389 protein-coding genes, 1 tRNA gene and 2 pseudogenes (2 of these 392 cut by a window edge) are annotated in these 461,373 nt (G+C 68.9%); 163 read left to right on the forward strand and 229 right to left on the reverse strand.

What is annotated here, in order from left to right; all coding sequences use genetic code 11:
* From C7H75_RS20890 to C7H75_RS20900, 3 genes are all read right to left on the reverse strand, one after another.
* Positions 1-1,272 carry the 5' portion of a dynamin family protein gene (locus C7H75_RS20890; RefSeq protein ID WP_081185234.1) on the reverse strand. The gene continues 276 nt to the left of window position 1, outside the view, so 1,272 of the gene's 1,548 nt are visible here — the first part of the coding sequence; its start codon is at positions 1,270-1,272; its stop codon lies off the left edge, out of view.
* Positions 1,269-3,113 (reverse strand): dynamin family protein, encoded by a 1,845-nt coding sequence (locus C7H75_RS20895; RefSeq protein WP_106851768.1) that lies wholly within the window; start codon positions 3,111-3,113, stop codon positions 1,269-1,271. The genes C7H75_RS20890 and C7H75_RS20895 overlap by 4 nt, the downstream gene beginning before the upstream one ends.
* A 146-nt stretch (positions 3,114-3,259) precedes the next feature.
* On the reverse strand, positions 3,260-5,731 hold the full coding sequence (locus C7H75_RS20900; protein ID WP_106851769.1) for an IniB N-terminal domain-containing protein: 2,472 nt from the start codon (positions 5,729-5,731) through the stop codon (positions 3,260-3,262).
* 301 nt (positions 5,732-6,032) lie between these two features.
* On the opposite strand from C7H75_RS20900, the gene C7H75_RS20905 reads away from it, so the two are divergent.
* The 4 genes from C7H75_RS20905 (at position 6,033) to C7H75_RS20920 (ending at position 13,250) form a co-directional block, all read left to right on the forward strand.
* A complete protein-coding gene (locus C7H75_RS20905; RefSeq protein ID WP_233281804.1) occupies positions 6,033-7,808 on the forward strand; it encodes an Hsp70 family protein in 1,776 nt (591 codons plus the stop codon).
* Positions 7,809-7,811: 3 nt separating this feature from the next.
* A complete protein-coding gene (locus tag C7H75_RS20910; RefSeq protein ID WP_106851771.1) occupies positions 7,812-10,313 on the forward strand; it encodes a LuxR C-terminal-related transcriptional regulator in 2,502 nt (833 codons plus the stop codon).
* A gap of 82 nt (positions 10,314-10,395) precedes the next feature.
* Positions 10,396-11,772, forward strand: coding sequence for a S1 family peptidase (locus tag C7H75_RS20915; RefSeq protein ID WP_005517675.1), 1,377 nt, complete (start codon positions 10,396-10,398; stop codon positions 11,770-11,772).
* Positions 11,773-11,933: 161 nt separating this feature from the next.
* Positions 11,934-13,250 carry a S1 family peptidase gene (locus C7H75_RS20920; protein WP_106851772.1) on the forward strand — a complete coding sequence of 439 codons (1,317 nt, stop codon included), beginning with the start codon at positions 11,934-11,936 and terminating at the stop codon, positions 13,248-13,250.
* A 100-nt stretch (positions 13,251-13,350) separates the two neighbouring features.
* On the opposite strand, the gene C7H75_RS20925 is transcribed toward C7H75_RS20920, so the two are convergent.
* Positions 13,351-13,983, reverse strand: a complete 633-nt coding sequence (locus C7H75_RS20925) for a DUF8020 domain-containing protein (protein WP_005517673.1) — start codon at positions 13,981-13,983, stop codon at positions 13,351-13,353.
* 518 nt (positions 13,984-14,501) lie between these two features.
* Here C7H75_RS20925 and C7H75_RS20930 point away from each other — a divergent pair.
* Positions 14,502-17,699, forward strand: coding sequence for a (Fe-S)-binding protein (locus C7H75_RS20930; protein WP_106851773.1), 3,198 nt, complete (start codon positions 14,502-14,504; stop codon positions 17,697-17,699).
* A 236-nt stretch (positions 17,700-17,935) separates the two neighbouring features.
* Positions 17,936-18,895 carry a type IV toxin-antitoxin system AbiEi family antitoxin domain-containing protein gene (locus C7H75_RS20935; protein ID WP_069855581.1) on the forward strand — a complete coding sequence of 320 codons (960 nt, stop codon included), beginning with the start codon at positions 17,936-17,938 and terminating at the stop codon, positions 18,893-18,895.
* Between the two features lie 101 nt (positions 18,896-18,996).
* Here the strand turns inward: C7H75_RS20935 and C7H75_RS20940 are convergent, their stop codons facing one another.
* Positions 18,997-20,946 (reverse strand): S9 family peptidase, encoded by a 1,950-nt coding sequence (locus C7H75_RS20940; RefSeq protein WP_106851774.1) that lies wholly within the window; start codon positions 20,944-20,946, stop codon positions 18,997-18,999.
* Positions 20,947-20,994: 48 nt separating this feature from the next.
* On the opposite strand from C7H75_RS20940, the gene C7H75_RS20945 reads away from it, so the two are divergent.
* The 4 genes from C7H75_RS20945 to C7H75_RS20955 all read left to right on the forward strand — a co-directional run bounded on the left by C7H75_RS20945 (position 20,995) and on the right by C7H75_RS20955 (position 24,639).
* Positions 20,995-21,417: a TIGR03668 family PPOX class F420-dependent oxidoreductase gene (locus C7H75_RS20945; protein WP_106851775.1), complete on the forward strand. Its 423-nt coding sequence runs from the start codon at positions 20,995-20,997 to the stop codon at positions 21,415-21,417.
* Between the two features lie 96 nt (positions 21,418-21,513).
* Positions 21,514-21,681, forward strand: a complete 168-nt coding sequence (locus tag C7H75_RS26035) for a hypothetical protein (RefSeq protein WP_005517660.1) — start codon at positions 21,514-21,516, stop codon at positions 21,679-21,681.
* A gap of 89 nt (positions 21,682-21,770) precedes the next feature.
* Positions 21,771-23,033 (forward strand): pyridoxal phosphate-dependent aminotransferase, encoded by a 1,263-nt coding sequence (locus C7H75_RS20950; protein WP_005517658.1) that lies wholly within the window; start codon positions 21,771-21,773, stop codon positions 23,031-23,033.
* Between the two features lie 283 nt (positions 23,034-23,316).
* The gene (locus C7H75_RS20955; RefSeq protein WP_106851776.1) at positions 23,317-24,639 is read left to right on the forward strand and encodes a YibE/F family protein; all 1,323 of its coding nucleotides are present in this window, start codon (positions 23,317-23,319) and stop codon (positions 24,637-24,639) included.
* A 10-nt stretch (positions 24,640-24,649) separates the two neighbouring features.
* Here C7H75_RS20955 and C7H75_RS20960 read toward each other — a convergent pair whose 3' ends face one another.
* Positions 24,650-25,828: a DUF7159 family protein gene (locus tag C7H75_RS20960; RefSeq protein WP_106851777.1), complete on the reverse strand. Its 1,179-nt coding sequence runs from the start codon at positions 25,826-25,828 to the stop codon at positions 24,650-24,652.
* 95 nt (positions 25,829-25,923) lie between these two features.
* Here C7H75_RS20960 and C7H75_RS20965 point away from each other — a divergent pair, with 95 nt between their 5' ends.
* Entirely contained in the window at positions 25,924-26,439 is a 516-nt protein-coding gene (locus tag C7H75_RS20965; protein ID WP_022597904.1) for an arsenate reductase/protein-tyrosine-phosphatase family protein, read from the forward strand.
* On the opposite strand, the gene C7H75_RS20970 is transcribed toward C7H75_RS20965, so the two are convergent.
* Together C7H75_RS20970 and C7H75_RS20975 are read right to left on the reverse strand one after the other, a co-directional pair.
* A complete protein-coding gene (locus C7H75_RS20970) occupies positions 26,407-27,840 on the reverse strand; it encodes a tyrosine-protein kinase domain-containing protein (RefSeq protein ID WP_022597906.1) in 1,434 nt (477 codons plus the stop codon). The genes C7H75_RS20965 and C7H75_RS20970 overlap by 33 nt on opposite strands.
* A 62-nt stretch (positions 27,841-27,902) precedes the next feature.
* Positions 27,903-46,559, reverse strand: a complete 18,657-nt coding sequence (locus C7H75_RS20975) for a non-ribosomal peptide synthetase (protein ID WP_449421210.1) — start codon at positions 46,557-46,559, stop codon at positions 27,903-27,905.
* 279 nt (positions 46,560-46,838) lie between these two features.
* Between C7H75_RS20975 and C7H75_RS20980 the strand changes: the two genes are divergently transcribed.
* Positions 46,839-48,686, forward strand: coding sequence for a DUF4012 domain-containing protein (locus C7H75_RS20980; protein ID WP_106851779.1), 1,848 nt, complete (start codon positions 46,839-46,841; stop codon positions 48,684-48,686).
* Positions 48,687-48,726: 40 nt separating this feature from the next.
* Here the strand turns inward: C7H75_RS20980 and C7H75_RS20985 are convergent, their stop codons facing one another.
* The 9 genes from C7H75_RS20985 to dcd all read right to left on the reverse strand — a co-directional run bounded on the left by C7H75_RS20985 (position 48,727) and on the right by dcd (position 59,141).
* Complete coding sequence (locus C7H75_RS20985) at positions 48,727-49,755, reverse strand: acyltransferase family protein (protein WP_064076551.1); 1,029 nt, start codon at positions 49,753-49,755, stop codon at positions 48,727-48,729.
* The gene (locus C7H75_RS20990; protein WP_157662905.1) at positions 49,752-51,014 is read right to left on the reverse strand and encodes an O-antigen ligase family protein; all 1,263 of its coding nucleotides are present in this window, start codon (positions 51,012-51,014) and stop codon (positions 49,752-49,754) included. Before C7H75_RS20990 ends, C7H75_RS20985 begins: the two co-directional genes overlap by 4 nt.
* 95 nt (positions 51,015-51,109) lie before the next feature.
* Positions 51,110-51,997 carry a glycosyltransferase family 2 protein gene (locus C7H75_RS20995; protein WP_081264993.1) on the reverse strand — a complete coding sequence of 296 codons (888 nt, stop codon included), beginning with the start codon at positions 51,995-51,997 and terminating at the stop codon, positions 51,110-51,112.
* The gene (locus C7H75_RS21000; RefSeq protein ID WP_159025990.1) at positions 51,990-52,784 is read right to left on the reverse strand and encodes a WecB/TagA/CpsF family glycosyltransferase; all 795 of its coding nucleotides are present in this window, start codon (positions 52,782-52,784) and stop codon (positions 51,990-51,992) included. Before C7H75_RS21000 ends, C7H75_RS20995 begins: the two co-directional genes overlap by 8 nt.
* Before the next feature lie 64 nt (positions 52,785-52,848).
* Positions 52,849-53,403 (reverse strand): polysaccharide pyruvyl transferase family protein, encoded by a 555-nt coding sequence (locus C7H75_RS21005; RefSeq protein WP_157662907.1) that lies wholly within the window; start codon positions 53,401-53,403, stop codon positions 52,849-52,851.
* A gap of 233 nt (positions 53,404-53,636) precedes the next feature.
* Positions 53,637-55,109 carry a lipopolysaccharide biosynthesis protein gene (locus C7H75_RS21010; protein ID WP_081264996.1) on the reverse strand — a complete coding sequence of 491 codons (1,473 nt, stop codon included), beginning with the start codon at positions 55,107-55,109 and terminating at the stop codon, positions 53,637-53,639.
* Between the two features lie 33 nt (positions 55,110-55,142).
* Entirely contained in the window at positions 55,143-56,240 is a 1,098-nt protein-coding gene (locus tag C7H75_RS21015) for a glycosyltransferase (protein ID WP_064076556.1), read from the reverse strand.
* Complete coding sequence (locus tag C7H75_RS21020) at positions 56,240-57,799, reverse strand: sugar transferase (RefSeq protein ID WP_080668434.1); 1,560 nt, start codon at positions 57,797-57,799, stop codon at positions 56,240-56,242. The genes C7H75_RS21015 and C7H75_RS21020 overlap by 1 nt, the downstream gene beginning before the upstream one ends.
* A 754-nt stretch (positions 57,800-58,553) precedes the next feature.
* On the reverse strand, positions 58,554-59,141 hold the full coding sequence (gene dcd, locus C7H75_RS21025; protein WP_022597930.1) for a dCTP deaminase: 588 nt from the start codon (positions 59,139-59,141) through the stop codon (positions 58,554-58,556).
* A gap of 159 nt (positions 59,142-59,300) precedes the next feature.
* On the opposite strand from dcd, the gene C7H75_RS21030 reads away from it, so the two are divergent.
* Positions 59,301-59,374, forward strand: a tRNA-Gly gene (locus tag C7H75_RS21030).
* A 107-nt stretch (positions 59,375-59,481) separates the two neighbouring features.
* On the opposite strand, the gene C7H75_RS21035 is transcribed toward C7H75_RS21030, so the two are convergent.
* Complete coding sequence (locus tag C7H75_RS21035) at positions 59,482-60,147, reverse strand: DUF6891 domain-containing protein (protein WP_233281805.1); 666 nt, start codon at positions 60,145-60,147, stop codon at positions 59,482-59,484.
* Between the two features lie 322 nt (positions 60,148-60,469).
* On the opposite strand from C7H75_RS21035, the gene C7H75_RS21040 reads away from it, so the two are divergent.
* A complete protein-coding gene (locus C7H75_RS21040; protein ID WP_069855646.1) occupies positions 60,470-60,862 on the forward strand; it encodes a hypothetical protein in 393 nt (130 codons plus the stop codon).
* A 73-nt stretch (positions 60,863-60,935) separates the two neighbouring features.
* Here C7H75_RS21040 and C7H75_RS21045 read toward each other — a convergent pair whose 3' ends face one another.
* The 3 genes from C7H75_RS21045 to C7H75_RS21055 form a co-directional block, all read right to left on the reverse strand.
* Positions 60,936-61,733 (reverse strand): hypothetical protein, encoded by a 798-nt coding sequence (locus C7H75_RS21045; RefSeq protein WP_106851781.1) that lies wholly within the window; start codon positions 61,731-61,733, stop codon positions 60,936-60,938.
* A 188-nt stretch (positions 61,734-61,921) separates the two neighbouring features.
* Positions 61,922-63,139 carry a S1 family peptidase gene (locus C7H75_RS21050; protein WP_233281806.1) on the reverse strand — a complete coding sequence of 406 codons (1,218 nt, stop codon included), beginning with the start codon at positions 63,137-63,139 and terminating at the stop codon, positions 61,922-61,924.
* A 156-nt stretch (positions 63,140-63,295) separates the two neighbouring features.
* The gene (locus tag C7H75_RS21055; protein WP_226347513.1) at positions 63,296-63,895 is read right to left on the reverse strand and encodes a TetR/AcrR family transcriptional regulator; all 600 of its coding nucleotides are present in this window, start codon (positions 63,893-63,895) and stop codon (positions 63,296-63,298) included.
* Between the two features lie 318 nt (positions 63,896-64,213).
* On the opposite strand from C7H75_RS21055, the gene C7H75_RS21060 reads away from it, so the two are divergent.
* The 8 genes from C7H75_RS21060 (at position 64,214) to C7H75_RS21090 (ending at position 70,861) form a co-directional block, all read left to right on the forward strand.
* Complete coding sequence (locus C7H75_RS21060; RefSeq protein ID WP_005517624.1) at positions 64,214-64,753, forward strand: DUF4242 domain-containing protein; 540 nt, start codon at positions 64,214-64,216, stop codon at positions 64,751-64,753.
* 8 nt (positions 64,754-64,761) lie between these two features.
* Positions 64,762-65,811: an acyl-CoA dehydrogenase family protein gene (locus C7H75_RS21065; RefSeq protein ID WP_106851783.1), complete on the forward strand. Its 1,050-nt coding sequence runs from the start codon at positions 64,762-64,764 to the stop codon at positions 65,809-65,811.
* On the forward strand, positions 65,787-66,533 hold the full coding sequence (locus C7H75_RS21070; protein WP_106851784.1) for an ABC transporter ATP-binding protein: 747 nt from the start codon (positions 65,787-65,789) through the stop codon (positions 66,531-66,533). Before C7H75_RS21065 ends, C7H75_RS21070 begins: the two co-directional genes overlap by 25 nt.
* Positions 66,530-67,702: an ABC transporter substrate-binding protein gene (locus C7H75_RS21075; RefSeq protein ID WP_106851785.1), complete on the forward strand. Its 1,173-nt coding sequence runs from the start codon at positions 66,530-66,532 to the stop codon at positions 67,700-67,702. The genes C7H75_RS21070 and C7H75_RS21075 overlap by 4 nt, the downstream gene beginning before the upstream one ends.
* Complete coding sequence (locus tag C7H75_RS21080) at positions 67,699-68,514, forward strand: ABC transporter permease (protein ID WP_064078762.1); 816 nt, start codon at positions 67,699-67,701, stop codon at positions 68,512-68,514. Before C7H75_RS21075 ends, C7H75_RS21080 begins: the two co-directional genes overlap by 4 nt.
* 194 nt (positions 68,515-68,708) lie before the next feature.
* Positions 68,709-69,011 (forward strand): hypothetical protein, encoded by a 303-nt coding sequence (locus C7H75_RS21085; protein WP_037084877.1) that lies wholly within the window; start codon positions 68,709-68,711, stop codon positions 69,009-69,011.
* Positions 69,012-69,068: 57 nt separating this feature from the next.
* Entirely contained in the window at positions 69,069-69,242 is a 174-nt protein-coding gene (locus C7H75_RS26040) for a hypothetical protein (RefSeq protein WP_164490709.1), read from the forward strand.
* Positions 69,243-69,454: 212 nt separating this feature from the next.
* Positions 69,455-70,861 carry a WS/DGAT/MGAT family O-acyltransferase gene (locus C7H75_RS21090; protein ID WP_106851786.1) on the forward strand — a complete coding sequence of 469 codons (1,407 nt, stop codon included), beginning with the start codon at positions 69,455-69,457 and terminating at the stop codon, positions 70,859-70,861.
* A 9-nt stretch (positions 70,862-70,870) separates the two neighbouring features.
* Here the strand turns inward: C7H75_RS21090 and C7H75_RS21095 are convergent, their stop codons facing one another.
* Both C7H75_RS21095 and C7H75_RS26360 read right to left on the reverse strand, forming a co-directional pair.
* Positions 70,871-71,836, reverse strand: coding sequence for a GmrSD restriction endonuclease domain-containing protein (locus C7H75_RS21095; protein WP_064058465.1), 966 nt, complete (start codon positions 71,834-71,836; stop codon positions 70,871-70,873).
* A 49-nt stretch (positions 71,837-71,885) separates the two neighbouring features.
* On the reverse strand, positions 71,886-72,008 hold the full coding sequence (locus C7H75_RS26360) for a hypothetical protein (RefSeq protein ID WP_255221267.1): 123 nt from the start codon (positions 72,006-72,008) through the stop codon (positions 71,886-71,888).
* Between C7H75_RS26360 and C7H75_RS21100 the strand changes: the two genes are divergently transcribed.
* Positions 72,001-72,945, forward strand: coding sequence for an aldo/keto reductase (locus C7H75_RS21100; RefSeq protein WP_106851787.1), 945 nt, complete (start codon positions 72,001-72,003; stop codon positions 72,943-72,945). The genes C7H75_RS26360 and C7H75_RS21100 overlap by 8 nt on opposite strands.
* 60 nt (positions 72,946-73,005) lie before the next feature.
* On the opposite strand, the gene C7H75_RS21105 is transcribed toward C7H75_RS21100, so the two are convergent.
* Positions 73,006-74,022 (reverse strand): beta-ketoacyl-ACP synthase III, encoded by a 1,017-nt coding sequence (locus tag C7H75_RS21105; protein WP_005517609.1) that lies wholly within the window; start codon positions 74,020-74,022, stop codon positions 73,006-73,008.
* Positions 74,023-74,401: 379 nt separating this feature from the next.
* Between C7H75_RS21105 and C7H75_RS21110 the strand changes: the two genes are divergently transcribed.
* The 7 genes from C7H75_RS21110 to C7H75_RS21140 all read left to right on the forward strand — a co-directional run bounded on the left by C7H75_RS21110 (position 74,402) and on the right by C7H75_RS21140 (position 82,756).
* A complete protein-coding gene (locus C7H75_RS21110; RefSeq protein WP_013417222.1) occupies positions 74,402-75,532 on the forward strand; it encodes a glycoside hydrolase family 183 protein in 1,131 nt (376 codons plus the stop codon).
* Positions 75,533-75,607: 75 nt separating this feature from the next.
* Positions 75,608-76,042: a nuclear transport factor 2 family protein gene (locus C7H75_RS21115; RefSeq protein WP_005517605.1), complete on the forward strand. Its 435-nt coding sequence runs from the start codon at positions 75,608-75,610 to the stop codon at positions 76,040-76,042.
* Positions 76,043-76,151: 109 nt separating this feature from the next.
* Positions 76,152-76,763 carry a class I SAM-dependent methyltransferase gene (locus tag C7H75_RS21120; RefSeq protein ID WP_081205918.1) on the forward strand — a complete coding sequence of 204 codons (612 nt, stop codon included), beginning with the start codon at positions 76,152-76,154 and terminating at the stop codon, positions 76,761-76,763.
* Positions 76,764-76,861: 98 nt separating this feature from the next.
* Positions 76,862-78,697, forward strand: coding sequence for an acyl-CoA dehydrogenase (locus tag C7H75_RS21125; RefSeq protein ID WP_106851788.1), 1,836 nt, complete (start codon positions 76,862-76,864; stop codon positions 78,695-78,697).
* A gap of 133 nt (positions 78,698-78,830) precedes the next feature.
* Positions 78,831-80,039, forward strand: a complete 1,209-nt coding sequence (locus tag C7H75_RS21130) for an oxygenase MpaB family protein (RefSeq protein ID WP_013417224.1) — start codon at positions 78,831-78,833, stop codon at positions 80,037-80,039.
* A 117-nt stretch (positions 80,040-80,156) separates the two neighbouring features.
* Entirely contained in the window at positions 80,157-80,861 is a 705-nt protein-coding gene (locus tag C7H75_RS21135) for an ATP-binding cassette domain-containing protein (protein WP_005517598.1), read from the forward strand.
* A 2-nt stretch (positions 80,862-80,863) separates the two neighbouring features.
* Positions 80,864-82,756 carry a YhgE/Pip domain-containing protein gene (locus C7H75_RS21140; protein WP_005517597.1) on the forward strand — a complete coding sequence of 631 codons (1,893 nt, stop codon included), beginning with the start codon at positions 80,864-80,866 and terminating at the stop codon, positions 82,754-82,756.
* A gap of 95 nt (positions 82,757-82,851) precedes the next feature.
* Here C7H75_RS21140 and C7H75_RS21145 read toward each other — a convergent pair whose 3' ends face one another.
* Together C7H75_RS21145 and C7H75_RS21150 are read right to left on the reverse strand one after the other, a co-directional pair.
* Positions 82,852-84,852 carry a VanW family protein gene (locus C7H75_RS21145; protein ID WP_106851789.1) on the reverse strand — a complete coding sequence of 667 codons (2,001 nt, stop codon included), beginning with the start codon at positions 84,850-84,852 and terminating at the stop codon, positions 82,852-82,854.
* Positions 84,853-85,138: 286 nt separating this feature from the next.
* Positions 85,139-86,476, reverse strand: a complete 1,338-nt coding sequence (locus C7H75_RS21150) for an acetyl-CoA C-acetyltransferase (RefSeq protein ID WP_069855645.1) — start codon at positions 86,474-86,476, stop codon at positions 85,139-85,141.
* 160 nt (positions 86,477-86,636) lie between these two features.
* On the opposite strand from C7H75_RS21150, the gene C7H75_RS21155 reads away from it, so the two are divergent.
* The gene (locus C7H75_RS21155; protein ID WP_106851790.1) at positions 86,637-87,983 is read left to right on the forward strand and encodes a 3-oxoacyl-ACP reductase; all 1,347 of its coding nucleotides are present in this window, start codon (positions 86,637-86,639) and stop codon (positions 87,981-87,983) included.
* Positions 87,983-88,855 (forward strand): MaoC/PaaZ C-terminal domain-containing protein, encoded by an 873-nt coding sequence (locus tag C7H75_RS21160; RefSeq protein ID WP_106851791.1) that lies wholly within the window; start codon positions 87,983-87,985, stop codon positions 88,853-88,855. The genes C7H75_RS21155 and C7H75_RS21160 overlap by 1 nt, the downstream gene beginning before the upstream one ends.
* Before the next feature lie 68 nt (positions 88,856-88,923).
* Here C7H75_RS21160 and C7H75_RS21165 read toward each other — a convergent pair whose 3' ends face one another.
* On the reverse strand, positions 88,924-89,229 hold the full coding sequence (locus C7H75_RS21165; RefSeq protein ID WP_226347514.1) for a MerR family transcriptional regulator: 306 nt from the start codon (positions 89,227-89,229) through the stop codon (positions 88,924-88,926).
* 206 nt (positions 89,230-89,435) lie between these two features.
* Entirely contained in the window at positions 89,436-89,810 is a 375-nt protein-coding gene (locus C7H75_RS21170; RefSeq protein WP_022597979.1) for a hypothetical protein, read from the reverse strand.
* A gap of 428 nt (positions 89,811-90,238) precedes the next feature.
* Here C7H75_RS21170 and C7H75_RS26045 point away from each other — a divergent pair, with 428 nt between their 5' ends.
* The 3 genes from C7H75_RS26045 to C7H75_RS26050 all read left to right on the forward strand — a co-directional run bounded on the left by C7H75_RS26045 (position 90,239) and on the right by C7H75_RS26050 (position 90,967).
* Complete coding sequence (locus tag C7H75_RS26045) at positions 90,239-90,379, forward strand: hypothetical protein (RefSeq protein WP_175280049.1); 141 nt, start codon at positions 90,239-90,241, stop codon at positions 90,377-90,379.
* 49 nt (positions 90,380-90,428) lie between these two features.
* On the forward strand, positions 90,429-90,728 hold the full coding sequence (locus C7H75_RS21175) for a WhiB family transcriptional regulator (protein WP_005517582.1): 300 nt from the start codon (positions 90,429-90,431) through the stop codon (positions 90,726-90,728).
* A gap of 83 nt (positions 90,729-90,811) precedes the next feature.
* Positions 90,812-90,967, forward strand: coding sequence for a DUF6131 family protein (locus C7H75_RS26050; RefSeq protein WP_005517580.1), 156 nt, complete (start codon positions 90,812-90,814; stop codon positions 90,965-90,967).
* Between the two features lie 68 nt (positions 90,968-91,035).
* On the opposite strand, the gene C7H75_RS21180 is transcribed toward C7H75_RS26050, so the two are convergent.
* Complete coding sequence (locus C7H75_RS21180) at positions 91,036-91,638, reverse strand: TetR/AcrR family transcriptional regulator (protein WP_013417232.1); 603 nt, start codon at positions 91,636-91,638, stop codon at positions 91,036-91,038.
* Between the two features lie 84 nt (positions 91,639-91,722).
* Positions 91,723-92,904: a glycoside hydrolase family 3 N-terminal domain-containing protein gene (locus C7H75_RS21185; RefSeq protein WP_022597982.1), complete on the reverse strand. Its 1,182-nt coding sequence runs from the start codon at positions 92,902-92,904 to the stop codon at positions 91,723-91,725.
* Between the two features lie 130 nt (positions 92,905-93,034).
* On the opposite strand from C7H75_RS21185, the gene C7H75_RS21190 reads away from it, so the two are divergent.
* From C7H75_RS21190 to C7H75_RS26410, 4 genes are all read left to right on the forward strand, one after another.
* Positions 93,035-93,502, forward strand: a complete 468-nt coding sequence (locus tag C7H75_RS21190; RefSeq protein ID WP_005517576.1) for a universal stress protein — start codon at positions 93,035-93,037, stop codon at positions 93,500-93,502.
* Positions 93,503-93,557: 55 nt separating this feature from the next.
* Positions 93,558-94,697: an isochorismate synthase gene (locus C7H75_RS21195; protein WP_106851792.1), complete on the forward strand. Its 1,140-nt coding sequence runs from the start codon at positions 93,558-93,560 to the stop codon at positions 94,695-94,697.
* A 39-nt stretch (positions 94,698-94,736) separates the two neighbouring features.
* Positions 94,737-94,910: a DUF2613 domain-containing protein gene (locus C7H75_RS21200; protein WP_005517572.1), complete on the forward strand. Its 174-nt coding sequence runs from the start codon at positions 94,737-94,739 to the stop codon at positions 94,908-94,910.
* A gap of 88 nt (positions 94,911-94,998) precedes the next feature.
* Positions 94,999-99,282, forward strand: coding sequence for an alpha-(1->3)-arabinofuranosyltransferase domain-containing protein (locus C7H75_RS26410; RefSeq protein ID WP_175280070.1), 4,284 nt, complete (start codon positions 94,999-95,001; stop codon positions 99,280-99,282).
* 20 nt (positions 99,283-99,302) lie between these two features.
* On the opposite strand, the pseudogene C7H75_RS21210 reads toward C7H75_RS26410, so the two are convergent.
* Positions 99,303-100,352: pseudogene (locus C7H75_RS21210) on the reverse strand (acyltransferase family protein); the annotation flags it as partial.
* A gap of 206 nt (positions 100,353-100,558) precedes the next feature.
* Between C7H75_RS21210 and pgfA the strand changes: the two are divergent.
* Positions 100,559-101,695, forward strand: coding sequence for a cell envelope lipid trafficking protein PgfA (gene pgfA, locus C7H75_RS21215; protein WP_005517564.1), 1,137 nt, complete (start codon positions 100,559-100,561; stop codon positions 101,693-101,695).
* A gap of 207 nt (positions 101,696-101,902) precedes the next feature.
* Here the strand turns inward: pgfA and C7H75_RS21220 are convergent, their stop codons facing one another.
* A complete protein-coding gene (locus C7H75_RS21220) occupies positions 101,903-103,111 on the reverse strand; it encodes a polysaccharide biosynthesis protein (protein ID WP_106851793.1) in 1,209 nt (402 codons plus the stop codon).
* Positions 103,112-103,143: 32 nt separating this feature from the next.
* On the opposite strand from C7H75_RS21220, the gene C7H75_RS21225 reads away from it, so the two are divergent.
* On the forward strand, positions 103,144-104,919 hold the full coding sequence (locus C7H75_RS21225) for an MmpA family trehalose lipid delivery protein (RefSeq protein WP_106851794.1): 1,776 nt from the start codon (positions 103,144-103,146) through the stop codon (positions 104,917-104,919).
* Here C7H75_RS21225 and C7H75_RS21230 read toward each other — a convergent pair.
* Complete coding sequence (locus C7H75_RS21230) at positions 104,836-106,065, reverse strand: glycosyltransferase family 4 protein (protein ID WP_041674446.1); 1,230 nt, start codon at positions 106,063-106,065, stop codon at positions 104,836-104,838. The two genes, C7H75_RS21225 and C7H75_RS21230, sit on opposite strands and share 84 nt — an antisense overlap.
* Positions 106,066-106,221: 156 nt before the next feature.
* On the opposite strand from C7H75_RS21230, the gene C7H75_RS21235 reads away from it, so the two are divergent.
* The 5 genes from C7H75_RS21235 (at position 106,222) to C7H75_RS21255 (ending at position 112,666) form a co-directional block, all read left to right on the forward strand.
* Positions 106,222-106,977: a class I SAM-dependent methyltransferase gene (locus tag C7H75_RS21235; RefSeq protein WP_037085975.1), complete on the forward strand. Its 756-nt coding sequence runs from the start codon at positions 106,222-106,224 to the stop codon at positions 106,975-106,977.
* Positions 106,978-107,125: 148 nt separating this feature from the next.
* Complete coding sequence (locus C7H75_RS21240; RefSeq protein ID WP_081121172.1) at positions 107,126-108,013, forward strand: ROK family protein; 888 nt, start codon at positions 107,126-107,128, stop codon at positions 108,011-108,013.
* Between the two features lie 86 nt (positions 108,014-108,099).
* Entirely contained in the window at positions 108,100-109,548 is a 1,449-nt protein-coding gene (locus tag C7H75_RS21245) for an aldehyde dehydrogenase (RefSeq protein WP_013417244.1), read from the forward strand.
* A 102-nt stretch (positions 109,549-109,650) separates the two neighbouring features.
* Complete coding sequence (locus C7H75_RS21250; RefSeq protein WP_084845898.1) at positions 109,651-110,604, forward strand: cation diffusion facilitator family transporter; 954 nt, start codon at positions 109,651-109,653, stop codon at positions 110,602-110,604.
* Between the two features lie 130 nt (positions 110,605-110,734).
* Positions 110,735-112,666, forward strand: coding sequence for an APC family permease (locus C7H75_RS21255; RefSeq protein ID WP_317047816.1), 1,932 nt, complete (start codon positions 110,735-110,737; stop codon positions 112,664-112,666).
* A 62-nt stretch (positions 112,667-112,728) separates the two neighbouring features.
* Here C7H75_RS21255 and C7H75_RS21260 read toward each other — a convergent pair whose 3' ends face one another.
* From C7H75_RS21260 to C7H75_RS21295, 8 genes are all read right to left on the reverse strand, one after another.
* Positions 112,729-113,337 carry a hypothetical protein gene (locus tag C7H75_RS21260; RefSeq protein ID WP_233281808.1) on the reverse strand — a complete coding sequence of 203 codons (609 nt, stop codon included), beginning with the start codon at positions 113,335-113,337 and terminating at the stop codon, positions 112,729-112,731.
* 125 nt (positions 113,338-113,462) lie between these two features.
* The gene (locus C7H75_RS21265) at positions 113,463-114,317 is read right to left on the reverse strand and encodes an SDR family oxidoreductase (RefSeq protein ID WP_106851796.1); all 855 of its coding nucleotides are present in this window, start codon (positions 114,315-114,317) and stop codon (positions 113,463-113,465) included.
* Positions 114,318-114,473: 156 nt separating this feature from the next.
* Positions 114,474-115,052: a serine O-acetyltransferase EpsC gene (epsC, locus tag C7H75_RS21270; protein ID WP_005517529.1), complete on the reverse strand. Its 579-nt coding sequence runs from the start codon at positions 115,050-115,052 to the stop codon at positions 114,474-114,476.
* Positions 115,053-115,057: 5 nt separating this feature from the next.
* A complete protein-coding gene (gene cysK / locus C7H75_RS21275; RefSeq protein WP_005517527.1) occupies positions 115,058-115,990 on the reverse strand; it encodes a cysteine synthase A in 933 nt (310 codons plus the stop codon).
* A gap of 237 nt (positions 115,991-116,227) precedes the next feature.
* Positions 116,228-118,057: a phosphoenolpyruvate carboxykinase (GTP) gene (locus tag C7H75_RS21280; RefSeq protein WP_013417249.1), complete on the reverse strand. Its 1,830-nt coding sequence runs from the start codon at positions 118,055-118,057 to the stop codon at positions 116,228-116,230.
* A gap of 288 nt (positions 118,058-118,345) precedes the next feature.
* Positions 118,346-118,657, reverse strand: coding sequence for a DUF6802 family protein (locus tag C7H75_RS21285; protein WP_005517523.1), 312 nt, complete (start codon positions 118,655-118,657; stop codon positions 118,346-118,348).
* A 33-nt stretch (positions 118,658-118,690) separates the two neighbouring features.
* Positions 118,691-120,124, reverse strand: a complete 1,434-nt coding sequence (locus C7H75_RS21290; RefSeq protein WP_106851797.1) for an amino acid adenylation domain-containing protein — start codon at positions 120,122-120,124, stop codon at positions 118,691-118,693.
* Positions 120,121-120,840 (reverse strand): hypothetical protein, encoded by a 720-nt coding sequence (locus C7H75_RS21295; protein WP_084845901.1) that lies wholly within the window; start codon positions 120,838-120,840, stop codon positions 120,121-120,123. Before C7H75_RS21295 ends, C7H75_RS21290 begins: the two co-directional genes overlap by 4 nt.
* Positions 120,841-121,135: 295 nt before the next feature.
* On the opposite strand from C7H75_RS21295, the gene trmB reads away from it, so the two are divergent.
* Genes trmB through C7H75_RS21310 form a run of 3 tightly spaced genes read left to right on the forward strand, consistent with a single transcriptional unit; the run spans position 121,136 to position 125,270 of the window.
* Positions 121,136-121,867: a tRNA (guanosine(46)-N7)-methyltransferase TrmB gene (gene trmB / locus C7H75_RS21300; protein WP_394342313.1), complete on the forward strand. Its 732-nt coding sequence runs from the start codon at positions 121,136-121,138 to the stop codon at positions 121,865-121,867.
* Entirely contained in the window at positions 121,864-122,556 is a 693-nt protein-coding gene (locus C7H75_RS21305; RefSeq protein ID WP_005517516.1) for an NYN domain-containing protein, read from the forward strand. The genes trmB and C7H75_RS21305 overlap by 4 nt, the downstream gene beginning before the upstream one ends.
* Before the next feature lie 11 nt (positions 122,557-122,567).
* Positions 122,568-125,270, forward strand: a complete 2,703-nt coding sequence (locus C7H75_RS21310; RefSeq protein ID WP_106851798.1) for an MMPL family transporter — start codon at positions 122,568-122,570, stop codon at positions 125,268-125,270.
* On the opposite strand, the gene C7H75_RS21315 is transcribed toward C7H75_RS21310, so the two are convergent.
* Both C7H75_RS21315 and C7H75_RS21320 read right to left on the reverse strand, forming a co-directional pair.
* Positions 125,271-125,942: a DUF1707 SHOCT-like domain-containing protein gene (locus C7H75_RS21315; RefSeq protein WP_041674448.1), complete on the reverse strand. Its 672-nt coding sequence runs from the start codon at positions 125,940-125,942 to the stop codon at positions 125,271-125,273.
* A 15-nt stretch (positions 125,943-125,957) separates the two neighbouring features.
* On the reverse strand, positions 125,958-127,163 hold the full coding sequence (locus C7H75_RS21320) for an AI-2E family transporter (RefSeq protein ID WP_005517505.1): 1,206 nt from the start codon (positions 127,161-127,163) through the stop codon (positions 125,958-125,960).
* Positions 127,164-127,330: 167 nt separating this feature from the next.
* On the opposite strand from C7H75_RS21320, the gene C7H75_RS21325 reads away from it, so the two are divergent.
* The gene (locus C7H75_RS21325; protein ID WP_005517504.1) at positions 127,331-128,788 is read left to right on the forward strand and encodes an adenylate/guanylate cyclase domain-containing protein; all 1,458 of its coding nucleotides are present in this window, start codon (positions 127,331-127,333) and stop codon (positions 128,786-128,788) included.
* Positions 128,789-128,816: 28 nt separating this feature from the next.
* Positions 128,817-129,965 (forward strand): lysylphosphatidylglycerol synthase transmembrane domain-containing protein, encoded by a 1,149-nt coding sequence (locus C7H75_RS21330; RefSeq protein ID WP_064058489.1) that lies wholly within the window; start codon positions 128,817-128,819, stop codon positions 129,963-129,965.
* A 9-nt stretch (positions 129,966-129,974) separates the two neighbouring features.
* Here the strand turns inward: C7H75_RS21330 and C7H75_RS21335 are convergent, their stop codons facing one another.
* Complete coding sequence (locus tag C7H75_RS21335) at positions 129,975-130,661, reverse strand: FadR/GntR family transcriptional regulator (protein WP_106851799.1); 687 nt, start codon at positions 130,659-130,661, stop codon at positions 129,975-129,977.
* A 168-nt stretch (positions 130,662-130,829) separates the two neighbouring features.
* Between C7H75_RS21335 and C7H75_RS21340 the strand changes: the two genes are divergently transcribed.
* Positions 130,830-132,530 (forward strand): 2-isopropylmalate synthase, encoded by a 1,701-nt coding sequence (locus C7H75_RS21340; RefSeq protein ID WP_106851800.1) that lies wholly within the window; start codon positions 130,830-130,832, stop codon positions 132,528-132,530.
* A 58-nt stretch (positions 132,531-132,588) separates the two neighbouring features.
* On the opposite strand, the gene C7H75_RS21345 is transcribed toward C7H75_RS21340, so the two are convergent.
* Positions 132,589-133,206: a hypothetical protein gene (locus C7H75_RS21345; RefSeq protein ID WP_005517496.1), complete on the reverse strand. Its 618-nt coding sequence runs from the start codon at positions 133,204-133,206 to the stop codon at positions 132,589-132,591.
* A gap of 302 nt (positions 133,207-133,508) precedes the next feature.
* Here C7H75_RS21345 and C7H75_RS21350 point away from each other — a divergent pair, with 302 nt between their 5' ends.
* Positions 133,509-134,060 carry a YceI family protein gene (locus C7H75_RS21350; protein ID WP_022598044.1) on the forward strand — a complete coding sequence of 184 codons (552 nt, stop codon included), beginning with the start codon at positions 133,509-133,511 and terminating at the stop codon, positions 134,058-134,060.
* 78 nt (positions 134,061-134,138) lie between these two features.
* Here C7H75_RS21350 and rox read toward each other — a convergent pair whose 3' ends face one another.
* Entirely contained in the window at positions 134,139-135,566 is a 1,428-nt protein-coding gene (gene rox / locus C7H75_RS21355; RefSeq protein ID WP_084955398.1) for a rifampin monooxygenase, read from the reverse strand.
* 428 nt (positions 135,567-135,994) lie between these two features.
* Between rox and C7H75_RS21360 the strand changes: the two genes are divergently transcribed.
* The 3 genes from C7H75_RS21360 to C7H75_RS21370 all read left to right on the forward strand — a co-directional run bounded on the left by C7H75_RS21360 (position 135,995) and on the right by C7H75_RS21370 (position 138,435).
* Positions 135,995-136,426, forward strand: a complete 432-nt coding sequence (locus C7H75_RS21360) for a DoxX family protein (RefSeq protein WP_005517490.1) — start codon at positions 135,995-135,997, stop codon at positions 136,424-136,426.
* Between the two features lie 117 nt (positions 136,427-136,543).
* The gene (locus tag C7H75_RS21365) at positions 136,544-136,921 is read left to right on the forward strand and encodes a DUF3054 domain-containing protein (protein ID WP_106851801.1); all 378 of its coding nucleotides are present in this window, start codon (positions 136,544-136,546) and stop codon (positions 136,919-136,921) included.
* 47 nt (positions 136,922-136,968) lie between these two features.
* Complete coding sequence (locus C7H75_RS21370; protein WP_081185151.1) at positions 136,969-138,435, forward strand: peptide MFS transporter; 1,467 nt, start codon at positions 136,969-136,971, stop codon at positions 138,433-138,435.
* A 152-nt stretch (positions 138,436-138,587) separates the two neighbouring features.
* Here C7H75_RS21370 and C7H75_RS21375 read toward each other — a convergent pair whose 3' ends face one another.
* Genes C7H75_RS21375 through C7H75_RS21390 form a run of 4 tightly spaced genes read right to left on the reverse strand, consistent with a single transcriptional unit; the run spans position 138,588 to position 142,163 of the window.
* A complete protein-coding gene (locus tag C7H75_RS21375; RefSeq protein WP_106851802.1) occupies positions 138,588-139,187 on the reverse strand; it encodes a histidine phosphatase family protein in 600 nt (199 codons plus the stop codon).
* Positions 139,188-139,189: 2 nt separating this feature from the next.
* Complete coding sequence (locus tag C7H75_RS21380; RefSeq protein WP_064079770.1) at positions 139,190-139,927, reverse strand: SDR family NAD(P)-dependent oxidoreductase; 738 nt, start codon at positions 139,925-139,927, stop codon at positions 139,190-139,192.
* Positions 139,924-140,952 carry a phosphotransferase family protein gene (locus C7H75_RS21385; RefSeq protein WP_106851803.1) on the reverse strand — a complete coding sequence of 343 codons (1,029 nt, stop codon included), beginning with the start codon at positions 140,950-140,952 and terminating at the stop codon, positions 139,924-139,926. The genes C7H75_RS21380 and C7H75_RS21385 overlap by 4 nt, the downstream gene beginning before the upstream one ends.
* Positions 140,949-142,163 carry an acyl-CoA dehydrogenase family protein gene (locus tag C7H75_RS21390; protein ID WP_084922744.1) on the reverse strand — a complete coding sequence of 405 codons (1,215 nt, stop codon included), beginning with the start codon at positions 142,161-142,163 and terminating at the stop codon, positions 140,949-140,951. Before C7H75_RS21390 ends, C7H75_RS21385 begins: the two co-directional genes overlap by 4 nt.
* A 150-nt stretch (positions 142,164-142,313) precedes the next feature.
* Between C7H75_RS21390 and C7H75_RS21395 the strand changes: the two genes are divergently transcribed.
* A complete protein-coding gene (locus C7H75_RS21395; RefSeq protein ID WP_084845907.1) occupies positions 142,314-143,372 on the forward strand; it encodes a M48 family metallopeptidase in 1,059 nt (352 codons plus the stop codon).
* 24 nt (positions 143,373-143,396) lie between these two features.
* Here the strand turns inward: C7H75_RS21395 and C7H75_RS21400 are convergent, their stop codons facing one another.
* The 3 genes from C7H75_RS21400 to C7H75_RS21410 form a co-directional block, all read right to left on the reverse strand.
* Positions 143,397-144,008, reverse strand: coding sequence for a TetR/AcrR family transcriptional regulator (locus C7H75_RS21400; protein WP_005517473.1), 612 nt, complete (start codon positions 144,006-144,008; stop codon positions 143,397-143,399).
* Between the two features lie 43 nt (positions 144,009-144,051).
* Positions 144,052-145,734, reverse strand: coding sequence for an NTF2-like N-terminal transpeptidase domain-containing protein (locus C7H75_RS21405; protein WP_013417267.1), 1,683 nt, complete (start codon positions 145,732-145,734; stop codon positions 144,052-144,054).
* A gap of 132 nt (positions 145,735-145,866) precedes the next feature.
* Positions 145,867-147,603, reverse strand: coding sequence for a penicillin-binding transpeptidase domain-containing protein (locus C7H75_RS21410; protein WP_106851804.1), 1,737 nt, complete (start codon positions 147,601-147,603; stop codon positions 145,867-145,869).
* 114 nt (positions 147,604-147,717) lie between these two features.
* On the opposite strand from C7H75_RS21410, the gene abmR reads away from it, so the two are divergent.
* Positions 147,718-148,293, forward strand: a complete 576-nt coding sequence (abmR, locus tag C7H75_RS21415) for an ATP-binding transcription factor AbmR (RefSeq protein ID WP_013417269.1) — start codon at positions 147,718-147,720, stop codon at positions 148,291-148,293.
* Between the two features lie 7 nt (positions 148,294-148,300).
* Here abmR and C7H75_RS21420 read toward each other — a convergent pair whose 3' ends face one another.
* Positions 148,301-148,792, reverse strand: coding sequence for a beta-class carbonic anhydrase (locus tag C7H75_RS21420; RefSeq protein WP_013417270.1), 492 nt, complete (start codon positions 148,790-148,792; stop codon positions 148,301-148,303).
* Between the two features lie 271 nt (positions 148,793-149,063).
* Here C7H75_RS21420 and C7H75_RS21425 point away from each other — a divergent pair, with 271 nt between their 5' ends.
* The 6 genes from C7H75_RS21425 (at position 149,064) to C7H75_RS21450 (ending at position 153,840) form a co-directional block, all read left to right on the forward strand.
* Positions 149,064-150,656: an ABC-F family ATP-binding cassette domain-containing protein gene (locus C7H75_RS21425; RefSeq protein ID WP_064076219.1), complete on the forward strand. Its 1,593-nt coding sequence runs from the start codon at positions 149,064-149,066 to the stop codon at positions 150,654-150,656.
* Between the two features lie 225 nt (positions 150,657-150,881).
* The gene (locus C7H75_RS21430; protein ID WP_005517466.1) at positions 150,882-151,157 is read left to right on the forward strand and encodes a hypothetical protein; all 276 of its coding nucleotides are present in this window, start codon (positions 150,882-150,884) and stop codon (positions 151,155-151,157) included.
* Positions 151,158-151,292: 135 nt separating this feature from the next.
* A complete protein-coding gene (locus tag C7H75_RS21435; RefSeq protein ID WP_175280071.1) occupies positions 151,293-151,979 on the forward strand; it encodes an energy-coupling factor ABC transporter permease in 687 nt (228 codons plus the stop codon).
* The gene (locus C7H75_RS21440) at positions 151,976-152,326 is read left to right on the forward strand and encodes a PDGLE domain-containing protein (RefSeq protein WP_005517464.1); all 351 of its coding nucleotides are present in this window, start codon (positions 151,976-151,978) and stop codon (positions 152,324-152,326) included. The genes C7H75_RS21435 and C7H75_RS21440 overlap by 4 nt, the downstream gene beginning before the upstream one ends.
* A gap of 1 nt (position 152,327) precedes the next feature.
* Positions 152,328-153,086: a cobalt ECF transporter T component CbiQ gene (gene cbiQ / locus C7H75_RS21445; RefSeq protein WP_069855546.1), complete on the forward strand. Its 759-nt coding sequence runs from the start codon at positions 152,328-152,330 to the stop codon at positions 153,084-153,086.
* 1 nt (position 153,087) lies between these two features.
* Positions 153,088-153,840, forward strand: a complete 753-nt coding sequence (locus C7H75_RS21450) for an energy-coupling factor ABC transporter ATP-binding protein (RefSeq protein WP_069855545.1) — start codon at positions 153,088-153,090, stop codon at positions 153,838-153,840.
* Between the two features lie 22 nt (positions 153,841-153,862).
* On the opposite strand, the gene C7H75_RS21455 is transcribed toward C7H75_RS21450, so the two are convergent.
* The 20 genes from C7H75_RS21455 to C7H75_RS21545 form a co-directional block, all read right to left on the reverse strand.
* A complete protein-coding gene (locus tag C7H75_RS21455) occupies positions 153,863-154,267 on the reverse strand; it encodes a MerR family transcriptional regulator (RefSeq protein WP_005517458.1) in 405 nt (134 codons plus the stop codon).
* 452 nt (positions 154,268-154,719) lie between these two features.
* The gene (locus C7H75_RS21460; protein WP_069855544.1) at positions 154,720-155,541 is read right to left on the reverse strand and encodes a DUF6390 family protein; all 822 of its coding nucleotides are present in this window, start codon (positions 155,539-155,541) and stop codon (positions 154,720-154,722) included.
* Entirely contained in the window at positions 155,538-156,668 is a 1,131-nt protein-coding gene (hypD, locus tag C7H75_RS21465) for a hydrogenase formation protein HypD (protein WP_106851806.1), read from the reverse strand. The genes C7H75_RS21460 and hypD overlap by 4 nt, the downstream gene beginning before the upstream one ends.
* 28 nt (positions 156,669-156,696) lie before the next feature.
* Positions 156,697-156,969, reverse strand: coding sequence for a HypC/HybG/HupF family hydrogenase formation chaperone (locus C7H75_RS21470; RefSeq protein ID WP_005517454.1), 273 nt, complete (start codon positions 156,967-156,969; stop codon positions 156,697-156,699).
* An 18-nt stretch (positions 156,970-156,987) separates the two neighbouring features.
* On the reverse strand, positions 156,988-158,085 hold the full coding sequence (gene hypE / locus C7H75_RS21475; RefSeq protein WP_005517453.1) for a hydrogenase expression/formation protein HypE: 1,098 nt from the start codon (positions 158,083-158,085) through the stop codon (positions 156,988-156,990).
* A gap of 4 nt (positions 158,086-158,089) precedes the next feature.
* Complete coding sequence (locus C7H75_RS21480; RefSeq protein ID WP_005517452.1) at positions 158,090-158,791, reverse strand: D-sedoheptulose-7-phosphate isomerase; 702 nt, start codon at positions 158,789-158,791, stop codon at positions 158,090-158,092.
* Positions 158,788-159,531 (reverse strand): sedoheptulose 7-phosphate isomerase, encoded by a 744-nt coding sequence (locus C7H75_RS21485; protein WP_005517451.1) that lies wholly within the window; start codon positions 159,529-159,531, stop codon positions 158,788-158,790. The genes C7H75_RS21480 and C7H75_RS21485 overlap by 4 nt, the downstream gene beginning before the upstream one ends.
* A complete protein-coding gene (gene hypF, locus C7H75_RS21490) occupies positions 159,528-161,906 on the reverse strand; it encodes a carbamoyltransferase HypF (RefSeq protein ID WP_449421211.1) in 2,379 nt (792 codons plus the stop codon). The genes C7H75_RS21485 and hypF overlap by 4 nt, the downstream gene beginning before the upstream one ends.
* Positions 161,903-162,169: a HypC/HybG/HupF family hydrogenase formation chaperone gene (locus C7H75_RS21495; protein WP_005517448.1), complete on the reverse strand. Its 267-nt coding sequence runs from the start codon at positions 162,167-162,169 to the stop codon at positions 161,903-161,905. Before C7H75_RS21495 ends, hypF begins: the two co-directional genes overlap by 4 nt.
* A gap of 3 nt (positions 162,170-162,172) precedes the next feature.
* Positions 162,173-162,670 carry a hydrogenase maturation protease gene (locus tag C7H75_RS21500; RefSeq protein WP_084866263.1) on the reverse strand — a complete coding sequence of 166 codons (498 nt, stop codon included), beginning with the start codon at positions 162,668-162,670 and terminating at the stop codon, positions 162,173-162,175.
* 4 nt (positions 162,671-162,674) lie between these two features.
* Positions 162,675-162,794 (reverse strand): DUF6893 family small protein, encoded by a 120-nt coding sequence (locus tag C7H75_RS26495; RefSeq protein ID WP_013417282.1) that lies wholly within the window; start codon positions 162,792-162,794, stop codon positions 162,675-162,677.
* A complete protein-coding gene (locus C7H75_RS21505) occupies positions 162,791-164,215 on the reverse strand; it encodes a hypothetical protein (protein WP_081121190.1) in 1,425 nt (474 codons plus the stop codon). Before C7H75_RS21505 ends, C7H75_RS26495 begins: the two co-directional genes overlap by 4 nt.
* Positions 164,212-164,853 carry a DUF6084 family protein gene (locus C7H75_RS21510; RefSeq protein ID WP_069855539.1) on the reverse strand — a complete coding sequence of 214 codons (642 nt, stop codon included), beginning with the start codon at positions 164,851-164,853 and terminating at the stop codon, positions 164,212-164,214. The genes C7H75_RS21505 and C7H75_RS21510 overlap by 4 nt, the downstream gene beginning before the upstream one ends.
* Entirely contained in the window at positions 164,850-165,521 is a 672-nt protein-coding gene (locus C7H75_RS21515; RefSeq protein ID WP_064076225.1) for a DUF5947 family protein, read from the reverse strand. Before C7H75_RS21515 ends, C7H75_RS21510 begins: the two co-directional genes overlap by 4 nt.
* Positions 165,518-166,453 carry a NifU family protein gene (locus C7H75_RS21520; protein ID WP_064076226.1) on the reverse strand — a complete coding sequence of 312 codons (936 nt, stop codon included), beginning with the start codon at positions 166,451-166,453 and terminating at the stop codon, positions 165,518-165,520. The genes C7H75_RS21515 and C7H75_RS21520 overlap by 4 nt, the downstream gene beginning before the upstream one ends.
* 7 nt (positions 166,454-166,460) lie before the next feature.
* Positions 166,461-168,254 carry a nickel-dependent hydrogenase large subunit gene (locus C7H75_RS21525; RefSeq protein ID WP_106851807.1) on the reverse strand — a complete coding sequence of 598 codons (1,794 nt, stop codon included), beginning with the start codon at positions 168,252-168,254 and terminating at the stop codon, positions 166,461-166,463.
* Between the two features lie 40 nt (positions 168,255-168,294).
* Positions 168,295-169,380 carry an NADH-quinone oxidoreductase subunit B family protein gene (locus C7H75_RS21530; RefSeq protein ID WP_005517440.1) on the reverse strand — a complete coding sequence of 362 codons (1,086 nt, stop codon included), beginning with the start codon at positions 169,378-169,380 and terminating at the stop codon, positions 168,295-168,297.
* A 117-nt stretch (positions 169,381-169,497) separates the two neighbouring features.
* Entirely contained in the window at positions 169,498-170,319 is an 822-nt protein-coding gene (gene hypB / locus C7H75_RS21535) for a hydrogenase nickel incorporation protein HypB (protein ID WP_106851808.1), read from the reverse strand.
* 2 nt (positions 170,320-170,321) lie between these two features.
* Positions 170,322-170,651 carry a hydrogenase maturation nickel metallochaperone HypA/HybF gene (locus C7H75_RS21540; protein WP_005517438.1) on the reverse strand — a complete coding sequence of 110 codons (330 nt, stop codon included), beginning with the start codon at positions 170,649-170,651 and terminating at the stop codon, positions 170,322-170,324.
* Between the two features lie 107 nt (positions 170,652-170,758).
* Positions 170,759-171,412 carry a TetR/AcrR family transcriptional regulator gene (locus tag C7H75_RS21545; protein WP_041674451.1) on the reverse strand — a complete coding sequence of 218 codons (654 nt, stop codon included), beginning with the start codon at positions 171,410-171,412 and terminating at the stop codon, positions 170,759-170,761.
* Between the two features lie 125 nt (positions 171,413-171,537).
* Between C7H75_RS21545 and C7H75_RS21550 the strand changes: the two genes are divergently transcribed.
* Together C7H75_RS21550 and C7H75_RS21555 are read left to right on the forward strand one after the other, a co-directional pair.
* Positions 171,538-172,425 carry a TauD/TfdA dioxygenase family protein gene (locus C7H75_RS21550; RefSeq protein WP_013417290.1) on the forward strand — a complete coding sequence of 296 codons (888 nt, stop codon included), beginning with the start codon at positions 171,538-171,540 and terminating at the stop codon, positions 172,423-172,425.
* A gap of 15 nt (positions 172,426-172,440) precedes the next feature.
* Positions 172,441-174,042 (forward strand): ABC transporter substrate-binding protein, encoded by a 1,602-nt coding sequence (locus tag C7H75_RS21555; protein ID WP_106851809.1) that lies wholly within the window; start codon positions 172,441-172,443, stop codon positions 174,040-174,042.
* A gap of 30 nt (positions 174,043-174,072) precedes the next feature.
* Here the strand turns inward: C7H75_RS21555 and C7H75_RS21560 are convergent, their stop codons facing one another.
* Positions 174,073-174,426: an ArsR/SmtB family transcription factor gene (locus C7H75_RS21560; protein WP_013417292.1), complete on the reverse strand. Its 354-nt coding sequence runs from the start codon at positions 174,424-174,426 to the stop codon at positions 174,073-174,075.
* Positions 174,427-174,480: 54 nt separating this feature from the next.
* Between C7H75_RS21560 and C7H75_RS21565 the strand changes: the two genes are divergently transcribed.
* Positions 174,481-175,272, forward strand: coding sequence for an alpha/beta fold hydrolase (locus tag C7H75_RS21565; protein WP_175280050.1), 792 nt, complete (start codon positions 174,481-174,483; stop codon positions 175,270-175,272).
* A gap of 42 nt (positions 175,273-175,314) precedes the next feature.
* On the opposite strand, the gene hutC is transcribed toward C7H75_RS21565, so the two are convergent.
* From hutC to C7H75_RS21580, 3 genes are all read right to left on the reverse strand, one after another.
* Complete coding sequence (gene hutC / locus C7H75_RS21570; protein WP_013417294.1) at positions 175,315-176,070, reverse strand: histidine utilization transcriptional repressor HutC; 756 nt, start codon at positions 176,068-176,070, stop codon at positions 175,315-175,317.
* 96 nt (positions 176,071-176,166) lie between these two features.
* Positions 176,167-177,009 (reverse strand): HpcH/HpaI aldolase/citrate lyase family protein, encoded by an 843-nt coding sequence (locus C7H75_RS21575; RefSeq protein WP_106851811.1) that lies wholly within the window; start codon positions 177,007-177,009, stop codon positions 176,167-176,169.
* A gap of 81 nt (positions 177,010-177,090) precedes the next feature.
* Complete coding sequence (locus C7H75_RS21580; protein WP_106852055.1) at positions 177,091-180,510, reverse strand: NAD-glutamate dehydrogenase domain-containing protein; 3,420 nt, start codon at positions 180,508-180,510, stop codon at positions 177,091-177,093.
* Between the two features lie 266 nt (positions 180,511-180,776).
* Between C7H75_RS21580 and hutU the strand changes: the two genes are divergently transcribed.
* From hutU to hutG, 11 genes are all read left to right on the forward strand, one after another.
* Positions 180,777-182,453 (forward strand): urocanate hydratase, encoded by a 1,677-nt coding sequence (gene hutU / locus C7H75_RS21585; RefSeq protein ID WP_022598093.1) that lies wholly within the window; start codon positions 180,777-180,779, stop codon positions 182,451-182,453.
* Positions 182,454-182,772: 319 nt separating this feature from the next.
* Complete coding sequence (locus C7H75_RS21590; protein WP_005517413.1) at positions 182,773-183,936, forward strand: acyl-CoA dehydrogenase family protein; 1,164 nt, start codon at positions 182,773-182,775, stop codon at positions 183,934-183,936.
* A 21-nt stretch (positions 183,937-183,957) separates the two neighbouring features.
* A complete protein-coding gene (locus tag C7H75_RS21595; protein ID WP_022598094.1) occupies positions 183,958-185,106 on the forward strand; it encodes a CaiB/BaiF CoA transferase family protein in 1,149 nt (382 codons plus the stop codon).
* Positions 185,107-185,156: 50 nt separating this feature from the next.
* Positions 185,157-185,822 (forward strand): IclR family transcriptional regulator, encoded by a 666-nt coding sequence (locus tag C7H75_RS21600; protein ID WP_005517411.1) that lies wholly within the window; start codon positions 185,157-185,159, stop codon positions 185,820-185,822.
* A 126-nt stretch (positions 185,823-185,948) separates the two neighbouring features.
* Positions 185,949-186,737, forward strand: a complete 789-nt coding sequence (locus tag C7H75_RS21605; protein ID WP_005517410.1) for an IclR family transcriptional regulator — start codon at positions 185,949-185,951, stop codon at positions 186,735-186,737.
* A gap of 147 nt (positions 186,738-186,884) precedes the next feature.
* Positions 186,885-188,444, forward strand: coding sequence for a histidine ammonia-lyase (gene hutH, locus C7H75_RS21610; protein ID WP_106851812.1), 1,560 nt, complete (start codon positions 186,885-186,887; stop codon positions 188,442-188,444).
* Positions 188,441-189,517: a histidinol-phosphate transaminase gene (locus tag C7H75_RS21615; RefSeq protein ID WP_106851813.1), complete on the forward strand. Its 1,077-nt coding sequence runs from the start codon at positions 188,441-188,443 to the stop codon at positions 189,515-189,517. Before hutH ends, C7H75_RS21615 begins: the two co-directional genes overlap by 4 nt.
* A gap of 32 nt (positions 189,518-189,549) precedes the next feature.
* On the forward strand, positions 189,550-190,914 hold the full coding sequence (locus C7H75_RS21620; protein ID WP_106851814.1) for an FAD-binding oxidoreductase: 1,365 nt from the start codon (positions 189,550-189,552) through the stop codon (positions 190,912-190,914).
* 180 nt (positions 190,915-191,094) lie between these two features.
* Complete coding sequence (locus C7H75_RS21625; protein ID WP_081121202.1) at positions 191,095-192,537, forward strand: purine-cytosine permease family protein; 1,443 nt, start codon at positions 191,095-191,097, stop codon at positions 192,535-192,537.
* 57 nt (positions 192,538-192,594) lie between these two features.
* Positions 192,595-193,788 (forward strand): imidazolonepropionase, encoded by a 1,194-nt coding sequence (gene hutI, locus C7H75_RS21630; RefSeq protein ID WP_106851815.1) that lies wholly within the window; start codon positions 192,595-192,597, stop codon positions 193,786-193,788.
* Positions 193,789-193,809: 21 nt separating this feature from the next.
* Complete coding sequence (gene hutG, locus C7H75_RS21635; RefSeq protein ID WP_106851816.1) at positions 193,810-194,775, forward strand: formimidoylglutamase; 966 nt, start codon at positions 193,810-193,812, stop codon at positions 194,773-194,775.
* A gap of 109 nt (positions 194,776-194,884) precedes the next feature.
* On the opposite strand, the gene C7H75_RS21640 is transcribed toward hutG, so the two are convergent.
* From C7H75_RS21640 to C7H75_RS21655, 4 genes are all read right to left on the reverse strand, one after another.
* Positions 194,885-196,186: an HNH endonuclease signature motif containing protein gene (locus tag C7H75_RS21640; RefSeq protein WP_106851817.1), complete on the reverse strand. Its 1,302-nt coding sequence runs from the start codon at positions 196,184-196,186 to the stop codon at positions 194,885-194,887.
* Positions 196,187-196,275: 89 nt separating this feature from the next.
* The gene (locus C7H75_RS21645; protein WP_081187035.1) at positions 196,276-196,992 is read right to left on the reverse strand and encodes a maleylpyruvate isomerase family mycothiol-dependent enzyme; all 717 of its coding nucleotides are present in this window, start codon (positions 196,990-196,992) and stop codon (positions 196,276-196,278) included.
* Positions 196,993-197,000: 8 nt separating this feature from the next.
* Positions 197,001-197,822, reverse strand: a complete 822-nt coding sequence (locus C7H75_RS21650) for a fumarylacetoacetate hydrolase family protein (protein ID WP_022598101.1) — start codon at positions 197,820-197,822, stop codon at positions 197,001-197,003.
* A gap of 4 nt (positions 197,823-197,826) precedes the next feature.
* A complete protein-coding gene (locus C7H75_RS21655; protein WP_081121207.1) occupies positions 197,827-198,897 on the reverse strand; it encodes a cupin domain-containing protein in 1,071 nt (356 codons plus the stop codon).
* Positions 198,898-199,136: 239 nt separating this feature from the next.
* Between C7H75_RS21655 and C7H75_RS21660 the strand changes: the two genes are divergently transcribed.
* From C7H75_RS21660 to C7H75_RS21670, 3 genes are read left to right on the forward strand one after another with little or no spacing between them, the layout of a single operon-like run.
* Positions 199,137-200,270 carry an LLM class flavin-dependent oxidoreductase gene (locus C7H75_RS21660; protein WP_022598103.1) on the forward strand — a complete coding sequence of 378 codons (1,134 nt, stop codon included), beginning with the start codon at positions 199,137-199,139 and terminating at the stop codon, positions 200,268-200,270.
* An 18-nt stretch (positions 200,271-200,288) separates the two neighbouring features.
* Positions 200,289-200,885 carry an NADPH-dependent FMN reductase gene (locus tag C7H75_RS21665; RefSeq protein WP_081185092.1) on the forward strand — a complete coding sequence of 199 codons (597 nt, stop codon included), beginning with the start codon at positions 200,289-200,291 and terminating at the stop codon, positions 200,883-200,885.
* The gene (locus tag C7H75_RS21670) at positions 200,882-202,342 is read left to right on the forward strand and encodes an aldehyde dehydrogenase family protein (RefSeq protein WP_106851818.1); all 1,461 of its coding nucleotides are present in this window, start codon (positions 200,882-200,884) and stop codon (positions 202,340-202,342) included. The genes C7H75_RS21665 and C7H75_RS21670 overlap by 4 nt, the downstream gene beginning before the upstream one ends.
* A 101-nt stretch (positions 202,343-202,443) precedes the next feature.
* Here C7H75_RS21670 and C7H75_RS21675 read toward each other — a convergent pair whose 3' ends face one another.
* Positions 202,444-203,445, reverse strand: coding sequence for an AraC family transcriptional regulator (locus C7H75_RS21675; RefSeq protein ID WP_084846716.1), 1,002 nt, complete (start codon positions 203,443-203,445; stop codon positions 202,444-202,446).
* A gap of 135 nt (positions 203,446-203,580) precedes the next feature.
* A complete protein-coding gene (locus tag C7H75_RS21680; protein ID WP_081205957.1) occupies positions 203,581-204,414 on the reverse strand; it encodes an IclR family transcriptional regulator in 834 nt (277 codons plus the stop codon).
* 89 nt (positions 204,415-204,503) lie between these two features.
* On the opposite strand from C7H75_RS21680, the gene C7H75_RS21685 reads away from it, so the two are divergent.
* Positions 204,504-205,715 (forward strand): FAD-dependent monooxygenase, encoded by a 1,212-nt coding sequence (locus C7H75_RS21685; protein ID WP_106851819.1) that lies wholly within the window; start codon positions 204,504-204,506, stop codon positions 205,713-205,715.
* Here C7H75_RS21685 and C7H75_RS21690 read toward each other — a convergent pair.
* Entirely contained in the window at positions 205,676-207,082 is a 1,407-nt protein-coding gene (locus tag C7H75_RS21690) for an FAD-dependent oxidoreductase (protein ID WP_084870135.1), read from the reverse strand. The genes C7H75_RS21685 and C7H75_RS21690 overlap by 40 nt on opposite strands.
* Before the next feature lie 101 nt (positions 207,083-207,183).
* Between C7H75_RS21690 and C7H75_RS21695 the strand changes: the two genes are divergently transcribed.
* A complete protein-coding gene (locus tag C7H75_RS21695) occupies positions 207,184-208,584 on the forward strand; it encodes an FAD-binding oxidoreductase (protein ID WP_106851820.1) in 1,401 nt (466 codons plus the stop codon).
* Between the two features lie 175 nt (positions 208,585-208,759).
* On the opposite strand, the gene dmpG is transcribed toward C7H75_RS21695, so the two are convergent.
* Genes dmpG through C7H75_RS21710 form a run of 3 tightly spaced genes read right to left on the reverse strand, consistent with a single transcriptional unit; the run spans position 208,760 to position 211,553 of the window.
* Complete coding sequence (gene dmpG, locus C7H75_RS21700; protein ID WP_005517397.1) at positions 208,760-209,791, reverse strand: 4-hydroxy-2-oxovalerate aldolase; 1,032 nt, start codon at positions 209,789-209,791, stop codon at positions 208,760-208,762.
* Positions 209,788-210,732 (reverse strand): acetaldehyde dehydrogenase (acetylating), encoded by a 945-nt coding sequence (locus C7H75_RS21705; RefSeq protein ID WP_005517396.1) that lies wholly within the window; start codon positions 210,730-210,732, stop codon positions 209,788-209,790. Before C7H75_RS21705 ends, dmpG begins: the two co-directional genes overlap by 4 nt.
* Positions 210,729-211,553 (reverse strand): 2-keto-4-pentenoate hydratase, encoded by an 825-nt coding sequence (locus C7H75_RS21710; RefSeq protein WP_005517395.1) that lies wholly within the window; start codon positions 211,551-211,553, stop codon positions 210,729-210,731. The genes C7H75_RS21705 and C7H75_RS21710 overlap by 4 nt, the downstream gene beginning before the upstream one ends.
* A 69-nt stretch (positions 211,554-211,622) precedes the next feature.
* Here C7H75_RS21710 and C7H75_RS21715 point away from each other — a divergent pair, with 69 nt between their 5' ends.
* Positions 211,623-212,384, forward strand: coding sequence for an IclR family transcriptional regulator (locus C7H75_RS21715; protein ID WP_106851821.1), 762 nt, complete (start codon positions 211,623-211,625; stop codon positions 212,382-212,384).
* Here the strand turns inward: C7H75_RS21715 and C7H75_RS21720 are convergent, their stop codons facing one another.
* A complete protein-coding gene (locus C7H75_RS21720) occupies positions 212,385-213,431 on the reverse strand; it encodes an Lrp/AsnC family transcriptional regulator (RefSeq protein WP_084866282.1) in 1,047 nt (348 codons plus the stop codon).
* 95 nt (positions 213,432-213,526) lie between these two features.
* Here C7H75_RS21720 and C7H75_RS21725 point away from each other — a divergent pair, with 95 nt between their 5' ends.
* Complete coding sequence (locus tag C7H75_RS21725) at positions 213,527-214,732, forward strand: M20 metallopeptidase family protein (protein WP_013417310.1); 1,206 nt, start codon at positions 213,527-213,529, stop codon at positions 214,730-214,732.
* Between the two features lie 46 nt (positions 214,733-214,778).
* Here the strand turns inward: C7H75_RS21725 and C7H75_RS21730 are convergent, their stop codons facing one another.
* Positions 214,779-216,023, reverse strand: coding sequence for an acyl-CoA dehydrogenase family protein (locus C7H75_RS21730; protein WP_013417311.1), 1,245 nt, complete (start codon positions 216,021-216,023; stop codon positions 214,779-214,781).
* Between the two features lie 156 nt (positions 216,024-216,179).
* Between C7H75_RS21730 and C7H75_RS21735 the strand changes: the two genes are divergently transcribed.
* Positions 216,180-216,665, forward strand: a complete 486-nt coding sequence (locus tag C7H75_RS21735) for a MarR family winged helix-turn-helix transcriptional regulator (RefSeq protein WP_013417312.1) — start codon at positions 216,180-216,182, stop codon at positions 216,663-216,665.
* 35 nt (positions 216,666-216,700) lie between these two features.
* The gene (locus C7H75_RS21740; RefSeq protein WP_005517388.1) at positions 216,701-217,093 is read left to right on the forward strand and encodes a DUF5313 family protein; all 393 of its coding nucleotides are present in this window, start codon (positions 216,701-216,703) and stop codon (positions 217,091-217,093) included.
* A 7-nt stretch (positions 217,094-217,100) separates the two neighbouring features.
* Here the strand turns inward: C7H75_RS21740 and C7H75_RS21745 are convergent, their stop codons facing one another.
* The 6 genes from C7H75_RS21745 to C7H75_RS21770 form a co-directional block, all read right to left on the reverse strand.
* Positions 217,101-218,141, reverse strand: coding sequence for an MBL fold metallo-hydrolase (locus tag C7H75_RS21745; RefSeq protein ID WP_233281809.1), 1,041 nt, complete (start codon positions 218,139-218,141; stop codon positions 217,101-217,103).
* A 72-nt stretch (positions 218,142-218,213) separates the two neighbouring features.
* A complete protein-coding gene (locus tag C7H75_RS21750) occupies positions 218,214-219,425 on the reverse strand; it encodes a PucR family transcriptional regulator (RefSeq protein ID WP_106851824.1) in 1,212 nt (403 codons plus the stop codon).
* A gap of 165 nt (positions 219,426-219,590) precedes the next feature.
* Positions 219,591-220,862 carry an RNA polymerase sigma factor gene (locus C7H75_RS21755; RefSeq protein WP_064079041.1) on the reverse strand — a complete coding sequence of 424 codons (1,272 nt, stop codon included), beginning with the start codon at positions 220,860-220,862 and terminating at the stop codon, positions 219,591-219,593.
* Between the two features lie 6 nt (positions 220,863-220,868).
* Complete coding sequence (locus tag C7H75_RS21760) at positions 220,869-221,213, reverse strand: YciI family protein (protein WP_005517383.1); 345 nt, start codon at positions 221,211-221,213, stop codon at positions 220,869-220,871.
* A 100-nt stretch (positions 221,214-221,313) separates the two neighbouring features.
* Positions 221,314-222,291 carry an alpha/beta fold hydrolase gene (locus C7H75_RS21765; RefSeq protein WP_022598125.1) on the reverse strand — a complete coding sequence of 326 codons (978 nt, stop codon included), beginning with the start codon at positions 222,289-222,291 and terminating at the stop codon, positions 221,314-221,316.
* A 14-nt stretch (positions 222,292-222,305) separates the two neighbouring features.
* Entirely contained in the window at positions 222,306-223,142 is an 837-nt protein-coding gene (locus C7H75_RS21770) for an alpha/beta hydrolase (protein ID WP_005517381.1), read from the reverse strand.
* Between the two features lie 105 nt (positions 223,143-223,247).
* On the opposite strand from C7H75_RS21770, the gene C7H75_RS21775 reads away from it, so the two are divergent.
* Entirely contained in the window at positions 223,248-223,868 is a 621-nt protein-coding gene (locus C7H75_RS21775; RefSeq protein WP_064058637.1) for an FHA domain-containing protein, read from the forward strand.
* A 4-nt stretch (positions 223,869-223,872) separates the two neighbouring features.
* Here C7H75_RS21775 and shbA read toward each other — a convergent pair whose 3' ends face one another.
* Positions 223,873-224,490: an RNA polymerase sigma factor ShbA gene (gene shbA, locus C7H75_RS21780; protein ID WP_064076240.1), complete on the reverse strand. Its 618-nt coding sequence runs from the start codon at positions 224,488-224,490 to the stop codon at positions 223,873-223,875.
* 143 nt (positions 224,491-224,633) lie between these two features.
* Here shbA and C7H75_RS21785 point away from each other — a divergent pair, with 143 nt between their 5' ends.
* Positions 224,634-225,623: a sigma-70 family RNA polymerase sigma factor gene (locus C7H75_RS21785; protein ID WP_084922791.1), complete on the forward strand. Its 990-nt coding sequence runs from the start codon at positions 224,634-224,636 to the stop codon at positions 225,621-225,623.
* A gap of 21 nt (positions 225,624-225,644) precedes the next feature.
* On the opposite strand, the gene C7H75_RS21790 is transcribed toward C7H75_RS21785, so the two are convergent.
* Positions 225,645-226,049: a VOC family protein gene (locus C7H75_RS21790; protein WP_005517376.1), complete on the reverse strand. Its 405-nt coding sequence runs from the start codon at positions 226,047-226,049 to the stop codon at positions 225,645-225,647.
* 172 nt (positions 226,050-226,221) lie between these two features.
* Between C7H75_RS21790 and C7H75_RS21795 the strand changes: the two genes are divergently transcribed.
* Positions 226,222-226,467 carry a hypothetical protein gene (locus C7H75_RS21795; RefSeq protein ID WP_037085946.1) on the forward strand — a complete coding sequence of 82 codons (246 nt, stop codon included), beginning with the start codon at positions 226,222-226,224 and terminating at the stop codon, positions 226,465-226,467.
* A 213-nt stretch (positions 226,468-226,680) separates the two neighbouring features.
* A complete protein-coding gene (locus tag C7H75_RS21800; protein ID WP_106851825.1) occupies positions 226,681-227,565 on the forward strand; it encodes an alpha/beta fold hydrolase in 885 nt (294 codons plus the stop codon).
* Here C7H75_RS21800 and C7H75_RS21805 read toward each other — a convergent pair.
* Both C7H75_RS21805 and C7H75_RS21810 read right to left on the reverse strand, forming a co-directional pair.
* Positions 227,520-227,966: a hypothetical protein gene (locus C7H75_RS21805; RefSeq protein ID WP_106851826.1), complete on the reverse strand. Its 447-nt coding sequence runs from the start codon at positions 227,964-227,966 to the stop codon at positions 227,520-227,522. The two genes, C7H75_RS21800 and C7H75_RS21805, sit on opposite strands and share 46 nt — an antisense overlap.
* Positions 227,963-229,621: a class I adenylate-forming enzyme family protein gene (locus C7H75_RS21810; protein ID WP_106851827.1), complete on the reverse strand. Its 1,659-nt coding sequence runs from the start codon at positions 229,619-229,621 to the stop codon at positions 227,963-227,965. Before C7H75_RS21810 ends, C7H75_RS21805 begins: the two co-directional genes overlap by 4 nt.
* Positions 229,622-229,737: 116 nt before the next feature.
* Between C7H75_RS21810 and C7H75_RS21815 the strand changes: the two genes are divergently transcribed.
* On the forward strand, positions 229,738-230,556 hold the full coding sequence (locus tag C7H75_RS21815; RefSeq protein ID WP_022598137.1) for a FadR/GntR family transcriptional regulator: 819 nt from the start codon (positions 229,738-229,740) through the stop codon (positions 230,554-230,556).
* 10 nt (positions 230,557-230,566) lie between these two features.
* On the opposite strand, the gene C7H75_RS21820 is transcribed toward C7H75_RS21815, so the two are convergent.
* The 5 genes from C7H75_RS21820 to C7H75_RS21840 all read right to left on the reverse strand — a co-directional run bounded on the left by C7H75_RS21820 (position 230,567) and on the right by C7H75_RS21840 (position 234,905).
* On the reverse strand, positions 230,567-231,817 hold the full coding sequence (locus tag C7H75_RS21820; RefSeq protein WP_106851828.1) for an amidohydrolase family protein: 1,251 nt from the start codon (positions 231,815-231,817) through the stop codon (positions 230,567-230,569).
* Positions 231,818-231,902: 85 nt separating this feature from the next.
* Entirely contained in the window at positions 231,903-232,646 is a 744-nt protein-coding gene (locus C7H75_RS21825; RefSeq protein ID WP_013417327.1) for a class II aldolase/adducin family protein, read from the reverse strand.
* 240 nt (positions 232,647-232,886) lie between these two features.
* Complete coding sequence (locus tag C7H75_RS21830) at positions 232,887-233,474, reverse strand: HD domain-containing protein (protein ID WP_013417328.1); 588 nt, start codon at positions 233,472-233,474, stop codon at positions 232,887-232,889.
* A 133-nt stretch (positions 233,475-233,607) separates the two neighbouring features.
* Positions 233,608-234,345: a TetR/AcrR family transcriptional regulator gene (locus C7H75_RS21835; RefSeq protein ID WP_233281810.1), complete on the reverse strand. Its 738-nt coding sequence runs from the start codon at positions 234,343-234,345 to the stop codon at positions 233,608-233,610.
* Positions 234,342-234,905: an HD domain-containing protein gene (locus tag C7H75_RS21840; protein WP_005517364.1), complete on the reverse strand. Its 564-nt coding sequence runs from the start codon at positions 234,903-234,905 to the stop codon at positions 234,342-234,344. The genes C7H75_RS21835 and C7H75_RS21840 overlap by 4 nt, the downstream gene beginning before the upstream one ends.
* Positions 234,906-235,180: 275 nt before the next feature.
* Between C7H75_RS21840 and C7H75_RS21845 the strand changes: the two genes are divergently transcribed.
* The 8 genes from C7H75_RS21845 to C7H75_RS21880 all read left to right on the forward strand — a co-directional run bounded on the left by C7H75_RS21845 (position 235,181) and on the right by C7H75_RS21880 (position 246,398).
* Positions 235,181-236,530 (forward strand): MFS transporter, encoded by a 1,350-nt coding sequence (locus C7H75_RS21845; RefSeq protein ID WP_106851830.1) that lies wholly within the window; start codon positions 235,181-235,183, stop codon positions 236,528-236,530.
* 159 nt (positions 236,531-236,689) lie between these two features.
* A complete protein-coding gene (locus C7H75_RS21850; RefSeq protein WP_084985285.1) occupies positions 236,690-239,251 on the forward strand; it encodes a LuxR C-terminal-related transcriptional regulator in 2,562 nt (853 codons plus the stop codon).
* Between the two features lie 94 nt (positions 239,252-239,345).
* The gene (locus tag C7H75_RS21855; protein ID WP_005517358.1) at positions 239,346-240,311 is read left to right on the forward strand and encodes a pirin family protein; all 966 of its coding nucleotides are present in this window, start codon (positions 239,346-239,348) and stop codon (positions 240,309-240,311) included.
* A gap of 205 nt (positions 240,312-240,516) precedes the next feature.
* A complete protein-coding gene (locus C7H75_RS21860) occupies positions 240,517-241,281 on the forward strand; it encodes a pirin family protein (RefSeq protein ID WP_005517355.1) in 765 nt (254 codons plus the stop codon).
* A 148-nt stretch (positions 241,282-241,429) separates the two neighbouring features.
* A complete protein-coding gene (locus C7H75_RS21865; protein WP_013417334.1) occupies positions 241,430-242,353 on the forward strand; it encodes a PaaI family thioesterase in 924 nt (307 codons plus the stop codon).
* Between the two features lie 11 nt (positions 242,354-242,364).
* The gene (locus C7H75_RS21870) at positions 242,365-243,222 is read left to right on the forward strand and encodes an intradiol ring-cleavage dioxygenase (protein ID WP_106851831.1); all 858 of its coding nucleotides are present in this window, start codon (positions 242,365-242,367) and stop codon (positions 243,220-243,222) included.
* A 100-nt stretch (positions 243,223-243,322) separates the two neighbouring features.
* Positions 243,323-244,357: a peptidase associated/transthyretin-like domain-containing protein gene (locus C7H75_RS21875; protein ID WP_106851832.1), complete on the forward strand. Its 1,035-nt coding sequence runs from the start codon at positions 243,323-243,325 to the stop codon at positions 244,355-244,357.
* Between the two features lie 82 nt (positions 244,358-244,439).
* Positions 244,440-246,398, forward strand: coding sequence for a M13 family metallopeptidase (locus tag C7H75_RS21880; protein ID WP_084979053.1), 1,959 nt, complete (start codon positions 244,440-244,442; stop codon positions 246,396-246,398).
* A 36-nt stretch (positions 246,399-246,434) separates the two neighbouring features.
* On the opposite strand, the gene C7H75_RS21885 is transcribed toward C7H75_RS21880, so the two are convergent.
* The 12 genes from C7H75_RS21885 to C7H75_RS21940 form a co-directional block, all read right to left on the reverse strand.
* Positions 246,435-247,469 carry a type IV toxin-antitoxin system AbiEi family antitoxin domain-containing protein gene (locus C7H75_RS21885; RefSeq protein ID WP_233281811.1) on the reverse strand — a complete coding sequence of 345 codons (1,035 nt, stop codon included), beginning with the start codon at positions 247,467-247,469 and terminating at the stop codon, positions 246,435-246,437.
* 120 nt (positions 247,470-247,589) lie between these two features.
* Complete coding sequence (locus C7H75_RS21890) at positions 247,590-247,916, reverse strand: YnfA family protein (protein ID WP_005517340.1); 327 nt, start codon at positions 247,914-247,916, stop codon at positions 247,590-247,592.
* 71 nt (positions 247,917-247,987) lie between these two features.
* Positions 247,988-248,983, reverse strand: coding sequence for a L,D-transpeptidase (locus C7H75_RS21895; RefSeq protein WP_005517339.1), 996 nt, complete (start codon positions 248,981-248,983; stop codon positions 247,988-247,990).
* 125 nt (positions 248,984-249,108) lie between these two features.
* Positions 249,109-250,794 carry an FAD-dependent oxidoreductase gene (locus C7H75_RS21900; RefSeq protein WP_175280051.1) on the reverse strand — a complete coding sequence of 562 codons (1,686 nt, stop codon included), beginning with the start codon at positions 250,792-250,794 and terminating at the stop codon, positions 249,109-249,111.
* Positions 250,795-250,931: 137 nt separating this feature from the next.
* The gene (locus C7H75_RS21905) at positions 250,932-251,138 is read right to left on the reverse strand and encodes a dodecin (RefSeq protein WP_005517337.1); all 207 of its coding nucleotides are present in this window, start codon (positions 251,136-251,138) and stop codon (positions 250,932-250,934) included.
* Between the two features lie 13 nt (positions 251,139-251,151).
* Positions 251,152-252,402, reverse strand: coding sequence for a serine hydrolase domain-containing protein (locus tag C7H75_RS21910; protein ID WP_394342286.1), 1,251 nt, complete (start codon positions 252,400-252,402; stop codon positions 251,152-251,154).
* A gap of 126 nt (positions 252,403-252,528) precedes the next feature.
* Entirely contained in the window at positions 252,529-253,575 is a 1,047-nt protein-coding gene (locus tag C7H75_RS21915) for a DNA polymerase domain-containing protein (protein WP_013417340.1), read from the reverse strand.
* Positions 253,576-253,578: 3 nt separating this feature from the next.
* Positions 253,579-254,652: an ATP-dependent DNA ligase gene (locus C7H75_RS21920; protein ID WP_005517334.1), complete on the reverse strand. Its 1,074-nt coding sequence runs from the start codon at positions 254,650-254,652 to the stop codon at positions 253,579-253,581.
* Between the two features lie 60 nt (positions 254,653-254,712).
* A complete protein-coding gene (locus C7H75_RS21925) occupies positions 254,713-255,237 on the reverse strand; it encodes an OsmC family protein (protein WP_005517333.1) in 525 nt (174 codons plus the stop codon).
* 196 nt (positions 255,238-255,433) lie between these two features.
* On the reverse strand, positions 255,434-256,594 hold the full coding sequence (locus C7H75_RS21930) for a magnesium and cobalt transport protein CorA (RefSeq protein WP_022598158.1): 1,161 nt from the start codon (positions 256,592-256,594) through the stop codon (positions 255,434-255,436).
* Between the two features lie 243 nt (positions 256,595-256,837).
* Positions 256,838-257,365 carry a gamma carbonic anhydrase family protein gene (locus C7H75_RS21935; protein ID WP_037084850.1) on the reverse strand — a complete coding sequence of 176 codons (528 nt, stop codon included), beginning with the start codon at positions 257,363-257,365 and terminating at the stop codon, positions 256,838-256,840.
* A 43-nt stretch (positions 257,366-257,408) separates the two neighbouring features.
* On the reverse strand, positions 257,409-258,116 hold the full coding sequence (locus tag C7H75_RS21940; RefSeq protein WP_005517327.1) for a FadR/GntR family transcriptional regulator: 708 nt from the start codon (positions 258,114-258,116) through the stop codon (positions 257,409-257,411).
* Between the two features lie 72 nt (positions 258,117-258,188).
* Between C7H75_RS21940 and C7H75_RS21945 the strand changes: the two genes are divergently transcribed.
* Entirely contained in the window at positions 258,189-259,463 is a 1,275-nt protein-coding gene (locus tag C7H75_RS21945) for an MFS transporter (RefSeq protein WP_081264268.1), read from the forward strand.
* Here C7H75_RS21945 and C7H75_RS21950 read toward each other — a convergent pair.
* A complete protein-coding gene (locus C7H75_RS21950; RefSeq protein WP_064079536.1) occupies positions 259,453-260,304 on the reverse strand; it encodes a helix-turn-helix transcriptional regulator in 852 nt (283 codons plus the stop codon). The genes C7H75_RS21945 and C7H75_RS21950 overlap by 11 nt on opposite strands.
* A 151-nt stretch (positions 260,305-260,455) precedes the next feature.
* On the opposite strand from C7H75_RS21950, the gene C7H75_RS21955 reads away from it, so the two are divergent.
* The 3 genes from C7H75_RS21955 to C7H75_RS21965 all read left to right on the forward strand — a co-directional run bounded on the left by C7H75_RS21955 (position 260,456) and on the right by C7H75_RS21965 (position 263,911).
* The gene (locus tag C7H75_RS21955) at positions 260,456-262,057 is read left to right on the forward strand and encodes an acyl--CoA ligase family protein (protein WP_084870180.1); all 1,602 of its coding nucleotides are present in this window, start codon (positions 260,456-260,458) and stop codon (positions 262,055-262,057) included.
* Positions 262,058-262,199: 142 nt separating this feature from the next.
* Positions 262,200-263,222 carry a zinc-dependent alcohol dehydrogenase family protein gene (locus tag C7H75_RS21960; protein ID WP_106851835.1) on the forward strand — a complete coding sequence of 341 codons (1,023 nt, stop codon included), beginning with the start codon at positions 262,200-262,202 and terminating at the stop codon, positions 263,220-263,222.
* A 98-nt stretch (positions 263,223-263,320) separates the two neighbouring features.
* The gene (locus C7H75_RS21965) at positions 263,321-263,911 is read left to right on the forward strand and encodes a GNAT family N-acetyltransferase (RefSeq protein WP_106851836.1); all 591 of its coding nucleotides are present in this window, start codon (positions 263,321-263,323) and stop codon (positions 263,909-263,911) included.
* 21 nt (positions 263,912-263,932) lie between these two features.
* Here C7H75_RS21965 and C7H75_RS21970 read toward each other — a convergent pair whose 3' ends face one another.
* The 5 genes from C7H75_RS21970 to C7H75_RS21990 are packed head-to-tail and all read right to left on the reverse strand — an operon-like array spanning position 263,933 to position 269,581.
* Positions 263,933-266,134: an acyl-CoA dehydrogenase family protein gene (locus tag C7H75_RS21970; protein ID WP_106851837.1), complete on the reverse strand. Its 2,202-nt coding sequence runs from the start codon at positions 266,132-266,134 to the stop codon at positions 263,933-263,935.
* Positions 266,135-266,138: 4 nt separating this feature from the next.
* Positions 266,139-267,008: an SDR family oxidoreductase gene (locus C7H75_RS21975; protein ID WP_005517320.1), complete on the reverse strand. Its 870-nt coding sequence runs from the start codon at positions 267,006-267,008 to the stop codon at positions 266,139-266,141.
* Positions 267,009-267,056: 48 nt separating this feature from the next.
* Positions 267,057-267,920 carry a MaoC/PaaZ C-terminal domain-containing protein gene (locus tag C7H75_RS21980; protein WP_106851838.1) on the reverse strand — a complete coding sequence of 288 codons (864 nt, stop codon included), beginning with the start codon at positions 267,918-267,920 and terminating at the stop codon, positions 267,057-267,059.
* Between the two features lie 4 nt (positions 267,921-267,924).
* Entirely contained in the window at positions 267,925-268,356 is a 432-nt protein-coding gene (locus C7H75_RS21985) for a type II toxin-antitoxin system Rv0910 family toxin (protein ID WP_106851839.1), read from the reverse strand.
* Positions 268,357-268,390: 34 nt separating this feature from the next.
* Positions 268,391-269,581, reverse strand: coding sequence for a lipid-transfer protein (locus C7H75_RS21990; protein WP_064058653.1), 1,191 nt, complete (start codon positions 269,579-269,581; stop codon positions 268,391-268,393).
* Between the two features lie 101 nt (positions 269,582-269,682).
* On the opposite strand from C7H75_RS21990, the gene C7H75_RS21995 reads away from it, so the two are divergent.
* Complete coding sequence (locus tag C7H75_RS21995) at positions 269,683-270,342, forward strand: TetR/AcrR family transcriptional regulator (protein WP_106851840.1); 660 nt, start codon at positions 269,683-269,685, stop codon at positions 270,340-270,342.
* A gap of 18 nt (positions 270,343-270,360) precedes the next feature.
* On the opposite strand, the gene C7H75_RS22000 is transcribed toward C7H75_RS21995, so the two are convergent.
* Entirely contained in the window at positions 270,361-294,780 is a 24,420-nt protein-coding gene (locus tag C7H75_RS22000) for a non-ribosomal peptide synthase/polyketide synthase (protein ID WP_233281812.1), read from the reverse strand.
* A 204-nt stretch (positions 294,781-294,984) separates the two neighbouring features.
* Between C7H75_RS22000 and C7H75_RS22005 the strand changes: the two genes are divergently transcribed.
* From C7H75_RS22005 to C7H75_RS22015, 4 genes are all read left to right on the forward strand, one after another.
* A complete protein-coding gene (locus C7H75_RS22005; protein WP_022598177.1) occupies positions 294,985-295,710 on the forward strand; it encodes a TetR family transcriptional regulator in 726 nt (241 codons plus the stop codon).
* Between the two features lie 159 nt (positions 295,711-295,869).
* Entirely contained in the window at positions 295,870-297,027 is a 1,158-nt protein-coding gene (locus C7H75_RS22010; RefSeq protein WP_005517308.1) for an acyl-CoA dehydrogenase, read from the forward strand.
* A gap of 167 nt (positions 297,028-297,194) precedes the next feature.
* Positions 297,195-297,329, forward strand: coding sequence for a hypothetical protein (locus tag C7H75_RS26365; protein ID WP_005517306.1), 135 nt, complete (start codon positions 297,195-297,197; stop codon positions 297,327-297,329).
* A gap of 162 nt (positions 297,330-297,491) precedes the next feature.
* Positions 297,492-298,340 carry a 3-hydroxybutyryl-CoA dehydrogenase gene (locus C7H75_RS22015; protein WP_084847700.1) on the forward strand — a complete coding sequence of 283 codons (849 nt, stop codon included), beginning with the start codon at positions 297,492-297,494 and terminating at the stop codon, positions 298,338-298,340.
* A 146-nt stretch (positions 298,341-298,486) separates the two neighbouring features.
* Here C7H75_RS22015 and C7H75_RS26370 read toward each other — a convergent pair whose 3' ends face one another.
* The 7 genes from C7H75_RS26370 to C7H75_RS22045 form a co-directional block, all read right to left on the reverse strand.
* Entirely contained in the window at positions 298,487-298,621 is a 135-nt protein-coding gene (locus C7H75_RS26370; RefSeq protein WP_005517304.1) for a hypothetical protein, read from the reverse strand.
* Positions 298,622-298,843: 222 nt separating this feature from the next.
* Positions 298,844-299,518 carry a hypothetical protein gene (locus C7H75_RS22020; protein WP_022598180.1) on the reverse strand — a complete coding sequence of 225 codons (675 nt, stop codon included), beginning with the start codon at positions 299,516-299,518 and terminating at the stop codon, positions 298,844-298,846.
* A gap of 87 nt (positions 299,519-299,605) precedes the next feature.
* On the reverse strand, positions 299,606-299,824 hold the full coding sequence (locus tag C7H75_RS22025; protein WP_084847701.1) for a hypothetical protein: 219 nt from the start codon (positions 299,822-299,824) through the stop codon (positions 299,606-299,608).
* 2 nt (positions 299,825-299,826) lie between these two features.
* Positions 299,827-300,984: a 3-ketosteroid-9-alpha-monooxygenase, oxygenase component gene (locus tag C7H75_RS22030; RefSeq protein ID WP_106851842.1), complete on the reverse strand. Its 1,158-nt coding sequence runs from the start codon at positions 300,982-300,984 to the stop codon at positions 299,827-299,829.
* A gap of 132 nt (positions 300,985-301,116) precedes the next feature.
* Positions 301,117-301,905 (reverse strand): RsiV family protein, encoded by a 789-nt coding sequence (locus C7H75_RS22035; RefSeq protein ID WP_022598186.1) that lies wholly within the window; start codon positions 301,903-301,905, stop codon positions 301,117-301,119.
* A 72-nt stretch (positions 301,906-301,977) separates the two neighbouring features.
* Positions 301,978-303,318 carry an ammonium transporter gene (locus C7H75_RS22040; RefSeq protein ID WP_084847703.1) on the reverse strand — a complete coding sequence of 447 codons (1,341 nt, stop codon included), beginning with the start codon at positions 303,316-303,318 and terminating at the stop codon, positions 301,978-301,980.
* A 122-nt stretch (positions 303,319-303,440) separates the two neighbouring features.
* Complete coding sequence (locus C7H75_RS22045) at positions 303,441-304,112, reverse strand: TetR/AcrR family transcriptional regulator (RefSeq protein WP_044991468.1); 672 nt, start codon at positions 304,110-304,112, stop codon at positions 303,441-303,443.
* A gap of 125 nt (positions 304,113-304,237) precedes the next feature.
* On the opposite strand from C7H75_RS22045, the gene glnT reads away from it, so the two are divergent.
* Both glnT and C7H75_RS22055 read left to right on the forward strand, forming a co-directional pair.
* Positions 304,238-305,599: a type III glutamate--ammonia ligase gene (gene glnT, locus C7H75_RS22050; protein WP_022598190.1), complete on the forward strand. Its 1,362-nt coding sequence runs from the start codon at positions 304,238-304,240 to the stop codon at positions 305,597-305,599.
* A gap of 1 nt (position 305,600) precedes the next feature.
* A complete protein-coding gene (locus tag C7H75_RS22055) occupies positions 305,601-306,629 on the forward strand; it encodes an alpha/beta fold hydrolase (protein WP_013417363.1) in 1,029 nt (342 codons plus the stop codon).
* Here C7H75_RS22055 and C7H75_RS22060 read toward each other — a convergent pair.
* Positions 306,592-307,065, reverse strand: a complete 474-nt coding sequence (locus C7H75_RS22060) for a WKL family lipoprotein (RefSeq protein WP_233281813.1) — start codon at positions 307,063-307,065, stop codon at positions 306,592-306,594. The two genes, C7H75_RS22055 and C7H75_RS22060, sit on opposite strands and share 38 nt — an antisense overlap.
* A gap of 165 nt (positions 307,066-307,230) precedes the next feature.
* Between C7H75_RS22060 and C7H75_RS22065 the strand changes: the two genes are divergently transcribed.
* The gene (locus tag C7H75_RS22065; RefSeq protein ID WP_064058661.1) at positions 307,231-308,682 is read left to right on the forward strand and encodes an MFS transporter; all 1,452 of its coding nucleotides are present in this window, start codon (positions 307,231-307,233) and stop codon (positions 308,680-308,682) included.
* A gap of 7 nt (positions 308,683-308,689) precedes the next feature.
* Here the strand turns inward: C7H75_RS22065 and C7H75_RS22070 are convergent, their stop codons facing one another.
* The 8 genes from C7H75_RS22070 to C7H75_RS22105 form a co-directional block, all read right to left on the reverse strand.
* Positions 308,690-310,114, reverse strand: a complete 1,425-nt coding sequence (locus C7H75_RS22070; protein ID WP_084847705.1) for an amidase — start codon at positions 310,112-310,114, stop codon at positions 308,690-308,692.
* Between the two features lie 95 nt (positions 310,115-310,209).
* Positions 310,210-311,199, reverse strand: coding sequence for an ABC transporter ATP-binding protein (locus C7H75_RS22075; RefSeq protein ID WP_005517287.1), 990 nt, complete (start codon positions 311,197-311,199; stop codon positions 310,210-310,212).
* On the reverse strand, positions 311,199-312,266 hold the full coding sequence (locus tag C7H75_RS22080; RefSeq protein ID WP_005517286.1) for an ABC transporter ATP-binding protein: 1,068 nt from the start codon (positions 312,264-312,266) through the stop codon (positions 311,199-311,201). The genes C7H75_RS22075 and C7H75_RS22080 overlap by 1 nt, the downstream gene beginning before the upstream one ends.
* On the reverse strand, positions 312,263-313,369 hold the full coding sequence (locus tag C7H75_RS22085) for an ABC transporter permease (protein ID WP_005517284.1): 1,107 nt from the start codon (positions 313,367-313,369) through the stop codon (positions 312,263-312,265). The genes C7H75_RS22080 and C7H75_RS22085 overlap by 4 nt, the downstream gene beginning before the upstream one ends.
* Positions 313,362-314,315: an ABC transporter permease gene (locus C7H75_RS22090; protein WP_005517283.1), complete on the reverse strand. Its 954-nt coding sequence runs from the start codon at positions 314,313-314,315 to the stop codon at positions 313,362-313,364. Before C7H75_RS22090 ends, C7H75_RS22085 begins: the two co-directional genes overlap by 8 nt.
* Positions 314,316-314,379: 64 nt before the next feature.
* A complete protein-coding gene (locus tag C7H75_RS22095; RefSeq protein ID WP_005517282.1) occupies positions 314,380-315,993 on the reverse strand; it encodes an ABC transporter substrate-binding protein in 1,614 nt (537 codons plus the stop codon).
* Between the two features lie 32 nt (positions 315,994-316,025).
* Positions 316,026-317,681, reverse strand: a complete 1,656-nt coding sequence (locus C7H75_RS22100; RefSeq protein ID WP_005517281.1) for an amidohydrolase — start codon at positions 317,679-317,681, stop codon at positions 316,026-316,028.
* 147 nt (positions 317,682-317,828) lie between these two features.
* Complete coding sequence (locus tag C7H75_RS22105; protein WP_013417369.1) at positions 317,829-318,539, reverse strand: GntR family transcriptional regulator; 711 nt, start codon at positions 318,537-318,539, stop codon at positions 317,829-317,831.
* Positions 318,540-319,066: 527 nt separating this feature from the next.
* Here C7H75_RS22105 and C7H75_RS22110 point away from each other — a divergent pair.
* Positions 319,067-320,671 carry an ABC transporter substrate-binding protein gene (locus C7H75_RS22110; protein ID WP_037084846.1) on the forward strand — a complete coding sequence of 535 codons (1,605 nt, stop codon included), beginning with the start codon at positions 319,067-319,069 and terminating at the stop codon, positions 320,669-320,671.
* Between the two features lie 79 nt (positions 320,672-320,750).
* Here the strand turns inward: C7H75_RS22110 and C7H75_RS22115 are convergent, their stop codons facing one another.
* The 3 genes from C7H75_RS22115 to C7H75_RS22125 all read right to left on the reverse strand — a co-directional run bounded on the left by C7H75_RS22115 (position 320,751) and on the right by C7H75_RS22125 (position 324,206).
* The gene (locus C7H75_RS22115; protein WP_106851843.1) at positions 320,751-322,475 is read right to left on the reverse strand and encodes an N-acyl-D-amino-acid deacylase family protein; all 1,725 of its coding nucleotides are present in this window, start codon (positions 322,473-322,475) and stop codon (positions 320,751-320,753) included.
* A complete protein-coding gene (locus C7H75_RS22120) occupies positions 322,468-323,448 on the reverse strand; it encodes an alpha/beta hydrolase (RefSeq protein WP_233281814.1) in 981 nt (326 codons plus the stop codon). Before C7H75_RS22120 ends, C7H75_RS22115 begins: the two co-directional genes overlap by 8 nt.
* Positions 323,449-323,579: 131 nt before the next feature.
* Positions 323,580-324,206: a TetR/AcrR family transcriptional regulator gene (locus C7H75_RS22125; RefSeq protein WP_005517271.1), complete on the reverse strand. Its 627-nt coding sequence runs from the start codon at positions 324,204-324,206 to the stop codon at positions 323,580-323,582.
* Between the two features lie 100 nt (positions 324,207-324,306).
* Between C7H75_RS22125 and C7H75_RS22130 the strand changes: the two genes are divergently transcribed.
* On the forward strand, positions 324,307-325,920 hold the full coding sequence (locus C7H75_RS22130) for a flavin-containing monooxygenase (RefSeq protein ID WP_106851844.1): 1,614 nt from the start codon (positions 324,307-324,309) through the stop codon (positions 325,918-325,920).
* Here C7H75_RS22130 and C7H75_RS22135 read toward each other — a convergent pair.
* The 3 genes and pseudogenes from C7H75_RS22135 to C7H75_RS22145 all read right to left on the reverse strand — a co-directional run bounded on the left by C7H75_RS22135 (position 325,907) and on the right by C7H75_RS22145 (position 327,520).
* Positions 325,907-326,412 (reverse strand): annotated as a pseudogene (locus C7H75_RS22135) (nucleoside deaminase). The gene C7H75_RS22130 and the pseudogene C7H75_RS22135 sit on opposite strands and share 14 nt — an antisense overlap.
* A gap of 36 nt (positions 326,413-326,448) precedes the next feature.
* A complete protein-coding gene (cynS, locus tag C7H75_RS22140; protein ID WP_005517268.1) occupies positions 326,449-326,919 on the reverse strand; it encodes a cyanase in 471 nt (156 codons plus the stop codon).
* Between the two features lie 34 nt (positions 326,920-326,953).
* Positions 326,954-327,520, reverse strand: coding sequence for a carbonic anhydrase (locus C7H75_RS22145; RefSeq protein WP_005517262.1), 567 nt, complete (start codon positions 327,518-327,520; stop codon positions 326,954-326,956).
* A 120-nt stretch (positions 327,521-327,640) separates the two neighbouring features.
* Between C7H75_RS22145 and cynR the strand changes: the two genes are divergently transcribed.
* Positions 327,641-328,579 carry a transcriptional regulator CynR gene (gene cynR, locus C7H75_RS22150; protein ID WP_232286220.1) on the forward strand — a complete coding sequence of 313 codons (939 nt, stop codon included), beginning with the start codon at positions 327,641-327,643 and terminating at the stop codon, positions 328,577-328,579.
* A 24-nt stretch (positions 328,580-328,603) separates the two neighbouring features.
* Complete coding sequence (gene ilvD / locus C7H75_RS22155) at positions 328,604-330,325, forward strand: dihydroxy-acid dehydratase (RefSeq protein WP_106851845.1); 1,722 nt, start codon at positions 328,604-328,606, stop codon at positions 330,323-330,325.
* A gap of 19 nt (positions 330,326-330,344) precedes the next feature.
* Here the strand turns inward: ilvD and C7H75_RS22160 are convergent, their stop codons facing one another.
* The 4 genes from C7H75_RS22160 to C7H75_RS22175 all read right to left on the reverse strand — a co-directional run bounded on the left by C7H75_RS22160 (position 330,345) and on the right by C7H75_RS22175 (position 335,171).
* Entirely contained in the window at positions 330,345-331,646 is a 1,302-nt protein-coding gene (locus C7H75_RS22160; RefSeq protein ID WP_005517257.1) for an MFS transporter, read from the reverse strand.
* Positions 331,647-331,693: 47 nt separating this feature from the next.
* Positions 331,694-333,340 carry a class I adenylate-forming enzyme family protein gene (locus C7H75_RS22165; protein ID WP_084847796.1) on the reverse strand — a complete coding sequence of 549 codons (1,647 nt, stop codon included), beginning with the start codon at positions 333,338-333,340 and terminating at the stop codon, positions 331,694-331,696.
* 252 nt (positions 333,341-333,592) lie between these two features.
* Positions 333,593-334,249, reverse strand: coding sequence for a S1 family peptidase (locus C7H75_RS22170; protein WP_041674861.1), 657 nt, complete (start codon positions 334,247-334,249; stop codon positions 333,593-333,595).
* A 184-nt stretch (positions 334,250-334,433) separates the two neighbouring features.
* Positions 334,434-335,171: a DUF6319 family protein gene (locus C7H75_RS22175; protein WP_081122218.1), complete on the reverse strand. Its 738-nt coding sequence runs from the start codon at positions 335,169-335,171 to the stop codon at positions 334,434-334,436.
* Between the two features lie 123 nt (positions 335,172-335,294).
* Between C7H75_RS22175 and C7H75_RS22180 the strand changes: the two genes are divergently transcribed.
* Positions 335,295-336,332 carry an adenylate/guanylate cyclase domain-containing protein gene (locus C7H75_RS22180; protein ID WP_064058671.1) on the forward strand — a complete coding sequence of 346 codons (1,038 nt, stop codon included), beginning with the start codon at positions 335,295-335,297 and terminating at the stop codon, positions 336,330-336,332.
* Here C7H75_RS22180 and C7H75_RS22185 read toward each other — a convergent pair.
* Complete coding sequence (locus C7H75_RS22185) at positions 336,258-336,995, reverse strand: TetR/AcrR family transcriptional regulator (protein WP_022598219.1); 738 nt, start codon at positions 336,993-336,995, stop codon at positions 336,258-336,260. The genes C7H75_RS22180 and C7H75_RS22185 overlap by 75 nt on opposite strands.
* Before the next feature lie 72 nt (positions 336,996-337,067).
* Between C7H75_RS22185 and C7H75_RS22190 the strand changes: the two genes are divergently transcribed.
* Entirely contained in the window at positions 337,068-338,633 is a 1,566-nt protein-coding gene (locus C7H75_RS22190) for an MFS transporter (protein WP_044991437.1), read from the forward strand.
* A 5-nt stretch (positions 338,634-338,638) separates the two neighbouring features.
* Here C7H75_RS22190 and C7H75_RS22195 read toward each other — a convergent pair whose 3' ends face one another.
* The 14 genes from C7H75_RS22195 to C7H75_RS22260 form a co-directional block, all read right to left on the reverse strand.
* Positions 338,639-339,445: an ATP-binding cassette domain-containing protein gene (locus C7H75_RS22195; protein ID WP_005517249.1), complete on the reverse strand. Its 807-nt coding sequence runs from the start codon at positions 339,443-339,445 to the stop codon at positions 338,639-338,641.
* Positions 339,442-340,497 carry an ABC transporter ATP-binding protein gene (locus C7H75_RS22200; protein WP_106851846.1) on the reverse strand — a complete coding sequence of 352 codons (1,056 nt, stop codon included), beginning with the start codon at positions 340,495-340,497 and terminating at the stop codon, positions 339,442-339,444. The genes C7H75_RS22195 and C7H75_RS22200 overlap by 4 nt, the downstream gene beginning before the upstream one ends.
* Positions 340,484-341,377 (reverse strand): ABC transporter permease, encoded by an 894-nt coding sequence (locus C7H75_RS22205; protein WP_013417384.1) that lies wholly within the window; start codon positions 341,375-341,377, stop codon positions 340,484-340,486. Before C7H75_RS22205 ends, C7H75_RS22200 begins: the two co-directional genes overlap by 14 nt.
* Positions 341,374-342,315, reverse strand: a complete 942-nt coding sequence (locus C7H75_RS22210) for an ABC transporter permease (protein ID WP_005517246.1) — start codon at positions 342,313-342,315, stop codon at positions 341,374-341,376. The genes C7H75_RS22205 and C7H75_RS22210 overlap by 4 nt, the downstream gene beginning before the upstream one ends.
* 39 nt (positions 342,316-342,354) lie before the next feature.
* Positions 342,355-343,932: an ABC transporter substrate-binding protein gene (locus tag C7H75_RS22215; protein ID WP_013417385.1), complete on the reverse strand. Its 1,578-nt coding sequence runs from the start codon at positions 343,930-343,932 to the stop codon at positions 342,355-342,357.
* A 371-nt stretch (positions 343,933-344,303) separates the two neighbouring features.
* The gene (casG, locus tag C7H75_RS22220; RefSeq protein ID WP_041674462.1) at positions 344,304-345,944 is read right to left on the reverse strand and encodes a steroid-24-oyl-CoA synthetase; all 1,641 of its coding nucleotides are present in this window, start codon (positions 345,942-345,944) and stop codon (positions 344,304-344,306) included.
* 47 nt (positions 345,945-345,991) lie between these two features.
* Complete coding sequence (locus C7H75_RS22225) at positions 345,992-346,816, reverse strand: SDR family NAD(P)-dependent oxidoreductase (protein WP_106851847.1); 825 nt, start codon at positions 346,814-346,816, stop codon at positions 345,992-345,994.
* Positions 346,816-347,964, reverse strand: coding sequence for a steroid 3-ketoacyl-CoA thiolase (locus C7H75_RS22230; RefSeq protein ID WP_013417388.1), 1,149 nt, complete (start codon positions 347,962-347,964; stop codon positions 346,816-346,818). The genes C7H75_RS22225 and C7H75_RS22230 overlap by 1 nt, the downstream gene beginning before the upstream one ends.
* A 79-nt stretch (positions 347,965-348,043) precedes the next feature.
* A complete protein-coding gene (locus C7H75_RS22235) occupies positions 348,044-349,264 on the reverse strand; it encodes an alpha-hydroxy acid oxidase (RefSeq protein ID WP_106852058.1) in 1,221 nt (406 codons plus the stop codon).
* Positions 349,261-350,163 (reverse strand): NAD(P)-dependent oxidoreductase, encoded by a 903-nt coding sequence (locus tag C7H75_RS22240; protein WP_106851848.1) that lies wholly within the window; start codon positions 350,161-350,163, stop codon positions 349,261-349,263. The genes C7H75_RS22235 and C7H75_RS22240 overlap by 4 nt, the downstream gene beginning before the upstream one ends.
* Positions 350,160-350,468: a hypothetical protein gene (locus tag C7H75_RS22245; RefSeq protein WP_005517236.1), complete on the reverse strand. Its 309-nt coding sequence runs from the start codon at positions 350,466-350,468 to the stop codon at positions 350,160-350,162. Before C7H75_RS22245 ends, C7H75_RS22240 begins: the two co-directional genes overlap by 4 nt.
* Positions 350,465-351,220 (reverse strand): class II aldolase/adducin family protein, encoded by a 756-nt coding sequence (locus C7H75_RS22250; protein WP_005517234.1) that lies wholly within the window; start codon positions 351,218-351,220, stop codon positions 350,465-350,467. The genes C7H75_RS22245 and C7H75_RS22250 overlap by 4 nt, the downstream gene beginning before the upstream one ends.
* 48 nt (positions 351,221-351,268) lie before the next feature.
* On the reverse strand, positions 351,269-352,141 hold the full coding sequence (locus C7H75_RS22255; protein WP_081122226.1) for an alpha/beta fold hydrolase: 873 nt from the start codon (positions 352,139-352,141) through the stop codon (positions 351,269-351,271).
* Positions 352,142-352,152: 11 nt separating this feature from the next.
* Positions 352,153-353,358 carry an amidohydrolase family protein gene (locus C7H75_RS22260; protein WP_022598244.1) on the reverse strand — a complete coding sequence of 402 codons (1,206 nt, stop codon included), beginning with the start codon at positions 353,356-353,358 and terminating at the stop codon, positions 352,153-352,155.
* A 106-nt stretch (positions 353,359-353,464) separates the two neighbouring features.
* On the opposite strand from C7H75_RS22260, the gene C7H75_RS22265 reads away from it, so the two are divergent.
* From C7H75_RS22265 to C7H75_RS22295, 7 genes are all read left to right on the forward strand, one after another.
* On the forward strand, positions 353,465-354,199 hold the full coding sequence (locus tag C7H75_RS22265) for an IclR family transcriptional regulator (RefSeq protein WP_005517231.1): 735 nt from the start codon (positions 353,465-353,467) through the stop codon (positions 354,197-354,199).
* 130 nt (positions 354,200-354,329) lie between these two features.
* Positions 354,330-355,247 (forward strand): AurF N-oxygenase family protein, encoded by a 918-nt coding sequence (locus tag C7H75_RS22270; RefSeq protein WP_005517230.1) that lies wholly within the window; start codon positions 354,330-354,332, stop codon positions 355,245-355,247.
* A gap of 276 nt (positions 355,248-355,523) precedes the next feature.
* Positions 355,524-356,315: an enoyl-CoA hydratase/isomerase family protein gene (locus tag C7H75_RS22275; RefSeq protein ID WP_022598246.1), complete on the forward strand. Its 792-nt coding sequence runs from the start codon at positions 355,524-355,526 to the stop codon at positions 356,313-356,315.
* Between the two features lie 34 nt (positions 356,316-356,349).
* A complete protein-coding gene (locus tag C7H75_RS22280) occupies positions 356,350-357,330 on the forward strand; it encodes an ABC transporter substrate-binding protein (protein ID WP_084847714.1) in 981 nt (326 codons plus the stop codon).
* Between the two features lie 126 nt (positions 357,331-357,456).
* Positions 357,457-359,796 carry a CaiB/BaiF CoA-transferase family protein gene (locus C7H75_RS22285; protein ID WP_106851849.1) on the forward strand — a complete coding sequence of 780 codons (2,340 nt, stop codon included), beginning with the start codon at positions 357,457-357,459 and terminating at the stop codon, positions 359,794-359,796.
* Between the two features lie 58 nt (positions 359,797-359,854).
* Positions 359,855-360,802, forward strand: coding sequence for a quinone oxidoreductase family protein (locus C7H75_RS22290; RefSeq protein WP_084870218.1), 948 nt, complete (start codon positions 359,855-359,857; stop codon positions 360,800-360,802).
* A gap of 34 nt (positions 360,803-360,836) precedes the next feature.
* Entirely contained in the window at positions 360,837-362,342 is a 1,506-nt protein-coding gene (locus C7H75_RS22295; RefSeq protein ID WP_106852059.1) for an AMP-binding protein, read from the forward strand.
* A 9-nt stretch (positions 362,343-362,351) separates the two neighbouring features.
* Here the strand turns inward: C7H75_RS22295 and C7H75_RS22300 are convergent, their stop codons facing one another.
* The 15 genes from C7H75_RS22300 to C7H75_RS22370 all read right to left on the reverse strand — a co-directional run bounded on the left by C7H75_RS22300 (position 362,352) and on the right by C7H75_RS22370 (position 375,984).
* Entirely contained in the window at positions 362,352-363,242 is an 891-nt protein-coding gene (locus tag C7H75_RS22300) for an IclR family transcriptional regulator (RefSeq protein WP_013417398.1), read from the reverse strand.
* A gap of 138 nt (positions 363,243-363,380) precedes the next feature.
* Positions 363,381-364,232: an alpha/beta fold hydrolase gene (locus C7H75_RS22305; protein WP_081122229.1), complete on the reverse strand. Its 852-nt coding sequence runs from the start codon at positions 364,230-364,232 to the stop codon at positions 363,381-363,383.
* Positions 364,232-364,552 (reverse strand): DUF362 domain-containing protein, encoded by a 321-nt coding sequence (locus C7H75_RS22310; RefSeq protein ID WP_005517222.1) that lies wholly within the window; start codon positions 364,550-364,552, stop codon positions 364,232-364,234. Before C7H75_RS22310 ends, C7H75_RS22305 begins: the two co-directional genes overlap by 1 nt.
* A gap of 3 nt (positions 364,553-364,555) precedes the next feature.
* The gene (locus C7H75_RS22315; RefSeq protein WP_022598254.1) at positions 364,556-365,560 is read right to left on the reverse strand and encodes an NAD(P)/FAD-dependent oxidoreductase; all 1,005 of its coding nucleotides are present in this window, start codon (positions 365,558-365,560) and stop codon (positions 364,556-364,558) included.
* A gap of 161 nt (positions 365,561-365,721) precedes the next feature.
* Positions 365,722-366,504 (reverse strand): class II aldolase/adducin family protein, encoded by a 783-nt coding sequence (locus C7H75_RS22320; RefSeq protein WP_064059330.1) that lies wholly within the window; start codon positions 366,502-366,504, stop codon positions 365,722-365,724.
* A 33-nt stretch (positions 366,505-366,537) separates the two neighbouring features.
* Positions 366,538-367,371, reverse strand: coding sequence for an ABC transporter permease (locus C7H75_RS22325; RefSeq protein WP_005517219.1), 834 nt, complete (start codon positions 367,369-367,371; stop codon positions 366,538-366,540).
* Complete coding sequence (locus C7H75_RS22330) at positions 367,368-368,177, reverse strand: ABC transporter ATP-binding protein (RefSeq protein ID WP_005517218.1); 810 nt, start codon at positions 368,175-368,177, stop codon at positions 367,368-367,370. The genes C7H75_RS22325 and C7H75_RS22330 overlap by 4 nt, the downstream gene beginning before the upstream one ends.
* Entirely contained in the window at positions 368,174-369,154 is a 981-nt protein-coding gene (locus C7H75_RS22335; protein ID WP_005517217.1) for an ABC transporter substrate-binding protein, read from the reverse strand. The genes C7H75_RS22330 and C7H75_RS22335 overlap by 4 nt, the downstream gene beginning before the upstream one ends.
* A gap of 191 nt (positions 369,155-369,345) precedes the next feature.
* Complete coding sequence (locus C7H75_RS22340; protein ID WP_069855483.1) at positions 369,346-370,293, reverse strand: 2-hydroxyacid dehydrogenase; 948 nt, start codon at positions 370,291-370,293, stop codon at positions 369,346-369,348.
* A 79-nt stretch (positions 370,294-370,372) separates the two neighbouring features.
* Positions 370,373-371,245, reverse strand: a complete 873-nt coding sequence (locus C7H75_RS22345) for an alpha/beta fold hydrolase (RefSeq protein WP_106851850.1) — start codon at positions 371,243-371,245, stop codon at positions 370,373-370,375.
* A gap of 35 nt (positions 371,246-371,280) precedes the next feature.
* Positions 371,281-372,234: a DODA-type extradiol aromatic ring-opening family dioxygenase gene (locus C7H75_RS22350; protein WP_081122233.1), complete on the reverse strand. Its 954-nt coding sequence runs from the start codon at positions 372,232-372,234 to the stop codon at positions 371,281-371,283.
* Entirely contained in the window at positions 372,234-373,577 is a 1,344-nt protein-coding gene (locus C7H75_RS22355) for a zinc-binding metallopeptidase family protein (protein WP_106851851.1), read from the reverse strand. The genes C7H75_RS22350 and C7H75_RS22355 overlap by 1 nt, the downstream gene beginning before the upstream one ends.
* A gap of 124 nt (positions 373,578-373,701) precedes the next feature.
* Positions 373,702-375,006: an aromatic ring-hydroxylating oxygenase subunit alpha gene (locus C7H75_RS22360; protein WP_081184165.1), complete on the reverse strand. Its 1,305-nt coding sequence runs from the start codon at positions 375,004-375,006 to the stop codon at positions 373,702-373,704.
* 94 nt (positions 375,007-375,100) lie between these two features.
* The gene (locus tag C7H75_RS22365) at positions 375,101-375,502 is read right to left on the reverse strand and encodes a hotdog family protein (protein WP_064076280.1); all 402 of its coding nucleotides are present in this window, start codon (positions 375,500-375,502) and stop codon (positions 375,101-375,103) included.
* Complete coding sequence (locus tag C7H75_RS22370; RefSeq protein WP_106851852.1) at positions 375,499-375,984, reverse strand: MaoC family dehydratase N-terminal domain-containing protein; 486 nt, start codon at positions 375,982-375,984, stop codon at positions 375,499-375,501. The genes C7H75_RS22365 and C7H75_RS22370 overlap by 4 nt, the downstream gene beginning before the upstream one ends.
* A 102-nt stretch (positions 375,985-376,086) precedes the next feature.
* On the opposite strand from C7H75_RS22370, the gene C7H75_RS22375 reads away from it, so the two are divergent.
* Both C7H75_RS22375 and C7H75_RS22380 read left to right on the forward strand, forming a co-directional pair.
* A complete protein-coding gene (locus C7H75_RS22375) occupies positions 376,087-376,938 on the forward strand; it encodes an alpha/beta fold hydrolase (protein WP_172504542.1) in 852 nt (283 codons plus the stop codon).
* Positions 376,935-378,191, forward strand: a complete 1,257-nt coding sequence (locus C7H75_RS22380; protein ID WP_064076282.1) for a multidrug effflux MFS transporter — start codon at positions 376,935-376,937, stop codon at positions 378,189-378,191. Before C7H75_RS22375 ends, C7H75_RS22380 begins: the two co-directional genes overlap by 4 nt.
* On the opposite strand, the gene C7H75_RS22385 is transcribed toward C7H75_RS22380, so the two are convergent.
* From C7H75_RS22385 to C7H75_RS22395, 3 genes are all read right to left on the reverse strand, one after another.
* Positions 378,154-378,900 (reverse strand): IclR family transcriptional regulator, encoded by a 747-nt coding sequence (locus C7H75_RS22385; protein ID WP_005517207.1) that lies wholly within the window; start codon positions 378,898-378,900, stop codon positions 378,154-378,156. The genes C7H75_RS22380 and C7H75_RS22385 overlap by 38 nt on opposite strands.
* 113 nt (positions 378,901-379,013) lie before the next feature.
* Entirely contained in the window at positions 379,014-379,982 is a 969-nt protein-coding gene (locus C7H75_RS22390; RefSeq protein WP_106851853.1) for a 2-hydroxyacid dehydrogenase, read from the reverse strand.
* A gap of 5 nt (positions 379,983-379,987) precedes the next feature.
* On the reverse strand, positions 379,988-380,749 hold the full coding sequence (locus C7H75_RS22395; RefSeq protein WP_106851854.1) for an SDR family NAD(P)-dependent oxidoreductase: 762 nt from the start codon (positions 380,747-380,749) through the stop codon (positions 379,988-379,990).
* 181 nt (positions 380,750-380,930) lie between these two features.
* On the opposite strand from C7H75_RS22395, the gene C7H75_RS22400 reads away from it, so the two are divergent.
* Complete coding sequence (locus tag C7H75_RS22400; RefSeq protein WP_106851855.1) at positions 380,931-381,707, forward strand: SDR family oxidoreductase; 777 nt, start codon at positions 380,931-380,933, stop codon at positions 381,705-381,707.
* Positions 381,708-381,778: 71 nt separating this feature from the next.
* On the opposite strand, the gene C7H75_RS22405 is transcribed toward C7H75_RS22400, so the two are convergent.
* The 8 genes from C7H75_RS22405 to casI all read right to left on the reverse strand — a co-directional run bounded on the left by C7H75_RS22405 (position 381,779) and on the right by casI (position 390,176).
* On the reverse strand, positions 381,779-382,594 hold the full coding sequence (locus C7H75_RS22405) for a MaoC/PaaZ C-terminal domain-containing protein (RefSeq protein WP_005517202.1): 816 nt from the start codon (positions 382,592-382,594) through the stop codon (positions 381,779-381,781).
* A gap of 25 nt (positions 382,595-382,619) precedes the next feature.
* The gene (locus C7H75_RS22410) at positions 382,620-383,798 is read right to left on the reverse strand and encodes a lipid-transfer protein (RefSeq protein WP_005517201.1); all 1,179 of its coding nucleotides are present in this window, start codon (positions 383,796-383,798) and stop codon (positions 382,620-382,622) included.
* The gene (locus C7H75_RS22415) at positions 383,798-384,244 is read right to left on the reverse strand and encodes a MaoC family dehydratase (RefSeq protein ID WP_005517200.1); all 447 of its coding nucleotides are present in this window, start codon (positions 384,242-384,244) and stop codon (positions 383,798-383,800) included. Before C7H75_RS22415 ends, C7H75_RS22410 begins: the two co-directional genes overlap by 1 nt.
* Entirely contained in the window at positions 384,241-385,353 is a 1,113-nt protein-coding gene (locus C7H75_RS22420; RefSeq protein ID WP_106851856.1) for an acyl-CoA dehydrogenase family protein, read from the reverse strand. Before C7H75_RS22420 ends, C7H75_RS22415 begins: the two co-directional genes overlap by 4 nt.
* Positions 385,353-386,351: a bifunctional MaoC family dehydratase N-terminal/OB-fold nucleic acid binding domain-containing protein gene (locus tag C7H75_RS22425; protein WP_084922826.1), complete on the reverse strand. Its 999-nt coding sequence runs from the start codon at positions 386,349-386,351 to the stop codon at positions 385,353-385,355. Before C7H75_RS22425 ends, C7H75_RS22420 begins: the two co-directional genes overlap by 1 nt.
* The gene (locus tag C7H75_RS22430) at positions 386,348-387,514 is read right to left on the reverse strand and encodes an acyl-CoA dehydrogenase family protein (RefSeq protein ID WP_106851857.1); all 1,167 of its coding nucleotides are present in this window, start codon (positions 387,512-387,514) and stop codon (positions 386,348-386,350) included. The genes C7H75_RS22425 and C7H75_RS22430 overlap by 4 nt, the downstream gene beginning before the upstream one ends.
* 177 nt (positions 387,515-387,691) lie before the next feature.
* Entirely contained in the window at positions 387,692-388,534 is an 843-nt protein-coding gene (locus tag C7H75_RS22435; protein WP_084986723.1) for an SDR family NAD(P)-dependent oxidoreductase, read from the reverse strand.
* Position 388,535: 1 nt separating this feature from the next.
* A complete protein-coding gene (casI, locus tag C7H75_RS22440; RefSeq protein ID WP_037085920.1) occupies positions 388,536-390,176 on the reverse strand; it encodes a steroid-22-oyl-CoA synthetase in 1,641 nt (546 codons plus the stop codon).
* Between the two features lie 298 nt (positions 390,177-390,474).
* Between casI and casG (C7H75_RS22445) the strand changes: the two genes are divergently transcribed.
* From casG (C7H75_RS22445) to C7H75_RS22460, 4 genes are all read left to right on the forward strand, one after another.
* Complete coding sequence (gene casG / locus C7H75_RS22445) at positions 390,475-392,139, forward strand: steroid-24-oyl-CoA synthetase (RefSeq protein ID WP_081122242.1); 1,665 nt, start codon at positions 390,475-390,477, stop codon at positions 392,137-392,139.
* Positions 392,139-392,621, forward strand: a complete 483-nt coding sequence (locus C7H75_RS22450; RefSeq protein WP_106851858.1) for a nuclear transport factor 2 family protein — start codon at positions 392,139-392,141, stop codon at positions 392,619-392,621. Before casG (C7H75_RS22445) ends, C7H75_RS22450 begins: the two co-directional genes overlap by 1 nt.
* 85 nt (positions 392,622-392,706) lie before the next feature.
* Entirely contained in the window at positions 392,707-393,621 is a 915-nt protein-coding gene (locus C7H75_RS22455; protein ID WP_069855475.1) for a TIGR03619 family F420-dependent LLM class oxidoreductase, read from the forward strand.
* 31 nt (positions 393,622-393,652) lie between these two features.
* Entirely contained in the window at positions 393,653-394,381 is a 729-nt protein-coding gene (locus C7H75_RS22460; RefSeq protein WP_084922827.1) for a helix-turn-helix domain-containing protein, read from the forward strand.
* Here C7H75_RS22460 and C7H75_RS22465 read toward each other — a convergent pair.
* Positions 394,318-394,707, reverse strand: a complete 390-nt coding sequence (locus C7H75_RS22465; protein ID WP_084845956.1) for a VOC family protein — start codon at positions 394,705-394,707, stop codon at positions 394,318-394,320. The two genes, C7H75_RS22460 and C7H75_RS22465, sit on opposite strands and share 64 nt — an antisense overlap.
* A 54-nt stretch (positions 394,708-394,761) precedes the next feature.
* Positions 394,762-395,679 (reverse strand): mechanosensitive ion channel family protein, encoded by a 918-nt coding sequence (locus C7H75_RS22470; protein ID WP_064079518.1) that lies wholly within the window; start codon positions 395,677-395,679, stop codon positions 394,762-394,764.
* A gap of 164 nt (positions 395,680-395,843) precedes the next feature.
* Between C7H75_RS22470 and C7H75_RS22475 the strand changes: the two genes are divergently transcribed.
* The gene (locus C7H75_RS22475) at positions 395,844-396,158 is read left to right on the forward strand and encodes a hypothetical protein (RefSeq protein WP_139809571.1); all 315 of its coding nucleotides are present in this window, start codon (positions 395,844-395,846) and stop codon (positions 396,156-396,158) included.
* A gap of 7 nt (positions 396,159-396,165) precedes the next feature.
* Here C7H75_RS22475 and C7H75_RS22480 read toward each other — a convergent pair whose 3' ends face one another.
* From C7H75_RS22480 to hsaA, 8 genes are all read right to left on the reverse strand, one after another.
* Complete coding sequence (locus C7H75_RS22480) at positions 396,166-396,954, reverse strand: SDR family NAD(P)-dependent oxidoreductase (protein ID WP_005517168.1); 789 nt, start codon at positions 396,952-396,954, stop codon at positions 396,166-396,168.
* A gap of 89 nt (positions 396,955-397,043) precedes the next feature.
* Positions 397,044-397,694, reverse strand: coding sequence for a PaaI family thioesterase (locus C7H75_RS22485; RefSeq protein ID WP_005517167.1), 651 nt, complete (start codon positions 397,692-397,694; stop codon positions 397,044-397,046).
* A complete protein-coding gene (locus C7H75_RS22490; RefSeq protein WP_081122245.1) occupies positions 397,691-398,563 on the reverse strand; it encodes a MaoC/PaaZ C-terminal domain-containing protein in 873 nt (290 codons plus the stop codon). The genes C7H75_RS22485 and C7H75_RS22490 overlap by 4 nt, the downstream gene beginning before the upstream one ends.
* A gap of 4 nt (positions 398,564-398,567) precedes the next feature.
* Entirely contained in the window at positions 398,568-399,776 is a 1,209-nt protein-coding gene (locus tag C7H75_RS22495) for a lipid-transfer protein (protein ID WP_005517165.1), read from the reverse strand.
* Between the two features lie 11 nt (positions 399,777-399,787).
* Positions 399,788-401,992, reverse strand: a complete 2,205-nt coding sequence (locus C7H75_RS22500; RefSeq protein WP_106851859.1) for an acyl-CoA dehydrogenase family protein — start codon at positions 401,990-401,992, stop codon at positions 399,788-399,790.
* Between the two features lie 102 nt (positions 401,993-402,094).
* Positions 402,095-403,258 carry a steroid 3-ketoacyl-CoA thiolase gene (locus tag C7H75_RS22505; RefSeq protein ID WP_005517163.1) on the reverse strand — a complete coding sequence of 388 codons (1,164 nt, stop codon included), beginning with the start codon at positions 403,256-403,258 and terminating at the stop codon, positions 402,095-402,097.
* Positions 403,259-403,552: 294 nt separating this feature from the next.
* Positions 403,553-404,185, reverse strand: coding sequence for a TetR/AcrR family transcriptional regulator (locus C7H75_RS22510; protein WP_172504543.1), 633 nt, complete (start codon positions 404,183-404,185; stop codon positions 403,553-403,555).
* Positions 404,186-404,406: 221 nt separating this feature from the next.
* Complete coding sequence (hsaA, locus tag C7H75_RS22515; protein WP_013417426.1) at positions 404,407-405,573, reverse strand: 3-hydroxy-9,10-secoandrosta-1,3,5(10)-triene-9,17-dione monooxygenase oxygenase subunit; 1,167 nt, start codon at positions 405,571-405,573, stop codon at positions 404,407-404,409.
* Between the two features lie 275 nt (positions 405,574-405,848).
* On the opposite strand from hsaA, the gene C7H75_RS22520 reads away from it, so the two are divergent.
* The 5 genes from C7H75_RS22520 to C7H75_RS22540 all read left to right on the forward strand — a co-directional run bounded on the left by C7H75_RS22520 (position 405,849) and on the right by C7H75_RS22540 (position 409,889).
* Positions 405,849-407,006 carry a 3-ketosteroid-9-alpha-monooxygenase, oxygenase component gene (locus tag C7H75_RS22520; RefSeq protein ID WP_013417427.1) on the forward strand — a complete coding sequence of 386 codons (1,158 nt, stop codon included), beginning with the start codon at positions 405,849-405,851 and terminating at the stop codon, positions 407,004-407,006.
* On the forward strand, positions 406,987-407,250 hold the full coding sequence (locus tag C7H75_RS22525) for a hypothetical protein (RefSeq protein WP_005517156.1): 264 nt from the start codon (positions 406,987-406,989) through the stop codon (positions 407,248-407,250). Before C7H75_RS22520 ends, C7H75_RS22525 begins: the two co-directional genes overlap by 20 nt.
* Before the next feature lie 28 nt (positions 407,251-407,278).
* Positions 407,279-408,070: an SDR family NAD(P)-dependent oxidoreductase gene (locus C7H75_RS22530; RefSeq protein ID WP_005517154.1), complete on the forward strand. Its 792-nt coding sequence runs from the start codon at positions 407,279-407,281 to the stop codon at positions 408,068-408,070.
* Between the two features lie 83 nt (positions 408,071-408,153).
* Positions 408,154-409,047: a nuclear transport factor 2 family protein gene (locus tag C7H75_RS26415; protein ID WP_013417429.1), complete on the forward strand. Its 894-nt coding sequence runs from the start codon at positions 408,154-408,156 to the stop codon at positions 409,045-409,047.
* Between the two features lie 143 nt (positions 409,048-409,190).
* Positions 409,191-409,889, forward strand: a complete 699-nt coding sequence (locus C7H75_RS22540) for a hypothetical protein (protein ID WP_106851860.1) — start codon at positions 409,191-409,193, stop codon at positions 409,887-409,889.
* Between the two features lie 78 nt (positions 409,890-409,967).
* On the opposite strand, the gene C7H75_RS22545 is transcribed toward C7H75_RS22540, so the two are convergent.
* Positions 409,968-410,783: a DUF72 domain-containing protein gene (locus C7H75_RS22545; RefSeq protein WP_005517149.1), complete on the reverse strand. Its 816-nt coding sequence runs from the start codon at positions 410,781-410,783 to the stop codon at positions 409,968-409,970.
* Positions 410,784-410,896: 113 nt separating this feature from the next.
* On the opposite strand from C7H75_RS22545, the gene C7H75_RS22550 reads away from it, so the two are divergent.
* The gene (locus C7H75_RS22550; protein WP_106851861.1) at positions 410,897-412,072 is read left to right on the forward strand and encodes an alpha/beta hydrolase; all 1,176 of its coding nucleotides are present in this window, start codon (positions 410,897-410,899) and stop codon (positions 412,070-412,072) included.
* 94 nt (positions 412,073-412,166) lie between these two features.
* On the opposite strand, the gene bphC is transcribed toward C7H75_RS22550, so the two are convergent.
* The 4 genes from bphC to C7H75_RS22570 all read right to left on the reverse strand — a co-directional run bounded on the left by bphC (position 412,167) and on the right by C7H75_RS22570 (position 417,297).
* On the reverse strand, positions 412,167-413,072 hold the full coding sequence (bphC, locus tag C7H75_RS22555; protein ID WP_005517141.1) for a biphenyl-2,3-diol 1,2-dioxygenase: 906 nt from the start codon (positions 413,070-413,072) through the stop codon (positions 412,167-412,169).
* A gap of 40 nt (positions 413,073-413,112) precedes the next feature.
* The gene (locus tag C7H75_RS22560; protein WP_005517139.1) at positions 413,113-414,285 is read right to left on the reverse strand and encodes an acyl-CoA dehydrogenase family protein; all 1,173 of its coding nucleotides are present in this window, start codon (positions 414,283-414,285) and stop codon (positions 413,113-413,115) included.
* Positions 414,286-414,727: 442 nt separating this feature from the next.
* Positions 414,728-416,416: an FAD-binding protein gene (locus C7H75_RS22565; protein WP_060934533.1), complete on the reverse strand. Its 1,689-nt coding sequence runs from the start codon at positions 416,414-416,416 to the stop codon at positions 414,728-414,730.
* 14 nt (positions 416,417-416,430) lie between these two features.
* Entirely contained in the window at positions 416,431-417,297 is an 867-nt protein-coding gene (locus C7H75_RS22570; protein WP_013417433.1) for an alpha/beta fold hydrolase, read from the reverse strand.
* 255 nt (positions 417,298-417,552) lie between these two features.
* Between C7H75_RS22570 and C7H75_RS22575 the strand changes: the two genes are divergently transcribed.
* Positions 417,553-418,077 carry a flavin reductase family protein gene (locus C7H75_RS22575; RefSeq protein WP_005517134.1) on the forward strand — a complete coding sequence of 175 codons (525 nt, stop codon included), beginning with the start codon at positions 417,553-417,555 and terminating at the stop codon, positions 418,075-418,077.
* A 96-nt stretch (positions 418,078-418,173) separates the two neighbouring features.
* Here C7H75_RS22575 and C7H75_RS22580 read toward each other — a convergent pair whose 3' ends face one another.
* Positions 418,174-419,067, reverse strand: a complete 894-nt coding sequence (locus tag C7H75_RS22580; RefSeq protein ID WP_005517133.1) for an IclR family transcriptional regulator — start codon at positions 419,065-419,067, stop codon at positions 418,174-418,176.
* A gap of 275 nt (positions 419,068-419,342) precedes the next feature.
* Between C7H75_RS22580 and C7H75_RS22585 the strand changes: the two genes are divergently transcribed.
* Both C7H75_RS22585 and C7H75_RS22590 read left to right on the forward strand, forming a co-directional pair.
* Entirely contained in the window at positions 419,343-420,224 is an 882-nt protein-coding gene (locus C7H75_RS22585; RefSeq protein ID WP_013417436.1) for a TIGR03619 family F420-dependent LLM class oxidoreductase, read from the forward strand.
* 109 nt (positions 420,225-420,333) lie between these two features.
* Positions 420,334-420,819: a nuclear transport factor 2 family protein gene (locus C7H75_RS22590; RefSeq protein ID WP_005517129.1), complete on the forward strand. Its 486-nt coding sequence runs from the start codon at positions 420,334-420,336 to the stop codon at positions 420,817-420,819.
* A 66-nt stretch (positions 420,820-420,885) separates the two neighbouring features.
* On the opposite strand, the gene C7H75_RS22595 is transcribed toward C7H75_RS22590, so the two are convergent.
* On the reverse strand, positions 420,886-422,505 hold the full coding sequence (locus tag C7H75_RS22595; protein ID WP_081184127.1) for an acyl-CoA synthetase: 1,620 nt from the start codon (positions 422,503-422,505) through the stop codon (positions 420,886-420,888).
* A gap of 285 nt (positions 422,506-422,790) precedes the next feature.
* Between C7H75_RS22595 and C7H75_RS22600 the strand changes: the two genes are divergently transcribed.
* From C7H75_RS22600 to C7H75_RS22615, 4 genes are all read left to right on the forward strand, one after another.
* The gene (locus tag C7H75_RS22600; RefSeq protein ID WP_013417438.1) at positions 422,791-423,732 is read left to right on the forward strand and encodes a 3-oxoacyl-ACP reductase; all 942 of its coding nucleotides are present in this window, start codon (positions 422,791-422,793) and stop codon (positions 423,730-423,732) included.
* Between the two features lie 19 nt (positions 423,733-423,751).
* Positions 423,752-424,504: an SDR family NAD(P)-dependent oxidoreductase gene (locus C7H75_RS22605; protein WP_005517125.1), complete on the forward strand. Its 753-nt coding sequence runs from the start codon at positions 423,752-423,754 to the stop codon at positions 424,502-424,504.
* Positions 424,505-424,753: 249 nt separating this feature from the next.
* The gene (locus C7H75_RS22610) at positions 424,754-426,295 is read left to right on the forward strand and encodes a GMC family oxidoreductase N-terminal domain-containing protein (RefSeq protein ID WP_022598311.1); all 1,542 of its coding nucleotides are present in this window, start codon (positions 424,754-424,756) and stop codon (positions 426,293-426,295) included.
* Positions 426,296-426,428: 133 nt separating this feature from the next.
* The gene (locus C7H75_RS22615; RefSeq protein WP_022598313.1) at positions 426,429-427,208 is read left to right on the forward strand and encodes a VOC family protein; all 780 of its coding nucleotides are present in this window, start codon (positions 426,429-426,431) and stop codon (positions 427,206-427,208) included.
* 9 nt (positions 427,209-427,217) lie between these two features.
* On the opposite strand, the gene C7H75_RS22620 is transcribed toward C7H75_RS22615, so the two are convergent.
* On the reverse strand, positions 427,218-428,135 hold the full coding sequence (locus C7H75_RS22620) for an amidohydrolase family protein (protein ID WP_005517119.1): 918 nt from the start codon (positions 428,133-428,135) through the stop codon (positions 427,218-427,220).
* A 164-nt stretch (positions 428,136-428,299) separates the two neighbouring features.
* On the opposite strand from C7H75_RS22620, the gene C7H75_RS22625 reads away from it, so the two are divergent.
* Both C7H75_RS22625 and C7H75_RS22630 read left to right on the forward strand, forming a co-directional pair.
* The gene (locus tag C7H75_RS22625; RefSeq protein ID WP_106851862.1) at positions 428,300-429,439 is read left to right on the forward strand and encodes an NADH:flavin oxidoreductase; all 1,140 of its coding nucleotides are present in this window, start codon (positions 428,300-428,302) and stop codon (positions 429,437-429,439) included.
* Positions 429,440-429,552: 113 nt separating this feature from the next.
* Positions 429,553-429,993 carry a DUF7832 domain-containing protein gene (locus C7H75_RS22630; RefSeq protein ID WP_005517116.1) on the forward strand — a complete coding sequence of 147 codons (441 nt, stop codon included), beginning with the start codon at positions 429,553-429,555 and terminating at the stop codon, positions 429,991-429,993.
* 48 nt (positions 429,994-430,041) lie between these two features.
* Here the strand turns inward: C7H75_RS22630 and C7H75_RS22635 are convergent, their stop codons facing one another.
* Positions 430,042-431,295, reverse strand: coding sequence for an MFS transporter (locus C7H75_RS22635; RefSeq protein WP_106851863.1), 1,254 nt, complete (start codon positions 431,293-431,295; stop codon positions 430,042-430,044).
* A gap of 124 nt (positions 431,296-431,419) precedes the next feature.
* On the opposite strand from C7H75_RS22635, the gene C7H75_RS22640 reads away from it, so the two are divergent.
* A complete protein-coding gene (locus tag C7H75_RS22640) occupies positions 431,420-432,361 on the forward strand; it encodes a LysR family transcriptional regulator (RefSeq protein ID WP_106851864.1) in 942 nt (313 codons plus the stop codon).
* Between the two features lie 100 nt (positions 432,362-432,461).
* On the opposite strand, the gene C7H75_RS22645 is transcribed toward C7H75_RS22640, so the two are convergent.
* Both C7H75_RS22645 and C7H75_RS22650 read right to left on the reverse strand, forming a co-directional pair.
* Positions 432,462-433,760: an HNH endonuclease signature motif containing protein gene (locus C7H75_RS22645; RefSeq protein WP_106851865.1), complete on the reverse strand. Its 1,299-nt coding sequence runs from the start codon at positions 433,758-433,760 to the stop codon at positions 432,462-432,464.
* A 9-nt stretch (positions 433,761-433,769) separates the two neighbouring features.
* Positions 433,770-434,468, reverse strand: a complete 699-nt coding sequence (locus tag C7H75_RS22650) for a CPBP family intramembrane glutamic endopeptidase (protein WP_159025991.1) — start codon at positions 434,466-434,468, stop codon at positions 433,770-433,772.
* Between the two features lie 61 nt (positions 434,469-434,529).
* Between C7H75_RS22650 and C7H75_RS22655 the strand changes: the two genes are divergently transcribed.
* A complete protein-coding gene (locus C7H75_RS22655; protein WP_080668444.1) occupies positions 434,530-435,096 on the forward strand; it encodes a TetR/AcrR family transcriptional regulator in 567 nt (188 codons plus the stop codon).
* A gap of 119 nt (positions 435,097-435,215) precedes the next feature.
* On the opposite strand, the gene C7H75_RS22660 is transcribed toward C7H75_RS22655, so the two are convergent.
* On the reverse strand, positions 435,216-435,770 hold the full coding sequence (locus tag C7H75_RS22660) for a ribonuclease H family protein (RefSeq protein ID WP_022598327.1): 555 nt from the start codon (positions 435,768-435,770) through the stop codon (positions 435,216-435,218).
* A 73-nt stretch (positions 435,771-435,843) separates the two neighbouring features.
* Between C7H75_RS22660 and C7H75_RS22665 the strand changes: the two genes are divergently transcribed.
* Entirely contained in the window at positions 435,844-436,776 is a 933-nt protein-coding gene (locus tag C7H75_RS22665) for a DNA-3-methyladenine glycosylase family protein (RefSeq protein ID WP_022598329.1), read from the forward strand.
* 39 nt (positions 436,777-436,815) lie between these two features.
* Here the strand turns inward: C7H75_RS22665 and C7H75_RS22670 are convergent, their stop codons facing one another.
* From C7H75_RS22670 to C7H75_RS22680, 3 genes are read right to left on the reverse strand one after another with little or no spacing between them, the layout of a single operon-like run.
* Entirely contained in the window at positions 436,816-437,619 is an 804-nt protein-coding gene (locus C7H75_RS22670; RefSeq protein ID WP_013417448.1) for an SDR family NAD(P)-dependent oxidoreductase, read from the reverse strand.
* Positions 437,612-438,655 (reverse strand): alcohol dehydrogenase catalytic domain-containing protein, encoded by a 1,044-nt coding sequence (locus tag C7H75_RS22675; protein ID WP_022598331.1) that lies wholly within the window; start codon positions 438,653-438,655, stop codon positions 437,612-437,614. The genes C7H75_RS22670 and C7H75_RS22675 overlap by 8 nt, the downstream gene beginning before the upstream one ends.
* A complete protein-coding gene (locus C7H75_RS22680) occupies positions 438,652-439,818 on the reverse strand; it encodes an LLM class flavin-dependent oxidoreductase (RefSeq protein WP_022598333.1) in 1,167 nt (388 codons plus the stop codon). Before C7H75_RS22680 ends, C7H75_RS22675 begins: the two co-directional genes overlap by 4 nt.
* Positions 439,819-439,951: 133 nt before the next feature.
* On the opposite strand from C7H75_RS22680, the gene C7H75_RS22685 reads away from it, so the two are divergent.
* Entirely contained in the window at positions 439,952-440,722 is a 771-nt protein-coding gene (locus C7H75_RS22685) for a helix-turn-helix transcriptional regulator (RefSeq protein WP_233281815.1), read from the forward strand.
* Here the strand turns inward: C7H75_RS22685 and fabG are convergent.
* Positions 440,695-441,456, reverse strand: coding sequence for a 3-oxoacyl-ACP reductase FabG (fabG, locus tag C7H75_RS22690; RefSeq protein WP_005517097.1), 762 nt, complete (start codon positions 441,454-441,456; stop codon positions 440,695-440,697). The genes C7H75_RS22685 and fabG overlap by 28 nt on opposite strands.
* A gap of 59 nt (positions 441,457-441,515) precedes the next feature.
* Positions 441,516-441,965 (reverse strand): DUF8021 domain-containing protein, encoded by a 450-nt coding sequence (locus tag C7H75_RS22695; RefSeq protein ID WP_005517095.1) that lies wholly within the window; start codon positions 441,963-441,965, stop codon positions 441,516-441,518.
* 87 nt (positions 441,966-442,052) lie between these two features.
* On the opposite strand from C7H75_RS22695, the gene C7H75_RS22700 reads away from it, so the two are divergent.
* From C7H75_RS22700 to C7H75_RS22730, 7 genes are all read left to right on the forward strand, one after another.
* Entirely contained in the window at positions 442,053-442,604 is a 552-nt protein-coding gene (locus C7H75_RS22700) for a hypothetical protein (RefSeq protein WP_022598337.1), read from the forward strand.
* A 170-nt stretch (positions 442,605-442,774) separates the two neighbouring features.
* Complete coding sequence (locus C7H75_RS22705; protein WP_005517093.1) at positions 442,775-444,211, forward strand: coniferyl aldehyde dehydrogenase; 1,437 nt, start codon at positions 442,775-442,777, stop codon at positions 444,209-444,211.
* 67 nt (positions 444,212-444,278) lie between these two features.
* Positions 444,279-444,731, forward strand: coding sequence for a nuclear transport factor 2 family protein (locus C7H75_RS22710; protein WP_013417453.1), 453 nt, complete (start codon positions 444,279-444,281; stop codon positions 444,729-444,731).
* A 142-nt stretch (positions 444,732-444,873) separates the two neighbouring features.
* Positions 444,874-445,512, forward strand: a complete 639-nt coding sequence (locus C7H75_RS22715) for a TetR/AcrR family transcriptional regulator (protein WP_013417454.1) — start codon at positions 444,874-444,876, stop codon at positions 445,510-445,512.
* A 120-nt stretch (positions 445,513-445,632) separates the two neighbouring features.
* Entirely contained in the window at positions 445,633-446,148 is a 516-nt protein-coding gene (locus tag C7H75_RS22720) for a nuclear transport factor 2 family protein (RefSeq protein WP_022598340.1), read from the forward strand.
* A 71-nt stretch (positions 446,149-446,219) separates the two neighbouring features.
* Positions 446,220-446,744 (forward strand): nuclear transport factor 2 family protein, encoded by a 525-nt coding sequence (locus tag C7H75_RS22725; RefSeq protein ID WP_005517089.1) that lies wholly within the window; start codon positions 446,220-446,222, stop codon positions 446,742-446,744.
* The gene (locus tag C7H75_RS22730) at positions 446,741-447,889 is read left to right on the forward strand and encodes an oxidoreductase (RefSeq protein ID WP_084986737.1); all 1,149 of its coding nucleotides are present in this window, start codon (positions 446,741-446,743) and stop codon (positions 447,887-447,889) included. Before C7H75_RS22725 ends, C7H75_RS22730 begins: the two co-directional genes overlap by 4 nt.
* A gap of 73 nt (positions 447,890-447,962) precedes the next feature.
* Here C7H75_RS22730 and C7H75_RS22735 read toward each other — a convergent pair whose 3' ends face one another.
* The 5 genes from C7H75_RS22735 to C7H75_RS22755 form a co-directional block, all read right to left on the reverse strand.
* Positions 447,963-449,000: an NAD(P)-dependent alcohol dehydrogenase gene (locus C7H75_RS22735; protein ID WP_005517086.1), complete on the reverse strand. Its 1,038-nt coding sequence runs from the start codon at positions 448,998-449,000 to the stop codon at positions 447,963-447,965.
* Positions 448,978-449,928, reverse strand: coding sequence for an alpha/beta hydrolase (locus tag C7H75_RS22740; RefSeq protein WP_064078505.1), 951 nt, complete (start codon positions 449,926-449,928; stop codon positions 448,978-448,980). The genes C7H75_RS22735 and C7H75_RS22740 overlap by 23 nt, the downstream gene beginning before the upstream one ends.
* 11 nt (positions 449,929-449,939) lie before the next feature.
* The gene (locus tag C7H75_RS22745) at positions 449,940-450,575 is read right to left on the reverse strand and encodes a TetR/AcrR family transcriptional regulator (RefSeq protein WP_013417460.1); all 636 of its coding nucleotides are present in this window, start codon (positions 450,573-450,575) and stop codon (positions 449,940-449,942) included.
* 40 nt (positions 450,576-450,615) lie between these two features.
* On the reverse strand, positions 450,616-451,965 hold the full coding sequence (locus C7H75_RS22750) for a flavin-containing monooxygenase (RefSeq protein WP_013417461.1): 1,350 nt from the start codon (positions 451,963-451,965) through the stop codon (positions 450,616-450,618).
* Positions 451,966-452,120: 155 nt separating this feature from the next.
* Positions 452,121-452,870 carry an enoyl-CoA hydratase-related protein gene (locus tag C7H75_RS22755; RefSeq protein ID WP_106851868.1) on the reverse strand — a complete coding sequence of 250 codons (750 nt, stop codon included), beginning with the start codon at positions 452,868-452,870 and terminating at the stop codon, positions 452,121-452,123.
* Positions 452,871-452,979: 109 nt separating this feature from the next.
* Between C7H75_RS22755 and C7H75_RS22760 the strand changes: the two genes are divergently transcribed.
* Both C7H75_RS22760 and C7H75_RS22765 read left to right on the forward strand, forming a co-directional pair.
* A complete protein-coding gene (locus tag C7H75_RS22760) occupies positions 452,980-453,591 on the forward strand; it encodes a TetR/AcrR family transcriptional regulator (protein ID WP_005517079.1) in 612 nt (203 codons plus the stop codon).
* Between the two features lie 104 nt (positions 453,592-453,695).
* A complete protein-coding gene (locus C7H75_RS22765) occupies positions 453,696-454,331 on the forward strand; it encodes a TetR/AcrR family transcriptional regulator (RefSeq protein ID WP_005517077.1) in 636 nt (211 codons plus the stop codon).
* A 36-nt stretch (positions 454,332-454,367) separates the two neighbouring features.
* Here the strand turns inward: C7H75_RS22765 and C7H75_RS22770 are convergent, their stop codons facing one another.
* The 6 genes from C7H75_RS22770 to C7H75_RS22795 all read right to left on the reverse strand — a co-directional run bounded on the left by C7H75_RS22770 (position 454,368) and on the right by C7H75_RS22795 (position 459,974).
* The gene (locus tag C7H75_RS22770) at positions 454,368-455,018 is read right to left on the reverse strand and encodes a CoA transferase subunit B (protein WP_084957083.1); all 651 of its coding nucleotides are present in this window, start codon (positions 455,016-455,018) and stop codon (positions 454,368-454,370) included.
* Complete coding sequence (locus tag C7H75_RS22775) at positions 455,015-455,761, reverse strand: CoA transferase subunit A (RefSeq protein WP_084924980.1); 747 nt, start codon at positions 455,759-455,761, stop codon at positions 455,015-455,017. Before C7H75_RS22775 ends, C7H75_RS22770 begins: the two co-directional genes overlap by 4 nt.
* On the reverse strand, positions 455,758-456,942 hold the full coding sequence (gene fahA / locus C7H75_RS22780) for a fumarylacetoacetase (protein ID WP_064079733.1): 1,185 nt from the start codon (positions 456,940-456,942) through the stop codon (positions 455,758-455,760). The genes C7H75_RS22775 and fahA overlap by 4 nt, the downstream gene beginning before the upstream one ends.
* Complete coding sequence (locus tag C7H75_RS22785; protein ID WP_044991479.1) at positions 456,939-457,850, reverse strand: hypothetical protein; 912 nt, start codon at positions 457,848-457,850, stop codon at positions 456,939-456,941. The genes fahA and C7H75_RS22785 overlap by 4 nt, the downstream gene beginning before the upstream one ends.
* The gene (locus C7H75_RS22790) at positions 457,847-459,046 is read right to left on the reverse strand and encodes a homogentisate 1,2-dioxygenase (RefSeq protein WP_005517062.1); all 1,200 of its coding nucleotides are present in this window, start codon (positions 459,044-459,046) and stop codon (positions 457,847-457,849) included. The genes C7H75_RS22785 and C7H75_RS22790 overlap by 4 nt, the downstream gene beginning before the upstream one ends.
* A gap of 352 nt (positions 459,047-459,398) precedes the next feature.
* Entirely contained in the window at positions 459,399-459,974 is a 576-nt protein-coding gene (locus C7H75_RS22795) for a MarR family winged helix-turn-helix transcriptional regulator (protein WP_005517061.1), read from the reverse strand.
* Between the two features lie 259 nt (positions 459,975-460,233).
* Between C7H75_RS22795 and C7H75_RS22800 the strand changes: the two genes are divergently transcribed.
* Complete coding sequence (locus C7H75_RS22800; protein ID WP_064076396.1) at positions 460,234-460,917, forward strand: IclR family transcriptional regulator; 684 nt, start codon at positions 460,234-460,236, stop codon at positions 460,915-460,917.
* 393 nt (positions 460,918-461,310) lie between these two features.
* On the forward strand, positions 461,311-461,373 hold the start of the coding sequence (locus C7H75_RS22805) for a cytochrome P450/oxidoreductase (protein WP_106851869.1). It continues 2,244 nt past the right edge of the window; only the first 63 of its 2,307 coding nucleotides appear in the window; the start codon lies at positions 461,311-461,313; the stop codon falls past the right edge of the window.

The raw sequence follows: 461,373 nt of genomic DNA on the forward strand, positions 1-461,373 counted from the left end.
GATGAGCCGCTGCAATTCGGTGAGGTCCTCGGCGGAGAGCCCGGTCTCGGCGCTGCGCAGCCGTCCCAGCATCCGTAGTTCCTGGAACCCGTGGACGTCGGCGAGCAGGCGTCCGACCTCGTCGAGCAGGCGCGTCGTCGCGTCCGACGGGTGCACGGTGAGCACCCGTTCGAGCGCCACCAGCGCGGAGTGCGTCTTCAACTGTTCGGCGCGCTGACCGAACTGGACGTCGATCACCTGCCGCAGCTCGTCGAGTCCGCTGCGGGCGACCAGTTCCGCTGCCAGGCCCGGGGAATCGTTCACACCGAGCCGGATGAGCATGATCGCGAGGCGGATACCGAAGAGCCCGAACCGGTCCGCGAGCTGACGTCGCATCGCGGCGTCCACCGGGAGCGCGGCGTCGTCGCGGCAGAAGCGGTCGGCGGACAGCATCGCGAGCTGCAGATCGGCGTCGGGCACCCGGGCGAGCGCCTCGAAGGCCGCGAACTCGCTCTGCCGCAACGTGCGTGCTCCCAGCGCCAGCAGCCCGGCGACCGGAACCACGGCCTGGCACAGTCCGGTGAGCTCGAGTTCGTCGGTGAATCGCGCCGCGACCTCCTGCGCCGACATCATCGCGTCGGCCCGGCCGGCACCCACCTCGTCGGCCCGGGAGACCACACCGACCACACCGAGCGGCCCCGACTCGCCGCCCACGTGCGCACCGATCCGGCCCAGGAACTGGACGTCGGATGCGCTGAGGCTGCGCAGCAGGTAGACCACGGCGTCGGCCCCGGACACCGCGTTCTCGGGGGTGAGCATCCGAAAGGTGCGGGCCGAGACGTCCTTCGACAGCGACGACGTGCCCGGTGTGTCGATGATCGTGGTCTGCGCCAGCGCGCTGGCCGGCCATTCCACGTCCAGCCGGTCGACGCGGTCCGCGGTGAGGTCGCCGAGGTCGAACGTCAGACGTCCCTCGTGTCTGCGCACCGCCACGTTGGCCGACGCGTCGCCGTCGTAGCGGGCGGTGACCGTCGGGGTGGTACCGCTGCGGTACCACGTGACGACCCGGGTGCACTCGGTCGCGTCGGTGGGGGCGATGTCCTGCCCCACGAAGGCGTTGAGCAGCGTCGACTTCCCGGCCTTGAGTGAGCCTGCCAGCGCGACGCGCAGCGGCTCCTCGAGCCGGGCCGCGCACTCGGCCAGTTGCGCGCGCGCCTCCGGGTTGTCGGAGTAGGCGGCCTTGGCTGCGGCGATCAGGTCCCGCGCGCGCCCCAGCGTCATCGCGGCGGTCATGCGGACAGCTCCTCGTTCGCGGCGGAGTCGACCGGAAAAAGCTGCGCCGCACGGCTCTTCAAGGTCTCGAGGACGGCCATCTGCTGTTCCACCTCGCCGGCGCGTCGGGTCCGCCCGGTCGATTCGACTTTCGCCGCCTCCTGCGCGGCCCGCAACGAGTCCCCGAGCGAACGCAGCGTCTGTTCCGCGATGGCCGTGAAGTGGTCGCGCAGCAGGCGCTGGATCAGCCGTAGCCGGTCCTTGGACTCCTTGCCGACCTGGAAGCTCACGTCGTCGGTGAAACGCCGGATCGCGACCTTCGCGTCGGCCCTCCGTTTCACGACCCGGGTCTCCCGGTCGTCGCGATAGGCCTTGGTACCGAGCAGAACTCCCGCACCCACCGAGATCGGGTTGAGCAGGGTCATGCCCATCAGCGTCGTGATGAGACCGAACATCAGCACGCCGCCGTACGATCCGCGCATCCCGACCAGCACCTTCTGGGCGATGCCGATGCGGCCCGACTCGAGATCGGAGAGCGCGGCGACGGGATCGAGCACGCTGTCGAGATCCCCGACGTCCAGGTGTGGCAGTTCCACGGTGCCCGCGTCCGCGAAGTGCTCGGCCACCACCTCCGCGAGCCACAGCGCACGCTCGTGCGCCCACACGAAGTTGTCACCCACCGACTGCGCGATCTGCTGCTCGAGCCACTCCCCCAGCTCGTCCCACTCCTTGCCCGGATCGCATTCGTCCACGGCGCGTTCGGCCTCCCGCGTCACCTGCCGAAGCCGGTCGCGCAGGTCGTGATCGATGTCCGACGCGAGATCGGCGATCCCGTCGGCGAGGGTCTGCTGCCAGCGCGACGTCTTCTTCTGCAGTTCCTCGGTGACGGCCTTCGCGCGCTGCAGCTCGGCGACGGCCGCAGCGCCCTTCGCGGGATCGCGCAGCGCCGCGAGCTCGCTGCCCAGGGAGAGCATGAGGTGCTCGACGACGGCATGGACGTCGAGCGAAACGGCCCGGCGCAGTCCACCCGCCGCATGGTCGACGACCCGTTCCCGGAGGAAGTCGTACAGCGCCGCGAAACCCGACTCGTCGTGCAGCGACCGGTCGTCGAGGCGCATCGCGTGCGAGCGCAGCAGCGACGAGACGGCCAGCAGCGGGACGTCGATGCCGGCCCGCGTCAGATGTCCGGCGTCCGCCTCGACGATCCGCCGCCAGTGCGGGTACAGGTCGGTCTTGGTGATCAGGCACGCGACGGCCGGGCACAGACCCGTCACCTGTCGGAGGAACGCCAGCTCCGGTTCGGTGAACTCCTGGCTGGCGTCGGAGAGCACGAGTACCGCGTCGGCCCCCGGCAGCAGACCCAGAGTGGCTGCCGCGTGCGGGTTTCCGTGACCGCCCACCCCCGGGGTGTCGACGAACACCAGCCCGTCGGCGAGCAGCGGGCTGGGCACACCCACCTCGAGGCGCAGCACCTCCCGGCCCTGCGCGAGCGGCGTCGACGGCGTCACCGAGTCCAGTTCCGCGAGCGGCACCTCCACCCGGCGCGTCTCCCCACCGGGCTCGGCGAGAACCAGCTCGGCGGACGCCTGTTCGGCGTGCTGCACCACCGTCGGTACCGCGGTGGTCTCGTCGTCGCCGACCGAGCACACCGAAAGGTTGAGCAACGAGTTCACGAACTGGCTCTTGCCCTGTTTGAGCTGACCGACCACCACGACCCGGAAGCGTGGGTCGACGACGCGGCGCCGGACCACTGCGAGGCGATCCACCAGATCCGCTCTGCCCGCGGACGACGCGATCTCCGACGTCCGATCGAGCAGGCTCGTGAGAGCCGATTCCGAGGTGGCGCTACCGACGTTGTCCATGAGTCCCGCTGCCCCGCTTCTCTTCCGACCTGCACGCGCACCGACGTCCGCGTGCTGACTGATCCGCCGGTCCGCTGGATGCGAATCGGGGCCCCGTTCGCCTTAGCGCGCACGGGGCCCCGTTCGTTACAGACCGTTTCCTGCCGTCACGGCAGCAGATCGTGTCCCGGATCCAGCGCCGCCGCGGGATCGACCACGACCGGATCGATGTGCCCGCCCAGGTCACCGAGACCGTTCGCGAACAGGCCGGCGTCCGAATGACCCGAACCGAACGCGTCGACGTCGATCGAGGACCACGCGTTTCCGGCAGCGTCGAGCGCGCCCTGCAGCGCCGAGTTCACGCCACCGGTGAGGTCGGCCACGATGTCGCCGGTTCCTGCGACGCCCGCACCGGTCGCCGCGCCGACGCCGGTCTCGAACCCGGTGTCGACGCCGGCGTCGAAGCCTGCACTCGAACCGAAGTCGCCGCCGATCTGGGCATTCCCGATCGCCGTCGTCGCGGCGTCCACCGCGCCGCCGAGGGCGCCGTCGAGAGCACCAGAGACGTCGCCCAGGATGTTCCCGCCGAGGTCGAGCCCACCGCCCAGGCCCGCGCCGAGGTCACCGGTGGAACCGAGACCGCCACCCACCTGGCCGCCCGGATCGACGGTCGAACCGAGACCGCCACCGGCCCCGATCGCCGCATCGAGTGCCGCGCCCAGGTCGCCGCCGAGCGAGCCGCCCGCACCGAGCAGACCGCTCAACGCACCACCCAGCTCGGTGCCGAAGCCGCCGTCGCCGGCGAGCACGCTGCCCAGGTCGAGGGAGCCACCGGACTCGAGGCCGCCGCCGAGCATGCCGCCCAACGCGGCGCCGAGATCTGCGCCCGCGGAACCGCCCACACCGAACGCGCCCTCGAGCAGGCCGCCGAGGTCGGCGCCCGCACCCACTTCGAGGCTGCCGCCGAGCGCAAGTGCGCTGCCCAGCGCCGTGCCCAGCGTCGCGGTGAGCGCGCCGTCGACGTCGAGGGCGCTGCCCAGCGCGGCACTGATCGCGGCACCCAGATCACCGCCCGCACCGATCAGGCCGTCGAGGTCGAGACTTCCGCCGATTCCGCCCTCGAGCGCTCCTCCCAGTGCGGCACCGAGATCCGCACCGACCGAACCGCCTGCGGCGAGCACGGATTCGAGGGCACCGCTGAGCGCAGCCGTCAGATCGCCGCCGATGTTGCCGGCCAGCTCGGTCCCCAGGCTGCCGCCCACCGACAGCGCCGACTCGAGCGCGCCGTTCAGCGCCGCCGACAGGTCACCACCGATGCCGAGGGCACCACCGAGCGCGGTTTCCAACGAGCCACCGAGACCACCGGCGGCCTCGACCACACCGTCGAGAACGCCACCGAAGGCCGCTCCGAGCTGTGCCCCGAGGTCGCCGCCGATCCCGAACGCGCTCTCGAGTGCCGCCGTCAGACCGCCGCCGGTCGCGAGCAGGCCGGTCAGATCAAGGCTGCCCAGACCGTCCAGAGCGGCGCCGAGGGCCGCGGCGAGTTCCGTGGTGAGAGCGCCGTCCACACCGAGCGAGCCGCCCAGCAGGGCGCCGAGCGAGGCGCCGAGGTCCAGGGCCCCGTCGATGTTCACAAGGTCGGCGACGTCGATCATGCCGCCCAGTTCGAGGGCGCCGCCCAGCGCGGCACCGAGGTCGCCGCCGATCGACCCGCCGATCGACAGCGCAGATTCCAACAGGCCGCTCAGCGACGTACCCAGCTGGGCGGCGAGGTCACCGCCGAGCGCGCCACCCAGGCTGCCGCCCAGCGCCAGGGCGCTGTCGAGTGCCGCGTCGAAGCCGGCACCGAGCCCCCCACCGAGCTCGGCGCCGGCCTCGACTGCCGCGCCCAGGAGCGCACCGAGGGCGGCGCCGAGCTCCCCACCCAGCGCACCTCCGATTCCGAATGCGCTCTCGAGCGCAGCGCTCAACCCGCCGTCGACCGACAGGAGTCCATCCAGATCCAAGCTGCCCACGCCCGCGAACGCCGCGTTCAGGGCGGCACCGAGATCGGTGACGAGCGAACCGTTGACGTCGAGCACCCCACCCAGTGCCGTGGCCAGCGCCCCACCGAGGTCGATCGAGCCGCCGATGTCCGCCAGGCCGCCCAGGTCCAGTCCGCCGCCCAGTCCCAGAGCGGCCTCGAAAGCGCCGCCCAGCGCCGCACCCAACTGCGCGCCGATCGAGCCACCGGCCGCCAGCGCCGCCCCGAGGGCAGCGGCGATGTCGCCGCCGAAGTCGAAGTCGCCGGTGAAGCCGCCCCCTGCCGCGGCGCCCAGGCCGAGACCTGCCCCGGCACCGAGTCCGAGACCGGCGCTGCCGCCGAGTCCGCCGCCGAGTCCGAGGCCGCCACCGGCGGTCGCACCGATGGTGCCGGCCGCGGTGGTGCCCGCCGCGAGGATTGCGCCGAGGTCGCCGGCCGCGCTTCCGAAGAGTCCGGACTCGGCGACCATCGGGGCGACGGCCGCGATGTCTGCGTGGCACAGGTCGCCGAGGCCCGCCGCCGCGAGCGACGCCTGCGGATTCGCGCAGTACGCAGCGGCGGCCTCCTCGTCACGAAGAAGCCGGAGGATGAAGTCGAGTACCGCGTTGCTGGCCATGGGAAAGCTCCTGACAGTAGAAAAGCAGGCTGCCACAGATTCCGTGAAGTCCGACGAGGAACCGCGGCGAGAGTGCCTTCCACGCTACGAATTCGGCGGCCGGCGGGTAACGGGGCAGATCCCCCCGAGCGCCGCGAGGGGGACCCCGTCGACCCCGCATAGGGGATCGCCGGAGGATAGGGGGAGAGCCCCCAACCTGCGATGTCCGCAGACGTTTCCCGTAACGCTCGGTGCGGCGCGGCCGACAATCGGCATACCACCGGCGGTGCCGTGCCCCGCCCCGAACGCATCGGAGATGGACATGACCGCAGGGCTCGGAATTGCTGTTGGAACGGCCAATTCGGACGCCGCGGTCACCCGCGCCGGAGACGTGGGAGAAGACGGTACCGCCTCGGTGATCGCGTCCCGCTCCACGATCGTCCAACTGTCGCCCGACGGCACCGCGACGCTCGGTTCCTCGGGGACAGGCCGGGCGGGCCTCACCGGCTTCGTCGAACGGGTGGCCGATCCGGTCGGCCTCCTCGGTCCCGACGGTCGAGCGCATTCCGGAGAAGACCTGTTCGCGGCGGCCGTCACGTGCCTCGTCGACGAGGTCCGCGCGGACACCGAGTCCGTCCCCGACGAGCGGACGCCGATCGTCGTCACCCATCCGACGCCGTGGAACAGCCACACGGTTCGAGCTCTCGAGTCCGCGCTCGAACGCATCGGGCTGCCGCCGGTGATCCTGGCGTCCGAGGCCACCGCGTGCCTGCGATGGCTCGAATCCGCACGCGGCCCGCAGGACGACGGTGTCGTCGTCTTGTACGACCTGGGGGCCGCGTCGCTCGACGTCTCGGTGATGCGCACCGGCGCCGAGGCGGGCTTACTCGGGCGGACGCTGCGGTCCGAGGACGTGACCGGCGCGCAGTTCGACCATCTGGTCACCCGGCACGTGCTCGACGACCTCACCGGGAGGACACCCGGATTCGACCCGTTCGATCCGGCCGTCCTCGAGGCTCTGACGATGTTGCGGCGCAACTGTTCCGCAGCCAAGGAGGCCCTGTCCACCGACACCGAGGCCGTCATCCCGGTCGCTCTGCCCGACCTCGAGACGGATGTACGACTCGTCCGCTCCGAACTCGAAGACCTCGTCCGGGCACCACTGACCACGTCCCTGGACCTGATCCGCGAAGCGCTGCGCTCCGCCGACGTCGAACCCGGCGACGTCCACCACGTGCTGCTCACCGGTGGCGGTGGCGCGATCCCCCTGCTCGCCGAACTCGTCTCCTCCGAACTGGGAATGACCGTGGTCGCGGCGCCGAACCCGGCGCACACGGCAGCCCTCGGCGCCGCGCTTCTCGCCGCCGACGCCGAGGCCCACGTCGCCGCGCCGGCCGTCCCCACGGCACCGGCGGGGATCACGCGGGGCAGCGACTCCACCGAACCACTGACGCCGGTGTTCCCGTCGCGCCTGCACTCCACCCGCAGCGGCACGAACGTCCGGCGCCGCATCGCGATCATCGCGGCGTCCGCGGCAGCCATCGGCGTGCTCGCCGCCGGGGGTCTGTCCCTCGGAACCGCCGCCGATCCCGCTCCCGAACAGTCCACTCCCCCGGCATCGTCGGTGCCGCTCGCCGAGAACGCCGCGACCGGCGCGGGCCCGACCGGCGAAGGCTCGCCGACGGGGACCGTGACCGTCGTCGGCAGCACCGGCGGAAACTCGACGAATCCCGCGACGGTCGCGGCGCGTGGTGGGTCCACCGCGACGGGCGTCGATCCGACCGGGCGGGCGCTGCCGCAGGGCGTCGCATCCCCGGCCCCCTTCTCCGAGGCGGCCCCTGCCCCCACCGCGGACAACCCCGCGCCGGGCGAGACCCCGACCCAGCCCGTCTACACCCCGCCGCCGGCGGCCGGCGGAGGCACCGCACCCGCTCCGGTCCAGGGCCCCTCCCCCGCGCAGATCGGCACCGGATTCGGTAATGCCGCAGAGGGAGTCGGCAACGGTGTCGGCGCGGTCCTGAACGGCGTCGGTGGAGTCGTCGGCGGTGTCGTCGGTGCGGTCGTGGATCCGGTGACCGGCCTGCTGATCGGGAAGTAGCCGATGCGGACCGGACCCACCACCAGCCCTCCGGGCGCCGACGTCCTGGCCGGAGTGCGCGGGGCGCAGGGCCTCCTCGACACCGTCGGCTCGGACCCGTCCGCACTCGTGCTCGTCCGCGGCCGCTCCGGGAGCGGTAAGTCGCTCGTACTCAACGTGATTCGGGAACACCTGATCGCGCACGGACACGACGTGGTCACCACTGTCGCTGCCGCGGAGACCGGCGACGCGGTCCTCGTGATCGACGGCGCACACACCCTACCCGCCGACGACCTGGCCGCTCTGCACCGTCTCGTGCAGCGCAATGATCGCGGCGTCGTCGTCGCCGTCGAACCGCGCCCGCACGATCCGGCGCTGTGCGCCCTCGGCACCACGATGCAGACACTCGGTTCGCTGTTCGACCTCGGAGCCCTCACTCCGGCCGACATAGCCGACCGGGCCCGCGCCCGCGGCATCGAGCCGACGCCCTCGCTCGCGCGGTCGCTGCACGAGTGGACCGGCGGCGCGCTCACCCATGTCGACGCGGGACTCGCGGCGGCGCGGCACGGGGAGGCCGGCGTGCGCGCTGCGGTGATCGCGCACCTGCAGGACGTGCTGCAGCATCTCGACGGCGATGTCGTCGCCGCGCTGGCACTGCACCTGTACGGGGGCGGCACGGACGCCGGCGACCTGGCGCCGGCTCTGGACATCTCACCCGCACAGGCGCAGGCACTGGCCGACCGGGTCCGCGCGAGCGCCGTCGTGACGCGCTCGGGTTCCGTCCTGCCGCTCGCGCGCCCGCTGCTGACGTCCGCTGTCGGAGTGACGCGGCTGCGCGACCTGCAGTCCCGCCTGCTGGCGACGCGCCTCGACGCCGGCACACTGGATACGCGAACCGCCTGCACGCTCGCCGAATCCGGGTTGGACGATCCCCGCCTCGCCGAGTTCCTCTGCACCCGAGCGCATTCGGCCGATCCGTCGGAGGCGTACACGATCTACGACTGCGCCATCCTGGCCGGCGCGGACGCCGACGCCCTGGCACTGCACCGCTGCGAGGCCGGCGCGCTGAGCGGCAACCTCGACACCGCGCACGCACTGGCCGACGCCCTGCTCACGCGGGCCGACGACCTCGATCCTGCCGAAGTATGTGCCGCCGTGCGTATCTCGTCGAGCATCGCCGCCCAACGCGGCGAGCTGGGACACAGCGCCGACCTGTACGAGTGGCTGGGCCCTGACCGTGCCGGCGTCGACGCGCCCATCGCCGCCACCGTCCTGCTCGCCGCCGGGCGTCCGGGGCCGGCCGAGGCGATGCTGGCGCGCGGACGCCAGGGTCCGCCCACGTCCGCGGCGGCGGGCACCGCACTGCTCGCCGACGGTCTCGCCCAGTCGATCGCCGGATCCGGTGCCGTGGCGATGAATTCGCTCACCCGCGCGATGGCCATGCTGTCGAGTAGCGCCCGCAGCCGCATCCTGCCGGACACCGCACCTGCCGTCACGGCACTGCTGTGCCTGCATTCGGGTGAACTCGCCCACGCCGAGGCGGTGCTGCGGCAGGCCCTCGAACTCGACCCGGCCGCCGGGATCACCCGATCCCGCCACCTCGTCCTGTCGGCCTGGACCGCGATGATCGGCGGCGACCTCGCCGGTGCCGGGACGATCCTCGACGGCCTGCCCACCGACCAGGCACTACCCGCCCGGGAAGCGTTCTTCCTGCACGGCCTTCGGATCGGGCTCGCCCGGCGCCAGGGCGACGTCGGAGCACTGCAACGCGAATGGACGCAGGCGCAGCCGGTCGTCGCCGGGTACTCGGCCGATCTCTTCGGACTGCTGCCGCTGGGTGAACTGTGGCTGGCCGCAGTTCGCCTGGGCGATGAGCAACGCATCCTGCATCTCGTCGAGCAGGCACAGGACCTGCTCGTCCGGCTCGGCGAGCCCGCGCTGTGGGGTGCCACGCTGCACTGGTACGGGGTACAGGCCGCGATCCTCGGCGAGAATCCGGCGGCACTGCTCCCGCACGCGCGGGCGCTGGCCGCGTCGGCCGAGGTCAGTTCGTACGCCGCCGGTCTCGCCGCCGCGGGCCGCGTGTGGCTGCGCGTGCTCCGCGAGGAGGCGGAGGCGGCCGAGGTGGAGGCCGCGGCGCGCACGCTCGACCGCATCGGACTTCCTTGGGACGGAGCACGACTCGCAGGAGAGGCGGCCCTGCGCGTGTCCGACACCCGCGGCGCGACCGCGCTGCTCCAGGTGGCGCGCTCGCTACGCGGCGCCGCGGCGGCACAGTCCGGCGGCGAGATCACCGCCACCGATCCGGCGGTGGGCACCCTCACCGACCGGGAGGCCGACGTCGCGGAACTGCTCGTCCTCGGCCTCACCCACCGTGAGATCGGCGCCCGCCTCTACATCGCACCCAAGACCGTCGAGCATCACGTCGCGCGCATCCGGCGACGTCTCGGCGCCAACTCTCGCTCGGAGCTGCTGTCGATGCTGCGGGCGCTCGGCCACGGAGGCCCGGAAACCTCTGCTTCGTGAACTTCGGGACTTTGTTCTCCGGCGGGTCGGCCGCAACGTGCCCTATTGTTGACAGCTGATCCCGAAGACCCGAAGGAATTCAATGCGTATCCCGCTGGCGCCGCGCGCCGCTGTGCATTCGTTCGCCCGCCGCGTCGCCGTCGTCGGATCGTCTGCGCTCCTGGTACTCGTACCGCTGTCCGCCTCCGCGCAGGCCGAACCCGCCGCGTCGGGTTCGCAGGTCTCCCAGCTGTCGGCGGACCAACTGCCGGACGAACTGGTCGAGGCCATCACCCGGGATCTGAAGATCACCCCGCAGGAATACCTGGACCGTGCCGCCCGCGCCCAGGAACTCGTCTCGTATGCCGACGACTTCCGCGCCGAACGGCCCCACGAGTTCGCGGGCGCATGGATGGCACTCGACGGCCACCCCGTGGTCTCGGTGACCACCGCGGAGGCGGCGCTGACCGCAGCCCGGGACGGGTACCGCACGCAGATGGCCGCCGTGTCGTCGGAGGGCCTGGAGAAGTCCCTCGCCGACTTCAACCACTGGGTCACCGAGCTGCCCCGCGAGATCTCCTCCCAGATCGGCCGCGCCACTGTCGACGTCCTCAACAACCAGATCGTCGTCGACGTCGCCAACAGCCCCGTCGGCCGGGCACTCGACCTGCCGACCCTGCTGGCCAACATCAAGGTGCAGGTGCAGTCGTTCGGCCCGGTGCCGGTCGCGAGCGGACCGCTCGGCGGCGACACGTACATCACCTCCCCGCAGCGCCTGGTGGACACCCCCGAGGGCGGCATCAGCGTGTGTTCCTTCGGCTTCAACGGCGTCGACCGCGGCGGCAACGCCGTCAACATCAGTGCGGGCCACTGCGACCCCGCACCCGGCCGCAACGCCGCCGTGTTCCTGCCCAACCGGGCGAACGTCCCCGACAGCCTCGAGGTGGGCCGGTTCGCGCGCTCCGAGGTGGGCGACGTCGACGGCCTCGACTACTCGCTGATCCGCCTCAACGACGCGGGTGTCCGCGCCGGCCTGGACCGTCCGGTCATCCGCGGCGCCGGCGGCAGCGCGCTCACCGTCACCGGCACGGCCGTCCCGGTCGTGGGAGCACCGATCTGCAAGTCGGGTCAGACGTCGTCGTTCACGTGCGGCGTCGTGACGGCCGAGCGGGTCGAGGCTCTGCTGGCGGTCGCCCCCAACGACATCCGGGTGGTCCGCGGCTTCTCCGGCACCGCGTGCACGCTCGGCGGCGATAGCGGTGGCGCGATCGTCACGGGCACGCTGGCCCTCGGCATCACCAGTGGCTCCAACAGCACCGATGCGCCGTCGTGCGGCGAGGCCAACATCGTCTACGCCTTCGACGGCGGCGCCAGCAATCTCGGCATCCCGATCCAGAGCATCCTCGACTCGGCGAACGCCACGTCGGGCGGCGGCCTCGGTGCCGGGCTGACGGTGCGCACCGGAACCGCCGCCCACTGACCGACATCGGTGAATTTCCGGCGTCAATCGGGCGAATCGGGTGGGCACTCCGCTCGCCGGACCATATAGTCGTACGCGACTCGGAACACCCGCGCCGCCGGGTGTTCCTCTCTGCGTGCCTCGGGGTCCACGGCCGTAGGGCGGACGATAGAAAGGCCCACATGCGAAGCTCGCTCGCACGTCGTGCTGCGGTGTTCGGTTCCGCTGCACTTCTTCTCGTCGCTCCTGCCGTCGCCCAGGCGGCTCCCGGGCCCGACACCTCCGGCGTCTCCGACCAGGCGGCGCACCTGCCGATCCAACTGATCGACGCGTTGCAGCGGGATCTGCAGCTCACGCCCGGCCAGTACCTCGAACGGTCGGAGGCCGCACAGAAACTCGCCGAGTTCGCGGCGATGGCCGGCGTCGAGTTCCCCGACGCGTTCGGCGGGACCTGGCTCGATACGGCGGGCGTCCCCGTCGTCGGCGTCGCGGGTCCGGACGGCGCCGCGCTCCGGGACGCGGCAGCGCAGGCCGGTTTCACGCCTCAGGAGGTCGCGCGCAGCGCGCAGCGCCTCGACGCCGACCACACCGCGCTCACCCACTGGATCGCGACGCTGCCGCCGGAGATCGCGAACCTCGTGAACGGCGTCTCCGTCGACATCGCCGCCAACACGGTCGTCCTCCGCACCGAGAACGCTGCCGAACCGCTGCTCGATCTGCTGCCGCCGGGTCTCCGGGAGGCGGCGCGTGTGGTCCTCGGGCCGGCGCTCGGCTCGCTCGAGCCCGCGCCCACCGGTCTCCAGACCGCCTACTTCAGCACCGACGCCCTCCTCGGCGGCGACTCGTACGAGGCCCGCAGCGGCGGAAACGGCCTGCGCTGCTCGCTCGGCTTCAACGCCGTCGACCAGGCCGGCGCGCCCGTGAACATCAGCGCCGGACACTGCGATCCCAGCCCGGCGTCGGCGGGAACCCCGTCCGCCTCCGTCGCCAACACCATGGTGGGCGGCCTGACGGGACCGACCGTCGGCACCTTCGAGAAGACCGTGCTGCGCGGAATGGACTACTCGATCATCCGGCCCAACCGCACGTCGGCGTCGCTGCTCGCGAACAACATGGTCCGCGTCCCCAACGCCGAGGCGCTGCGCATCACCGGCACCGCGAACCCCGTCGTCGGTGCCCCCGTCTGCAAGGCCGGTAGCACCACGGGCTTCAACTGCGGCGTCGTGACCAACGTCGGCCGGAGCATCACGGTCGGCGACCGCGTCATCGACAACGGATTCGACACCGACATCTGCGCGCTCCGCGGCGACAGCGGCGGCCCGGTCGTCACCGGCACCCAGGCCCTCGGTATCTCCAGCGCCTCGAACCTTGCTGCCGTGGCCACGTGCGACGCCACCACGGTGCAGCAGGCCACCGGCGGAATGGGACCGATGCTGTCGGCCACGCCGATCAACTCCATCCTGGGCGCCAACCCGGGGCTGGCGGTCCGCACCTCGTAACTCCGAACGGACAAGAGAAGGGGTTCGCTTCCTCCGAGTTAATTCGGAGGAAGCGAACCCCTTCTTCTTGTTCGGTGCCCGCTTCTCGTTCGGTGCCCGATCAGCCCGCGGCAGGCGCCGGGGTGTTCATCGTCTGGTACACCTGCCAGCCGTTGTAGGCGAGAACGGGTCCGGCGGCGACGATGGTGCCGATGATTCCGCCGGCTCCGGCACCCGTCGCGATTGCGGCCGGGCACGCCGCGATTGTGGAACCGGCAAGGCCACAGCCGACGACCGCTCCGATGATCGTGCCGATCAGCGAACCCACCGTGACCGCCGAGTCCACGCCCTCGGCCAGTTTGTCGAGCATCGACAGGTCGATGGGCAGCGGCGGCAGGGTCGGGCCGGCGACGTCGGCCATCGTGGCCTTCGCCGGATCGGTCTCGGGAGTGAGCGTGAGCTGACGGCCTTCGACGACGGGGGCGATCGAGAACTCGCGGTCGCCGAGGCGGTAGGTCAACGGCAGCGTCTGGATGACCTGTCCCGCATCGTTGCGGATCTCGACGAACCTGCCGTCGGAGGTGACGTGGAATCCACCGGCGTCGAGGACGGTCACGACGCTGCGCCCGTCGATGTGCGCCTGGTAGCCGACTCCGTCCTGGGCGGGTGCCGGCTGTGCGTACGCGGTGCCCGCGCCCACGCCCATCGCGGCGATCACGAGGGCCGACGTGGCGGCGAATTTCCGAAGCTTCATTGGCTTTCGTTCCGTTCTGTGACTGCCACGAATGGCCCCCCGAATTATTCGATTTTCGAAACCCGAGCCGTTCTTGCTACGCAGGTACCGGCTTCTACCAGCCGAAACAGGCAAGGAATGCAACCCGGGTCGCGGCGAATCATATCCCAGCCGGACATTGATCCGTCGCAGGATGAACCCGTCAAATTGCTAAACATACGTCCAATTGAACGTGTCCCGAATATGACCACGGGCGAGTTAGGACATCCTGTGCGACACCAGCCACATAGCACCGCATACCGTTAACTGAATACGACTCCGAGTCGCGACGGCCAGCCCCCTTCGCGTCCCCGGATCGAAGGCTCCAACGGCCACGGCGCGCCGCATCGAGGAACCAGAAGATGCAGGAAACGACGCTTCGCGCTATGTTACCGATTAGTAGATGCTGCAAGTTACCGGCGAGTAACTTGTGAGCGGTTACGATCTGTGGGCTGACCCACAGGCGGCACGCGTGCTGCCCCGAAACGAAAGGCTTCGACATGAATGCCCTGACGATTACGTTGGGCACCGTCGGCGTACTGCTGAGCCTCGTCTGTTGGGCCTCGTTCCTCAGCGGAGCTTGGCGGATGGCGAAGACCGTGCAGATCGGGCAGTCCGCGCCCGACCGCTGGCGCCCGTTCTTCCCCCGCTTCAAGCAGATGATCGTCGAGTTCATCGCGCACACCCGGATGCAGAAGTTCCGCACCGTGGGCTGGGCGCACTGGCTCGTCATGATCGGCTTCCTCGGCGGTGCAGCCCTGTGGTTCGAGGCGTACGGCCAGACCTTCGACCCGACGTTCCACTGGCCGCTGTTCGGCAACACGTGGGTGTGGCACCTGTGGGACGAGATCCTGGGTATCGGCACCGTGGTCGGCATCCTGACGCTGATCGTGATCCGTCAGCTCAACCATCCGCGCATCCCCGAGCGGCTGTCGCGCTTCGCCGGTTCCAAGTTCACGCCGGCATACTTCGTCGAGGTCGTCGTCCTGCTCGAGGGCCTGGGCATGATCCTGGTGAAGGCCGGCCGCATCGCGATGACCGGCCACTCCAACCCGTGGACCGACTTCTTCACGATGCAGGTCGCCAAGCTGCTGCCCGCCAGCGCCGTGATGGTCTCGATCTTCGCGTTCGTCAAGCTGATGTCGGGCATGATCTGGCTCTTCGTCGTCGGCCGCAACATCACGTGGGGCGTCGCGTGGCACCGCTTCTCGGCGTTCCCGAACATCTACTTCAAGCGTGAGGACGACGGCGGCGTCGCCCTGGGCGCTGCCAAGCCGATGATGTCGAAGGGCCGCGCCCTCGACATGGAGAACGTCGATCCCGACACCGACACGCTCGGCGCCGGGCGCGTCGAGGACTTCTCGTGGAAGGGCTGGCTGGACTTCACGACGTGTACCGAGTGCGGTCGCTGCCAGTCGCAGTGCCCTGCGTGGAACACCGGCAAGCCGCTGTCCCCGAAGCTGCTCATCATGTCGCTGCGCGACCACGGCTACGCCAAGGCCCCGTACCTGCTGGCCGGTGGCCGCAAGGACATGGGCGGCGACGAGGTCGGCCTGGTCGACGCCGAGGGCAATGCCGACGAGGCCGCGCTCGCCAAGATTCCCGAAGCTGCCCGCGCCGAGGCCGAGCGTCCGCTGGTGGGCGAGTCGGTAGAGGGTGAACTCGGCGGCATCATCGACCCCGAGACGCTGTGGTCGTGCACCACGTGTGGCGCGTGCGTCGAGCAGTGCCCGGTCGACATCGAGCACGTCGACCACATCATCGACATGCGTCGCTACCAGGTGCTGATCGAGTCGGAGTTCCCGTCCGAGCTCGCGGGTCTGTTCAAGAACCTCGAGAACAAGGGCAATCCGTGGGGCCAGAACTCCAAGGATCGGCTCAACTGGATCAACGAGATGGACTTCGAGATCCCGGTCTACGGCCAGGACGCGGATTCCTTCGAGGACTACGAGTACCTGTTCTGGGTCGGCTGCGCCGGCGCCTACGAGGACCGTGCGAAGAAGACCACCAAGGCCGTCGCCGAGCTGCTCGCGACCGCCGGCGTGAAGTTCATGGTCCTCGGTGCCGAGGAGACCTGTACCGGTGACTCCGCTCGCCGTGCCGGTAACGAGTTCCTCTTCCAGCAGCTCGCGATGCAGAACATCGAGACCCTGAACGCGGTGTTCGACGGCACCCCGGAGAGCAAGCGCAAGATCGTCGTCACGTGTGCGCACTGCTTCAACGCGCTCGGCAACGAGTACCCCCAGGTCGGCGGCGTCTACGAGGTGGTCCACCACACGCAGCTGCTCAACCGCCTGGTCCGGGCCAAGAAGCTGGTTCCGGTCGCCAAGCTGAACGAGGACGTCACCTACCACGACCCGTGCTACCTGGGCCGTCACAACAAGGTGTACGACGCGCCGCGTGAGCTGATGGAGGCGTCCGGCGCCAAGCTCAACGAGATGCCGCGTCACGGCGAGCGGTCCATGTGCTGTGGTGCCGGTGGCGCCCGCATGTGGATGGAAGAGCAGCTCGGCAAGCGCATCAACATCGATCGCGTCGACGAGGCGCTGACGACCTCGCCGAAGAAGATCGCGACGGGTTGCCCGTTCTGCCGCGTCATGCTCACCGACGGCGTCACCGCCCGTCAGGAGCAGGGCCAGGGCGAGGGCGTCGAGGTTGTCGACGTCGCGCAGATGATGCTCGAGACCGTCACGCGCCTCGATTCCACGCAGCTCACCGCGAACCTCAAGGTCGAGCAGCGTGAGAAGGCGCCGGTCGCTGCCGCACCGGCGGCAGCCGAGGCCGTCGCCGAGGTCAAGGAAGCCGAGCGGGTGCAGGAGGTCGAGGAGGCTGCGGCCACCCCGTCCGCGCAGACAGCTCCCGCCGGCAAGGGCCTGCAGATGAAGGGCCTCGCCAAGGCTCCCGGCGCGAAGGCACCGGGCGGCAAGGGCCTCCAGATGAAGGGCGCCGCCAAGGCTCCGGGTGCCAAGGCCGAGGCCGCTGCACCTGCCGCCGAGGCTGCTCCCGCTGCCGAAGCGCCGGCGACGCCGACCGCCAAGCCCGGCGGACTGGGCATGAAGGGCGGGGCCAAGGCACCCGGCGGCAAGGGCCTCCAGATGAAGGGCGCCGCCAAGGCTCCCGGCGCGAAGGCACCTGCGGCTCCCGCTGCTCCCGCGGCCGAGGCACCCGCCGCCGAAGCACCGGCTGCACCCGCAGCACCGGCCGCCAAGCCCGGCGGACTCGCCATGAAGGGCGGAGCCAAGGCACCCGGCGGCAAGGGCCTGCAGATGAAGGGTGGGGCGAAGGCTCCGGGCGCGAAGGCACCTGCTGCTGCGGCCGCTCCGGCAGCCGATCCCGAGGCACCTGAAGCTTCGACCGCTCCGGCAGCCGAGGCACCGGCGGCGCCCGCCGAGGCCAAGCCGGTCCCGCAGGCGAAGGCAGGCGGACTGGGCTTCAAGTCCGGCGCGAAGGCCCCGGGCGCCCGCAAGGCCGCCCCGGCCGCACCGGCTCCGGCTGCCCCGGCGGCTGAGCCGGCCACCGAGCCCGAGCCCGCCGAGCCCCAGGCCGAGGCCGCACCGGTCGAGGCACCCGCTGCCGAGACTCCCGCTGCCGAGGCGCCCGCACCGAAGCAGGAGGAGTCGACTCCGCCTCCGCCGCAGGCCAAGCCCGGTGCACTGGGCTTCAAGGCCGGCGCGAAGGCTCCCGGCCGCAAGAAGTAGTTCCCCACGTCGGCGCCCCCACCGTTCGCGGTGGGGGCGCTTTCGTGTCCGCGCTCCCCTCAGCACCACACACCTTTTCCTGGCGTCACACACGGTTTGGCTGCGGAAGTCCCGTGTGAACCCGGCAAAACGTGTGTGGGTCCACGCTGTGCACAGCTCCGCGCCTATCCACAGGCTCGCCCGGGAACCCGCACGGACGGCCGTTCGACCGGCCGCGTCGACGGCACGATGCCGGAGTGGACTCACACATCATTCGACGTTCCGAGGCCCTGCAACGCGGGGCAGCTGACCATCAACTGCAACGGCAGTGCCGCACCGGGGCATGGCGGCGGATCCGGCCGGGCCGATACGCGTCGGCGGACGCGTTCGACGCTCTCGACACTCACGAGCGACACCGGCTCCGGGCGGTGGAAACCCTGCGCGCGGCGTCCGCCGACGCTGTCCTCAGCCACCAATCGGCGGCGGTCGTCCACGGCCTGGACCTGTGGAAAACTCCACTGTCCGTCACACATCTGACCCGTAACCGCCCCACCGGTGGGCGACGCACCCGGCATCGTCATGTCCACTCCGCGGTGCTTCGGCCCGAGGAGATCGCGGACGTCGACGGGCTGCCCGTCACGACCGTGGCCCGGACGGTGGCAGACCTCGCACGAACGTTGCCGTTCGAGCAGGCCGTCGTCGCCGGCGATCATGCGCTCCACGCGGCGGGACTGACTTCCGAGGACGTTGCTGCTGCGGCGAACGCGCTGCCACCCCACGCGGGACGGCAGCGCGTTCACCGCATCCTCGCTCAACTCGACGGCCGATCCGAGAGCGTCGGCGAATCCCGCAGCCGGGTGTTGATGCTGCGCGAGCAGTTACCGGTCCCCGAGTGTCAGCCCAACCTCTACTCGGCCGACGGCGATCGTCTGGGACGTGTGGACTTCCTGTTCGAGGAGTGCGCTGTCGTGGGCGAGTTCGACGGCCGCGGCAAGTACGGCCGACTGGTCCCCGACGGACAGGTCCCGGCGGACGTGGTGTGGGCGGAGAAGGTTCGCGAGGACGCCATCCGGGACGCCGGCTGGCAGGTGGCGCGGTGGACCTGGGACGAGCTCGAGGTCCCCGGTGTGGTGGCCCGTCGGATCCTCGACGCCGTTCGCCGGGCCCGGCTCTCACCGCCACCCACTGGACGCGTCGAACACACGCCCAGGCGCTGACCGGATCACACACATCCTGCCCGCACCACACACCGCTTCACCATTGAATGCACGTGTGATGCCGACAAAGGGTGTGTGCAGCTGCGGTGATCACCCCCGACCTACGGTCGCCACAACTCCAGCCGCGGCACCCCGGGCGTCTCGAAGCCCATCACCTGCCCGTAGAAGGACAGCTCGGCCTCGCGGGCGCTGACGATCGTCTCGACGCGCCGGAATCCGTGCGCCTCACCCTCGTAGGCGAGGTACGCGTGCGGAATCTTCTTGTCCAGCAGGGCGGTACGGAATCGCTCGGCCTGCGACGGCGGGACGATCGGGTCGGACAGGCCCTGCAGCAGCAGTACCGGACACGACAGACCGTCGACGTTGTTGACGGGCGCGCGCCGGACGTACAGGTCGGCGGCGTCGGGCAGCGGACCGATGAGGCCGTCGATGTACCGGGATTCGAAGTCGTGGGTCTCCTTGACGAACTCCATCAGTTCGGCGACGCCGTAGTACGACACGCCGCACGCGAAGACGTCGGAGGTGGTGAGCGCCGACAGCACCGTCCATCCTCCGGCCGAGCCGCCCTCGATCGCGAGACGGTCGGGGTCGGCCAGGCCCGCGTCGGCGAGGCCGCGGACGGCCGCGACGGTGTCCTCGACGTCGACGATGCCCCACTGTCCGCGCAGCCGATTACGGTACTCGCGCCCGAAGCCGCTGGACCCGCCGTAGTTGACGTCGACGACGCCGATGCCCCGGCTGGTGAAGTAGGCGTACACCAGATGCACCGCGGGCGCGACATGCGCGGTGGGGCCGCCGTGCACGAACGCGACGTACGGCGGCAGTTCACCCTCGGGTGCAACGAAGTTCGGGTTGCGCGGTGCGTAGACGAGCGCATGGACCTCGCGTTCGGGGCCCTCGAAGGTGAGTGCCTGCGCTTCCGGGAGGTACTCGACGTCCGGCAGGTCGTCGACCGACAGCCGGACGTCGGTGAGCGTGCCGACACCGAGGTCGAGCAGTCGCAGACCCGAGGCGACGCGGGCGCCACCGCAGCGCAACAGGATCCGACGTCCGTCGGTGTCGCAGATCTGCACCGACGAGATGTCCTCGAGTTCGATGTCGCGCAGCGCACCGGTGGCCGGGTCGAGCAACGCGAGCGTGTCCGTCCCGACGGTCCGCGTGGTCAGGACGGTGCCGGCGTCGAGTTCGACGTGCCACACCGCTCCCAGCTGCCACAGGGGCGCACCGAAGTCCGCATCGATGGGGCGGACCGGCGCGACCTCACCGAACAGATTGACGCGGTACAGGTTCCACCATCCACTGCGGTCGCTGATCACGCGCAGCGTCTCGTCGTCGATCCACTCGGGTTGCAGCACCGATTCCTCGGTCCCACCGAGGAGCACGTCGACCTCACCGGTGTCGAGGCGGAGCACGCGCAGTTCGGTTCCGTCCCACGGCATCTGCGGGTGGTTCCATGCGATCCATGCGAGATGCGAGCGGTCCGGCGACAACCTCGGGTAGGCGAGGAAGTCGGAGCCGCCGACGATCGACCGCACAGCCGCCGCGTCGACCGCGGCCGATCCGTCGAGCGGCACCGCACAGATGTCGCGCACCGGTGACACCGACACCCTGTGGCGCTCGCGCACGCACCACACCTCGTCGCCGACGATCGCGAGGTCCCCATAGCGATCCGACGCCGGGACGGACGGGAGCGGCGTGATCGGGACCGGGGCGACGTCGGTGCGCGGGTCGAATCGGTACAGCCGCTGGTCGCTGAACTCGGCGAACACCAGCACCCCGTCGCCGGTGACGGTCCACGCGCCTCCGCCGTACTCGTGGACGCGGGTCCGCGCGTTCCACGGTGCGGGCAGGACGTCGACGACTTCGCCGTCGTCGCCGCGCCGCCGGATCGCGGTGCGTCCCCCCTCGGTGGGGCGCAGTTCCGACCACCACACCTGCTCGCCGACGAACCGACCACCGTCCACCGGGTGTCCGCTGGCAGCCAGGTCGGCGGCGCTGATCGGCGAGATCCAGGATCCGTAGGGAGCAGTTGCGGCTGCGGCAGACGTCATGTGCACAACCCTAGCCACGAGCGTGCCTCCACCACGTAGCGTTTCCACATGGCTCCCGAGATGCCCGGGCCCCTGCCCTCACGGTTCGTGGGCGCACCGGTCGCGCGGATGGCGACGGTGTCGGCGGACGGCGGCCCGCACCTGGTGCCGGTGGTGTTCGCCGCGGTCGGGGACGTCGTGTTCACGGCGGTGGACGACAAGCCGAAGTCCACCCGACGCCTGCGTCGGCTGGCGAACATCGCGGCAACGGGCCGGGTCAGCCTGCTCGTGGACCACTACGACGACGACTGGTCGCGGCTGTGGTGGATCCGCGTGGACGGGACCGGCGAGGTGCTGGAACCCGGTTCGGGCGTCGGGGTCGTGGCGATCGATGCGCTGGTGGCGAAGTACCACCAGTACGCGTCGATGCGACCGACCGGCCCCGTGATCGAAGTGCGGGTGTCCGGTTGGCGTGAATGGTCGGCGTCCTGACCCATTCGGGCATCGCACGCCCTTGTGACACAGGGCACATCGGGTTCACGATGGAAGGACCCTGTCTGTATTTCGTCCTGGAAGGACGGTCTTCTCATGACACGCAGGATCGCCGGAATTCTCGCCGCGCTCGCGATGATGCTCTCGCTCGCCGCGTTCGCCGCACCGGCTGCATCGGCAGAGGAAGCGACACCCGCGCAGGGGTCGGTGGGGTTGTGCCTCGTCATCCCGCTGGGATCGCTGGTGTATCCCATCTGCATCTGACCCCGACCGCGTCGCACCTGCGACGTTTGTGACGTTCCCGACGGCGCCCGAACGCACCCTCCGATATCCGTTTGCGCTCGAGTGGAAGTATGGAGGCCGTGAGCACTCCAGAACCCGCCCGTCCCCGCCGGCCGCATCGCGCTCTCGAGCAGTCCACCAAGCTGCAGAACGTGCTGTACGAGATCCGCGGGCCGGTACACGCGCACGCCGCGCGGCTGGAGGCGGAGGGGCACCGGATCCTCAAGCTCAACATCGGCAACCCGGCGCCGTTCGGCTTCGAGGCCCCCGACGTGATCATGCGCGACATGATCGCGGCTCTGCCTTACGCGCAGGGCTATTCGGAGTCGAAGGGCATCCTCTCGGCGCGCCGTGCGATCGTCACGCGCTACGAGCTGGTGCCCGGGTTCCCGGAGCTGGATGTCGACGACATCTACCTGGGCAACGGCGTCTCCGAGCTCATCACGATGACGATGCAGGCCCTGCTCGACGACGGCGACGAGGTGCTCATCCCCGCGCCGGACTACCCGCTGTGGACGGCCATGACGAGCCTGTCCGGCGGCACACCGGTGCACTACCTGTGTGACGAGCAGAACGACTGGAACCCGGACATCGCGGACATCGAGTCCAAGATCACCGACAAGACCAAGGCGCTGCTGGTCATCAATCCGAACAACCCGACGGGCGCGGTGTACTCGGCGGAGGTCCTCACACAGCTCGTCGACCTGGCCCGCAGGCACCAGCTGCTGCTGCTGGCGGACGAGATCTACGACAAGATCCTCTACGACGACGCCAAGCACATCTCGTTGGCCACGCTCGCTCCCGATCTGCTCTGTCTGACGTTCAACGGGCTGTCGAAGGCGTACCGCGTCGCCGGCTACCGCTCGGGCTGGGTCGCGATCACCGGACCCAAGGAACACGCGGCCGGCTTCCTCGAGGGCCTGGACCTGCTCGCGTCGACGCGCCTGTGCCCCAACGTCCCCGGTCAGCACGCGATCCAGGTGGCGCTCGGCGGGCACCAGAGCATCGAGGATCTGATCCTGCCGGGCGGGCGTCTGCTCGAGCAGCGCGACGTCGCGTTCGAGCGGCTCAACATGATCCCCGGCGTCTCGTGCGTGAAGCCGCGCGGTGCGCTGTACGCGTTCCCGCGCCTCGACCCGAACGTGTACGAGATCCACGACGACGAGAAGCTGGTCCAGGACCTGCTGCTGCAGGAGAAGATCCTGATGGTCCAGGGCACCGGCTTCAACTGGCCGAACCACGACCACCTGCGCATCGTCACGCTGCCGTGGGCGCGTGACCTCGCGGTGGCGATCGAGCGGTTCGGCAACTTCCTGTCGAGCTACAAGCAGTAACAGCCGCGCCGCACGTCCCGTCCGGGCCCGATCCCGGGCGGGAGGTCCGCAGCGTTTCGTTACACGCTGACACGACACGAAAAAACGACCCCCCAATACTGCAGGATTGCTGCGGTGTAGGTAGATTGACCGATTGGCACCCTCGGGTGCCCGTAAGCGCCTCGTCTTGCCCCCTCCCCCCCTGGGCGACGAGGTACCGGTGGCGGGGACGACCCCCCCTGCTCCCCGCCACCGACGCTTACCGACGTCCTCGCTAGCCTGGTGCGGTGCGGAGACGAATTCGATGACCCCCGAACTGTTCTCCCGTCGTGAGCGGAGTCCCGACCGTGGCCACGGACACGGGCATGGGCACGGGCACTTCGACGGCCCGGCCCCAGTCGGGCCGACCGCGGCGCGCGTAGTCGTCGGCCTGCTCGCCGCCATCGCGATCGCCGTCGTCGCCGGGGCCGTCCTCCTGTGGCCGAACAAACAACAGATCGACATCCCACTGCCCTTCCAGAACGCGGGCGGCGGCGCCGTGACCACGGAACCCGGCACCGTCGTCGCGCAGGACATCGCACCGTGCGGCAGCCCGTCCGCCGGTCGGGCGTTCCCGGGTGATCCCGCCCCGGCACCGGACGTGGGCGCCGGGTTCGACTGTCACCGCAGCGTGGTGACGATCGACTCCGGCCCCCACGCCGGCACCCGCACGCTCCTCGAGATCGTGCCCGGACCCGGGCAACCGAATCTGAGTGTGGGCGAACACCTCCGCCTGGTGCGACAGACGGATTCGTCGGGTGCGCCGATCTATTCGTTCAACGACTACGCCCGGGGTTTCCCGCTGCTCCTGATCGTCGCCGCGTTCGTCGTCGCGATCGTCGCGGTCGCGCGATGGCGGGGCGTGCGCGCGCTGCTGGGCCTGGGTATCGCGTTCGGCGTCCTGGTGGTGTTCACCCTCCCGGCACTGCTCGACGGCAAACCTGCCATGCCGGTGGCCCTCGTATCGGGGGCCGCGATCCTGTTCGCGGTGCTCTACCTGGCCCACGGGGTGAACCTGCGGACGAGTTCCGCCCTGCTCGGCACGCTCGCATCCATGCTCGTCGCGGCGGTGCTCTCGGTGATCGCGATTCGGATGACGCACCTGACCGGTCTCTCGGAGCAGCAGAACGCCGACGTCCAGGCCTACATCCAGCACGTGAGTATCACCGGGCTCCTGCTGGCCGGGTTCATCATCGGATCGCTGGGCGTCCTCAACGACGTCACGATCACACAGGCCTCCGCCGCGTTCGAGATCGCGTCGATGGACGAATCTGCCACGCGACGAACCATCTTCGCGTCGGCGATGCGGGTCGGACGCGACCACATCGCGAGTACCGTCTACACGCTCGTGCTCGCGTACGCCGGTGGCGCGCTCCCCCTGCTACTGCTCTTCAGCGTGGCCGGCGGTTCGATGGGGGACGTGCTGACGGGTGACGCCGTCGCGATCGAGATCGTCCGCTCGTCGGTGGGCGGCATCGCGCTCGCCCTCTCGGTGCCGCTCACGACCGCGATCGCGGCGCTACTTGCTCGCCCGCGCAGCGCGGCGAGCCCATCCGAACGACGCCGCGGCGGACGCCACGCACGCTGACCGTCGAGCGTCAGAGCCCCGGGATCTGCGGGATCGGCGGCAGCGGCAAGGATTCGAGCGGCGGTAGCGCATCGAGCGGGGGAAGCGGCGGCAGGTTCGGCAGCCCGGTGAGGGCGTCGAGCACGGTCCCCAGCGGATCCGGAGCCGGTTGCGCGGACGGGCTCTGCCGGGGTGCGCCGTTCGCAACCGGCCGACTGCCGGCCGGCGGCGCGAGGAGCGGTGCCTCCACCGGGAGGGCTTCGGGGGTGGCCACCGGGCTCGACGGAGGCGCCGACGGCGGTGCACTCGCGATCGTCACCGACGAGGTCACGGGCTTGCCCGCCGATTCGTCCGGCGCGGACCCGAAAAGGGTTCTGCCGTAGCCCAGCCCGAATCCGATGACGGCGAGGAGGGCGAGCATCACCCCGGCCGCCCCGGCGCTGCGCACTTGACGGCGGGACACGGCGCGGCGAGATCCGCGGCGACGTGCGCCGGGTCGGTGTCCTGTCCGTCGATGCGCTGTCGGTCGCAGCGATGATTCCGCCGGGGCCTGGGCGCTGCTCGCGACCCGCGCGGCGCCCGACGCTGCCGACAGCTCGGGGTCCTCCGGCACGACGACGGGAAGCCCCGCCAGGTCGGCCACGCGCTCGCGGATCGCAGCGGCGGTGGCCCCGCCGCCGACGAGTACCACCGCGTCGGCGCCGCACCCCGTCTGCGTCAGCAGTTCGTCGGCGAGGTCGACCACTCCCCCGATTTCCGCGACGCACAGGGCGGTCCGCTCGGTGGCGCGGACGGTGCCGGACTCCACGTCGACGACGCTCACCGTCGATCCCGCGTACCCCAGGTCGAGCACCACGACGGCACCCAGCCCGGACAGCAACCCGGTCGCGGCCAACTGCTCGAGAACGGCGGACAGCTCAGGGATCAGCCGGTAGTCGGCGACGCCCTCGCGCCGCATCGCGGCGTCCAAGGCGGCGGCCTGCGACTCGTCGGTGTAGGCGATGGCGACGGCGTCCGCCGAACCGGGGTCCTCGTCGCCCGCCAGCAGCACGCCGACCGCTTCCGCAGCCAGCTTCTCCGGGTCGTGGTCGCCCACGACGAGCGTCCGGCACTCGCGCAGACCGGCAGCGTCGCTGTGGGCACCGGGCGACGGGCGGCGCACGATCCGGACGAACCCGGATCCCACCGACACTCCCAGAACCCCACCCATGAGCCGCCTTCGATCGAGGGCGCACCCGGTGGACGCTCGAACCCGGTGCGAACTGAACGAGCCGAGTCTATACAGTCGGACCTACACTCAGCGTCATGCAGTTGCTCTTCGTGTGTACCGGAAACATCTGCCGGTCGCCCATCGCCGAGAGGCTCGCTTCGGCGTGGTCCGCACGTTCCGACACCATCGACCTCACCGTGGCCAGCGCAGGTACCCGCGCGGTCGTCGGATCGCCGATGGAACCCAAAGCCGCGCAGGTTCTTTCCGATCTGGGTGGATCGCCCGACGGTTTCGTTGCACGGCAGATCAATCCGGCCGTGGCGTCGTCGGCGGATCTGGTCCTCACGATGACGGAAGAGCATCGCGACGCCGTCCTCAAACTGAGCCCGCGGCACCTCAAACGCACGTTCACGCTGCTGGAGGCGGCGCACATCGCCCGAGCCCTCGGCCGGGGAACGGTAGCCGAGCTGTCGGCAGCGCGGGGGTCCGTCGGCCGGCCCGAAACGACCGACGTCCCCGATCCGATCGGCCGCAGCGCGATCGTGTTCGGGGACGTCGGTAGCCGGATCGAGTCGGCGCTACTGGACCTGCTTCCCCGCCTGGACGGGTAGCGGAGCCGGACTGACCTGCGTCGCAGGGCTTTCGATCTTCTGAACCGGTGCGTCCGAGTCGTAGTAGTACGAGTACTCGTAGGCGCCCTTGCCCTTCGACGGGGTCATCGTGAGGATCGTGCCCAGTACCGTCGCACCCACACTGCGCAGGTTTCCGACCGCTCGGGTCACCTGCTCCTTCTTCGTCTGCCCGTGCCTGACCACCACGAGTGCACCGTCGACCTTGACCGCGAGGACCGCGGCGTCGGTGACGGGCAGCAGCGGCGACGCATCGATCACGACGAAGTCGAAACGGGAGCGCAAATCGGCGATCAGCTTCTCGGCATGCGTGGAGCCGAGCAGCTCGCTCGGGTTCGGCGGCAGAGCACCGGACGCGAGAACCGAGACGTTCGGGTAGGCGGACGACTGCAGGACGTCGTCCAGGTCCGCCTGACCGGCGAGGACGGTGCTGAGTCCGACCGAGCCGATGAGGTCGAGGTACTTGGCCACCCGGGGGCGACGCAGGTCGGCATCGACCAGAGCCACCGAGTAGCCCGCCTCTGCGATGGCGAGCGACAGGTTGATGGCGGTGGTCGTCTTGCCCTCGCCCGGAAGCGAACTGGTGATCGCGAGAACTCGCGGCGGATTGTCGACCTCGAGGAACTGCAGGTTCGTGCGCAGTTCGCGGAACGCTTCCGCACTGCCCGAGTAGCCGTCGTGGAAGGCGATGGCCGCCTTCTGCTCACGCTCCTTGTCGAACGGCACCGAGCCCACCAGCCCGACGCCGGCGAGGTCGTCCAGCACCTCGCGGGACTTGACGGTGTTGTCGAGACGATCGCGGACGATCGCCAGGGCGATACCGGCGAGCAGACCCACGACGAAGCCCAGGGCCACGTTCCGCTTCGTCTTGGGGCTCACGGCGCTCGAAGGGGTCTTCGCCGCTTCGACGACCGTGGCTCGCGCGACCGGTTCGACGCCGGCTGCCGGCGCTTCGAGACCCTCGATCTTCACGACCAGCTGCGCGGCGATGGCGTCCGCCAGATCCCGGGCGAGCTCCGGCTTCGCGTCGAGGACGGAGATGTCGAACAGCACGGTGTCCGGAACTGCGGTGGCCTTCACACGTCCACCGAGGTCCGACGGAGTCAGATCGAGACCGCGCGATTCGATGGCGTCCTGCAGGACGTCCTCGCCCGTTGCGAGCTTGGTGTACGACGCGACGCGCTGCTGCGAGAACAGGTTTCCCTGGTACGCCTCGTTGACCGAGGCGCCTGCCGCCGTCGAGACGAACAGGCGGGAGGACGCCTGATACATCGGGGTCGACACGAGTGAGGCCGCCAGCGCCGCGAGTAGACCGACGACTGTCGCCAGCGCGATGATCCTCCACCGTGACTGCACGATGCGTACGTAGTCCTGTACTTCCATGAGCTCGATTCCCCGTCCTGTTCCTTTGCCAAGCTTTCGATAACTTTATGCGCGAGCGGATGTCACGGCTCGCCTCCCGTCGCGCCCTCCAGAAACTTCCCCACGCGATCGAGGACGGCGGCGGAACTCATGTCCGCGTGCGCGCAGTCCACCAGCTGCTCCGCCACCGTTCCCCTGACGAACGGCTCCCACAGCTTGCCCAGTGCAGGACGCCCGTCGGACTCCCGCGTGGCGACGAACAGCGTCACATCGCCGTCGAATACGCGGGGTCGGTGGCGGTACGCCATCGTCTCGAGGGCCTCGCCGGTGCGCAGCACTCGCTCGGCGGTCCCCGGGTCCAGCCCGTCCGGCAGCTCCGTGACCGGCGCGGTGTCGGGTGCGCCGGCATCGGGGACGGCGGTGGCCGGCATCGCGTCCAGGATGGTCAGGCTCGCCACGTCCTCTCCGATGTCTTGCAACCGCACCGCCATCTCGTGCGCGATGTTTCCGCCCAGCGACCATCCCAGCAGGTGGTAGGGGCCCTGCTGCTGGATCGCCCGCACGCGGTCGACGTAGCGCGCCGCGAGCCCGCCGATCCCGTCGGGCATTCCGTCCTCACCCGTGGCCTGCAAGCCGTACAGCGGCCGACCGCCGGTCGACCCCGACAGGCCCGTATAGGACCATGCGAGTCCGCTGAGGGGATGCACGCAGAACAGCGGTGGCTCAGCCGGATTCACAGGATCGTTGAGGGCCACTACGGTCGCGAGCGGATCCGCCTCGACACTGCCGGCGACGACTCGATCCGCGATCGAGGCGACGGACGGATCGGCGAGGAGTTCGCGCAGCGCCACGTCGTAGCCGTGGTCGTCGCGCAGTCGCGCCGCCAATCGTACGATGCCCAGGGAGGTTCCGCCGAGTTCGAAGAAGTTCCTGTCCCGGGGAACGGAACCACGGCCCAGCACGTCGGCCATCGCAGCAGCCACCGCCCGTTCCACGGGCCCTTCCGGGGGCGTCGTCTCCTGATCGAGGACGCCCAGGTAGGGATCGGGGAGTGCTGCCCGGTCCACCTTGCCGCCGGGCGTCGTCGGAATCCGCTCCACGTGCACCACGGCGCTCGGAACGAGATGGCGCGGCAGAAGTCTCGCGAGATCGGCTCGGACCTGCGCCGCGTCGAGGTCGGCGCCGGCCCGTGCCACCACGTAGGAGACAAGAGTGCGTTCACCGTTCGACTGCCGGATCGGCACGGTGGCCGACGTACGGATCGACGGGGCGGCGGCGAGGGCCGCGTCGACTTCGGACGGTTCCACTCGCACCCCGTTGATCTGTACCTGATCGTCGCTGCGTCCCACGTACTCGACGGAGCCGTCCGCCCGCACCCGGGCGAGGTCGCCGGTCCGGAAGAGGCGCGCACCCGGGGCGAACGGGTCCGCCACGAATCTTCCCGCCGTTGCCCCGGGCGCACCGTGGTACCCACGAGCCAGTCCGGCACCGCCCACATACAGCTCCCCGACGACACCGGTGGGCACCGGCCGCAGTCGCGGGTCGAGAATCCGAACGGTCTTGCCCGCCATCGGTAGTCCGATGGTGACCGGCCCGCGGTGAGCGACCGGACCGAGCGTCGCTCCGACAGTGCACTCCGTGGGACCGTACCCGTTGTACAGGCGGTGACCGGCCCACGCGGCGGCCGTCCTCTCCGAGAGGACCTCGCCCGCCGACACGACCGTCAGCGATCGGCTGAACGCGGCGGGGTCCAGTGTGGCGAGCACAGTCGGTGTCAGATTGACGTGGGTGACGCCCTCGCGTTCGACGAGTCCCTGCAGGTCGGTGCCGGCGTAGATCGACGCGGGCGCGCAGACCAGGGTGGCGCCGTGGGCGTGAGCCGCCAGCAGTTCGAACACGCACGCGTCGAACGTCGGCGTGGCGGCCTGCAGCACCACTGCTTCCGGCGTGACGTCGAGTTCCCGTCGCTGCACGTCCACGAGTGTCGAGAGTCCCCCGTGGGTGACGGCGACACCCTTCGGGACGCCGGTGCTGCCCGACGTGAAGAGCAGGTACGCGAGGCCGTCACCCGACGCGCTCGCGGCGCCGTCGAGCAGATTGCGGCGACGTTGCTCGGGGTGCGACGGATCGATCGGCACCCAGGCCGCCCCCAGCCGGCTCAGCGCCCACACCTCGACCACCCAGCGCGCTCCGCGGACCGCGTCGACGGGCACGATGTCGCCGGCCTGCACTCCGTGAGCCTTCAGTTCCTGCGAGCGATCCTCGGCTGCGGCGGCCAGTTCGGTGTAGGTCCAGCTTTCGTCGCCACAGCGGAGCGCCTCCCGGTCCGGGTACCGCTGCACGGTCTCGGCGAGAATCTCGGCCAGACCCAGCTCCGGCGGCGCCGTGTCCACGGTGAGCGGCGGGTGCTCCGGCAACGCCAGGTCGCCTACCGCCGTCGACAAATCGGCCGCGGCCTGCTCGAGCAGCCCGACCCAGGCCGCTGCGAGACCGTCGACGGTGGCGGCGTCGAACAGATCGGTGGCGTACACGACGCGGACGTCGACGCCTTGCCCGTCGGCGCGCTCGGTCGTGTCCCACACCAGGTCGAACTGCGCGGGCGGCGCACCCGGTCCGGCGTCGGCGAGGTCGAGGCCCGGTAGGTCGGGCAGTTCGGGTGCGGCTGCCGAGTGCGCCAGCAGAACCTGGAACAGCGGATGGTGCGCGCGGTTTCGGTGGGGTGCGACCCGCGCGACGACGTCGTCGAACGGGACGTCGGCGTGCGCGAGAGCACCGAGGTCGACGTCGCGGACCCGGCGGAGGAACTCGCCGAACGATTCGGCGCGGTCGACCACCGTGCGCAGCGCGAGCGTGCCGACGAACATGCCGACCACCGAGTCCAGGCGCGCGTCGGGGCGTCCGCTGACGACGGTGCCGATCGTGACGTCGTCGCGGCCGCCGTACCGCGCCAGCAGCGCGGCGAGGGCCGCGTGCAGGATCATGAACACCGTGACGCCCTGGCGGCGCGCGGAATCGACGAGCGCCGCGTGGAGTTCGGGGCCGACGACGGCGTGCACGGTGCCGCCGACGTGGGTGGGAACCGCGGGACGCGGACGGTCGAAGGGGAGCGCGAGCGGGCCGTCGGGTGCGCCGGTCAGGGCGCGCGCCCAGTACGCCAACTGCCGGCCGCCCACACTGTCCGGGTCGTCGAGATCGCCGAGCAGTCGCACCTGCCAGTGCGCGAAATCGCGGTACCGCAACGGCAGCGACTCCCACTGTGGTGCGACTCCGCCGGCTCTCGCCGCGTACGCTCGCGCTCCGTCACCGAGCAGCGGGGCCACGGAGGCTCCGTCCACGGCGATGTGGTGCGTCACGACGACGAGAATCCACTCGGCCGACTCCGCCCGCAGCAGTGCCGCGCGCAGTGGCGGCCTCGACGTCAGGTCGAACGGCCGGGATGCCATCCGTCCGATCCATCGGTCGAGCTCGTTGCGGGACAAGGGCTCGTGGACGATCGCGACCTCGACGTCCCCGCTGCTCGCGACCGCCTGACGCGTCTCGTCCGGGTAGTACGTCCGCAGCGCTTCGTGCCGATCCACCACGTCGCGGACGGCCGCGGCGAGCGCGCGCGGGTCGAGGGATTCGCCGAACCGGACGACGATCGGCATGACGTAGTCGGCACTGTCGGGTTCGGCGCGATGGAGCAGCCACAACCGGCGCTGTGCCGGAGCGATCGGCACCGGCTCCGTGTCGGTCCGGACGAGTTCGGAACGGGCGGAGGCGGCCCCGGTGTCGATCGTGCGGGCCAGCGCGGCGAGCGTGGGCGCCTCGAGCACGGCACGCGGCGCGACGTCCCGGCCGAGCGACTGCGCCAGGCGTCCGGCGACCTCGACGGCAGCGAGCGAATGCCCGCCGACTGCGAAGAACCCGGCGTCGACGTCGACACGGTGCCCGAGGACGTCGGAGACTACCGCGGCGACGACCGACTCCGTGCCGGAGAGCGGGCGATCGCTGGACGTGTCCGCGAGTTCGCGTGCGAGTTCGGTCAGCGACCGGAAGTCGGTCTTGCCGTTGCTCGTCGTCGGGAGCCGATCCAGTACGTGCAGACGTGACGGCACCGACGTCGGCGGCAACGTCCGAGTGACCGCGCGCAGCACTTCTTCGGGATCGATCCGGTCGCCACAGACGAAGGCGACGAGGGCGCCGTCCACCGCCGTCACCGCCGCCCGCCGGACCGCGCTGTCCTGCAACAGTGCCGACTCGACCATCGCCGGCTCCACGCGTGCACCGCGAATCTTGAGTTGGCGGTCGACGCGGCCCAGGAAGCGAAGCCGTCCGTCGAAGCCCACCCGAACCCGGTCGCCCGTTCGGTACATCCGTCCGGTTCCGTGCGTCGAGGCCACGAACCGCGCCGCCGTCTCCCCCGGGGCGTCCAGGTAGCCGCGAGCCAGACCGTCGCCGGTGAGGTACATCTCGCCGACGCCTCCGAGCGGAACCGGATGCAGAGCGGTGTCGAGCACCAGCACCCCGGTGCCGGGGATGGGCTCCCCCAGAAGGATCTCGTCACCGATATCGGCGAGCAGGGCGACGACGGTCGACTCCGTCGGTCCGTACGCGTCGAGCATCCGGCGGCCGGTGCGCCAGGCCCGTACCGTCTCCGGCGCCAGGCTCTCACCGCCGCTGGCCACGACCTGCAAGTGGTCGAGGCCCTCGGCGTCGAGCGTCGCGAGTACCGCGGGGGTGGAGAGGAAGTGAGTGACCTGCTGTCGGCGCAGAAGATCGTGCAGCGGCGCTCCCGCGAACACGTCCGGCGGCGCGACGACCAGTGTCGCACCCGACGTGTGGGCGAGCAGCATCTCGAGCAGCGCGGCGTCGAAGGCCGGATCGTAGCCGTGCAGCACACGGTCGCCGGGGCCGACGCGGTAACGCCGGCGAGCCTCGGCGGCGAGCGCCGCCAGACCCCGGTGTGTCACGGCGACCTGCTTGGGGGTGCCGGTGGAGCCGGACGTCGTGATGACGTAGGCGAGCGTGTCGACGGCCGACGCAGCATCCACGAGTGACTTACTGCCCCTGGTGGAACGGTGGTCGTGTTCGCCGAACGCCGCCCCCGTCTTCGCCACCGCCCACAGTTGCACCACACGCTCGATCGACCGTGTCGGTGGAAGCGCGACGACGTCCTCCGGACCGATCCCCTCCTCGTCGGACATTCGACGAGCCGACGCGTCGGATCGCTCGTCAAGTTCGCGGTACGTGAGCGTGTTCTCACCGTCGGTCACCGCGTGCCGATCCGGAAACGCCGCCGCGGTGGCCCGCAGCATCGAGGCCAGGGTCGTCGGCTCGCAGTCGGCCTCGGACGCCCGCGCCGGCGCGGTGAGCAACGGCAGATGCCCCACGGTGGTACCGGGAGCTGCGGCGGCAGCACCGACGACCGCGGTGAACTGCCGCGCCAGCAGCTCCGCGTCCGGGCGGGCGAAACGCGAGACGTCGTGCAGCAGTCGGCCCGTCAGACCACCGGATTCGTTGTGCCACAGCGTGAAGCGGATGTCGAAGTCGGCGGTGGCCGGTTCGGTTTCGTGTGCCTCGATGCTCAGATCACCCACGTGCAGCGCGGGGATCGTGAAGTCCTGGAGAGCGAGCGCCACCTGGGGTGTCGACAGTCCGGTCGACCGGAGTACGTCCTCGATCGGGGCCGCGGCGCGGTCCAGCGCCGCGACGTCGAAGTCGCGCACCTGTCCCAGCAGCCCGGCGAACGGCATCCCCGGTTCCACCCGGGCGCGCAAGACGACGGTGTCCACGAACGGCCCGACGACCGGAATCAGTTGCGGGTACCGGCGACCCGACACGACTGCGGCGATCCCCACGTCCGTCTGCCCCGAGAGGCGGGCCACGGTGGCCGCGAGTGCCGCGTGCAGGACCATGAACTCGGTCGCTCCACGCGAGGCTGCCAGGTGTGCCAGGTGTGCAGTGACGTCGGCGTCGATCTCGAAGTCGATCGAGCCGACCGGGCCCGGTTCCGTCCCGGGGGTGGTCACCGAGGGAAGCAGAGCCGGATCGAAGTCCGCGAGAGCATGCGTCCAGAATTCGGTGTCCCGGCCACGGGACGCCGTGTCGCGTTCCCACAGCGCGTAGTCGACATACTGCACCGGCAACGGCGCCCAACGCGGCGCGTCGCCGACGAGCCGTGCCTCGTACGCCGTCACGAGGTCGGTCACCAGGATCGCGACCGACGCACCGTCCGCGGCAAGGTGATCGAGTTCGACCTCGAGCGTGTGGGTCCGGGGGCCGTCGGCTCGGAGGGCCACACGCAACGGGACCGCGTCGTCGTGCGGGTCGGTACGTCCCGCGGTCCCGATCGACGCGTACGGGCCGGCGGCGTCGTGGGAGTAGAAGGTGCGCAGAATTTCGTGACGTTCCACGACGTCCGTCAATGCGGCGTGCAAGGCGTCCGGAACCAGCGGACCGCGCAGTTCCACCCGCGCCCCCAGCCGATACCGTTCGACGCCGCCGGTCCGACGCTGGGTCCACATCCGTTGCTGGGCCCGGCTGAGCGGCAGACGCTCCGGCCGGTTGCCCGCGACGGGTCCGCCGTCGGCTGCCGCGAACCGGCCGCCCTCGATCGCGGCGGCGAGGCCCGCGACGGTCGGCTCGTCGAACAGCAGACGCAGCGGGACCTCGCGTCCGAGCCGTGCCCGCAGCTGGGACACGACGGCCGTCGCGAGCAGGGAATCGCCTCCGACGACGAAGAAGTCGTCCAGACGGTCCACGTCGGTCCCGAGCGCCGCGGAGTACGCCTCCGCGACCAGGGCCTCGGTGGGATTCGTCGGCGCGCCGCTTCGCTCCCGCACCGGCTTGGGGAGCCGACCGGCGTCGACCTTCCCGTTCGCGGTCAGCGGGATCGAGTCCGTCGTGAGGATGGCGGTGGGGATCATCGGCGCGGGCAACCGGTCGACGAGCGCCGCACGCAATCGTGCCGGATCGCAACTCTCCGGCACGACATACGAGTACAGGGCATGCCCGTCACCGTGCTCGCGCGGGACGGTGACGGCGCTCCGCACGCCGGGCAGGCTCCGGAGTACGGCGTCGACCTCGGCGGGTTCGACACGCACTCCGCGAATCTTGACCTGGTCGTCGCTCCGTCCGCGGAAGTCGAGCATCGCACCGGCCGGTGTCTCGATCCACCGCACGAGGTCTCCGGTCCGGTACAGGCGGCGGCCACCCGGCGCCGCAACGAACCGCTCCGCTGTCCGAGCACCGTCGCCGTCGTATCCGGCGGCGAGCCGGTCACCCGCCAGGTACAGCTCGCCGGTCACCCCCGGCGGCACAGGCTGCAGGCGTCGATCGAGCACGACGGCATCGATGCCGCGGGCGGGCCGTCCGATCAGCGGTCGGTCGGACGGGGCCAGTGGACCCGCCCACGTCGCGAATGCCGTCGCCTCGGCCGGGCCGTACCCGATGAAGAGCCTGCGCCCCTCACCCCACCGTGCCGACACATCGTCGGTGACCCGCTCGCCGCCGAGCATCAGCGTCGCAAGGTTCGGGAACGATCCGGCGGCGACGCTCGACGCGACGGACGGCGTGAGGCAGGCGTGGGTGACGCGTTCGGCGGCAATCAACTCGGTGAGTTCCGGCCCGCCGTAGGCCGATCCGGGAGCCACCACGAGTCGGGCGCCCGACATACCCGCCAGCAGCATCTCGAGCAGCGCCATGTCGAACCCGGGTCCTGCGACGTGCAGGACCCTCGAATCGGCGTCCGCAGCGAAGATCTCGGCGAGGTCGTCACCGAACGCGCCGAGGCCGCGCGCCGTGAGGACGACCGCTTTGGGGTGGCCGGTCGTGCCCGAGGTGAACACCACGTAGGCCGCGTCGTCGGGGTGAATTTCCGGCTCTCCCAGGACACCGGTGCCGGACGCAGCGACGTCGACCCATTCGACGCGCGACGGCAGGCTCACGACGGCCTCGGCGGTCGTCACGCCTGTGCGTGCACCGCACGCCTCGAGCATCAGCTGGATCCGAGCGGCCGGATGCTCCGGGTCGATCATCACCGGAGCTGCACCGGTGCGAGCGATCGCCCACACCGCCGTCACCGAGTCGAGCGAGCGCGGCACCGCACAGGCCACCCGGACGCCGGGTCCCGCGCCTCGGGCGACCAGCTCACGGGCGAGTGACTCCGCGCGCACGACGAGTTGGCGATAGGTCACGGTGCGGTCGCCTGCAGCCACCGCCACGCGGTCGGGGTGTTCGGCGGCACCGGCCGCCAGGACCTGCCACAGCCCGGCGACGGATCCGTCGGCGCCGGACGCCGGCACCAGACCGCGGCGCTCCGTCGCGGTCAGTAGGCCCACGTCACCGATCGGCAGGCCGGGATCCGCGGTGACCTGGTCGAGGAAGCGGATCAGGCGTGCGGCGAAAGCCTCGATCGTGGCAGCTTCGTACAGGTCGCTGCGGTAGGCGAATTCGAAGTCGAGACCGTCGGGCTTCTCGGTCACAGTGACGTGCAGGTCGAACTGCGTGCTCGCCGACTCGATCGGAGCCGCGGAGACCTCGAGACCCGGGAGGGTGAATCGCAGGCTCCCCGGCCGGCGGACGGCGAGCGCCACCTGGAAGATCGGGTGGCGCGCCGAATACCGTTCCGGTGCAACGCGTTCGACGATACGCTCGAACGGGGTGTCGACCCGCGCGAAGGCCTCGATGTCCCGCTCCCGCACGTGCTCTAGCAGGTCCGCGAACGTCTGCCCGGCCCCGACGTCGGTGCGCAGGGGCAGCGTCGAGGCGAACATGCCCACGAGCGAATCCAGTCGCGGATCGCCGCGACCGGCGACGGCCGTGCCGATCACGATGTCGTCGGTGTCGTTGTGCCGGGCCAGGACTGCGGCCAGCGCGGCGTGGATCGTCATGAACGTGGTCGAGCGATGTCGGCGAGCCGTCGCGGCGACCCGCTCGGCGGGTTCACCGTGAAGCGCGACGTGAACCGCGCCGACCTCGGGGTTCACCGTCTCCGATCGGACCCGGTCCGGCGGCAGCGACGATTCGGTGGGGGCGCCTTCGAGGATCTCCACCCAGTCGTCGAGGTTCGCGTCGACGTGTGTGTTCTGCCACCGCGCGTGGTCGAGATAGTCGAGCGGTAGCGGTGACCACTGCGGGCACCGCCCCTCGACGCGCGCGCGGTAGGCCTCCGCGAGGTCGGTCGACAACGGATCGAGGGACCATCCGTCGGCCACGATGTGATGGACGACTATCGCCAGGACGTGCTCGGTGTCCGCAGTGCGATACAGCCGAAACCGCAGGGGCGCAGATGCTTCGAGGTCGAAGGACTTCCGGGCGAGAGACCGCACGAAATCGTCCAGGCCGCCGCTCGGGACCGCAACCGGTGTCAGATCGACGGCGGGGCCGTCGCCCACGCGCTGCAGCGGGCCGTCGGGTCCCGTCGTGTACGTGGTCCGCAGGACTCGGTGCCGGCGCAGGACGTCGCGCACCGCTTCCTCCAGCGCGCCGATCACCAGGTCACCCGAGAAGCGCAGCGTGAAGGCCAGGTTGTACACGTCGGACGCGGGATCGAGGAGATGCTGGAACCACAGCCGGCGCTGGGCCGGAGAGAGCGGACCGGCGTCGAGCGGCGTTGTGCTCGCGCGCAGTTCGGAGCTGCCCACAGGCCGTGCCACCCGGGTCTCGATCGTCCTCGCCAGGTCCGCGGCGGTGGCGGCGTCGAAGACGTCGCGGACGCCGATCTCGACACCGGTCGTCGATGTCAGCCGGCCGGCGACCTGAGTTGCGAGCAGGGAGTTGCCACCGACGTCGAAGAAGTCGTCGTCGCGGCCGAGATCGGGAGCGCCGAGCAGGTCACTCCAGACGTCGAGCACCACCGCCTCGAGCGGGCTGCGCGCGCCGCCGGTCACGACGGACGGGACCGTGGCATCGACCGGGTCCGGCAGGGCCGCGGCGTCGACCTTGCCGTTCGCATTGAGCGGCAGCGCCTCCATCGTCACGACGGTCGCGGGGACCATGTAGTCGGGCAGCACGCGCCGGAGGGCCTGGATGATCGTCCGGTGCGCGAGGCTGTGCTCCGTACGGGCCGCGCCGACGACGTAGGCCACCAACCGCCCGCCGCGCACTGCCACTGCGGCATCGACGACGCCGGTGGTACCTCGTAGTGCCCGCACGATCTCGCCGGGTTCGATCCGGTGCCCACGCACCTGCAACTGGTCGTCCGACCGGCCGCGGTACTCGTAGGTTCCATCGTTGCGCAGACGCGCGAGATCGCCGGTCCGGTAACGGATCCTTCCATCCGGGGCGGCCACGAAACGCCCCGCGGTGAGTCCCGGTCGTCCACGGTAGCCACGGGCCACCTGCGGGCCGCCGACGTACATCTCGCCGACGACTCCGGGCGGCACGGGGCGCAGCGATCGGTCCAGCAGGTCGACTTGCAGCCCCGGCAGCGGCACACCGATGACGCTGCGGTCGGCGGGTTCGGCCGGTGCGATGTCGGTCCACGTCGCGTGCACCGTGGTCTCGGTGATGCCGAACATGTTGACTGCGCGAACCGTCGGGTGTCTGTCGAGCCACGGCGACACCCTGCGGACGTCGAGGGCCTCGCCTCCGAAGATCAGCAGTCGGAGGGCGAGATCGTCGGGCTCCCCCGCCACGTCGACCAGTTGGGCGAACGCGGTCGGCGTCTGATTGAGGACCGATACCCGCTCCCGCACCAGTAGTTCACGTAGTTCCCGGGGGCTCCTCGCCACGAAATGATCGACCACCACGATGCTGCCACCCGTGCCGAGCGGACCCCAGATCTCCCACACCGAGAAGTCGAACGCCGGCGAGTGGAACATCGTCCAGACGTCCGACGGACCGAACCCGAAGCCTGCAAACGTGTTCGCCAGCAACGCCAGGACGTTCGCATGGGACACCGTCACGCCCTTGGGCCTGCCCGTAGACCCACTCGTGTAGATCACGTAGGCCGCCTGATCGTCCCGGACCGCAACGTCGAGCGGTCCGCATCGATCAAGATCCGGCCGCCCCGGTGGGGATGCGATCTCGAGCGAAGGACCGTCGCCGCCGAAGCCGCCGTCGTGCAGGATCAGTGCTGCCCCGACCTGGTCGATCAGCATGTCGAGGCGATCGCGAGGCTGGGTGCTGTCGAGCGGCAGGTAGGCGGCACCCGCACGAACGACCGCGATCATCGCGACGATCAAGTCCACCGAGCGTGGCAGAACCAACGCCACCACATCCTCGGTGGCTACCCCGGCCTCCGCGAGTCTGCCCGCGAGCAACCGTGACCGGGCATCGAGTTCGGCGTAGGTGATGCGTTCGTCGCCCGCCACCACCGCCGCCGCATCGGGATGCTCGGCTGCACGCTGGACGAACAACTCGCCCAGCGACGTCACCCCGGCACACACCCCACTGCGAGATTCGGCCACAGCCTCGGGTCGCCCACCGAGCACGCCACCGCGCGCGACCGGATCGATCGCGTCGACCACGACGGTCGGATCGTCGGTGACCGTCTCGAGCACCCGCACGAGCCAAGCCGCCCACCGGGCCACGGTCTCGTGATCGAACAGGTCCCGAGAGTACGTCAGCACACCGTCGATCCCGGCCGCCTCACCCATACGGAGGTCTCGCTCGCGAAGGGTGACCTCGAGATCGAAACGTGTTTGTCCGCTGTGGATTTCATGGACACGAATGTCGAGTCCCGGCACCGGGACCTCGGCGGGCACGAAGTTCTCGTACGCGAGCATCACCTGGAACAGAGGGTGGTGTGCACCCGAGGTTCGCGGTGCCACGCGTGCGACGACCTGGTCGAACGGCGTCTCCGCATGAGCGAGCGCGTCGAGGTCGTCGCGGCGGATCCGGCCGAGCAGATCGACGAAGGAACGAGTCTGATCGACGGTGGCGCGCAGCACGACCGTGCCGACCAGCATTCCCACCAGGTCGTGCAGGCCGGGTCCGCTGCGTCCCGACACCGGGGTTCCGACGCTGACGTCGTCGCTCCCCGAGAGTCGGGCGAGCAGCACCACGAGCGCTGCGTGCACCACCATGAAGGGGGTGGCGTCGTACTCCAACGCCACCTTCTCCAGCGCGGCATGCAGTTCCGCCGGAATCGTGAAGGTCACCGTTCCGGCGGCGGCAGAACCGTACTCGCCGCTTCTCGATCCATCGGACGGCAGTTCGAGGACCTGCGGCGCCGTCTCGAGACGCTCGGTCCAGTACGCAAGATCCTCGTGCGCCCGGCTTCCCGGCTCCGACGAATCGCCGAGCAACTCCCGCTGCCACCGCGCGTAGTCGGTGTAGCGCATCCGGACAGGGCTCCAGCCCGGTTCGGTGCCGCGCCGTCGAGCCTCGAACGCCTCCGTCAGATCGCGGTACAGCGGCACCACCGACAGCCCGTCCAGCACCGCGTGGTGCGCGACGACGGCCAGAGTGTGGGACGTGTTCCCCGTGCGGTACAGGGCCAGGCGCACCGGCGCGGTCGAGGTGATGTCGATCGGACGGGCTGCCAACTCCTGCAACCGGTCCGCGCAGCCGTTCGGCGCCTCGATGACCTCGGGTACCGATGCTGCGGACTCGACCACCTGGACCGGACGTCCGTCGATCTCCCGGAAGACGGTGCGGAGCGCCTCGTGGCGTTCGAGCACGTCCGACACCGCGGTCCGCAGGACGCCGGTGTCGAGTTCTCCCTCGATCTCGAGTGCGAACGCGATGTTGTCCGCGGCGGACGTGTGCCGGCGCGCCAGCACCCACATCCGTTGCTGCGCCGGCGACAGTGGGGCCGGCTCGTCACTGTCACTCGGTTGCCACGGAACCGGTGAACCGTCGATCCCGTCGAGGACCCCGGCGAGGCCCGCGACGGTCGGGTTCTCGAACACGTCCCGCACGTCGACGCGCACGCCCGTCTCCGAGCCGATACGGGACACGAGTTGCGTCGCGAGCAGCGAGTTCCCGCCGTACACGAAGAAGTCGGAGTCACGTCCGAGGGCGTCGCTACCGAGCACCTCGGACATGAGTCGGGCCACCGTGCGCTGGCCTGCCGTGTGAAACTCCCTGGCGTCGGGACGGGGAGCGGCCGGAGCCGGCAGCGCGGCACGGTCGATCTTGCCCGCGACGGTCAACGGAACAGTGTCCAGCACGGTCACCACACCGGGCACCATGTGCCGCGGTAGTCGCGCGGCAGCAAACCCCCGGAGACGTTCGACATCGAGGTGCCCCCGTCCGTGGACGAAAGCCGCGACCGTGCCCGCGTGTTCGACCGCGATCGCGGTGTCGACATCCGGGTGGGCGGTGAGCACGGCCTCCACCTCGCCGAGTTCCACACGGAAGCCGCGGATCTGGATCTGACGGTCGGATCGGCCGACGTACTCGTACTGGCCGTCGACCCGTCGGCGAACCAGATCACCTGTGCGGTACATGCGCCCGGGACCGAGCACCGAGGCGACGAATCGTTCGGCGGTGAGGCCGGGTCGGCCCAGGTATCCACGGGCCAGGCCGGGGCCTGCGAGGTACAACTCGCCGACCGCACCGACGCCGACCGGACGCAACTCGGCGTCGAGCACGGCCACGGTCGACCCGTCGACGGGCACACCGATGGGCGGATTCGACAGCCCGTCGAGCGGGCGGCTGATCGTTGCGACGATGGACGACTCGGTAGGCCCGTACAGATTCAGCAGCGTCCGTCCGGGCGCCCATCGGGCGGCGGTGTCCCACGCCCACGCCTCTCCGCCGAGGCCCAGGACGCGCAGGTCGTCGAGGTCGTCGGGATCGATCTGCGCGGGCACCGCGGGGGTCGAGAACCAGTGGGTGACTCGTTGAGTCCGAACGATGTCGGCGATCTCGTCGGGCCCGTACACGCCGTCCGGCACCACGACCAGGGTGGCGCCGGATCCGAGTACGAGCAGGTACTCGAGAATCGATGCGTCGAACGCAGGAGACGCGGCGTGCAGCACGCGGGATCGTTCGGTGATCGCGAACGCGCGCCGCAGGGTTGTCGTGAGCGGCCCGAGACCGCGGTGCGTGACGACCACACCCTTGGGTGTGCCGGACGAGCCCGAGGTGTAGATCGCATACGCCGCGGAGTCCGGATGCGGAGTCGGAAAGGGCTCATGCTCCGCATGATTCGCGTCCACCAGCGCATCGGGATCGATCCGGTGGACACCGTCGGGGAGGTCCGCGTCCGCTCGGGCGATCACGAACCGCGCGCCGCTGTCGGCGAGGATTGTCGCGATACGGGGCGCTGGCTGGTGCGGATCGATCGGCACGAAGGCGGCTCCCGCACGCGCGACCGCGACAACAGCGGTGACGGCCTCGACGGAACGGGGCAGCAGGATACCGACGAACTCCCCGCTCGCGACTCCCCGCGCTGACAAATGCCGGGCCAGCGCCTCCGCCGCGGGAGCGATGTTGCGTGCAGGCCCTTCCGCGTCCACGACGCGAGTGGGCCCGTTCGCGATCTCGGACAGCGTGACCGGCGTTCGAGGCGCGACGGGCCCGACGTCGGGAGTGCCGCCCGTCACCAGGTCCGCGATGCGCCGATGCGGGTCCACGGCCACGCGGTCGAGGATGGTCCCGAGCAAGCTCGCCCAGCCCTGCACGGTTCGCCGGTCCAGGACGGACGAGTCGTACACGAACCCGATCTCGAGGCCGGCTGCCGTCTCGCGCACCGCGATCTCGAGATCCGACCGGGCGTCCGTTCCGGGCACGGCCCGCCCTCGCACTTCCAGCCCCGGCCACACGAGGGCCGGATCGGCGAAGCTCTCGTACGCGAGCATCGCCTGCAGCCGTACTCCCCCGCATCGCTCCTGGACGACGTCGAACGGCGTGGTGGCGTGGACGAAGGCGTCGATGTCGGACGCCCGGACTGCGTCGACGAGGTCCGGGAAGGTCGCATCGCCGTGCACGTGCGCGCGCAGGGCCACGGTGCCCACGAACATTCCGACCAACTCGTCGAGCAGCGGATCGTTGCGGCCGGACTCCGCAGTCCCCACCAGGGTGTCCGGCGTGCCGGTGATCGCCGACAGCAGCACCGCGACCGCCGAATGCAACACCATGAAAGGCGTCGCGTCGATGCCCCTGGCCACGGCGCCGAGCGCCGTCCACACCTCACTGTCGAGGCTGGCCGTGACCCGCTCCGCGCGGCCGCGGACTGCCGACCGGGATCGATCCAGCGGCACACCGGGAACGGCTGGAGCCCCCTCGAGCACGCCCTCCCAGAACCCGAGATCGCTGTCACGGATCCCCGAGTCCAGCAGTTCGTGCTGCCAGCGCGCGTAGTCCGCGTAATCCACCGGCAGAGGGGCCCACGCGGGCGTCCCGCCTGCGCGTCGAGCGGTGTAGGCCGCGGTGAGATCGGCGATCAGCGGCGCGAACGAGAGTCCGTCGAGAGCGATGTGATGCGCCACGACGACGAGTTCGTGACACCGGTCGCCGATTCGGTGCAGCGCGAACCGGATCGGCACGTCGGTCGCGAGGTCGAACGGTTCGGACACGAAGTCGTCGATCAACCGCTGGGATTCGTCACGATCGCGCACGTCCCGCGTACCGAGCACAGCGGCCCGGTCGACTTCCACGAGACGCGGCCGTGGTTCCCCGTCGGCGTTCTCGGTCAGCACCGTGCGCAACGGTGCGTGCCGCCGGAGGACGTCACCCAGAGCGTCCCGCAGCGCCTCCTCCGACAGCTCGCCCACGAGCTCGACGACGAACGGCACGTGGTAGGCAGTGCTCGAAGGATCGAGCTTGTGCTGCAACCACAATCGTCGCTGCGCCGGGGCGAGCGGTGCAGAGCGGTCATCGGCCGCAACGAGTGCCGGGCGCTCGGCCGCGCCCGCGACGACGGCAGCCAGACCCGCGGCGGTCCGACGGGTGAAGACGTCACGAACGGACACGCTGCGTCCGGTGACCGCGGAGACCCGCGCGGCGAGACGGGTGGCGCTCAGGGAGTTGCCGCCGTGGTCGAAGAAGTCCGTCGACGCGTTCACCTCGATACCGAGGATGCGCTGCATCTCGTCGGCGACGAGTTCCTCCACCACACCGTGCACCGATCGACCGTGGGCGCCGTCCGGTGTGGGTGCTCGGTCGACGAGCACGGCACGGTCGACCTTCCCACTCGCGGTGAGCGGCAGCGAGTCGAGCAACACCACTCGGGACGGAACGGCATGGGCGGGCAGGCGTTCCGCGAGCCACTCGCGCAGTCGATCCGGCCGCAGTCCGTCACCGCACGCGAAGGTCACCAGCCGTTCGTCGATGGCTACGGTCGTCGCGGCGCGGACACCCCGGTGGGTGACGAGGAGCGCATCGACCTCGCCTGGTTCGACGCGGATCCCACGCAACTGGATCTGATGGTCGACCCGTCCGACGATGTCGAGGGTCCCATTCGCGCGCCACCGGGCCAGGTCGCCGGTGCGGTACATCCGGCCGCCACCGAAGGGCGAGGCCACGAAGCGTCCCGCGGTCGATCCGGCGTCGCGGGCGTACCCGCGGGCGAGCGACGGGCCCAGCACGTAGACCTCGCCGACGACGCCCGGCGGGCAGGCGCGTAGCCGCGGATCGAGGACGACGATCGACGAACCGTCCACCGGCCGGCCCACCGGAACCGACGTCGCCCCGGCCAGCATCGCGTCGTCGATGCGGCCGCTCACGGCCGCGAGAATCGTGGTCTCGGTCGGTCCGTACGCGTTGACCATCGCCCGGTTCTCGGACCACCGCCGAGCCACGGGCACCGGCAGCACTTCGCCGCCGGAATCCAGCATGCGCAGTGTCGGCACGGCGTCCGACGGCGTCGCCGCCAGCACGGCCGGTGACGACACGACGTGCGTCACACCCTCCGCCGCAATCAGCTGCGCCAGCGGATCGCCCGCGACGACGTCGCCGTCGGCGATCACGAGAGTGGCACCGGCGTCGGCGGCGGTCAGGATCTCCTGGATCGAGGCGTCGAACGACAGCGACGCGACGTGCAGCACGCGTGAGTCGGGAGTCGCCGCATACGTGGTTCGGAGCGTCGAGAGCAGACCCGCGATACCGCGGTGTGACACCACCACGGCCTTGGGCTGTCCCGTCGACCCGGACGTGTGCACGATCCATGCGGGGTTCTCCGCACGGAGCGGTCGCAGCCGCTCGCCATCGGTGACCGGCGCGGTCGAGAAGCCCGGTGCGTCCGGGTCCACGAGCAGGACGACGCTTCCGGGCAGTTCCACCCCGCGGCCGATCGCGAAACCGACGACATCCAGGTGTTGCGCCAACCGCAGCGGCGGAAGTTCCGGGTCGACCGGTACGTAGGCGGCGCCGGTCTTGGCGATGGCCCACAAGGCTACGACGGAATCGATCGACCGAGGCAGCAACACCGCGACCGCGTCCTCGGGTCCACACCCCAAGGAGATGAGACGCCGCGCGAGCGCCGACGAGCGAGCGTCGAGTTCGGCGTACGTGATCTCCACGCCGGCCGCGCGCACCGCAACACCACCGGATCCCGCGTGGCGGATCAGAACGTTCGGAAGCAACTCCTCCCGGCCCGGTACCGGCCGACCCGCCGCAGGGGTCAGTCCCGCCGTCTCGCCGGGGAGGCCGAACGGCACGTCGGACACGAGTTGAGCGCCGGACGCCGCGAACTCGGTGAGGAAGGCGAGCAGTCGGCTGTGATGCCGGTGCAGGGACTCGGTCGAGTAGCGGGACGGGTTCGCTTCGAAGTCCAGGCGCGTGACCCTATCCGCGCCACCCGGGTAGACCGTCAGCGACAGGTCCTCGACCGGCCCGGTCGACAGGACGAACAGTTCTCCGGTGACCGGGCCGAACTCGACCGTCTGCGGGAACTGCAGGATGTTCACGACGGGCCCGAACACTCCGCCGAGCCCCGTGCGGCCCTCGCCGTCGGGCAGTTCGCGGAGCATGTCCTCGTAGCGGAACCGTTGGTGTCGCAGCGCACCCGTCATCTCGATCTGCACACGTCGCACGAGGTCTGCGACCGTGTCCGACGGGTCTACCCGCACTCTCAGCGGTACGACGTTCGACACCGAACCCGCCGATCGACGCAGCAATGCCGTCGTGCGCGCGGACACCGGCAGGCTCAACACGATGTCGCCCACGCCCAGTACCCGTGACAGATATGCGGCGAAGCCGGCGACGATCACAGGCACGTCGGGCATCGCCGACCCGCTGCCACTTCCGGTGAGAGTGCCGGCGGGCAGTTCGCCGGGCGACCGCAGCGCGGGCGTCGTCACCGGGCCGGGACGATCTGCGATCGAGACGGACGGCGGCAGGTCGAGCAGGCGCTCCCGCCAGTACTCGCGATCCGAGGCCTCCCTGGTGCTCCCGTTGTAGGCGACGACGCTGCGCCACACCTCTTCGACAGGTGCCGTCGAAGTCGGCGGCGGCGCGGCGCCCTCGACCAGGGCGCCGTAGACCTCGGAGATGCGGTCGGTGAGAACCTGCGCCGCCGAACCGTCCATGACGATGTGGTGAGCGAAGTAGTGCAGGTAGTGGAGGTCGTCGCGCAGCCGGATCAGCGTCATTTCCGCGAGGCGGTCCGAGAACGGGTCGATCGGTCGGGCCGTCCGCTCGGTCATCCAGGCGAGCGCGGCGGCATGCGGATCGTCGGCCCCCGACAGGTCGAGGAAGTGCGGACGATCGTCGATGTCCGGCACCGGGGTCTGCAGCACCTCGTCGTCGACCTCGACGAGAACCACGGTCCCCGAACCGATGTCGCGAGCTGCCTGATCACAGGCCTCGATGAACATTTCACTGTCGATTCCGCCGCGAACCTCCAGGTACTCCGCGACGGTCATGGCGATATTGGGCAACAGCTGCTGCGCGACCAGAAGCGCGTTCTGTGCCGGCGCAAGCGGGAACGGACGCACGCCGACCCCCCTCTGAATTCAACAGGCATCCCGACAACCCCGTCCGCGAACTGCCTTGCCGCCCCGACGAAGCCCATCCGACCCAACCTGCGGGAATCGGACAGAACCAACTTACTGTGCGCGAGAAGCGTTCACCACTTGAACGCTCGATCAGTCCGGATACGGGATAGCCTGCCAAACACACCACGAGCGAAGGGGGCTCACCGAGTGGAGCAGACCAAGTCCGAGGAGTCGTCCGTCGAAACCGCGACGGAAGCACCGTCACGACGGCGCACGAATCGGCGCAGAACCGTTCAACCTGCAGCGACACAAAGGAAGCGCCGACGACGAATCGTCATCGGGACCGCATCTGCGGCGGCAGTCGCGGTCGCCTGGGGCGGCTACGTCGCATACGAGGCCACTCAGATCAAGTTGAATCTTGAAGAGGCTGCCGAGTTCGCGACGCAGACGAAAGATGCTCTACTGGCGGGTAACTCGGAGGAGGCGGTCCGTTCCGCCGACGACGCCGCTCGCTACGCCGGGCGAGCCAAGGACGCCACCGATTCGGTGAGCTGGCGGATCGCGGCAGCGATCCCCGGTATCGGCGGTCCGTTCGACACCACCCGACAGATTTCCGACGTCGTCCAGGGCCTCGCGTCGGACGTGCTCAGGCCCGCCGTCGAAGCCGGCTCGGCCCTGTCTCCCGACCAACTACTGCTGGACGGCGCGCGCATCGACCTCACCGGGCTACGGGACGCAGCCTCAGTGCTTGCCGAGACGGCAGCCGCGGCCGACGAACTGGCCGTGCGAGCATCGGAGATCGACAGCACGTTCGTGAGCCAGATCGACGGCCCACGACAAGAACTCGTGGGGCAGACCACGGACCTGTCGTCACTGCTCGGCAACGTATCGACCGCGGCGGAGATCGCGCCCGCGATGCTCGGCGCCGATGGGCCCCGCAGCTACTTCATCGGATTCCAGACCAATGCCGAGGCCCGCGGAACCGGTGGACTCCTCGGAGGGTTCGGCGAACTGCACGCGGTAGACGGCGCTGTCCGCGTCGACGAACTCGCGAGCAACCGCGAACTGTCGCTCGCCGGGCGGCAGGGCATCGACCTCGGTCCCGACTTCGAGCGTCAGTACGGTCAGAGCCGCCCCACCACCGACTTCCGCAACAGCAATGCCAGTTCACATTTCCCGTACGCCGCGCAGATCTGGCGATCACTGTGGGCCCAGGAGTCGGGAACGCAGGTCGACGGCGTCATCGCCACCGACCCCGTCGCGCTCAGCTACGTACTGAAAGTCGTCGGGCCGGTCGTCATGCCAGACGGCGAGAAGGTGACCGCCGACAACGTGGTGGAGTTGACGGAGTCGACGGCCTACACCCGGTTCGGCACCGACAACAACGCGCGAAAGCAGTACTTGCAGAACATTGCCGGCAAGGTTGTCGAACGCATGACCGGCAAGATCTCCCAGCCGCAAGCCTTGCTGGAAGCTCTCGGACGGGCTGCGAGTGAAGGCCGCCTCGCGGTGTGGAGTTCGCAGCCCGACGAGCAGGACGTGCTGGCCGATACGCCACTGGGGCACATCGTTCCGGACGACGACGCACCGTACGCCGGTGTCGTGGTCAACAACCTCGGCGGCAACAAGCTCGACTACTACCTGCAGCGCGAAATCGACTACACGGCAGACAGTTGCTCCGGAGACACCCGAGCAACCACCGTGAAGGTCCGGCTGACCAACACACTGCCGCCGGGCGACTACACGAAGTACGTCGCCGGGATGTTCGACAATCCGATGGGCGCACCGGCCGGAACCAACCTGACCAACCTGTCGCTCGTCGCCACCCAGGGCGCCAAGCTCGGCAAGGTGACCGTGGACGGCAAGCCGGCCTTCGCATTCACCGGGGCAGAGCGCGGCCACCCCGTCTTCGATCTCCAGTTCCCGATTCCGCAGGGCAAGACCGTCGAGGTGGTCTACCAGCTGACCGAGCCGGCGTCAGCGAAGGCGCCGGTCGTGCCGGTGCAGCCGCTTGTCGACGCGCCACGAATCGCGGTCGACCTGCCGCGCTGCTGATCGATCGGTCGGTCGGCCCACCACGCCACACCAAGCTGGATCACTTCTCGCCGAAGATGGCCTGCCTCACGACCGCAAACCGCCCGAACACGCGATACACGGCGATGGGTGCAAGGACGCCGACGGCCAGACACGTGACGAATACGACGACGTCGATCCCGACTCCGACCTTGTCCAGCAAGATCCGGGTGGCAGCCGCGCCGAAGACGTGCAGGAGATAGATACCGAAGGAGTAGGCGCCTATCCACGCCAACCACCGGCTGCTGATGTAGTTCCGCGAGAAGTACAGCAGCAGAACACCACAGAGACCAACTATGAAGCTAACGGCCCGCAGCGGGACACCCGTTGCGGGCCAGGTGGCCGTGAAGGTCAGCACCCTGACCCCGTAGGCCACCAGGAAGACTGCCACGATGGCATAGATCAATGGTCGCGACCCGGTCCTGTCCGGGAACTTGCGTAGCGCGTATCCCAGTAGGAAGAAGGGCAGGAGACGCAGTACTCCGTTAATACTGAAAAGATCCCAGTCCGAAGGCAGTCGCACGAGAATGAATCCGGCTCCGCTGATCGCTAGAGCGATCGACATACCGCGCGAAGTGCGGAGGAGACCGAACACATCGCACGCACCGACGACCAGGAAGATCACGAAGATCGACTGCAGGAACCACAAGTGCTCGAATCCGAAGGCGAATATCTTCCACACTCCGGTGATTTCGGGCTTGCTGTTGGTACCCGGAGTGACCAGCTGCATCCCGAAGAGGAGGAGACCGACGGTGACCATCGGCACAAGCAACCTTCGAATCTTCCCGCGGACGAGCCTACCGAAGTCGGGGCGGTAGCGCACCGGCCTCAGCCCGTACACGTACCCCGACAGCACCGTGAACAAGGGCATCCTGATGTCCTCGAGTCCGAGGTAGACATACCGCCAGATCGAGTCGTCGGGCACCTGCATCCCACGCGACCCGGCTGAACCGATGACATGCCCTGCAACCATGAGGATTACGGCGAGTCCGCGAAGCGAATCGACCGACAGATCGCGCCTGCGCACCTCTGGGTTGATCGTGGTCGTCATCGCCCGACCCCCACAGGTTGTTCCAGTCGACTGTCAAGACCTGACCGCCGGTCGCTCGGGCGACCGGTCCCTGCGTTCACGACGATCACGAGGGAAGCCAGGCCACCGCAGATCGCCCACAAGGGAATCGGAAGGCCGGCATTGGTGAACAAGGGCACGGTGAAACTCACGATCGTGGCCACCACGAGCAATACCCTGGCAGGAAGCGTCCACGCAAACTTGCCCCTGGACAGCGCGGTGTAGGTGAACATCACAACTGCGCCCAGGACAAGGAATTCCAGCAGGCCTCCGGTCATCATCAAGTTGAGCCACTGGGATTCGGCGTAGGGCCAGCGTATTGTCTCAGGGATCACTGGCCACTGCCCCCCGTTCTGATATACAGCACGCCCCCAACCAGTCACTGGACGCTCGGCGATGGCGGGAAGCGTCTCATTCCACCAGATCTGGAAGCGGTACATCATGGTTTCAGGTATGAGTCCCGATGACCCTGACAGCGATCGCGAGGTACCCCCGTACTGCTGGCGCAGGCGCGTCGAAACGAGTTGTGACAGGACGGCCCAGCCCGCAGCACCGCCGACGATGCAGCCGCCGATCAGCTTGGCCCGCACTCCAGCAGCTCGCGCGGAGAATGCCAGAATCGCTACGCCACAAATGATCACAGAGAACGTCAGCGTGGTCACCAGTCCGACTGCGGTGAAGATCGCGACCGCGAGCAAGCCCCGAGAGCGACGTTGCTCTTGTCGGTCGAGAATCATGAGGCACATCGTCGCTGCGAGGATGGCGCACAGATAGACGCCCAGTCCGGTCCAGTGGCCGATGGTGCTGGTGGCGCGGACGAGGTCGCCGCGATCCAAACGGTCCTGCACGGACTTGCTCTGCGTCAGGCGAATCAACATCGACGTTGTCGATGGCACGCCAGCAACCTGTGCTACCGCCAGCGCCGTGACTGGAATGGACACAAGGATAATGCCCCGCAGAAACACCCGCAGAGTAGCGATGTCAGTTACACACAGTCGTCCGGCCATGTACGCCGCGAAGAAGAACATTGGCTGGATCGCGGCAACGATGGACGCCGGATGCCGTAGGGACTCAGCGTTGTAGACCTCGACGAGCAAACGAACGACCGCGAACATGACCAAGGCCACGTCGAGCGGAATCAACTTCGTCGCCGATGCGCGGGAATAGCCCTTTGCGACGAGAGCACAGGCGAGGCCCGCCACGGCAAGCACTTGATAGACCTGCAGTGGACCGATCGACACCGAGACGACTCCTACGGACGCGGCCGAAGCTCCGACAGCCAGACCCGTAAGTGTGACCATCGGGTCGACACGAACCGGTGCGGTCACCATCCCGGTCACCGGCCGATCAATCCGAAGAGGCCGACGACGACAGCAGCCGCGTGCGGGCGAGTTCGCACCAACTCCCTCACTGCTCGCGTCGAGCCCTCACGACTCCGCGCGGCAAGCGCCGACCTTAGGACCTGTACCGAAAGGAAGTCGCCTCGTGCCCTCGTCCCCATCCGGCCCCGGTGTCGATCGAACCATGCAAGACTGTTCTGCCAGTCGGGTTCCTTCGAGAGCGATCCCGTGCTGCCCTGGACCACATGCACGAGCGGCTCGGTCACCATGTGGAACGTCACCCCAGGCTCGTCGAGAATTCGGATCATCAGATCCCAATCCTCGTGACGATTCAGTGATTCGTCCCAGCGAAACCTCGACATGAGTGCCCGGGTCCCGAGCACCGAGCTCGTCTGCATGAATCCCCGGCCAAAGCGGATCTCATCCCGTGTGACAACGTAATCCGCGATGTTCGCCCCCTGCTCGTAGGGGCGCCCGGGCACTACGATGACGCTACCGTCCTCGCGATGAAAGCGGCTCGCGGTGACACATACGTGTCCGTCCGTTGCAGCCCCCCCGACAGCGTCAAGTTGGGACCGAAGCTTGCCGCGCTCCCACCAATCGTCGTCGTCCAGGTAGGCAACGTGCGTGCCGGAAGCCTCCGACAATCCGATATTGCGCGCAGCCGAGGCGCCCCTGGATCCTGACGTCTGGACGAGCCGATAGTCGAGGCCGTCGAGCAGCAAGCGGACAGCGGCAGCCTTCGCGGGTCGATCCAGCACGACGAGGATCTCGGTTTCGACGTCCTGAACAGCGGCGGACTCCACTGCACGACGCAGATGGTCACGCCCGATCGTGGGGATGACCACCGAGACGCGCGCTGAAGCTTCATAATGATCAGACATCTCGTGCCTCCAAAGGCTGTCGCTTCCTGACGAGCACCGCAGCAAGCTTGATCGGCTCCACGAGGTACCGATGAGCCAGCCGACGAGGCTGGCGGACCAGGCGCCACAGCCACTCCACGCCAAACCTGCCGATCCAGCGCGGCGCCATCGGCTGCACACCCGAGATCTGATCAATTGCGCCGCCGACCGTCGCGTAGACCGCAGGCGGTAATGCCTCCCTGTTCACGCTGAGGAAGTGCTCCTGCAGGGGCATCCCCAGTCCGACAATCACCAGGTCAGGTCGGAACGCCTGCAGCTCCTTGACCACCTCGCGAGCTCGGACCTCAGTCCAACCGGCGCCCGGAAGCGAAAGAGTCTCGGCACCTGGCACCTTCGCAACCAGAGCAGCGCACGCCCCACGGTTGGAGACCTCACTCGCACCCACAACGGCGATCCGGTTCAGCCCTGATACCTCGGACAAACGCCCGATCCAGTCGACAGAGCCCACTCGATATTTCCCATCCAGCTCTAGCATGATGCCCGAACGTCTGAGCTCTCGGCGGGCCATGACGAGCACAGGGAATCCATCGATCAAGGTCGTATCCACGCCGTCGTAGAAGCGCCGGAACTCGTCATCGGTCTGTGCCAGATACAAGCTGTGCAGGTTGTGATTCGCCATCACGAACACCCGCCCGGTCGAGATCTCGCGATTAAGCAGTTCGACGACGTCGGATGCGGTCAACGCATCGACTGTCACTGCGGTCAAGCGCAACTCAATGCCCATAGTCCGGTCGAGTTCCTCGGTCATGCTGCCCTCCTGGCTTCCGATGGCCGACTCCCCGGCCCTTCGCTCGTACGCGCCACCGCCGATATCAGATCCACAGGTCGACCGGGAAGGCATCGCGGATTGCATCGATGTCGCATTCCAGTCGTGGTCTCTCCGGTCGATCGGCCACGGCCTCCGCAATGGACTCTGCGGCGGGAATCGGTTCACGACCCGTCCCCCGGTAGTAGTCCTCGTACTTGAACGGACTCTCGATCGCCGAACCCACGAGCCGCGCAGGAATGCCCAAGGACTCTGCGATGATGATTGCGTGCAGCGACGAACCCACCACGTACTTGCTCGACGCAATCGTGGCGAGGCAGTGGTCCAGCCCCGAGCATGGATCCAGCACGTTGGCCGGATCCTGGGACAAATGACTTTCGTAGTCATTTAGATTCGGTACGACCACGTAGTCCCGTCGTTTGTCATCAGCGATGGCCACCAGGCCGGGATAGAGGCCGGGCATAAGAAGAGCCGGGTCCCCGTAGATCGCGGGCGCGTCGATCCCGCGGTCGAGAAGGAACTGGCGGGTCAGGGGACCGCGCACCGATCGCACGTCCAGGTCGTCGAACCGGTACTCGTCCTCCCCGATGACACCGTTCACCCCACTTCCCCAGACTGTGTCTCCAGACCGAGCGAAGTGAATGATCGACCCGACCGTCAGGAGCCGTGCCCGACCCGGCGCGGGCCGCATCGGCCGGCAATCGGCCGTAAGTCGCTCCACCAAAAGAGGTCCGATCAGATCGCCGAAGTTCGATACGCGACGGCCGACCCGAATGCGACCGCGAAACAGAGGTCGCCGCGGGTTCCAGTGAACGATTTCTATCCCTGAATGCCTCATGCAGCAACGTTCTCCGATCTGCGTACAGCTCTCCGTACGGTGTCAGCGATGGTCCGGGCATCGCCTCGAACATTCGAGAAGAGCACGGCGATAACACCCAGCACCGCAAACAGCGTCGGCACCATGACGAGAATCTGGGCGAGAGGCGACAGCACTCCATCCGTCGCTCGCGATACCGAGTACACAACTGCGAACACGGTTAACCACAACGCAGCCGGGCGCGCCGAACACCGCAGGAGGCCTGAAAGATCTACCCGCGTCCGAGGAATCGCGAACCGGGTGAGAAGGATCCAGTTCAGCACGAGTCCCAGAGACGATCCTGCCGCGACACCTGCAGCTCCCCAATGCAACCCAACACCCATGAAGACGACCATCGCGGACCTACTGATCAATGCGAACTTCAACTGGATTCCAGTCATGTCCCTGGATAGGAAGATCCAGTAGTAGACGTATCCGAGAGCCTGGAACAATCCTCCGACCGCGAGAATGACGAAGATGTCTGCCACTCCAGGCCATGCACTTCCGAGAAGAATCGCGAATCCCGGAATCGAGAAGGCAGCGGCTACCGCGAAGGCGCCACCCAGCACATAGGTGAGCACCAATTGCGCACGTTGTATATACCTGTCGTAGGTCTCACCGTCGTGCGAGATTCGCGACAGCACGGGTACCGCGACCATCGTCATGGGCGACGCGAGTTGCTGGAGCGGAAGTTTGAAGACCTGATATGCCTGGTTGTAGGTGCCGACCACACCCGCACCCCAGTACCTGCCCAGTAGGACCGAATCTACATTGGCGCTGACGTAGTTCAGGACCTGAACGGAGCCCGCCTTGACACCGAAACCGAGCAAACCCCGCATACCGCAGTTCCGGCGCGGCATCATCGGCGCCCATCTGACGAAAACCACGACGATCACGAGGGTGATTGCGGCTGCCGCCAGCTGCTGCCAGACCAATGCCCAGTACCCGGATCCACGCAACGCGAGCACAACCGCGAGGCCGGCACCGAGAACCTGTCCGGTGACTTCTGCGGCGGCGACCGTGCTGTATCGGAACTGTGCCGCGCACTCGGCCCGGAACTGTGCGTACACACCCTGGAGCAGAAAGACGATCGACGCGACCTTGGTCACCGCGGCGACCGAGCTGTCGCCGTAGAGTCCGGCGATCGGCTCACTCAGAAGATAGACGAGCAACGCAGCGCCGGCCCCGAGACACGTGTTGGTCCAGAAGATATTCGACTTCTGTTGTTCCGTAACATCGGTCTTCTGCAGAGCGGCCATGGAGAAGCCGAAGTCACTGATCAGGGTCGCGAAGCCAGCGATGGCCATCACCATCGCGATCATGCCAAAATCGCTCGGACCGAGAATTCGTGCCAGCACGGCAAGCGAGCCGAACTGCACAACGAACTTGGCCCACTGCCCCAACAGACTCACCATGGCGCCGTTGGCGGCAGCACCGGAAAGGGATCTCATCAAGCCACGACCTTCGGGAATCTCACCGAGCTTCTACTCACCGACCAGGGACAACTGTCGATAGAAGTCGAGGTGGCGCTGAGCGACGTAGGCGGCGTCGCGGACTTCGGACTTCGGAGCAGCACCTCTGCTGTCTCGCACGGCCCCGACTGCTGCCGCCAGCGCCTTCGTGCTGAGATCACCGTCGTAAAGCGCGACCCATCGCGGCCCGTACTCGGCCTGCAACTGCTCAGTGATCGAATTTCGTCGAAGGATCACCGGACGCCCCAGAGAGAGGCTGAGGAACACGACTCCGGAGTTGTAGAGGTCTCGATACGGAACGAGAACGGCCGTCGCCCGCGTGATAGCCGATATCAGCTCGGAATCGTCGAGCCTGCGTGCATCCAGCGTCACCGAGTCCCCGTACCTCGACGCGACCTCCTGGAGCAGCGACAGGTACTCCTCCTCGGGCGCAGACCCTGCAATGTACAGGCTCACATCTTCCTCTTGCGCGTACCTGCCGACAGCTTCGGCGGCTTGTTCGAAATTCTTGTAAGGACGCATGATTCCGAAACACATCAGCCGAACATGACCGGAGGGTTCGCTCGCGGGCTCACTCGACACCGAGCCGGCGGATTGGAGCCCCCGAATCCACGGGTCGTAGTCGCCGTGCAGGATCACAGTGTCGCAGTACTTCTCGCCTCCGGCAGCACCCGAACGCTCAGCGAGTGAGACCTCATTCAACCAGATCCTACCGACCGTCCGTCGTTGGAGCATCGAGAGAAGCCGTGCATGGACACGCGATACCGGTACAAACGGCTTCCGGTCGTGCATTGTCTGGATGACGATCGAACGGTTCAGACGGATCCGGCCGAGCATCAGCACGAAGAGCGCACTCGCCGCCCAGCGACGCAGACGCGAGTCGTGCACCAGCAGGTACTCAGGCCAATGGAAGTGAACGACATCATAGCGACGGAGAATAGCTTTGCGCCAAGAGAACCCGTGGACCTTAGCCTGGGGTGCGAAGGATCCGGCAAGAATGCTGATGTACGGGTTCTGGTTCCAGTGCCTCTCGCGAGTGTCGAAGAAGACCTGGAGGGTGTGGCCGGCTTCGACCGCCGGCGCCGACTCCAATGCGGCGTGCGATGTCACTAGTACGCTCCGCTGCCCGCCGTGACTGCCCGGACCGTCTTGCCGACGATCAGGACGTCCTGCATCATCGACCAGTTCTCGACGTACGAAAGGTCGAGTCGCACGGTCTCATCCCAAGACAGATCGCTGCGGCCGCTGACCTGCCACAGTCCGGTTAGGCCGGGCTTGACGAGCATCCGCCGACGGACGGTGCCGTCGTAGGCTTCGACCTCGCGTCGCAACGGAGGACGGGGGCCGACGACACTCATCTCACGCCGCAGGACGTTCACGAACTGGGGAAGCTCGTCGAGGCTGTACTTGCGCAAGAACTTTCCGACGGGGGTGATCCGAGGGTCGTCCTTCATCTTGAACAGGACCCCCGCGCCTTCGTTCTGGCCGAGCAGAGCCGAAACCTGCTTGTCGGCGCCGTCGACCATGGTGCGGAACTTCAGCATCGGGAACGGTCGGCCGTTGATTCCCATTCGCTCGGACTTGTAGAGGACCGGGCCCTTGCTCGTGGTCTTGACCGCGATCGCGGCGATCAGCATCACCGGAGAGAGCGCGATCAGAGCCGCGAGGGCGAAGCACATGTCGAAGGCGGTCTTACCGAAGCGCTTCGCGCCGTGGTAACGCGGCTTCTCGACGTGGATCAGCGGGAATCCGGCAACGGGGCGCATCACGAGGCGCGGGCCGGCGACATCGACGACACCGGGTGCGACGACGAGATCGACATTGAGCGGTTCCAGATCCCATACGAGGCCACGGATTCCGTCGTGCCCCAACTGCTCGGTGGCAGTCACCACGACGGTGTCGGCGCCACACGAACGCAGCGCGTCCACCACGGAGTACTCGTTGCCGAGCACCGGGATCGCGCGGCCGTCGACGACAACGTGCTCTTCCTCGCGGTGTCCGTAACCCGGCACACAGACTCCGACGACGCGGTACCCGGAAGCCGAGTCACGCTCGAAGTTGCGTGTCATCGTCAGCACCGACTCGCGGTTACCTACGACGAGCACCGATGTGTGGCAGTCGCCCTGGCGTCGCTTGTGGGTGACGACCTTGCGCATGGACCACCGGCCAAGCATGAGGCCGACCAATCCGACCGGGAAAGCGATCGCCAGGTAACCACGCGCGATGTCGATACGGAACAGCAGGCTGATCATCGCGATGAGGCCGAACAGTTGGAAGGTGGCAACACCGATCCGCCGGTATTCCTCGGCGCCGGCACCGATGACTCGGGTCGACCGAGTGCGGTGGATGACCAGCATCGCGATCCACAGCCCCGCCAGCGCGACGGACATCATGGTGTAGCTGAAACCCGAGATGGTGTTCGTCGCGACCGACTGCGCCTCGGTCCCGAAGCGCACGACCTGAGCGGCGGCGACCGCACCCGCGACGACCACCGCATCGATGATCCGCAGACGACTGACGTAGCAGTGCTCCCACTTGCTCCGCGAATTATGTTGGGGAGAAACTTCATCCACCAAGCGAAGCTGAGAGGACGACTCGTCCCCCGCTTCCAGCCCGGCACCTGTTTCCAGGTAACGCGAAGCCGTCACGCCTTCACCTCCATCGACCATTCACACGAAATGACCCCCGACGGGTCGATACGTTGTCGAACTCGGGCCCGCGTCCAACCGAAGTCGAACCGCCAACCCGACTCATCCGTTCCGGTCCCCCCGGCCCGGCGCCCGAAGGCGACGACACCGGTGGATGCCTCCACCACCAGACTCCGAGCGAGGCTGGGAAGGCAGTGAATTCATCCCCGGAACAGATGCGCATCAGGTGCGAGATCGCTTTGCACCGTCCGCTGTACGCAAACGTTCTAACACGCCCTGGTGCCCGCCAAAAGTCGAACGAGCCTGGTCCGGAAGTTGGGCGTTCGTCCGGTTCGACGACGACGCGGATTGGACAAACGTCCACAATGACCCTCGGAAAGAGCACTAGGTCCCGCCCGAAAATAACGGGGAGGCTGACCTTTTAAGAAAACAGGTACGGCAGTACTACTACTGAGTAACCAGACCGACCTGCGGCGACCATCCGCACTCGGTGCCTGATCCACCGTCGCCCACCACCGAGAACGCACTACCGGAACCGCCGAGCGCACACCTGACGGGACCTTCGACTAGGCCCGCAGCCGTCTGAATCGATGCACAGAGTTCCAGAATCTCCGCAGGCGGAGACCACTTCTGGACACCTGTCAATGTGACGGAAAACACAAGAGCGGACTTGGTTGACCGACCGGTCACCGAACCCGCGGATCGACCGCAGCGGCCGATACCTGAAACTTAAACTATGACAACGGGGCTCGCCCGCGAATGCTCACCGACCCGCTCAGTTGGCGCGTCGACCGGGATGCGTGGGGAAGTTCAGGTATGCGCGCGACGGCGTCGGGCCGCGCTGCCCCTGATACTTGGATCCAACAGCCGAACTGCCGTAGGGATTCTCGGCGGCGCTGGTGAGCCGCAGCAGACAGAGCTGACCGATCTTCATCCCGGGCCACAACGTGATGGGCAGGTTGGCGACGTTGGACAGTTCGAGTGTGATGTGCCCGCTGAAGCCAGGATCGATGAAACCGGCAGTGGAATGGGTGAGCAGGCCCAACCTGCCGAGGCTCGACTTGCCTTCGAGGCGACCGGCCAGGTCGTCGGGAAGCGTGCACACCTCGAGCGTCGAACCGAGAACGAACTCGCCGGGGTGAAGCACGAAGGGCTCCCCCGCGGCCGGCTCGACGAGTGACGTCAGTTCGTCCTGCTGCAGCGCCGGGTCGATGTGGGTGTACTTCGTGTTGTCGAAGACGCGGAACAGGCTGTCGAGCCGTACGTCCACGCTCGAGGGCTGCACCATCTCGGAAACGAACGGGTCGATCCCGAGTCGTCCGGATGAAACCTCGGCGCGGATGTCACGATCAGAGAGCAGCACAGCACGAGGCTACCGGGGCGATGAGAGTGATCGGCGCGGACCTCGCCTTCCGACTCACAACCAGCAAGGCACCGAAGGGGCGAACACGCCCGTGTGAGGTTCTGCTACAGTTGCCGCTTGCAGGGTCCGAATCGCCAGATCTCGGCAAAAGCCCTGCTCGCCGATGTAGTTCAATGGTAGAACATCAGCTTCCCAAGCTGAATACGCGGGTTCGATTCCCGTCATCGGCTCCACACCGAGCGCCCTGTCCCGCCGATCACGCGGTCAGGGCGTTTTGTTCTATTCGCTCGCAGCAACGTCCGCCGGCAGAGAATTGAAAGTGGCGGCGGGGACGGGGCCGCTATTCCTCGATGGGGGCGTACCAGTCGGCGTACTTCAGCAAAACCCGCGTACCCAGGTCCCGGTTCCACTGTGGCTCGATGCCGTGGCGACACAGCACAGGGAAGACGGCGTCGTCGAGTAGGCGCGTCACATCGGCCGAGTAGAGGGCTTCCTTCGCCTTCTCGCTGAGCGCGTCGTAGGCGCCCTGGTCGAAGGTCTCGGGCGGAAACGCGCCGTAACCGATGTGGGTGCAGCCGTCCTCCACCAGGCGGGCGGTGTCCTGCTGGTGGAAGTACACGTACCCCGCCCAGTGACGGGTGTCGTCGCGCTCGTCCCAGATCTCACCGGACGCACAAGTCCCGCAGCAGGTGAAGTCGGCGCGTGCCACCACACCGTTGGCGTTGAGCTCCTCGAAAGCGGCGGCCGTGCGCGACGTGCGGGTTCCGATCTCCGCCTGCTGACGCAAGCGAGCCGTACGCAGCGCCTCGAACGCCGACTCGAGCTGCTCCTCGGTGAGTTCGTAGTCGTCGCCGTGGAATTCGATGAAGTCGTCGACATCGCCACGCCCGGTGATTAACAGGCTCCAGATGTCCCGGCAGAGATCGGTGCGCTCGTCCTCGTCGAGCGGGAGATCGGGTAGAACGGCGTACGGGGGGAACGCGTTCGGGTCGGACCACGCACTCACTGCGCTACCTCCAGACAAAAGCGGAACCGGGCAGAGCACCCGCTGGCGAGAGCCTACCGAGCGGGTGTCCGGGGTCGGACGCGCAGGCGGATGCCTGCGGCCCGCGACTGTCGTTCGGACCCCGGTACGACGAATCTGCGCTCGGGGTAATGAAAACGGCACACGGCGCGATGTTCCGGGCATGAAAACTTCACATCGACTCGTTTCAGCCGCAGCCGCCGGGACCCTCGGCGCTGCAATGTTCGTCGCGGCGCCGGGCGTGGCCAGTGCCGCCGATCCGTGCATGCTCGGATGGTCGAATGTGGGACCACGGACGTGCGCGATGACCGACGTCGGGATGGCCCCGGTCTGGACCCTCGGCGACGGATTGTGCGCCGGCATGCTGACCGCCTCGGGCAATGCGTTCGACGGCCCGTTGTGGGAGTACTCCTCCGCGCCGGGTGCCGTGCACTCCGTCGAACTCCGCATCGCGCAGGGCTTCTCGCCGCTGGGCGAGTGGGCGTCGACCACTCTCGCCTGCGACGTGACTGCGATCGTCGACTGGCAGAACTTCGACACCGGCCGCTCGGGCACGGTGAGTCGGTACGTACCGGCGAGCAACAACAGCACCAGCCCGGCGTTCGTTCACGTGGACACCGGTCCGGGCCGGGTGCGCCTCACCATGCGGACCGACCATCCGAGTATCCCGGTCTCGACGGACGTCGTCGTTCCCTGACAGGCACCGACGATCGGTCGCACCGCGACGGGAGGGGCAGAGCACACATGCTCTGCCCCTCCCGCTCTCGGAACTACCGATCCGATCCGTCGGTGCCGGCCGACCGCCCCGCCAGCAGCGGCGGCCACGGCCAATGCCGACCGAGGGTGGACCGCGCCCGCAGGAAGCCGAGCCCCAGCACCAGCCCGAAGATCAGGTGCCCGATCAGCGACAGCGTGACCGTCCTCGTCGTGAGGGGGAACATGTCGTGTTCCCCGCTCGGCGACAGGGCGACCGTTCCGATGAGCCCGGCCCAGACCGGGAAGACCGCACCGGTGACGAACGCGGACAGGACGGTGCGGCGGGACCGGTGCTGCAGTCCGAGCGCGAGGGCGATGAGGAAGAAGGCGATGCCGATGCCGCCGCCGTCGCCGAAGTAGCGCCACAGGTAGCCGACGATCGCGCCCGTCTGCGTGTCCGTGCCCGAGTGGAGCCAGGTGCCCATCTTCGGGATGAAGTCGTCCCACAGACCGAGCAGGTACACGGTGTCGAGCCGGAAGACGTCGTACACCAGGCACGCGAACATTCCCCAACCCAGTCCGTACCCGACGATGCGGTCGATCGGGTGCGGTGCGATGACGCACGCTACGACGAGGACGGCCGCGAGCGGAATGATCACCAGCGCACCCGTGGCGTTCATGGACACGACGCCGAACACCTGCGCGGAGATCGCGAGCAGCGGCAGCGACGCGAGCAGCAGGTACAACCCGATCCGGGCGAAGGTCCAGTGGTGACGTGTCGTCGTCCCGACGGGTTCGGCGGCGGTCGGAGGTCCGTGCTCGTGCAGGTCGGCGACGACGGTGGGGACGGAGGTACCAAGAATGCGTGGCATGAGGGCGGGTCCTTTCGGTCGAGGAGCCTCTCTCGACATGTCGTCGAGTTCCGGCATCCAGCGTCCGTCGGGCCCCCTACCTGCGGATAGCCCCCCGAGGGGTGGTGAGCGCCCCCCATGCGCGTCCGGCTGCGGGCGTCGCGCTGCCCTCAGCAGTCGAACACCGACCAGCAGATGTCGGCTGTGTCTCAGCTACCGAACGACAATGAGCCGGAGCCGCTTTCGACACCGCAGTTCGCGAGGCCTGCGGTATTGGCGGCGGTGCGGAGCGTGACACAGCCGTTCGACGACTGATTCACCCTCGCGAGGACCGCCTGAATCGGGATGCCGAGACTCATGACGCCCTCGGGATTCTCGGCTATCGCGGTGGCACAGTCCCTGTACTGCGCGACGCTCGATCCACTGGTGATGCCGAGCGCGAGCGTGCCGGTGACGATCGCGCCGCCGCTGTCGCCACCGAGGGTGCACGCGGTGGTCGAGAACCCACGCACGTTCCAGCTCTCGCCATCGTCTCCGCCGAGAAGGGTGCTGTAGTCGGCGAAATCGATCGTCCCGCACGTGTATCCGGACGTCTGACCCGACTTGCACACCGGGGCCCCCGCCACCGGAACCGCGGTCCCCGTGATGGTGAGCGTGCTGCCGTTCTCGCCGCGGACCGTCGGCTGTCCGAGACCGGTCGCCGGGACGACGTCGGCGGCCAGTCCGATCACGGAGTAGTCCAGGTTCCCGCCCTCGTCTCCGATGCCCGACTCCGCGAAACTGCCCACTAATCTGCTGTTTCGCAAGTCTCCGATCTTCGGCTCGTACACTCCCGCCGCATTCGACGTGCCGGTCGCGGGCCGGTTCGGGTCGCAGTGACCGGCACTGAGCGCCAAGGGATTGCCCGCCGAGTCGGCCGCTGCGAACCCGAACGAACACACGAGGTACGACGACGCCGACGCGATGGGCGCTGCGGCGGTGATGTAGGAGTCGCCGCCCATCGTGGACGGGGTCGTGCCGGTCGCGACGTGGAAGCTCGGCGGCGGCGTGGACCGCCGGTTCGGCACCGTCGGCGCCGACTCCAGGCCGCTGGTCGAGAGCGGAACCATCTGGGCCCGATAGCCGGCGGCGGCAACTCGGTTGGCCGCCGCCTGCGTGGTGACCGCGACGGTCGGCGTCCCGTCCTGCGCGAGCCATGCGCCACCGACCCCACCCGAATCCGATCGGCGCTGCTCGCTCGCGTACGCGGCGACCCGTTGCGCAGCGGCAGCGCGGTCGAGGTACTCCTGCGGCGTCATGTTCAGGTCGCGTTGCAGTGCCACGACGAGATCGTTCGGCAGAGCGGCCGACGACGGGTGAGCCGAATCGGGTGCGGCCTGTGCACCTGCGGTGGCCGACAACGCTGCCGCCACGATCGTGGCGGACACAACAACAGCGGAACGCATGAGCCTCGAACGCATATCGCCCCTCGGGTGGGTGCCGTCAATAGGTGACCGCACCCCGCCGCGGGTCGACGACCTGGGCGCCGAGCGGCATGGCAAAGATACGGCACGACACCGGGTCTGTACCGCGGTTCCGCGCAGTCAGTTCCGGGTAGGCCGCAACAGTTCCTCGGCCATCCGTCGACCGAGGTGGATCGGTTCCTCCGAATGCGTGAACTTGGAGCCGGCGAGCGCGCCGTCGTAGATCAGCTGGACCCGAGCCGCGACCGCCTCCGCATCCGGGACGGCAGCCTCCGCGAGGTTCTCGACGATCCGCGCGAGCACCCACTCCCGGTGCGCCTGCACCGGCGCGAGCATCGGGACCTCGTCGCCCGGGAACTCGGTTGCCGCGTTGAGGTACTGGCATCCGCGGAAGTTGCGCACCGGCGCGGATGCGGCAGCCAGGTCGAAGAAGGCGAGAACCCGATCCAGCGGCGCGGCGACGTCGGCGACCGCCCCCTCCCAGCGGGTGCGGTCCCGGAGGTCGAGTGCCTCGAGATAGGCGTGCACGAGGCCGTCCTTGGACCCGTACGAGGAATACAGGCTGGCCTTCGCCACCCCCGACTCGGCAAGGATGCGATCGATCCCGACCGCGCGGATCCCGTTGGCTGCGAACAGTTCCGTCGCGGCCGCGAGCAGTCGCTCGGCAGGCGACGCCACGTCCGTCGGGGTCGGTTTCCGCAGTTGCAGGGATGGAGACACCAGGACAGCGTAGCGACCCCGGTCGCGCCACCGTGCACGAGTAGACAGACAGGTCTGTCTATGCCTAGACTGCTGCCCGTGACCCGCAGTTTCCTCACCCGCCGCCTGCACCTTGATCTGGTGCGGGTCGCCGGCGCTGCGTGTCGTCGTCCCATGATGCGCTGATCTCAGCGACCCCGGACCCGCCTCTCTGCCATCGGCGTTCGCTCACGCCTGTCTGCAGCTGCCGTTCCTTCGGCTCTTCGCGCCACCGTCGCACGACCTCCGTCGGCGCGGCCCCGCGGCGGTGTCCACAACCCACTCCCGGAAGGTTCCGTCATGTCCTCGAAGGCCCTGTACCTGTACGAGATCGCCCCCAGCGCCGCGCGCCGGGACCAGATCGAGCAGATCATCAAGGAGTTCGACTCCTCCACCGCAGCTGCCGGCGGCGAGCTGATCGAGACCCAGGTGACCAAGGGCGGCGAACGCATCTTCGCCATCACCGAGTTCGACGGCTGCGCAGCGCCGCTGCTCGACGCCGACGCCCTCGACGCCGCAGAACTCGACGGCCCGCACCTGGTTCGCATCGTCGGCGCGGACATCGAGGAGATCAAGGCGGCCCGCCCCGACGCCGGCTACCTGGTCGAGTGGGACATCCCGGCCGAGATCGACATGGAGACCTACCTGACCCGCAAGAAGGAGAAGTCGCCGCTCTACGCGAACATCCCGGAGGTCAGCTTCCTGCGGACGTACGTCCGCGAGGACACCGCCAAGTGCCTGTGCTTCTACAACGCCCCCGACGAGGACGCCGTGCGCCGCGCCCGCGAGGTCGTCAGCACCCCCGTCAGCCGCCTGCACCAGCTCGACACCGAACGGTAGAACCTCCCATGACCGCGATCCTCTCTTCCACGCACACCCCGCAACGGGTGCAGGCTCGTGCCTTCGTGCGCGATCGGGCCGTCCAGCTCGACCGGGGCGAGACCGACACCCGCGAGGATGTCGCGCTGATCGGTTCCCTCGGGCTGCTCGACCTCGGATTCGGAGAAGGACCGCTCGCGGAGATGGTCGCGGTCATCGAGGACGTCGCCGCGGAGAGCCTGAGCGCCGGTTTCGGCGTGTGGGCGCACCGGATGTGCCTCGAGTACGTCGACCGGGGACCGGCGGCCGTGCGTGAGCGGTACCGGGACCGCCTGGCATCCGGCGACACGATCGGTGTGACCGCGATGGCGGCCGGACTGCGGCAGGCCGCCGGCCTCGGCGACGTCCCGCTCATCGCCACGACGGTGGACGGCGGCATCGAAGTGAACGGCCCGATCCGCTGGGCGTCCAACGTGTTCGACGATGCCGTGATCGTGTTCCCGGCACGCGGCGACGACGGGTCCACGTACGTCGCGGTGGTCGATGCCGACTCGTCGGGGGTCTGCATCAATCCCGCGCCGGAGCTCCTCGCACTCGGCGCCACCGCCTCGACGTCCCTGGTCTTCGACCGGGTGTTCGTGCCCGCGTCGCAGATCATCAGCACCGAGCTGACCCCGTTCTGCCGGTCCATCCGGCCCACCTTCCTGGCGCTGCAGACGTCGTTCTGCAGTGGCATCGCGGGCACGTCGCTGACCGAGAGCGCGGCGCTGCTGACGGGCCTCGGCGAGGAGTTCGTCGACGAGCACGCGAGACTCGAGGACGACTGTCGTTCGCTGCGAAATCGGTTGTACGACTTCGCCACGCGAATCGACGACACTCCTGTTCGGGACCTGATCCAGCTCCGCCTGGACGGATCGCAGGTCGCGGTCGCGGCCACACGTCTGGAGGCGACGCTACGCGGCGGCGCCGGGTACGCCGCGAAGCACCCGACCAACCGGCGCTTCCGCGAAGCCGCCTTCCTGCCCATCCAGTCACCCTCGGAAGGACAACTGCGGTGGGAACTCGCGCAGTCTCGGTAGCCGACGGCCGCAAGAGTTTCCACGGTCGTCGCCGACCCGTCCTGGACGGGGTGAATCTCGACGTCGAATCGGGCGAGATCCTCGCGATCGTCGGCAGCAGCGGAAGCGGCAAGTCGACCCTGCTCCGGATCATCGCGGGGCTCGACGAATTCGACTCCGGCACGATCGACTGGGACGGGGTGCGCGGCGACACCCGTCCGCGCACCGGCGTCGTGTTCCAGAAGCCCCTCCTGATGCCGTGGCTCACGGTCCGCGAGAACGTCCGGCTGGGCGGAAGATTCGCCGCCAACGACGCCGTCTTCGATCCGTCGTACGCCGACGACCTCCTGGACCGTTTCGGACTCGCCGAGCTGGCCGACGCGTACCCGGACGAACTCTCGGGCGGTCAGGCGCAGCGTGTCGCGGTGATCCGCGCGGTGTCGATCCGACCCCGCCTGCTGCTGCTGGACGAGCCGTTCAGCGCCCTCGATCCCGCGATCCGTGGCGATCTGCAGCACTGGCTCGCGGGCGTCGCCGAGGACCTCGGCTGCACCACGATCCTCGTCACGCACGACATCGACGAGGCGATCGTCCTGGGACACCGCATCGTCCTGATCGGGGAAGGCGGCACTGTTCGACGCGAATGGGACTGCGCGACAGCCACTGTCGACGATGACGCATTGCGGAGCGACATCCTGTCGGCCTACCGCACGTCCACACTGGTCGGGGCGCCCCGACCGTGAGCGGAGGAGCGCTGAGCCGGCGCACGCTGCTGCAGGGCGCGGTGGGACTGGCCGCGGCCGGCGGCATCGCCGGGATCGTCGACCTCGCGCGGACCGCCGGTACCAGCCGAGCGAACACCACCGGGCACCTACGGGTGGGTTACCTGCCCATCACCGACGCGGCCCCGTTGCTGATCGCTCACAACACCGGATCGTTCGACGGCAACCCGGTGAGCCCCACGCAACCGGTGATGTTCCGCAGCTGGTCGAGCCTTGCCGAGGCGTTCATGAGTCGGCACGTCGACGTCGTGCACCTGCTGATGCCGATGGCGGTGCAGTTGCGCTACTCGCTCGGCGGCGCGGCGCGTGTCCTGGGTTGGAACCACACCAACGGGTCCGCGCTGACCGTGGCGCCCGACATCACCGAACTAGGTCAGCTCGCAGGACGCCAGGTCGCGATCCCCTTCTGGTGGTCGATCCACAACATCGTGCTGCAGAAGTTGCTGCGCGCGGGCGGCCTCCGTCCGGTGGTGCGCACCGCCCCGTCGAGATCGGACGGCACGGTGGGTCTTGTCGTGATGAGCCCGTCCGACATGCTGCCCGCCCTGGCGAACGGTGCGATCGGCGGTTACACGGTTGCCGACCCGTTCAACGCGGCCGCAGAGATCAAGGGCGTCGGCCGAATCCACCGCTTCCTCGGCGACGTGTGGCGCGACCACGCCTGCTGCGCTCTGCTCGTGCACGAGGACGTGATCGACCGCGACCCCGCCGGCGTCCAACGCCTCACCGACGCCGTGACGTCGGCGCAACTGCGCATCGACGCCGACCGCAAGCACGCCGCCGAGATGTTGAAGACGGGACGCTATCTGCCGCAGCCGCTCCCGGCGATCACGAAGGCGCTCACCTACCCGGCCGACGCGTACCCCGTCAGCCACCAGGCCTGGCAGCCGCAGCGCATCGGCTACCAGCCCTTCCCGTTCCCCAGCTTCACCCAGGCCCTGGTCGAAGCGATGCACGAGACCGAGGTGGACGGCGATCGGCGCTTCCTGTCCCAACTCGATCCGGCCTCCGTCCACGCCGATCTGGTGGACGACCGTTTCGTGCGGCAGTCCCTGACGATCGCCGGCGGCCCGGCCACGTTCGGGCTCCCCGCACACCTGACCCGTACCGAGGAAGTGGATCCCACGTGAGCAGTCGGCAGCCCTCCCGTTCACGGTGGTCCGCATGGTGGCCGCCCCTCACCGCGATCGCCGTCGCGGTGCTCCTGTGGTGGTTCGCCACCACGATCCTGGCGTCGGACGACTCACTGATCCGCGAGTTCGCACCCCAGGAGGTGCTGCCCGCGCTCGGTGGCCTGATCGAACGCGGGGTGCTGCTGCCAGACACCGCGGCCAGCATGTGGCGCCTGCTCGTCGGATTGTCGATCGCCGCCGTGATCGGTATCCCGCTCGGTCTGCTCATCGGCCTCAATCCGACGGTCGACCGTGCCGTGCGGCCCGTCACGCAGTTCCTGCGGATGATCTCCCCACTGTCGTGGGCGCCGATCGCCGTGGCGCTGTTCGGAATCGGGCACCGGCCCGTGTTCTTCCTCATCGCGGCGGCGGCCGTCTGGCCGATCGTCATCAACACCGCTGCGGGCGTGCACGCGATCGATCCCGGACACCTGCTGGTGGCCCGCTCGATGGGCGCGACGCGCACCGAACGGCTCACGGCCGTCGTCCTTCCTGCCATCCGCGGCCACCTGCAGACCGGGCTGCGCGTCGCGCTCGGCATCGCGTGGGTGGTGCTGGTGCCGGCCGAGATGCTCGGAGTGCAGTCGGGGCTGGGCTACCAGATCCTCAACGCCCGCGACCAGCTCGCGTACGACCAGGTCATGGCCGTCATCCTGGTGATCGGACTCCTCGGGTTCCTGCTCGACTCCGCGGCCCAGCGCCTGCTCACGACCAGGCGTCGTCGGCGCCCCGACACCGCATCCGCGCCCACCCCGGTCCCGATCGGCTGACGCCCGCCGCCGGCGGCCCCACGGTTCGCGCACCGGCACACTTGACCGGTGCAGTGTGGCCGCCGACGAGCGAACCCACTCGCCGCGGCCTACCATTCGAGAACCTCACGCTCTGCGGGGCGGTCTCCGGTCGAGCACGCAAACCGATGTTCGACACCGGTACCGCGTTGCCACAAGTCGCCACAAGGAGTCCCATGAACCACGCACTCGACGATCAGGTCACCACCTCGATCAAGGGCGACGTCGTCTTCGTCGGCAGGTCCGCAGCGCTGGACGAGGCCCGCGAGCTGGCCCTCGCACTCGGCTACGGTCGGGCACAGACCGCCGACGCCGGCGTCGACTGCGCGGTGGTCGACGACGATGCACTCGACGGAATCTGCAGCCCGGCCGACGCCCTGCTGCTGGCGCAGGTCCGCACCCTCGGAGTGCCCGTCCTGACCGTGAGCGAGGCCCGGAACCGCTTCCGCGTCGGCGCCCCGACGCTGTCCCTCGCGTGAGCTAGCTCTCAAGCAATACTTCAACTTTTCACAGGTCCCGGTGCTAGAAAAATAAACATGTCTTGGCTGTGGATCGCACTGAGCGTGTGGCTCGTGGTTGCCCTCGGTGCATCCGTGCTGATCGGACGCGGTATCCGACGCGCCGACCGCGAGGAACTCGGCTCCACCATGGACTGGGACGTCCGGACCATCACCCCCGAGGAAGCCCACCCTCGCGATTCGCGTCCGTGAGAACGTCCGGTCGTCGGCGCCGGTGAGCCAGAGTCCGGACCAAACGGACGAACACTCGGACAGTTCCGACAAACCCCGAAAAACACCTATTTACCTGGACATTCGAACAGGTGGCGCGTCCGCCGAGGATCACGTACAACTGACTGCACACTGTGATCCATGACACTGCGGACGGCATCGGTCGGCCCGCCATTCTCGAAGGGCGACCCCGTATGCCGCTCCCCATGTCACCGGCCAGTTCCGTCTTCCTGCTCGGTGAATCACGGGAACATCCGCTGCACGTCGGTGGACTGGTACTGCTGCAACCGCCGGACGGCGCCGACGCCCGCAGCGTCCGCAGCATGCTGGACGACTCGATGTCCCGGGGCGAGGTGACCCCACTGCTGCGCAAGCGGGCCCGCCGCTCGGCCTCGTCACTCGGACAGTGGTTTTGGGACGACGACGACCAGTTCGACATCGGCCACCACATCCGGCACGATGCGCTGGCACATCCCGGCGGGATGACGGAACTGTCGACCCTCGTCTCCCGCCTGCACGGCGGGCTGCTCGACCGGAACCGACCGCTGTGGGAGATGCACCTGATCGAGGGACTCGCGGACGGCCGCTTCGCGGTGTACACCAAGATTCACCACAGTGTGGCGGACGGTGTCGGCGCGATGCGCCTGTTACGCCGATCCCTGACAGTCGACGCCGACAAGCGGGACATGCCCGCGCCGTGGGAACCCCGTACGCGGATCCCACAGCGTCGCAACACGCCCGGACTTCTCGATCTTCCTGTTTCGGCGGTCCGCACCGCGATCGATGCCGCCGCGGAGGCGACCGGACTGGTCCCCGCGCTCGCCGGCAGCGTGCTGCGCGCGCTGCGCAACCAGGGCGGCCCGATGTCCTTCTCGGCGCCCCACTCCGCACTGAACGTGCCGATCACCGGCGCTCGCCAATTCGTCGCTCGCAGTTGGGCACTCGACCGACTACGTCTCGTCGCGAAGTACGCCGACGGCACCATCAACGACGTCGTGCTGGCGATGTCGTCGGGCGCGTTGCGCCGCTACCTGATCGAGCGCGACGCCCTTCCCACGCGACCCCTGGTGGCGATGGTCCCGGTGTCACTGCGCAGCGACAAGACCCGCCCCGAGCCGATCGGGGACCCGAACGAGGCGGGCGGCAACGAGATCGGCACTCTCATGTGCAACCTCGGCACCGACCTCGCCGACCCCGGCGACCGGCTCGCGACGGTGCGACGGTCGATGGCCGAAGGCAAGGCCGCCCTGCGCGGGATGAGTACCGCGCAGGTGATCGCCCTCAGCGCGCTCGGTTCCGCTCCGCTGGCCCTCGATATGCTCTTCGGTCGCCACGGGCCGGTACGGCCGCCGTTCAACATCGTCATCTCCAACGTGCCGGGCCCGAGCGCCCCGCTCTACTGGAACGGCTGCCGCCTCGACGCCCTCTACCCGCTGTCAGTCACGCTCGACGGCCAAGCGCTCAACATCACCTGCACCAGCACCGATCACGCGATCTCGTTCGGACTCACCGGCTGCCGCCGCGCCGTCCCGAACCTGGAGCCGATCCTCGACCACTTCGACGACGAACTGGCCGCGCTCGAGGCCGCGGTCGGGATCTGACCGCCGGACCTACTCGCAGGCCACCCCGTCTCCGTCGCTGTCCATCGCGGCGCGGTAGCCGGGCTGCCCGCGGTGCAGCGGTGCGGCGCCCGCGGTGCGGGCCGCCTTGCAGTTCGCGTAGTACACGTCGCCGGACGGCATCCCCGCACCCGCGGGCGAGACGTCGGCCGGTTCGGGGACCGGAATGGGCGCGGGATCCGCGGATTCCGTTGCGCCGCAGGAGGCGAGCTCACGAGCCATCGCGTCGTGCTCGGCCTGCGTCACCCACAACCCGTACGCCGCCTTGACCTCGATCTGGCGGGTCACGTACGTGCACCGGTAGGCGAGGTTCGGCGGCAGCCACGCCGAGGCATCGGCGTCGCTCTTCCCCTGGTTGGTGGGCCCGTCCACGGCCTGCAGGTTGCGCGGATCGTTGGCGAGGTTGCGCCGGGTGGCCTCGTCGAGTTGCTGTGCGCCCTTCTGCCACGCATCGGAGAGGGCGACGACGTGGTCGATCTGCACCGCACTCGACGTCTCGACACCGCGGACGAAGCGGATCGTCTTGCCGGTGTAAACGTCGTCGAGCGTGCCCGACAGCACCGTGCAGTCGCGGCTCATCGGATCGGTGGTGATGTAGATCAGGTCCCGCTTGAGGATGTCGTTGCGGGTATCGCAGCCGTTGTGCCCGCCCTCGATCGTGACGTTGTCGGTCCAGGCCTGGCCGAACTGCGATCGGTCGTAACCGTTCTTGGGTGCCCGCTCACGGATCGGCAGGGCCGCCAGTCCGGCCAGCGCTCCGTCGGCGACCACAGGATCGACGGCAGGCTCACCAACCGTTTGTTCGCCCGTGACCTGCGCGGTGGCGCTCGAGCCCGGTTCGGCATCCGTCGCCGACCCCGACGACGGCTGCGCGATCGCGGTGCACCCTCCGGCTAACAGCACGGCGACGGTGGCGAATCCGGCCACCCAGGACTTGTCGATCTTCACAGCACTCACGGGCGACGCGGTTCCTCATCTCTCGTACATATGTTCGCAAAGGCGAATCCTAGCCGGGCGATACCGCACACCGGAATTCGCTCTCGCGGGCCACGGCACGTTCGGCGTAATCTCCGAAATCGGGCAGCTCACCGGCCCACCCGAGTGCCAGCGTCAGGAGTTCGATGTCCACACACATGCAGTACACGACCCTCCCCGGAACCGATCTCGTCGTCTCGACGGTGTCCCTGGGCTGCAACAACTTCGGCTCCAGGATCGACGCGCAGGAGTCGCGGGCGGTGGTCGACGCGGCGTTCGAGCACGGCATCACCTTTTTCGACACCGCCGACGTCTACACCACCGGCGAATCGGAGAAGATCCTCGGTGCAGCGCTGGCGGGTCGGCGCGAGGACGCCGTGATCGCAACGAAGTTCGGTGCACCGATGAGCGAGACGGAGCGCGGGTCCGCGCCCGACTACGTGCGCCAGGCATGCGACGCGAGCCTGCGCCGGCTCGGCGTCGACCACATCGACCTCTACTACCAGCACGCACCGGACCCGTCGGTGCCGATCGAGGACACCCTCGGTGCGCTCGACGAACTGGTCCGGGCGGGCAAGGTTCGCCACGTCGCCTGCTCCAACAGTTCACCCGAGCAGATCGACCGCGCCACCCAGGCCTCGACCGAGGGCGCCCTGCCGCGTTTCGTCGCCGCCCAGATCGAGTGGAACCTGCTCGAGCGCGGAGTGGAGGCCGAGATCGTGCCGGCGTGCGAGCGCGGCAACCTCGCGGTGATCCCCTACTACCCGCTGGCCGCGGGGCTGCTCACCGGCAAGTACCGCCGGAACACCGAGTTCCCCAAGGGTTCCCGATTCGACAAGTCCGATTACTTCGCGGCGACCGCCACCGAGGAAGCGCTCACACGCGTCGAGGACCTGCTCTCGCTCGCGAGCAAGCTCGACCGGCAGTTGTCCGAACTGGCCGTCGCCTGGCTCGACGCGAAGCCGCAGGTGGCGTCGGTCCTCATCGGTTCGTCGACGCCCGCGCAGGTGGCGCGCAACGTCTCCCATCTGCGTCGCCCCCTCGACGAGGACGAACTGGCGATGATCGACGACTTCCTCGAAGGCCGCTGACGTAGACGAACGGCGGGCCCGCCGGAAAGCGGGCCCGCCGTTCGTTCGTCTGCCTGGGTGTCAGTCCTGCGCGAGCGGCGGGAGGATGACGACCTGGCCCGCGTACGACAGGCCGGCACCGAAACCGACCAGCAGCGCCAGCTCGCCCGGCTTCGCCTTGCCCGTGCGGATCACTTCCTCCATCGCCAGCGGAATCGAGGCCGCCGACGTGTTGCCGGTCTCGGCGATGTCGTCCGACACCGGCACCGACTCGGGGAGCTTGATGCTGCGGGCGATGACCTCGTTGATGCGGCCGTTCGCCTGGTGCGGGATGAACGCGCCGAGATCCTCCATCGCGACACCGGCACGCTCGAGGGCCTGCGTGGCGACCTTGCCCATCTCGAAGGCGGCCCAACGGAAGACCGAGGTGCCCTCCATCTTGATCCAGGGGCGCTGCGACGGATCGTCGGCGAACGCCAGCCAGTCCGGCTCCTGGCGGATGGCCTGCGACTGCGAACCGTCCGACCCCCACACGACCGGACCGATGCCGGTGACATCGCTCGGGCCGACGACGACGGCGCCGGCGCCGTCACCGAAGATGAAGCGCACGCTGCGGTCCGTCGGCTCGGTGCTGTCGCTCATGCGCTCGACGCCGATGACCAGGACGTAGTCCTCGGTGCCGAGGCGGACCATGTCGGACGCGATCGACAGCGCGTAGCAGAAGCCCGCACAGCCGGCGGTGACGTCGAACGCCGCCGGCCCGCCCGTGCCGAGGGCGTCGGCGACGACGGCGGCACACTGCGGAGTCTGCGAGGGGTAGGTGGAGGTCGCCACGACGACGGCGCCGACCTGCTCGGGCTCGATGCCGCTGGCCGCGAGGGCCTTGCGACCCGAGGCGATCGCCATCGCGAGGACCGATTCGTCGGCGTTCGCGAAGCGGCGGTTCTTGATGCCCGAGCGCGACTGGATCCACTCGTCGGTGGAATCGATCGTCTCGCAGATCTCGGCGTTGCTCACGACCCGCTCCGGGCGGTAAACCCCCAAACCGAGGATGGCGGATTGCCTGACCTCGGCAGAGTTCGAGATCTGCGCACCCATGTTTGGTCTCCTCTACTGCACTGTTCGCGGCCCGAGCCGCCACGTGGCGGGACCCACCTGGCCCCGTCTTCCCACGACACGGTACTTCGCCAGGTAGAGGCCGGGTGTTACTCGGGTACCGAGTTTGCCGCGACGCCCTGCGCCGCTGCCCCGCGGGCGCCGGGGCGGAGCGCCCGGGCGCAACATTCCGGCCGCACCGATCACGTTTTCCACCACCCATTCGCGTCAATTCGGACAATTGGACGAAGCGAATGCGACAAACACGTTAACCCCGGAATCCCTGCAATTCCGATCAACGATCCTGCTAGCGTGTTATCCGCCCTAAAAGATGCCGCGAGCAGCGCAATTACCGCCGACGCCCGGTCGAATGCCACCGCAGATGGGGACTTTCGTGAAATGGAATCGAGTTCACACGATCGCCGGATCGATACTGTGCACCGGCACCGCAATTCTCGCATTCATCGTTCCGGCCGCGGCTGATCCCAACACGGTCAATCCCATTCCGGTCTTGAACGGCACCAACGGGGTGCCCTCACTGCAGGGGCGAAGCCGAGCCGTGGCTCAGGCGACCGGGCTTCTGAGCGCCAATCGCACCCAGGACTCCAACGTCCTCGGCACGGACCTCGGCATCATGTGGGACAACGGGAACGGACAGGTCCTCACCGCGTTCGGCGACACCGCGGGGCTCGGCATCCCCAACCTGCTCGTCGGCAGCCTGTGGTCGTGGCGCAGCAACGTCCTCTTCCGCAGTTCCGACCGAGATCTCGCCGACGGCATGACCTTCGACAGCACCCCCCGCGACATCGTCGGCCAGTCCAAGGAATTGATTCCCAGCCCCAAGATCCCGTTCGTCGAGATCAGCCGAATCCCCACCGCCGGCATCGCCGCGGACGGAATGCAGTACATGAGCATCATGTCCGTCAAGAACTGGGGCGAGCCCGGCAAGTGGGAGACCAACTATTCGAGCCTGGCATTCTCCACCGACAACGGCGAGAACTGGGTGGAGGCCACCGAGACCCGGCGTCCACCCGTCGGCGGGAACCTCAACTTCCAGATGGGTGCGTTCGTCAAGGACGGCGAGTTCGTCTACCAGTACGGCACCCCGCCGGGCCGCGGGGGCCTCGTGTACCTCACCCGCGTCCCCGAGAAGCAGATGCGCGACCTGAACGCCTACGAGTACTGGGACGGCGGCAAGTGGGTGCCGAAGAACCCCGACGTCGCCGCCCCGATCGTCTTCGGCGGCGTCGGCGAGATCTCGGTCCAGTACAACTCCTACCTGGGTCAGTACCTGATGCTCACCACCGACGACCACAACTCGGTGGTGATGCGGCGGGCCCCGTCCCCGACCGGGCCGTGGAGTGCGCCGGAAGTATTGATCGCCGGCCCCGAACTCCCGTCGATGTACGGCGCATACATTCACCCGTGGTCGTCCGGGCCCGACCTCTACTTCCTGACCACCGTGCACTCGAACTACAACGTGCTGTTGATGCACACCACCCTGCAGCGCTGAGAACGTCGGCGCGCAGTGCCCCCACCGCTGCTACCGTCCCGAGCAAACACTTGGTTTGCACCTCGAGGAGACGACATGGAGCAGCAGACGAGCACCGACCCGCGCGGCGAGGTCCAGGACCTCCTGGCCCGCATCGCCCAACTCGCCGACGACGGCACCGTCGAGGAGTACCTCGAGCACTTCACCGCCGACGCGATCTGGGAATCGCAGGCCAACCCGGTGACCGGCATGGCCGCGCAGATGCGCAAGGGTGTCGAGGCGATCGAGGAAGGGGTGCGGGAGCGCCGCGCGGGCGGAGTGCAGGGGCCCGGCACGTCGAGCCGCCACGTCATCACCACCGTCGCGGTGTCGCTCGACTCGGACGTCGAGGCGTCGTCGACGGCGTACTGGCTGTTCTTCCGCGACACCACCAGCGAGCCACGCCTGGCCGGGGTGGGCCGCTACGACGACACCCACCGGTACGAGGGCGGGCGGTGGAAGCTGGCCCACCGCCGGATCACCGTCGGCTGACCTCCCCGCGTTTTGCGCACTTGTCGCGGTTTTTCGGGCCTCCCGAGCGCGACAAGTGCGCAAAACGCGAGAGGGGCGGGACGGGGCGGGCGGGGATACCGTCATAGCCATGAAGGCTGAGGACTGGGACGCGCGGTATTCACAGGCGGAGACGGTGTGGGGCACGCCGCCGAATCCGGTGGTCGTGGAGTTCGCGACGTCGCTGCCGGCGGGCCGGGCACTCGATCTGGCGTGCGGCGAGGGCAGGCACGCGCTGTGGCTGGCGACGCGTGGATGGGAGACGACGGGCGTCGACTTCTCCACGGTCGCGATCGAGAAGGCCCGCGAGATCGCCACGCAGGCCCCGCGCCGGGTGCGCGATCGCCTCACGTACGTCGTGGACGACATCACGACCGCCGACGTCTCGGACTACGACCTGGTCCTCATGATCTTCGTCCACCTCTATCCGGCGCAGCGGCGAGCGCTTGTGAGGCGAATCATCGACGGTTTGAAACCCGAGGGAATCCTCATGATTCTCGGCCACGACTCGATCAACGCGACCGAGGGCGCCGGCGGCCCCGCCGACGTCGAAATCCTCTACACACCAGACGATTTGAAGTCCGATCTGGACGGACGTCTCGACGTGGTGACCGCCGAACGACGGTATCGCGACACCGAGTCGGGTACCGCGATCGACGCGCTCGTCGTCGCGCGCAAACCCACTCTTGGCAAGCGAACTTAATCGCGGGTAACATCGGCTAAGTTACCGACGAGTAGCTACTTGGGCGGTACTCGACGGAAAGACAGACCGCACCACGAAGTGCACTTCAGGGAGAGAACATGGGCCACTACAAGAGCAACGTCCGCGACCTCGAGTTCAACCTGTTCGAGGTACTCGGTCTGGACAAGCCGCTGAGTGAAGGTGTGTGGGGCGACCTCGACGCCGACACCGTCAAGGACATGCTGTCCGAGGTCGCACGTCTGGCCGAGGGACCGCTCGGCGAGGCGTTCGCCGACGCCGACCGCAACCCGCCGGTGTTCGACCCCGAGAAGCACGAGGCGACCCTGCCGGAGTCCTTCAAGAAGTCGTTCAAGGCGATGTGGGACGCCGAGTGGTACCGCATGGGCCTGAGCGAAGAGGTCGGCGGTGTCCCCGTCCCCCGCGCGGTGGTGTGGGCCATCGCCGAGATGCTGCTCGGCTCGCAGCCGGCCGCGTTCATGTACGCCGCCGGCCCGTCGTTCGCGGATGTGCTCTTCAAGAACGGCACCGACGAGCAGAAGCAGTGGGCCGCCACGCTGGTCGAGCGCGGCTGGGGCGCCACGATGGTGCTCACCGAGCCGGACGCCGGCTCCGACGTGGGCGCCGGCCGCACCAAGGCCGTCCAGCAGGACGACGGCACCTGGCACATCGAGGGCGTCAAGCGCTTCATCACGTCCGCCACGTCGGACGACCTGTTCGAGAACATCTTCCACCTGGTCCTGGCCCGTCCCGAGGGCGCCGGCCCGGGCACCAAGGGCCTGTCGCTGTTCTTCGTTCCGAAGTTCCACTTCGACTTCGAGAAGAACGAGCTGGGCGAGCGCAACGGCGTCTTCGTCACCAACGTCGAGCACAAGATGGGCCTCAAGGCGTCCGCGACCTGTGAGCTCACCTTCGGCGGCCACGGCACCCCGGCCGTCGGCTGGCTGGTCGGCGAGGTCCACAACGGCATCGCGCAGATGTTCGACGTCATCGAGCACGCCCGCATGATGGTGGGCACCAAGGCCATCTCGACGCTGTCGACCGGCTACCTCAACGCACTCGACTACGCCAAGCAGCGCGTCCAGGGCTCGGACCTGACGCAGATGACGGACAAGACCGCCCCCCGCGTCACCATCACCCACCACCCGGACGTGCGCCGCAGCCTGGCGCTGCAGAAGGCGTACGCCGAGGGCATGCGCGCGGTGTACCTGTACACCGCCGCGCACCAGGAGCCGGAGATGGCGCAGCTGGTCTCGGGCGCCGACGAGCAGCTCGCGCACCGCGTCAACGATCTGCTGCTGCCGATCGTCAAGGGTGTGGGCTCCGAGCGGGCGTACCAGTACCTGACCGAGAGCCTGCAGACCCTGGGCGGGTCGGGCTTCCTGCAGGATTACCCGATCGAGCAGTACATCCGCGACTCGAAGATCGACTCGCTGTACGAGGGCACCACCGCCATCCAGGCGCAGGACTTCTTCTTCCGCAAGATCGCTCGCGACCGCGGCGTCGCGCTGGCCCACGTGGCCGGCGAGATCAAGAAGTTCATCGACAGCGAGGCCGGGAACGGCCGCCTCAAGGCCGAGCGGGCCCTGCTCTCCACGGCTCTCGAGGACGTGCAGGCGATGGCGGCGGTCCTGACCGGCCACCTCATGGGCGCGCAGGAGCAGCCCACCGAGCTGTACAAGGTGGGCCTGGGCTCGGTCCGCTTCCTGATGTCGGTCGGCGACCTGCTCATCGGCTGGCAGCTGCTGCGCCAGTCCGAGATCGCGATCAAGGCGCTGGACGAGGGTGCGTCCGACAAGGACAAGCCGTTCTACGAGGGCAAGATTGCGACGGCGTCGTTCTTCGTCAAGAACGTCCTGCCCGAGCTCACCGCGACGCGCACCGTCCTCTCGCACCTCGACAACGACATCATGGAGATGGACGAGGCCGCCTTCTAGGCCCTGCCACCCGCGACACGTTCGCGGATTCGATCGAACGCCGATGCCGCACAACGTCTTCGTTGTGCGGCATCGGCGTTTCCGCGGAACGGTCGGGGTTGACAACAGTCATTGTCAGATCCAGGCTGTAGGTGTGACGCACACCACGGAGTACCCGACGCGGTACATGCGCGACCGCGCCCGCGCCGCGCGGACCACCGCGCCACTGCGACCGTTCGCCTGGCCGTCACCGGACGCCACCGAGTCGGAAGCGCGGGCACTGCGCCGGGCGCTGCTCGAGCGCGACGAGCCCAGCGCCACGCTGGTGAGGGCCATCCGCGAGGACCGCACCGTGACCCTCGGCCAGTTCCGTAGGGCACTCGCCGAGGGCATCGACGCGGTGCCCGACGCTCCGGAACCCTTGCGGGCCTACTTCGCGATGCTCGAAGCCACCCCGGACTGGGTGGACCGCGATCTTCTCGCGCTCGGTGCCCGCACGCTGCGCCGCGTCGGATCGGACGTCGGAGACGTGCTCGCCTACGGTTCGCTGCTGGGCGGCTACAACAACTCCGGACCGCTGCCGGTGCTGACGTCGTCGGGACGGCTGACCGGCGAACGCACCCGGCGCCGGATCGCCGAGACCGGCACGTGGTGGAACGGGTGCGTGGCCGACGGCGGGCTGGACCGCTTCGGGGAGGGGTTCCGGCTCTCGGTGCACGTCCGCGTGATGCACGCGTTCGTCGGCTACCACCACGAGCACGAGACCGACTGGGACAGTGGCGCTCGCGGCCTTCCCGTCAACCAGTTCGACCAGGCCGGGACGCTGGGACTGTTCTCGATCACGTTCCTGCTGCACACCCGGGTGCTCGGCGTCCGCTACACGCGCCGCGAGGCCGACGCCGTGCTGCACCTGTGGTGCTACGTCGGTTGGCTGATGGGCGTCGACCGGCGCTGGCTGCCGTTCGACGAACGCGCCGGGCTGCGGATGATGTACCAGATCGGCGCGTCCTCCCCCGCAGCCGACGAACACAGCTACGCGCTGGCCGCATCCCTCGTCGACCTGCCGCTGCACACCCACTACCCCCGGTTCCAGCGACTGCGCCGCCGCTACCAGTACGAGCGGGGCCTGTCGCTGGCCACCACATTGCTGGGGCCGGCCGGGGTGCGGGCGCTGCGGGTGCCGGTGCGCCCGCCCTGGTACCCGCTGGCCCGGCTCGCCGTGAACGTCCCCAAACATCATGTGCTCGCCCGCTTCCCGGCGGGCCGGCAGTGGGTGCAGCGGCTCGGCGAACGCCGGCTGGAGCAGGCCGCGCAGCGCATCCTCGACGGCGAGATCCCGGACGTGGTGGCGCTGCCGGACTAGCCGCCCCGGCGGGTGCGAACCGATTCGCGCCATACCCGGCGCAGACCACTCGGTTGTGTTTGGCTTGACGGGTCGATTCCGCCGCCGAACCGAGGTTGGTGAGCCGCTGTGACCAGCATGGACGAACACACCGGGTTCTCGGAGCCCTCCGGGCACGCGCTCGCGGTGCGCGCCGACGGGCTCACGCGCAGCGGATCGCTGGGGCCGGTGTTCGGTCCCGTGGACCTGCGCATCCCGTTCGGCGGACTCGCGGTGATCCAGGGCTTCGCCGGATCGGGCCGGACTTCGCTGCTGTTGACGCTCAGCGGACGGATGAAGCCCTCGTCGGGAACACTGCGCGTACTCGGCCGCACCGCGCCGGCTGGGATCCGGGCCGTGTCCGCGATCGCGGGATTCCAGGGCATCGACAACATCTCCGAGTCGGTGACGGTGCGGGACCTCATCACCGAGCAGATCCGTTGGGACGCCACGTGGTACCTGCTGATCCGCCGGGCCGGACAGCGGGAACTCGAGCAGGTGTGCGCGCCGGTGTTCGGCGATCGCCCGCTGCCGAACCTCACCGACTACGTCAGCGATCTCGGCGAACTCGACAACCTGCTGCTGCGGATCGCGGTGGCCAACACCCGGACACCACCGCTGCTGCTGGTCGACGACCTCGAACAGGTCCGCGACGAGTACGACCGCGCGCGCCTCGTCGAACACCTCGCGATGCTCGGGGCCCGACAGACGGTGATCGCGTCCGCGGTGAACCCGCTGCCGCCCGGTTCACCCGCCCACGAATTCCACCCGCTGACGGACGCCACACCGGAAGGCCAGGAGTAGCCATGCTCGCAGGGATGTCGCTCGGCACCGAACTCAAGCGGTTCTCGCGCGGGCTGATGCCGCGAGTAGCGCTCGTGACGATCGTGCTGATGCCGCTGCTGTACGGCGCGCTGTACCTGTGGGCGTTCTGGGATCCGTTCAGCGCGGCGAACAAGATCCCCGTCGCCCTCGTCAACAGCGACCACGGCACCGTCGTCGACGGCAAACCGCTCAACGCCGGCGACCAGGTGGCGCAGGGGCTGATGGACTCCGGCGAACTCGACTTCCACGAGGTGACCGCATACGAGGCGTCCACCGGAGTCGCGGACGGCCGCTACTACTTCTCGGTGACACTGCCCGGCGACTTCAGCCAGTCGGTGGCCTCCCCCACCGGGCCGGACCCGCAGAAGGCCCGAATCATCTTCACGTACAACGACGCCAACAACTACCTCGGCACCATCATCGGGCAGAACGCGGCGCAGCAGATCCTCAACGCCGTGAGTGCGCAGATCGGCGAGCAGTCCGTCGACCAGGTGCTCGTCGGTCTCGGCGAGGCGGGTGACGGTCTCCGCCGCGCCGCGGACGGCGCCGGTCAGCTCTCCACCGGCGCCCAGGCCGCCGACGCCGGCGCCCAGCAGCTGGCCGGTGGCTCCCGCACACTCGCCGACGGACTGGGCACCGCGAAGGCCGGTTCGGCAGCCCTCGCCGACGGCACCGCACAGCTCTCGGCCGGGATCGACACGGCGTCGGGTGGGGCGGGCGCACTGGCCGGCGGACTCGACCAGTTGTCCAGCGCCACCACCCAGCTCGGCGACGGCGCGGGTCAGGTCAGCGCCGGGGTGAACCAGCTAGTCGACCAGGTCACCGGCACCCTCGGCGCCGTCCTCGACCCGGCCACCCGGGCGCAACTGGCCCAACTACGGGACGGCGCCCAGCAACTCGCCTTCCAGCTGGGCGATCCGTCGAGCCCGTACCGGGCCGGCATGACGCAGGCCGTCGGCGGCGCCGGCCAACTGCGCGACGGCCTGACGCAGCTACAGGCAGGCGGACAGCAGGCGGCCTCCGGCGCGCGCACCCTCGACGACGGTCTCGGCCAGCTGTCGAGCGGCGGCGAGACGTTGGCGCAGGGCGCCGGCCAACTCGCCGACGGCACCACACAACTCAAGGACGGCTCCGGCGAACTCGCATCGCAGCTGAAGGAAGGCAGCGAGCAGGTCCCGCAATGGGATCCGCAGCAGCGCACGGCCGTCGCGCAGACGCTGTCGGCGCCCGTCGCGCTCGACCAGGACCACGAGAACCGCGCCAAGACGTTCGGCACCGGCTTCGCCCCGTTCTTCCTGCCGCTCGCCCTGTTCGTCGGCGGCATCATCACGTGGATGCTGTTGCGTCCCATCCAGAACCGGCCGATCTCGACCGGGCTGGGGGCGATGCGGGTGGTGCTCGCGTCGTACTGGCCGGCCGCGCTCATCGCGATCGCGCAGGTGCTGGTGATGTACGTCGTCGTGCACTTCGGGGTGGGACTCGTGCCGGTGTACGTGTTCGGCACCATCGCGTTCCTCGGCCTCGTCGGGCTCACCTACATGGCGCTGATCCAGGCGTTCAACGCGATCTTCGGCCCCGCCGTGGGCCGCGTCGTGACGCTCGCGTTCCTCATGCTGCAACTGGTGTCCGCGGGCGGCATCTACCCGGTGGAGACCACCGCGAAACCGTTCCAGATCCTGCACCCGTTCGACCCCATGACCTACGCCGTCAACGGCCTGCGTCAGCTCACCGTCGGCGGCATCGACTCCCGGCTGTGGATCTCGATCGCCGTCCTGCTGGGTCTGCTGCTCGCCTCCCTCGGCGCCAGCGCCCTCGCGGTCCGGCGCGACCGCGCCTGGACGCTGATGCGCCTGCACCCGCCGATCGAGGTGTGAGCGTCTCGTCGGCGCCCGGCTGAGAGCTGAAGGGACCGTTCATGCGCCGGCAGCGTATGAACGGTCCCTTCAGCTCGTAACGGGAGACGGCCGGGCTAACCGCCCGGCGTGCTTTCCGGCTTCGGCGCCGGCTCGTTCGACACGCACTTGACGATCGGCACCGGGTCGTAGCGCACGGTCCGGGTGTTGCGGGAGATCTCCGCGCCGGTGTTCGCGTCCGTGATGATGCGGGTGTCGCTCGTGGTGAATCCCGGTGCGCCGCTGGAGGGCACGCAGTGCGGGCCGGCCGGCAGGGTGATCGTGTTCGGCGACGTCTGGTTGGTTCGGCCGCCGGTGACGGATTCGACGTCGACGGTCTTGGTACCCCAGATGCGCACCGTGATGTTGGAGCTGGTGCCGATCGCCTGGATCATCACGCCCGTCTTCGACGGGTTACGGAACTTCAGGTCGATCGCGCCCTCGAACACCGTCGCCTCGCGGGCTGCCGGGTACCGCGAGATGTAGTAGCTGTGCTCGGTGTGCTCGACGTCCTCCATGCCCGCGAAGTACGTGGCGTTGTAGAGGGTGGTCGCGAGCTGGCTGATGCCACCGCCGACCGCCTTGTCGGGGCGGCCGTTGTTGATGATGCCCGAGTCCACGTAGCCCTGGGCCGAGCCGCGGGGCCCGGTCTGGGCGTCGAACGAGAACGTCTCGCCCGGCTTGACGATCGCTCCGTTGATCGCGCTCGCCGCGAGCCGGATGTTCACGCCCGACGCGTATTCGAAGCCGCCCGTGGTGAACTCGCCGATCACCTCGCGGATGCCGAGCGCCTTGGCGCCGTCGGTGGTGAGCGCGGGCTCGGCCGGCTCGTAGATCGCAGGCGTGGTGCGCGGCGCCGGCGCCGACAGCAGCGCGGGCAGTGGTTCGAGCGTCTTGGGCCACTGCACCATCTCGCCGGTGACGGACGGGATCACCTCGGGTGAGCCGCTCGACAGGCTGATCTGCGCGTCCTTGGGCTTGGTCTCGGTGCCGGCGAGCTGCGGCGACAGGATCGCGGTCGCCGCCTCGACGTTGTACTGCGGCGACAGCCCGCCGTCGCCGTCCGGCACGAAGCTCAGGACCTTGCCGATCTGGTCGGCGGGCAGCGTCGCGACCGCACCGTTCTTGCCGGTCACCTCGACGTTCGCCGACACGGCGGGTGTCGCGACATCCCGGACCGCGGCGTCGACGCCGGCCTGCGTGACCGCGACGTCGACGGTATCCACCGGCAGGTCGACCGTGGTGCCGTCGGCCCACTGGGCGACGAACGTGTCCTTCGCGGGCTCCACCTGCAGGTTCTGTCCGGGCAGCGGCGCGACCGGCACCACGGTGGCGCCCTCGAACACGACGTTGCCCTCGCGGGGCGCCCGATCGGACTGCTGCTGCACGCCGACGATCGCGGCGGTCAACGCGGCGTCGTCCACCGTGGAGACCACACCGATCTCCTGGTTGGTGAACAACGACGCCAGCCGGGTGAACGGGTTGATCGGCTGTTCGCCGGCGCGCTCGACGGTCGCGGCCCAGTCGATGTCCACCCCGGCCTGCGCCGGAACGATCGAGCTGTCGGTGGTCCCGGCACGCACCGGCACCGGTTGGCCCACACGGGGTCCGAGTGCGGCCCGCAGCGTGGCCTCGGCGTCCTGGTCGTTCTGCCCGCCGATCTCGACACCGGCCACGGTCACGCCGCGCGGCACCCGATCCGACGAGACCGCGAAATCCACGGCGTACGCGACGACGGCCACCGCCGCGACCCCGCCCGCGACGGCGGCGTACTTCACCCAGCGGCGGCCGCCGGACGCGTCCGGGGCAGCCACCGACTCGGGCACCGGCTCCGGTTCCGGCTCGGCTACCGGCTCCGGTGCCGGCTGCGGCTCGTCAGCGGTGGGAGGGTGCGAAGCGGCGGGGGTGGCTGCGAAGACCTCGGTGGGCGCGTCCGAGACATCGTCCGACCCATCGTCCGCGGCCTGCGGGGGCACCGCCGGCATGATCTCGGTGGGGTTCTCGTCCGGCTGGGGGCCTTCCGCACCGTTCTCCCGGCCGTTTCCCTGGTCGTTGACGCGGTCGCGCTCGTCGCTCATGAAAAGGGCCCTCCTGCCGAACCGACACCGTGCTGGGCCGTCGCATTACGTGTTCTCCCGTGAGGATAGTCGCGGTGACACGAACGCCCGGTCGGGATTTCCACCTGACGGTGGCGAGAGAATCATTCCACGTGGTCTGCCGACCCTCGAACGCAGAGTGGCTCCGCGTCGTTGCCAGGTCGGGGGTCAGGCAACAACGCGGAGCCAACTGGGATATCGGCCTCTTGTCGGAGGCGTTACAGCCGAATTGCGGGTCGGCCGGTTCGCTCGACCCCGGTCACGGCCGTCAGACCTCCACGATGGCCGTGACGCCCTGACCGCCGGCGGCGCAGATCGAGATCAGGCCGCGGCCCGAACCCTTCTCTGCCAGCATCTTCGCGAGCGAGGCGACGATCCGGCCGCCCGTGGCCGCGAACGGGTGCCCGGCCGCGAGCGACGACCCGTTGACGTTGAGCTTGGATCGGTCGATGGACCCGAGCGCACCGTCGAGGCCGAGGCGCTCCTTGCAGTACTCGTCGGACTCGAACGCCTGCAGCGTCGCGAGCACGACGGACGCGAACGCCTCGTGGAACTCGTAGAAGTCGAAATCCTGCAGAGTGAGACCGTTGCGCTCGAGCAGGCGCGGGATTGCATACGTCGGCGCCATCAGCAGCCCGTCGCCGCCGTGGATGTAGTCGACGGCCGCCGTCTCCGAGTCGACGAGATGCGCCAGCACCGGCAGGTTCCGCTCGGCCGCCCACTCGTCGGTGGACAGCAGGACCGCGGACGCGCCGTCGGTGAGCGGCGTGGAGTTGCCGGCCGTCATGGTGGCGTCGCCCAGCTTGGTGCCGAACACGGGCTTGAGCGTCGCCAGCTTGTCGACGTTCGAGTCGGGACGCAGGTTGTCGTCGCGGGTCAGCCCGAGGAACGGGGTGACCAGGTCGTCGAAGAAGCCTCGGTCGTACGCGGCGGCCATGTTGCGGTGACTCGCGGCGGCCAGCTCGTCCTGATCCTCGCGGCGGACGCCGAACTCCTTCGCCGTGATCGCGGCATGGTCGCCCATCGACAGCCCGGTGCGCGGCTCCCCGTTGCGCGGGATCTCGATGCCCAGCATCGACGGCCGCACCTGGCCGAGCAGCTTGACCCGGTCCGCCGCGGAGCGCGCGCGGTTCATCGACAGCAGGAACTCGCGCAGCTCGTTGTTCACACCGATCGGCGCGTCCGACGTCGTGTCCACACCGCCGCCGACGCCCGCGTCGATCCGTCCGGCCGCGATGGCGTCGCCGACGGCGATGATCGACTGCAGGCCGGTGCCGCATGCCTGCTGGAGGTCGTAGGCCGGGGTGTAGGGGCTGAGCGCGCTGCCCAGGACGCACTCGCGCATGAGGTTGAAGTCGCGGCTGTGCTTGAGCACCGCGCCGCCGACGACCATGCCGAGCCGCTCGCCCTGCAGCCCGAAGCGGCTGACCAGCCCGTCGAGCGTAGCCGTGAACATGTCCTGGTTGGACGCGTGGGCGTACGTCCGGTCCGAACGCGCGAACGGAATGCGGTTGCCGCCGACGATGGCGACGCGGCGTTGCTGCCGACCACCGGACTGCGGTGCGGATGCCGGCTTGGCGCTGCGGGTACGGGCTTTGCTGGTCACGTCGGTCTCCATGTAGCTGGGGGATCTGCTCGAGATCCGCACGGTCGATCCGCCTCGGCGGTGGTTCCTACACTCGACATCAAACTTACTGCAGAGTAAGTTCAATGTCGACACCGCACCCGGATGTACGGGTGCCCGATTGCGACAAAGAAGGTGGACCGTGGCAGCCAGCAAGGGCGCTCCCGACCTCTACTCACAGTTCCTCTCGTCCGCGCCGGGCGCATTCATCGCCAAGCAGGCCGGGTTGCCGCAGCCGGAGAAGCTGCGCCGCTACAAGGCCGGCGAGCCCCCACTGGCCGGCCCGGTCCTCATCGGCGGCAAGGGTCGCCTGGTCGAGCCGATTCGGGAACTGCTGTCGGACTACCCGGCCGCGCAGCCGCACGACGATCGTTACGGCGCGCTCGTGTTCGACGCCACCGGCATCGGTCAGGTCACCGAGCTCGTCCAGCTGTTCGAGTTCTTCCAACCCGTCATCCGCAACCTCGCGTCGTGCGCTCGCGTAGTCGTCCTCGGCACGACGCCCGAGCTCACGTCGGGTGTCGACGAGCAGATCGCCCAGCGCGCGCTCGAAGGCTTCACCCGCAGCGTCGGCAAGGAGATCAAGCGCGGCTCCACCGCGCAGCTGGTCTACGTATCCCCCGACGCCGCGCCGGGTCTGTCCGGCCTCGAGTCGACCCTGCGCTTCCTGCTGTCGGCCAAGTCCGCGTTCGTCGACGGCCAGGTCATCCGCGTCGGCGCGCAGGATTCCGTCGCCCCCGCCAGCTGGGACCGCCCGCTCGAGGGCAAGGTTGCCGTCGTCACCGGCGCCGCCCGGGGCATCGGCGCCACCATCGCCGAAGTGCTCTCCCGCGACGGCGCGCACGTCGTGTGCGCCGACATCCCCGCCGCCGGTCAGGCGCTGTCGGAGACGGCGAACAAGGTGGGCGGCACATCGCTGGCCCTCGACGTCACCGCCGACGACGCGGCCGACAAGCTGGCCGAGCACCTCACCGAGCGCCACGGCGGCGCCGACATCATCGTCCACAACGCCGGCATCACCCGCGACAAGACGCTCGCCAACATGGACGAGGCCCGCTGGAACAGCGTGCTCGGCGTCAACCTCCTCGCTCCGCAGAAGATCACCGAGGCCCTCGTCGCCAAGGGTGTGCTGCGTGAAGGTGGACGCGTGATCGACGTGTCGTCCATCGCAGGCATCGCGGGCAACCGCGGCCAGACCAACTACGGCACCTCGAAGGCGGGCGTCATCGGCCTGGTCCAGGCCACCGCTCCCGTGCTGGCCGAGAAGAAGATCACCATCAACGCCGTCGCCCCGGGCTTCATCGAGACCGCGATGACCGCGGCCATCCCCTTCGCCACCCGCGAGGCCGGACGTCGGATGAGTTCGCTGCTGCAGGGCGGCCAGACCGTGGACGTCGCCGAACTGGTGTCGTACTTCGCGAGCCCCGCCTCCAACGCCGTCACCGGCCAGATCGTCCGGGTGTGCGGCCAGTCCCTGCTGGGTGCGTGATGACGGGCCGCAAGAGCACCCTCGTGCAGCTGCGTGAGCAGCCCGGCACTCTCGACAACTACGCCCGCGCCGCGTTCGGCGCGCTGCCGTTCGTCAAGCCGTCCGGGCGTCGCAGCCTGCCGACGGAGACGCTGGCGCTGTCGGGTCTGCGTGTCGATCCGGACAACCTGGCCGCCTACGCGAAGGTGTGCGGGCTGCGGTTCGGCGACACGCTCCCGATCACCTACCCGTTCACGCTCGTGTTCCCGACCGTGATGCGGTTGCTCACCTCGCGCGAGTTCCCCTTCCCGGCAATCGGTTCGGTACACACCGACAACACGATCGAGCAGCTACGCCCGATCTCGGTGAGCGAGCCGCTGGATCTGCGGGTCCACGCCGAGAACCTACGTCCGCACGCCAAGGGCACACAGGTGGACCTGGTCAGCGAGGTCTCGGTGGGTCGCGAGCTCGTGTGGCGTCAGGTCAGCACGTTCCTGAAGATGCACCCCACCGGGGCGCCGAAGGAAGCCAAGGCCGAACACAAGGACGAGGTCCCGCCGCGGCCCACCCGCACCCTGCGGGTGGACCAGAAGATCATCAGCCGGTACGCGGCGGTGTCGGGCGACCGCAACCCGATCCACGTCTCGTGGCTGGGCGCCAAGGCATTCGGGTTCCCCAGCACGATCGCGCACGGCATGTGGAGCGCCGCGGCGGCGCTGCAGCCGCTCGAGGGAAGAGTGGCCGACGCGGTCACCTACACCGTCCGCTTCGGTAAGCCGATCGTGCTGCCGGCCACGGTGAACCTGTACGCCGACCGGACGGCCGAGGGTTGGGACCTGTCCCTGAAGAACCCCAAGAAGGGCTATCCGCACCTGAGCGCGACCCTGCGCTAGGCGCTTCGCACCTGTGCGCCTTTTCGGTACCTGCGGCTACCGAAAAGGCGCACAGGTGCCGCAGGCGCCTACTGCCCGAGTTCCGTTCGCAGCCGCTCGTTCTCCGCCGCGAGCTCCGCGTTCGTCGCCTCGAGATCGAGGATCTGCCGGATACCTGTGAGATTGACGCCGGCCTCGACCAGCTCCGACACCCGCGACAGCCGGTAGATGTCGTCCTCGCTGTAGCGGCGTGTGCCGCCACCGGTGCGGGACGGGTTGATCAGCCCACGCCGCTCGTACAGCCGCAGAGTCTGCGGACCGATTCCGGTCAGTTCCGAGGTGACCGAAATTCCGTAGACTCCGCGGGTCGAGCGGGGCGGAGACTGTTGCGTCATCGTGGCCTTCATATCGCGTCGAGTTCGGTCGCGTGGGAACGCGTACGCGGGCAGTTCACCCGGGCCGTCGAGAACTTCCGGGCCTCGTCTGCGTACCGTCCGCGAGCTTGTGCTGACAACTCACCGTAGCACCGACCCTGCATCGAATGTGCGGCGGTGGACGAAGATTCCCTGTGCCGCAGGTTACGGGGAAACGGCGGCGGGAATCACACCTCGCTCGGCGGGCTCAGCTCTCCCAACTCCATGTCCGCCTCGATCCGGTTGCCGGTGCGGTCCAGTTCCGCGATCGCCCGGTCGAAGGCGTCCACCAACCACTCGCACTCGACCGACACGAGCTCCTCGGCGCCGCCGTCCGCCACCGCCTGGAAGAACCGCACGGTCCAGCGCTCGACGGACGCGTGATCGTCCGAGAGCCCGTCTACCTCGTGATTCGTCGCCAACAGGAAGCGGTTGTACTCGAAATCCACGCGGATCGCGTAGCCGGCGCCCGTATTGACCACGTTCGCCGGACGATGCGTCGCGGCAGCGAGCGCGGTGAGCGCGTCGGCGTAGTGGTCGGCGTGTTCGCGGGTACGTGGCACTGGTGTCACCTCTGTCGGAAAGACCACCGCAGGGAATGCGGCGGTAGGGCGCGACGAGCCGCGGCAGGAAGCCCGCTCGATCACATCCCTGCAACGAACGTTACGCGTCCTCCCTTCCCCCGCGGCGCACGAGCCGCCACAAATTTCACGGATCCGACACACGCCACCAATCGCCTCTCACCTGCACGGAAGATCCGATCCACGCTCGGTTTCAATTAATCTGCTTTGACGGACACAGATTTTGTTGTACGGTTCAGAGGTCAAAGCTTCCAGATGCAAGCGAAGAAGAGTGAGACGGAGATGTCAGACCAGGCCGCGTCAGCGGCGGACGGATGCACTCCCCCCACCGGTCTTCCGAACCTGGGCAGCGAGCCGAGAGGCCTCGCCCCGCACCGGGTGGGCCGTGTCAGAAGAAAGGATGACCACACGTGAGTGCACACCGCTCGGCCGCCGCAGGCCGCACCTCGGCGACCTGGTCGCTGAGCACCGAAGAGCTCAAGCGCCGCCTCGACGGCATGTTCGCCGACGTCCACCGCCCGGAGGACGCACCCGAACTCAGCGCCGCCTGACGGCCCCAGACGCGATCGACAGTCCACGAAGAATCACGAGGAGCATTCGATGACCGGAATCAGCCCGAACCTCGCACCCCTGGCCGACACCTGGGAATGGCAGCAGCACGGCCGCTGCCAGGGCATGGACGAGTCGATCTTCTTTCCCCCGACCGGCGAGCGTGGCAACGCCCGCATGATGCGTGAGCGGCGCGCGAAGGCAATCTGCGCGACCTGCCCCGTCATGAAGAAGTGCCTCGAGCACTCCCTCGCCCTCCCCGAACCCTTCGGCGTGTGGGGCGGCATGGGCGAATCCGAGCGGGCGATCGCCCTGCGCGGACGCCGCGTCCGGCACCGCCCCGCGGCCTGACCGCCACCAAATCTCTCCCCTACCGAAAGACCTCTCCCCCACCGGAGAGACCGCTCCCCTACCGAAAGCGCAAGGTACACAACATGATCACTCTCGGCATCATCCTGCTCGTCATCGGCCTGCTCATCAAGATCCCGATCCTGTGGACGCTGGGCATCATCGCGCTCGTGGTCGGTGCGGTGCTGCTGATCCTGGGTGCCGCAGGACGCGCGGTCGGTGGTCGCAAACACTGGTACTGATCCGCAGACGCGAGTGGCCCCGGGCATCCATGCCCGGGGCCACTCGTCTGTCGGTACTGCTACAACTACTACTGCTTCTTCTTGCTCGTGCCCGCCAGGCCGCGCCACGCGAGATTCTCGAGCAGGTCGACGGCAGCATCGACGTCGATCTCACCACCGGCCACCCGGTCCGCGACGGCCTCGCCGGCCCCGACCAGCGCTACCGCCATGATCGAGAAGTCGGTACCCGGCTCGGGATCCTTGGTGCTCGACTCCAGCAACTTCGCCGTCAGTTCGATCAACCGGTCACGGCTGCTGCTGACCTGCGACGCGAACGTCTGCTGCCCGATCGCCTGCCGGTACAGCACCATCCACGAGCGCCGGTTCGCGTCGACGAACCCGAGAAAACCGGCCAGCGCGGCACGCAACTGCTCGCGCGGGGGAAGGTTGGGGTCGCCCGCAGGCGAGATGGCCTCGACGAACCGCACGCCCTCCCGGTGGATGCACGCCGCGAACAGTTCGTCCTTGGACCCGTAGTACAGGTAGAGCATCGGCTTCGAGATGTTCGCCCGGGCGGCGATCGCATCCATCGAGGCGTCGTGGAAGCCGTTGTCGGAGAAGACCTCGATGGCGGCGTCCAGCATCTGCTGCTCACGCACAGCCCTCGGCAGCCGCTTGGTGCCTCCAGCCATCATTCCTCCAACCACAGGTAAGAGATGCCATCTTACTCTACGGTAAGAAGATCAACGGTCACTTCATTGTGACCCAGGCGATCCTCAGCAGCTCACAGCGCCCTTCGCGCGCGCCACCGTCAGCACCGACTCGTCCACCTGCGACTGGGGCAACCGTCCCTTCGCGACCGCGTCCTCGAGATGGTCCAGCACCCGCGGCACGTCGTCGGTCGTGAGCCACAGCGCCGACGTCACGCCGGACTTCAGGGCCTGCTCCACCGCGTCCGCGATGTCGAACCGATCGGTGATCGCCTTCATCCCGCTCAGGTCGTCGGTGAAGATCACCCCTTCGAACGGGGGCGCGTCGTAGCCCGTCCCCTTCCGGAGCAGGTCGACGGCCTGCGGGCTCAGGCTCGCCGGCAGCCCGTCGGTGGTGAGACCGGGAACGCTGAGATGACCCAACATCACGCCGACCTCGGTGTCGACCAGGTTCCGGAACGGCACGAGGTCGGTGTTCTGCAACTGGTCGAGCGGCGGCGTGGTGACGGCGCCGGTGTGCGAATCACCGGACGCCGATCCGTGGCCCGGGAAGTGCTTGATGACCGGCAGGATCCCGGCGTCGCGCATGCCACGGGCGTACGCGTCGGCGTACCGGGTGACCACCTCCGGATCGTCCGAGAACGATCGGTCGCCGATCACCGAGTCGTCCGGCTGGCTGCTCACGTCGACGTCGGGGGCGAAGTTGACGGTGATCCCGACACTGCGCAGCTTGCGGCCGCGCTCGAGCGCCATCTCGTAGGCCTGGTCCGTCGTCATGGTGCGCGCGACCTCCCGCGCCGACGGGTCCGGCCCGAACAGCTGGTCGACGCGGGACACCCGGCCGCCCTCCTCGTCGATGGTCACCATGAGCGGCACCGCGCTGGCTTCCGCGACCTGCGCGGCCTCCCCGTTCGCGAGCATCGACTCGTCGGTCCAGCTGCCGATGAAGATGCCACCGATGCCCTCGGACTTCACGACGTCGAGGGCGTCCGCGGTACCCGTGACGCCCACCGTGAGCAGCTGCGCCAGCTTCTGCCGCTCCGTGAGCGACTTCAGGAAACCGGGTCCGCACACCGCGGAGCCGAACGGTCCCGGCGCCGCCGCCTGCGAGGTGGTCGACGTCGACGACGCCGCTGATTCGGACGTCGACGGCTGGGACGTCGCGGTGGTGTCGGTCCCGTTCCCGGACGAGCACCCGGCCGCGAGACCGGCGCACAGGACGAGGGCGAACGCATGTCGGATTCGCATGGTTCCGACCGTAGTCGACATCGATCCGAGCGGTTTCCGAGCCGGACACCCCGGGTAATGGCAAGGTAATCTTCAAGAACGGAAGCCGAAGGCCGCCCCGGGCGGTCGACCCCGATTCCAGGAGGTCACAGTGCCTGCAGATCTCATGCTCATCGCTTACGACGGCTCCGACAACGCCAAGCGTGCGATCCAGCACGCCGGCCGATTCCTGGCCGCGAACCGCGCCGTGGTGGTCACCGCGTGGGAACCCATGGTCCGGCAGGCGGCTCGGATGTCCGGACTGTCCGGGGTCATGCAGCCCGAATGGGTGCCCGACGAGCAGTCCGAGGACGTCGCCCTCATCGATGCCCGCACCACCAACGACGAGGGTGTAGACCTCGCGCTGGCCGCCGGACTGAACGCCGAGGGCCGCTGCTGCGAGTCGTCGACCGCCATCTGGGCCGCGATCGTCGAATGCGCCGACGAACTGGACGCCGATATCATCGTCACCGGCACCCGGGGCACCACGGGGCTGCGGTCGCTGCTGCAGAGCAGCGTCGCCGACCACGTCCTGCGGCACAGTCACCGGCCGGTGCTGATCGTTCCGCCGGGCAAGTAGAGGCGCGAACCTGAGGGCGGCCGTCCACGGTGCCACGACTATCGTCGGCAACATCATGGACGGCTTCCTGCTCTCGCGTTCCGATCGGACTCTCCGCACTGCCGGGACGCGGGACCGCTACGACACCGTCGCCGCCGCGGCCGCAGCGCTCGCCGACGGTCGCGTCGAGCTGGTGGTGGGCGCGCTGCCGTTCGATCCGTCCGCACCCACCGCGCTCACGGCGCCCGCGACCGCGGCGTGGACCGACGGGCCGTGGCGCCCAGACGCCGTCGCACCGCTGCCGCGCGTGACGATCGCCGGCGAGGTTCCGAGCCCGGCCGAACACGTCGCCCGTGTGCGCAGGCTGGTCGACCGGCTGCGCGGCGGCGAGTTCGACAAGGTGGTGGCGGCGCGGGCCGTGCGGCTGACGGCCGACGCACCGATCGATCCCGAGGCGCTCGCGGCGCGCATGATCCGCCGCCACGAGACGGCCAACGGGTTCGCCGTGGACCTCACGGCGTCGGGCGAGGGCTACCGCGGCCACGCCCTCGTCGGCGCCAGCCCGGAAATCCTGCTCGGTCGCCGCGGCGACGTCGTCACGTGCCGCCCGCTCGCGGGATCGGCGCCGCGCCGCGCCGACCCGGACGCCGACCAGGCGGAGGGCACGGAGTTGCTGGCGTCGGCGAAGAACCTCGCCGAGCACGCGTACGTCGTCGAGTGGATCCGCGGGGTGCTCGCCCCGCTGTGCGCCGAACTGGATGTGCCGGCCGCCCCCGAACTGACCCGCACCGGCGAACTGTGGCACCTGGCGAGCCCGATCCGCGGTCGGCTGCTCGACGGTTCGGTGTCCTCGCTCGAGCTCGCGCGGCGCCTGCACCCCACGCCCGCGGTGTGCGGCACCCCCACCGACCGGGCGTTGGACGCGATCCGCGACGTCGAGGGCGACCGCCGCTTCTACGGCGGGGCCGTCGGCTGGTGTGACGGCGCCGGCGACGGCGACTGGGTGGTCGCGATCCGGTGCGCCGAGATCGACGCGGACGGCACGTCGGCGCTGGCGTGGGCCGGGGGCGGGATCGTCGCGGCGTCGGATCCCGACACCGAACTCGCCGAGACCACCACGAAACTCGGCACCCTGCTCGGGGCACTCGGCGTGGACGCCCACGCCGCCGCCCCTGCAGGTGATACCTTGACCCGGACATCACGTACGCACGAGTAGGACTCGCGTACCCGGCGGCTTGACCATGGGAGATCCGAGATGGCGAAGTTCCTTGTCCCCGGCGTTGCCAGCGCTGTGATCGGTGCAGTGGTCGGCGCCGGTGCCGTTCTCGGCGTCACCGCGGCCGCGCAGGACAACACGCTCCCGGACATCGACCGCTCCGGCAACGCGAACTCGTCGATCCTCAACCAGGTTGAGTACGGCAGCCGCTGAGCCCGCAGGCATCGCGCGTTCCCGCACGTCCCCCTCGTCCGGCGGTCCCGTCGACGGGGGGCTTTCCGTCGAACCCTCGACCCAACCACTGACCCGGCGCTGGCTGTACGGCGCCGGGTTCGTCGCGTTGGTCCTGAGCCTGCTGCAGTCGCCGGGCCTGGTCGTCGCCGACACCAAGTACGACCTCACCGAGAACCCGATCGGATTCCTCACCCGAGCCGCCCACCAGTGGAGCAGCATCGCGCCGCTCGGCCAGGTGCAGAACCAGGCCTACGGCTACTTCTTCCCGCACGGGCTGTTCTTCGCGGCCGGTGAGTTCCTGCACGTCCCGCCGTGGATCACGCAACGCGTGTGGTGGGCGCTGCTGATCGTCGCCGGATTCTGGGGCGTCATCCGCGTCGCCGAGGCCCTCGGCATCGGCAGCCGCTCGTCCCGGATCGTCGCGGCCGTCGCGTTCGCGTTGTCGCCGCGTGTGCTCACCACGATCGGTTCCATCTCGTCGGAGTCGCTGCCGATGATGCTGGCGCCGTGGGTGCTGTTGCCGGTGGTCCTGGCGACTTCGTCGCCCGTGCGCCTTTCCGGTGGGCCGAGCTACCAAAAAGGCGCACGGGTGCTCGCCGCCCAGTCCGCCCTCGCCGTCGCCCTCATGGGCGCGGTCAACGCCGTCGCCACGGCAGCGGCCTGCCTCGTCGCGGGCCTGTGGTGGATCGCGCACCGCCCCAACCGCCGCTGGTGGGTGTTCACCGCGTGGTGGATCCCGTCGCTGCTGCTCGCGACACTGTGGTGGATCGTCCCGCTGCTGCTCCTCGGCCGGGTGAGCCCGCCGTTCCTCGACTACATCGAATCCTCCGGCGTCACCACGCAGTGGACTTCGCTGACCGAAGTGCTGCGCGGAACCGACAGCTGGACGCCGTTCGTCTCCCCCGAGCGCGTCGCCGGCACGGTTCTGGTGACGCAGCCCGTCGCGGTCGTCGCCACCGGCCTGATCGCCGCGGCCGGCCTGGCCGGGCTGTGCATGCGCCGGATGCCGGCGAAGGGGCGGCTGACGCTGATCCTGCTGGTCGGCATCGCCGGACTCGGCGCCGGTTACATCGGCGAACTCGGGTCCCCGATCGCCGACCAGGTCCGCGCGTTCCTCGACGGCACCGGCGCGCCGCTGCGCAACGTGCACAAGCTCGAGCCGCTGGTCCGGCTTCCGCTGGTCCTGGGGCTGGCGCACCTGCTCGCGAAGGTGCCGCTGCCCGGGTCGGTGCCCGTCCGCCGCTGGCGCAGCGCGTTCGCGCATCCCGAACGTGAACCGCTGGTCGCGGTGACGACGCTGATCCTCGTCGCGCTCACGCTCACGACGTCACTCGCGTGGTCCGGCCGGCTCGCCCCGCGCGGCGCGTACGACGAGGTGCCGGCGTACTGGCACGAGGCGGCGCAGTGGCTCGAGGACAACGCCGCCGGATCCGGGTCGGGCGCGGACGCCGAACGCGCACTGGTGGTGCCCGGCGCCCCGTTCGGCGCGCAGGTGTGGGGCCTGACGCGCGACGAGCCGCTGCAGGCGCTCGCCTCCACACCGTGGGCGGTGCGCGACGCCGTCCCGCTCGTGCCGCCCGGCGCCATCCGGGCGCTCGACTCGGTGCAGCGCATCATCTCCGACGGCCGACCGTCCGCGGGCCTCGCCGACACCCTGCTCGGTCAGGGCATCCGCTACGTCGTCGTGCGCAACGACCTGGACCCCGACACGTCCCGGTCGACGCGTCCGCTGCTGGTCCACCAGACGGTCGACGGCTCACCCGGACTCGAGAAGGTGGCCGAGTTCGGCGAGGAGATCGTCCCGGACACCGTCGACGACGTCGTGATCGACAGCGACCTGCGCCCCGGCTACCCGGCCGTCGAGATCTACCGCGTCACCTCACCCGACGGCGCGACCCCGGCCGCCGGTCCGTACGCCGTCGACCTGGACCGGGTGCCCGTCGTGCAGGGCGGCTCCGAGTCGCTGCTGCGCCTGGCCGAGAACGGCACCGTGACCGGGCCGGCCCTGCTCGCGTCGGATGCGGCCCGCGCCGGCATCGACGCCGCGTCGGTGACGGTCACCGACACCCCGACGAACCGTGAGACCGACTTCGGTCAGGTCGACAATCACAGCTCCGCGCTGCGCGGCCCCGACGACGAGCGCCGCACCTACAACGCGGTTCCCGACTACCCCGTCCCCGGCGCCGCGCTGGTGGAGGGCGAGTGGTCCGGTGCGACGCTCAGCGTGTCGAGCGCCGCCTCCGACGCCACACAGCTCGGCGGGACCGCCCCCGGCAGCGGGCCCGCCGCGACCGTCGACGGCGACCCGGCCACGGCGTGGCTGAGCAACGGCCTCGAGACCGCGCGCGGGCAGTGGCTGCGCCTCGACTTCGACACCCCGATCACCCGCGGCATGCTGCACCTGACCACGAGCCCCGCCGCGTTCGGTCCGCCGGTGAAGTGGATCCGCGTGGAGACCCCGAACGGCTCGACGTCGGTCCGCGTCGACGAACCCGGAAAACCCGTCGACGTGTCGCTGCCGTCGGGCACGACGCCGTGGCTGCGGATCCTCGCCACCCACACCGAGGACGGCTCCCCCGGCTACCAGTTCGGCATCAGCGAGATCTCCGTCGACGACTACTCCACCGGCACCGCGCTGCCCGTGCCGATCGTCCACCGCACCGTGCTGCCGGCGACGCCCGCCGGTGCGCAGGTCCGCGGCTGGGACCTGGGGCAGGAACTGCCGGGACGTGCGGGCTGCGCCGACGGTCCGGACCGCGTGCACTGCAGCGGCTCGCTGGTGCTGCCCCCCGAGGAACCCGGCACGTTCACCCGCACCCTGTCGGTGCCCGAATCGACCTCCGTCACACCGCAACTGACGCTGCGGCCACGTCCGGGCGCCGCGCTGGAGGGCCTCGTCACCGACCCGGCTGCGGTGTCCGCGACCGGCGCCGCCGACGGCGTCGAAGTGCGTGGCACGGCCGCCGCGGCCGTCGACGGGGACATCGCGACGTCGTGGACGGCGCCCACCGACAGCGCTCAACGCAAGGGCGGGTTGCCGACGCTGACGATCCGGTTGCCGCAGCCGACGCTGGTGACCGGACTGCAGCTCACCCCGAGCCCCGGCAGCCTGCCCGCCGCCCCCAGCCGAGTCGCGGTCAACCTCGGCAACGGCCCGCAGACCCGCGACCTCGACACCGAAGGCGCTGCCCCACAGACCGTTCCGCTCGATCCGCACGTCACCGACACGATCGTGCTGAGCCTCGTGCAGTGGGACGACGTCCTCGACCGCACCGCGCTCGGATTCCTGCAACGTCAGCCCGCCGGACTGTCCGAGGTGGCCGTGCTCGGCGACGGCGGCCGACCCGTCCCGGGGACCGCCACCGCCACCACGGACCGCACCGTCACCGTCGGCTGCGACATCGGCCCCACGATCTCCGTCGGCGGCACCGTCGTCCGGACGTCGGTGACCGCGACCGCGCGCCAACTGGCGTCCGGGCAGCCGGTGACCGCGACCGTCTGCGACCCCGCGCCGGTGCCGCTGCCCACCGGCCGCCAGGACGTCGTGGTCGCGCCCGGGCCGGCGTTCACGGTCGACAACCTGCGCCTCGATGCGGCGCCCCCACCCGCCGCCGCCCCGGTGTCGTCGCCGGCCGTCGGCCGCTGGACCGAGAACCTGCGCGAACTCGACGTCGCGGCGTCCGGCGCCGATCAGCTGCTGGTGGTTCCCGAGAGCACCAACATCGGCTGGGTGGCGACCGCGCCCGACGGCACCGAACTGCAACCCGTCGTCGTGGGCGGCTGGCAGCAGGGCTGGATCGTGCCCGCCGGCACCGACGGCGTCGTGACGCTGACCTTCCCTTCGGACCGCTGGTACCGCGCGGGCATCGCGTTCGGGCTGCTGCTGTTGATCCCGCTCGCGCTGCTGGCGCTGGTACCGCGCCGACGCGACCGCGAACCCGAGCCGGAGGGATCGGCGGCACCTCCGCGCCCGTGGCACAGCGTCGTCGCCGCGGCCCTCGGCGTGACGGCCGTGGCGACCGTCGTGGCGGGACCCGTCGGAACAGGTGTCACGCTGCTCGTCGCCGCGACCGCGTTCGGACTGGCGAGGTGGCGCGGTGACGCGTTCGCCGCCCGCTTCCTCGTCGGGACCGCCGGGTTGTCACTGGTGATCGCGTCGGTACTGCTGTCGACCGGGCCGTGGCGCGCCGCCGACGGCTACGTCGGGCATTCGTTCCTGATTCAGCTGTTCGCGCTGATCGGCGTCGTCTGTGTCGGCGTCTCGGCACTACCGCTGCGGCGTTCGCCGATGTGGCGGCGCTTCTCCCAGCGTTTGACGGCGCGGCGGGCCGGTTCCTCGACGAGCGCGTAGCTGGCCGACGCCACCGCGATGCTGAGCACGCTCGTGACGGCGAGAACGAACCAGAAGTTGCCGTTGAACGGGACGATGCCGAACATCGGGAACACGATCGTCAGCACCGCGAGATGCCAGATGAACAGGCCGTACGACCACCGTCCGACGGCCAGCGCCACCGGGCTCGCCAGGATCCGGTGCCGGTGCCCGGCGAGAACCAGCGGCGCCAGCAACGCGAAACTCATGACCGCGCCGAGGGCGATCTTCGTGGCGTACTGCCACGGCTCGGCGCGGACCAGTCCCTCGGGCCCGGCCAGCCACGTCGTCGACAACCCGAAGGCCACGACCGCGATCACCGCCATCCATACCCGCCGCTCGGCCAGGCGGTGCACCCACGTCCCGCCCACCATCGCCAGTTCGGCGAGCAACATGCCGGCAGCGAACCACGGGATGTAGCCGGGCAGCCAGTTGTCGTGGTGGATGCCGTCCGGGGCGGGGACAGGCAGGAAAGCCCACGTGAGGCTGACCATCGCCGCGGCCAGCTGCACCGGCACCCGGAATCGGGCGCTGTCGCCGCGCAACTTCACCAGTGCCAGCGCGAGAATCGGCAGCACCAGGTAGAAGGCCACCTCGACCGACAGACTCCACATCTGCGTCAGACCCTCGGTGAGAGTGAGCGGCACGAACACCTGCAGCAACGCCAAGTTCGACATCCACACCTTCCAGCCGCCGCCGGCCGCCGGCAGGAACGCCAGCACCAGCACAACCAGCACCCAGTAGGCCGGCAGGATGCGCGCGGCGCGGTTGAGCCAGTACCGGGCGACGGTCGGCGGACGCCCGAGACCGCGGGCCGCGGCCGCGTGCGGACGCCACAGCAGGAAGCCGGACAGTGCGAAGAAAACCGCGACCGCCAGATCGAACCGCCCCCAGATCCGGCCGATCACGGCGTCGCCGGTGGCGCCGGTCTGGAACGCCACATGTGTCACCAGGACGCCGAAGGCGGCGAAGCCGCGCATCCCCTCGAGCGCCGGGACGAACGCCCTCGGATTGCCGACGGGGGCGGGCGTGGCGAGGTGTTCGCTGTTCATCGTCGTCAAGTGTGCCCGGGTCGTTGCGGAACCGAAAGAGCGACGTGAACGATCCGGAACTCCGGTGCTGACGCAAATGGGACAACGAGACTGTTAGTGTCTGGGCTCACGTGGTGTCACGAAACGTCAGGCACCGTGCGACCCGTGCAGCGGGCACGCTGCCGGTGGGGGTATCTCAATTCAAGAACATTGAGTTAGGAGACAGCATGGCCGAGCGCTCAGGCCCGAGCCGGATACTTGCGTGCATTCTGGTGGGCCTCGGGACCTTCCTGCTCGCCGTGGCGGTCCTCATTCCCACGTACACCGTCGACAAGCTGAAGAAGACGCCGCTGGACCTCGAGGTCACCACCGTCGCCACCGGCAACGGCGACGTGCTCGACTCCAAGGCGCTGCTCGCGGGCAAGGCCGAGGTCAACACCAACGTGCCGATCGTCGCGCAGCGGTACGTGATCACCGAGCAGCCGTCCGACGCCGACGTCATCTCGCTGCAGGCCGGGCAGACGCTGATCCGCACCGACAAGCAGGGCGAGAGCGGCCTGCTCACCGCGACGGTGGACCGGTTGACCGCCGACCGTGTCAGCTCGATGCCGGTGGAGCCGCCCGTCGGCACCATCCAGACGTCGTCGACCGAGCCCGCCGAAGAGGTGTCGCACACCGGCCTGCAGTACAAGTGGCCGTTCGACGCGGAGAAGAAGAGCTACCCCTACTTCGACCTGAACTCGCGCACCACGCAGGACATCAATTTCGTTGAGGAAACCGAGATCAACGGAATGAAGGTGTACCACTACAACCAGGTGATCGAGCCCGTCGACCTGTCCAAGGTCGTCCCGTCGGCGCCCACCAACAAGCTGACGCTGCCCGCCAAGACGTGGGGCGTGCCCGGCGACGACCAGCCGGTCACGATGATCCGCTGGTACGCCAACGAGCGCGACGTCTGGGTCGACCCGATCACCGGCGTCGTCATCAAGGGCCAGGAGAAGCTGTACCAGTACTACGCCCGCGACAAGGCCAAGCCCGAGGTGACGGTCCTGAAGGCGACCCTCCCGTTCGACGAGAACACCATCGAGTACCAGATCGGCCAGGCCAAGGACGGCCAGGACAAGCTGTCGCTGTTCGGGCGCACCCTGCCGATCGTCGCCGGCATCCTCGGCGTCATCGCGCTGATCGCCGGCATCTTCCTCGGCCTGCGCGGCGGCCGCGGCAACAAGGGCGCGACCGCCGGTGGCCCGGCGAACCCGCCCGCCGGATCCGCCGGCAACGACTGGACCACCGACAAGACCGAGGAATTCCCCACGGTCAACATGGACAAGGGCGGCTTCACCGAACCGCCCCGCCAGCAGTAGTCGGCTGACAGACCACGAACCCCCGCACGGATCACCGTGCGGGGGTTCGTCGTTCCCGGCTCCGTCCCCGCGTTTTGCGCACTTATCGCGGGATCCTGGGCCCACCCCTCGCGCTTTGCGCACTTATCGCCGGATCCCGGGGCCCCACCCCTCGCGTTTTGCGCACTTATCGCAGGATCCGGGGCCCCTTTCCCACGCTTTGCGCACTTATCGCGCGACGTCGGCGGCGCGGGCACTGCGCACCGCCAGCACCGCGGCCGTCGCGGCGGTCACCGTGGCCACGCACATCGCGGCGGTGACGAACGCGCGGACCGTGTCGGCGACGGTGAAGAACAGCACCACCTCGACGGCGAGGCCCACCCACGCGACGATCGCGAGTTGCGTGCGCTCGCCCGCGATCGCGGACAACAGCGCGCCCTGCAGGACCGCGAGGGCGGCCCCGTTCCACGCGAACATCCACAGGATGCCTTGGACGGGCGTGTACACCTCGCCGAACAGGACCGGCGCGAGCGGAGCCGCCAGGGCAGCTCCGACGACGAGGACGACGCCGAGCGCCACCAGCACACCGAGTGCCGACCGGACGGCCGCGGCCGAGTGTTCCGGGTTCGCCATCTTGGGATAGAGCACGACGCCTATCGCCTGCGGAAGCCAGAACGCGGCCTTGGTCGCGACGGCCCCCGCCGCGTAGAGACCGGCGTCGTGGGAGTCGAGCACCATGCGGGCGACGACGAGATCCACCGACGTCAGCGCGATGAGCGCCAGCTGCACCTGCGACGCCCGCAGGACCGTCGCGACCCCGATCGCCGTGGCGTCCGCCCGCGCGCCGGTAGCGGACGCTCGTCGGCTCGCGATCAGGTGCGCCACGAACGCCATCGACCCGGTGCCGGCCGCGCCCGCGAGCAGCGTCGGGCCCGGCCCGCCGCCGACCGCCAGCACCGCCACGGAGGGTGCCACCTTGACGATCCCCGCACCGGCCAGCACGACGCTCAGTTCCGCGAAGCGGCCGGCGCCCTGGAGGATCCCCTGTTCGGTGCCGAGCAACACCAGCAGCGGCGCGGCGACGAGGGCCGATGCCGTCGCGGCGAGGCTCGTGTCGAGCGCCCACGACATGATCGGGACGAGCACCAGCGCGATCACGCCGACGATCGCCGCGCAGCGGTAGCCCAGCGCCCGTAGGACCGGAACCGGCTTGCCGTGCACCACTTCCCGGGCCACGACGGTCTGCAACGCCAGCGCCGGCACCGCGAGCACCAACTGGGCGGCGAGCAGGGCCGCGAACTCGCCGTAGCCCGCCGGGCCGAGCCACCGCACCGCGGGCAGCGCGAGCAGGTAGGCGGCGATGTTCGCCGTCATCGATCCGACGGTCACCATCGTCATACCGGCGACCGTGGAGCCGGTGAGCGATTGGCGTGGCATCCGCTCATGATGCACCACGTAAGGTGCCGCTCATGACGCCACGGCACCCGAGTCTCGCGCGCGCCGTCCCGTCGCTGTACAGCCTGGTGTTGGCCGTGCTGATCCTCGGACCGCTCCTCGGCCCCGGCTATCTGCTGCTGCGCGACGCAGTGAGCACGCCGCGGTCGTACGTCACCGATTCGGCGCTGGGGCTCGCCGACGCCGCTGCCCGCGCGGTGCCGCAGGACTGGTTGATCGCGGTGCTCAGCTCCGTCGTCGACGGCGGTGTCGTGGTGAAGGCGATCCTGGTCGCGGCGCTGTGGCTGGCCGGGTGGGGCGCGGCCCGCATGGTGGCGGTGCTGTTGCCCGGTGTCGGGTTGGGGCCGCAGTTGGTGGCGTCGACGGTGATGCTCTGGAATCCGTACGTGGCCGAACGTCTGCTGCAGGGTCATTGGAGTCTGTTCACCGGATACGCGGCGTTGCCGTGGGTGGTGTGCGCGGCCGTCGCGATTCGGCGGGGACGCCCGGGCGGGTGGGCGGCGCTGACGCTGTGCCTCGCCGCGGCGGGTCTGACGCCGACCGGCGCGATCCTCGCGGCCGTCCTGGCAGCTGCGCTACTCGTGCGCCTTTCTGGTAGCTGGGACTACCGAAAAGGCGCACGGGCAGCTTGCTGCCTCCTCGCCCTTTTCCTGGCCGCGTCGGCGCCGTGGCTGGCGGCGACCGTCCTGTCCGGGGGCGGCGGGACGTCGGATCCCGCCGGGGTCGCAGCATTCGCGGCCCGCGCCGAACCCGGACTGGGCACGATCGGCAGCCTCGCGGGACTGGGCGGGGTGTGGAACTCGACCGCGGTGCCCGGCTCGCGGACGGCGCTGTGGGCGCTCGCCGGGACGGCACTGCTGCTCGTCGTCGTCGCGTGCGGGCTGCCCGCGCTGTGGCGCCGACGCCGCCATCCGGTGATCGGTACGCTCGCGGTCCTCGCCGGGCTCGCGGTGCTGCTGCCGGCGCTCGGCGCGACCGGGTGGGGACTGTCGGTCGGCGAGTGGGCCGTGGTGCACGTGCCCGGTGCGGGACTGCTGCGCGACAGCCAGAAGTGGGTGGCCCTCGCCGCACCGCTGTACGCACTGGCCGCGGCGGCCGGGGTCCGGGCGTTGTCGAAGCGAGTGTCCGTGCCGGGTGTGGTTCCCGTCGCGGCGATCGCCGCGGTCGTGCTGGCGCTGCCCGATCTGGTGTGGGGTGTCGCCGGCGCGTTGAAGCCCGTGCAGTATCCGCCGGCCTGGCGGCAGGTCGCGCAGCATCTGGAGCTGTCGAAGGAGGCCGGCGACGTCGCGGTGCTGCCCGCCGGCATGTTCCGCAGGTTCCCGTACAGCGGCGATGCGCCCGTCCTGGACCCGGCGCCCCGGATGCTGCCGCGGGACGTGCTGCAGACCGGGCAGCTCGTCGTCGGGCAGGCCGCAACCGTCGGCGGCGAGGGCGCCCGCGCGACCCGTGTCGAGCAGTTTCTGCTCGCGGGCGCCGGCCCGCAGTCGCTCGCCGAGGAAGACGTCCGGTGGGTGTTGGTCGAGCGCACCACCCCGGGCCCACTCGGGGATTCGCAGCGCACCCTGGACCAGCTCGAGCCGATCTTCGCGGACGACGAACTGGCGCTCTACCGGGTCCCGGGGGGCATCCCACCGGATCCCCGGGAAGGTCGCGGCGAGGCCCTAGCGGCCCACCTGCTGTGGGCGGCGCTGCTGGCGGGCGGCGGGCTAGGCGTCCTGCAGGCCCGGCGACGGCGTCCTCGCGGCTTCGACGCCGGAGATCAGCCCCGACACGTGCCGTCCCGCGGCTGACGACGCCAGCACCGCGTACACACCGGACGCGGTCTGCTCCCACGAGAACTCGTTGGCCCGCAGCCGCGCCTTGCGGCCGAGGTCGGCGCGCAGCTCGGCGTCGAGGAGAAGAGACTCGACGGCCGACGCCAGCGCCGGGACGGCGGCGGCCTGGTCGGCGACGGCATCCCCGCCGACCAGCAGCCCGGTCACGCCGTCGATGATCGAATCGGTGAGGCCCTTGGAGCTGCGGTAGCCGACCGTGGGGACGCCGTGCTGCGCAGCCTCGATCACCGCGAGGCCCCACCCTTCCTTGCGAGAGGGCATCACGTGCACCCACGAGCGGGCGAGCAGTTCGTGCTTGCGCGGCTCGGGGACGTGGCCGTGGAAGGTGACGGCGTCGCCGATGCCGAGTTCGTGGGCGCGCTCGCGCAGGTTCTGCTCCCACCAGCCGCCGCCGATGACGTCGAGGTGCAGCTCCGGGATGGTGCGGCGCAGTTGCGCGACCGCGGCGAGGGCGTCCTCGATCTGCTTGTGAGGCACCAGCCGCGACAGCACGCACACGCTCGGATGCGGGGTGCGCGTCGCGTCGTCCCCCGGCTCCACCCCGGCCGGGATCGCGTCGGCGCCGTTGCGCACCACGGCGATCCGGTCCCGCTCGACGCCCAGGTCGGTGAGTTCGTCGGCCGACGGCAGCGACACCGTCAGGTACTGGCTGTCGCGGTGCACGCGCGGCGACAGCCAGGATTCGATCCACCAGCCCACGTGCCCCATGAGCCGTCCCGCGACGGGCCACTGCTCACGGTGGCAGTGGTGGACCAGCACCGTCACCGGCGCACCCGCGACCGCACGGGAGAAGAACGGGATGCCGTTCTGGGTGTCGACCACGGCGTCGGGGCGCAGCCCGGCGAGCGGGCCCAGGCCGACGCGTCCGGCGAGGATCGCACCGAGCGCCCGCGGATACACCGTGAGCCGGCCGCCGCCACGCACGATGCGGACACCGTCGACCGTCTCCTCGCGGGGAGCACCGGGATACCCGGCGGTGCGGAGGGTGACCTTGACACCGCGACGGGCGAGACCGGCCCCGACCTCCTCGAGGTACCGCTCGCTGCCGCCGCCCTGGGGATGCCCCGTGTCGCGCCAGCACAGCAGGAGAACCTCTCGCACGTGCGTGCCCCCTCACCGGCTCGGACGGTCGCCTGCGACACACCTTATCGGCTGGACGCGGCGCGCCCTACCGTCAAGTAGCGGAAACCGGCGAACGCGGCGGCGGTATGTCCGATCGTTAAGGTTCGTCCCGTGAACCGTGCCCGATCGCCTCGCGTGACCCGCTACTTCGCCCGCCGCGCCACCCTGAGACGGTCGGTCGGGCTGCTGAGCGATTTCCGGTACGAACAGACCGACCCCGATCTGTTCTACGGCGCGCTCGCGCGTGACTCCGTCGAACTGATCGGCGACCTGCATCGTGGACTCACCGACACCGACCTCACCGGCACCATCGTCCTCGACGTCGGCGGCGGTCCCGGCTACTTCGCGGACGCGTTCTCCCGTGCGGGGGCGCGCTACGTCCCGGTCGAACCGGACCCGTCGGAGATGCACGCGGCCGGGCTGAGCGTCGGCGACTCCATCCGCGGATCCGGCCTGGCGCTGCCGATCCGCTCCGACGCCGTCGACGTGTGCTTCTCGTCGAACGTCGCCGAACACGTCGCGCAACCGTGGGTGATGGCCGAGGAGATGCTGCGGGTGACCAAACCCGGCGGCCTGATGGTGCTGTCGTACACGCTGTGGTGGGGTCCGTTCGGCGGGCACGAGACCGGACCGTGGCACTACCTCGGCGGCGAGTACGCGGCCCGCCGCTACCAGCGCAAACACGGCAAGGAACCGAAGAACCGGTTCGGCGTCTCCCTGTTCGACATCGGCGCGGAGGACGGTCTGCGCTGGGCGAAGGCGCAGACCGGCGGCGACGTCCTCGCCGCGTTCCCCCGCTACCACCCACGCTGGGCGTGGTGGATGGTGAAGATCCCGGTGCTGCGGGAACTGCTGGTCAGCAACCTGGTCCTGGTGATCCGAAAGCGCTGACGCCCTCCCCCCCCCACCCCGCGTTTTGCGCACTTATCGCGCTTTTTCCGGGCCTCCGCGGTGCGACAAGTGCGCAAAACGCGGAAGGCAGCGGGGGCGGGGGTGGTTCCTCGTCTCGAAATCCGTCCTCGGACCCTAGTCTCGGAACATGACCGCACTCGCCCTCGACGTCGGCGGCACCAAGATGGCGGCGGCGCTCGTCGGCGCGGACGGCCGCCCGCTCGATACGCGCACCGTCCCGACGCCCGAGTCCGGCGTGTGGGACGCGTGCGCGGCCCTGCTCCGCAAGGTGGCGGGGGGCACCGAGGTGCGCGGCGTCGGCATCGCGTCGGCCGGCCCCGTCGACCTCGCGTCCGGCACGGTCGCACCGGTCAACATCGGCGAGTGGCGCGACGGCTTCCCGATCGTCGACGCCGTCGGCGCGCTGTTCCCCTCGGCGACCGTGCGCCTCGCGCTGGACGGCGCGGCTGCGGCGCTCGCCGAGCACCTGCGGGGCGCAGGCCGCGGCGTCCCCGACCTGCTCGGTGTCGTGGTGTCGACGGGTGTGGGCGGCGGGCTGATCCGCGGCGGACGAATCGAGAGCGGACGCACCGGCAACGCGGGCCACATCGGGCACATGGTGGTCGCGGGCGGCGAAGAGCTGTGCGGATGTGGCGCCGCGGGATGCCTGGAGACCGTCGCGAGCGGGTCCGCGGCGATGCGGTGGGCGCGCGCCCACGGCTGGACCGGTGCGACAGGGGCCGACCTGGCCGTCGACGCCGAACTGGGCGAACCGACCGCCGCCGCGGCACTCGAGCGGGCCGGCGTCGCGCTGGGGCGGGCGTTCGCCTCGGCGGCCGCACTGCTCGACGTCGACCTCGTCGTGGTGGGCGGCGGCTTCGCACAGTCGGGGCCCGCGCTGTGGCGCCCGATGACGGCGACGGCGGCCGCACACGCGCAGCTGTCGTTCGTGCGCGAACTGCGACTGGTCCCCGCCGAACTCGGCGTTCTGGGCACCCTCACCGGCGCCGGGCTGATCGCGATCGACGCCGTGTGACCGCTCGATCGCACCTCACCTATTCCCACTCGCTGTAACGTGTTCTAGTGTGACCCAGGGCACTCCACAAGAGCGAGGATGAACTGATGACCGACTACGACAAACTCTTCATCGGCGGACGATGGGTCGCGCCGGCCACCGACCAGCGGTTGGAGGTGTTCTCCCCCGCCACCGAGGAGCGCGTCGGCAGTGTTCCCGTCGCCGCACCCGCGGACATCGACGCCGCCGTCGCCGCGGCCCGGGCCGCGTTCGAGTCCGGCGCATGGGCCGAGACCACCCCGGCCCAGCGCGGCGAGATCCTGGCCAAGGCCGCCAAGCTCATCGAGGAGCGCAGCGCCGAACTGATCTCCACCATCTCCGACGAGATGGGCGCGCCGGCGTCCGGCGTCGAGACGATGCAGAAGATCATGTCGCTGGCGACCCTCAACTACTACGCGAACCTGGCGAACGAGTTCGCGTGGGAGGAGACCCGCAACGGCGCGTTCGGGCAGACCAAGGTCTACCGCGAGCCGGTCGGTGTCGTCGGCGCCGTCGTGGCGTGGAACGTTCCCCTGTTCCTCGCCGTGAACAAGCTGGCCCCGGCCCTGCTCGCAGGTTGCACCGTGGTGCTCAAGCCGGCGCCGGAGACCCCGCTCAACGCGAACATGCTCGCCGACATCTTCACCGAGGCCGGTCTGCCCGAGGGCGTCCTGTCGGTGGTTCCGGGCGGCGCCGAGACCGGCGAGTACCTCGTCTCGCACCCGGACATCGACAAGGTCACCTTCACCGGCAGCACCGCCGTGGGCCGCAAGATCGGCGCCATCGCCGCCGAGCAGCTCAAGCGCTGCTCGCTCGAGCTCGGCGGCAAGTCCGCCGCGATCCTGCTCGAGGACATGGACGTTGCCGCGACCATGCCGATGCTGGTGATGTCGGGCCTGATGAACACCGGTCAGGCGTGCGTCGGCCAGACCCGCATCCTCGCGCCGCGTTCGCGCTACGACGAGATCATCGAGGCCATGGTCCAGTTCGCCGGGTTCATGCCCGTCGGCATGCCGGACGATCCGGGCGCCCAGCTCGGCCCGATCATCACCGAGAAGCAACGCGACAAGGTCCTCGGCTACATCGAGAAGGGCAAGGCCGAGGGTGCGCGCGTCGTGCTCGGCGGCGGTGTCCCGGCCGGACTGGAGAAGGGCTGGTTCGTCGAGCCGACCATCTTCGCCGACGTCGACAACTCGATGACGATCGCCCGCGAGGAGATCTTCGGACCCGTGCTGGCGGTGATTCCGTACGACACCGTCGACGAGGCCGTGAAGATCGCGAACGACTCGGACTACGGCCTGGCCGGTTCGGTGTACACCACCGACATCGAGAAGGGTCTCGAGGTCGCCAAGCAGATCCGCACCGGCACGTACGCGATCAACTGGTACGCGTTCGATCCGGGTTCGCCGTTCGGCGGCTACAAGAACTCCGGCATCGGCCGCGAGAGCGGCCCCGAGGGACTCGAGGCGTACTGCGAGCTCAAGTCCGTCCTGATGCCCCCCGGCTACACCGGCTAGAAGGCACCGCTTCCCCGTCGGGCGCGGCTCTCGATCACGTCGAGGGCCGCGCCCGACGCGGTTCACCCGGCCGGGTCGCGTCGCGCCGCATAGCCTGAGGCGATGGCGACGTCCCCAGAGAGGACCGGCGGCGGCGAGAGCACCCTCACCGTCGTCGTGGCGTTCGCGGCCAATGCCCTGATCGCGCTCGCGAAGTCGGTGGCCGCGGTGATCACCGGATCGGCGTCGATGGTCGCGGAGGCCACCCACTCGTGGGCCGACACCGGCAACGAGGTCCTGCTGCTGGTGGCCGACCGCCGCGCCCGCAAGGCGCCCGACCACGCGCATCCCCTGGGATTCGGGCGCGAAGCCTACATCTGGTCGCTGTTCGCGGCGCTCGGGTTGTTCGCCGTCGGCGCCGGAGTGTCCATCACGCACGGCATCCAGGAACTGGCGCACCCGGAGCCGGCGAGCGACTTCGGCGTCGCGTACGCGGTGCTCGGCATCGCGTTCGTCCTCGAGGCGATCTCGTTCCGGCAGGCGTTCAAGCAGTTGCGCGGCGAGGCGCACGACGCGCACCGCGATGTCCTCGAACACGCGCTGCTGACGTCGGATCCGACGGTGCGGGCCGTGTTCGCCGAGGACGCCGCCGCGCTGATCGGCCTGGTGATCGCCTTCGCGGGTGTGCTCGCGCACCAGCTCACCGGCTCGCCGATCCCCGACGCGATCGGTTCCATCGCGGTCGGTGTCCTGCTCGGCGTCATCGCGCTCGTTCTGCTCGACCGCAATCGACGCTTCCTCGTCGGCGAGCCCGGCACCCCGGAACTGCGGACGCAGGCGATCAGGAAACTGCTCACCTACGACGAGGTCGAACGGGTGACCTACCTGCGCATGGAGTTCCTGGGCCCGCACCAGGTGTACCTCGTGGCGAGCGTCGACCTCGTCGGGGACTACGCCGAATCCCGCATCGCACACACCCTGCGGGCGCTCGAGGACCGGATCACCAGCGAGACCTCCGCGGTCCGCCGGGCGGTGCTCACGCTCTCGACAGCGGAGGAACCGGACCTCACCGTCTGATCGTCTGACGAGGCCCGCCGCCGCGAGTAGAACTGGAAGGAGCGTGGCCGAAACGGACGGAGCAGCCGTGGATCCTCCCGACAGTGCGACGTCGCGAGACGCGGAGACGAGCGGCCGCCTCGAACCCGTCCTGCCGGAGCGGCTCGGCTACCGGATCAAGTGCCGGCTCCTCGGCCCGCCGCTGACCAGCGCCCGCCTGCACCAGGAGCGGCTGTCGAAGACCACCGCGCTGGGAGTGCTCTCCCCCGACTGCATCTCGTCGTCGGCATACGGTCCGGAGCAGGTACTCATCGAACTGCTGCCGTTCGCCGCGCTCGCCGCGTTCACGCTGCTGCTGCCGATCACCGGCGTCATCCTCGTCATCCTGCTGCTGCTGACACTGTCGTACCGGCAGGTGGTGATGCTCTACACGCACGCCGGTGGCTCCTATGTGGTGGCGCGGGACAACTTCGGTCCCAGAACCGCGCAGATCGCGGCGGTCGCGCTGCTGATCGACTACGTCGTGACCGTCGCGGTCCAGTCCGCAGCCGGCACCGTCGCGGTCGTGTCCGCGGTCCCGGCACTCGGCCCGTACAGCCTCGAGATCACCATCGGCGCCGTACTGCTGCTCGCGTACGGCAACCTGCGCGGGCTCAAGGAAGCCGGACGCGCCTTCGCCTTCCCGATGTACTTCTTCGCCGCGTCGATCGGGGTGGTGATCGTGGTCGGCGTGATCCAGGCGCTCACCGGCAATCTCGATCGGATCGACCCGACGACGCTCGACGGCACCGTCGACATCGCACACGGCGACGGCCTCGTGATGGGCGCGACGGTGCTGGTGATCCTGCGCGCCTTCGCGAACGGCGGCACATCGCTCACCGGTCTCGAAGCGATCAGCAACGGCGTCAGCGCATTCCAGAAGCCCGAGGGCGTCAACGCGCGTCGGGCGCTGGTGATCATGGCGTCGATCCTCGCGTTCCTGGTCTCCGGGGTGTCACTGCTCGCGTATCTGACGCACGCAACCCCGTACGCGGCCGGCTACCCGTCGGTGATCAGCCAGGAGGCGCGGATCGTCTTCGGCTCGGGCGCACTCGGCAACGTCCTGTTCATCGTGGTGCAGGCCGCGACCGCGCTGATCCTGTTCACCGGCGCCAACACGAGTTTCAACGGTTTCCCGTTCCTCGCCAGTTTCGTCGCCGACGACGCCTTCCTCCCCCGCCAACTCCGCCGACGCGGCCACCGTCTGGTGTTCTCGAACGCCATCATCACACTCACCGCCATCGCGATCGTCCTGCTGATCGCCACCGACGCCAAGGTCAACTCGCTGGTGCCGTTCTACGCCATCGGCGTCTTCACCGGCTTCACGATGGCCGGACTCGGCATGGCTCGGCACTACCAGCGGGAGAAGGGCCGCAACTGGCGGCGCAACATGACGCTCAACCTGGCGGCCGGGATCACGTCGGCGATCGTGGTGGGCATCTTCGCGATCGCGAAGTTCACCGAGGGCGCGTGGGTCGTCGTGATCGTGTTCCCGACCCTCGTGTACGTGCTGATCCGGCTCAACCGCGAATACCGCGAGGAGGCAGCCGAACTGCGAGAACTCGGCGACGCCGAGGCCGACGCGGAGGCCGTCTACTCACACCACATCGTCATCGTGATGGTCGACGCCTTCGACCTCGCGACGATCGAGGCACTGCGCTACGGGCGCAGCCTGCGGCCCAGCGAACTGCGAGCCGTGCACTTCGTCCTCGACGACGCCCACGCCGCGCACCTCAAACGCGAGTGGGAGGCCAGCGATCTCGAAGTGCCGCTCGAACTGATCGAATGCCCCGATCGGCGCCTAGGCCACGCCACGCTCGAGATGATCGCCCGCGCCGGAGCGCCGCGCACCGAGATCAGCATCCTGCTACCGCGCCGCATCTACCGAGCACCGCTGGGCCGGGTCCTGCACGACCGCACGGCCGACCACATCGCCCGGATCGTCAGCGACCTCCCGCACGCCGTGGCGATCATCGTCCCCTACGACACCTCGAGCCGCCGCGGCGTGCTGCGTTCCCCGCCCCCGCCGCCCGCCTCGAGCTGAAGGGTCCGTTCATGCGCTGCGAGCGTACGAACGGACCCTTCAGCTCTCGGGGCCCAGTGCCGCTAGCTGCCCGCACCGCCGCCGACGGACCCGAGCAGCGGGAGCAGGCTCGCGAGGTCGACGCCGGCCTCGAGTGCGGTACTCCCGAAGGTCAGGGCCGGCGACAGGCTGCCGATGCCGTCCGGCACGATCAGCACCTGCATCGACACGCCAACGTTGCTCGGATCCAGCACCGAGTTCCAACCGCCGCAGGTACCCAGGTAGATGTAGACGCCCTCGGCGACCTGGACGGTCTTCGAATTGCTGTTCGGCCCGGGGCTGATCAGGTTGTTGCTCGCCGCCGGACCGAGGTGCAGATTGGGCGACGTCATGATCGAGATCAACTTGCCGTAGTCCTTGGCGTTGAACGCGATGAAGGCGTCGAGGCCCTGCTGTCCGTCGAGCAGCGCCGACGTACACGTGGTTTCGCTGAACGCACCCACGGCCTTCTTCGGGTTGGTGAGCGTCAACTCGACGTTCATACCGTTGAAATCACCCTGCGCGGTCTCCAACGTCGGACCGTCGTACCGGTCGGCCGCGACCGCCGTCCCGGTTCCCGCCGCGAGACCCAGCACCAGCGCGGCCGAAGCCACCACGCCCCCGGCAACCTTCTTCATCCTGCGAACGTTCACGTGTCCCCTCCCATGTCGGATGTGACATTCCGCCGCCGCGGCACAAGTGCGACGATCGGCATCATCCTGACTCGAGAGGCGCTGCGGCGGAGCCGAATCGGGGGCAGTTCCGACTATTCGGCCGTTTACCGGTTGCCGCGGAAGCCGAGGAACTTCCGGACATACGGGACCAGTCGGGTGACCGGCACGGTGCGCGGCCACGCGTCGGGACGGAAGTAGGCGTCCGAACCGCCGTCCACGAAGACGACGCTGCCGCACAGGAAGTTCGCGGCGTCGGACAGCATGAACACCACCCAGTCCGCGAGCTGACCCGCATCGCCGAAGCCGCCGACCGGAACGGGGAAACGCTTGATCATCTTGGCCTCGGCGGGCGTCGCCAACTGCTTCTCGAGCAGCGGCGTCATGATCGCGCCGGGCGCGAGAACGTTGAGCCGGATTCCGGCGCCCGCCCAGTCGCGGGTCACCGCGTTCCGGCGCACCCAACGAGAGACGGCGATCTTCGAGCCGGCGTACATCATCGGCGCCGCACCCTTACCGAACAGTCGCACCGAGCGGGCGGCCTTCGCGACGTCACGGGCCAGCAGGGCCCGGACCGTGCGTCCGGGCACGGCGGGCGTCGTGGTCGTCGAGTTACTGCCGAAGACAACTACTTTGGCTTTGCCCGACGCGGCCAGCGCGGTACGCCATCCGTCGAGCAGTTCGACGACACCCAGGTAGTTCACGGACGCGATCAGCGGCAGCTTCTCGGCACCGGGCAGCGGCCCCACCCCCGCCGCGAGGACCGCGCCGTCGAGTGTGCCGCCTGCCCGCGACAACACGTCGCGGATCGCCTGCCTACGCCCGGCTTCGGTCGACAGGTCCGCGACGACGTCGGCGCCCTGGATGTCGACACCGATGACGGTGTGCCCCGCCGCCGTCAGCTTGTCCACCACCGCCCGTCCCATGCCCGACGCCGAACCGGTGACCGCATAGACGCCCATGTACGCCCTCCCCACACGGCGACGCACGAACACCGAGGACCGTCCTCGGCGGGGCTGCCACCAAGATCGACACGGTACGCCCACACCCGCAAAAGCTGAAGGGTCCGTTCGTGCGCTGTCAGCGCATGAACGGACCCTTCAGCTGGAATCCCGGACTCAGATGTACATCGCCGGATCGATGTACGACGTCGGATCGACCAGCTGCTCGTGCTGCTTGCGCGGCCGCACCGACGCCGGGATACCCGTCGCGATGTGGTCCGACGGCACGTCGCGGGTGACGACGGCGTTGGCGCCGATCGCGCTGTCGTCGCCGATCAGCAGCGGCCCGAGGACCTTGGCGCCCGCGCCGATCGTGACCCGGTTACCGATCGTGGGGTGCCGCTTGGCCTTCGCGAGCGACCGACCGCCGAGCGTGACGCCGTGGTAGATCATGACGTCGTCGCCGATCTCCGTGGTCTCCCCGATCACGACACCCATGCCGTGGTCGATGAAGAACCGCCGCCCGATCGTCGCGCCCGGATGGATCTCGACGCCCGTGAGGAACCGGGTGAACTGGGCCAGCACTCGGGCCGGGCCCCGCAGAGCGGGCTTGGCCCACATGCGGTGCGCCACCCGGTGCGACCAGATGGCGTGCAGTCCCGAGTAGACGACGGCGTTCTCGGCGTTGCTGCGCGCGGCCGGATCCTGGCCTCTTGCTGCCTGGAGATCCTCCCGGATCGTGCGCAGGACACTCACAATTCTCAGCCTCGGATGTGCTCGAAGAGCGGGGTGGAGATGTAGCGCTCACCGAAATCGCACACCACGGCGACGATCAGCTTGCCGGCGTTCTCGGGACGCTTGGCCAGCTCGAGAGCCGCCCACACGATGGCGCCCGACGAGATGCCGCCGAGGATGCCTTCCTGCGTGCCGAGGTCGCGCGCCACGCGGATAGCGTCGTCGAACTCGACGTCGACGATCTCGTCGTAGATCTCGCGGTCGAGGACGTCGGGCACGAAGTTGGCGCCGATGCCCTGGATCTTGTGGGGGCCGGGCTGACCGCCGTTGAGGATCGGCGAGTCGGCCGGCTCGACGCCGACGATCTTGACGTCGGGGTTGTACTTGCGCAGGGTGCGGCCGGCGCCGGTGATGGTGCCGCCGGTGCCGATGCCCGCGACGAAGATGTCGACGTTGCCGTCGGTGTCGGCCCAGATCTCCTCGCCCGTGGTGCGCGCGTGGATCTCGGGGTTGGCGGCGTTCGCGAACTGCCGCGCCAGGACGGCGTTCTCGTTCTGCGCGACGATCTCCTCGGCCTTCGCGACCGCACCGGCCATCCCCTCGGAGCCGGGGGTCAGGACGATCTCGGCGCCGAAGGCGCGCAGCATGACGCGACGTTCGGTGGACATCGTCTCGGGCATCGTCAGGATTACCTTGTAGCCGCGGGCCGCACCGACCATGGCGAGCGCGATACCGGTGTTGCCCGAGGTGCCCTCGACGATCGTGCCGCCCGGCTTCAGTTCACCGGACGCTTCGGCGGCGTCGATGATCGCGACGCCGATGCGGTCCTTGACGCTGTTGGCCGGGTTGTAGAACTCGAGCTTCGTCACGACCTGGGCGTCGAGGCCCTCGGTGAGACGGTTCAGGCGCACCAGCGGGGTGCGTCCGACCAGCTCGGTGACGTTGTTGTAGATCCCCATGCCGGATCCTCCTCGCGGCCACGTCGGCAGCCGGGTCGATGTCTGTTGCTGTCAGGTTGGTTTATTGCACCATCATGCCGTGAACGGAACTCCACCGGGTCCACACAGGTACGAACGTATACGCACGTCGACGATATTCCGTGGGTCCGTCCTTCCACCATCGCCCCCGAAACGACGAATGTCACATCGGTTCAGTCGAACTGAACCGATGTGACATTCGGTCGAAGCAAGAGGCGATCAGCCCAGGCGCTGCTTCAGGGCCTCGAACTCGTCGCGGATACCCGACGGCACCTTCTCGCCGAGGAACTCGAGCCACTCCTCGATGAGCGGGATCTCGGCCTTCCACTCCTCGACGTCCACGGCCAGGGCCTCCTCGACGTCAGCGGCGTCGACGTCCAGGCCGTCCAGCGTGAGGTCGGCAGCCGTCGGCACGAGACCGATCGGGGTGCTGACGGCGTCCGCCTTGTGCTCGATGCGGTCGATGATCCACTTGAGCACGCGGGAGTTCTCACCGAAACCGGGCCACAGGAAGCGGCCGTCCTCGCCGCGGCGGAACCAGTTCACGTAGAAGATCTTGGGGAGCTTCTCCGAGTCGGCGTTCTTGCCGAGGTTGATCCAGTGGTTCAGGTAGTCGCCGGCGTTGTAGCCGAGGAACGGCAGCATCGCCATCGGGTCGCGGCGCACGGCGCCGACCTTGCCCTCGGCGGCAGCGGTCTGCTCGGACGACAGCGTCGCACCGAGGAAGGTGCCGTGCTGCCAGTCGAAGGACTCGCTGACCAGCGGAACCGTCGTCTTACGACGTCCACCGAACAGGATCGCCGAGATCGGCACACCCTGCGGGTCGTCCCACTCGGGGGCCAGGATCGGGCACTGCGACATCGGGGTGCAGTAACGCGAGTTCGGGTGGGCGGCGTTGGTGCCGGACTCGGGGGTCCAGTCGTTGCCCTTCCAGTCGATCAGGTGCGCGGGGGTGTCCTCGAGACCCTCCCACCACACGTCACCGTCGTCGGTCAGGCCGACGTTGGTGTACAGGGTGTTGCCCGCCTCGACCGTCTTCATGGCGTTGGGGTTGGAGCCGTGGTTGGTGCCCGGCGCGACGCCGAAGAAACCGAACTCCGGGTTGACGGCGTACAGGCGGCCGTCCTCACCGAAGCGCATCCACGCGATGTCGTCACCGAGGGTCTCGGCGCGCCAGCCCGGGATGGTCGGCTGGATCATCGCGAGGTTGGTCTTGCCGCACGCCGACGGGAACGCGGCCGCGACGTAGTAGTTCTTGTTCTCCGGCGAGATCAGCTTGAGGATGAGCATGTGCTCGGCCAGCCAGCCCTCGTCGTGGGCCATCGCCGACGCGATGCGCAGCGAGTAGCACTTCTTGCCGAGCAGCGCGTTGCCGCCGTATCCGGAGCCGTAGCTCCAGATCTCACGAGTCTCGGGGAAGTGGGTGATGTACTTGGTGTCGTTGCACGGCCACGGCACATCGGCCTGGCCCTCGGCGAGCGGCGCACCCACGGAGTGCAGGGCCTTGACGAACGGACGGTCCGTGCCCATCTTCTCGAGCGCGGCCTTGCCCATGCGGGTCATGATGCGCATGGAGACGACGACGTACTCGGAGTCGGTGATCTCGACGCCCAGCTTCGGGTCCTCGGCACCGAGGGGGCCCATGCAGAAGGGCACCACGTACATGGTGCGACCACGCATGCTGCCGCGGTACAGATCCGTCATGAGGGTCCGCATCTCGGCCGGGTCCATCCAGTTGTTGGTGGGGCCGGCGTCGATCTGCTTCTCGGAGCAGATGTAGGTGCGGGACTCGACGCGCGCGACGTCGGACGGATCGGAGTTGCCGAGGAACGAGTTCGGCTTCTTCTCCTCGTTGAGACGGGTGAACGTCCCGGCCTCGACGAGCTGATCCGTCAGGCGCTCCCACTCCTCGTCGGAGCCGTCGGCGAAGACGACCCGGTCGGGCTGGGTCAGCTCGGCAACCTCGCGAACCCAAGCGAGCAGCTCGCTGTGCTCTGTGGGGGGCGTGCCGTCAGTTCCGTTCAGACCGGGAATGGTCGCTGAGGTCATCAAACTCTCCTGGGGTGGGGCCGGGAACCGGAGCGACCACATCAGCCCCGCGCATTGCGGGGCTGAGAGGTTGAACCGATTTCCCCCTCTCGGCGGGGTGCAGCCCGCCCACTCCGTCCCGCCCACGTACGTCACCGCGGACAACGAACGAAGGACACGGGTGCCGGGTGTCCTAGCTATAGAGGTTAACGCCGGGCGTCCGTGTTGGGGGAACCGGGTGTCGTCGGTTAGGTCACAGGAACGATTCAGACGGTGCAGCCCGGGCGTACCCGGCCGGAACCTGCGGGTTTACGCCCCGCCGAGGGTGCCCGAATCGGTGCGTTCCCACCGTTCGCGGCCGTCGGCGTCCCGATGGAACTCCCAGGCCGAGAAGTCGCCGTCCCCCTCGACGATCGTCACGTGGTCGGCATCGCCGTCACCGTCCGTGTCGGTTGCGACGACGAGGGCGTCGTCCACCTCGAACGTGCGGGTGTCGAGCACCCCGTCGTCGTCGATGTCGAAGACGGCATCGGTGAGGGGCACGGCCGGCGAGTCGGCGCCGAACGTGTCGGGGTCGATCTCCGGTCCGGGCATTCCCTGCAGGTCCGCTGTGCTGATCACGTTGTCTCCTCCGCAATGGCCGTACAACAGTCGTCACGGCGTTGGACGCGGCACCGGCCCGTTCGGTTCCCTCGTCGTACCGACCGCGACCCGGCCCTCGAGAACGCGGCCTTCGAGTGCCGCGAGCGCCTCCATCAGCACGCCGTGGTCGCGCTCGCACGACGCCAGCCGTCCACTGCGCTGGGCCGCGACCCGTCTGATCTCGGCGTCGACGGCCGCGATCTCGGCGTCGACGGCCGCTGTCGCGGCGCGGCCGTCGGCCAACACCCGCTGCCCCACCGCGGCTTCCGTCTCGAGCAGACGAGCGAGCACCCGCTGTTCGAGCTGTGCACGCAGGCCGGTGGTGGCGTCCGCGGCCCACTGCCGCAGGTGCGCCCGATCGGCGAGGTGCCGGCGGGAGCGGGCGAGCCACCATGCGGCCGCTCCGCCCAGGGTGAGGGTGACGGGGATGGTCGCGATGTCTAGGGCCGGCACCATCGACAGCGGCGCCACCGCCAGCCGGCCGAGTCCCACCCCCGCCGAGGCGCCGACGATCACCATCATCCGGTCCTCCACCCCACGGTGCCGCGGCTCCGGCGCCGACACCGAGACTTCCGAGGGCTCGGGCGGACGGGCCGGCGGATGCGTCAGCCCGGCCCGCACGACGAGATCGTCGAATCGATGCCCCGCGACCGTGTCCACCTCGGCGGTGAGCGCGTCGGCGAGCTGCGCGAAGCGGTCGGGGTACGTCGCCAGCTCGCGGCGGCCGGCCCGGTCGATCTCGGAGCGCACCAGCGTCGACAACTCCCGGATGCGCACGCCCACCGTGTGCACCAGTTCGATCCGCGCACGCTGGACGTCGGAGCGAACCAGCGCCGACAGTTCCGCCCGGTCGCCCCCGCGGTTCGACGTCAGCCGGGTCCGTCGCTGCCTCAGCGGGGCAATGTCGTCGGCGCGGACCGACTCGGCGGTCGTGGTGATCATCCGGCACGTCTCCTCGACGAGGGACAGCGCGGCGCGGCGCCGGTTCCGTTCGACGATCACACCCGGGGGTGCATCGAGCGCGGCCCGCACCGCCCCGTGCAGTTCGGCGCCGTTCAGGATCCGGGCGTCGGCGTACCGCGGCGAGTGTGCCCGCAGCAGCGCCTCGTCACGCTCGCGCAGCGCCCCGGGCGCGTCCGTCGGCGTCGTGAACAGAACGCGCTCGACGTGCGCGCCGACGACGTCGAGCGCGGACAACTCGTCGCGACCGAGCACGGACAGCGCGTCCAGGACGAACACCACCGCCGCCGCATCGCCCGGCCGGTCGGTGACCGGCACGTGCGCGGCCAGACCGTCCCGGACACCGGTCGCGTCGAGGCCCGGCACCGTCGTGACGTGGACCGTCCGGGCGCCGCCCCCGCTCTCCCGCCACCGGTCGATGCCGGCGGGGTTCCAGCGCTCGACGATCCGCTGTGCCTCGGGGGTGAGCCCGGGGACGACGTTCATCGGCGCGTCCCCGCGGCGACGGCCCGACGCGTCCGGGCCCGATGCTGCGCCCGTTCTTCCCGCCGCCGGTCGCCGGCACGGTCGCCGCCGAGCACTGCCGCGGCCTCCGCCGCCGCGAACACCGCCGGATCGGACCGGAGGAAGGCCTCGATCCCGTCACGGGTCGGGCCGTGCACGTCCCGCGCGGCGGCCACGGCGAGGGCGTCGAGCGTCTCCCGGACCCGGCGGGCCCGCACCACCCGGACACAGTCCTCGACGGCCGTCACCAGCGCGCCGGCATCGGCGGATGCGCTCGTCGGGATCACCCGCACGCCGGTCTTCGCGGCGGCCGTGGCGGCTGCGCGCACCGCGTCGTCCCGCGACCCGAGGGCGTCCGCCTTGGCGAGCACGGCGACCGTCGACCCGCGGGGCGCGTTCGTGAGGACCCGCATGTCGGGGGTGCGCAGGGCGCCGGTGAAGACGTGAACCACGACGTCGGGGCCGATGTCCGGGTCGGGCCGCCCCGGCGTGTCCACGGCCGGGGCCTCGGCGACGTTCGTGCACCCGGATCGTTCGAGCAGCGAGACCAGCGTGCTGCGACCGACCCCGGCACGGCCCAGCACCTGGATGCCGATGGGTGAACTCAACTCGTCGAGCACGCGAGTGGGCACGCCCACGACGTCGCCGACCGACCGTGTGAACGCCTCGAACTCGTCCGCCCCGTATCCGTCCCCCACCGCGCATTCCTCCCCTGATGTCCCCCGACCCGGATGCCGATCCGGATCCCGATTGTGGCAGTGCGGCGATTTCGACGGCAAGGGTGCGTGAACTCACGGAATGCGGCCGAGGAGGAGCGACTACCAGCAGGAACGCACTCGCCGGGGGCAGCGCGAGGCAGAAGTCGATCAAAGAGTCCATAGTATCTGCCGACCGAGTCGGCCCGTGATCACGCCGATACGTGACAATGGTCGGGTGAACGACGCCGATCAGGACACTCCCGACACCTCGAACGACGACCTCGAGACCCTCGACATCTCCGCCGCGGACGACGCAGTCGACTCCGACGACTCTGCCGGCGCATCGAAGGGCTCGCGTCTGTACCCGCGGGTGACGAGTTTCCGCTCCCGCCGCGGCTCGCTCACCACCCCGCAGCAGGACGCCTGGGACCGCATGTGGCCGAAGATCGGCCGCGACGTCGGCGACGATCTGATCGACACCACCGCGTGGTTCGAGCGCGACGCGCCGTTGATCGTCGAGATCGGTTCCGGCACCGGCACCGCGACCGCCGCGATGGCGAAGGCCGAGCCGCACGTGAACCTGATCGCGGTCGAGGTCTACCGCCCCGGTCTGGCGCAGCTGTTGCAGCTCGTCGAGCAGAACGAACTCACGAATGTGCGGGTGCTGCGCGGCGACGCCGTCGAGGTGCTCGAGCACATGGTTGCGCCCGAGTCGCTCACGGGTGTGCGCGTGTTCTTCCCGGATCCGTGGCCCAAGGCCCGCCACCACAAGCGACGGCTGCTGCAGGGCCCGACGTTCGCGCTGATCGCGAGCCGGTTGAAGCCGGGCGGAGTGCTGCACGTGGCCACCGATCACGCCGAGTACGCCGAGGCGATCCGGGAAGCTGGCGACGCCGAGCCGCTGCTCACCGAGCTCGACTGGGAGTCGCCGATGACCCACGAGCGTCCGGTGACGAAGTTCGAGGACAAGGCGCACAGGGTCGGAAGCACGATCAACGAACTCATCTGGGGGAAGATCAAGCCATGAGTCTCAGCGAAGGCACATCCGGTACCGATCTGGCACGCGGCTCCGCCGACGGCGGAGGGCGTGACGTCCAGGAGCACAAGCGCGTGCTCCTCGTCTGGGACGCCCCGAACCTCGACATGGGCCTGGGCGCGATCCTGGGCGGACGCCCCACGGCCGCCTACCGCCCCCGGTTCGACGCCCTGGGCCGGTGGCTGCTCTCGCGGACGGCCGAGCTCTCGGCCACCGAGACCGCCACCCTCGAGCCCGAAGCCACCGTCTTCACCAACATCGCCCCAGGTAGCGCGGATGTCGTCCGCCCCTGGGTCGAGGCCTTGCGTAATGTGGGTTTCGCGGTGTTCGCCAAGCCGAAGGTGGAGGAGGACAGCGACGTCGATGCCGACATGCTCCACCACATCGAGCTCCGCCGTGGTGAGGGTCTGGCCGGTGTCATGGTCGCCTCCGCCGACGGTCAGGCGTTCCGTGAGCCGTTGGAGGACATCGCAGCAGCCGGCGTGCCGGTGCAGGTTCTCGGGTTCCGCGAGCACGCCAGCTGGGCGGTCTCGTCCGACATCCTGGACTTCGTCGATCTCGAGGACATCCCCGGCGTCTTCCGTGAGCCGCTCCCACGGGTGAGCCTCGAGTCCCTGCCCGACGAGGGCGCCTGGCTGCAGCCGTTCCGTCCACTGTCTGCCCTGCTCGTCGGGCGCTGAGGAGTCCATACGTGTTCGCTCGCTGGGGAGATCTGGTCTACCGAGCCCGCTTCACCGTCATCGCGGTGATGGTGGCCGGGCTGTTGGCGCTGGGCGCCTACGGCTCGGGTGTCGGTTCCCACCTCAGTCAGAGCGGCTGGGACGATCCCGGCTCCGAATCGGTGGCCGCCGCGAAGCTCGCGGACGGCACGTTCGGCCGCGACACCAACGGCGACGTCGTGGCGATGTACACGGCACCCGAGGGCAAGACGGTCGACGACCCGGCGTTCGCGGCTCAGGTCTCCGACAGCTTGCAGCGACTGTTGCAGGAGCATCCGGATCAGGTCGCGAAGGTCAACGGCAGCTATTTCCAGCTGCCGAACACCCCGCGCCTGCCGGCGATGGCCACGGCGGACCGGACGCACGCGATCGCGAGTATCGCGCTGAAGGGCGACGACGACACCGCGATCACCAACAACTTCCGGGAGATCAAGGACGCCTTCGCGATCGACGGCGTCGAGGTGCAGCTCGCCGGCATGCAGCCGGTCGCGTCCGCGATCAACGACACGATGGCCAACGACCTGCACCGCATGGAGATCATCGCGATCCCCGCGGTCGCGGTGCTGCTGTTCTTCGTGTTCGGCGGTGTCATCGCCGCCGCGCTACCGCTGGTCGTCGGCGGCCTGACGATCCTCGGCGCCAACGGCATCGTCCGGGTGATCACCCACTTCACCGACGTCAACGCGTTCGTCGCGTCGGTGGTGTCGTTGATCGGTCTGGGTCTGGCGATCGACTACGGGCTGTTCATCGTCAGCCGGTTCCGTGAGGAACTCGGCGACGGCTACGACACGCGGACCGCGGTGCGCCGCAGTGTGATGACCGCGGGTCGAACGGTCCTGTTCTCCGCGACGATGATCGCGGTGAGCCTCGGCGGACTGATCCTCTTCCCGCAGGGCTTCCTCAAGTCCGTCGCCTACGGCGCGATCGCCACCGTCCTGTTGGCGGCGTTCACGTCGGTGACCGTGCTGCCCGCGATCCTGAGCATCCTCGGCAGACGCATCGACAAATTCGGCCTCAAACGGTTCGGGCAGATCAAGTCGACCGAGGAGATCGAGAACAGCATCTGGGGTCGACTCACCCGCTGGGTGATGCGCAACCCGCTGAAGGTGACGATCCCGATCGTCGTCGGACTGTTGTTGCTCATCATCCCGATGACGGGCATCAAGTTCGGTGGCATCAACGAGGACTATCTGCCGCCGGACAACACGACGCGCGTCGCGCAGGAGCAGTTCGACGAACTGTTCCCCGGCAACCGCACCGAACCCGTGAAACTCGTCATCGACGGCGCCCAGGGCACGCAGGTCGGCCAGATCCTCAAGACCGCGAGCGAGGCCCCCGGCCTGGTCGAGAAGTTCACGATCACGGGTCCCGCGAAGGACGGCGTCCAGGTCCTCAAGGCCGGGCTCGTCGATCGCAACAACTCCGCGGAAACCATCGACTACCTGCGCTCGATGCCCGTCCCCGACGGCGTCCAGGTCCTGGTCGGCGGCACGCCCGCGATCGAGCAGGACAGCATCAGCGCGCTGCTCGACAATCTGCCCCTGATGGTGGCCTCCGTCCTGATCGTCACCACGCTGCTGATGTTCCTGGCGTTCGGTTCGATCGTGCTGCCCATCAAGGCCGTGCTGATGAGCGCGCTCGGCCTGGGCTCGACACTCGGCATCCTGACGTGGGTCTTCATCGACGGCCACGGCGCCGACGCACTGGGCTTCACGCCCGGACCGATCACCTCACCGGTGTTGGTGCTGATCGTGGCGATCATCTACGGCTTGTCGATCGACTACGAGGTGTTCCTGCTCTCCCGCATGGTCGAGGCCAGATCACAGGGAGCCTCCACCACCGAGGCCATCCGGATCGGTACCGCGCACACCGGACGCATCATCACCGCGGCCGCGTTGATCCTCATCGTCGTCACCGGCGCGTTCGGCTTCTCCGAGCTGGTAATGATGAAGTACATCGCGTACGGCATGATCGCCGCCCTGATCATCGACGCGACGCTGATCCGGATGTTCCTGGTGCCGGCCGTCATGAAACTGCTCGGCGACGACTGTTGGTGGGCACCCGCCTGGATGAAGCGCATACAGCAGAAGATCGGACTCGGCGAGCCGATCCTCGACAGTGAACTGTCCGGAGACGACGTTCCCGATCTGACGGCCACCGACGCGCCGGTCCCGGCGCCCACGGAGGCAGCGGGCGCTCCGGCGATCGCGCCGCGCGGCGCGGCCACCGCCGTCGCCGATCGGGTTCCGGAGCCGGAACCGCTCACGATGCCGCTCCCCCGCGTCACCGCCGCTCCGCGTGCCCGTTCGGTGTCCCAGCGGCCTGCCCCCGACCGCCCGGAACCGGCACCCAAGCCCGACGCGCGTCCGAAGCCCGACGTGCGCCCGAAGCCCGATGTGCGGCCGCGGGCCGAGGCGCCCGTCTCCCGCGCCGACGGCGAAGAAGTCGCGTGGCTCGCGGCGCTCAGGGCCCCGAACACGGCGGCGATGCCGGCAGTGCAGGTGCCGCCGCAGCCGGAGAAGACACCGACCGAGAACTCGGCAGCGCCACGGTCCGAGACACCGGCGGAGTCCGGCTCCGACGAGGCCGATCCGGAGAACCCCGGTCGGCATCGCAGCGGCGACAAGGCCGTCAGCGTCAGCGAACTCCTGGCCCGCCACCGCGACGACGACTGATCAGCCCAGCATCCTGCGCAGCGTGGTGCCGAACGGGTAGCGCGCGGTGATCGAGCCGAACCGCACCCGTCCGCGCACGACGAGGTGCAGCGGGCCGTACGGGGGGCCGGTGCGGACCTTGTTCGACACCGAACCGCCGACGGTGTCGATGGCGTTGAGATCGGCCGTCGCCTGGTCCGGTAGGACGAGCGTGACCGATCCGCAGAAGTCGTCGACGGTGAGGTGGACCACCTGGGTCTGCATGACGGCCTCGGTGAAGTCGAGGGTCGTGCTGCCCATCCGCGAGTCGAGGACCAACGCGGGCGGGACCTGCCAGCGTCCCTTGCGGGTCACGGTCGACATGCGACCTCGGATCACGAGCGGCTGCGCCGCCGGGTAGCCGCCGATCCCGGGCGGCGGAGCCACTTCCGGTGACGGTGCGGGCGCCGGAGGGGCCGGGGGAATCTGCCCGGGCACCGGATAGCCGCCGGCCACGTAGCCCGGGTCGATCTGCATGCCCGGAAGATCCACGAGGACCGCGTTGAGTTCCCCGCGTGTCTTCGCGGCGAGGGCCGTGTCCATGCGCTCGGTGAACTCTCCGAGGGAGAGCATGCCCTGCCCCACCGCGCGCTGGAGCAGGGCACCGACGTGTTCACGCTCGGCATCGGACACTCGAAGATCTCTCGCCTCCATGCGCACCACGATAAATCAGTCGGGCGGGCGCGCATCTCCGGCGCTCGGCGGACCGTCCTCCTCGTCGGGCGTGGCGGGGAACATCGGGATCGACGGGTCGGCGCCGGTGAGGGATTCGTAGACCTCCTCGGCCTCGTCGGTGTCGCCGGCGCACAGCGACCGGATCGCAGTGTTGAGGAAGGCCACGATCGGCACGGCGAGCAGACCGCCGACGATTCCGGCGAGCACGATGCCCGTGGTGATGGCCAGCACCACGGCGAGCGGGTGCAGACGAACGGCACGGCCGAGGAGCAGCGGCTGCAGGACGTGCCCCTCCAACTGCATGATGCCGACGATGATGCCCAGCACGATCAGCGCGGTGAGCAGGCCCTTGGTGACGAGCGCGACGAGTACCGCGAGGAATCCGGTCACGAAGGCGCCGACGATGGGGATGAACGCGCCGACGAAGACGAGCGACGCGAGCGGTAGCGCGAGTGGGACGCCGAGAATCGCGAGTCCGGCACCGATGCCGATCGCGTCCACTGCGGCGACCGCGACGGTCGCGCGGGTGTAGTGGACCAGCGAATTGAAGCCCTGGCGCCCGGCCAGCCGAACTCGGCCGCGGGTGTTCTTCGGGATGATCCGGGTGACGAACTCCCACACCTGATTGCCGCCGTAGAGGAAGAACACGAGGGTGAACAGCGTGAGGAAGGCGCCCGCGAAGATCTCGCCGATCACGGTCGCGGTGGTGAGCGCACCGCTGGTGAGGGCTTCCTGGTTGGACTGGATGGCCTTGACGACGTTGTCGCCCGCGTGCCGGATCTGGTCCTCGCTGAAGTGCAGTGGGCCTTGGGTCAGCCACTCCTGCGCCTTGGTGACGCTCGTCGTGAACTGGTCGCTGAGGTCGGGCAGACCCTCGACGAACTGCTGCACGACGAAGGACAGGATCGCGCCGACGATGCCGATCGTGCCGACGACGGCGACCAGCACCGCGGCGGATCGCGGGACCCCGCGCCGGTGCAGGTTGTCGACGGCGGGCATGAGGAACGCCGCGAACAGGAGCGCGAGCGCGACTGGGATGACGACGGACTCGAGCTTGGAGACGACGTATCCCAGCGCGAGCAGCCCGGCGAACAGGACGAGCAGGCGCCACGTCCATGCGGCGCCGACGCGGACGAGTGGGTGCACGGACTCCGCCGAGCCCTGCTGCGCTGTGGCCTCCCCCGGCCGGCTGTCGCTCACCGCGCGAGCCTATCCGGACCTGCTCCGCCGAGGGCGGAGAAACGACCGCCGACCGCGGCAACCGTGTGCGCTGCCGAGTCGCGAACTATGTCCCGCTAAATTATGAGATCGTGTGGGCCTCGTACCGAGCAGTGACGCTGACGATTCGTAGTCGTTGGCCTCTCTACATGCTCTCGATGGCCGGGGCGAACCTGATCGGCGCCGTGCTGGTGTTCGCCTTCGTCCGCTACGGCATTCCGATCCCGGAGTCGGCGGACATCATCAACGACCATGTCCGCAACTTCGCGGTCTTCAGTGTCTATCTCGTGTTCGCCGGACTGGTCAGCCTCACCGCGGCGGCGATGATGCTGCGATCGGTGATCCGGTGGCAGCTGCGCGGCGGCCCGCCGACGCGGGCCGAACAGATGGCGGCGCTGCACGCACCGCTGCGCCAGGCCATCGTGCATCTGGTGCTGTGGTTCCTCGGCGGCGTGATCTTCGTGTTCCTCACGGTCGAGGAGATGCCGGAGCTGGCGATCGCCGTCATCGTCACGGTCGGGATGGCCGCCACCACCACGTTCGGCTTCACGTACATGCTCGGCGAGCGGATCCTGCGTCCGGTCGCCGCGCAGGCCCTCAGCGAAGGCCAGTTCGACCGGACGATGGCTCCCGGTGTGGGCACCCGCATGGCGATGACGTGGGGCCTGGGCACGCTGATGCCGGTGATCGGCATCATCCTGCTGTGCGTCACGCAGCTGACGACCGACCTGGAGTTCGCGCCGAGCGCGCTCGCGTGGGCGATCCTGCTGCTGTCGATCATGGCGATCGGGCAGGCCTTCGCGTTGTCGATGCTGACGGCGAGCCAGATCTCGGATCCGATCCGGCAGCTGCGGCGCGCGATCGAACGGGCGCAGCGGGGCGAGACGGACGTCCGCGTCGAGGTGTTCGACGGCTCCGAGATCGGGCGCCTGCAGGTGGGCTTCAACCGGATGATGCGCGAGGCCGACGAGCGACGCCTACTGCGCGAGTTGTTCGGTCAGCACGTCGGCGAGGACGTCGCCCGGCGCGCGCTGCAGTTCGGCACCGAACTGGGCGGCGAGACCCGCTTCGTTGCGGTGCTGTTCGTCGACATGGTCGGCTCGACGGGCGCGGCCGCGGAGCGCCCGCCCAGCGAGGTCGTCGAATTGCTCAACGAGTTCTTCCGCGTCGTCGTCGACGTCGTCGACCGGCACCACGGCTTCGTCAACAAGTTCATGGGCGATGCGGCGCTCGCGATCTTCGGCGCCCCGCTCGACCGGCCCGACGCCCCCACCGCGGCGCTCGCCGCGGCCCGCGAGCTGCGGTTCGCGCTCAACGAGATCACCGGCCTCGACATCGGTATCGGCGTGTCCGCGGGACTGGCGGTCGCGGGCAACATCGGTGCGGCCGAGCGTTTCGAGTACACCGTGATCGGTGATCCGGTGAACGAGGCGTCGCGTCTGACCGAGCTCGCGAAGCTGCGGCCCAGCCGTGTTCTCGCGTCGACCAGCGCACTGTACTTCGCGGACGACGAGGAGCAGGCGCACTGGGAACTGGGCGATCAGGTGCAGCTGCGGGGTCGTCGGCGCAACACCCACCTGGCATGGCCGGTGTTGTATCCGGAGTGACGTGAGGAATCTTCGTTACCCTGAGCTCGTGGCACAGCCGGAGCCCGCCCCTCGAGGCGGTCACACAGATCGGCCCCGTGGTCGATTCTGGTGGCTCAAGTGGGTCGCCGGCGCTCTCCTCGTGGCGTTGCTCGTCGGCGAGGGCATCTATCTGTGGCCGCGGCTGCACGAGTCGTGGCAGGCGCTGGCGGAAATCCACTGGGGCTGGGTCGCGGTGTGCGTGGTGGCGCAGGCCGTCTCGCTGAGCGGCTACGGGCGGGTGCAGAAGCAATTGCTGCACGCCGGTGGCGTCTCGGTGAGCCAGCGCAAGTCGGTCGCGGTGATCTACGGGTCGACGGCGATGGCGTTGACGCTTCCCGCGGGCCAGGTGTTCTCCACGGCATTCACGTACAAGGAGACCCGGCGCTGGGGCGCGAGCCCGGTCGTCGCGTCGTGGCAGCTGGCGATCTCCGGCGTGATCGCCGCCGCCGGCCTGGCGCTGGTCGGAGTGACGGGCGCGTTGCTGGTCGGCGGCTCGGTGAGCCCGTTCACGTTGCTCTTCTCGGTGGCGGGCCTGGTCGCGCTGCTGTACGCGGGGCGGTACGTCTCGTCGCATCCGGAGTCCATCGAGAAAGCAGCCGGGTGGGTGCTGGCGCGCGTGAACGGGGTGCTGGGCAAGCCGGCGGACACCGGCATGGACGCGGTCCGGACCACCATCTCCCAACTCGATTCGGTGCAGCTCGGCAAGGGAGACGCCGCCCTGACGCTGGGCTGGTCGGCGGTGCATCGGCTCGCCGACATCGTGTGCCTGGCCGCGGCGTGTTTCGCGATCGGCGCCGAACCGGTGCCGGCAGGTCTGCTGATCGCCTTCGCGGCGGGCAAGGCCGTCGCGACGATCCCGGGCGCACCGGGCGGCCTGGTGTACGTGGACGCGACGCTCATCGCGGCACTGACGACCGCGGCGAGCATCAGTGCGTCGCAGGCGGTGGCGGCGGCGTTCGTCTACCGCGGGGTCAGCTTCATCCTGGTCGCGATCGTCGGCTGGATCGTCTTCGGCTTCCTGTTCCGCGGGCACGGGCGGGCGTCCGACGTCGAATTGGAGGCCACCGACGTCCCGGAGTTGGAGCAGCGCCGTGCGGTGCCCGACCCGACGACGGTGCGATCCGACGTCGAGGACCGGATTCCGCGCAGCGACTGATCGGCCGGGTCACCTGCCGAGGTCGGCCACCATCGCTTCGAGATGTGCCCGCGCGATTCGGGCGGCGTCGTCGACGTTCCCCTCCGCGATCGCGTCCACGAGCGTGCCGTGTTCGTCGGCGTTCGGTTCCCCGTCCCGGTCCCGCAACCCGAGCAGCCCGATCATGTCGACCATCGCGGTGGCGACGCGGGGCACGAACGTCTCGAACAGTTCGGACAGGACCGGGTTGTGCGCGCCGGCCACGATCGCACGGTGCACCGCGGTGTCGGCGTCGACGAATTCACGGTCCGCCGCGCCGGCCGCGGCCGCGCGCATTTCCAGGGCACGGCGCATCGCCGCGACGTCGTCGGCGGTGGCGCGCACGGCGGCCAGCCGGGCCGCCTCGATCTCGATCGCGGCGCGGGCCTCGACGACGGCCACGACGGCCTCGCGCTGCAGCACGGCCTCCCAGCCGTCGGTTTCCGGCTCCACACGCTCGACGAACACCCCGGCACCCTGCCGTGGCCGCAGCAGACCCTGACCGGCGAGCATCCGCAACGCCTCACGAATCGTCGACCGTCCCACCCCGAGTTCCGCGGCCAGCGTCGTCTCGCCCGGCAACTTCGTTCCGACCTCCCACTCCCCCGCCTGTAGACGACGTCGTAGCTGGTCAGCCGCCTGATCGGCGAGCAGGTTCCGGCTGAGCGCGGTGGTCAATCGATCTCCTCAGGTTGTCAGACAAGTTATTTTCCTCTAGCTTAACCGGCATGACGTTCCGCGGACTGCTTCTCGGTCGCCGCGGCGGGGTCTGACCGGACCGGCACCCCGCCGCGGGGTTCCGCTGTGCCGGTCGACCGTTTCGATCCGCACAGGAGTCCGCACGCCATGCACTGGAATCGTCAACGCCCGTCGTCCATGCCCAGCCACCGCTACCGCCCGCACTTCGAGCGGGTCCCGGTGCCGCTCGTCGAACGCTCGTGGCCCACCGCCCACACCACCGTGGCACCGCTGTGGGTGCCGGTCGATCTGCGCGACGGCAACCAGGCCCTCGCCGAACCCATGGACCCCGTCCGCAAGCGCACGTTCTTCGAGCTGATGGTCCGTATGGGCTACAAGGAGATCGAGGTCGGCTACCCGTCCGCCAGCCGGACCGACTTCGACTTCGTCCGCGACCTGGCGGAACAGGATCTGGTGCCCGACGACGTCACGATCGTCGTGTTCACCGCTGCCCGTACCGATCTGATCGCGCGCACCTTCGAGTCGGTGCGCGGACTGCCGAACGTCGTGGTGCACATGTACACCGCGACCGCACCGACGTGGCGCGACGTCGTACTGGGACACGATCGGGAGGCGCTGCACCGCTTGATCTTCGACGCCGCCACGGACGTCGCGCGCGGCGGCGACCGGCAGCCTGGCGTGCGCTTCGAGTTCTCCCCCGAGGTGTTCAACCTGACCGAACCCGACTACGCGCTGCAGGTGTGCGACAGCCTCACCGAGCTGTGGGACGCGTCCCCGGACCGTCCGGTGATCCACAACCTGCCTGCGACCGTGGAGATCTCGACGCCCAATGTGTATGCGGACCAGATCGAGTACATGCACCGCAACCTGACCCGCCGCGAATCGGTGATCCTGTCGGTGCATCCGCACAACGACCGGGGCACCGGTGTCGCGTGCGCCGAACTGGCGGTGCTGGCTGGCGCGCAGCGCGTGGAGGGCTGCCTGTTCGGCAACGGCGAGCGGACCGGCAACGTCGACCTGGTGACGCTCGCGCTGAACCTGCATGCGCAGGGCGTCGATCCGATGATCGACTTCTCCGACATCGACGACGTTCGCCGAACGGTGGAGCACTGCAACAGGATCGATGTGCATGCCCGCCATCCGTACGGCGGCGACCTGGTGTACACGGCGTTCTCCGGCACCCACCAGGATGCGATCAAGAAGGGATTCGCGCACCACCACGCGCAGGCCGACGCCGCCGGACTCGATCCGGCGCAGGCGCCGTGGGACGTGCCGTACCTGCCGATCGATCCGCGCGACGTGGGTCGTGACTACGAGGCGGTGATTCGGGTGAACAGCCAGTCCGGCAAGGGCGGAATCGCGTACCTGTTGCAGACCGGGTACGGCATCGATCTGCCGCGGCCGCTGCAGATCGACTTCGCCGGCCGCGTGCAGCGCGCCACCGACGACAGTGGCGCCGAGATCACCGCGGAGCAGTTGTGGCAGTTGCTGTTCGACGAGTACGGGTTCGACGACAAACTGGGTCCGTGGTCGGTCGAGCACCGCGAGGGCGGCGAGCACCTGCGGGTGCGGGCGGAGTTCGACGACGTGGTGATCGACGGCGAGGCGTTCGCCGGTGGACCCGTCGAGGCGCTCACCAAGATCCTGGCCGACCACGGCCGCCCGGTCGAGGTGCTCTCGTTCGTGCAGCAGGCCGTCGGCACGGGCAGCGCCGGAAGGGCCGTGACGTTCGCGCTGTGCCGCAGCGGCGGCATCCAGCACTGGGGCGTCGGATTCGATCAGTCGGTGACGGCGTCGGCGCTGCACGCCGTCCTGGCCGCAGCAGCCAGGGTGTCCGCCACCGAGTGACCGGCCGGGTGCCGGCCGGAACACCCCCCACCCGAGTGTGTTCCGGCCGGCCTCCGCGTCAGCTCAGGTTGGCGAACAGCATGCTGCTGCCGGCGCCGCTCTTCAGCAGATCGGCGATGACGGCGCTGCCGCCGTCCATGTTGATGGTGGCGCTGCCGAGATCCAGCGCCTGGCCCAGGCTTCCGAAGCCGCCCGGGGAGAAGACGACCTGGTAGCTGTAGGACAGAACAGCATCCTGGGCATCCTTGTCGAAGCACGCTCCGACGACGGCGTAGGCGCCCGGGGTGATGGGCTTGAGCAGTCCGGGGTTGAAGTCGTTCTCGTCGAGCGCGGTGCTGCTGTCGGCCACCGGCGCCGCGTCCGACGTCGGGTTGCCGATGTAGTAGACCTTGCTCACGAGTTCGCCGAACCCGGGCCACTGATCGGTCGGCAGCGCCGCGAGGGGCAGCGCGTCGGTGGCGTTCAGGACGATCGGCAGACAGAACGCATTCTGGCCCGTGCTCGTCTGAGTGACGGTCATGTCGATGACGTCGCCGTCCACACCGGCCGACACCTTGGGGGCGGGGACGGCGGCGGTGGGTTCGGCGGAGGCGATGCCCGGCGCAACCAGGGCGATAGTTCCGGCGACGGCGGCGGCGGTACCCGCACAGCGGGCGATGGTCGACTTCTTGGACAACGGCTTCTCCTTGCTTCATGAGGTGGCGCACTGTTCACGACAGTCCTGCCGGACCCGAGATCACGGTTGGCAGAACCGGATTCGAAACACCCCGCCGTCACCGGAGGGGGCAAAGCAGACAAGCAGGGCGAACGTAGCACGGAAACTTACTGAACGGTAGTAAGAATTCCGGTCATCGAGACCGGCCCGAGCGCCCCCATGCGGAGTGACGGACGTCACTACCGGTTGCGGAATCACGGCGGCGGTGCCACCGTTGTAACCACAGTCTTTGAAGTTTCAACTACTTTCCTCTGGGAGTTCACATGACCACCGCCACCGCCCTGCCCAACCTGTCCGCCGGCACCTGGGCCATCGACCCCACGCACTCGACCGTCGGATTCATGGTCCGGCACCTCGTGGTGAGCAAGGTCCGCGGCACGTTCAACGACTTCAGCGGCTCGATCACGATCGCCGAGGACGGCACCCCGTCCGTGCAAGCCGAGATCCAGGTCGCGTCCATCGACACCAACAACGAGCAGCGTGACGGCCACATCAAGTCGGCCGACTTCTTCGACGTCGAGCAGTTCCCGACCGCCACCTTCGTCTCCACCGGCGTGCGCCCGGCCGGCTCGAACTTCGTCGTCGAGGGCGAGTTCACGCTCCACGGCGTCACCAAGCCCGTCGAGCTGGCACTCGAGTTCCTCGGCGTCAACCCGGGCATGGGCAACGGGCCGGTCGCCGGCTTCGAGGCCTCGACCACCATCAATCGCAAGGACTTCGGCATCAGCATCGAGATGCCGCTCGAGGGTGGCGGCGCCGTCGTCGGCGACAAGATCTCGATCAACCTCGAGATCGAGGCCGGCCTCCAGGCCTGATCCCCCCCCATAGACGACGCACCCGCTGCGGCCCCCTCCCCCGATCGCAGCGGGTGCGTTTTCCATGTGGACCGACTGTCAGCCCGCCGCCTCCCCGAACCACCGCGACACCTGGTCGGCGAGGTCTCGCTGATCGTCGCCGACCCACGCCACGTGCCCGTCCGGACGCAACAGCACCGCCGGTGCGCCCAGTTCCGCCTCCGAGTCGACGACGTGATCGACGCGATCGGCCCAGTCCGCCACCGAGAGTCGACCCGTGCGGTCGAGCAACAGGCCGCGGCCGGCGTGCATCAGCCGGTAGAGACGGCCCCGCCCCCACGGCACGTCCCGCATTCTGCGGCCCACCAGATCGTGGTCGTCACCGAAGTCGTAGCGGACGCCGATCGCGGTGATCTTCTCGATCAGGTACCGGTTGACGTCGTCGAACTCGATCAGTTCCTCGACCAACCGCCGAACCGCCTGGGCCCCGGGCTCGACGGACATCAGTTCCATCTGCGCGCGGGTGTTCTCGAGCACCGCGGCAGCCACCGGATGCCGCTCGTCGTGGTAGCTGTCCAGGAGCCCGTCCGGCGCCCAGCCGGCCACCGTCGCCGCCAGCTTCCATCCCAGGTTGAACGCATCCTGGATACCGAGGTTCAGGCCCTGCCCGCCGGTCGGCGGATGAATGTGGGCTGCGTCGCCCGCGAGCAGTACCCGGCCGGCCCGGTAGCGCTCGGCCAGCCTCGTCGCGTCGCCGAAGCGCGACAACCAGCGCGGTGAGTGCACTCCGAAGCCGCTGCCGGCGACGGCACGCAGTTGTGTTTCGAAGTCCGCGAGAGTCGGCGGCGCATCCCGGTCATCCGCCACACCGGCCGCGGGAACGATGACGCGGTACATCCCCTCCCCCAGCGGCATGAAGCCGAATCGCTTGTGGGTCCGGCGAACCTCGGCCGTGACAGCGGCCAGGGTCTCCGGCGACGCGGACACCGCCATCTCGCCCAGTAGGGTCTCGACCCTGCTGGGCTCTCCGGGGAAGCCCACACCGAGCAGCCCGCGCACCGTGCTGCGGCCGCCGTCGCACCCGACCAGGTAGCGCGAGCGCAGACGCGTGCCGTCGGCCAGCACGGCGGTCACCCCGTCGTCGTCCTGCTCGATCTCGATCAGTTCGCTGCCGCGCCGGATCTCGGTCCCGAGTTCGAGTGCCCGCTCGGCCAGGATGCGGTCGGTGACGGGTTGCGGAATCCCCAGGACGTAGGAGTGGGCGGTGTCCAGGTCATCGGGCCACTTGCTGCTCAGGCCCGCGAAGAAGCCACCTACCGTGAACTGCTTTCCCTGCTCCAGGAACCGGTCGAGCAACCCACGCTGATCCATGATCTCGATGCTGCGCACGTGCAGACCGAGTGCACGGACGAACGCGGGTGGTTCTTCCTGCCTCTCCACCACCAGTGTGCGCACACCGTGCAGTCGCAACTCCGCGGCGAGCATCAGACCGGTCGGCCCTGCCCCGACAATGGTCACATCGAACATGTTTTCCCTCCGCCGTTTTCGTTCCGGCGGACGATTCTGCGGCACAACCGGGGCCTTGCCGCAAGGCCCCCACTGCGCTATAAGTTGAAAGTGGAAGGGATCCGTTTCCGATCCCGCGCTCCGGTCCCGTGAGTCACCCCCCGTGCGCATCCACCGACGCCGGAACGGCGATGTCGTCGGCACGATCGCCGAGCACGTGGTAGTGGCGGGCCAGGTCGGGTTCCACTGTCCTGCAGCGCCATCCGCTGCTGCTCGGGAGGTGCGGGCTTCCCGAACCGCTTCTCCAGGAACTGTGTGATCGAGGTGGGGCGGACCCGAGGAGGCCGATTCGGGACGCCGGCCCGCGATGAGTTTCCCGAGCCGGTGCGGTCTGTATGGCTGAGGCTCCGCGCAACCGGCGGGGAGCAGCCACAGAACGGGAGCTCGCCATGACCGCCGCATTCCCCCGCACCCGCACCGCGCCCGGGTCGGCCACCGTTTCGCCTCGGGCCCGCATCGCCGGCCTCGTCGTCACCGCGCTGGTGGTGGCTTTCCTGCTGTTCGACGCCGTCATCCACCTCGCGAACATCCAGCCGGTGAAGGACTCGATGGCCGAGTACGGCTTCCCGGAGTACGCGCCCTACGTCATGGGTGTGGTGATGCTGGTGTGCCTGGCGCTGTACCTGACGCCGGTCACGGCGATCCTCGGTGCCGTGCTGCTCACCGGGTACCTCGGTGGCGCGGTGGCCTGCAACATCCTCACCGAGCAGCCGCTGCTGTCGACGATCCTCTCGCCGGTGTACGTCGGCATCTTCGTGTGGGGCGGGCTGTACCTGCGCGACGCCCGCGTCCGGGCGATCATGCCGCTGGTGCGGGCGTGAACACCTGATCGGTCGACGAGGACCGGCGCGGTTCGAAGGGCTGGGTGCCGAGGGCGGTACCGCGAAGCCGACGACGGTGAGGACGGCCACTTGTCGGGTCGGCCTACGCTGGTCGGCGTGAAGAAATACCTGCCCGCCGCCGTCGTCGACGTCCTGCTCGTTCTGATCTTCGCCGCCCTCGGCCGGAGGAGCCATGAGGAGGCCTCGACGATCGGCGGCCTGCTCACCACGGCATGGCCGTTCCTGACCGGTCTCGCGGCGGGCTGGATCGTCACGCTCGGCCTGTACCGGGACAAGTTCGATTCGCGGCTGGCGGTACCGACCGGCGTGATCGTCTGGCTGTCGACTCTGGTGGTCGGCATGCTGCTGCGGGTGGTCAACGATCAGGGCACCGCGTTCTCGTTCATCGTCGTCGCGGCGTCGTTCCTCGGGCTGTTCCTCATCGGCTGGCGTGCTCTGTACCAAGCGGTCCGTAAGCGTCGCACTCTCGCGTGATCCCGTCGCATGAACAACCGGCACGGAAGAGACACGCGGAGGGGCCGATGACGTCGAAGGTCGAATCCCAGGGAACCGAGTCCGACAGGGGATTCTTCGGACAACCGTTCGCACTCGCGAACCTGTTCGGCGTCGAGATGTGGGAGCGCTTCTCGTTCTACGGCATGCAGGGCATCCTGCTCTACTACCTGTACTACTCGGTGTCCGACGGCGGACTGGGGCTCGACAAGGCCGCGGCCACCAGCATCGTCGGCGCGTACGGCGGCACGGTGTACCTGTCGACGATCGTGGGAGCGTGGGTCGCCGATCGACTTCTCGGCTCGGAGCGCACCCTCTTCTACAGCGCGTGCCTGATCATGCTGGGGCATATCAGCCTGGCAATCATCCCGGGTCTGGCGGGCGTGGGCGTCGGACTGTTGCTGATCGCCTTCGGCAGCGGCGGGCTCAAGGCCAACGCGACATCCCTCGTCGGCGATCTGTACACACCCGACGACGAACGCCGGGATGCGGGTTTCTCGATCTTCTACATGGGCATCAACCTCGGTGGCCTGATCGGTCCGCTGATCACCGGATGGGCGCAGAAGAACTGGGGCTTCCACGTCGGGTTCGCGCTTGCCGCAGTCGGAATGGCGCTCGGCCTCGTCCAGTACACGCTGGGGCGCAAGCACCTGCACGGGGTCGGATCGGCGGCCCCCAACCCGCTGCCGGCGGCCGCGCGTCCTCGGGTCGCGGTGATCGCGATCGTGGCGATCGTCATCGCGTTCGCGTTCTCGTTCGCCGGGGTAATCACTGCCGCCAACCTCTCCGAGATCGTGGTGGCGCTGACCATCGTCGCCGCGGTGGCGTACTTCGCGGTGATCCTCACGAGCCGGCGGATCACCCCCGTCGAGCGCAGTCGCGTGGTGGCGTTCATCCCGATGTTCATCGCGAGTGCCGCCTTCTGGTCGCTGTTCCAGCAGCAGTTCACCACCGTCGCCATCTACGCCGACGCCCGCCTGGACCGCAATCTCTTCGGCTGGGAATTCCCACCCACCTGGGTGCAGTCGATCAATCCGGTGTTCATCATCGTCTTCGCCGGTGCGTTCGCGGCGCTGTGGACCAAACTCGGCTCGCGCCAGCCGTCCTCGCCGATCAAGTTCGCGCTCGGCACCGGCATCATGGGCATTGCGTTCCTGTGCTTCATCCCGATGTCCGGCGGCGGCCCCAACAGTGCCCCGCTGCTCGGGCTCGCCGGGATCCTGCTGCTGTTCACCTTCGCCGAGCTGCTGCTCTCGCCCGTCGGGCTATCGCTGTCCACCAAGCTCGCCCCGGCCGCGTTCCACACCCAGATGGTGGCGTTGTTCTTCCTGTCGGTGGCGCTCGGTTCGAGCCTGGCCGGCACGCTGTCGCAGTTCTACGACGAGTCCCACGAGGTGTCGTACTTCGCGACCGTCGGCTTCGCATCGCTCGGCATCGGTGTACTTCTCGCCGTGCTGACACCGTGGATCCGCCGCCTCATGCGCGGCGTCCAGTGAGTCCCTGAGCCCCCACCTGCCCTGCCCTCCCCTCCCCCGGCCCTCCACTCCCCTCCCCCTCCCCCTCGCGTTTTGCGCACTTACCGCGCCGGATCGCGCCCCGAAACCGCGATAAGTGCGCAAAACGCGGGGGGTGGGGCAGCGTGGGTGGGTCAGCGGACGAGAAGGTCTCGGACGTGGGCGGTCTCGTTCACCGACGCCACCCGCCGGGCACCGTTGCGCGAGATGAGCACGCGGCTGAGCGACACGTAGTCGATCGGGAAGGTCAGAGGACGCGGCAGTTCCAGCATGTCCTGCAGCACGACGTTGATCACCCCGCCGTGCGCGACGACCACGACGGTGTCCGCATGGTTCGACTGCGTGACAACCGCGTCCACAGCCTCCCGGACCCGGCGGCGGAACGCGTCCTCGTCGACGAAGTCGGGCAGCAGCCCGGCCCGGATCCGTTCGAACGCCTCCGGCATCCGCTCGCGCGCCTCGTGGATCGGGATGTAGTACCGCTGATCGGCGTCGTACTCCGCGAGCCGCTCGTCGATCACCGGGCTCACACCCAGCGATTCGACGAGCGGGCCCGCGGTCTCGATCGCCCGGAGCTGCGAGCTGGTCACCACCCGCGCGACCGTGACGTCGGTCAACGCGGACGCCAACCGCCGGGCCTGCCGACGTCCCAGTTCGGTCAGGCCCGGGTCGGCGCGCCCCTCGGCGACGGCGACGTGCTCGGGCAGCGCGTGCCGGACCAGGATCACCTGCACGGTCAGGCCCCGTAGCCCGACGCACCGGCCCGGGTGAGGACCATCTTCGACACCACCGCCCGGTTCGACAGCCGCAGCACCGCGTCGACGAGTTCGACGACGTCGCCGACGGTCAGCATCGTGTCGGCCGGAATGGTGTCCTTGGTCCACTCGGACATGTCGGTGTCGACGTAGGCCGGCGCGATCGCGGTGCCGGCGACACCGTTGCCGGACTCCTCGGCGTTGAGCGTTTCGACGAGGGAGAGCAGCGCTGCTTTCGTCGCCCCGTACACCGCGAGGTTCGCCTCCGCGTACACGCCGGTGATCGACGACACGGCAACCACTTTCGCACCGTTCTGCGGGTTCTCCGCGGCGCTTTCTCGTAGCAGCGGGAGTGCGCGTTGCAGGAGCGTGAACGGCGCCGTGAGGTTCACGGCGACGGTCTTCTCGAATCGCTTCATCGGGTACTCGCCGATCGGTCCGGCGGTGCCGACCCCGGCGTTGAGGACGAGCGCGCGCATCGACCCGAACCGCTCCTGGTGTGCACCGGTGAGCACCTGCGCTGCGTCGGGATCGGCCATGTCGGCGGCGATCGCGACGACGTCGGGCGCGCCGGCTGCCCGCAGTTTCTCGGCGACGGCGTCGAGCCGGGACGCGTCCCGCGCGGTGACGGTGAGCCCGTAGCCCTGCGCCGCAAGCCGCTCCGCGATGCCGAGTCCGATGCCGCGCGACGCGCCGGTGATCAGTGCGCTGGCCGTCACCGCTGTCCCTCCATCGCGGCGAGTCCGGCGGCGACGAGCGGGGGCACCGCTTCGCAGGCGTGCGCGAAGCCCTCGCCCGTGGTGGCCCCCGCCAGATGCCGGTGGGTGATGCCCTCGGCGATCACGGCGAGCTTGAAATTCGCCAGGCCCAGGTAGAAACCCCAGTGGTCGAGGGGTGTTCCGGTCGCCTCCGAGTACATCTGGGCAATCGCGTCCGCCGACGGCAACCGCGGACTCGTCCACGCCGCCGGTTCACCCAGGATCACGTCCAACGCCGGATGCCGATAAACGCACATCTGCGCGAGGTCGGCGAGTGGATCCCCGAGCGTCGACAACTCCCAATCCACCACCGCCACCACCCGACCGGGATCGTCGGCGGCGACGAGGGTGTTGTCGATCCGGTAGTCGCCGTGCACGATCGCCGTCCGCGACGTAGCAGGCACCGCGTCCTGCAGCAACGCGTGCAGTCGCTCGAGGTCCGGGAGTTCTCGGGTCTTGACCCGCTCCCACTGCCGCGCCCACAGCGCCACCTGCCGCGACAGGTATCCCTCCGGCCGTCCGAAGGATTCGAGTCCCACCACGCGGTGATCGACGGCGTGCAGCGCGGCGAGCACCCGCACCAATTCCCGCACGCACGAGTCGATCTCGGAGTCGGTGAGTGTGCCGAGCTCGTCGACGGTGCGGATCACGCGGCCGTCGACGAACCCGGTGACCGCGAACGGCGCACCCAGCACCGAGTCGTCCTCACACAACACCACCGTGGGCGCGACCGGCACCGCCGCCCCCTGCAGCGCCGCGCACACCCGGTACTCGCGGGCGACGTCGTGCGCCGACGGCGTCAGCCCCGCGGTCGGTGGCCGCCGCAGCACCCAGCGGGAGACGCCGTCGGACACCTCGAACGTGAGGTTGGACTTGCCGCCCGAGATCAGCCGCGCCCGCAGCTCACCCGCCGTCGCCACACCCTGCTCGCCGAAGAAGCGTTGCAGCGCAACCAGGTCGAGGCCGTCGAGGCCCGTGGCCGTCACGACCGGCCCTCCTCGCGTGCGGCCCGCTTCGCCTGGCCGACGACTCGTTTCGCGAGCGCCCAGCGATGCACCTCGGACGGGCCGTCGTACACCCGGAACGGACGCACCTCCCGCGACAGCCGGGCCAGCGGCAGGTCACCCGAGACGCCCATGCCACCGCACATCTGGATCGACCGGTCCACGATCCGGAAGATCGCCTCCGCCCCGAAAGTCTTCGCGATCGACGTCGAATCCGACGCGGTCCCACCCTGGTCGAGTTCCCAGCACGCACGGGTGAGCAGCGCACGTGTGGCGGCGATGTCGATCTCGTTGTCCGCGACCATCTGCTGCACCATCCCGAGGTCGCCGAGCCGGGAACCGAATCCGTCGCGCCGGGCGACGTAGTCGACCGCGACGTCGTGCCCGCGGCGGGCGGCGCCGAGCCACCGCATCACGTGGGTCATCCGGGCCGGACCGAGCCGCACCTGTGCGTACGCAAAACCCTCGTCCACCGCACCCAGCACCGCGTCGTCCGGCACGAACAGATCCTCGAAGAACACCTCGCAGTGCCCACCGATCATCGCCCGGTCCAGCGTGTCGATGTGCCGGCCCACCCGAATCCCGGGTGCCGACGCCGGAGCGAGGAACATCGTCGCACCGCCCCGGTCCCCCGGAGCACCGGACGTGCGGGCCATCACGATGAAGAATCCTGCGCCGTCGGCACCGGTGATGAACCACTTGTGGCCGTTGATCTTCCACCCGCCGGGCGCCTTCTCCGCGCGCGTCGTCAACGCCGAAGGGTCGGATCCCGCGCCCGGCGCCGGCTCGGTCATCGCGAACGCCGACCGCACCTCACCACGCGCGAGCGGGCCGAGGAACTCCTCCTTCTGCGCCGGGCTCGCGACGTGCGCGAGCAGATGCACATTGCCCTCGTCCGGGGCTGCGATGTTCAGCGCCGTCGGCCCGAACAGCGAGTACCCGGCCGCCTCGAACACCGGGGATCGATCGCTCATGTTCAGACCGAGACCACCGAACTCGACGGGCGCGTGCGGCGCCAGCAGACCCCACCCCTTCGCCTCCGCCTGCATCTCGACCCGGATCGTGTCGCCGCCGGCCGCGGCGATGTCACCACCGTGCGCGTCCTCGATCGGCAACACCACGTCCCGCACGAATTCCCGCGTCCGTTCGACGAGGCTCAGCACCTCGGATGGATAGGACAGGTCGACAGCCATGTAGAGACCTCCTCAGCTCGCACCGACCGATCGATCGCTCGGTAGGGCCACAGTGGCACGACGGTGCCCACGGGGTCAATCCCCGCGCAACGGAAGCGGACAAACCAACCGATCGCTACCCTGGTCGGAGCCATCGACTAGGGAGGGACGATGACCACAAGTCCGGATCGCACGAGAATCGAGTTTCCCGGCATCAGCTCGCGGGCCTGGGAACACCCGGCAGACCGGGCAGCGCTCGTCACACTGCGCACCCTGAAAGGCTTCGACACGATCCTGCGGACCCTGTCGGGTCTGCTGCGCGAACGTCAGCACCGCCTCATGTACCTCGCCACGTCCATCCGTGTCGACGAACGTCAGTTCCCCGACCTCGACGACCTGCGGCGGGACTGCGTCGAGATCCTGGGCGCCGACGAGACACCGGAGCTCTTCGTCTTCCAGTCCCCCGCCGTGAACTCGTTCACGATCGGCATGGACAAGCCGTTCATCGTGGTCACCACCGGCCTGCTCGATGTGATGAACTACGAGGAGCAGCGCTTCGTCATCGGCCACGAACTGGGCCACGCGCTGTCGGGACACGCGGTGTACCGCACCATCCTGTTGCACCTCATGCGCCTCGCCGGAACCATCGGCTGGGTGCCCATCGGCGGCTGGGCCCTGCGCGCGATCATCGCGGGACTGATGGAGTGGCAACGCAAATCGGAGCTCTCGGGGGATCGAGCGGGCCTGCTGTGCAGCCAGGACGTCCATACCGCGCTGCGGGTCCAGATGAAACTGGCCGGCGGATCGCGGGTCAGCGAGATCGACCCGGACGCGTTCCTGGCGCAGGCCGCGGAGTACGACGCGAGCGGCGATCTGCGCGACGGTGTTCTCAAACTCCTCAATATCGAGCTGCTCTCCCACCCGTTCTCGGTGCTCCGCGCAGCGGAGTTGAAGCGATGGGTGGACGGCGGCGAGTACGCGCAGATCCTCCGGGGCGAGTATCCGCACCGGTCGGCCGACGACGACGCACGGATCGGCGACGAGTTCCGCAATGCCGCCCGGACTTACAAGCAGAACTTCGACCAGTCGGACGATCCGCTGATCCGGGTGCTGCGTGACGTCGGCAGCGGCTTGGGCGATGCCGTCGGCGCGGTCGGCCACGGTGTCGGCGAGGTCGCCGCGGACATCAAGGAGCGCTTCTCCCACTGGCGCAGGCACTCGGGCGACTGACGCGGGCGCGACCGCCGGCGTGCGTCACACCGCGCCGGCGGCGCCCCGAGCGATCACCAGGTACCGATCCACCAGCACCTCGGGGGTGAGCGGGCCGTCGGGCCGGTACCAACTCGCGACGGCGACGCACATCGTGGTCACCGCCCGGCTGGCGTCCTCCGGGTAGGGCGTGGAGAAGTCACCCGACCGCACGCCGTCCCGCACGATCTCGTCGAGCATCCGCTGCTGCTCGTCGCGCATGCCGACGAAGGCGTCCCGAGCCCCCGGCTCCATGCTGCGCATCTCGGTGGACGCGACGAACGCCTGCTCGCGCCGGAACATGTGGAACCTCAGCAGCGATTCGACGACGGCGTCGAACTGCTCACGCGGCGACGACCCCGCTTCCGCGAGCGCCTGCCGGCTGCGGCCGAGCAGATCGACCATGCTCCCCTGCGTCAGCGCCACCAGCAGCGCATGCTTCGACGGATAGTGGTGGTAGAGACCGGGCACCGACAGTCCTGCACGCGAGGCGATCTCGCGGATCGATGTACCTTCGTAGCCCCGCTCCGCGAACAGGTCGAGGGCCGCCGCGAGCGGCCCCGGCAACGCGGCGTCGTCGTAGTGCCGCCACGAGCCGGGTATCTGGTCGGTTGTCATTCCCCCACCGTAAGCCAGACAGTTCCGCTCCCCTGCCGCAGCGTCACTGCGCCGGCGGCTTGGCCATTTCCCGCATCAGCAGATCGGTCATCTTGACGGCGCGGTCGCCGCCGTCGGCGTCGGCGACGAACACCGCGAAGGCGAGGTCACCACGCGATCCGAAGAACCAGCGGTCGGTGTCGTTCCCGGACGCGACACCCATCAGGTCGGGATGCCCCTTGAGGAAGGAGGCGGATCCCTTCTGGACGTTGTCGCGCATCGTGTTACGCAACTGGTCGGTGACGGCTGCCGGCAGCGCGTTCTCGGTGTTCTTCGCGGTGGCCTGTTGCCCTTCGACGATCATCGGCAGCGGGGCGCTGCCGCGCGCGACCGACGCGGCCATCATCGCGAGGCCGAACGGGCTCACCTTCTGCTCGGATCCGTTCTTCGACTTCATCACCTGGTCGACATTGGACTGCGACGCGGTCAGGACGGCGGTCTCGGGATCGAGACCGGGCATCTCGTAGTCGAGGCCGACGCCGAGTTGCCGGCCCGCCTTCTCGAGGTCGTCGTCGCTCACGTCCTCGGGTGCGACGCCGGCCTGGGCGGCGGCCGCGGTGCGGACGAGGTCCAGCGAGTTGCCCGCAGGATAGAGGCCGGTGAACGCGATGGGCCCCTGCTCGATCGCTTGATTGTTCTGTGCTGCAGCGACAACGGCACCGGTGGACGGTCGGATCGCGACGATCACCGAGGGGGTGCCGACGCTCACCACCGCGTTCTCGGCGGCCAGCTGCAGCTGCGAGTCGAGGGTGGCCTTGATGTCGGGGCCGGGCGGGCCCTGGTAGCCCACCTGCTGCTGCACGGTGCCGTCGGGATCGACGACGTTGACGGCCCACCCGGCCGTGGCGTCCCGGTTCGCCTGCCACACCTTGCGCAGCGGGTCGAGCAGCGGCGTCACGATGCGCCGGTCCGTCGTGATCAGCTTGGGCTGCTTGTCGACGATCACCCCGGGGATCCCGGTGAGGTCCTTTTCCAGGTACTGGAAGTCCTGGTCACGCAACAACACTGCAACGACTCGCTGCCCGGGCTTGGCGGCGAGATCCTGTCGCATCGACTCGCCGGTAACGAGTGGGGCAACGGGCTCGAGAGCCTTCGCGAGCCGATCGGTCGTGGCCACCGGGTCGGATATCGACGCCGGATCCAACGTGACCGCGTTGATCGTCTGTTCCGCCATCAGGGGGTTACCGGCGCCGTCGAGCACCTTCGGCGGCGCGGCGTCGGTGCGGTCGTAGCGCACGGTTCGGCCGTGGCCGAGGGCCGGCGCGAGCAGCGTGGGATCCCACGAGATGCGCCACCCCACGGCCAGCTTCTTGACGCCTCCGTCGACGAAGTAGCTCCAGTCCTTGCCCTCGCCGAAGTTCCACGCCGCGTCCACGGTGAAGAAACCGGAATCGCCGTTGAGTTCCATGAACTGGGCCAGGGTCCACGTGGATTCCTTGGCGTCGAGACCGTCGAACATCTGCTGGATCGATTCCTCGGCAGCGTTCGGGTACGACGTCAGCTCGGCGGCAGCCTCGGCGTCACGGTCGTTGAGGGCGTCGACGAACCCGGTGACGACCGACTGCGCGCTCGCGTCGGACTTGTCTCCCACGCAGGACACGAGCGTGACGGCCAGGACGGCCACGAGGCCGAGCGGCACGGCAATCGCACAGCTACGCCGGACGCGGGGCGAGGCTCGGAAACCCATGGTCACAATCCTCCCGATTGTCACATCAGTAACAAGCACGGATCGCGCACGAAGGGGTCACGATTGCGCCACTGTGGCGCTCGGCCGATACCCTCCCGTTACCACCGCACCGTGTCCGGGTGCGCCGCGGGACTACCGGAGGAACCGCCCGGCAGCTTCCAGCGCGGGACCCGAACTATCCGCTCCCGCAACGAAAACCGCGAAAGCGAGGTCTCCATCCATGCCCACGAACCAACCATGTGGGCGTGTGCCCTCACCGTACTCCGCAGTGCCGGTCTTGCCCTCGAGGTTCGGCAGATCGGCGAGCGTCCTGGCGGTCCCGGCCGTTACCGTCTCGCGCATCATCGACCGCAGGGCCGCGTCGACGTCCGCGGGCGTCGGGGTGACGCTGCGGTCGGCGACGCCCGGCTTCCCGACGATCATCGTCGGGGCCGGCGTCGTCCCGTTCGCGATGGACGCCGCGACCAGCGCCATCCCGAACGGTGATGCCGTCACCGCGCCCTGCCCGATCGCGGACTCGACCCTTTCGGCGGGCGTCTGCGCGGTCGGCACCGTCCCGGTGACCGTCGTCAGCCCCGGGGTCACGTAGTCGACGCCGAGACCGAACTGCAACGCGGCCTGTTGCAGCGCATCCGGCGGCAACGACACCGCCAGGCGCCCCATCGTGGTGTTGCACGAGTGCGCGAACGCCGAGTGCAGCGGCACCGACCCGAGATCGAAATTGTCGTCGTTCGGGATCTGCCGGCCCTCGATGTTCTCGGTGCCGGGGCACGGCAGCACGGTGTCCGGGGTGACCTTCCCGGCCTGCAGTGCCGCCGACGTCGTGACGGTCTTGAACGTCGACCCCGGCGGGTAGAGGCCCGTCAGCGCGATCGCGCCCTGGGCGTCGGCGGGCGCGTTCTGTGCGACGGCCAGCACCGCACCCGTGGACGGCCGCAGTGCGACGATCGCGGCCGGCTGCGGAACACTCGCGAGCGCATCCTCCGCCCTGGTCTGCAAACGCAGGTCCAGTGTGGTGTCGATGTCCGGGACCGGGGCCGCGTCCTGCCCGGCCAGACGACGCGCCGTCCCGTCCGCGTTCACCAGCTGCACGGCCCACCCGGCGGACTCGTCCTGCTGCTCCTGCCACACGGTGGTCAGGTCGGCGAGTACCGGCGACGACAACGCCCGGTCCACCGTGAGCAGCCGGGTCTGCTGCACGAGCTCCACCCCGGGAACGGCCGCGAGCTGGTCCCGAACGGGCTCGACGTCCTGTTCACGCAGCGCGACCGCGGTGATCGGCTTGCCGTCGGACTTTCCCAGGTCCGCGCCGAGCGACTCGGCGGTGATGGTGGGGACGATCGGATTCAGCAGTCGGGCCAGGGCGGCGGTGTCCGCGGGCGCTTGCACGTCGACGAGTGTCACCACCTGCTGCGTCATGATCGGCTGCCCGTCACTCGCGCGCACCTCGGCGGGCGTCCCCGACGTGGGGGTGAACCGGACCGTGGAGCCGGCGGCGAGTCCGGGCGCGAGCACCGCGGGATCCCACGCGATCACGTCGCCGTCCACGCGGCCCTCGGTGGAGTACTGCCACTGCTTGCCGTCGCCGAAACTCCAGTCCGCGGCCAGGGTGAACGCGTCACCGTTCTCGGACACGGTGAACGACCGCCCCTGCGCGTTCAGACCGTCGAGCATCGCGGTGATGGCCGTCGACGCCGCCGCCGGGTCGCTCGTCAGATCTGCAGCCGCCTGGACGTCGCCGCTCGAGAGCGCGTCGGCGAACCGCTGTTCGGGTGAGGGGTCGCCGCCCCCGCAGCCGGACAGGACGAGTGCGGAAGCCACGGCCAGGACGGTCGCGGTGGTGCGGGGGCCGGGACGCGAGACAGACATGGACCCGATGATGCCCGAGAAACAGACTCCGCGGACGGTGGCGTCGCCGGAGCATCGGAGTAATCATGTAATCAGTGCAGTAGGTATTACCCGATCGACCCGAGGAGGACGATCATGGGAAGCACACACGGCCACGGCGGGTTCGGAACCGGTGGCCACAGGTTCGGAAGACCCGGCGGCTGGCAACAGGCCGACGCGCCGGACGCCTCGGACGCCTCGGAGTGGTTTGCGGGACGCCTGCCCGACGACTGGTTCACCGGCCCCGCGACCGTGGAGGTCGACCGTGAGGAGATCGTCGTGTTCGGCGAACTTCCCGGCGAGGACACCGAGAACTCCGCGGCCGCGGAGGAGGGCCGGGTCGCCCGCTTCCGGGAATCGACCCGCCCCGCGCGGATGCAGATCGCGGACGAGGCTCAGGCCCGGTACGGACGCAAGGTTGCGTGGGGTGTGACGATCGGCGATCGACGAATCCTGTTCACGCATTTGGCCGTTCCGGTGATGACGCGCCTGCGTCAGCCCGAACGCAAGGTGCTGGACACGCTCGTGGACGCCGGCGTCGCCCGGTCCCGGGCCGATGCCCTGGCGTGGACGGTCAAGCTCGCCGGACAGCACGCCGAGGAGTGGCTCGCGGAACTACGGGAGGCGATGCGCAAGGTCGACGACCTCAGATCGACCGGCCCGCAGATCTGACACTCCGTCAGAGCACGACCTCGTTCAGACGACCCGTGGCGACGTCGAACACGAAGCCGCGCAACGACTCCGTGAGAGTCACGAACGGGCTGGCCTGGATGCGGCGCAGCGACTGGCGGACGTCCTCGTCGATGTCGGGGAACGCCTCGGCGGACCAGTTCGGCTTGATGCCGGTCTCGTCCTGGATGTCCCGCTTGAAGGCGTCGTCGGTGAAAGTGAGCATGCCGCAGTCGGTGTGGTGGATGAGGATGATCTCCCGGGTACCGAGCAGACGCTGGCTGATGGCGAGCGAACGGATCTCGTCGTCCGTCACGACGCCGCCCGCGTTGCGGATCACGTGCGCCTCGCCGGCGCCGAGTCCGAGGATCCGGTACACGTCCAGTCGCGCATCCATGCACGCGAGCACCGCGACGTGCTTGCTCGGGGGCAGCGGCAGCGGGCCGGTGAACGACTCGGCGTAGCGCTTGTTGTTCTCGAGGTAATCGTCGGTGACCGTCATCGGCGTCTCCCGGTTTCCTGAGGTGGGGCGGGGGTGGAACACCCACGCACACCTTCCATGATCGTCGCGGGCGCGGGCGGGCGGAAGCGTTCGACTCTTCCCGAGCGGAATAAACCGGTTGCATGCCGGTTGAACCGGTCATACCGTGGTCGACGTTCGTGTCTCCGATCGATAGGACAGGCCCTTGCTCCTGTAGAGGTGATCCCGCGCCCTGCGCGACGTGTGCCGAGGCATCCGTCTGCGCCTCGTCCGCACACCTCTCGGAGTTCTCATGGCACATCCGTCCGCGTCCGTCACCCTGTCCGATCTCACTTTCGCCTGGCCCGACGGTTCCCCCGTCCTCGACGGCCTCGACGCCGTCTTCGGGTCGGGACGCACCGGGCTCGTCGGGCTCAACGGCTGCGGCAAGTCCACCCTGCTGAAGCTGATCGCGGGCCGCCTGCAGCCGGCGCGAGGCTCGGTCACCGCCCACGGCACCGTCGGCTACCTTCCACAGGACCTGACGCTCGATCCGGGCGTACGGGTCGACGCGATCCTCGGCATCTCCGACATCCGACGTGCGCTGGCGCGCATCGAGTCCGGGGCCGGCACCGACGACGACTTCGACACCGTCGGTGCGGCGTGGGACATCGAGGAGCGCGCGGTGTCGATCCTGCACCGGCTGGGCCTACGACGCATCGTCGCCGACGTCGCCGATCTGGATCGGACGGTCGGCGAATTGTCCGGTGGCGAGACCACACTGCTCGGGCTCACCGCACAACTGCTGGGTGAGCCGGACGTCCTGCTGCTCGACGAACCGACCAACAACCTCGACGGAGCCAGCCGCAGCCTGCTCGACGCCGCGGTCCGACAGTTCCCCGGCACCGTCCTGCTCGTGAGCCACGACCGCGATCTGCTCGCTTCGGTCGACACGATCGCCGAACTCCGCGACGGGCGAATCCGGCTGTTCGGCGGCAACTTCGGCGACTACCAACAGGCGATCGAGGCGGAGCAGCAGGCCGCGCTCGCCGCCGTGCGCGACGCGCGCAGCGATGTCCGCAAGCAGGGCCGCGAACTGATCGAGGCGCAGATCAAGCTGGATCGTCGCGCGCGCTACGGCAAGAAGATGTTCGAGAACAAGCGCGAGCCCAAGATCATCATGGGCATGCGCAAGCGGGCCGCCCAGGAATCGGCGGGCAAGCTGCGCGGCAACCACATCGAGAAGGTCGACGACGCGAAGAAGGCGCTCACCGAGGCGCAGGACCGGGTGCGCGACGACAGGGAGATCCGTATCGACCTCCCGGACACCGCGGTACACCCGGGACAGCAGGTGATCGAGCTCGAAGGCGTCCGCCTGCGCAGCGGGCAGAGTCTCGACCTGACGGTGACCGGACCCGAGCGGATAGCGCTCACCGGCCGCAACGGCATCGGCAAGACGACAGCGTTGCAGGAGATCGTGCGGGCCGGCGCGAAGGTGCCGTTCGGATTCCTGCCCCAGCGCCTGGACATCTTCGACGAGCAGATGTCGGTTGCGGCGAACGTCGCGGCCGCGGCGCCGCACGCGACCCCCGAACGGATCCGGGGCAGCCTGGCCCGGTTCCTGTTCCGCGGGTCCGAGGCCGACGCGCCCGTCTCGACGCTGTCCGGCGGCGAGCGACTGCGCGCCGCGCTCGCACTACTGCTGACTGCGGAGCCACCGCCGCGCCTGCTGCTGCTCGACGAGCCGACCAACAACCTCGACCTACCCTCGCTGACCCACCTCGCGCAGGCGTTGAACGAATACCGCGGCGCACTGATCGTCGTCAGCCACGACCGGCAGTTCCTGGCCGACATCGGCATCACGCGGTGCCTGGAACTGACCGAGGACGGGTTCGTCGACGCCTGACGCCGCCGGTATGACATCCGCCACAAATGAGGCGGTCCGTCCCGGCGGCTAGCACGGCAGGCATCGACGGCACTAGCGACGAACGTCCCGGATCGTCACCACACCCGCCACAGGGGCATCAAACGAACCGCTTGCGCTGCTTCGGTTTCCGACTCTCGAACGGCCTCGCTCGAGCGCGCCGGAAATCGCCGTAGCCTGGGGTAGACGAGCTGAGAGGTAGATGCCGTGAACGCCATCGAAACGACCCCGCCCGACCGCGCGAGGATCGACACGACGGATCACATCCGCGCGCAGTGGGAGGCTCGTTCCGTCACCACGGAAACGCGTGCGAAGCGGATACGCGTCCGGCGGATCCTGCTGGTGCTCGGCTCCGTGCTGGCCGTGGTCGGCCCGTCGATTCTCGCCGCGGCCATCGGCGTGCGAGCGGGTGAGGCCTTCCGCATCCTGCTCCTGACCGTCGTGCCGATCACCCTCGCGTTCTTACTGTTGCGGCCGCGCTGACAGCGAACCGGACTATTCCGGAAAGCCTGTTCAGGTGTTCACATGACTCGATAAACTCGCTACCACCGATCCCCTCGCCCTCAGGAGGGCAGTGTGGCTGTCGAATACGCCGATGGGCAGAGTCAGATCGTCGCGATGCACATGAGCGACGGCATCATCGACGCCCCGACGTCGGCGCTGTTCTGGGCCGTCGCGATCGTCGGTGTCGGCGTCGCGATCTGGCGGGCGCGCACCGAACTCACCGAACGCACCGCGCCGATGGCCGGACTGGTCGCGGCCTTCATCTTTGCCGTCCAGATGATCAACTTCCCGATCCTGCTCGGTGTGAGCGGTCATCTGCTCGGCGGCGGGCTCGCCGCGATCCTGGTCGGTCCGTACACCGGCGCTCTGTGCATCGCGATCGTCCTCACCGTGCAGGCCCTGCTGTTCGCCGACGGTGGACTCACCGCCCTCGGTGCCAACATCACCAACATGGCACTGGTCGGCACCGCCGTCGGATACGCGGTGGCCGTCGCGTTGCGCCCGCTGCTCGCGCGACACGGCGATGCCGGCATCGGCATTCTGGCGTTCCTCTCCGCTTGGTGTGCAACGGTTCTCGCGGCGTCGATGTTCGTGGTGGAGTACGCGGTCGGCGGCGACGCGGTGACTTCGCTGCACGCCGTCGCCGCGTACATGTTCGGTACCCACGCGCTGATCGGGATCGGCGAGGGCATCATCACCGCATTCACGGTGGTCGCGGTGGCGCGGGCGCGCCCCGACCTGGTGTACCTGTTGCGAGCCCGACCCGGCGTCGCGCACGCGAAGGGAGCGATGTCGACATGACGACCTCCATCCGCACCCGGTCCCGCTTCCTGGTCGGCTTCGCGATCGCCGCGCTGTTGATCGCCGGAGTCCTGTCGTATCTCGCCAGTTCCAGCCCGGACGGTCTGGACTCGACCACCCAGCGTGGCTGCGACGTGGTGCAGGTCGACGGCGGCGAGCAGTTGGTGGGCGACTGCATCGCTCAGGGCGCGACCGATCATCATCTGTCGTCGTCGCCGCTGGCCGACTATTCGGTCCGAGGTGACTCCGCGCTGACCGGGGTCGCCGGGGTACTGGGGGTCGTCGCGGTGTTCGTGGTGGCCGGCCTGTTGTTCCGAACTCTCGCGCACCGCCGCCGGGAACCCTGACGTGTCGGGTTCCCACACCCATCCGATGTACCTCGAAGGGTCGTCGCCGGTCCACCGATTGCCTCCCGAGGTGAAGATCCTCGCCGCCCTCGTCGGCGTGTTCGCCGTGGTGGCCACCCCTCGCGACGCGTTCTGGGCGTTCGCCCTGTACCCGGCGATCCTGGTGCCGGTGTGGCAGATCGCGGGGATCACGCTGCGCTGGTTGGCGCCCCGCATGCTCGTCGAACTCCCGTTCGTCGTCCTCGCGGTGCTGCTGCCGTTCGCGGAGGAAGGCGATCGCGTGACCGTCCTCGGCCTGTCGCTGTCCGGGCCCGGCCTGCTGGCGGCGTGGAACATCCTCGCAAAGGGCACCCTGGGCGTGCTGGTCTCGCTCACGCTCGCGGCGACCACGCCGGTGCGATCGCTGCCGGCCGGGCTGTCGCGGCTGCGTCTGCCGGGCATCGTCGTCACCGTCGCGACGCTGATGCTCCGGTACGTGAATCTGCTTGCCGGCGAAATCGAACGGATGCGCATCGCACGCGTCTCCCGAGGTGACGACCCCCGGACGCTGCACCAGGTGGGGGCCACCGCGCGCGGCGTCGGCGGGGTGTTCCTCCGCTCGTACGAGCGGGGCGAGCGCGTTCACCTCGCGATGCTGTCCCGCGGGTTCACCGGCACCGTCCCGCTGTACGCGCCGCCGGCCCGGGGTCGCGACTGGTGCCTCGCGCTTGCGCCGGCCGTGTGCGCCGTCGCAGTCGCCGTCATGGCCTGGACGGTGTGAGATGTCGGTTCCCGCAATCCGAACCGACAGTCTCGTCTTCGAGTATCCGGATGGGCGCCGAGCGCTCGACGGCGTCGACTTCGAGGTCGCGGCGGGCGAACGCGTGGCGATCCTGGGACCGAACGGCGCCGGCAAGACCACACTGATCCTGCAGCTCAACGCCGTGCTGACGGCGACGTCGGGCACCGTGCAGATCGGTGACCTCGCCGTGGCCCGCGAGAACCTGCGGGAGATCCGGCGCCGGGTCGGGGTGGTGTTCCAGGACCCGGACGACCAGCTGTTCATGCCGACGGTCGCCGAGGACGTCGCGTTCGGCCCCGCCAACTTCGGGGTCCGCGGCGGCGAACTGGAGCGCCGGGTCGCCGAGGCGCTCGCGCAGGTCGACATGGCCGAGCACGCGCAGCGGAGCGCCGGTCATCTCTCCGGCGGTCAGCGTCGACGAGTCGCGCTCGCAACGGTTCTCGCGTGCCGGCCCGACGTACTGGTGCTCGACGAGCCGTCGAGCAATCTCGACCCGGTGGCGCGTCGCGAACTCGCCGACGTGCTCACAGGGCTCGACACGACGCTGTTGCTGGTCACCCACGACCTGCCGTACGCCGCCCAACTGTGCCGGCGTGCGGTGGTTCTCGACGAGGGTCGGGTTGTCGCGGACGACCGGATCGAGCGCATCCTCGGGGACACCGAACTGCTGGCGGCGCACCGCCTGGAACTGCCGTGGGGCTTCTCGGTTCCCGCTTCGGCCCCCGAGGGGTGACCGAAGCGACGCAGCAGGCCGTTCAGTCGGTGGTGCTGTCGCGCTCGGCCGCCTCACTCGGGTGCTGTTGCGCGCGGCGGAGTTCGGTGTTGATCCGCTGGGCTTCGCTGAGCTGGTCCTCGAGAACGATGATGCGGCAGGCGGCCTCGATAGGGGTGCCCTGATCGATCAGTTCACGCGCGCGTGCGGCGATGCGGAGTTGGTAGCGGGAATAGCGGCGGTGACCGCCCCCGGATCGCAACGGGGTGATCAGCTTCGCGGTGTCGAGGCTGCGGAGAAACGCCTGCGTGACACCGAGGATTTCGGCGGCACGGCCCATGCTGTACGCAGGGAAGTCCTCGTCGTCGAACTTGTCTCCCGGGCCGGCGGCGTCGGGGCTGTTGCTGTCTGACTTCGGCGGAATGTGCGTGTCGCCTTTCGTGTGCACGGACGGGGGCCCCGGCGCCTGTGCGGCGCCGGGGCCCGAGGGGATTTACTTACCTGTTCCCCGCCTCGGCGGACGGGACGCGATCTTGTAACAGCTGACCGTGCACCACCTCCCGGTTTGGGGATCTTCCTTCGATGTTCCGGGGCAGTGATCTCGCTACCACCCCGGGTGCGGCGCCCAACTCACCGGCGCCGCAGGTCCTGCAACTACCTGTTCCCTGCACTACCGAGGCGATCGTGCTGCCCGGTAGATGGCGGGACGCATCGAGTACTTCCGAAACACATCAACACACCTTCTCGACGCGTCCCGCCCTACTCACCAGTTCTTTCCTTCACGCAGGTCTTCGTCCTCTTACCTGCCTTCTTGGATCCTTCTGTATCGACGAGAGAAACAGTACAACGGACACCGTCAATTGTCTACAGCGGCCGCTGTAGAATTTCACGTGATGGTCGTCACGCCCCGAACGCGCGGCCGACGCCCCGGACCGCAGACCCCCTACCGGCGGCGGGCCTCTCCGAGAAGCACCCCAGGCGGGGATTGGTCTGCTGCAGTTGCCAATCGGTCCAATGCTCGAGACTTCCCGCCTCGTCGGCGTCGAGGCGGTCGCAGATCAGGTCCCAGTGCACCGCCACCCGGTCCCCGATCCGCAGGTCCGGGACGAAGGATCCGGAGCCCACGTTGCGCCGGGCCGGCCGGTCCTCGAGCGGTCCGAGGGCGAGTCGACGGCCGTCGAACTGCAGTCCGCGCGAGCGGACGGTCGCCGTCTGCGAGGTCAGGGCGACCACGACGCCGTTGCGGATGCGACACGAATCCAGCACGTGCATCGGCTGCGGCATGCCCGTGTCGAGCAGGCGCGTCCACGGGTAGACCCCGAACACGTGGAACGCATGCGTCGGTGCGGCCTCGGGCAGGAGATCGTCGGTGAGGTACTTCCAGTAGTGACCGGCCCGAGCCCCCAAGCGGGCCAGCAATTCCCGGCCGAACCGCGCCCGGTCGACGGCCGCCGTCACCTCGTTGCCGGTCCAATAGCCGCGGACCACGCGCCCGTCGAGCGGATCATCGATGCCCGCGAGTTCGGCCAGCAACTCCTGGTACGGCCACGCGCCATTGAACTGTCGCGCGACGGCGTCCACCGCTGCCGACCCCGCGCCGACTCCCCCGCACGCCACCGTCTCGAGGGTCGCCGCGCCGGCGGGTCCGCAGTAGCCGAGAGCGTTGGGCGCGTACGCGTACCGCGCGAACAGTACGCGGCCGGCATCGACCCCGGTGGTCACTCGGCTCTCCGACCCACCAGCAGCGCCGTCTCCCGGTGCAGGCGCCCGAAGTTGTAGTACGCCGCGCACGCCCCCTCCGGCGACACCATGCACGTGCCGATCGGGGTCTCCGGGGTGCAGGCGGTGCCGAACACCTTGCACTCCCACGGCTTGATGACGCCCTTGAGGACCTCGCCGCACTGGCACGCCTTGGGGTCCGCGACCCGCACGCCCGGCATCGAGAAACGCTCCTCGGCGTCGAACTCGGCGTAGTCGGGATGGATCTTGAGCGCGCTCTGCGAGATGAAGCCCAGTCCGCGCCATTCGAAATGCGGTCGCAACGCGAAGGTCTCACTCATCAGCTTCAGGGCCTGCGTGTTGCCCTCCGGCCGGACCACGCGGATGTACTGGTTCTCCACCTCGCAGCGGCCGTCACGGATCTGCTGCAGCAGCATGTGCACGGACGCGAGGATGTCGAGTGGTTCGAAACCGGCCACCACCATCGGCTTTCCGTACACCTCCGGGACGAAGCGGTACGGCCGGAGTCCCACGACGGTCGAGACGTGGCCCGGGCCGAGGAAGCCCGACAGCCGCAGATCCGGCGACTCGAGGATCGCCTTGATGGGCGGGACGATCGTCACGTGGTTGCAGAAGATGCTGAAGTTGGTCACCCCTGTCTGCCGCGCCCGCACCAGCGTCACCGCCGTCGACGGGGCCGTCGTCTCGAACCCGACGGCAAAGAACACGACCTGCTTGTCGGGGTTGTCGACGGCGATCTTGAGCGGGTCCAGCGGCGAGTAGACGAACCGCACGTCCGCGCCGCGGGCCTTCGCCTCGATGAGGTTTCCTCGGGAACCGGGCACGCGCATCATGTCGCCGAACGTCGTGAAGATGACGTTCGGCTGTTCGGCGAGGTACATCGCGTCGTCCACGCGCCCCATCGGGATGACACACACGGGGCACCCCGGTCCGTGCACCAGTTCCACCGACCGGGGCAGCAGGTGTTCGATCCCGTGCCGGTAGATGGTGTGGGTGTGCCCGCCGCACACCTCCATGAACTTGAACTCGTCGTCGCCGGCGAGTTCGGTGATGGACCGGACCAGCGCCCGTGCCGCCGCCGGATCCCGGAATTCGTCCACGAACTTCATGGTGCAACCTCCTCGGTGGCCCGTTCGGTCAGTTGATGCTCGACGAGTTGAACGCGTCGATCTCGTTGACGTAGTCGGCGCCCATCTTCTGCACCTGGTCGAGCGTCAGCGCGGCCTCGGCCTCGTCGATCTTCGCCATCGCGAAGCCCACGTGGACGAGAACCCAATCGCCGACGACCAGACCCTCGTCGGCGAGCAGACGCACGCTGATGGTGCGTTGGACCCCGTTCACGTCCACCTTCGCCAGGCTCTGCTCGGTGTCCACCATCTGCACCACCTGGCCCGGAATGCCCAGACACATGGCCGGCTCCTTCCTCGCTCAACAGATCCGCGGCAGCGGGTCGCCGACGAGCATGTCGACGATCCGGCTGCCGCCGAACGCGGTTCGCAGGGCCACGATGCCCTCGGGTTCGGCGAGCACCTCGCCGACGATTGCGGCGTCCTGGCCGCCCGGGCATCCGCGGAGCGCCGCCAGCCCTGCCTCGGCCTCGCGCTCGGGCACGATCGCGACGAACTTGCCCTCGTTCGCGACGTACAGCGGATCGATACCGAGCAGATCGCACGCCCCCGCCACCTGCGGCAACACGGGGAGCGACGCCTCGTCGAGGATCACCGCGAGACCGGTGGACTGTGCCAGCTCGTTGCACACCGTCCCGACGCCGCCGCGGGTGGCGTCGCGCATCCACCGTGTCGACGGTGCCGCGTCGAGCAGCGCGTGCACCAGACCGTTGATCGGTGCCGTGTCCGATCGGATGTCGGCCTCGATCGCGAGTTCGCCCCGGGCCAGCATCACCGCCATCCCGTGCTCACCCATGGTGCCGGACAACAGGACCCGGTCCCCCGCCTGCACGTATTCGGGTCCCAGCCGCGTCGTCACCGGCAACGCCCCCACCCCGGCGGTGCAGATGTAGACGCCGTCCGCGGCGCCCTTGCCGACCACCTTGGTGTCACCGGTCACCACATGGACACCGGCCTGGGCGGCCGAATCGGCTATGTCGGCGACGATCTCGCGCAGCAGCGCGATCTCGAAGCCCTCTTCGATGACGAACGCCGCCGACAACCACAAAGGCCGCGCCCCGGCCACCGACAGGTCGTTGACGGTGCCGTGCACCGCAAGATTCCCGATCGACCCGCCCGGGAACTGCAACGGCTGCACCACGAACGAGTCGGTGGAGAACGCGATCCGCTCTCCCGACGGCAGGCTCAACGCCGCGGCATCACCGAGTTGTTCGAGCTGCGGGTTGCGCAGCGCTTCCACGAACACCGCGTCCACCAGCGCCGCGGAGGACTTTCCGCCCGCACCGTGCGCGAGCGTGACCACGTCCTCGAGCAGACGTGGGCGGCGCTTGCGGAACGATGCGATGCGTTCGAGGACTCGGTCCTCGCGGTCGGCGGCCGTGGTCGGATCCGTCGTCATGGGCCTAGCCCTCCTGTCCGGTGGTCGCTTCGGGCGCCGCGGCTCCCCGCGACAGGTGGTCCTGGGCGGCCTCCCACAGCCGGTATCCGACCAGTGCGTGGCTCTCCTGGATGCGGTGGATGCTCTGGGAGCGGATGGTGAAGCAGTAGTCCAGGTCCTCGCTCACCGCCATCCGGCCCCCGTCGTGCCCGGCGAACCCGATTGTGAGCAGTCCACGCCGTCGCGCCTCGGCCAGCGCGATCATGAGGTCGTCGGAGTTGCCCGACGTCGACAGCGCGATCGCCATGTCGCGGTCGTGAGCGTGGGCGATGATCTGCCGGGAGAAGATGAGGTCGAATCCGACGTCGTTGCCGAGTGCGGTCACCACCGCCTGGTCCGCAGCGAGGGACCAGGCCGCGACGGGCCTACCGCGCGCCGGCCGACTGAACAGCGACGCGAGGGTGGCGGCATCGGTGGAACTGCCGCCGTTGCCGAAGGTGTAGAGGCGACCGCCCTGGGCGAATCGCTCCGCCATCCGGGCACCGGCCTCGCGGATCTCGCCGCCCCACTCGGCGATCGAGTCGTGCTGCAGCCTCGCACTTTCCGCTGCCTTCGAGCGCGCCGACGACGCCAGGTCGTCCAGCAGCGCCTCGGCGCCCTCCTCGTGGGCGTCGATGAAGGGATACAGGAAGTCCGTCTCCTCCGAGCGTGGTCCGGGTGTGGTCACGGCCGTCCCTCCTCGTTCGGATCGATGCGGGTGATGGCGGCCCCGCCGTGGATCAGCAACAGGTCGCCCGCCGCGACGTCGGCGATCAGTGTGGTGTCGACACGTTCCTCTCCCGCTGCCGTGCGCACCAGCACCCCGTCGATCGAGTCGCCCGGCACGAGAACCACTTCCGCGAGACGCCCCTCGTCGCTGCACGTGACGCACACGTCGTCGGTGCACTCCTCCGCCGGCGCGTCGAGCAGGCCCGGGTGTTCGAAACAGACGTGGGTGAGTTCCCACAGCAGGTGGTACATCAGTACGAACCGGCCGGTCGCCGGGATCATCGGATCGTCGGAGTCGACCCAGAGGATATGGGTCGCGGCGCCCGCCTCCGGCCGCGGTCCCGAGCCGATCCAGACCGTGTCGACTCCCCACGCCGGTGCACGCCGCACGATGTCCCGGACCTGCGGCTGATCCGCGGAAGCCACCGCCAGGATCACGTCGCCGGGCCGCGCCGCCACGCGGCACTGGGCGACCGGATCGGGTTCGACGAGCGAGACCGACGGCAGCGCCCGTTTGCCCATGATCACCGGGTGCACGAACTCGACCGCGACGTGGTGCGCGTGTGGTTCCCACTGCGGCGAGACCACCCAGAGGGTCGCACCGTGCTGGAAGCGCCGCGCCAGGCCCAGGGCCGCGGAGGAGAGGTCGGCGGACAGCGCCCGGTCGATCAGTTCCACGGTGGTATCGCTCGTCGTCATGTCTGCACCTCGTCGATCGCTTCCGTTCGGCGCCGGGAACCGAGCAGCGCCGCACCGAGCGCGGCCTGTCCCAGCGAGAGTCCACCGTCGTTGGGCGGCACCACGTGGTGGGTGAGTACTCGCCGCCCCTCGGCCTGCAGGCCGGCCCGGACGAGCGCGGTCAGCAGCCGGTTCTGGAACACTCCGCCGGTCAGTCCCACCGTCTCCACCCCGGACGCCGCCGTGACGTCGAGCGCGAGCCTCACCGTCGCGGAGGCCAGTGCCCGATGGAAGCCGAGCGCCAACGCCGACGGCGCGATGCCCGCCCGCACCCCCGAGACCAGACCGGCGAGCAGTTCGGCCAACCGCAACTGACCGTCCGCGACTCGCATCTCGATCGAGGCGGGGTGTCCCGCCGTGCGCGCGAGCGCCTCCAGTTCCACGGCGGCCTGTGCCTCGTAGCTGACGCGGTGCCGCACCCCGAGGATCGACGCTGCGCCGTCGAACAGGCGCCCGACGCTGGTGCTGCGGACACATCCCAGCCCGGAATTCAATTGCGCTGTCACCAGGGCGCGTTCGTCCGCCGCGAGGGCGCGGACGCACGGCAGATCGTCGGCCTCGTCGAGCAGGCCCACCTCGCGCAGCAGCGCCAGCGCGACCCTGGCCGGATTGCGCACCGCGGCATCGCCGCCCGGCAGCGAGAACGCTTGCAGGTGACCGGCCCGGGTGGCGTCGTGCACGTCTGCGCCCACGAGCAGCATCTCGCCACCCCAGACGGTGCGATCGCACCCGTAGCCGGTGCCGTCGAACGCGATTCCCAGCATCGGCGTGCCGATCAGCCGATGCTCCGCGGCGAGGGCCGCGACGTGCGCGTGGTGGTGTTGCACGGTCGCGAGCGGGACTCCGGTGCGGGCACTGTAGTCCTCCGCCCAGTTCCGGGTCGAGTACCCGGGATGCTCGTCCGCCACCACCAGTTCGGGGCGCACGTCGTGCAGCGCCGACATCTGCGCCACCGCGGTCTCGAACGCGCGGCGACTCTCGAGTGTCCCCATGTCTCCGAGATGCCCGGAGCAGAAGGCGAACTCCTGCCGGGTGAGGCAGAAGGTGTTCTTCACCTCGGCCCCCACCGCGAGCACTGACGGGCTCCGCCCGCCCAGCAGAACCGGCAGCGGCGCGTAGCCGCGGGAGCGCCGGATCGGCTGGACCGCGCCGGCCTCGACGGTGAGCACCGAATCCTCGCACGGCACCGCAATGTCCCGGTCGTGCATCAAGAACACGTCGGCGATGCCCGACAGGCGCTGCCGCGCATCGCCGTTGGTGAACGCCAGCGGTTCGCCGCCCCGATTTCCCGATGTCATCACCAGCAGTCGCGGCGGCGGCACCCGGCTCCCGGGCGTCGGCGCGAACAGCAGATGGTGCAGCGGCGCGTACGGCAGCAGGATGCCGACGTCGTCGAGACTCGGGGCCACCGCGGCCGCGACGACGTCCGTGGTCCTTCTGCGTAGCAACACGATCGGCCGGGCGGGGCCGGACAGCGCGGCCGCCTCGACGTCGTCGATCGAGCAGACCTCGCGCGCAGCCCGGATGTCCGCCGCCATGACGGCGAAAGGCTTCGCCGGGCGCGCCTTCCGCTCGCGCAGCAACTGCACGGCAGCGGGATTCGTGGCATCGCACACCAGGTGGAAGCCCCCGATGCCCTTGACCGCGACGATGCCGCCCTCCGTAATCGCCTGCTGGGCGATCCCGAGGACGTCGTCGTCGCCGTCGATCCGGGCGCCGCCCTGCTCGGCGAAGAGGCGGGGACCGCAGTCCGGGCAGCAGATCGGCTGTGCGTGGTAGCGGCGGTCGGCGGGATCCTCGTACTCGCGCGCACATCGCGCGCACATCGGAAACGACGCCATCGTGGTGTACGGCCGGTCGTACGGCAGATCGGTGATCACCGTGTAGCGGGGCCCGCAGTTGGTGCAATTGACGAACGGATGCCGGTAGCGGCGGTCCGTGGGGTCGGCCATCTCCCGGGCGCAATCCGCGCAGATCCCGACGTCGGGCGGCACCAGGGTGCGGGCGCCCGGGGTGCGCACGCTCGGCACGATCCGGAAGCCGGACGCACCCACGACCGGTTCGGACACGTGCTCGACCGTCACGTCGAGCACCACCGCCAGCGGAGGCGCGTCGCGTCGCACCCGCTCCGCGAACTCCGTGAGCACCCGCGGCGGGCCCTGCACCTCCACGAAGACGCTCACCTCGTCGTTGCCGCAGTGACCGGCGAGACCGAGTTCACCGGCCAGGCGCGCCACGAACGGCCGGAAGCCCACGCCCTGCACCACCCCGCGCACGGTCAGCCGGTGCCGCTCCACCGCGACCCGGCCGACCTGCGTGTCCGACACAGCCGTCACGGCGACGCGCCCCCGTCGATCCGGGGTTCACGCGGACGACCCATCATCTCCAGACCGGCCATTGCCCGCGCCGCCCCGTCCGCGTCGACCCGTTCCACCGCGAAACCCATGTGGATCACCACCCAGTCGCCGGACTCGAGCACGGTGTCCTCGAGCATGCCGACGTTGACCTTGCGTTCGCGGCCCTCGACGTCGACCAGCGCCAGCTGACCGCCGTAGCCGTCGAGCATCCGAACCACCCGTCCCGGAATTCCCAGACACATCGCTCAGCCCTCCGCACCGACGCCGGCACCGAACTCGGCCAGTGCTGCCCGCACCGCGGCCGCCGCCTCGGGCACGGCACGAGACACCGGCTCCGACAACCCGATCCGCTCGTCGACGTCGCATACCTGGCAGCCGACCACGACGGTGCGCGGCAGCGTGCCACCCAGGGCCGCGAGGCTCGCGAACACCGACGCCGGATCCATCGCGTGGGCGTCGAGTCGCGGCGTCGTGTCCGGACTGTCGCGGTCCACCTCGAAGGCCCGCACCGCGCCGGGGGCGCCCCGATCGGGAACCGCGTCGACCAGCACCAGTCCGTCCCAGCCGTCCAGCAGGTCGTACGCGAGGTGCATGCCGCGAATGCCGTAGTCGACCGCGCGTACCCCGTCCGGCAGCGGGCCGGCCGTCACCGCCCGCAGCGTCTCCGGCCCGAAGCCGTCGTCGCCGAGGAAGATGTTGCCGATGCCCGCGACCAGTACGCGGGGCAGTGGCCCGGCCGTCACGCGGTCACATCCTTCGCATCCGCAGGTACCGCTGCATGTCCGGGATCGAACGGATCGCGATCCACGCGCCGGCCGCGGCCACCGCGGCGAACAGCACGGTCGAGACCATTCCCACTGCCCTCATGACTGACTCTCCTCTCGGTCGTCCGCCCCGCCGGCGACGGCGTCGAGTGGTTCCACCTCGTCGGGGGCGAAGTACAGGTAGCGGCCGTACCACTCGTGCAGCTCGGCCGCCGGGTCGTCGACCAGCACGACGCCGACGTGCGTGCCGCCGTCCACGTCGGCGTGCACGGTGGCGACGCGCGCGACCTGCCCGGCGAAGAACAGGTCCTGCGCGTCCGCCCGCCGCGACGGCTTCAGGCGGACCAGGCTGCCCTTCGCGACCCGCACCCCGCCGACCAGCACCCCGTCGGTCGCGGGGCGGACACTGGTGTCGGCGGCCGGATCCCACCACGGGACGTCGTCGGGCACCTCGGGGACGAGCCCGCCGGGGGTGACGAAGGTCGGGGGCTCGAACGCCCGCGGATCGCGCAGCGCCCCGTGCAGCCGCTGCATCTCGTCGGGCGACATGTTGTCGCAGCGGTCGATGATCTCGGCGGCCCGCGGATCGGTGGCGCGCGCCTGCGCCTTCTCGTCGTCGGTGAGCGTCATGATCCGCAGCGTGAGGATCTCGTCGATCTCGGTGGCGTCGAACAGATCTCCGCCGCTCTCCTCCGCCACCTCGGGGTGGTCGTACAGGATGATCGGGGACGCGAGGATCACGTCGCACGTACCGGGCCGGGACGGGTCCGCTTCGCCCGCGAGCACCGGATGGCACCGGTACTGCCGGCACCCGTCGACCGCGGCCGCGAACTCCGCGGGTGGGTCGACGAGGGAGACGAAACGTGCACCGGAGACCGACACGATCAGGTGCGCTCCGATGAGCGAGTGCCGGATCGCGGTGTCCTTCACCGCGACGTCCGGCCGGTCCAGGTCGGCCAGCGTCGCGGTGTTACGCACCTCGATACCCACCCGGAGTCCGCCGCGGTCGGCCGTCGCCCGGAGGTCCGCCACGGCCCGCACCGGGAAGCGCTGCCGCACCAGCCGTGCCGTCGGCCCCAACTGTTCGACGTCCACACCGCCCGGCACGACGACGTCGACGGTGGTGCCCGACAACAGTTCCGCGACGGTGACGGCGCCGAGAGGGATCTCGACCTCGACCGCCTCGTCCCAGCTCACCCAGGTGCGGCCGTCGAGGGTGAGTTCGGGGACGGATTCGTAGCCGGCCGGCCCGAGCGATTCGGCGGTGCGTACCTGCAACTGCAGGAAGCGCAGCACCGGTTCGACCACGGCGTCGTCCACGCCGCGGTCGAGCACGCACTCGACGCGCATCGCCGCGTCCTCACCCGCACCGCGGTCCGCGGCACCGACCGGACCGAGCACACCGAACTGCCAGCGTGACTGGTTCTTTCCCGACGTGGACCGGTACGGGTACAGTAGGTAGCCCTCGTACAGCACCGCGTCCGCGACGGTCCGTACCCGCGTCAGGTCGTCGATCCCGGTCACGTCGCCACCTCTCCCGCGCTGTCGAGCAGTTCGGTGACGGCCTCGTCGAGACCGAGCAGTCCCCGGGCCGATTTGAACCGGGCCAGCGCCGCGATGGTGTCGTGGTCGAGGCGCACCCAGCCGCTGGACGGGAAGTTCTGCCGCACGACGTCCCGCCACACCTCGACGGGCATGTCGAACTGCGCCTCCCGGTCCCACGGAATCTGTTCGACGCCGAAACCGTTGGTGCCCTTGGTGAAGATCGTCCCGCTGAACAGAAATCCGAGTGGGACGCTGCCGTCGTCGAGCGCATGCAGGTACTTCGACGCCGCGACCTCGAAGTCGTACGTGCAGGGCATCACCAGTTCGGTGACGCACTCACCGGTGAAGCCGGGCACCACGGCGGTCGTGTGCAGCCACGGGAACGTCGACAGCGTCGACGACCAGCGTTCCCGCGGACCGAACAGGTCGAGCAGTCCGGACTCCTCCCGATCGCTGTACCGGCGCCGTCGCGGTTCGATCCGGATCTGACATCGGAGCGCCAGCGCATGGACGGCAGTGCCGGTGGTCTCGGCGATCCGTAGCCGCGCGAGCAGATTGGGGGACACCGCGAACGGTTCCGCGCCGATCGCCAGCACCGAGAAGTCCAGGGCGGTCACGCCGCACCTCCCGCGCGCATCGGGGTGCTGCGCCGCTGGATCCGCGCGAAGAAGTCGTCCAGTTCGGCGCGCGCGTCCTGGCCCCCGTCGAAGCCACGCCAGCACCGCCGCAGCCGGCCCACCAGCTCGTAGCACGCGTCGATCGGCAGCAGATGGCACTCGGCCCCCGCCGGACCGCTCTTCGGGATCCGGATCAGCAGCGCCTCCACGTCGGGGACCGCCGTGGCGAGCACCGGGTTGTCGTCGAGGACCGCGGTCCACGCCTCGATCGCGAGTTCGGACTCGGTGGCGCCGGCCGGTCCCGGATAGAAGGCGACGGTGCGGCCCTGATCGGAGTTGCGGAAGAAGAACGCCAGTCCCACCGGAATCTCGAGCCCGTCCCAGCGTCCCGGCCCCAACGAGAAGTCCGGGAACGTCAGGTACCGCTCGGGCACGGCCCGGTATTTCAGGTCCGCGCCCGGCTCGGCGAACAGCAGGTAGCAGGGCCGGCACACGCACAGCAGTTGCCGACTGACCGTGTTGACCACGTGTGGGTGTTCGTCGGCGACGGGCACCGCGCACATCTCGCACCGCTCCGACGTCACCGGGGCCGGCCGTTCGGCGGCGATCCGACGAAGCACCCCCAACGCCGATCCGCTGGGGGTGCGGCGCTCGAACGGCCCGCTCATCCCGTCACCGCCGCGGGCACCGCCACCGACAGGACGCCGTCGCGGGTGAGCACGGGAAGCGGGTCGAGGTGACCGCCCGGATCCTCCACGCCGGTCCCGGCGCGGCGGACGTCGTAGTGGGTACGGCACGTGGGGCACCGGAGCACCGCGTCGTTCACGTGTCCGCCTGCCCGGCGGTGCAGCGACGTGCCGGCCATCGAGTTCCCGCACGCGGGACACCGGTCCCGGTACGCGAACAACTCGTCGCCGATCCGGCACACCAGCATCGACAGGCCGCCGACCGTGAACCCTCCCACCTCTCCCGGCGCGAGTTCGGCGAACTCCTCGGCCGCCAACCAGGTGCCGCTTCGTGTCGGTTCCTCGCGTACGTGCGACATCAGGGAATCCACCGTGAACACACCGGCTGTGGGGGCGGTCTCCCGGTCTTCGGTCTCCACCTCGATCGCCGTCGTCTCGGGAGCCGCGGCCTGCACGGCGCCTTCGACTGCCAGCTGCAGTGTCACCGCCGACGACGGGCACCCGTGGCAGCTGCCCAGCAGCCGCAGCCGCACCACGCCGTCGTCGGTCACATCCACCAGTTCGACGTCCCCGCCGTGGGATCCGAGATACGGGCGGACGCTGTCGAGCGCCGTCCGGACGCGGGTCTCGACGTCGTGCGGATGCAGTCCGCCGACCAGCAGCACGCTCGACACCAGTTCGTCCCGCGCGAGTTCGTCCACCAGCCCCGGGGCCCGCGCTGCTATCGTCAGCACCCGCCCGAGCGCCTCACCGTAGAGGTCCACCACCTCGCGGACGAGTTGCTCGGCACGCTCGCGAGCCACCGGACCGCCCGCCGACGTGGCATCCAGCAATGCCTCGATCCGATCGCCGGCCTGTCGCCAACGATCGGATTCGGGCGTCTCGTATCGGGTTTCGTCGTGTACCGACGCCATCCGTCACCTACTCCCCGGTCATCGACTGTGTCGGCGAGTGCAGTTTTTCGAGGGTCTTGCCGTCGCCGAGGTACATGTGGACACCGCAGGGCAGGCACGGGTCGAAGCTGCGCACGGTGCGCATGATGTCGATGCCCTTGAAGTGGTCGCGGTCGTTCTCCTCGTAGATGTTCAGGTTGGTGACGGCGTCCTCGTACGGACCGGGAACGCCCTCGGCATCGCGGGGGCTGGCGTTCCACGGCGTCGGTGGATACGGGTGATAGTTCGCGATCTTGCCGTCCCGGATCACCATGTGGTGCGACAGCACCCCGCGGACGGCCTCGGTGAACCCGCAGCCGATGCCCTCGTCGGGCACCTCGAACGTCTCCCAAGTCTTGGTCCGCCCGGCGTTGATCTCGACCAGCGCCTTGCGGGCGAAGTGCAGCGCCATCGCCGCCGCGTACGCCTGGAAGTAGGTGCGTGCACGATTGCGTTCGAGGGTGTTGCTCCACTGCGGGATCTTCCACTCGAACCGCGCCGGGCCCTTCAGCGCCGTCTTGGGGAAGTCGATCTCGACGCTGTGCCCGGTCGCCTTCACCTCGTGGGTCTCGACCAGTCCGGCGAGCGCGGTCGACCACATCCGGGCCAGCGCACCGCCACCGGTGTCGAGCGCGAGGTTGTCCTTGCCGTCGAACCAGCGCGGCGACATCACCCAGCTGTACTTGTCCTCGAGATCGCGCTTCTGGGGCTTGGGGTTGGTGTGCTGGTTCCACGGGTGCCGCCGGTCCACCGGGTTGCCCAACGGATCGGTGGTCACGAACATCTCCTGGTCGGACCAATCGTCGTAGTACGACGAACCGAGCATGATCCGGATGCCCAAGTTGATGTCGACCAGGTCGGTGGTCACCAGCTTCCCGTCCACCACCACGCCCGGGGTCACGAACATCTTCCGGCCCCAGTCGGTCATGTCCTTGTACGCGAAGTTGCACACCTCGGGATCCTGGAAGGCACCCCAGCAGCCGAGCAGCGTGCGCCGCTCCCCTACGTGCTCGTATCCCGGCAGCGCCTCGTAGAAGAAGTCGAACAGGTCGTCGTGCATCGGCACGACCTTCTTCATGAACTCGATGTAGCGCATCAGGCGCGTCGTGTAGTCGGTGATCAACTGCACGGTCGCGACGGTGCCGACACCACCCGGATACAGCGTCGACGGGTGGACGTGCCGACCCTCCATGAGACAGAACATCTCTCGGGTGAGCCGACTGATGAGCAACGCCTCGCGGTAGAACTCGCCCGTGAACGGGTTGAGTGCGCGCATGATGTCGGCGACCGTCCGGTACCCGTGTGCGTCCGAATGCGGTGCCGCGGTCTTCTCGGCCATCGCCAGCACGCCGGGATTGGTCTCGGAGACCATCTTCTCGCAGTAGTCGACGGCGACCAGGTTCTCCTGGAAGATGTTGTGGTCGAACATGTACTCGGCGGCCTCGCCGAGGTTCGCGATCCACTCGCCGAGGTGGGGCGGCTGTACGCCGTACGCCATGTTCTGCGCGTAGCACGAGCAGGTCGCGTGGTTGTCGCCGCAGATGCCGCAGATCCGGCTGGTGATGAAGTGCGCGTCGCGCGGATCCTTGCCCTTCATGAACAGCGAGTAGCCCCGGAAGATCGACGACGTGCTGTGGCACTCGGCCACGGTCTTGTTCTTGAAGTCGACCTTCGTGTAGATCCCGAGGCTGCCGACGATCCGGGTGATCGGATCCCAGGCCATCTCGACGAGCCCCTTGTCGTCGGTCGCCCCCTGTTTCGGCTCGGGCACTGTGGAAGTCATCGAGAAGCCTTCTTTCCCTCGGCGATCACGCGAGTCCGCACTACCAGGTACGCACGGCCCCCGTCCTCAACAGGCGCCCTGGTGTGCGCCAGTGGGGTTCCTTGTCGAGCGTGCGTCCGGTGACGCTTCGCAACGTCCGAATGACCGACCCGTACACCTCGGACACCGAGCTCGACAGGATGCCGCCCGGCGGTTCGTCCATGAACGGCATGAACTTGTCGGGAAAACCGGGCATGGTGCAACCGATGCAGATGCCGCCGACATTGGGGCAGCCTCCGATACCGTTCATCCAACCCCGCTTGGGCACATTGCATTTGACGACCGGGCCCCAGCAACCGAGTTTCACGATGCATTTCGGGGAGCCGTACTCGGTCGCGAAGTCGCCCTGTTCGTAGTAGCCGGCTCGGTCGCACCCCTGGTGCACGGTCTGACCGAACAACCACTGCGGCCTCAGCATGTCGTCGAGCGGAATCATCGGCGCCTGATTCGTCACCTGATACAGCAGGTAGGTGAGGGTCTCCGACAGGTTGTCCGGCTGGATCGGACAGCCCGGAACACACACGATCGGCAGCCCGGCCTTGGACTTCCAGTCCCAACCCAGGTAGTCGGGCACACCCATCGCGCCCGTCGGATTGCCTGCCATCGCGTGGATGCCGCCGTAGGACGAGCAGGTGCCGGCCGTGACGATCGCCGTGGCCTTCGGAGCCAGTCGGTCGAGCCACTCACTCGTCGTGACCGGCTGACCCGTCTCCGGGTTGTTACCGAACCCGCACCAGTAGCCCTCGTCGTGCAGTTGCTCGTTCGGAATCGAGCCCTCCACAACCAGAACGAACGGTTCGAGTTCTCCCCGGTCAGCCTTCCAGAACCACTCGATGAAGTCGTCGGCGCCGCCCTGCGGCCCGCACTCGAAGTCGATCAGCGGCCAGTGCACCGCGATCTTCGGCAGCCCTGGCAGCGCCCCGAAGACGATCTCTTCCACGCTGGGCTGGCTGGCGGCGGTGAGTGCCACCGAATCTCCGTCGCAGCTGAGTCCCGCATTGATCCACAGGACGTGGATGACGCCCTCGTCGGTTTCGGCCTCCGGCGATGTGCCGGACTTCTCGGCTGCTCTCGTGGGTGTCGACATAACGGCCACTCCCCGGGGCGCATCGCCCCTGCGTCACCGGAGTCGACCCTCGGCCCACTTGCGTGACGCCCACCACAATTAAGGCGCGACAGCGGTCGGTCTGTCAACGCCGGATGATCATCCCTTCCGCCGATCCGAAAGCCACGCGTACCACCGCTCCAGCCCCTCACCGCTGGTCGCGGACAGATTGATCACGCGCACATCGGGATTCACCGAGCGCGCATTCCTCTCGCAGGCGTCTGGATCGAAATCGACATAAGGGAGCAGGTCGATCTTGTTGACGATCACGAGATCGGCCACTGCGAAGATGTGCGGGTACTTCAGCGGCTTGTCGTCGCCCTCCGTGACGGATATGAGGACAACCTTGCCTTGCTCACCGAGGTCGAACAGCGCGGGGCACACGAGGTTTCCGACGTTCTCCACGAAAACGAGCGAATCTTCCGCGGGGCCGAGCGCGTCGAGGGCGTCCCGCACCATCTCGGAGTCGAGATGACACCCAGAACCCGTATTGACCTGTACCACTGGACATCCCGTCGCTTGAATCCGATCGGCGTCGAGCAGGGTCTCCTGGTCGCCCTCGATCACCGAGACCGGTACGGAAGGCCGGAGCTCGCGAACCGTACGCTCGAGCAACGTCGTCTTGCCCGATCCCGGCGAACTCATGATGTTGATCGCCGCGATCCGCCGGTCCGTCAGCCAGGCCCGGTTGTCCTCCGCGAGGCGGTCGTTCTTGGCGAGGATCTTCTGTTCCAGTGTCAGGGTCTCGGTCGGTGCGTGTCCGTGATCGCCGGGATGCGCGTGCACGTGCTCCTGACCGTGACCGTGCTCATGACCGTGGCCGTGGCCGTGCTCGTGTTCGTGGAGCACGGTGCCCGCCGGTGCGCTGATCCGCGTACCGGCCGGTTCGTCGAGTTTGCCGCATCCGCACGTCGCACACATGTTCAACTCACTTCCATCGACATGATCCGCAGTTCACGACCCGAGAGGACCTCGACGTCGGCACTCCCGCACGGACACAACAAGATCAAGTCCTGCAGGGGGAAATCGGTGTCGCAGCTCCGGCAGTGCGCCAGACCGGGCGGCTCCTCGATGTCGAGCCGAGCGCCCTGCGCGACCGTACCCTCGGTGACCAGTTCGAAGCAGAACTGCATCGCATCCGGCACCACCGCGCACAGCCGGCCCACCTGCAGCCGGATGCTGTGCACGGTTCGGCCGTCGGCGCGCTCGCACACCGCGTCGACGACGCTCTGGGTGATCGCCATCTCGTGCATTGCAGAGTCCGTCCGAGTGGAGGCTGTGCGAATTCACGATAGGACGCCCGCGCGCCGACGTCAGCAGATTCGGGAAGGCATCCGCCCACGGAGCCTGGGCGGCGGAGTCAGCCTCCGCTGCCCGCCGGACGTGCTGTGGTCAGCCGACTGGGTGCGGTCAGCGCCGCGACGCCCATGTCGATCAGATTGTTCATGAACTCGTTGTTGTCCAGCGAGTGGTCGACCCCGTCCTGGATGTCCTCGGCCCGGCTTGCCATCGCCCCCACGGCCATGTCGATCCAGACTCCGAGGCGCTCGGCGCGTAGCGCATCGGGGAGGTGGACCAGGCGCGCCTGAAGCTGCGAGTAAGCCCACTGAAGATCGTCGGTGCTGTCCGGGTTGAGCGAATGATGCGTGCGCATCTCGCTGCGGCGCCGCATGTGCACCAGGATTCGCAGATAGTTGCGCCCACTTTCGGTGTCCAACTGGAACCCGAGCGGCCACACCGCGACGACGAGGAGCTCCTCGATCGAAGGCTCCTTTCCACCGAGTTCCTCGACCAGCACTCGGCGTCGCGAGTCGATTGCGTCGCGATGCCGACGCACGACGGCCTGCAGCAGGGCCTCACGAGAGCCGAAGTGATAATGCAGTGCCGAATTGTTCGATTGCCCTGCTGCACGATTGATCTCGCGAAGATTCGCGTCCTCGATACCGAGAGACGCGAACACGTGCTCAGCAGCATCCACCAGCCGTTCCCGAGTTGCACTGCCGTCGCGTCCCATGAGCGCATCCTATGTTCGGCTCGCCACGGGCCGGAACGGCGTCTCCGGTTCCAGGGGTTGACAATCCACGCCCCTCCCCGCAAATTAATCCCATCGGATTAGTTGAGACGAGCGAGGAGGGTTGGATGGCAATCGAGATATCGGCGCTGACAACTGCGATAGGTGCGGAAATCCGAGGGGTGGACCTGCGGACGTGTGACGAAGCGACCTTCGCGGACGTTCGGGACGCACTGCACGAGTACCAGGTGGTCTTCGTGCGCGGCGCCCATCTGGACGCCGACGATCATCTCGCGGTGGCCAGACGTTTCGGCGTGCCGAGCATCTTCCCGATCGCCAGGTTGCAGGGCGCCACGGAACCGAGCCTGCAGGTGATCTCGGATGGACCGGACAGTCCGCCGACCGCCGAGATGTGGCACACGGATGTCACCTGGATCTCGACGCCACCGCGATACGCGCTCCTGTGCGGCGAGGTGATTCCCGACGCCGGCGGCGATACATTGTGGGCCTCGATGACCGCCGCTCACGACGCCCTCTCCCCGACGATGCAGAACATGCTCGCGGGTCTCGAGGTGGAGCACACCACCGACAGTTTCGTCGAGTCGATCCTCGAGCGCGGCCACGACAGCCCACAGGCGCAGGCCCTCGCCGATCGCCTCCGGGCGACGTACCCACGGACCGTGGTGCATCCACTGATACGTACCCATCCCGAGAACGGCCGACGGATTCTGTTCATCGGCGGCCCGTCGATGCACCGCATCAAGGGCATGCGACGCGACGAGAGCGACGCCCTCCTCGGCTTCCTGCGGAACTACGTGACCGACGAGCGTTTTCAGTGCCGATGGCGTTGGAGTCCAGGCGATCTGGCGATCTGGGACGAACGCTCGACCATGCACCGGGCCGCCGCCGATCACTTCCCCAGGTACCGCACGGTCCGAAGGATCGAGATCGACGGCGACCGGCCCTACTTCGATCACTCGAACCGGTCCGACCGGGCAAGTTCGAAAGCGTCCTGACCGATGGGGAGAAGAATGACGATTCGATCCAAGCGGCCGTGGGCCGTGCTCGCGCTGGTCCTCAGTGCAACACTGCTGGCCGGCTGCGCCCCCGATGCGGGCGCGGGCGGAGGGTCGACGACCGCGGCGGACACGTTCGAGCCTGGACTTCGCGGCGACCAGGGCGACGGCGGCGCGCCTGTCGCCGGCGGAACCCTGTCGTTCGCGAGTTACGCGCCCGTGTCGAGTCTCGACCCGGTCCGCACCCAGCCCTCCGGCGCGACGGGTGGCACCGAGATGGCGGCGATCTACGACCTTCTCGTCCGCTACGACGCGGCTACCGGACGCTACGAACCGCAACTGGCCCGATCACTCGAACCGAACGCCGACGGCACGAGCTGGACCCTGACCCTGCGGGACGGTCTCACCTTCAGCGACGGCACCCCCGTGAATGCTGCCGCCGTCATCGCCAGCATCGACCGCTACAACGCGAAACGCGGCGCCAACAACGAGATCTGGTCCCGAAACGTGGCGGCGGTGGAGTCGCCGAACCCGTCGACCGTGGTCTTCGCACTCGCCCAGGCCTGGTCGGAGTTCCCGGCGCTCCTGGCATTCGGACACGGCATGATCGTGGCGCCGACCGCCGACCGCGGTGATCAGTTCGTTCCGATCGGAGCCGGCCCGTTCGAGGTGGAGAAGTTTGCGGCACAGGACGAACTCGTGCTCACGCCTCGCTCCGACTACTGGGGTGGAGCTCCGCACCTGAGCAAACTGAAATTCGTCAGCGTCCAGGGCGAGCAGCCGAAGCTCGACACCCTGGCATCCGGCGGAATCCAGATGGCCTACCTGCGCAACGCCGAGACGGTACTCGCCGCCAAGGACCGGTTTCCCGGGTATGCCGACTTCATCAGCATGGCGATGATCGGGCAGATCAACCACCGGCCAGGGCATCCGGGCGCCGACGTTCGAGTCCGCCAGGCGATGGCCTACGCGATCGATCCCGCGACGATCGACCAACGAGCCCGCGGCGGACAGGGCATGCCGGGTGCCGAGCTCTTCCAATCCTGGTCGAGGTGGCACAACGACGTGGCGCCGCTTCCGCCGGATCAGGCCAAGGCCCGGGAACTTCTGGAAGCCGCCAAGGCCGACGGGTACGACGGCGTCGTCCGCTATGTCGGTGTCCAGGACCCGAACGGCGAAGCCACGGGTCTCGCGGTGCAATCCATGCTGCAAGCCGTCGGCTTCGACGTGCAACTGAACTTCGTGCACAGCCCTACGGACATGGTGAAGCGACTGTACGTGGACCATGACTACGACGTCGCGCTCGGCGGGACCGGATTGCTCGACGCCGCGCCCTTCCTGCGTCTGTACTCGACGCTGTACAGCACCTCGACCAACAATTCGGCAGGCGTCCGAAGCCCTGCCGTCGACGCGTCGCTGGATGCTGTCATGGCCGCGGATTCGGACGACGCCAAGCGTGCAGCGCTCGCGAACGTTCAGCAGGTCTTCGACGACGAGGTCCCGATCCTGGTGTGGGGCGCCGGCGCCAATTTCGTCCCCTGGCAGGACAACGTCTTCGGAGTGAAACCGAGCCTCGACAGCATCATGCTGCTCGACAAGGTGTGGATCGCCCCGTGACGGCCGGAGCACGGCGCCGGTCGAACGTGATCAGCCGGCGTCGTGCTCGTGGAAGTGTGTCGCGCCGATCGTGTGGAGCAGTTCGTGCACGGTGTCGTCGACCAGGCGATAGCGGACCGTGCGGCCCGACCGCTGCGCTTCCACCCAGCCCTGCTGGCGTAGCAGGCGCAACGCGTGCGAGACCGCGGTGCCGGTCATGCCGAGCGCGGCCGCGAGATCGGTGACGCAGATCCCCGGCGCGTGGTGCAGACACAGCAGCAACCGCAACCGGTTCGGGTCGGACAGCAACTCGAAGCGCCCCGTCCACCCGGCGATGTCCGGCGTCACGAGCGCCTGCGCGGCGCGGCGGACGTGGTCCGGATCGATGGCGGATGTGTCGGGCACGGCCTCAGTGTAGGTCGGCGTGCCCGACACGGGACCTAACGTGGAGACGTGGTCATGCAACAGGCAGTCAATCCGGTCGACGGCGTCGGCATCGCATATCGGGTGATCGGCGACGGCCCACCCCTGGTCCTCGCGCACGGCACGGCGCTGTCGAGCGCGATCTGGCGGGCGTTCGGGTATGTCGGGTCGCTCCGCGACGAATTCCAGCTGATCCTGCCCGACATGCGCGGACACGGCCGCAGCGACAAACCGCACGAGGCGTCGTCGTACGCGATGGACCTCGTCGTCGGCGACATCCTCGCGGTGCTCGACGACCTCGGGCACGATCGGGCGCACTACCTGGGCTACTCGTTCGGCGGTCGCGTGGGGCTCTCGCTCGCGACCGCCGCACCCGGGCGGCTGCGCACGCTCACCGTGGGCGGCGGCAGCAGCCGGCCCCAGGCCGGCTCGTTCGACAAGCTCTTCTTCCCCGGGTGTATCGACGTGCTCGATCACGAGGGCATGACGGCGTTCCTCGACAAGTGGAATGCGCACCGTCCGTGGCCGCTGGATCCGGCGACGCGGGCGGCGTTCGACGCCAACGACACCCGCGCCCTCGTCGCGTACCTGCGCCGCTCGGAGGAGGAACCGGGCGTGCCCGACACGTCGTTGCAGGCGCTGGACGTTCCGGCGCTGCTGTTCGTCGGGTCCGAGGACCGGCCGCGGCTGTCGGATACCAAGCGGCTCGCGGAGTTGATCCCCGGGTCCCGGCTCGCCGTGATCCCCGGTTTCGACCACGCCACCACCGTCGCGGCCTCACCCGAGGTGCTGGCGGTGGTGAGACCGTTCCTGTCCGAGAACGACTGAGGGGACCTCCCGATCCGGGAGGGCCCCTCGGCCTTCGTGACCTCAGCGGCTGAACGCGCCCTCGAGCCGGTTTCGCGAACCCGGGTGGATCAACCTGGCCGCACTCACCAGTCCGTGTTCGGACCAGGTCCGGCGACGGATGAGCAGGCACGGCTCGCCGCGGTCGATCTGCAGCAGGCGGCACTCCTCGGGGCTGGCGAGGACGGCTTCGACGACGTGCTCGCCGCGCACGAGCGGTGCCACGCGGCTGAGGTAGTCGTTGGGCGTGATCGTGGTGAAGTCCTGGTCGAGGTAGTCGGGTGCCTCGGCCGGGTTCACCAGGCGATCCTCCACCTGGATCGGCTTGTCGTCCTCGTAGTGCACGAGAACGGAGTGGAAGACTCTGGCCCCGACGGCATCCCGGAGGAACGCCTGCGAGTGGTCGGTCTCCTCCTCGCGGACGAAGATCACCTCGGTGCGGTGCCGATGGCCCCGCTCCTGGATCTCGTCCGCGATGTTCTTCACCTCGAACAGCGGCGACGGAGTCTTGGTGCTGGCGACGAAGGTGCCGATCCCCATCATCCGAATGATCAGGCCTTCGCCCGTCAGCTCCCGCAGTGCCCGGTTGATCGTCATACGGGACAGGCCGAGTGCGGCCACGAACTGGTTCTCGGACGGCAGCTGATCGCCTTCCGCCCAACGGCCCGAACGGATCTGCTCCGCGACCAGCTTCTTGACCCGCTCGTAGGCAGGCACGGACTCGCCACCGGCCTCGCCGAAGAGCGCGGCCAGTTCCGCGTCGACGTCAACCACTGCCATCCGCTGCCCCTGCATCTAGTGAAGTCCCACCGATTCGGCCCTCGACTCGGCCCACGAAGTCTACCGACCGGTGCGCTGCCGAAACGGCATGCCTGGTCATCGGCTCATCGACACGGGCGCCTCGTCGGCCGGGTCGATCCGGTACGTCCTGGCCCGCTCGAGCACCGCCTCGGCCGCCCGCAGGCGCGGAAGGTAGCTGCCGTCGATGCTTCCGCTGCGGTGCTCGAGAAGATCCCTGGCGCCGCGCACCTGCGCCGGGCTCGGCGCGAACTCGGTGTTGATCGTGCGCACGTGGTCCGGCTTCACACACAGCATGCCGCCCAACCCTGTCGTGAGGGAGCGGCGGCAGTAGTCGCGCAGCCCGCTCACGTCGGGGGCGAGGGAGGGACCGTCGATCGGCGCGGGGAGCCCGGCCGATCGACTGGCCAGCACGAGGTGCGCCCGAGCCCCCATCACCGTCGCCGAATCGTCGGTGGCCGCGGTGTCGTGTCGAAAGTCGCCGCTACCGAACGCCAAGCGGGTCAACGAGTTCGACCGCGCGATCGACACCGCCTCGAGAATCCCGGTCGCCGACTCGATCAGGGCGATCAGACCGCCGCCGAAGTCCCCCAGCGCAGCCGCGGTCGCGTCGACCTGGGCGGCCGACTCCGCCTGGGCGAGCACGACCCCGAGGATCCCCGGGCACCGAGCCGCGAACTCGAGGTCGACGCTCCAGTCCGCGGTGGTGGCCGCGTTCACCCGGATCCACGCCCGCCCGCCCCGGCTCGCCCACGCGTGGACCTCGTCGCGGGCACGCGCTCGATCCTCGGGCGCGACCCCGTCCTCGAGATCGAGGACGACGGCGTCGGGGCCGCACCGACGGATCGTGTCGTCGAGGTCGTGCGTGCGGGTGCCGGGCACCAACAGCCACGAACGGGCGTCGCGCGGCGCGATCGCCACGGCAGGCTCACCGGTGTTGCGGGAGTTGACGATAGTGATGACTTTTCCTTTCGTGGATGAAGAACGGACCGGGGGTGCGGATCAGCCGACCATGCGGCGCAACTGCCGGGACGCGACGGACAGTGCCGCCAGGTCCCGCTGACCGGACGCGGAGATCTCGGCGAGGGAATTTCGGGCCCGGCGCAGGCGGGACGCGTTGCGCTCCTCCCAGTCCGCGATCATCCGGTCGGTGTCGTCGCCGGGAGTCGCGTGGGCGAGGACGTCCAGCGTCAGTGCCCGCGCGCTGTCGTACAGCTCGTCGCGCAACGCCAGCCGGGCGAGGGCATCCCAGCGGCTCGTCTTGCCGAGCGCCGAGACCCCGTTGAGCAGGGGAACCAGGCCGACGCGTTCACACAACCGGAAGTACAGCTCCCCGGCCACGGTCAGGTCGCATTCCGCGAGGTCCGCGATCTCGACGACGTCGAGCAGCCCGAACCGGTCGAGGGCCAGCTCCACCTCCCGAACCAGGTCCTCGGGCGCGCCCCGCTCCGCGATCGCGCGCGTGCGGTCCCGGAGGTTGGTGCGGTCGGCACCCACCAGCCACTCCTCGAGATGCGCCGACGCGTCCTCGATCGGCCCGCGGAACCGTGCGACCTCCGCTCCCACCGCGAGGGGCTGCGGCCGCCGGTGCAGCATCCAGCGCGACGCCCGGTCGAGCAGCCGCCGGGTGACGAGGACCAGCTCGTCGGCGACCTCGCTCGGCACGTCGGCAGCCGCGATCCGCGACCACAGCGCGGGGAGCCCGAACACGTCGCTGACCACGCTGAACGCCCGGACCGCGTCGTCCGCGGTGGCGCCCACCTCCTCGGCGAGCCGGAACACGTAGGAGATGCCGCCGCGATCGACGACGTCGTTGGTCAGTGCCGTCGCGACGATCTCGCGCCGCAGCGGGTGCCGGTCGACGGCCGCCTCGTGGTCCCGGCGCAGCGGCGTCGGGAAGTACCCGCGCAGGACCGGCAGGAACACGTCGTGGTCGACCAGGTCGCCGGCCAGCAGCGCGCCTTTCAGATCGAGCTTGACGTGCGCCATCAGCGTCGCCAGTTCGGGCGCCGACAGGCCCGCGCCCGCCGCCCGCAACGTGCCGATCGCCTTGGCGTCGGGCAGCACGTCGAGGGCACGGTCGACGGCGCCCGCCGCCTCCAGCGCCGAGATCAGCCGGCCGTGCACCCCGATCATCTCGGACGCATCGGCGAGCGCGGTGCCCATCAGCTCGTTCTGGGAGACGTTGTCCGCCAACACCAGCGCGGCCACCTCGTCGGTCATCTCGGCCAGCAGCCGCGGCCGCGCCCCCGGCGTCAGACCGCCCGCACCCACGAGGTCGTCGAGCAGGATCTTGATGTTCACCTCGTGATCGGAGCAGTCCACCCCGGCCGAGTTGTCGAGTGCGTCGGTGCCCACGCGTCCGCCCGTGCGGGCGAACTCGATCCGCGCGGCCTGCGTCAGACCGAGGTTGCCGCCCTCACCGATCACGCGGGCCCGCACGTCGCACCCGTCCACGCGCACAGCATCGTTCGCCTTGTCGCCGGCGTCGGCATGCGATTCGGTCGACGCCTTGACGTAGGTGCCGATGCCACCGTTCCACAGCAGGTCGACCGGGGCGCGCAGGATCGCGCGGATCAGCTCGGGTGGCGTCAGCTCCGTGACGTCGCCGGCGAGTCCGAGCACCCGCCGCGCCTGCTCACTGATCGGGACGGACTTCGTCGTCCGGTCCCACACGCCGCCGCCCGTGCTGACGAGGGACCGGTCGTAGTCGGCCCACGACGAGCGCGGCAGTGCGAACAGTCGCTCCCGCTCCGCGTACGACGTCGCGGGGTCCGGATCAGGGTCCAGGAAGACGTGCCGGTGGTCGAACGCCGCGACGAGGCGAATGTGCTTACTGCACAACATCCCGTTGCCGAACACGTCACCGCTCATGTCCCCGATGCCGGCGACCGTGACGTCCTCGTTCTGGCAGTCGACACCCAGTTCGCGGAACCGGCGCTTGACGCTCTCCCACGCACCGCGAGCGGTGATGCCCATCGCCTTGTGGTCGTAGCCGACCGATCCACCGGACGCGAAGGCGTCGCCGAGCCAGAAGTCGTACTCGGCGGCGACCTCGTTGGCGATGTCGGAGAACGACGCGGTGCCCTTGTCCGCCGCCACCACCAGGTACGTGTCGTCCCCGTCGTGGCGGACGACTCCCGACGCCGGCACCACGGCTCCGGTGCTGCGATCGATGTTGTCCGTCAGGTCCAGCAGACCGCGAATGAACATGCGGTATCCGGCAATTCCCGCTTCGCGGAGTGCCGCGCGGTCGGCGTCGGCGTCGCCGGTGGGCACCGGGGGCCGGCGCAGCACGAAGCCGCCCTTGGCGCCGACCGGCACGATCACGGCGTTCTTGACCGCCTGCGCCTTGACCAGGCCGAGCACCTCGGTGCGGAAGTCCTCACGCCGATCCGACCAGCGCAGACCGCCGCGTGCCACCGACCCGAAACGCATGTGCACGCCTGCCACGACCGGAGAGTAGACGAAGATCTCGTGCCGGGGCCGGGGCTCGGGCAGCTCCCCGATGTTCCGTGAATCGAGCTTCAGTGCCAGCGTTTCCCGCGCCGGGGCGGCGAAGTGGTTGGTGCGCACGGTGTTGCGGACCACGCCCAGCAGCGCCCGGAAGATGCGGTCCTCGTCGAGTCCCAGCACCGCCTCGATCAGCGTCGACGCTGCGGCGACGGATTCCGCGCCGCGGCCGTCGGAGGATGCGGACGGATCGGAGCGGGGATCGAAACGCGCGGAGAAGTACTCGACCAGTGCGGCCGCGATCTCCGGATGCCGGCACAGCGCGTCGGCCACATAGGCACTGCTGTAGGGGAATCCGGCCTGCCTCAGGAACTCCGCGTACGCGCGCAGCACGGTGACCTCCCGCCAGTGCAGACCCGCGCGCGCCACCAGTTCGTTCAGGCGGTCCGCCTCGGCCACGCCCTGCCACAACGCCTGGACGGCGCCCCCGAAGCGCTCGGCGAACTCGTCGAATCCGTCTTCCGGCGCGATCGTGTACCGAACGGTGAATTCGTAGATCCAGCACGGCATTCCGTCAGGAGAGGCGAGCGCGTAGGGGCGCTCGTCGAGCACCTCGACGCCCAGGCTCTGCAGCAGCGGCATGAGATCCCCGAGCGACGCGGGACGCCCGCCGACGTACAGCGACAGGCGGTGGGTACCGCGCGCGGTCGCGTCGGGAACGATCCGAACGTCGACCGCACCGTCGGACAGTTGACCGAGGATGGCAAGGTCGACGCGCGCGCGGTCGGGACGGATGTCCTGCTTGTAACCGGCGGGCAGGTCCGCGACGAACGCGGCGAGGCGCTCGCGCGCGGCAGGGTCGGCGCCGGCGAGCAGGCGCTCGTCCCAGCTGCGGAAGATTCGGGCGAGAGCATCGTCGATCTCGCTGGGGTTCGGGGTCGGATCGGGGTGGGTGGAGACGCTGTTCATCTGGGAACCTTCCGCCGGGTGCCACGCTGCACCCGGCTGGTCGTCGTGTCCGTTCATCGGGGCCGTACATCTCGCGACATCAGGGGCGGGACTTCAGGGTGCCCCTTGACATCAGCTTGTATAGACAGGAATATACAAGTCATAGTTGCAGAACGTGAGCCAGCGCACAACAGCTAGACCCACCCGGATTCGGGCGACAACGGCGTCGCACCGGAACCACTCGACACCCCCGCGCCCTCACCGCCCGATTAGCTAGGAGTTACCCGATGGACATCACCTCACCCGGCCACGAGGCCCGCCCGGTCAGCGCCCCCCGCGGCTCCGAGCTGAACACCCTCGGGTGGCAGCAGGAGGGCGCACTGCGCATGCTCATGAACAACCTCGACCCCGAGGTTGCCGAGCACCCCGACAACCTGGTCGTCTACGGCGGCACCGGCCGCGCCGCCCGCAGCTGGGCCGCGTTCGACGCGATGGTCGCCACCCTGAAGACCCTGAAGAACGACGAGACCATGCTGGTGCAGTCCGGCAAGCCGGTCGGCGTCTTCCGCACCAACGAGTGGGCACCGCGCGTGCTGCTCGCCAACTCCAACCTCGTCGGCGACTGGGCCAACTGGGAGCAGTTCCGCAAGCTCGAGGCCGAGGGCCTGATGATGTACGGCCAGATGACGGCCGGTTCCTGGATCTACATCGGCACCCAGGGCATCCTGCAGGGCACGTACGAGACCTTCGGCGCGATCGCCCGCAAGCGCTTCGACGGCACCCTGGCCGGCACCATCACCCTCACCGCCGGCATGGGCGGCATGGGCGGTGCGCAGCCGCTGGCCGTCACCATGAACGACGGTGTCGCGATCTGCGTCGACTGCGACGTCACCCGCATCGACCGCCGCATCGCGCACAAGTACCTCGACACCAAGGCCGACAGCATCGAGCACGCGCTGCAGCTGGCCACCGAGGCCCGTGACGCCCGCAAGCCGCTGTCGATCGGCCTCGTCGGCAACGCCGCGGAGATCTTCCCGGCACTGCTGGCCATGGACGCCCCCATCGACATCGTCACCGACCAGACGTCGGCACACGACCCGCTGTCGTACCTGCCGCTCGGCGTCGACTTCGCCGACATGAAGGCGCTCGCCGCCAAGGACCCGGAGCACTTCACCGAGGAGTCCCGCAAGTCGATGGCCGCGCACGTCGAGGCGATGGTCGGCTTCATGGACAAGGGCGCCGAGGTCTTCGACTACGGCAACTCCATCCGCGACGAGGCCCGCAAGGCCGGCTACGACCGCGCCTTCGAGTTCCCCGGCTTCGTCCCGGCGTACATCCGCCCGCTGTTCGAGGAGGGCCTCGGCCCGTTCCGCTGGGCCGCGCTGTCCGGCGACCCCAAGGACATCGCCGCGACCGACAAGGCGATCCTCGAGCTCTTCCCCGAGAACGAGCACCTCAAGCGGTGGATCGAGATGGCCGGCGAGAAGGTTGCCTTCGAGGGCCTGCCCGCCCGCATCTGCTGGCTCGGCTACGGCGAGCGCCACAAGGCCGGCCTGAAGTTCAACGAGATGGTCGCCAGCGGCGAGCTGTCCGCGCCGATCGCCATCGGCCGTGACCACCTCGACTCCGGCTCCGTCGCCTCGCCGTACCGCGAGACCGAGGCCATGAAGGACGGCTCGGACGCGATCGCCGACTGGCCGCTGCTCAACGCCCTCGTCAACACCGCGTCGGGCGCCTCCTGGGTGTCGATCCACCACGGCGGCGGCGTCGGCATGGGCCGCTCGATCCACGCCGGCCAGGTGTGCATCGCCGACGGCTCCGAGCTGGCCGCGAAGAAGATCGAGGCCGTGCTCACCAACGACCCGGGCATGGGCGTCATCCGGCACGTGGACGCGGGCTACGAGCACGCGATCGACACCGCGCGCGAGCGTGGCGTGCGTATCCCGATGAGCGAGAACAACTGACCGGGAACGAGTGATCTCGACCCACTGATCCACCCACCGGTACGGACTCACGACGACCAGCGTGAGCCCGTACCGGTGGCGCTGACGTCGGCTCGGTGACGAGCGAACGACGTCGACCCCCGACGAGCGGCAACGCGCAGGACGATCCCCCCTGCGCGTTGCCGCTCGTCGTCGTTTCCGGGGTCGGAGGGACGGGACCTACTGCCTCTGGACAAACGCAGCGGCGGGATGCGATAGTCATCGCATGCCACTAGATGGCAATTGACTTCCACTAGATGAAATCTAGCGATTCCCCCTCTCGTTCCTCCAGGAGTTACCCGTGACCGCTCAGCCGCTCGACGACACCCTCGACCTGACCGAATTCCGCAGCACCGTGCGCGCTTTCGCGAACGCGGAGATCCTGCCCGGCGCCGCCGAGCGCGACGAGTCCAAGGAATTCCCCGCGCGCCTGATGCGCCGACTGGCCGAGCAGGACCTCATGGGCATCTCCGTCCCGGAGGAGTTCGGCGGCCTCGGCCTGTCGACCCGCGCCCAGCTGGTTGCCGTCGAGGAGGTCGCGCGCGCCGACGCCGCACTCGCGTCCATCTACACCGCCCACTACCTGGGCCTCGAGCCGATCCTCGTGGGCGGCACCGAGGAGCAGAAGAAGCGCTGGCTGCCCGGACTGGCCTCCGGCGAGGTCCTCGCAGGCTTCGCACTCACCGAGCCCGACGCCGGTTCCGACATCGCGTCGATGCGTACCGTGGCACGCCGCGAGGACGACGGCTGGCACCTGTCCGGCTCCAAGACCTTCATCTCCAACGCCCGCGAGGCCGACCTCGTCGTGCTGTTCGCCAAGACCGACCCCTCCGCCGGCTTCCGTGGCATCACCGCGTTCGCGGTGCCCAAGGGCACGCCCGGCATCAGCTACTCCGAGCCGCAGGACAAGATGGGCATCCGCTCGGCGCCCACCTACACCGTCTACCTCGACGACGTGGTCCTCCCGCACGACGCCGTGATCGGCACCGAGGGCCGCGGCGGCAACATCGCGCTCACCGCCCTCAACCGCGCCCGCATCGACGTCGCCGCGATGGCCAACGGAATCGCGCTGCGCGCTTGGGAACTCGGTCGTGAATACGCTTCCGAGCGCAAGCAGTTCGGGCACCCCATCTTCGAGTTCCAGGCCATCCAGCTGCTGCTGGGCGAGTGCGACGCCAAGCTCGTCGCCTCGCGCGTCACGGCCGACTGGGCGTCCGACGTCAAGGACGCGGGCCAGGACCTGCGCCGCGCCGCCTCGATCTCGAAGTACGTGGCCACCGAGGCCTGCTTCTCGATCGTCGACCAGGTCGTCCAGATCCACGGCGGCGCCGGGTTCATGCGCGAGTCCGAGATCGAGCGTCTCTACCGCGACTGCCGGATCCTGCGCATCTTCGAGGGCACCTCGCAGATCCAGCTGCTGACCATCGCGGGCAACGCCCCGTCGATCCGGTCCACCGAGTACTGAGAACGACTGGGAGACAACATTATGACCGCGCTTCCCCCGCTCGACGGCGTCCGCGTCGTCGACCTGTCCCGCGTGCTGGCGGGCCCGTTCTGCACCGCACTGCTCGCCGATGCCGGCGCCGACGTCGTGAAGATCGAGTCGAAGGCCGGCGAGGACTCGCGCCACCTCGGGCCGTTCCGCGACGGCGAGAGCATCTACTTCAACGTCCTCAACCGTGGCAAGCGCTCGATCGCGCTCGACCTCAAGGACCCCGAGGACCGAGAAGCGTTGCTGCAGTTGATCGAGGGCGCCGACGTCGTCGTCGAGAACTTCCGTCCCGGCGTCACCACCCGGCTCGGGATCGACTACGAGGCAGCCAAGGCACGCAACCCGAAGATCGTCTACGCGTCGATCTCCGGCTTCGGCCAGCAGGGCCCGATGGCGGGCGCCGCGGCCTACGACCTGGTGGTCCAGGCGCTCTCCGGCGTCATGAGCATCACCGGCACCGAGGAGTCCGGCCCCACCCGACTGGGCGAGTCGTTCGGCGACACCATCACCGGCGTCTTCGCTGCGTGGGGCATCAGCACCGCACTGCTGGCGGCCCGCACCACCGGCGAGGGCCAGCACCTCGACGTCGCGATGTTCGACAGCATGCTCGCGATGCTGCCCACCGCGCACAGCCAACTGCAGGCGTCCGGCGAGACCCCCAAGCGGGTCGGCAACCGGCACCCCGTGTCGACCCCGTTCGACACCTACCGCGCCGACGACGGCCTGTTCGTGCTCGCGATCGCCAGCGAAAAGGGCTTCCAGACGCTGGCCCGCACGATGGGTCGCGAGGAACTGATCACCGATCCCCGGTTCACCGAGGACGCGCTGCGCACCGAGAACGAACCCGCGCTCCGCAAGGAGATCGAGTCGTGGGCGGCCGGCCGCACGGTCACCGAGGTCCTCGATCTGCTCGACGCAGCCGGACTGGCCGGCTCCGAGGTGTGGAACGTCCAGCAGGCACTCGGCTCGGACCAGGCCGGATACCGCGGCGTCGTAGAGACGTTCGAGCATCCCAAGGCCGGCCCGGTGTCGTACGTCCGGCAGCCCGTCGTCTTCGGCGACAGTGCGCGCCCGGCGGTGCGACGCAGCCCGCTCCTCGACGAGCACCACGACGAGATTCTCGGCGAGGCCCGCTCGCGATAGATTCTCGGGCGTCGACCGATCGGTCGACACCCTCGGCATGGGAGACACGCATGGCCCCCGGTGACGTGACGCGCAGTGTCAGTCGCACCTTCGAACTGCTCGGCGCGATCATCGAGCACGGCGGACTGACCCTCGCCGACGCCGCGAAGACCACCGACCTCGCGACCAGCACGGCGCTGCGGCTCATCCGCAGCCTCGAGCAGACCGAGTTCGTGCTCCGCGGCGAGGACAACGTCTACCGGGTGGGCCCACGGCTGCTGCAGATCGGTGCGAAAGCGATCGCCGACAACCAGTTGCTCCTGCGGGCGCAGCCCGCCATGGCCGAGATCGCCGAGATCACCCGGGAGTCGACGTACCTGTCGGCTCCCGGGCCCCGCGGCACGGCGCTGTACATGGGGCAGATCGAGGGCACCCACGCGATCCGGCACATGGGGTGGGTCGGCCAGACCGTCCCCCTCGTCGGAACCGCGGTGGGCGCGGCCCTGCTCGGCGAGGTGGGCTCCGACGGCTACGCCATCGCCCACGACACCATCGAGGACCACTCCACCGGCGTCGCCGCTCCGATCTACGACGCGATCGGCCGGATCGTGGGGGCACTGAGCGTCGTCGGGCCGACGTTCCGGCTCGACGACGACGTCTGCGCCCGGCACGGGCAGGTCCTCGTCGAGCGCTGCGCGCGACTGTCGGCCGAACTGGGACGCACGGTCTCGTCGTAGAACTCACGGTCTCGTCGTAGAAGTTTGGCACCGCAGTCTCGTATCCGAGACAATTGCGCGGCACGCCGGCCAGGACAATGGCGCGGCACGCCGGCCGTTCGGGCCGGGATCGGAAGGGGACGTTCGATGTCGACGAGCCGGGTCAAGTCCGCGGAGCGGGTACTCGACGTGCTCGACCTGCTCGCCCGGCGAGGAGTGCCGATGGCCGCGACCGAGATCGCGAGTGCTCTCGACCTGCCCAAGAGCACGACGCACCACCTGCTCAACGTGATGCGAGACCGGCGGTTCGTCTCCTACTGGCCCGATCAGCGGGCCTGGACGCTCGGAGTGTCCGCATTCGAGGTGGGCGCGTCGTACATGCGGTCCGGGCCGCTGCACCGCGAGGGGCAGCGCCACATGGTCGCGCTCACGAAGGCCGCGGACGAGACCTCGCACCTCGCGGTCCTGCAGGGCACCGACGTGATCTACCTGGACAAGCGCGAGCCGCTCAAGCCCGGCGTGCGTCTGGTGACCGAGGTCGGTACCCGGCTGCCCGCTCACCTGACGGCGGTCGGACGCGCGATCCTCGCACGCCTCGACCCCGAGCAGCTCAGCGCCCTGTACGCCGGATACACCTGGCCCACCCGCACCGGCGAGGGGCCGACGTCCCTCGACGACCTGCGCGCCCTGTCGAAGGCCGATCGGGAACTGGGGTACTCGGTGGAGCACGACTCGACCACCAACGGCGTCACGTGCATCGCGAGCCCGGTCGTCACCCGGGACGGACGTCCTGTCGCCGCGCTCGGTGTCGCATACCTGACGGGCGCGCGCAGCGATGCCGAGACCACCGAGCTGGCCCGGCTCGTCACGGACGCGGCCGCGCACTTCTCGGACAGCCTGAGCGACCGCATGATCGAGGAGTCCCTGGAGGCCTGAGCGCTCCGAGCCTCCCGAGCCTGACCGCCGATTCGACCGACACCCGCCTTCCCCTTGTCTTACATACGAGACTATGGTCTCGTATACGAGACACAATCTTCACGGCCGCCGCGTTCGCCGGGCCGTACCTTTCCTTCGGAGTCCCCCATGACGCTCACCACCCAATCCACCGATCTCGTCGAGGTCGGCCTCGGACCCGTCACGATCCAGGACGTCGTCGACGTCGCACGCCGCGGCCACGGGGTCCGCCTCACCGACGACGCCCTCGCCGAGATCGCGCGCTCGCGGGCGCGCATCGAGGACCTCGCCGCCGACCCCCGCCCGGTGTACGGCGTGTCGACCGGCTTCGGCGCGCTCGCCACCCGGCACATCCCGCAGGAGATGCGAACCCAGTTGCAGCGCAGCCTGGTCCGCTCGCACGCGGCGGGATCCGGTCCCGAGGTGGAGCGCGAGGTCGTCCGTGCGCTGATGCTGTTGCGCCTGTCCACGCTCGCCACGGGACGCACGGGTGTGCGGCCCGAGGTGGCGCAGGCGTACGCCGACCTGCTGACGGCGGGGATCACGCCGGTGGTCCACGAGTTCGGCAGCCTCGGTTGCTCGGGTGATCTGGCGCCGCTCGCGCACGTCGCGCTCGCGGTGACCGGTGAGGGCACTGTCCGTACCGCCGACGGACGGCTGTCGGGTGCCGCCGACGCCCTCGCGGAACACGGCCTGAGCCCGGTGGTCCTCGCCGAGAAGGAGGGGCTGGCCCTCATCAACGGCACCGACGGCATGCTCGGCCAGCTCGCGCTCGCCGTCACCGATCTCGATCATCTGCTCAAGCTCGCCGACATCGCGGCCGCGATGAGCGTCGAGGGCCTGCTCGGCACCGACCGGGTGTTCGCGGCGGACCTGCAGGCGCTGCGACCGCACCCCGGTCAGGCCGCGGCCGCCGCCAACATGGCTCGGCTGCTGGCCGATTCGCCGATCGTCGCGAGCCACGCCGGCCCCGAGGACACCCGCGTGCAGGACGCCTACTCGCTGCGCTGCGCACCGCAGGTGGCCGGTGGTGCGCGTGACACCGTCGAGCACGCCCGTACGGTCGCCAACCGTGAACTCGCTTCCGCCGTCGACAATCCCGTCGTCACGCTCGACGGCCGAGTGGAATCCAACGGCAACTTCCACGGCGCGCCGGTGGCGTACGTCCTCGATTTCCTCGCGATCGTCGCGGCCGACGTCGCGAGCATCAGCGAGCGCCGGACGGACCGGTTCCTCGACGTCGCCCGCAACCACGGACTGCCGCCCTTCCTCGCCGACGACCCGGGTGTGGACAGCGGCCTGATGATCGCGCAGTACACGCAGGCCGCGATCGTCTCCGAACTCAAGCGGCTGGCGGCGCCGGCGAGCGTCGACTCCATTCCGTCGTCGGCGATGCAGGAGGATCATGTGTCGATGGGCTGGTCGGGCGCCCGCAAGCTCCGCCGCGCCGTGGACGGACTCACCCGCGTCCTCGCGATCGAGATTCTCACCGCCGCACGAGGAATCGATCTGCGTTCCCCGCTGCAGCCCGCGCCGGGGACGGGTGCGGTGGTCCGCGCCGTGCGTGAGCAGGTGGCCGGGCCGGGCACCGATCGGTTCCTCGCACCGGAGATCGAGCAGGTGGTGACGTTGGCCGCCTCCGGCGCGCTGGTCGCCGCCGCCGAGCACGAGATCGGTGCCCTGCAGTGACCCGGACGATCGCGCTGCCCCGGGCCCGGCCCGAGATCGATGCGCTGCCCGCCTATTCGAAGGCGTCCGGCGCCGCGACGGTCCGCTGGCGGGCGTCGAGCAACGAATCCACGATCGCCCCCTCCCCAGCCGTCGTCGAGGCGATCGCCCGCGCGGGCGAGCACGGGCACCTGTATCCGACGCTGTTCGCGGACGACCTCGTCGCGGCACTCGCCGAGCGGTTGTCCGTTCCGGCCGACGCGGTGCTCACCGGTGCAGGTTCCCTGGCACTGCTGCAACAGGTCCTCACGGCGTACACGGGTCCGGGCACCGAGGTGGTGCACGCGTGGCGCAGCTACGAGGCGTATCCGATTCTCGTCGGGATCGCCGGTGCCACAGCCGTTCCGGTACCACTGGACGCCCAGCACCGGCACGACGTCGACGCCATGATCGCCGCGGTGACGCCCCGCACCCGCGCGGTACTGGTGTGCAACCCGAACAATCCGACGGGCACCGAACTCACCGAGGCCGAGGTGCGTCGACTGCTGGACGGCGTGCCGTCGCACGTCCTGGTGATCCTCGACGAGGCGTACCGCGAATTCGCCGAGGAACAGGTCGACGGCGTGGAACTGCTGCGCGAGTACCCGAACGTCGTGGTGCTGCGGACGTTCTCGAAGGCGTACGGCCTGGCGGGCCTACGCGTGGGCTACGCGATCGCCGACTCCGCCGTCGCCGCTCCCCTGCACGCCGCCGCCCCGCCGTTCGGCCTCAGTTCGGTCGCCGAGGCCGCGGCGTGCGCCGCGCTCACCGACGCCGGGCACACCGACCGGATCGTCGAGTCGGTGCGGGACGGTCGCCGGCACCTGCGCTCCGGGCTGGCCGACAGGGGCATCCGAACCCCCACCAGCGGAGGCAACTTCGTGTGGATCCCGATCGGAGACCGCGCAGCGGAACTCGAAGCGGCCTGCGTCGCGCACGGGGTGTCCGTGCGCGCCTTCGCGGGCGAGGGCGTGCGCGTGACCGTCGGAAACCGGGACGCCGAGGACGCGGTGCTCGCCGCAGTCGACCACTTCACCGCTCAGCCGGCCGGCTGAACACCACGATCCGACCGATACGAGGAAACCCGATGTCTCTCAACGCCCTCGCCGACGCGCTCGGCTCGAGCCGGCTCGTCACCGATCCCGACGTCATGGACGCCTACACCCGGGACGAGGCGCACCTGGCCGTTCCCGGCCTGCCCCTGGCCGTGCTCGTCGCGGACTCCACCGAGGACGTTGCGGCAGCCCTGAAATGGGCCACGGAGCACAAGGTTCCGGTGGTGCCGCGCGGCGCAGGCAGCGGACTGGCCGGCGGCGCCACCGCGATCGACGGCTGCCTGGTGGTGTCCACCGCGGCCATGCGCGACATCGTCGAGCTGAATCCCGCGGATCAACTGGCGGTGGTGCAGGCCGGTGTCGTCAACGCCGATCTCGACCGGGCGGCCGCCGAGCACGGCCTGATGTACGCGCCCGATCCGAGCAGCTTCCAGATTTCCACGATCGGCGGCAACATCGCCACCAACGCGGGCGGGCTGCGCTGCGTCAAGTACGGCGTCACGCGGGACTCCGTCCTGGGCCTCGAGGTGGTGCTGGCCGACGGCCGCATCCTCCACACCGGCCACCGCACCGTCAAGGGCGTCGCGGGCTACGACCTCACCGGGCTCCTCGTCGGCTCCGAGGGAACGCTCGGCATCGTCACCGGCGCGACCGTGCGCCTGCGGCCGCGGCCGTCCCGGGAACCCGCGACGATCGTCGGCAGCTTCCCGTCGCTGCGGGCCGCCGCGGACGCAGTCGCCGCGGTGGTGCGCGCGGGGATCGGACCGAGCCTGCTCGAACTGATCGACCGGGCGACGCTCGTCGCGATCGACGAGTGGAAGCGCATCGGTCTCGAGGCCGGCACCGAGGCGATGCTCATCGCACAGGCCGACGGCCCCGATGCCGACGAGGCCGCCGCCGCGATCGAACGGTTGTTCTCCGAGGCGGGTGCCGACTTCGTCGCGCTCTCCCAGGATCCCGCCGAGTCGGCCCAGTTGCTCGAGATTCGTCGGCTCGCGTACCCGGCGGCCGAACGCCTCGGACAGTGCCTGGTCGAGGACGTGGGGGTGCCACGCTCCCGGCTGCCGGAGATGGTCGAGTCGATCGAGGAGATCTCGCGCCGGAACGACGTCACGGTGATGACGGTCGCGCACGCGGGCGACGGCAACGTGCACCCCACGTTCGTGTTCGACCGCCGCGCCGACGGGTCGGTCCCGGACGCCGTCTGGACCGCCGCCGACGAGGTGTTCCGGCGCGCGCTCGAGCTGGGTGGCACCCTTACAGGTGAGCACGGCGTCGGGGTGTTGAAACGACGCTGGATGGCGCTCGAAGTGGGAGAGACAGGTTTGGACATCCATCGCGCGGTGAAGGCCGCGTTCGATCCGCTCGGTCTGATGAATCCCGGGAAGGGCTTCTGACCGGTTACCAGGACAAACAATCCGGATACAAACCTGGATGTTGACAGGCCTGTATATACAGGCCTATACATTTCCCATCGGCATGGCGTGATCCAGCGCACAAGCATCGAAGAAGGTGGGCATCACCCCCGGAAGTCGACCCCGCCGCAGGGTGCGGTCACCGCAGAAAGAGCAGACCCAATGACACACGACGACGGCAGCACTTCCGAGGTGCTCCTCACCCCGGAGCGGCGCACCATCGACGTCGTTCCCGACGACGAGCGCCACGGCACGCCCCGTAGCCAGTTCACGCTGTGGTTCGGCGCGAACATGCAGATCACCGCGATCGTGGACGGCGCCCTCGCGGTCGTCTTCGGCGCCGACGCCCTGTGGGCCATCATCGGCCTGCTGATCGGCAACGTCTTCGGCGGCGCCGTGATGGCCCTCCACTCGGCGCAGGGCCCCCGCATGGGCCTGCCGCAGATGATCTCGAGCCGCGCCCAGTTCGGCGTCAAGGGCGCGGTCATCCCGCTCGTGCTCGTGATCCTGATGTACCTCGGCTTCGCCGCCACCGGCACGGTCCTGGCGGGCCAGGCCGTGAACAAGGTCCTCGGCCTCGACAGCGCCTGGATCGGCATCGTGATCTTCGGATTGCTCACCGCGTTCGTCGCCGTCACCGGCTACAAGCTGATCCACATCGTCGGCAAGATCGCGACCGTCGTCGGCATCGTCGGCTTCACGTACCTGGCGATCCGCCTGTTCCTCGAGTACGACGTGCTCGACTACGTCGGCATCGTCGACTTCGACTTCGTGACCTTCCTGCTCGCGATCTCGCTCGGCGCCGGCTGGCAGCTGACCTTCGGCCCGTACGTCGCCGACTACTCCCGCTACCTGCCCCGCGAGACCAGCGAGCGCACCACATTCTGGTCGACCTTCCTCGGCAGCGTCATCGGATCGCAGTGGTCGATGACCTTCGGCGCCCTCGTCGCGGCCGTCGCCGGCGACGCCTTCCTCGGCAACCAGGTCGGCTTCATGGGCGACCTCGCCGGGCCCGCGATCATCGCGTTCCTGATCTACCTGGTGATCGTGACCGGCAAGCTGACGGTCAACGTCCTCAACGCGTACGGCGGCTTCATGTCGATCCTCACCACCGTCACCGCGTTCGACGGCCGTTCACAGATCTCGACCAAGGCCCGCTCGTTCTACATCCTCGGCTTCACCGTCATCTCGATGTTCATCGCGATCGCCGCGAGCGCCGACTTCCTGGACAACTTCAAGAACTTCGTCCTGGTGCTGCTGATGGTGTTCACCCCGTGGAGTGCGATCAACCTGATCGACTACTACCTGATCTCGAAGGAACGCATCGACATCCCGGCGCTGTACGACCCCAAGGGCCGCTACGGAGCCTGGAACGCCCCGGCCCTGATCGTCTACGCGATCGGCGTGCTCGCCCAGATCCCGTTCCTCGCGCAGAAGATGTACACGGGCCCGATCACCGACATGCTCGGCGGCGCGGACATCTCGTGGATCGTCGGCATCGTGCTCACCGGCGCGATCTACTACCCGGTCGCCAAGCGGACCAACAACCCGCCGGCCGAGATGATCTACCCCGCCCACACCTCGATGGTCGACAGCCGGGTCTGACCCCGGCCACCCGATCACTGATCCACCCCTCGAACAAAAGTCACCTAGGAGCCTCACGTGACCACGACCGGTCCCCGGACCACCGCACTGACGAACATCGGCACCCTCGTCACCAACGACCCCTCGCTGGGCGACGGGCCGCTGGGTGTCCGAGAGAACGCAGCGGTGGTGTTCGAGGACGGCGTGGTCGCGTGGGTCGGTGACTCCGCGGACGCCCCGGCCGCCGACACCGGTTTCGATCTCGGTGGCCGGGCCGTGCTGCCCGGCTTCGTCGAGAGCCACTCGCACCTGGTGTTCGCCGGGGAGCGGGCCGAGGAGTTCGCGGCGCGCATGTCGGGCGAGAAGTACGCGGCCGGCGGCATCCGCACCACGATCGAGGCGACGCGGGCCGCGAGCGACGACCAACTCGCCGCGAACGTGCGACGCCTGCTCGACGAGTCGCTGCGCTCGGGCAGCACGACCGTCGAGATCAAGAGCGGCTACGGCCAGAGCACCCGCGACGAACTGCGCAGCGTGCAGGTCGCGGGCCGGTTCACCGACGAGGTCACGCTGCTGGCCGCGCACGTCCCGCCGCCGGAGTACGCGGGCCGCGGCGACGAGTACGTCACCATGGCCGTCGACGAGATGATTCCGGCATGCGCCCCGTACGCGAAGTGGATCGACGTGTTCTGTGAGCGCGGCGCGTTCACTGTCGAGCAGTCCCGCGCGGTCCTCGCCGCCGGTGTCGCGCACGGTCTGATCCCCCGCGTGCACGGCAACCAGCTGGGTGAGGGCCCCGGCGTGCAACTGGCCGTCGAGATGAGTGCGGCCTCGGTGGACCACGTCACCTACGTGACCGACGCCGACATCGACTCCCTCGCCGGCAGCTCGACGGTGGCGACCCTGCTGCCGGGGGCCGACTTCTCCACCCGCAACCAGTACCCCGGGGCCCGCGCGCTGATCGACGCCGGCGTCACCGTCGCGCTGGGTGCGGACTGCAATCCCGGTACCTGCTACACCACCAGCCTGCCGTTCTGCATTGCCATCGCCGTCCGGGACATGCACATGACCCCGGCCGAGGCCGTGTGGGCGGCCACCGCGGGCGGCGCGAAGGCACTGCGCCGCGACGACGTCGGCAGCCTGCGGATCGGCGCCCGCGCCGACGCCATCGCGCTCGACGCCCCGTCGTACCTGCATCTCGCCTACCGTCCCGGTGTGCCGCTGGTTCGTGAAGTGTTCAAGGACGGCGTCCTCGCGACGACCACGAACTGATCGAGGGAGCAGGTAGCTGACATGACGAACAACATCGACGTCGACATCGCTCCCCGGCCGTGGTCGGGACGCACCGACGGTCTCGGGCCCGAGCATCTTCGCTGGCATCAGGCCGTCACCCCCTACCGTCCCGGCGCGGGCCCCGGCACGGTCCTCATCGGATTCGCCAGCGACGAGGGCGTGCGCCGCAACAAGGGACGCCAGGGCGCCGCTGCCGGACCCGATGCGCTCCGCAAGGCGCTGTCCTCGATGGCCCTGGAGAAGGAGACGGCGCTGTCCGATGCGGGCACCGTCGCCGTGACGGGCGACCGGCTCGAAGAAGGCCAGGACACGCTGGGCCGCGCCGTGACGACGGCACTCGACTCCGGACGGCTCGCGGTGGTCCTCGGCGGCGGCCACGAGGTCGCGTACGGCACCTACCTGGGTGTCGCCGGATCTGCGCTGCGGCAGCAGCATCCGCGTCTGGGCATCCTCAACCTCGACGCCCACTTCGATCTGCGCAGCGACCCGATCCCGAGCTCCGGGACGCCATTCCGCCAGATCGCCGAGGCCGAGGAGGCTGCGGGTGCCAGCCACCGGTACGACGTCATCGGCATCAGCCAGCCCAGCAACACCAACGTGCTGTTCGACACTGCGCACCGCCTCGGGGTCCGGTACCTCCTGGACGATCACTGCGGTGTCGCCGATCGCGCCCGGGTCGACGAGTTCCTCACCGACTTCTTGGGCGACGTCGACATCGTCTACCTGACGATCGATCTCGATGTCCTGCCCGCCGGTGTCGCACCGGGTGTCAGCGCGCCCGCCGCTTACGGCGTTCCGCTCGAGATCATCCAGCACGTGTGTGATCGGGTGAGCGCGAGCGGCAAGCTCGCTGTCGTCGATGTCGCCGAACTCAACCCGTGCCTGGACGTCGACAACCGCACCGCCCGGACTGCGGCGCGGCTGATCCACCGCATCGTCACCGGGCACGTTCCGCCGACAGCCTGAAACGGGCCTGTCGCCGCTCAGCCGCTCTTCCCCCTCCCCTGTAGCCGGCACCCTCTTGCAGGGTGCCGGCTTCAGTGGTTTCGGGCGGCAGTGCGTGCCGTTGTCGCGGTCAGGCCGCGTGTGGTCCCGCGCGGTTGTGGGCGGGGATGGGTTTCTTGTAGGGGTCGACGGTGCTCGGTGGGGTGAACCACGGGTGCCGCTCGGCGCCGATTTTCACGTCCCAGTGGCTGTGGTGCAGCAAGGTGTGGTGGTAGCGGCAGAGTAGGACGAGGTTGTCGAGGTCGGTGGGTCCGCCGTCTGCCCAATGCTTTACGTGGTGGCCTTCGCAGTGGGCGGGTGGTGCGCCGCAGCCGGGGAAGGCGCAGCCGTGGTCGCGGGCGATCAACGCTCGGCGCTGCTTCTTCGACACGGTCCTGCTCGTCCGCCCCAGATTCAAGGGGACGCCGTCGTCCATGACGATGGCGGTGAGGTGACAGTCGCAGGCGAGCCTGCGAGCGGACGCGATCGACAGCGGCCCCGTGTGAGGCAGGCGTGCGATGTCTCTGTCGCCGAACAGGTCCGGATCGCCATCCGTGTGCGCCCACTCGTGAGCCGACTCGCTGCGGGCAAGGTCGGCAGCGTTCACATGCAGCGACAGGTGCGGCCGCTCCCCGCCCTCGATCGGCGCGTCGCCGGAGTCGAGGTAGCGGCGCAAGATTTCGGCGAACGCGTCCGCGCGCTGCCGTGCCGGCGTACGGGCACCGGCCGGGTCGTCCATCGGGTTGCGCGGCTTCGTCAACGCCGACAGCGCGGTCAGCAGCATCTCGCCGGTCACCGCATCGAGATCACCCTTGACCGCGACGCGTCCGTTCAAGGTTTTCGAGACGTGGAATTCGTTGCGTTCGGTGTCTTCGCTGGGTGGCAGTTCGTCGGATTCGAAGATCCGCTCCAACCGCGAGATGCAGGTGCGCACGGTCATCGTGGTCGCAGTAGGCCCGGACGCGGCGTCCAGCAACACCTTCCGACATGAATCCAACGCCTCGTTCGGCATACCGCGGGGCGGGGTTTCGCAGAACTTCCCGATCAGGGCGGCATGCTCGGCCGAAATATCTCCGGCATTGAACGCGTCGGCGATCTCGGGCTGCCGGCTCAGCATCCGGCCCAATGCGAGGATCCGTGCTGCGGCCGGCACTTCCAGCAACGTGTTCGCAGCCAACCACTGCTTGACGCTACGAAATCCGAGGGTGTCGAACGAGACTGCACGCGCATCGACTTCGGCGGCCATCGCTACCCGCAACGCTTGGAGCCGTTCGATCTCACGGCAAACGTCGGCCATGCCCTGCACAAGGGCCGCTTCGGCGAGCGATCCCACGTCGCCAGGCCGCAGCGAAGCGACTGCGATGCCCGAATTGTTGAGTCCCCCCGGATTCATGAGACGAGCCTAGTTCGAACTCATGTTCGAGTCAATGCCCACCCGGAAGTGTCGATCGAAGTCCTGGACAGCCTGCAGGCTCGGGCGCCTCAGAGCCAGCGCGGCGGCTGCAGTTCGCTGCCGGCGGTGAGGCCGCTCGCGCCGCGGCCCGACGCCCAGCGCACCACGGCGGCAAGCGGTCCCGCGACCATGTCGGTGACCGGCGGACCCTCCTCGACCACGACGAACCGCCGATCGTCCACCTCGAGCACCAGCCCCGAACCCTCGCCCTTGCGTCGCCACATGCCGACGATGTCGTCGAGAAGCGAGCCGAGCACCACTTGTGGGAAGTCCTCGAACCGTCCACCGTTGCCGAGGTCGACCGCGTGGATCCACACCTCGCGGTTGCGCATCCACGCCGTCTCCGACGCCGGCACCGTCCGCCCCTGCGCCGTCCGCACCTCGGCGTCCCAGGCGGCGTCCGGGAGCGCGCGCCACTTCTCGTCGAGTTGCGCTGCCTTCTCGACGAACAGGTTTCGCAACGACCCGGCACTGAGCGTTGCGCCCTCGTCGATCTCGCGTCCCCGCTGCTCCACCGACTCGTACATCGGTGTCTCCACCCCGGTGGCCGCCCAGTCGAGGAGCCGGCACAACGCGGCGGCGTTGTAGCCGACGTGCCCGACAAGGTGCTTACGCGTCCACCCGTCGAGCAGGCTCGGACCGGGCATCTCCTCGTCCGACAGCTCCGCCAGCTTCTGCGCGAAGTACGCGGTGCCCTCTCGCGCGATATCCAGGCGCTCGGCCAGATCCAGATCGTTGAAGGTCACGAACGCTCCTACCTGACGATGGTCTTGTTGCGCACCGAGCCGAGTCCCTCGATGCTCACCTCGACCGTATCCCCGTCACCGATGTAGCGGGCGGGCTTGCGGGCATGACCCACACCGCCGGTGGTGCCTGTGATGATGACGTCACCAGGCTGCAGGGTGACGATGTGCGAGATGTAGTCGACGAGCTTCGTAGGGGTGAACACCAGGTCATCGGTGGTGGCCGACTGCATGACCTCGCCCTCGAGCCGGGTCTCGATGCGCGTGCCGAGCTCGTAGTCGGTGTCGAGGACCGGGCCGAACCCGCTGGTCTTCTCGAATGTCTTGCCTTGGTCCCACTGCAGCGTGCGGTACTGGAAGTCGCGCATCGTGTAGTCGTTGATCACCGAGTAGCCGGCGATGTAGGCGTCGGCGTCCGCCTCGGACACCTGGTACGCCGGCTTGCCGATGACGACGGCCAGCTCGGCCTCCCAGTCCAGCTGCGATGCCGCGTACGCGGGCACGATCACATCGTCGTACGCGCCGGTGAGCGCCTCTTTGAACTTCGAGAACAGAGTCGGGTATTCCGGCAGCTCCCGCCCCATCTCGGTGATGTGCGTGCCGTAGTTGAGGCCCACGCACACGATCTTCCCGGGGTTCGGGACCACCGGTGCGTAGTCGGCGTCGGCGAGGTCGACGACAGCCCCCGCCGCCCGCTCCGCGACCGCCTTCCAGTCCGGGTCGCTCAGCAGAGCCGACAGATCCGTGTAACCGTCGACGACTGTCGCGGAGGTATCGGAATCGACGCGGACGGCCGCGGTACCGCCGTCGAGGCGGAGTGTGGCGAGACGCATGGGGTCAGGCTCCTTCGGAGATTTGGGTGCGATGAAAGTGCAGGCGCTCCACGATCGGAGCGTCCGAGAAGGCGAAGAGATCGATGCCGCCGCCGGTTTCGAGGCTCCACGGCACCCACGACGGAACGACGATCATGTCGCCTTTCGCGACATCGTGAGCCTGGTCCCCGAGCCGGAAACAGCCCTCTCCCTCGAACACCTGGAAGACCGTGCCGCCGACGTCCCGACGGGTGCGGGTCGCAGCGCCCGGGCGCAGACGGTGGAATTCGGCCCGGATCGTCGGCATCACGTCGCTGCCCGTGGTCGGGTTGGTGTACCGCACGGCGGCGTGGCCGGGTTCGGTCGTGGCCGGGTAACCCTCGTCCTCGAGCGCAAGTTGCTCACGCAGCGCAGCATCGGTGTGCTCCCAGCGGTAGCACGCGATGGGCGAACTGACCCTCGTGTCGACGCCGACCAGCGGACGCAGGCCCGGATGCGCCCAGAGTCGTTCCGAGCGTGAGATGTCCGGCGTCGACATGTCGGTCACGCCGTCGGCCCCGAACTCGAAGAACCCGGTGTCGGTGTAGTTCACGAACGGAATGTCGAGACCGTCGATCCATGCCATCGGATGATCGGTCTCGTTGTGGTGGCCGTGGAAGGCCCAGCCCGGCGTCAGCAGGAAGTCGCCGCGGCGCATCGCGACCGGATCGCCGTCGACGACCGTCCATACCCCCTCGCCTTCGACGACGAAGCGGAAGGCGTTCTGCGAGTGGCGATGTTCTGGAGCGGTTTCCCTCGGACCCAGATACTGGATGGCCGCCCACAGCGTCGGCGTCACGTACGGGACGCCGCCAAGACCAGGATTGGCCAGCGCGATCGCTCGACGTTCACCACCACGCCCGACGGGGACCAGGTCCCCGGCCCGCTGCGCGAGCGGGTACAACGTGGACCACTTCCACACGAACGGAACAGCTTTCGATGCGGGGGCCACGGGCATCAGGTCACCGAGCTGAGTCCACAACGGATTGAGATTCTCGGTCGCGAAATCGGCGTACAGCTGATCCAGCGCGGGATCGTGGGTTTCTGGGGCAGTCATCGACTCTCCTCGTGAGCACTCGCGTGCGGCATCCGCCTCAACGTATGTAGGACGCCACACGGAAGCCCACCTAATTCTGCTGTGCGGAACTTCGACCGCTTTCTGCGCAAAGCGGCCTGTGGGGTTGCGCTTCTCGCATAGTTCCGCAGCGTTCGCCCTGCCTACCGTGCCTGCACACCCCCCACCGACCCGCCGGCCCACCGATAGGCCGGTGCCCCGCCCCCACAGAGGAGAACGACATGCCCACCCCGACGACGAGCTACGAAGACCTGCTCGAGGCCCGCCGCGCCAGCGGCGTTGCGATGTTCAACGACAACCGGATGAAGCTCGGCATCTTCGGCTCCAACGTCAGCCACGGGCTCATGGCGACTCATGCCGAGACCACGTACGAATTGACGTGGGAACACGGCAAGAGGATCGCGCAGCTGGCCGACCGCCTCGGCTTCGAGGCGATGCTGCCGGTGGCCCGCTACCGCGGTATGGGCGGCGAGACGAACTTCAACGGCTCCAACTACGAGACCCACGCGTGGGCGGCCGGTATCGCCGAGGCCACCGAGAACATCATGGTGTTCACCACGATTCACGTTCCGACCAAGCACCCGATCGTTGCCGCGAAGGAGTCGGTCACGGTCGACCACATCTCCGGTGGTCGGCACGGACTCAACATGACGATGGGCTGGTACAAGGCCGAGATGGAGATGTTCGGCGGCACCCAACGCGAGCACGACATCCGGTACCGCTACGGCTCCGAGTGGATCGAGGTCGTCAAGCGCATGTGGACCGAGGGCGAGGGCGTGAACTTCACCGGCGAGTTCTTCGAGATCAAGGACGCGTTCTCCTCCCCCAAGCCGATCCAGCAGCCGTACCCCGTACTGGTCAACGCAGGAAACTCTCCGGCCGGGCTCGAATTCTGCGCCCGCGAATGCGATTTCAACTTCATCGCCTTCTCCGACCCCGCCGAGGCGAAGGACACCGCGGCCCGCGTGCGCGGCATCGCCCGAGACCAGGGCAGCGACCTCGGAATCCTCAGCTACGGCAACATCATCTGCCGGGACACCGAGAAGGAGACCAAGCAACTCCTCGACCACATCCTCGACCAGGGTGACTGGGACGTCGCACGCCAGGTGTCCGGCGGACTGGGATCCGAGAGCGGATCGTTCGACAAGATCAAGGCGATGCAGGAGCGCTTCATCCTCGGTTACGGCGGCTACCCGCTCATCGGTACGCCGGAGCAGATCGTCGATCAGCTCCTCGAGCTGGAGCAGGCCGGCGTCGGCGGGATGATGGTCGGATTCCTCGACTACGTCCAGGAACTCGAATACTTCGGTGAGCGGGTGCTGCCGCTCATGCGCGAAGCCGGCCTGCGGCAGTGACCCGGAAGCGACTGTGACATGAACCTTCTCACCGTCTACGGGAGCCCGACGCCGCCGGGCAAGCTTGCTCGCGCTCTCGGCCGCGTCGAGGACGACGTCCGGGCTCGACAACCCGGCTGGGCCGTCGACCGACTGGTCCCCGAACCCACCGCCGACCCCGTGGTCGCACTCTGGGGTGACGACGCCGTCGAACGCGTGCGCGCCGCCGACGCGGTGATCCTCGCGTCGCCGGTGTTCCGCGGGTCGTTCACCGGCACCCTGAAACTGCTCGTCGACGCCCTGCCCAACGACGCCCTGCGGAACAAACCCGTCGGGATCCTCACCGTCGCAGCGGCCCCGCACCACTTCCTCTCCGCGGAGCGGCATCTGCGTGACGTCCTCGCCTGGTTCGGCGCCCTCACCGCCCCCAACGGAGCGTTCTTCGTCGACCGCACGTTCGCATCCGACGACGTCGCTCCCGACGCCCTGGCCGAACTCCGCGAACTCGTCGAACAGGTGACCGTGCTGGCCGAGCGCCTGCCCGGGCACCACTTCGGCCCCGACCCCCTCCACGTCCGATTCACCCGGCCGAAGGCTGCCGACGCCTCGGCCCCGGCGACAAGGAAAGCCACATGACGACCATCGAGTCCACACTTCGCGCCGACACCGCCCGCAACTACATCGGAGGCCGCTGGGAGCCGTCGAGCACCATCGGCACGTCGCTCTCACCCGCGACCGGGGAACCGCTCGGCACCTTCTACGACGCCGACGTCGACCAGGTGCGGGACGCAGTCCGGATCGCCCGGAACACGTTCGTCACCCACCCGTGGCGGCGCGATCGTCACCTGCGCGCCAGGGTGCTCGAGGAGATGGCGGACCGGATCGAGGCGGCGTCCGGTGAACTCGCGATGCTGCTGGCCCGCGAGAACGGAAAGATCCTTCCGGAAGCCGACTTCGAGCTCGGACTGACACCGTCCAAGCTGCGGTACTACGCGGCGCAGGCCCTCACCGATTCCGGTCGCGGCGGCCGGGTCCGCGACGGCGTCTACTCGATGCTGCTGTCCGAGCCGATCGGTGTCGCGGGCGTCATCGTGCCGTGGAACTCGCCGGTGGTGCTGTCGGTGCGGTCCTTCGCACCGGCGCTCGCGGCCGGATGCACGGTGGTGATGAAGATGGCCGCGCAGACCGCACTCGTCAACGCGCGACTGGCCGAACTGCTGGCCGAATGCCCGTCCCTGCCCGCCGGCGTCCTCAACATCTTCACGGAGTCCGGCAGCGACGGTGCGAAACTGCTGGTGTCGTCGCCGGAGGTGAACGCCGTCAGCTACACCGGCAGCACCGCGGTAGGCCGGCAGATCATGGCGGCCGGCGGCGCCACCCTCAAGCGCTTGTCACTCGAACTCGGCGGCAAGACACCGATGATCGTGTTCGACGACGCCGACATCGATACAGCGGTAGGCACGATTGTCGCCGGAATCACCACGTTCACGGGACAGTTCTGCATGACAGGCAGCCGGATCCTCGTCCAGCGCTCGATCGCGGACCGGGTCCGCGAAGCGCTCGTCCACGCCCTCGCGAACGTGCACGTGGGGCCGGGTGACGCCGACACCTCGCACATGGGTCCGATGATCGACATCTCCTCCCGCGACCGGCTCGAGGCGCTGCTCACCGAGCACGCCGACGACGCCGAGATCCTTGTCCGCGGCGGGCGGCCCGACGACCCCGCCCTCGACAACGGCGCCTACTTCCGGCCCGCACTCCTCGCCGTCGACGACGTGAAGTCCCCACTCGTCCAGCGCGAACTGTTCGGCCCGGTCGCCACGTTCGAAGTCTTCGACACCGAGGACGACGCCGTCCGGATGGCCAACGCCACCGAGTACGGGCTCGCCGCTTCCGTGTGGACACAGGACGGCGCGCGCGGACTACGCATGGCCGACGCACTCGACGCCGGCACCGTGTGGACCAACGGATGGGCCGTCGTCGTCGACCAGTTCGAAGAGGGCGGCTACAAGCAGAGCGGACTCGGGCGGCTCAACGGCCACCGAGCGCTCGAAGAGTTCCAGGAATACAAGCACGTGGTCCAGGTGATCTGAGCCGCGCACCGGTGGGGGCGTCGGCACACCGGACGATGCCCCCACCACCGCAGCATCACGAGCGGCACCGCCACAGCGTCACGAGCGGCACCGCCGCAGCATCATGAGCGGCACCGCCGCAGTGTCTCCGAGGGGGACTCCCCGTACACCTCCCGATACAGCGACGAGAACCGGCCCAGGTTGTAGAACCCCCACGAAGCGGCGACGTCGGTGACGGTCACATCCGGCGAGTCCGGATGCAGCAGGTCGTCACGCACCCCCCGTAATCGCACGTCTCGTATGTACTGGATCGGAGTGCGGTCGAAGTGCCGCAGGAACTGGTTCTGCAGCGTGCGAGCACTCGAGCCGGACACCGCCGTCAGGTCGGCGAGCGTCGGCAGCGACCGCGCGTGATCGTGCACGTAGTCGACGGCACGCTGCAGCGCATCGGGCACCTCCTGTCCGAGCGGCCGATCCAACAACTCACGGTGCGGCCCACCCGTTGCCATGACGAGATTGGTCAGCGTCAGCGATTCCAGATGCCGACGCGAATTGTCGTATCGCGTGAGAATTCCCCCGTCCTCCCATTCGGATCGAATGAATTCGACACAACGAAGCAATCCACGACCCGCCGTCGAATTCAGATCGACCACCAGATCGAAATCGACAGGGTCGGAAATACGTGTCCGGGTGAGATTCTCGAGATGGCTCTCCAGATCCACGCGCGGCACGCGCAGGGCGAACTGTGCGGTGTCCGAGTCCCATTCAATGGTCTGGAGATGGTGCGGGACCAGCATCGCCGCCCCCGCCATCGCCGCGGTCTCACCTCGCACCGAGTCACCCCGCGCCACCCGGCTTCCGCCGGACAGGGTGATGTTCACGTGGTACCACCGCTCACTGGGTGGCAGTGTAATTCCCGCTCCCACACCGTAAGTCAGATAGCCTAGCGTCAGCGAACCATTCTGCACGGCGTTCAGGCGTGCATCCAGACGCCCGCCGCCATGGGGCTCGAGCACGTGCGGTTCGTACACCGCGGACACCACCGACTGAGCCAGGTCGACATCGTCGGTACGTAATCGCCCGTGCTGGTGGAGCGGCTCGGGCGCCGAGGACGGCAGGGTCATTCCGACCTCCACGAAAGTCGTTCCTAACGGGGGGATTCCCGACAAACCCCGGCAATATCGTCGATGATAGCCAGCGGAACGATCCGAATCGACCCTCTGGGAGATCTTCGTGAAATCGATTCGCGAGCCGAAGGTTCAACCGATGTGGGCGATCTCCACCTGGACGTCGCGGACCGTGGATCGCAGCTGTGCGACGAGGCGACCGGCGACGTGCTGCCCGTAGCGCGTGGTGGGCACCGCCACCGTGAGCGCGGCGACGGCCTGCCCGTTGCCGTTGCGCAGGGCGACACCGAGAGCGGCCACACCGGCCTCCGTCTGCTCGACGTTGACCGCGAAGCCGACCGCCCGGGCCGCCTCGAGTTCACCGCGGAAGGACTCGAACTCGTCGGGTGTGAGTCGGCGATCGATCTCGAGTTCGGACGAAGGGTCGGGACCGGGCTCCCCGGCGGGAAGCAGATAGAGCTGCTCGAGGGTCTGCCGAGGGAGTTCGGCCAGCAGGATCCGTCCACCCGCCGTCCGTTCCGCCGGAAGCACCTGGCCCTGCCGGTCACCGACCCGCAACATCGATTCCGACTCGGCCGAGCACAGGAACCGCACCTGCGATCCGACGCGAATCACCAGGTTGATCGTCTCGCCGATCGACGTCGACAGGGCGTCCATGTGGGGCCGGCAGATGTCGGTCAGTTCGCGCGTCCATCCCTGCTGGGCGGGACCCACCCCCATCGCGGGCCCGGGGTGGTAGCGACGCTTCTCGTCCTGCACGGCGAACCCCCGATAGACCAGCATCGCCAGCAGTCGATGCGCGGTGGACGGAGCGGTGCCGAGTTCCTCGGCGGCGTCCTTGAGGCGGAGCGCACCGACGTCGCGCAACATCTGCAGCAGCCGCAGCGCGTTGTCGACCGAATCGAGCGCGTACGACGGCCGAGTGATCGTCTTCGCCGCCTTCTTCGCGGGCGGGTTCTTCCGCATGACAGAACTCTATTGTCTCCACGGTTCCGCGCGCACGAGGGTCTAGGGGCGGCTGCGTTCGCAGATCCGACCCGAACATAAGGAGTGACATGTCCGCGTTGAAGGACACGCACGTCATCGTCGCCGGTGGCGGCATCGGAGGCGCCGCGAACGCCCTCGCTCTCGCCCGCCGCGGCGCACAGGTCACGCTGTTCGAACGGGCCTCCGAATTCGGAGAGGTCGGTGCGGGGCTCCAGATCGGACCGCACGGTTCGCGAATCCTGAAGGAATGGGGCATCTTCGACGAGGTGGTCGCCAAGGGCGTGCTCCCGAAGAACATCGTGTTCCGGGATGCCGTGACCGCCGAAGTACTCACCAGGATCGATCTGGGCCGCGAGTACCAGGAACACTACGGTGGCGTGTACTTCGTGGTCCACCGCTCGGATCTGCACGCGGCACTCGTCGCCGCCGCCCGGCGCGCCGGTGCGGATCTCGTCACCGACGCCGACGTCGTCGACGCCGTCACCGAGGGTGACCGCGTGCACGTGACGCTCGCCGACGGCAGCGTGCACGCCGCCGACGCGCTGCTCGCGTTGGACGGCCTGCATTCGACGCTGCGCCGGAAGATCCACGACGACAAGCCGGTCGGCTCCGGATACGTCGCTTTCCGCGGCACCGTGCCGATGGAGGAGGTTCCGTTCGCGGACGAGATCGAGGACGTCGTCGGCTACATCGGACCGCGCTGCCACTTCATCCAGTACCCGTTGCGGGGCGGCACCATGCTGAACCAGGTCGCCGTCTTCCAATCCCCCGCGTTCCTGCGCGGCGAGGAGATGTGGGGCAGCCCGGAGGAACTCGCGCACGCGTACGACCACTGCCACGAGTCCGCCCGGAAGGCGCTCGGCTACCTCTGGACCGACAAGTGGTGGCCGATGTTCGACCGGGAGCCCGTCGAGAACTGGGTGGACGGGCGGATGATCCTCCTCGGCGACGCCGCGCACCCGCCGCTGCAGTACCTGGCGTCCGGCGCCGTCATGGCCCTCGAGGACGCCAAGTGCCTGTCCGACTACGCGGCCCGGGACCTGCAGGGCGACAACGCCAACTGGCCGGCGATCCTGCGCGACGTCAATGCCGAGCGGGCACCGCGCTGCAACCGCATCCTCACTGTGGGACGCATGTGGGGCGACCTGTGGCACCTCGACGGAGCCGGACGCGAGGCCCGCAACGAACTGTTCCGTATCCGTGACACGTCGAGCTACAAGTACACCGACTGGCTGTGGGGTTACGACTCCGGCCGCGCCCGGACCGCCGCTGCGGTGTAGCGCCGGGCCGGCGTCCGAGTGGCGACGGCGATCAGTTCGTCGCGACCGACGATCCTGGCTCGTTCGCGGCCACGCGCGTCTCCGCACTCCCTTTCGGCGGAGTCCACTCGGAGCCAGCCGTCCCACCCGATCGGCCGAACGCCCCTTTTTCGCAGCAGTCGATCGATCACCTGGCCTCCGGCACGGGCGCGGGAGCCGGGGACGGCCGTTGCGAGCAGGGTCTCGACGGTCCGACGCGCGTCCGATTTCGTCGATTCGATCAGCCCCACGGGTCCGCGCTTGATCCACCCCGTGGTGTAGAGGCCGGGAACAGGAGTACCGGCGCCGTCGACGACGGCTCCCTCGATGTGCGGGACGGTGCGGGTGGAGTGATCGAACGGGACGCCTGGCACGGGTGTGCACGCGTACCCGATCGCCCGGTAGACCGCCTGCACCTCGTGCTCGACGTGTACACCCGATCCCACGACGTGCCCGTAGCCGTCGGGCGTCATGATCTCGGTACGCAGACCGTCCACGGCATCACCACCGAGGATCGCTGAGGGGGCCTGGTGAAAATGCAGGTGCACCCGCCGCGACGCCGTCCGCCGGCTCGCGGGGATGTGGGCCCACTCCCGCATGGTCTCGACGACGTGGCGAACCGGGGTGAACTGGCGCGTCATCCGATCGAGGTGCGGATCCGGCTCGAGGTCAGCGGGGTTCACGATGATGTCGACGTCGTACTGGTCGCCGAGCTCTCGTAGTTCGATGGGCGAGAAGCGGACGTCCGCGGGCCCTCGTCGCGCGAACAAATGCACGTCGCGGATCGGGTTCGCCGCGAATCCCTCGTGCACGTCGTCGGAGACGTCGGTCTCTGCCAGCGTGTGCGCGTGCTTGACGAGCATGCGGGTGACATCCAGGGCGACGTTGCCCGCGCCGATCACTGCCACCGCCTCGGCATCCAGCGGCCATGCAGTCGACACGTCGGGGTGGCTGCGGTACCAGGAGACGAAGTCCGCGGCACCGAACGATCCCGGCAGGTCGATGCCGGGAAGCTCCAGCGGCGCGTCCCGCAGCGCACCGGTGGCGACGATGACGGCATCGTACGAGTCGCGGAGTTCACCCACCGTAATGTGGACACCGATCTCGACGTTGCACAGGAGTCGAACACCGCTGTCGGCGAGTACGACATGCAGCGCGTCGCTGATCTTCTCGATCCTCGGATGATCCGGGGAGACCCCGTACCGGACCAGCCCGAAGGGGACGGGCAGACGTTCGAACAGGTCGATCCGTGTTCCCGGTGCGAGCCGAGAAAGGGTGGCGGAAGCGTGAATTCCGGCCGGACCGGCTCCCACGACCGCGACCTGCAACGGCCGGTTCACATACGTCATGGGCCCGAGGGTAAAACCTCAACAGGGGTTGAGATCAAGCCGAGTGACATGAAACACAACCTCTCGAAAACCGCACCGCCCCTTGGGATATCGTGGCCCGCATGCTTGACAGCGAATCCTTGAATGCGCTCGCAGAACGACTCTCACCCGGCGCCGTTCTCACCGATCCCGATCTACTCGAGTCCTATCGGCAGGACTGGAGCTTCGATCCCGAGTCCGGAACACCCGCCGTGGTGGTACGTGCCGCCGACACGGCCGACGTCCAGGAGGTCCTCAGGTTCGCCGTCGATCACGGTGTTCCGGTCGTTCCCCGGGGTGCGGGCACCAGTGTGGTCGGAGGATCCACCGCCATCGACGGAGCCATCACTCTCAGTCTGGAACGGATGACCACGATCTCCGTAGACCGTGAGTCACGGACGGCCGTCGTCGAGCCGGGAGCAGCCACCGCCGACGTCAAGGGGGCTGCCGCGGACGCCGGCTTGTTCTACCCACCGGACCCGTCATCGTTCGAGATCTGTTCCATCGGAGGCAACGTCGCGACCAACGCGGGTGGCCCGTGCTGCGCGAAGTACGGCGTCACGAGTGACTACGTGCTGGGCCTGACGGTGGTTCTCGCCGACGGTTCGGCGGTGGAGCTCGGCGGGACCCGCGTGAAGGACTCACCCGGTCTGGCATTGACGAAGCTCTTCGTGGGGAGCGAAGGAACACTCGGCGTGATCACGAGCGTCACCCTTCGTCTCGTTCCCCGACCGGCGTCCCCCCACACGCTGGTGGCGTACTTTCCGCACATGTCCGACGCTGCCGCCGCCGCACAGGACATCGCGGCCGCCCTCAGCCCGTCCCAACTCGAGATCATGGACAGTGCCGCGATCGGTCTCGCCGAGGACTTCCTCCGGATGGACCTCGATCGGACGGCCGGCGCTCTGCTGATCGCGCGCTCAGACGCCGGACTCGGGGCCCCGGGCGAGATCGACACCATGCAGAAGGCGTGCAAAAGCCACGGTGCCGCAGATGTTTTCGCGACCGACGACGAGTTCGAAGGGGAAGTGTTCGATCGCCCGCGCCACGCGATCTACGAAGCACTGGAGCAGGTCGGCGCGTTGATCAGCGACGACGTGGCGGTGCCGCTTCGGCGTCTCGGCGAACTGACCGACGGGCTGGCCGCGATCGCGGAGCGCCACGGAACGACCATCGTCAGCTGCACGCACGCCGCGGACGAACTGACCCACCCGGTCCTGGGCTATCCGCACGGCGACGACGCGGCCGCTGTCGCAGCCGCTGCGGCGCGCAGTGAGATCCATGAACTCGTCGTCGCTCTCGGTGGCACCGTTCCCACCGAGTACGGCATCGGACGGCACAAGCGTGCGGCGTTGGCCGCGGCGCTGTCACCGGAGCTCCTCGCTCTGAATCGTCGCATCAAGCATGCGGTCGATCCCACCGGCATCCTCAACCCGAAAGTTCTGGTCTCCGCGCTCGGTGAGACCGACGGACGTGCCGGCTGAACCCGCCGCGGCGCCGCGCAACCGACCGGATCGGATCGCTTCCATCGGCGAGGCGCGCGCCCGATCGATGCAGGTGCGCGATGCGGAAGGCGCCCGGTAATCCGACTGTCGTACAAGACAACTCGGGTGCCGTGACCGATTCGGTCACGGCGCCCGAGTTGGGAGTTGCCTCGGATCAGGCGCTCTGGCCCTCGCGCTCGGCGACGAGGTTCAGCGCGATGTCGACGATCATGTCCTCCTGGCCACCGACCAGCTTGCGCTTGCCGGCCTCGAGCAGCAGGGTGCGAACGTCGATGCCGTAGCGAGCCGACGCGGCCTCCGCGTGGCGCAGGAAGCTCGAGTACACACCCGCGTAGCCGAGGGTGAGGGTCTCGCGGTCGACGCGGACCGGGCGGTCCTGCAGCGGGCGGACGATGTCGTCGGCCGCGTCCTGCAGCTTGAAGACGTCGCAGCCGTGCTTCCACTCGTGCAGGTCGGCGACGGCGATGAAGGGCTCGATGGGGCAGTTGCCCGCACCGGCACCGTGACCGGCGAGCGATGCATCGACGCGGTAGACGCCTTCCTCGACGGCGACGACGCTGTTCGCCACCGACAGCGAGAGGTTCTCGTGGGCGTGGATGCCGATCTCGGTGCCCTCGTTCAGCACGTCCTTGTACGCGCGGACGCGGTCCCGGACGCCGTTCATCGTCAGGCGTCCGCCCGAGTCGGTGACGTACACGCAGTGTGCGCCGTAGGACTCCATCAGCTTGGCCTGCTTGGCCAGCTCCTCGGCGGGAGCCATGTGGCTCATCATCAGGAAGCCGGAGACGTCCATGCCGATCTCGCGGGCCGTTTCGATGTGCTGCGCGGAGACGTCGGCCTCGGTGCAGTGCGTCGCGATGCGGACCGAGCGCACACCCAGCTTGTAGGCGTGCTTGAGCTCCTCGATGGTGCCGACACCCGGCAGCAGCAGGGTGGTCAGGCGGGCGTGCTCGAGCACCTCCGCCGCAGCCTCGATCCACTCCCAGTCGGTGTTGGAGCCCGGACCGTAGTTGACGGAGCCGCCGGCCAGACCGTCACCGTGCGCGACCTCGATCGCGTCGACGCCGGCCTCGTCGAGAGCCTTGACGATCCGCTTGACGTCCTCCGGCGAGATGCGGTGGCGCACTGCGTGCATGCCGTCGCGCAGCGTGACGTCCTGGACGAAGATGGTGGGGTTGGTGCTCATCGGGTGGCTTCCTTCTTCTGGGCGATGCGCTCAGCGATCTGCAGGCCGGCAGAGGTCATGATGTCGAGGTTGCCTGCGTAGGCGGGCAGGTAGTGTCCTGCGCCCTCGACCTCGAGGAAAATCGACACCTGGTGGGTCGGGCGGTTGCCGCCGTCGATGAGGGTCTCGACCGGCTGGTCCGCGGGGATCTCGGCGATCTGGACCTGCTGCTTGAGGCGGTAGCCGGGAACGTAGGCGGCGACGTCGCCGACCATCTTCGCGACCGACTCGCGGATCTGGTCGTGGGTGGCCGGGTCCGCAGCGTCGACCAGGCAGAAGACCGTGTCACGCATGATCAGCGGCGGCTCGGCCGGGTTCAGGATGATGATCGCCTTGCCGCGCTTGGCGCCACCGACGGACACGATCGCGCTCGACGTGGTCTCGGTGAACTCGTCGATGTTGGCGCGGGTGCCGGGGCCGGCGGACTTCGACGCGATCGAGGCGACGATCTCGGCGTAGGCGACCGGGACGACCCGGGAGACGGCCGCGACCATCGGGATCGTGGCCTGGCCACCGCAGGTCACCATGTTCACGTTCGGAGCGTCGATGTGCTCGTCACCGTTGACGGCCGGCACCACGAAGGGGCCGATCGCGGCGGGGGTGAGGTCGATCATGCGCTTGCCGAGCGGACGCAGACGCGCGTCGTTCACGACGTGGGCCTTGGCCGACGTCGCGTCGAAGACGATGTCGATCTCGTCGAAGTTGGGGAGGCCGACGAGGCCCTCGACACCCTCTGCGGTGATCGGCACGCCCATGGACGCGGCGCGCGCGAGACCGTCCGACGCCGGGTCGATACCGACCATCGCGCCCATCTCGAGGTGATCGGAGTGGTTGAGCACCTTGATCATCAGATCGGTGCCGATGTTGCCGGATCCGATGATCGCGACCTTGACCTTGCTCATGCCTCGGTTCCTTCCTTGAAACGTGTGGTCACGACACCGAGTCCGGACACGGAGACGGTGACGACGTTGCCGGCCTGGACCGGCGCCATGGGGCCGAGGGCACCGGACAGGATGACCTGACCGGCGCGCAGCGGCTGACCCAGCTCACGGGCCGTGCGGGCGAGCCACACGACGGCCTCGATCGGGTCGCCCAGGCAGGCCTCGCCGTTGCCGGAGGAGACTTCCCGACCGTCGACGGCCATCGACATGACGACGTCCTTGGGCTCGAACTCGTCGAGCGTGCGGCGCTGCGTGCCGAGGACGTAGACGCCGGACGACGCGTTGTCGGCGACGGTGTCGCCGAAGCGGATGTCCCAGTTCTCGATTCGGCTGTCGCAGATCTCGAGCGCGGCGACCGCGTACTCGATCGCGTCGCGCACCTGCGCGGCATCGAGCGGGCCGTCGACCAGGTCGGCGCCGAGTACGAAGCCGACCTCGCCCTCGATCTTCGGCTGGATCAGCACGCTCATCGGGACGTCGTCGCCGTCGGCGTACTGCATGTCGTCGAAGAGGACGCCGAGGTCGGGCTGGTTCACGCCGAGCTGCTGCTGGACGGCGACCGATGTCAGACCGATCTTGCGGCCGACGACGACGGCGCCCGCCTTCATCCGGAGGTCGTTGACGCGTTCCTGCACCTGGTACGCGGCAACGAGGTCGTCGGCGCCGATCAGGTCACGGATCGGCGCGCAGGGCACACCGGCCGCGGCGGCCGACGCGAGGCGCTCCGCGGCAGCGGCGATAGCGGACTCGCTCACCGCGGTGGAGTTCGTGGACTGGGTCATGACGCTAACTGTGCTGGGCGGAACCGCCCGAGGCCAACCTTCCGTCTCGCTCAGCGATACGCTTGTCGGGTGACCGGTGCGGCGAACCTCGACACGGTCCTCGGCAAGGCCGTCGCGATCCTGCGCAGTTACCGCCCCGAGGACAATGTCGTGTCCCTCGCCGAGCTGGTGCGGCGCACCGGCCTGCACAAAGCGACGGTGCACCGGCTCGCCGGCGAGCTCGTGGCGAACCGGCTCCTCGACCGTGTCGACGGCGGTTATCGGCTCAGCGGTGGGCTGTTCGAACTCGGGATGCTCGCATCGCTCGAACGCAGTCTGCTCGAGATGGCGATGCCGTTCCTGCAGGACCTCTACGAGCGCAGCCACGAGACCGTGCACCTCGGAGTCCGCGACGGGCACGACGTCGTCTACGTCGCGAAGATCGGCGGTCACCGCCAGGCGATCTCCCCGTCCCGGACGGGCGGCCGCATCCCGCTGCACTGTTCCGCGATCGGTAAGGCACTGCTCGCCCACTGCGAACCGGACCTGCGCCGCGCGGTGCTGTCGGCGCCGCTGGTCCGGCGGACGCCGCACACGATCGTCGCGCCCGGCATCCTGCAGACCCAGCTCGACAAGGTGGTCGAGACCGGTGTCGCGTTCGAACGCGAGGAGTCGGCGCTGGGAATCGCGTGCGTGGCCGCGCCGGTGTTCGGGGCCGACGACCACATCGTCGCGGCCATCAGCGTCACCGGACCCACCAACCGGTACCGGCCCGAAAGCCAGGTCGCCGCAGTCCGGGCCGCCGCCGAGGGGCTGCGCAGCACGATGTCGCGTCGGGCGCGCCTGCGCTGATCACACGCCTTCGGCGTTCGCGACCGGATCCGACCAGATATCCATCGGGACGGCCTCGACGCTGCGTCCGGATTCGTCGAGGACGCGTCCCATCCGTTTGAAGAAGCGCAGCGTGACGGTGCGGTCGAGAATCTCGAGCGACGGCACCGTCCGCCGCAGGAGCTGTTCGAGTCGGTGGACGTCTTCGAGCGACCGCACCCACACCGAGTAGAAGAAGTTGGCCGGCGCCCCCGTCAGGACGAGGCACGCGCGGGTCTCCGGCAGTTCGATCAGGCGCTGCGCGACGGCGTCGCACTCGTCCACCGGCACGTGCGCCCACATCCACACCGACACCGGCCAACCCGACAGCGGCTGTGCCACGTCGCACCGCAGCAGCAGCGAGTGCCGCTCGAGCAGGACACGCACCCGGCGGCGCGCGGTGCTGACGCTGCAGCCGAGTTCCGCGGCCAGAGCGGTGAGCGACGCCCGGCCGTCCCGGGACAGGCACGCGATGAGCGCCCGGTCCGCGTCGTCCAGTGGACGCAGTGTGCCCGTCGTGCGTGGGCCGCGGCCGTCGAGGTGTGCCCGCTGGTCGGAGTCGAGCGCCCGCAGCTGCCAGTCCCCACCCATCGCGTACGGGCGGATCACGAGGTGCGTTCGGGTGGAACGGATTCCGGGCAGCTTCTCGATTGCGCGCAGCAATAGATCCGACAGTGCCGCTAGGCTTTCGACGCTCACCGTGAGGAGCAGGTCGCGGGCGCCGCTGGTGTGCTCGACGGTGAGGACGTGGGGCCACCGCACCAGGATCTCCGCGGTCTGCAGCACCTGACCGGCCACGCACTCGATCTCGATCAGCGCCGCCGTCTGCGGACCCGCCGGGTGGGCGGTGACCCACGCCGACCCGCTCTCCACCAGGCGGGACCAGCGGCGGGCGGCGGTCACCGGGTCGACCCCCAGCGCGGCACCGATCTGCGCCCACGGCGCTCGCGGCCCGAGTTGAAGGGTGTGGATCAGGCTCAGGTCCAGCTCGTCCAGAACGTCAGATTCCTGAACAGATTCGTTCCTCACGACAAAATCCTGCAGTTTCGATGATTGTGACGCACGTCATGGGCATCATGCCTCAGTCGCGCCGACGCGGCACACCGCGAGGAGAGGAGACGCCAGTGTCGTTGACCGAGGACGCCAAGCAGTTGCACGGGGATCTGGTCCGGCTGCGCCGCGAGCTGCACGCTGCACCGGAGGTCGGTCTGCACCTGCCGCGCACACAGGAGCGCGTGCTCGCCGCACTGGACGGTCTGCCGCTCGAGGTCGGCACCGGCACCGCACTGACGTCGGTCACCGCGGTACTGCGCGGCGGCCGACCCGGACCGACGGTCCTGCTGCGCGGCGACATGGACGCGTTGCCGGTGGGCGAACGTGCCGACGTCGACTACGCCTCGACGGTTCCCGGCCACATGCACGCGTGCGGGCACGACCTGCACACCTCGATGCTCGTCGGCGCCGCCCACCTGCTGTCGGCGCGGCGCGAGCACCTCGCGGGCGACGTCGTGTTCATGTTCCAGCCCGGCGAGGAGGGCTACGACGGCGCCGGGCACATGCTGGCCGAGGGTGTGCTCGAGGCGTCGGGGTCGCGCCCGGTGGCCGCGTACGGCCTGCACGTCAGCGCGTCGGGAGCCCCAGGCGGCGTGTTCGTCACGCGCAAGGGCCCGTTGATGGCCGCGAGTGACGTTGCGACCGTGCGCGTCCTGGGCCGCGGTGGCCACGGGTCGTCACCTCACGCGGCCCTCGACCCGATTCCTGCGGCGTGCGAGATGGTGACCGCGCTGCAGACCTTCGCGACCCGCACATTCCCCCCGTTCGACCCGGTCGTGCTCACGGTCGGCTCGTTCCACTCCGGCACTGCGGCCAACGTCATCCCCGACGACGCCCGATTCGACATCACCGTGCGCACCTTCTCCCCCGAGAACCAGGCGAAGGTCCGGGACGGCATCACCCGGGTGTGCCGGGGAATCGCCGCCGCGCACGGGCTCGAGGTGGACGTCGACTACGACGAGCAGTACCCGGTGACCGTCAACGACGACACCGAGACGCAGTTCGTCGCCGACGTCGTCGCCGAGGTCCACGGCCCCGAGCGGTTCGCATGGCAGCCGCAGCCGGCGGCCGCGTCCGAGGACTTCTCGCGCGTTCTGAACGAGATTCCGGGAGCGTTCGTGTTCCTCGGCGCCTGCCCCGCGGACCGGGATCCGAGGGCGGCCGCCTTCAACCACTCGCCGCTCGCGGAATTCGACGACGCCGTCCTGGGCGACGGTGCCGCACTCTACAGCGAACTCGCGCTCCGGCGGCTCGCCGCGGTCGACAGCGCAGCGTGAACGGCCCTCGGTCCGCACGTTCCCCTCGTGCGGACCGAGGCCGAGATCACTTGCCCAGCAGGCCCTTCGCGATGTGGGTCACCTGGATCTCGTTGGAACCGGCGTAGATCATGAGCGACTTGGCGTCGCGCGCGAGCTGCTCCACCTTGTACTCGGCCATGTAACCGTTGCCGCCGAAGAGCTGGACGGCCTCCATCGCGACCTCGGTGGCGGCCCGCGACGAGTACAGCTTCATCGCCGACGCCTCGGCGAGGCTGAGCGGAGAGCCGGAGTTGCTGCGCTCGATGGCATTGAACAGCATGTTCTGTACGTTCAGGCGCGCGACTTCCATCTCGGCCAGCTTGAGCTGGATGAGCTGGAACTGGGCGATCTCCTTGCCCCACAGCTTGCGGTTCTTGGCGTAGTCGATGGAGAGCCGCTGGCACTCGTTGATGATGCCCAGCGCGAGCGAGGCGATGCCGATGCGCTCGGCCGCGAACGACTCCTTCGCGCTCTCCTTGCCGTCACCCTTGGCCGGGTTCTCGGTCTCGCCGAGGAGTCGGTCCTTGGAGATCCGGACGTTGTCGAAGAACAGTTCGCCGGTGGGCGAGGAGTTCATGCCCATCTTCTTGAACGGCGGGCTCTGCGTGAAACCCTCCATGCCCTTCTCGAGCACGAAGCCGAGAACCTTGCGGTCGCGGCGGTCGACGGAGGCGTCGCCCTCGTCGAGCTTGGCGTACACGATTGTGACGTCGGCGTACGGGCCGTTGGTGATGAACGTCTTCTGCCCGTTGAGGATGTAGTCGTCACCGTCGCGGCGGACGTAGGACTTCATGCCACCGAACGCGTCGGAACCGGAGTCGGGCTCGGTGATGGCCCACGCGCCCACCTTCTCCATCGTGACCAGGCCCGGCAGCCAGCGCTTCTTCTGGGCCAGCGTGCCGCGGCTGCGGAGCGTGCCGGCGGTGAGGCCGATGCTGACACCCATCGACGCCACCAGGCCGAGGCTCACGCCCGCGATCTCGCTGTTGAGGATGACGCCCATGCTGCCCGCGCCGCTGAATCCGCCGGACTTCTCGTCGGAGTCGGCGGGCGCTTCGCCGCGCTCCTTCGCCTCCTCCTTCGCGAACGACTTCTCGAGCGCCTCGCTGGCCATCTCGTCCATGCCGAAGGTGGCGTACATCTTGCGGATGATGTCGTACGGAGGTAGCTCACCGGTCTCGAGCTTGTCGACGTGCGGCTTGATCTCCTTGTCGATGAAGCCACGCAGTGCGTCGCGGAACATCAGGTCGGTGTCTGACCACTCGTACATGTGGGAACTCCAGTCGGTGCGCTCTCGGTGTGGCCTGCATGACAGACCGGGCCACCCCGTGGCGGCCGCCACATCCACACATATAGAACGTGTTCTCTTTTGTCCACCCCACGGTCATTTAGTTAGTGCACGACTTAATCGTGTATGCTTCATTCCATGACCACGACCCTCCCCGAGCAGGATGTCGACTGGGGCGACGTCGATCCCCTGGCCCTCGATCGGCAGGTGTGCTTCGCCCTCGCGGTTGCCAACCGCGCAGTGCTGTCGGTCTACCGCCCCCTTCTCGAGCCGATGGGCCTGACGCACCCGCAGTACCTCGTGATGCTCGCACTGTGGGGCCGCGCACCCATGTCGGTGAAGGAGATCGGGCAGGCGCTGCAACTCGATTCACCCACGCTCTCCCCGTTGCTCAAGCGACTCGAGTCCGGCGGCCTCATCACGCGCACCCGCAGCGCCGCCGACGAGCGCCAACTGGTCGTCGAACTCACCGAAGCCGGGAAGGCCCTGCGCACCCAGGCCGAACGCATCCCCGGCGCCGTCGTGCAGCGACTCGGTGTGAGCCTCGCCGAACTCGAAGAACTCCACTCCGTTCTCACTCGAGTCAATGCGGCGGCCCTGCGCGCCGGCGCCCTGCACGAGTGAACCGCCCCCTCCAGACAGGTACAGGTATTCAGGACATGTCACCACGTTCGAAAGCCAAGCGCCCCAACCCGTTCCAGTGGATCGCATACGCGTGCGGCCGCAAGCTTCCCGACTCGATGCAGGATTGGGTCCGCAACGACCTCATCGGCGATTGGGCAGTGCCGCGGCACATGATTCGCAGCATGGTGCCATTCCTGCCGATCTTCGCGGCGTTCTTCCTGTTCCCCGGCCCGGTGTGGCTGCGGGGATCGATGGTGCTCCTCGGCGTCTTCCTGGCGTTGTTCTTCTCCGCGGCCTACATGGAGCAGAACCGTCGTCGCCGGCTCGAGAGGCACGGCTTGAACCCCGACCTGGAGAACCCCAAGAAGGTCGCGCGCCACAACGCCGAGAAGGCCGCGTACGAGAAGGCGCACCCCCACGCGTTCTGAGGCGTCCTCATCTGCTGTACAGCGCGACGCCGTCGGACTCGACCACCTGCACCGCACCGCGGTCGACCAGAACGTCCAGGTGCGCAACGGTTTCGATGACCGCATACGGCCGCAGCGGTGCGGGAAGGTCACCCAACCTCTGGTCACGTCGCGTCCAGCGCAACCGGTGCGCCACGTCGATCGCCGTGACCCCGTGCGACGACACGGCGTCGAGGGTGCGGTCCAGACGGCCGTGATGGTGATCGATGAGCTGCCGAGCACGCGTGGCCGCGCTCGGCATCGTCGGACCGTGTGCGGGCAGCAACTGAGCGTCGGGCATCGTCTGGACCAGTAGCAGCGAGGCGAGATAGTCGCCCAGCGGCAATCGGCCCGGCGCGGTCTCGAGCCCGATCCACGGCGTGATCCGGGGAAGGACGTGGTCGCCGGTGAAGAACAACCGGGCCCCCGGGTCCCAGAACGAGTAGTGCCCGTTCGTGTGCCCCGGGGTGGGGATCGCAACGAGAGTTCGGTTCCGCAGCACGATCCGCGGGTTGCCCTCGAGCCAGTGGTCCGGCAACTCCACCCCCACGTCGGGAACACCGTGCATCGTCGCGATCATGTCGTGTGCGCCCGCCCGCGCCAGGGTGGCGGCCGTGCCGGACGACACTCGCGCCGCCTCTGCGCCGGCCGCGTGCCACTCGACCGTCGCCCGCTCGCCGACGCCGAGACTGATGGGCGTGCCGTGCCGTCGGCGAACCTCGAGCGCCTGCGAGTAGTGGTCGGTGTGCCAGTGCGTGATGAGGAACCGGCTGATCCCGCTCGGCTCGAACCCGATGCGTTCGAGCCCCTGCACCAGGTGACGCTCCCCGTCCTCGGTGGCCCATCCCGAGTCGATCAGAACGACGTCGTCGCCGTCGGCGACCGCATACACGTTGATCGCCGGCGGCCCCTCCGGTAGAGGCAACGGGATGCGGAACACGCCGGGCGAGATCTCGTACGAACCAGGAGCCGTCCAGTGCGGCACCGAGTCCGGCCCGGCTGCCGTCGGAGCACTACTACGCAAATCCACGTCTCGAACATGCCACGGGCGGATCCGTCTCGATCCGCCCGAACCGCTGAGCGAGACGGCCCGGAGACGGGTTCAGTACGCGGACGTCCCGCCGCCCGCACGACGCGCCTCGAGCGCAGATCCCAGCGTCATGATTCCCTCATAACAGTTGGGGTCGAGACCGACGAGATCGCGGATCCGACCCAGCCGGTTGTTGACCGTGTTCGGGTGGATGCCGAGAGCGCGCGCCGTCCGCCCACGGTCGAGGTCGTGATGGAGATAGACATCGAGCGTCTCCATCAGTTCGGGGAAAGGATCCAACGGCAGTAGACAGTCTCCCAGGTAGTGGTGTCCGGCGGTGGCCCGCGACAGCTGGAACGGCAACGCGAGGTCCTTCAGCTGATACACCGCCGGCTCCCGGCCCATCCGGCGCGCCAGTTCGACGAGTTCGCGTGCCAGCGCCCCCGCCCCCGCGAGTTCGCGGCGTTTGACCGGACCGGACACCGCCCCGGTCACGGCGGATCCGACCACCTCACCCACCGCCGAGGTCAGATCTACCGCCAGCCGGAACCAGTCGGTTTCCGCGCCGGGACGTCTCGGGACGAGCACCGTGGCCGAATCGGGTTCCACGATGGCAAGCGTCGGCGGTGTGCCGACCGCATCGAGCACCCGGACCGTGCGCGCCTCCCTGGTCCGCCACGCCTTCGCGTCCGTCTCCACGTCGCCGCCGGACAGAGCTAGTACCGAGTACTCGTCGGCCAGTTCGATGCCGCACCAGCGCGCCGTAGGGTCCGCGTCCTGGCCCGCCAGCAGCAGTCTGGCCAGCAACTCGCGCGACGGCTGCTCGTCGCCCTCGAGCGCCACCCGCTCGCACTCGTACGAATCCACGACCGTGCGCGTGACCACCTCCTGCAGCCGCAGGACGCCGTCCGCGATGTCGACCAACGCCGCGGCGCGCTCACCCGCGGCCGCGGCACGACACTCGTCCAGGAGGATTCGGCCGAACCGGTACCAACTGTGCAACACAGCCGACAAGGACGCCCCGTCCACCGCTGCCTGAACGGCACCCTCACGGACCGGTAGCAGTTCGTCGGCGGTGAACGTCCGGTTCTCCCGGATCGCCCGCGAGGCAATTCGGAAGAAACGAAGGGTGCTGCGTTGCAACAACTCCGGATGGGACGAGTATCCCGGGTCCGCCGAGCACCGCCTACGCTCCAGTGCGTCGAACCGGACGTCGAGCCGGTCCAGGATCGCGAGCACCGCGGCGCTCGGTGCGCCGCGCCTGAGCTCGTCATCCGACGGCATGCCCGAACCATACGCCGCCGACCGCCGGCGAGTAGCGCATCCGGAGGGGTCGTCCCCACCGAAAATCGCCGATACCGAACATATCTCGCGTCGCCGCACTGGGATTGTGGAGATCGGCGCCGGCCGCCACCCGCGGTTCACCCCACCGAGCACCCACGGGCCGCGCTAGGCCCGATCCGTCGTCGCCTGCAGCCTGTTTCGCAGGTGATCGCGCTCCGGGTCGGTCCCGACCAGGTCCAGTGCGCGCCGGTACTCCGCGGCCGCCTCCCCCCGCCTTCCGAGGCGCGCCAGCAACTCGGCCCGCGCTGCGACATACGGATGGTGCGCCCGCAATTGCGGTTCCTCGGAGAGTTCGTCCAGCAGGGCGAGCCCCGCCGCCGGACCGTCCCGCATCGCGACCGCAACTGCACGACTCATCGCCACCACCGGCGACGGCACGAGCCTCAGCAACACGTCGTACAGGGCGACGATCTGCGGCCAGTCGGTGCTCGCGACGTCGGGTGCCTCGTCGTGCAGTGCCGCAATGGCGGCCTGCACCCCGTATGCGCCGGGTGGGCCGCCCGTGAGCGATACCAGCACCAGCGCACTACCTTCCTCGATCAGCGGCCGGTCCCACACCGCGCGGTCCTGATCCTCCAAGAGCACCATTTCGCCGCCCGGACCGGTGCGGGCGCCGCGGCGGGCGTGCACCAGCAGCATCAGTGCGAGGAGCCCGGCGATCTCGCGTTCGCCGGGCAGCAGGCGGTGCAGAACACGGGTCAACCGGATTGCCTCCTCGGCGACGTCGAGTCGCTGCAACCGTGGTCCGGTACTGGCGGCGTAGCCCTCGGTGAAGATCGCGTACAGCACCTGCAGGACACCGGGTAGCCGCTGCGGCAGTTCGTCGGCGTCCGGCACCCGGAACGGGATCCGCAGATCGTGGATCCGTTTCTTGGCCCGCGTGATCCGCTTCGCCATCGTCGCGGTCGGGACGAGGAAGGCCCGGGCCACCTCGGACGTCGTGAGCCCTGCCAGACAGCGCAGGGTCAGCGCCGTGCGGTCCTCGGCCGGCAGCGCGGGGTGCGCGCACGTGAAGAACAACTGGAGCCGCTCGTCGGGCAACTCGCCGCCCACGTCCGCAGCAGGGGCGGGATCGGCGCGATCCGCCTCCACCTGTAGCACCGCGATCCGCGCCGCGAGCACCTGATCACGCCGCAGACGGTCCACGGCCCGGCGCCGCGCCGTGGTCAGCAGCCAGGCCCCCGGCTTGGACGGCACGCCGTCCACCGGCCAACGCCGCAGCGCGGCCTCGATCGCCTCCGACGTGGCTTCCTCCGCCAGATCGAGGTCGCCGAATCTGCTCACCAGAGCGGCGAGCAGGCGGCCGCGCTCCTCCCGGAAGACCGCCTCGACGGACGTCTCCGCGTCGGTCGCGCGGCCACCGCTCCCGCTGACCATCGGACGTCAGTTGCCGAAGTCGGCGATGGGGCGCACCACGATCCGGCCGCCGCCGCGCGAGCCGGGACAGCGGGCCGCCCAGTCGAGCGCGACATCGAGGTCCGGCACGTCGATCACGTAGAAGCCGCCCAGCACCTCACGGGCCTCGGCGAACGGCCCGTCGGTGGTGACGGTGCGGGTGCCGTCGTCCCCCACCTGGATGCTGGTGGCGGTGACGAGGTCGGCCAGCGACTCACCCGAGACGAAGATCCCGGCGTCCTTGACCTCCTTGTCGTAGACCATCCAGTCCTCGGGCGTGCAGTCGCTCGTGGCGTCGGCGGACTCGGCGTTGATCAGCAGCAGGTACTTCATGATCGGTTCCTCCTCGAGAGGTGCTCATTGTTGCGGTACACCATGACGACGAACGAGGTGGCCCCGAAAGGACAGCGCGGGTGAACTTTCTTTCGCGCCGTCAGTCGAGCCCGCGGAGGAACTCGAGCATCGCGGTGTTGACCTGGTCGGCTGCCTCCATCTGCACGAAATGCCCGACGTCGGGGATCACGTGGGTCGAGCGCAGGCCGGGCACCATCGCGGCCATCGTCTCGAACGGATTCTCCCCCATCATCTCGAGCACCGGATCCTTCGCGCCGGCGATGAACGTGGTCGGGACGGTGACGGGACGGCCGTGCAGTTCCTCGTTCTGCTCCCACACGTAGTCGTCGGCCCGGTACCAGTTGAGGCCGCCCGTGAAGCCGGTGCGCGTGAACTCGTCCACGTAGTAGCCGAATTCGTCCTCGCTGAGCCACGGCCACGGCAACGCCGGAGGTTCGGGCAGCACGTCGAGGTAGCCGTTGCCCTCGGACGGGAAGTCCCAGCAGTCGAGGTAACGGTTCGCTCCGCTGAGCGCGTGGAAGATCTTGGACAGGAACTCGCGCGGGTGGTCGCCGAGTTCGCGGTCGGCCGGGCCGTACTCCTGGAAGTAGTGCAGGTGCACGAAGTGCTGCGACGACATGTACCGGAAGCCGTCGGTGGGCCGGACCGGCGACCGTGGCATTCGCGGCACGCTCAACTGCATCAGGGCGCGGACGCGTCCCGGCGCCCAGTTCGGCAGGTCCCACACCAGTTGCGCGCCGAAGTCGTGGCCCGAGAACACCGCCTGCTCGATGCCGAGCGCGTCGAGCAGGCCGACCATGTCGTCGACGGTGTGCCGGCGGTCGTACTCGCGAGGATCGGAGGGCACGTCGGTGCGTCCGTAACCGCGCATGTCGGGGGCGATCACCCGGTAGCCGGCCGCGGACAGCGCCGACAGTTGGTGCCGCCAGCTGTACCAGAGTCCCGGGAAGCCGTGACACAGCACGATCGGGTCGCCCTCGCCCTGCTCGGCGATGTGCATGTCGAGGTCCCCGACGCGTACCGTCCGGTGCGTGAGTGTCGTTGCAGGATCGGTCATTCCGGAATATTAAGTCACTCCAGGCGCGGGCGGAGCCAATCGACGAGATCGTCGAGCACCTTCTCCTGCTCGGGTTCGTTGAAAACCTCGTGGAACAGGCCGTCGTACGTCTTCAACGTCAGATCTTTCGATCCGGCGTGGGCCGCGATCATCCGGCTACCGGAGACGTCGGCCAGGCGATCCTCAGTGCCGTGGAGCAGCAGGACCGGAATGGTCAGCGACGGCAACCGAGCCGGGAAGCTCTCGGCGGCCAGAATCATCCCCCGCGCGATGCCCGCCTTGACCTTTCCGTGATGGACGAGAGGGTCGGACTCGTACGCCGCGACCACCGCCGGATCGCGGGAGACCGACTTCGCGTCGAGGGTCTCGACGGGTATTCCGGGTGCGAACCGACCGAGGATCTTGCCGATCTCGATCACCACCCGCGGCTTGCCGCCCACGACGTCCACGGCCGGCGCCGACAGGATCAGACCCGACAATTCGTCCTGGTGGTCGAGTGCGTACGACAGCGCGATCGCGCCGCCCATGCTGTGTCCCAGCAGGAATCGTTGCAGACCCGGATTCTCGGCGATCGCGACGGCCGACAACCGGTGCAGGTCGTCGAGGAACTCCGACCAGTCGTGCAACTCGATCCGCTTGCCACCGGAGCGGCCGTGCCCGCGGTGGTCCGGCGCGTAGACGACGAGACCGAGCCCCACCAAGCGTTCGACGACATGGTCGTAGCGACGCGCGTGTTCGCCCAGACCGTGCGCGAGCAGGAGTATGCCCGTCGGCGGACCGTCCGGACGCCAGACGTCGTACACGATGCGGGTGCCGTGCACCCCGGCGAATTCCGACTCTGTGTGCTGCACGAATGCGAGTCTAGGTGGGCGGACGGCGTCGTGGGGCGCTTGTCGCCGAGCGCTTGTCAGCCCGATCGCGCGGCGGGACGATGAAGGTGGCCGACAGGAGTCGCGATGAGTACCACCGATGCCCCGTTCCTGAGGTACACCGACGAGACCGGGCACGCCCGGGAGGTGACACTGTCCGTCGACAGCCCGCGCGTGACGGTGGGCCGATCGTCGGACGCCGACGTCTCTCTGGCCGACGACCCCGAGGTGTCGCGCCTGCACGCGACACTCGAGTGGATCGGCACGGACTGGACCATCGTCGACGACGGCCTGTCCCGCAACGGCACGTTCGTCAACGGTGAGCGCATCTCGGGACGCCGGCGCCTACGGAACGGCGACAGCATCCGGATCGGCAACTCGGCGTTCGTGTTCCGCGACCTCGCGCGTCAGGGCGGCGAGCCCACCCGGGTGGCCGCGGACATCCCGACGGTACGGTCGCTCACCAGGACGCAGCGGGAGATCCTGATCGCGCTGTGCCGTCCGTACAAGCACAACGCGGCGTTCGCGAATCCCGCGTCCAATCAGCAGGTCGCCGACGAGGTGTTCCTCAGCGTCGACGCCGTCAAGACGCACCTGCGTGCGCTGTTCGCGAAGTTCGGTGTCGAGAACCTGCCGCAGAACCAGAAGCGGTTGCGCCTGGTCGAGAAGGCGCTGCACAGCGGGGTCATCACCGAACACGATCTGTGACCGGTCAGGCCGCGGCCCGCACGTCCGGCCGCACCTGCGCGCGCAACCGGGTGAGCGCACGATGCTGTGCGATGCGCACCGCCCCGGGGGTGGTGCCGAGGGCGGCGGCGGTCTCGGTGGCCGACATACCGCGCACCAGGCGCATGACGAGGATGTCCCGGTGCCGCGGCGGCAGGGTCTCGACGAGGCTGCGTGCCCACGTCCCCCGCTCACCGGCGATCGCGCGTTCCTCCGGCCCGGCCTCGGGGCACACCACCTCGCCCGCGTCCTCGATGGGCGCGCATGCCCTTCCGGCGGCGCGTCGGGCGTCGATCACCTTGTGACCCGCGATCGCGTAGACGTACGTCAGGAACGACGCTCCGCGGTCGCAGTAGCGCGGCAGGGCGGTCATCAGGGCGACGCACGCCTCGTGGGAGACGTCCTCGGCGACGGACTGCAGGGCCCCGCGGCCGAGCCGGGCGAAACAGTACCGGCGCACCAGTGGGTAGACGATCGCGAGCACTCGCTCGCGTGCCCGGGGGTCGCCGGCCACGGCGTCCGGTACCCACTCCTGCAGTACCTCGCGGGCACGTTCGGCGGTCATCTCGTTCTTCGACGTCGCGGTCGGAGCGTGTGCACGCATCTCGAATCTCCCAACGCGGACGGCGCGGTCGGCCGTCCCACGTCTTCGATCCTCTGCGGGGAGCGCTGCCCCCGACAGGCACCCTCGGGTGGCGGTCGCGCACCCTGTTCCGCTTGTCGGACTCCGCAACTAGGGTTCCGGACATGACCGTAGAGCAGAGTCTCGACGACCAGTTCCTCACTGCCGCTGATCCTTACCGGCGCGAACTACTTGCGCACTGCTACCGCATGATGGGCTCGATCCACGACGCGGAGGACCTGCTGCAGGAGACGATGGTGCGTGCGTGGCGCGGCTACGGCAAGTTCGACGGCCGCTCGTCCGTGCGAACGTGGCTGCACCGGATCGCCACCAACACGTGCCTGACGGCCCTCGAGGGCCGCGAGCGCCGGCCCCTGCCCACCGGCCTGGGGGCGCCCAGTTCGGACCCCTCGGACGAACTGATCGAGCGCCGCGAGGTGCCGTGGCTGGAGCCGATCCCGGATTCGATGGTGTGGGGCGATTCCGGGTGGGGTGCGGACGATCCCGCGACGGTGGTGGCCGCCCGCGAGTCGGTGCGGTTGGCGTTCGTCGCCGCCCTGCAGCACCTGTCGGCCCGGCAGCGAGCGGTACTGGTCCTGCGCGACGTTCTGCAGTGGAAGGCCGCCGAGGTGGCCGAGGCGCTGGGCACGTCCACCGCAGCGGTCAACAGCCTGCTGCAGCGCGCACGGGCACAGCTCTCCGAGGCCACACCCAACCCGGACGCACTGGTGGAACCGGAGTCCGACGACGCCCGCGAGTTGCTGCGCCGGTACGTCGACGGGTTCGAACGCTACGACATCGACGGCCTGGTGGACCTGTTCACGCAGGACGCGGTGTGGGAGATGCCCCCGTTCGTCGGCTGGTACGTCGGCGGCGCCGACATCGCCCGGCTCATCAAGGAGAAGTGCCCGTCGGAGGGCCCGGGCGACATGCGACTGCTGCCGGCGTCGGGCAACGGCCAGCCCGCGCTCGGCCTGTACATGCAGGAACCGGACGGCGTGCACCGCCCGTTCCAACTGCACGTCCTCGACATCACCGAGCGCGGGGTCGCCCACGTCACGTGTTTCTTCGACGTCGACCTGTTCGAGAGGTTCGGGCTGCCACCGCAACTCTGACGACCCCCGCGGTCGTCGGCATCACTGACCGGCGGCTGCCGGATCCATCCACATGACCTCCCACACGTGGTTGTCGAGATCGCGGAACGACCGGCCGTACATGAAGCCGTGATCCTGCGGGTCCATCCACTTGCTGCCACCGGCCGCGATGGCGGCATCCACGAGCGCGTCCACGCCGTCGCGGCTGTCCGCGGAGATACAGGTGAGCACCTCGCGGCTCTTCGACGTGTCGCAGATGTCGTCGGCGATGAAGTCGCGGAAGCGGTCCTTCTGCAGCATCATGATCCACGCCGAGTCGTTGATCGCCATGCAGGCGGTGCTTCCGTCGCAGAACTGCTCGTTGAACTCGAAGCCGAGGCCACCGAAGAAGGACCGGCTCGCGGCGACGTCCTCGACCGGCAGGTTGACGAAGATCAGACGGGACATGGGGCTCTCCTTTGTTCGCGGTTGGTCTGTTCGCAGTGGGGGTCGAGGCCGGGCCCGTTCGGGGCCCGCACAGATGACAGACCACCGCCGCACCGAAAACTCATCGCGGCCGTCCGTCATCGAGATCGCGGAGGGGCTAGGCACGCGCGCGGCGCGGTGGTGTCATGGATTCATGAGTGAGGACAAGCGACACTTCGTGGCGAGTCGACTCGACGGACTCATCCACGCGCTGGAACTGCAGGCGCCCACCGAGGAGGAGCCGTCACCGGTGCCCACGGCCAACGGCTTCACGGGATCTCTCGCCGAGGCGCAGCGGCATCGGGCCGAGTTGGAATCCGCGACGCCCGCACGCGTGGACGAGATCGCGGCCGGGTATCCCGAGATCGCGAAGGACTGGGCCGAGCAACAGTCGGCCTGATCCGCGGGGCCCGATCCCGTACGGGAAGGCCCCACCCGCCGTGTCGAGCCGCCCGACCCGGCGATGTTCCGCGCGAGCACGACCCGAGCCCGACCCCAGGGGGTGGGAACACCACCCCTCGGTGGCCCGACGACCACCTCGGAGAGCCTGTCGACGGCACCCCCGGACGACGAGATTGGAAGGAGCAGGAAGGCACCACACCGGGAGGACGCCATGAAGTCCGCTACTCACGACCGCAGCCGTCGTCACGTCGTGCAGTCCGAGGACGGCGTATCGCTCGCCGTGCGCGAGTACGGGCCCGTGGATGCCCCGGTCACCGCGGTGTTCGTGCACGGCCACTGCCTGCACACCCACTCGTGGGCCCGACTGCGCTCGCGCCTGACGCGGGAGTGGGGTGCGGCGGTCCGGATGGTCTTCTACGACCATCGCGGTCACGGCGAATCGGGCAGCGCCCCCGCACACACGTACACGATCGACCAACTCGGACGCGACCTCGACGCGGTGATCCAGGAAGTCGTCCCGACGGGCCCCATCGTCCTGATCGGTCATTCGATGGGTGGGATGACGGCCCTCGCCTACGCGCGCCAGAACCCGGAGGCCGTGGGTACCCGGGTCGTCGGGGTGGGTCTGCTGTCGACGGCAGCCGGCGACATCACCCGCTCGGGCCTGGGCCGGTTCCTGCGGCACCCGCTCGTGTCCGCGTTCCAGTTCGGGGTCGAGCGCCTGCCGCGACTGAGTCAGCGCCTGCTCAGTCTCGTCCTCGACAACCCCACCTCGGTGGTGACGATGTACGGCTTCCTGCGGTCGCTCGTCGGATTCGACGAGTCTCGATCCCTGGCGGGGCTGGCCGCGATTCCGTCACTGGTCCTCGGCGGGTCCTCCGACATGGTCACGCCGTTCGAGCACTCCGTCGCGATCGCCGCGAATCTCCCGTCCGCCGAGCTGGTTCGGCTCGGCGGCGCGGGACACTCGGTGATCCTCGACCAGGCGTGCGAGGTCGCGCACGCGCTGGTGCGGCTCGTCGACCGCGCGGCGGCGCACCACGCGACCCCTCAGCCCGCGGCGTACGCGCTCGCGTCAGCGTCCAGTGCGGCATGATCGGACACCGACGCGTCGGCGACCGCACGCGCGGCCTCCGCCTCGGCGCCGCGACCGATCTCGCCGGTGAACGTCGTGTGCCACCGGACGAGCCGGTCGGGGTCCCAGCCGAGCAGCGCCCGGTCCAGGAGCAGGCGTTCACACACCCGGCGGGACGATCGGATCCGGTTCCTGGCGACGACACCGACCCGCTCGAGGATGTCCCCCGGCAACAACGTCCTCGACGTGGTCCGGTAGTGCGCCCACGTGGCCTCGAGAACGTCGGATTCGGAACAGTCCCTGAGCAACTCGGACCAGTAGTACTCGGCCCGTTCGTCCGGGACCGGCGCCTGCTCGACGCCCGCGCGGATCCGGAGCACTTCGCGGCACGTGAACACGTCGACGGTCTTGACCGGGTTCACTGCGCACTCGCACGAACGGTGGCCTCGACGACCGACTCGAGTGCCAGCGCCCGGATCTCCCCCTTGGCGAGCTTGCCGCCGGACGAGCGCGGCAACGCGTCGGCGACGACGAGGTGCTCGGGGAACAGCTCCTTAGACACTCCCCGGGCGCTCAGGTGCTCGACGAGGTCGGCAAGGGTCAGTGCCCGGCCGGGTCGCAGGCTCACGACCGCGCACACCCGCTCTCCGAACACCGGATCGGGGACGGCGACGACACCGGCCAGGTCGACCGCGGGATGGGTCTCGACCTCCTGTTCCACCTGCGGCGCCGAGATGTTCTTGCCGCCGCGGATGATGATGTCGGACGTCCGCCCCACGGGCGTGAGGTAGTCGTCGGCGTCGACGGTCACCAGGTCGCCCATCAACATCCAGCCGTCCTTCGTGAACAGCTCGGCGTCGGCGTCGGCGTCGTCGTAGTAGCCCGCGCACGTCAACGGTCCGCGACCGGCGGGCCGGCCGGGTCCGCCGGTGGCGGTCACATCGCGGCCGTCCTCGTCGAACAGGCGCACCTGCATCTCCGGGATCAGTCGTCCGGCGGTACCGATGCGGCGTTCGAAGGAATCCTCGACGCGGGTGACGCTGAACGCCCCGCTCTCGTTCGACCCGAAGAACTGCAGCACGGACGCCCCGGTCCGGTCCTCGAACTCGGCAGCCCGATCCGCCGGCACCGCCTCGCCGCCGGTGAACATCACCCGCAGCGACGACAGGTCCGCCTGCGCGGCGAGCGGCGAGTTCAACAGCATCCGGAACTGGGTGCTGACGCAGCACAGTACGGTCACCCGCTCCCGCTCGATCATCCGGATCATGGTCTCCACGTCGAACTTCGGCAGCACCACCGTGGGGACGCCCGACATCGCCGGGGCGTAGTGGGACGTCCACAGCCCGAACCCGAACGGGGCCGGGACCGCACCGAAGAACACGTCGTCACCGTCCAGGTGTCCGGCCTCGATCGCCAGACGGCTGAACGCCATCCACCGATTGTCGAACTGCGTCACACACTTCGGCAGACCCGTGGTCCCCGATGTGGAGTTGAGCAGGTTCAGGTCGTCGGGACCGAGGCTGCGGCCGTCCACGTCGGCCGGTGCGGCCCGGCCCGGCACGATCGGCACCGCGGTGGGACCGGAGACGTCGAAGACGTCGTGCACACCCCGGTCCGACAGCACGACGTGGAAGGCCAGTGGCAGCCCGAGGTCGCGCAGCTCGCGCACCAGCACCGACGACGAGCGGCCCGCGAGGGCGTCGAGGGTGACGAGCGCCCGGGCACCGGTCTTGCGGACGAGATGCGCGATCTCGCGGTCGCCGGCGCGGGCGCCGATCCCGACCGCCACCACGCCGGCGCGTGCCGTCGCGACCAATGCCGCGTGCACGAGAAACGTGTCCGGCAACTGCACCGCGACCCGATCCCCGACCGGGATGCCCAATGCCACGAGTGTGGCCGCGAGGTCGTCGGCGACGGAATCGTAAGTCGCCCAGCTGGTCCGGGCAGAAGGCGTGATGTAGGCATCCGCGTCCGGCGTCCGCGCCGCCTGTTCGCGCACCAACCGGTGCAGCGGGTCGGTCCCCCACCATCCGGACTCCACGTACCGGCCGACCGTCTCGGGGTCGATGAGGCTCATCTCGATCTCCTTGTCCGGGGACGACGACGTCCCTGCGGGTGCTGACTTCGCTAACATTCAGAACTCAGGCGACGGTTCCGGGGAGGAACCGTCGGCAACCGGAAGGAAGTGACGCGGTGCCCCAGCAGGGACCGGACAGCAAGCCCCGCGCAGTCGATCCGAGCAACCTCCGCTGGCGCAGGCTGGCCGAGATGGTCGCCGACCAGATCCGCGAGCGCATCCTGCGCGGCGATCTCGCCGAGGGCGACGTCCTGCCCAAGGAGGCCGAGCTGCGCGAGCAGTACCCGGTCAACGTCCAATCGCTGCGTGAGGCGCTGCGGATCCTCGAGGCGGAGGGGCTGGTGAGGGTCCGCCGCGGCAACCGGGGCGGGGCCGTGGTCCACCGCCCCACCCCCGGCAACGTCGCCTACAGCCTCTCGATGGTCCTCGCGATGTCCGGCACCGATATCGACGACGTCGGCCGCGCCCTGCACGAGATCGAACCCATGTGCGCCGCGCTGTGCGCCGAACGCGAGGATCGCGCCACCGAGGTGGTGCCGATCCTGCGCGCCCTGCACGAGGAGTCGCTCGCCAACGTCGACGATCTCGTCGCCGCCACGACGCTGTCTCGACGGTTCCACGAGGCCGTCGTACAGCTCTGCGGCAATCGGTCGCTGATCGTGCTTGCCGGCGCCCTCGAGTCGCTGTGGTCGAGCCACGTCACCGACTGGGCCAACCTGCGGGCCGATCCCGAGACCATTCCCCGGACCGAGCGAGCACAGGCCCTCGCCGTCCACGGCCAGATCCTGCAGTGCATCGAGGACGGCGACGCCGCGTCGGCGCGGGTGATCGCCGCCCGCCACCTGCGCGACGTCGGGTCCTACCCGCACGACCCGGACCGCCCACTGGTACCGCTCGATCCGGCCGTGGCCCGCGACCGCCTCTTCTTCGGCTGACGGGATCCGGTCAGAAGCTGTTCGGATCGTCGATCACGCTCTGCGGCACCGGATGTCGGTACAGCTTGGAGGCGTTCTCCCAGGTGACCTTGCGCAGCTCGTCGGCGGAGAGACCCTTCATGGACTCGTTGACGACGTCCATCGTGCGCGGCCACAGGCTGTCACTGTGCGGGTAGTCCTCCTCGAGGAGGATGTGGTCGACGCCGATGCGGTCGCGCAGCACCATCGTCGACGGATCCTCGACGGCGCAGAACCAGAAGTTCCGCTTGAGTACGTCGGCGGGCGAGATGTCGATACCGTCCCACGTGCCGTACATCGACGAGTATGTCGTCATGTGGTCGAGTCGGTCGAGAAGCGCCGGAACCCAGCCGATCCCACCCTCGGACATCACGATCTTGATGTTCGGGAAGCGGACCGGGATCTTCGAGAACAGCCAGTCGACGGTCGCGAACATCGCGTAGCCGAAGAACAGCGTGCCGGCGACGTCCGGCGGCGCGTCCTCGGACGTGCTCGGTGACGTGCTCGACGAGCCGATGTGCAGGTTGATGACGGTCTCGGTCTCCTCACACGCCCGCATGATCGGATCCCAGTGGCCCGAGTGCACCGACGGCAGGCCCAGCGCGTGCGGGCCCTCGGAGAACGTCACGGCCTTGAAACCGCGTTCGGCGTTGCGGTAGATCTCCTGCGCGCCGATCTCCGGGTCGAGGAAGTACGGGATCTGGCACGGGATGATGCGGTCCGGGTACGGCCCCGCCCACTCCTCGAGGTGCCAGTCGTTGTAGGCCCGGGTGGCCGCGAGCGCGAGTTCCCGATCACCCGTGCTCAGCTGCAGGCGCTGGCCGGCGAAACCCGGGAGGAACGACGGAAAGTTCAGGGACGCATACACCCCCGAGAGGTTCATGTCCTTGATGCGGTGATGGATGTCCCACGATCCGCGGCGCATGTCCTCGAACCGTTGCGGGTCGAATCCCCACTCGTCGACCGGACGTCCGACGACGGCGTTGAAGCCGACGTTCGGGATCTCCTTGCCGTCGTACACCCAGATGTCTGCACCGTCGCGGTGGATGACCTTGGGTGCCCGGTCGGCGAACTTGGCCGGCAGGCGACCCTCGAAGGTGTCCTTCGGTTCGACGATGTGGTCGTCGACCGAGATGAACGGGAAGGGTCGATGCGCCTTGTCGGGCTCGGGCAGGAACGTGACCTTGCCCTTGACGTTGGTGGTGAAATCGGTGTTCTGCATCAGGTCGTCGAGACTGGCCATCGTGCACACTCCTCGAATGCTTGGGGGTCGATGAATTCGGCTGCGCTACATACGCAACCGCTGATGAGTCGGGATCTTGGGTCCGTCAGTCGAGAACGTCGGGGTGGGTGCGGATCAGCTTGCGGACCGCACCGGCCCAGTAGACGCCCGCCGCGCGCTCGACGAGCGCCTTCTGCATCGCGACACGGATGCGCTTCTCGATCGGCAGCGGATCCTTGCCGAGCAGCAGGATGTCGTAGGCGAGACGGCAGAAGCGGTCGATCGACGCCGCGCGGTACACCGCGAGCTCGATCGTGTCGGCGGTCGTGATGATGCCGTGGCTGGCGAGGATCACATTGTTGCGGTCGCCGATCTTGTCGGCGAGGTCGCGGCCCAGCGCCGCGTCGTCGACCTCGCCGGTGTACTCGCTGACCAGCGACAGGTCGTCGTCGTACAGACTGCCCGTCTGGTGCGCGATCATCGGCAGCACGCCGACGGCGGCCAGCAGCGTCACGTAGTACGGATGGTTGTGGATGACTACGCGGGCATCCGGCCGGCGACGGTGCAGCTCGGTGTGGATGTGGTACGCGGGCGTGACGTCCCACTTCCCTTCGACCACAGCACCGTTCGCATCGACACGGCAGACGTCCGAGGCGGAGACCTCCTCCCACCACAGTCCCCACGGGTTGATGAGGAGGCTGTCGTCGTCGCGGTCCGCCCACGTGATGTGGCCGGCCATGTTCTCGCTGAAGCCGTCGTGCGCCAGGATGCGGAAGGCGCATGCGAGCTTCTGTTCGTCGGTGAGTTCCACCCCGATCGGCGGCGTGGCGCTCGGCTGCCAGCCGTCCATCGAGTTCTTCTCCTGCCCTGCAGAATTCGTCGACTCGCCGAGTGCGGTCACGGCACCTCCTTGCATCGAGAGTAAGTCGCTTCGGGAACTACCGAGACTCTAACTTACAAAAGTTAGCAATGTAAGCCCCATCTCATTCCGGTTCGAGAACAGAACTCCATCCCCCGGAGACGACGAAGCGCTCACCCTCGGTGAGGGTGAGCGCTTGCAGCCCAGAATGTTTCGCGGAAATTCGACCTCCTAGTCGGAGCCGAAGCCTGAGGCGGGTCGGGTGAACACCTCGCGTAGCAGGGGGACGAAGGTGTCGATCGGCAGCGTGTCGTAGTCGGGGTCGAACGACACCTGATCCCATTCGGCACAGAAGTGCGCGCACGTGTCGAAGTACGGGCTGTCCCGGTAGCGTTCACGCGTGTTCGGGTCCAGCCCCAGCCGATCCCAGTAGTGATAGCCCTGGAACACGCCGTGGTGCTTGACGACCCAGGTAGCCTCCGCATCGAGGTAGGGCGCCACGATGGCGGCGGCGAGCTCGGAGTGATTCGCCGGCGCGATGGCGTCGCCGATGTCGTGCATCAGGGCCGCGACCACGAGATCCGTTCGCGCACCCTCTCGTAGCGCACGGGTCGCGGTCTGCAACGAATGCTCGTAGCGATCCACCTGATAGCCGAGCGTGGGACCACGCAACGCCTCGAGCATCTCGATCATCGTGTCCGGCAAGCGATCATTCAGGAAGACCTTCGACTCGGCGACGATGAGAGCGATGTCCTCCGGTGTCGATTCGTCCATCCGCGTGAAGCTCACCTGCCGGCCACCCGACGCGTCGATCGCCATGACGTGACTTCCTTCCGCTCGTCGCGGTCATCGACCGCTGATTCTCGTATCTTTACATAGAAAGGGCGAGTACGCGTACGAGATTCCCACTGGACGAAATCTCTCGCCGTCGGCCTACATCCAGTTCCACCGTTCAGGCCGATGACAGGCGCAGTTCCTCGACCACACCGCGCAGGGCCTGCACTTCACGCCGCAGCTGCCCGATTTCGTCACCCGCCCCGCGCTCCCGGAACGGATCGGCGCGCACCGCCGCCGCTGCCGGAGCCGGCGACCCGGGCGCCCGGGCCGTGATGCCGTCCACGAACAGGTCCACCAGGGTCGTCGACAGCATGACGTGGTCGGCGTCGAGCGAGTCCCGGTGCCATCGCGTCGCGGTCCACACGATCTCCCGGAGCAGGCGCTGCAGCTGCGCCGACTCGAAATCCCGCCGAAAGCTGTTCTCGGCGATCCCGTTCGCGAGGATCCGCGACCACACTTCCTGAGCCTCGAGCACGCGTGCATCGATGTGCTGATAGCCCGGCAGCGTCGGCAGAACGCCGAATTCCTTGTCGTAGATCTCCGACGCATGCGGATGGCGCACAGCAACCCGCAGCGAGACGTGGATCAGATCGCGCAGCTGTTCGGGGGCGGCCACCGACCAACGGATCTCGCTCGCATAACTGCAGGTCAAGTCGTCGAGGAAGGCGATCAGGATCTCCGAGACCAACTCGTCCTTGGACCCGAAGTAGTGGTACAGACTGCCCGAGTGCAGCCCCACCTCGTCGGCGATGTCGCGCACCGTGGTCGCGGCGACACCGCGCGACGAGAACATCCGGGCAGCACACGCCACGATCTCCGGGCGCCTACTGGGGGTCGCGCGCGGGCGGCTCATCGCGCCTGCCCGGCCAGGTCCTGGTCGCCCCACACCTTGGGCGGCCGGGAGAAGACCTCCTCGAGCATCGGCATGAAGAATTCGAGCGGCTCCGAATCGTATTCGGGATCGAAGGACTCCTGGTCCCACGCGGCGCAGAAGTGGGCGCAGGTGTCGAAGTACGGCGAATCCCGGTACCGGTCGCGGCTGTTCGCGGGTACGCCCAGCTTCTCGCCGTAGTGATAGGTTTGGAACACCCCGTGGTGCCGGACGACCCACACCGCCTCGTCGTCGAGGACCGGGCGCAGGATGGCCGCGGCGACCTCGCTGTGGTTGTCCGGGCACAGGTCGTCGCCGATGTCGTGGAGCAGTGCCGCGACGACCAGGTCCACCCGCGCGCCCTCCCGATGGGCCCGCGTCGCCGACTGCAGGGAGTGCTCGTATCGGTCGACGCGATAGCCGAACGTATAGCCCTTCATCGACTCCAACAGCCGCACAACGGTTCCGAGCCAGTGATCGCGTCGATGCACGGCGGCCTCGTCCCGGATCAGCTCCATCTCGGCGACGGTGGCGTCGTCCATCCTGGTGAATCCGACAGTTCGCGGCTGGTGCACGTCTCGTCTCCCGTCCTGACGCCATGTGGCCTGGGTAACACTACGCAGCGGAACATTACCCGATCAATCAGTTGATGGAGTCCCAATCGGATGATTGACAATCGGCGCGTCCTGCCTCAACATGACTTCGCAATTCCGGATCGCTTCGAACGGAATCCGCTGTGGCCGAACAGTGCCCGCCATCTCCACCGTTTCGAGACCAAGCTCCCCACCCTCACGGGCAGTCTCCGAAGGAGAAAGTCATGACCTCTTCCACCTCGACACCGCGTACGGGTACCACCGTTCGAGGCAGAGCCCGGATGATCCTCGCGGTCAACATGGGCAACGCGCTCGAATGGTTCGACTGGACCGTCTTCGCGATCTTCGCGGTCTACTTCTCGAACCAGTTCTTCCACTCCGACAACGAGGTGTCGAACCTCTTGTCCACGATGGCCGTCTTCGCCGTCGGCTTCGTGATGCGACCGCTGGGCGGTCTGTTCTTCGGTCTCGTCGCCGACCGCCGCGGCCGCAAGTTCGTCATGGTGCTGACGATGTCGCTCGTCGCAGCGTCCAGCGTCCTCATCGCCGTCGCCCCCACGTACGGCCAGGTCGGCGCCTTCGCGTCGCTGTGGCTACTGGTGGTGCGCTGCATCCAGGGCCTCGCACACGGCGGCGAACAGGGCGGTTCCTACACCTACATCGCCGAGGTGGCCCGCCCGGACAACCGCGCCCTGTGGGGTAGCACCGTCATCATGTCGACGGTGGGCGGCACCGTGCTCGCCACCCTCCTCGGTGCCGTCATGCGCACCGGCGTCGACGCGTCCACCATGTCCGACTGGGGCTGGCGCATCCCGTTCCTGATCGGCGGGCTCCTCGGGTTCTTCGCGCTCTACCTGCGCCGCGGCCTCGCCGAGTCCGAGACGTTCGAGGACGCGGCCGAAGCCGCCCCCGTGCCCGAGTCCCCGGTCAAGACGGCGCTGCGCGACGTGTGGGCGCAGCGCGGATCGATCCTGCGGGTCGTCATCCTCGTCGGCGGCACCTCGGTGTTCTCGTACACCTGGTCGGTGAACGCGCCGGCGTACGCGATCAGCTTCCACGGTGTCGACGACCGCCTCGCGATGTGGTCCGGTGTGGTGGCGAACCTCGTGTTCATCGCCGCGCTGCCACTGGCAGCGATGCTCGCGGACCGGGTCGGACGTCGGGTCAACAACATGATGTGGGGTATCGGCGTCGCGCTGCTGGCCTTCCCACTCTCCGGGCTGCTCGACGACTCGGCGATCAGCCTCGTGACGGCGATGTCGCTGGCACTGGTCCTGCAGTCGTTCGCGGCGAGCACGCAGGTCGCGTGGTTCGCCGAACTGTTCGCCACCAAGTCGCGCGCCACGGGCACCGGCATCGCGGTCTCGCTCGCGGCAGCGGTGTTCGGCGGCACCGCGCCCTACCTGAACACGTGGCTGACCTCGCGGGATTCGGCGGACCTCTTCACGTGGTACGTCGTGGCGCTGGCCCTGTGCGTGGCGGTCGCCGCCTACTTCACCCGGGAGACCAAGGGGACGGCGCTCACCTCCACCCACGTTCCGAACCCCGCGACGGCGGAGTCGACGGTCGCCTGACCCCGGTGCGCATTCCCCTCCGCGCACCGCGCTGCTGTGACAATATGTGCTGTCCGTGCACCTGGTCACGATTCGTGACCGGGTGCACGAGCAAGGTTTCGCAGCGGGGGCGAACCAATCGCACCGACGGGGGTCGGTGGACATGGGGAGTGTGTTGCTGTGGCAGCTGACCGATCGGCGATCGAGACCGGTGGGAGATCACCGCGGGCAGAGCGCTTCCTGCTGAACCGTCCACGCCTGTTCGAGCTGCTGTCGAAACCGACGGCGTTGACCGTCGTCCGCGGCCCGCGTGCAGCGGGGAAGACAGCCCTCCTGCGAACGTGGGCGCGCAGCCGGTCCGACTTCGGCGAAACGGTGATCGAGCAGGACACGCCCCCAGCCGACATCACGCCGAATGGTTACTGGGACAGGGTGTCCCGCGAAATCGGGGCGGCAGCACAGAGCCAGGACGATTCTCCGATCGTCGTCGTGCTCGACGATCTCGACCGACTCGGCGACCCGGACGCTCAGGCCCGCGCCCTCACGCTCCTCGAGAGCGACGAGCGCCTGCACCTCGTCGTCACCACCCGGTCCACGGCCATCTTCGACGATGCCACGATGCTCGACGTGGACGGGCTCACGATCTCCCCCACGGATCTGCTGTTCACTCCCGCCGAATCGCAGGCCGTCCTGCAGGCCCGCGGAATCGACCTCGCGCCACACCTTCTGGAAACCGTGCAGACCGTGACAGGCGGCTTTCCGCCCCTCGTCCAGGCCGCCGTCTCGGTGGCCCGTCCGTTCGGGACCGACTACGAGGAGAGCCGAGCACTCGCCCGCCGCGCGCTCGAGCGCTCCATCGACCGGTACGTCGAGCGCACGATCCTCGGCGACCCCGATCTGGCCGACCTGCGTCAGTTCATGCTCACGATCTCCGCGGCGCGGATCGTCACCGACGAAGTGGCCGCCGTCCTCGCCGCCGACGGCGACGCGCCGCAGCGGGTACGCGCCCTCGAGGCCGCCGGCCTACTGGTTCGGTCGACGTGGCCGCGCGACGACGAGTGGCGTTTCCCGCAGCCGATCCGCGAATCCCTCATGCGCGATCTGCGATTGGAGGCGCCGCAGGGGCCGCTGCGCGCGTCGGGCGACCTGGCCCGCTGGTTCCTGGGGCGCGGCGAACTCGACCCCGCGCTGGCGCACGCCGTCGAGGGCCACGACTGGGAACTGACGGTGTCGATCCTCAAGTCCAACTGGGTCGAACTCGTCTCGCGCCACTTCCGGCTGGTCCGCGAGTCGCTGCTGGCCCTTCCCGCCGAGGTGGCCGCCGACGACCTCACGATCAAGGCCGGGCGGGAGCTCTTCCTACGATTCGGCGCCGATTCGGCGGGGTTCGCGGCGCCGATGGTCCCGTCGTACGACATCGACGTCGCGGAGGCCGATACGTCCGTCGTCACCGAGACGCTCGCCGTGGGAACCGTGCAGTCGCTCATCCTGCGCGTGGCGGGTGATTTCGAACGCGCCGCCGAGATGACGGCGCAACTGTCCGCGCTGGCGGACCGGGCGATCGAGGTCCAGCACGGCGAGGTCACCGAGTTCCTGCCGCTGCTGCGCCTGCAGTGGGGCATCACGCACCAACTGCGGGGCGATCTGACACGGGCGTCGAGCGAGTTGCGTCGCGCGCACCACGGCAACCGCCCCGACGGGACCGACTTCATCGCCCGGAACGCGGCGGGCAATCTCGCTCTCGGCTACGCCCTGACCGGGGAACTGACGTACGCCGACACGTGGCTCGAGCGTGAACGGCGCTACGACGACACCGGGTCGGGGATGTCGGCGGTGGTCCGCGTGAGCGGCCTGGTCGCGTCGGCGCTGGTCGCGCTGGATCGGATGGATGTCACGCTCACCGCGAAGGCCCTCGCCGAGCTCGGCGACCTGCCCGACGACGAGGAACTGTGGGCGTTCGCGCTGTACGCGCACTGCCAGCTGGCCCTCGTGACCGGCAACGCGGAACAGGGGCTCGATCGCTTGCACCGCGCGACCGCGATCTACGACAGATGGTTCACGTCGGGATCGGTCGCGGCGCCGCTTCTGGCCTCGACCGAGGCGGACCTGTTCTCCGCGCTCGGCCGTGGCAACGACATGTGGACCGCGCTCGAACAGGCCCGCGGTCGCGGCCCGTGGACGGCCGTCTCCCGGGCCCGGATGGACCTGTCGAGCGGCTACCCCGCGTCCACGCTCGCCGGTTGCGCCCGGCCGGTCGTCGCGGGCTGTCCGCAGCCCCGCATCCGGATGGAGTCCGCGCTTCTGCAGTCCGTCGCGCACCTCGACATGGGGAACACGGAACCGGCGGTGACGCTGCTGCAGCGCGCGGTCTCCCTGTTCGAGCAGACCGGGATGGTCCGGCCGTTCGCGTCGCTGTCCGAGAACGCCGTCGAACGTCTCGCCGGCCTGGGTGTGCCGTTGCCCGAGGCGTGGTCGGCGGCGGCGCCCCCGGCCGGCCGGGAGGTCTTTCCCGAGCGGATCCGCATGGTCGGCATCAGCGATCGCGAGTCCGCGGTCCTCGAGGCGCTGGCGTCGACGCCGTCGGTCGCGGAGATCGCCGCACAGTTGTACGTCTCCCAGAACACCGTCAAGACGCAGCTTCGCAGCCTGTACCGCAAGCTGGGCGTCCATTCCCGGGCCGACGCCCTGACCACGGCGACGCGGTTGGGCCTGCTCGCGAGCCGGCACGACACCGACGGCTGACGCGCCCGGAGAGGGCGGGAATAGATCGGGTTCGAGGTTGTTGAGCTACGGTGAACTAGTTGAATCCTCAACTAACCGCCCGGAGGAGAACCCCATGCCCGCCGTGACCGTCGACAACATCCTCGCGCTGCCGCGCATCGAAGCCGTGGATCCGACCGCCGTGGACCGCCCCGTCCGGGGCATCGTCACCGCGCCCGTCGGCTACGAGGGCGAGGGCTTCCCCGTCCGCCGCGCCTTCGCCGGCATCGACCTCGCACAGCTCGACCCGTTCATCCACATGGATCAGATGGGTGAGGTGAACTACGCCCCCGGCGAACCGAAGGGCACCCCGTGGCATCCGCACCGCGGCTTCGAGACCGTCACCTACATGATCGACGGGATCATGGAGCACCAGGACTCCAACGGCGGCGGCGGCATCATCGGCGGCGGCGACACCCAGTGGATGACGGCCGGTGGCGGCATCCTCCACATCGAGGCTCCGCCCGAGCACCTCGTGATGAGCGGCGGCCTGTTCCACGGCGTCCAGCTGTGGGTCAACCTGCCCAAGAGCAACAAGATGGCGGCGCCCCGCTACCAGGACATCACCGGCAGCAAGGTCGCCCTCGCCTCGAGCGCCGACGGCGGGGCCCTGGTCCGCGTCATCGCCGGTGAGATCGCGGGACACCAGGGTCCCGGATCCACGTACACCCCCATCGCGCTGTCGCACACGACCGTCGCACCGGGAGCGAGCGTGACGCTGCCGTGGAACCCCGACTTCAACGCGCTGGTCTACGTGCTGGCCGGGGACGGCTTCGTCGGCGCCGAGAAGCGACCGATCTCGTCGGGCCAGACCGCCGTGCTGGGTCGCGGTGACACCGTCACGATCGCGGCCGCCGACGTCCAGGACTCGCGCACCGAGTCGCTCGAGGTGTTCGTCCTCGGTGGCCGGCCGATCCGCGAGCCCGTCGCGATGGCAGGGCCGTTCGTCATGAACACCAAGGCCGAGGTCATCCAGGCGTTCGAGGACTACCAGGCCGGCCGACTCGGGTCCGTCCCGGCAGCGCACGAAACCCTCAACTGAATGTCTTTGCCGGACAGTCGATCACATCGGTCGAACGACCGACCGATTGTGGTCGACCCCCGGCCCGACACTCGTCCGTGAACAGTCCGAGACCGAACCGACACCACTGATTCGGCGCCGGCGGGTCCCACTTCGTACCCTGGTGACTCGACAGCGCGAACGCCGTGGAGCAACTCTGACCGCGTCTGTCAGCGAGGAGGACCGCATGCCAGCTCTCACCACCCCCCACGTCGACGTCCACCGTTCGGGCGACCGTCTCAAGACCCGGATCCCGTGGCTGGACTCCAAGCACTCCTTCTCGTTCGGGCAGCACTACGACCCCGACAACACCCATCACGGACTGCTGCTCGTGAACAACGACGACATCGTCCAGCCGGGCCAGGGCTTCGACACCCACCCTCACAAGGACATGGAGATCGTCACCTGGGTGCTGCGGGGGTCGCTGGTGCATCAGGACTCGATCGGCCACTCGGGTGTCATCTATCCGGGTCTCGCGCAGCGGATGAGCGCGGGCACCGGCATCCTGCACTCCGAGAAGAACGACTCGTGGCGGCTGAAGGGCGACGAGCACGAGGAGCCCGTCCACTTCGTCCAGATGTGGGTCGTGCCCGACGAGCCGGGCATCACGCCAGGCTACGAACAGCTCGAGATCGACGCCGAACTCCTCGCCGGTGGGCTGGTGCCGGTCGCGTCGGGCATGCCGCAGCACCGCGACAACGCGGCCATCCGGATCAAGAACAAGTACGCGTCGCTGCACGCGGCCCGACTGCAGCCGGGTAAGGCGGTCCGCATCCCCGAAGCGCCGTTCGTGCACGTGTTCGTCGCGCAGGGCACCGCGGAGATGGAGGGCGTCGGAACGCTGTACGAGGGCGACGCCGTCCGGCTCAGTGCGTCCGGCGGGCAGCAGGTCACGAGCGAGACCGGGGCCGAGATCCTCGTCTGGGAGATGCACGCACGTCTCGGCGGGTGAGCATCGCCGGTTGCCGGGTCGGGCGCCGACTCGCGCCGATCCGTCCACGGCCGATCGGGGCGGACGGCACGCTGCCTACGTCCGCCCGGACGCGCGCGCAACCGGGACGGCGGTTCGGCGCCCGCGGCGCGGGTGGTACACAAGTGCAATGACCCAGACTGCCGCCGATCCGAGCACCGCACCCGAACGGGTCGACCGCCTCAACCTGTTCATGGGTGTGGAGGCGCGGGAGGTCCGGCCCGGACACCTCGTGCTCGCGCAGCCGGTCGGGGCCCGCTTCCACGACCACCGCGGACAGACGATCCTCGGCTCGGTCGGCGTGCTCGCCGACGCGTGCCCGGGCGGCTCGCTCGGCAACTCGGTCCCCGCGGACGCGGGCATGGTGCTGTCGCAGATCTCCGCGACGCTCGCCGCACCGATGCCGACGCACGGCACCGTCGTCGCGACCGGCGACGTCGTCGACCTCGACCTCGAGAGCGGCATCGGACTCGCGGCCGGCGCGATGCACGACGGCGACGGCACCACGGTCGCGGTCGTGCAGTCGCGTGGTGTGTTCGTCACGCGGCCCCGCGCGAACGCCGCGGCGGTGCTCAGCGGGCAGCGACTCCCCGTGCCCGCCGCCGAACCGTGCGCGGCCCCCGACGAGCTGGCCGGCCGCGCCGGACTCGACGTCGTCGACGGCATCGCGTCGGAGCGGATCGCGCGCGGCCCGCTCGCCGGGCTGCTCGACCTGCGTCTGACCGACGTCGAACGCGGTTCGCTGACAGCGACGTTCGCGCCGCAGGACTGGATGAGCAACTACCTGGGCTCGATTCAGGGCGGCATCCTGATCACCGCGGCCGACCTCGTGAACGGCCTTGTCGCGCAGACGCTCACCGCCGCCGATCAGCGGTACCGGATCCTGGATCTGCGGATCGACTTCGTCCGTTCCCCCGCCACCGACGGCCCCGCGATCCGCGCGGAGGCCGAGGTCGTCCGCGCCGGGCGCCGCCTCGCACTCATCGAGTCACGTCTGCTCGACAGCTCCGGGCAGGTCCTGATCCGGGCCGCGGCGAGCGCGCAACTGCTCTGACGGACACCCGCATGCACCGGGACGTGGAGCTCAGCCGGCTACGGATCAGCCGGCGCCGCGCGCTGACCCTGGGCGGCGCCCTGACACTCAGCGGCGTCCTGGCGGCGTGCGGCGGCCCGGGCACCGATCCCGCCCCGGCCGTCCCCACCACCGCGGTCCCCAGCGACATCGAACCGCGGCTGCTCGCGCTGCTCGACGACGCCCCGCGCTGCGTCATGGCGGTCGAGGAGACGCAGGGCCCGTACTGGTTCGACGTCGACTCGATCCGCCGCGACATCCGCGAGGACCGTCCCGGCCTGCAGCTGAACCTCGCACTGCGCGTGCAGGACGTACGCAACTGCGACCCCGACGGCGGCGCACCCGGAGTTGCGAACGCCGTCGTCGAGATCTGGCACTGCGACGCGGGCGGGGTGTACTCCGGCTACGAGGACTCGTCCGTCGCGGCGAACGGCGGCACCGGGGCGCCGGGCGGCGCGTCGTCGATCGTCACGATGTCCGACGGGTCGTACAGCCTCGACGACGGCCAGATCCCCACCACCGACGACGGCACGTACCTCCGGGGCGCGCAGGTCACCGACGGCAACGGCATCGCGCAGTTCACGACGATCTTCCCCGGCTGGTACACCGGCCGCACCGTGCACATCCACCTCAAGGTGCACATCGACCGCAGAACGGTCCTGACCACGCAGCTGTACCTCGACGACGCGCTGACCGACGACATCTTCGCCGGCGTCGCGCCGTACACCGCTCACCCCGGACGCGACACCCGCAACGACACGGACGTCATCTTCCACGCCACCGGGCTGATGAACACCGCCCGTGAACCCGACCGGATCCTGGCGGCGATCAATCTGGGCATCGACATCTGACCTTCCGGTTCCCAGCAAGCTCACAGCCGACGTCCAGCCTCACGCCAGACCGCCCGCCGACGATGGTTCTCGACTCATTCGTTGCGAGGAAGGATGTCGAATGAACAAGGACGTGGAACTGAGCCGGCTGCGGATCAGCCGGCGCCGGGCGCTCGCGCTGGGCGGAACCGTCAGCCTGACCGGGCTGCTCGCGGCGTGCAGCGGCGGCGGTAGCCCCACGACCGCCGCTACGGCGTCGAGCGTGTCCGGGTCTTCGGGGGCTTCCGGGGTTTCGGGGGCTTCCGGTTCGCTCGCCACCGGCACCGTCGACGAGCAACTTCTCGAACTCCTCGACCAGGCGCCGCGGTGCGTCATGGCCGTCGAGGAGACGCAGGGCCCGTACTGGTTCGACGTCGACTCGATCCGCAGCGACATCCGCGAGGACCGTCCCGGGCTCGAGCTGAACCTCGCGATGCGTGTCCAGGATCTGACCAACTGCAGCGCAGACGGCAGTGCGGGCGCGGTCGCCAACGCCGTCGTCGAAATCTGGCACTGCGACGCGGGCGGGGTGTACTCCGGCTTCGAATCCGGTTCCGTCGCCGCGAACCAGGGCGGGGGCATGGGCGGGGGTATGGGCGGGGGTATGGGCGGGCCGCCGCCCGGTGGTACGCCGCCGGAAGGAATGCCCGAAGGCGGCCCCGGGGGGCCGGGTGGCCAGCCGCCCCAGGGCGGTATGGGCGGACCCGGTGGCCCCGGCGGCATGGGCGGCTCGGGCGAGACGTCGGACGGCTCGTACAGCGTCGGCGACCAGGAGGCCACGACCACCGACGACGGCACCTACCTGCGGGGCGCGCAGACCACCGACGCGAACGGCATCGCGCGGTTCACGACGATCTTCCCCGGCTGGTACACCGGCCGCACCGTACACATCCACCTCAAGGTGCACATCGACAAGAAGACCGTGCTCACCACGCAGCTGTACTTCGACGACGCGCTGAACGACGACGTGTTCTCCACCGTCCCGCCGTACACCGACCACACCGGCCGCGACACCCGCAACGACACCGACGGCATCTACGACGCGGCCGGGCTCATGGCGACGTCCCGGCAACCGGACCGCATGCTCGCCGCCATCAACCTCGGCATCGACGTTTGACACCATCGATCCCGAAGGATTTCCATCGCCCGGCGAGAGGATTCCTTTCAGGATCGGCCGACACCGGCGGCGCGGTGTAAAGATGGAGTGCATGACTCGTTCCGGCATCGACCTGACCCACATCGACGCGGGCACGCGCCCGCAGGACGACCTGTTCGTGCACGTCAACGGCAAATGGCTGGACGAGTACGAGATCCCGGCCGACCGTGCGGTGGACGGCGCGTTCCGCACCCTGTACGACAAGGCCGAGGAGGACGTGAAGACGCTCATCCAGGAGGCGTCCGAGTCCGGCGCGGCGCACGGTACCGACGCCCAGAAGATCGGCGACCTGTACTCGAGCTTCATGGACGCCGACGCCGTCGAGGCCGCTGGGCTGTCTCCGATCGCCGAGGAACTCGCGGCCGTCGCGAACGCGGCGGACCTGAGCGAACTCGCCGGCATCGTGGGACGCCTGCAGCGCACCGGCGTCGGCGGCGGCATCGGGCAGTACGTCGACACCGACGCCAAGGATTCGTCCCGCTACCTGGTGCACTTCACGCAGTCCGGTATCGGATTGCCCGACGAGTCGTACTACCGCGAGGACAACTACGCCCCGATCCGCGACGCGTACGTCGAGCACATCCGGAAGATGTTCGAACTGGCCGGAATCGAGTACGACGCTCAGCGCGTGTTCGACCTCGAGACGGCGATCGCGGGCGGCCACTGGGACGTCGTCAAGCGTCGTGACGCGGAACTCGGCTACAACCTGGTGACACTCGACGACCTGCACTCGCAGTACGGCGGGTTCGACTGGGATGCCTGGATTTCCGGTCTGCAGGCGACGCCGGAGCAGCTCGCCGAGATCGTGGTCCGCCAGCCCGGGTTCGTCGAGTCGTTCACCGAACTGTGGACCTCGCGCCCACTCGAGGACTGGAAGGCGTGGGCCACGTGGCGCGTCCTGCACTCGCGTGCCGCGTTCCTCACGGAGGCGATCGTCGCGGAGGACTTCGCGTTCTTCGGCACGACTCTCAGTGGCACCCAGGAGAATCGCGAACGCTGGAAGCGTGGCGTCTCGCTGGTGCAGGACCTGCTCGGGGAGGCCGTGGGCAAGCTGTACGTCGAGCGGCACTTCCCGCCGGAATCCAAGGCGCGCATGCAGGAACTCGTCGCGAATCTGCAGGAAGCATACCGCCGCAACATCTCCGATCTCGAGTGGATGTCCCCGGCTACCCGGCAGGCCGCGCTCGCGAAGCTCGAGAAGTTCACCCCGAAGATCGGCTATCCGGACAAGTGGCGGGACTACTCGGCCGTCGAGATCGACCCCGCCGATCTGGTGGGCAACTACCGCAGCGGCTTTGCTGCCGAACACGACCGCGACATCGCCAAGCTCGGCGGTCCGGTGGACCGTGACGAGTGGTTCATGACCCCGCAGACCGTCAACGCCTACTACAACCCGGGCATGAACGAGATCGTCTTCCCCGCAGCGATTCTGCAGCCTCCGTTCTTCGATCCGGAGGCCGACGACGCCGCCAACTACGGGGGTATCGGCGCGGTGATCGGCCACGAGATCGGCCACGGCTTCGACGACCAGGGCGCCAAGTACGACGGCGACGGCAACATGGTCGACTGGTGGACCGACGACGACCGCACCGAGTTCGGTAAGCGGACCAAGGCGCTCATCGAGCAGTACAACGACTTCGAGCCCAAGGACCTGCCGGGCCACCACGTCAACGGCGAGTTCACGATCGGCGAGAACATCGGCGACCTGGGCGGCCTGTCGATCGCACTCGAGGCGTACCGGATCGCCACCGAGGGCACCGAGGCTCCGGTCCTCGACGAGTTGGACGGCCTGCAGCGCGTGTTCTTCGGCTGGGCGCAGGTGTGGCGTACGAAAGCGCGCAAGGAAGAGGCACTGCGGCGACTGGCAGTCGACCCGCACTCGCCGCCGGAGTTCCGCTGCAACGGCGTCATCCGCAATCTCGACAGCTTCCACGACGCGTTCGACGTCCAGCCGGGGGACGCCCTGTATCTGGAGCCCGAGAAGCGGGTCAAGATCTGGTAGGCGCTCCGCACCCGTGCGCCTTTTCGGTAGCGACTCCTACCGAAAAGGCGCACAGGCGCGACACCGCGATGCGCCGGCGCGCCTCCAACCCTCCCGGGTGAGGACGGCCTCGACCTCCCGGGCCACGACACACGGCATGCCGCCGACCTCGTCCATCCCGTACACCAGCCGCGGCCGGTCGGCGATTTCGGCGGCGTTGTCGCGCCTACGATCGCGAAACTGGACCTCACGCATCGAATGAGCCCACCGGCCGTCGAGCCGCACGATCAGAGGGACGCCGTGCTCGGAGTAGTCGACGTCTTCGAAGAGCGTGCGCCCGTCCACGATCACCGGACCCTGACGGTGCGCCGTCGGGAGGCCATGCGCCTGTTCGACGTCCACCGCATAGTGATACTCGAGTACCGACTGCACGCCGTTCGCAAGGAGTCCGACCGCGTCCTCGAGCGCGCGTCGGTATCGACGCGGTCGCCGCTCGACCATGCGCTGCCGGACGTCGTTCAGTCGTATTCGCGCGTTGGTGACCGTGGTGACGAGTGAGACGTAGGCCAAGCGGGCGGACGGCTCCGCCACCGCGACGTCGAGAGCAGTGTCGGCCTTCGACGTCCGCGGATTCGCCGTGTCCACTCCGATGTGCCGGTGCGCGCGAGAGCGGTGCACCACGACACCCGGATGCAGGAGCGACCCGGGCCGAATGACGGGGTGCCCGGACGCCCGTGCCGGCAGCATCGCGGTTGCCGTCTGCGGCCTCGAGGACTTTCCGTACGGCACCGTCACGTGCACCGGCGCACCCTCGTCGACCCGGAACATTCCCCATTCCTCGGCAGCCGTCCGATGGCTGAGCATCGCGTGGTCGCCGCCGTACAGCAACGCCGCCGCCAGTGTCATCTCGCGAGTCAGCGGGCCGTTCGTCACGGCGTAGACGCCGTGCAGGACGCGACGCCACCGCCCGGTGTCGAGGAGGTGTCTGACACGTCCGCGGCCATAGCCGAGCAGCGCGATCTGGCCCTGGGTGACCATTCCCCACTGGTCGTCCACAAATCGTCGAAGGTCGGGAGACTCGATTTCGGTCATGCCGCGATCGTTCGTTCCGGCCATGACAAGTTCCGGTGGAGCCCGGGCAGTTATCCACAGCCCCTGTGCGCCTTTTTGGTAGTCCCGGCCACCGAAAAGGCGCACAGGCGGCGCAGCCGCCTATCGCGCATACATGATCACGCCGACGCCGCACAGGCAGATGAGTGCGCCGATGATGTCGTAGCGGTCCGGGCGGAAGCCGTCCATCACCACGGCCCACAGCAGTGAACCCGCCACGAACACACCGCCGTACGCAGCCAGAATGCGCCCGAAGTTGGCGTCGGGTTGAAGGGTCGCAACCAGACCGTAGATGCCGAGGGCGATCATTCCGGCGCCGACCCACAGCCAGCCCCGCTGCTCACGCACGCCCTGCCACACCAGCCAGGCCCCACCGATCTCGAACAGCGCAGCCAGGACGAAAAGCAGGATCGAGCGCGTCACCGTCATGGCATCAATATCTCAGCCGTGCGCCTTTCCGGTAGCGCCAGCTACCAAAAAGGCGCACAGGTGCGAAGCGCCTATCGGTTCCAGTCACCCAGCCCGTCGGCGCCGCTGAGGATTCCGCCGGCGGTGTTCTGCACGATCACCGGGTCGCCCTTCTTGGCGTTCTCGAAGAACCACCGGCCGTCCTCGGTGCTGACGTTGAGGCAGCCGTGACTGACGTTGCTGTGGCCCTGCTGCTGCACGGACCACGGCGCGGCGTGGACGAAGATGCCGCTGTAGGAGATTCGCGTCGCGTACTCGACGTACGTGCGGTAGCCCTCGGGGGCGTCGATCGGCACGCCGTACGTGGACGAGTCCATGTACATGTCGCGGAACTTCTCGCCGACGATGTAGGTGCCGTTCGGGGTCTCGTAGCCGGGTTTGCCGAGCGACGTCGGCATCGTCTTGACGACCTCGCCGTTGCGGGTGACGGTGATCTGCTTGGTGTTGTCGTCGGCGACGGTCACGAGGGCGTCGCCGATCGAGAAGGTGGAATGCGAATCGCCGGCCTGGACGGTGACCTGGATGTTGGCGGGCCAGAACTGATTCGGCTTCCACCGGACCTGCTTGTCGCCTACCCAGTAGAAGTGCCCCTCGACGGGCGGGTTCGTGGTCACGCGGATCGCCCGCTCGGCGACGGCGCGGTCGGCGATCGCCTCGTTGAAGCGAATGATGACCGGCTGGGCGATGCCCACCACCTCGCCGGGCGCCGGGTTCAGCGACGGAGCCGAGAAGTTCGCGGGCCCGAGCGGCGGCGGGGCCGTGACGACCAGCCCGGCCGGCAGCAACGCCTGGACCTCGCGGGGCAGTTCGAACCCCGGCGGAAGAACCAGCGGCGGGGTGGGGATCTGCGGCAACTCGAAGGCAGGAAGTTGGACGCCCGGGATCTCCGCGCTTCCGGGGAACAGCGGCGCCGCCTGCGCGGGAGCGACGAGAGCGCCGCCCGCTGCGGTGGCGCCGACGAGCACGGCCGCCGCACGGGCGAACCACTTCCGACGCCTCGCGCCGCGTCCTGCGATCTGCCCGGTCATGTGCGCACCCCTCGCTCGACGACACCGTGCCACGGTCGCGCCGCCACGACGGGCGTCCGGTAGGTCTTATTCAGCCATACCGGACGCGCGTCCCACAACCGACCCGCCGCGAACCGCGACCGCCCTCAGCCGGCTTCGCCGCGCGCGATCTCGAGCATCGCGGCGATGTCGACGATCTTGGTGCGGGAACGGCCGCTCTCGGCGCCGAGTGCGCGTTCCTGCTTGTCGATGCGCTGCCAGCCCTGGAAATCGACGACCTCCGGCTGACGCTCGCCGACGAGCCGGCCGAGGTGCTCACGCTCGCCACCCGGCTGGGGCAGCAGTCCGTCGGAGAAATCGGACAGCAGCAGGTCGACGGTGGCCGCCGAGCAGTGCTTGTTGGTGCCGATGACACCGGTGGGGCCGCGCTTGATCCAGCCGGCGACGTAGACGCCGGGGACGGGCTTGCCGGTCTCCGGATCGATGACGCGACCGTTCTCGTTGGGGACCACGCCGCGACGCTCGTCGAACGGCAGGTCCTGAATCGGCAGACCCTTGTAACCGATCGACCGCAGCACCAGACCGGACTCGAGCGTCTCGGTGCGGTCGGTCGCGCGGGCTGTGAGCTTGCCCGCGTCGTCGGCGACCAGCTCGTTGCGCACCAGGCGGATGCTCTCGACGCGATCGTCGCCGATCAGTTCCGCGGGCGAGGCGAGGAAACGCAGCACGATGCGCTTGCGCCCGTCGGTGGCGGTCCGCTTGGCGAACTCCTCGACCTGACGCACCTTGAGCTTCTCGGACGGCTCGGAGTCGGGCCCGTCGACCCAGGCGCGGCTGGCCGCGTCCAGGATCACCTCGTCGGGATCGACGACGATGTCGACATCCGCCATCTGCCCGAGGGCGATCAGTTCCGGGTTGGTGTACGCGGCCTGCGCGGGTCCACGACGGCCGACGATGACGACCTCGCGGATGTTGCTGTGGCGCAGCGCCTCTACGGCATGCTCGGCCATGTCGGTCTTGGCGAGCTCGTCGGGGTCGGTGACGAGCACGCGGGCGACGTCCAGCGCGACGTTGCCGTTGCCGACGATGACGGCGCGTTCACCCGAGAGGTCGAACTCGTGGTCCGCGTAGTCGGGGTGGCCGTTGTACCAGGCGACGAACTCGGTCGCGGCGTGCGATCCGGGCAGGTCCTCGCCGGGAACCCCGAGTCGACGGTCGCTCGCCGCCCCCACCGCGTAGATGACGGCGTGGTGATGCTCGAGGAGCTCCTCGTGGCTCACGTGCCGGCCCACCTCGACGTTGAAGTGGCACTGCACCGAACGCTTGCCGAGGGCCGACCGGAACACGTCGGAGACACCCTTGGTACCCGGATGGTCGGGGGCGACGCCGGCCCGCACGAGTCCGTACGGCGTGGGCAGGCGGTCGAACATGTCGACCTCGACCCGCGGGCGCGAGGTGAGTTCGATGGCGGCGTAGCAGGCCGACGGGCCGGACCCGACGATCGCGACGCGCAACGTCCCAAGTTCGGCGCTGAGCTTCCGCGGCGACGCCAGCTCCGGCCAGTCCGGACCGATCGGATGCTTCTCGAAGTACGCCGCGTTGATCTCCGGGTACATCGAGTGCGCCTCGCTGAGCTCGTTCTCCCCGAAGATGGCGTCGACGGGGCACTCGTCGACGCACGCGCCGCAGTCGATGCACGTCTGCGGGTCGATGTAGAGCATCTCGGTCGTGGCGAACTCGGGCTCGTCCGGCGTCGGATGAATACAGTTGACGGGACAGACGTCCACGCATGATGCATCGTTGCAGCATGCCTGCGTAATCACATAAGCCACAGTTCTTCCCTACCTGTGCGTACCCACCGAGACCGACATTCTCGTTCAGACTATAACGTGTTTCAGTTTCGGTCGAGGTTCCGTTGCGTCGGAACGTGATCGGCCGGCCCCGCCATCATTCCGGGTCGGCCCCGCCATCATTCCAGCCGGAATCCGACCTTGAGTGTCACCTGGGTGTGGGCGACGGCCCCGTCCTCGATGTGGCCGCGCGTCTCGACCACCTCGAACCACTCCAGGTTCCGCATGGTCGCATTCGCCCGGCCGACGGCGTTGGCGATCGCGTCGTCGACACCCTTGCTCGACGAGCCGACGATCTCGATCACCCGATAGACATGATCACTCATCCGAGAACCTCCCTCACGAACGCACGATCGACTGCGCTTCGGCGCCGAGCCGGGCCAACCGCAGGTCACCGAGCGCGGTGACCGCGTTCCCCAGCCGGTTGGTGACGAACGCCAGCGCCAGACCCGTCTCCGGATCGGCGTAGGCGCCCGAACCGCCCACCCCGTAGTGCCCCAGCCCGCGGGTGGGCTGGACCCGGCTGGCCAGCAGCGGCGGGTGGTAGCCGAGTCGCCAACCGAGCTTGACGCCGAGTACGTAGTCGCGGTCGCGGGTCTGCACGGTGCCCATCTGCTCGAGAGTCTCCGGCTGCAGGAACCGGGCACCGTCGAGGACGCCGCCGTTCGCGATGGCGGCATACATACGGCCCAGTGAGCGGGCGCTGAACACACCGTTCCATCCGGGCATCACTGCGTCGTGCACCGCGGGGTTGCGGACCAGTTCGTCGAAACCGTCGGGCATCGCCGCCTCCGCGAGTCCACGGAGCGGACCCGCGAACGACAGGACCGCCGACGTCATGCGCCAGTCCAGGCCGCCGGGATTGATGTGCGGAAACAGCTTGGCGATACGTCCCCGCTGCGCCTGCGGCACCTGATACCAGAACTCGGGCATCCCGAGCGGTTCGGCGATCTCCTCGCGAACGAGGTCGGTGAACGGCCTGCCGGTGGCCCGCGCCAGCGTCTCGGCCACCAGCCAGCCGTAGGTGACCGCGTGGTACCCGGGCCCGCGGCGCCGCCGCGGATCGGGCGCCGCGGCGGCGAGGGCCTCGATGACGGTCTCGTAGTCGAGCAGCCCGGTCCGTCCGGGCACCAGTCCGCGGACCTTGTGCAGGCCCGCGCGATGGGTCAGGACGTCCCGGATCGTGATCTCGCCCTTGCCGGCGGCCCCGAATTCGGGCCAGTAGGCGGCGACGGGGGTGTCGTAGTCGACGATGCCGCGCTCGGCCAGACGGTGCGTGACGGTGCTCGCGACGCCCTTGCCCGTGGAGAACGACAGCGACACGGTGTCGCTGTCCCACCGGCGGTCACGATCGGCGTAGCCGGCCCAGACGTCGAGCACCTTCTCGCCGTGGACGTACGCGACCAGCGCGCCGCCGCCGTTGTGCGGATGGCGGTACATCGAGAAGAACCGGTCGGCCAACGGCAGGAATTGCGGGTGCACCAGCATCTCGGTGCGCGCCTGGGCGGCGGCCGGCACCCCGAGCGGGGCTCGAACGGGGGCAGGTGCCGCAGTCCGCGGCGCGTTGCCGTGCTCCACATGGATCGCCATCGCGACCTCCGATCCGCTCCTCACACCATTGTGATTGGCGCAGCCTAAGCGTGGAAGGGTTTCCGGCGGAGCGAAACAGACATACGCGAAGAGCGGGACGGAGAACTACCTGGTCAAGCGACCGACTCAGTCCTCCTTGCGGTCCCGGTCGCGACTCGGCTGCACCCGTTTGGGTTCGCCGGGCATCTTCGGATGGTTCGGCGGGTACGGCAGATCGCCCAGGCCGGCCGCCGCGTCCCGCTCGGCCATCTCGAGCAGGACGTCGAGCGAGTGCGCGACGTCGTCGAGCGTCGCCATCGGGTCGCCGCGACCGGCGAGCAGCGCGGGAACGGTCGCGATGGTGAAGTCGTCGGGCTCGACGGAGGCGAGCTCCTCCCACGTCACCGGGGTCGAGACAGTCGCGATCGGGGTGTTGCGCGCGGAGTACGCCGACGCGATCGTCTTGTCGCGGGCGTTCTGATTGAAGTCGAGGAAGATGCGCTTGCCGCGCTCCTCCTTCCACCAGTTGGTGGTCGCCCGGTCGCCGCTGCGCCGCTCGATCTCCCGGCACAGCGCGATCCCGGCGCGGCGGACCTCGACGAAGTCCCAACGCGGCTCGATCCGGATGTAGACGTGCAGGCCGCGCCCGCCCGACGTCTTCGGGAACCCGATCAGGCCGAGTTCGTCGAGCAGCGGTTGCATGACGTCCAGCGCGACACGACGGGCGTCGTCGAAGTCGGTGCCGGGCTGCGGATCGAAGTCGATCCGCAACTCGTCCGGATGCTCGACGTCGGGGCAGCGCACCGCCCACGGGTGGAAGGTGACGGTGCCGAGGTTCGCGGCCCACACGATGTCGGCGGCACCGCGTACGCGCAGCACGTCCGCGGTGCGTTTGGACGGGAACGTCACCTCGCACGACGCGACGTGTTCGGGCCGCTTGGCCGGCACCCGCTTCTGGTAGATCTCCTCGCCCTCGACCCCGTCCGGGTATCGCTGCAGGTGGGTGGGCCGGTCGTGCAGCGCCCGCAGCAGCTCGCCGCCGGTCGCGACCTTCAGGTAGTACTCGACGAGGTGGCGTTTGGTGCCGCCCTCGGGACCCAGCCGCGGGTAGTAGATCTTGTCGGGGTTCGACAGCCGGACGGCCACGCCGTCGACGTCGAGCTCCTCCGCCGGAGAACGCTTGGTAGCCGCCATGGTTCAGCTCTCTCCTGTGAGGACGTCGGCGAGGTCGTAGCGCAGCGGGACCTCGAGTTGCTCGAACGTGCACGACTGCGGGTCGCGGTCCGGACGCCAGCGCAGGAACCGGGCGGCGTGCCGGAAGCGGACCCCGGCCTGGCTGCCGCGCTCCCCCAGACCGCCTTCCATCTGGTCGTACGCGACCTCGAGGACCAGCTCGGGGCGCAGCGGCACCCAACTGCGGTCGGCACTCGACCGCCACCGCGTCGCCTCGCCCTCTGCGACGACGTCGTCGCCCACCCGCAACGGTTCGAGTTCGGCCAGCAGCTCGACGCGCCGCTTCGCGGTGAACGCCGACGCCCCGCCGACCATGTGCAGCTCGCCGCCGTCGTAGAGGCCCAGCAGGATCGACCCGATGCCCGGCTGACTCTTGTGCGGCCGGTAGCCGATCGCCACGACATCTGCTGTTCGGGAGTGCTTGACCTTCACCATCTCCCGCTTGTTCGGCAGGTAGTGGCCGTCGAGGCGTTTGGCGACGACGCCGTCCAGTCCGGCGCCCTCGAACGTCTCGAACCAGCGCTCGGCGGTGGCGGCGTCGCGCGTCGCGGCGGTGACGTGACAGCTCGGCCCGCCGCCGATCGCCCCGAGCAGGGCCGCCCGCCGCTCCGCGAAGGCACGTTTCGTGAAGTCGTCGTCGCCGAGCGCCAGCAGATCGAACCCGATGAACTGGGCCGGGGTCTCGGCGGCGAGCAGCCGCACGCGGCTGTCGGCGGGATGGATGCGCTCGGACAGCGAACCCCAGTCCAGCCGCGTGCGTCCGCCGATCTCGCGGGGCACCACCAGTTCACCGTCGACGACGCACCGCTCCGGCAACTCCGCGCGCACCGCGTCGACCATCTCCGGGAAGTAGCGCGCCAGGTCCTTGCCGCCACGGGAGCCCAGCACGACGTCGGCGCCGTCGCGGAAGACGATGGCACGGAATCCGTCCCACTTCGGCTCGTACGACCACACGGGCTCGTCGGCCGGCTGTTCCGGCACTCCGGATGCGGCCTTGGCCAACATCGGCTGCAGGGGTGGCGCGATCGGAAGATCCACGGGTCCATAGTGGCACCCGATCGGCGTCTTCGCGCTGCGCTTCGCCGTCGGTGTCGCCGATCAGTTCGTCTCGGGAGTTTCGAGCACCGAGACGACGGGCGTCGGGTTGCGCGTCAGATCCAGCACCGGGCAGTGCGCCTCGGCCGCCGCGTGCAGTTCCAGGTAGCGCTCGCGGGTTTCCGGCCCGGTGACCGTCACGACGACGCGCACCTCACCGAATCCGGGGCGGACGTCGTCGTCGAACCCGAAGAAGCCGCGGACGTCGAGGTCGCCCTCGGCACGGGCCTTGATGTCGTCGACCCGGATCCCGAGGCGCTCGGCCCAGAAGCGGTACGTGACGACGTGGCAGGACAGCAGCGAGGCCAGGTAGTACTCGACCGGGTTGGGTGCGGCGTTGTCGCCGCCGAGGGCCGGCGGCTCGTCGACCTCGACCGTGTACTTGCCCAGTGCGACGGTGCTGGCGACGGCGTCGTGCGCCTGGGCCTTCGCCCGGAACACGACGTGTGCCTTGGCGGCGTCGTCCGCGACGGCGTCGGCGGTCGCGGAGACGATGGCGGACAGATGCGATACGGAAGCTGTGGTCATGGGGGAACCTGTCGTGAGAGTGCGGATCCGGGCAGCCTCGGCCGCCCGGCGAACTGGTCGTCGGGGTCTATCGGAATCGACGACAACCGCACGTGCACACGAGCGCGAAATCGACATGACGGCGCCGCGTCAGCAGCATCCCCAGGTCGAGCGCGCGTGTTCCGGTCACAGCCGAAACTGTAACGCGCCGAACGCGCTACAGCCAGCCGCGCCGCTTGAAAATGGTGTACAGGCTGGCGCAGGTCAGGAACATGAGCATCAGAGCGAACGGGTAGCCGCCCGCCCAGTTCAACTCGGGCATGTTCTCGAAGTTCATGCCGTAGACGGTTCCGATGAGCGTGGGCGCGAACAGGATCGCCGCCCAGGACGAGACCTTCTTGATCTCCTCGTTCTGCGCGTAGCTGGCCTGCGTGAGGTTACGCATCTCCTCGTTCTGCGCCTGCGAGACCAGCGTCGCGTTGAGCGTGAGGATGCTGCCGAGCAGTTCCCGGAAGCCGTCCACCCGTTCGACGACCATGGTCGCGTGATCGGTGACGTCGCGCAGATACTTCTGCAGTTCCTCGTCGGTCTGGTACTTGTCGAAACCGGCGGACAGCGCCCGCAGCATGCCCAGCAGCGGCTTCGTGGCGCGCTGGAACTCGACCACCTCGCGCGAGAGTTCGTAGATGCGACGCGACACCATCGGATCGCCGCTGAACACCTCGGTCTCGATCTCGTCGATGTCGTTCTGCAGTCCGGCGACGACGGGAGCGTAGCCGTCGACCACGGCGTCGAGGATCGCGTAGAGCACGGCCTCCGGGCCCAGCTTGAGCAGTTCGGGGTCGCTCTCCATGCGGTCCCGAACATTCGACAGGTCCGGCGATTCGCTGTGCCGGACCGTGAGCACGAAGGTGGGACCGCAGAAGATGTGCAGTTCACCGAAGTCGACCGTCTCCGACTCGTCGAGGTAGCGGGCAGCGCGGAGCACCACGAACAGCGTCTCGCCGTAGCGCTCGAGCTTCGGACGCTGGTGCGCGACGATCGCATCCTCGACCGCGAGCTCGTGCAGATCGAATTGCTTTGCCGCAGCGTGCAGTTGAGTCTCGGACGGGCGGTAGAGCCCGATCCAGGCCATCGACGACGCATCGGGGAGGCTCGCGAGCGCCTCGGCCAGAGTCGCCGGCGACGCGATGCGTCGACCGTCGCGGTACACCGCACTGTTGACGACGCTGGACTCGACCAGACCGGCCTGCGGCGGGGTGGGCACGGACTGCCCGGGATGACGGGGCGCCATCGAGTGCTCCGGCGAGACCACGTCGTCGGCGGTGCCCGCGGCACGACGAGGAAGGATGGAACGGATCGGACGCTTTTCACGCATGCGAACACGGCTTTCGGGAAGGTCCGCGGCGACACCGCCGGTCACGGCAGCAGCGGACACCAGTCGAACGCCACCCGATCGGATGGCGTGGATTGTCTGAATTTCAGCTGGTACTCGGAGGTTGGCTACTCATCGCTAGCCCCACCTCCTCTTTCCTCGAAATCCCGCGACCGCACGCGGGCAGGGTTCGGCACGAACGACGACACCCTACTCCGCCGCCGACGACGGCGACAACCGCACCGGTCAGCCGATGCGCTCCATCTCCGACAGATAGCGCGCCGCGTTCGCGACGTACGTCGCCACACCCCGCTCGATACCCTCCGCGAATCCGTCCGGATCCGGATGCGGCGCAACGGTTGCCGGCGCACCCAACACCCGCGAGCGGGGCGGGACGACGGTCCCCTCGGTGAGCAGGGCGGCAGCACCGACGAGGCTGCCTGTGCCCACCACCACTCGCTGCAGGCACGTCGACATCGATCCGATCAGGCAGCCGTCCTCCACGACCGCGCCCTCGAGATGCGCGTTGTGTCCGACGACGCACCCGGCCCCGATCACGGTCGGCCACTGCGCCGACGTGTGCAGCACGGTGCCGTCCTGGACGGACGTACGCGCACCCACACTGATCGCCCCGTAGTCGGCCCGCAGAACCGCCGACGGCCAGATCGAGGCGTCGGCACCGATGGTCACCGCACCGACGACGACCGCGTCGGGGTGCACGAAGGCGGTCGGGTGAATGTCGGGAACCAGGTCACCGAGACGATAGATTGCCACGCGGAGAACACCTTTCGAGAACGAAATGCACTTCGCGAGATTTCTACCCCGAGCGCGCCGAACGCTCGGCATCGGCCCGGCGTTCGTGCACCCCGGCGACGAACAGGTCGAGATGACCGCATGTGCCGCGCGTCGCGAGCGACTCGTCGCCCTGCTCGATCCCGTCCACGACGTTCCGGTGATGTCCCGCCCCGAGTTCGGGCTCGTGGACGCCTTCGGTGAAGTCGTACGTGGCGCGCAGTGGCTCCGAGATGCCGGCGAACAGTTCGTCGAGGACCGGATTGTGGGCGGCGGCGACGACCGCGACGTGGAAGGCGAGATCGGCGTCGGCGAATGCGCCGCCGTCCCCGGTGCGACCGGTCTCGTTCCGCAGGTCGAGGGCCTCACGCAGACGCCGGACGTCGTCGTCGGTGCGGCGGACGCATGCGAGCCGGACTGCCTCGAGTTCGAGCGCGCGACGAACCTCGTAGACGTGGAGCATCTCCGAGACCGCGACCTGGCGGGTGAGGAGCCCGCCGATGTCGGTGCGAGCGCACACGTATGTCCCGTCCCCCCGCCGGATCTCCAGAATTCCGGTCGAGGTGAGGCACTTGATCGCCTCACGGAGCGTGTTGCGCCCCACGCCGAGGAGTTCGGTCAGCTCGGGCTCGGTGGGGATCCGGGCGCCGATCGGCCAGTCGCCCGACGCGATCCGGGCGCGCATCCAGTCCAGCGCCTGCTGGTAAGCCGATTCCCTCTGCACAACCGTCACCGATTCATCCTCACACGAGTCGCCACCCGCCCTCACCGAGAATACATGGGACGTCCTACGTAGGATGTATTCGTGTCGACGACCTCCCTCCGCTCCGGAACCGCTTTGCAGGACGCCCCGCCTCGCACGCGCCGCTGGGCGGCACGCCACTTCCACGGAATCGGGTACGTCCTGGCGATCCTGCTGGTAGGCGCCAACATGCCCACCGCGCTCTACGGCGTCTACCGCGCGGACTTCGGGTTCAGCCCCGTCACCCAGACGCTGATCTTCGCGGTGTACGCGGCCGCCCTCGTGCCGGCCCTCTTCCTCTTCGGCCCGCTGTCGGACCGGGTGGGACGACGCCCGGTTCTGGTGACCGCCCTCGGCGCCGGACTCGTGGGGGCCGTCGTGCTCGCGGCGGCCGACGCGACCGCCTGGCTCGTGGTCGGACGCATCCTCCAGGGCGTGTCGGTGGGCGCCTGCTCGGCCGCCGGAGCCGCGGCGCTGCTCGATCATGTGCCCGGACGCGACACGGTCCGCGCCGCCCGCGCGGCGAGCGCGAGCACCGCGGCCGGTGCGGCGCTCGGCCCACTGCTCGCCGGGGCGGTCGCCGAGTACCTCCCCCACTCCACCGTGTTGCCGTACGTCCTCTTCGCCGCGGCCCTGGTGCCGGGTGCCGTCGCACTCGCCGCCCTCCCGAAAACCACGGAGCCGTCGCACCGCGGCGCGGCGCCCGGCGCACGGCGTCGCCTCGTCGAGGTGCCGCGCCTTCCGCGTGACATCCGATCGGTGTTCGTCCTGGCGACGCTGCCGGCCGCGATCGCCTGGGCCACGGTGGGACTGTTCCAGTCGGTGGTGCCGTCGTGGATCGCGGAACTGCTCGGCATGTCCAACCTCCTGGTGGGCGCCGCCGCCGCCGCGCTCGTGATGGGGTGTTCGGTGCTCTCACAGCTGGGCATGCGCGGCATCGACCCCCTCGTCGCGCAACGCGTCGGGCTCGGGGTGATGTTCGGCGGGACGGTGGGACTGTTCGTCGTCGACCGCTTTCCGAGCCTGCCGCTGCTCTTCGCCGTGACGGTGGCGGTGGGCCTCGGACACGGCTGGGCCTTCGCGGGCGGCATGCAGCGGGTGGGCGCAGCCGTCGCCGCGCGGGCACCGGAGACGAGCGGAGCCGTACTGGCCGCCTTCTTCACCGTCACGTACATCGGGCTGGGGGTGCCGGCGATCGTCGCCGGTCTCCTCGTGACGTATCAGGGAACCTCGACGGCGGTCGCGGAGTTCTCGGTGGCCGCGGCGGTTCTGTGCCTGATCGCTCTGGTGCTGAACATGATCCGCCGATCCGAGTCGGCCGGAGCGGCTAGGGAATGAGTCCCTGCCGACGCGCCTCGACGACCGCCTCGTGCCGACTGTGGACCTCGAGTTTGGTCATGATGTTGCGCATGTAGCTCTTGATCGTGTCGAGGCGCAGCCCCAGCCGCTCGGCGATCTCCGCGTTGCGGCAGCCGAGCGCGACGTGCGCGAGCACCTCGAACTCCCGCCGGGACAGGGCGACCTCGGCCGGAGCCGACGGCCCCGTGGTCAGCCCGCGCAGCTTCTGCTCGACGGCCTCGACCTCGGCGGTCAGGGCGGCGTCGTCGAGCCGGTCCGCGATCGAGCGCAGCGCGAGGTAGCTCTCGGTGATCCCCTCCGACACCCTCGGGTCCCGGTGGCCCACGGGCGCGGTCCGCGAGTTCTCGATCATCAGTATCCGGCGGTCGACCTCGTCCCGGACCTCGATCTCGTGCGCGAGCTTGCGCGCGGATCGCATCACCGTCTCGGCGACGACGTCCCCGATCGGGAGGTTGGCCCGCAGCCCCCCGTACACCGCGGCTCGGGTCTTCCCACGTACCACGACAGGCGCGGCGAGCAGCGATTCGATGCCCTCGCTGGCCACCTCGTGGTCGTAGTCGTGCGTGATGTGCCGCGAGTGCGCGTAGTCCTGGACCGCGCCGGGTCGTTGTTCGGCCATGACCCGGCCGCCCAGCCCGCAGGCCGAGTCGATGACGAGGTCGCGCAGCAGCGTGCCACGCGTCCCGACGAAGCCGGACAACCGCATGCTGGGCCCGTCGGCCATTCCGCCGAACAGGACCGGCAGCGAGGTGCTGGTACGCAGATTTCGCAGTTCGGCGCGGATCGCGTCCTCGTCGCTGGGTCTCAGGGTCTCGGTCATCTGTTCGTTCGGTGGATCGGTGTGACTCACGGGCTCGGGCGCCCGCTTCGGGATACCCACTTCAGAGGGTAGCGGGGGCCGGGTCGTGGCCCATAGCGTCGGCGCCGACCGGATGTAACGCCCGTCACGTGCACTCACCACGGAGGTACTCGTGTCCCCACTGTCCGCCTCGGCGAACCACACCCCGCTCAGTCCGCTGCGCTTCCTGGACCGCTCGGCCACGGTCTTCCCCGACAAGACCGCGATCGTCCACGGGGACCGCCGCTACACCTACCGCGAGTTCGCCGACGAGGTGGCGCGGCTCGCGCGGGTGCTGCGCTCGCGCATCGAGCCCGGGGACCGGATCGCGTACCTCTGCCCCAACACCCCCGAGATGCTGATGGCGCATTTCGCGGTGCCACTGGCCGGCGGCGTGCTGGTGGCGCTCAACTCACGCCTGGCCGGTCCGGAGCTCGAGTACATTCTCGACCACGCGGGCGTGAAGATCTTGTTCGTCGACTCCGAGCTGGTGGGCTCGGTGCGCACCGTGCGGGAGAACGTCGGCAGCGTCGTGGAGATCGTCGAGATACCGGACTCGACGGTCCCGTACCCCGACGTCCCCGCCGGGGTGGCGACGGCGCGGTACGACGAGTTCCTGACCAACCGCGACGGCGCGGCCGACGCGCCGCTGCACTGGGGCGTCGACGACGAGCAGCAGGTGATCGCGATCAACTACACCTCCGGCACCACGGGCAAGCCCAAGGGCGTCATGTACTCCCATCGCGGCGCGTATCTCAACTCGCTGGGCGAGACGTTCCACAACGGGTTCGACGGCAGCACCAAATACCTGTGGACGCTGCCGATGTTCCACTGCAACGGCTGGTGCACGCCGTGGGCGGTCACGGCGGCCGCGGGCACGCACGTGTGCCTGCGGGCGGTGCGCGCCGACGCGGTCTGGGACGCGATCGACGACCTCGGCATCACGAATCTGTGTGGCGCACCGGCGGTGTGCACCACCATCGCCGGTGCCGAGCGCGCCCACCGCGTCGACGCGCTGCGCATCACGACGGCGGGCGCACCGCCGTCTCCCACCGTCATCGGCCAGCTCGAGGCGCTCGGCATCACCGTCGTGCACGTGTACGGACTCACCGAGGTGTACGGGCCGTACACCATCTGCGAATACCAGCAGGCCTGGGACGACTGCTCGCCGGAGGAACGTGCCGCGCTGATCTCCCGCCAGGGGGTAGGCATGGTCCAGGCCGAGAACGCACGCGTGGTCGACCAGAACATGGCCGACGTGCCGGCCGACGGCGAGACGATGGGTGAGATCGTCCTGCGTGGCAACAACGTGATGCTCGGCTACTACCGCGATCCCGACGCCACCGCAGAGGCTTTCGCGGGCGGCTGGTTCCACACCGGCGACCTGGGCGTCATGCATCCCGACGGTTACATCCAGCTCAAGGACCGCGCCAAGGACATCGTCATCTCGGGCGGCGAGAACATCTCGACCGTCGAGGTGGAGCAGGCGATCATGGCGCATCCGGCGGTGCTGGACGTCGCGGTCGTCGGTGTGCCGCACGAGAAATGGGGCGAACGCCCCAAGGCGTACGTCATCCTGAAGAAGGGTGCCGCCGCGACCGCCGAGGAAATCATCGAGCACACCCGGAGCAGGATCGCGCGTTTCAAGGTGCCCGAGGAGATCGTGTTCCCGCTCGATCTGCCGCGCACCCCGACCGGCAAGGTGCTCAAGTTCGAGCTGCGTGCACTGGGGTGAATCCTGCCCGGTTCGGCCGGGACGACGCGAATGTCTGTTCGTCCCAGCCGAACCGGTGACGGTTCCGTACGCGTCCCCGCACCGATAGAGTCGACCACGAGCAGACCGCAGGCAAGCGACCCTCGCTCGAAAGGATCCGCTCATGCGTGGAGCCGTCATATACGCCCCCGGCGACATCCGGGTCGAGGACCGGCCTGATCCCACCATCCTCGCTCCCACCGACGCGATCATCCGGACCACCGCGACGTGTGTGTGCGGATCGGACCTGTGGCCCTATCGCGGGATCGAGAACGTTCGGGGACCGGCCCCGATGGGACACGAGTACGTCGGCGTGGTCGAGGAGGTCGGGAGCGAGGTTCGCAACGTCGCCCCCGGTGACTTCGTGGTCGGCTCGTTCTTCGCGTCGGACAACACGTGCGAGATCTGCCGGGCCGGCTACCAGTCCCGCTGCGTGAACGCCGAGCCGATGGGCGCGATCGGCACCCAGGCACAACTCGCGCGTATCCCCCTGGCCGACGGCACCCTCGTCGCGACACCCGGGATGCCCGATGCCGACCTGATCCCCGGGCTGCTCACCGCGTCCGACGTCCTCGGCACCGGCTGGTTCGGCGCGGTTGCCGCCGAGGCCGGCCCCGGTAAGACCGTCGCGGTCGTCGGCGACGGCGCCGTCGGCCTCCTCGCGGTGCTCGCCGCCCGGCAACTCGGTGCGGAGCGGATCGTCGCGATGAGCCGCCACGCCGACCGGCAGGCCCTCGCCCACGAGTTAGGCGCCACCGACATCGTCGCCGAACGCGGGGACGACGGGGTGGCCCGCATCAAGGAACTCACCGACGGTCTGGGCGCACACTCGGTCGTCGAGGCCGTCGGCACCCAGGAGTCGATGATGCAGGCCGTGCGGTCCACCCGCCCCGGCGGCCACGTCGGGTACGTCGGCGTCTCGCACGGCGTCGCACTGCCGGGCGAGGAACTGTTCTTCGCCGAGGTGCACCTGTTCGGCGGGCCGGCGCCCGTCCGGCGCTTCCTCCCCGAACTGGTCGATCTCATCTGGAACCGGAAGATCGACCCGGGCAGGGTGTTCGACCTCGAACTCCCTCTCGAGGACGCCGCCGAGGGCTACCGCCGGATGGACGAGCGGCGCGCGGTCAAGGTACTGCTCCGCCCGTGAGACGAGGAGCGACTCGGGGACCGGCGACTCGGGCGCGAGGTCCCCACGCTCGTCGCCACGCCCATGCCCTTGCCGAGTCGACGGGTAACATCGAGGCAGTGACCAGCAGTTTCCGGGTCCGGCCGGCGACGTCGACAGACATCGTCGATGCCGCAGAGACCCTCGGCCTCGCGTTTGCCGACTACCCGTTCACCCGCCACACCGTCGATTCCCGTGATCACCTGGACCGTGTGCGGTCGTTGCAGCGACTGTTCTTGACGGAGATCGGTCTGCGCTGCGGAAAAGTATGGGTAGCAGGCGATTCGACCGCTGTCGCCGTGTGGACGACCCCGTCTTCGACGGGTCTGGATGAGGCTTTCGGCGACATCGCGGACCAGGTCACCGACCTGTACGGCGACCGAGCGGAGATCGCTGCGAGGGCGGAGGCGGCAACTGCACGACTGCGCCCGACCGATCCCGTCTGGTACCTGGCGACGGTGGGGGTCGCGCCTGTCTCGCAAGGTCGGGGCCTGGGCCGAGCTGTTCTCGAGCCCGGCCTGAAGGCGGCGAAGGAGCAGGGCTGCGCGGCATATCTGGAGACGTCGTCTCCGGCCAATGTCACCTTCTACGAACGCCTGGGGTTCGAGGTCACCGGAAGCGTGCGCCTCCCCGACGACGGGCCGATGGTGTGGGCGATGCTGCGCGCTTAGGCGCCACCCCGCCAACGGGACTCAGTCCCGGGGCAAACCGAGCATTCGTTCGCCGATCACGTTGAGCTGCACCTCGGTGGTGCCGCCGTAGATCGTCGTGGCACGCCCGGCGACGAGTTGTTCCATCGCCTTGTCGCTGGGCTCACCGGGCACCGCCACCACACCCGCCGGCCCCAACTCGGCCACCACGAATTCCGAGATCGCCTGCCCCAGGCCCATACCCAGGAGTTTGCCGACCGACGACGTCGTACTCACGTCCGCACCGGAAAGCTGCTGGAGCACCACCCGCGCGCCGATCAGGTCGATCGCTTGGCTCTCCGCGACCAACTCGCCGAACCGGTACCGACCGACGGGACCGAGGCCCCGACCGCGCGCGAATTCCAGCAGATCCTTGTCGCTCGCGTAAGCCTCCATCTTCTGGCTCAGGGCCACTCGTTCACCCGCCAGCGTGGTGCGGGCGACGTGCCAGCCGTCGTTCACAGCCCCGACCACGTTCTCGTCCGGTACGAACACCTCGTCGAGAAACACCTCGTTGAAGAGCGCCGAGCCCGTCATCTCCCGCAGGGGCCGCACCGTGATTCCGGGGGTGGACATGTCGAGCACGAAGTACGTGATGCCCTCGTGCTTGGGCCGCGACGGGTCGGTGCGGGCGATGAGCATCGCCCAGTCCGCGAACTGCGCGACGGTGGTCCAGATCTTCTGGCCGGTGATCTTCCAGCCGCCGTCGACCTTCTCCGCCCGCGTGGTCAGCGACGCGAGGTCCGATCCGGCACCGGGTTCGGAGAACAGCTGACACCACACCACGTCGCCGCGCAGGGTGGGTACCGCCAGATCCTGCTTCTGCTGCTCGGACCCGTGCGCCACCACGGCCTGCACGGCCCAGCCGCCCATCAGCAACTGCGGCAACGGGATTCCCGCGGCCTTCAGCTCCTGCGCGATCACGATCTGTTCGAGCGGACCGGCACCGCGTCCGTAGGGCTTCGGCAGGTGGGGTTGCACCCAGCCGCCGTCTCCGAGCGCGACCAGTTGTTCGTCCTCGTCGTCGAGCGCGGCGATCGGCTCGAGTTCCGCCCGTACGGCCACCCGCAGGTCCGCGGCCTCGGGCGGCAGCTCCAGCTCCGAATGCCGGACGACACCGGTCAGGGACTGCTGCGCGACGCGCTCCGCCCGTTCCTCACGCGTGCCGAGCAGGCCGCGGATCGCGAGGGCGCGGCGGTAGTACAGGTGCGCGTCGTGCTCCCATGTGAATCCGATGCCGCCGTGCACCTGGATGCAGTCCTGCGCCACCTGCACCGCCGCGTCGGGCACGATCAGCGCGGCCACCTCGGCGGCGAAATCGGCTGTCGCATCGTCGACGTCGAGCGCGGAGGCCGCGTCCCAGATCGCGGCCCGCGCCTTCTCCAACGCGATCCCCATGTGCGCGCACTTGTGCTTGACGGCCTGGAACTGCCCGATCGGGCGCCCGAACTGCACCCGGGTCTTCGCGTACTCCGCTGCCGTCGACACGCACCACGACAGCACGCCGACGGCCTCGGCGCCGAACACCACCGACACGATGGACTGCACCCGGCGGGCATCCACACCGTCGAGAACTCTGTCGGAGCCGACGGTCACCCTGTCGGCCTCGACCCGCGCCGACCCGCGGAGCACGTCGATACCGTCCTGCGGTGTGGTCGTGAGATCGCCGCCGTCGACGACGATCCAGCGCACCACGTCGCCGACGACGGCCGGCACCAGCAGCACGTCGGCGTGTTCGGCAGCGACGACCGCATCGAGGACTCCCGACAGCACGTAGGAATCGCCGTCCGGTTCGGCGGTGAGCGAACCACCGAGAGCGACCGTTGCGGTGCGGGTTCCGTCGATCAAGCCCGGAAGCACCTCTATCCCGATCTTGGAATCGGCCGCCCCCAGTACCGCGGCAGCGGCGGCGGTGGGCACGAACGGCCCCGGAGCCACGGTCCGCCCCAGTGCTTCGAGCGCCACCGCGAGCGTGAGCAGACCCGCCCCGTGGCCGCCGCGGTCCTCGGGCACCGCGAGACCCAGCAGGTCCTGACCGGCGAGCGCCGACCAGAACGGCGGGAACCGGTCCTCGGTCCGTGCCTCCACCGCTGCCCGCACGTGCTCCGCGGTGATCGTGCGCTCCGCGAAGGCCCGGACCGAATCGGCCAGCGCCACATGCTCGTCGCTCAGCCCGATCCCGAGCTCGTATCCGTTGCGTGCCATGCGCTCAGCCCAACCGCTCGGCGAGGTCGTCGACCGTCCACGGCCCGTCGCTCTCGATGGTGTCACCGCCGTGCCAGTTGATCAGCTCCGAGATGGCGCCCCCCTGGACGGCGTACACCTTTCCGGTGAGCTTGCAGTCGGCCGCGGCCAGGCGTGCGACGAGGGGCGAGATGTTCGACGGCGCGAACGCGTCGAACTCGCCCTCCGGCACCTCGGCGGCGAACAGCGCACCCATCCCCGGTGTCGCGAGTGTGAGTCGGGTGCGCGCGATGGGCGCGATGGCGTTGACGCGGACCCCGTAGCGCTCGAGTTCGTCGGCCGCCACCAGGGTCAGGGCCGCGATGCCGGCCTTCGCGGCGCCGTAGTTCCCCTGCCCCGCGTTGGGCATGAACGTGCCCGACGCCGACGCGGTGTTGATCACCGCGGCCTGCACCGGCTCCCCGGCCTTGGCCTGCGCCTTCCAGTACGCGGCGGCGTGGTGCAAAGTCGCGGCGTGCCCCTTGAGGTGCACCGCGATGACGGCGTCCCACTGGCTCTCCTCCATGCCCGCGATGAAGCTGTCGCGAAGGATGCCCGCGTTGTTCACGAGGATGTCGAGGCGCCCGAACTCCCGCACCGCCTGCGCGACGAGCGCCTCGGCGCCCGCCCAGTCGGCCACGTTGTCGGTGTTCGCGACGGCTCTGCCGCCCGCGGCGACGATCTCGTCGACCACTTGCTGCGCCGGGCCCGCGTCGGACCCGGTGCCGTCGTTGGCACCGCCGAGATCGTTGACGACCACCGCGGCACCCTCGCGCGCGAACAGCAGGGCGTGTTCGCGCCCGATACCCCGCCCCGCGCCGGTGATGATCGCGACACGTCCGTCCAGTGTTCCCATGGTGTTATCCCTCTCGCAGCGAAATCTGTCGGTGGACCGGTCGGCAGGTCAGTCGGCGATGACGGCGAGGCCGTCCTTGATCACCAGTTCGTCGCCGACCCCGGTCTCGTAGGCGTAGATGGTGGTGCCGGATTCCGATCCCGATCTCCGGAACCGGGTCTCGATGTCCTGCCCGGGCAGAACAGGTTTCGCGAAGCGCACGGCGAGGCGCTTCAGTCGCTCCACGTCGCCGTCGGCGAACTCGGTGAGCGCGGCCCACGACGTGAACGCCATCGTGCACAGCCCGTGATTGATGATGCCGGGCAGGCCGGACATGCGGGCGATCTCGTCGTCGAGATGGATCGGCATGGGGTCACCGGAGGCCGGTGAGTACCGGAACGTCTGATCCTCGTCGATGTGCGCGGTGACGACAGCGGCCGGGTCCGTCGCCCGCAACGCCTCGTCGAACCGGTGTGTCGGCGCGGACGCACCGGTCCCCGGCCCCGCGTCGACCTTGCGGAAGAACGCCGTCATCCACTGTTCGTTGACCAGTTCACCTGCGTCCGAGCGGGTCTCGACGTAGACGACGACGGTCGATCCGTTCTCCTTACCGGCGAACCCGACCGGCTTGGCGCGGACGACCAGAGTGTCACCCGGACGGATGGGGCGGTGGAAGTGGAAATCCTGCTCACCGTGCACCAGTTTCATGAGCAACTCGACCGGGGCCACCGACAGCGCCGCCGGAGCCATCGACGTGAACGCCGGCACGACGGCGAACACCGGCGGGGCGATCTCGCCGCGCAGGTGCCGCTCGATCGGATCGTTGGTGGCGGCCGCGTACTCGGCGATACGCTCGGCGGTCACCTCGAATCGTTCGGGATCGGTCCACACCCCGATTCCGGAGGTGTCGAACTCGACTGTGGGCGTGGTCATCCCGCTATCCCACCAGCTCGGCGAACTTGGCGAGAGACGTCTCGAGGTCGGCGGCGGCGTTCTTGGCGACGGCCTTGCCGATCGGGCCGACGATCATGGCGCCCTTGAAGCTGGCGTCGATGACAGCCTTGCTGCCGGCCTCGTCGGGTTGCACCTGCAGCGTGAACTCGACGGTGACGCCGGCCATGCCGGTGCCGGCGATCTTCACGAGTTTCGGCACCTCGACCTCGGTGACCGTCCACTCGATCTTGTTGGCCATGCCCATCACCGAGACGACCTCGGTGAAGGTGGCGCCGAGGCGGACCTCGGTGGGCAGTTCGCTCTTCCAGCCCTGATGGATGGTGAGCCACTCCTCCCAACGGGACAGGTCCGACAGGGCGTCCCACGCCTTGTCTGGGGCGGCGGGCAGAGCTGCGGAGACGGAAACGGAAGCCATGAGTACTCCTGGAATGATTGCGGGACGGAAGGTTTCAGCGTTCGGCCGGGCGGTAGGCGGTGACGACGACCGCCCCGCCGAGCCCGATGTTGTGCTGCAGCGCCACTTCGGCGCCGTCGACCTGACGCCGGTCGGCGGTGCCACGCAGCTGCCACGTGAGCTCGCTGCACTGCGCGAGCCCGGTGGCGCCCAGCGGGTGCCCTTTCGAGATGAGGCCGCCGGACGGGTTGACCACCCAGCGACCGCCGTACGTGGTGTCGTCGGCGTCGACGAGCTTGCCGCCCTCACCCTCGGCGCACAGTCCGAGCGCCTCGTACGTGAGCAGCTCGTTGGTCGAGAAGCAGTCGTGGAGTTCGATGACGTCGATGTCGGCGGGGCCGATGCCGGCCTGTTCGTAGACGAATCGGGCCGCCGTGCGCGTCATGTCGGCACCGACCAGGCTGATCGCGCTGCGGTCCTCGAACGTGCTGGGCAGGTCGGTCACCATCGCCTGACCCACGATCTCGACGGCCTGCTCGGCCAGCCCGTGACGGTCGACGAAGTCCTCACTCGCCACGATCACGGCCCCGGACCCGTCCGACGTCGGCGAGCACTGGAGCTTGGTGAGCGGACCGTAGATCGGCTTGGAGGCCAGCACGTCCTCGAGCGTGTACTCGTCCTGGAACTGCGCGTACGGATTGTTCGTCGAGTGCCGGTGGTTCTTGACGCCGATCCTCGCGAACTGCTCCGCGGTGGTGCCGTAGCGCTCCATGTGCTCCTTGCCGGCGGCACCGAACATGTACGGCGCGGGCGGCATCGCGAACTCCTGCAGTTCGGCGAGCGCGAGGAGGTGCCGCATCATCGGCTGTTCCCGGTCGTCGTACGTCGTGCCGAGCGAACCCGTCTGCATCTTCTCGAAGCCGAGCGCGAGTGCGCAGTCGACCTGACCGCTGCGGACCGCCTGGGTCGCGAGGTAGAGCGCGGTGGATCCGGTGGAGCAGTTGTTGTTGACGTTGACGATCGGGATCCCGGTCAGTCCCAGCTCGTAGACCGCACGCTGCCCGGACGTCGACTCGCCGTACACGTATCCGACGTACGCGTGCTGTACCTCGCGGTAGTCGATACCGGCGTCCTCGAGCGCCTTCGTCCCGGCCTCCCGGGCCATGTCGGGGTAGTCCCACTCGCGCGCCCCCGGCTTCTCGAACTTCGTCATCCCCACCCCGACGACGAACACCCTCTTGCTCATGCCGACTCCCGATCCGGATCAAGTTGTGTGTGACACGCTGTCCGACCAAAGTAAGTGAGACACCCTGTCCAGTCAATGCCCTGCCGAGTACTGTTCGCCGAATGACGGACGGGCGCGCGACGAGGTGGGACGACCACAAGATGCAGCGGCGCGAACGAATCCTCGAGGCCGCGCTCGAGGCCGTCGAGGGCGGCGGTACGGAGATCGGTGTCCAGCAGATCGCCGAACGCGCGCAGGTTCCGCGGTCGGTCGTGTACCGGATCTTCGCGGACCGCGGTGACCTCGACGAACAGATCCGTCTGCGGATCATCGAGGTGATGATGACCGAGCTGGGGCCGGTGCTGACGCCACACGGAACAGTGCGGGAAGCGATCGAACTCGCGGTCGAGACGTACCTGCGGTGGATCATCGCGCACCCGCGCCTGCACGCCTTTCTCGGCAAGGGCGCGCCGAGCCGCAAGACCGTGGGCTCACGGGCCGTCACCGGAACCAAGACGGCGATCGGCGTGCAGTTGGGCGCACTCCTCGCCGGCATCCTCGACCGCCGTGGGGTCACGTCGACGCTCGCGGAACCGATGGCGTTCGCCCTCGTCGGGCTGGTGGACGCCACGGTCAACCGGTGGCTGAGCCAGCCGGAGAATCCCGTGCCGAGCGCAGACCTCGCGCGCTTCCTCGAGACGTCCATCTGGAGCGTGCTCGACGCCAATCTCCGCGCGCTGGGTGTCGAGCTCGAGCCGTCGACGACGATCGCCGAACTCTAGATCGCTACGGGCGGAGGCTCAGTCCCGCCGATCCAGGTATGCGGCCAGCGCCGGCCCGATCACCGCGAGCGACTCGCCCTCGACCATGTCGTTGTGCCCGCAGTCGACGGGGTGCTCGTCGATGTCGCCGGTGACCAGCGGGCGCCATTCCTGCGCAGATCGCCGGTCCCCGTCACCGTCGCCGAGGGCCGGGAACACCAGCAGATCGCCGTCGTACACCTGCGGCACGTAGCGGTGCACCAGCAGTCGCGAGTTCGCATAGCCGTCGTCGATCCGCTCGAGGTGCGCCCCGGTGATGCCGCCGGCGGTTCCGAAGTGCGCGTCGATCATTCGCGCGGCGTCGTCGTAGGTGAGATCCGACGCGGTGACTTCGAGTCCCAATCCGCGCAGCAGGTCGGCGAGGTCGAGACGCCCGAGCAGCGGAGCGGTTCCGTCGTCGGGGTAGCTGTCCATCACGGCCAGAGCACCGACGGGCCGCCCGCGCCGCTGCAGCTCGACGGCCATCGCGTGCGCCAGCACACCGCCCAACGACCAGCCGAGCAGATCGCACGCGGCGTCCGGCGCGATGGCCTCGATCTCGTCGACGTAGCTCGCGGCGAGTGCCTCCACGGACGCGTACTGCGGTCCCCCGGAGATGCCCGGGAGCTGCAGACCGAACACGGGCCGTTCCGGCGGCAGGAATCTCACGAGACCCGCATAGCCCCAAGACAATCCGATTCCCGGGTGCACGCAGAACAGCGGCCGGCCGTCCCCCTCCGCCCGGAGTGTGATCACCGGTGCGAGGGCGGCTCCGACGTCGTCCGGCGCCGAGGTCTCGAGGCGGCGCGCCAGACCCGCGGGCGTCGGATTCAGGAACAGCGCCTGCAGCGACACTCGCGTGCCCATCCGCGCACTCAGATCCGCGACGAGTCCGGTCGCGAGCAACGAGGTTCCGCCGAGGTCGAAGAAGCTGTCGTCCATGCCGATTCGCTCGACTCCGAGGACGTCTGCGAACGCGTCGACCACAGCCGTCTCGACCGGGCCCTGCGGCTCCCGGTACACCGCGGGCGCCGCCAGGAAGGCCGGGGGCGGCAGGGCATCGCGATCGAGTTTGCCGGTCGGCGTGAGCGGAACGCGATCGAGAACCGTGACGGCCGACGGCACCATGTGCGCCGGCAGGTGACGGGCGACGGCGCGGCGCATCTCGTCCGGGTCCACGTGCGCGTCGACGGTGGGACACACGTACGAGCACAGCAGCATGTTGCCGGCCGGCCCCCGCCGGGCAAGCGTGACCGCGAATCCCACGCCCGGCTGCGCCGCCAGAACGGTGTCGATCTCCCCCGGCTCGATCCGGAAGCCGCGCACTTTCACCTGGAAGTCGCTGCGGCCCACGTACTCGAGTGTGTCGTCGGTCCGCCAGCGCACCAGGTCACCGGTCCGGTAGAGCCGGTCTCCGGCAGCGCCGAACGGGTCCGCGACGAAGCGGGCGGCCGTGGTTCCCGGACGGCGATGGTAGCCGCGCGCGAGCGCCGATCCGGCGACGTAGAGTTCCCCGACCACCCCGCGGGGCACCGGGTGCAGGCGGGAGTCGAGCACGACCTCGCGGACACCCCGGATCGGGCCGCCCAGCGTCACCGGCCGGTGCGGGCTCATCGGCGCGCTGATGTTCGCCATGATCGTCGTCTCCGTCGGGCCGTACGCGTTGAGCATGGTGCGCCCCGGCGCCCAGCGCCGCACCAACTCCGGCGGACACGGCTCCCCCGCCACCACGAGCGTCCGCAGGCTCTCGAGGCCCACCGGATCCAGTGAGGCCAACGTGGTCGGCGTGACGAACCCGTGCGTCACCCCGCCGGTGGCGAGGATCTCGGCGAACTCGGTGCCGCCGTAGATGTCCGGGGGCACGACGACCATCGTCGCTCCCGCACTGAGTGCCATCACCGTCTCGAACACCGACGCGTCGAAGCTCGGCGAAGCGAAGTGCAGTGTCCGCGCCGTCGGCGTCACCAGGAGCCGATCCCGCTCCTCGGCAGCCAGGTCGGCCAGGCCCCGATGGGTCAGCACGACACCCTTCGGCGTACCGGTCGAACCGGACGTGTAGATCAGGTAGGCGGGGTGGTCGGCACGCAGGGGACGCCTCCGGTCGGCGTCCGAGATCGGGGTGGCCGGCTCGGCCGCGACGGCCTCCGCGACGTCCGGGTCGTCCAGCACCACCCAGTCGAACGAGCCGGGGACTCGCTCCCGGCACGATCGCACCGTGACACCCACTGTGGCACCGCAGTCGGCGAGCATCCGCGCTATGCGCTCCGCGGGATAGTTCGGGTCCACCGGCACGAAGGCCGCGCCCGTCCTGGCCACCGCCCACACCGCGAGCACCGACGACACCGATCGAGACAGGCCCAGCGCGACGTACCCTTCCGGCCCGGCTCCCATCGCGATCAGGTGGCGAGCCAACCGATTCGCCCCCTCGTCGAGCTGCCGGTACGTCAGCTCGCGGCCGTCGCACACCACTGCGAGGGCATCGGGATTGCGCGCGGCCGAGGCGAGCAGATCGGGCAGGAGCAGGGGCGGCGCGTCCGGGGCGCCGCGCGCGGGCGCCAACCCGGCCAGTTCGTACGGGTGCAGGATCCCGATATCACCGACGGGCCGTTCCGGATCGGACGAGGCGGCCTCGACGATTCGCACGAAACGATCGGCGAAGCCCTGCACGGTCTCCCGATCGAACAGGTCGGTCGCGAACGCCACGACACCGGAGATCCCTGCGGGCTCTCCGATATCGTCGAACCGCTCACCGAGCACGAACTCGAGGTCCTCCTTGACCATTCCGGCGCCGATCGACACGCCCTCGAGCCGCAACCCGGACAGCTCGACGCCAGCGCTCTCGTCGTTCTGGAACTCCAGGGCGACCTGGAACAGCGGCGAATACGCAGTCGAACGGGCGGGGTCGAGTTCCTCCACGACACGCTCGAACGGCACGTCGGCGTGCGCGAAGGCACCGAGATCGACGTTGCGCACCGACTCGAGAAGCTCCGAGAACGATCGCCGCGCATCGACTCTCGTGCGGAGTGCGAGGGTCCCGACGAACATTCCGACGAGATCGTCGAGGTCCCGCTCGCCGCGGCCCGCGACGGGGGTGCCGACCACGATGTCATCGGTGTCCCCCAACCGGGCGAGCAGCACCGCCAGGGCCGCGTGAATCGTCATGAACAGGCTCGAGCCGTGATCGCGTGCGAACGTCAGGAGCCGGCGGTGCAACCCGGGATCGAGCGCGAACTCGACCCGGTCGCCGCGGAAGGACTGCTGGATCGGCCGAGGACGATCGCTCGGCAACCCCAACAGGTCCGGCGCGCCCGACAGCGTCTCGGTCCAGTAGGCGAGCTGGCGCGACCGGAGGGAGCCCGGATCGTTCTCGTCGCCCAGGAGCGCCCGCTGCCACAGTGTGTAGTCGGCGTACTGGACGGGCAGCGGATCCCAGTCTGGAGGCCGACCGGCGGTCCGTGCGACGTACGCCTGCATCAGATCGCGCGACAGCGGCCCCAGCGACAGCCCGTCGATCACGATGTGGTGCGCGACGAGGACCAGGACATGCAGGTCCGGAGCCAACTCGAACAGTCCGCCGTCGACCGGAACTCGCTCCGTCACGTCGAATCCCGTCGCGATGATCGCGCGCGTGCGGACCGTCAACTCGTCGTCGCCCGAGACCGCCACCGGCTCGAGGTCGATCGTGACCTCGGCGGCCGGGCGGACGTCCTGGATCGGGCCGGCGGCGCCCACCGGAAAACGCGTGCGCAACGCCTCGTGCCGGGTGAGGACGTCGCCGACGGCCGCACGCAACGCCGACGAGTCGAGAGCCCCGGTCAGGCGCACCGCCATCGGCACGTTGTACGCGGGAGAGGACGGGTCGAACTGGTTGATGAACCACATCCGCTGCTGCGCCGCCGACAACGGGATCTCCGCGGGGCGCGGCATCACCTCGAGCACGGGACGGCCCGACGGCCCGGTGTCGGCGTGCTCGATCCGCTCGGCAAGCGCAGCCGCAGTGGGGGCCTCGAACAGCGCCCGCACGCCGAGGTCGACGCCCAGTGACGCGTCGAGTCGTGCCACCGCGCGGGTCGCGGACAGCGAGTTGCCGCCGAGGTCGAAGAAGTTGTCGCCGGTTCCCACGCGACCCAGTCCGAGAACCTCCGCGAAGGCCCCCGTGATCGCTTCCTCCACGGGATCGGTCGGGGCCTGGAAGGTCGTTGCGGCGAGACCGAACTCCGGTTCGGGCAGCGCCCGCCGATCGAGCTTGCCGACCGGGGTGAGGGGGATGTCGTCGAGCACGACTGTCGCGGTCGGGACCATGTACTCCGGCACCCGCTCGGCGAGGTGTCGCCTCAGCTCGTCGACGTGTACGTGATGGCCGTCGCGCGCGACGACGTAGCTCACCAGCATGGTGTCGCCCGCCGGCCCGCGGCGCCCGAGGGTGGCGGCGAACCGCACATCGGGATGCCCGGTGAGGACGGCGTCGATCTCCCCCAGTTCGATCCGGAAGCCACGGACCTTCACCTGGAAGTCGCTGCGCCCGCGATACTCCAGCTTTCCGTCGGGCCGCCACGCACCGACGTCTCCGGTCCGGTACATGCGGTCGCCCGGAGCGCCGTACGGGTCGGCGACGAACCGGGCCGCGGTCAGTCCGGGCCGTCGGTGGTAGCCACGGGCCAGTCCGGGCCCCGCGATGTAGACGTCGCCGGCGATCCCCGCAGGCACCGGACGCAGGCAGGAGTCGAGCACGGTCTCGGTGACGCCGGGGATGGGCGGGCCGAGGGAATGCTCGGCCGGCCGATCCGCGGCGGACTCCTCGAGGTTGACGACCATGGTGGTCTCGGTGGGGCCGTACGCATTCAGGATCCGGCACTGCGGCAGCCAGTCCTCCACCAGTTCCGGCGACCAGGACTCGCCGCCGACCAGGACGCACTCGAGGTCGTCGAGGCCGGAGGGATCCACCGACGCGAGCGCCGCCGGGGTGATGAACGCGTGCGTGACACGCCGTTTGCGCAGAACCGCCGTCAGTTCGCTTCCCCCGTACACGGTTCGGGGGACGATCACCATCGTCGCGCCCACCGCGAAGCACAGCAGGTACTCGACCACCGACACATCGAAACTCGGTGACGAGAAGTGCAGGGTCCGCGCGTCCGGGGACAGCCCGCAGCGATCACGTTGCACGTCGGCGTAGTTGCCGAGACCCCGGTGCGTGACCGAGACGGCTTTCGGGCGTCCCGTCGAGCCGGACGTGTAGATCAGGTAGGCGACGTTGTCGAGTAGCAGGGGTGCGGTGCGATCGGCGTCGCTGACGGCGTCGGCCGGCCACGTCTCGTACGCGCGCTCGAAACCCGGATCGTCGAGCACCAGCCACTGCAACGTGTCCGGCAACCGGGACCGGTGTTCCCGGGTCGTGACACCGACCGTCGCGCCGGAATCGGCAAGCATGGTCGCCACCCGCTCCGGCGGATAGTCGGGGTCGATCGGCACGAAGGCGGCCCCCGACCGCGCCACCGCCCACACCGCGAGTACCGACTCGAACGATCGTGCAATCCCCAGCACAACCATCGATTCCGGGCCGATCCCGAGATGGGACAGGTGGCGGGCCAGCCGGTTGGAGCGCCGGTCGAGGTCCCCGTACGTCACCTCCCGGCCGTCGCCGACGAGCGCGAGCGCCTCGCCGTCGCGGGCTGCGGCGGCGTCGAGTATCGCGGCGAGCGTGCGCGGCGCGGCGCCGGGTCCCGTACGCATCGGAACGAGAGCACGATGCTCGGCCTCCGAGAGGAAGTCGAGCGCGGCGACGCGGCGGTCCGGCTCGTCGGCGAGGAAACGCAGCACCCGCAGTAGGCGCTGGGCAATGGCAGCGACCTCCGACTCCGGGAGCACGTCGGGTCGGAACTTCATGGTCACGTTGAGTCCGTCGCGCACCGCCGCGACCACGCTCAGCGGATAGTGCGCCGAGTCGCGTGCGTCGATACCGACGACCCGTAGACCGGCGATCTCCGTGCCCGAACCGTCGGCGTCACGCAGGGGATACGACTCGAAGACCGTCAGCGTGTCGAAGACCGCGCCGGGACCGGCAGCCCGCTGCACGGCTTCGAGTCCGGCGTGGTGGTGATCGAGCATCGCCGTCTGCTCGGTCTGGATCCGCGCGAGGAGATCACCGAGACTCTCGTACGGGTCCAGGCGGATCCGGACCGGGACGGTGTTGATGAACAGGCCGACGGCCGTCTCGACGCCCGCGAGGTCCGGCGGCCGGCCGGAGACGGTCGCGCCGAAGACGACGTCGTCGCGACCGGTCAGGAGGCCGAGCACGATTCCCCACGCGGTCTGCACGACGGTGCTGAGGGTGATCCCCCGGTCCTGGGCGCGAACGCGCAGCCGAGCGGTCAGGTCGGCATCGAGCCGGAAGGGTAGATCGCGGGACTCGACGTACCGGTCGGTGGCCGCCGATCGGTCGGCGAGCAGCGTCGGTTCGGCGGCGCCGGCGATCGCGTCGGTCCACGCCCGCAACGTCACCGAATCGTCACGGGTGGTGAGCCAGTGCAGGTAGCGGCGGTACGAGGTCGGTGTGGAGAGCCCCGACGGGTCGCCGTCCGCCGCGTAGAGCGCGAACAGGTCCTCGAGCAGCAGCGGCGTCGACCAACCGTCGAACAGGATGTGGTGGTTGGTGACGACCAGGCGTTCGGCACCGCCGGGCATGTGCACCAGTGTGATTCGCAGCAACGGTGCGTGCGAGAGGTCGAATGCCGTCGCGCGGTCCGTGTCGAGCAGCTCACGCATTCGCGCGGCGGCCTCCGGCTCGCTGTGTTCGCGGAGGTCGATCTCGCTCCACGGCACGTCCACTGCACCCTGCACCACCTGTACGGCGTCGCCACCCGGCGTGCGGACGAACGCCGTCCGCAGGTTCGCGTGCCGCCCGAGCAGCGCGTGCGCGGCACGCTGCAGCCGCGGAACCTCCACGGCGCCGTCGAGTTCGAGGACCAACTGCACCAGGTAGGCGTCGGCGGCGTCGGCCGAGAGTTCCGAGTGGAACATCATGCCGCGCTGCATCGGGGACAGCGGCCACACCTCGGACAGTTCCGGGTAGCGGTCCTCGAGGACCTCGATCGCCCCCTGATCCAACGCGACCAGGTCCAGGTCGGTGGGGGTGAATCCACCGGCGCCCGGTGTGCCCGCGCGCCGCGCGATCGCCTCGGCCGCGCGTTCCCACCACTGCGCCAGCCGCTCCACCTCACCGCGGTTGAGGAGCCCGCGCGGAAAGTCCCACGTCGCGGTGATCCGGTGGCCGTCCGGTCCCGACACCGCGGCAGCGTTGACGTCGACCACCGCGGGCGCCGACAGCTCGGGTGTGGCCACTCCCCGCAGCTCGGCGTCCTCGACCGGTAGCCACGCACCGCCCGCACCGGTGTCGAATCTGCCGAGGTAGTTGAAGCTGATCTCCGGTACCGGGCGGGCGGACAACACCGGCCGGGTCTCGTCGTTCAAGTACCGGAGGAGACCGAAACCGATGCCGTGGTCGGGAATCGAGCGCATCGTTTCCTTCACGGCCTTGACGACGGTGTCGGATGCCGGGCCGCCCGTCGTCGCCGCATCGAGGTCGGTGTCCGACAGGTCGAATCGCACGGGATGGAGCGTGGTGAACCAGCCGACCGTGCGGGAGAGGTCGGCGCCGGGTACCACGTGATCCTCGCGGCCGTGTCCCTCGAGGGTGACGGCCACGGCGTCGACGTCGACGCCGCGTTCCCGCCGCCACTGCGCCACCGCGAGCGCCAACGCGCTGACCAGGCCGTCGTCGACGGAGCCGTGGAACACGCGCGGCACGGTTGTCGTGAGTGCGCGGGTGACCTCGGCCGACAGTGCGATCTCGACCCGATCGGTGGTGGCACCGACGTCGACGTTCGGATCCAGTTGCCGGACCGCGAGACTCGGCCCCACCGGTTCGGTCATCGACCGCCACAGCTCGAGCTCGTCGACGCGGTCCTGCGCGGCCGTCACGAGCCCGTCCGCCCACGTCCGCATCGACGTGCCGACCGGCGCGAGGTCAGGGTCCCGGCCCGCGACAGCCCCGGTGTACGCGGCCACCAGATCCGGGATCAGAATCCGCCACGACACTCCGTCGACCGCGAGATGATGCACGACGACGAGGAGCCGAGCGCCGTCGGGCGCGGTGAGGAGCACGATCTGGATGATGCTCCCGGAGAGCGGGTCCAGCCGATCGGCGGCCTCCTCCAGCGCCACCCGCGCCGCCTCGGTGAACGCGGAGCCATGCACCGTCGGGACGGCCACCGTGCGCATCACCGAGCGTCCGTCGACCGCTCCCGGAGGACGCACCGTCAGGCGCCTACCCGTGCGCGAGCGGTCGTCGTGCCGCAACTGCGCACGCAACATGTCGTGCCGGTCGAGCACCGCGTCCACGGCGGTGGCCAGCGCGTCCGGATCGAGGTCGACCGGCACGTCGAGCACCAATGACTGTGCGTACCGGTGGAAGTCACCGGAGCGCTCCGCCAGCCAGTGCACGACGGGTGTGGTGGCGACGTCGCCGACACCGCCGCCGGGTAGTTCGGGTAGCAGTTCGACGCGGGGCCGGTCGAGCTGCGCGGCGACGTCCGCGAGACGGGCGACGGTGCGGCACTCGAACACGTCGCGCGGGGTGATCGTCACGCCGGCGGCCTTGGCGCGAGACACCAACTGGATGGACATGATCGAGTCGCCGCCGAGCCCGAAGAAGGAGTCGTCGACACCCACCGACTCGGCGCCCAGGACATCCGCGAACAGATCGGTCAGGATCCGCTCGACGTCGGTGGCGGGCGGGCGGCCCTCGCCGCCCACCGGCCGCGGGTCCGGAAGCGCCGCGCGGTCGATCTTGCCGTTCGAGGTGAGCGGGAACTCGCCGAGCACCGTCACCGTGGACGGCACCATGTACGACGGCAACCGCTGCCCCACTGCGTCGGTCACCGTCTCGGCAGTCACGGTCTGCCCCGGTTCCGGGACGACGTACCCGAGCAGACGATCGGCGCCCGCGGACTCGGCGCGGGCCAGGACCACCGCCGCCGCGACACCGGGCACCGCGGCCAGTGCGGCCTCCACCTCGCCCGGCTCCACCCGGAACCCCCGCACCTGCACCTGGAAGTCCGCGCGCCCTATGTACTCGAGATCGCCCGACCGGGTCCACCGCACCCGGTCACCCGAGCGGTACATCCGCCGCGACGGCACGCACGGATCCGGGACGAACCGCGAGGCCGTGAGGTCCGGGCGGTGCAGGTAGCCCCGCGCCACCTGAGGGCCCGCCACGTACAGCTCGCCCACCACACCGACCGGTACCGGGTGCAGCCGGTCGTCGAGGACACGCACGCCGATTCCCGGTAGTCCGACGCCGATCACCGATCCGACGGTCCGGGGGGAATCGACCTCGGCGGCATCGACAGGGTGCCACGTGACGTGCACGCACGTCTCGGTGATCCCGTACATGTTGATCAGCGCGGGGCGGTCGGCACCGCGGCGCGCCACCCAGTCCGCGAGTCGTGTGGCGTCGAGTGCCTCGCCACCGAACACCACCCGGCGGAGGGCGAGGGGACGATCCGAATCGGCTTCTGCGCGCGCGAGTTGACCGAAGGCCGAGGGCGTCTGGCTGAGCAGTGTCACCGATTCCGCCGCCAGCAACGCGAGGAAGTCGTCGGGTGCTCGCGCGGTGTGCCCGTCCACGACGACGACCCGGCCACCGAATCCGAGGGCACCCCACAGTTCCCACACCGCGAAGTCGAAGGCATAGGAATGGAACAGCGTCCACACGTCGGACGCGTCGAAACCGATGACGTCGCGCGCCCCGGACAGCAGCGTCACGACGTTTCGATGGGTGACGACGACGCCTTTGGGGCGTCCGGTCGAGCCGGACGTGTAGATGACGTAAGCGGGTGAGTCCGGGTGCAGCCGGCGAACACGCTCGTGGTCGGCGACGGGCCCCGACGGTCGGCCGTCGATCCGCTGCCGGACGTCCTCGGCATCCAGACCGACGATCTCGGTGTGCTCCGGCAGCGTGACGTCCGAGAGCCCGGCCGCCGATCCGGCGTCGGTGAGCAGCGTCCGCGCTCCCGCGTCCCGGACCACGAATCCGATGCGCTCGGGCGGGTAGCCCGGGTCCACCGGAAGATACGCCGCCCCCGCCCGGACGATGCCCGCGAGCGCTGCGACGAGTTCCACCGTCCGTTCCATCGCCACCGCTACCACCGACTCGGGCCCGATGCCCCGTTCGATCAGCCAGCGGGCGAGCCGGTTCGAATGCGCATCGAGGTCGCGGTAGGTGATCCGCTCGTCCCCGCACACGACGGCCACGGCGTCCGGGTCCGCGGCGGCGGCCGCGCCGAACAGATCCGCCAGGGTGCCCTCCGCCGTCACGGGTACGGCGACCGGTGCGGGTGCGTCGATCAGTCCGACGTCACCGACCGCGATGCCCGGGTCCCCCGCGACCGCCGTGAGCAACCGGGACAGCATGCCGGCCAGGCCGGCCGCCGTGGACTCGTCGAAAATGTCGGTCGCGTAGACGATCTCGCCGCGCAAGCCTGCCGGCGCGCCACGTTCGTCGTGTTGCTCGCCGATCCCGAACTGCAGGTCGAACTTCGCTTCCCGCGCCTCGATGCCGACGGCCTCCACCGTCAGCCCCGGCAACTCGAGGCGGGGCGCCTCGACGTTCCGGAACTCGAGCAGCACCTGGAACAGCGGCGCGTACGACGTGGTCCGTTCCGCACCGGACCGCACGACGAGCCGCTCGAACGGCAGGTCCGCATGGGCGAAGGCCTCGACGTCGACGTCGCGCACCCGGGCGAGGACGGCCCCGAAGGCCGCCGCCGGGTCGATCTCGGTGCGCAACGCCAGCGTGTTGACGAACATGCCGACGACGTCGTCCAGTTCGGCCTCACCACGTCCGGCCACGGGCGTGCCGATCACCACGTCGCGGTCCTGGCCGATCCGCGCGAGCAGCACCGCCAACGCGGTGTGCACCACCATGAACATCGTCGAATCGTGTTGTTCCGCAATGTCGGACAGCGCGCGGTGCACGTCCGGGCCCACCGAGAGCTCGACACGTCCACCGCGCGTCGATCGGCGGGCGCCCCGCGGGCGATCCAACGGCAGCGTCGTCACCGGCGGTGCGCCCGCGAGCCGGTCGAGCCAGTACGCCTCCTCGCGGGCGAGCATCGACGACGGGTCGTCGGGATCGCCGAGGACGCGGCGCTGCCACAGCGCGAAGTCCGCGTACTGCACGGTCAACGGCTCCCAGCCGGGTGGTCGGCCGGCGACCCGCGCCGCATAGGCCACCGCGACATCTCGGGCCAGAGGCGCGATCGAGAAGCCGTCCGCGACGATGTGGTGCAGCACGAGGACCAGAACGTGCACCTCCGGGTCGGGGCGGAGGACGCGGGCCCGGACCGGAACCTCGTTCGCCACATCGAATCCTGCCCGCAGCAGGTCGCCGATGCGGGCGTCGAGGTCCTGGTGCCGCACCGGCTCGGCTTCGAGATCTCCGACGACGTCCGTGGCCGCGACGGTCACCTGCGAAGGCCCCGACGGGCCCGACGGGAAGACCGTGCGCAACGACTCCTGTCGTTCCACGACATCGGTCAGTGCGGCGCGCAGGGCCCGGGTGTCGAGCGTGCCCGTGAGCCGCAACACCATCGGCACGTTGTACGCGGCCGACGTGGGATCGAACTGATCGACGAACCACATCCGCTCCTGCGCCCACGACAGCGGCGGACGCTCCGGGCGCACCCCGCCGCGCAGTCCGGCGGGCGACTCGGCACGCGTGCGCTGCGCCGCGCGCTCCGCGAGCCGTCCCGCGGTGCCGCACTCGAAGAGGTCGCGCACATCGAGCCCGGAGCCGAGTGCCCGGTTGATCCGGGCCACCACGCGCGTCGCGCCGAGCGAATTGCCACCGAGCCCGAAGAAGTTGTCGTCCAGGCCCACCCGGTCGGCACCGGTGATCTCGGCGAAGACCGCCACCACCTGCTCCTCCGCGGGAGTGCGCGGCGCCCGGTAGGGCGCGGTCGGGCGGCCGAAGTCGGGTTCGGGCAGCGCGTCGCGGTCGAGCTTGCCGACCGGGGTGACGGGCAGCTCACCGAGAACCACGATCGCGTTCGGCAGCATGTGCCGCGGCAGTCGGCGCGCCGCGAACTCCGTCAGTTCCGCCACGTCGATTCCGTCGTCGGTCGCCGGCACGACGTACGACGCGAGAAGCGAATCGCCGGCGCCGCGACGGCGCGCCACCGTCACCGAGTGGGCCACCGCCGGGTGGGCCACCAGCACCGCCTCGATCTCGCCGAGTTCGATCCTGAGTCCGCGCACCTTCACCTGGAAGTCGCTGCGCCCCAGATAGTCGAGGGCGCCGTCGGGGCGGCGACGCACGATGTCACCCGTGCGGTACATGCGCGCCCCGGCCGCCCCGCGGGGGCAGGCCACGAATCGGGCGGCGGTCAATCCCGGCCGCCGGTGGTAGCCGCGGGCGAGACCGGCACCGACGACGTACAGTTCGCCGGGCACCCCGGGCGGGACGGGACGCAGGTACTCGTCGAGCACCAGCACACCGGTCCCGCGGACGGGCGTCCCGATCGGCACGTCGGCGCCGGGAACCAGCGGTGCGCTGAACGTCGTGACGATGGTCGACTCCGCCGGTCCGTAGCCGTCGATCATCGTGCGCCCCGTGGCCCAGCCGGCGACGAGTTCCGTTCCGACGGCGTCGCCGCCGACCACGAGGACGGCCAGATCGTCGAATCGGCCGGGTTCGACCGTCGCGAGCGCCGCCGGCGTGATGCACATGTGGGTGATCCGCTGCGCGACGAGGAGGTCGGCGAGCGCGGCTCCGCCGTACACGTCGGGCGGCGCGACCACGAGTGCGGCGCCCACCGCACCCGCCTGCAGCAGCTCCAGCACCGCGAAGTCGAAGCTCGGTGAACAGACGTGCAGGCACCGCGCGTCCTGCGAGATCGGGTAGCGGGAGTGCATCTCGTCGACCAGACTCGTCAGGCCGCGATGAGTGACCGCCACCCCCTTGGGCCGTCCGGTCGATCCCGACGTGTAGATCAGATAAGCGACGTCGTCGACGTGGATCGGGGCGGTGCGGTCCCGGTCGGTGACGGCGTCCGTCGATTCGTGCGCCCCCACAGTCGCGGGATCGTCGAGCAGCGTCCAGTGGACGGTGTCCGGGAGGTGACTCCGATCCGCCGCCGACGTCACTCCGACGCTCACGTCGGCATCCGCGAGCATGTTCTCGATACGTTGGCGCGGATACGCGGGGTCGACCGGGAGGAAGGCGGCTCCCGACTTCGCGACGGCCCACATGGCCTGCACCGACACGGCCGAGCGCGGCAACGCGCATGCCACGACCGCGCCGGGACCCGCACCCGCGCGGATCAGCGACCGCGCGAGACGGTTCGAGCGCTCGTCGAGCTCCCGGTACGTGAGGGATCCGTCGGCGGCGGTGACCGCGAGCCCGCCCGGGTTCGCGGAGGCCCCGGACGCGAGGATCTGCGGGAGCAGCGCCGGCGCCGACGCGGGACCGCCGCTCGGCAGCAATTCCTTCCGCTCGACCGGCGTCGACAGATCGATACGGGCGATCGTCCGGTCGTGGTGGTGGGTCACCACATCGAGCGCCGCCTGCACGCGAGCGCGCAGCAGTTCGGCGTCCGCCCGGTCGACCACGCCGGACCGGTACTTCACCGTCAGGTGCAACCGGTCGGTGAGCGCGGCTCGCAACGTCACGGGGTAGTGGGTGGCGTCGATCCCGCGCACCGCGGTGACGCTCAGGCCGGCGATGTCGGCGCCGCGCTCGAGGCCGGAGCGGTCGATCGGATACGACTCGAACACCGTGAGGGTGTCGAAGACTGCGCCCGGTCCTGCCGCCTGCTGCACGTCCGCGAGTGCGACATCGTGGTGTTCCATCAGCGCCGCCTGCTCGCGTTGCACACGACGAAGCAACTCCCCCACGGTTTCACGTGAATCCGTGCGCACCCGAACCGGAACCGTGTTGACGAGCAGACCGATCATCGACTCGATCCCGGGAACGTCCGCATGCCTACCGGACACCGTCGCCCCGAAGACCACGTCCGTTCGCCCGGTGAGGACTCCGAGCACGAGCGCCCACGCGACCTGGACGACGGTGTTGGGGGTGACGCCGTGATCACGGGCGACGCGCGTCAGAGCGGCCGTGTCGGAGTCGCTCAGAACCAGGTCGAGATCGTCTGACGCACCGGCGGTCTCCGGCGCGTCCGGCGCGACGAGCAGCGTCGGGTCCGCGACGCCGTCGAGTGCTCGGCACCAGGCCGCGACCGACGCATCGCGGTCACGCGTCGCGAGCCACGCGAGATAGTCGCGGTAATCGCCGGCCGGGAACGGCGCGGTCACGTCGGGTTCCGCCGCGTACTGCATCAGCAACCGTTGCAGCAGAAGCGGTGTCGACCAACCGTCGAGGAGGATGTGGTGATGCGTCAGCAGCAACCGGTACGACCCGTGCCCGACGCGCACCAGTGTGAAACGCAGCAGCGGCGGACGGTCCATCGCGAACGGTGTGGCGCGGTCCTCGGCCGCCAGTGCCTGCCAACGAGACTCGACGTCCGCGGGCGTCTCACCCGACAGGTCGACTTCGCGCCACGGCACCGTGACGTCGGATTCGATCACCTGGATCGTCTCGCCGCCGGCGTCGTCGACGAAACCGGCGCGCAGGTTGGGGTAGCGGTCGAGCAGGCTGCGCGCCGCATCCCGGAGTCGCTCGCGCGCCGGCTCGCCCCGCAGCTCGATCACCAGTTGGATCAGGTACGCGTCCGTGTCGGGCGCGTCCTCCGCCAGGTGTGCGTGGAACAACAGCCCCGCCTGCAGCGGCGTCACCGGCCACACGTCGGCCAGCCGGGGCCGTGTCGCCTCCAACGCGTCGATCCCACTCTGATCGAGCTCGACGAGATCCAGATCCGACGGCGTCAGTCCCCCGGCACCGGGGGTGCGGGCGTACCCGGCGAGCCCGTGCAACGCCTCCAGCCACAGCTCGGCGAGCTGCTGGACGTCTGCCCGGTCGAGCACTCCCGTCGGATACGTCCACGACGCCTGCAGCGCGCCGCCGTCGGGTCCTGCGCGCACCCCGGCGGAGATGTCGAGGGTCGCGGACACCGGCATGTCGGGGTCCTGGGTGAGGCCGAGACCCCCGGCCTGCACCGGCATCCACGGACCCGGTCCGGAGGCGGGGCCGTCCGCGACGGTGAGCCGGCCCAGATAGTTCAGCATGATCTGCGGCGACGACCGCAGGCGACGACCCGCGTCGCCGTCGAGTTCGGTGAGCATCCCGTAACCGATGCCGTGGTGAGGAGCGGACCGCAGGTGTTCCTTGACGAGTTTGACGGCCGCCCCCGCGGCAGGCCCACCGGCCCACGCGTCGTCGAGGTCGATCCCCGAAAGATCCGGCCGCACCGGGCGAATGGTGGTGAACCAGCCCACCGTCCGGCTCAGGTCGGCGCCGGGTACCGCGTCCTCCTCGCGACCGTGCCCCTCGACGCCGAGCAGCACGGCGTCGTCGCCCGGACCGCGCAGCGTCGTCCACCGTGCGACGGCCAGTGCGATTGCGGCGAGCAGCACGTCCTGGGCGGAGCCGTGAATCGCGGTGGGCAGACTCGTCAGCAGTAGCGCGGTGTCGGAGACCGGGGCGTCGACGAGCACCGTGTCCGTCGTCGCGTGTACGTCCCGATCCGGGTCCGGGTGGCGCCGGCCGATCGGTGGATCGGCACCGCCGACGACGTCCTCCCACAGGGACAGTTCGTTCATCCGGTCGGAGACGGTGTCGCGAAGGGCGTACGCCCACCTGCGCATCGACGTGCCGACCGGGTCCAGTTCGGGTCGGCGCCCGTCGACCGACTGGGCCCACGCCGCGGCGAGATCGGGCACGATCACCCGCCACGACACCCCGTCGACCACGGTGTGGTGAACGACGACGAGCAGGCGACCGCTTCCGTCCGGTCCGTCGAACCAGACGAGCCGGATCATGCTGCCCGCCGCGGGATCCAGTCGATCGGCGGACGCCTGCAGTTCCGCCTCCGCGAGACGTGCGAACCCGTCCTCGAAGTCCCGTACCGGGTATCGGGAGACGACGTCCCGGGCATCGACGGCCCCGATCGGGAGAACCTCGGTCCGCCAACCGGACTCGTCGTGGTCGAGGCGGGCACGAAGCATGTCGTGGCGGTCCAGGACCGCCTGCGCGGCCGCGAGCAGGTCCGACTCCCGCACCCCGTCCGGGAGGTTCAGCAGCACCGATTGCGCGAAGCGGCCGATCCTGCGACCGGTGCGCCGCACCAGCCACGCCAGGATCGGAGTGAGCGGTACATCGCCGACGCCGCCCCCGTCGAGCTCGGCAAGGGACTCGCCCGCTGCGCCGTCGGACATCGCGACCGCCGCGAGGGCCGCGACGGTTCGGCGATCGAACACGTCCCGCGGTGTCACGGACAGCCCGGCCGCCTTCGCCCGTGCCACGAGCTGGATCGACATGATGCTGTCGCCACCGAGATCGAAGAAGGAGTCCTCGACCCCGACCGTCTCCAAGCCCAGCACATCCGCGAAGACACGCACGAGGGCCGTCTCGGCGGGGGTCGCGGGCGGACGGGTCGCCGACACCTCGGCGCCGACCGCCGGCTCCGGCAACGCCGCGCGGTCGAGCTTGCCGTGCACGGTCATCGGGATCCGTGCCAGCACCGTGATGTGGCGCGGCACCATGTACGACGGCAATCGGGCGGCAACGATGTCGTGCAACCGTGCGGTGTCGACGTCGGCGCCCGCCGCCGGGACCACGTACGCCACCAACCGGTCACCGAGACGACCCACGCCACGGACGTCGGCGACCACGTGTGCCACGGCCGGATGCTGCGTCAGCACCGCCTCGATCTCGCCGAGTTCGATCCGGTGACCGTGCAGCTTGATCTGTCGATCGCCGCGGCCGAAGTACTCCAGTGTGCCGACGTCGGTCCACCGCACCCGGTCCCCGGTGCGGTACATGCGCTCGCCGGGTTCTCCGCTCGGGTCGGCCACGAAGCGGGCCGACGTCAGCGCGGGCCGACGATGGTAGCCACGGGCCAGCCCGGGCCCGGCCAGGTACAGCTCGCCGGGTGTGCCGACCGGGACGGGCCTGAGCCGATCGTCGAGGACGAGGGCGTGGAAGCCTCGGATGGGTCCGCCGATCGTCACGGCATCGCCCGGTTCCAGCCCCGCGCTCGCCGTCCCGATCACGGTGGTCTCGGTGGGGCCGTAGGCGTCGATCATCGTGCGGCCGCGCGCCCAGCGGGCGACGACGTCGGGCGGCAGCGCTTCACCGGCCGCGAGCACACACGTCAGGCGGTCGAGCTCGGCCGCACCGTCGGAATCGGCGCCCGTCGGTGTCATCGCCAGCGCGGTCGGTGTCATGATGCAGTGCGTCACCTGCTCGGACGCCAGCAGCCGACGCAGCTCCTCACCGCCGTAGACGGTGGGCGGGGCGATCACCAGCGTGGCTCCGACGCCGACCGCGAGCAGCAGTTCGAGGACCGACACGTCGAAACTGGGTGAGGTGAGCTGCAGGATCCGCGAGTCGGGTGCGGTCCCACACCGCTCGTGGAGGTCGGCAGCGAAGTTCGCCAGTCCCCGGTGCGTGACGGCGACGCCCTTGGGGACGCCGGTGGACCCCGAGGTGTAGATCAGGTAGGCGACGTCGTCGAACCGCAGCGGCGCCGTCCGCTCGTCGTCGCTTATCGGCCCGGTCGGATCTATTGCCGCGAAGGCGTTCTCGTCGACCGCTCGCCACGGGACGATGTCGACGAACGAGTCCCGCAGCTCCGCCGTGGTGAGTCCGAGCACCGCACCCGAGTCGCGCAGCATCAGCTCGATGCGGTCCGGGGGATGCGCCGGGTCGACCGGCAGGAAGGCTGCGCCGGACTTCGCGACCGCCCATACGCCGACGAGGTAGTCGAGGGACCGCGGCATGCCCAGCGCCACCACGGCGCCGGGACCGATCCCCTCGTCGATCAGTGTGCGGGCCAGTTCGTCGGATATCCGGTCAAGCTCGCCGTAGGTGACGTCGGCGCCCTCGAACCGGAGCGCGGGCCGCCTCGGATCCCTGTCGGCCGCGGCCGACAGCAGGTTCGGCAGGGTACGCGGCTCGATCGCCGGCAGGCCCCGGACCGGTGCCAGCACGGCATGTTCGGCGGGTTCGAGCAGTTCGATGTCCCCGACGGCGGTATCGGCGGACGCCGTCACCGCCTGCAGTATCCGCAGCAGCCGGTCGGCGAACCCGCGCACCGTCCGGGCGTCGAAGATGTCGGTCGCGAACACGATCCCGGCCGTCATGCCCGCGGCGGCGCCGTCGGTGTCGAACTCCTCCGCCACGCTCACCTGGAGGTCGAAATTGGCGATGTCGTAGTCGGATTCGACGGTGCGCACCCGAACACCGGGAAGTTGCACGTCCGGGCGCGCGATCGTGCGGAACTCGAGCAACACCTGGAACAGCGGCGAATGCGTGGTGGACCGGGGCGGATCCACCGCCTCGACCACCCGCTCGAACGGCGCGTCGGCGTGCATGAACGCACCCAGATCGGCCTCCCGGACCCGATGCAGCAGCTCCGCGAACGAACAGCTGCCGCCGACGGCGCACCGCAGGACGAGCGTGTTGACGAACATCCCCACCATGTCGTCGAGCGCGGCCGCGCCCCGGCCCGCGATCGGGGTGCCGACGGTGACGTCCTCGGTGCCGCCGAGACGGGCCAGCAGGACGGCGAGCGCGGCGTGCATCACCATGAATACGCTCGCGTCGTGTGCGCGCGCGAGTTCGACGATGCGTGCGTGCAGCTGCGCGGGGAGTTCGAACTCGACGCGGCCGCCCTGCTGTGAGCGCACGTCGGGACGGGCGCGATCGCACGGCAGGTCCAGCACCGCGGGAAGGTCCGCCAGGGTCGTCGTCCAATAGTCCAGCTGGCGGGCGAGCAGCGAGGCCGGGTCGTCGGCGTCCCCCAGCCACTCCGACTGCCACAGTGCGTAATCCGCGTACTGCACGGGGCGCGGGGCCCGCGACGGTACGCCCGAAGCGGTCCGCGTCGCATAAGCCGTCACGAGGTCGCGCGCCAGCACGCCCAGCGAGAAGCCGTCGGCCAGGATGTGATGCAGGACCACGGTCAGCACGTGCTCGGTGTCGCCGAGTCGGAAGAGACCGGCGCGTAGCGGCACCTGCGCCGAGACGTCGAAGCCCCGCGACATCAGGACCCGCATCCGCTGCTGCAGGTCGGCCTCGTCGTCGACGTCCGCGCGATCGATTCCGAGGCCGGTCCGATCGGGGGGCAGCACCTCCTGCCGGGGACCGGCGTCGTCGAGCGGGTAGACCGTGCGCAGCGACTCGTGCCGCGCCACCACGTCACCGATCGCCTCGTCGAGCGCGTCCCGATCGAGCGATCCCGACAGTTTCAGGGAAAGTGAGATGTTGTACGCCGCCGAGTCCGTGTCGAACTGGTTGACGAACCAGATCCGTTGCTGCGCGGGCGAGAGCGGAATCCGTGGGGGGCGGGGTCGCGCGACGAGGGGCGGACGAGCTCGTGGGCCCGCGTCCGTCCCCGAGACCCGGCGGGCCAGCCCCGCGACGGTGGGTGCGTCGAACACGTCCCGGATCCCGACGTCGACACCCGTCGCGTCACCGACGCGGGACGCCAATTGTGCTGCCACCAAGGAGTTCCCGCCGAGCACGAAGAAATCGTCGTCGACACCGACCTGCTCGAGCCCGAGCAGACCGCGGACCACCGCCGCCACGGATTCCTCGACGGGGTCACGGGGCGCCACAAGCACACGATCGGTGTCCTCGGGAGCGGGCAGCGCCGTGCGGTCGAGTTTGCCGTGCGCCGTGATCGGCAGATGTTCGAGGACCGTGACCACCGACGGCACCATGTAGCCCGGCAGCGTGCGCGCCGCGGCCTCGCGCACCGCGCCCGGATCCACCCGCACCCCGTCGGACGCCACCACGTAGCCGAGGACCCGGACGCCGGATGCCGCGTCGGAGGCGACCGCGACGGCCGAGCCCACCCCGGGCACCGCGCCGAGGACCGACTCCACCTCTCCGAGTTCCACACGGTAGCCACGGACCTGGACCTGCGCGTCGGCGCGCCCCGCGAACCGCAGCGTCCCGTCGGCCCTCCACGCGCCCAGGTCCCCCGTCCGGTACATCCGGGTGCCGGCGCCGAACGGATCCGCCACGAACCGGCCCGCGGTAAGCCCGGGCCGGTCCAGGTAGCCGCGTGCCAGCTGGGCACCGGCGACGTACAGTTCACCCACCACGCCGGGCGGCGCGGGATGCAGCCGCTCGTCGAGTACGCGGACCGCCATGCCCGGCAGCGGGTTCCCGATCGCGCCCGCGATCGCGTGCGACGCGGACGCCGCGCTCACCGGGCAGTGGGTGACGTGCACACACGTCTCGGTGATCCCGTACATGTTCGTCAGCAGCGGGTGGGTGTCACCCCGACGCTCGAACCACCCCGACAGTTGCCCGGGATCCAGCACCTCACCACCGAATATCACGTGCCGCAGCCGCAGTGCGGGTTCGCCGGCGTCTCCCCTCGTCACCGCTTCGACCAGTTGCCCGAACGCGCCCGGGGTCTGACTCAGGACGGTCACGCCCTCGTCGCGCAACAGGGCGAGGAAGTCGCGCGGAGATCGGGCCGTCTCGCGATCGACCACCACGACGGTCGCGCCGTGCAGCAGCGCGCCCCACATTTCCCACACCGCGAAATCGAATGCGTACGAATGGAACATCGTCCACACGTCCGACGCGTCGAACCGGAAGAGCGGCCGCGTGCGCTCGAACAAGGTGACCACGCTGCGGTGCGCCACCGCAACCCCCTTGGGTCGTCCCGTGGAGCCGGACGTGTAGATGACGTACGCGGCTGCGTCCGGTCGCAACCGCACCGTCCGGTCGTCGTCGGTGACCGGGTTCGAGGGCATCTCGGCGATCGCGGCTCCGACAGCGTCGGCGCCGAGATCGACGAGCGGGACGGCGGTGGGGACCGACGACAACCGGTGCGCACCGGCGGCATCGACGAGGACGCACGCCGGTCGGGCATCGGAGAGCAGGAAGGCGACGCGCTCGTCCGGGTACTCGATGTCGACGGGTACGTAGGCGGCCCCCGCGCCGACGACCGCGGCGAGGGCGACCGGCAGGTCCACCGACCTCGTCATCGCCACGGCCACCCGCGACTCCGGCCCGATTCCGCGCTCGATCAGCCAGCGGGACAGACGGTTCGTTCGGTCGGCCAGCTCCCGATACGTCAGCCGGGACGCGCCCGCGACGACGGCGACCGCCTCCGGGTGCGCCGCAACCGCCCGGGCCAGCAGGTCGGGGAGAGTCGCCGGTGCGCCGAGTGTGTCCGGCGCCAGCCTCGACAGTGCACGTTCGGGCGCGTCGGTGATCTCGAGATCTCCGACCACGACGTCGCCGTCCGCGGCGATCGCGTCGAGAATGCGGTGCAGACGCCGGCCGGCGCCCGTGATGGTCGCGTGCTCGAACAGATCACGTGCGAAATGCAGTGCCAGCGAAAGACCCTGTGGATGCCCGTCCCGGTCGACCTGTTCCCGCACACTCAACTGCAGTTCGAACTTCGCGACGCCGGTGTCGATCTCGCGCACGTCGGCGACCACGCCCGGCAACTCCACCGTGGTGGTCACGGCCGTCTGCAGTTCCAACAGCACCTGGACGAGCGGGGCGTGCGCCGGTGAGCGGTCGGTCGCCAGTTCCTCGACGAGGCGCTCGAACGGCAAGTCCGCGTTGGCGAGGGCCGCCAGGTCGATGTCGCGGACACCCGCCAGCAGTTCGACGAACGTGGACGCCGGGTCGACGTCGGTGCGCAGCACCAGAGTATTGACGAACATGCCCACCGATTCGTCGAGTTCCGGGACCGTCCGTCCCGCCACCGGGGTGCCGATCGCGACGTCCCGCCCCGCTCCGAGGCGCGCCAGCAGCGCCGCGAACGCGGCATGGAGCACCATGAACAGCGTGCAGTCGCACTCGCGCCCCAGGTCGAGCAGTCGCCGGTGCGTGTCCGCGCCGACGTCGAGCGTGACCGTTGCCCCGCGGGTCGTCATCGTCGCGGAGCGTGGGCGATCGTGCGGCAGCGCGATGGCAGGCGGAAGGTCCGCCAACCGGGCCGTCCAGTACTGCAGCTGGCGGGCGGCGACCGACCGGCCGTCGCGCTCGTCGCCGAGCATGTCGCGTTGCCACAGCGCGTAGTCGGCGTACTGAACCGGCAGCGGGGTCCAACGGGGTGGACCGCCCGCCCGCCGCGCGGCGTACGCGACCATGACGTCGCGCGCCAGCGGCGACACGGACTGCCCGTCCGCCGCGATGTGGTGCACGACCACCGCCAGTACGTGTTCCTCCGGCCCGAGCCGGAACAGCTGCACGCGCAGTGGAGGTTCTTCCCGAACATCGAATCCCGCCACCGACACTCGGCGAATCTGCTCCCATGCCTCGTGCCGTTCCGCGGCCGCCGGTGTCACGTCCGGCACGGCCGACTCGGCGGGAACGATCACCTGGTGGGGGCCTTCGGCATCCACCGGGAACACCGTGCGCAGCGCCTCGTGACGCTCGACGACGTCACCGATCGCAGCGCGCAGTGCCGCGACGTCGAGCTGTCCGGTCAAGGTCACCGCGAACGCGATGTTGTACACCGGCGAACCCGTGTCGAGCTGGTTGACGAACCACATCCGCTGCTGCGCCGGTGAGAGCGGCAGTCGCGCCGGTCGATCCGGGCGCGCGAGTGGCAGGAGCGGCACCGGTGCGTCCGTCGCTCCGTCCGTCTCCCTCGACGCGCCGACGTGCCCCGCGAGGCGGTGCGCGGTGGGTGCCTCGAACAGATCGCGCACCGTAAGCGTCACGCCGAGGGCCGCGTTCAACCGGGCCACGACCTTGGTGGCCACCAGCGAGTCGCCACCGAGATCGAAGAAGCTGTCTTCCGGCCGAACCGGGCGGTTCGCGTGCAGAACCTCGGTGAAGACGTCCACGATCACCTGGTCGGTGACGTCGTCCGCGTCCGGTTCACGCTGCTCGGACGGCGCGGGTTGCTCCGACCGGACGGAGAGTGGCGTCGGGTAGGCCGATGTGGGGGCCGGGGCGGCGCCCAGGTGCACCTCCGCGAGCGACCGCTGCGGATCCGCGGCGACGAATCGTTCCAGGAAGTCCAGGAAGCGCCGGTGGTGGGAGGCCTCGATCTCTGCCGTGTACCGATTCGGGTTGGCCCGAAAGTCGACGAACGTTCTTACCGGCGTGCCGGATTGGTAGACGTTGACCAGCAGATCGTCCACCGGACCGGAGGTGATGATGTGGAACTCCGTCTCCAGCGAATCCATCACGATCTCGGGATGGAAGAACATCACGTTGACGATCGGCGCCGTGAGATCCGTTCCGAGATCGCGCTGGATGTCGGCGCGACTGCATCGTTGATGTCGCAGCGCTGCAACCAGTTCGACCTGCACCCGGCCGACGAGGGCGCCGACGGTGTCGTCGTCGCGCATCTCGACCCGGATAGGCACCAGGTTGACGGTCATCCCGCCCGACCGCCGCAGTACGGCCGTGGTGCGCGCCGAGACGGGGATGTCCACGACCACGTCGCGGCTGCCCGTCGTGCGACTCAGGAAACAGGCGAACGCGGCGATGATGCGCGCCGCGGCCGAGGCGTCCGGCCCCTGTCCGTCCTCGGACCGTTCGAGCCTACGCATCGCCCGGTTCGACAACGGCGATGTCACGAGCCGACTTTCGGCCACCGCGGGCGCACCGGCACCCACGAGCGTCACGCCGCGGACGCCGTCCAGTCGGTGCGCCCAGTACGCCCGGTCCGTATCGTGTCTATCCGACGCCCGATAACGCTCGTCGATGTCGTGGAGGGATCTCAGATCGGTCGCGGCCGGCGGATCCGGTTCGCGTCCCTCCACCGCGGCGGTGTAGAGGTGGGCGATGCGGTAGAGCATGGTCGCCGCGCCGTAGCCGTCGAGTGCGATGTGGTGACTTCTGCTGTACCACAAGAAATGTCGATCGCCCACCTGGAGGATGACGGTCTGGACGAGACGGTCCACCGACAGGTCGACCGGAGTGGCGATCTCGCGTTGCATCCACACGTGCGCCGCTGCCACGGGGTCGATGTGGGCCCGGAGGTCCACCAGCTCGATCGACGTGTCCCGGGCGGGGTCGACGTACTGCATCGGATCACCGTCGACGGTCACGACCCGCAGGAACGGGGATTCGAACTCGTGGGCCGCACGCACGTTCGCCGCCCGTAGCCGGTCGATGTCGAGGGGGCCGTGGATGTCGACGTACTGCGCGATGAACAAGGGGACGTCGGGCGCGAGTTGCTGCGCGAACCACAGCGCGCGCTGCGCCTCCGACAGTGGGAACCGGCGCGGGGACGCCTCGACGCCGGTCATGTGAGGATCGGGAGGTTCGGGTGAATCCACGTATCGCCCCCAAGGAGGTTCGCTTCGCCACGGTGGCTCGCGCCACCGTCGTCTGACGAGAACTCCCTCGGGCGGAAGCCGTCCTACGACGAGCAGCGCCTTATGTGCAGTATCCGCCCGCCTCGCAGTGCGGTCCAGATCGGCTGGTCAGGGGTGGTGTGGATACTGACATTCATGAGTGAGCGCGTCGAGGGCACGGGACCCGACACAGCCGGTGACCCCGCGGACTTCCGGGTGCATGTCGCGACCCAGGCCATTCGCCTGTTCGCCGAGCACGGGTACGAGGCGACCACGGTCGAGCAGATCGCCGCGGCGGCGGGCATCTCGCGGCGCACGTTCTTCCGGCAGTTCCGGTCGAAGGAGGACGTGATCTTCGCCGATCACGAATCCCTCATCGCGCAGGCGTCCGCGTTCCTGTCCGCCACCACGGCGGACCCGTGGGAGGCGGTCTGCGACGCCGCGCGCCTGGTCTTCGACCGGTATCGCGAGAACCGGGAACTCTCGGTGCGCCGCTATCAGGTGGTCCAGCGGGTGCCCGCACTGCGCGACCGCGAATTGGTCACCGGTTATCGCTACGAGCGGGTGTTCAGCGACTACCTGCGGGCCGCCGTCCCCTCCGCCCCGCCCCTCGCCGTCATCGGCTTCACGGCCAGTGTCACTGCGTGCCACAACTACCTGCTCAGAGCCATGATCCGCGGTGACGAGCACGCCACGCCCGAGGCGCTGCGCGCCGCCCTCGCCGAGGTCCGGGACAAGTTCGCGCCCGGGGCCGCCGCGAGGCGCGCCCCGGCCACCTCCGCTCTCGGCGAGACGGTGACGGTGGTGACGTACCCACCCGGTACGCCCGCCGACGAGGTGGCCCGGCAGGTACGCCGGCAACTCGAGGCGCAGCATCCTTGACTGGCACTAAGTGCCATGCTTGACTGAGGGTATTCGTGGACGTACGTACGCGATCGGTATGAACATGCCGAGGGGTACGGACAGCCAGCCCAACCAGGCCTGGCACTGAGTGCCCGAACACTCGGCGCCGCGGCCGCACGCACGACGAGGAGCGTCCCTATGTCCGGCAATCCCGATTTCCCCCTCTTCCAGCTGAACGAGGAGCACGAGGAACTGCGTGCCGCGATCCGCGCGCTGTCCGAGAAGGAGATCGCGCCGTACGCGAAGGAGGTGGACGAGAAGTCCCGCTTCCCGAAGGAGGCGCTGGACGCGCTCGTCAACTCGGGATTCAACGCCGTCCACGTCCCCGAGGCCTACGACGGCCAGGGCGCCGACTCGGTAGCCGCGTGCATCGTGATCGAAGAGGTCGCCCGCGTCTGTGGTTCGTCCTCGCTGATCCCGGCCGTCAACAAGCTGGGCACGATGGGTCTGATCCTCAAGGGCTCGGAGGAGCTCAAGAAGCAGGTGCTGCCCGAGATCGCGGCGGGTGCGATGGCGTCGTATGCCCTGTCCGAGCGCGAGGCCGGATCCGACGCGGCCAGCATGCGCACCCGCGCGAAGGCGGACGGCGACGAGTGGATCCTCAACGGTTCCAAGTGCTGGATCACCAACGGCGGTCAGTCCACGTGGTACACGGTGATGGCCGTGACCGACCCCGACAAGGGTGCCAACGGCATCTCCGCGTTCATGGTGCACAAGGACGACGAGGGCTTCGTCGTGGGACCGCTCGAGCACAAGCTCGGCATCAAGGGCTCCCCCACCGCCGAGTTGTACTTCGAGAACTGCCGCATTCCGGGCGACCGCATCATCGGTGAGCCCGGCACCGGCTTCAAGACGGCCCTCGAGACGCTCGACCACACCCGTCCGACGATCGGTGCTCAGGCGCTCGGTCTCGCGCAGGGCGCGTTCGATGCCGCCGTCGCATACACCAAGGACCGCAAGCAGTTCGGCAAGTCCATCGCGGACTTCCAGAACACCCAGTTCATGCTCGCCGACATGGCGATGAAGATCGAGTCGGCCCGCCTGATGGTGTACACCGCGGCCGCTCGCGCCGAGCGTGGCGAGAAGAACCTCGGTTTCATCTCCGCCGCTGCGAAGTGCCTGGCGTCGGACGTCGCGATGGAGGTCACCACCAACGCGGTCCAGCTGTTCGGTGGCGCCGGCTACACCACCGACTTCCCGGTGGAGCGAATGATGCGAGATGCGAAGATCACCCAGATCTACGAGGGCACCAACCAGATTCAGCGACTGGTCATGTCACGCGCACTGCTCAAGTGACGCACAGTTCTGCTGCGACGGTTCCCCGCTGGAACGCTCCGGCGTTCAATGGGGGGACGGCACCCACGGGTGCCGCGGTAGGTGACAGCACGGTTCGAACCGGGAGCTGCTCGAAAGCAGGCCGTTCGGGGGCCGGCACCGTGACCGACGCAGGGAGTTGAGTGGACATGGGATCGATCAGCATTCTCGGTGAACTGGTGGACGTCCTGGGCGAATTGATGGCCATCATGGGTGGCCAGGGACCAGGCGGCATCGGTGGCGGTGGCGGTGGCGGCCTGGGCGCAGGCAGCCTCGGCAGCTGACCGCTCGGCGGCATCCGCGATCTCCGTCACCCCGGCGTCGAGCTTTCGGCGCCGGGGTGACGGAAGTCCGGCGCCGGATAGCAGAATGACCCTGATAGCAGAATGACCCTGACAGCGCCTCGCCCGTCGGCGAGGTCACGAGACGACTGTGGAGATTCGACTGTGGAGCTAGTTGGTGTGATCGGTGGCGGCACTATGGGTGCCGGCATCGCCGAGGTGTGTGCCAAGGCCGGAAGCAACGTCCTGGTCCTGGAGACCAAGCAGGAGTTCGCCGACGCCGCTCAGGCCCGCATCGCGAACTCGATCGGCAAGGGCGTGGCCCGCGGCAAGATCTCCCAGGAGGAGGCGGACGCCGCCATCTCCCGGGTCCGCGTGACGCTCGACATCGAGGAGTTCGCCGACCGCGACCTGGTGATCGAGGCCGCGCCGGAGATCGAGGCGCTCAAGTTCGAGATCTTCGGCAAGCTCGACAAGATCGTCAAGCCGTCCGGCATCCTCGCGACCAACACGTCGTCGATCCCGGTCATCAAGATCGCCAACGCGACGCAGCGCCCGTCGCAGGTCGTCGGCGTCCACTTCTTCAACCCGGTGCCGGTCATGCCGCTGGTGGAGATCGTCGTCAGCCTCGTCACGTCGGAGGAGACCGTCGCGGCCGTGACGGAGTTCGCTCGTGACACCCTGGGCAAGAAGGCCGTTCGTGCGGGTGACCGCGCCGGATTCATCGTCAACGCGCTGCTGATCCCGTACCTGTGCGACGCGGTTCGCATGCTCGAGTCGGGCTACGCGTCCGCCGAGGACATCGACGAGGCCATGAAGGGCGGCTGCGGTTACCCGATGGGCCCGCTGACGCTGCTCGACACCGTCGGCCTGGACGTCGCACTCGCGGCAGCGGAGTCGCTGCACGCCGAGTTCGCGCAGCCGAACTACGCGCCCCCGGCCCTGCTCCGCCGCAAGGTCGACGCCGGACACCTGGGTCGCAAGACCGGCCAGGGCTTCTACAGCTACAAGTAACGCAACGGATCTCTCGGTGCCCCATCGCCTCCCAAGGCGGTGGGGCACCGTCGTCCATGCCCGGGTCCGGGCGGGGGCCCGGGCATGGACGACGTTCGGCCCGCACCCCGGGCGGGGGTGCGGGCCGAACGCGGTCAGGCGACGTATCAGGCGGGGAACAGAGCGTTCAGCGCGCCGATCAGGCCCAGGATCGCACCGATGCCACCGACGACGGTGCCGATGCCGCTGACGACGGGCTGAATCTGCTTGATCAGCGCGAGATCTGCGTCGGAAGAACCCATTTCGAAACTCCTCAGTGTGAATGGTGTGTCCGCGCTTCGTAGCGCGTCCCGGGATGCTGCACGGTGCTCACGACGATAGCCGCGAGTTCCGGACAGAGATTCTGCGAGACAGTCGATTTCGCTCCGGCCTGCTCGAATCTCCGTGAGCAATATTCATGTGACCCGGCAACGATCCCGGAACAGTCGGGTGTCGAACAGGCGAACAGCAGCGGTCGAATCGGGTCAGCCGACCGGCAGAGAACGGAGGATCCGGACAATTCCGGAGAGGGGTGTCTGCCGGTCCGAGTAGTCGTAGTTACGGACACGCCCGTTTCCCAGGTTGAAATAGGTCCCCACCTGACCGAACTCCGGGAGCACCGGCGGCGTCGTGCACACGTCCGCGACGAGGCACGGGTAGTCGGCGAACAGAGCCGCGAGACGCTCACGATGGGGCGCGGAGATCCGGAACCGCGGATCGAGCAGCGAGTCGGTCTCGACCTGGAAGTACTCGACACCGGCGGCCACGAGGCGGTCCAGATGGAGTCGGCTGTCGAGCAGGCCCACATCGTCCTTCAGGACGAAGAAGCCGTTCGCGATCTTCGGAACCGGCAGACGTTCCAGGAAGTCCAACTGTTCGGCCGCCGCCGACTCCTTGGCCGCATCGACCGCCGTGAACTCGAAATAGGTGGGCCGGAGCGCTTCGACGGCATCGACGACGTCCTGCGGTGAGTGCGCCGCCGACGCGTCGACGTACAGCGAGGTGCGCGGCCCGACGACGTCTTGCAGCATGGTGAAGGTGCCCGCGTCGACCACCCGCCTGTCCGTCTCCGCAGGATCGCCCAGGCAGATCCCGACGAGGTCGACGCCGCGCAGTTTGCCCGCCTCGAGACGTGAGGTCACCTGGTTCACCTTGATCACGGAAACCTCCTGCGCGAATCCCGAGCCCCGATGGTAATCGAGGTCCCCCGCACGTGCGGGGGACCTCGTCCACCGGCGCGGGCGAGCTCAGTCGTCGAGTACGCCGATCCGTCCCTCGACGGCCGCCCGTGCGATCGATTCCTGCATCGCCGGGCAACTACGGGCGCGCGACACCGGGCCGGCGGCGTCGTCCAACACCTGGCACGTGGACCGCGCCTCGGCCGTCCACTGCACGGACGTGTGCTGCCAGCTGTTCTTGACCACCAGCACCCGACAGCCGCAGCGGTCGCACTCGACCGGTTCCACCGCTACACCTGTTCCGCGGCCGCGCGGCGGGCGAGATTGTCGGCCACTTCCCGCTTCCACGCCTCGACGGGCCTGGTGGTGTCGAGTTCGAACTCGAAGCGGTCCACCATGTCCGCGGTGACTTCCGCGACGTCCACGTAGAACTGCTCGTACCAGCGACGCAGCTGGTAGACCGGTCCGTCCTCGTTGGTGAGCAGCGGGTTCTCGATGCGCGTCTTGTTCTTCCAGATCTCGATGTCCTGCTCGAAGCCGACCCCGATGTAGCCGATCATCGCGTCCACCAACTGATCCGCGATCTCGGCGGGAACCTGCTCCGTCTTCTTCACCGAGATGCCGTACATCAGCACGAACTTGTCCGGCGCGATCGGGTAGTGGCAGTTGATGAGCACGGACTCGACGTCGTACTTGTCGTAGTGGTAGATCAGGTCGTCGATCATGAACGACGGGCCGTGGTAAGCGGCGACGGACGTGTTGCCGACCAGGCGCGGCACGTCCGGATCGGTCCACTCGGTGACGTCGTCGCGGCCGACGCCCTTCTGCTCCTGGATTGCGACGTGGCCCTCGAAGACGTTTTTGAAGTACGTGGGGAACGAGTAGTGCACGTAGAAGAAGTGCGCCATGTCCACGACGTTGTCGACGATCTCACGGCAGTTGGTGTCGATGACGAGCGACTTCCACTGCCAGTCCGTCCATTCGGCGTCGGTCGAGCGCATGGCGGGAGTCGTCACCTCCGGCGGCGGCGGGTTGCCCTCCGGGTCGTTCCACACGAACAGCAGCTCGTCCTGCTCCATCGTCAGCCATGCACGCGTCTTCGCGACCGGGGGAACGCGCCGGGCGTAGGGAATGTCGGTGCAGCGGCCCTTGCCGTTCCAACGCCAGTCGTGGAACGGACACGCGACCGAGTCGCCCTTGATCTCGCCCTGGCTCAGGTCGCCACCCATGTGCCGGCAGTAGGCGTCGAGGACCTGGACGTCGCCCTTGCTGTCGGCGAACACCACCAGCTTGGTGCCGAACGCCTCCACCGAGTGCGGCTTGCCGTCGCGGAAGCCGTCGACGAGCCCCAGGCAGTGCCAGCCGCGGGCGAAGCGCGCCGGCGGCGTGCCCTGGTCGATGATGCGGATCTCGTCGGTGTCGACGTCGTCGGCATGCGCGGAGGTCATGGTCAGTCCTTTCGTCCCACGGTGCACGCAGGCGGGCTGTGCCGGTGCTCCGTTCGAACCTCCAATCTCCCGACGCCGCAGCCCCGGTTCCAGAGGCCCTCCCGTTGACTGGTCATTCGTTCGGTGACGCCCTCAGCTCGACACCACGCCGACGAGGTCCGGTGCCACGACGTCGGACAGCCGGTCCCACGGCACCGTCACCACGATCAGCCCGATCGCGTGCGGACCGACCTGGTAGTCCGTGAAGTGGATTTCCATGCCGGCCGGCGTGGCCACCCAGTTCGCGAAGTTCTCCCGCTTCGGCTCGATCCCTTCGCGCAGGAAGTCGGGTCCGGCAGCCGTCGCGGGAAGTAGCTCCGCAGACTCCTCGGACAGCCGGTTCAGGCCGGCTCGGAGGTCCGGGAACAGCCGGTCGAGCGTGACGGGCTGCGCATCGTCGGCGATCACCACCGTCGCGACGAGCGGGGTCGGATGGGCCCCGGGCGGGTCGGCGTTCCACGACGTCACCAGAAGCCCGCTGACGACCCGGGATCCGATGTGCACCACCGCCGAACGGTCCGTGGATTCGAGCGTGAACCGGTCTCCCGGCCACCCGTCGATCTGGTCCTGCAGTGCCGCCCGCATCGACTCGTCGAACTCTGCCGCCACGGCGGGGTCGCCGCCTTCGATCTGCGGGACCACGACGTCGTACCGGACCCGTCCGGTGTCGCCGGTGACATGCACCGTGGTTGCGGTGTAGGCGTTTTCCGCCGGCGGGGGCGACGTCGCCGTCGAGGCAGGAGCGACCGCCGACGCCGTCGGCTGCGGTGCCGCGTCCGTTCGCGCGCTTCCGTCCGTCGCGGTCGAACACGCAGTGGCGGTCGTCAGTATCGCCGTGGCGAAAGCGAACCCGATCGTTCGAGGCAGGCGAGAAGTCGTCATTCGCCTCATTGTGCTCCTCGCGGGCCGGGCCGGCAGGACTGCGCCGACCCGGCCCGGCCGAGAGGCTCGGCGTCACGGCATCCGGGGTGCCGCTACCGACTCGCCCTCGTCGGTCTGCAGGGTGTACGCGGGTTCGGCATGACCGCGCGGCGACTGCGCCGGCTCGGAAGTGTCCTCGTACGCGTTCTCGGCGTGCACGACGATGTCGAGGCCACGTCGCTCGGTCTCGTCGTCGACGCGGATCCCCACCGTGCGATCGAGCACCTTCGCGAGGATCCAGGTCACGGTGAAGGTGTACGCGAACACCGCGGCGATCGCGAGGACCTGGCGTCCGAGCAACTCGATGCTGCCGCCGTACAGCAGGCCGGTGGCACCGCTGGGGGCGGTCGGCGTGGCGAGGAAACCGATCAGCAGACCGCCGACCACACCGCCGACGAAATGGAGAGCGGTCACGTCGAGGGCGTCGTCGAAACGCAGCCGGTACTTCAGCAGAACCGCGAAGTAACAAGCGATTCCGGCGAGGACGCCGACAGCGAGGGCGCCGAGAGGCGAAACCGCACCGCAGGACGGCGTGATGGCGACCAGCGCAGCGATGGCGCCCGAGGAGGCGCCGACTGTCGTCGGTGCGCCGTCCCGGAGGCGTTCGACGACGAGCCACGCGCAGGCTCCCGCGCAGGCGGCGACGAGCGTGTTGAACACGGCCACCGCCGCGTCGTTGTCGGCCGCGCCGAGTGCACTGCCGTCGAACCCGAGCCACCCGGTGAGCAACAGGCCCACACCGAGGAGCACGAACGGCAGGTTGTGCGCCTTCGGTTGCACCGGCCACGTCCGGCGGCGGCCCAGGACGATCGCCATCGCGAGGGCGGCGACGCCCGAGTTGACGTGGATGGCCGTGGATCCCGCGTAGTCGACGGCCTCGAGGGCGTTGGCGATCCACCCTCCCCGCACGCCACCGTCGGCAGAGTCGAACGCGAACACCCAGTGCGCGACCGGGAAGTACACGAGAGTGACCCACAACGCCGAGAAGATCATCCATGCACCGAACTTCATGCGGTCGGCCACCGCGCCGGCGACGATTCCGATCGTCAGTCCCGCGAAGCACAGGTGGATCGCCGCCAACCCGAGCGGCGGCAGGGCGCCGTCTTCGGGCGCTTCGAGCAGTTGGCCCAGGCCCGCGAACTCCAACGGATCGCCGACGAGTCCGGCGCCACCCACCGAGTCCCCGAAGACCATCGAATACCCGAAGGCCACCCACAGGAATGCGGTCAAGCAGAAGGAGACGAAGACCATCAGCATCATGTTCATCGTCGTTCTACGGCTGACCATGCCGCCGTAGAAGAGAACGAGACCGGGAAGCATCAGGGCGACGGCCAGGACGGCCGTCAGAAGCCACGCAGTATTGCCGCTGTCCATGCGGTACTCCCACTCGGGTGAGGGCCGCCCGGGCGACGTGCGCCGGCGGCAGGTTTTCGATGTGTCATCGAAACCTTCGGACGGCCACTTTTCGATGCTGTATTGAAAATGTGTCGATTCGGTTAATCCAACCCTTCCGCCGCCGCGCGGGCACTTCGGACGCGCCGCCGGTCCCGCACCAGGGCGGCGACGGTCGTCGACGCGGACAGGTGTGCCAACTCGCGCATCCGCCGAACGTCCTGCTCGCCCTGCCGGAACCGGTACTGGAGCCCCTCGCTGAGCGCGAGAGCCGCCGTCGTCGTCGCCGGCGCGTCGACGTCACGGAACTCCCCCGCAGCGACCCCCTGCCGGATCACCCGCGCGATCAGCCGTTCGAGCTCGCGGTAATCGGAGAAGAACTCGTCGAACGCCTCCGGTTGCGCGCGCGCCACGCGCTCGAGCTCGTAGAAGTCCAATGGGGCCGAGCACATCTGGACGACGTCGACGTACACGATCCGGTAGAGACGATGCGCCGGCGAATCCGTGGCATCCACGAGTTCGCGGGCGGTCTCGAGGGATTCGCGATTCTTGTCGATCAGCGCCTGCAGGATCGCTTCCTTGTTCGCGAACCAGTAGTACAGGGAGGACTGCCCCAATCCGGCTTCCCGCGCGATCGCACTGACCGAGGTCTGCGCGTACCCGGCCGCGGCGAACAGTCGCGCGGCGGCGCTCACGATCTCCTCACGCGGCGACTCGCCCTGCACCCCGCTGCGCCGAGGGCGCCCGACTCGTTGCCCCACCCCGTCATTACCCATGGGGAGATCGTCCGACACGGATCCACGATTTACCAAGCGGCAACAGTGGGGACACCCCTACGACACGACGCCCCCGCACAGTTTCGATAGGCCATCGAAATAAGTGGACGCCCCGAGGAGGACCCATGACCACCACCGAACCCAAGCTCGACGTCGAAGCGGTGAAGCAGCAGCTGCGGGCGGCCGGAGTCCGGTACGCGATCGCCAGTTTCGTCGACATGCACGGCAATTCGAAGGGCAAGTTCGTTCCGATCGACCACCTCGACAACATGATGGGCGGATCGGAACTGTTCACCGGCGCCGCGCTGGACGGACTGCCACAGGACATCAGTGACGAGGAGCTGTCCGCCCGCCCCGACCTCACCCGGTGGTTCCAGCTGCCGTGGAACCGCGAGTACGCCTACTTCCCGAGCAGCCTGCACACGGCAGGACAGCCGTTCGAGGCCTCGTCCCGCGACATCCTCCAGCGGCAGCTCGCCGCGGCCGCCGACCTCGGATACGGATTCAACCTGGGCATCGAGACCGAGTTCTTCGTCCTGAAGGACTCTCCCGCCGGAACCACCGAGGTCAGCGACCGCGACAACCTCAGCAAGCCCTGCTACAACGTGGCGACCACCCTCGACAACATGGGCTGGCTGGGCGAACTCGTCCAGGCCATGAACGAACTCGGTTGGGACGTCTACTCGTTCGACCACGAGGATGCGCGAGGCCAGTTCGAGGTCGACTTCGCGTACACCGACGCACTCACCATGGCCGACCGTTTCGTCTTCTTCCGCGTCATGGCCAACGAAATCGCACGCAAGCACGGACATTTCGCGTCGTTCATGCCCAAGCCTTTCGCGGACCGCACCGGCTCGGGTGCCCACTTCAACATGTCGCTCGCCGATCTCGAGACCGGCGCGAATCTGTTCCGGACCGACGACGACCCCCGCGGCGTGGGCATCTCACCGCTCGGCTACCAGTTCATCGCGGGCGTCCTGCGACACCTGCCGGCGATCACCGCCGTCATTGCGCCCACCGTCAACAGCTACAAGCGCCTGGTCCGCAAGGGCAGCATGTCGGGCTCCACGTGGGCGCCGGTCTTCGTCAGCTACGGCAACAACAATCGGACCAACTCGCTGCGCGTGCCGCTCGCCGGCGGCCGCGTCGAGTGCCGCGCCGCCGACATCAGCTGCAACCCGTACCTGGGCGCGGCAATGGTGTTGGCCGCCGGTCTCGAGGGCGTGCGCGAGGGTCTCGACCCGGGCGCCCCCCGCACCGAGAACATGTACCGCTACAACGACACCGAGATCGCCGAGATGGGCGTGTCCCTGCTTCCCCGCTCGCTCGGCGAGGCGATCGACGAGTTCCGGGCCGACAGTCTGTCCCGGGAAGTGTTCGGGGACGCGCTGTACCAGGCCTTCATCGACTACAAGACCGAGGAATGGGAGTCGTACCAGTCGCACATCTCGTCGTGGGAGACCGACCGCTACCTCAAGTTCTTCTGACATGTCGGTGGCACGAAGCTTCTCGCTGGGGAGGTTCACGACCGAATTCGGCGTGGACCTCCCCGGCGCGCACCTCTCCTACCGCACCCACGGGACACTCGACCGGGACGGCACCAACTGTGTCCTGTTGCCCAGCTACTACACCGGCACGCACCGCAGTTACGAACCGTGGATCGGACCGGGCCGCATGTTCGATCCACGGGACTGGTTCGTGGTCGCGGTCGACATGTTCGGCAACGGACTGTCGTCGTCGCCTTCGAATCATCCTCTCCCCCGCACATTTCCACTGATCACGATCGCCGACAACGTGCGTGCACAGCGCGCCCTGCTGGATTCGCTGGGAGTGCGGGGCATCGCACTCGCTGCGGGATGGTCGATGGGCGCGCTGCAGTGCTACGAGTGGGCCGTACGGTATCCGTCCATGGTCCGCAGCCTCCTGCCGATCTGCGGCGCCGCACGGTGCTCGGACTTCAACCGCGTCTTCCTCGACGGCGTCGCCTCGACGCTCACGGCCGATCCCGCCTACCGGTCGGGAACGGGGCCTCCGGTGGACGGGCTGCGCGCGTTCGGGCGGGTGTACGCCGGCTGGGCGTACTCGCGGGACTTCTTCGACCGCGGTTCCTACCGGGACGTGGGCTACGACTCGATCGACGACTTGCTCGACGGGTGGGCGAACGACCACGCTGCGATGGATGCCGACGACCTGACGGCGATGCTCGACACGTGGCGCACCGCGGACGTCGGCCGCGGGCACCCGGGCGGCTTCGACGCCGCACTCGGATCGATCGGCGCACGAACCATCGTCATGCCCGGTACCACCGACGCCTACTTCACTCTCGCCGACGCCGCCCGCGAGGCCGCGCTGGTACCGGGCGCCGAGTTGCGTCCCATCGACTCCGAACTCGGACACATCGCGGGGCGCCCCGGAATCCGGCAGGCCGAGACCGACGCGATCGCCGCCGCCGCGCGGGAACTGCTGACCGATCCCCCGCTCACGCACACGCCGGAGACGACAGCCCCGCGACACTGACGATGCCGCATGCGTTGTCCTTCGACAGCTTCCACACACCGTCCTCGGCGACGAAGGTCATGACGCTCTCGGGTGCGGGCTGACCGTCGAGTGCCATGACGACGGTTGCCGCGACCGTGCCGTCACCGAGGTCGGTGACGTCGGTGACCTGTGCGGACGCCTTGTTGACCTTCGCCGCCTCGACTACCTGCTCGATCAACTGCGGATCGGCCTGCGTGCCCTGGACCAGCGTGATCTTCTCCGCCGCGGGGACCGTCTCGTCGAAGGCGCGCGCCAGGTTCGCGTTCAGTTCGGCGGGTGTCGGCGCGGCGATCAACTGCGGTGACGCCGTCGTGGACGACGGCGGAGGCGACGGTGCAGGGTCCCCAGGCTCCGCCGGCTCGGAGCACGCTGCCGTCGCGAGTGCCGCACCGCACAGGATCGCCGCCGCAAGCACCTTCGGACTCCGCTTCGCCCCACCACGCATCGACATCATCTCGCTCCATTCGCCCGGTTTCCCTCGAGTGCGCAACGGTAGAGGCGCTCCGCACCTGTGCGCCTTTTTGGTAGCGGGCACCACCGAAAAGGCGCACGGGCGCGCAGCGCCCTTACCATCGAATAGATGACCGCTCCGGCGCTCCAATTGAAATCGCCGCGGGGACGGTGGGTCGTGGCGGCCACCGTTCTCGGCTCGTCTCTGGCAATGCTCGACGGCACCGTCGTGAACGTCGCGCTGCCCCGGATAGGTGAGGATCTCGGCGCGGAGGTCGCCGGCCTGCAGTGGGTCCTCAGCGGTTACACGCTGACGCTGGCGTCCCTGATCCTGTTCGGTGGGGCCCTCGGCGATCGGGTGGGACGGCGACGAGTATTCGTCTGGGGCACAGTCTGGTTCGCGGGCGCGTCCGCTCTGTGCGCGCTTGCGCCGAATGTCACGATCCTCGTGGCGGCACGGCTGCTGCAGGGTGTCGGCGCCGCACTGCTCACCCCGGGGAGTCTCGCGATCATCTCGGCGTCGTTCGACGAGGAGGACCAGGGTGCCGCGATCGGGTTGTGGTCCGGGCTGGGTGGGGTGGCCGCGGCCGTCGGCCCCCTGCTCGGCGGCTGGCTCGTGGAGGTTGCGGGCTGGCGCTCGGTGTTCCTGATCAATCTGCCGCTCGCCGTGGCCGTCGTGTGGGTCTCGGCGCGGCACGTGCCCGAGACCCGGGACCCGCACCCGCCCGAACGCCTGGACGTTCTCGGTTCTGCACTCGCCGCGCTCGCGTTGGGCGCCCTCACGTACGGGCTGATCGAGAGGGCCGTGTGGGCGGTGATCGCCGGGCTCGTCCTCATGGCCGCGTTCGTCGTGGTCGAGAGGCGCTCCCGGTACGCGCTGGTGCCGGGATCGTTGTTCGCGTCCCGCGTGTTCGTCGCCGCCAACCTGGTGACCCTCGCCGTGTACGCGGCGCTCGGCGGTGTCTTCTTCCTGCTGCTCCTGCAGTTGCAGATCGTGTCCGGCTACTCGCCGCTGGCCGCCGGCGTCGCGTCGCTGCCGATCACGGTCCTGATGCTGCTGCTGTCGTCGCGGGCCGGGCGCTGGGCGCAGATCCACGGCCCCCGCATCCCGATGACCGTCGGACCGCTGCTCGGCGCCGGCGGCCTGCTGTTGATGCTCCGTATCGGGCCCGGCGCGTCGTACCCGACCCAGGTGCTGCCCGCGGTGCTGGTGTTCGGACTGGGATTGTCGGCGCTCGTCGCACCCCTCACCGCGGCCGTGCTCGGTTCGGTGTCGTCGGATCAGGCCGGGATTGCGTCGGGCGTCAACAACGCCGTCGCTCGCACCAGCCAGCTGCTCGCGGTGGCTGCGCTTCCCGCGCTCGCCGGAATCGGCGCGGACGCCCTCGCGGACCCTGCGGCATTCGCGTCGGGCTTCCGCGTGGCGATGCTCATCTGTGCCGGGTTACTCCTGATCGGCGCGGTGCTCTCCGCGGTGATGATCCCCCGCAAGGCCGCGGCAGAGGAAACGGCGGGCGAGTCCGTCGCGTGCCAACCGCACTGCGACGTCACCGCGCCCGCCGTCCAACCTCCTACGAACTGACTCGCGGTCAGCCCGCCACCGCGGGCCACACCGGAGCCGTGCTCCACGGGTGCGCGGCCTCGAGCTGCGCCGCGACCCGGATCAGCAGGTCCTCGCGCCCGTGCGCGGCCACCAGCTGGGCACCGAGCGGCAGACCCGTCGAATCCTTGCCCAGCGGAAGCGAAATCGCCGGCTGTCCACCACTGTTGAACGGTGACGTCAGCGCGCCGTAGGCACCGGCGTGCTGCCACATGGCCTCGAGATCCATTGCGTCGAGCACGCCCAGTTCCGGCGTCGGCCGGCACAGCGTCGGGCTCAGCAGCAGGTCGTACTCGGCGAAATACCGGCCGATCTCCCGCCCGGTGAGCTCGAGTGCCGCATAGGCGGCGGCCAGATCGGTGACGGATTGCGACTTGCACCGGTCGTACTGGACGCGCGCCATCGTCTCGAGGTCGTCGTCGCGCAGTTCCCGGCCCAGTTCGGCGAGCCGCTGGTCGATCTCGACGGCCATCGGCGCCGACATCAGGTACTGCATCGCGGCCCCGAGCGCCTCGGGATGGAACGTCGGCGCGGCCGCCTCGACGTGATGTCCCAGCTTCTCGAGCATCACTCCGACGTCGGATGCGACCGCCGCACAATCCGGGTGGACCGGATCCCCGCCCGGCATCGTCGTGGTGATGCCGATGCGAAGCTTGCCCGGATCGGCACCCACCTCGTCGACGTACGGGCGAACGGGCGGCGCGATCCCGAACGGCGCGCCCACTGCCGGGCCCGACGTCAGATCGAGCAGCAGCGCGGTGTCCCGAACACTCTTGGTGACAGCGTGTTCCACCGACAACGGACCGGACAGCGGAGCACCGGACGGCATCCGGCCGCGGGACGGCTTGAGTCCTACCAGGCCGTTGGCGGACGCCGGAATCCGGATCGAACCACCGCCGTCGCTGGCGTGCGCGGCCGGGGCGATACCGACCGCGACGGCCGCGCCCGCGCCACCGGACGAGCCGCCGACGCTGTGGGTGAGCCGGCGCGGGTTGCGCGTCGGACCGAACAGCACGGGCTCGGTGCTCGCGTTCTGGCCGAACTCCGGGGTGTTCGTCTTGCCGATGACCACGAGCCCGGCCCGCCGGTAGCGCGACACCAGTTCGGTGTCCGCGTTCGCGACCCGATCCGCGAACAGCCGGGAGCCGTTGGACGTCGGAAGCCCCGCGACGTCGGCGTGAAGATCCTTGACCAGAAAGGGGATTCCCCGCAGCGGTCCGTCCGGAAGCCCGGCGTCCACCTCGGCGAGTGCTTCCTCGGCCCGCTCGGCAATCACCGCGTTGACGGCGGGGTTGCGCTCCGCGATCCGGTGCAGCGCGAACTCGACCACCTCGCGAGCCGACACGTCACCGTCTCGGATCGAAGCGGCCAGCCCGGTCATGTCCTGACCGTCGAACAAACTCTCGATCGACATACCTGTCCCTCCCGCTCCCCGCGTTTTGCGCACTTATCGCTGAAATTCCGGTGCCCGGAGCGCGATAAGTGCGCAAAACGCGGGAGATATGTGTGTCAGACGTTGTGGCAGGCCACGAAGTGGTCGGGAGCGACTTCCCGGAGCTGGGGCTCCTCGGCCGCGCACCGATCGGTGGCCAACGGGCAGCGGGTACGGAACCGGCAGCCCGACGGCGGATTGAGCGGCGAAGGCAGGTCGCCCTCGATCTGCGGTGTGGCGTCGGCCTCGCCGCGGAGCACGTCCGGGTCGGGAATCGACGCGAGCAGCAACTGCGAGTACGGGTGCTGAGCCCGCTTCTCCATGTCGTGGCTCGGCGCGATCTCGCACACCTTGCCCAGGTACATGACCATCACCCGGTCGCTGATGTTCTTGACCACCGCCATGTTGTGCGCGATGAAGATCATCGTGAGCTCGAACTCGGTCTTCGTCTGTTCGAGCAGGTTGAGGATCTGCGCCTGGACCGACACGTCCAGACTCGACACCGGTTCGTCGCAGATGAGCACCTTCGGCTTGAGCATCATCGCGCGGGCGATGCACACGCGCTGGCACTGACCGCCGGACAGCTCCCCCGGGAGCCGGTCCCACACCATGTCCGGGTCGAGGCCGACCGCCTGGAGCAGTTCCCGGCCCAGCTGGTCGAGGCGTTCCTTGTTCCGCTGTCCCCACATGCGCGGGCCCTCGGTCACCAGGTGCTTGACCTTGCGGCGCGGATTGAGCGACGAGATCGGGTCCTGCATGATCATCTGCATCTGCGCCCGGATCTTGCGCAGCGCAGACGGACTGAGCGTGGTCAGCTCGATTCCGTCGATCTCCACGCTGCCCGACTTCGGTGCCGGCAGCTGCAGCACGGCGCGTCCGGCAGTGGACTTGCCGCAACCGGATTCGCCGACGATGCCGAGGGTTTCACCGGGCAGCAGATCGAAACTGATATCGGACACGGCGTGCACCGTCTGGCCGCGGCCCGCCGGGAACTCCACGACGAGGTTCTCGACCGCGAGCACGGGCCCCTCGTCCCTGCGCAGGTGCGCAACTCCACTTCCGGCCATCAGATGGTCTCCACTTCCAGCTCGCGAACTTCTGTGCCCGCGGCGGCGGGCATCCCGAGGTCGGCCACACCGTCCAGCGGGAAATGGCACGCCACCTCGTGCGGGTGGCGAGCACCGGCGGTGTCCGCGGATGCCGTCAGCGTCGGCACGACCTCCCGGCACTTGGCCTGGGCGTACTTGCACCGGGACGCGAACGAACAGCCCGTGGGCGGCTTCGTCATGTCCGGCAGTCCACCGTCGATCGACTCGAGCCGGGTGTGCGGTTCCTGCTCGAGGCGGGGAACCGCGGCGAGCAGCGCCTCGGTGTACGGGTGCCGGGGGCTGGCGAACAACTGCCGGGTCGGCGCCGTCTCGACGATCCGTCCCGCGTACATGACCGCGACCCGATCCGTCTGCCCGGCAACGACGCCGAGGTCGTGACTGACGAGGATGCCGGCCATGCCCATCTCGGTGCGCAGCGAGTCGAGAAGCTCGAGGATCTGCTTCTGCACGGTGACGTCGAGCGCCGTGGTCGGCTCGTCCGCGATGGTGAGCTTGGGATCGCACGCGAGCGCCATCGCGATCACCACACGCTGACGCATACCGCCGGACAGCTCGTGCGGGTACTGGTCGATCCGCCGCGTCGGCTCGGGAATACGCACCTTGCGCAGCAGTTCGATCGCCCGCTCCCGCGCCGCGGCCTTGTCCAGGCCGAGGTGGGCGCGCAACGACTCGGTGAGGTGGGTACCGATCCGCTTGAACGGATTGAGCGCCGACATCGGGTCCTGGAAGACCATCGCGATGTCGTTGCCCCACATCTGCTGCTGTTCCTTGCGGGTCAGTCCCTGCATGTCGCGGCCCATGAAGTTCACGGTGCCGGTGACGGTGGTGTTGCCGCCGTTCGAGACCAGACCCATGATGGTCTGCCCCAGAACGGATTTGCCGGAACCGGACTCACCGACGAGGCCGAGGGTCTCGCCGGCGTCGAGTTCGAGGGACACCTGCTCGACCGCACGCAACTGTCCACGCTTGGTGCGGAACCTGGTGGACACGCCGTCCACCGTCAGGATGGGTTCGTTGCTACTCACAGTTTCACCTCCCGGGTGCCACCGGTCTTCTTCTGGGCCTTCTCACCGACCATGTTGAACGAGAACACCGTCAGGAACAGGAACACGCCGGGCACCAGGACGATGTACGGGTGCTGCTCGAAGACGTTGCCCTGGCCCTCGGAGATCATGTTTCCCCACGTGGGCGACGGCGGCTGGATGCCGAGGCCGAGGAAGCTCAGCGACGCCTCGGCGACGATCATCACCGAGATCATCACCATGCCGAGCGACAGCAGCGGCAGCGCCACGTTCGGCGCGATCTCCCGCAGCATCACCCGCCATCGTGTGGCGCCCATCGCTCGTGCCGCCAGGACGAATTCGCGTTGGGAGAACACCAATGTGTTCGCTCTGGCGATACGCACCATGGATGGTATGGCCAGCACCGCGAGCGCGAACGAGACGTTCCGCAGGTTCGGCTGCAGGACGGACGCGAGCGCGATCAGCAGGATCAGTGCCGGTACGGCGAGCAGCGAGTTGGTGAGGATGCCCACGACCCGGTCGACCCATCCGCCGAAGTAGCCGGCGAGGATGCCGATCGCGCCGCCCACCAGGATGCCGATCGCGACCGCGGCGACCGCCACGATGAGCGACGACCGGGCGCCGTAGATCGAGCGCGCCAGCATGTCCAGCCCGAAGTTGTTGGTGCCCAGCGGATGCGATGAGAACAAGCTCGGCGACGCGTAACTCTTCGCGCTGAGCGTCTTGGTGGTGTCCTCGTGCTCGGCGAGCGGCAGCAACGGGGCCGCGATCGCGGCGACGATCAGCACCGTCAGCCACGCACACGACAGGATGAACGTCAGGTCGAAGTCGGAACCGAAGCGGGCCAGACCCAGTCGACGTACACCCATGTACAGGGCGATCAGGCCGACCACGAAGATCGCCACCCGCGCGCCCATCACCAGGACCGGCAGCACACCCAGCGCCGCGCAGACGACGCCCACGACGGTCAGGATCGTGCCGATCCGATACAGATTGCGGCGCTCCGCCAGATCCTTCGCGTTCGCCAGCTCCTCGGCGCCCGCGTCGTCGAGCACCCGGCCGGTGAACGCCGGCATGTCGATATCGTCCATCTTGGTCTCAGACATGGGCTCGTCGGCTCCTTGGGTCGAGGTATCCGTAGGAGATGTCGATGACACCGTTGGCGACCACGTAGATGACGGCGATCACCAGGACCGCTCCCTGCACCATCGGCATGTCGCCCTGCTGCGCCGCACGCACGATCAGTGAGCCCATACCCGGAAGGGAGAACAGCGTCTCGACGATGACGGTGCTACCGATCATCGAGCCGAGCACGATGCCCAGCATCGTGATGAGCGAGAACGACGACGGCCGCAGCGCGTCGCTGAACAGCAACCGCGCGTTGGACATACCCTTCGCCTTGGCGACCAGGATGAAGTTCTCCTTGAGCGTCATCACCAGGTCGCTGCGCAGAATGCGGATGAACATCGCCATCTCGAGCAGGCTGATCGTGATCGCCGGCAGGATCGCGTGATACAGGTTCTGCCCCAGTCCTTCCGAGACCCGAACCCACTGCGACCGTGGGAACCATCCCAGATAGTTGACCATCACCATGATCAGCAGCAGACCCGACAGGAAGGACGGGATCGACAGCACACCGAACGTGCAGGCGCTGATAGCGCGGTCGATCCACCCACCCTGATGACGCGCCGAGTACATCGCCAGCGGCACCGCCACCACGATCGCGATGAACAGACCCATCACCGCCAACTGGATACTCACCGGCAGTGCGGCACTTATGCTGTCGGTCACCGGGCCCTGGGGCGGCACCATCGAATTGCCGAGATCGCCCTGCAGCGCACCCGACAACCAATCCCAGTACCGCGTGAAGAAGGGGTCGTTCAGCCCCATGTCCGCACGAGCCTGTGCGTACTCCTCCGGCGAACGTCCCTCACCGAGCATCGCGACGGACGGATCACCCGGAATGAGCGAAACGAGTGCGAACGTGCCGAGACTGACGACGAAGAGCACGACGATAAGCTCGATCACCTTGTCGATCACGGTTCTCGTCATCGGCTCATCGCCTCCTTCCTGTGTTCATGGGCATACCAATCCGATTGTGATCGCCGATCCGGCACTATGATGCGGATTCGGAAGAGAGCCAGGCGTTTCCGAACAGCATGATGCCATCGGCGCTGGGTGTGATGCCGTGCGAGTTCTTACTCCACGGGATGAAGTACTTGCCACTGTTGACCACGAGCATCGGGTTCGTCTCGTTGACGACCGTCTGGATGTCCTCGACCACCGCGAGGCGATCCTCGTCCGTAGGAGCCGTCTGCAGTTTGCCGAGCAGATCGTCCATGGTCGGGTTCGCGTAGCCCAGGACGTTCGACGACGATTCACTGTAGAGATTGCCGTACAGGCGAACGAAGGGCGACTCGTCCAGGATGTTGAATCCGGCGTAGCCGATGTCGTAGTCGTGTTGCGCATACATGCGCTTCACCAGATCGTTGATGCTCGTCGTGTAGACGATGTCGACGGTGAAACCGACGGCCTGGAGCATCGATTGGAAAGCGAGCGCGCTGCTCTGGGTGGCGGGATCGTTCAACCCGACGTAGGTGAGCTTGCCGTCGTACCCGTCGGCCTTCGCCTCGGCGAGATACTTCTTCGCGGCCTCCGGGTCGTAGCCACTACCGGCAACGCTGCCGTGCCACCGCGACCAGTCCTGGAACATGTCACTGCCCGGCATGCCGTAGCCGCCCTCGACACGCTGGTTGAACGTTTCCGGATCGAAGCCGGCGACGATGGCCTTCCGGACCCGTTCGTCCGACGCGGCCCGCCCCTCACGCTGATTGATGTTTCCGACACCGCCCATGTTGACGGTGTAGACGTAACCCACGTCGCCCGCCTCGAGGGCGTTGTGAACGACCTCCGCGCCACGGAGGTAGGCCGCCTGGACGCCGCCGGTGTGCAGGGCGTCGAGCTTGCCCTGCTCGCTGACGATCGCGGGGAACCGGAGCTTCGCCAGGTGCGGCTCACCGTCCCAGTAGTCCGGCCGGGCAGCGAGAACCAACTCGTCCTGCGACGCGAACTTCTCGACCGTGAAGGGACCGGCGCCGATCGGGGTGAACGTGCCCGTGGCCATCGAGGACGGGGCCACGATCATGCCCGGCCCGGTCGTGAACATGATCGGGAACTCGTTCCACGGCTGCTTCAGCGTGAAGACGACGGTCGACGGGTCCGGGGACTGGATGTCTGCGACCGTCGCCTTCCACACCTGCGAGTGCGTCGCCTTCTTGTCCAGGTAGTGGCCGATGCTCCATCGCACCGCCGCCGCATCCACCGGAGTCCCGTCGCTGAACGTCACACCGGGACGCAGCGCGAGGGTCCAGACGGTGTTGTCCCCGTTCGGCGTCAGCGACTGCGCCAGTTGCGGCTGATACTCCTTGGTCTCGGGGTCGTAGCGCATCAGCAGGTCGTAGATCGCCGCCATCTCGCTGCCGCCGGTGGCGCCGCCGTCCTGCCGATCGGCCGGATCGAGACTGCTCACACCGTTGTACGTCGCGTACGACAGCGTGCCGCCCGAAACCGGGTCACCGCCGTCGGACTGCTCGCCCACGAGACCGGTCGTCACGTCGGAGGCGTCGGTCGCCGCACCCGACCCACCACCGGCGCAACCGGCCAGCAGAACTGCAGTGGCGGTGAGCGCGGTCAGGAGAGTCCCGGCCCGAGCCAACGAGGATCGCGTCATTCGTACCTACTTCCGTCGAACTCGAAACGCCACTAGGAAAATGCGGGATCGGTGGTGTACACGACACGACCCGCGACCACGGTCGCGAGGACCGTGATGTCCTTGATCGCCGACGGTTCGACCCCGGTCGGATCGCCGTCCAGCACGACGAAATCGGCGAACCGCCCGGGGGCGATTGCTCCCTTGACCTCGGACTCACCGCCGAGGCAGGCCGCGGATGTCGTGTAGCCGGCCAGCGCAGTCGCGGCGTCGATGCGTTCCTCGGGACCGAGGACCTCGCCGCCTCGCGTGACGCGATTGACCGCGGTGTGCATGGTGAACAGCGGATTCACCGGGGTGACCGGGCTGTCGCAGTGCAGCGCGAACGGAACCTGTGCCGAACTGATCGACGCGAGGGGGCTGATCCGGCTCCCCCGCTCCGGCCCGAGGAACCGATCGCGATGCCGATCTCCCCAGTAGTAGACGTGATTGACGAACACCGACGCCGACACACCGAGATCGCGCATCCGTCGGATCTGGTCGTCACGAAGAGCCTGAACGTGCTCGAGCCGATGCTGCAGTCCGCCCGGTAGCGGAGTTCCGCCCGCGGCAGCGAGTGCCTTCTCGATCGCGTCGAGCGCGAGATCGATGGCACGGTCGCCGTTGGTGTGGATGGCGACCTGTCGTCCTGCCTCGTGGCAGCGGCGCACCATCTCGTCCAGATCTGTGGGCGGGATCGCCATTTCACCGCAGTGGCAACCGCCGAGATCGTGGTAGGGCTCGGTGAGTGCCCCTGTGTGCAACTGGATCGACCCGTCCGAGATCAGCTTCACGCCACCGATCTCGAGATGGTCGTGGGCATCGGCGTCGGAGTCGTCGCCGACCGTGAAGCCCTCCAGTGTTCCGAACCCCGCGTACAACCGGGCCCGGAGCGGCAACTCCCCCCGGTCGAGCAGCCGCCGGTAGGAGTCGATCACCACGGGGGTGACGAACATGTCGTGGAAAGTCGTGACGCCGACCGAGGCCATCCGGGCCAGCGCTCGGCGCAGTCCCTCGTCCAGTTCCTCACCCGTGGGCATCGAGTCCTCCGGACTCACGACCAGGCGCATCGCGGGAATCTCCCGGAACTCGCCGGTCGGCTCGCCGGCAGGATTCCGGACGACGACGCCGCCCTCCGGTTCTGCCGTGTCCCGGTCGATTCCCTTGCTCCGCAGCACGAAGGAGTTCACGTACAGCCCGTGACCGGACAGGTGCCGCACCACGATGGGATGGTCGACGCTGGCACGGTCGAGGTCGGCCGCGGTGAGTCCACGGTCCTCGGCGACCAGGCTGTCGTCGAACCCCGACGCGGAGACGGGCTGCCCTGCGGGAGTCTCAGCCGCGCGCGCCGCCAGTGCGTCGATCAGCGACCCGATGTCGGGGCACGCGTCCGATCCGGCATCGACGTTCACACTGTTCATCCCCGACATGTGCGGGTGCACATGGGTTTCGATGAAGCCGGGCACGACGGTGCGGCCGCCCAGGTCGATCACCTCGGTGGTCGGTCCGGCCAGCGCGCGGATGTCCTCGTCCGACCCGACGGCCACGAACTTCCCGCCCGACACCGCGAAAGCGGTGGCAGCCGGTGCGCCCGGAGCCGGCACTACGACGCCCCTCACGTGGATGCGGTCGATGACCTCGACATCCCTGGTCGTCGCACTCCGGTCCAACGTTCGACTCCCTCGTGAGATGTGGATCACATAGCGTTTTGAAGAGGCTAGCGCACAATAGAATTCATGTCATTATCCGGGTCGGGGCTACTCTCCAGTAGCTTTCCGAGGCTCCCCGCCACCCGGACGGAGCGGCATCCGACGGCGTCAGTCGGTCGACAGGTGCGCACCCACCGACGTCACGATGCGGTACCGCTCCGCCGGGTGCGTGTGAATGCCGACAGCCTCGAGTGCACCGTTCGCATCGACGTGCCGATGCGTGACAACCAGTGCGGCACTTCCCTTCTCCGCATCCAGCGCATCCGCCAGATCGGATGCGAGAAGCGTGCCGGTGACGACCTGCTCGATGCGCTGACGCACCAGATTTGCGATGCCGAACCTTCCCGTCAGCACCATTCGGCGATGCGGCAGATCCGATCTCAGGTACACCTCACTCCAGCAGAACGGCGGCATCACCGACCCCCGAACCACGCGTGGCCCTGACACCCGATACCACTCGGAACCGACCGGAACACCGACACGTTTCGCCAAGTTGCTTTCCGCGACAATGATTTCCGACGACGGGTCGGTAATCCGCGTGCGCTCCACGAACGCGAGCATGCCGAGACTGCTCGTCACGAAGGCCTGGTGCCCCACGACCGGTTCCGGCGACTCGACCGTGGTCCCGGCGCCACGGCGCCGGCTGATCATTCCCGCATCTTCCAGATGCTTGAGCGCCTGCCGCACCGTGCCCCGGGCGAGGGATCGGGTCTGACACAGTTCGAGTTCGGTGGGAAGCTTGTCCCCCACCGCGAACTCTCCCGACTGGATCCGAGAGATCAGATCCTGCGCGAGCAGCACGTGCTGCGGGTCGGTCACGGAACAGAGGCTCTCCGCCCGTCCCACGACACGGATAACGCGCGAACCACAAGGTACATCGAGAGGTCCCTCCCGTATCACGCCGGCCGTTGTCGGTCGCCGAAGTCCTCACCACGGGCAGCGGAAGGCATCCGCGACCGGGGCGAGAACTTTGTCTATACAAAGCTGTGTTCCGGACAATCTAGGACACCTATCTTGGTTCCACAAGAGTTTCGGTGAAATTCATTTCGGTCGGGTCCGCGAGTCTGCGGAGCCACCCGCGGAGCCCCGCCCGAATCGCTCCCCTTTGCTAACGAATACCGGTGCAACGCTGCGGAATCACCAGTTCGCCCGATTCCTTGTGGACGCACCGCAGGGCGGCTAGAGTCCGTTTCTGCAACGACCCCGACTGCACCGAATTCCGGTGCGATCGTCCTCTTCGACCGGGCAACCAGCCCCGTCGACTCAGAGATCCCATCGATCATCCGGGCGGGCCATCCGGCTCGTACCGACTGGCAGGCGTCGACCCCGACCGTGGAGGTTGGTACATGAAGAAGTATTCGAGAAGGCTCGCCCGAACGATGGCCGTCACGGTCGTCGGCGCGGTCGCGCTTGCCGGCTGCGCGTCGTCGGAGAGCTCCGACTCCAGCAGCGGATCCGGCGCAACGACGACGGCGTACGGCATCCTGGGCGACCAGGGCGACGGCGGCACACCCGTGTCGGGCGGAACGCTGAGCTTCGCGTCCTACGCGCCCGTCACGAACCTCGATCCGGCAGCGACTCAGCCTGCCGGTGCCACCGGTGGCACCGAGATGGCTGCCGTCTACGACGTTCTGATGCGATACGACTCGCAGTCCCGGAGCTTCGAGCCGCAGCTGGCGAAGTCGTTCGAGGAGAGCCCCGACTTCCTGACGTGGACGCTGAAGCTCCGCGACAACGTCAAGTTCAGCGACGGCACCCCGATGGACGCCGCGGCCGTCGTCGCGAGCATCGACCGCTACAACCAGCGACGTGGCGCCAACTCACAGGTCTACACGCAGATGGTCGCGAGCAATGTCGCGCAGGATCCGTCCACTGTGGTCTTCACCCTGAAGCAGCCGTGGCGCACCTTCCCCGCGATGCTCGCCTACGGTCACGGCATGATCGTCTCGCCCACCGCACAGCAGGGCGACAAGTTCACCCCGATCGGTGCGGGTCCGTTCACGCTCGTCAGTCTCCAGCCGCAGCAGGAGCTGCAGCTGAAGGCGAACCCCGACTACTGGGGTGGCGCGCCGAACCTCGACGGCCTGAAGTTCGTGGGGATCGCAGGTGAGCAGCCCAAGGTGGACGCGCTGAAGTCCGGCGGCATCGACGCGGCCTACCTGCGCAACGCACAGACCGTGAACGCGGCGAAGGCCGAGTTCCCGGGCTACGTCGACACCACGAGCATGTCGATGGTGGGACAGCTCAACAACGCTCCCGGCCGCCCCGCCGCCGATCCCCGCGTCCGCCAGGCGATCGCGTACTCGATCGATCCCGAGGTTCTCAACCAGCGCGTGCGCGCCGGCGAGGGCATGCCCGGCACCGACATGTTCCAGCCGTGGTCCGAGTGGTACGGCAACGTCAACGGCATCACCCCCGACGCCGCCAAGGCCAAGGAACTCCTCGACCAGGCGAAGGCCGACGGCTTCAACGGCAAGATCACCTACGTCGGCGTCAACGATCCCGACGCACAGCAGCTCGCACTCGCGGTGCAGGCACAGATGAACTCGATCGGCTTCGATGTCGCGCTCGAGTACACCAGCAGCATCACCGACATGGTCAAGCGCCTGTACATCGATCGCAACTACGACATGAGCTTCGGCGCGTACAGCATCGCGGACGTCGCTCCCGAGATCCGGCTCTTCAGCTCGCTGTCGAGCACCTCGACCAACAACATCCTCGGCTACAAGAGCCCGGAGATGGACGCCCTGCTCGGCAAGGTCCTCTCGGCTCCGGACGAGACCGCCAAGCGGGAGGCGATCGTCGACATCCAGAACCTGGTGAACACCGATCAGCCGTTCCTCTCGTGGGGCGCCGGCGTCAACTACGTCGCCTGGTCACCCGACGTGTACCGCGCCAACCCGACCGTCGACGGAATCATTCTGTTCGACAAGGCATTCAAGAAGAACTGATCGCGGCACAGCCCGCGACCGAACGGGGATGCCCCCGCCACTCCCACGAGTGGCGGGGGCATCCCCGTTCCGCGGTCGATCAGGAAGCGCTCGGCGCCGGCTGCGCACCGCGCACGAGTCGACCCGGCAACGCACCGGTGTGCCGGCCGTCCTCCACCACCACCTCGCCGGCCACGACGGTCGCGACGTACCCCGTCGCGGTCTGCATCAGCCGCCGCCCGCCGGTCGGCAGGTCGTACGTCACCTCGGGATGATCGGCCTGGAGCCTGTCGAAGTCGATGACGTTGAGGTCGGCCCGATAGCCGGGACGGACCTGTCCACGGTCGAGCAGCCCGACCACGGCCGCGGTGTCGGCTGTGTGCCGCTTGATCAGCCACTCCACGGGTAGGAGCTCGCCGACCTTGCGATCCCGGCCCCAGTGCGTGAGCAGAGTCGTGGGGAAGCTCGCGTCGCAGATCGCGCCGCAGTGCGCGCCGCCGTCTCCGAGAGCAGGCACCGTGTCGGGGCGCACGAGCATCTCCCGGACCGCCTCGAGGTTTCCGGCCGAGTAGTTGAGCATCGGGAAGTAGAGCAGTCCGCGCCCGTCCTGCGCCATCATCGCGTCGTAGGCGACCTCGGCGGCCGGTACTCCGGATCGGTCGGCGAGCGCGGCGACCGAGTCGTCCGGCCCGGGCTCGTAGTTCGGCGGGTCACCGAGCAGGTACACCTGGTCGGACCGGGTCGACAGGCGCTCGACGAATTCACTGTCGGTGTCCGGCTTCTCGGCCAGGATCGCGTCCCTGACCTCCGGCCGACGCAGTTGCTCCACGCGCTCTTCCCGCGGCAGATCCTCGAGTGCCCGGTAGCTCGGGTAGGCCATGAACGGGTGCCAACTGAGCTCCCACCCGAGCATCACTCCCACGGCACGCGGCGCCACCTGACCGGTGATCGGAATACCCTGTGCTGCCGATATTTCCGCAAGACCGTCGAGCAGATCCCGCCACTTGTCAGGCGCCCGGTCACTTTGTACGACCGACACGGACATCGGCCTCTGCGCGGCCTCGACGATCGCGCTGACGAACTCCATCTCCTCGGGCTGGTCCATGAAGTCGGAGATGAAGTCGATGACGCCGGCGCCCGCCTTCGCGAGCCCTGCCGCCATGCCGGTGAGTTCCTCCCGCGAGGCGGTCAGGCTCGGTGTGGGTTCGCCCGCGGACGTCTTGTGGACCGCGGATCGGGAGGTGGACCAGCCGAGTGCACCCGACTCGACCGCCTCGGCGACAAGGTCGCGCATCCGGTCCATCTCGTCCGCGGTCGGCCGCGCGAGATGGTCACCGCCGCGCCGGCCCATCACGTAGGTGCGCAACGCGCCGTGCGGCAACTGTGCGGCGAAGTCGATCGCGTGCGGGGTGTCGATCGCGTCGAGATAATCGGGGAACGACTCCCAGTTCCACGTCATCCCCTCCGCCAGAACGCTTCCGGGGATGTCCTCGACACCTTCCATGAGTCCGATGAGCCAGTCGCGCTGCTCCGGCTTGACGGGGGCGAAACCCACACCACAGTTGCCCATGACGACTGTGGTCACGCCGTGCAACGACGACGGGGTCAGCAGCGGGTCCCAGGTGACCTGTCCGTCGTAGTGCGTGTGGATGTCGACGAATCCCGGGGTGACGAGCTTGCCGGCCGCGTCGATCTCCCGCCGCCCGGCGTCAGGCACGTCGCCGACGATCGAGATGCGCCCGTCGTCGACGGCGACGTCGGCGGCACGGGGCGGTTCACCGGTTCCGTCCACGACGAACCCGCCGCGAATCACCAGATCATGCACGAACGCCTCCTGTGGTCGAATTCTTCTTCGCGTCTTCGTTTTCGAGGAGTGCGGCGGCAGCGCGGACGATCGTCTGCGCCGCCTCCGCGGCGGCCGGAGAGACCCCCGTGAACTGCAGGAAACCGTGAGCCAGTGACGGGAACTGCAGCAGTTCGACCGGCACTCCGGACGCCCTCAACCGCTCGGCGTACTCGACGCCCTCGTCGAGCAGCGGATCGTGGCCGCCGACGACCACCACGGTGCGCGGCAGCCCGGACAGATCGGCGGCGCGCAGCGGCGACACCAGTGAACTCGTCCGGGTTTCCAGGTCGGGACAGTAGTGGTCGAGGAACCACTGCATCTCGCGGGAGCCGAGGAAGACCCCGGAATTCTGCACGTACGAGTCGCGTCCGAGATCGGCGTCGACTACCGGGTAGATCAGCACCTGCCCTGCGAGGTCGATACCGTCCTCGTCGCGGGAGAGGAGGGCGCACACCGCGGCCAGGTTGCCGCCGGCGCTGTCCCCGGTGACCACGACGGGTCCGGCGAGACCCTCCGATCCTGCTGCCACCCAATGCAACACCGCCATCGCGTCCTCGGTCGCCGCGGGGAACGGATCCTCCGGAGCAAGTCGATAGTCCACACTCACGACGTCCGCGCCGGCCTCGTCCGCAAGCATGCGGCACGTCGCGTCCGCGTAGTCGAGGTCGCCGGTCACCCAACCTCCGCCGTGGAAGTGAACGATCGTCCCCCCAGACCTGCGCGCCACCGGACGGTACAGGCGTACGCCGACGTGTTCACCCACCCGGTGCGCCGTGACCGCGGCGACCTCGGGACCCGGTGCGCACGACTGCAGCGCGGCGCGGATCCGTTCCCGCGCACCTTCCGGGCCCAGTTCCACCATCGGCGGGAGGCCCGACCCCGACACCGCGGCAGCCACTGCCTGCAGTACCGGGTCCAATTCTGTTCGAGTGCCCTGTATGCCACTTGTCATGAATTAGAATCTAACTCTAGTCTGACGGTATGACAACGGTCACACCCGCGGGGGCGGCCCCCTCAACGCTGCTGCACGGCTTGATTTCTCGCAGTGGTCGGGACCGGGACGGTCGCGGACGACAGGAAGGATCAGGCCCCGGTATCGGCCGCGAAGACGAGGTCGACCGTACGGTCGAGCAGGCGGTGCACCTCGCCTATGTCCTGCCGTCCCATGCCGAAGAGCATCACTTCGTGGGTGAGCACCGCGGTCACGATCGCGACGAGGTCCGCCGCGTCGCCGTCCGGCAGGTCGAACAGATGCTCTCGGTACGACGCGAGAGCCTGCGCGGAGAACTCCGCGAACAGCGCGCACACGACCGGATCGGTCGAGTGCCGCAGCACGTTCTGCAGGCGCAGGTACGTGGGGAACTCCTCGAAGCGGTCGACCGAGTGGTGCAGCCGAATCCGGATACGTTCGGCCGGCGGCAGCCCCGGATCCGGCGCACCGCCGTGTTTGATCGGGTCGGCGGCGGACCAGTCGAGCAGCACGGCCGCGTACAACTGCTCCTTGGAGGCGAAGTAGCGGTAGACGGTCCCCAGCGCGACACCCGACCGTTCTGCGACGTCGCGGATCTGGATTCGCTCGAAATCGTCGGCGACCAGCAGTTCGCCGGCAGCATCGATGATGCGCTGACGCCGCTCCCGCTGCCCCCTCGGCAATGCCGCGGGGTCGGGCAACGTCGGCCTGTCCGGCCGGTCCTGCTCGCCTGCACCCACGCTCGTACGCCTCCCATCGCGCCCGCCGCGCCGGCGGGACAACTGCTGCACCGATGCTACTGACCCCTGCTCACCCCACCACGAAACGAGGTCCACCCCCATGCCGAACAACGATTCCACCGAACCGACCTACGAGGTCGTCGTCGTGGGCGCCGGATTCGCCGGCCTGTACGCACTGCACAGCCTGCGCCGACGCGGCATGTCGGTGCGACTGTTCGAGGCCGGCGACGGCGTGGGCGGCACCTGGTTCTGGAACCGCTACCCGGGCGCGCGGTGCGACGTCGACAGCGCCGACTACTCCTACTCGTTCGACGAGGCACTGCAGCAGGAATGGGAGTGGACCGAGCGCTATCCGACGCAGCCCGAGATCCTGCGCTACCTCGAACACGTGGCCGACCGTTTCGGACTACGCGAGGACATCACGCTGGGCACCCGCGTCACGTCGGCGCACTTCGACGAGGACAGGGAACTCTGGACGATCGGCACCGACTCGGATGCCGGCAGCGTCACCGCGCGCTGGGTGATCATGGCGACCGGCGCGTTGTCGACGGCCCGACTGCCCGCGATCGACGGCCTCGACACGTTCGCGGGCGAGATCCTGCACACCGCGCAATGGCCCACGGAGGGAGTCGATTTCACCGGCAGGCGGGTCGGCGTGATCGGAACCGGGTCGTCCGGGGTGCAGGCGATCCCGCTGATCGCGCAGCAGGCGGACCGGCTGACGGTGTTCCAACGGACACCCGGATTCGTGATCCCGGCCCGGAACCGCCCGCTGGACGCCGGCGAACTCGCCGCGATCAAGGCCGACTACCCGGCCCGGCGTCAGTTGCAGCGCGAGTCGCACGGCGGCTGGATCCTGCCGCCGCCCGTGGGATCGGCACTCCAGACCGCCCCCGAGGTCCGGATCAAGGAGTACGAGGCACGGTGGGCTGTGGGCGGACTCGCCTACCAGACCACGTTCGACGACGTCATGACCGACCTCGCGGCGAACGAGACGTCCGCGGAGTTCGTACGGTCCAAGATTCGCGAGACCGTCACCGATCCGGACACGGCAGAAGCACTGTGCCCCAAGGGGTATCCGCTGGGTGCCAAGCGCGTCTGCATCGGCACCGATTACTACGAGACCTACAACCGCGACAACGTCGCACTCGTCGACCTGCGGTCCGACCCGATCGTGGAGATCGTTCCGGAGGGCATCCGCACCGAGACCGGCATCCACGAACTCGACGCGCTGGTCTTCGCGACCGGATTCGACGCCCTGACCGGCGCCCTGGGTGAGATCGACATCCGCGGCCGGGAGGGCGCCGGCCTGCGCGAGACCTGGCAGGACGGTCCGCGAACCTACCTCGGCGTCGCGGTGGCCGGGTTCCCCAACCTGTTCGTCATCACCGGACCCGGCAGTCCCTCGGTGCTGTCGAACGTCGTCGTGTCGATCGAGCAGCACGTCGAGTGGGTGGTCGGCTACCTCGACCACATGCGCGAACGCGGCGCCCGGCTCGCCGAGGCGACCACGCAGGCACAGGACGAGTGGGGCGAACACCTGACGACGATCGCCGCCGGCAGCATCTACCAGCAGGCCGACTCGTGGTACCTCGGCGCCAACGTGCCGGGAAAGCCCCGCGTCTTCATGCCCTACCTCGGCGGCGTCGGCAACTACCGCAATCTGTGCACCCGGATCGCGGCCGACGGCTACCGCGGGTTCACGACGACCTAGTCGGCGTCCCCGCGGCTCGCGTCAGTCTTCGGCGTTGCGGGCCTGCCAGGAGCGATACACGTCGACGGCGTCGGCGCGCTCCTCGTAGCGCATGGGCAGCCGACGATCCTGCCAGGGCTTGGCGAACTCGTCGTAGAAAGTGGCGAGTTCGAAGTACTTGCGGTCGTCGACGTAGTAGGGCTCGTACGAGTCGCGGGTGGTGAGGAAGACGACCTCGTCGGGCGAGCAGTAGTAGAGCGAGCCCAGGCACATCGGGCACGGATGCGCGAGAACGTAGATGGTGGTGCCGGTGAGGTGCTCGGTGCCCAGTTCGGTGCAGGCCTGGCGGATGGCGAGGATCTCGGCGTGAGCGGTGGGGTCGCCGGTCTGGGCGACCCTGTTGGGACTCTCGGCGAGCACCTCGCCGTCCTTGACGATGACGGCCGCGAACGGGCGGCCGCCCTCGGTGACGTTCTGGCGGGCGAGGTCGATGGTGCGCTGGACGAAGTCCATGAATGTCCTCCGGGGGTGGATCGGGGTGCTGTGGAATCAGAACGGCTTGGTCGGCAGGTACTTACCGTTCAGGGTGATGACGGCGCGCTCGCCGCCCTCGGGGTCCGCGACCTTCTGCACGTCGAGAGTGAAGTTGATCGCGGAGATGATGCCGTCGCCGAACTGCTCGTGGACCAGAGCCTTGAGAGTGGTGCCGTACACCTGGAGCATCTCGTAGAAGCGGTAGATGGTGGGGTCGGTCGGGATACCGCCGGGAATCGAACCGCGGGTCGGGACACACTGCAGCAGCATTGCCGCGTCCTCGTCGAGGCCGAGCAACTCGGCGACGGCCACGGCAGACTTCTCCGGCAGCGCGTGCTGGCCGAGCACCGCCGCGGTGGTGAAGGCCACGGACAGGCCGGAGGCGTCGGCGATCTGCTGCCAGGACAGATCCTTGCGGGTCTTGGCATCGACAGCGGCGACAGCGACGGCCTGGCGGGCGGCGGGGTCGAACTGGGACTGGATCATGATCGGATTTCCTTACTTCTCGGGGTGGACGGTTTCAGGCGGATACATCCGCGACCTCGCCGGCCGCGATGTCGAATACCCACCCGTGGAGGGCGACTTTCTTCTCCGCCAGCGCGCGAGCCACGGACGGGTGGGTGGCCAAGTTGGCGAGTTGTGCGTGGACGTTCTGGCGGACGAGGGCTCCGACGTCACCGGCGGTGGTGGTGCGGGCCCGGGAGGCGTCCGCGTACCGCAGCCACGCGGCGACGGCCGGCGCGGCGCTGAGGTCGTGGCTCCGAGCGATCGCGGTCATGGCACCGCACGCCGAGTGGCCGCAGACGACGATGTCCCGCACGCCCAGTACGGCGACGGCGTACTCGATGCTCGCTGCCACGCCGTCGGCTTCGGGCGTGTAGGCGGGCACCAGGTTGCCGGCGGTGCGGATGACGAACAGGTCGCCCGGATCGGTACCGGTGATCAGTTCGGGAACGACGCGGGCGTCGGAGCAGCCGATGAACAGCGTGTGCGGCGTGTGGTGGGTGGCCAGGTGAGCGAAGAGTTCCGCCTTTGCCGGGAAGACGTCCTTCCGGAAATGAGCGACTCCTTCGATGAGGTCCTGCATGGGTCACGTCCTTCGTGGGTGGGTTACGTGATCCACCGTGCACGAACTGCACCTATAGAGTCCAAGACTTGTTGTCCATGAAACCGATTGCTCACATCTATAGTGATGGTCATGGTCGCCCTGGAACTGCGCCACCTGCGCTACCTGATCGCCGTCGCCGAACGCGGCAACTTCACCCGCGCGGCCGAGGACCTGCACATCTCCCAGCCCACGCTCTCCCAACAGATCCGGCAACTCGAGCGGGCAGTCGGCGTGCAACTGCTCGACCGCACCGGCCGCACCGTGCAACTCACCGACGCCGGCGCCGTCTACACCGAGCACGCCAGACGCGCGCTACGCGACCTCGACGCCGCCGAACGTGCGGTTCACGACGTCCAGGATCTTTCCCGCGGCCACCTACGTCTGGGCGTCACCCCCACCTTCACCGCCTACCTGATCGGCCCGCTCGTCGCCGAACTCCACACGCGTTTCCCGGGCATCGGCCTGACCCTCACCGAGACGACTCAGGACCGCATCGAGGCAGCACTGCTCGCCGACGACCTCGACCTCGGCGTCGCCTTCGCGGGCGCACACCCGGCCGGTATCACCGCCACACCGCTCTTCACGGAAACCCTCAGCCTGGTGGTCGGCGGATCACGAACGCCGGAACCGCCGAAAGCCCTAGCCGTGCAGGCTCTCCAGGCACAGCAACTCGCACTCCTCAGCGGCGACTTCGCCACCCGCGGCCATATCGACGCCTACTTCGCCGAACACCGGATCGACCCTCGAATCACGGTCGAGGCCAACACCATCCAGGCGCTCACCGAGATCGTGCAACGCACATCGGTGGCCACCGTCCTACCGGACGCGATCACGCACGACCACCCGCACCTCGTCCCCGTTCCGCTCGACCCTCCGCTGCCCGCCCGCACGGTCACGCTCCTGGATCGACGAGGGGCCTATCGCAGCGCCGCGGCCCGGGCGTTCACCCGGCTCACCCACGACATCGTCCGCGTCCGCGGCTACACCCCAGCGCCCGCGGCCCGTGGTTACATGGACGTCGAAGCACGCCGTCCGTGACGATCGATCGTTGGGAGCAGCGCCGTGACCACCTCGTCGAACACCCCGGGACAGGGCAGCCCGGACATCAAGCCGCGTAGCCGCGACGTCACCGACGGACTCGAGAAGACCGCCGCGCGCGGCATGCTCCGCGCGGTCGGCATGGGCGACGACGACTGGGAGAAGCCGCAGATCGGGATCGGGTCGTCGTGGAACGAGATCACCCCGTGCAACCTGTCGCTCGACCGCCTCGCCGAGGCGTGCAAGGACGGCGTCTTCGCGGCCGGCGGCTACCCGCTCGAGTTCGGCACCATCTCCGTCTCGGACGGCATCTCGATGGGGCACGAGGGCATGCACTTCTCGCTCGTCTCCCGCGAGGTGATCGCGGACAGCGTCGAAACCGTGATGCAGGCCGAACGCCTCGACGGATCGGTCCTGCTCGCCGGATGCGACAAGTCGCTGCCCGGGATGCTCATGGCGGCCGCGCGTCTGAATCTCGCGAACGTCTTCCTGTATGCCGGGTCGATCCTGCCCGGCATCGCGAAACTGTCCGACGGCACCGAGAAGGAAGTCACGATCATCGATGCCTTCGAGGCGGTCGGCGCGTGCTCACGCGGGCTGATGAGCCGCGAGGACGTCGACGCGATCGAGCGCGCGATCTGCCCCGGCGAGGGGGCGTGCGGCGGGATGTACACCGCCAACACGATGGCGTGCGCCGCGGAGGCCCTGGGAATGTCGCTGCCCGGCAGCGCCGCTCCCCCGGCCACCGACCGGCGGCGCGACGGCTATGCCCGGCGCAGCGGGCAGGCCGTGGTCGAGATGCTGCGCCGCGGCATCACCACGTCGGACATCCTCACCAAGGAGGCGTTCGAGAACGCGATCGCCGTCGTCATGGCGTTCGGCGGGTCCACCAACGCGGTGCTGCACCTGCTCGCGATCGCGCACGAGGCGGAAGTGTCGCTCACGCTCGACGACTTCGCCCGCGTCGGCGCGCGTGTCCCGCATCTCGCGGACGTCAAGCCGTTCGGGCGGCACGTCATGATCGACGTCGACCGCATCGGCGGCGTCCCGGTGATCATGAAATCCCTGCTCGAGGCCGGACTGCTGCACGGCGACTGCCTCACCGTCACCGGGCGTACCCTCGCCGAGAACCTCGCGGACATCGCACCGCCCGACCCGGACGGCAAGGTGCTGCGGGCGCTGTCGTCACCGATCCATCCCACCGGCGGCATCACGATCCTGAAGGGCTCGCTCGCGCCCGGTGGCGCCGTGGTGAAGTCCGCCGGATTCGACTCGTCCGTCTTCGAAGGCACGGCAAGGGTTTTCGACCGCGAGCGGGCCGCGATGGACGCGCTCGAGGACGGCACCATCACCGCGGGCGATGTCGTGGTGATCCGTTACGAAGGCCCCAAGGGCGGACCCGGAATGCGGGAGATGCTGGCCATCACGGCCGCGATCAAGGGCGCCGGCCTGGGCAAGGATGTGCTGCTGCTGACCGACGGCCGCTTCTCCGGCGGCACCACCGGACTGTGCGTCGGCCACGTCGCCCCCGAAGCCGTCGATGCCGGACCCATCGCGTTCGTGCGCGACGGCGACAAGATCCGGCTCGACGTCGCGAACGGTGTTCTCGATCTCCTGGTGGACGAGAAGGAGCTCGCCACCCGCCGAAGCGGGTGGGAGCCCCTGCCTCCGCGCTACACGCGCGGCGTCCTGGCGAAGTACACCAAGCTCGTCGGATCCGCTTCCGGCGGCGCGGTGTGCGGATAGCTGCCCCGGTGACGACGGATCAGGCGTCCTCGAGACGGATTCCCTTGGTCTCCCGCATGAACATGCAGGCGATTCCGGTGAAGGCGCACAGCACCATGATGTAGATGCTGAACGCCCATCCGATGCCCTGCCCCACCAGGAGCTGGTTGAGGTAGGGCGAGGATCCGCCGAACACCGCGACCGAGATGGAGTACGCGAAGCCGATGGCCTGGGTCCGCAGCTTCGTGGGGAAGCTCTCGGACAGGGTCGCCGAGAGGACCGACGCCGGGATCGACACCACGAGCAGCGCCGTGGTTGTCGCGACGAGCAGCGTCCAACCCGAGGAGGTGATCATCGCCGTGAGCGGAAACTGCAGGACGAACATCAGTCCGGCGAACGCGAAGAGCATCGGTCGCCGGCCGATCCGGTCCGAGAGCAGCCCCCAGAACGGCAGCGAGACGAGCGCGATCAACTGGGCGACGACGAGCATCCAGTACGCCGTATCTGGGTTCATGTCCTTCTGCGTGATCGCGTAGGTCGAGATGTACGACGTCCAGGTGTAGTGCGCTGCAGTGATTCCCGACGTCATACCGATCATCAGCAGCACCGCCCGCACGACCGTGGCACGAGGAATCCTCGGTCCCTCGTCGGCGGCCTGGGCGTCGAAGACCTCGCTCTCCTCCATGCTGCGGCGCAGGTACAGCGCGACGAGCGCAAGCAGCGCACCGATCAGGAACGGGATCCGCCAACCCCATTCGGCCACCGCATCGTTCGACAGCACCGACGTCACCCCGCCGCCGACCGAGTACGCGAGCGCGGAACCACCGAAGATGGCGATGAAGGCGACGCTTCCCCACATGCCACGGCGATGCGGCGGCGCGATCTCGCTCACGTACGAATAGGCCGTCGCAGACTCGCCGCCGTGCGCGAAACCCTGCGTGATGCGTGCGGCCAACAGGATCACGGACGCCCAGATACCGACGGAGTCGTAGGTCGGCATGATGCCGATGACGAGGCTGCCGCCGGCCATCATCAGCATCGTGGTGACGAGCACGAACTTGCGTCCTCGGCGGTCCGCGATCCGCCCGAACACGATGCCGCCGAGCGGCCGCATCAGGAACCCGACCGCGAAGACCGCGAGCGTCGACAACAGCGCGGAGACCGGATTGGAGCTGTCGAACACCACCGCGGCGATGAACGGGGCGAACACCGCGTAGGCGCTCCACTCGTACCACTCCAGCACGTTGCCGACCGCACTCGCGAGGAGCGACTTCTTCTTGGACCGGATGTCCGATCCGGACGTCGACCGGAGTCGATCCCTCTCGATGACCTCAGATGCCACGGATATCTCCAGCCTTTTCGATGGACACGATTGTCGGATAACGGGTTTCAGGACGCCGACTGCGTCCGCAGTTCGGTGCGCCGGATCTTTCCCGTGAGGGTCTTGGGGATGGCGTCGACGATGTGGACGCGCCGCGGCCTCTTGTAGGCCGCCAGGCGCTCCCCGACGAAGGCGACGAGTTCCGCTTCGTCCACCTCGACACCGGGATTGAGCGCGACGAAGGCGACCACGCGTTCACCCTGGTAGTCGTCGGGCTCGCCGGTCACGCCCGCCTCGTAGACGCCGGGGTGCTCGTGCAGCGCGCTCTCCACCTCGCGCGGCCACACCTTGTAACCGGAGACGTTGATCTGGTCCTTGAGTCGGTCCACGAGATGGATCCAGCCGGCGGCGTCCATGATCGCGACGTCACCGGTACGGAGCCGGCCGCCCGGGAAGGTCTTCGCCGTGTCTTCGGGCCGACCGAGGTACCCCGAGATGATCTGCGGCCCGGACAGTTCCAACTCCCCCGGCGTCCCGGTCGGCACCTGGTCGCCACGTTCGTCCACGATGCGCGCCTCGACGAGGGGCAGCGGGATGCCGATCGCGAGCGATCCGCTCTCGGCGTCCACCGGGGCGCGGACCCCCGGGGGAACGGCGACGACCCCCGACGACGTCTCCGTCATCCCGAACGCGTTGTGGATGTAGTGACCGAATCGGTCCTCGAACTTGCGGACCGTGGCCGGCGGGATGGGCGCCCCGCCCGAATACAACGTCTTGATCGAGGCGAAGTGCTCGGCCGACGCGCCGGGCGCCCGGTACAGGGCGTTGAAGACGGTGATCGAGCCGATCGTGAACGTCACTCCGTGTTCGACGAAGGCGTCGAGGGTGACCTCGGGGTGGAACCGGTTGGCGAACACGAGCGCACACTCGCGTACGAGCGCCACCACCGCGTTGATCACGGCGCCGGTGATGTGGAAGAGCGGCGCCACCGCGAACACGACGTCGCCGTCGGCGAGCCCGACGAAATCGCCGTAGGTGCGCGCCACCGCGAGGACATTGGCGTGCGTGTTGCGACTGCCCTTCGGGGCACCCGTCGTGCCCGAGGTGTAGGCGACGATCGCGAGATCGTCGCCACCGAGTTCGAGCCGTGGCGGCCGCTCGCCGCGGTGGCGCGCCACCACGTCGGACATGGCCTCGCCCACCGCACCCGGCCTCCGATCCGCCTCGTCGAACACGCGCGGGTCGTTGCGGGTCTGGTAGTCGAGGTCGCAGGTCGTGACGAACCAGTCGACCGACGTGCCCTGCAACGCCTCCGCCGTCTCGGCCGCGACAGTGTCGGCGCAGATGACACCCACGGCTCCGGCGTCGGCCACGAGGTGCCGCAGCTCCCGCCCCCGATACATCGGGTTGAGCAGCAGCGCCGCGGCCCCCACCTTCCACAGCGCCAGCATGGAGATCGCGTACTGCGGGATGTTCTGGAGATAGATCCCGACCCGGTCACCCCGACGCACCCCCCTGTCCCGCAGTCCCACCGCGAGGGCGTCCGACTCCTCGTCCAGTTCTCGCGCAGTGAGCGTTCCGTCGAAGTACCGCACTGCGACGCCGTCCGGATCGGCGGCAACGCGCGCCGTCCACGCGTCGACGAGTGATTCCGACCGGAGTTGCGGTTGCGGATCCACGCCTTTCGGATAGAGACCAACCCACGGGTGGGGCATGAGACCAGCTCCCTTCCAGCAGCGAACCCGAGCCAGCACGTTCCACGGCTTCGCCCGGCCGAACTCTTCCGACAAACGACCGACCGATCGATCGGTCGGCGATGGTTAGCGAGTGTTACGGGTCACACATCTGCTGTCAAGTGGGAGCCGGGAGGAGAGCGTCGCCGGACTGCCGTCTACCCGTCGAAATGCCACGTGCCGGACCCGATCGCGGGTCCGGCACGTGGCGGTGAAGCAGGCGACAGCGGTGCGTCAGATGGGTCTGAATCCCGCCCCGACGCCACCTGTCGCGTTGATGTTGTCGATGATCGCGGTCATATTGGTGCCGAGTTCCGGGCCGAGGCACGCCACCCCGAGATACGCGTTCACCATCGCCACCAGAGTGGTCCCGACGACGACCGGGGATCCCGAATCACCCTCGATGACACACAACTGGGTCCACGTCTCCTGCGACTGCAGCACGTCGCCGTAGACGACTCCGCACGTGTGCCCGGTGGTACGGCCCTGTTTGCATGCGACGGCCGGGAACTGCGCCGGCTTGCCGATATCGGTGATCGTGACCTGACCGATAGTGTTCACCGGAGTCACCTTCGCGGGATCGAACTCGATCACCGCGTAGTCGTAATCAGAGTTCGACACGACGAACCTGCCCACCACACCCGCGTCCGGATCGGACTCGGGTACCACCGGCCAACCCGCCTCGCCGCAGTGGCCCGCCGTGATGCCGACCAGGCGGCCGGCGTTGTCGTGTCCGATTGTCGTGAGCGTGCACTGATACATCTCGTCGATCACGATTCCGGACCCGCCGCCCAGAACCGCTCTGGGTGGCGCCGCGGTCGCGGTGCCGACGCCGAGCATGCCGGCGATCACCGCCAACGCTGCGAAGATCAAGGAAAGTCGCTTGAGCATGTTGCCCTCCCGCTTGGCGCTACGAATGTGCCATCGGTCGATCACCGCCACATGCCTGCTGTCAGCCCTTGCTTGCACGCCCCGGACGCTTCCACGCTCGAGTCGGCGGGACACTCACCGGCAACTTTCCCACCCGAGCGTCAGTGCTCGGGCAGCCTTGATCCGATCGTCACCCAATCGCCGACTAGGAGGTCGACCCCAGCGCTTCGAGAGCACGGCGCGCGTCCTCGAGTTCCTTCGACAATGCGGCAATTCGCTGCTCTGCAGCCTCGCGTGCTGCGGAAATGACCGATTGGACCGCCTCGAGCGCAACGTCGTCACCGAGTTCACGCATCGCCCGATCGACCGCGTCGGGACTGACCGGAGTGGCCTTCCCCGGGCGCTTCGCGCCGTGCGTCACGGTCACCGTCCAGTCGTTCTCGGCGCCGGCATGGATCGTCACACTCACACCCGCCGGCGCCTTCTTCGCGCGACGCGGCGCGGGTGCCGGTGGCGCCTGGGGTGCCGTGCTGGTGACCGCGGCAGGTGTGGGGGCAGGCTTGGGCGCCGACGCGGGCTTGGGCGCGGGGGCCGCTGCCGGCTTGGGCGCGGGAGCCGCCGCGGGCTTCGGCGCGGGAGCCGCGGCCTTCGCTGGCCGGGTCGACTTGACCGGCTCCGGAGCCTTGCGGGTCATGCGCAGTTCCTCTGCTTCGAACGGAAGCTCGTCGTTGACCCCCTTGGGGCTGATGACGACCGTGTTCCCTTCCACGGAAACGACTTTCGCCGAACATCCGGCCTCGATGCCGAGGCTCGGGGTGGCCTCGCGCAGGTACACGGTGGCGCGCTTGCCCTCGGCGACGGCTGCTGCCAGCGTCTCGAGGTTCTCCGCGGTGAGATGTTCCGGCGTTGCCGAGCCTGCTCCGGAACGACTGCGGGGCGGCATGATGGGGTCCTCCTGGTACCGAACGACTGCTTGCACCGCTACCTTCCCACAGGCACCCGACAGTCGTTGCGGCCCGCTCTGTCGTGGTTCATTCTTGGGCGACCATCACGAAAGGGGCGTGCGTTGGAACTCTCCGAGCACCTCGATCCCACTGTGCTCGGCCTCATCCAGTCGGAAGTGGAGCAGACCCTCCTGGGCGGCCCCCGCCGGTACACCCGCGAACAGGTCGCCGAAATCGCCGGGGTGCCCCTCGAACGCGCGCAACGCCTCTGGGTGTCGATGGGTTTCGCCATCGATGCCGACCCCGACGCGGCGATGTTCACCGATGCCGACGCTGCAGCACTACGGGGTCTGGTCGGTTTCGTCGACAGCGGCGCCCTGGCCCAGGACGCCGCAGTGGCCGCCACCCGGGCGCTCGGTCAGTCGATGTCGCGACTGGCGGAGTGGCAGGTCGCCGTACTCAACTCGCATCTGGCCGAGGAGCTCGCCGCCACCCACCTCGATGCCGGCACGCTCGACGAGCGTGCCCTGCGCGACGCCGTCGGCGCGCTCACCTCGGGGTTGCTGCCCACGGTCGAGGCACTGCAGTCGTACGTATGGCGCCGGCACCTCGCGGCCGCGACAGCGCGCAGGGCGGGCAGCGTCGGCGAGGACACCACGCACCGCACCCTCGTCGTCGGGTTCGCCGACATGGTCGGCTACACCAGCCTGACGCGCAGGATCCGGGTCGACGAGCTCAGTGCGCTGCTCGAGGACTTCGAGTCGCAGACCACGTCGGTCATCACGCAGGGCGGCGGTTGGGTGATCAAGAACGTCGGTGACGAAGTGATGTTCGCGGCGGAACACGCGTCCGACGCGGCCCGGATCGCGCTCGGCCTCCAGGAAGCGGCGCGCACGCACCCGGAGCAGCCGGATCTGCGGGTGGGTCTGGCGCTCGGTCCGGTCCTCGTCCGCTTCGGCGATCTGTTCGGCGAGGCCGTGAACATCGCCGCGCGGCTGACCAGCGCGGCCCGTCCCGGAACGGTGTTGGTCGACGCCGAACTGTCGGCGGCACTGGTGGACGACGACGGGGTCCAGTTGCGCTCGCTACGCCCCCTCCGCGTCCGCGGCTACTCCCGGCTGCGCGCCTTCGCCCTGCGGCCCGTCCGCGACCAGCGCTGAGTCTCGGGCCCGGCCGGCCTGCCGCGCCGCGAGGAAATCGTCGACGATCCGCACGCACGCATCGGGGCCGAGCGGCGCCAACGTCGCCAACCGGGTGAAGACGAGCGGCCCGACCAACTGTGCGAGGGCGAGGTCGTAGTCGAAGTCACCCAGCGCAGCCCTGGCCTCGTCGGTGCCGAGCACGCGGTCGAACGCCGCCCGATACTGCACGACGACGTGTTCGCGCAGCGACCGGAGCTCGGGCCGGCTCTTCCCCGGCCGGTCGCCCGCCTCGAGGTCCGACGCACTCGAATAGTCGTCGAGCGCGGGGCCCATCCCGAGCCAGCACAGCGCGGTGATGTGCATGGGAGCGTCCTCGATCATCCGTGCCTGCGCCGTGAGCAGTTCGACGAGTTGCTCACGCAGGCCACCGGAGACGGCTGTCTCCGGGGCCGGGGCCACGAGCTTCCCGAACGCCGCGGCCACCAGTTCGGTGCCACTGTCGAAATGCCGGTACAGCGTCGCGCGCGCGACCTTCGCGAGTTTGGTGACCGCGTCGATCGTCACCGCCTCGGTGCCGCCCTTGACGAGCAGTGTCGTAGCCGCGTCGAGCAACCGCGCCCGCGAGCGCGCCTTCCTGGGGTCCTGGTCGCTCGCCGACCCGTCGCTGTCGTCCGTACCCATCCGTCACCACCTTTTGTGGAACCACCAGTTCACCTACGATACTGACAGTCTTGTTTCCTAGGGGAGGCCCGCATGGCTGGAAAGTACACGGGAACGAACGACCGGATGACCTGGGGACAGATCTGGACTCTCACCGTGTCGTGTGCGGCGGTCGCCCTCGTCGTGGCCGCGATGGCGGCACTCAACACCGCACTCGCCGACCTCGCCCGGGACACCGGGGCCACCCAGGCGCAACTCACCTGGATCGTCGACGGCTACACACTCGCGCTCGCGTGCCTGCTGCTGCCGTCGGGCGCGCTCGGTGACCGCTACGGCCGCCGCGGCCTGCTCGTGATCGGACTGCTGCTGTTCGGGCTGGCGTCGGCGTCGCCGATCCTGCTGGACAGCCCCACCCAGATCATCGGCGCCCGCGCGGTCGCGGGCCTCGGCGCAGCGTTCGTCATGCCGGCGACGCTGTCGATACTTACCGCCAGTTTCCCTGCGGCGCAACGATCCAAGGCCGTCGGCATCTGGTCGGGCGTCGCAGGATCGGGGGGCATCGCCGGACTCATCGGATCGGGCCTGCTGCTCGAGAAGTGGTCCTGGCACGCGATCTTCATCGGACTCGCGGGGGTGTCCGCCGTGCTGTTCGCTCTCGCGTTCACCATCCCGTCCTCGCGGGACGAGCACCCGTCGACGTTCGACATCCGCGGCGCGGTGCTGAGCGCCGGGGCGATCGGGCTCTTCGTGCTCGGCATCATCGAGGCGCCGGGGCGGGGCTGGCTCGACCCCTGGGTGCTCGCCGCGATCGTCGGCGGCCTGGCCGCCGGAGCGCTCTTCGCAGTCCTCGAGGCCCGCACCGAACACCCCCTGCTCGACGTGCGCCTGTTCGGCAACCGCACGTTCGGCGTCGGCGCGGTGTCGCTCCTGATGCAGTTCCTTGCGACCTTCGGTCTGTTCTTCCTCATCGTCCAGCACCTGCAGCTCGTGCTCGGCTACTCGCCGCTGCAGTCGGCGCTCGCGCTCGCACCGATCGCGGTGGTCGTCATCGGGCTGTCGGTGGCGGCGCCGTGGCTGATCCCGCGCATCGGCCTGCGGATCCTCACGTTCCTCGGGCTCGCCGTACTCGGCGTGGCGCTCGCACTGATCGGTCAGCTCGACGCCGGCAGCACGTACCGCGAGGTCGCCGTGCCGTTGCTGATCGCCGCTGTCGGCCTGGGCCTGTGCACCGCCCCGGCGACCACCGCGATCGTGCAGAACACGCCGGTGGCCAAGCAGGGTGTGGCGTCCGCCGTGAACGACGCCACCCGAGAGATCGGTGCCGCGATCGGCGTGGCCCTCGCCGGCAGCGTGCTCGCAGCCGGGTACGGACGCAACATCGCGCCCGCTGTCGATGCGGTACCCGAGCAGGCCAAGCAGCCGGTCGGCGACTCCCTCGCCGCCGCCCTCGAGGTGTCGAAACTGGCCGGCCCCCAGGGAGAGCAGCTGGCCGATTTCGCGAAGGAGTCGTTCCTCCACGGCATGCAGGAGGCCTCCCTGGCGCTGGCCGGCGTCATGTTCGTCAGCGCCGTCGCTCTCGGGTTGTGGGCCCCGGGCGGACGCGGCATCGCATCGATCGACGAGGCACCCGCGCACGAGGCTCTTGCCGACGTCGACTGACCAGGTCAGGCCTGGCGGGCCGCGCGGGGGACCGGCACGGGGATGGCGTCCAGGAGTTTCCGGGTGTAGTCCTGCGCCGGGGAGGCGTAGATCTGCTCGACGGTGCCGGTCTCGACGACCTCACCGGACTTCATGACCATGACCCGGTCCGCGATGACCTCGATCAACGCGAGGTCGTGACAGACGAACAGGTACGCCAGCCCGAGCTCCTCCTGTAGGTCCCGGAGCAGGTTCAGCACCTGCGCCCGCACCGAGACATCCAGTGCGGCAACAGGTTCGTCGCACACGATCATCTCGGGCTCGAGGGTAAGCGCCCGGGCGATCGCGACGCGCTGGAGTTGGCCGCCGGAGAGTTCGGCCGGGTACCGGCCGAGGTAACGGGACCCGATGCCGACCTTGTCGAGCAACTCCCGGGCCCGCTGCGTACGAGCGGCCCGGTCGAGATCGGTGTGCACGATCAGCGGCTCGATCACCGCGTCCGCGACCGTCATCCGCGGATCGAGCGAGGAGTGCGGATCCTGGAAGATCATCTGCATGCCGCGCCGCATCTGGCGGAGTCGGGCGGGCTTCGCGGCGCGAACGTCCTCACCGCCGAACACGACGCTGCCCGAATCGGCTTCGATGAGCCGCAACACCATCCGTCCGACCGTCGACTTCCCCGCCCCGGACTCACCGACCACGGCCAGGCATTCCCCGGCGTCAAGGGTGAACGAGACGTCCTTGACCGCGTGCGTCCATCCGGTCCGGCGGCCCAGGAAGTCACGGCGGGTGGAGAACGACTTGGTCAGGTTCGCAACCTCGAGCAGACTCATGACGCGCTCACTCCTTCCAACTGCAGATCCGCCACGCGCAGGCAGCGCGCCGCCCGTCCGGGGGCTGTCTCGGCCAGCGTGGGATGCGCTGTGTCACAAAGGCCCGACCGGGCGTGGGTGCAACGGTCGTGGAAGTGACAGCCCGCCGGCCACTCCCCCGCCGCCGGGATCCGGCCCGGGATCGCCGTCAACCGCCGATCGTTACTGATGCCGGGACGTGGGATCGATGCCAGCAACCCGGACGTGTACGGGTGCTGGGGCGTGAAGAACACCTCGTCGGCGCGGCCGTCCTCGATCACCTCCCCCGCGTACATCACCACGACGCGTTCGCACAGTTCCGCGACGACGCCGAGGTCGTGCGTGACGAACAGCAGCGAGATACCGGTCTGCTCCTGCAGGTCCCGCAAAAGATCCAGGATCGTCTCCTGCACCGTCACATCCAGCGCGGTGGTGGGCTCGTCGGCGATCAGCAGACGCGGGTTGCAGGCCATGACCATCGCGATCATCACCCGCTGGCACATGCCGCCGGAGAAGGCGTGCGGGTACTCGCGCACCCGGTCCGCCGCCCGTGGGATCTGCACCAGCTCGAGCATCTCGACCGCACGCGCCATCGCCGCCTTGCGGTCCAGGCCGAGGTGCTTGCGCACCGACTCGGCGATCTGATCGCCCACGGTGTAGGCGGGATTCAGCGAGCGAATGGGCTGCTGGAAGATCATGCCCATTCCCGTGCCGCGCAGCCCCTGCCACTGTTTGTGCGGCTGCTTCGTCAGATCGAGGCCGTCGAATTCGACGCTGCCGCGGGCGATCCGCCCCCCGGTATCGCCGGTCAACCCCATCACCGCGAGTGACGAGACGGTCTTGCCGGAACCGGATTCCCCGACCAGTGCCACCGACTCACCGGCGGCGACGTCGAACGAGACCCCGTCGACCGCGGTCACCCACTGCTTGCGGCCGGACTGGAACTGGACCGTCAGATCCCGCACCCGCAACAGCGGCGTGGCAGGGTCGACCGGGGCCCGGTCCGGGCGCACCAGCGTGTCAGTTGTTGCCATTGCGACTCCTCGTCAACGCCCGGCGCACACCGTCGCCGAGATACGTGAACGCCAGCACCGTCAGGAAGATCATCACGCCGGGCGGCCATACCAGGTAGGGGGCCAACTGCATGTTCGACGCCGCCGTGGACAGCATCGAGCCCCAACTGGCCGCCGGCGCCTTGGCGCCGAGCCCGAGGAAGCTCAGACTCGCCTCCGCCGCCACCGCGGTGCCGAGCGAGACCGAGATGACCAGAACGATCGGCGGCATCACGTTGGGCAGGATGTGCCGCACGATCGTCCGGGACGTCTTACACCCCAACGCCACCGATGCCTCGATATAGGTGTCCCCGCGGACGTCCATCGTCGAGGCCCGCGCCACCCGGTAGAACCGCGGCGCCATCACCAGACCGACGGCGAGCATCGCGTTGGTGATACCCGACCCCAGCACCGCGACGATCGTGATCGCGAGCACCAGCGAAGGGGCGCTCATCAGCGCGTCCATGATCCGGGTCAGCACCGTGTCCACCCAGCCACCGCGGTACCCGGCGATCACGCCCAACGGCAGCCCGAGTACCAACGCCAGCGCCACCGCCTGCAGGGACGCCTGCAACGAGATCCGGGCACCGTAGATCAACCGGCTGAGCACGTCCCGGCCGTAGTCGTCGGTCCCCAGCCAGTGCGCCGACGAGGGAGGCTGCAGCCGGTTCACCACGTCCTGCGCGTACGGGTCGTACGGCGCGATCAGCGGCGCGAAGACGGCCATCAGCACCAACAGCAGCACGAACGCACCGGCGATCGCGGTCACCGGCCGACGCCGTACGAACCCGAGTAAGCGGGAACCGAAACCGTTGCGGGACTCGACATCACCCGGCATCGAGGAAGCAGTCGTCGTCGTCATGCGCGCACCTTCGGGTTGAAGTAGCCGTACGAGATGTCCACCAACAGGTTCACCAGCACCACCACGCACGTGGTGAACAACACGAACCCGAGCAGCACCGGAACGTCATGGTTCTGCACACTGTTGACCGCCAGCGAACCCATCCCCGGCATGCTGTAGATGATCTCGATCGTCACCGCACCGCCGAGCACCTCCGCGACTCGGAAACCGAGGACCGTCACCACCGGGATGCACGCGTTCTTCAGTCCGTGCTTGAGGACGACACTCGCGGTGCCCAGTCCCCGGGCCTTCGCGTTGAGGATGTAGTCGCTGCCCATCACCTGTCCGAGGGCCGATCGCAACTGCAACGTCACCTCCGCCGCCGGCAGCAACGCCAACGCCACACCGGGCAGCACCAGGTGCTGGAACCACGGCACCACACCGTCCGAGAGCGGCACGTACCCGAACGCCGGGAATATCTGGTTCGACACCGCGAACAACGACACCAGCACCAGACCGAACCAGAACGCCGGGATGGCGATCGCGATCGACGCGATCACGTTGATCGCGCGGTCCACGACGCCACCCGGGCGCAGCGACCCGAGTACGCCCAACACCAGGCCGATCACCACGGCCAGCACCATCGCGAACCCGACCAGCGACAGCGTCGTCGCCATCCGCCGGAGCAACAGGTCCGCCACCGACTGGTTCGACAGCAGCGACACCCCGAGATCGCCCCGCAGCACCGACCCCACCCAGTCCAGATACCGCACCAACACGTTCTGGTCCAGATTCAGCGTCGTCCGCAACTCCGCCAACCGTTCCGGCGTCGCATCCTCACCCGCGAGGATGACCGCCGGATCACCCGGCGCCAGATCGATCAGCACGAAGATCAGGAACGGCACGACCAACAGCAGCGGAATCGCCGCCAACAAACGCCTACCGGCATAACGCAACATGGCTGCCCCTCAACAGGTGTCGATGACCGAAGGTGACGGCTACTTCGCGATCCCCACGTGGCGAATATCGAACAGCCCGTTGTTCACCCAGGCGATTCCGTCGATGTCCGTGACCTTGTCGGTCGCGACGGTCGCATTGGTGAGGTTGCAGATCGGTACGAACATCGCCTCCTCGAGGGTCTGCTCCGCGATGTCCTGGTACATGGGTGCGCGCTCGTCCTGCGACAGAGTCGGGTTCGCGGCCTTCGTGGCGAGTTCCTTGATCTGCGAGTTGCCGTTCGACAGATCGTAGGGTCCCGTGATGTACGTGCTGACGGTCTCGGCCGGATCGACGCGCGGCGTGAAGCTGTTGGCGACCATGGACTGGAAGTCACCGGCCACGTATCGCGGTTCGTTCTGGCTGTTGGGCACCGGGTTGAGTTCGGCGTCGAGCCCCGCCGCCGCGAGCATGGACTGGATGACGTTGGCGGGCTTCTCCGTATTCGTGCCCGCGCCGAAGGTCAGCGTGATCTTCGGGGCTCCACCGACGCCCTGGACGAGGCTCTTGGCCTTGTCCAGATCGAAGGCGTACGGGTACTGGTAGGAGTCGTCCGCCGCCCAGCTGCCGGCCGGGAACAACTGCTGCCGAGGCGTGCACGTGTCGGAGAACAGGGCGCTGACGGCGGCCGGATCGATCGAGTAGGCCACGGCCTGACGCACTTCCGGCTTGGCCAGATCACCCTGCGCCCGCATGTACACACCGAGGACGTTGCGGAACGAGACCTCGTCGACCGCGAGGGTGCCGCTCTTCGCGAGCGACTGTGCCTCGACGACCTCGTTGGCGGAGCTGACCCAGCTGATGTCGACGGCGCCGGTCTTGAGGCCGTTCAACCGGGTGCTGGCATCGGGCATCGCCTTGATCTCGATCTTGGCCACCTTGCCGGCGTCCGGATCCCAGTTGGTGCCCTCGGCGCGTACGAGCGTGAGCGACTCCTCAGGCACATAGGAAGCGACCTCGTACGCTCCCGATCCGCTCTTCCCGGGATCGTTGCGGATGTCCGTGCCGGCCTCGATGAATTTCGGGCTGATCATCATTCCCGCGTTGTTACTGAAGACGCCCGGCAGCTCGACGCCCGCGCCCGGCGCCAGCCGCAGCCGTACCGTGTGCTCGTCGACGATGTCGGTGCCCGTGATGCTCTTCAGCGCAGCCACCACCGTGCTGCCTTCCATCGTCTGGCCGCGCTCGATGTTGGCGACCACCGCGGCTGCATCGAACGGGGCACCGTCGTGGAACGTCACACCCTTGCGCAGCTTCAGTTCCAGGTACGAGCCGTCGGGAGCGAACTCCCACGACTCCGCAAGCCCGGGTTCGAGATTGCCGTCGGCGTCGACCACGGTCAGCCGGTCGAAGATGGGTGAGAGGTAGCCGTAGCCACCGACGCTGGTCTGCAGGTACGGGTCGAGATTTCGGGACGGTGCAGCCGTCGCGACCCGCAGGGTCGCGGACGTGTCGAGTTCGCCGGAGTTACCCGACGATGTCGGCGAGGACGACGCCCCGCCACCACAGCCGGCCAAGGCCACCGCGGCAACCGCTACCGCCGCCAGGTTCCGCGACCCACGAATCCACTTGTCCCTCATTGTGTGTCCTCTCGAAGATCCGCGACCGGATCACCGATCACGTTGACGCGCATGTGCCGTATCGAGTTGCAGCAGGCGATCCACCTACCCGACTGTCGTGCAGTTCGGACGGTCCGCGCCGAGTCGAGGCGTCGTCTCGACGCTCTCGAAAACCAAGCAGCATCGTGTGATTCCGATCTCACGCTGCTGTGATGACAATAACAGCACTCAACGCTCGTTGTGCAAGCGGAAACCGCAATATGGACACTCATCCGCGCAACCAGCGTCTCGCGCCCGAGATCCCGGCCCGGACAGCGCTGAGCCGGTACGCACCCACACGGTGTGTACCGGCCAGTTTCTCTTGGTCACAGCACTTTTCGAGAAGACGGCTACTACAGAGTAGCCAGAACCTCCACCCGCTTGACCTTGCCGGTCGCGTTGCGCGGCAGTTCCTCGCCCCGGAGGATCCACCGACTCGGAACCTTGTACCGCGCGATCCGCTCGGTCATGTACACGGACAACTCCTCTTCCGTCACCGGCGCATCGGAGTCGACGACGACGACCGCACAGACCTCCTCGCCGTAGTCGGCGTGCTCGGTCCCGACAACGATGCACTCGCGTACCGAGGGATGCTCCACGAGCACGTCCTCGACCTCGGCGGGATACACGTTCTCACCGCCGCGGAGAATCAGATCCGAACGGCGGCTGCTGATCCGGAGATACCCGTCCTCCATCGTCCCCAGATCACCGGTAGCCATCCAGCCGGTCTCGTCGATGGTCGCCGCGGTCGCCTCCGGGTTGTTCCAGTAGCCGAGCATCACCAGCGGACCCCGCAGGTAGATCTCGCCCTCCACGCCGTCCGGCACCGGCCGGCCGACCTCGTCCCGCACCTCGACCCGCATCGTCGGCACGGCCGTACCCACGGTGTCCGGCCGTTCCGCCAGGTCCGCGGCCGTCGCCAACGTGGCCGCCGACGACGACTCCGTCAACCCGTACGTGGTACCCAGCGACCGCCCCGCGGCCGGCAACACCTGCCGCAGTCGCTCCTTGAGCGCCGCGGACGACGGCGCCGAGCTCACCGAAATCGTCTGCAGTGACGACAGATCGTATGCCGACAGGTCGTGTTCGACCAGGCGGCTCACCATCGTCGGGACGGCACCCCAGTTCGTCAAGCGCTCACGCTCGATCAACCGCAGCACCCGATCGATGTCGAACCGGCCCGTGGTGATCACCGCGGTGTCTCCGAACGCCAGCCGCGGAACCGCCAGGTTGTGCAGCGCCGCGATATGGAACAGCGGCGTCGCCAGCAGGAACCTGCGCGCGCCGGGCGGCCGCCCCAACTCCGCCGCCAAGGCGTCGTTGAACCGGTGGAAGTCGACCGCGGCCACCATGTTCCGCTGCGAATGCGTCGCACCCTTCGGCCGACCCGTCGTCCCGCTGGTGAACAGGATCACCGCGGGATCGTCCTCGCCTACGTCCGGCACCGGAAGTTCCGCGCCCGGCTGCGCGGTCGACAGCGCGGGGATGTCGACCTCGGTCGAGAGCGCGGGGACGTCCACCGCACCCAGCAGCTCCCGCCGCGGCCCGTCGGCCACGATCAGCTTCGGTTCGGAAAGTTCGACACCGTAGGCGATCTCCCGCGCCGACCACAACGAATTCATGCCGACCGTGATCGCGCCGAGCGCCGTGGCCGCCCAGAACGTCATGATCCACTCGGCGTTGTTCGCCGAGAGGATGGCAACCCGATCGCCCTCGCCTATCCCGTACCGCGTCCGGAACTCCTGGGCGAGCGAGGCCACCCGAGCCAGATGCTCGGCGAAGGTGAGGCGCAGCTCGTCGCACACCAGATACTCGGCATCGCCGTAGCGAGCCGACTCGATCAGCAGCTGATGCAGCGATCGGTGCCGGTTGCGGAACACCGGCATCGCCGCGCCGCGCACCGGCTCCGGGGCGATCTCGAAGGCCGCACCCGGCGCCGTCAGCCGCGCGACGGCCGCCGCACGCGCATCGGGTACTGGACGAATCTCGGACATCACTGCACCTTTCCGGGGAAGGATCGTTCGGGGCCGGCCGGCGTGGGTCAGCGGATCGTGAGCTGGCCGCCGTCGACGTTCCAGGACTGGCCACTGACCCACGCCGCCTGATCACTGGCCAGGAAGACTGCGGCCCAGGCTACTTCGCGAGGACGGCCCGCGCGCTGCAACGGAATGTTGGCTTCGACGTACCGCTGCCAGACGTATGCGGGCCAGTCGTCGAGACGGCTGGTGGAGGTGACGCCCGGACACAGCGCGTTCACCCGGATCCCGGAGCGACCGAGTTCCTTGGCCATCGACGACGTCAGCGACTGGACCCCCGCCTTGGACGCGGCATAGGCGGCGGTGTCTGCGCCGCCGGTCTTTCCGCCGATCGACGAGATGTTGACGATGCAGCCGCCGGCGCCTCGCTCGACCATCGCCCGCGCGAAGGCCCGGCTCATGAGGAACGTGCCCCGCAGGTTGACCCGGAGCACGCGGTCCCAGACGTCGACGTCCAGCTCGGTCACCGGGACTCGGTCGCCGCCGCGGGAAGCGGCGGCGTTGTTGACGAGGACGTCCACGCCCCCGAACTCCGCCTGGACCTGCGCGAGTAGGGAGTTCACCGAATCCTCGTCGGCGACGTCCGCGACGACCGCGGTCGCCCGGCGTCCCAGCGCCCGGATCTCGTCGGCGACGGATTCGATGTCGCGCCAGCCCGCGGCCTTCTCCTCGTCGGTGAAGCGGTCCGGCGTGCGTCCCGTGCCGGTGACGACGACATCGCAACCGGCACGGGCGAGTTCGACGGCGATCTCCCGGCCGATCGAGCGCATCCGCCCGGCGCCGGTGACGACCGCGACCTTCCCGTCGAAACCCGTGAGCTGGGCGGGCATCAGATGCGCTCGACGATCGCTCCGGTTGCCATCGCACCGCCGGCGCACACCGCGACCAGTGCGCGTTCGCCGTCGCGGCGCTCGAGTTCGTCGATCACCGCGCCGATCAGCCGGACGCCCGACGAGCCGACCGGGTGACCCAGGGCGATCGCACCGCCATTCACGTTGAGCCGCTCCTCGTCGACACCGTGCACGCGGGCCATCGACATCGGGACCGCGGCGAACGCCTCGTTGACCTCGAACAGGTCGATGTCCTTGACCGACAGGCCGGTCCGGCCCAGCAGGTACTCGGTGGCCTGCACCGGACCGTCGAGCAGGAAGTGCGTCTCAGCACCGATCAGGCACTGCGCGACGATCCGGGCACGCGGGCGCAGACCGAGCTCCCGGGCCCGGGTCTCGTCCATCAGCACCGCCGCGGCGGCGCCGTCCGAGATCTGCGACGACGTACCTGCGGTGTGCAGACCACCGTCGAGAACCGGCTTCAGCTTCGCGAGCGCCTCGAGCGAGGTCTCCCTCAGCCCCTGATCGCGCGACACCTCGGCGGGAGCACCACCGTCGGTGCCGGGCGCCTTCACCGGGATGATCGCCCGGTCGAAGCGGCCTTCCGCCCACGCCTGCGCTGCGCGCTGCTGCGAGCGCAGACCGAACGCGTCGAGATCCTCACGCGTGAATCCACGCCGACGGGCGATTCGGTCGGCACCCTCGAACTGTGCCGGAATGTCCACGGCCCAGCCCGGCGGCTTGGGGCTGCCGACATCGCCCTTGATGTTCGACAGCAGCGGAACCCGGGACATCGCCTCGACGCCGCACGCCAGACCGGCGTCGATGACACCGGCCGCGATCTGTGCCGCGATCAACTGCACCGACTGCTGACCCGAACCACACTGGGCGTCGATGGTCGTCACGCCGGTCCGCTCCGGCAGGCCCGCATGCAACCACGCATTGCGGCTGACGTTCGACGCCTGCTCTCCGGCCTGCGTGACGCAGCCGCCGATCACCTGTTCGATCAGGGCCGGATCGAGGTCCAGGCGTTCGAGGATTCCGGACTGCACCGCACCCAGCAACTCCGCGGCGTGCAGTCCCGACAGCCAGCCACCACGTCGACCGATCGGAGACCTCGCCACATCCACGATCACCGGGTTACCCATTGCAGTCCTCCTCGAGCAGGCATCAGTGTGGAACGCGATTCTTGATACCGATGAATTCGATTCCGTTGTGGCGGGAGTCTCACTGGGTGGTAATCGCCTCGATCGAAACCGTGTTCTGATCATCGGATGTCGCCGGGCGCACGTGGGACCGGTCGAGGTCCTGGATGTCGCGCACCCCGAGGAGGGTCAGTCCGCGCGCGATCTCCTCGCGCAGGATCGTGAGCACGTGTTCGACGCCGCGCTCCCCGGCGACCGCCATGCCGTACAGGCACGGGCGGCCGACGAGCACCGCGTCGGCCCCGAGGGCGAGCGCCTTGAGCACGTCCGTGCCGCGGCGGATGCCGCCGTCGAGCAGCACCTCGGCGCGTCCGGCGACGGCGTCGGCCACCGCGGGCAGCGCCGCGACCGACGGCACGCAGCCGTCCAGTTGGCGGCCCCCGTGATTCGACACGACGACGCCGTCCAGTCCGAGGTCCACCGCGCGTGCCGCGTCCTCGGGCCGCAACACCCCCTTGAGGTGCACGGTGCCGTGCCAGTTGTCCCGCATCCAAGCCACGTCGTCCCAGTTCAGCCGCGACTGGACGAGCTGGCGCTCCTGGATCTCGATCGACGCGAGTGCCGCGGTCACACCGTCTCCGGACGCGAGGTTGCGCCCGCCGATCCGCCGATGCTTCACGACGTCGTAGGCCCACCGCGGATGACGCGAGATGTCGAGCAGCCGACGCGGGGTGAGGACGGGCGGGACGCCCATCCCCTCCCGCCTCTCGCCCTCGCGGTTCCCGACGGCCGGGACGTCGACCGTCACGAACAGGGACCGGAATCCGGCCGCCCACGCGCGGCGCATGAGAGCCGCGGCGACGCCGCCCGAACCGGGGTACAGCTGGAAGGCGTGCTTCTCGCCGGCGGCGTCCGCGATCTCCTCGACCGACCACGTCGACGCCGTGCTGACGACGCACCGGGTGCCGACGCGCTCGGCGGCCCGGATCGCGTCGAGGTCGCCGCTCCACCGGGTGAGTCCGTTGAATCCCGTCGGCGCCGTCAGTACCGGCATCGAGACCGGCAGTCCCGCAACCCGAGTGGACAGGTCGTGAGTGTCGTGCCCGGCCAGGACGCTCGGCACCAGCCACCAGTCGTCGAACGCCGACCGGTTGCCGGCCACGGTGCGCAGGTCGTCGGCACCGCCCTCGATGTACGACCACACCATGCGCGGGAGCTTGCGGCCCGCGGCGCGACGGTAGTCCTCGACGCTGAGCGGTTCTCCGGATGCGCGCCACTGCCAGTCGAATCCGAAGGCCCTCATCCCGACACCACCGCCCGGGACGGAGCGACGTACGCGGCGATCTTGCGTGCGGCCGCGGCCCAGCACCGGTCGAGCACGTCGTCGGTGATGCCCGCGGCATGCGGCGTCACCACCACGCCGGGTGCGGTCCACATCGGATGCTCGACGGGGAGCGGCTCGGGATCGGTGACGTCGAGGATCGCATGCACCCGCCCACACTCCCCGAGAAGGGCTTGTGTGTCCACGAGTTCACCGCGTCCGGCGTTGATCAGCACCGCATCGTCCTTCATCGCGCCGAGGAACCCCGCATCCACGAGGTGCACCGTCGAATCATCCAGCGGCAGAGCCAGGATCACGACGTCCCGGTCGCCGAGCACCGCCCGGCCCTGCGTGAAGTCCACGACACCCGCACGCGCCGTCCGGCCGACGAGGGTGACCGTGCAGCCGAACGGTTCGAGCCGTCGTCGAAGGTTCTCACCGATGTCGCCCGCCCCGAACACCAGGACGCTCCGACCCGACAGTGTCCCCGTGCGGTGCGCCTCCCACTGCCGGTCCCGCTGCTTGGCCCGGTAGCCCGCGAGATCCCGGACGTGGGCGAGCAACTGCGCGACGACCCACTCCGCGACCGCGCCGCCGTGGGCCCGGTCCGCGTTCGAGACCGTCACGCCCTCGGGCACGACTCCGGTCCAACGTTCGACTCCCGAACTGAACAGCTGCACCATCCGCAGGCACGGCAACCGGGCGAAGAGGGAACCCGCCCCGGCCGGATCGAGGCCGTTCGCGACGAGTATCTCGGCATCGGCCGCGCCGTCCGGGACCTGTGGGCACTTCGGGTCGTACACCACCGCGCTCACGTGCGGGATGCCTGCGAGTGCGGCCACACCGCGCGCGTCGGGGACGAGTACCACCGTGCGCGTCATCGGTCGGCGTCGCTGTCCGCGCGGCGGGCTGCCACCCAGCCGAGGATGTCGGCGGGCCAGATGGGCCGTGACTGCCGCCGGTAGTGCTCCCACGTGGCCTCGAGCACTTCGGATTCGGTACATCCGGCGAGCAGTTCGGCCCAGTAGTACTCGTCGAGCCGCTCTCCCGGCGGCCGTCGCTCGACACCGGAGATGATCCGGATGACCTCGCGGCAGGTGAAGATGTCGGCAGGACGGGCCGCGGCGCCGGGCTCGGGCTCCGCGCCCGAGCCCTCCGCCACGTCCGTCGTGAACGTCTCGGTCATCGCGGCCGCGACAGGATCTTCTGCGCGAGGACGGGATCGGCCCGCATCTCCTTGCGCACCGCGGCCTCCCAGAAGCCGTGGAAGCCGTTGCCGTCGTTCTTCAGCTGCCGGTCGAGCCACCAGTCCGGCAGCGACGTCTTGTCCGGTCCGCCGGCGACACGGACCATCCACGCGTTCTTGCAGCGCTGTTCGAGCGCCACCGCGCGGAGGAAGACCGCCTTGGCCGTGTCGGCGATGACGAAGACGCCGTGCCCGCCGAGCAACGCCCGGTCGGCGTCACCGATCGCGCGGACCGCCTTCTCGGCTGCCTCCATGCTGTTGACGGCGCCGTCGTACTCGTCGACGAGAACCACCTCGCCGCCGCCCAGGCTCGAACTCTGGTCGTACGCGGGCGGCACCTCCTTGATGTCGCCCCACACCGTGCCGTACTCGGAGTGGTTGTGCAGCGCCCACACCACTTCGGGACGGGCGTTGTGCAGCGCGAGGTGCAGCGGGATCCCGAGCGGTACCGGCCAGTCGCCCTCGATCAGGTTGCCCTGCAAATCGATCCGCAGCAGATCGTCCGGACAGACCTCTTCCCACGTCAGCAGCCACGGGTTGCACAGCAGGGTGCCGTCACCGAGGTTGTAGGTGATGTGGCCGGCCAGGTGGTCGCGGTACCCCTCGTTCCAGAGGGTGCGGCCGAGCATGACCATCTCCTCCCGGGCATCGAGTTCCGGGATCAGACGGTCTGCGGTGGGTGTGAATTCCAACGAAGTATCTCCTCTCGTGATGCGAGGCGCGACGGCCTCGGTTGACGCTCAGTCGAGTTCGCCGCACCGCCACGGTTCGAGGAACTCTGCGATCGCACGCCCGACGTCGTCGGGAGAGTCGTCGATGAAGAAGTGCCCGCCCGGGAGGGCACGGCCGGTGACGTCGCGGGCGAATCGCCGCCAGACGTTCAGCGGATGCTCGCGCCGGGTGAGCGGTCCCCGGTCACCCCACAGGACGAGCACCGGGCACGGGATCCGGCGACCGGCGTCGAGTGCGTCGTGCTCGAGGTCGACGGACGCGCCGGCGCGGTAGTCCTCGCACGTCGCGTGCACCACCGCCGGATCCCGGAAGTGGGACTTGTAGTGCTCGATGTCGTCCGCGGACATCGAGGTGCCGGCCCCGCCCGCCAGGCCGAGCACGTTGTCCATCCACGCGTCCGGGTTCGCGTCGATGAGCTGTTCGGCCAGCGCGTGCGGCCGGATCAGGAAGAACCAGTGGAAGTACATGGTCGCCAACTGCCGGTCGGTGGTGGCGTAGACCTCCGAGGTCGGCAGGATGTCGAGCAGGGCGGCCTGGACCACCCGATCGGGGTGATCGAGGCACATGCGGTGCACCACGCGCGCACCCCGGTCGTGGCCGGCGACCGCGAAGCGCTCGAACCCCAGGCTGCGCATGACTTCCACCTGGTCGCCGGCCATGGCCCGCTTGGAGTACGTCGTGTGGGCGTCGTCGCCCTCCGGCTTGCTGCTGTCGCCGTAGCCCCGCAGGTCCGTCGTCACGACCGTGAAGCGGTCGGCCAGAGCGTCCGCGACCCGCCGCCAGACGCGGCGGGTCTGCGGGTAGCCGTGCAGCAGAAGCAGCGGAGGGCCCGAACCGACCACCCGCGTGGCGATCTGCACTTCGCCCACGTCGACGAGCAAGCCGCTACCCCTCAGTCCCGGGGGAGAACGATCTCGGGCAACGGGTGCCGGTACAGCTTGGCGGCGTTCTCGCTGCACATCATTCGCATCTCGTTCGCCGGGATGTCGCCCCAGTAGTTCTCGAGAACGCTCTGCGTGTGCGGCCACGTGCCGTCACCGTGCGGGTAGTCCGTCTCGAGCATGATGTTCTCGACCCCGATCACGTGGCGCAGCGCGATGGTGGACGGGTCGTCGAGCGTGCAGAACCAGAAGTTGCGACGCAGGATGTCCGCCGGACGCTCGTCCCAGCCGAGGCCGTAGCCGGACCGGTCGATGATGTTGTCCAACCGGTCGATCAGCATCGGCACCCAGCCGATGCCGCCCTCGCTCATCGCGATCTTCAGCGTCGGGTGATCCTTGGGGTAGCCCGACCACAGCCACTCGCTGCATGCACCGAGCGAGAGCTGGCCGAACATGGTGGCGCCCAACTGCAGTCCCGGCGCGCCCTGCGGGTACTGGTACATGCCCGAGCTGCCGACGTGCAGCGAGATCACGGTGTCGGTGTCGACGCAGGCCTGGATGATCGGATCCCAGTGATCGCGATCCCACAGGGACGGCAGACCGATCGCGTGGGGACGCTCCGGGAAGGTGACCGACGTGAAGCCACGCGCCGCGTTGCGCTCGATCTCCTTGACCGCCTCGACCGGATCGGTGAGGTAGGTGATGCCACCGGGGATCACGCGGGTCGGGTACTCGAGGTGCCACTCGTTGTAGATCCAGTCGTTCCACGCGCGCACTGCCGCGATGCCGACCTCCTTGTCGGACGCGTGCGCGAAGACCCGGCCACAGAACCCGGTGATCTGCGACGGGAAGTTGAGCATCGCCCAGATGCCGCCCTTGTCCATGTCCTTGACGCGGGCATGGATGTCGTAGCACCCCGGACGCATCTGGTCGAAGCGGAAGGGCTCGTACTTCACCGATTCCTTGCGGCGGCCGGCGACGGCATTCATGCCCACCTGCGAGTAGATGTTGCCGTCGAACTCCCAGACCTGCGAGCCGTCCTCGCCCTCGAGGATTTTCGGGCCGCGGTCCTTGAGCGACGCGGGCATCCACGTCTCGAACAGGTGCGCCGGCTCCACCACATGGTCGTCGACGGAGATGACCGTGTACTTGACCTCGGCCGGTTCCGGCTCGGGGTTGAAGAGTTCGGGATCGAGTTCCTGGTTGACAGCCGTCACGGCACGCTCCTTCGCGAGATCGCGTCGACGAGGCTTCGATGGGGCACCTTGCCGACGTAAGTATCACTATGCGATAGTGAGTATCACTTGCAGACACACAGTAGGGGTGATCCACATCTCAGTCAAGACACTGGGCACCCTCGCGCGCGGACTCCGCGTCGTCGAGGCCGTCGCCGAACACCAGCCGATCGGATTGACCGAACTCTCCCGCGTCCTCGACGAGGACAAGAGCGCACTTCAGCGCACGCTGGCGACCCTGCACGACGCGGGATGGATTCGCCCGCTTCCCGATTCCCCTCCCCGCTGGGAGGTGTCGACCAAACCGTTGATCGTCGCGGGCCGCGCGCTCACGTCGTCCCCGCTGCCGGTGCGCGCCCGCGCACTGCTGGGCTCGCTGCGCGACGCGACGGGCGAGACGGCCCACCTGGCGGTCCTCGACAACTCCACGATCGCCGTCGTCGACGTCGCCGAGGGCAAGCAGATCGTCCGAACGACACTGCAGGTGGGACAGATCCATCCGGCCGGAACGAGCGCCGCCGGCCGCGCCATCTGCGCCCTGCTCGACCCGGACGCCCGCGCCGACGTCACGCCCGACCCGGCGACGCTCCTCACCGACGACGACTACGCCGAAATCCGCGCCCGCGGCTGGTCGCTGTGCGAGGGCGCCGTGCAACCCGGTTCGACGAGCATCGCCGCCGCGGTCACCGACTCGACGGGACTCCCGGTCGGCGCGGTGATCGTGAGCGGGCCGGAAACCCGGCTCACACCGGACCGTTACGCCGAGATCGGCGCACTCGTGCGCGACGTGGCCGCCGAACTGAAGGGGGCCCGCCAGCGCTGATCAGCCCGCGATCCGCGTGCCACCCATTGCCATCGTGACAATCGCCATTGTATGGTTCAGCTAACAGTAACCGACCGTCACACACAGATGGCTCGCCGCGACCGCGGCGATGACAGGAAGAGGGGGCGTCATGACCACTGCGATTCCGTCGACCCGCACGGCACCACCGGTGTCCGATCGCGAGGAGACCGCGCGGCGCCTGCTCGCCTCGTCCGCCCGCAAGTCGTACGACCCCATGGTCGAAGTGGACTGGAACGCGCCGCTGCCCACCGACAAGTTCGGGCTCACCCCGGAGTGGAGCACGCTGTACGGCACCGCACTGTGGGACGAGATGACCGACGAGCAGAAGATCGAGCTCACCAAGCACGAGGCCGCGAGCGTCTCGAGTGTCGGCCTGTGGTTCGAGATCCTGCTCATGCAGATGCTCCTGCGCGACGTCTACGGCCGCGACAAGCATTCGCGCCACGTGCAGTTCGCGCTCACCGAGGTCGCGGACGAGTGCCGCCACTCCGTGATGTTCGCGCGCGCCGGCGAGAAGTTCGGGATGCCCGACTACGGCCCGATCACGTTCATCCACCGGGCCGGCCGACTGTGGGGCGGGCTGTTCCGCGGCGCCAACGCGTACGCGAGCGTCATGGCGGCCGAGGAGATCCTCGACATGATGCAGCGCGACTTCATGAAGGACGAACGCGTCCAGCCGATCACGCGCACCGTCAGCAAGATTCACGTTCTCGAGGAGGCGCGGCACATCCGCTTCGCCCGCGAAGAGGTCACACGCCGCCTGCAGGGCGCTTCCCGTGCCCGCCGCGCCTTCGAGCGCGTCAGCACCGCCGCAACCGTCTACTTCGTCATGAAGAGCATGATTCACCCCGACGTGTACGTGAACGCCGGTCTCGACAAGGAGCGCGCACTCGAGGTCGCGCGCACCAACAAGCACCACCACGACAAGATCCGCACGTCGGGTTCGAAGCTCATGAGCTTCCTCGACAGCGTCGGCCTGGTCGGCGGGCCGTCCAAGGTGCTGTACAAGAAGGTCCACCTGCTCTGACGGGCAGGGTCACGGCGCGAGTGCGCGGTGTGCGAGCAGGGGGAGGTCCCGCGCACCGCGCATTTCGCGTCTTCCGGGTCGATTACCGTCGTGCGGCGGGCCGACTGCATTCACCCGATACCGCCTGACGCGACCGAGACGCGCCGCCGCTCGTTACGGTGACGTTTCCGGTTCGCCCACCGGACCGACGGTCGTGCCCACCACGCCACCTCCCGTCGATACTCGGCTCCTCTCAACGGGTTCACCGGACCCGACTCACCGAGACCTGGAGCCGCCATGACGACCGAAAGCCCACCCACCCCCGAGTGTCTCGCCGTGACCTGCGCGAGCGGCGTCGCCACCGTCACGATCGATCGGCCTCCCGCCAATGCGTTCGATCCCGCGTTGATCGCCGAACTGCTCTCCGTCCTTCCTCCGCTCGCCGCCGATCCCGACGTCCGCTGCATCGTCGTGCGCGGGACGGGTCGATTCTTCGTCGCCGGTGCCGACATCCGCGTCATGCGTGAGCTCACCGAGGAGACGCAGCGTGCGATGCGGCCGTGGACCGATGTGCAGAAGCTCCTCGAGTCCGCACCGAAACCCGTTGTCGCAGCGCTGAACGGACATGCGCTCGGCGGCGGTGCGGAACTCTCCCTCGCGTGCGACGTCCGGGTGATGACGCAGTCGGCGACCATCGGCTTCCCGGAGATGGGGCTCGGGCTCTTCCCCGGCGCCGGTGGCAGCCAGCGACTGCCCCGGCTCCTCGGAGCGCATCGCGCGAAGCTCCTCATGATCCAGGGGGCACGGCTCTCCGCCACCGAGGCCCTGGACATCGGCCTGGTCGACGAGGTCGTCCCCGACGACCGATTCGATTCCCGCATAGACGAACTCGCAACCGAGTTGGCCGCGAAACCGACGCGCACGATCGGGATGCTCAAGCACATCGTGGAAGCAGGCCGCACGCTTGCGCTCGACGAAGCGCTCGATGTCGAATTCGCCGCCGTTCTCGAACTGATCCGTACCCGCGACACCGCCGAAGGACTGCAGGCCTTCCTCGACAAGCGGGCACCGTCGTTCACGGGCCGCTGAGCGCGCACCGATCCCCCCACCACGAAGGAAACCCATGACATCCAGATTCCGGCGCCGCGCACTGGCCGCCGTCGCGGCACTCGCCGCAGTGACCGTCGTCGCCACCGCATGTTCCCGGCCGGCGTCCGAGTCGGCGGCGTCCGCCCCCGACGGGCTGGTCCGCATCTCGGTCGGCGTCGATCCGTCGTACGCACCGTTCTTCGTCGCCGAGAAGGAAGGCCTGTTCGAGGCCGCCGGCCTGAACGTGCAGATCATCCAGACCGAGGGCGGCGCCGCGAGCGCCCAGAACGTCGTGGCCGGCACCTCCGAGATGTCCGGCAACGCCGATTCGACCGCGTTGACCGTGATGGCCGCCAACCCGAGCCTGCGCGCACTCGGTGTCTACGAGGAATCCGACCGCTACTTCCAGGTGGTGCTCCGCCCCGGCGTCACGCCGCAGTCGATCAAGACCATGGGCGTGTTCCCCGGTATCGGCCTGTACTTCACCGACGCCTACCTGCGCAGTGTGGGCCTCGACCCGGCGGCTGTGAAACTGGTGAGCACCAGCCCGCCGGAACAGCCGGCGCTGCTCGCCCGCGGCGACATCGACGGCTTCATCTCGTTCGATCCGTGGGTGGCGCAGGCCGTCGCCACCGGGGGCCGCGTCGTCGGTACGAGCGGTGACTTCGGCGCCCGGTACTCGCAGTGGCTGCTCACCTCGGAGTCGTGGCTGGCCGCGAACGAGGAGCTGGCGGCCCGGGTCTTCGCGGTGGTCGCCGACGCGGCCGCGATCGTGAACTCGGACCCCGACCGCGCGGCCGCGGCGATCTCGTCGGCGATCCAGATGGATCCGGCGGAGGCGAAGCGCACGGTGACCCAGATCGACTTCGTCGGACGCGACTTCACCCCCGACGACACGGCCCGCGCCGACGACCTGGTCACCTTCTTCCGCGACCAGGGCAAGATCACCGGTTCCGTCGACACCGACACGGTGATGCTGCACGGCTGGGTGTCCGAGCACACCGACACCGAATGATCGATCCGTTCTGCCGGCCGGATCGCGCCCGGTTCGGTCAGCAGAACGGAATCGTTTCCCGGGGCCCGGCATCGCCATAGTGTCGGCGCACTCACCGAAGAACCCGCGTCACCGATCGGAGCAGCCGTGGTCGAATCCGCAATCCGGGTGGTCGAACTCTCGAGCCCCTTCACCCGTTTCGCCGGACGGATCCTCGTCGGCCTCGGCTACGACGTCGTGCTCGTCGAACCGGCCGACGGCGATCCCAGCCGGCACGAGTTCGGCGGGCACGCGTACGGCCACTGGCACGCCGGAAAGAAGTCCGTCGTACTCGATCTCGGATCGGACACCGGACGCGGTGACCTCGCACGGTTGGTCGCCGCATCGGACGTCTTCCTCGACGGCAGCGCCCCCGGTGCCGAACCGGTATCGGTGCCCGCCGATTCGACCGTTCATGTGCGGGTGACCCCGTTCGGCGTCGACGGACCGCGCAGGGATTGGGCGGCAACGGATCTCACCGTCGCCGCCCTCGGTGGCATGCTGGCCCAGGTGGGTGACCCGGACGGCCCTCCTCTGCTGCTTCCCCAGGGGCAGGCCGAGCAGCTGGCGGGCGTGAACGCCGCGATCGGCGCACTCCTCGGTCTGCGCGCACGTCGGCTCGGCCCGGTACCGGCGATCGACGTCTCCGCGCAGGAGTGCGTCGCCGCGAGCCTCGAGGCGGGGACGCTCGCGTATCTGCACGAGGACCGGGTACCGCCGCGGCCCGGACGGGTGCACCCGCTGGTGCCGCACGGGTTGTTCCGTGCCGCCGACGGCTTCCTGGGCGGCGGGCTGGGCGGCAGTCCCCGCATGTGGGACGCGCTGCTGGCCTGGCTCGTCGAGGAAGGCGCGGCCGACGACCTCACCAACCCCCGCTGGGGCGATCCGGTGGAGCGAAAGCGTCACCAGGAACACGTCTTCGAGGTGGTGCAGCGCTTCCTCGACAAGTGGACGAAGGAAGAGTTCGCGGTCGCGGCACAGTCTCGCAAGCTACCGTGGTCGGCCGTCGATCGACCGGACGAGTTGCTCGTCAACCCGCAGCTGAACGACCGCGACTTCTTCGTCGACGTGGTCTCGCCCGAAGGCGTGACCCGCGATCTCGGCTTCGGTTTCGCGTTCCCCGAGGGGGCGCGCGCCCGGGATCTCGTGGTGGCGGAGCCGGGTGAGCACCAGGCCCTGCTGGACGACTGCCGGGACCCGGAAATCCGGTCGCCCGAGTCGAATTCGAGCACCCTTCCGCTCGACGGCATCAGAGTGCTCGACCTGACCTGGGTGCTCGCCGGACCGTACTGCACCCGCATCCTCGCCGATCACGGAGCCGACGTCGTCAAGGTCGAATCGCTCGGCCGGCCGGATCCGACGCGGTTCGCGCCGTTCATGCACCTGTCCCGGGGCCCGCACGACGACCCGGACACGAGCGGGTACTTCAACGACGTCAACCGCAACAAGCGCAGCATCACCCTCGACACCCGCTCCCCCGCCGGCCTCGAGGTCCTGGCCGACCTGATCGCGCAGAGCGACGTCGTCGTGGAGAACTTCAGTTCCACCGTCATGGAGAAGATGGGCTTCGGGTACGAGCGGCTGCGCGAACTGCGCCCCGACATCGTGTACGTCTCGATGTCCGGCATGGGCCACACCGGACCGCGCAGCGGTTGGGTGTCGTACGCCGACATCGTCTCCGCCGCAACGGGCTTGACGGCCCTCACCGGCTGGAGCAGCGACCAGGTGGTGGGCGTGATATACGGGCACGGCGACATCGTGGCGGGACTGCAGGCCGCGACCGCCGTCCTCGCCGCACTCGAGCACCGGGACCGCACGGGTCGCGGCCAGCACGTCGACCTGTCGCAGTTGGAGGCGATGGCCTCGCATATGGGCACCAGCGTCGTGCAGGCGACCGGCACCGGACGGTTCCCGGTCCCGATCGGCAACGCGCACCCCACGATGTCGCCGCACGGAGTCTTCCGGTGTCTCGGCCCGGACCGCTGGTGCGCGATCGCCGTCCGCGACGACGCCGACTGGCGACACCTCTGCGACGTGCTCGGACGTCCGGACTGGGCGGACGACGACCGGTTCCGCACCGCGGCGGGACGGCGCGAACACGGAACCGAGATCGCCGACGCGATCGCGACGTGGACGGCGCCCCTGCCCGCCGAGACGGTCGCCGACCGCCTCCAGTCCGCCGGAGTTCCCGCCGGGGTCGTCCAGAACGGCCGCGACCTGGTCGAGAGCGACCCGCACCTGCGGGCACGCGGGTACTACGTTCCCGGCGACCATCCCAAGGTCGGTCGCTTCCTGCACGAGGGCGCACCGGTGCGGGTGGGCGCCGCGGTGACCGTCCGCCGAGCGGCGCCCCTGCTCGGCGCGGACACCGACGACGTGCTCCGCGACGTCGCCGGGTATCCGCCCGCGACCATCGCCCGGCTGCGTGCCGACGGCGTGCTGACCTGACCCTCATTCCACGGCCCACGGGCCGACTTGGTTTTCGAAAGATCCAGAAGGAGAACACATGCGCGCCGCCCGGCTCCACAATTTCGGACAGGCCCCCGTGGTCGACGACGTCGACGTGCCCGCCCGCGAACCCGGCCAGACCCTCGTCCGGATCGATGCGGCCGCACTCGGTCACCTCGACATGACGGTCGCGAGCGGCAACTTCGACGTCCGCCCTCGACTGCCGCACATCGGCGGCACGGACGGTGCCGGCACCGTCGTCGAGTCCGACACCTTCGAGCCCGGGACCCCGGTCCTGGTGCGCGGCGGCGGCGTCGGCTTGTTCAAGAACGGCTGCTGGGCCGAGTTCGTGGTGGCCTCGGACAAGGCATTCACCCCGTTCGATTCGGGACTCGACCCCGCGGTCGCGGCAACCTTCCTGCTGCCGAGCACCACCGGCTACGTCGCCGTTCACGATGTTGCCGACGTCCGAGTGGGCGAACGCGTGATCGTCGCGGGAGCCTCCGGCGCGGTGGGGGCGATGGCCGCCCAGTTCGCACAGCTGGCGGGGGCGTCCGAAGTGATCGGGGTGGTGCCCCGCGAGGATCAGGTCGCGCTGCTGCCGGAGGGGGTCCGGCCGATCGTCGGGCGCGGCGCGAAGGTGGCCGAGGCCCTCGGGCCCGATCCGGTCGCGGACGTCCTGATCGACACCCTCGGCGGGGACGCGCTGCCGCACCTGCTCGCCCGTGTCGTGCCGGGCGGGCGAGCCGCACTGATCGGCTACACCCTCGGCACGCAGCTCACGATCGACCTGCCGAACTGGCTGCTCAGTGACGTTGCGATCCTGCCCGTCAACATGATTCGCAAGACCGCCCGCCAAGCCGAGCTCGCCCCCGACATGATCGCCCGCCTCGTGGCCGGCGACATCCGCCTCGCGGTCCAGCAGTTCCCGCTCGACGACATCGCCGACGCGTTGCAGCTGATGCGCGAGGGCAAGGTCGCCGGCCGTGCCGTCGTCGTTCCGTGACGATGTGACCGGGGCACTGCCGCTGCCGGACCCGATGACGATCCCGGCACTGCTCCTCGACCGTGCCGCCCGACGCGGTGACCACACCGCGCTGCGGGTGGACGACGTGCGAGTGACCTACCGCGAACTGGTGGACCGCGCGGGCGCCATGGCCGGGTCACTCGCACGTCGCGGGATCCGGCGTGGTGGCCCCGTCGCCGCGATGACCACGAACCGCGTCGAGGCGATCGATCTGATCCTCGGGTGCGCCTGGCTCGGTGCCGTCGCGGTGCCGCTGAACACCGCCTTCCGCGGTGACGCGCTGCGTCATGTCCTCGCGGTGTCGGGTGCCCGGCACGTACTGGTCGAACCCGAGTACGTCTCCCGCGTCGCGGGAGCCGGTTTCCGGGGCGAGCTGTGGATCGTCGGCACCGAGCAGGCACCGCAACCGAATTCGCGGCCGTTGCCGCCGGTCGAAGGGCTGTCGGCCCTCTCCCCCGCGGCAGTGCTGTTCACCTCCGGCACCACGGGGATGCCGAAAGGCGTGGAGTGCCCGCACGCACAATTCCTGTGGTGGGGACAGGGTGTGGGCGCTTCACTCGGCCTCGGTCCGGACGACGTGCTCTTCAACGGCCTGCCGCTGTTCCACACCAACGCCATCAACGCGTTCTTCCAGGCCGTGGTGACGGGCGGCACCTTCGTTCTCGGCCGGCACTTCTCGGTGCGCGAGTACTGGCGCCGCGTCGCCGACGCCGACGCGACCGTCGTGTATCTGCTCGGCGCGATGGTCGCCATGCTGGCCGGTCGTTCGCCGTCCCCGCACGATCGCGCGCATCGGGCGACCCGGGCGCTCTCTCCCGCGACACCCGAGCGGCTGTGGCGGCCGTTCCGGGAACGGTTCGGTGTCGAGCTGATCGACGGATTCGGAACCACCGAGACGAATCTGGTGCTCGGGACCGTTCCCGGTGACCGGCGCGCGGGCTACCTCGGCACGGTCATGCCGGGATACGACGCGCTCGTCGTCGACCCGGCCGGGGGCCCCGTCCCGGACGGCACCCCCGGCGAACTGCTGGTGCGCACCGAACTCGACGGCGCCTTCGCACTCGGCTACCTCGGTGACCCGCCCGCCGCGCCCGGAGCATGGCTGGCCACGGGCGACCGCGTGGTGCGGGACGCCGACGGCTGGTTCCGATTCGTCGACCGGATCAAGGACGTGATCCGCCGGCGCGGGGAGAACATCTCGTCGACCGAGGTCGAAAACGTGCTCGCGCAGCATCCCGCGGTCGCGCAGGCGGCGGTGTTCCCGGTCCCGTCGCAGTTGGCCGAGGACGAGGTGATGGCGGCGGTCGTCGTGCGGCCCGGGCACCGCGTCGAACCCGCCGAGCTGTGCCGGTTCGCCGAGCCCCGTCTCGCCTACTTCGCCCTGCCCCGGTACATCGACGTCGTGGACGCGCTACCGCTCACGGAGACGGGCAAGGTGCGCAAGGCGGCGTTGCGGGAACGCGGCATCGGGCCGCACACGTGGGACGCGGAAGGGGCCGGGATCGCTCCCGGCCGCTGACCGCACCACCTACTTGCCGCAACCGTTGAACGAACACATCGTGGGGCTGCAGGCCATTCCCCGCGCGAGGTCGGCGGGGGCGTGCGTGCACTTCATCGCGTGCAGCGCGCGGCTGATACCCATTCCCGCGGTACGCAGCGCACCGGTCACCCGGCTGACGTTGAGCCGGACCGTCGGGCCGGTCACCGACAGTGCCCCGGCAATCGTGGTGGGACCACTGAAGACCGGAACCGCGACACTCATGTAGCCGAGGCGTGTCTCCTCGACCTCGACCGCCAACTGTTCCTTGCGCATCCGCTCGAGCTGCTGACGCAGGACCGACACCGACATCGTCGTCCGCGCGGTGAGCGCGGTGAAGCCCTGCTCGACCACCTCGTCGAACACCGACTGCGGTGAGAACGCCAGGATCATCTTCCCGGTGGCCGTGCAGTACAACGGGAGCCGGCCCGCGACGCGGGACTGCTGGTTGAGCCCGCGGTGGCCGATGATCTTCTCGATGTAGAGGACGTCGATGCCGTCGCGCACCGCGAAGTGCACGGTTTCCTGCGTCGCGAGCAGCAGGTCCTCCATGTAGGGGAGCGCCGCGTCACGGAGGATCCGCTGCCGGGGCACCAGCTGCCCCAGCTCGAACAGACGCAACCCCAGGCGGTACTTCGTGCCGGCCCGCTCGAGCAGACCCCACTCGACCAGTTCCCCCGCGAGACGGTGCACCGTGGCCTTCGCGACCCGACTGCGGCGCGTCAACTCGGTGAGCGAGAGATCGCTGTGGTCGCTGTCGAAGGCGTCGAGGATCGAGCGGGCCTTTCCCAGCACCGACGACATCTCACCGCCCTGTCCTCGCGCCGCCTGGATCGGCACCACCGAACCGAGATCGACCGATCGCTGCATCGCTGTCGTCACTGCGGCCTCCTGACACTCTGGGGCTCTCCCCGACTCGGAGGTCCGAGCGGTGTAGCCCTGTCGGTGCCAGTGACGCTAGGGACCAAAGTCCCGAGACGCACGTCACACGTTCCGTCCAGCGGACCGGTTTCACAGGGTTTACATATGCCGCGCGACCAGGGTGTCCGCCGTCACCGGCGAGGCGGTGGTGTTCACATTCGCCAGGAACTCGCACACCACTGTCGCGACCCGGTCCGCGTGCCGTTCGACGAGGGCCACGGTGCCGTCCTCGATCACGACCTCCGCCACCGACGGTGCCCCGATGAGGTGCTCACGCAGCTTCGGAAGGGCCGGCATCGAGAACGGATCGGCACCCGCACCGATCAGCAGGACCGGAACCGTGACGGAGCCGATCCGTTCCTCCATCCGGTACCGACCGCACGCGCGGTGTCCCTCGGCCGGATCCACCCCGAAGGAGAGGGCGTCGTGGACGAACCGGTCCAGTAGACCCGTGACGGGGTCCGGATAGTACGGACGACGCAGGTCCCACAGCACCCGCAGGTGGTCGCCGTCCGGGACACGCTCGGCGCAGTCCACCCCGCCCGCGCCCGTGTGACCGGCGCGGTACTCGGCGTCCGCCCACGGACACGACGACAGCACGACCGCGTCGAGTCGTCCACCGTCCGCCGCCGCCATCTCGAGCGCCACGGCCGCACCGGTGTGGTGCCCCAGCACGGTGGCCCGGTCGACGCCCAGGGCGTCGAGCAGCTCCCAGGCCCCCTGTGCGAAGTCCTCGATGGTCTGCGGGGCGGGCAGCGACGCACTCGCACCGAAGCCCACCATGTCCATCGCGATCACTCGGAAGTTGCTCGCCAGCAACGGAATCAGCTCTCGGAACTCGTCCCATGAGCGCGGGGTCTGGTGCAGCAGCAGTATCACCGGTCCCCGCCCCTGCTCGGCGTAGTGCAGCTGGCCGAACGAGGTGTCCGCGTACCCGAACCGCACGCCCATCAGTACGCCGCCACCATCGGGGTGTCGACGCCGATCACATCGATCTTGGCGGCGCCACCCGGGTTGCCGACGGGCTCGGCCCGGGTCGGCAGGATCTCCAGGAAGAACCGCTTGGCGTCCTCCTTGAACTCGGGGTCGGCCTTGCGGTCCACGGTGATCGCCTCGACCGGGCACGCGAGTTCGCATGCACCGCAGTCGATGCACTCGTTCGGATTGATGTAGAGCTTGCGCTCCCCCTCGTAGATGCAGTCGACCGGGCACTCCTCCATGCAGGACCGGTCCATGTAGTCGATACATGCCTCGCCGATGACGAATGCCATTGTTCAGCCTTCCTGTTCGGTGGAATGTCCGGGGAAGATCTCCGCGTCGGGATCGATCACCGCGGCCGCGTTGTTGACCGCGGTCGCGGCCTCTCCGAAACCGACCGCGATGAGCCGGACCTTGCCGGGGTAGTCGGTGATGTCGCCGGCGGCGTACACGCGCGGGACCGCGGTCTCCATGCGGGTGTTCACGACGATGTGCCGCGAGTCGATCTCGAGTCCCCACTCGGTGAGTGGTCCCAGGTCCGCGGTGAAGCCGAGCGCGGCGATGACGGACTGCGCGGGCAAGGTGCTGGTGCTCTTCTCGAGCTTGTGTGCGACGTCGACCTCGGAGATCCAGCCGTTGCCGCGGACCGCGGACACGTCGGCGTTGACGATCATCCGCACACTGCTCTGCCGCACCTTCGTGACCGTCGCCGCGTGAGCACGGAACTTGTCGCGGCGGTGCACGAGCGTCACCGACGACGCGATGGGCTCGAGGTGAACCGCCCAGTCGAAGGCACTGTCCCCGCCCCCGACGATCACGACGTCCTTGCCGGCGTGGGCCGACAGGTCCGGGACGAAGTAGCTGAGCCCGCGATCGAGGAAGTCGAGCCCCTCGGCGAGCGGGCGAGGCGTGAAGGTGCCGATGCCGCCGGTGACGATCACGGCTCCCGCAGTGACCTCGCGGCCCGTGCTCGTTCCGACGACGGCGCGACCGTCCGCGAGGTGCGCCAGGGTCTGCGCCTGCTCCCCGAGCAGGTACAGCGGATCGTACGGTGCGGCCTGCTCGAGCAGTCCGTCGATGAGATCGCGCCCCTTCACGGACGGGAATCCGGCGATGTCGAGGATGGCCTTCTCCGGGTACATCGCACTCACCTGACCGCCGGGCTCGGACAGCGCGTCCAGCACGGCCACCCGCAGGCCACGGAAACCGGCGTAGTACGCGCCGTAGAGACCCGCCGGGCCGGCGCCGATGATCAGGATGTCGACCTCGAGTTCGGTCGGGACGTTGGACGAAGCGTTCATGTCGGCAACGCTAATGACGTTGGTGCCCTTGACATATGAAACCGGTCCGGTCAGCAGACTGTGTTCGGTCCGGGCCACCGGTGCGCACACACGCCGAAAGGCGGGCCCACCGGCGAAGGGGAGGTCTGCCGGTGAGCCCGCCGTCACGGGGCGCCGCGAGGTCAGCCGAAGATGTGGGGTTCCTCGGCGGCGATCTTCTGGATGATGGTCGAGTACGCGAACCAGCCCACCTTCTCGGTGCCGACGGCCTCGTACGTCTGGAGGGCGACGTCGTGGTGCAGCGCAACAGGATTCCCCGCGGCACGAGCCGCGAGCTCGGCCTGCATGGATCGCTCCATCGAGACGTACCACCACACGGCACTCTCGACCGACGTGCCGACCGTGAGGTGCCCGTGATTGCTCAGCACGACCGCCTTGCGGGGCCCCAGCGCGGCCGCGATGCGCAGTCCTTCCTCCTCGTCGAGCGCGACACCGTGGTACTCGTCGTAGATCGAGTGGTCCTCGTAGAAAGCGCACGCGTCCTGCGTGATCGGGCTCAGCAGACGGTGCAGCGACGAGAACGCCTTGCCCTGGAGCCCGTGCGCGTGCACGGCGCCGACGACGTCGGGTCGCGCCTCGTGCACCTTGGAATGGATGACGAACGCGGCCCGGTTGAGCGGCCCGTCGCCGGACAGGATGGTGCCCTCGGAATCGACGTGCAGCAGCTCGTCCGGCCGGACCTGGGAGAAGTGCCGGCCGAACGGCGCCGTCCAGAACGTGTCGGGACGCTCCGGGTCGCGGGCCGTGATGTGCCCCGAGATCCCCTCGTCCAGACCGAAGCGCGAGAGGATCCGGTAGCCGCCGATCACCGCGATCTTGCGGCGCCGCCGTTCGCTCTCGACGTCGTCCGACTCGGGTCGTCCGGGGATCCCGGCCAACTCTGCGATGGTGGGTGCGTGAGTCATTGCGTCCCTTCAGGTTCGACGGGTGTCGGGGGTCTACTTGACGCCGTAGCGAGCGAGGTACCGTGTCGAGAGCAGGCGCAGGATCCGGTCGAACACGAAGCCCATGATGCCCAGCACGATGATGCCGACGAAGGTCCAGTCGATGCGGCCGTAGTTGCGCGCCTGCCAGATCATCGATCCGATGCCGTGGTCGGCGGCGACGATCTCGGCGGAGACGATCGTCAGGAAGCTGTTGCCCATCGCGAGGCGGGCGCCGGTGATGATGCCGGGCACCGACGACGGCAGCACCACCGTCTTCATGAGCTGCAGCTTGCCCGCCCCCAGGTTCGCTGCCGCCTGCAGCTTGTTGTCGCTGATCGAGACCGTGGCGGCGATCGTGCTGACCGTGACGATGAAGACCGAGGTGTAGAAGATCAGGACGACCTTGGACGTCTCACCGATGCCGAACCACACCACCGCCAGTGTCACGAACGCGATCGGCGGGATGAAGCGGAAGAATTCGATGTACGGGTCGAGCAGCTGTCGCACGATATTCACGCGGCCCATCAGGATGCCGATCGGCGCACCGATCACGACACCGAGGCTCCAGCCGATGAGGATGCGCTGCGCGGACGCCCAGATCGACGTCCACAGCACGCCGCTCTCGGCCAGTTCCTTTGCCGCCGTCCATACCTCGGCCGGGGAGGCGATGGTGGTGGGCCCGTACCACCAGGCCAGGAACGACCACACCGCCAGACCGATCGCGGCGGACGCGATCCACAGGAGTGCGGTGCGGGCGGCGGCGGTGGATGCGCCGGCACCGCGACGGCGGGTGCGGGATGTGCGCGCGGCGCGCACGGTGGTGGGGGTGTCGGCCACGGCGGTCACAGCTGGTCCTCCTCGATGCCCTGGTTGCGCAGCGACGCCACGACCTCGGCGCGGATGTCGTCCCGCAGTTGCTCGTACAGATCGATCACCTCGGGGTGGGCACGATCGCGCGGTCGCGGCGCATCCACCTCGTAGATGCTCTTGATGCGCGCTTTCGGTCCGGCGGACATGACGACCACGCGATCCGCCAGGGTGAGCGCCTCGTCGATGTCGTGCGTGACGAAGACGACGGTGCAGCCGGTGTGCCGCCAGATCTTGTCGAGTTCGGTCTGCAGGACCTGACGGGTCTGGGCGTCGAGCGCACCGAACGGCTCGTCCATCAGCACGAGCGACGGCTGGTTCGCGAGGACGCGCGCGATCTGCACGCGCTGACGCATGCCGCCCGAAAGTTGGGCCGGGAACTTGTCACCGGCGTGCGGCAGGCCGACCATCGCGAGGTACTCGGCGGCGATCCGCGCCTGGGCCGCCTTGTCCGCGCCGTGCATACGCGGTCCGTACGCCACGTTCTGGCTCACGGTCATCCACTCGAAGAGGGCCTCCGAGCTCTGGAAGACCATGCCCGCGTGCGGGTTGCTCCCGTAGACCTCGTCACCGTCGCACACGATCTCGCCGGCGGACGGCTTCACGAATCCCGCCATCGCCGAGAGCAAGGTCGACTTGCCGCATCCACTCGGACCGAGCAGGCACACGAACTCGCCCGGTCGAACGTCGAGGCCGATGCCCGAGACGATCTCGGCGGCACCGAAACTGATGCCGAGATCGCGGACGTCGATCGGGACGCCCTTGGTGGTGGTTGTCGCTGTCACTGCTTGTCCTCCTGGTACCAGTCGAGCAGCATCGCCGAGGTGAGGTCCGGCTGCTCGGAGAGAACGCCGATCTTCTTGTAGAAGTCGACGATCGACTGTGCGGACTCCACGTCCTTGTCGGTGAGATTCTCGACACCGAAATCGATTTCGCTCACTGCCGTGACGGTCTGGTCCTCGGCCACGTTGACGGCCTTCCTGGTCGCCGCTGCCGCCGTCTGCGGGTCGGACTCGACCCGTTCGCTCGCCTGGGCGAGCACCTTGGCGATCTTGCGGGCGGTGTCCTCGTTCTGCTCCAGCCACGGGGCCGTCGTGATGGCCCAGTGGTGGTAGAACCAGTCGTAGTCACCGGTGACGGCAACGACGTGCCCGCTGCCCTGCGACAGCGCGGTGGCCGGCCACGGCTCCCACAGCACGTAACCGTCGATGTCGCCACGACTGAGGAGCGCGGGCATGTCCGTCGGTGTGGCCGAGACCATCTCGACTGCGCCCGGGGCGATTCCGTTCGCCTCGAGGTACTTGTCCGTCGAGATCTGACTCAGTCCGGGAACGATACCCATCTTCTCGATACCGGCCGCAGTGTCGACTCCGTTGCGCAGGACGACCTTGATGTAGTCGCCGGACACCTCGTACGAGTACATGGCCCGCAGCGACGGATTCTGTCGCAGCTGGGCGATGGTCGTGGTGTCGGAGCTACCGGCCACCTGGACCTGGCCGGTGGCCAGTGCATCGACGGCCTCACCGCCACGGCCGAACTGGACCAGCTGGACGTCGAGCCCCTCGTCCGCGAACATCCCCTCCTGGTCGGCCACGAAGAACGGCGCGTAGGACGCGTCGATGCCCACCGCAATCCGGAGCGGGCCACCGCCGCTGTCGGCCGTGCTCTGCGTGGCGGGCCGGCTGCACGCCCCCGCGGCAACCGTGAGAACAAGTGCTGCTGATGCAAGGGTCACCTTGCCGAATGTCGATCGCCAGGCCATGTGTGCACACCTTCGTTCTGTGATCTGCGCCGCATTTGCGGGGTCGTGGTGAAGAAACCTAACGGCGGGGAGCAGCGGCGAAAACCAACGCGGTCCACCGTGCGGACCGGGCCGGATAACTTACCGGGGCGCAACATCGCACCTGGTCCGAGAGGATTGTTCGAAATACGAAGGAAACAAATTCGACGTGGTCACAGCGTCCACCGCGGCGCGGCTCCGTGACACACGCGCGCGACGTTTGCGGCCGTCATCTCGTAGATCCGGCGCCGCGCGGTGGCGCTGCCGCCGGCCACGTGCGGACTGAGCAGGACCCGGTCGAGCCGCCGCAGCTCGCTGTCCGCTGCCGGCGGTTCGTGATCGAAGACGTCCAGCGCCGCACCGCCCAGACGTCCGGATCGCAGCCCGGCCACCAACGCATCCGTGCGGACGACCGGACCGCGGGCGACGTTCACGACGATCGCCTCCTCCGGCAGCCGGGCCAGCTCGGACGCACCGATCAGTCCGCGGGTCGACGGCATCAACGGCACCGCGAGCACGAGGACGTCCGACACCGCGAGCAGGTCGTCGAACGGGAGATACCGCGCCGGCGCGTCGGACCTCGGGCGGCGTGCGGTGTACGCAACCTCGCAGCCGAACGCCGCGAACAGACCTGCGCACCGACGGCCGATGTCCCCGAACCCGACGATCCCCACCCGGCGCTCACCGAGGTCGCGACAGCCGTGGTCCAGAATCTGCTCCTGCGGCCACTCCCCGGCGCGGAGCCGGTCGTGCGCCCAACCCATCGACCGGCTCAGGCTCGCGGTCGCGACGACGGCCCACTCCGCCACCGAGGCCGCGTTGGCGCCGGGAGTGTTGGCGACCGGCACCCCCGCCCGCCGCCACGCTTCCACGTCGATCCAGTTCACACCGACGCCCGGTTGCTGAAGCAGCCGCAGATGCCCACCGATCTCGGCTTCCGCTGCGCCCAAGGGCAGTCGACCGCTCCAATCCCCGACCAGAATGTCGACGTCGGGCAGCAGGGCACGCAGCTCGTCCCGGGATCGGGTAACCGGTCGGACCACCTCGGCACCGGGGGCGGCACCGCGCAGCAGACCCCCGAGGAGGTCACGCTCGTCCGGCGCCAACAGCAGTATCCGCATCGCACACCGTCCTCTCGATGCGTGGAGCCGGCCGCGCTATGCGCGGCCGGCTCCACGAACTGTGTTGCGGGAAGTCCACTCAGGCGACGCTGCGTGCGTGCGCGGACGCCTTCGCCAGGAACTCGAGGCTCAGCGTGTTGTACAGTGCCGCCTGCTCGTGCTGCGGCCAGTGGCCGCACTCGGGGTAGAGCTGCAGCTGCGCGCCGGGGATGTCCTCCGCCATCTTCTTCGCCTCCGGCACGTCACCGAACGGATTCTCGTGCCCCCACACCACCAGGGTGGGCGCCTGGATACGGGCGAGACGATCGGGACGCAGCAGGTTTCGCTGGCGAGTCTCCATGTCCTGCAAAGACAGCAGGTTGTGGATGTTCGCGACGAAGTCCGGCTGGTGGTAGATCCGGTGCCGTGCCTCGACGAGTTCCTCGGTGGCATCGACGGGATCGTGCATGAGCAGCCGCAGGCGTGCCCGGGTCAACTCGACGTCGTCGCTCTGCACCGCCTTGGTCGTCGACGTGCGGATGCGCTCCATGATCTCCGGGTTGGCGACGGTCCCGCCCGCCGCGAGCAACTGCAGCGACAGCACCCTCTCCGGCTGTTCGCTGGCGAGGTGCGCGGCGACCCATCCGCCGAGGGACTCGCCCACCAGATGAACCTTGTCGAGTCCGACGGCGTCGAGGTAGTTCACGAGATGCTCGACGTATCGGGGAATCTCGTAGGCGTAGTCCGGCTTTCCGGTGTATCCGTGGCCGAGCATGTCGATGGCGTGGCACTCGTAGTGCGCGGCGTGCACCGCGATGTTCCGCGCGAACGCCTCGAGATGGCCGCTGGTGCCGTGCAGGAACACCACGGCCTCGTCACCGGAGCCGGCCTGCAGCGATCGGGTGGGGATGCCCGCGGCGTCGACGGTCTTGACCGCGAAGTCGAGGCCGGCCAGTTCGTTCCAGATTGTCATGAGTGTGTCCTTTGCAGAAGAGAGGGGAGGTGAAGTCAGTGCGCCGCCGGTGCCGCCGCGGGATCCAGGACGACGACGCCCATACCGGTCAGCCATTCCGGAATCGACTCGTAGGCAAGCCGTTCGGCGGGGATGTAGTCCATCATCGCGGCCATCATCAGCCAGGTGCGCAGTTCCTGGGCGCCGTTGCCCGCCTCGGCTTCGATGGCCGCGCTCGTGTAGCCCGCGAGTTCACCGGCCTTGCCGACGGCGAACAGGTCGAGGATGCGGTCGTCGAACTCGGGTGAGATCGCGGCCTCGGCGGCCCGGATGATCTGGCGCCGGCGGACGTCGTAGTCCGACCAGTTCTCGCGACCGTCGAGCCAGGCCTGGACCATGAAGTCCTCGTCCTCGCCGTGCGGGTCCCGCCAGTCCGGCCACGGCAGCCGGTGCGACAGCCCGCCCGAAGCGATGACGGCCACCCGCGTATCGCCGGGGTACGACGCGATCGCGTCGCGCAGTGCCAGGGCGAGGCCTTCGCACCGCCCGAACGTAGGCAGAGGAGGCGCGAACACGTTGACCACGAGCGGGACGATCGGGACGTCGAGCCCGGCGAGCAGGTACTGGATCGCGTGGGACTGTCCGTGATCGATCTGCAGACGCGCCGAGAACGCCAGATCGAATTCTCCGCCCTCCACCACCTCGTCGGCGAGGTGGCGCGCGAGGTCGACGTCGACGTTCTGCGGGCCTTTCGGCGTGCCCGACTCCCCGCTCGCGATGCACTCCCCGACCCCGAGCGTGAACGGCGGGATCAGGTCGAGCCAGAAGCCGCGGAAGTGATTGGATCCCAGCAGGACGACGACGTCGGGTCGCGCTTCGGCGATGCGGTCGCGCGCCGCCCCCAGTGCGGCGCGGAACCGCTCGGCCTCCGCCTTGTGCGTCGTCTCCTCCCAGTGCGTGTTCATGAGGGTGCTGTGCGATGCACCCACCCCCAGCACCAGTTTCGCCATCAGTCGATCCCCACTTCCTCGAGAGACCGGGTCACGGTGTCGACGGCAACCCGGATCAGGTAGCGCGTGAGGCGTTCCGCCTCGCGCAGGTCCACGGTGTTCATGCCCATTGCGAAATCGACCTCGAACGGGGCGTCGACCACCTTCGGCATACCGACCCGCACGGTCGGAATGCCGCGGCCGCGCAGGATGTTCGCGTCGGTCGCGCCACTGGCGTCGTGCACCCCGTCGTGCGGGCAGCCCTCGAACGCCTCCCATGCACCGATCGCGCTGCGACACAGCCACATCTGCTCGTCGGACGACTCTCCCGGGATCGCCAGGATTCGTTCGACATCGATCCGCGCGTCCAGATCGGCGGCGATGGCCCGTACCGCTTCCGTCAGTTCGCGGCCGGCCGCCGACGGTGTGGTCCGCGGGCTCAGCCGCAGATCCACCGTCATCCGCACCTGCCCCGGGGTGAAGGACGCGGTGCGCTCCCAACCACCTCGGATGTTCGCAACCATCCCCTGCGGCAGCACCAGCCCCTCCCCGTGCCGGTGCGAGTACTGCGGGAACCACTCCTCGAGCCGCAACGCCACCGCACCGGCCAGCGCGACCGGGTTCCGGTAGGGCAACCGGTGCCGCGAACCGACGTAGGTGTGGGTGCCGTGCACGGTGATCTCGAACCACGCGAGCCCCACCTCCTCCCACGACACCGTCCAGCCCGGCTTCGCGATGAGCGCGAAGTCCGACCACACGCCCTGCTCGAGCAGGTACGAGCAGCCGACTCCCTGGCCGGTGTTCGCTCGCGGATTCCCCACGCCCGGTCGGGCGTTGGTCGGCATGCCGCCGGCGCCGAAGCCGGCGAGGAGGTCACCGGTCAGCGGGATCTCCGCGGCCCGGACCGCCTCCACAGCCGCCATGACGCAGGCCGCGTGCCCCTTGGGATTCGACGCCCCCAGACCGATGACGTAGTCGCCGTCGACGGCGGCCTCGGCGCGCAGATCCGGTCGCAGTGTCTCCGCGGCCCACGGAACGTCCTCGGCGGCGTCGCCGCTCGTGACAGTGTCGATCGGCGCATACAACATCAGGTCCGGTCCGGTGCCGTTGCCGCGCACCCGCGCCCACGAGTTCGCCTGACGGTCGTCGAGGTACATGGTGTGCGCCTCGACCCCGCCGGCCGCCAACGTGTCCGTGATGTGTCGGGCGAGCGGTGCCTCGTCGCCGGTCGGGCTCGCGATGTCCACCAGCCCGACCGTCAGCTCGCGCAGCCGCTCGCGATCCACCTCGCCCCAGGCCTTCTCGACCCACCGGCGGCGCTGTTCGTCGAGACCGGCGAGAGGGTCGGCGGTCCCGGGGGTCACGAGTTGACCTGGTGTACCTGGGTATTGCTGCGGGCCGCGACGAAGCGCCAAGCCGGCCGCGCACCGACGGCGAGCAGGACTCCGACCGTCACGCTCACGAGAGTCTTGAACATCGTCTTCTCCTCTAGTCCGAAGCGGCCGGGGTCCGCGACGCCGCTTCGGCGCCGTTCGACTCGGCGGCTGGGGTGGCGGGGGTGGCACGGCGTCGCTCCCGTGCCGGGCGCGCCGGGGGCTGCGGGGTGTGTGCCACCGCGGCGGCGATCTTCTCGGCGTACTCCTCCTCGGCGAGGTTGCGCCACGCGGTGAGCGAGATGTCGGGGCGGTAGAGCTTCTCCGGCGGCGCGTCCGTGACACGGACCATCCACTCGTCCTGGCCGGAGAACTGACCGTGGAACAGCCAGCGGATCGCGCCCAGGTACTTGGCGTAGAAGCCGAGCTTCGCCGCCCCGGTGACGAAGTTGACCATGAGACCCACGTACTGGTGGTTGTCCTCGTCGACGGGGACGTAGAACTCGTAGTGGATGAAGTTGGGGTATGCGATGCGCAGCACCCCGGGCATGGACAGCGAGGCGAAGCCCGGGAACTTCTGGGCCTCGATCACCGGATTCACCTTCAGACCGGCGCCGACGTTGCCGATCTGCGAGATCTGGCTCTCGTCGGGCTTCTTCTTCCACCAGCGCTTGTTCGTCCATTTGCCGACGCCGGGGAAGTCCGCCTCCCAGTACACCTCGTCCTGCACCCGGAAGAGCCACCGCCCCTCGGGCACGATGCTCGTGATGTTCCACGTGGGCATCGGCTTGAACAGCCGCCACAGCGCGGTGCGGTGCAGGTACTTGGCGTGGCCCTCGTCGAAGCCGTTCTCGCACGCGAATCGCCAGTTGCCGCCGCGCGGTTGGATGCGGCCACCGACGATGCCCTCGTTCTCGACGAGTTCGCGGGGCAGCTGCTCGTCGATCGGCGGCGCGGGCTCCTCCGCGATCGGAATGTAGACCCACACCAGACCGAGCCGCTCCTCGACGGAGTACGTCCGGACGGAAAGCTTGCCGCAGATCTTCGAGTCGGGTCCGTCGGTGATGACCGCGGCGAGCTTGCCGTCGTTCAGCCGGAACGTCCACCCGTGGTACGGGCAGCTGACGGTGCCCGGGAACTGCTGATCACCCTCCGACAGCGGAACGCCGCGATGCGGACAACGATCATGCAGCGCATACACTTTGCCGCTGTCACGGATGATCGCGAGCTTCTCGCCGCAGATCGTGTAGCTCTTGGGGTCCTTGGTGATGTGGCTGGACCACGTCACCGGGTACCAGTAGCCCCGGTAGCCGCTGCCGGCCTCGTTGTATCGGGGCCACGCCGTCCAGTCCTGCCGACCGGCCGCACGCGGCCTCTCCGGGAGCGCCTGTGCGGCGTCCGGCGCCTCGACACCAGTCATGTGAAGTCCTCTCGACACGAGATCTTTTGGTACGCAGATCTTCCGACTAAAGGTTCGCCCTTCCAACGGATCCGGTTCACTCAGCAGACCCGGTTCACCGCCGGGCCACGACGGCCTCACCGGCAGCGCACAGCGTCCCGTCGGAGTCGCGCTCCTCGAGACCCAGAACGATCCGGTCGTCGTGGACCTCGCGCACGGTTCCCGTGACCGTGAGCGTCGTCCCGACGTACGCGGGCGCACGGTTTTGCCACCCGACGGACAGCACCGCATCGGGATCACCCACGTATCGGGTGGCGGCCCGGAAGAACAGAGTGCCGTGCAGCTGCGCCATCACGACCCGGTCGGCCAGCCCCTCCGCTCGCGCGTACGCGGTGTCGTAGTGGATCCGGTGGGCGTTGTGCGTGGCCGCGCCGAAGCGTTGCACGCGGGTCGGATCAGTGTGCAGCACAACAGGTTCGATTTCCGCTCCGGCGGCGGGTTCGATATTGCCGATCATCGGACGATGAACCTCTCCGTGACGGTCGCCAGCGCCCCGACCGCGGCGGCGCGGTAGGTCTTGACGACGGTGATCAACACGAACCGGGCGTCGCCGCGCCCCTTCCACTCGATCCGGTCGACGACCCGATCGGCGCCGATCCGCTCGCCCAGCGGCGTCGGCCGGTGGAAGTCGACGTCCTGCCCGCCGGCCATGAGTCGGACGTCCAGGCCCGACGTCCCGGGCACCTCGTCCGCGAACATCCCGTCGGCCCGATAGTCTTCGTCCCGCGCGCCGCTCGGCCCGCGGAGCAGGCTGGGCACGTACATGGGGTGCACAGCGAAGTCCGGACGGTCCGGTTCCAGATAGCGGGGGTCGTCCTCCGCGCATGCGCGCGCGAACGCGACCGCCTCGTCGGGGCGGACCGATCCGAGGTCGCGATGCTCGCGCGTGCCGATCGCCGCCGACACCCGCTCGTGGACGATGTCCAGTGGAGTTCTCATGCCGCGACGCTAGGGGCGGCACCACCTGCACTGCCACAGACCGGGACCGCCTGACGGACCGTGATCCTTTGCCCGTGCACGGAGATCGGGTCAGGTATGCGCATGACGAATCGACCGAACAGCTTGTACGCCACCGCAGCCGGCGTGAAGTTCCATTACCACGACCTCGGGGAGGGCGCCCCCACGATCTTCCTGCACGGCGGCGGGCCGGGCTGCACCGCATGGTCCGATTTCGGTCCGGTCGCGCCGCTCTTCGCGCAGGATCGTCGGGCGATTCTCGTCGACATCCTGCAGTACGGCCTGTCGGACAAGTGCACGATCACCGGGCCGATGTGGGACTTCCACGCCGCGAAGGTGGTGGCACTGCTCGACGAGCTCGGCATCGACCGCGCCGACTTCGTGTGCAACTCGTGGGGCGGCACCATCGCGCTGAATCTGGCGGCGAAGTACCCCGACCGGGTGCGCTCGTTGGTGATCACCGGCAGCATGCCGGTGTTCTACGGCCCGCTCGCCCCGCTGCCCGAGGACGGCCGTCGCGGCCGCAACGCCCGCGACGTGTACTACGGGGGCGAGGGCCCCACGCGGGAGAAGATGCGTCAGCTCATCACCAAGCTCGAATGGTTCGACGGCGAACGCCTGCCCGAGGAGACCCTCGACATGCGCTACGAGCAGAGCCTCGACCCCGACGAGATGGCCCTCGCGGCGGCATCGGACAACCCGCGCGGAGATTGGCAGGATCTCACCGCGGAGCTCGGAATGATCAAGGCGCCGGTACTTTTCGCGTGGGGAATGCACGACGCCTTCCTCACCCCCGACTACCCGCTGATGCTCGCCCGGATGATCGATCGCGGCCACCTCTACGTGATGGACAAGGCGTCGCATCACCTCCAGGAGGAGCGGCCGCACGACTACTACACCGTGGTGACCGGGTTCCTGAACCAGCAGCATCCGTGACAGCCGACGCGACGACCGACGCGGTCCGGGAAGGTGCCCGCGTCGCTGCGCCCGAGGGCTGGAGCCGGATCCGGCTGGTCGTGATCCTCGGCCTGCTCACCGCCCTCGGGCCGTTCACGGTGGACATGTACCTGCCGGCGCTGCCCGCGATCACCGAGGACTTCCTGACGTCGGACGCCGCCGTGCAGCTGACACTCACCGGGACACTGCTCGGCCTGGCCCTGGGGCAGTTGGTGATCGGGCCGCTCTCCGACGTCTTCGGACGTCGACGACCGCTCGTCCTCGGCACGTCGCTGCACGTCGCGGCGTCGGTGGCCTGCTGGTTCGCGCCGTCGATCGCGGTCCTCGGCGCGCTGCGCGCACTGCAGGGGCTCGGCGCGGCCGCGACCGGGGTGATCGCGATGGCCGTCGTCCGGGACCTGTTCGAGGGCAGGGACGCTGCCGTCGTTATGTCGCGACTGATGCTCGTGATGGGTGTCGCCCCGATCCTGGCTCCCTCGATCGGGGGTGTGTTGCTGACGGCGGTCTCGTGGCACGGAGTGTTCCTCGTGCTCGCCGGCCTCGGGCTGGTGATGATCGTCCTCGGCGGGGTCGCGATGCCCGAGACGCTGCCACCGTCCGCGCGCGTCGGGCGCGGCCTCGGGCCGGTGCTGCGCACGTACGCGACGTTGGCCCGCGACGGACACTTCATGGTGCTCGTTCTGGTGTGCGGGCTGGGCCGGGCGGTGCTGTGGGCGTACATCGCCGGGTCGTCGTTCGTGATGCAGGACCAGTTCGAGCTGGCGCCCGGCGTCTACGGCATCGCGTTCGCGGCCGGGGCCGTCGTGCTGATCGGCGCCTCCCAGCTCAACGTCGTGTTGCTAGGACGCTGGACGCCGCTGGGCATCTGCGTGACATCGCTCGCGGCGAGCACCGTGCTCGGCGGCGTCGCGATCGGGTTGGCGGCGACCGCCACCGGGGGCTTCCTCGGGTTCGCACTCCCGGTCCTGGCACTGCTGTGCGCCACCGGATTCGTGATGCCGAACGCGCCGGCGCTCGCGCTGTCCCGGCACGGCGAGGCCGCCGGGACCGCGGCGGCGATGGTGGGGTTCGCACAGTTCGGGGCGGCGGCGGTCATCGCCCCGATCGTCGGACTGCTCGGCAACACGTCGCTGGCGATCGCCGTCGCCATGACCGGATCCGCGGTCCTGGCGCTGCTCGCGCTGGGGACGGTCGTCAGGCCGTCCGCGCGATCTCGTGCAGCGCTCGACTGACGCCCTGTCCCGCGGTCTGCAGCGGGCCCGAGATCCGGGCGAGGTTCATCCGGGCCGTGCTGGTGGAGACACTGACGGCGCCGACGACGGTCGAACCTCCCGAGAAGATCGGGACGGCCGCACTGGCCGTCCCGAGGCGGACTTCCTCCGCCTCGACCATCATCGCCTCGCTGCGGGCACGTTCGAGCTGGCGCCGCAGCATCGCCGCCGACGCCACCGAGCGATGCGTGAACTTCGCGAGCCCGCGGGCGACGACCTGCTCGAACACCGCCGGCGACGAGAAGGCGAGCATGACCTTGCCGGTGGCGGTGACCTCGACCGGCAGCCGGCCGGCGACGCGGGACGGCAGCTCCACCGAACCGTGGCCGGAGATCTTGTCGATGTACAGCACGTCGAGGCCGTCACGGATCGCCAGGTGCACGGTCTCGCGGGTGATCGCGTGCAATTCCTGCAGGAACGGCAGCGCGGCCTCGCGCAGGATGCGCTGCGTCGGAACGAGCTGTCCCAGTTCGAACAGCCGCAGGCCCAGCCGGTAGTCGGTTCCGATGCGCTCGAGCAGTCCCAGTTCGACCATCTCGGCCGCGAGTCGGTGCACGGTCGCCTTCGCGACGCCACTGCGCCGCGACAGTTCGGTGAGGGACAACGAACCCGACTCGGCGTCGAAGGACTCGAGAAGTAGGCGCACCTTGCCCAGCAGCGATGTCATCATCCGGTGCCTCCTACGATCGCCGTCCCACCCAGCGGGACCGGTGCGCAGAGCCTACCGAGAATCCGTCGAACGCTTGTTTCGATGCCGGTGGCGCCGGAAGGCCGACGGGGTTCTCAGCCGATCGTCCACAGCGGATCGTCCCCGCGGCACACCCGCGCGACGTTCTCCGCCGTCATCGCGTACATCCGGGCCAACGCCGTCGAACTGCCTCCCGCGATGTGCGGGCTGAGCAGCACGTTGTCGAGGTCGAACAGCGGGCTGTCGGTCTCGACGGGCTCCCGCGCGAAGACATCGAGGGCCGCACCGGCCACCGTGCCGGACCGGATCGCGTCGGCGAGCGCCGTCTCGTCCACGACCGGCCCGCGGGCCACGTTCACCACGAGCGCCTCGCGAGGCAGCAGTTCGAGCTCGCGTGCCGAGATCAACCCCCGGGTGTCCGCGGTCAGCGGGACCGCGACCACCACCACGTCCGACACCGCCAGAAGGTCGTCGAGCGGCAGGTGTGGCACCGGCGCGCCCGGGTGCGGCCGGCGCGAGTGGTAGGCGACCTCGCACCCGAACGCCGTGAACAGCTCTGCACAGCGGCGATTGATGTCACCGAACCCGACCAGACCGATCCGACGATCGCCGAGATCCCGGCAGTCCCGCTGTCGGACCGACGTCTGCGGCCACCGCCCGCGGCGCATCTCGGCGTCCGCCCAGGCGATCGACCGACACAGGTTCGCGGCGGCGGCGACCGCCCACTCGGCCACCGACGCCGCATTTCCTCCGGGGGTGTTCGCGACCGGTACACCGGCTTCGGTCCAGGCGTCGACATCGATGTAGGCGATACCGACGCCCGGCTGCTGGATCAGCCGCAGGTGCCGGCCGAGTGCGGCCTCTGCGGCGCCGAGCGGCAGCTGTCCGCTCCAGTCCGCCACGACCACGTCGACACCCGGCAGCAGGTCCCGCACCGCGGACGCGGTGCGGGACATCGGCCGGACGAGCGTTCCCGAGCCGCCGACGGCCTCGCCGACGGCGCGCTCGATCGCCGGATCGGTGGTGAGGACCAGGATCCGGGCGGGGTCGGGCCGTGCGTCCACGTCCGTCAGCCCCAGCGGGACTGACCGCCGTCGAGCGGGATGGTGGCACCGCTGAGGTAACCGGCGTCGTTGCTCACCAGGAAGACGACCGCGCGTCCGATGTCGCTCTCGGGGTCGCCGATGCGGCGCAGCGGAATACCGGCCTTGAACTCCTCGGCCTCCTCGGGGTACTCGTTGATCCACCATTCGAGTGCCGGCGACAGCGCGTGCGGTGCAATCGCGTTGACACGAATACCGTCGATGCCCCACTCGCAGGCCGCGGCGCGGGTGAGCGAGCGCATGCCTTCCTTGGTGGCCGCGTACGCGCCGTAGTTGCTGGCATCCCAGCGGACCGCCGCCGACGTGACGAGGTTGATGATCGATCCGCCGCCGCGCTCCTTCATCGACGGGTAGCACGCGCGCATCAGGCGCAGCGTCGCGAGCGGGCCCGTCGCGAACGAGCGCTCGAAGTCCTCGTCGGTGACCGACAGCAGCGGGCCGGGCTTGCAGTCGTTGGCGTTGTTCACCAGGATGTCGACCCCGCCGAAGTGCTCGATCGTGCGCGCCACGAGCGCGTCGATGTCGTCACCGCTGCTGACATCACACGGAACCGGTAACGCCTTGCCGCCGTACGCCTCGATCTGCTCGACCGTCTTGATCAGCTTCGACTCGGTCCGGCCGGAGACGACGATCGACGCGCCCTCCTTGGCCAGCGCGTGCGCGATGCCCTGGCCGATGCCCTGACCGGCGCCCGTGATGAGTGCGATCTTGCTGTCGAGGTTGCCCATGTGTACTCGCTCTCGAAGTCTCGTGAACTGGGAAGATCTGGTGTGACAGACCTCCAGTCGACTATTCTCGACCAAGCATTTGCTTGCGCGCAGCGTTTTCGCGAAATCGGCGACGAAAACTTCTGAGCACCAATGAGCCTCGTGGCGTACGGCGCTGCGATACGACAGAAAGGCAGTTCGGATGAACTACCCCAACCCGGTCGACTTCACCGGCCGCGCAGTGATCGTCACCGGCGGCACCAAGGGCATCGGCTTCGTCATCGCCGAGCACTTCCTGCAGGCCGGCGCCGACGTTCTCGTGTGCGCTCGCAACGAGCCCGAGAACCTGCCCACCGTGGACGGGCGCAGCGCCGCGTTCCGCGCCGTGGACGTCCGCGACCCCGACGACGCGACCGCCCTCGTGCGGGACGCCGTCGACCGCTTCGGCCGCCTCGACGTGCTGGTCAACAACGCGGGTGGCTCCCCCGACGCCGACGCCGCCACCGTCTCGCCGCGCTTCGTCGAGAAGATCGTCGCCCTGAATCTGCTGGCACCGGCCTACATGGCGCAGGCCGCGAATCTGGTGATGCGCGAACAGGAGACCGGCGGTGCGATCGTGAACATCGGCAGCGTCTCCGCGCACCAGCCGCAGCCCGGCACCGCCGCCTACACCGCCGCGAAGGCCGGCCTTCTCGGCCTGACGAAGGCTCTCGCACTCGAGTGGGCCCCGAAGGTGCGCGTCAACCACATCACCACGGGCCTGATCCGCACCGAGGCGGCGGCGTCGGTGTACGGCGAGGACGGCGGCGCCGCGGTCACCCGCACCCTGCCGATGGAGCGCATGGCCGTGCCGGCCGACATCGCGAAGGCCTGCCTGTTCCTGGGCAGCGACCTGTCGTCGTACGTCAACGGTGCCGACCTCGCGGTCCACGGTGGCGGCGAGTACCCGGCCCGCTACATGGCGACGCAGGGCAACTGAGCCCGGACGTGAAAACAGCTGCGGGAGCGTGACCGAAGTCGAACGCTCCCGCAGCTGAAGTCCTGACGGGGCTACTCGGCGAAGACCGCGTAACCGCCGGAGATCGCCGCCTTGCCCTCGCGGACCAGCTCGAACGACAGACCCGAGGCGTCACCCCACGCCTTCAGCTCCGCGGTGTCACCGGGGAACATCGGGGCAGCGAAGCGGCCCTGCAGCTCCTTCAGGTCCGCCGGGTGCACGCCGAGCTCCCGGGCGAGCGGCAGCGTCGATGCGGCGAGTGTGCACAGTCCGTGCATGATCGGACGCGGCTGACCGATGTGCGCGGCCGCTTCCGGATCGATGTGGATGTGGTGCATGTCGCCGAGCAGCCGGTACAGCGCCGTCTGGTTCGCGGCGGTGACCAGCTCGGTGGTCAGGTTCGGCTCGCCCTCCGGCGCCGGCGGCTTGGACGGGCCGCGCTCGCCACCGAATCCGCCTGCGCCCGGGGCGAACAGCGACCAGGTGGCCACGAAGTACTCGCACTCGACGCGTACCTCGAACACCGCCGCGGCGCCCTTGTCCCAGACCTCGCCGACCGTGGCCTTCAGCGACAGCTCACCGCTGCGCGGCAGCGGTGCGAGCACCTTCAGCTCCTGCGAGCCGTGCAGCGCGGTCTTCGTGTCGAAGGCACCGCGCTGCCCCAGCTCGTCGGGGGCCCACTGGGCCAGGGTCAGCGCGAACGTCGGCAGCACCCGCAGCCGGTCCTCCATCACGAGGTCCAGGTCGGTGGCCTTGGCGCCGACGGCGAGCGCGTACAGGATCGCGTCGCGCTCGTCGTAGCTCACCGTGCGGGTGCCGAGGTCGACCCCACGCCACGCGCCGGCCGGCTTCTGCTCCACTGCCGTCATTCTTCGGTCCTTCCAGGTAATTCGGTCAGGCGACGCCGAGAATCAGACCGGACGTGGGGACCGCAGTTCCCGCCGTGACGATCATGTTCTCGACCTTCTCGGGCTGGTTGGTGGACGTGCCCCGCAGCACCCGGACCGCCTCCGCGATGCCGTTGACGCCGTGGAGGTACGCCTCACCGAGCTGGCCGCCGTGCGTGTTGCTCGGCAGCCGTCCACCGATCTCCAGATTGCCCTCGCGGATGAAGTCCTTGGCCTCGCCGGGACGGCAGAAACCGAGTTCCTCGAGCTGCGGGAGCACCAGAGGAGTGAAGTGGTCGTAGAGGACCGCGGCGTCGATGTCGTCCGGCGTCAGCCCGGCCTGGGCGTAGAGCTGACGACCGACCAGACCCATCTCCGGGATCCCGGTGATGTCGGGCCGGTAGTAGCTCGCCATCATGTGCTGGTCCTTGCCGGAGCCCTGCGCAGCGCCCTTGATGATCGCGGGCTTCTGACGCAGGTCCTTGGCGCGCTCGGCCGAGACGATGACGAGGGCCTGACCGCCGTCGGTCTCCTGGCAGCAGTCGAGCAGGTGCAACGGCTCGGCGATCCACCGGGAGTTCTGGTGGTCCTCGAGCGTGATGGGCTTGCCGTAGAACCACGCCTTCGGGTTGTTCGCGGCATGCTTGCGGTCCACGACAGCAACCCGGCCGAAATCCTCACTCGTGGCACCGTACTGGTACATGTACCGCCGGGCGAACATCGCGACCCACTGGGCGGGAGTCGCCAGTCCCTGCGGGGTCAACCATGCGTACGCTGCGCGGTCGGCGGTGGAGTCCATCGGGCGGTCGTGCTGGCCCGCACCGAAGCGCATTCCGGAGCGCTCGTTGAACGCGCGGTAGACCACCACGACGTCGGCGATGCCGGTCGCGACGGCCATCGCGGCCTGCTGCACCGACGCGCACGCCGCGCCGCCGCCGTAGCCGATCCGGGAGAAGAACTTGAGCTCCCCGAGTCCACAGTTGCGGGCGACGAGGATCTCGCCGTTGGTCTCCATCGTGAACGTGGTCAGACCGTCGACCTCGGAGGGGTCGATGCCGGCGTCGGCGAGGGCCGCGGTGACCGCCTCGCACGCGAGCTGCAGCTCCGAACGGCCGGACTTCTTCGAGAACTCGGTGGCACCGATACCGACGATCGCGGCGGCACCCGAGAGCGGGCTGACAGCCATCAGGCGTCCTTCCCTTCGCTGGCGGCGGGGTACGCGACGGTGACGGAGCCCGCGAGGTGGTTGCCGAGGCTGTTCGCGCCGACGACCTTCACCTCGACGAGACCGTTCTCCTTCGAGACGACCTCACCGCTCATGGTCATGGTGTCGCCCGGGTAGTTGGGGGCACCGAGCCGGATCTTGACCCGGCGCACGGTCGCGAACGGCCCCGCCCAGTCCGTCACGAACCGCCCGGCCAGCCCGTTGCTGGTGAGGATGTTCATGAACACGTCCTTGCTGCCGCGCTGCTGCGCCAGCTCCGGATCGTGGTGCACGTCCTGGAAGTCGCGGGTCGCGATCGCCGTCGCGACGATCAGCGTGCGGGTCAGCGGGATCGCCAGCTCCGGCAGCACCTCGCCGACGGCGATGTCGTCGTAGCTGCGGCCCGTGACGGTGACGGTGGCGGTCATGCGACCACCTCGACACCCGCGGCGAGCTGCGCGCCGAGACGGGCGAGATCCGACGCCGAACCGCCCAGGGTGGCGCCGATCTGCTTGCCCCACAGCAGGTGCCGGTGCACGGGGTAGTCGGTGTCGACACCCATGCCGCCGTGCACGTGCGTGGTGCGGTGCACCACGCGCTGGCCGCCGTCGGTGGCCCACCACTTGGCGACGAGCACCGACGTGCCCAGCTCCTGCCCCTCGGCGAGCAGCCACGCGGCCTGCCACAGCGTCACGCGCATGGCCTCGAGGTCGATGTAGCAGTCGGCCAGCTGGTGGTTGACGGCCTGGAAGGTCGCCAGCGGACGGCCGAACTGGTGGCGGCCGTTGAGGTACGTGACGGCCTGCTGGACGGCGCCGGAACCGACGCCGAGCTGGATCGCGGCGAGCGCGAGCTCGACACGGTCGAGCAACCACTGCGCGGTGGTGCCGTCGGCGGGGCCGAGCAGCTCCGCCGGGGCGGACTCGAGCGTGACGTTGCCGCAGATCTCCCAGGTGGTGGACTGCGTCTGCTCCACCGAGACACCCTCGCGCCCGAGGTCGACGACGAACAGCGCGGCACCGGTCGGCGTCGTGGCCGAGACGATCGCGCGATCCGCGACGTGCGTGATCGGGACGACGGCCTTGGCGCCCGTGAGGGTCCACTGCCCGTTCGCCTCGGCGGCGGTGGTCTGCGGGTTCCCCTCGATGTAGGGGCCGAACTCCTCGAGACCGATCGTGAGGAAGCTGCTGCCCTCCGCCACTCCCGGCACCAGCGCGGTGCGCTGCGCATCGGTTCCGAACTCGGCGACCGCGAGGGCCGCGAGGGCCGACTGCCAGATCGGCACGGGCGCGACGTGGCGGCCCTGCTGCTCGAGCAGGACGTACAGCTCGGACAGGCCCATGCCGCCGCCGCCGAGATCCTCGGGCAGCGCGATACCCAGCAGGCCCGTGTTGGCGAGTTCGCGCCACAGGTCGCGGTCCAGGCGCTCGTCGCTCAGCTCGACCTGCTTGACGCGGTCGATGTCGGCCTTGCTGGTGAAGACCTCGTCGGCGAGGTTACGAATTGCCTCTTGCTCTTCGCTGAAGTTGAAGTCCATCAGGAGTCCTCCCGTGCGGCCGGACGGAACGCGGGCAGCGTCAGATCCGGGTCGGCGTCGATCCAGTCCAGTTCCACCGGCATGCCGATCTCGACATCGTCCGGCGCGATGCCGGTCATGTTCGCGATCAGGCGCGTGCCCTCTTCGAGTTCGATGGTCGCCACGATGAGCGGGTACTCGAATCCGGGGATCTGCGGGTGGTGGTTGACGACGAAGCTGTAGACGATGCCCCGGCCCGAGGCGTCGACGGTGTCCCAGTTCAGCGACTGGCACGCGCCACACATCGGACCCGTGGGGTGGCGCAGCACGCCGCAGTTGGTGCACCGCTGGATCACCAGGCGGTGCTCCTTGGCGGCCTCGAACCAGAAAGCGTTGTCGGCGTTGAGAGCCGGGCGGGGGCGCAGGCCCGGGATGGGGCCGCCCGACTTCTCCGCCGGCTTCTCGGCCGCCTTCTCGCTGCCCTTCGGCTTGAAGCGCAACGTCCGCCAACGCTGCGTCGCGACAACCTCGTCGTCCCCACTGTGTCCGTTCGCGGCGCCGCCGCGGCGGTACGTCTTGAGCGTCGTGACGAAGTGTCCGACGCCGAGGCCGGTCTTCTTCTCCTCGGAGATCGACTCGATCACCTCGGTGAGCGAAACACGGTCGCCGGGACGCAGTTCCGTGAAGAACTCGAAGTCCGAGTCGGTCGCGACGACGGACGTGAAGCCTTCGCCGTCGAGCGTGGCGATCAGATCGGTCCACACCTGCGACGGATCGTTGTTCGCCATCTTGTCGTTGAAGGTGCGCATGGTCCACACCTGCGCCATCAGCGCCGGTGCGACAGCGCCGTCACGGCCGGTCGCCCGGGCCGCGTCGTCGTCGAGGTAGATCGGGCTGGTGTCGCCCATCGTCTCGACCCAGTGCCGGATCATCGGGGTGTTGACCTCGTCCGGACCCCACACCGTGGGAGTCAGGATCTGACCCTCGAATGCCTTGAGCTTGGTGAGGAATTCGCTCACTTGACCCTCTTCTCACGTGCCAGACCGAGGCCCATCGTGCCGACCATGTCGCGCAGGACCTCGTTGACGCCGCCACCGAACGTGTTGACCATGCCCTGGCGGGAGATCTGCTCGATCTGCCCGGCCAGCAGCGCGCCCGGCGACTCGGGGCGGATGCGACCCGCGGCGCCGAGGATGCCCAGCAGCGTGCGGTACACGTCGATGTGGGTCTCGGTGCCGTACGCCTTGGTGGCGCCGGCGTCGGCGCCGGACAGCGTGTCGGCGGCGACGGCCGCGGTCATCTTCCAGTTCAGCAGGCGCATGGCCTCGAGCTTGGCGTGCGTGCGCGCGAACTCCTGCTGCACCCACGGAATCTCGATCGCGCCGTTCTCCTTGGCCCAGTCCAGGACCTGGTGCCACAGACCGTAGGTGCGGCCACCGATCGCGGCCAGACCGATGCGCTCGTGGTTGAGCTGCGCGGCGATCAGCTGCCAGCCACCGTTGACGTCACCGATGACGTCCTTCTGCGGCACCCGGATACCGCTGTAGTACGTGGCGGTGACCATGAGACCGCCGACGGTGTTGATCGGCGACCACGAGAAGCCGGGGTCGCCGGTGGGCACCACGAGGATCGAGATGCCCTTGTGCTTGGGGGCCTCCGGATCGGTGCGGGCCGCGAGCCACACGTAGTCGGCGGTGTTCGCGCCCGACGTGAAGATCTTGGCGCCGTCGACCACGAAGTCCTCGCCGTCGGCGACCGCGCGCGTCTTGAGCGACGCGAGGTCGGTGCCGGCCTCGGGCTCGGTGTAGCCGATCGCGAAGACGATGTCACCCGCGAGGATGCCCGGCAGGAAGCGCTCCTTCTGCTCCTCGGTGCCGTACTTCATCAGCGTCGGGCCGACGGTGTTGACGGTGACGAACGGGAACGGCAGGCCGGCGCGCTGGACCTCGTCGAAGAACACGAACTGCTCCTCGATGGAGCGGCCCTGTCCGCCGTACTCCTTGGGCCAACCGATGCCCAGCCAGCCGTCCTGGCCGAGCAGCTTGACGACCTCGCGGAAGTACTGGCCGCCCACGCCCTCCTCGCCGGCCTTGCGTCGCTTCTCCTCCGGCAGCAGCGCCGCGAAGTACGCACGCAGCTCCTTGCGGAGCGCGAGCTGTTCGGGGGATTCCCTCAAATCCATCGTTACTCCTCTAATACCAAACGACGTCGTTTACCAAAGGCAGACAGCCGCCGGGTTCCGGCGACTGTCTGCCTGCGTTGTCCCGGACGCTAGCGACCGAGTCGGATCCCCGGGTCACACGTCTCGCACAGCGGGAACCGCGACCCCACCTGCACTCGGTCGACTCCGAGACGCCCGTCAGGACGTGGCGGAATCAGTGAAATCATTCACCAGCTTGGGCGCCCAGACCACCTTTCCGAGAAAACGCTCGGCGTCGGGTGCGGTGGCCAGCCAGACCGCGGCGGCGGCCGGCACCGTCGCGGGCACCGAGTCGAATCCGGCGTCCTCGATCTTCTCGGTGCCGCCGCGCGCCTTACCGGACTCGGTGACCACGAATCCGGGGCTCAGATTGAACGCGCGGATACCGCGCCCGCGGTATTCCGCGTTGACGGCACCGGCCAGTCGCCCGAACGCCGCCTTCGATGCCGCGTACGCGACGCCCCAGCCGCCCTCGCCGGGCGCGGCCGGCGGGTCCGTCGTCGCCGATCCCGACACCAGGTCGACGATCACCCCGTCCCCGTTCTCGACCATCGACGGCAGCACCCGCTGGATCAGCGCCAGCTGATGCAGGTAGTTGCCGCGGACCATGACCTCGGCGTCGCCGAGCTGCAGCTCCAGGATCCGTTCCATGTGGCCGGCCGTCTGCGCGTAGGCGTTGTTGACCAGGACGTCGACCCGGCCCAGGACCCGCAGTACCTCGTCCGCGGCGGCCAGCACCGATTCCAGGTCGAGCAGATCCATCCGGATCGGCAGCGCGCGGACGCCGCACGCCTCGATCTCGGCGGCGGTCGTCTCGAGGCTGCCGGGCACCGCGATCAGCGTCTCGCCCTCCGCGCGGGTGCGAGGCGTCACGGCGCCGTCGCCCTCCCGCACCGTGCGGGCGGTGATGGCCACGTCGAAACCCTCACGCGCGAACGCGAGCGCGATCTCCCGGCCGATACCGCGGCTCGCGCCCGTGACCAGCGCAACCTTGCGGGTCACGTCAGACGCCCAGGAAACGCTGGCGACCGGAGGCGACGAACTCCGCCTCGAGCGCGGCCTTGTCCTCTGCGGTCATCGCCTCGTAGACGGGCTCGCCGCGGCCCACCCAGCGGTAGACCGGCTCATCGGTGCGCCACAGCTCGGCCTGCAGTTCGCGCTTGAGGACCTTGTTGGACCCGGTGATCGGCAGGTTGGTCGAGACCCGCAGGAACCGCGGCGTCGCCTTGCTGCCGAGATCGGCCTGCCCGGAGAGGTATTCGGCGAACTTGACCGGGTCGAAGCCTTCGAGCGATTCGACCTCGATCGCGGCCATCACCTGGTCACCCGACTTCGGATCCGGGATCGCGTACACGCCCGTCGCGATGACCTCCGGGTGGCGGCGCAGCACCCGCTCGATCATCAACGCCGACGTGTTCTCGCCGTCCACGCGGATCCAGTCGCCCTTGCGTCCGGCGAAGTAGATGAACCCGGCCTCGTCGATGTAGCCGAGATCGCCGGTCCAGTACCAGCCGTGCTTGATGCGGTCGGCGTCGGCGGCGTCGTTCTTGTAGTAGCCCTCGAAGGCACGCGCGCCCTCGGTGTTGATCATCTCGCCGATGGCCTCGTCCGGATTGAGCACCCGGCCGTGCTCGTCGAGGATCGCGCGGGCGCACTCCTCACGCGTCTCCGGGTTCACCACCAGGATGCCGTCGTGCGCGGGGCGACCGAGCGCGCCGGAGGGCGCCTCCGGGTCGAGCTTGACCGAGCCGGCACCCTCCGACGAGCCGTAGCCCTCGAACAGTTCGGCGCCGAAGCGGCGGACGAACTCGGCCTTGTCCTCCGGAGAGGCCTCGGTGCCGAACCCGCGCTCGAGCTTGTTGTCGATGTCGCCGGTCAGCTCCGGGGTCGCCATCAAGTACGACAGGGCCTTGCCGACGTAGGTGAAGAACGTCGCGCCGAAGAACTTCACGTCCGGGAGGAAACCCGAGGCGGAGAACTTCCTCGCCTCCGGCAGACACACCGTGGCACCGTTCGCGAGCGCCGGCGCCCACAACGCCATCAGCGCGTTGCCGTGGAACAGTGGCATCGGGCAGTAATCGACGTCGTCGCGCTTGTGCCCGTACTTCGCGGTGTTCGCGTACGCCAGGCGCGACAGGCGGCCCTGGCTGCACTTGACGCCCTTGGACATCCCGGTGGTGCCCGACGTGAACAGCAGCAGGAACAGGCTGAACTCGTCGATGCCGTCGGCCATGGCCGGCTCCACCCGGTGGGCATCGATCCGCTCCCGGTAGTCCGGTGCGTCGACGAGGACGAACCGGTCCTCGGACAGCCCCAGATCCAGGCCCTTCAGCTTCTCCATGCCCGCGGCGTCGGTGACGATCAGCTGGCAGTCGACGTACTTGATCTCGGCCTCGAGTTCCGCCGCGCCACGCGTCGGGTTGATCCCGACGATCGTCGCGCCGGTCAGCGCCGCGCCACCGAGCCAGAACAGGAACTCCGGCACGTTCTCGAGCAGCACGCCGATATGGAACGGCCCGTCGGTCCGCAGCGATCGGGCGAGATCACCGCACGCGGCGCTCTCGCGGACGACCTCGTCCCACGTCCAGTCCTGCTCGCGGGTGCGGAGACCGAGATGCTCGTCGCCGACGCGATCGAGCAGCATCTCGGCAATCGTGGTGCGTTCCAACTCATTCTCTCCTGTCACGGCGCCGGTGGGCGCGGTACTGATGGCCGTCGGCGGTGTCGGCGGGGCAGCCATGTCCTATGCGCGAAAAGTATCCGCGGGCTGTCGCGCAGATCACCGTCAGTCTCGCTCAGTGGTAACTCCCCCCATCGCGGGTTCCGGACGTGAGAAATTGCCGTGAGAAACCCGTCACATGACACACCTCACGGCATCTACCTGGGTGTTCGCTGGTCAATGGTGACAGGAGCGACACTGTGACATCGAAGAAAGGTCACCCATGACAGCCCCCGCCGATCCACAACTGCACCTGGATCAGGTCATCTCTCGTCTCACCGGCTTCGGCGGACCGTTCGAGATCGTCGAGGAAGAGGTCCTCGGCACCCGCATGCCGGTCATGAAGAACCGGGATCGGGCCGTCGGCGATCTGCTGGCGCAGTCCGTGAAGTGGGGCGACCGGGACTACCTGGTCACCGAGGACCGTCGCGTCTCCTACGCACAGCACGCCGCCGACGCCTACGCGCTCGCCGCGGCGCTGCGGGACCGGTACGGCGTGGAGAAGGGCGACCGGGTCGCGATCCTGGGCGCCAACACGCCGGAATGGGTCACCTCGTTCTGGGCGACGCAGGCGCTCGGTGCGATCACCGTCGGCCTCAACGGCTGGTGGGTGCCGCGCGAGATCGAGTACGGCCTGCAGCACAGCGCCCCCAAGGTCCTGGTCGTCGACGCCAAGCGCGGCGCCGCGCTCGCCGGGGTGGACACGTCCGGGATCACGATCCTGACCATGGAAGAGGACCTTCCCAACCTCTTCGCCGAGTTCGCCGGCGCGCAGCGTCCCGTCGTCGCGGTCGACGAGGACGATCCGTCGGTGATCCTGTACACGTCCGGCACCAGCGGCCGCCCCAAGGGCGCGCTGCACTCGCACCGCAACCTGCTCGCGGTCGTCGACTACCACCGCTACAACGGCGCGATCATGGCGTCGTTCACGGGACAGCAGTTCGATCCGGACGTGCCGACCCACATGCGCGACCTGCTCACCTCCCCGCTCTTCCACATCGCGAGCCTGCACAACCTGGCGGTCCCCCGCCTCGCGATGGGCGGCGCGCTGGTCATCAACCAGGGCTCCTTCGACGTCGACCGGATCCTCCGCCTCGTCGAGCGCGAACGTGTCACCAACTGGGGCGCGGTCCCCACGATGGCCTCGCGTCTGCTCGAACACGGCAACCTCGACAAGTACGACCTCTCGTCGCTGACGTCGTTCTCGCTCGCGTCGGCGCCGTCGTCGATCGCGTTCAAGGACCGCCTGCGCGAACAGGTTCCGTTCGCGCGCAACGCCCTCGTCGACAGCTACGGGCTCACCGAGTGCAGCACCGCCATCGCGGTGGCCACCTCTGCCGAACTCGAGGAGTACCCGGGCACGCTGGGGCGGCCGATCATCACGGTCAGCATGGAGATCCGGGATCCGTTCGGCGAGTGGCTGCCGGACGGTATGGAGGGCGAGGTGTGCGTGCGCAGCCCGTTCGTCATGCTCGGCTACTGGAACGACCCTGTCGCGACGGAGAACTCGATCACCCCCGACCGCTGGCTGCGCACCGGCGACTACGGCGTCGTCGAGGACGGCCGCCTGCGGCTCACCGGTCGGCGCTCGGACCTGATCCTGCGCGGCGGCGAGAACGTCTACCCCACCGAGATCGAGCAGATCCTCGACGAGCACCCGGCAGTGCAGGAGTGCGCGGTCGTCGGCTCCCCGCACCCGGATCTGGGTCAGGAAGTATCGGCGGTCGTCGTGGTGACGCCGGGCGCGACGGTCACCGAGGAGGAACTGCGGGAGTTCGCCTCCGAACGCCTGTCCTACTTCAAGGTGCCGACGAAGTGGCGCATCACCACGGACCTGTTGCCGCGCAACGCGACCGGCAAGATGAACCGACGCGAGATCCACGTCTGATGTCCGCCTGGACCGTCGAACGACTCGGCGCGGTCGAGTCCATCCGCGACCTCGCCCACCGCTACACGCACCTCGTCGACGAGGCGCGGCTCGAGGAGGTAGCCGACCTCTTCGCGCACGCGGTGTACGGGCAGTGCGACGGTACCGGGACGCCGGTGGGGGCGGTGCGCGACTGCGACCCCGCCGGCGTGCTGGAGGCGTGCCGCAGCTTCATCCGGATGCACGGCACACCGCCGCGGCCGCGCACCAAGCACGTGGTCACCAACCTGCGGGTCGACGTCGCCGACGACTGCAGGACCGCGACGTCCCTGTCGTACTTCACGGTGCTGCAGGCAACGGACGCGCTTCCCCTGCAGCCGATCCTGACCGGCCGCTACTTCGATGCGTTCGCGGTCCGCAACGGCGAGTGGATGTTCACCCAGCGGCTCACCTGCATCGACCTGGTCGGCAACCTCAGTGAGCACGCGCAGCGCACTCTGTGAGAATCGGTGCTGCGCTGCGACTCTCGATGAGGCAAAGTCCGTGACGAAGGCGGCGCCGAACGCGTAGCCGCGGAACAGGAGCACCATGCAGGTCGGTCTGAACATCCTCGGAGCCGAGAACCTCTACGCCGGACGGATCCGCCCGGTGCTCGATGTGGCCGCTGCCGCGGACCGCGCGGGAGTCGACATGATCTCCACCGGAGACCACCTCGGCTTCAACGCGGCCGCGCATGCGGAACGCGTTCGTACCCACGGCTTCCCGTTCCCGATCGAACACGACTGGTACGAGCCGATGTCACTGCTGTCGTCGGTCGCGGCCGTCACGGAACGGGCGTTGCTCAACGTGTCGGTGCTGATCGCGACGATCCGCCCGCCGGTGCTGCTGGCCAAGCAGATCGCCACCCTCGACCGGCTCTCCGAGGGGCGGGCGGCGATCGGGATGGGCGTCGGCTGGCAGGAAGCCGAGTACACGGCCACCAACATGCCCTTCGACGCCCGCTTCGGCCGCCTGGAGGACACCGTCCGCGCGTGCCGCGAACTGTGGACCGACGCGCCGACCGACTTCCAGGGCCGCGAGTTCTCCTTCGAGGACTTCCACGCCCGCCCCCTGCCGGTGCAGGGGCGGGTGCCGGTGATCTTCGGATTCGGCCCGAGTCGGCGCAACTTCGACCGCATCGCCCGCGTCGCCGACGGCTGGACCGTCAACCCCGCCGACATGCAGACCTTCGCGGACAGCGTCACGCTGTTGCGCGACACCTTCGAGGCGCACGGTCGCGATCCCCGCACCGCGATCGTCCAGGTGTCGGTGGGGCCGGAGCGCCGCGACGACGGCACCGTCGACCTCGACGCGACCGCCGAGAAGGCCCTGGCCTGGCATGCCGCCGGCGCGACGGTCGTGGTCTTCCGACCGGCCACCTTCTGCGCGACGGGAGAAGAGGTTCCGGAGCTGATCGACTGGGCCGTGGGACTGAAGGCGGTCGGGCGCACGCTGGTGGGCTGACCCTGTCGTCCCCGCGTGTTGTACTGGGGCCGTGTACAGCGAGCGCCCGTCACACGCGGTTCCCGGTGCCACCGTCTGGCACACGGTCCGTTCGTCGGACGGCACGGTGCTGCCGGACGGCTGCATGGATCTCGTGTGGCGGGACGGCGCGGTCCTGGTCGCGGGTCCCGACACCGGGCCGTTCACCGTCACCGCGTCCACGCAGCCCGGTGTGGGTGTGCGGTTTCCGCCCGGCCTGCTCCCGCACCTGCTCGGCGTCCCGGCCGCACACCTGCGTGACCAGCGGGTGCCGCTCGACGACGTCGTCGGCCGTCGGCCGGCGGCGGCCCTGAGCGCACTGGATCCCACCGGCGCCGCCGCCGCGTTCGAGACGTTCGCGGTGAGGCGCCTGGCCGATGTCGGCCTACCAGACCACGCGGTGACCGTCGCGGCCCGTCTCCTCGGGACGGGGGTGCCGGTGGCCGGGGTCGCCGAAGCCACCGGACTGTCGGCCCGCGCGCTGCACCGCCTCGGCAACCGCAGCTTCGGCTACGGACCGAAGACCCTGGCCGGCATCCTGCGCCTCGCCCGCGCCCGCGAGCTGGCGGGGCAAGGCCTGCCGTCCGCCGCCGTGGCGGCCGAGTGCGGCTACGTCGACCAGGGCCATCTCATCCGCGAATCGCGCCGCATCACGGGCCGCCCGTTCGGCGAACTGCGTCAAGACGGCAACGCCGCGAACAGGTCGACGCCGTTGCCGTCGGGATCCGTGACCGTCGCGTAGCGCTGCCCCCACGGGGCGTCGAACGGTTCCACCTCGCCGTGCCCCGCTTCGGCGAGCCGCGCCCACACCGCGTCGACGTCCGCCGGTCCGTCGCACTCGAACGCGAGCGAGACCCGCGCGTCGCCGGTAGGCGGGGTGTACGGGCCGCCGAAGGACTCCACGACCTCGACGGTGTCCCACATCAACCGCACCCCGCCGGCAACCACCTCGACGTGGGGATGGGACTCGATATCGGCGGGGATGTCGAGGCCGAGCAGTCGGTAGAAGCGCAGGGATGCCGCGAGATCCGTCGTCACGAGGCCGATGGCGTTCAGCTGAGGAGTCATGTGGCCACGCTAGCCGTCCGCAGGTTTCCCGCGATTGGATCTTTCGGACAGCCGTCAGCCCTGGGCTGGCCCGCGCATCGCCGCCAGCGCCGCGAGTGGCGCCGCGATGTCGTGCTCGTCGAATGCGGCGAGCACGGCCTGAGTGATGTACCGCTGCACCGCCCACTGCTGTCCGGGCTTGACACGAGCGGTCAACCGCAGCATCACCGACTCCGCGGTGACGCCGTTGACCCCGAGCATCTGCGGCCGTTCCAGCACCGCGTCGGCGATCGCTTCGTCCTCGGAGGCTTCGATGGCCGCGGTGAGCGCCACTTCGGTCGCCCGCGGGACCGCCGCCCCCGGGGCGATGGGCAGATCGATCACTGCCACCGCGTGACCCTGGCTCATGTTGCCGACACGCGCGATCTCACCGTTGCGGCAGTACCACAGCGTGCCGTTCAGGTCCCGGATCGTGGTGACGCGCAGGCCCACCGTCTCGACGGTCCCGGACGCCTCACCGACGTCGATGATGTCGCCCACCCCGTACTGGTCCTCGAGCAGCATGAACATGCCGGTCAGGAAGTCCCGCACCAGGTTCTGCGCACCGAAGCCCAGCGCGACGCCGACCACGCCGGCGGAGGCGACCAGGGGCGCGACGTTGACACTGAACACCGTCAGGATCTGCAGCACGCACCACGTGAGCGTCACGATCGACACCCCGGACTTGAGCACCGACCCGATGGTGCGGGCGCGCTGCGCTCGACGCTGCGCGGCCACCGAGTCCCGCGTCCCCGCAGGCAGGCGTTCCCGCAGCGGACGCAGCAGGCCCGGCTCCCCACCAGGTCTCTCCCGGGTCGCGCGGTCGACGACCCGGTGCAGCACGAAGCGCAGGACGAGCGCGATCACGATGTAGACCGCGATCTCGATGGGCCGCTCGATCAACCACGTTCGCGCACTGTCGGTCAGTTCGATTGCAGTCAATTCGTACGTCATCGGTGCCGACCCTACGGAAGATCGGCGCCCTCGGCTGGGCACCGTCGGCTCGCCGAGCGCCGTCCGGTGCCGACGTGAAGCCCGGGGTGAATCCGTCCGATCCGGCCCCGACCGGGGCCTTCGTCGTGTTTCATTCGTCCCGAACTGACGAAAGGGAACCCAACATGGTGACTGATACGACGGGTCGTCGGGTGCGGGCAGCGCTCGGGGCCGTGCTGGTGGCGGCCGGGACAGCAGCGGTGATGGCGTTCGCGCCGGGCACCGCCGCCGCGCTGCCCGAGCCACCCGAGCCGAGCAGCTCGGCCGGCAGCATCACCTTCAGCCTTCCCTCGCTCCTGACGCCGCTGCTCGGTCAGCTCGGGTCCGGCAGTCTCGACACGGGCAGCGTGGGCAGCTCGTCCAACGGCAGCCTGGGCAGCTCGAACACCGGCAGCTTCGGCAGTTCCTACGGCAGCGTCGTCGACTCCCCCAGCGCCTGACCGGTCGTCAGTCCACCTGCGGCGCCCACTGCACGCCGTTGATGTGCCCGCCGCCGTCGACGAACAGCGTGTTGCCGGTGACGTAGCGGGAATCGTCGCTCGCCAGGAACGTTGCGACGGGGCCGATGTCGTCGAGCGGGTCGCCGATGCGACCCATCGGGTTGGCCGACGCCATCGTCGCCGCCATCTGCGGGTTGGCCTCGACGGTCCGCTGGTATGCAGCGCTCTGCGCTCCCGGGCAGATCACGTTGCAACACACCTGCTTCGGCGCCCACTCGCGGGCGGCGGTGCGGGTGAGCGTGCGCAGTGCCTCCTTCGCGGCGTTGTAGTGCACCGAGTACATGTGCGCGTTCACACCGTTGAGCGAGCACAGGTTGATCACCCGGCCGGTGCCGCGCTTCTCCAGTTCGGGCAGTGCTCGCTGCATCGCCCAGAACGCGGCCATCACCGCCATGTCGAAACCGCCGCGCAGCTGCTCGTCGGTGATGTTCTCGAGCCGCGCGTAGCCGCTGCTGCGCCACGCGTTGTTGACGAGGATGTCGAGGCGGCCGAACTGCGCGACCGCACCGTCGACCATCGCGTGGACCTGGTCCTTGTCGGTGATGTCGGTCCGCAGGAACTTCGCCTCGACGCCCCACTCGTCGCGCAGCCACTGCGCGGTCGATTCACCGGCGGCCTCGTCGATCTCGGCCACCAGCACGCTCGCACCCTCACGCGCGAACGCTCCCGCGATCCCTCGGCCGATGCCCATGCCGGCACCGGTGACGATCGCGACCCTCTCGTCGAGCTTCCCCACAGTCGATCTCCTCTTCCGTTGGAAGAGCTGAAGGGTCCCTTCACACGCGGACAGCGCACGAAGGGACCCTTCAGCTCGAGGCCAGACGGTTACCGCGGGCGCGGCACCGAAGCGTCGATGAACAGTCCCTCCACCGACACGCACACCTCACCGGCGGCGTTCTTGATGTCGCCGACGGTGTGAATCTTGCGGCCGTCCACCGAGATCTGCTTCCCGGTGACGGTCAACTCCTCGAACAGCGGAGTCGGCTTGTGGTACCGCACGTTGAGCTGCGCGGTCATACCGGCCTTGCCGCCCCACGCGTTCGCGACGCCGAGTACGTGGTCGAGGATCAGCGACGACACGCCGCCGTGCACGCACCCGGGCGGACCCTGGTACGGCAGGGTCAGCGTCACGACGCCCTGCACCGAGCCGTCGTCGAGTCCCTTCAGGACCAGCGGCGGCGCGATCGCGTTCTCCGGACCGGTGATCGGGTCGTGGCGGGTGACACCCTCACCGCTCCACATGTCGATCATCCGCTCGGCCACCTCGGGAGCGTGCTCCTCGAGATGGTCGGCGATACTGTTCAACTCCTCCGCGACCCGATCCAGATTCGCGTTGCCGCGATCGGTGCGCAGCATCGCGTCGATCACCCGCCGGGCGGCCGCGGTGGCGCGGTCGACCGGCGCATCCTGCGGCGCCGACGTCAGGACGGTGCCGTGCGGATGGGTCTGCGCTGTCGGGTGGTCACCGACCTTCACGAGCGAACCTCCATGGTGGCGTGAGTCAGCACCGGCTGGCCGTCGCGCTCGGGGCAGGTCGCGAGCAGCGTGAGCGTGTTCCCGTCCTGCCACACCGACGTCTCGATGGTCTCGCCGGGGTAGATCGAGCCCGCGAAGCGCACCGAGTAGCTCTGCACGCGAGCGGGATCGCCCCCGAGCAGGCCGTCGACGACGGCCTTGCAGACGACGCCGTACGACGCGAGCCCGTGCAGGATCGGACGGTCGAAACCGGCCATCTTCGCGAACTCCGGGTCGGCGTGCAGCGGGTTCATGTCGGCGCTGAGCCGGTAGACGAGCGCCTGCTGGGTGCTGGTCGGCGAGACCAGGACCTTGTCGGCGTCCCGCTCGGGCACCGCGTTGGTGACCTCCGGGCCGGCGTCGCCGCCGAAGCCGCCCTCACCGCGGGCCCAGATCTGCATGGCGGTGGTCCACAACGGGTTTCCGTCCTGGTCCGTCGCGGACTGCTCGAGCACGATGACCGCGGCCTTGCCCTTGTCCCACACGTCGGCGACCCGCGAGGAGATCCGCGCGGAACCGGTGGTCGGGATCGGTGCGTGCAGCGCCAGCGACTGGCCGCCGTGCAGGATCTTGCGCAGGTCGATGTCGATGCCGGGCATGTTCATTCCGGCCGGCTTCAGTGTGCCGGCCGAGATGCCCTGGCCCGCGACCATCGCGAACGTCGGCAGGACCCGCAGACCCTTCTCGTACACCCAGCCGAGTTCCGCGGGATCGAGCGCGTTCACTCCCGCGCCGAGACCCAGGTGGTACAGCAGGACGTCGCGCTCGGTCCAGTTAGCCTCGCGGACAGTCGGTTCGGCCGACAGCGCGGCCTTCACGTCGATGGGCATGGTGTTACGACTCCTTGGAGATGGTCCCGGCCCGGTACAGCGTGACGACGCACGCACCACCGAGGCCGAGGTTGTGCTGCAGACCGACGCGGGCACCGTCGACCTGGCGGGCGTCGGCCTGACCACGCAGCTGCCACGTGAGCTCGGCGCACTGCGCCAGGCCGGTGGCGCCCAGCGGGTGCCCCTTCGAGATGAGGCCGCCGGACGGGTTGACGACCCACTTGCCACCGTACGTGGTGCCACCGGACTCGACGAGCTTGCCACCCTCGCCCGGTTCGCACAGGCCGAGGCCCTCGTACGTGATGATCTCGTTGATCGCGAAGCAGTCGTGCAACTCGATCACGTCGACGTCGTCGACCGTCAGTCCCGACTCGGCGAACACCTGTGCCGCAGCGGCCTTCGTCATGGGGGCGCCCACGACGTCGATCATCGACTTGTCCGCGAACGCCTCGGCGGTGTCGGTGGTGAGCGCCTGCGCGACGATCTCCACGGCCTGGTCCTCGAGCCCGTGCTCACGCACGAACCGCTCGCTGACGACCACCGCGGCACCCGCGCCGTCGGAGGTGGGCGAACACTGCGACCGGGTGAGCGGCGCGTGGATCATCTTGTCTTCCAACACCTGCGCCAGCGTGTACTCGTCGCGGAACTGCGCGTAGGGGTTGTTCACCGAGTGCTTGTGGTTCTTGACCGCCACCGACGCGATCTGCTCGGCGGTGGTGCCGTAGCGCTCCATGTGCTCGAGTGCCGCGTTGCCGAACAGCTGCGCCGTCATGGGACCGCGGCCCCACTCGTGCTTGGCGGTCATCACCTTCAGGTGATCGTCGAGAGTGGTGACCTTGGGCATCTCGCCGGTACCGGAGAGCGCCGTCTTGGTCATCTTCTCGAACCCGACCGCCAGGGCGACGTCGACGATGCCGCCCTGTACCCACTCGCGGGCCATCATGAGCGCCGACGAGCCGGTGGCGCAGTTGTTGTTGACGTTGACGATCGGGATACCGGTCAGACCGGTCTCGTACAGCGCACGCTGACCGGCGGCCGACGGCTGGAAGACGTACCCGACGGCGGCGCGCTGCACCTGGTCGTACGAGATCCCGGCATCGGCCAGGGCGGTGCCCACGGCCTCGGACACCATGTCCGGGTACTCCCAGTCACGAGACTCGATCTTCTCGAACTTGGTCATACCCACGCCGACGACGAACGTGCGATTACTCATGCGTGTGGAACTCACTTTCCGGGATCGGGATCGCGCGGCAGACCCAGGATCCGCTCGCCGATGATGTTGAGCTGCACATTGGTGGTACCACCTGCAATCGACATGCACTGCGAGTTCAGGAACATTTGGGTGGCCGAGCGGCGATGCTGCTCACCGAGCAGGGACGACGGACCCGCCCATTCCATCGCGACCTCCCACACCTGCTGGATGTGTTCGACGCCGAGCAGTTTCGCGATCGACGACTCCGCGCCGGGCTGCGCGCCGGTGAGCGACCGCAGCGTCGTGCGCAGACCCATCAGACCGCCGGACTGCGCGTCGCACAGCACCTTGCCCAGAACGGTCATTTGTTCGTCGTCGAGGCCACCGGGGATCGAGGCGGCCAGGTCGAGCAGCGCCTCACCACCCGAACCGAGCGACGAGTCGTGCGACAGCGACACCCGCTCGTTCGCGAGGGTGGTGCGCGCCAGCTTCCAGCCGTCACCGGGCTCGGCGACCAGGCACTCGTCGGGGACGAACACGTCGTCGAGGAACACCTCGTTGAACAGCGCCTCGCCCGTGATCTCACGCAGCGGGCGGATGTCGAGTCCGCTGTTCTTGATGTCGATCAGGAAGTACGACAGGCCCTTGTGCTTGGGAGCGTCGGCGTCGGTGCGGGCCAGGCAGATACCCCAGTCCGCCTCGCGGGCCATGGACGTCCACACCTTCTGCCCGTTGAGCTTCCAGCCACCGTCGACCTTGGTGGCCTTGGTGGACAGGCCGGCCAGGTCGGAACCCGCGCCGGGCTCGGAGAACAGCTGGCACCACACGATGTCGCCACGCAGCGACTGCGGGACGAATCGCTCGATCTGCTCGGCGTTGCCGTGCGCGATCAGCGTGGGGATCACCCAGTTGCCGATGATCATGTCGTGCGGAACGAGCGCGGCGGCGCGCAGTTCCTCGGCGATGACGAGCTGGGTGACCGCGTCGGCGCCCTTGCCCCACGGGGCGGGCAGATGCGGTGAGGTGTAGCCCTTCTCGGCCAGGTACGCCTTCTGCTCGGCACCCTCGAGCGCCGTCGCGGGCTCGAGCTCGGCGCGGACGTCGGCGCGGATCTGCTCCGCCTCCGGCGGCAGGTCGATGCTGAGGACGCGGCGGGCGCCGTCGATCGTCAGGTTCGCGACGCGACGCTTCCAGGAGGCCGTGGAGCCCAGCAGGATTCGCAGCGACTGCGCGCGGCGCAGGTACAGGTGGGCGTCGTGCTCCCACGTGAAGCCGATGCCGCCGAGGACCTGGATGCAGTCCTTGGTGACCTGGAACGCGGATTCGAGCGCCACCGCGCCGGCCACAGCCGCCGCGAGCGATGCCTCGGCGCCGTCGATGTCCTCGCCCAGCGCGCGGGCCGCGTCCCACGCGGTGACGCGGGCCTGCTCGGTGAGGCTGAACATGCGGGCGGCCTTGTGCTTGACGCCCTGGAACTGTCCGATGACCCGGCCGAACTGCTGACGCACCCGCGCGTAGTCCGCGGCCGTGGTGGTCGCCCAGTCCGCCAGGCCCGACGCCTCCGCCGCGAACAGCGTCGCGGCGATGTCGAGAATGCGCTGCGAATCGAGTTCCAGCACATCGCCGTCGGACAGCTCGAGACCGTCGGCCGTCACCTCCGCGTTGCGGCGGACCACGTCGTGGCTCGGCAGCTCGGTGACGTCGAGGCGATCGCGCGCCACCACGACGAACGACAGGCCACCCTCGGCCGCGTCGGTGTCGTCATCGGAGGCGGCCAGCAGGAACACGTCGCCCACCTGACCGCCGAGGATGTGGCTCGACGTGCCGGACAGCGTGGTCTTGCCGCCGTCGCGGACCAGCTTCAGCCCGCCCGGCTGCAGCGCGACGGCGCCGAACAGCGAACCGTCGGCCAGACCCTCGAGCTCGGCGGTGCGGCCGGCCTCGTTCAGGACCGTGGACACGACCGCGGTCGGCAGGAACGGTCCGGGAACCATCGCACGGCCGAGTTCCTCGGTGACGATGGCGAGTTCGACGAGCCCGTAGCCGGCGCCGCCGAACTCCTCCGGCAGGTGCAGGCCCAGCATGCCGAGTTCGGCGAGCGAACCCCAGTAGCCGGGGCGGGTTTCGGTCTTCGCCTCGACCGCCTCCCGGATCACGGTCGGGGTCGCGTGGCGCGCGGCCCAACCACGCACGGAATCGCGGAGTTCGCGGTCTTCGTCACTCAAACCAATGGTCATCGAAAAGTCCTCGGAAGTAGATGAAGTACGACGGGCGCTTCGCGCCCGTGCGCCTTTTGGGTAGTGGGGACTACCGAAAAGGCGCACGGGTGGCGGAGCCGCCTAGATGCGCTCGATGATGGTGGCGGTCGACAGTGCACCGCCGGCGCACATGGTGATCAGCGCGGTGGAACGGTCCGAACGCTCGAGCTCGTGCAGCGCGGTGGTGATCAGACGCGAGCCGGTGGAGCCGACCGGGTGGCCGAGCGCGATCGCGCCGCCGTTGACGTTGACCTTGCTCAGGTCCGCGTCGAGCACCTGCGCCCACGACAGCGCGACGGCCGCGAAAGCCTCGTTGATCTCGACGATGTCGATGTCGCCGAGCGACATTCCGGCCTTGGCCAGCACGTGGCGGGTGGAGTCGATGGGGCCGTCGAGGTGGTAGTACGGGTCGGCGCCGACCATGCCGGACGACACGATGCGGGCACGCGGACGCAGGCCCAGCGCCTTCGCCTTGTCCTCGCTCATCAGGAGCACCGCGGCGGCACCGTCACTGATCTGCGAGGACGACCCGGCGGTGTGGATGCCACCGTCCATGACCGGCTTGAGCGCGGCCAGGCCCTCGGCGGTGGTCTCGCGCAGGCCGCCGTCACGGGTCACGGTGGCGACCTCTCCGGTGAGTTCGCCTTCCTTCGTCACGACCGGAGCCTCGACGGGCACGATCTCGCGGTCGAAGCGGCCCTCGGCCCACGCCTGTGCCGCGCGACGCTGCGACTCGAGACCGAACGCGTCGGTGTCGCCGCGCTTGATCCCGCGGTTGGCGGCGATCCGCTCGGCGGAGGTGAACTGGTCGCCCATGTCGACGGTCCAGTCCTCCGGGAACGGGATACCGGTGCCGGGAGCGAGCGCCTGGCCGAGGAACACGCGCGACATCGACTCGACACCGCAGCCGATGCCGGCGTCGATCTGGCCGGACGCGATCAAGCCCGCCACCATGTGCACGGCCTGCTGCGACGAACCGCACGCGCAGTCGATGGTCGTGGCGGCCGTGGTGTACGGCAACCCCGCGTGCAGCCACGCGTTGCGTGCGACGTTGTTGGACTGCTCGCCGGCCTGGGTGACGACACCGCCGACGATCTGACCGATCTCCTCGGGAGCGACACCCGCGCGCTCGAGCACCGCGCGCTGCGCGAATCCGAGCAGGGTGGCCGGATGCAGCCCCGCGAGCGCGCCGCGGCGGCGGCCGATCGGGGTGCGGGCGGCCTCGACGATGACGACATTGGTCATGGAGCGCTCCTCATGAGTACTGCGAATACGTGCGAAAACTGCGAGTCGGCCCCGTTCGGGACTGCAACTCGTTCATTTTTGGAATGTATTCTACTTTCGCGGTCAGGGCAATGGCTGCGCGGGAACTGGACCGCACGCTCGGCGAACACTGCGCCAGCCGTGCATTCAGCTCAATCAGTAAGCCGTTTACGCACTGGCGCGCTGGGCCACCGCCGGGACCGGCCCCAGGGCCGGCCGACGACGACTCCGGCCCCGCGAGCAACTCCACGGGGCCGGAATTAGAATTGATTTCAGTTATGCCTGGATCGGCGGCAGTTGAGCGTTCGACAGGTCGGCCAGCAGCAGCCGGCACGCCGTGCGGAGATCCTCCTCGGCATCGGGGACGGAGATCCGGCCGTTGAGGCAGGACTGGATGATGCCGAACCACGCCGATACCAGTAAACGAACGAGCACCGAATCGTTCTCCGTCACCTGTTCGAGCCCCGCAGCCTCGAACAGCACGTCCCGGAACTGCCGGTCCACGCGCGCCACGTCGGGGATCGTGGTGACCTTGGCCGTACTGGTCGACTGGATCATCGCGTTCGCCAGCAGGGGCCGGCGCAGCAACGCCCGCGTGGCCCGCAACAGGGTCTCGAAGATCTCGTCCTGCGGGGTCGGCGCCGGTTGCGCGCGACGCGCGAAGCCCTCGCTCATCTGGTCGATCTGGTCGACCATCACCGCGACGAACAGATGCGTCTTCGACGGGAAGTAGCGGTAGAGGGTTCCGATCGCGACGCCCGCGAGCTTGGCGACCTCGTGCATCTGCACGCGCTCGAGATCCTTCTCGGCGCCCAACTGGGCGGCGGCGTCGAGCATGCGGGCGAACCGCGCGCGCTGCTCCGCCGAACTCGGCTCGGCCGCGTCCCGTGCCTCGGCCACTCTCGGCACCGTCGACCCCCTACCTCGTCCTCGTCCTCGAACCGCGTGCCGCGGGGCGCGCAGCACACTTCGAATGCTCCCAGCTGACGTCGTCCGCTCGCAGCGCTTCCGGTCAGTGGGAATCGCGGAGCCCGTGTGGGCGCCGCCGATCGAGTTCACATCGAACCCGAAAACGGGGGCGGACACAACCACGCAGACCCGGCACGTGGGACGACGGGCCGCCGACGGCGTCAGACCAGGTTGTCCTCCACCGGGAGACCGAAGGCTCCACGGCCGTACATGGCGAGGGCCCGCGCGGCATCGTTGGCGACGTGGACGCTGCCGGCGTGCGCGTCGCGCCACGCCCGTTCGATCGGGTTGCCGCGGGTGAGCGAGTTGCCGCCCGCGGTCTTGAAGAGCACGTCGATCGCCTCGAGGGCCCGCTCCGTGCCACGCACCTGATCCCTCCGGACGCGCAGCCGCATGCTCATCGGCAGCGGCTGGCCGGCCTCGGCCAGCTCCAGCAGCTCCCGGATGTTGCGGTCCATCTGCAGGATCGCCGCGTCGATCTCCGACGACGCCCGCGCCACCGCGATCTGCGCCGACTGGTCCTCCGCGAACCGGCCGCCGCCGAGACTGAGCCGGACCCGGTCCCGCATGGCCGACAGATAGGTCTCGTAGCACCCCGCGACCGTCCCGATGACCGGCGCCGCGACGGTGCTGGTGAAGATCGCCGCGAACGGGAGCTTGAACAACGGCGCGGGGTTCACCTTGTGTCCGGGTCCGCGCAGTTGTGCCGCCTCGTAGTTGCGGATCGTCCGATACTCGGGGACGAACGCCCGCTCCACGGTGATCTCGTTGCTCGCGGTTCCGCGCAGTCCGACGACGTCCCACACGTCCTTGATCCGGTAGTCGGTGCGCGGCACCAGCACGGTCATGAAGTCCACGGGCCGCCCCTCGGCACCGACCACGAGCCCGCCGAGCAACGCCCACGACGCATGGTCACAGCCCGACGAGAACCGCCAGCTGCCCGACAGTTCGTAGCCGCCCTCCACCGGAACGAGCTCCCCCACCGGCGCATACGCCGACGACACGAGCGTCGAGGTGTCCTGCCCCCACACCTCGTCCTGCACCTTGACGTCGAACAGCGCGAGATGCCACGGGTGCACCCCCAGCACCGACGTGACCCATCCCGTGGATCCGCACACACCGGAGATCGCGCGGACCACCTCGTAGAAGTCGACCGGGCTGGTCTCGAGACCTCCGTAGCGCGCGGGTTGCAGCATCCGGAAAACGCCGGCCGCCGTCAGGTCCCGGATCGTCTGGTCGGAGACGCGCCGCGATTCGTCGACGGTCTGGGCGCGCTCGGCGATGGCGGGTAACAGTTCGCGGACCGACTGCAGGACCTCGTTGGGCATGTGGGTGCTCCTCCACGACCCCGACCGGGATCACATGTAGGGACAGGGGGGTACCCGCATGGTAGGGCGGGACGGCCGCGGACCGTCCGCCGGGCGGTCCGTGGGGCGGTCCCGGCCAGTGGGACTGTCGAAAACCGGGTGATAGGTGTCACCTAGCGTGGCCGTCAATGCCACAGGTGCATCCTCCACCGTGGAGGGCCCGCATCCGCGGCCAGCGCTCGACATTCGAAGCGCGTCCGAACTCGAAAACTGCTTTCCCTGAAAGGACGGACGAAGTGACGCTCAATCAGTCCGATGAAACCGAAGTCCGCGAGATCGTCGCCGGTGTCGCCCCCACCCGTTTCGCCCGTGGTTGGCACTGCCTCGGCCTCTCGGAGTCCTTCAAGGACGGAAAGCCGCACTCGGTCCACGCCTTCGGCACCAAGCTGGTCGTGTTCGCCGACAGCAAGGGCGACGTCCAGGTCCTCGACGCCTACTGCCGGCACATGGGTGGCGACCTGAGCCAGGGCGAGATCAAGGGCGACTCGGTCGCATGTCCGTTCCACGACTGGCGCTGGAACGGCAAGGGCCGCTGCACCGACATCCCCTACGCCCGCCGCGTTCCCCCGGTCGCCAAGACCCGCGCCTGGCCGACCCTGGACCAGGACGGCATGCTCTTCATCTGGCACGACCCCGAGGGCAAGGCGCCGACCGAAGAGGACATGTACATCCCGCACATCGAGGGTGCGCTGAGCGACGAGTGGACCGAGTGGGTCTGGTACACCACCGAGGTCGACACCAACTGCCGCGAGATCGTCGACAACATCGTCGACATGGCGCACTTCTTCTACGTGCACTACTCGTTCCCGACGTTCTTCAAGAACGTCTTCGAGGGCCCGGTCGCCAGCCAGTTCATGCGCGGCGAGGCCCGTACCGACATGCGCCCGCACGCGACCGGCGTTCCGAAGATGCTCGGCAGCCGCTCCGACGCGTCGTACTTCGGTCCCTCGTTCATGATCGACGACCTGGCGTACGAGTACGAGGGCTACGACGTCGAGTCGATCCTCATCAACTGCCACTACCCGGTCAGCCCCGACAAGTTCGTGCTCATGTACGGCATGATCGTCAAGAAGTCGCCGGTCCTCGGGGACAAGGCACTCGAGACCGCACAGAAGTTCGGCGAGTTCATCGCCAAGGGCTTCGAGCAGGACATCGCCATCTGGAAGAACAAGACCCGCATCGAGAACCCGCTGCTGTGCGAGGAGGACGGTCCGGTCTACCAGCTGCGCCGCTGGTACGAGCAGTTCTACGTGGACCGCGCGGACGTCACCTCGGACATGACCGACCGGTTCGAGCACGAGATGGACACCACCAAGGCCGTCGCTTCGTGGCGTCGAGTGGTCGAGGACAACCTCGAGAAGAAGGCGCGTGAGAATGCAGCCGCTGGAGTGTGATCGCTGTGGGGCCTGCGTGCAGGTCCAGAAGCACAGCTGGGAACACACCGCCGTGCAGTGGAACGAGACGGCACAGGAGAAGTGCGTCGAGATCCACGAGTGGGTGGGCCGCGAAGGCCGCCCCGGCGCACCGGTGATGCGGTGCGAGGCGTTGAGCGCGACGATCCAGGTCGCAGCGCTCGACGGCCGCCTCGCCATCACCAACGAGGAGCCCGTCCCCACCCCGCAGGTCGTCGACCACTAGGTCGGACTGCAGACGAGAGAGACCTTTCATGATCGACAAGAACCAGTACGGCCCGTGGGCCGTCATCGCGGGTGGCTCCGAGGGCGTCGGCGCGGCTTTCGCCGACGAGCTCAGTCGCGCCGGCCTCAACCTCGTGCTCATCGCCCGCAAGCCGGGCCCGCTCGAGGAGACCGCGGACAAGGTGCGCGCCAACGGCGTCGAGGTCCGCACGCTGTCGCTCGATCTCCTGGCCGACGACGCGATGGACCAGATCCGCAAGGTGACCGACGACCTCGAGGTGGGCCTGCTCATCTTCAACGCCGGCGCCAACAGCTACGGCCACGAGTTCGTCACCGGTGACCTCGACGGGTTCAACGGCGTCATCAACCTCAACATCACCAAGCAGCTCGAGCTGTCGCACCACTTCGGCGCGAAGATGAAGGACCGCGGCCGCGGCGGCATCATGCTGCTCGGCTCGCTGGCCGGCTACATGGGCTCCGAGCACCAGAGCATCTACGCGTCCGCCAAGGCGTTCAGCCGGGTGTTCGCGGAGAGCCTGTGGCTCGAGCTCGCGCCGTACAACGTCCACGTGGTGGAGCTGATCCTGGGTGTCACCCGCACGCCCGCGATGATCCGCGCCGGACTCAACTTCGACATCCCGGGCATGATCGTCCAGGAGCCGGAGGACGCGGCCCGCGAGGGGCTCGAGCACCTCACCGACGGTCCGGTCTGGGTGGCCGGTGGCAACTACGCCGCCGCCGAGAAGCGCAGTGGCTTCCCCCGCGACAAGATGGTCAAGGGTGCGGCCGAGGCGATGCGCAAGCTGCTGAACCGCTCGTAGAATTTCAGATCGACAAGCTGTGGCTGCGACCGAAAGGTCGCAGCCACAGTCGTATTCGCCCCCAGCCACCGAAGGGAACACCGATGACTCTCGAGATCCTGTTGGCCGAACGCGAGATCGCTCGCGGCGTCGTACGGTTCGCGCGCGCGATGGACGACCGCGACTGGCCGGTGCTGCACGACATCATGCTGCCCGACGCCACCGCCGATCTCGGGACCGGAACACTGCACGGGCCGGGCGAGGTGGAAGCCGCGATCCGCTCGTTCCTCGACGACTGCGGGCCCACCCAGCACCTGCTGGGCAACATGCTGATCGACGTCGACCTGGCGGCCGGCACCGCGACCAGCCGCACCTACGTGTCCGACCTGCATCTCGGCGTCGGAGACCTTCGCGGCCTGAGCTTCTCGACGCTCGGTGACTACCACGACCAGTGGCAGCTCACCGACGGAGCATGGCGAATGAGCCACCGCACCAAGCACATGCACGGCACCCAGGGGGAGATCGAGGTACTCGGGGCCGGTCCCGGCCACTGGAACGGCGGGACGTCCCCGGTGAACCCGCGCACCACCGCGGCGGACATCGAGGCGATCCGGGCTCTCAAGGCCCGCTACTTCCGGCTCATGGACACCAAGGACTGGGACGGTCTGGCGGCCGTGTTCACCGACGACGTCACGATCGACATGACGGAGACCGGTGGCGGCGTGACGCATTCGGTGGACGAGTACATGCCGTTCCTGCGGGCGAACATCGAGAACGTGGCCACCGTCCATCACGGCCACATGCCCGAGATCACCCTGACCTCCCCCACCACCGCGACCGGGGTGTGGGCGATGGAGGACAAGCTGTGGTGGCCGGACGGCGCACCGGTGCGCAGCCTGCGCGGCTACGGGCACTACGTCGAGGAGTACCGGAAGGCCGGCGACGACTGGCGGATCGCATCGATGCGTCTGACCCGACTGCGCACCGACACCGCGTAACCGCAGTCGGGTCCGATCCTGAAGGATTTCTGATTTCTCTCGCTGAGCGACGGAAATCCTTCAGGATCAACGTAACGATCGACCGTTTTGCCCGATACCGTCTGCACAGGTGTCTCGACTGCGGCACCCGACGGGGAGGGAACATGTCGAGGTATCGAGTTGCGGTGCTGGGGATCGCCGGATTGTTCGGCGTCGTGGGCTGCGGGGCCACGGACGCGGCGCCGCCCGTGAGCGGGGAGGAATTCCGGGTGAGCCTGCTGCCCGGCGCCGCGGACCTTCCGCCCGGTGCCGTGGTCGAGCGACTCCCCCGCGAGGACCAGATGGTCCTCAGCCTCAAACTCGACGCACCCAGCACCGGCGACGGATCGGAGGCGACGACGACGTTCGATCCACCCGCGTGCGAGGCCGAGAACGCCTACTCGGACGGGGCTCGGATCGGGTTGGTCGACAACGGTTCCGCCGCCGGCGCACTTCTCGGAGACGACCGCGCGTACATCATGCTGGTCAGCGAGGCCGACCTGGACGTGCAGCGAATAGCCGATGCCCACACCGGATCGTGCGCAACGTACACCGTCGCCTACGACGACCCGGCTTCCTTCGGCCGCACGGTCCGCACCGAACGACTCGATCTACCGCCCGAGCTCGCGTCGGAGGACGCTGTGATCGTCTCCGAGGTCACGCACTCCGACAATCCGAACTGGGCTGACGACGAGGTGCTACTGGGATACGCCGCAGTCGGCGACTACACCGTGCTGGTGCTGGCTTACCACGGCAAGGAGTTTCGCACCGAGTTCGACGACGTGTTCACCCGGACCGTCGAGAAGGTGCGCAGTCACGCGTGAGCGGACCGACCCGTGGCGCCGCGGAGGCGAGCGGAGATCGGGAGACGCCCGGAACGACGGGCCTTTCCGCAGTCCGCATCAACCCAGTCTGCGCAGCAACCCCATCGCGTCGAACGGGGCGTAGCCCTTCATGTCGTTGTCGAAGTACACGAAGGCGTCCCGCCCGGACGCCGTCCACCCACGCACCTTCTCGGCCCAGCGGTCGAGCGCGTCGTCGGTGTAGCCGCTGGCGTACAGTTCGGCGTCGCCGTGCAGCCGGGCGTACGCGAAGTCCGCGGTGTCCTCGTCGATCCGGGGATAGCGACCGGCGGTGTCGGCCAGCACCAGCGCCACACCGTGGTCGCGGGCGATCGAGACCATGTCCGGAACAGCGAAACTCGGGTGCCGCACCTCGAGCGCATGCCGGATGGGGCGTTCGGCGTCGGTGGTGTCGAGGACGCGGTCGTCGGAGAGTTTGTCGTCGCGACGGGCCGCGAGCGTGCACGCCGCAGAGGTGGTGCGCGGCAGTAGCGTCAGGAACTCCTCCAGCAGCCGGGGGTCGAACTGCATGTTCGGTGGCAACTGCCACAGGATCGGCCCCAGCTTGTCGTGCAGCGCGAGGACGCCCGCGGCGAAGAAGTTCGCGAGCGGCACCTCCACGTCCCGGAGCCGCCGGATGTGCGTGACGTAGCGGCCACCCTTGACGGCGAACACGAAGCCGTCGGGTGTCTCGTCACGCCATTTCGCGAAGCTCGACGGCTTCTGCAGCGCGTAGAACGACCCGTTGATCTCGATCGACGTCAGGTGCTCTGCGGCGTAACGCAGTTCGTCCCGGTGCACGAGGCCCTTCGGATAGAAGCCACCGCGCCATCCCGGGTACACCCACCCGGAGATGCCGACACGGACGTCCACCATGCGGCCGCAGTGTAGTCCGTCCGATCGACGGTTCCTCGGACTCGGTAACTCCTGTCCCGAGGTCGGGGTACCTTACTGATCGCCAGATTCGAGACGTAGGGGGATTTTCTTCCATGTGGGGTTCAGATCCGAGACGCGCGGCAAGACGTCGACTGCGCCGGGGAGTGGTGGGCGCATCGCTCGCGGCACTGGTGGCCTTGCCACTGGCCGGCGAAGCGGCGGCCGCGCCTGGAAGCACCGGAAGCACCGGAAGCACCGGGAGCCTCGGCAGCGCCGCGGCAGGGTCGAGCGGCAGCGCTGCCGCCAGTTCCGACAACGGCAGCGTCACCGCCGGGTCGGTGATTCCGGGCCCGCTCCAGAACGAGCACCCGCCGCTGCCACCGCTGCGGGACGACATCGCCGCCGCGGCCATCACCGGCGAGGAGCAGAAGACCGATCGGCTCGTGCGCTTCACCGTCGCGTCGCCGGCGCTGCGCCGCGAGGTCGGCGTGGAAGTGCTCCTTCCGAAGGACAATTCGGTGCCGCGCCCGTCGATCTACGCGCTCGAGGGCGTCGACGCGCGTGAGGACACCAGCGGGTGGGTCACGATCGGCGGCGCGCCGGACTTCTTCGCGGACAAGAACGTCAACGTCGTGATGATCAACGGCGGAGTCTCCGGCATGTACACCGACTGGGACCGGATCGATCCGGGCGTCGGACTGCACAAGTGGGAAACCTTCATCACCCAGGAGCTGCCCACGCTGCTCGACGCCCGGCTGAACACCAACGGAGTCAAGTCGCTGCTCGGCATCTCGATGGGTTCACAGGGTGCGATGATGCTCGCCCACCGCAATCCCGGAATGTACCGCGGCATCGCGGTCTTCAGCGGCTGCTACTCGACGGTCGACGACCTGGGCCGGCTCAGCGTCCAGTCGACGGTGTCGTCGCGCGGCGGCGACATCGCCAACGTGTGGGGCGAGGTCGGTGGCCCGGGATGGGTCGCCCACGACAGCGTCCGGAACGCCGAGGCCCTGCGTGGCATGGACATCTACGTGTCGGTGGCGTCGGGTGTGCCCGGCAAGTACGAGGATCCCGCGGCGTCCGACTGGTTCGACCGGGTGTTCATCGGCGGGCCGATGGAGGTGCTGGCGAACGGCTGCACCCGTCTCCTCGACGCCCGCCTCGACGAATTGAACATCCCGGCGACGTTCGAGTACGAGGCGATCGGCATCCACGGCTGGGCGTACTGGCGCGACCGGCTGCCGCAGGCATGGCCGACGCTGGCGCGCTCCCTCGACCTTCCAATCTAACCCTCCGCACGACAGAGGTCCCCGCACGACGAAGGGCCCCGCACGGACGAATCCGTGCGGGGCCCTGTCGCGTCGAGCACCATTTACCGGGTGATCAGGCCTTCGGGATGAACGCCTTCAGCGGCTCCGAGGCCGACCAGTCGTGACCCCAGTAGCTGTCCGCCGTGATCTCCTCGGCGGTGTAGAAGGTCTCGTCGACCAGCATGCCCTCGGTGCCGAACTCGAGGTCCCAGCCTCCGGGAGCGCGCACGTAGAACGAGATCATCTTGTCGTTCGTGTGGCGACCCAGGGTCGAGGAGATCGTGAAGCCGAGCTTGGCGACACGGTCCAGCGCCTGGCCGACGGCGTCGAGGGTGTCGACCTCCGTCATCAGGTGCACCAGGCCGGGCTCCTCCGTCGGCGGCGCCGGGCACAGCGCCAGGCTGTGGTGACGCTGGTTGACGCCGAGGAAGCGGACGCGCGAGACGCCGTCCTGCAGCCGGATGGCGCCACGCGGGAGGAAGCCGAGCACCTCGGTGTAGAAGGCGTAGGACTCCGCGAACTTGGCCGTCGGCAGCACGACGTGGCCGAGGCCCTGCTCGCCGGTGACCCAGCGGCCACCGTGCGGCGTCACGACCGGGCTGTGGTCGAGCACGGGGCCGAAGAACACCTCGACACGCGTGCCGGCCGGGTCGTCGAACGCGATGACCTTCTCGGCGTCCCGGTAGTCGGCCTCTTCGAGGGAGAGCTCCTCGACGGCGATGCCGGCCTTCTCCACGGCCTCACGGACGCGCTGCAGCGCGAAGTGGTCGCGCACCTCCCAGCCGACGGCCTGAGCCTTGTCGGTGTCGCCCGGCAGGACGATCAGGCGCGCACGCCGCTCGTCGAGACGCAGGTACAGGCCGTCCGGGTCGGGGCCCGAGCCGGTCGCCATGCCGAGGCCGTCGACGACGAGCTCACGCCAGCGGGCGATGTCCTGGGTCTGAATTCTGAGGTAACCGAGACCCCGAATGTCCGTCATATCAATCCGTCCCTGAGTGAGGAATTCAGCTGGGTTCGAACTAGATCATCGAACGGTGGACGCCCTGCGGCTCGCCACCGAGCTGCGTCAGCGCCGACGCGTGGTTGATCGAGCCCGGCACGTGGATGGCGTGCGTGAGGCCGACGTGCGCGTCACGCCAGAAGCGCTGCAGCGGCAGCGTGACCTTCATGGCACCGCCGCCGGCGCGAGCGAAGATCTCGTCCAGGGCGCTCACGGCACGCCATGCGGCGTTGGTCTGGGTGCGGCGACCGATGGCGCGCTCCTCGAAGGTGACGACCTCACCCTTCTCGGTCTTGTCCCAGAAGCGGTCGACGGTCTCGAGGATCGCGACGCGCGAGGCGTTGATCTCGTCGGCGGCCTGCCCGATGGCGTACAGGACGTAGGGGTCCTCCTTGATCGGGACACCGGTGACCGCGACGCGCTCCTTCTGCGCGGCGATGTACAGGGCGAGACCGCCCTCGCACATGCCGATCAGCGACGAGGAGATGCCGAGCGGGAAGATGCAGGAGAACGGGAACTTGTACAGCGTCTCGTCGCGGCCGGCGTGCTTGGCGCCGTTGCCACTGAGGACGATCTCGGCGTCGATCGTGCGGTACTCGGGGATGAAGGCGTCCTTGACGGTGAAGTCCTTCGAGCCGGTGCCGCGCAGGCCGACGACGTTCCAGCTCTCGTGGTCGACGGTGTAGTCGGCCTTGGGGACCAGCACGTGCAGGATCTTGCCGGTCGGCACGCCCTTCTGGTCGCCGACGAGAGCGCCGATCATGACCCACTCGCAGTGGTCGTTGCCGGTGGAGAACGACCAGCGGCCGTTGAGGATGTAGCCGCCGTCGACCGGCACTGCGACACCCATCGGGGCGTACGGCGACGCGATCCAGGTGTCGACGTCCTCGCCCCAGACCTCCTGCTGCGCCTTGGGGTCGAAGAAGGCCATCTCCCACGGGTGGACACCGACGATGCCCGACACCCAGCCGGTGGAGCCGTCGACCGAGCCCAGCTTCATGGCCGTCTCCGCGAACTCGCGCGGGTGGGCCTCGAGGCCGCCGAACTCCTTCGGCTGCAGCATCCGGATGACGCCTGCGTCGCGCACGCGCTTCGCGTTGCCGTCCGAGAGGCGCATCAGCTTCTCGCCCTCGATGCCACCCTCGCGGATCTCGTCCGCGAACTGCATGATGTTGTCCAAAACCTGACCCATAGCTATCAGCTCTCTCTCTGCGATCCCACGACGCGGATCAATTCTTAACGGCCAGACCGGTTGCGTTCTAGAGCAATTGGTCTTTCCTGTCCTCCGGCAAGCTCGGGCGACCGGCCTAGCCGAGAATCTCGGTTCGGGTGCGCCGTGAGGCTTGGCATGCGCGCGGCATGCTCGAGGAAGCTGGGAAGGACACCGACGACGAGAATATCGGCCGCGGCGCCCCGGGTACCCGCATTCGGACGGAAAGCAGTGCTCGCGAGCATGCGCCCTCCTGGTGCGGATCGGGGATCAACGCAACCGCTTGCGCTGATCGTGTGTATCGAACGGTCCCAGGAATCGGCCCGGGAGAACAAAACATCTCCCGCTCAGCGGGACTGGAATTCGGCCACGTCAGAGCCGGTTTCCCAGTCCCACTGAGTGAGCATTTCGAGAGACTTCCGGACTACTTCTCGCCGGATCCGACGACGCGCTCGACGTCGCTGTCGGCGACGCGGTTCGCGGCCACGTACCCGAACACCATCGAGGGGCCGATGGTGGCGCCGGCGCCGGCGTACTCGTTCGCCATGACCGACGCGGACGTGTTGCCCGTGGCGTACAGACCGTCGATGACCGAGCCGTCCTCACGCAGTACGCGCGCGTCGGCGTCGGTGACGAGGCCACCCTTGGTGCCCAGGTCGCCGGCCTCGATGCGGATCGCGTAGAACGGGCCCTTGACGATCTCGTCCATGGCCGGGTTCTTCATCGTCGGGTCACCGTAGTACCGGTCGTACGCGCTGTCGCCGCGGCCGAATTCCTCGTCCTTGCCGGTGCGGGCGTAGCCGTTGAACCGGTCGACGGTCTCGAGCAGGTTCTGCGTCGGTACACCGATCTGCTCGGCCAGCTCGCTGAGCGAATTCGCCTTGTGGACGATGCCCTTGTCGTAGAAGCCCTGCGGGAACGGGGCCCCCGGCAGAACCTGCGCGAACGGGTACCGCGACCGGGCCTTGCTGTCCATGATGAAGTAGGCCGGCACGTGGCCGCCCTCGAGCTGGTCGTGCACGAAGTTGACGTACGGCGCCGACTCGTTGGTGAACCGCTTGCCGTCCTTGTTCACGATCACCGAGGGCGGGATCGAGCGCTCCGACACCAGCGGGATGACCGCACCCATCGGGTGCATGACCGACGGCATCCACCACGCATCGTCCATGAGATCGACTGCAGCACCCAGCTTCTGGCCGGCGACGATGCCGTCGCCGACGTTCTCCCGGGCGCCCATGCTGATGTTCTCCACGCCACGCTCGGGCAGGTGCTCCGCGCGCATCGCGTTGTTGTGCTCGAAACCGCCGGTGGCCAGCAGGACACCCTTGCGGGCACCGATACGCACGAGCTTGCCCTCGCGCTCCGCGGTGATACCGATGACGGCGCCCTTGTCGTCGACGATCAGGTCCTTCATCGACGTCCGGAGCCACAGCGGAACGCCGGCATCCTTGAGCGCCATGCGCATCCGTGCGACGAGCGCGCGGCCACCGGTGGACATGTGGCGGCGACGGATCACGTTGGACGACACCCGCCACGCCGCGACGAGCGACGCCCGGCGACCGGCCCAGGTGCGCTTGACCATTGCGAGGTCGTGGTAGTCCTTGCTCGTCACCCACAGGCCCAACGGGCCCTTCATGCTGTTGGGGCGCTGGTACTTCTCGTCCTCACCGAGCTTGCGGGTGTCGAACGGAGTGCACTCGACGGTACGGCCGAGCGGGCGTCCCCCGTCGTACTCGGGGTGGTAGTCGGCGTAGCCCTTGACCCAGTAGAACTCGATGTGGGGACTGCGCTCGAGCAGCTCCATCATCGGCGGGCCGTTGTCGATGTACGCGTCGAGACGCTCGTCGGACACCTTGCCCTCGGTGACGATGTCGAGGTAGCGGCGCACCGATTCCCGCGAGTCGCCGGCGCCCTTGCGGACGAGGACGGGCGCGTTGGGGATCCAGATGCCACCGCCGGAGATCGCGGTGGACCCGCCGTAGGTCTTGCCCTTGTCGATGATCAGGGACGACATGCCGCGGTCGGCGGCCGTGATGCCGGCGACCATGCCGCCGCCGCCACTGCCGACGACGAGGAAGTCGACGACGGTGTCGAAGTTGTTGTTCTCAGCCATGGTGATTCGTCAGCTCACTTACGGTCGCGCAGGAGGAAGGAGAGCACCGACGCAACCCAGGCGTCGCGGGCCTCGATCATCGTCCAGTGCCCACAGTTCGGGAACACGTGGAACTCGGCGTTGGGGATGTCGCGCATCGGCAGCAGGCCGAGGTCGACGGGGCTGACGCGGTCGTCGCGTCCCCACGTGAGCAGCGTGGGCGCCTTGATCTTGCCGAACTGCGCCCAGTACGGGGTGCCGTCGGCCTGCGCGTTGGCCGCGGCCATCGCGGCGAAGGCCTTGCTGCTGTACATGCGGCGGGCGATCTCGAGGGTCTTGGGCTCGGTCGCGAGCTCCCAGCGCTCCTCGATGAGCTGCTCGGTCACCACGGCAGGGTTGTAGACCATCGACTGCAGCCAGCGGATGAGGCCCTCGCGGGTCGGGTTGTCGGTGAACTCCATGAGCAGCTTGATGCCCTCGCCCGGGCTGGACGAGAGCACGTTCTTGCCCATGCCGCCGATCGAGACGAACTTGTTGACGAGCTCGGGACGCGCGATCGCGATACGGGCGCCGACGACACCGCCCATCGAGTTGCCGATGATGTCGACCGGACCCAGACCGAGGCCCTCGAGGAAGGCCGGTACGGCGCCGACTGCCTCGACCATCGGGTGGCCGTCGCACGGGTCGGACACGCCGAAGCCGGGGAACTCGAGGACATAGCAGGTGAAGTGCTCCGCGAAGTCGCCGATGACGCCACGGTAGTTGCGCCAACCGGTGACACCCGGACCTGAACCGTGCAGCAGCAGCAGCGGCGGACCGTCGCCGGCCTGGTGGTACCGCAGCACACCCTGATCGGTGTGCAGTTCCCGCTTGGAATCCTCGTAACTGATCTCAATAGCCATCGTCAGCCTCATGTCCGTTGCAAAAAATGTCATCCGGGTCACAGCCCATCCGGCGGAAGGGTGCCAGTCGGCGTCGAAGTGGGCCATATCGCATCCCGATCAGCGAGACCACCTCTGGTCGAGGTCACCTCCGCCGAGGGCGGTTCCGCTGATCGAGACAGCAATTCAGGGCTGCGGACCTGCGGCCATACGCTCGCAAACATCGACTTCGGCGTAGCGGACGCCGAGCAGTTTCATCGAATCGGAGGTGGCCCCATGTCCACAGAGGCGATTGCACAGGAGATCACGCTGGGAGCAGAGCCGACTCCGGCGGACATGCGACGGGTGATGGGCCAGTTCGCGACGGGTGTCACCGTGGTGACCGGTCTCGACGACGAGGGCCCGGTGGGCTTCGCATGCCAGTCGTTCGCCTCCGTCTCGCTGGAGCCTCCGCTCATCCTCATCTGCGCCGATCACCGCGGCCGGGCCTGGCCCCGCATCCGCGAGACCGGCCGCTTCTGCGTCAACGTCCTGCACGAGGACCAGTCGGACCTTTGCTCCCGTTTCGGGTCGAGCAAGGGCCGCAAGTACGAGGACCTCGACTGGGAGGTCTCCCGTTGGGGCACGCCGTCGCTGCCGGACGTGCTGATGCGGGTGCACGCCGAGGTGCACGAGGTCCACGTCGCCGGTGACCACGACATCATCATCGGCCGGGTGCTCGAGCTGGACACGGTGTGCGAGGAACGCCCGATGGTGTTCTTCCGCGGCAAGTTCGGCATCGGAGCTCCCGAACTGGTCTGACGGCCACCGGCCACTCCGCTCGAACGGGAACTGGCGGCACCCTTCCGAAGTGGAAGTGTGCCGCCAGTTCCCGTTGGTGCGGTCGGGAGGTACCCGTCAGATCCACTGCCCGCTCTGGATCGACAGCAGTCGATCCATCGCGTCCGCGGACCAGGTGTTGACGGGCGGCTCGGGCGCCCGGCGCGCGCGCCGGGGAGCACCCATGTCGGGGTAGAGCGTGCGCGACACCTCGCGGGCCGCGTCGACCACGAGCGGCGCGACGCGCTCGAGCTGGGCGGTTCGCGCGTCGCCACACAGCGAGATTCCGGCGACCGGACCCTCGTAGCCGCGCACGGCGACACCGACACAGGCCACGCCGCGCACGGACTCGCCGCGCTCGAAAGCCAGGCCCCGACGCTGCCGGATCCGGTTGAGTTCCTGGTGCAGGGTCGCGATGTCGGTGATGGTCCGGTCGGTGCAGCGACTCAGCCGCGCCTCGTACAGGCTGTCGACCCGCTCCGGGTCGAGCCACGCCAGCATGGACTTCCCGCCGGCCGTTGAGTAGGCCGGTCCGCGGCCGCCCACTCGCGAGGGCAGCGTCGACGCGAAACGCCCGCCGACCTTGTCGAGGTAGACGCTCTCGCTGCCGTCGAGCACGGCGAGATGGACGACCATGCCGGTCTGCATGTGCAGCTCGTGCAGCAGGGGCGCGGCGGCAGCGCGGATCTCACTGTGCCCGCCGTCGCCGCCACCGAGGCCGAGCGCACGCCGGCCGAGGCAGTAGCCGAACGAGGCGTGTTCCACCCAGTTCAGCCGCACCAACTGATCGAGAATCCGGTGCACGGTCGAGCGCGGCAACTGCGTACGGCACGCCACTTCTTCGAGCGTGAGCCGCGATGCGCGACCGTCGAACGCGTCGAGAATCAGGGTCATCCGCTCCACCATCGAAGGCGGCAGTTCACGGCGCGGGGCCGGCGTGGTGACCGACTCACCGGAATCGACGACTGTCATCGACACCTCCAAGCAACATCTGAGCCCCTGATCAGAGGGGCAATCCGACGCAAAACTGAAATCAATTCTGACAGGCTAGCAGGAAAGTCCCGCTAGGCGGGACTTTTTTCCGGTCGATTGTTTGTCCGAATCGGACACCCGATCATGCCCGCTCGCACCGTCGTCCGCCGTCCGAGTCGATCAGACTCCCGGTCACCGGAAAAACGGGCCCAAGGCCCCTCCGCCGTCCGGTAGAACGAAGCAACACCGGCCGATCCAGCAACGGAGCTGTAGGGATGCACATCGGAATCGTCTCCCCAGTCGTGGTCCTGCACCCCGACGCCCACTCCCCGTGGGAGCGCGACGCCGGTATCGCCGACCTCGCCCGCATCGCGGAGACCGCGGACCGTCTCGGCTACGACCACCTGACCTGCAGCGAACACGTCGCGGTCCCGGTGGAGGTCGCCGCCGCACGGGGGGGCACGTACTGGGATCCGCTCGCGACGCTGGGATTCCTCGCCGCCCGGACCACCCGGATCCGGCTCGCCACCCAGGTTCTCGTGCTCGGCTACCACCACCCGCTCGAGATCGCCAAGCGCTACGGCACTCTCGACGTCGTGAGCGGAGGACGGCTGATCCTCGGCCTCGGCGTCGGCACGCTGCGCGAGGAGTTCGATCTTCTGGGCGCGCCTTTCGAGGACCGCGGGGCTCGCGCCGACGACGCCCTCGCCGCGCTCCGCGCATCGCTCTCGCGCAGCCTGCCCGAGTACCACGGGACCTACTACGACTACGACGGACTGCTCGTCGAACCGCACGCCGTGCAGGACCGGGTGCCCCTGTGGATCGGTGGTCGCACGATGCGTTCGCTGCGCCGCGCCACGACACACGGAGACGGCTGGGCGCCGTTCGGCCTGAGCGTCGACGAACTTCGTGGCATGCTCGAAAAGGTAGACGTCCCAGCGCACTTCGACGTCGTACTGAGCGCGGGGGCGCCTCTGGACCCGCTGGGCGCACGCGACCGCACCCTCCGGGCGCTCGAACGCCGCCGCGACGCCGGCGCCACGATCGCCAGCGCGTCGATCTCCGCGACCGACTGCGCGCACTACTGCGATCAGCTCGAATCCCTGCGCGAACTCGGTGCCGAACTGGGCATCGAGTTCGATCCCGCACCCCGCTGACCGCGGGACGCCGCTGCACCACCGAGCCCGGATCGGACACCGATCGGGGCTCGCACGCAACAGGTTTCACGTTTCACCCGATAGCCGGACATACACCGAAGGAGATCCGATGACCGATACCGCTGCGCTCGTCCAGTCACTGATCGAGCGGGTCGAGCTGCTCGAGGACAAGCTCGCGATCCAGGAGCTCATCACCGCGTACGGCCCGGCCGTCGACGCCGGCAACGCCGACAAGGTCGGCGCACTGTGGGCCGAGGACGCCGTGTACGACGTGGACATCCGCAACATGAACGGGCGCGCGGAGATCATGGAGATGGTCCGCACCAGCCCCCACCAGGACTACATCAAGAACGGCTGCGGCCACCTGCTCGACCCGGTCAACATCGTGGTCGACGGCGACACGGCCGTCGCCACGTGCCACTCGCAGCTGCTGCTGCGCAACCAGGACGAGGATTCGTTCCGCGTGTGGCGCGTGACCGCGAACCGCTTCGACCTGAAGAAGATCGACGGCACGTGGCAGATCCAGCGCCGCACCTCGCGCGTGCTCGACGGCCGCCCCGAGGCCCCCGAGCTGCTCGGCCGCGCCGGCAGCTGACCTCCCGTACCGACACGGCCCGCCTCGCTGATCGCGAGGCGGGCCGTGTCGTCGAGCGGTAGGACTCTACTGGGAGGCGGATTCGAGAGTTGCCTTCGCCCAACGGTAATCGGCCTTACCCGCAGGCGAGCGGACGACCTCCGGGACCACGACGAGTGTGCGCGGCACCTTGTAACCGGCGATCTTGGTCCGGCAGTGGGCGATCACGTCGTCCTCGTCGAGATCGTCGACGCCCTCGCGGGTGGAGATGACGGCCGACACGCGCTGCCCGTACATGGGATCGGGGATGCCGGCGACGAGTGCGTCGAGCACACCGGGATGACTCTTGAGTGCCTCCTCGACCTCCTCGGCGTAGACCTTCTCGCCGCCGGTGTTGATGCACGACGATCCGCGGCCGAGCACGACGATGGTGCCGTCCGCCTCGACGCGAGCCAGGTCACCGAGGACCGAGAGCCGCACGCCGTCGACGACGGGGAACGTCGCCGCGGTCTTCTCCGGGTCACCGAAGTAACCGAGCGGCACGTGTCCGGCGCGGGCGAGGTAGCCGACGTTGTCGGAACCGGGCTCGATCGTCGAGAAGTCGGTGTCGACGACGCGAGCCTTCGGCGACGGCGGCATGCGCAGCAGGCCGTCCTCGTCCTTCTTCAGCTCGCCGTCGTTGCCGGACTCCGACGAGCCGAACGCGTCCCGGAGGTAGACGTTGGGGAGCAGCTCGTTGAGCTTCCCGCGGACACTCGCCGACCACAGCGCGCCACCCGAACCGATGATCCACAGCGAGCTCAGATCGAATCGGTCGCCGTGCTGCTCGATCGCGTCGGCGAGCGGACGGGCGATCGCATCGCCGACGACCATGACGGTGTTGATCTTGTGTCGATCGACCAGCTCGAGCGCCTCGACCGGGTCGTACTTGGACATGAGGACCTGCTTGGAGCCCATGAACATGCAGGTGAAGAGCGAGTAGGACGCCGCACCGTGCATCAGCGGCGCAGTCACCAGGTACGTCATCGCGAACTGGTTCGCCGCCGCGGCGGCGCCGAGCTCGGCGGGCGAGAGGATCGGGTCGCCGCCCATGATCGCGCCGCCCGCGAGTGCTGCGTGGTAGAAGTCCTCGTGCCGCCACATCACACCCTTGGGCATGCCGGTGGTGCCGCCCGTGTAGATGACGTAGAGATCGTCGGCGCTGCGCTCCGGGAAGTCGCGATCTGCGGACTGCGCGGCGGAAGCCTTGTGATAGTCGACGACCGAGACGTCGGCGGCGGCAGCGGCGTCCGCCAGTGCCGGTCCGGCCGGCTCGCCGATGAGCACGATGTGCCGCAGCTCGGGACACTTGGGCAGGACGTCGGCGATGACGTCGCTGAACTCGCCGTCGGCGATGACGGTGGCCAGCTTCGCGTCGTTGTAGAGGTAGGTGAGTTCCGCGTCGACGTAGCGGAAGTTGACGTTGACCGGGACGGCGCGGATCTTGAGGCACCCGAGCAGCGATTCGACGAACTCGAGGCTGTTGCGCGCGTGCAGGCCGACGTGATCCCCGGGGCCGACACCCTGCTCCGCGAGGTGGTGCGCGATCCGGTTCGCAGCAGCGTCGAACTCGGCGAACGTCCGCGATTCGGATCCGCACACGAGCGCGACCTTGTCCGGCACGGCGTCGATGACGGCTTCGGTCAGATCAGCGAGATTGAGAGTCATATCCGGCCCTTCGGTGAATCGCACATCGAGCAACAGTGCGTTCTACCACAAACCCCGCCCTCGTGTGCCTGAGATCACAACCTGCCGAGTAGAACATATTCCTATTGGTTGATCAATAGCCCGACGGGGAGAACTGGGGTTCCGCCAGCACAGGCGGAGGCGATGCCGCATCATCTGCGGGAGCATCCCGAGGCGACGGAGGAACGGGATGGACCAAGACCCTTGTGCCAAAACTAGAATGAATACTAGTTTGATTGCATCGCACGGAACCTGAAGGAGCCTGACATGGTGGATTCTCTGAGCTTGGCCGGTAAGACGGCCATCGTCACCGGCGCCGGGGCCGGTCTCGGCCGCGCCGAGGCGCTCGCCCTGGCCGACGCCGGTGCCGCCGTCGTCGTGAACGACATGGGCTCCGCCGCCCACGACGTCGTCGACGAGATCAAGGCGGCCGGTGGGCAGGCCCTCGCCGTCACCGGCGACGTCTCCGACTGGTCGCTCGGCGGGCGCATGATCCAGGAAGCCGTGTCCAACTTCGGCTCGATGGACATCCTGGTCAACAACGCGGGCATCCTGCGCGACAAGATGATCTTCAACCTGTCCGAGTCGGACTGGGACGACGTCATCCGCGTGCACCTCAAGGGCCACGCCGCGACGTCGCACGCCGCGGCCGTGCACTGGCGTCAGGCGAGCAAGGACGCCGGCGGCCCGATCTACGGTCGCGTCATCAACACCTCGTCCGAGGCGTTCCTGTTCGGCTCCGCCGGCCAGCCCAACTATTCGGCCGCCAAGGCCGGTATCACCGCGCTGACCCTCTCCACCGCCGCCGGCCTGTCCCGCTACGGCGTGCGCGCCAACGCGATCTGCCCCCGCGCCCGGACCGCGATGACCGCGGAGGCGTTCGGCACCGAGAACAACACCGGCACGCAGGGTCTCGACCCGTTGGCTCCGGAGCGCGTCGGCACGCTGGTCCGCTACCTCGCGTCGCCCGCGTCGGACGAGATCAACGGCCAGGTGTTCGTGGTCTACGGCAAGATGGTCGCCCTCATGGCCGCGCCGCAGGTCGAGAACCGTTTCGATGCAGCCGGTTCCGAGTTCTCCGTCGAGGAGCTGGCCGGCCAGATGACGCCGTACTTCTCGGGCCGCGGCCCGTACGAGACCTACGCCGCGTACAGCGTCGCGGGCCTCGAGAAGATCGCCCTCGCCACCGACGCGCCCGCCGGCGTCTGATCCGGACGGCGGACTCTTCATGAGGCTTCAGGGCAAGGTTGCCATCGTCACCGGCGGTGCCGGTGGCATCGGGCGCGCGATCACCCGGGTGTTCTCGCGCGAGGGTGCGAAGGTGCTGTTCGTCGACATCAGCGACGAGAACGGCTTCGCACTCGAGAAGGAGATCGCGGAGGCCGGCGGTGAGGGCAAGTTCCTCAACGTCGACATCTCGCAGAAGGATTCGGCCGAGGCGATCCGCGACGCCGCGGTCGCGGCGTTCGGCCGTATCGACATCCTCGTCAACAACGCGCACGCGTCCCGTCAGGCTCCGCTGCTCGAGCAGACGCAGGAGATGTTCGACCTCTCCTTCGGCACCGGCTTCTACCCGACGGTGCACCTCATGCAGGCCTGCTACCCGCAGCTCAAGGAGTCGAAGGGGTCGATCATCAACTTCGGCTCCAGCTCCGGGCTCGAGGGCATGCCCACGCAGACGTCGTACGCGGCGGCCAAGGAGGCCATCCGGGGCGTCAGCCGGGTCGCCGCCAACGAGTGGGCCGCGGACCAGATCCGGGTCAACGTGCTGTGCCCGTTCGCGGCCACCGAGGGAGTCGTGGCGTGGCAGGAGGCGTTCCCCGAGCGGGCCGCCGCGACCATCGCCAAGGTTCCGCTGCAGCGCATCGGCGACCCGGAGACCGACATCGCCCCGATCGCACTGTTCCTGGCGAGCGACGACTCGAAGTACATGACGGGTCAGACCGTCATGGCGGACGGCGGCAGCCTCAAGCTGCGCTGATCGCGCTCCGACAACTCCATGTCCGAGGTGTGCCAATTTTCCGGTACTGCCTCGTAACCTCCTCTGTCGGCGGTATAAAGCCTGGCAGTCCGCTGTGAAGTGGACCACCTACCAAACCGCCGACAGAGGAGTTCCATGACCGATAGCCGGGCGAACAGAGCCGATGCGACTCGGGGGGTTGCATCCGTCTCACGCCGTCGATTCCTTGCGGGCGCAGGTCTGACCGCGGGAGCCATCGCGCTCTCGTCGATGTCGACCTCCGCCTCCGCAGCCCCCAGCCGCACCCTCGCCGACGGCGACCGCGTCCCTGCCCTCGTCATCGGCAGTGGATACGGCGGTGCCGTCGCCGCGCTGCGGCTGACGCAGGCCGGTATCCCCACGCAGATCGTCGAGATGGGCCGCAGCTGGGACACCCCGGGCTCCGACGGCAAGATCTTCTGCGGGATGCTCAACCCCGACAAGCGCTCGATGTGGTTGGCCGACAAGACCGATCAGCCGGTCAGCAACTTCATGGGCTTCGGCATCAACAAGAGCATCGACCGGTACGTCGGCGTCCTCGACTCCGAGCGGTTCTCCGGCATCAAGGTCTACCAGGGCCGCGGCGTCGGCGGCGGCTCGCTCGTCAACGGCGGTATGGCAGTCACCCCGAAGCGCAACTACTTCGAGGAGATCCTGCCGTCGGTCGACTCGAACGAGATGTACAACAAGTACTTCCCGCGCGCCAACACCGGTCTGGGTGTCAACAACATCGACCAGGCGTGGTTCGAGTCCACCGAGTGGTACAAGTTCGCCCGCACCGGCCGCAAGACCGCCCAACGTTCGGGTTTCACAACCGCTTTCGTGCCCAACGTGTACGACTTCGAGTACATGAAGAAGGAGGCTGCCGGCCAGGTCACCAAGTCGGGCCTCGGCGGTGAGGTCATCTACGGCAACAACGCCGGCAAGAAGTCGCTCGACAAGACCTACCTCGCGCAGGCCGCGGCCACCGGGAAGCTGACGATCACGACTCTGCACCGCGTCACCAAGGTCGCGCCGGCCACCGGCAGCGGCTACAGCGTGACGATGGAACAGATCGACGAGCAGGGCAACGTCGTCGCCACCAAGGTCGTCACCGCCGATCGGGTGTTCTTCGCGGCCGGCAGCGTCGGCACCAGCAAGCTCCTGGTCTCGATGAAGGCGCAGGGCCACCTGCCGAACCTGTCGTCGCAAGTCGGCGAGGGCTGGGGCAACAACGGCAACATCATGGTGGGCCGCGCGAACCACATGTGGGACGCCACCGGATCCAAGCAGGCCACCATCCCGACGATGGGAATCGACAACTGGGCCGACCCGACGGCACCGATCTTCGCGGAGATCGCCCCGCTGCCGGCCGGGCTCGAGACCTACGTCAGCCTGTACCTGGCCATCACGAAGAACCCCGAACGTGCTCGCTTCCAGTTCAATTCGGGCACCGGCAAGGTCGATCTCACCTGGGCTCAGTCGCAGAACCAGAAGGGCATCGACATGGCCAAGAAGGTGTTCGACAAGATCAACCAGAAGGAAGGCACGATCTACCGGACCGATCTGTTCGGCGTGTACAAGACGTGGGGCGACGACTTCACGTACCACCCGCTGGGCGGCGTGCTGCTGAACAAGGCGACCGACAACTTCGGCCGCCTGCCCGAGTACCCCGGGCTGTACGTGGTGGACGGCTCGCTCGTCCCCGGCAATGTCGGCGTCAACCCGTTCGTCACGATCACCGCGCTCGCCGAGCGCAACATGGACAAGATCATCTCGTCCGACATCCAGTGACGACCCGCCTGCCCGCGTCCCCGCCTGCGCTCCGGGGGACGCGGGCAGGCCCCGCTCTGCGATAGCCTTTCCACGAACGATCCCACTCGACCACGTTTTCTTCACGCGTCGAAGCGGATGAGAGGACATCGCGATGTCTACCCGTTCGAACTATTCCGAGGGCACACCCAGCTGGGTCGATCTGCAGACGTCGGACCAGGCCGGGGCCAAGGAGTTCTACACCGCACTGTTCGGTTGGTCGTACGACGATCGGCCGATGCTCGAGGACACGGTCTACTCGATCGCCACGCTGCGGAACGAGCAGATCGCGGCGATAGCTCCGCTTCCCGTGGGCGCCCCGCCGGCGGATACTCCGTCGACGTGGAACACCTTCCTGGCGGTGGACGACGCCGACGCGTCGGCCGCGAAGGTCGAACCGGCGGGCGGGCAGCTGATCCTCCCGGCGTTCGACGTCGGGGATGCCGGGAGGATGGCGTTCGTCGCGGACCCCACGGGGGCACAGGTGGGGCTGTGGCAGGCCCGCGCGCACATCGGCGCCACCCTGGTGAACGAGGCCGGCACGCTGATCTGGAACGAGCTGATCACCGACGACCCGTCGTCGGCGCTGGCGTTCTACGCCGCCGTCGTGGGCCTGGGTGCCGCGGTGATGCCGATGCCGGACGGCGAGTACACCGTCCTGCAGGTCCACGAGGACGGCGTGGGCGGGTGCGTCACCCCACCGCGCCCCGATGTCCCCAACCACTGGCACGTCTACTTCTGCACGGACGACGTCGACGCGACCGTCGCAACCGCCGCGAGGGAAGGCGGCGCGCTGATGGCCGACCCGTTCGAGGTGGCAACGGTGGGCCGGATGGCGGTACTCGCCGACCCGCAGGACGCGGTATTCAGCGTCATGCAGCCCGAATCACCCTGAGCTGCGCGATCAGTCGATTCCGAACAGGCGCACCGCGTTGTCGTGCACCACGGCACGCAGCCAGTCGTCCCCCAGGTCGAAGCGGGTGAGGGCCTCGAGCGCGTCGAGGTACGAGTACGGGATGTTGGGGAAGTCGCTGCCGAACAGGATCCGATCCCCCAGGTCACGCAGACGCGGGACCTCGGTGCGCGGGAACGGGATCTGTGCCTCGGTGAAGTCGGTGAACGCCATCGTGGTGTCCAGCTGCACCAGCGGGTAGCGGTCGGCGAGGTCGAGGAATTCGGTGTACTCGGGCATTCCCATGTGCGCGACGATCAGCACCAGGCGGGGGTGCCGCGCGAGCAGCGTGGCGATCCGGTCGGGGCCGGTGTAGCGGCCGGGCGCCGGTCCGGAACCGCAGTGGATCACGATCGGAGTGCCGGCATCCTCGAGCAGTCCCCACACCGGGTCGAGCAGCGGATCGTTCGGGTCGTAGTCGCCCACCTGGATGTGCGACTTGAACACTCGCGCACCCGCGTCGAGCGCCGACGCGACGTACCCGGCAGCGGACTCCTCCGGATAGAAGGTGGCGGTGTGCAGGCAGTCGGGGGTGCGGGCCGCGAAATCGGCCGCCCACTGGTTGAGCCACGCCGCCATCTCGGGCTTGTGCGGATAGAGCATCGAGGTGAACCTGGCGATGCCGAACTCCCGCAGGTGCGCGACTCGCGTCTCCTCCTCCGACCGGTACCGGATCGGCCACTCCCTACCGGTGAGCGGTCCCGCCGAGTCGAAGTAGGCCCACACCTTGTCCATGACGTTCTTGGGCATGAAGTGGGTGTGCACGTCGATCAGCGCGGACAGGCCCAGCGCCTCACGGAAGGCGATCACCCCGGCCGCCTCGGACTCCCGGTCGAGTTCCGTCCCCACCGCTGATTCACACACGGTCATGCCCCTCTCGGTTCGGTGACTCGAGTGGCCCCGAGCACACCTGCCGACCCTAGTCTCGGGACGTTTGCGCTGAGTGAGACCCCGGTTTGACGGGTCCGGAAACCGCCTGAAACGCTACCTAGCACTTGCTTGGTTTACGACGATCCCGAAAAGGCGCAGACGACATGACCTCTTCATCTCCCCTGTTCCAGCCGCTGAAGGTGCGTTCGCTCGAACTCGCGAATCGCATCGTCATGTCGCCGATGACGCGCTCCTACTCGATCGACGGCGTCCCCGGTGACGACGTCGCCGGCTACTACCGCCGCCGCGCCGAGGGCGGGACCGGGCTGATCGTCACCGAGGGTGTCGCGATCGACCACGAGACCGCGGTCGACAACCCGCGCGTGCCGCGCCTGTTCGGCGAGGAGTCGCTCGCAGGCTGGCGCAAGGTCGTCGACGGCGTGCACGAAGCTGGCGGCAAGATCATTCCGCAGCTGTGGCACGTCGGCCCGCTGTGGGGCGCGATGAGCAAGGTCGACCCGGCGGTCAAGCCGATGCGCCCGTCCGGCGAGTGGGGTCCGCTCGGCACGACGTCGTACCCGGAGTCGTACACCTCGTGGGTCCAGGAGCCCACCGAGGCAATGACCGAGCAGGACATCCAGGACGTCATCGCGGCGTTCGCCCGCGCGGCCCGCAACGCGATCGACGTCGGCTTCGACGGCATCGCCCTGCACGGCGGCCACGGCTACCTGCTCGACTCGTTCCTGTGGGAAGGCACCAACAAGCGTGACGACGAGTGGGGCGGCGACCTCGAGCGCCGTACCCGCTTCCCCGTCGCCGTGGTGAAGGCGATTCGCGCCGAGATCGGCGAGGACTACCCGATCTTCTACCGCTTCTCGCAGCACAAGCAGCAGAACTACACCGCGCGCATCGCAGAGACGCCCGACGAACTGAAGGTGATCCTCGGTGCGCTCGCCGACGCCGGGGTCGACGTCTTCGACGCCAGCATCCGCCGCTTCGACATCCCCGCGTTCGAGGGTAGCGACGTGTCCTTGGCCGGCTGGGCCAAGAAGGTCACCGGCGCGATCACGATGGCCGTCGGCAGCGTCGGCATCGGGAAGTCGCTGCGCGACAGCCGCATCGACGGTTCGGCGCCGGTCGTCGACAACATCCCCGAACTCGAGAAGCGCATCGGTGGCGGCGAGTTCGACCTGATCGCGATCGGCCGCCTGCACCTGGCCGACCCGGCGCTGGCCACGCGCCTGCGCGCCGGCGAGCCGCTGCCCGAGTTCGTCCGCGACGTCCACGAGGGCTCGCTGACGTAACCTCCAGCTCGACATGATCCACCCGGTCGCCGCAACACCTCCGCGAGGCGTTGCGGCGACCGGTTCGTCTGTGCGGCAACAGCCACGCAGCCCGGAATCGAAGGAACCGATCCTTGACGCAGTACGACGACGCCGACTGGCACTACGGCGGCGACTTCCCCGACGACCTCCCCCAGGCTGCGGCCGGCACACACATCGGCATGTTCGTGGCATGGTGCCTGCTCACCGGCTTCGCGAGCGAAGGGGTCGAGGACCGACTCGAACCGCTCGAGACGCGGGAGACGACCCCCGGCGCCTTCCTCATGAAGGTGCTCGACGAGCGGTTCGCCAGCGACGACCTCACCGCCGACGGCAACGCGTTCGCCGTCGCGTACTACGCGGGCCGCGGCGACGACTCCCGCTACCTCGACGACTACTGCGACGAGTTCGACACAACCGCGGAAGAGATCTACCGGGTGGAAGACACCTGGGAGACCTACGACCGGATCGCGGACCGGATCGGCGATCGCTTCCACGCATGGCTGGACAGCGGGCGGCCGCAGTTCGTCGCGTAGGGCTCCGACCCGCAACGGTCGGCGCGCCGAGTCCTCGGTGCGACGTCCTCAGTGCGACGCCACGGGCACCTGATGTCCGGGAGCGGCGACCTCGTTGTCGAGATGCCGCTTCCCGGGAAGCAGGAACGGAGTCACCAGGAGCAGGGCGCCCGCGATTCCGATGGCGATGCGGGCGTCCGTGATCGCGGCACACAGCCCCCACAGGCCGGTCAGTACAGCGATGGATCCGGTACCGGTGACGTTCCAGGCCACCATCACCCGCCCGACGCGGTCCACCGGAACCCGCTGCAGTCTCGCGGTTGCGAACAGCGGATTGAACACCCCCATACAGGTGATGAGGGCCAGTTCGACGACGATGACGAGCACGACACCAGCAGCTCCCGGCATCACCAGGACCAGCCACACCGGCCACACCGCGCGCAGCGCCCCGGAGACGACGAGGACGCGGCCCCGCCCGTACCTGGCGGCCAGACCGGTAGCGAGCCGGGCGCCGACGAAGCCACCGATACACGGCAATCCGAAAGCGATCCCGTACTGCCATGCCGCCCAGCCCATGTCACCGAGCAGGAGAACAGCGATCAGCGGTTCTGTGGCCATGATGAGCGCGTTGACAGCCACCGTGTTCCAGAACAGCCGGAGCAACTGTCGGTCGGCGCTGATGAACTTCCATCCCTCGGTCACGTCCGAAACCCGAAACTTCGCCGCTTTCGCCGTGGACCCGACGCGTTCCGGGTCGCGAATCATCCCGATACTCAACGCCGAGAGGAGGAATCCCGCGGCGTTGCCGATCACCGTGACGACGGGGCCGAGAGCACTGATGGCGCCGCCACCCAGCGTGGGTCCGACCGCGGTGGCTGTCCACGTGGTCGACTCGAACCTGCCATTGGCCGCCAGGAGATGGTCCGGGCGCACGATCTGCTTCAGGTAGGCACCACTCGCGGCGGTGAAAGCGATATTCGAAGCAGTACTGACGATCGATACTGCGAGTAGCTGCGCGTAGGTCAACAAGCTCAGCGCATAGGCCAGCGGGACGGTGAGCAATACCGCACACCGGGCGATGTCGGCAGCGATCATCACGGGCTTCTTCCGATGGGCCTCGACCCACGGCCCGAGCGGCACAGCCAGTACGGCCCCCACCAGCAGCCCCACCGCCGCCAGGACGGACACCCCGAGAGCGCCCACGTCGAGGACCAGGATGGCGATCAGAGGGAACGCGCCGAAACCCAACCAGGTCCCCGCAGTGGACGCCGCGAACGCCGCCCACAACCATCCGAACGGGCGTCCAAGATCCGGTCGTCCCATGTGAAAATCCCTCCCCCGCAACGGAACATCGACAGCGAGAATTCGACCAAGCTCGCCGATCAGGCGCAAACAACCACCGGCGCCGCGAGCCACAACCGTGCGTTGTATCCGTAGGGTCTGAAGGGTGGACATCGAAGCCGTGCGAACGTTCGTCGCTGTCGCCGAGACCGGACGGTTCCAGGAGGCCGCTGTGGATCTGCGCATCACCCAGCAGGCCGTGTCCAAACGGATCGCCAATCTGGAACGCACCCTCGGAGTGACGCTGTTCGTGCGGACAGCACGGGGCGCGGCGCTCTCGCCGGATGGTCGAGCCTTCCTTCCGCACGGCCGCGAAGTCCTGCGGGTGATCGACCGTGCGACGGCGTCCGTTCGTCCGGGTGGACGTACGTTGCGCGTGGATGTCCTGAACCGACGGATCGCCCCGGCCCTCGCCTTGCGCAACTTCCACCGAGTTCACCCCGACATGGATCTCGACGTGGTGGCGTTACCGGACACCGACGTGACCGCGGCGATCGATGCTGTCCTCGCCGGATCGATCGATGCGACGTTCCGCTCCGTGCCGGTGCCTCCACGAAAACTGCCCGGTTCTGTGTCCGTGGAACGGGTACTCGACGATCCGCTCCAACTGCTCGTAGGACCGGACCACGCACTCGCCGGGGCGCCGAGTCTCCGCCCGCAAGACCTGACCGGTCATCGCATCTGGATCCCGGGGATCAAACCGGGCACCGAGTGGGGCTCCTTCTACGACGAGCTCGGGGAGTCGTTCGGTCTGTCCATCGATGCCGTCGGGCCCGACTTCGGAGCTGAGGCGCTGATGGATTCGCTCGCTGGCTCCCCCACCTTGGCAACGCTCGTGGGAGCCGGTGACCGATACGTCTGGCCCGCCACACACGGCCTGCGGCGCATTCCCATCACGGATCCGACCCCCGTCTACCCGCATTCACTCGTCCATCGGAACGGAAACCCACATCCAGCCTTGGCCGCGCTGCGTCGCTACCTGGACACCTCTCGAGTCATCCCACCGGGACGACTTTGGACACCGAGTTGGGCCACACGAGCCGAGTGACGAGCACGACCGCCGGCCAAGCCGGGCGGCGTGAACTCCGACGCTGGCGTGACCCGCACCCCGCTGTGGCCGGCACCCCTACCAGGTGTCGGCTGCAGCGTCACGCGGCGTGTGGTCCGGCGCGGTTGTGGGCGGGGACGGGTTTCTTGTACGGGTCGACGGTGCTCGGTGGGGTGAACCACGGGTGCCGGTCGGCGCCGATTCTCACGCCCCAGTGGCTGTGATGCAGTAGCTGGTGGTGGTAGCGGCAGAGTAGGACGAGGTTGTCGAGGTCGGTGGGTCCACCGTCTGCCCAATGCTTTACGTGATGGCCTTCGCAGTGGGCGGGTGGTGTGCCGCAGCCGGGGAAAGCACAGCCGTGATCGCGGGCGATCAACGCTCGACGCTGCTTTTTCGACACGGTTCTGCTGGTGCGGCCCAAGTTCAGGGGCACGCCATCGTCCATGACGATGGGGGTGAGGTGACAGTCGCAGGCCAGTCGCCGGGCGGTTGCAATGGAGAGCGGTCCCATGTGGGGCATGCGTGCGATGTCCTTGTCGCCGAACAGGTCCGACCCTTCGTTCGGATGCGTCCACTCGTGAGCCGACTCGCTGCGGGCGAGATCGCTGGCGTTCACGTGCAGTGACAGGTGGGGCCGCTCCCCGCCCTCGACGGGTGCGTCGCCGGAGTCGAGGTAGCGGCGCAGAATCTCGGCGAACGCGTCCGCCCGCTGCCGTGCCGGGGTGAGTTTCTCGGCCGGGTCGTCGACCGGATTCCTCGGTTTGGTCAGCGCGGACAGTGCGGTCAGGAGCATTTCACCGGTGACGGCGTCGAGGTCACCCTTGACCGAGACCCGTCCGTTCAGAGTTTTCGAGGCGTGGAACTCGTTGCGCTCGGTGTCTTCGCTGGGTGGGAGTTCGTCGGATTCGAAGATCCGCTCCAACCGGGAGATGCAGGTGCGGACGGTCGTGGTGGTCGCGGCGACACCGGAAGCGGCGTCCAGCAACACTTTCCGGCACGAATCCAACGCTTCCACGGGCATGCCGCGCGGCGGGGTCTCGCAGAACTTCCCGATCAACGCCGCATGCTCGGCCGAAATATCGCCGGCATTGAACGCGTCGGCGATCTCGGGCTGCCGGCTCAGCATCCGGCCCAACGCGAGGATCCGTGCTGCGGCCGGCACTTCCAGCAATGTGTTCGCGGCCAGCCACTGCTTGACGCTGCGGAAGCCGAGGGTGTCGAATGAGACTGCGCGCTCGTCGATCTCGGCGACGGTGGCTGCGCGTAGTGCTTCGAGTTGTTCGATCGCGTGGCAGATGTCGAGGCCGGTCTGCACCAGCAGGATTTCTGGCAGCGTGTGCACGTCTTCTGGTCGCGGCGCGGCGACCGTGACCAGCGTATTGAGTCCCCCCGGATTCATGACACGAGCTTAGTTCGAACTAGTGTTCGAGTCAAGACCTGTCCCGTTCGTCAGACTTTCCGGAGAGCATCCGGAAGGAGCTTGCGGCGGCGGGAATCGCTTCGCGTGTTGAGGATTCCAGTCGCGGGTGACTGCGGACAAGATCAACCATGGCTCGATCACCAGATTGATCGCGATATGCGCGATGACGGCAGGTAGGAGTGCGCGATCCGATAGCAGATATACGGCCGCCAATCCTGCCCCCAGGCATGTTGTCGAGACAACGACCGGGATCGCTATGGCCCATTCTCGACCGAGAAGAACCCAAGCGCCGTGGGCAACGCCGAATGCCAGTGCAGATGCGCCGATCTGGCCGACCGCTCCGATCCCGTTATCGGCGAGTGCATCCATCACCATTCTGCGGAAGATGACCTCTTCGATTGCGCTCGACGTGATGGCCACCCACACGCCGAGCGCCTTCAGTGGCGAGATCTCGGTGACGTGTTCCCGGACGAACGGCACGGACCACAGCGTGTACGAGATGTAGCCAACTGCCACGAGGACGGCCCCCATCCACCCCACGGGTACGGCCAGACGATCGCCGACGAGCCCAACCTGTTCGGCCAGGACGGATGCGGACCCAGCGACAAGCCAGAGGGCGAGTGGAGCCGACGTCGCAATTGCGAACGCGAACAGAACGATTGCCGTGTAGCGGCGCGCTTGATGCATGACCACCTCCTATTTCGCACGACTGTACTATTAAATCTGAACGCCTGACCGAGGAGAGGTAATGCCAAAGGTTGTCGACCCGCAAGCACGTCGGGACGCGCTGAGTCGAGCACTGTGGAAGGTCGTGCAGCGCGATGGGATAGGTGCGGTCTCCGTCAGATCGGTTGCTGCCGAAGCCAATTGCTCACCGTCTGCGTTGCGCCACTACTTCCCCAACTCCGAGGACATGCTCGCCGAGGCGCTGTCACTCGCCAGGGCACAGCAACGGCGCCGAATCGACTCGATGGTGGTCAGCGCGACGCCCCACCAACACGTGAAGCAGCTATGGAGGGAGGCGTTACCGCTCACCGAGGAATCACGCCTCGAGGCCCAGGTTTGGCTGGCAGTGCAGGTCGCGATCAAGACCACGCGGGTTGCTGAGGTCCTGGACTCGATCGACGCTGAACTCGATCACCTGTGCGAGTGGACCGCTACCGTCCTCGCCCCTGCTTCGGCGCCAGCCGTGACCGGTGCGGAGATACGCGCCTTCACAGATGGGCTGACGATGAACGCGGTACTTCGACCACGCACGTTCAGCTTCGACCAAGTGGCTGTTCTGTTCGATTCGTACCTTGCGCGCCTGCAGTAGGTCGGTGCTCGACCCACCTGCCGGGGTTGCCCTCGGTGCAACCCCGATCGTCCGCGACAACAAGACAGCTTCTCGACGCAAGACACTCGGATCACGCCCGTCCGCCCGAGCGGATGCCTTCAGAACAGCGTGAGCTCCGGCTCCGGCGCCCTCACCGGCGCGGATGCCGGGGTAACCGCGGCCACGGGACGTGGAGGTACCTCCCGCGGACCGAGCCCGGCCCACGGGCGAGCCTTCTCCGGCGTCGACGCGACGGCACGCGCAGCCTCACCCGCCAGTTTGTCCGCGATCTCGTTGAAGTGGTTGCCGACGTGTCCGCGCACCCAGCGGAAGCGGACCGGTCCGGATCGTTCGGTGATCGCGCGGTCGATGTCCTGCACCAGTTCGAGGTTCTTGACCGGTCCGCCCGACGCGGTCTTCCACCCCTTGCGCTTCCATCCGGGGAGCCACTCGGACGCGCACTTGATAGCGTACTGCGAGTCGGATTCGATGAGCAGCGGCTCGGGGCCGGGGTGCGCGACGATCGCCTCCACCAGCGCCCACAGTTCGGCGATCTGGTTGGTGCCGGACACCGCTCCGCCCGACCGGCTCGGACCCTCGTGATCGACCCACGCCCACCCGATGGCGCCACCGGGATTCTTCAGACACGAACCGTCGGTACTCACGATGATCATGGCTTCGGACAATACGTTGCCGCCCCGACGGCCGCCGGACAGGTCCCGGCCGGGCGACGATAGGCTGCCGGTGATGACCGATACGGCCTCCGAAGTGCGGTTCGAGCTGTCGACGCGACGTCCCGTGGACCTTGCGCCGACGCTGTCGCCGCTGCGGCGCGGACGCTTCGACCCGTGCCATCGGCGCGAGCCGGACGGCAGTGTGTGGCGCACGTCGCTACTGCCGTCGGGCGCGGTCACCTACCGGCTGCGGCAGCAGGGGCCGAGTGTGGTGGAGGCCCGCGCGTGGGGACCTGGTGCGGAGGAGTTGGAGACGTACCTGCCGGGTCTCGTCGGGGAGGACGACGCCGGCCGGTCCGACGACTTCGCGCCCGCCCACCCGAAGCTGGCCGAGGCGCACCGCCGCTTTCCGAACCTGCGGATCGTACGCACCGGCAGGGTGATGGAGGCACTGGTGCCGGCGATCCTCGAGCAGCGAGTACACGGCGTCGCTGCGCAGGCGTCGTGGCGGCGGCTCGTGACGAAGTTCGGGGCGCCGGCACCGGGACCCGCTCCCGACGGCATGCGGGTGCCGCCCGGTGCCGAGGTGTGGCGGCGGGTTCCGTCGTGGGAGTTCCACCACGCCAACGTCGACCCGCAGCGCGCGAAGACGATCGTCGCGTGCGCCCGCGTCGCCGATCGCCTCGAAGAGACCGTCGGCATGGACCGACTCGACGCCTACCGGCGTCTGCGCGCCGTCCCCGGCGTCGGGCTGTGGACCGCGGCGGAAGTCTCCCAGCGCGCCCTCGGCGACGCCGACGCACTCTCCGTCGGCGACTTCCACCTCGCGTCGGTCGTCGGCTGGACCCTCCTGGGCCGGCCCCTCGACGACGCGGGCATGGTCGAGTACCTCGCCGACCTCCGCCCCCACCGCTACCGCGCGATCCGCCTGCTCGAGATCAGTGGCCAGGCCCGCAAACCCAAGTTCGGGCCGCGGACACCGATCGTCGACCACACCTGGCACTGAACCTGGGCGCGTTCCGCCGCTGCGGCGCCCCGACGCCGCTCAGCGGCCGGTGACCAGTTTCATCACGTCCGGGTAGTTGGAGACCTGCCAGCCGCCGTCGACCATGAGGCTGGCGCCGGTGATGTAGGTGGCGTCGTCGCTCGCCAGGTACAGGCACGGCGCTGCGATCTCCTCGGGAGTCGCGGGGCGGCCCATCGGGATCCGCTCGACGAACCCGTTCAGCAGCGGCTCCCAGCCGGTGACGCCCGCGACGAGTGGGGTGTCGACGAGTCCCGGTAGCACCGCGTTGACGCGGATCCCGTGCTGCGACAGTTCGAGGGCGGCGTTCTTGCTGAACATCTCGACCCCGGCCTTGCCCGTCACGTACGGGCTTCCGCCCATCATCGGCATGCGGGCGTTGAACGACGCGATGTTCACGATCGCGCCGCCCCGCTCGTTCGCCACCATGTGCCGGGCCTCGTGTTTCGTGGACAGGAACACGCCCTTCTGCACGAGGTCGACGGTGAAGTCCCAGTCGGACTCCTCGAGATCGAGGATCATGCCGCCGCGTGCGGCACCGGCGACGTTGAACGCCAGATCCAGCGCACCGAAGCGCTCCACCGCGACGGCGACTGCTGCCGCCACCTGGTCCTCGGCGGTGACGTCGGCGGTCGCGCCGACGAACTTCTCGCCGAGTTCCTTCTCCAGGACCGCGAGCGCGTCGGTGGCGATGTCGATCCCGACGACGGATGCACCCTCGCCGATCAGCCGCTTCGCCACGGCCGCACCGATTCCCGATGCCGCACCGGTCACCACCGCGACGCGGCCGGCGAAACGTTCGCCGTCGAACGTGTTGTCAGACATGAGCTACCTCCACGAGAACCTTCATGCGACGCCCGTCGGACGCCGCCTGGACACCGTCGAGCACGTCCGCGAGCGGGACACGCTCCACCCACCCGTCGAGCGGATAGGCACCCGCCGCCATACGGTCGATGACGGAAGTGAATTCCTTGCGCGAGTATGCGAGGGACGACATCAGCCGCATCTCGCCGAACATCAGCGCATACGTGTTCAGAGGCACCTGCTCCTTGTAGGTCGCGAGCAGCACCACCGCGCCCCGGGGCCGAACGGCAGCGAGCGCCGTCTGCAACGCGGCACCGACTCCGGCGCACTCGAACACGACGTCCGCGCCCGCTCCGTCGGTGCGTTCCTGCACCGCCGCAACGAGATCGGTCGCCGTCGGATCGATCACGTCGAGGCCCAGCGCGGTCGCGACCGCACGCCTCGTCTCGAACGGCTCACTGAGCAGGATCCGGTCCACACCGTCCGCACACAGGTTGAGTGCGGTCGCGATGCCGATGGGCCCGGCCCCGAGGATCAGGGCGAAGTCGGTGTGCCCGACGCCGGACAGTTCGACGGCGTGCAACGCGACCGCCAGCGGTTCCACCACCGCGGCCTGTTCGAGCGAGACGCCGTCGGGCAGCACGTACACGTTCTCCGCGGGCACGGCGGTGCGCTCGGCCAACCCGCCTCCCGGAGCGTTGATCCCGTGGAAGGCCGCCGACGTGCACAGGTGCTCGTGCCCGTCCCGGCACCGGGCACACGTGCCGCAGTGATAGTTGGGCTGCACCGCGACCCGGTCGCCGACGGCCACGTCGACGACACCGGCGCCCACCGCGCAAACGACGCCGGAGAACTCGTGGCCGAGGATCTGTGGGCCGCACGCACCGGTGAGCGGATGCGGATGCTCGGAGATCCCGAACGAGTGGATCATGCCGAGATCGGATCCGCAGATGCCGTTGAACGCCACGTCGACGAGGACGTACCCGTCCGGCAGCTCCGGTTCCGGCACGTCCTCGACCCGCAGGTCGTCGATGCCGTGCAGGACAGCGGCCCTCACGCCTTGGCCGCCAGTTCGTCCTCGTACTTCTTGGTCATGTGCGCGATCGCGGCGTGCTGCGCCTCGTTGTACCCGTCTCGCTTCTGGCCGGCGCGGGCAGCGGCGTCGAACAGAGGTTGCGACTGTCCTTGGAAGTGCGGGGCCACCTGCTGCGCGATCAACTCGAACGAGCGCTTCGTCGCGGCCGGGGCGGCCCAGTCGGCGTTCATGATCAGCATCGAACCGAATCCGCCGGACTGCGTCACGAGCTTGCCGATCAGCTCGCGGGCCTGTGCCGGGGTGCCGATGATCCCCATGCCGGAGTGGTTCATGTACTTGATCATGTCGTCCATTGCGGCACCACCGGAGCCGAAATGCGGGAAGGCCGCGACCTTTCCGAAGTAGTCGATCCACTCGCCCAACCCGAATCGGACGTCCTGCTGCGCCTCCTCCTCCGTCTCCGCGATGTGCATCGGGCAGACGAGACGCCACTGGTCCCGGTCGACGGCGGTGCCGAACTCGGCGGCGCGTTCCTCCATGATTCCGAAATGGTGGCCGAGCGCGTCGTAACCCTCGGGGGTCAGCGTCGCGCCGATCGACAGCAGGCCGAGGCCGTGCTTGCCGGCCAGGCGCGGACCGGTGGGCGACGCCACCCCGGCGACGACGACCTCGAAACACGGGTGCGAGTACGGGCGCAGCTGCAGTTGGGCGTCGATCAGGGTGTGGGTCCGCGTGGTCGCGGTGACCGACTCGCCGTGGAGCAGTCGCACGACGATGTCGAGGTTCTCTTCGAGCAGTTCGCGGCACTCGGTGGGATTCAGTCCGATCATCGCCGAATCGGTCGGCAGCGAGCCGGGACCGACGCCGAGCATCACCCGGCCACGGGTGAGGTGGTCGAGCAGCACCATGCGGTCCGCGACCCACAGCGGGTTGTGGTAGCTCAGCGACGTCACACCGGTGCCGAGCTTGATGCGCTTGGTCCGCTCCGCGGCGGCGGCGATGAAGATCTCGGGGCTCCCGATGATCTCGCTGCCCGCCGAGTGGTGTTCGCCGATCCACACCTCGTCGAAGTCGAGCCGGTCCAGGTGCTCGACGAACTCGAGGTCGCGCTGCAGGGCGACGGTGGGGTTCTGGCCGATGGCGTGGTGCGGCGCGATGAAAGCGCCGAAACGAAGCCTGCCCATGCGTGTACTCCTCGGGAAATCGCTGAAACACAGTCGTCCCCGACGCTAGAATTCGTTCCGCCCGGGCGACAGTGCACTTTGGTGGACAGTTCCGCACACAGCGCCTCGGCCAGGCCGGGTACTCGGATGGGTGGTGAACTGTTTGACCGAGGTCTCCTTGCGGGCAACCGATTACGAGCGCGTCTTCGCGGTGCTCGATCGCTGCGTGGACGTGCGGCCGGTGCCGGAGTTCCGCACCCGGATCGCGGCGGCGATGACCGACGTCTTCCCGGTGCGGGTCGCGACGTGCTTCGTCGGCGACAGCTACGACAGTCAGTTCACCGATCCCGACGCCGCACTCGTCGGCGGACACGGGTGGGAGCGCAATCGTCCGGTCTACCAGGAGAAGTGGGCCCGGCACGACATCTTCGCGACCCCCGAGGCCCGTCGCCGGCTCGAACACAACCGCGTCGCGTCGCTCGCCGATCTACAGGACCTGCCCGCCGGTGCGGCCGCCTACGTGCGGGACTATCTGGGCGCCTGGGGCCTGCGCTCGGTCAGCGCGATGCACCTGGATCTGCCCGGTCGGGCGCGCGCTCTCGTGGGTCTCTTCGACGGCGACGACAGTGCGCTCGGCACCCGCGACCTCGCAACGCTGCGCCTGTTGGCCCGTCACCTGTCCGCTCTGACCCGCAATCTCGAGACGGCACCGCGACGCGACCCGTACGCCGCACTCACCGAACGTCAGCGTGACGTCGCGAGACTGGTTGCGGACGGTATGAGCAACGCGGCCATCGCGCGGCGACTCATGCTTGCCGAGGACACCGTGAAGAAGTACGTCAGCCGGATCCTCGCGGCCACCGGATGCGCGTCCCGCACCCAGTTGGCCCTCGAGGTTCAGTCCTTCGGGCCGCCCGCCACGTAGATCACCTGCCCCGACACGAACCCCGCCCCCTCGCCGATCAGGAACGACGCGGTGTGCGCGATGTCGTCGGGCACACCGACGCGGCGCACCGGCGTCTCGGCGGCGGCAGCGGCCATGAAGTCGTCGAACGGCACGCCGAGGCGCTCCGCCGTCGCGGCCGTCATCTCGGTCGCGATGAAACCGGGGGCGATGGCGTTGGCGGTGACGCCGAACGGACCCAGCTCGAGCGCGAGAGTCTTCGTCAGCCCCTGCATGCCAGCCTTCGCGGCCGAGTAGTTCACCTGGCCGCGATTGCCGAGCGCCGAGATGCTCGACAGGTTGACGATGCGGCCCCACTTCTGCTCGACCATGTACTTCTGCGCGGCGCGAGTGAGTAGGAAGGCCCCGCGCAGGTGCACGTTCATCACGGCGTCCCAGTCGTCCACGCTCATCTTGAACAGCAGGTTGTCCCGGGTGATGCCGGCGTTGTTCACGACGACGGTGGGGGCACCCAGTTCGTTCGCGATCCTGTCGACGGCGGCGGCGACCGACGCCTCGTCCGAGACGTCGGCGCCCACCGCGAGTGCGCGCCCGCCGGCACTCTCGATGGCGGAGACCGTCTCGGCACAGGAGGATTCGTCGAGGTCGAGGACCGCGACGGCGAGGCCGTCCGACGCGAGGCGCTTCGCGATCGCGGCGCCGATTCCGCGTGCCGCACCCGAGACCACTGCCACCCGCTGGTTGCCGTCCGTCATGTGTCGTTCCCTCCCACTGCCCGGTGTCGTCCGTCGGTGAGGCTACGCGGGCGACGGCGTCAGGACAGCGAGACCGGGGAGATGGTGGCGACGATCTGGTCGATCGCTCCGTTCTCGAAGGCGAAGGTCTCGACGATTTCGACGGTCATCAGTCGCTGCGGGCCGAAGCCGGCGTCGAGCAGGTAGCGGGTGTGGACGGTGTCGCCGGCCTCGCTCATCACGAGGTCCCGGACGCCCTGGATGACGCGGTACTGGACGCCGTGGTTCAGGTCGTTCGTGAGCTGCGGGCCGTTGAAGCCGGTCTGCAGTCCGGCCTCGACACGGGTGGCGTCGGGGGTGAACACGACGGCACTCGCGTCGTGGCTGACGAGCGCGTCGATGTAGGCGCGGGCCATCGCCTGGTTCGGGGAGTCGGCCGGGTTCGGCGCGGCCGAGGCAGCGGTGGGTGCCACCACGGCCATGGTGGCCGCGGCGAGCAGGGACAGGGTCGACGTCTTGGCGATACGCATGCCGCATCGTAGCTAGAACACGTTGCAGCACGGGCGGAAAACGCGCGTGCCCGGCGATGTCGCGTCATCGGGGGTAGACAAGAAATCATGGGACGATCCACCTCCGACGACGACCGGAAGCCATCCGAGCCACGGCGCGTGCGTTTCCCGCGCCGCTGGAGTCAGATCGACGAGACCCGCCGCGGCATCGTGCTGGCCTGGCTCGCGTTCACGGTCACCTTCGGCGGCGCCCGCCTGGTGACGTGGCTGATCCAGGTCGACTCCCGGGACTTCGGCGACGTCTCCGCCGGCGGCACGCACCTGCACCACTACCTGTGGGGCATCCTGCTGCTGGCCGGCGTCGCGATCTTCGGCATGGTCGACCGCAGTCCGCGCGCACGCACGTGGATGGGTCTGGCACTGGGCATTGCGCTCGCACTCATCGTCGACGAGGCCGCACTGCTCATCACTCTGCGGGACGTGTACTGGCAGACCGAGGGCTGGCCGAGCGTCGCACTCGGCGTGGTGCTGATCGGTCTCGTCGGCACCGGGCTCGTGGTCACCCGCAGTGGCGCCACGATCGAGGAGCCCGACGACCCCTCCGAATCCCAATCCGAATCCGCCGACGAATCCCACTCCGGGGACCGAAGTCCCGACTAGCGAGGACTCCCGACTCCCCCACACGGGGTACCTCCCACCGGGACGGACCGGCCCGGTCGGCCCCTTCCCGGCCGGACGCCGACGAACACTCCCGGTGGGCGAGACGCCGTGCTGTTACCGCCGCCACAGGTCGTTTAGCTTCGTGACATCGGCAACGACAGGAGTTACCCATGAGTACGGACACCGCCGCCATCACGCGCCTCCCCCAGATCCTCGAGGCTCAGAAACGTGCTGCGTCCGAACAGGGAACGCCGTCGGCCGACGAGCGCCGCGCCCGCCTGCAGAAGATGATCGACCTGCTGGTCCGCTACCACAAGCCGCTCACCGAGGCGATCGACGCGGACTTCGGTGGGCGCCTCGTCGCGTTCTCGATCATGAACGACATCCTCGGAGCCATCACGTCGCTCAAGCACACCCGGGACTCCCTCGAGTCGTGGATGGAAGACGAGGAGCGGCCACCGTACCCGCCGTACGACCAACTGGGCGCGAAGGCGTACATCCAGTACCAACCCAAGGGCTCGGTCGGCATCATCGGCACGTGGAACGCGCCGCTGTTCACACTGCTCAGCCCGCTGGCGTGCGCGCTCGGTGCCGGCAATCGCGCGATCCTCAAGCCGTCCGAGATCGTGCCGCAGACTGCGCAGGTGCTCGCCGACGCCGTGGCAGAGATGTTCGATCCCACCGAGGTCGCGGTCGTGACCGGCGGCCCCGAAGTCGCCGACGCGTTCACGTCGCTGCCGTTCGACCACCTCGTCTTCACCGGCAGCACCGAGGTCGGCAAGCTCGTCATGGCCAACGCCGCCAAGAACCTCGTCCCGGTCACCCTGGAACTGGGTGGCAAGTCGCCGACGATCGTCGGGCGCAGCGCCGACCTCGACGACGCAGCCAACAAGATCGCAATCGCGAAGGCCACCAACTCCGGCCAGATCTGCGTCTCCCCCGACGTGGTGTACGTCCCCCGCGAGGAACTCGACACGTTCGTCGGCGCGCTCGAGAAGTCGTACGCCTCGCTCCTGCCGTCCATCACCGACAACCCGGACGTCGTCGCTGTGGTGAGCGATCGTCACCTGGCCCGGGTGGAGGCTCTGGTCGCCGACGCCCGCGACCGCGGAGCACTGATCGTCGCCACCCCGGTGGACGAGAGCTCGCCCGTCGACGGCGACCGCAAGCGTCCGCTGCGATTGGTGGTCTCGCCGCCCGCCGAGTCGAAGATCATGCAGGAAGAGATCTTCGGCCCCGCGATCATCCTGCTTCCGTACGACCAGACCGAAGAGGTCATCGCGGACATCAACAGCAGGCCGAAGCCGCTGGCGCTGTACTACTTCGGCACCGACGCCGCCGAGCAGGAGGCAGTTCTCACTCGCACGTTCTCGGGCGGGGTGACGGTCAACGACATCATGATGCATCCCGGCATGCACGACGCCCCGTTCGGCGGTGTCGGCGCGTCCGGAATGGGCCACTACCACGGGCGGGAGGGGTTTCTCGAATTCAGCCATGCCCGTACGGTTTTCGAGGCGCCCGAACACGACCCGCGAGCCGAATGGGGCACGCTGCCACCGTACGGTGAGGGCTTCCTCGCCGCGATGGAGGCGCAGGTCACCCCGTAGCGGCGACATTGCCGATCAGTGAGATGTCTCCCCGCCGCCCTCTCGGGCGGCGGGGAGAATGTGTTTCATGAGCAGTGAACTCGTAGACCGCCTTGCCCTCACCGACCTCGTCGCGCAGTACGCGATCGCCGTCGACCACCGCGACGAACCGGCGCTGACCGTGCTCTTCGCCGACGACGCGGAACTGGTCCAGCCGGCCGGCCTGGTCCGACGCGGCCGGAACGCCACGCTGACCGGCAACGTGGGCATCGCCGCGGGGGTCCTCGAGGCCGTCGCGCATCTCCATTCCACCCGGCACGTCGTCAGCCAGCAGATCGTCGACCTCTCGGGCGACACTGCCCGCGGCCAGGTCTACGGCGAGGCCCACCACGTGTATGCCACCGGGGGCGGCCATCGCGACTACGTCGTGGCGATGCGCTACCAGGACGAGTACCGCCGCGCGGACGGCGCGTGGCGCATCTCCCGGCGGGAACTCTCGGTCGACTTCACCTACGACGTCGAGGTCGAGCTCCTGAAGTGAGAGCGCCCGCCGTCCCACGCAATCGTCGATCGAAGCAGTTCAGGAGATATTTGGCTGAGCGGAACAGGCCTTCCCCGACGGGCCGTCCGATCCTATAGTTCAGTCAAGCGATTGCTTGGGAGCTCGAGGGAGGGGCTGGACCATGACGGAGTGCTCGGCGCGACGCCGCGAGATCCTCGACGCGGCGGCCGACCTGTTCGCCCGCAAAGGCGTGGCCGCGACGACCATTCGGGAGATCGCCGACCGCGTGGGCGTCGTGTCGGGAGCGCTGTACCACCATTTTCCGTCCAAGCTCGCCATCGTGGACGAGCTCGTGGTGGGCTATCTCGAAGAACTGCAACGGCGGTACCGGGCACTCGACGCACTGACACTGGACCCGCGCGCACGGCTGCAGGCCGTCGTCGACACGTCGTTGGAACTGGCGCACGAGCGTCCACACGCAACCGCCGTTTACCAGGACGAACTCCCCCACCTGCACAACCGCTCGCAGCGGACCCGCGCGAGCGACCTCGCGGACGAGATCCAGCAGGTGTGGCTCGACACGATCGAGGACGGCAAGCGGCGCGGCACCTTCCGAAACGATCTGCCGGCAGGAGTGTTCCATCGCTTCATCCGCGACTGCGTGTGGCTGTCCACGCGGTGGCACAGCGCCGACGACGCCTACTCCACCGATCGTCTCGCCGCGGACTGTGTGTCGATCTTCCTCGACGGATTCGCCGTCGATGCCGGCTGCTCCCATCACGATTCGGTGCACCACACTCCCGCTCCGGCGGCGGCGTGAAGTCTCCGACGCCCGCGCAACCGCTGGGCGGGAAGTCCGGGCCCCGGGGCCACAACCGCGGTTAGGCTCCGGGCCGATCGAAAGCTCGCTCTTCCACACCCCGAACACGGAGGTCGAATCATGGGCACGCCCGCCACGGACAACCAGTCACCGTCGCTGACACTCACCCCGGCTGAACAGGCGCTCGCCGTCGAGGAGATCGAACGGGTCTTCGCCAGGCGCCTGCGGATCATGGACACCAAGCAGTGGGACCTCTACGGCTCGGTGCACACGGAGGACGTCGTCAGCGAGTCCTGGGGTGCCGGCAGCAGAGTCACCGGGCGCGAGACCCTCGCCGACGCGATTCGAAACACCCTGGACGGCAAGGTGTTCGTGACAAGTGTGCATCACGGCCACACCCCCGAGATCGTCCTCACCTCGGACACCACCGCCACCGGCATCTGGGCCATGGAGGACGAACTGTGGTGGACCAACGTCGATGTCGAGGAACACCTCCACGGCTACGGCCACTACCACGAGGAATACCGCAAGGTGGAGGGCAAGTGGCTGATCAGCTACCGCACCCTCACCCGACTGCGCGAAACCGCGACCCCGAACTTCTACGACTACCGCGGAGCCGATACGCCTCGACGCTAGCTATGCTGTGTTCCAGGTCACCAAACAATTGCTTGGTTGATAGAACGAGACCCGAGGAAAGAGGTTGAGGCATGGGTGCGCCCACCACTGAACTGACGATGACCGCGGCCGAGCAGGTGCTCGCCATCGAGGAGATCAAGCGCGTGTTCGCGATGCGTCTGCGCGTCATGGACACCAAGCAGTGGGACCTCTACGGGCCCCTGCACACCGAGGATGTCGTCACCGAGACGTGGGCCGGGTTGCCCGGAGACAAGCAGCCCAAGTCCGACGGCCAGGCCAACCGGGCATCCGGACGCGAGCACCTGACCAACTCGATCCGGGGCATGCTCGGATCCTCGACGCACGTGACCACGGCGCACCACGGCCACACGCCCGAGATCGTCCTCACCTCGGACACCACCGCCACCGGCATCTGGGCCATGGAGGACGAACTGTGGTGGACCAACGGCGATGTCGAGGAACACCTCCACGGTTACGGCCACTACCACGAGGAGTACCGCAAGGTGGAGGGCAAGTGGCTGATCAGCTACCGCAAGCTCACCCGCCTCCGCGAAACCCACACGCCCAACTTCTTCGACTACATGGGAGCCCTGTGACCACCACAGCACTGGACACGTCCGCCCTCTTCACGCCGCTCACCGTCCGGTCCCTCGAACTGCGGAACCGGATCGCGATGTCGCCCATGACCCGTCACGGGTCTCCGGGTGGCGTGCCCACCGACGAGGTCGTCGCGTACTACCGTCGCCGCGCGGAGGGTGGGACCGGACTCATCGTCACCGAGGGGGTGGCGATCGAGCATCCCTCGGCCGTCGACGCCGACACCGTTCCGGTGATGTACGGCGAAGCGGCGCTGGCGGGTTGGCGCAAGGTTGTCGACGCGGTTCACGCCGCGGGCGGGAAGATCGTCCCGCAGTTGTGGCACGTCGGGCCGCTGTTCGGCGCGATGGGCCCGGTCGGTGACGTCACCCCGATGCGCCCGTCCGGACACTGGGGCACCGTGGGCAACACGATGTACTCCGACGACTACGTCGAGCAGATGCGTCCGGTCACCGCGGCGATGTCCGAGCAGGACATCGCCGACGTGATCGCGGCCTACGCCGCGGCGGCCCGCAACGCGATCGACGTCGGGTTCGACGGCATCGCCCTGCACGGCGGTCACGGGTACCTTCTGGACGCCTTCCTGTGGGAGCCCACCAACCAGCGCGACGACGAGTGGGGCGGGGACCTGCAGCGCCGCACCCGTTTCCCGGTCGAGGTCGTGAAGGCGATCCGGAAGGAGATCGGCGAGGACTACCCGATCATCTTCCGGTTCTCGCAGCACAAGCAGCAGGACTTCGTGTCGAGGATCGCCGAGACCCCCGAGGAACTCGGTGTGGTGCTGAACGCGCTCGTCGACGCCGGTGTCGACATCCTCGACGCGAGCATCCGCCGCTTCTACGCGCCCGCGTTCGAGGGCAGCGACCTCTCGCTGGCCGGCTGGGCGAAGAAGCTCACCGGTGCCACCGTCATGGCCGTCGGCAGCGTCGGCCTCGACAGCGCGCTCAACGAGCAGGTCATCGTCGGCCTGCCGCACATGACGAACACCCTGTCGGATCTGATGCGCCGGGTGAACGAGGGCGAGTTCGACCTCGTCGCGATCGGGCGCCTGCACCTGGCGGACCCCGCCATCGCGCAGCGCCTGCGGGACGGCGACCCGATGCCGGAATTCGACCAGAAGCTCCACGCGGGCCGGCTGTACTGACGGTTCGATCACGAACGGGAGTTCACGGCACGCTTTCCTGTGGGGTGCGTGCGGTGAACTCCCGTTCGCCGTTTCAGGAGTGATCGGGCACCAGAATCGCGCGGCCCTTGATCTTTCCGGCCTCGAGCGCGTCGAAGGCAGCGACGGCGTCCTCGAGCGGAATCGTCTCGGACTCGATCGTCACGAGCCCGCGACGCGCCAGGTCGATCACCGCTCGCTGGTCCGCACGGGTGCCGGCGTAGCTCGTGCGCACGTCGGCGCCCCACGGCAGCGCGAAGCCGGTCCAGGCGAAGGTTCCGCCGCCCAGGCCCAGCACTCTCAGGGCCCCGTCGCGTCCGATGATCTGCGTGGCGATGTCGACCGTGGCCTGCACACCGACACAGTCGAAGACCGCGTCGACGCCGATGTCGTCGGTCAGTTCGAGAATCCTTCCGACGCACGACGCATCGCTGGCGAACACGTGATCGGCGCCCAATGCGGTTGCCAGTTCCAGCTTCTCCTCCGCCGAGTCCACCGCGATGATCCGGGTGGCGGTGGTGGCCGCGAGGATCTGCACCGCGGTGTGGCCGAGCCCGCCGATGCCGAGCACCACGGCCGTCGTACCGGGCCCCAGTCGGTTCCGGGCGCCGTCGATGGCGTGGTAGGTGGTCAGGCCGGCGTCGGCCAACGGCCCTGCCGTGACGGGGTCGAGGTCCCCGAGTGGTTCGACGAAGCGGGCGTCGACCTTCATGTACTCGGCCATGCCGCCGTGCGCGGCCAGGCCCGGGCACAGCGGCAGCCCCTGGCGTCCGGTCCCGCGCTCGCAGGAGTTCTCGCGTCCCTGCACGCATGCGCGGCACGTGCCGCAACTCCACACCAGGAACACCAGGACCGCGTCGCCCACCGCGAAAGCGTCGACCCCGTCACCCAGTGCGGCAACGCGTCCGGCGGTCTCGTGTCCCAGCGTCATCGGCGGCGGCATCATGGATGCCGGGGAGTGCCGGACGTGGATGTCGGAGTGGCACAGGCCCGCACCGGCCACCTCGATCAGGACCTCACCGGGGCCGATCTCAGGAACGTCCGTGTCGACGACGGCGATCCGGCCGTGCTCAACCAGCTGCAACGCTCTCATCACGCACCTCCCCTGCAACGACGTCCACGACGGTGCCGGGATCACCGAGATGCCTGCGCAGGAACACGATCTGGTGTTCGAGTACCCGGTCGAACCACGGCTTACCGGGGTAGACGTCGAAGTGGTCGCACGGGTAGTGCCGCACCTCGGCCCGGGCCCTCTCGGCAGCCTTCGCCGCGGCATGCGGCGGCGCGCTGCGATCGAGATCACCGATCTGCACCAGCAAGGGGGCGGTCACCTTGTCGGCGACGGTCACGGGCCGGTAGGAGCCGATCTCCAGGAAGGACCGCGCGCTGACCTCGTTGCGCCAGCTGGGTCCGGCGATGGAGTGGTAGTCCTCGTAGATGCCGGGCAGTGCGAGCGCGGCCACCTCGCCGGGACGGCCGGCGAGTGGAATCGTGACCCCCGCACCGCCGCGCGCCGACGCCACCCGGTCGCGCACCGCCGCCCACGAACTCTTCGCCAGGTGCGCGGGACTGTACTGCTTCATCGAGGCCGCCGACGCTGCTCGGGCGTCCGTAGCCGGGGTGAGCGCGACCAGCGCCGCCAGCCGGGGATCGCTCGCGCCGAGACGGAGGACGTGGCCGCCGGACAGGGAGACGCCCCACGCGACGATGCGGTCGGGGTCGACGCCGTCCGTGCGGCGCGCGGCCGCGACGGCGGCGGCGTAGTCGTCGAGCTGGCCCTGGATCGAGATCGTCTGGCGCACATCGCCACCGCTGCGTCCGAAGCCACGGTAGTCGAAGGCCAGGACGTCCAAGCCCGCCGCGGCGAGCCCTTCCGCGAAGCCCTCGAGACCGGAGTCCACCGTTCCGCCGAAGCCGTGCGCCATCACCACGCACGGTCGGCCCGCCGCGGTCAGGAACGCGTCACCCTCGCCTCGGTAGTGCCAGGCGGCGCAGGTGGTCCCCCGCACCGAGAATTCCACATCGGTCCGATTCACAATTTGCTCCCATAGATCGAGTTGAGCCACACCGCGACGAGTGCCTCGCGAGCGGTCTCGGGGGTCAATGCCTCCGGTCCGCCGCGCGACAGGCTCTCGACGGCGCGGTCGTTCATGTCGAGAAGAACCACGGCGAGGGCCCGGCTGTCCGGACCGTCCGCCGCGCGCCCCGACGTCCGTTCGGCGTCGATCACCGACGCCACCGGGTCGACGAAGCTGAAGCGGTCGTGATCCCACATCTCGCGCACCGTGGGATCCGAGTCGCGCGCATCCCGCAGGGCGCGATACAGATTCGGGTGGCGTTCCCAGGTTCCGATCACCTCGGTGATCAGGCCGTCGATCATCTCCCGCGGACTGCCCTCGCGGGCGAGGTAGCCGCGTGCTCCCTCCTGCATCTCGCCGTACACCGTGCGAGACAGTGCGGCGACGGCCTTCGCCTTGTTGTCGAAATAGAAGTAGAAGCCCGACCGGGTGACCCCCGCGGCGCGCGAGATGTCGCTGATGTTGATCTCGTCGAGGGTGCGATCCTCGAGCAGGCGTTCGACGGCGTCGAGGATCGCCGCCCGGCGCTCCTCACCCTTGTTCGCCCTCCGCGTGCGGGTCTCGTCGCTGGAGGCAGGGTGACTGCTCATGGTGTCGGCCTTCCGGTCGGCTACGGCGTTGAAGTCCCCATCATGCCGGGACACCCGCGAACCGGACCGCGCCGTCTCGGCGCACCCGCTCCAGGCCGGCCGGGAGTTCCTTGGTCCGCATCTCGTGTTCGTAGATGTAGTAGTCGACCTGCTGGGTGTGCCGGGGCCGATTGTTGAAGTGCCCCACGAAGCGTTCCTCGTCGGCCTTGATCACGCGGTGCATCTCCGCTTCCGTCGGCGGCCGGTAGGTGCCGGCGAGATACGCGGCGAGAGTGCGCGCCTGGCATTCGACGAACGGGAAGAGCGTCGGGGCCGCCTGCGCGAAGCCGATGAAGGCGAGATCGTCCATCCCCGGCTTGAACATGCGCTTGTAGAGCGGGAAGTGGTTGCCGGGCGCGCTCAGGAAGTCCTCGTCGAAGAAGGGGAACGTGATGTTGTAGCCCGTCGCGTAGATGACGACGTCGAAGTCCTGACTGGTGCCGTCGACGAAATGCACGGTCTCGCCGTCTAGTCGGTCGATGTTCGGCTTCGCGGTGAGGTCTCCCGAGCCGAGGCGGATGTACAACTCCTGGGACTGCGTGGGGTGCGCCTCCCCGAAATGATGATCCGGCTTGGGCAGGCCGAAGCTCTCGGGACGACCCGACAGGAAGATCGGCCCGCGCCGCCCCATCCGGCGCTGCCACGACAGCGGGATCTGCGGGATGGTCTGGATCAGCGTGTCCGCAGGGACGCCGAACGCGTACTTGGGTACCACCCACGCGCCCGACCGCGTCGAGAGAGTGACCTTGTTCATCAGCGTTCGATGCGACAATTCCACCGCGATGTCGGCCGCACTGTTACCCAGGCCGACGATGAGAATTCGCTTGTCCCGCAAGTTCAGCGGCGTCTCGGGATCGATGTAGGCATGGGAATGGATCGACTCGCCCGTGAACTCGCCGGGGAAGTCGGGCAGGCGGGGATCCCAGTGATGCCCGTTCCCGACCACCAGGAAGTCGAAGCGACGGGTCTCGCCGTCCTGGGTGTGGATCTCCCACCCGCCGCCGGGCAGGTGTTCCGCGTGGTCGACACCGTTGCGGAAACTGATCCGGTCGAGCAACCCGAAAGCCTCGGCGTAGTCGTCGAGGTATCGCTTGATGTCGGTGTGGTGGGGGAAGTCCGGGAGTTCCTGGGGAATCGGGAAGTCCTTGAAGGACAGTCGCGTCTTGGACGTGTCGATGTGCAGCGACCGGTAGGCGCTCGAGTGCCCGTTCGGGTTGCCGAACGCCCAGTTCCCGCCGATCCGATCGGAACTCTCGAAGCACTCGTAGGGAATGTCGTAGTCGGTGAGCATCTTGCCGGCCGTGAGACCGCTGATCCCGGCTCCGATGATGCAGGTGGTGGGTTTCGCCATCGTGCTCCGTTCGTGGGAAGCCGCGGGGCGGGGGCCCACTCGGGGGCCACCCACCGGGCGGATGCGTGAGGTGCCTCACACCGTAGGAGCAAAATTGACACGCGTCAATAGTGCGAGATCGGCTGCCCACCGGCGCCGTTGCGGACGTTCGGGAACTAGCGGCCCTGCCACTGCGGCGTGCGCCGCTGGGCGAACGCCTCGATGCCCGCCCGGAAGTCCTCCGATGCCAGGACCGTGCCCAGCGCGTCCGCGGTGACCTCCCAGCCACGCACGTCGGCGTCCGAAACCTGCGCGTCGAGCGCCCGCAGGGTTTCTCGCACCGCGATGGGAGACGCTTCGCAGACCTCGCCGGCCATCCCGAGCGCGCCGGCGAGCGCCTGCCCCGGTTCGGCCACCTCGTTGACCACCCCGAGGGCGAAAGCCCGCTCGGCCGAAAGCGTCCGGCCAGTGACGAGCAGTTCCCGCGCGACGTTGACCGGCAGCGCCCGGGGCGCGCGGAACAGCGCCCCCGACGCCGCGACGAGGCCGCGTCGCGCCTCGGGCAGACCGAACTCGGCGGAGCAGGAGGCCACGATGAGGTCGCACGCGAGCGCGATCTCGAACCCCCCGCCGAGCGCGTAGCCCTCCACCGCGGCGATCAACGGTTTGACCCGCTTGCGGCGGATGATCCCGTACTCGCCGCCACGTGGCATCCGAAGATCGGCACGTTCCCGAATGTCCGTGCCTGCGGAGAAGATCCGCTCCGTACCGGTCACGACGCCGACCCACAGGGCGTCGTCGTCGTCCAGCAGGTCGAACGCCTCCTCGAGCCCCTCCGCGGTCGCCCGGTCGATCGCGTTGCGCCGCTCCTCCCGCTCGATCCGGATCACGAGAACTCGACCGTCCCGCTCGTACCGCACCGTCATGGAACCGCCTCCGATTGCTCACTGAAACTGGACTTGGAGGCCAAAGATAGACGCTAGTCTAAGTTTCGGCAGGAGATTTGGGGATCCGCCCCGGAGGAGGTTGTATCGAATGACCGATTCGAGCGCACTCGGTCGGCGCGAGCGCAACAAGCGCCGGACGCGGGACGCACTGCTGACCGCCGCGCGCACACTGTTCGCCGCACGCGGGGTCGCCGGTACGACCGTGGAGGACATCGCCGACCTGGCGGACGTCTCCCGGGCCACCTTCTTCAACTACTTCCCCAGCAAGGACGGCCTGCTCGCAGCCCTGCACACCACCCACATGGACTCGCTCGCACGAGTGGTCGACCGCCTCCTCGAGCAGGACCTGACGACCGGGGACAGGATCGTCGGCCTGTTCGACGACTTCGTGCGGGCGACCGGGAACGTGCCCGGATACCTGCAGGCGGTGACCGGCGAACTGGAGCGCGATCTCGCATCGCCCCAGATCAGCGCGGAGCGTACGGACCGATTCGACCAGGAGATCCTGCGGCTACTCACGCCCGGAATCGAGTCCGGCGAGGTGCGCACGGACTATCCACCGCAGTTCCTCGCCCGGATGGTCGCAGCCGTCTACGTGTCGACCATCCGCTACTGGCGCCAGGATCCGGCGTACGACCTCGCCGAAGGCTTCCGCATGGCGGGATCCTACGTGGCGGAATCCCTGGCCACGCGCGCCTGATTTGACCGAATTGGCGAAGTTTGTCCGAGATGGTCGTCCGGCAGGTAGATTCCGACTGACCGGAAGGTATCCAGGCTTCGAGCTAGGGACACGGAGGCGGCGAGATGGGGGAAAGCCGGGAAATCGTGACGCGGCGGGAACAGCGGCGGCAGCAGACGTTCGAGCGGCTTCTGCAAGCCGCGCGGGAACAGTTCAGCGCGAACGGATTCGACCGCACGACGATCGACGACATCGCGTCGACGGCCCGCGTCTCCCGGGGAACCTTCTTCAACTACTTCGACAACAAGGACGCGGTCCTCGCCGCACTGCATCAGGTCCACATGGACAAGCTGCCCGGGATCGTCGACGACCTGCTCGCGCGCGACCTCACGACGGCCGAGCGGATCGGCTCGCTGTTCAACGACGTCGTCGAGGCCGCCGTCACGCTCGAGAACTACTTCCGGGCCACCACCCGCGAGTTGGATCGCGATCTCGCGACGCCCGAGAAGAGCGCCGCCCGCACCCACCGTTTCCTCGTCGCGTTCGGGCGGATTCTCGAGGCCGGCGTCGGCTGCGGTGAAGTGCGCCGGGACTACCCGCTCGACTTCCTGTCGCAGATGCTCACCGCGGTCTACATCACCACGATCCGGCTCTGGCGCGAGAACACCATCGTCGAGATGGAACGGGATTTCGGCCGCGCGGCCGGGTTCATCGCCGAGGCGATCGCGCCCCGTCGAGTGGGAAGCCCGTCCGATCCGTAGGGGGGGAGGTCCGGACCGGACGGGCGATCGGGGGTGCTAGACGGCGTCCTGCGCCAGGTCCACGACCAGCGCGGCGCCGGTCTTCTCCTGCACCTCTTCGACGGTGACGTCGGGCGCGAGTTCACGCAGCACCAATTCGCCGTCCCGAACGTCGATCACGGCGAGGTTCGTGATGATGCGCTGCACCACGGCCCGGCCGGTGAGCGGGAGCGAGCACTGCTCGACGATCTTGGCGCCGCCATCGCGGTCGGTGTGTTCCATGACCACGATGACGCGCCGGGCACCGTGCACCAGATCCATGGCGCCGCCCATACCCTTGACCATCTTGCCCGGCACCATCCAGTTGGCGAGATCCCCGTTCCGGGAGACCTGCATGCCACCGAGGACCGCGGTGTCGATGTGTCCACCGCGAATCATGCCGAACGACAATGCCGAATCGAAGAACGCCGCACCCGGGTTCACGGTTACTGTCTCCTTGCCCGCGTTGATGAGGTCGGGATCGACCGCATCGTCCTTCGGGTAGGGGCCGGTGCCCAGGATGCCGTTCTCGGAGTGCAGAACCACCTTGACACCCTCGGGCAGGTAGTTCGGGATCAGGGTCGGCAGCCCGATCCCCAGATTGACGTACTCACCGTCGATCATCTCGGCCGCGGCGCGCGCGGCCATCTGCTCACGTGACCAGCTCATGCCGACACCGTCCGCTTCTCGATTCGCTTGTCCTGCTGACCCGCATGCACCACACGCTGGACGAACACGCCCGGAAGGTGGACCTGCGCGGGGTCGAGTTCGCCCGGCTCGACCAGCTTCTCGACCTGAGCGATGGTGACCCGGCCGGCCATCGCGGCCAGCGGGTTGAAGTTCATCGCGGTCTTGTTGAACACGAGATTGCCCTCGGTGTCACCGATCTCGGCATGGACGAGTGCGAAGTCCGCGACGATCGACTCCTCGAGCACGTACGTCTTCCCGCCGAACTCACGGGTCTCCTTGGCAGGCGACGCGACCGCGACCGAGCCGTCGGCGGCGTAACGCCACGGCAGACCGCCCTCGGACACCGGGGTGCCGACGCCGGCCGGCGTGTAGAACGCGGGGATCCCGGCGCCACCGGCACGCATCCGCTCGGCGAGAGTGCCCTGCGGGGTCAGTTCCACCTCGAGCTCGCCCGAGAGGTACTGCCGCGCGAACTCCTTGTTCTCACCCACGTACGACGCCGTGACACGCCGAATCTGACCGGCCGACAGCAGGATTCCCAGACCCCAGTCGTCGACACCGCAGTTGTTGGAGAACACCTCGAGTCCGGTCACGCCGCGCTCGGCGAGCCCGCCGATCAGGGCGCTCGGGATGCCGCACAGCCCGAATCCACCGACCGCGAGCGAGGACCCGTCGGCGATGTCCGCGACGGCCTCGGCCGCGGTCGCGTAGACCTTGCTCATCGCGCATCACCGGTCGCGGGCAGAATGCGGGCGCGGACCTCGCCGAAGCCGATACGGCCACCGTTCGCTCCCGGGGCGGTTGCCGAGATCGCGATCTCGTCGCCGTCCTGGATGAACGTGCGCTGCTCACCGGCGACCTCGACGGGTTCGGCTCCACCCCAAGTCAGTTCGATGAAGGCGCCTCGTTGATCCTTGTCCGGGCCCGAGATGGTGCCGGATCCGAACAGATCACCGGTGCTCGCCGCCGCGCCGTTGACGGTGGTGTGCGCCAGCATCTGTGCAGGCGACCAGTACATCTGTGCGTAGGGCGGGCGGGAGACGACGTCGCCGTTCCACTCCACCGCGAGGTCGATGTCCAGGCCCCACTTCTCGTCGCCCTGCAGGTACGGCAGCGGAGTCGGGTCCTGCACGGGGGTGTCGATGCGGGCAGCCTCGAGCGCCAGCAGCGGGACGACCCACGGGGAGATGGACGTCGCGAAGCTCTTGCCCAGGTTCGGGCCCAGCGGGACGTACTCCCACGCCTGGATGTCGCGGGCCGACCAGTCGTTGAGGATCACGGCACCGAAGCAGTGCTCGGCGAACTCGTCCGGGGTGATCGAGGAACCCATCGGCGAACCGACACCGACGATGAAGCCCATCTCGGCCTCGATGTCGAGACGAATCGACGGGCCGAACGACGGGGCCGCGTCAGCCGGCGCCTTGCGCTGACCACACGGGCGCACGATGTCGGTGCCCGACACGACGACGGTGCTCGACCGGCCGTGGTAGCCGACCGGCAGGTGCTTCCAGTTCGGCATCAGCGCAGCCGAATCCGGGCGGAACAGGCGGCCCAGGTTGGTCGCGTGGTTCTCCGAGGCGTAGAAGTCGACGTAGTCCGCGACCGCGATCGGCAGGTGCATGGTGACGTCGTCGACCGAGAACACCGCGTCGTCGGCGATCTCACCGGTCACCAGTTCGGTGATCTGCGTACGGACCTCGACCCAACGCGCGCGGCCCTGGGCCATGAATGCGTTGAGCGTCGACTGGGCGAACGTGTCGTCGCCCAGTGCCTTTGCGAGGTCGACGACGCTGTCGCCGACACGCACACCCACCCGCGGGCCCGCGTCGGCGGTCGAGAACACGCCGTAGGGCAGGTTGTCGACGCCGAACAGGGAGTCGGCGGGGATCGAGATGACGGTCATGCGAGGGGTCCTTCCTCGGTCGAGGTGGAATCCACCGAGCCCGTAGGCGCGGAGGGCTCGGTGGATGATCGGGGCACCAGTCCGAGGCCGACCAGTTCGGTCAGCGGATCGCTGATGCTGCAGGTGCCGAAGGACCGGAAGTTCGCGCGCAGCGCGTCCACGGCCTCGGCCGACAGTCCCGCCAGCGCGCCGGCGAGAGCAGTTCCGTCACGGTCGGCGAGCGTCGCGGCGATCTCCTCGACAGTCGCGCCATCGGTTGCCCGATGCGTGGCGAGCATGAGGTTGAGAAAGCCGTGCTGCTCGAAGCCCGTGTCCGGGTCCGTGTTCCGGACAGCGTGGTGCAGGCCTGCGGTCGCCTTGAACCGCACACCCGACGTCGCGACGGTGTGGATCGCGGCGGCCAGTTCAGCCTCGTCGGGGTACGCGGTCGCGACGACGCCGCCGGTGCGGAACTTCGCGGAGTACGGCGTGCCGACCAGTCCGGCCAGGATCGCGGGGCGACGGTCGTCACGCGGAACCTCGACGAAGATCTCCACACCCGGCGCGGCCGCGGCGATCTCACCGAGAGCGGTGAGGAGCGCGTCCGGCGCCTGCCCGTCGGGGACGCCGATCTCCATCGCGACCAGCTTCACGCCGTCCATCGACCGCAACTGCTCGAGCGCCGCCGGAACGGCGTCGGTGCCGGCGGGCACGGTCAGGCTCAGCTGGAGCTCGCCGTCCTGCTGCGCGACGATGGCGGGCAGCTCACCCAGACGGGGCGCCGGGAACACGAACGGCCCCACCAGCGCAGCGTGGTCACTGCGCTCGTGCGCGAGGTGCGCGGGCACTGCAGCGTCCATCGGCGCGTTCCCCGGGGGGAACAGCGCGGCGTCGTCGCACAGCCCGGCCAGCAAAGGAGAAATGGTCACTTGTTCGGCCCCCGTCCGGACCAGGACCACGCGTAGGCCTGGTCCTCGCACGCCAGCGCACCTTCACCGAGTTCGAGCGGGCGGAAGGTGTCGACCATGACCGCCAGCTCGTCGAAGAACTCGACGCCGATGCTGCGCTCGTACGCGCCGGGCTGCGGGCCGTGGGCGTGGCCGCCGGGATGGATCGAGATCGAGCCCTGGCCGATGCCCGAACCCTTGCGGGCCTCGTAGTCGCCTCCGCAGTAGAACATGATCTCGTCGGAGTCCACGTTCGAGTGGTAGTACGGCACCGGGATCGACAGCGGGTGGTAGTCGACCTTGCGGGGCACGAAGTTGCAGATGACGAAGTTGTTGCCCTCGAACGCCTGGTGCGCCGGCGGCGGCTGGTGCACGCGTCCGGTGATGGGCTCGTAGTCGGAGATGTTGAAGGTGTACGGGTACAGGCAACCGTCCCAGCCGACGACGTCGAACGGGTGGTTGGGATACACCATGCGGGTGCCGACGATCGCTCCCCCGGCACGATGCTTGACGAGGACCTCGACGTCCGTGCCCTCGGCGATCAACGGCTCGGTGGGGCCGTGCAGGTCGCGCTCGCAGAACGGCGCGTGCTCGAGGAACTGGCCGAACTTCGACAGGTAACGCTTGGGCGGAACGATGTGACTGTTCGCCTCGATTGCGTACGCGCGCAGCGGTTCCGATCCCTGGGGCACCCAGCGGTGGGTGGTCGACATCGGGATCAGGACGTAGTCGCCCGGGCGGGCGTGCAGGGCGCCGAAAACGGTCTCGACGATCGCCTCGCCGGACTCGACATACACCATCTCGTCGCCGAGCGAGTTGCGGTACAGCGGCGACTCCTTGGCGGACACCACGTACGACAGGCGCACGTCGGCGTTGCCCAGGATCAGCCGGCGGCCGGTCACGACGTCCGTCTCCGCCCAGATCTCCTCGGGGAAGAGGTCGTGCAGCTTCAGGTGCCGCGGCTTGAGCGGGTGATTGGGGGTGGTGGTCTGGTCGCGCAGCTCCCACACGGTCGCGTCGACGATGGCCGACGGGATGTGGCGGTGGTAGAGCAGCGACGAGTCGGAGGAGAAGCCCTCCTCGCCCATCAGCTCCTCGAAGTAGAGCCGGCCTTCCTCGTCCCGGTGCTGGGTGTGACGCTTCGGCGGAATGTTGCCGAGCTGTCGGTAGAACGCCATGACCGGCCTCCTGAGGTACTCGCGCCCGATCTCGGGCTGTGGTCGTCACCGTCGGCGGGACAGCAGCGCGGCTGCGATGAACACGGCCGCCGGTCCCCGTCCGAGGTTAGTAAACAGATTAACTAGTTTCCGGGCGTGAGCGCAACCACACGAGCGGTCTCGTCCCCCGACGCCCACCTCCCCCTCCGCCGGCACCCCGCTATCCCGCCGCCCCGCCCCTCGCGTTTTGCGCACTTAGCGCGCCCTCGCGCCCTCCCACCCCGCGTTTTGCGCACTTAGCGCGGCGCGGGGACGCGCCCGGACAGCATCAAGTGCGCAAAACGCGGGAGGAAGAAGGGGGTTGGAGGACGCGTCAGTTGCGGCCGCGGACGTCGAACTGGCTGCGGTTGGTGATCAGCTTGTCGAGCAGCATGACGAGAATGTGCTGCTCAGCCTCGGTGAGCACGCTCGCCCAGGCGTACTCGCGCTCGTTGTGTTCGCGGTAGGTCGCCGCCATCTCGGTGCGCCCCTGCTCGGTGAGCGACAGCTGCACCGACCGGCCGTCGCGCGCGTCCGGGGATCGCTCGATCAGACCGCTCGCGACCAGCGTCTTCGCCAGGTTCGACACCGCGGCACGGCTCATGCCGGTGAGTTTGGCGGCGCTCTTGGGTTCGATGGGCCCGGCCAGCCACGTGACGAACAGCAACCGGAACGCCGACCACGACAGCCCGCGCGGGCGATGTACCGACGATTCCAGGTCGTACGTGACGACGTTCGCCGCTCGGTTGAGGGTCAGTAAAACCTGCGTGGCCAGTTGATGGGTGGACCCGAACTCCGTGCTCAGACGCGTATTGGCGAGGTCGATGAAGGACCAGAAGTCGAGCGACCCGGGAGCCGGCGTCGCCGAACCCTCCGCCGCCTGCGCGCTGCGTCCCTCGTCGCCGTTCATCCGGCCACCCTATCGCGGCAGCCCAGCGCCCTGCGAAGGACGAAACGTCGTACAGAATCCACCTAAATAGTATATCTGTTAATCATTTCAGGAGCTGCGGTTTGCCGCTGAGCTGACGGCGCGAGGGACCTTCGACCCTACGTTCGGCCCTGTGCGCCAATGGGTTACCCATACGCGGCTTAAAGTCTGTACAAAGGACCGAGACCAGCGAAAGCGGCGCCCACGACCGGGGCGCGACGACCCCCCGAACAGGATGAACATGAGCACACTGCAGACCCTCGATCGCGGGCTGCGTGCACTCGACGTCGTCGCACAGTCCGCCGCCGGCATCTCGGTCGCCGACCTCGCTCGCGAACTCGATGTGCACCGCGCCATCTGTTACCGGATCGTCGCCACGCTCGAGGCGCACGGACTGGTCGCACGCACCACCGACGGCCGAATCCGACTGGGCGTGAGTGCCGCCGTCCTCGCGTCCCGGTTCGAACCGCAGTTCGCCGGCGACGTCCAACCGATCCTGCATCTGCTCGCCAACGAGACCCGCGCGACGGCCTTCGTCTCCGCAGCCCAGGGCGAGAACTGCGTCGTCATCCTGGTCGCCGAACCGGAGGGGACGCTCCTGCGCGTCGCGTACCGAGTCGGCAGCAGCCATCCACTCGACCGCGGCGCCGCCGGGATCGCGATCCTGGCGATGCGCCCGGAGAAGCCGACCGACTCCGACGAGGTCTGCCAGGCGCGGGCCGACGGCTTCAGCCTCACTCGCGGACAGCTCGAGCACGGCGCGGTCGGCATCGCGACGGGGATCCGTTTGCCGGACGGCGTCGGCGCCACCACCGGACTCGAGCGCAGTGTCGGCGTCGTCGCGATCGACGGCCTCGACACCGAGCGGGCCGCCGGCGCGGTCCAGCGCACCGCCCGCCAGATCGAGCGGCTCATCACCGTCTGACGCGACGCGTCCGACGACGCCCCACCCACCTCCACACCCGGCAGCACCCCCGGCGGCACCCGCACCTCGCGAGTGCCGCCTCTCGCGTTTTGCGCACTTAGCGCGCCGAAACCGGCCCCTCACCCCGCAACAAGTGCGCAAAACGCGAGGGAGACGGGGCCACGACTAGCGATAAGTGCGCAAAACGCGAGGGGGGACGAAACCCTGTGGCGGGGGGCGGATTCCGGGGAGCATCGACCCGAAGTAACAGACCACTTACGTCGTTACTGAAGCCGCACTTGACCTCGAATGTGACCGCACTTACTCTGTGCGAAGTTCGCTCACCGCTACAGGTTGTGCGTTATTAGTAACTTCGCAGTTCGAGCGAGTTTCAGAGCAACGGAGATTCAAGTCATGAGCGCGTGCCCGATCGATCACAAGGCCCTCCAGAACATGGGATGCCCGGTTTCCGCGAAT

The sequence above is a fragment of the Rhodococcus (subgen. Prescottella) equi genome (assembly GCF_003013675.1).
Lineage (GTDB): Bacteria > Actinomycetota > Actinomycetes > Mycobacteriales > Mycobacteriaceae > Prescottella > Prescottella equi.

What these genes read in the sequence shown, in the direction of transcription:
- C7H75_RS20895 (WP_106851768.1), bottom strand. Translation starts at nt 3,113, where the DNA reads ATGGACAACGTCGGTAGCGCCACCTCGGAATCGGCTCTCACGAGCCTG.
- C7H75_RS20900 (WP_106851769.1), bottom strand. Translation starts at nt 5,731, where the DNA reads ATGGCCAGCAACGCGGTACTCGACTTCATCCTCCGGCTTCTTCGTGAC.
- C7H75_RS20905 (WP_233281804.1), top strand. Translation starts at nt 6,033, where the DNA reads ATGACCGCAGGGCTCGGAATTGCTGTTGGAACGGCCAATTCGGACGCC.
- C7H75_RS20910 (WP_106851771.1), top strand. Translation starts at nt 7,812, where the DNA reads ATGCGGACCGGACCCACCACCAGCCCTCCGGGCGCCGACGTCCTGGCC.
- C7H75_RS20915 (WP_005517675.1), top strand. Translation starts at nt 10,396, where the DNA reads ATGCGTATCCCGCTGGCGCCGCGCGCCGCTGTGCATTCGTTCGCCCGC.
- C7H75_RS20920 (WP_106851772.1), top strand. Translation starts at nt 11,934, where the DNA reads ATGCGAAGCTCGCTCGCACGTCGTGCTGCGGTGTTCGGTTCCGCTGCA.
- C7H75_RS20925 (WP_005517673.1), bottom strand. Translation starts at nt 13,983, where the DNA reads ATGAAGCTTCGGAAATTCGCCGCCACGTCGGCCCTCGTGATCGCCGCG.
- C7H75_RS20930 (WP_106851773.1), top strand. Translation starts at nt 14,502, where the DNA reads ATGAATGCCCTGACGATTACGTTGGGCACCGTCGGCGTACTGCTGAGC.
- C7H75_RS20940 (WP_106851774.1), bottom strand. Translation starts at nt 20,946, where the DNA reads ATGACGTCTGCCGCAGCCGCAACTGCTCCCTACGGATCCTGGATCTCG.
- C7H75_RS20945 (WP_106851775.1), top strand. Translation starts at nt 20,995, where the DNA reads ATGGCTCCCGAGATGCCCGGGCCCCTGCCCTCACGGTTCGTGGGCGCA.
- C7H75_RS26035 (WP_005517660.1), top strand. Translation starts at nt 21,514, where the DNA reads ATGACACGCAGGATCGCCGGAATTCTCGCCGCGCTCGCGATGATGCTC.
- C7H75_RS20950 (WP_005517658.1), top strand. Translation starts at nt 21,771, where the DNA reads ATGGAGGCCGTGAGCACTCCAGAACCCGCCCGTCCCCGCCGGCCGCAT.
- C7H75_RS20955 (WP_106851776.1), top strand. Translation starts at nt 23,317, where the DNA reads ATGACCCCCGAACTGTTCTCCCGTCGTGAGCGGAGTCCCGACCGTGGC.
- C7H75_RS20960 (WP_106851777.1), bottom strand. Translation starts at nt 25,828, where the DNA reads ATGGGTGGGGTTCTGGGAGTGTCGGTGGGATCCGGGTTCGTCCGGATC.
- C7H75_RS20965 (WP_022597904.1), top strand. Translation starts at nt 25,924, where the DNA reads ATGCAGTTGCTCTTCGTGTGTACCGGAAACATCTGCCGGTCGCCCATC.
- C7H75_RS20970 (WP_022597906.1), bottom strand. Translation starts at nt 27,840, where the DNA reads ATGGAAGTACAGGACTACGTACGCATCGTGCAGTCACGGTGGAGGATC.
- C7H75_RS20975 (WP_449421210.1), bottom strand. Translation starts at nt 46,559, where the DNA reads ATGACCGTCGCGGAGTACCTGGAGGTTCGCGGCGGAATCGACAGTGAA.
- C7H75_RS20985 (WP_064076551.1), bottom strand. Translation starts at nt 49,755, where the DNA reads ATGACGACCACGATCAACCCAGAGGTGCGCAGGCGCGATCTGTCGGTC.
- C7H75_RS20995 (WP_081264993.1), bottom strand. Translation starts at nt 51,997, where the DNA reads ATGTCTGATCATTATGAAGCTTCAGCGCGCGTCTCGGTGGTCATCCCC.
- C7H75_RS21000 (WP_159025990.1), bottom strand. Translation starts at nt 52,784, where the DNA reads ATGACCGAGGAACTCGACCGGACTATGGGCATTGAGTTGCGCTTGACC.
- C7H75_RS21010 (WP_081264996.1), bottom strand. Translation starts at nt 55,109, where the DNA reads ATGAGATCCCTTTCCGGTGCTGCCGCCAACGGCGCCATGGTGAGTCTG.
- C7H75_RS21020 (WP_080668434.1), bottom strand. Translation starts at nt 57,799, where the DNA reads ATGGTCGATGGAGGTGAAGGCGTGACGGCTTCGCGTTACCTGGAAACA.
- C7H75_RS21040 (WP_069855646.1), top strand. Translation starts at nt 60,470, where the DNA reads ATGACCGACGTCGGGATGGCCCCGGTCTGGACCCTCGGCGACGGATTG.
- C7H75_RS21045 (WP_106851781.1), bottom strand. Translation starts at nt 61,733, where the DNA reads ATGCCACGCATTCTTGGTACCTCCGTCCCCACCGTCGTCGCCGACCTG.
- C7H75_RS21060 (WP_005517624.1), top strand. Translation starts at nt 64,214, where the DNA reads ATGTCCTCGAAGGCCCTGTACCTGTACGAGATCGCCCCCAGCGCCGCG.
- C7H75_RS21065 (WP_106851783.1), top strand. Translation starts at nt 64,762, where the DNA reads ATGACCGCGATCCTCTCTTCCACGCACACCCCGCAACGGGTGCAGGCT.
- C7H75_RS21085 (WP_037084877.1), top strand. Translation starts at nt 68,709, where the DNA reads ATGAACCACGCACTCGACGATCAGGTCACCACCTCGATCAAGGGCGAC.
- C7H75_RS26040 (WP_164490709.1), top strand. Translation starts at nt 69,069, where the DNA reads ATGTCTTGGCTGTGGATCGCACTGAGCGTGTGGCTCGTGGTTGCCCTC.
- C7H75_RS21090 (WP_106851786.1), top strand. Translation starts at nt 69,455, where the DNA reads ATGCCGCTCCCCATGTCACCGGCCAGTTCCGTCTTCCTGCTCGGTGAA.
- C7H75_RS21100 (WP_106851787.1), top strand. Translation starts at nt 72,001, where the DNA reads ATGTCCACACACATGCAGTACACGACCCTCCCCGGAACCGATCTCGTC.
- C7H75_RS21105 (WP_005517609.1), bottom strand. Translation starts at nt 74,022, where the DNA reads ATGGGTGCGCAGATCTCGAACTCTGCCGAGGTCAGGCAATCCGCCATC.
- C7H75_RS21110 (WP_013417222.1), top strand. Translation starts at nt 74,402, where the DNA reads ATGGGGACTTTCGTGAAATGGAATCGAGTTCACACGATCGCCGGATCG.
- C7H75_RS21115 (WP_005517605.1), top strand. Translation starts at nt 75,608, where the DNA reads ATGGAGCAGCAGACGAGCACCGACCCGCGCGGCGAGGTCCAGGACCTC.
- C7H75_RS21120 (WP_081205918.1), top strand. Translation starts at nt 76,152, where the DNA reads ATGAAGGCTGAGGACTGGGACGCGCGGTATTCACAGGCGGAGACGGTG.
- C7H75_RS21125 (WP_106851788.1), top strand. Translation starts at nt 76,862, where the DNA reads ATGGGCCACTACAAGAGCAACGTCCGCGACCTCGAGTTCAACCTGTTC.
- C7H75_RS21135 (WP_005517598.1), top strand. Translation starts at nt 80,157, where the DNA reads ATGGACGAACACACCGGGTTCTCGGAGCCCTCCGGGCACGCGCTCGCG.
- C7H75_RS21140 (WP_005517597.1), top strand. Translation starts at nt 80,864, where the DNA reads ATGCTCGCAGGGATGTCGCTCGGCACCGAACTCAAGCGGTTCTCGCGC.
- C7H75_RS21145 (WP_106851789.1), bottom strand. Translation starts at nt 84,852, where the DNA reads ATGAGCGACGAGCGCGACCGCGTCAACGACCAGGGAAACGGCCGGGAG.
- C7H75_RS21160 (WP_106851791.1), top strand. Translation starts at nt 87,983, where the DNA reads ATGACGGGCCGCAAGAGCACCCTCGTGCAGCTGCGTGAGCAGCCCGGC.
- C7H75_RS21165 (WP_226347514.1), bottom strand. Translation starts at nt 89,229, where the DNA reads ATGACGCAACAGTCTCCGCCCCGCTCGACCCGCGGAGTCTACGGAATT.
- C7H75_RS21175 (WP_005517582.1), top strand. Translation starts at nt 90,429, where the DNA reads ATGACCGGAATCAGCCCGAACCTCGCACCCCTGGCCGACACCTGGGAA.
- C7H75_RS26050 (WP_005517580.1), top strand. Translation starts at nt 90,812, where the DNA reads ATGATCACTCTCGGCATCATCCTGCTCGTCATCGGCCTGCTCATCAAG.
- C7H75_RS21180 (WP_013417232.1), bottom strand. Translation starts at nt 91,638, where the DNA reads ATGGCTGGAGGCACCAAGCGGCTGCCGAGGGCTGTGCGTGAGCAGCAG.
- C7H75_RS21185 (WP_022597982.1), bottom strand. Translation starts at nt 92,904, where the DNA reads ATGCGAATCCGACATGCGTTCGCCCTCGTCCTGTGCGCCGGTCTCGCG.
- C7H75_RS21195 (WP_106851792.1), top strand. Translation starts at nt 93,558, where the DNA reads ATGGACGGCTTCCTGCTCTCGCGTTCCGATCGGACTCTCCGCACTGCC.
- C7H75_RS21200 (WP_005517572.1), top strand. Translation starts at nt 94,737, where the DNA reads ATGGCGAAGTTCCTTGTCCCCGGCGTTGCCAGCGCTGTGATCGGTGCA.
- pgfA (WP_005517564.1), top strand. Translation starts at nt 100,559, where the DNA reads ATGGCCGAGCGCTCAGGCCCGAGCCGGATACTTGCGTGCATTCTGGTG.
- C7H75_RS21220 (WP_106851793.1), bottom strand. Translation starts at nt 103,111, where the DNA reads ATGCCACGCCAATCGCTCACCGGCTCCACGGTCGCCGGTATGACGATG.
- C7H75_RS21225 (WP_106851794.1), top strand. Translation starts at nt 103,144, where the DNA reads ATGACGCCACGGCACCCGAGTCTCGCGCGCGCCGTCCCGTCGCTGTAC.
- C7H75_RS21240 (WP_081121172.1), top strand. Translation starts at nt 107,126, where the DNA reads ATGACCGCACTCGCCCTCGACGTCGGCGGCACCAAGATGGCGGCGGCG.
- C7H75_RS21245 (WP_013417244.1), top strand. Translation starts at nt 108,100, where the DNA reads ATGACCGACTACGACAAACTCTTCATCGGCGGACGATGGGTCGCGCCG.
- C7H75_RS21250 (WP_084845898.1), top strand. Translation starts at nt 109,651, where the DNA reads ATGGCGACGTCCCCAGAGAGGACCGGCGGCGGCGAGAGCACCCTCACC.
- C7H75_RS21265 (WP_106851796.1), bottom strand. Translation starts at nt 114,317, where the DNA reads ATGGGCGTCTATGCGGTCACCGGTTCGGCGTCGGGCATGGGACGGGCG.
- cysK (WP_005517527.1), bottom strand. Translation starts at nt 115,990, where the DNA reads ATGGGGATCTACAACAACGTCACCGAGCTGGTCGGACGCACCCCGCTG.
- C7H75_RS21280 (WP_013417249.1), bottom strand. Translation starts at nt 118,057, where the DNA reads ATGACCTCAGCGACCATTCCCGGTCTGAACGGAACTGACGGCACGCCC.
- C7H75_RS21290 (WP_106851797.1), bottom strand. Translation starts at nt 120,124, where the DNA reads ATGAACGTCGTCCCCGGGCTCACCCCCGAGGCACAGCGGATCGTCGAG.
- C7H75_RS21305 (WP_005517516.1), top strand. Translation starts at nt 121,864, where the DNA reads ATGAGTCTCAGCGAAGGCACATCCGGTACCGATCTGGCACGCGGCTCC.
- C7H75_RS21315 (WP_041674448.1), bottom strand. Translation starts at nt 125,942, where the DNA reads ATGGAGGCGAGAGATCTTCGAGTGTCCGATGCCGAGCGTGAACACGTC.
- C7H75_RS21325 (WP_005517504.1), top strand. Translation starts at nt 127,331, where the DNA reads ATGCTCTCGATGGCCGGGGCGAACCTGATCGGCGCCGTGCTGGTGTTC.
- C7H75_RS21340 (WP_106851800.1), top strand. Translation starts at nt 130,830, where the DNA reads ATGCACTGGAATCGTCAACGCCCGTCGTCCATGCCCAGCCACCGCTAC.
- C7H75_RS21350 (WP_022598044.1), top strand. Translation starts at nt 133,509, where the DNA reads ATGACCACCGCCACCGCCCTGCCCAACCTGTCCGCCGGCACCTGGGCC.
- rox (WP_084955398.1), bottom strand. Translation starts at nt 135,566, where the DNA reads ATGTTCGATGTGACCATTGTCGGGGCAGGGCCGACCGGTCTGATGCTC.
- C7H75_RS21360 (WP_005517490.1), top strand. Translation starts at nt 135,995, where the DNA reads ATGACCGCCGCATTCCCCCGCACCCGCACCGCGCCCGGGTCGGCCACC.
- C7H75_RS21370 (WP_081185151.1), top strand. Translation starts at nt 136,969, where the DNA reads ATGACGTCGAAGGTCGAATCCCAGGGAACCGAGTCCGACAGGGGATTC.
- C7H75_RS21390 (WP_084922744.1), bottom strand. Translation starts at nt 142,163, where the DNA reads ATGGCTGTCGACCTGTCCTATCCATCCGAGGTGCTGAGCCTCGTCGAA.
- C7H75_RS21395 (WP_084845907.1), top strand. Translation starts at nt 142,314, where the DNA reads ATGACCACAAGTCCGGATCGCACGAGAATCGAGTTTCCCGGCATCAGC.
- C7H75_RS21400 (WP_005517473.1), bottom strand. Translation starts at nt 144,008, where the DNA reads ATGACAACCGACCAGATACCCGGCTCGTGGCGGCACTACGACGACGCC.
- C7H75_RS21405 (WP_013417267.1), bottom strand. Translation starts at nt 145,734, where the DNA reads ATGGGTTTCCGAGCCTCGCCCCGCGTCCGGCGTAGCTGTGCGATTGCC.
- C7H75_RS21410 (WP_106851804.1), bottom strand. Translation starts at nt 147,603, where the DNA reads ATGTCTGTCTCGCGTCCCGGCCCCCGCACCACCGCGACCGTCCTGGCC.
- abmR (WP_013417269.1), top strand. Translation starts at nt 147,718, where the DNA reads ATGGGAAGCACACACGGCCACGGCGGGTTCGGAACCGGTGGCCACAGG.
- C7H75_RS21420 (WP_013417270.1), bottom strand. Translation starts at nt 148,792, where the DNA reads ATGACGGTCACCGACGATTACCTCGAGAACAACAAGCGCTACGCCGAG.
- C7H75_RS21425 (WP_064076219.1), top strand. Translation starts at nt 149,064, where the DNA reads ATGGCACATCCGTCCGCGTCCGTCACCCTGTCCGATCTCACTTTCGCC.
- C7H75_RS21435 (WP_175280071.1), top strand. Translation starts at nt 151,293, where the DNA reads ATGCACATGAGCGACGGCATCATCGACGCCCCGACGTCGGCGCTGTTC.
- C7H75_RS21440 (WP_005517464.1), top strand. Translation starts at nt 151,976, where the DNA reads ATGACGACCTCCATCCGCACCCGGTCCCGCTTCCTGGTCGGCTTCGCG.
- C7H75_RS21450 (WP_069855545.1), top strand. Translation starts at nt 153,088, where the DNA reads ATGTCGGTTCCCGCAATCCGAACCGACAGTCTCGTCTTCGAGTATCCG.
- hypD (WP_106851806.1), bottom strand. Translation starts at nt 156,668, where the DNA reads ATGAAGTTCGTGGACGAATTCCGGGATCCGGCGGCGGCACGGGCGCTG.
- C7H75_RS21470 (WP_005517454.1), bottom strand. Translation starts at nt 156,969, where the DNA reads ATGTGTCTGGGCATTCCGGGCCAGGTGGTGCAGATGGTGGACACCGAG.
- hypE (WP_005517453.1), bottom strand. Translation starts at nt 158,085, where the DNA reads ATGACGACGGATCCGACCACGGCCGCCGACCGCGAGGACCGAGTCCTC.
- C7H75_RS21485 (WP_005517451.1), bottom strand. Translation starts at nt 159,531, where the DNA reads ATGACGACGAGCGATACCACCGTGGAACTGATCGACCGGGCGCTGTCC.
- C7H75_RS21495 (WP_005517448.1), bottom strand. Translation starts at nt 162,169, where the DNA reads ATGTGTCTGGGAATTCCGGGACGGGTGGTTCGGATGCTCGACGGCTAC.
- C7H75_RS26495 (WP_013417282.1), bottom strand. Translation starts at nt 162,794, where the DNA reads ATGAGGGCAGTGGGAATGGTCTCGACCGTGCTGTTCGCCGCGGTGGCC.
- C7H75_RS21515 (WP_064076225.1), bottom strand. Translation starts at nt 165,521, where the DNA reads ATGAGCGGGCCGTTCGAGCGCCGCACCCCCAGCGGATCGGCGTTGGGG.
- C7H75_RS21520 (WP_064076226.1), bottom strand. Translation starts at nt 166,453, where the DNA reads ATGGCGTCGGTACACGACGAAACCCGATACGAGACGCCCGAATCCGAT.
- C7H75_RS21525 (WP_106851807.1), bottom strand. Translation starts at nt 168,254, where the DNA reads ATGACTTCCACAGTGCCCGAGCCGAAACAGGGGGCGACCGACGACAAG.
- C7H75_RS21530 (WP_005517440.1), bottom strand. Translation starts at nt 169,380, where the DNA reads ATGTCGACACCCACGAGAGCAGCCGAGAAGTCCGGCACATCGCCGGAG.
- hypB (WP_106851808.1), bottom strand. Translation starts at nt 170,319, where the DNA reads ATGTGTGCGACGTGCGGATGCGGCAAACTCGACGAACCGGCCGGTACG.
- C7H75_RS21540 (WP_005517438.1), bottom strand. Translation starts at nt 170,651, where the DNA reads ATGCACGAGATGGCGATCACCCAGAGCGTCGTCGACGCGGTGTGCGAG.
- C7H75_RS21545 (WP_041674451.1), bottom strand. Translation starts at nt 171,412, where the DNA reads ATGGGACGCGACGGCAGTGCAACTCGGGAACGGCTGGTGGATGCTGCT.
- C7H75_RS21550 (WP_013417290.1), top strand. Translation starts at nt 171,538, where the DNA reads ATGGCAATCGAGATATCGGCGCTGACAACTGCGATAGGTGCGGAAATC.
- C7H75_RS21555 (WP_106851809.1), top strand. Translation starts at nt 172,441, where the DNA reads ATGACGATTCGATCCAAGCGGCCGTGGGCCGTGCTCGCGCTGGTCCTC.
- C7H75_RS21565 (WP_175280050.1), top strand. Translation starts at nt 174,481, where the DNA reads ATGCAACAGGCAGTCAATCCGGTCGACGGCGTCGGCATCGCATATCGG.
- hutC (WP_013417294.1), bottom strand. Translation starts at nt 176,070, where the DNA reads ATGGCAGTGGTTGACGTCGACGCGGAACTGGCCGCGCTCTTCGGCGAG.
- C7H75_RS21580 (WP_106852055.1), bottom strand. Translation starts at nt 180,510, where the DNA reads ATGAACAGCGTCTCCACCCACCCCGATCCGACCCCGAACCCCAGCGAG.
- hutU (WP_022598093.1), top strand. Translation starts at nt 180,777, where the DNA reads ATGGACATCACCTCACCCGGCCACGAGGCCCGCCCGGTCAGCGCCCCC.
- C7H75_RS21595 (WP_022598094.1), top strand. Translation starts at nt 183,958, where the DNA reads ATGACCGCGCTTCCCCCGCTCGACGGCGTCCGCGTCGTCGACCTGTCC.
- C7H75_RS21600 (WP_005517411.1), top strand. Translation starts at nt 185,157, where the DNA reads ATGGCCCCCGGTGACGTGACGCGCAGTGTCAGTCGCACCTTCGAACTG.
- C7H75_RS21605 (WP_005517410.1), top strand. Translation starts at nt 185,949, where the DNA reads ATGTCGACGAGCCGGGTCAAGTCCGCGGAGCGGGTACTCGACGTGCTC.
- hutH (WP_106851812.1), top strand. Translation starts at nt 186,885, where the DNA reads ATGACGCTCACCACCCAATCCACCGATCTCGTCGAGGTCGGCCTCGGA.
- C7H75_RS21620 (WP_106851814.1), top strand. Translation starts at nt 189,550, where the DNA reads ATGTCTCTCAACGCCCTCGCCGACGCGCTCGGCTCGAGCCGGCTCGTC.
- C7H75_RS21625 (WP_081121202.1), top strand. Translation starts at nt 191,095, where the DNA reads ATGACACACGACGACGGCAGCACTTCCGAGGTGCTCCTCACCCCGGAG.
- hutG (WP_106851816.1), top strand. Translation starts at nt 193,810, where the DNA reads ATGACGAACAACATCGACGTCGACATCGCTCCCCGGCCGTGGTCGGGA.
- C7H75_RS21640 (WP_106851817.1), bottom strand. Translation starts at nt 196,186, where the DNA reads ATGAATCCGGGGGGACTCAACAATTCGGGCATCGCAGTCGCTTCGCTG.
- C7H75_RS21650 (WP_022598101.1), bottom strand. Translation starts at nt 197,822, where the DNA reads ATGCGTCTCGCCACACTCCGCCTCGACGGCGGTACCGCGGCCGTCCGC.
- C7H75_RS21655 (WP_081121207.1), bottom strand. Translation starts at nt 198,897, where the DNA reads ATGACTGCCCCAGAAACCCACGATCCCGCGCTGGATCAGCTGTACGCC.
- C7H75_RS21660 (WP_022598103.1), top strand. Translation starts at nt 199,137, where the DNA reads ATGCCCACCCCGACGACGAGCTACGAAGACCTGCTCGAGGCCCGCCGC.
- C7H75_RS21665 (WP_081185092.1), top strand. Translation starts at nt 200,289, where the DNA reads ATGAACCTTCTCACCGTCTACGGGAGCCCGACGCCGCCGGGCAAGCTT.
- C7H75_RS21670 (WP_106851818.1), top strand. Translation starts at nt 200,882, where the DNA reads ATGACGACCATCGAGTCCACACTTCGCGCCGACACCGCCCGCAACTAC.
- C7H75_RS21675 (WP_084846716.1), bottom strand. Translation starts at nt 203,445, where the DNA reads ATGACCCTGCCGTCCTCGGCGCCCGAGCCGCTCCACCAGCACGGGCGA.
- C7H75_RS21680 (WP_081205957.1), bottom strand. Translation starts at nt 204,414, where the DNA reads ATGCGGAAGAACCCGCCCGCGAAGAAGGCGGCGAAGACGATCACTCGG.
- C7H75_RS21685 (WP_106851819.1), top strand. Translation starts at nt 204,504, where the DNA reads ATGTCCGCGTTGAAGGACACGCACGTCATCGTCGCCGGTGGCGGCATC.
- C7H75_RS21690 (WP_084870135.1), bottom strand. Translation starts at nt 207,082, where the DNA reads ATGACGTATGTGAACCGGCCGTTGCAGGTCGCGGTCGTGGGAGCCGGT.
- C7H75_RS21695 (WP_106851820.1), top strand. Translation starts at nt 207,184, where the DNA reads ATGCTTGACAGCGAATCCTTGAATGCGCTCGCAGAACGACTCTCACCC.
- dmpG (WP_005517397.1), bottom strand. Translation starts at nt 209,791, where the DNA reads ATGAGCACCAACCCCACCATCTTCGTCCAGGACGTCACGCTGCGCGAC.
- C7H75_RS21705 (WP_005517396.1), bottom strand. Translation starts at nt 210,732, where the DNA reads ATGAGCAAGGTCAAGGTCGCGATCATCGGATCCGGCAACATCGGCACC.
- C7H75_RS21710 (WP_005517395.1), bottom strand. Translation starts at nt 211,553, where the DNA reads ATGACCCAGTCCACGAACTCCACCGCGGTGAGCGAGTCCGCTATCGCC.
- C7H75_RS21730 (WP_013417311.1), bottom strand. Translation starts at nt 216,023, where the DNA reads ATGTACGAGTGGTCAGACACCGACCTGATGTTCCGCGACGCACTGCGT.
- C7H75_RS21735 (WP_013417312.1), top strand. Translation starts at nt 216,180, where the DNA reads ATGACCACGACCCTCCCCGAGCAGGATGTCGACTGGGGCGACGTCGAT.
- C7H75_RS21740 (WP_005517388.1), top strand. Translation starts at nt 216,701, where the DNA reads ATGTCACCACGTTCGAAAGCCAAGCGCCCCAACCCGTTCCAGTGGATC.
- C7H75_RS21750 (WP_106851824.1), bottom strand. Translation starts at nt 219,425, where the DNA reads ATGCCGTCGGATGACGAGCTCAGGCGCGGCGCACCGAGCGCCGCGGTG.
- C7H75_RS21755 (WP_064079041.1), bottom strand. Translation starts at nt 220,862, where the DNA reads ATGGTCAGCGGGAGCGGTGGCCGCGCGACCGACGCGGAGACGTCCGTC.
- C7H75_RS21760 (WP_005517383.1), bottom strand. Translation starts at nt 221,213, where the DNA reads ATGAAGTACCTGCTGCTGATCAACGCCGAGTCCGCCGACGCCACGAGC.
- C7H75_RS21765 (WP_022598125.1), bottom strand. Translation starts at nt 222,291, where the DNA reads ATGACCGATCCTGCAACGACACTCACGCACCGGACGGTACGCGTCGGG.
- C7H75_RS21775 (WP_064058637.1), top strand. Translation starts at nt 223,248, where the DNA reads ATGAGTACCACCGATGCCCCGTTCCTGAGGTACACCGACGAGACCGGG.
- shbA (WP_064076240.1), bottom strand. Translation starts at nt 224,490, where the DNA reads ATGCGTGCACACGCTCCGACCGCGACGTCGAAGAACGAGATGACCGCC.
- C7H75_RS21785 (WP_084922791.1), top strand. Translation starts at nt 224,634, where the DNA reads ATGACCGTAGAGCAGAGTCTCGACGACCAGTTCCTCACTGCCGCTGAT.
- C7H75_RS21790 (WP_005517376.1), bottom strand. Translation starts at nt 226,049, where the DNA reads ATGTCCCGTCTGATCTTCGTCAACCTGCCGGTCGAGGACGTCGCCGCG.
- C7H75_RS21795 (WP_037085946.1), top strand. Translation starts at nt 226,222, where the DNA reads ATGAGTGAGGACAAGCGACACTTCGTGGCGAGTCGACTCGACGGACTC.
- C7H75_RS21800 (WP_106851825.1), top strand. Translation starts at nt 226,681, where the DNA reads ATGAAGTCCGCTACTCACGACCGCAGCCGTCGTCACGTCGTGCAGTCC.
- C7H75_RS21810 (WP_106851827.1), bottom strand. Translation starts at nt 229,621, where the DNA reads ATGAGCCTCATCGACCCCGAGACGGTCGGCCGGTACGTGGAGTCCGGA.
- C7H75_RS21820 (WP_106851828.1), bottom strand. Translation starts at nt 231,817, where the DNA reads ATGGCCAGTCTCGACGACCTGATGCAGAACACCGATTTCACCACCAAC.
- C7H75_RS21825 (WP_013417327.1), bottom strand. Translation starts at nt 232,646, where the DNA reads ATGGACGGCTGGCAGCCGAGCGCCACGCCGCCGATCGGGGTGGAACTC.
- C7H75_RS21830 (WP_013417328.1), bottom strand. Translation starts at nt 233,474, where the DNA reads ATGGCGATCGACGCGTCGGGTGGCCGGCAGGTGAGCTTCACGCGGATG.
- C7H75_RS21835 (WP_233281810.1), bottom strand. Translation starts at nt 234,345, where the DNA reads ATGAGCCGCCCGCGCGCGACCCCCAGTAGGCGCCCGGAGATCGTGGCG.
- C7H75_RS21840 (WP_005517364.1), bottom strand. Translation starts at nt 234,905, where the DNA reads ATGGACGACGCCACCGTCGCCGAGATGGAGCTGATCCGGGACGAGGCC.
- C7H75_RS21845 (WP_106851830.1), top strand. Translation starts at nt 235,181, where the DNA reads ATGACCTCTTCCACCTCGACACCGCGTACGGGTACCACCGTTCGAGGC.
- C7H75_RS21855 (WP_005517358.1), top strand. Translation starts at nt 239,346, where the DNA reads ATGCCCGCCGTGACCGTCGACAACATCCTCGCGCTGCCGCGCATCGAA.
- C7H75_RS21860 (WP_005517355.1), top strand. Translation starts at nt 240,517, where the DNA reads ATGCCAGCTCTCACCACCCCCCACGTCGACGTCCACCGTTCGGGCGAC.
- C7H75_RS21865 (WP_013417334.1), top strand. Translation starts at nt 241,430, where the DNA reads ATGACCCAGACTGCCGCCGATCCGAGCACCGCACCCGAACGGGTCGAC.
- C7H75_RS21870 (WP_106851831.1), top strand. Translation starts at nt 242,365, where the DNA reads ATGCACCGGGACGTGGAGCTCAGCCGGCTACGGATCAGCCGGCGCCGC.
- C7H75_RS21875 (WP_106851832.1), top strand. Translation starts at nt 243,323, where the DNA reads ATGAACAAGGACGTGGAACTGAGCCGGCTGCGGATCAGCCGGCGCCGG.
- C7H75_RS21880 (WP_084979053.1), top strand. Translation starts at nt 244,440, where the DNA reads ATGGAGTGCATGACTCGTTCCGGCATCGACCTGACCCACATCGACGCG.
- C7H75_RS21885 (WP_233281811.1), bottom strand. Translation starts at nt 247,469, where the DNA reads ATGACCGAAATCGAGTCTCCCGACCTTCGACGATTTGTGGACGACCAG.
- C7H75_RS21890 (WP_005517340.1), bottom strand. Translation starts at nt 247,916, where the DNA reads ATGACGGTGACGCGCTCGATCCTGCTTTTCGTCCTGGCTGCGCTGTTC.
- C7H75_RS21895 (WP_005517339.1), bottom strand. Translation starts at nt 248,983, where the DNA reads ATGACCGGGCAGATCGCAGGACGCGGCGCGAGGCGTCGGAAGTGGTTC.
- C7H75_RS21905 (WP_005517337.1), bottom strand. Translation starts at nt 251,138, where the DNA reads ATGAGTGATCATGTCTATCGGGTGATCGAGATCGTCGGCTCGTCGAGC.
- C7H75_RS21910 (WP_394342286.1), bottom strand. Translation starts at nt 252,402, where the DNA reads ATGGCGATCCATGTGGAGCACGGCAACGCGCCGCGGACTGCGGCACCT.
- C7H75_RS21915 (WP_013417340.1), bottom strand. Translation starts at nt 253,575, where the DNA reads ATGGCGGCTACCAAGCGTTCTCCGGCGGAGGAGCTCGACGTCGACGGC.
- C7H75_RS21925 (WP_005517333.1), bottom strand. Translation starts at nt 255,237, where the DNA reads ATGACCACAGCTTCCGTATCGCATCTGTCCGCCATCGTCTCCGCGACC.
- C7H75_RS21930 (WP_022598158.1), bottom strand. Translation starts at nt 256,594, where the DNA reads ATGCGTGAAAAGCGTCCGATCCGTTCCATCCTTCCTCGTCGTGCCGCG.
- C7H75_RS21950 (WP_064079536.1), bottom strand. Translation starts at nt 260,304, where the DNA reads ATGACCGAGACCCTGAGACCCAGCGACGAGGACGCGATCCGCGCCGAA.
- C7H75_RS21960 (WP_106851835.1), top strand. Translation starts at nt 262,200, where the DNA reads ATGCGTGGAGCCGTCATATACGCCCCCGGCGACATCCGGGTCGAGGAC.
- C7H75_RS21970 (WP_106851837.1), bottom strand. Translation starts at nt 266,134, where the DNA reads ATGGCACGCAACGGATACGAGCTCGGGATCGGGCTGAGCGACGAGCAT.
- C7H75_RS21975 (WP_005517320.1), bottom strand. Translation starts at nt 267,008, where the DNA reads ATGGGAACACTGGACGGACGTGTCGCGATCATCACCGGCGCGGGGCGG.
- C7H75_RS21980 (WP_106851838.1), bottom strand. Translation starts at nt 267,920, where the DNA reads ATGACCACGCCCACAGTCGAGTTCGACACCTCCGGAATCGGGGTGTGG.
- C7H75_RS21985 (WP_106851839.1), bottom strand. Translation starts at nt 268,356, where the DNA reads ATGGCTTCCGTTTCCGTCTCCGCAGCTCTGCCCGCCGCCCCAGACAAG.
- C7H75_RS21990 (WP_064058653.1), bottom strand. Translation starts at nt 269,581, where the DNA reads ATGAGCAAGAGGGTGTTCGTCGTCGGGGTGGGGATGACGAAGTTCGAG.
- C7H75_RS21995 (WP_106851840.1), top strand. Translation starts at nt 269,683, where the DNA reads ATGACGGACGGGCGCGCGACGAGGTGGGACGACCACAAGATGCAGCGG.
- C7H75_RS22000 (WP_233281812.1), bottom strand. Translation starts at nt 294,780, where the DNA reads ATGACCGGCGTCGAGGCGTCCCCGCGCCGGTTCCCACTGTCGGAGGCG.
- C7H75_RS22005 (WP_022598177.1), top strand. Translation starts at nt 294,985, where the DNA reads ATGAGTGAGCGCGTCGAGGGCACGGGACCCGACACAGCCGGTGACCCC.
- C7H75_RS22010 (WP_005517308.1), top strand. Translation starts at nt 295,870, where the DNA reads ATGTCCGGCAATCCCGATTTCCCCCTCTTCCAGCTGAACGAGGAGCAC.
- C7H75_RS26365 (WP_005517306.1), top strand. Translation starts at nt 297,195, where the DNA reads ATGGGATCGATCAGCATTCTCGGTGAACTGGTGGACGTCCTGGGCGAA.
- C7H75_RS26370 (WP_005517304.1), bottom strand. Translation starts at nt 298,621, where the DNA reads ATGGGTTCTTCCGACGCAGATCTCGCGCTGATCAAGCAGATTCAGCCC.
- C7H75_RS22030 (WP_106851842.1), bottom strand. Translation starts at nt 300,984, where the DNA reads ATGACCTCCGCGCATGCCGACGACGTCGACACCGACGAGATCCGCATC.
- C7H75_RS22035 (WP_022598186.1), bottom strand. Translation starts at nt 301,905, where the DNA reads ATGACGACTTCTCGCCTGCCTCGAACGATCGGGTTCGCTTTCGCCACG.
- C7H75_RS22040 (WP_084847703.1), bottom strand. Translation starts at nt 303,318, where the DNA reads ATGGACAGCGGCAATACTGCGTGGCTTCTGACGGCCGTCCTGGCCGTC.
- C7H75_RS22045 (WP_044991468.1), bottom strand. Translation starts at nt 304,112, where the DNA reads ATGGGTAATGACGGGGTGGGGCAACGAGTCGGGCGCCCTCGGCGCAGC.
- glnT (WP_022598190.1), top strand. Translation starts at nt 304,238, where the DNA reads ATGACCACCACCGAACCCAAGCTCGACGTCGAAGCGGTGAAGCAGCAG.
- C7H75_RS22055 (WP_013417363.1), top strand. Translation starts at nt 305,601, where the DNA reads ATGTCGGTGGCACGAAGCTTCTCGCTGGGGAGGTTCACGACCGAATTC.
- C7H75_RS22065 (WP_064058661.1), top strand. Translation starts at nt 307,231, where the DNA reads ATGACCGCTCCGGCGCTCCAATTGAAATCGCCGCGGGGACGGTGGGTC.
- C7H75_RS22070 (WP_084847705.1), bottom strand. Translation starts at nt 310,114, where the DNA reads ATGTCGATCGAGAGTTTGTTCGACGGTCAGGACATGACCGGGCTGGCC.
- C7H75_RS22075 (WP_005517287.1), bottom strand. Translation starts at nt 311,199, where the DNA reads ATGGCCGGAAGTGGAGTTGCGCACCTGCGCAGGGACGAGGGGCCCGTG.
- C7H75_RS22085 (WP_005517284.1), bottom strand. Translation starts at nt 313,369, where the DNA reads ATGTCTGAGACCAAGATGGACGATATCGACATGCCGGCGTTCACCGGC.
- C7H75_RS22090 (WP_005517283.1), bottom strand. Translation starts at nt 314,315, where the DNA reads ATGACGAGAACCGTGATCGACAAGGTGATCGAGCTTATCGTCGTGCTC.
- C7H75_RS22095 (WP_005517282.1), bottom strand. Translation starts at nt 315,993, where the DNA reads ATGACGCGATCCTCGTTGGCTCGGGCCGGGACTCTCCTGACCGCGCTC.
- C7H75_RS22110 (WP_037084846.1), top strand. Translation starts at nt 319,067, where the DNA reads ATGAAGAAGTATTCGAGAAGGCTCGCCCGAACGATGGCCGTCACGGTC.
- C7H75_RS22120 (WP_233281814.1), bottom strand. Translation starts at nt 323,448, where the DNA reads ATGACAAGTGGCATACAGGGCACTCGAACAGAATTGGACCCGGTACTG.
- C7H75_RS22130 (WP_106851844.1), top strand. Translation starts at nt 324,307, where the DNA reads ATGCCGAACAACGATTCCACCGAACCGACCTACGAGGTCGTCGTCGTG.
- cynS (WP_005517268.1), bottom strand. Translation starts at nt 326,919, where the DNA reads ATGATCCAGTCCCAGTTCGACCCCGCCGCCCGCCAGGCCGTCGCTGTC.
- C7H75_RS22145 (WP_005517262.1), bottom strand. Translation starts at nt 327,520, where the DNA reads ATGCAGGACCTCATCGAAGGAGTCGCTCATTTCCGGAAGGACGTCTTC.
- C7H75_RS22165 (WP_084847796.1), bottom strand. Translation starts at nt 333,340, where the DNA reads ATGCCCCACCCGTGGGTTGGTCTCTATCCGAAAGGCGTGGATCCGCAA.
- C7H75_RS22170 (WP_041674861.1), bottom strand. Translation starts at nt 334,249, where the DNA reads ATGCTCAAGCGACTTTCCTTGATCTTCGCAGCGTTGGCGGTGATCGCC.
- C7H75_RS22175 (WP_081122218.1), bottom strand. Translation starts at nt 335,171, where the DNA reads ATGCCGCCCCGCAGTCGTTCCGGAGCAGGCTCGGCAACGCCGGAACAT.
- C7H75_RS22185 (WP_022598219.1), bottom strand. Translation starts at nt 336,995, where the DNA reads ATGGGTACGGACGACAGCGACGGGTCGGCGAGCGACCAGGACCCCAGG.
- C7H75_RS22190 (WP_044991437.1), top strand. Translation starts at nt 337,068, where the DNA reads ATGGCTGGAAAGTACACGGGAACGAACGACCGGATGACCTGGGGACAG.
- C7H75_RS22195 (WP_005517249.1), bottom strand. Translation starts at nt 339,445, where the DNA reads ATGAGTCTGCTCGAGGTTGCGAACCTGACCAAGTCGTTCTCCACCCGC.
- C7H75_RS22200 (WP_106851846.1), bottom strand. Translation starts at nt 340,497, where the DNA reads ATGGCAACAACTGACACGCTGGTGCGCCCGGACCGGGCCCCGGTCGAC.
- C7H75_RS22205 (WP_013417384.1), bottom strand. Translation starts at nt 341,377, where the DNA reads ATGACGACGACGACTGCTTCCTCGATGCCGGGTGATGTCGAGTCCCGC.
- C7H75_RS22210 (WP_005517246.1), bottom strand. Translation starts at nt 342,315, where the DNA reads ATGTTGCGTTATGCCGGTAGGCGTTTGTTGGCGGCGATTCCGCTGCTG.
- C7H75_RS22215 (WP_013417385.1), bottom strand. Translation starts at nt 343,932, where the DNA reads ATGAGGGACAAGTGGATTCGTGGGTCGCGGAACCTGGCGGCGGTAGCG.
- casG (WP_041674462.1), bottom strand. Translation starts at nt 345,944, where the DNA reads ATGTCCGAGATTCGTCCAGTACCCGATGCGCGTGCGGCGGCCGTCGCG.
- C7H75_RS22225 (WP_106851847.1), bottom strand. Translation starts at nt 346,816, where the DNA reads ATGCCCGCCCAGCTCACGGGTTTCGACGGGAAGGTCGCGGTCGTCACC.
- C7H75_RS22230 (WP_013417388.1), bottom strand. Translation starts at nt 347,964, where the DNA reads ATGGGTAACCCGGTGATCGTGGATGTGGCGAGGTCTCCGATCGGTCGA.
- C7H75_RS22235 (WP_106852058.1), bottom strand. Translation starts at nt 349,264, where the DNA reads ATGAGGGCCTTCGGATTCGACTGGCAGTGGCGCGCATCCGGAGAACCG.
- C7H75_RS22240 (WP_106851848.1), bottom strand. Translation starts at nt 350,163, where the DNA reads ATGACGCGCACGGTGGTACTCGTCCCCGACGCGCGCGGTGTGGCCGCA.
- C7H75_RS22245 (WP_005517236.1), bottom strand. Translation starts at nt 350,468, where the DNA reads ATGACCGAGACGTTCACGACGGACGTGGCGGAGGGCTCGGGCGCGGAG.
- C7H75_RS22270 (WP_005517230.1), top strand. Translation starts at nt 354,330, where the DNA reads ATGACCACTGCGATTCCGTCGACCCGCACGGCACCACCGGTGTCCGAT.
- C7H75_RS22275 (WP_022598246.1), top strand. Translation starts at nt 355,524, where the DNA reads ATGACGACCGAAAGCCCACCCACCCCCGAGTGTCTCGCCGTGACCTGC.
- C7H75_RS22280 (WP_084847714.1), top strand. Translation starts at nt 356,350, where the DNA reads ATGACATCCAGATTCCGGCGCCGCGCACTGGCCGCCGTCGCGGCACTC.
- C7H75_RS22290 (WP_084870218.1), top strand. Translation starts at nt 359,855, where the DNA reads ATGCGCGCCGCCCGGCTCCACAATTTCGGACAGGCCCCCGTGGTCGAC.
- C7H75_RS22295 (WP_106852059.1), top strand. Translation starts at nt 360,837, where the DNA reads ATGACGATCCCGGCACTGCTCCTCGACCGTGCCGCCCGACGCGGTGAC.
- C7H75_RS22305 (WP_081122229.1), bottom strand. Translation starts at nt 364,232, where the DNA reads ATGGGCGTGCGGTTCGGGTACGCGGACACCTCGTTCGGCCAGCTGCAC.
- C7H75_RS22310 (WP_005517222.1), bottom strand. Translation starts at nt 364,552, where the DNA reads ATGGCATTCGTCATCGGCGAGGCATGTATCGACTACATGGACCGGTCC.
- C7H75_RS22315 (WP_022598254.1), bottom strand. Translation starts at nt 365,560, where the DNA reads ATGAACGCTTCGTCCAACGTCCCGACCGAACTCGAGGTCGACATCCTG.
- C7H75_RS22320 (WP_064059330.1), bottom strand. Translation starts at nt 366,504, where the DNA reads ATGACTCACGCACCCACCATCGCAGAGTTGGCCGGGATCCCCGGACGA.
- C7H75_RS22335 (WP_005517217.1), bottom strand. Translation starts at nt 369,154, where the DNA reads ATGGCCTGGCGATCGACATTCGGCAAGGTGACCCTTGCATCAGCAGCA.
- C7H75_RS22340 (WP_069855483.1), bottom strand. Translation starts at nt 370,293, where the DNA reads ATGCGGATACTGCTGTTGGCGCCGGACGAGCGTGACCTCCTCGGGGGT.
- C7H75_RS22345 (WP_106851850.1), bottom strand. Translation starts at nt 371,245, where the DNA reads ATGACAATCTGGAACGAACTGGCCGGCCTCGACTTCGCGGTCAAGACC.
- C7H75_RS22350 (WP_081122233.1), bottom strand. Translation starts at nt 372,234, where the DNA reads ATGGCGAAACTGGTGCTGGGGGTGGGTGCATCGCACAGCACCCTCATG.
- C7H75_RS22360 (WP_081184165.1), bottom strand. Translation starts at nt 375,006, where the DNA reads ATGACTGGTGTCGAGGCGCCGGACGCCGCACAGGCGCTCCCGGAGAGG.
- C7H75_RS22365 (WP_064076280.1), bottom strand. Translation starts at nt 375,502, where the DNA reads ATGATCGGCAATATCGAACCCGCCGCCGGAGCGGAAATCGAACCTGTT.
- C7H75_RS22370 (WP_106851852.1), bottom strand. Translation starts at nt 375,984, where the DNA reads ATGAGAACTCCACTGGACATCGTCCACGAGCGGGTGTCGGCGGCGATC.
- C7H75_RS22375 (WP_172504542.1), top strand. Translation starts at nt 376,087, where the DNA reads ATGACGAATCGACCGAACAGCTTGTACGCCACCGCAGCCGGCGTGAAG.
- C7H75_RS22385 (WP_005517207.1), bottom strand. Translation starts at nt 378,900, where the DNA reads ATGATGACATCGCTGCTGGGCAAGGTGCGCCTACTTCTCGAGTCCTTC.
- C7H75_RS22395 (WP_106851854.1), bottom strand. Translation starts at nt 380,749, where the DNA reads ATGGGCAACCTCGACAGCAAGATCGCACTCATCACGGGCGCCGGTCAG.
- C7H75_RS22400 (WP_106851855.1), top strand. Translation starts at nt 380,931, where the DNA reads ATGAACTACCCCAACCCGGTCGACTTCACCGGCCGCGCAGTGATCGTC.
- C7H75_RS22405 (WP_005517202.1), bottom strand. Translation starts at nt 382,594, where the DNA reads ATGACGGCAGTGGAGCAGAAGCCGGCCGGCGCGTGGCGTGGGGTCGAC.
- C7H75_RS22410 (WP_005517201.1), bottom strand. Translation starts at nt 383,798, where the DNA reads ATGGCTGTCAGCCCGCTCTCGGGTGCCGCCGCGATCGTCGGTATCGGT.
- C7H75_RS22415 (WP_005517200.1), bottom strand. Translation starts at nt 384,244, where the DNA reads ATGACCGCCACCGTCACCGTCACGGGCCGCAGCTACGACGACATCGCC.
- C7H75_RS22420 (WP_106851856.1), bottom strand. Translation starts at nt 385,353, where the DNA reads ATGGACTTCAACTTCAGCGAAGAGCAAGAGGCAATTCGTAACCTCGCC.
- C7H75_RS22430 (WP_106851857.1), bottom strand. Translation starts at nt 387,514, where the DNA reads ATGGATTTGAGGGAATCCCCCGAACAGCTCGCGCTCCGCAAGGAGCTG.
- casI (WP_037085920.1), bottom strand. Translation starts at nt 390,176, where the DNA reads ATGCTGCTCGATCGCGTCGGCGACGAGCATCTCGGTCTCCGCACCCGC.
- casG (WP_081122242.1), top strand. Translation starts at nt 390,475, where the DNA reads ATGACAGCCCCCGCCGATCCACAACTGCACCTGGATCAGGTCATCTCT.
- C7H75_RS22450 (WP_106851858.1), top strand. Translation starts at nt 392,139, where the DNA reads ATGTCCGCCTGGACCGTCGAACGACTCGGCGCGGTCGAGTCCATCCGC.
- C7H75_RS22455 (WP_069855475.1), top strand. Translation starts at nt 392,707, where the DNA reads ATGCAGGTCGGTCTGAACATCCTCGGAGCCGAGAACCTCTACGCCGGA.
- C7H75_RS22465 (WP_084845956.1), bottom strand. Translation starts at nt 394,707, where the DNA reads ATGACTCCTCAGCTGAACGCCATCGGCCTCGTGACGACGGATCTCGCG.
- C7H75_RS22470 (WP_064079518.1), bottom strand. Translation starts at nt 395,679, where the DNA reads ATGACGTACGAATTGACTGCAATCGAACTGACCGACAGTGCGCGAACG.
- C7H75_RS22475 (WP_139809571.1), top strand. Translation starts at nt 395,844, where the DNA reads ATGGTGACTGATACGACGGGTCGTCGGGTGCGGGCAGCGCTCGGGGCC.
- C7H75_RS22490 (WP_081122245.1), bottom strand. Translation starts at nt 398,563, where the DNA reads ATGCCCATCGACGTGAAGGCCGCGCTGTCGGCCGAACCGACTGTCCGC.
- C7H75_RS22495 (WP_005517165.1), bottom strand. Translation starts at nt 399,776, where the DNA reads ATGAGTAATCGCACGTTCGTCGTCGGCGTGGGTATGACCAAGTTCGAG.
- C7H75_RS22500 (WP_106851859.1), bottom strand. Translation starts at nt 401,992, where the DNA reads ATGACCATTGGTTTGAGTGACGAAGACCGCGAACTCCGCGATTCCGTG.
- C7H75_RS22505 (WP_005517163.1), bottom strand. Translation starts at nt 403,258, where the DNA reads ATGACCAATGTCGTCATCGTCGAGGCCGCCCGCACCCCGATCGGCCGC.
- hsaA (WP_013417426.1), bottom strand. Translation starts at nt 405,573, where the DNA reads ATGCCCAACGAGGTCCTGCAGTCGGTCCGCGAACTGTTACCCGCCATC.
- C7H75_RS22525 (WP_005517156.1), top strand. Translation starts at nt 406,987, where the DNA reads ATGCAGCCGCTGGAGTGTGATCGCTGTGGGGCCTGCGTGCAGGTCCAG.
- C7H75_RS22530 (WP_005517154.1), top strand. Translation starts at nt 407,279, where the DNA reads ATGATCGACAAGAACCAGTACGGCCCGTGGGCCGTCATCGCGGGTGGC.
- C7H75_RS26415 (WP_013417429.1), top strand. Translation starts at nt 408,154, where the DNA reads ATGACTCTCGAGATCCTGTTGGCCGAACGCGAGATCGCTCGCGGCGTC.
- C7H75_RS22540 (WP_106851860.1), top strand. Translation starts at nt 409,191, where the DNA reads ATGTCGAGGTATCGAGTTGCGGTGCTGGGGATCGCCGGATTGTTCGGC.
- C7H75_RS22545 (WP_005517149.1), bottom strand. Translation starts at nt 410,783, where the DNA reads ATGGTGGACGTCCGTGTCGGCATCTCCGGGTGGGTGTACCCGGGATGG.
- C7H75_RS22550 (WP_106851861.1), top strand. Translation starts at nt 410,897, where the DNA reads ATGTGGGGTTCAGATCCGAGACGCGCGGCAAGACGTCGACTGCGCCGG.
- bphC (WP_005517141.1), bottom strand. Translation starts at nt 413,072, where the DNA reads ATGACGGACATTCGGGGTCTCGGTTACCTCAGAATTCAGACCCAGGAC.
- C7H75_RS22560 (WP_005517139.1), bottom strand. Translation starts at nt 414,285, where the DNA reads ATGGGTCAGGTTTTGGACAACATCATGCAGTTCGCGGACGAGATCCGC.
- C7H75_RS22565 (WP_060934533.1), bottom strand. Translation starts at nt 416,416, where the DNA reads ATGGCTGAGAACAACAACTTCGACACCGTCGTCGACTTCCTCGTCGTC.
- C7H75_RS22570 (WP_013417433.1), bottom strand. Translation starts at nt 417,297, where the DNA reads ATGGCTATTGAGATCAGTTACGAGGATTCCAAGCGGGAACTGCACACC.
- C7H75_RS22575 (WP_005517134.1), top strand. Translation starts at nt 417,553, where the DNA reads ATGTCCACAGAGGCGATTGCACAGGAGATCACGCTGGGAGCAGAGCCG.
- C7H75_RS22580 (WP_005517133.1), bottom strand. Translation starts at nt 419,067, where the DNA reads ATGACAGTCGTCGATTCCGGTGAGTCGGTCACCACGCCGGCCCCGCGC.
- C7H75_RS22585 (WP_013417436.1), top strand. Translation starts at nt 419,343, where the DNA reads ATGCACATCGGAATCGTCTCCCCAGTCGTGGTCCTGCACCCCGACGCC.
- C7H75_RS22590 (WP_005517129.1), top strand. Translation starts at nt 420,334, where the DNA reads ATGACCGATACCGCTGCGCTCGTCCAGTCACTGATCGAGCGGGTCGAG.
- C7H75_RS22595 (WP_081184127.1), bottom strand. Translation starts at nt 422,505, where the DNA reads ATGACTCTCAATCTCGCTGATCTGACCGAAGCCGTCATCGACGCCGTG.
- C7H75_RS22600 (WP_013417438.1), top strand. Translation starts at nt 422,791, where the DNA reads ATGGTGGATTCTCTGAGCTTGGCCGGTAAGACGGCCATCGTCACCGGC.
- C7H75_RS22605 (WP_005517125.1), top strand. Translation starts at nt 423,752, where the DNA reads ATGAGGCTTCAGGGCAAGGTTGCCATCGTCACCGGCGGTGCCGGTGGC.
- C7H75_RS22610 (WP_022598311.1), top strand. Translation starts at nt 424,754, where the DNA reads ATGTCGACCTCCGCCTCCGCAGCCCCCAGCCGCACCCTCGCCGACGGC.
- C7H75_RS22615 (WP_022598313.1), top strand. Translation starts at nt 426,429, where the DNA reads ATGTCTACCCGTTCGAACTATTCCGAGGGCACACCCAGCTGGGTCGAT.
- C7H75_RS22620 (WP_005517119.1), bottom strand. Translation starts at nt 428,135, where the DNA reads ATGACCGTGTGTGAATCAGCGGTGGGGACGGAACTCGACCGGGAGTCC.
- C7H75_RS22625 (WP_106851862.1), top strand. Translation starts at nt 428,300, where the DNA reads ATGACCTCTTCATCTCCCCTGTTCCAGCCGCTGAAGGTGCGTTCGCTC.
- C7H75_RS22635 (WP_106851863.1), bottom strand. Translation starts at nt 431,295, where the DNA reads ATGGGACGACCGGATCTTGGACGCCCGTTCGGATGGTTGTGGGCGGCG.
- C7H75_RS22645 (WP_106851865.1), bottom strand. Translation starts at nt 433,760, where the DNA reads ATGAATCCGGGGGGACTCAATACGCTGGTCACGGTCGCCGCGCCGCGA.
- C7H75_RS22650 (WP_159025991.1), bottom strand. Translation starts at nt 434,468, where the DNA reads ATGCATCAAGCGCGCCGCTACACGGCAATCGTTCTGTTCGCGTTCGCA.
- C7H75_RS22655 (WP_080668444.1), top strand. Translation starts at nt 434,530, where the DNA reads ATGCCAAAGGTTGTCGACCCGCAAGCACGTCGGGACGCGCTGAGTCGA.
- C7H75_RS22660 (WP_022598327.1), bottom strand. Translation starts at nt 435,770, where the DNA reads ATGATCATCGTGAGTACCGACGGTTCGTGTCTGAAGAATCCCGGTGGC.
- C7H75_RS22665 (WP_022598329.1), top strand. Translation starts at nt 435,844, where the DNA reads ATGACCGATACGGCCTCCGAAGTGCGGTTCGAGCTGTCGACGCGACGT.
- C7H75_RS22670 (WP_013417448.1), bottom strand. Translation starts at nt 437,619, where the DNA reads ATGTCTGACAACACGTTCGACGGCGAACGTTTCGCCGGCCGCGTCGCG.
- C7H75_RS22680 (WP_022598333.1), bottom strand. Translation starts at nt 439,818, where the DNA reads ATGGGCAGGCTTCGTTTCGGCGCTTTCATCGCGCCGCACCACGCCATC.
- fabG (WP_005517097.1), bottom strand. Translation starts at nt 441,456, where the DNA reads ATGACGGACGGCAACCAGCGGGTGGCAGTGGTCTCGGGTGCGGCACGC.
- C7H75_RS22695 (WP_005517095.1), bottom strand. Translation starts at nt 441,965, where the DNA reads ATGCGTATCGCCAAGACGTCGACCCTGTCCCTGCTCGCCGCGGCCACC.
- C7H75_RS22700 (WP_022598337.1), top strand. Translation starts at nt 442,053, where the DNA reads ATGGGACGATCCACCTCCGACGACGACCGGAAGCCATCCGAGCCACGG.
- C7H75_RS22705 (WP_005517093.1), top strand. Translation starts at nt 442,775, where the DNA reads ATGAGTACGGACACCGCCGCCATCACGCGCCTCCCCCAGATCCTCGAG.
- C7H75_RS22710 (WP_013417453.1), top strand. Translation starts at nt 444,279, where the DNA reads ATGAGCAGTGAACTCGTAGACCGCCTTGCCCTCACCGACCTCGTCGCG.
- C7H75_RS22715 (WP_013417454.1), top strand. Translation starts at nt 444,874, where the DNA reads ATGACGGAGTGCTCGGCGCGACGCCGCGAGATCCTCGACGCGGCGGCC.
- C7H75_RS22720 (WP_022598340.1), top strand. Translation starts at nt 445,633, where the DNA reads ATGGGCACGCCCGCCACGGACAACCAGTCACCGTCGCTGACACTCACC.
- C7H75_RS22725 (WP_005517089.1), top strand. Translation starts at nt 446,220, where the DNA reads ATGGGTGCGCCCACCACTGAACTGACGATGACCGCGGCCGAGCAGGTG.
- C7H75_RS22735 (WP_005517086.1), bottom strand. Translation starts at nt 449,000, where the DNA reads ATGAGAGCGTTGCAGCTGGTTGAGCACGGCCGGATCGCCGTCGTCGAC.
- C7H75_RS22745 (WP_013417460.1), bottom strand. Translation starts at nt 450,575, where the DNA reads ATGAGCAGTCACCCTGCCTCCAGCGACGAGACCCGCACGCGGAGGGCG.
- C7H75_RS22750 (WP_013417461.1), bottom strand. Translation starts at nt 451,965, where the DNA reads ATGGCGAAACCCACCACCTGCATCATCGGAGCCGGGATCAGCGGTCTC.
- C7H75_RS22755 (WP_106851868.1), bottom strand. Translation starts at nt 452,870, where the DNA reads ATGACGGTGCGGTACGAGCGGGACGGTCGAGTTCTCGTGATCCGGATC.
- C7H75_RS22760 (WP_005517079.1), top strand. Translation starts at nt 452,980, where the DNA reads ATGACCGATTCGAGCGCACTCGGTCGGCGCGAGCGCAACAAGCGCCGG.
- C7H75_RS22765 (WP_005517077.1), top strand. Translation starts at nt 453,696, where the DNA reads ATGGGGGAAAGCCGGGAAATCGTGACGCGGCGGGAACAGCGGCGGCAG.
- C7H75_RS22770 (WP_084957083.1), bottom strand. Translation starts at nt 455,018, where the DNA reads ATGAGCTGGTCACGTGAGCAGATGGCCGCGCGCGCCGCGGCCGAGATG.
- C7H75_RS22775 (WP_084924980.1), bottom strand. Translation starts at nt 455,761, where the DNA reads ATGAGCAAGGTCTACGCGACCGCGGCCGAGGCCGTCGCGGACATCGCC.
- fahA (WP_064079733.1), bottom strand. Translation starts at nt 456,942, where the DNA reads ATGACCGTCATCTCGATCCCCGCCGACTCCCTGTTCGGCGTCGACAAC.
- C7H75_RS22790 (WP_005517062.1), bottom strand. Translation starts at nt 459,046, where the DNA reads ATGGCGTTCTACCGACAGCTCGGCAACATTCCGCCGAAGCGTCACACC.
- C7H75_RS22795 (WP_005517061.1), bottom strand. Translation starts at nt 459,974, where the DNA reads ATGAACGGCGACGAGGGACGCAGCGCGCAGGCGGCGGAGGGTTCGGCG.
- C7H75_RS22800 (WP_064076396.1), top strand. Translation starts at nt 460,234, where the DNA reads ATGAGCACACTGCAGACCCTCGATCGCGGGCTGCGTGCACTCGACGTC.